Below are 461,373 nucleotides of genomic sequence, written 5' to 3'. Positions count from 1 at the left end.
GCGCTGAGACACACCGATCACCAGGCCAGCCTTGTAGTCCCAGCCTGCGATCACGCCTTCGTCGCTGATGGCCAGGCGCTGGTTGAGCTGCACGTCTTTGGTGGTGGCCAGGCCCAGATCGGCCACGGCCCAGGTCAGGGTCAACGGAGCATTGTTCAGGCCCGCCACTGCTGGCACGCCGCCGCTGCCACCCGGGTACCATTTGCTGGTCGATGGCAGAATCGCTGCCACGCCGTTGACGTTGACGGCGTTGGTCGGGTTCTTGGTGCCGAGGATGAACTCTTCACCACGCGAATAGTCGACGGTGACGATATGGTCATCGCTGATTTTCTTTGCGCCGCGTGCGTAGAAGGTAACCTGCTGGTTGGCATACAGCGCGGTGCCGTATTCATTGTTATCCAGGACGCAGGTATTTTTCTGGCCGGTGATGGAGTACGGCGCCAGACAGCCCTTGGTGCCGTAGGGGTTTTGCGCGGTCTTGTTGGTCGGCGTGGTGAAGTTGGCCGGTGTGGCATTGCCGCCGGTGCCCAGAGTCGGTGCGCGACCCAGTGCGGTCAGCTGATCGGCGGTGCTCAGATAAGCGCGGTCCGATTGTGCCAGGCGCGTACGCTGGTGCGCGTCGATGGTGGCGTAGAAGCTCCAGCCATCGCGTTCCAGGTTACCCTTGCCCCAGGTGGCGCTCAGACGCTGTTCATCGCCACCACCCTTTTTCTCAGGCTGCACGGCTTGCGCAGTAATCGATGCGCCTTCGGACGATGTCTTGGTGATGAAGTTGACCACGCCGCCGATTGCGTCGGAGCCATAGATCGAGGAGGCGCCGTCGCGCAGGATCTCGATACGCGCAATCGCGCTGATCGGAATGACATCCAGGTTGGCGTAGCCGTCGGCGATTGCTTCGTTGGCCAGGCGGCGGCCGTTGAGCAGTACCAGGGTGCGGTTCACGCCCAGGCCGCGCAGGTTGATGTTTGTACCGGAGCCGGCGTTGGACGGCGCCAGCGATGCCGATTGCGGCAGCGCCATCATGACGTCTGCCAGCGTGGTCATGCCTTGCTTGACCAGGTCTTCTGCTTTAATGGTGCTGACCGGCAGAGAAGCTTCGCTGGCCACACGCTTGATGCTGGAGCCGGTGACTTCGATACGGGTCATGTTGGCATCGTCGCTGGCGGTTTGTGCTGCGGCCTGATTGGCCAGCGTGAGCACGGCCAGGCTAATGGCGGTGAGCAGCAGGCGTGGCTGGGCGTAACGGTTCTGGACCGAGTGCGCGGACTTCATGATGTTGTCTCCTTCGTCTCTTGAATAAAGTTATACGCCGCGTTTAAACGCTGGCGTGAGTGGAGTACCTCGCGTACTCCGTGCCGCTGAGACGAGGACCGCTGCGCTGAAAGCGCAGGCCGGACGAGGTCAAGCCGGTCATAACTTGATTACTTTATGCGCGGTCCGGCATCGAGGCCGGACCTGCGTTTGCTACAGATGCTGCTTATCCTCGCGAGAACGTACGGGTCACGCGTTCAAGGTGGGCGCGCATGGCCTTGCGCGCCGCCGCCGGATCGTGGGCGGCAATCGCCTCCAGGATGCGGCGGTGGTCCTTCAGCGTTTCCTGACGCAGTTCTTCGGTCTGGAAGTGTTCCTTAAGCTTGTGCCACAGGCGGCCGCGCTGATCCCACAGGTAGTTCAGCGATCCGACTAGCGCGCTATTGCCGGTGGCGCGCGCGATGGCCAGGTGGAAGTTGCGGTCGGCCTGTTCATTGCTCGAATAATTGGCGTGGTGTTTTTCCATCTCTTCCACCGCCTTGAGGATGGCGTCGATGGCACTGTCGGTTGCTACCCGTGCGGCGATCGCGGCGATTTCCGATTCGATCAGGCGGCGTGCGGACAGCACTTCAAATGGACCTGGACCTGCTTCCGGCAGGTCGGCTTCCGCAGGTTCCGGCAGTTCGCTGACGTAGACGCCGGAGCCGCCGCGCACTTCGATCACGCCACCCAGTTCCAATGCGATCAGTGCTTCGCGCAGGGAAGCGCGGCTGACACTGAGCTTGGTGGCGAGGTCGCGCTCGGACGGCAGGCGCTCGCCGGCGGCGATGTTTTCGTTGCGGATCAATTCCTGGATGCGGTCCGCCACCACGCGGTACAGGCGCGGTTCGTGCGTATTGCCATCAGCAGGAAGTGCAGTCTTTTTCAACATTGATGTCTCGTCTATATCGGTGGCTTATTGAATTGCCATCTGGTCAGGCCATTCTAAGGTGGTCAGACCAAATACGCAATGTGGACTAGCCAAATTAATTTTTAACTGGCATACTGAATTCATGGAGCAGCCTTCTTCAGCCCCTGTTTACAGGGCTAAACCCTGGCTAACCATGGGGGTTTCAGAGTGTAGCATGCAGGCCACAGATCGAGCTGGCCAACCAATAACAGAAGTGGTCAGGCCACTTTGTGAGACTAAAAAACAACGTAGGAAAGCCAGATGACGACATCGCCGAGCGCCAATACGCCGCGCTACATCCTCATGCACGACAACGATAACGTTGCGATTGTCGTCAACGACGGCGGCTTGCCTGCCGGCGCTGTTTTCGCCAACGGTCTGACGCTGCTGGAAGCGGTCCCGCAAGGTCACAAGGTCGGCTTGCGCGATCTGGCCAAGGGCGACGATGTGGTCCGCTACAACGTGACCATCGGCTTTGCGGCCAAGGACCTGCCGGCGGGCAGCTGGCTGGCCGAGCACAATGTCGAGATGCCGGCGGCGCGCGAGCTGGCCGGCCTGCCGATTTCCACGCGCGTGCCGCCGGCGATGGAACCGCTGGAAGGCTATACCTTCGAGGGCTACCGCAATCCGGATGGCAGCGTCGGCACGCGCAACATCCTGGCGATTACCACCACCGTGCAATGCGTATCGGGCGTGGTGGATTTTGCGGTGGAGCGCATCAGGAACGAACTGCTGCCCAGGTATCCCAACGTCGATGACGTGGTGGGGCTGGAGCATACCTATGGCTGCGGCGTGGCGATTGATGCGCCGGGCGCCAACATCCCGATTCGCACCATCCGCAATATCGCGCTGAATCCCAACTTCGGCGGCCAGGCAATGGTGGTCAGCCTGGGTTGCGAGAAGCTGCAGCCAACGCGCCTTTTCCCCAAAGGTTCGATCCCGATCCAGAACGCGGGCGGCGCCGATCCTGGCCTGGTCTGTTTGCAGGATGCGCAGCATGTGGGCTTCATGTCGATGATTGACTCGATCATGAAGCAGGCGGAAATCAATCTGGCGGAGCTGAACAAGCGTCAGCGTGAGACTGTGCCGGCATCGGAGCTGGTGGTCGGCGTGCAGTGCGGCGGCAGCGATGCGTTTTCCGGCGTGACCGCCAATCCGGCAGTGGGCTTTGCTACCGATCTGCTGGTGCGCGCAGGCGCCACCGTGATGTTCTCGGAAGTGACGGAAGTCCGCGACGGCATCGATCAACTGACGTCGCGCGCCACCACACCGGAAGTGGCGGAAGCCATGATCCGCGAGATGGACTGGTACGACAATTACCTGAAACGCGGCGGCGCGGACCGCAGCGCCAACACCACGCCGGGCAACAAGAAGGGCGGCTTGTCCAACATCGTCGAGAAGGCGATGGGTTCCATTGTCAAATCGGGCAGCGCACCGATCTCCGGCGTGCTGTCGCCCGGCGACAAGCTGACACAGAAAGGCCTGATCTACGCCGCCACGCCCGCCAGCGATTTCATTTGCGGCACGCTGCAACTGGCGGCCGGCATGAACCTTCACATCTTTACCACGGGCCGCGGCACGCCGTATGGCCTGGCTGAAGTTCCGGTGATTAAGGTCGCCACGCGCAATGATCTGGCCAGGCGCTGGCACGATCTGATGGACATTAACGCCGGCCGCATCGCCAGCGGCGAAGCCACCATCGCGGAAGTAGGCTGGGAGATGTTCCGGCTGATGCTGGACGTCGCCAGCGGCCGCGAAACCTGGGCGGAAAAATGGAAACTGCATAACGCACTGGTGCTGTTCAACCCGGCCCCAGTGACCTGATTAAAAACACCTGAGACGACCATGGCAAAACCATTTAAACGATTACTGCTGACCGGCGCCGCCGGCGGCCTGGGCAAGATTCTGCGCGACCGCATCAAGCCGTGGGCCGATGTGGTGGTGCTGTCCGATATCGCCGATCTGGGCGAGGCACGCGAGGGCGAGGAAATCGTCCAGTGCGACCTGGCCGACAAGGCTGCGGTAATGAAGATGATGGAGGGCGTGGAAGCGGTGCTGCATTTCGGCGGCATCTCGACCGAAAACACCTTCGAGAACATCATGCACGCGAATATTCTGGGCACGGCCAATGTCTACGAGGCTGCGCACAAGCAGGGCGTGAAGCGCATCATCTTCGCCAGCTCGAATCACACGGTGGGCTTCTACCGCAACACGGACTATATCGATGCAAGCGCACCAACCCGTCCTGATTCATTCTACGGCGTGAGCAAATGCTTTGGCGAGCAGCTGGCCAGCTACTACTGGGACCGCACTGGCCTGGAGACGGTGAGCTTGCGTATCGGCTCTTCGTTCCCTGAACCGAAAGACCGCCGCATGATGGTCACCTGGCTGAGTTACGACGACCTGGTGGAGGCGCTGCGTCGTTCATTGTTTGCGACGCGGGTGGGCTATACCATCCTGTTTGGCATGTCGGACAACGACGTCGCATGGTGGGACAACAGCAAGGCTGCGCACCTGGGCTACCAGGCCAAGGACAGCTCCAGCCAGTTCGACGACCACTTCCCCGATACTGGCGAATACCCGGACACTAACGCTGCGGTGACTTACCACGGCGGCGCCTTCGCGCTGGCCGAAATGCGCTACAAGGACTAGATCTTCGCCATCAACTCGTCTATCCATGCCATGAACACGCGCAGCTTGGCGCTGACGTGGCGATTCTGCGGGTAGGCGAGATACATCGGCATGGCGTCCGCCTGCCAGTCTTCAAATAACGGTATCAGCTCGCCGCGCGCTACATGGTCTCTGGCCATGTAGCGTGGCAGCCAGAGCACGCCCATGCCTGCCAGTCCGGCGGCGAGATAGGCGTTACCGTCATCTGCGGCGACGGTGTGGCGGGCATGAATTTGCAGCGATTCGGCCTCGCGCCGGATTTGTATTGGTGCGATGGTGCCACTGCTCGAGCGCAGAAAACCGACGATGCGGTGCTGTGCCGTCTCCAGTTCCTGCGGATGCGCGGGCGTGCCCTGTTCCTGCAGATAGCCTGGCGCGGCGTAGACGCCCAGCGGCAGGTCGCCAACGTGGCGCGCGACCAGTGACGGCAAGGTGATTTCACCACCGCGCACGACGCAATCGACGTTCTCGCCGATGACATCAATGTTACGGTCGCTGACGCCCATGTCGATTTGAATGTCGGGGTAGCGACGGTGGAAATCCGGCAGCGCTGGCATCAGCACGAAGCGGGCGAACGGGCTGGGAACATCAGTGCGTAAGCGGCCGCGTGGTGCGGCCAGTTCACCAGTGATGCCGCTATCTGCCTCTTCCAGGTCGCCCAGGACGCGCACCACGCGCTCGTAGTAGGCGGCGCCTTCCGGCGTTACCTTAACCTGGCGCGTGGTGCGGTTGAGCAGCTTGACCTGCAAGCGCGCTTCCAGTTGCTGCACCAGCTGCGATACCGTGGTCTTGCTCATGTGGAGCGTCTGTGCGGCTTTGGTGAAGCTGCCTGCTTCCACCACGCGTACAAACGCCAACAGGGTGTCGAATCGGTCCATGGGATTGTGTGGAAATACCAAACAGTCATTGTACGACTTGCCTGTTTATCGGGTGGCGCGATGTTTATACAGTCTCGTTACCGCTTTATTCAACGAGGAGTTTTATGTCTGTACGTGACGTTGTTTTTCCGCCGGGCCGCCAGGATCTGTATGAGCGCAACCGCTACTCACCGGCCGTGCGTTCGAATGGTTTGCTGTTCGTTTCGGGGCAGGTGGGCAGCCGGCCGGATGGTTCGCCTGAACCGGAACTGGAAGCGCAGGTACGCCTGGCCTTCCAGAACCTGAACGCCATCCTGTCGGCAGCTGGTTGCACCTTTGACGATGTGATCGACGTGACAGTGTTCATCGTCGATCCAGAGTCGAAGTTTGAACGTATCTGGTCAGTGGTCGGCGAATTCTGGGGCGGGGCGCCTCATCCGACCGTGACTGCCGTTGGCGTGACCTGGCTGTATGGCTTTGACTTCGAGATCAAGGTGATTGCCAGGGCGGCTTAATGTTGGCCGGCAGTGCCATGGCCGGAAAAGCGGTTGCGGTACTGTCCTGGGCTGATGCCCAACTGGCGCTGGAAGACACGCCGCAGATTCTGTTCTTCCATGTAGCCCATGTTGGCCGCGATGGTTTTTAGTGGCAGGGCGGTTTTCTCCAGTGCGCGGCAAGCCGCTTCCAGCCGCATGGCTTCTACCATGCGGGCTGGCGTACGTCCCATCTGGCTGGCGTAGGTGCGGGCGAACGTGCGCGGCGTCATGCCGGCTTGTTCGGCCAGCCGTTCTACTGTCAGGTTTTCATGCAGATGGGCGGCTACCCAGGTGTGTAGTGCGTCGAAACGGCCGCCTTCCTGTGTCTGTGCCGCCAGTGGTACGCTGAATTGCGACTGCCCGCCAGAACGCTTGATGAACATGACCATCTGTCGTGCCGTTTCGATGGCGACGTGATGGCCGTAGTCTTCCTCGATGAGCGCCAATGTCAGATCGATGCCGGCGCTGACGCCGGCCGACGTCCATATGGCGCCGTCCTTGATAAAGATTTTGTCGGCATCGATGTCCACCTGGGGATACAGCTGGCGCAAACGTTCCACCCATTCCCAATGCGTGGCGACACGTTTGCCTTGCAGTTGGCCGGCGGCGGCCAGCAGGAAAGCGCCCGTGCACACAGAGCACAAGCGCCGTGCATGCGGCGCTTGCCGCACTATCCATTTGACCAATGCCGGATGAGCGTAGAACTCCTGGCCTTTGCACCCGCCTGCGGCGATGATGGTGTCGATTGCCATGCCGTCCAGCGTGGCGATGGGCACGGTCATCACCGGCAGGCCGGCGCTGGTGTTGATCAAGCCACCTTCCGCAGACGCGACGATAGTGTCGTACAACGGCCCTGCGCTGCCGCCATGGCGCTTGCTGGCGGTCGTCAGCGCCTGCAGTGGGCCGCTCAGGTCCAGCAGGTTCATATCGTCATACGCCAGCAAGACGACGCGCAGGGTGGTGTGGGCCTTCATCGATAAGAAGGATACTCGAATTCCAGCGCCACGAAGAATGCTGTGCGCTGGCCGTAGCGCTGCGCCAGTTCGGCCAGTGTGCGGTCTAGTGCCTGCCCGGGCAGCGTGGATGCCGGCGATGGCAGGGTTGGCGGCGCTTCGGCATCCGTCGCCGCGTAGTCGGGAAGGATGGTCAGGCCATTCTGTGATTGCAGCGCATTGGTGCTGCTGGCGACGGCATATACCCGGCTGCGTTTGGAGCGTGCCCACGCATCCGCGCTGAAGGCCAGTACAATCTCATCGACGCCTGCCGCAACAGGCACGCCAACCCGGTCCGGTGCATGGAACCATTGATTGGTGTAGCGAGTGATATAGGCGCCCAGATTGACGCCCAGCGTGGGGTGAAAGATGTCGCTGTTGTGCGTGGTGCGCCAGTCGCTGACGCCGATGTCGCGTGCCAGCGTTGCCGCGCGCTCGTTGCCAGCGATGGCTTCCACCAAGGCGAGCGCCGTGGGCATGGCGGCACTGATGCCGGCGCTGGATACAACGCGGCCATCGGCTACATAACGGACATTGGTTTGCCAGTTGGTGTCGGGGTAGTGCTCCTTGCGGTAGGATTCGCTGGCCCAGTGCGCGGTGGCACGGCGGCCTTTGAACAAGCCGGCGTTGGCGACCACCACCGCACCGTCGCAGATGCTGACGATGGTCGCGCCTTTGCTGCTTTGGGCTGCTATCCACGCCACCAGCGTTGCATCGTCCGGTTTGACGACGGCCGGCACGATGACGTAGTCGGCGCCATCGGAGAAGCTGGCGTCAAACTCCGCAGTGGTTTTGTCTGGCTGGATGCGCAGGGCCGGCTGCATTTTCAGCGGACCGGCTTGCGTGGCGACCGTCAGCACCTGCGCGACACCGGAGCGCGCCAGCACGCCGTAGGGAATCGCAAAGTCGGTCAGTTCGGTGCCGCCGTTGTAACCAACGACAGCAATCACAGGCTGGGTGCGGCCATGCGGATTCTGATAGTGGGGAATCTCGCCAGCAGTGGCAAGGCGGCAGAGCAGCAGTAGGGATAGGAGTAATGTACGCATGCATACATTATCTGGCTGCGGCTTCGTGACGGAATGACATAAAACAGTCAATTCCTGCCACTAGGTGCGATCAGTATTGCTGTGAGAGGATCATGGCGTTGTACACCGCGTGGACCAGCATGGGCGCCAGCAGGGTCTTGCTGCGTTCATAGGTCCAGGCGGTGCACAGGCCCAGCATGAATACCGGCAGCATCGATAGCGGCGGGTGGACCACTGCAAAGATCGCTGCGCTCATCAGCATCGCTTGCGGCGCTTTCATCGAGCGGCGCAGACCGCCGTAAATCAGGCCACGGAAGATGAATTCTTCGCACAGTGGCGCTGCCACCACGGCCAGTGCCCATATCCAGCTACGCGCACCTTGCAGCGCCGTGGCGCTTTTGCTGATCTCTTGCCATAGCGCGGTGTGCTGCAGTACCTGCATATAGCCGATGCCCACAGCGCCGGCGACAGCGGTTGCGATAGTGGCGCTGCCCAGTGTTTGTTTGAGCGCCATACCGCGCCAGATGGCCGGCACGCCGGTCGTCCTGCTGCGCCAGTAGACCAGCCGCATCAGCCCATACACCGTGATGCCCGCGATACCGAAGGCGATGCTGATGGTCTGTATATTGGCATTGCCAAAAAATAGCAGCACGATGCCTTGCAGGATAAAGAATGCAGTGGCGGCGATCAGGCCATCCGAAGTGGATACGCGCGATGGCGGAGCGGCGGCGGGATCGAGCAGATAGGGCAGGGAGTCGCGCGCTTTCTGCCACAGGGCCAGTGCCATCGACGCGGTCAGCACCATTACCACCAGCTTTTGCGACCATACGCTGCTGTAAATCGACCAGGTGTAGAAGCTGGCCAGCAGCATGTACAGATACACATAGGTTGGCCTGACGCGCGTACGGACATCGACTGCCTGCGGATCGCATGCGAACACGCCCAGCGATACGGCGATCATCGAATAGATCGGAATGCCGATGGCGACTGTCAGCACGAGCACCAGCATGTACCAGTCGTAGTGCGGGGAGTACCAGGCACAGATGCCCAGTACAATGGCGGGATACAACAGCGTCAGCATGCCCCACAGCTGCGCCTTCTCTTTCAATACACTTTCGATGGAACGCGGCACCGTGTACAGCAGCCAGAGTACCTGGCCCTCGTTGTTGAGCGTCTGGAAGGCTGACAGCATCAGCACATATACGCCGATGCCGAACGCGATGGCGGCGGCCAGTGTGTGATGTTCGCCCAGTTCGGCGAGGCTATTCAGTTTGCCATTGAAGACCATCTGGCTGCCGACGATAATCACTGGCAGCAGCAAGGTCTGGAACAGGAAATTGCGGTCGCGGCCAAGCAGGCGCAATTCGCGGCGCTTGACCGGCGACAGCAGCGCGTGCCAGCCGGCGCTGTTTGCCGCGTTCACCACCTGCTTGCGCCGCACGCTTTCGCGTGCACCGGAATTGACCACGCCATGCCGCAACTGATAGCGCAGCAGCTGCATACCCGCCCATACCATCACGACGATTTCGGCCAGCAGCAGCGCGCTGTGCATCGCCAGCTCACCCAGGCCATGCGCCTGTATCGCCTGCAGCACCTGTCCGGGCGGCAGCCAGCTCACCCACGCCGGGAAGCCTCGCGCCCACTCCATGACAAAGCCATTCGCTTGCGGCATGCCGAGCGCCATGACGAAATAGATCAGCGGCAGGTTGAACAAGCCGGTCACCGCTTGCAGATTGCGCAGCTGTGAGGCGGGTAGCCACATGCGCAGCCCGGTGTCGGCCAGTGTGTGCAGCATCGCTGCCAGCGGCAGCAGGACGACGGTGGACAACAAGGCCACCGGCAGTACGGTCCATGTGTAGCCTGAATGCCAGGCGATGACGCCATATGCCGGCATCAACGCAAACCAGCCGCTGATGTTGCTGACACTGCGTTCCAGCACGCGCCCCCACAGCAGCAGGGAGCGTTCCACCGGCATGGTCACCAGCCATTCCAGATCCCAGTCCGGCTGCGCCATTTCCTTGTTCCCCAGGGGGAGCAGCACGGCGATCAGGAACAGGGTGCTGAGCTCCATGGTCAGGCCGTTCATCAGCGCCGGCGCGAATGCGGTGGGGATCGCCGTGTGCGGGCCGTTGCGGCAGACGCTGTCCGCATCGAGATGACAGTACATATTGGTCACCACGTTGTCGGACATGCTGACAAACGAGAAGGACATGAACACCACCATCAGCGCGGTCAGTATCCACAGGTTGCTGCGCTTGCCGGCGATGCCATCGCGCGATTTTTTCTTCTTGAAGCGGAACAGGTTATTCGCGAGCATATTGCGCTGGCGTGTCAGCCGCATTCTGGTCATGAGCCAGATGGTGTGGGCTGCGCTCATTGCGCTGTCTCTTCAGCTGCTTCGTCGGTAATTTTGAGGAACACGTCTTCCAGCGAACCACTGGCCGAAGACTCGGCGCGGATTTCGTCGAGCGTGCCGGTGGCGACCAGTTCGCCGCGATGGATGATGCCGACGCGGTCGCATAGCTTTTCCGCCATGTCCAGCAAGTGAGTGGAAACAAAGATGGTGACGCCGCGCGCCGCCGCTGCCAGCAGGCGCTCCTGCACATCGCGCGAGGCGCGCGGATCGAGGCCGTTGATGGGTTCATCCAGTATCAGCACGGCGGGATCGTGTATCAAGGCGCAGGCCAGGCCCAAGCGTTTTTTCATGCCCAGCGAGTAGTTGACCGCGTAGTCTTCGCCCGCTTCTTCCAGGCCGAATTCCGCCAGCAGGCGCGCGCTGCGCTGGGCCGATTCGGCGCGCGAGTAGCCGTGCATCTCGCCGACGAATTGCAGTATCTCGCGGCCGCGCAGGTAGTCGTAGAAGATGGGCGTGTCGGGCAGATAGCCGACGCGGCGCTTTACTTCCGCCGGTTCGGCGTGGCAATCGAGGCCGTCGATGCGGACCTGGCCGCCGCTGGGCACCAATATGCCCATCATCATGCGGATGGTGGTGGTCTTGCCGGCGCCGTTGGGACCGAGGAAGCCGAACACTTCGCCGCGCTGGACGGTGAGTGTCAGCGGCTTGACTGCGTTGAAACTGCCATAGACTTTGGACAGTCCTTGAAACTCGATCATGAGGGCACCGGCAACGTTATGAATTTACTACCCCCATCATAACACTGCGCGGCGCCTGCCCTTACTGCCTGGGATAGAGGCTCATGCCGAAACGTTCGGTACGCGGCATCCAGTTGCCGGTGATGTCGGCGGAAGCCAGCACCCGTTCGGCGCGGCCGATCAGCAGGGCGCGCGGCACCAGCCCGATATAGCGCGAGTCTTCGCTGTTGTCGCGGTTATCGCCCAACATCATGTACTGGCCGGCTGGCACAACGATGGTGTCAAAATCGCGGCGCGCCTTGACCTGCGGCAGGAACTGGATGGCGTGGCTGTGCTGGCCCAGTGATTCATCGACGCGGACCGCGGCCAGTTCGCCCACGCCCTGGATGTTTTCAGTCGTGTGGCCCATGGCGGTATAGCCGGCCTGCTGGCCATTGATGATGAGCTGTTCGTTGTGCATGGCGACGCGGTCGCCGGGCAAGGCGATCACGCGCTTGATGAGGCGCATGCCGTTGACCGGCGAGGAGAAGGTGACGATGTCGCCGCGCTGCGGTTCGCCGGTGGCGCTGATGACGATGCCGGTCAGCGGCACTTTCACGTTGTAAGCCAGGCGGTTGACGAACACCACGTCGCCCTCCAGCAGATTGGGATGCATGGAGGCGGACGGAATCGGATTCCAGTCGGCGACCGCCGTGCGGAACACGCCAAACAGCGCCAGGAACAGCAGGAATCCTTTGTTGGCGCGTACCCAGTTTTTCATCGTTTGTTCTCCCAAGTGAGTGGTAGTGGCGCACTCATATTGTGAGCAGATTCTTAACGATGGCTTAGTGCGCGGTTTTTTGTACCAGCGCGCTGCCGACGCCGTGGCGATGGCCTTCGCTGACGGCGGTCACCGTGCCGTCCTGGTTGAACACCAAGGCATTGGCGGCGCCGATTTCCTCGGGCGTCTTGCTCCAGTGCTGGCCGGTTTTCTCCAGCGCGAGCGCTTGTGCGGTGCCGGCGAAACCGGGTTCGATATCGGTGTTCATGCCGTTGCGTTCGGACAGACGCGGTGCGTTCACGGCATCCGGCATCGACATGCCAAGGTCTACATGGTTGAAGATGGTTTGCAGCACCGTGGTGATGATGGTTGAGCCGCCCGGGCTGCCGATCGAGAACGCCGGCTTGCCGTTCCGGAAGGCGATGGTCGGCGACATGCTGCTGCGTGGACGTTTGCCCGCTTCCGGCACGTTGGGAGCAGGGCCGGAGAAATCGAAATCGGTCATCTCGTTATTGAGCAGGAAGCCATAGCCCGGCACCACGATGCCGCTGCCGCCCCATGCTTCAATCGTAAAGGTGTAGGCGACGATGTTGCCGTCCTTGTCGGACACCGTGAGATGGGTGGTGTGCGCGCTTTCCGCAATTAGCTTGTTGGCGTTGGGACGCAGCGGGATGCTGCTGTCGTTCTGGAACGGGTAGGGATCGCCCACCGGCGCCTGCACGCTGGCCTGCTCGGGGTTGATCAGCTCACGGCGGCGCGCGGCGTATTCCTTGCTCAGCAGGCCGGTTACCGGGGCATCCACAAATTCGGGATCGGCCAGGTAGGCGTTGCGGTCGGCGAAAGCCAGACGGCTCGCTTCCAGATACAGGTGTTCGGCCTTCTCGCGCGGCATCGACCTGAGGTCATAGCCCTCCAGAATATTGAGCGCTTCGGCGATCGCGATGCCGCCACTGCCAGGCAGCGGCATACCGTATAAATCATAACCACGATAGGTGCTGTGTACTGGCTGGCGCAGGCGCGCTTCATAGTTGGACAGATCGGCCAGCGTCATCTGGCCGCTGTGGGCGTTGACCGTATCGACGATCGCGCGCGCCATTTTGCCGCTGTAGAAAGCCTTGACGCCGCCCGCTGCCAGCGTGCGATAAGCATTGGCCAGATCGGGATTGCGCAGCAGCGTGCCTTCGCTGATGGCTTTGCCGTTCCGCAGATACAGCGCGGCAGTGGCGGGGAACATAGCGAACTTGGCCTCATTCTCCTGCGCCAGATGGGAAAAATTGGCGCTTACCTTGAATCCCTTGTCGGCCAAGGCGGTGGCTGGCGCCAGCACTTGCCGGAAGCTCATGCTGCCGTAGCGGTCCAGCGCCTCATGCCAGCCACGCACGGTGCCCGGCACACCCACCGACCTGCCGCTGGCGACCACTGTATCGAAATCCATCGGCTTGCCGTCCTGCTGGAACACGGTGGGCGTAAAACTGGCCGGCGCCGTTTCGCGGTGATCGATGGTGATGACGCGTTTTTCCTTGGCCAGGTAAATCACCATGAAGCCGCCACCGCCTATGCCGCAGCTGAACGGATCGGTCACGCCCAGCGTGGCGGCCGCCGCGACTGCCGCATCGACCGCATTGCCGCCCTGATTGAGGATGGCAATTGCGGCTTGCGATGCCGGCTCGCTGATGGTGGCCACGGCGCCGCCTGTGCCGGTGGCAACCGGTGTCTTGGCGGCGGCCGGCAAGGCCAGGGAAATAAGGATGGAAAGGGTGAACGAAGAGGCGAGAACGGTGCGGGTGGGACGAATCAACGTGGTCATGTGGGCAAGGTTCAAGGTGAGTTAGTGTTGCTCACCTTTAAGCTTACCCGATAATCCGGCGTTGTTTCATTTTTTGCAGGGACTTCCTTGGGATCAAATTCGACCAGCGTGAAGTTGAGGCCGCCCTGGTTGATCGTCGTCGTGCCGTTGGGCATATTGTCTGACAGAACGAAATTACTGGTGCTGCCGTCAGGCTGGACCAGCGCGAAACTGAAGCTGATGTAGCCTGCCCAGACACAGACCGCGTCCTTGCGGCAGCGGCTATCGTTGACCCGGTCCAGCTTGAGCACGGGCGCGCTGGACGCCACACCCGCGCCGCCCGTTGCGGCCGGCGTGAGGGCAACGCTGCCGCCCTGGTGCAGCACGTAGGTGGTGGTGAACGGGGCCGGTGCGCGCACGCTGCCCGTGGCGCTGCCGCAAGCATGTAGCGCGGCCATAACGGCCACCAGTAGCGGTAGCACGAACAGCTGCCGTAGTATATTTTTTTTCATTAGAGAGCTCCTGCATCCTTTGAAAGCAAGCTTAGCAAAAAGACCATAGGCGCGGCGCACGAACGGCACGTGGTCAGCGCCACGTCAAAGGAGGGGCAAAAAAAAATGCCGCTCGGCTTGCGCCGGCGGCATTCCGGGGGAAGCGGGGAGGTCTTACACGTACGCGGCCAGCGCACCTTTCATTTTCTTCAGCGCAGCGGCTTCGATCTGGCGGATACGCTCAGCCGACACGCCGAATTCATCGGCCAGCGTGTGCAGCGTGGCGCCCGAACCGTCGTCGTTGGCCAGCCAGCGCGCTTCGATGATGCGGCGTGAGCGGGCGTCCAGCTTGCCCAGCGCTTCTTCCAGGCCTTCGGACTGCAGACGGGTGACTTGTTCGGCTTCCAGCACGCGGGTCGGCTCGGAGGCTTCCGACGACAGGTAGGCGATGGGCGCGAACTTGTCATCTTCATCATCCGTTGGCGATTCCAGCGCAATGTCACGGCCGCTCAGACGGGTTTCCATTTCGATCACTTCTTCGCGCTTCACATCCAGCGTTTTCGCCAGCTGATCGATCTGGGCAGGCGTCATCGCGTCCAGACCTTGCTTGTGGCTGCGCAGGTTGAAGAACAGCTTGCGCTGGGCTTTGGTGGTTGCCACCTTGACCAGACGCCAGTTCTTCAGTATGTATTCGTGCATCTCGGCCTTGATCCAGTGCATGGCGTAAGACACCAGGCGCACATTCTGATCAGGGTCGAAGCGTTTGACGGCTTTCATCAGGCCGATATTGCCTTCCTGGATCAGGTCGCCATGTGGCAGGCCATAGCCCAGGTAGCCGCGCGCGATCGACACCACCAGGCGCAGGTGGGACATCACCAGTTTCTGGGCGGCGCCCAGGTCGGCTTGGTCTTTGAGGCGCTTGGCCAGCGAGATTTCTTCTTCGTGCGTCAGCATCGGCAGGCGATTGACGGCCGAAATGTAGGCATCCAGGTTACCCAGGCTGCCGCTGAACCCGAGTTCCAGAGCGCTGTTATTGGCAGGTACCACGGACATCATAGTCATTTTCGTTCCCTTCGCTTGAGATTGCTTATGAGCACTAACGTACTCTTTCGAACATATATTAGCACTCTCTGTCGTTGAGTGCCAATCGTTCAAAATTTATGAGCCTGATAGTAAAAATGCTATCAAGACTTTGGATGCGTTTAGGATGCTGGATGGATCTTAGGTCTGACTTAATGATTGAAACATCGTAGACCTGCGGGGGCGCGGTTCCGTGCGCGGACGCACGGAACCGGGAGAGGACTTAGTTGAGGCGGGCAGTATGGCGCTTGACCGACAGGCGGGCGCCGATCAGGCCCAGCGTCGCCGACAGCGCCAGCAGGGCGGCAATCGCTATGGCCGGCAGGGGCGCCAGCTGGAATTCCGATGCGTACAATTTTGCAAATTCGGCAATCGCGGTGTTCAGCGGGCGCAGCGCCAGCGTCACTGCGCCGAGCGCCACCGCACCAGCACTCAGGCCCAGCAAGGCGCCCGTGTAATAGAAGGGCCGGTGGATGAAGCTGTCCGTCGCGCCGATCAGCTTGGACACCAAGATTTCCTCGCGCTGGGTCAGCACCTGCAGGCGGATGGTGTTAAAGATCACCGCCACCACCACCGTGCCCAAGGTAGCTGCGAGCAGCAGCAGGGCCAGACGCAGGATGTTCAGCAGCGCGGCCAGGCGTTTGACCCAGGCCGAATCCACCTGCACGGTATCCACGCCGGGCAGGCTGCGGATCTGTTCGGCCAACTGGTCGACATCGCCGCCGGCCTGGGCGTTGCGGAAGGCATCCAGCTTCAGCACATAGCTGTCTGGCAGCGGATTGTCGCCCAGGGTGGCCAGCACATCGGCCAGGCCGTTCTTGTCTTTCAGGTTCTCCAGTGCTTTTTCACGCGGCGTGAAGATGATCTTGGCTTGCCGGTCTTTCACAGCCTGGCGCAGCTGCACGGCCAGTGCTTCGGCGTTTTCACGCGAAGTCTCCTGTTTCAGGAACACGCTGATTTCCGGATCGACCGACAGCGATTCCGACATCGGCCGCACATTGTCCAGCAGCGTCACGCCCATGAAGGGCAGGGCCAGTGCAATCGCCACCACCAGAATATTGAACAGGAAACCACCGGGCGAGCGGCGCAGGTGCACCAGTGCCGCGCTCAGCGCGTAGCGGTGTTGGCGGAACCAGTAGGTCATGCTGCCACCTCCAGCTGACCCTGGTTGAGGTGGATGACACGCGCGGCGGCATCCAGCATCTGCTCGTCGTGGCTGGAGATCAGGCAGGTCACGCCCACCGAGTTGAATGCCTTGAGCGCATCCAGCACCTTGTTGGCGCTGGCGCGGTCCAGATTGGCGGTCGGCTCATCGGCCAGGATCACTTGCGGACGGTTGACAATGGCGCGCGCGATTGACACGCGCTGCTGCTCGCCGCCCGACAGGGCCAGCGGCTGCGCATCGGCGCGGTCGCCCAGGCCAACCTTGTCCAGTGCGGCGCGGGCGCGCTGCTCGGCCTGCGTCTTGGAGGCGCCCGTGACCAGCAGCGGCAGCATGACGTTGGCCAGCACGCTGCGGTCGGTCAGCAGGCGCTGTTGTTGAAAGATGAGTCCGAGATTACGGCGCAGGAAGGGCACGGCAGCCGGCTTGATGCGGGCGATGTCCTGGCCATTGACGATCACCTGCCCGGAGCTGGGACGCTCCATGGCGGCAATCATTTTCATCAGGGTGGACTTGCCGGCCCCGGATGGGCCGGCCAGAAAGACCAGTTCGCCTTTATTTACCGTCAGCGAGATGTCGCGCAGCGCCATCACATCGGAAGAGTAGTGTTTCGAGACGTTCCGGAATTCGATCATAGAGGTCTGATTATCCAAGCAGTGCTTCTACAAATTCGGCAGCCACAAACGGCTGCAGGTCTTCAATCTTCTCGCCCACGCCGATGAAATACACCGGCACTGGACGCACACGCGCAATCGCTGCCAGGATGCCGCCCTTGGCAGTGCCGTCCAGCTTGGTAATCACCAGGCCGGTCAGCTTGAGGGCGTCGTCAAAGGCTTTGACTTGCGCCAGCGCATTTTGCCCGGTATTGCCGTCGATCACCAGCAGAGTTTCGTGCGGTGCGCCGTCCATGCCTTTGCCAATCACGCGCTGGACCTTTTTGAGTTCTTCCATCAGGTGCAGCTGGGTCGGCAGGCGGCCGGCGGTATCGATCATGACCACGTCCACGCCCTTGGCTTTGCCGGACTGCACGGCGTCAAACGACACCGCCGCCGGGTCGCCCGACGCTTGCGAGATCACGGTGATGTTGTTGCGCTGGCCCCAGACCATGAGCTGCTCGCGCGCGGCGGCGCGGAAGGTATCGCCGGCTGCCAGCAGCACCGACTGGCCGTGCGTCTGCATATGCTTGGCCAGCTTGCCGATGGTGGTGGTCTTGCCAGCGCCGTTGACGCCGGAAATCATCATCACGGTGGGCGTGTGGCGGCCCAGCTCGAAGGGATGTTGCAGCGGGGTCAGCAGTTCGATCAGCAGCTGTTTGAGCGCGGCCTTGACGGCGGCGGCATCCAGCAGCTTGTTTTCCTTGACCTTGCGTTTGAGCGCATCGAGCAGGTATTCGGTGGCGTCGACGCCAGCGTCGGACATCAGCAGCGCGGCTTCCAGTTCATCGTACAGGTCGTCGTCGATCTTGGCGCCGACAAACAGGATGGACAGGTTGTTGGAGGTTTTGGACAGGCCAGCCTTCAGGCGCGCCATCCACGACTGTTTTTTCTCGGCCGGTTCTTCGATCGGCAGCAGGTCAGGGACTTGGATGGCGGCAGGCGCCTCGGCTGGGGTAGGGGCGACGACAGGCGCCGCAGGCGCTTCGGGAGCGACAGGTTTTTTCTTGAAGAAGCTGAACATGGATATGTAGTTGGGGTGCTGGCCAGCACGAAGTTTGCCTATTTTACCAGAGCGCCACCGCGCACCCCTAACCAAAGGGGGCTGACCCCATGCGGGGTCAGCCCCCGGGCTATGCGGTGTGCGGGGTACTGCGTGCACGCCATTCAGCGATCGCACCGGCCAGATGGGCCAGCTCGAACACGCGCACATACGGCGGCCGCCGGCGTTTCAACGCAGCATTGCTGCCACCGGCCCACAGCTCGGCGCAGCCATTCAGGCGTTGATGCAGTTCCGCCAGACCATCCAGCGCCTGGCGCGGATTCATGGCTACAGAGAACGACAGCGCAATGATATCGACGCGCTGCACACGCGCCGCTTCCACGATATCCAGCAGCGGCGTTTGCACGCCCAGCGAAATACAGTGGGCGCCTTCCGCCACGCACATGGCTTCGGCCATCAGCAGGCCCAGGCCATGCCGCTCCTGCGGCAGCGTGGTCAGCAGGATGCGTGGCGCACTGATATGGTTGCCATTGGCCTGCGGCATGGCAAAGATCGCGCTGCGCATCACCACGGTCAGTGATTCGGTATATAAATGTTCCTCAAACGTGGCCAGCTGGCCGCTGGCCCAGGCTTCGCCGATCAGCGTGGTCAGCGGCGCCACCAGCTCGATCACAAAACTCTTCAGCCCCATCATGAGCAACGCCTGCGACAGCTTGCGGCGCAGCGCTTCCATTTGATGGCTCTTGCATAAATCCAGATAGGTCTGCAGCTCTGGCGCGGGCGTGGCCGGGCCGTTGCCCAGGCCGGTAGCCTTGCCAGTCAGCGCCTGCAATTCCGCTGCACTGTATTGAATCACCTTGCCGGGACGGAAGCCGAGGTCGATGAGGCGTTTGACCAGCCGCAGCTTGTGCACCTGTTCAATCGGATAGACCCGTTCGCCATGGGGATCGCGCAGCGGTTGCGGAAAATCGTAACGCCGTTCCCATACGCGCAAGGTTTCCTTGGCCACGCCGGTGTCGCGTTCGACGTCGCTGATCGTGCTCGGAACAGATTGTGATGGAACTGTATTCGTCATCAGGCTTTAGCGGCTGCGATTTTTGGGGCAGCTGCGTGGGTTGGCACAGGGACCGGGTGCACACACATCTGAAGCCCTTGCCGCCTCAGTGCGACCTGCATTTTACATTCGTTTTTCGCCAGCAAGCACCGTGGCTGTATTGACGTTTTCGCTCATTTCAGCGGGCGCCGGGAAGCTTGTCCACGACACACAGTTGGCATACGGAACTATTTAACCGAATATCGTTTTTGCCCCGCCTTTGTCCATGACAAAAATGTTTGAGAAAGTTGAAAAATAATGAAGGCAGTTGTTGTAGACAGCAGAATTTCTGGCAAGACCGATGTCAGCCTTGTAACTTTCGGTGGCGAACGCCGTAAACAGCGGTGCGGGAGCGATTAATCTGGATGAAGTGAATCAATTTCATGCACCAAACCAGTGCGATTGTGCAAAAAAATGCACTATTTTGTCTCCTAAACACAACAGGTAGCAATTTCTTACAAATCAGTAACGGGATGCAAGTGAGCGCTGTTTTTGCAGAATTTACTACACTAATAAAGCTGTAATACTAGGGGCAAAGTTGGTTTCGGGGCCATTTTGCGCCGAAAAGCCACCTGAACAAAGTCTGGAGGCGTTAGCTTATTACCATTCGGTAGAGGCAAGGGATTCCAGGGTTCAGTATAAAATAACGTCAGAAATAGCAATGTAGCTATTTTTACTTGGTCCGTCGAAGAAGTGGTACACCCACCGTGTTCATCGTGCGGAAAGACTGGCCTGTTTCGCTTGATCGGCAGGAAATATTGCGATGCGGTAAAATACCGCTGCTTTTGAAAAAAACAAGAGTGCAGACTGTTCAGTATGAATGGTTTTACACTTGTTGAAGTTTCTCAGCATCAGTATAGTGCCGCCTCCAGCGCTCCGGGAGAGCGCTGCGATAAAGCCGGCGTAGATTTATCGGCCGCAATACAGTGAACGCATCCCACCGGGATGCACAGTGGCAGCTGGGGAGTTTGCCCTCACGCACAAAACGGCACAAAGCCGAGAAGCACCGAACACGCCGTACTACTGGCTCAATTTTTACAGCAACACAACTGAAGGAAACACGTAATGAAAAAATCCCTTATCGCTATCGCCGTACTGGCAGCTACCAGCTCCGCTGCGTTCGCTCAATCGAACGTCACCATCTACGGTATCCTGGATGCCGGTATCGTCAGCGAGCGCGGCGGCGCAGTTGGCAACACCACCAAAGTAACCAGCGGTGCCGCTTCGGCTTCCCGTCTGGGCTTCAAAGGCACCGAAGATCTGGGCGGCGGTCTGAGCGCAGTCTTCAAGCTGGAAGCTGGCGTGAAGATCGACGACGGTACCCTGGACAACACCGCGAACCGTCTGTTCAACCGCGAAGCTTACGTTGGTCTGTCGTCGAAAACCGCTGGTACCCTGACCCTGGGCCGTCAGTACACTCCGTACTACGAAACCCTGCGTGACGTAGGTGACCCGTTCGCAATGGGCTACGCTGGTACCGCTAAAAACCTGTTCCCGGTTGCTAGCTACATGACCCGCAACGACAACGCTGTTGTCTACAAAACGCCTAACCTGAGCGGCTTCACCGGCGCTGTTTCGTACAGCCTGGGCGAACAAGCTGGCGACGCTTCGGCACAACGTCAGATCGGTGGCTCGCTGGGTTACAACAACGGTCCTCTGAACGTTGCCGTTGCTTACAACAGCAAAAACAACGACACCACCACCCTGAAAACCGCTGGTGTTGGCCACAACGCTCTGATCGCTGCTAACTACGACTTCCAAGTTGTTAAAGTCTACGGCGCTTACTCGAAAGACAAAGGTCTGGGTTCGGCTCCTCTGAACAGCACCACCAACGCTTTCGGCTACACCTTCGCTCCGTCGACCGACAGCAGCGACGCTCTGATCGGTCTGACCGCTCCAGTTGGCGCGGCTGGCACCGTGATGGCTTCGTTCATCCGCAAAAACGACAAAGAAGTTGCTAACCGTGATGCTGACCAATGGGCAATCGGCTACAGCTACGCTCTGTCGAAACGCACCAGCACCTACGTTGCTTACGCTAAAATCAAAAACAAAAACGGCGCAGGCTACACCGTTGGTAACAACACCGAAGCTGGTTCGGGCGACAAAGCCTTCAACCTGGGTCTGAAGCACTCCTTCTAATCTGATTATTCAGGTTTAGATGCAACAACGGCTGCCCAGTGCAGCCGTTGTTCTTTTCTGAAAGCGTTTTATGACGAAGATGACACGACGTACTTTGCTGGCCGGTGCGATCCTGCTGGCTTCCTGCGCCGTGCTGGCTGCGCCTAAATCCAAAGCCAAGCCTGGCGCGTTGCCGCGTTACGGCATGCTGGTGTTTTCCGATCTGTGCGTCCATCCCGACAGCGGCGAATTTGGCGGCCAGCGCATCACGCTGCAGCGCTTTGCCGAAGTCGATACGATTTTGTACGAATACACCGCCGGCGGCTTGAGCTGGCCGGTAGTGGCCAGCGACGTGACGATTGATCCGCGCGGCCAGCAGTTTTATTTCACGGTGCAGCCGCCTGATGAGGAAGAGCGCACCATCAACGCCAAAGTGGTCGATAACGGCAAGGCCGTGGTGCTGGACGGCGGCTATTGCGGCGATGAATCCGTGCCGATGCGCTTGCCGCTGGTGACGGACTTCGGCCGCAAGACCGGCACCTGCCGCGCCTGCCCTGCGCCAAAAATCAAGCAGGAAAAAGAAGAGGAAGAAAAGCCGGTGCTGGACCCCGGCTCCACGCGCACCGCCGGTTTATAAGCCGGCGGCCTGGCTTACTTCGCCGCCTTGGCGGCTTGCGCCGTCTTGCGGATGGTTTCCAGCGTCGCGCCCGGCGTGATCAGGTTGCCGTCGTAGCGCAGCTCAATCACCGCTGGCAAATGCTTATCGCGCGTGAAGGCCAGCGCGCGTTCCAGTGCGGGCGCAAATTCCTCGGTCCTGGTCACCACTTCACCAGCGCCGCCATATGCCACCGACAGCGCGGCAAAGTCCGGGTTGTGCAGCGTGGTGCCGGACACGCGGCCCGGATAGTCGCGCTCCTGGTGCATGCGGATGGTGCCGAACATGCCGTTGTTGAACACGATGATGACGACGCCGGCCTGATATTGCACCGCCGTGGCCAGCTCCTGGCCATTCATCATGTACTCGCCGTCGCCAGCAAAGGTAACCACCGTGCGTTCCGGCGCGATGATTTTTGCCGCCACGCCGGCCGGCACGCTGTAGCCCATGGCGCCGCTGGTTGGCGCCAGCTGCGTGCGCATGCCGCCATAGCTGTGGAAGCGGTGTGCCCACGTGGCGTAGTTGCCGGCGCCGTTGGTGATGATGACATCGTGCGGCGTCAGCTTGTCGATCTGCTGCACTACCTGCCACAGGTCCAGCGGCGCCTTGCCGTCCTTGAAGATGGCCGGCTGCTGCTGCCATGCGTGCAGATCGGCCTTGGCCTCGGCGACGCTGGTCTGCCACGCGCTGGCGTTTACCGGTTCCATTGCCGCCAGCATCGCGGCGACTTGCGGCATGCCGCTATTGATCATCAACTCGGCCTGATAGACGCTGCCCAGTTCCTCGGTATCCGCATGCACGTGGATCAGGCGCTGCGCCGGTACTGGGGACGCCAGCAGCGAGTAGCCGCTGGTGGTCATCTCGCCCAGGCGTGGGCCGATCGCCAGGATCACATCCGCCTCGCGCACGCGCGCCGCCAGCTTGGGATTGATGCCGATGCCGACGTCGCCGATGTAGTTGGGATGCTCATTGTCCAGCAGGTCCTGGAAGCGGAAGGCGCACGATACCGGCAGGTCATTGGCTTCGGCAAAGCGCTGGATGTCGGCGCAGGCCTGTTCATTCCAGCCGCCACCGCCCAGCAGCACCAGTGGCTTCTTGGCTTCGGCCAGCATCGAGCGCACGGTGGCGATCTGCGCGGTGGAAGGCGAGGCTTGCACGGTCTGGTAGCTGCGCGTGTCGGCGACGGCGGCCAGGGTGGTCAGCATATCTTCCGGCAGGGCCAGTACTACCGGGCCAGGGCGGCCGCTGGTAGCGATCTGGAAGGCGCGTGCGATGTATTCCGGCATGCGGTCGGCGCGGTCGATCTGCGCTACCCACTTGGCCATCTGGCCGTACATGCGGCGGTAGTCGATTTCCTGGAAGGCTTCACGGTCCATGAAGTCGCTGCCCACCTGGCCGATGAACAGAATCATCGGGGTCGAATCCTGGAACGCCGTGTGCACACCGATCGACGCATTAGTCGCGCCCGGGCCGCGGGTGACGAAGCAGATGCCCGGCTTGCCCGTCATTTTGCCGTAGGCGTCGGCCATGAACGCGGCGCCGCCTTCCTGGCGGTTGATGATGAAGCGGATGTCGGAATCGTGCAGGGCGTCGAGTACGTCCAGATAGCTTTCGCCGGGTACGCCGAAAGCGGTGTCCACGCCGTGGATCTTCAGGGCGTCGACCAGGATCTGGCCGCCGGTGCGGGATGGTTGCGTCATTATTGTGAGCCTCGTGGGTGAATTATCAGAGCATTCTAAGGCGGAGTGCGAAGGGCGGCTTTTGGAATGGCGACACCAAATTTCAGATTTGGAGGCCCGGACTGGTACAATACCGCCTGAAGCAAGCCAGACAGCCGCTGGTCAGTGCGTAAGGCCTGACGGGAGGAAGGTCCGGACTCCATAGAGCGGGGTGACGGTTAACGGCCGTCCGCCGAAAGCCTATCCCAGCGCACTTGTGCGCTGGAGGCGGTATAAGGCGAGGAATAGGGCCACAGAGACGAGCGTATTAAGTTACGGTGAAACGCGGTAACCTCCACCTGGTGCAATTCCAAATAGGCACGCGATGATGTTGCTCGCGGAGCGTGCGGGTAGGAAGCTTGAGCGCTGGAGTAATCCAGCGCCTAGAGGAATGGCTGTCATAGCGCAGGTTCGCCTGTGCCGTAACAAAATCCGGCCTATCGGCTTGCTTCATCTAACAACGTATTCGCGGCGGACGCGGACCCAGGCGCACGCCGCGCTGGGGACTACTGCCGATGAAGAAATACATATTGGCCCTGGATCAGGGCACTACAAGTTCGCGCGCCATCCTGTTCGACCATCAGGGTCAGATCTGTGGCAGCGCGGCGCAAGAATTCCCGCAGCATTTCCCGCAATCCGGCTGGGTCGAGCATGACCCCAACGACATCTGGCAAAGCCAGCTCGCCGTCGCCCGCAAGGTCCTGCACGACAATCACATCGACGCGCACCAGGTGCTGGCCATCGGCGTCACCAACCAGCGCGAGACCACGCTGATCTGGGACCGCAAGACGGGCGAGCCGCTGGCGCCAGCCATCGTCTGGCAGGACCGTCGTACGGCCGACTTGTGCGATGACTTGCGCGCCGCCGGCAAGGCAAAAAAAATCAGCGACATCTCCGGGCTGGAACTGGATGCCTACTTCTCCGCCTCCAAACTGAAATGGCTGCTGGACCATGTGCCCGGCGCGCGCGCGAAGGCGAAGCATGGCGGTCTGGCGTTCGGCACAGTCGACAGCTGGCTGGTGTACAAACTCACCGGCCAGCATGTGACAGACGTCAGCAACGCTTCACGCACCATGCTGTTCAACATCCACCTGATGCGCTGGGACTACGACCTGCTGCACCTGTTCGATATTCCGGAGTCGGTGCTGCCGCAGATCGTCTCGTCCAGCGAGGAAGTGGGCAATACGCATCCGGGCCTGTTTGGTGCGGCGATTCCCGTGGCCGGCATCGCTGGCGACCAGCAGGCCGCTACGTTCGGCCAGGCTTGCCATAAACCGGGCATGGTCAAGAACACCTATGGCACGGGATGTTTCATGCTGATGCATCTTGGCCGTCATCCGGTGGCCTCGCACAACCGCCTGCTGACCACCGTCGGCTGGCGCGTGGATGGCGAGACCGACTATCTGCTCGAAGGCAGCGTGTTCATGGGCGGCGCCACCGTGCAGTGGCTGCGCGATGGCTTGGGCATCATCCGTTCGTCGGCGGAAGTAGAGGAGCTGGCGGCCAGCGTGCCGGATAGCGGCGGCGTGTTCATGGTGCCGGCCTTTGTCGGACTCGGCGCCCCGCATTGGGATGCCTACGCGCGCGGCTCGCTGTTTGGCCTGAGCCGCGGCAGCACGCGTGCCCACATCGCCCGCGCTGCGCTGGAAGCCATCGCCTACCAGAGCGCGGAGCTCATGACGGCGATGCAGAAGGATGCATCGATCCCGCTGACCGAAGTGCGCGCCGACGGTGGCGCCGCCCGCAATGATCTGCTGATGCAGTTCCAGGCCGACCTGCTGGGCGTTCCCGTGGTCCGTCCGCTGGTGACCGAGACCACTGCGCTGGGCGCCGCCTACCTGGCCGGCCTGGCTGTCGGTTTCTGGGACACGCAGGAAGAAATCGCCGCGCAATGGCGCTGCGGCCGCCGCTTCGAACCAGCCATGGGCGCCGATCAGCGCGCCGACCTGTTATCTACCTGGGCGCGTGCAGTTGAGCGCTCCAAATCCTGGACCGACTGATGGATCAAAGCGGACAAAGGGCGTTGGCCAATATCGCAACGTATGGCCTGCATATTCTGAATGTGATGGAGGAGGACGAGCTGCCGCCGTTTTCCTATTCGATCGGTATCGAAAAATCATTGGGCCTGCCCGAGCTGATTGTGGTGGGACTGGGTGCCGACGTTGCGCAGCCGGTCATCAATGAGTGCTATCGTCAGATGAAGCAGGGTGCCGCCATCGCGCCAGGCGCGCGCGTGGCTGATTTGCTGGGTGGCGATTTCGAGTGCGTGATCGGCGAAGTCGACCCGCGCCACTATGAGGAATACATGGGATGGGCGCTGTGGCTGCACAAAGGGCCACACTTCCGCGCCTGGCAGATCATCTTCCCCAGCACCGCTGGCGTCTTCCCATGGGAGCCGCAAGCCAGCGACGGATTCCGTAGCTGGCAGCCATTGCTGAACGCCTGAGCTAAAGGTAAGATTGCCCATCTTGCTAAAAGAGCATGGGGGCAGGGATGCAGAATGTCGAACTGGCGGCCATCGAAATCCTGTTTGATGAGCTGAGCGACGTCGCGTTTTTCGTCAAGGATCGTGCGGGGCGCTATCTGGCGGCCAACCGCACACTGGTGCGGCGCTGCGGCCTGCGCACGAAGCAGGAGATCGTCGGCAAAACCGTGATGGAGGTGCACCCGCGCCACCTTGCGCAGACCTATATGGCGCAGGACCGCGAGGTCATTGAAGCCGGCAGCACGATCAAGAAGCATCTTGAACTGCACCTTTATCCCAACCGCTGTCACGGCTGGTGCCTGACCCACAAGACGCCGCTGCGCGATGCGGCAGGCGTCATCGTTGGCCTGGTCGGCACCTCGCATGACCTGGGGCTGGCCGACGCGCAGCATCCCGAGTACCGCAAGATCGCCAGCATTGCCCAGCATATCCGCGACCATTACCGTGAATCCCTGTCTCTTAACGATCTGGCGCAGGACGCGGGCATGCCGCTGGCGCGCGTGGAGCGCCTGTTCCAGCGCGTGTTCCATTACAGCCCACGCCAGCTGCTGCTGCAATCGCGCCTGAGCGGTGCGCTGGCGATGATCGAGTCGGACCAGTACCGCAGCATCGCCGATATCGCCAATGAGTGCGGCTACACGGACCACAGCGCCTTCAGCCGCCAGTTCAAGTCTTTCACCGGCATGACGCCGGTGCAGTATCGCGCCTCCCATCATGCAAGGCCGGAGACCTCGGTCGCCGCGCTGTGGGAACTGCGGCCCTGAATGTCGTTTTTTCGTGCGGTGGCTGTGCTGATTGCGCGAGCTCCTGCCTCTAAATCTACCGAACCGCCAGTCTCCGCAGGGCCGCTGGCCCGTTCGGCAAGCTTATCAAGATAGTATTTTTCCTGCCGCTCGCCGGCAAATAAAAACACAAATAACACCCCTATCTTGAAGGAGAGGCAGACATGTCTTTGTCGAGAAATACCCTGTACTTTACCGCTTTGCTGGCCACCAGCCTGTCGCTCGGCGCCCGAGCCGACCAGAGCGCCGATCCCGCCGCGGACCAGCAAGGACGCCTGAAACAGGCGCCCATGCCGCACCAGCGTCAAAGCTTGCCACCGACGGCGGAACAGTCGCAGTTCAAGCTGCCGGCCACCACCAAGCCGCGCTACGACCTGCTGCCCAAGGAGCAGCGCAGCCGGCTGAAAGCACAACTGGCCACGCCTGAATGCAAGGACATGAACAAGCTGGCGTCCTACAGCGGCGCGGCGCTGGCCGATTATCTGGTCAACCTGCCGGATTATGAATGTACGTATGGCCTGTTCTCGCTGAGCGCAGCCCAGGGCGCCACCGTGTACTCGGCCAGCAACTGGAGCGCCATCGCCAGCCGCTTCACGCAGGAAGCGGGCAACTACAACGCCACCAATCTGGCGCTGGTGAACCTGGCGCTGTATCTGCGCGCCGGCTACTACCTGTCCAGCGGCGGCACCATTCCGGAGCCTGCGCAGACGCTCAAGATGTCGCTGCGCGCACCGATCAAGCAGCTGGCGGATGGCACCCAGCTGTATGCGCCCAACGCCACCGGCTATACCACGGCGGGAGAGGTGATCCGGCTGATCACCAATATGCATGACGAGCCTTACTACCTGTCCAGCGTGAAAGCGCTGGTGCAGCGCTACACCAATCGTCCGGACGCACCCAACGCCGTGAATGGCTTGCGTGACGCCAGCGCCAGTGGCGGCTTCACCTCGGCGCTGACGGTGATCTTCTACGCCCACTATCGTCCGGAGGGCACGCCGTTGCTGCAGAACGACCTGTCCTACGCGACGGCGCTGAACAACTTCGTCACCGCCAACAAGGCGGCGCTGCTGGGCGGCGACTATGGCTACCAGCTGACCGATGCGACCAATGAGGCATTCCGCTTCATGCAGTATCCGGCGCTGAAATACAGCATCAAGCCGATGGTCAAGAATATGCTGGCCACCAGCACCATGACCGGCGCCGACAGCGGCTTATGGCTGGCCGCCGCCAGTGCCGTCAAATACTACGACAACGCCAGCTGTGCGGAATACGGCACCTGCGACTACACCAGCAAGCTGGCCGACGCGGTGCTCAAGTACTCCAAGTCGTGCAGTCCGACGCTGCATGTGCGCGCGCAGGAGATGACGCCCGCCCAGCTGCAGGAAATCTGCGACAAGCTGGCGCGCGAAGAGAACTATGTGCACGACATGCTGCAGACCAAGCGCACGCCGGTCGCCAATGACGGCAATACCTCGCTGGAGCTGGTGGTGTTCGACGACTATGCCAACTACAGCAAGTACGCGTCTGTCATCTACGATATCAGCACCGACAATGGCGGCATGTATCTGGAAGGCGAGCCTGACGTGCCTGGCAACCAGGCCCGCTTCATCGCGCATGAAGCGTCGTGGCTGCGTCCCGTCTTCCAGGTCTGGAACCTCGAGCACGAATATGTCCATTACCTGGACGGCCGCTTCGACATGGAAGGCGACTTTGCCGCCGCCACCGCCAAGCCCACCGTCTGGTGGATCGAGGGTATTGCCGAGTACCTGTCGCTGAAAAACGATAACCAGGCCGCCATCGACATGGCCAAAACCGGCACCTATCGCCTGAGCGACATCTTCGGCAACACCTACGGCATGGCTGACTATGTGAACCGCGCCTATCGCTGGGGTTACATGGCCACGCGCTTCATGATGGAGAAGCACCGCGCCGATGTGGACGTGGTGCTGGGCGACTTCCGCGTTGGCGACTACGATCGCTATCAGAACTTCATGGGCCTGATCGGCACCCGTTACGACGCCGAGTTTTCCGACTGGGTCGCCAGCGCCACCACGGCCGGCGAGCCGCCGATGCCGAATCCTGCGCTGCCGGCGTGCTCCTCCACCTCCTACCTGGGCAAGAACTGCGGCATCGGCAACCTGGCGTCGTCGGGCCAGGCATACGCCTACCTGATGCTGCCTGCCGGCGCGAAAAATGTGCGGGTGTTCACCAAGGGCGGCACTGGCGACGTCGACCTGTACGTGGCGCTGGACCGCTACCCGACCATCGCCTCGCATGACCTGGCATCGGCCACCGCCGGCAACGCGGAAGCGGTGAACCTCACCACGCCGGTCAGCGGCCGCTGGTACTACATCCTGCTTCAGGCCCGCCAGCCCTTCAGCGGCGTGACGCTGTACGCGACGTACGATTAAGGTGGTCCGGCAGCGCGTATAATGGCGCTGAAGCAGTCGTGGTGCAGTGCAAAATTTGTATATACAACTTGCGCTGCACCCGTTGCTGAGAAGTAAATTTTGTCCTGGCTTGCCGCTGTTTTGTGAAGGTTCTGCATTCCGCCTGAGCGCGCTGTTGGCGCGCCGTCCGGCATTTCCCCTCTCCAATACCCGCGTTTTTCATCCTCATTTCCCTGTTGCTCATTTGATACCGCAATGTTGGCTGTTTGCAACTTTATGCTTTTCATTCAATTTTTTTATATAAGCATTTTCACGTTCAAACACATGGGTACAGATGAAGTAGCACCTTCACAACCTTACATAAGTACTTAATTTATTAGGTAATTTTATTTCTAGCTGGCTTCAAGGAATCGCGCTAAGTCCTTAATTTCATTACTAAAATCCGTGTTTCGATTGGCTGAAAGCGCTTGACCACTGTTATTGCTTCCTCTAAAGTGGGCATCTGTGTGAAAAAGTGTCTTTTTGTGGGAAATTTTGCCTGACTTAGCGGACAGGGGAGATGAAAAGCAAATCGCCATCATTTCATGCTCCGCTAACCAACTGAGGTAAAAGGTAATCACGTGTTTCAAGGCGCGTCCGCAATCAATCTCGATGCCAAAGGCAGGATGTCCATTCCTGCCAAGCACCGTGACGCGCTCTCGATCCAGTGCGAAGGCCGCCTCACCCTGACGCGCCACCCCGACGGCTGCGTCATGCTGTTCCCCCGTCCTGTGTGGGAACAACACCGTCAACAAATCTCCAGCTGGCCCATGCAAGCACGCGCCTGGCAGCGCATTTTCCTCGGTTACGCGACCGATGTGGAAATGGACACCGCCGGCCGCATCCTCATCTCGCCTGAACTCCGCGCCGCTGTCGGCCTGGACAAAGAGGTCATGATGATGGGCATGGGCTCCCACTTCGAGATCTGGGACGCCGCCAAAATGGCGGAAAAAGAAGCGCTGGCCATGGAAGCCGGCACTCCCGATGTACTCGCTAATTTCTCTTTCTAAGGCCCCGCCATCATGACCACGACAACGGTGCCTGAATTCCAGCATCGCACGGTGCTGTTAGACGAAGCGGTGGATGCGCTGGCGCTGGATGGCGCGCGCGCCAACGGCGTGTTCGTCGACGGCACGTTCGGCCGTGGCGGCCACTCGCGTCTGATCCTTTCCAGGCTGGGTCCTAAGGCCCGCTTAATCGCTTTCGATAAAGATCCGCAGGCCATCGCCACTGCAGAACAAATCAATGACCCGCGTTTAACGATTGTCCACGACAGCTTTGCCACCATGCGTGAAGCGCTGGCCGAACGCGGCGTGAACCAGGTCGACGGCATCCTGCTCGATCTGGGCATCTCGTCGCCGCAGGTGGACGATGCCGCGCGAGGCTTCAGTTTCCGTAACGACGGCCCGCTCGACATGCGTATGGATACCACACGCGGCATGTCGGCGGCGGAGTGGCTCGCCACTGAAAACGAACAGACACTGGAAAAGGTGATAAAGGAATATGGGGAAGAACGGTTTGCTTTTCAGATTGCAAAGGCGATTGTTGCTCGCAGGGCAGTCGAGCCAATTTCAACCACACGACAGCTTGCCGGCATCGTGGCAGGCGCGGTCAAGACTCGGGAAAAGGGCAAGGATCCGGCAACCCGCACCTTTCAGGCTATCCGGATTTTCGTCAATAAAGAGCTTGAAGACCTCGAAGTCGGTTTGAACCACGCTTACGACAGCCTGGCTCCCGGCGCCATCATCGCGATCATCAGCTTCCACTCGCTGGAAGACCGCATGGTGAAGCGCTTCTTCGCGTCCAAGGCCAACGTTGAACAGCCGGACCGCCGCTTGCCGATCCGCGCGGTAGACCTGCCGCAGCCGGAACTCAAGCTGCTGTCGAAAATGAAGCCGTCCGAGCGCGAGATCGACGAAAATCCGCGCGCCCGTTCGGCGGTGATGCGCGTCGCCCGCCGTCTGCCGGTTCCGGAGGGCGCGTGAGCAATAAGGTCAACCTGGTCCTGACGATACTGCTGGTCGCTTGCGGCCTGTCGCTGGTTAACGCGCAGTATCAGGCCCGCCATCTGTTCATTGAACTGGAACGCGCGCAATCGCAGGCACGCCAGCTGGATATCGAATGGGCGCAGCTGCAGCTGGATCAGTCGACGCTGGGCAAGCATGCCCGTATCGAGGAAATCGCGCGCCGCGATCTGAACATGACGCCGCTGACCGCAGCGCGCACGCAGTACCTGACGCCAGAGGCCACCAAATGAGCCGCGGCAGCAATCTGAACACCTCCCGTGTGGCCGCCTCCAAAGGTGTGGCCTTCTCCAAGAGCCCAGTGCTGGCAGTGCGTCTGCCAACCTGGCGTTCGCGCGTGGTGCTGTTTGTATTGTTTGCCGCCTTTGCCGCACTGGCCGGCCGCGCATTGTGGCTGCAAGGCCTGTCGACCCAGTTCTTGCAGAAGCAGGGCGAAATCCGTTACGCACGTACGCTGGAACTGCCGGCCACGCGCGGCAAGATCACCGACCGCGATGGTCAGGTGCTGGCGTCGTCCGTGCCGGTCAAAGCTATCTGGGCGATCCCTGACGATGTGCAGGAAGCCCCGCCGGCCAAGCTGAAACAGCTGGCCAAGCTGCTCGAGATGAGCGACGCCGAACTGCAAAAGAAACTGGATTCGGACCGCAGCTTCGTTTACCTGAAACGCCAGGTGGAGCAGGACGTGGCCGAGCAAATCACCAAGCTTGGCATCGAAGGCATCCAGACCCGCAAGGAATACAAGCGTTTCTATCCGCAGGGCGAAGTGACGACCCACGTGGTGGGCTTCACCAACGTGGAAGACCAGGGCCAGGAATCGATGGAACTGGCGCAGCAGAAAACCCTGCAAGGTGTGCCGGGCAGCCGCCGCGTCATCAAGGACCGCCTGGGCCGCATCGTGGAAGATATCGAGTCGGTGCGCGAGCCGCACGATGGCAAAGATCTCACCCTGTCGATCGATAGCAAGATCCAGTACATCGCTTTCACCCAGATCAAGGACGCAGTTGAGAAATTCCGCGCCAAGGCTGGCGCCGCGCTGGTGCTGGACGTCCACACCGGGGAAGTGCTGGCGCTGGCCAACTGGCCTAGTTATAACCCGAATGACCGCTCCAAGCTGACCGGCGAACAGCTGCGTAACCGCGTGATGACCGATACCTTCGAGCCGGGATCTTCGATGAAGCCATTCCCGGTTGCGATGGCGCTGGATGCCAAGAAAATCACGCCGCACACCATGTTCGACACGGGTAACGGCTCGATGGTCATTGGCGACCGCGTGATCCACGACACGCACGCGCACTACATGATCGACGTGCAGACCATCATCCAGAAATCGTCCAATATCGGCACCACCAAGATCGCCTTCGGCATGCCGGCGCAGGACCTGTGGGAGATGTTCACCAAGCTCGGTTTTGGCCAGCAGCCCAAGTGGGGCTTCCCTGGGGCGGTGGCAGGCCGCGTGCGTCCGTACAAATCGTGGCGTCCGATCGAACACGCCAACATGAGTTTCGGCCAGGGTATCTCGGTATCGCTGATCCAGCTGGCACGCGCCTATATGGTGCTGGCGCGTGATGGCGACATTATTCCGCTGTCGTTTCAGAAGGTACATGAAGCGCCGCATGGAACGCAGGTCATCAGTCCTAAAACCGCAGCCGAGATGCGTGAGATGCTGGAAATGGTGACGCTGCCTGGCGGTTCGGCCGTCAAGGCGCAGGTGCCAGGCTACCGCGTCGGCGGCAAGACCGGTACCGCGCAGAAGTTTATCGGCGGCCGCTATTCGCACACCAAATACATTGGCAACTTCGTCGGCATGGCGCCGATGTCGGATCCGCGTTTCATCATCGCTGTCATGATCGACGAGCCGGGTGGCCCGGTGACCTACGGCGGCGACGTGGCAGGTCCCGTGTTTTCGGCACTGGCAGCGCAGGCACTGCGCGCCAAGAACATCGCGCCGGACTCGGACCTGACCCATATCATCATTCCTGAATCTGCAGCACAGGGGAACATGTGACGACTTCTACTTTCGACCCGTTGGCTATTGCAGCCGCAATCCGCAAGCTGGCGCCAACGGCGAACCTGGCTTCGGACTCGCGCCGCATCAAGCTGGGCGATGTGTTCTTTGCTTTTGCCCCCGTCGCCGGTGAAACCGCCGACGGGCGTAACTTTATTGATGGCGCCATCGAGCAGGGCGCCTCGCTGATCGTGCTCGATCCCGCCGGCTTCACCTGGAACGACAAGTGGACCGTGCCTTACCTGACGGTCGAGAACCTGAAGAAGAATGCCGGTGACATTGCCCATGCTTTCTATGCGCAGCCGGATGCCGCCATGTTCACCGTCGCCGTCACCGGCACCAACGGCAAGACTTCCAGCGCTGTCTGGCTGGGCCAGGCCCTGTCGCGTGCTGGCGAACCAGCCGCCGTCATTGGCACGCTGGGCGTAGGCGTGTTCCGTCCACGCGGCGAAGTGGAATACGACGTCACCGGCTACACCACGCCGGATGCAGTGCTGCTGGCGCGTTCGCTGGCGGACCTGCGCGAGAAGGGCGCGGCGTCGCTGGCGATTGAAGCGTCGTCCATCGGCCTGGAACAAGGCCGCCTGTCCGGCATGCACTTCGACGTGGCGCTGTTCACCAACCTGACCCGCGACCACCTGGATTATCACGGCACGATGGAAGCCTACGAGGCGGCCAAGCTCAAACTGTTCGATTGGCCAGGCCTGAAAACGGCGGTCGTCAATCTGGACGATCCAGCCGGTGTACGCATCATCGACCACCTGAAAGCCAAGCCTGCGCCGCTGGCAGGCGAGTTCCCGCTGATCGGCTACACGCTGCACGACAGCACCGCGCGTCCCGACATCGAAGGCGTGACGATGCTGCGCGCCAGCCAGCTGCGCGCCGGCCGCAGTGGCGGTACCGAATTCCATCTTGAGTGCCCGCTGGGCATTGCGCAAGTGCGTACGCACCTGGTCGGCGCCTTCAACATCAGCAATGCGCTGGGCGTAATGGCTGCGGTGCTGGCAAAAGGCCTGGGCCTGCGCGCCGCGATCGAAGCAGTCGAAGCGCTGGAGCCGGCGCCTGGCCGCATGCAGCAAGTCGGCGGCCACGATGCGCCGTTGATCGTGATCGACTACGCCCATACGCCGGACGCACTGGAAAAAACCCTGGCCGCGCTGCGCCCTGTGGCGAATGACCGCGGCGGCCAGCTGTGGTGCGTGTTCGGCTGCGGCGGCGACCGCGATCCCGGCAAGCGTCCGCAGATGGGCAAGCTCTCGCAAGCAGCGGACCACGTGCTGGTCACCAGCGACAATCCGCGCAGCGAAGATCCGCACTCGATCATCGAGCAGATTTTGGCTGGCATGGACCAGAACAATCCGGCATCGACGGTGCAGGCGCTGGATGACCGCGCTGCCGCCATCCTGTCGGCGATCAAGCACGCCGCCAAGCCAGACGTGATCCTGCTGGCTGGCAAGGGCCACGAGCCGTATCAGGAAATCAAAGGCAAGAAACTGCCATTCTCCGACGCTGACCACGCCCAGCTGGCGTTGTCGGCACGTTTAACCATGATGAGGACGAATTAATGCGTGCAGCAGTTGCACAAATTCTGCCTTCTCTGACCGGCGCACGTCTCGTGAACGCCGGCGCGCAGTTGCTCGACCTGGTATTCAGCGGCGTCTCGACCGACAGCCGTAGCGTAACTGCAGGTGCTTTGTTCGTCGCCTTGCGCGGCGAAGTGTTTGATGCCCACAACTTCCTGAACGAAGTGGCAGGCAAGGGCGTGGCCGCTGTTGTTGTAGAAGAAGTGCCGGAGGGCTGCACCCTGCCGGCCATCGTTGTACCGGATACGCTGGTGGCCCTGGGCCAGATCGCCAACTACTGGCGCAAGCAGTTCACGATGCCGGTCATCGGCGTCACGGGCAGCAATGGCAAGACCACGGTCAAGGAGATGATTTCCGCGATCCTGTCGGCAGCCTATGGCGACGAAGGCCGTCTGGCGACGCGTGGCAATCTGAATAATGAAATTGGTGTGCCGCTCACGCTGTTCCGCATGGACGCTGGGCAGCAAGCCGCTGTGATCGAAATGGGCATGAACCATCCGGGTGAAATCGGCCGTCTGGCGTTGATCGCTGGCGCCAATATCGCCATGGTCAACAACGCCCAGCGCGAGCACCAGGAGTTCATGCACACCGTGGAAGCTGTGGCGCGCGAGAACGGCTCGGTGCTGTCCGCGCTGCCGACCGATGGCGTGGCCGTCTTCCCGTATGGCGACGAGTTCACGCCGGTCTGGGAAGAGCTGTCCGCCGGCCGCCGCCTGCTGCGCTTTGGTACGACCAAGGATGCTGAAGTGAGCTGCACCTTCCGCGCCAATGATTTTGGCAGCGAAGTGTTCATCACGATCTGCGAAAGCGAAGCGGATCCGCAGCAGTTCTTCGTGCGCCTGCAAGCCGCAGGTGAACACAACGTACGCAACGCGCTGGCCGCAGTGGCATGCACCTACGCTGCTGGCGTATCGCTGGAAAAAATCAAGCTGGGACTGGATACGTTTGCACCGGTCAGCGGCCGTTTGCAGAAGAAGGCAGCGTTCAACGGCGCCGTCGTGATCGACGACACCTATAACGCAAATCCGGATTCTGTACGTGCTGCCATCGACGTGCTGGCCAAGGCTGCCGCACCGCGCGTGCTGGTGCTGGGCGACATGGGCGAAGTCGGCACGCAGGGCCGTGAGTTCCACGAAGAGATTGGCGCGTATGCGCAGGATAAAGGCATCGATGCGGTGCTGGTAACAGGCGAACTGGCCGCGCACATCAAAGGCGCCAACATTCGTCATTTTGAAAACTTTGGCGATCTGCTGTCTGCGGTTGACGCAGCGGTGTCGCCTGATGCAACTGTATTAATCAAGGGCTCCCGTTTCATGAAGATGGAGCGGGTCGTGCAGCATTTGATTGGGTCGCAACAAGCTAACAAGGAAAGTCACTAATCATGCTGCTCTGGCTCGCACAATTCTTCCAGCAGGACGTCGGATTGCTCCGCGTCTTCAACTTCATTACCTTCCGCGCGGTGTTTGCCACCGCGACGGCGCTGTTCATTGGCCTGGCGGCCGGTCCGTTCGTGATCCGCAAGCTGACCGCCATGAAATATGGTCAGGCTGTGCGTACCGATGGTCCGCAGACCCACCTGAAAAAACATGGCACGCCAACCATGGGCGGTGTGCTGATTCTGCTGTCGATCGCGATTTCCACGCTGCTGTGGTGTGACCTGTCGAACCGCCTGATCTGGCCAGTGCTGATCGTCACGCTGGGCTTTGGCGCGGTAGGCTGGGTGGATGACTACCGCAAGGTGGTGTACCAGGACCCTGAAGGCATGCGTTCGCGCGAAAAGTATTTCTGGCAGTCGCTGGTCGGCATCGCTGCGGCGCTGTATCTGGCGTTCTCGGTATCCGCGCCGGGCACTTCGCAGGTGTTTGAGCTGTTCTTCGCCTGGGTGCGCTCCGGCTTCTCGATGGATCTGCCGCCCAAGGCCGACCTGATTGTGCCGTTCTTCAAGACCATCAGCTATCCGCTGGGCGTGTGGGGTTTCATCGCGCTGACATATTGCGTCATCGTTGGCTCGTCGAATGCGGTTAACTTTACTGATGGTCTGGATGGCCTGGCGATCATGCCGACGATTATGGTCGGTTCGGCACTGGGCCTGTTTGCCTACCTGACTGGTAGTTCGACGTATTCAAAGTATCTGTTCCTGCCGCATATTCCAGGCGCGGGCGAGTTGATTATCTTCTGCGGTGCGCTGGCTGGTGCCGGTCTGGCGTTCCTGTGGTTTAACACCCATCCTGCGCAGGTGTTCATGGGCGACGTCGGCGCGCTGGCACTGGGCGGCGCACTGGGGACCATCGCGGTGATCGTGCGTCAGGAAATCGTGTTGTTCATCATGGGCGGCATCTTCGTTGCGGAGACGGTGTCGGTGATGATTCAGGTGACGTGGTTCAAGTACACCAAGAAGCGTTATGGCACTGGTCGCCGCGTGTTCCTGATGGCGCCACTGCACCACCACTTTGAACAAAAAGGCTGGAAAGAGACCCAGGTTGTCGTCCGTTTCTGGATTGTGACGATGATTCTGGTACTGGTTGGACTCTCGACGTTGAAGCTGCGCTGATGATTTACGAAGGCAAAAACGCGCTGGTATTAGGGCTGGGGGAATCCGGCCTGGCGATGGCGCTGTGGCTCGCCCGCAGCGGCGCGCGCGTGCGCGTGGCCGATACGCGTGAGGCTCCTGATCGTCTGCCGGCCTTGCGTGCTGCCGTGCCTGACGTGGAATTCATCGCCGGTGCGTTTGGTGCTTCGCTGCTGGATGGCGTGGACTTTGTGGCCGTCAGCCCTGGCCTGGCGCCGAACCGTGAGTTGGCGGAGATCAATCCGGCCGCCATGGCCGCCGGCATTCCGGTGTGGGGCGAGATTGAGTTGTTCGCGCAGGCGCTGGAATCGCTGAAAGAAGCGCGCGGTTATACGCCGAAGATCATCGCCATCACCGGCACTAACGGCAAGACGACCGTGACCACGCTGGTAGGCCAGTTGTGCGAGCGCGCCGGCAAGACCGTGCGCGTTGCCGGCAATATCAGCCCGGCCGCGCTGGACGTGCTGCGTGAAGTCCTCGACGCCGCCGGCCCGGCCACCGCGCCAACCGATGCCGCGCAACCCGACGACGCCGCGTCCGAAGTCACTGCTGGTGCACCGGCTGCGCTGCCGGATGTCTGGGTACTGGAGCTGTCGAGCTTCCAGTTGCAGACCACCTTCACGCTGGAAGCCGACGCGGCGACCGTGTTGAACGTCACGCAGGACCACCTGGACTGGCACGGCGACATGCCGTCCTACGCCGCCGCCAAGCACCGCATCTTCGCCGCCAACACCGTCCGCGTCCTGAACCGCGAGGACGCAACGACCATGCGGATGGCCAGTGCCACCGGCAATAACGTCACCTTCGGCACCGACGCGCCGACGCTGCGCGACGATCTTGGCCTGAACAACGAGCGTGGCATCCTGTGGCTGGCCACCGCCATCCCGGCCGAAGAAGAGGGCGAGCCGAAGAAACGCAAAAAGAACGATCCACCGCCACCGCCGGTGGAATGCATCGTCAAAAACCTGATGCCTGCGGACGCGCTGCAAATTCGTGGCATCCACAACGCCGCTAATGCACTGGCCGCGCTGGCCCTGTGCCGCGCCATCGACCTGCCGCTGGCGCCACTGCTGCACGGGCTGCGCGAATACCGCGGCCAGCCGCACCGCGTTGAACTGGTCAGCGCCATCAACGATGTCGAATACTACGATGACAGCAAAGGCACTAACGTCGGCGCTACCGTGGCCGCGCTGAATGGCCTGGGCAAAGCCTTCACCGGCGACAACCAGCGCCTGCTGGTCATCATGGGCGGCGATGGCAAGGGCCAGGACTTCACGCCATTGGCCGAACCAACCGGACGCTATGCGCGCGCCGTGCTGCTGATCGGCCGCGACGCCCCGCAGATCCGCGCCGCGCTGGCCAATACCGGCGTCACGCTGGAAGACTGCGGCACCGACCTGCCGCACGCGGTCAAGCGCGCGAGCGAACTGGCGCAGGCCGGCGACGCCGTGCTGCTGTCCCCGGCCTGCGCCAGCATGGACATGTTCAAAAACTACGCGCATCGCGCCCAGGTGTTCATCGACACCGTGCGCGATATCGCGCTCGACGCTGGACAGGAGATCTAAATGGCCTTGCAGCTGCCGTTCCGCTTTGGCGCCAAGTCGGCTGAAACGCCGATGGAAAGCCGCGCGCGGCAGTCGAAGATGATGGAGTACGACCAGCCCCTGGTCTGGGTCACGCTGTTGCTGATGCTGCTTGGGATGGTGATGGTGTACTCGGCGTCGATCTCGCTGCCGGATTCGCCCAAGTTCGCCAACTACGTTCGCTGGCAGAACACCTACTTCCTGCAACGCCAGGCGATGTTCATTGCCGTGTCTCTGCTGGTGGGGCTGTTCGTCTTCCGCGTGCGCGTCGCCGACCTGCAGAAGGCCGCGCCGTACCTGTTTATCGGCACGCTGGTGCTGCTGGTGCTGGTGCTGATTCCGGGCGTCGGCGTCGTCGTGAACGGTGGCCGCCGCTGGTTGTCGCTCAAGGTATTCAACGTGCAGCCATCGGAACTGATGAAAGTCGTGGCCGTGCTGTACGCCGCCGATTACACCGTGCGCAAACAGGAATACATGCACAAGCTGACCAAAGGCTTCATGCCGATGGCGGCCGCAGTTGGTTTCGTCGGTCTGTTGCTGCTGCTGGAGCCGGACCTTGGCGCCTTCGGCGTCATCGTCTGCATCGCCATGGGCATCCTGTTCCTGGGCGGGATCAACGCGATCTGGTTCGGCGGTATTGGCGCCGTGCTGGTGCTGCTCTTCGGCTCCATCATCGCGCTGTCGAAATTCCGCCGCGAGCGTTATTTCGCCTACCTGAATCCGTGGGAAGAGGACAATGCGCTGAACAAGGCTTACCAGCTGACCCACTCGCTGATCGCTTTCGGGCGCGGCGAGATTTTTGGCGTTGGCCTGGGCGGCAGCGTGGAAAAACTGCACTACCTGCCGGAAGCGCATACCGACTTCCTGCTGGCGGTGATCGGTGAAGAACTGGGCCTGGCCGGCGTGCTGGTGGTGATCGCGCTGTTCTACTGGATCATCAAGCGCGCCTTCGACATCGGCCGCCAGGCCATCGCCATTGACCAGACCTTTGCCGGCCTGACGGCCAAAGGCATCGGCATCTGGATCGGTGTGCAGACCTTTATCAATATGGGTGTGAACCTGGGCTTACTGCCAACCAAGGGCTTGACCCTGCCGCTGATGAGCTATGGCGGCACGGGCGTTGTAATTAACTGCATCGGGCTCGCGATCCTGCTCCGGATCGATTACGAGAACCGGGTCCTGATGCGCGGTGGCAGACTATGAAACGATTAATGATTATGGCGGCCGGTACGGGCGGTCATATTTTCCCGGGTCTGGCGATTGCGCAAACCATGCGCGCGCGCGGCTGGGAAGTGAGCTGGCTGGGTACGTCGGCCGGCATGGAACAGGATCTGGTGCCCAAACACGGCATCGCGATGGACAGCATCGACTTCACCGGCATGCGCGGCAAAGGCCTGAAGCATACGGTGTCTGGTGCGTTCAAGATGGTGAAGGCGTTTGCCGACTGCTTCAGCTTTATCGGCCGCCGCAAGCCGGACGTGGTGATGGGAATGGGCGGTTATGTGACTGTGCCTGGCGGCTTCATGGCGCGTCTGCGCCGCACGCCGCTGGTGCTGGTGAATGCCGATGCCGCGCTGCTGCTGTCGAATAAAACGCTGGTGCCGGTCGCAAGCCGCGTGTGCTTCGGTTTCCCGGCCAACTTTGGCAGTGCGGCCAGCAAGGCTATCGTCACCGGCAATCCGGTACGCAAGGAGATTCTGGACCTGCCGTCGCCAGCCCAGCGCTTTGCTGGCCGCGAAGGTCCGTTGCGCATCCTGGTGGTGGGCGGCAGCCTGGGCGCGATAGCGCTGAATGACAGTCTGCCTGCGGCGCTGGCGCTGATCCCTGAAGATCAGCGTCCGCAAGTGACGCACCAGTCGGGCAAGAAGAATATCGATGCGCTGCGTGCGGCGTATCAGCAGGCCGGTGTGACGGCCAACGTGGTCGATTTCATCGACGACATGGCGGCGGCATACAGCACCGCCGACCTGGTGATCTGCCGTGCCGGCGCGATCACGATGTCTGAGCTGACGGCCGCCGGCGTGGCCAGCGTGCTGGTGCCGCTCGTGGCATCGACCACCAGCCACCAGCGCGACAACGCGCAATGGATGGCGAAGCAGAAGGCGGCGATTCATATGCCGCAAACGGAACTGAGCGCGCAATCCGTTGCGACGCTGCTGGAAACGCTGACCCGCGCATCGTGCCTGGCCATGGCCAACGCCGCGCGCGAAGTCGGCAAGCGCGATTCGAATGAAGCCATCGCGCAGGTATTGGAACAATTAGCATTGGATAAGCTGTGAAACATAAAGTACAGAACATACACTTCGTCGGCATCGGCGGCAGCGGTATGAGCGGCATTGCAGAAGTGCTGCTCACGCTGGGCTACACCGTGTCCGGCTCGGACCTGGGCAGCAATATTGTCACCCAGCGCCTGGCCGGCATGGGAGCGATTGTGTATCAGGGCCATGCGGCGGAAAACATCGGCAAGGCCGATGCTGTCGTCACCTCGACCGCTGTACAGCAGGACAATCCTGAAGTGGTCGCAGCGCGCAGCCGTAAAATTCCTATCGTGCCGCGCGCAGTGATGCTGGGCGAGTTGATGCGCCTGAAGCGTGGCATCGCCATCGCCGGCACGCACGGTAAAACCACTACCACCAGCCTGGTGGCGTCGGTGCTGGCACAGGGTGGCCTCGATCCGACCTTCGTCATCGGCGGCCGGCTGACTGCCGCTGGCGCCAACGCCAAGCTGGGTACCGGCGACTATCTGGTTGCCGAAGCGGACGAGTCGGACGCCTCGTTCCTGAATCTGACGCCGATGATCGAAGTCATTACGAACATCGACGCCGATCACATGGAAACCTACGAGCACGATTTCGAAAAACTCAAGCAGGCCTTTGTCCACTTCACGCACCGCCTGCCGTTCTACGGCCGCGCCATGCTGTGTATCGACGACCCGCACGTGCGCGCCATCCTGCCGCAAGTGACCAAGCCTGTGACGACCTACGGTTTTGCAGAAGACGCCGAAGTGCGCGCCGTTAACGCGCGCGCCGTTGGCGTGGAAATGCACTTCACCGTGAAGCAGGAGGGCTACCCGGACCTCGACGTGGTACTGAACCAGCCAGGCCTGCATAACGTGCAGAACGCCTGCTCCGCTGTGGCGATCGCGCGCGAAATCGGCATCGCCGACAGCGCCACGCAAGCCGGTCTGGCCGGCTTCGCAGGCGTCGGCCGCCGCTTCACCAAGTATGGCGACGTAGCGATTCCTGGCGGCGGCGCCTTCACGCTGGTGGACGACTTCGGCCACCATCCGCTGGAAATGGACGTGACCATGGCTGCCGCACGCGCCGCCTATCCGGGCCGCCGTCTGGTGCTGGCTTTCCAGCCGCACCGCTACAGCCGTACCCGCGACCTGTTTGAAGATTTCGTCAAGGTGCTGGGTGCACCGGACGTGCTGGTGCTGGGCGAAGTGTACGCCGCAGGCGAGACGCCCGTGGTGGCCGCCGACGGCCGCTCGCTGGCGCATGCTGTGCGCGCACGCGGCAAGACCGAACCAATTTTTGTTGAGGCCATCGGCGACATGCCGGAGACCATCATGGGCGTGGTACGCGACGGCGATGTCGTGATGACCATGGGCGCAGGCTCGATCAGCGGCGTCCCGGCCAAACTGACTAATTATCCAAAGGTCTGAATCGTGAGCACACTGAATCCACAAGACGCAAAAGCATTCGGTAAGGTCGGCGTGCTGTTTGGCGGCCGCTCGGCAGAGCGCGAAGTATCCAATATGTCCGGCGCGGGTGTGCTGGCTGCGCTGAAAAGCAAAGGCATTGACGCTCACCCCTTCGATCCGGGCCAGCGTTCGCTGGCTGAACTGGCGGCGGAAAAATTCGATCGCGTGTTTATCGCGCTGCACGGCCGCTTTGGCGAAGACGGCAGCCTGCAGGGCGCCCTGGAACTGCTGGGCATTCCCTACACCGGCAGCGGTGTGATGGCCAGTTCGGTGGGCATGGACAAGATCACCACCAAGATCGTGTGGCTGCACCAAGGTTTGCCAACGCCTCGTTACGCCGTGCTGAATGCGCAATCGGATCTGGCGGCCACCGCCGCCGATCTGGGCCTGCCGCTGATCGTCAAGCCGCCGCATGAGGGTTCGACCATCGGTATCACCAAGGTCAGCGAGGCAGCTGGCTTCAAGGCTGCCTACGATATCGCCGCCGCGCTGGATGATTCGGTGATGGCGGAAGAATTTGTTACCGGCCGTGAATTCACGGTGGCGATCCTGGGCGGCGGCGCCACCGCGCGCGCCTTGCCTGTGGTGGAAATCGTGGCGCCGGAAGGCAATTACGACTACCAGAACAAGTACTTCACGGACGACACCAAGTATCACTGCCCAGCCGCGCTGCCGGATGCGCTGGCCGCGGAGATGCAGCGTATCGCCGTGCAGGCTTACCGTGCACTGGGTTGCGAGGGCTGGGGCCGGGTTGACGTGCTGCTGCGCGAAACCGACCAGAAACCGTTCCTGCTGGAGGTGAACACCTCGCCAGGCATGACCAGCCACTCGCTGGTGCCGATGGCGGCGCGCGCGGAAGGCATCAGTTATGAAGACCTGTGCGTGGAAATCCTGCGCACTGCACGTTTGAAAATGAAGGGTTGAGTGGTCGATGTGGCATGACGTGAGGGCTTTGAATGCTACCGCCAGCGGCCTGTTTGCGCTGACGATACTGGCATGCATCGCGTCCGGCGTGTGGTGGGTGTCGCAGCGGCCGATGTTCAACCTGCGCACCATTCGGATTGAGACGATTAGCAATAACGAAGAACTGAAGCATGTGAATCACCTGACGCTGCGTAACAACGCGCTGGGCCGGATCAAGGGCAACTTCTTCACCACCAACCTGGATGCGGTACGCCAGGCGTTTGAGTCGGTGCCCTGGGTACGCCGCGCCACGGTACGCCGCGAATGGCCGGACCAGTTGATTGTGGCGCTGGAGGAGCATGAAGCGCTCGGCACCTGGGGCGAGGACGGCAGGCTGTTGTCGACCAAGGGCGACGTCTTCACCGCCAACCTGGCCGAAGCGGAAGAGGATCATGCGCTGCCGGAGTTTGAAGGGCCGGATGGCAGCGAGAAGGAAGTATTGTCGCGTTACGACGAGTTGCGGAAATGGTTTGCGCCGCTCCAGCTGGTGCCGCAAACGTTATCGCTTTCAAGCCGGTACGCGTGGACGGTGAAACTGAATAATGGCATGAGCGTGGCGCTGGGCCGGGAACAGACCAGTGCGACGTTGAAGGAGAGGGTGGACCGCCTGATCGGGATTTATCCGCAGCTGGTGGAGCACCTGCCCAATATTGACACGATAGACATGCGGTACCAGAACGGTTTGGCGTTGAGCGCACAAGGGCTGAAGATGCCCGTGGAAGGCGCAAAACCCAAATCACTCATCAAGAAACCTACGGCCAAAAAACCGGATACAAAGCACACATAGCAGGCAAAGAGAAATGACAAAAGACGCTAAAAACCTGATCGTCGGCCTCGATATCGGTACCTCGAAGGTGGTGGCCGTGGTGGCCGAGGTGATGGGCGATGGCCGCCACGAAGTAATTGGCCTGGGCCAGCATGAATCGCGCGGCCTGAAAAAAGGTGTGGTGGTCAACATCGAAGCGACCGTGGAATCGATTCAGCGCGCGCTGGAAGAAGCCGAGCTGATGGCCGACTGCAAGATCCGCAACGTGTACGCGGGTATCGCGGGCAGCCATATCCGCAGCTTCAATTCCAGCGGCATGGTGGCGATCAAGGACAAGGAAGTGACGGCGACCGACGTAGCGCGCGTCATTGAAACGGCAAAGGCGGTTAACATTCCGACCGACCAGCAATTGCTGCATACGGTACCGCAAGAATTCATCGTCGACAGCCAGGAAGATGTGCGTGAGCCGATCGGCATGAGCGGCATCCGGCTGGAAGTGAAAGTGCATATCGTCACCGGCGCGGTGTCGGCGGTGCAGAACATCGTCAAGTGCGTGCGCCGCTGCGGCCTGGAAGTATCGGACCTGATCCTGCAGCCGATGGCCTCGGCCGATGCGGTACTGACCCGCGACGAAAAAGAACTGGGTGTGGTGCTGATCGATATTGGCGGCGGCACCACCGACGTGGCCGTGTTCTCGGACGGCGCGATCCGTCACACTGCGGTGATTCCAATTGCCGGTGACCAGATCACCAACGACATCGCCATGGCGCTGCGTACGCCGACCACGGAAGCGGAAGAGATCAAGATCCGCTACGGCGTGGCCAAGCAGGTGCTGGCTGATCCGGGCGAATCGCTGGAAGTGCCGGGACTGGGCGACCGTGGTCCGCGCAACCTGTCGCGCCAGGCGCTGGCGGCGGTGATCGAGCCGCGCGTGGAAGAGCTGTTCGCGATGGTGCACCAGGTGGTGCGCGAGTCGGGCTACGAAGGCGTGCTGTCCTCGGGCATCGTGCTGACCGGCGGCACCTCGATCATGCCGGGCATGGTGGAGATGGCGGAAGACATATTCCTCAAGCCGGCGCGTCTGGGCACGCCGGATTACCGTGGCCAGTTGGCCGACGTGGTGCGCAGCCCGCGCTACGCGACCGTACTGGGCCTGTTGTTGGAAGCGAAAAAGCAGTACCTGCGTGGCCACATCGTCACGCGGCAGGATGGATCGGTAAAAGCAGTCTGGCAGCGTATGAAGGAATGGTTCCTCGGGAATTTCTGAGGCCTGTCTCTCACTAACACAAATTTTTATATTAAACCGCAGTTTTCAATCTCCAGTTCTCCTACAATTATGAGGACTGGCGCTTGAAAACCGCATTCTGATAGGAGTCACATCATGGAGTTCGATATGGTCGATAACGCAGCTTTGGGTACTGTCATCAAGGTCGTTGGGGTCGGCGGTGCGGGTGGCAATGCGGTACAACACATGATCAACAAAGGTATGTCCGGCGTCGAGTTCATCGCCGCCAATACCGACGCGCAGGCGCTGTCGACCTCCAAGGCCGACAACATCATCCAGATCGGCGAGACCGGTCTGGGCGCAGGCATGAAACCTGACGTCGGCCGCAAGCTGGCGGAAGAGTCGCGCCAGCGCATCGAAGACTCGCTGCGCGGCGCGCACATGGTCTTCATCGCTGCCGGCATGGGCGGCGGCACCGGCACCGGCGCCGCCCCTATCGTGGCGGAAGTCGCCAAGTCGCTGGGCGCGCTGACCGTGGCAGTGGTATCGAAGCCGTTCTCGCACGAAGGCCAGAAGTGCATGGACATCGCCGACGAAGGCCTGGAACAGCTGTCGGCCAACGTCGACTCGCTGATCGTGATTCTGAACGAGAAGCTGGAAGAGATCTACGAAGACGAATCGCTGATCGAATGGCTGCAACACGCTGACGATGTGCTCAACAACGCGGTGGCCGGTATCGCCGAGATCATCAACGTGCCGGGCCACATCAACGTCGACTTCAACGACGTCAAGACCATCATGGGCGAGCAGGGCAAGGCGATGATGGGTACCGCCACGGCTGCTGGCGTGGACCGCGCGCGCATCGCTGCCGAGCAGGCCGTGGCGTCGCCGCTGCTGGATGGCGTTGACCTGTCGGGCGCACGCGGCGTGCTGGTGAACGTCACCGCATCGCGTGGCCTGAAAGGTAAGGAGATCAAGGAAGTCATGGCGGCGGTACGCGCGTTTGCCGCGCCGGACGCCTCGATCGCACAAGGTATCGCTTACGACGACGAGATGGGCGACAGCATCCGCGTGACCGTGGTGGCCACGGGCCTGGGCAAAGCCAAGAAGCACGTGCAGCTGGTACCTCAGCAGATGCTGCGTACCGGCACCCACAACAGCCCGATGATGCCATCGGCTGCCATGGGGGGCGCGGCGGCGGCGCAAGGCCTGTCGATGGGCGCGGCCGGCGGCATGGGCGGCGGCGCATCGCCAGCGTTCGACGGCATGAAAGCCCCGGCCGTATGGCGCCGCGAATCGGCTTCCGAGCAGGTGCGCGCAATGGAAAAGAACGGCATGGAAACCTACGACATTCCTGCTTTCCTGCGCAAACAGGCCGATTAAGGCATACTGCCGGTTCTATCCGGGGAAAAAGCCGCACCTCGGTGCGGCTTTTTTACATTCAACTTATAAAAGGAGTCATCCATGACCATCAAGATTGGCGACAAACTGCCAGAAGGCACCCTGTCCGAATTCATCGAAACCGAAACCGAAGGCTGCTCGCTCGGCCCGAACACGTTCAATGTACAAGACCTGGTCAAGGGCAAGAAGATCGCGATCTTCGGTCTGCCAGGCGCCTACACCCCGACCTGCTCGGCACAGCACGTGCCGGGTTACGTCAAGCACGCCGCCGAGCTCAAAGCCAAGGGCGTGGATGAGATCTGGTGCATCTCGGTCAACGATGCTTTCGTGATGGGCGCATGGGGCCGCGACCAGAAAGCCACCGGCACCGTACGCATGATGGCCGACGGTAACGCCGCCTACTCGAAAGCGCTGGGCCTGGACGCCGACTTCAGCAAGTTCGGCATGGGCACCCGCTCGCAGCGCTACTCGCTGCTGGTGGAAGACGGTGTGGTCACCCAGCTCAATATCGAACAGGGTGGCAAGTTCGAAGTATCGAACGCGGAAACCCTGCTGGGCCAGCTGTAATTCCAGGACGGCGCCGCAGGCGCCGTTTTTTTATCCATGAAAATTCTGGCGATCTCCGGCAGCTTGCGCGCTGCGTCGATTAATTCCATGCTGTTGCGCGTGATGGCCGAGGTGGCGCCGCCTGGCATGGAAGTACGCGTGTATCGCGAACTGGGCCTGCTGCCGCTGTTTAATCCGGATCTTACCGAGCTGCCAGCGATCGTGGCGTCGTTACGCGACCAGTTGCTGCGAGCAGAGGCGCTGGTGATTGCCAGCCCGGAGTACGCGCACGGCGTGACGGGCGCGATCAAGAACGGGCTGGATTGGATGGTTGGTAACGAATCCTTCATCGGCAAGCCGGTAGCGTTGCTGAACGCCTCGCCGCGCGCCACCCATGCATACGCATCGCTGCGCGAGACAATCACAGTGATGTCGGCGCAGGTGGTGGAAGCGGCATCGATTACGCTGCCGCTGCTTGGCGCCAACCTGAGCGAATCGGCAATGCGCGCCGACCCGCAAATCTGCGGCATGCTGCGTGCCGCCCTGCTGTCATTGAAAGACGCTCACCGTAGCAGCGTGAGCGCGCAGGCCGGCATTGCCTAATCGACGATCTTTTTGATCTCGATACTCTTGAGCCATTTCACATGGCGCGGACCGGCGCGGAGGTCTTTGCCGGAGATCATAGCGATGCGGCCTTCATCGTCGGCCAGCGCCTGGCCGCCTTTTTCAAAGACCACCAGCACCTCGTTGCCCACCGGCGTATTGAAGACTTCCGACCACGAGTAGACCACCGCATAGCCGTCGCTGCGGTGGCGATGATGGCCATTTTTTTGGCGTCGTTGTGATCGCGCGAGATGACGGCCGCGCGCTCCAGCAGGTCGCGCGACCGTCCTCCTTTGCGTTCGCCCAGCTGCTGTGGCGTCATCAGGCGTTATGTGCCAGGAACATGGTGGAATCGATAGTGAAGGAGTCGTCCGGCTGCACGGAAAAATAAGCGCGCGTTTCATCGGGCGCGGTGCTGAACAGGCTGCGGATGGCGGTGACGCGCGCGGGCGGCGTACGCATGCGGGCGGTCCAGTCGTTGAACTGCATGTCGAGCTTCCAGCTGTCGATTTTTTTTGCGTTGAAGCCGGCGTCGCCGAGCATGCGTTGCCATTCGGATGGCCGGTAGTCGCGCACGTGCGAGCCGTCGCGCAGCAATTCTACCGCTTGCAATGTGGTGTCATGCAGCGGATGCTCGGGCGCGGTGATGTCGATGATGACCAACACGCCGTTCGGCTTGAGCACCCGGCGCACTTCGCGCAATGCGGCCGGGACGTCCAGCCAGTGATGGGCGGAGAAGCGTGTCATTACCATGCAGAAGGATGCATCGATAAAGGGCAAGCTGGCGACGTTGCCTTGCTGCGTGCCGATGTTGTGGTGGCCACGTTCATGCGCGGCGTTGCGGACCACGGTCAGCATTTCGGCGGACAGGTCAAACGCCGTCATGGATTCCGCCACGGGCGCCACGGCAAAGCTGGCGTGGCCGGCACCGCAGCCCAGGTCCAGCACGACGGGATGTTGGCCCAACCCTGCGGCGATCTCGCGCAACTGCGCCAGGTCGGCGCCTTGCGCATGGACGGTGCTGGTCAGGTAGGCGCTGGCGGTATTGCCGAACTGTTGGGCGACAACGGCTTGCTGTTGCATGATCTCTCCTCAAAATGGCGCAGTCAGTGCAGAATAGGCGTGTTCTTATCCTGTAACAAGGCAAGGACTTATCCTGGTATAAGGAACTACCATGCAAAGCAAACTTGGCGACTTCATCCGCGCCCATCGTGAACGGACTACGCCGGCCAGTGTCGGCTTGCCAGCGGGCGGCCGCCGCCGCACGCCAGGCTTGCGCCGCGAGGAACTGGCGCAGCTGTGCGAGGTCAGCCCGACCTGGCTGACATGGCTGGAGCAGGGCAGGGAAGTGGCCGCCTCCAGCAAGCTGCTGGCGCGCATGGCGGAGGTGCTGCACCTGAATGCGGCGGAACGCAGCTACCTGTTCAGTCTGGCCGAACGCCTGGACCCACAGCACGATGCTGACGCAGGCGAGGCCGACCAATCGTTGGACGCGGTCGTTGCCGCCATCGATGCGCCGGCCTATATACTCAACCGGCAATGGGATGCTGTGGCCTGGAACGGCCACGCGCTGGCCTTGTTCGGCGGCTGGCTGGACGTCGAGGAGACTGCGCCTGCGCGTCCCAATCTGCTGCGCTTCATGTTCCGCAGCGCCGCCGCACGGGGCCTGATTGTCGACTGGGATGACCGCGCGCGTCGCCTCGCCGCCGAATTCCGTGCCGACATCGGCAAACACGCCAGCGATCCAGCGCTGGCCGCAATGATCGCCGAACTGTCGCAAGACAGCCCGGAGTTTCGCCTTTTATGGGCGTCGCAGGATGTCGTCAGCCGCGAGGGCGGACTGCGCCGCTTCCACCATCCCCTCGCTGGCGAGATGAGCTTCAACCAGGTGACACTCCACATGGCCAAGCGTCACGATTTCAAGCTGGTGATGCTGCTGCCTTAGTCTTCAGCAGCTCCGCCAATATCCGTGGACATAAGTGCCATTTTTTCTTCTGTATCCATTGACCCAGCATTGTTTTACTGTTGGCGTAGAGGGGATGATTACTGGTGACTCAACTGCAATGTCGTTTGCTTCGCAAGGTTTGCCATCATGGTCACGGTCCAGATAGGTATGTCCAGCAAGGTATAGTGCCTGTGCTACGGATAGCGTCAGCTGGGAGCACTTGTAAATGCCGGTGTCTGGAATAGGTGCTATTGGTACTGCTGAAACAGAAACGCTTACGATTGCTGGGCGGCTAGCCCGGACACCGTCATTTACGGTTAGCGAGAACGTATAAGTACCTGCGGCATCAGGGACAAAATAGGGTTTGCTTGCGGATACCGAGGAAAGTGTATTCAGGCTGGTGCTTGGCTTGTTTATCACCGCCCATTCATATTTTATCGAATCGTTATTTGCATCGGTGCTCGCGCTGCCATCCAACGTGACAGTAGATTTCATCGTCGTTTGAACATTGCTGCCAGCATTTGCTACAGGGCGATAATTCACGCCGCGTTCGACGTATGCGATACCCTTTTCAACGGTTGGAGCTAATGCGTTTTTGTTCTCTGTACTTTCTGAAAATCCCACAAGCACCTGTGCTCTGGTTAGTCCCAGCTGCATCGCTCTCAGCCAGGAAGCAAGGCCAGCTGCATCTGGATCACGATGTAATGCGTTGTTGTATAACTTGGTGAGGAATAAGGTGTTATCGGGATTGACGCCGTAAAGCTGTTGGAACTCAGCGCTCCCCACAAAACTTTCGGCAATGGTGACAAGTGAGGTACCACTATCGAGTATTGCAAGCCAATGACCCAAACCGGCGAGATCTGGTTTTCGGTTAAACGCGGCTTGATAGAGACGGTAAATCTGGCTGCTGTAGTCGACGTCCAAGGCGAGCGATACGTCGGCAAATTGTACTCGTCGCAAAACGCTATAAGAGCGACTAGTGCCATCGTCTGGAATGTTTGTGATGACATAGCCGGATTCCTTGCTCTCTATGAGATATTGAGAGCGATCATTGGGTAGTACGACGTCGTCGTCATCGGCAGTCGGAGATGAACCTCCTTGAGTTCGCTGGGCGGAACGCATTTGAACTGACGATGTATCTGATTGGCCGCCACAGCCAATCAGGCTAGTGGCGATAAGCAGTGCTAGAAGACCGGATTGGTAGTGCATAGAAAATCCAATGTGTAAATTGTAAATATAATAACATATTAATTTCCATTTAGACACTTTGAAGAGTTGTTATAATCCATGCGATAGCGTCATGCGCCGTCCTGGCTCCCGACGTCGCCATCATGACGTTCTCCGATCAAGGAGCTTCTTCTGTCTTCCGTTAGCCGCCAAGAAAATCTGCGCGCGATCTACGCGATGCTGATTGCCGTTGCCATGTTCTCCTTCATGGATACCACCATGAAGCTGCTGTCCGAACACTATCCCGCCCGACAAGTCACTGCCATGCGCGCATTGAGTTCGCTGCCGCTGCTGTGCGCGTACATGCTGTACCGTGGCGCCTTCAAGGGCATCTTCCGGGTGCGCTGGCCCATGCATTTGCTGCGTAGTGCGCTGGGTGTCGGCATGCTCACCATGTTTGCTTTTGGCCTCAGCATGCTGTCGCTGGCGGAAGCGTATTCGATCTTCTTCATCGCGCCAGCGCTCATTACCGCGCTATCGGTGGTCGTGTTGAAGGAGAAGGTCAGCACTGGCCAATGGGTGGCCATCGCGGTTGGCTTGATCGGTGTGATTGTGGTGCTGCGCCCTGAAGGGGCGGGCTTCCTGTCGATTGGCGGCCTGGCGATTCTGGGCTCGGCGTTCTGCTATGCGACCACCGCTATCGTCAGCCGCGTGCTGGCGCGCAGCGATACCAACGAGTCCATGATGTTCTGGTATCTGATCCTGATGTCGCTCGGCGGCCTGGCCATGTCTGTGCAGAACTGGGTGCCGGTGCGGGCCGAGGATGGCTGGGTATTGCTGGCATTGGCGCTGAGCGGTTTCTTCGGCCAGCTGGCGATTACGCGTGCGTTCAGCACCGGCAAGGCTTCGGTGGTGGCGCCGTTTGAATATTCCGCACTGGCCTGGGGCGTGGCGATTGACTGGGTGTTGTGGCATACGCTGCCGGATGGCTATACCTTGCTGGGCGCGGGCATCATCATTGCCAGCGGCATTTACCTGGTGCGCCGCGAAGCCGTCCATGTGGAAGCTGAGCACCCTTAACCGCAGTTCGCTATAATCGCTGGATGTTAAAACAACGCACTATCAAAGAACTGGTCCGCACCACAGGTGTCGGCCTGCACTCCGGCACCAAGGTTGAACTGACCCTGCGCCCGGCCGCACCGGATACCGGCATCGTGTTCCGCCGGGTTGACCTGAATCCCATCGTCGAGTTTCCCTCGAGCGCCATGGCGGTGGGTGACACCCGCATGGCGTCGGTGCTGGTCAAGGATGGCGCGCGTGTCTCCACGGTTGAGCACCTGATGTCCGCCTGCGCCGGCCTCGGTATTGATAATTTATACATCGAAGTCAGTGCTGAAGAAATCCCCATCATGGATGGTTCGGCCTCGTCTTTCGTATTTTTATTGCAACAGGCGGGCGTGCTGGAGCAGCCGGCGGCCAAGAAATTCATCCGCGTACTGAAGCCGGTCGAAATCCGCGAAGGCACGGGCGACAAGGAAAAGTGGGCACGCCTGCTGCCGCACGACGGCTTCAAGCTGGACTTCTTCATTGAGTTCAACCACCCGGCAGTGGACGGCACGCAGCAGCGCGCCCGGGTGGATTTCGGCGACGTCTCCTATGTGCACGATGTGGCGCGTGCGCGCACCTTCGGCTTCATGCAGGACGTGGAAATGCTGCGCGGCATAGGACTGGCACGCGGCGGTTCGCTGGAAAACGCGATTGTGATGGACGAGTACCGCATCCTGAATTCGGACGGCCTGCGCTATGAAGACGAGTTCGTGCGCCACAAGATCCTGGACGCGATTGGCGATCTGTACCTGGTCGGCCATCCGCTGCTGGCCAGCTATGAAGCGCACAAATCCGGTCACGCGCTGAACAACCAGCTGCTGCTGGAGCTGCTCAAGCATCCGGATGCTTATGAAATTGTCACGTTTGAGAGCAATGACGTGGCGCCGCAATCCTATGTGCGCCAGATGGCGCGCGAGTGGGCGCTAACTTGACTTAGCCTTGTCCGGCGCGGCGGCGGGCCACCATGGCCTTTACCGCGTCGATCAGCGCGCTATTCTGCGGGCTGGCTTCCAATGTGGTGCTGAGCCGGTCGAACGCGTCCACGGCAGCCGGCGGCAGTTCCAGCGAACGCATCTTCTCCTTGATTTCGGCCGCCTTGGTCATCTGCACCTTGAGCCGCACGCCAGTCACCTGCCAGCCGCGCCGTCCCAGCGTTTCTTGCAACTTAGGCAATTGTTGCTTGAGTTTGGCGGCCAAGGCGGTGGTCGGCAGCGATAACAGCAATTGGCCATCCTCAAACGCCAGGATTTCGCAGTGCTTGAACATGGCCGGCAGGGTGTCGGCACAGTCCCTCTGCAAACGCGCCATGCGTTCAACCGCCGGCAGCAAGGCCGCCATGCGGTCGTTGCGGCGCAGGAAATCGGTGGCGCCCACGGCCGTCGGGCGCTTGAGCGAGATGTTGGAGGAGTTGAAACGCATGCGGCGAACCATATCACAGCGCCCCAAAATCGTCACCACCGGGTAAAATCGGTTGATTTTGTGACATTGTGAACGCTTGGACTATTGTTATATAGACCAATAACCCAATGTAGCACCGGACGCGTGATAAAATCACCGTCTTTTGCCATAGTCGAATTCCGTGCGGTAAGGCGTTTTTCCCCTAAACAGGCTTTTTTTAACGGCGTTTTTTCAAGAATTCAAGCATGTCTTTTCTGACCAAGATTTTCGGCAGCCGCAACCAGCGCCTGCTCAAGCAATACCAAAAAACGGTACGCGAGATCAATGCGCTCGAACCGGCAATGGAAAAACTGTCGGATGCCGAGCTGCAAGCCAAGACGCCGGCTTTTAAAGAGCGCATCGCCAATGGCGAAACGCTGGACCAGATCCTGCCGGAAGCATTTGCGGTGTGCCGCGAAGCGTCCAAGCGCGTCATGAAAATGCGCCACTTCGACGTGCAGATGATCGGCGGCATGGTTCTGCACTACGGCAAAATCGCTGAAATGGGCACGGGCGAGGGTAAAACCCTGACCGCAACCCTGCCAGCCTATCTGAATGCACTGTCCGGCAAGGGCGTGCACATCGTGACCGTCAATGATTACCTGGCACAGCGCGACGCCGACACCATGGCCAAGCTGTACAGCTGGCTGGGTCTGACCACCGGCATCAACCTGTCGCAGATGGAACACGCCGCCAAGCAGCAGGCTTACGCCTCGGACATCACCTACGGCACCAACAACGAATTCGGCTTCGACTACCTGCGCGACAACATGGTGTTCGACGCCAAGGACCGCGTCCAGCGCGTGCTGAACTTCGGCATCGTCGATGAAGTGGACTCGATCCTGATCGACGAAGCCCGTACCCCGCTGATCATCTCCGGCCAGGCCGAGAATCACACGGACCTGTATTACAAGATCAACGAACTGCCGCGCTTGCTGACGCTGCAAATTGGCGAAGAAACCGCCGATGGCAAAGGCAAGGTCGAAGTGCCTGGTGACTACACCAAGGACGAAAAAGCCCACCAGGTGCTGCTGACCGAAGCTGGTCACGAAAAAGCCGAAGCGATTCTGACCAAGATGGGTCTGCTGCCGGAAGGCGCATCGCTGTACGACTCGGCCAACATCACGCTGGTGCACCACCTGTATGCGGCGCTGCGCGCGCACGCGCTGTACTTCAAGGATCAGCACTACGTGGTGCAGAACAATGAAGTGGTGATCGTCGACGAATTCACCGGCCGTCTGATGACGGGCCGCCGCTGGTCCGATGGCCTGCACCAGGCGGTGGAAGCGAAAGAGGGCGTGAAGATCCAGAACGAGAACCAGACCTTGGCCTCGATCACCTTCCAGAACTACTTCCGCATGTATTCCAAACTGTCCGGCATGACCGGTACTGCGGATACCGAAGCTTACGAGTTCCAGGAAATCTACGGTCTGGAAACCGTGGTGATTCCACCTAACCGTCCTTCGCAGCGCAAGGACCGTCAGGACCAGGTCTACAAATCGGCACAAGAGAAGTACAACGCCATGATGCTGGAAATCCGCGAATGCTACGACCGCGGTCAGCCAGTGCTGGTGGGGACCACCTCGATTGAAAACTCGGAACTGCTGTCGGGCATCCTGACAAAGGCCGGCCTGCCGCACAACGTGCTGAACGCGAAACAGCACGCCCGCGAAGCAGAGATCATCGCCCAGGCAGGTTCGCCGAAAGCCATCACCATCGCCACCAATATGGCGGGCCGTGGAACCGACATCGTGTTGGGCGGTAACGTTGAAAAGCAAATCCAGTTCATCGAAGCCAATCCTGAGCTGAGCGATGCCGACAAGGCGGCGCAAGCGCAGGCGCTGCGCGATGGCTGGCAAGCGCTGCACGAGCAGGTGGTGGCGGCTGGCGGTTTGCACATCGTCGGCACCGAGCGTCACGAATCGCGCCGCGTCGACAATCAGCTGCGCGGCCGTGCTGCGCGCCAGGGTGACCCGGGCATGTCGCGCTTCTTCCTGTCGCTGGACGATCCGCTGCTGCGCATCTTCGCAGGCGACCGCGTGCGCGCGGTGATGGAACGCCTGAAAATGCCGGAAGGTGAACCGATTGAGGCGGGTATTGTGTCGCGCTCCATCGAGTCCGCTCAGCGCAAGGTGGAAGCACGTAACTTCGATATTCGTAAGCAGCTGCTGGAATACGATGACGTTGCCAACGACCAGCGTAAAGTGATTTACCAGCAGCGTAACGAATTGCTGGAAGCGACCGATATTTCGGAGCTGATCCAGTCGCTGCGCCACGGCGCCTTCACCGATCTGGTACGTGAATACGTGCCGGAAGAGTCGGTGGAAGAGCAGTGGAATATCAAGGGTCTGGAAGCTGCACTGGCATCAGAGTGGCAGATCGACGTGCCGCTGCGTGCCATGCTGGAAAAAGATTCCAGTCTGAACGACGAAGAGATCCTGCACGCCGTGCTGGCGGCAGCGGATGCGCTGTACCAGTCGAAAGTGGATATCGTTGGCAAGGAATCGTTCGGCGGCTTTGAGCGCAACGTCATGCTGCAGTCGGTGGATTCGCACTGGCGTGAACATCTGGCAGCCCTGGACCACCTGCGTCAGGGTATCCACCTGCGCGGCTACGCGCAGAAGAATCCTAAGCAGGAATACAAGCGCGAAGCGTTTGAGCTGTTCGGCCAGATGCTGGACATGATCAAGAACGAAGTGGTCAAGCTGATTATGACCGTGCGTATCCAGTCGCGCGAAGAGATCGATGCAGCGGAAGCCGCGATGCAGCAGTCGCATGTTGAGAACGTGAGCTACCAGCACGCGGACTTCAACCCGAACGCTGCACCGGAAGACCTGCTGGCGCCAATGCCATCGCAGTTCGGCGGCCTGCCGCCAGAGCTGCAAGGCCTGAGCGGCGAGCAGCTGATGGAGCTGGGCCTGAAGGTTGGCCGCAACGATCCATGCCCATGCGGCAGCGGTAAAAAGTACAAGGCTTGCCACGGCAAGCTGGCTTAACCGTTTAAGCCACTCATGAAGACCCGCAGCGCCGCAAGGCCTGCGGGTTTTTTTATGTGTATTAGCTCATACTCGACCTGACACAGGGTGTCTGAATGACGACCGGCAGCACCCGCCCCGAAGCCGCCGGTCGCGCGCCATTATCTTTTTGAGCGAACCATCAGCTCTTCAGCAATTGCCAGCAGTTCTTGGTCCCCCTCCAAGCCATAATAGGGTTTTACCTTGACATGATTACGAGGTTGACGGGCTATTTTTTCCGGTGAGTCATCAAGGATGGTGATGCGTTCAACTGGGTAACCATGACTTTGAACACGACGGAGGTCTTTGATATATACGTAGCCATTGGACTGTGCATCCACGCGTTGAATACACCGCTCCACCGCCCAAGAAAACTTCACATCAAAACCAGCGAAAATCTCCTCTACGACGGCATCGACATATTCCCGCGAAGACGATGACCACACAGCGAAATCGTATAAAGGCTTTGCGGCGATAAGGAGCTCTAAAAGGAACGGCCTCTTGTAGACGAAGTACGGCGCATATTCGAAATCCGCAGGCCGGGAAAGTTGCTCGGTAGTCGCATGTACCAGCGTTTCGTCGAGGTCGAAAATCAGGAGATTACTTGTCATCCATTACCTATACATAGTTCAGATGGCGCCTTCTGGCCGATGACGGTAATCAGCTAGTCTAAAGTCCAAACATATTGATTCACCACCCATTCTTTCTGTAACTGACCGTTCTGTGGCGATACTGTAAGTTTGCAACGCGCAGTCGCCTCTAGTGCAGCGGAATCCAGAATTTCATGCCCGCTCGACTTTACAACCTCTTTTTCAAGAACACGCCCATCAACGTCGATAAGGAACTTCATCGTTACAGTGCCGGTAAGCTCTTTCTTGAGCGCTTCTCGCGGCCAAGCTGGTCTGGTGCAAGGCATTTGAGGCATGGCGGAGCGAAGCTTTTGGTAAGGTGTCGGGGCTAATGTAGGATTTTCTCGAATTGATGCTACATCCTGCTGTGCCGCGCATTGACCGGCAAAACAAGCTGTAAGCAAAAATAGCGAGAATACTTGTAAAACCCGATATGTGCGGCACCCGCCGCGTTGTATTGATTTTTTCATTATTAAAAATTGGTGTCGAGTGTCGCCTAATGGCCGGTACCGGTCTCACAGAACTCTCACCAGTCTGACAGTTCGTTTCAGATCCAGTCTGAATTAGCACATTTTATGCGCTGAATAGATGTTTCAGCGATTCGGCTTCGGGTAATGCATCGCACCAAGTGCCCAGTTGCGCCATGCTGGCTTTGGTGAGCTTTTTGCGCACGGATTGTGGTAACGGACCGAAGCGCCGGGTGAGTTGCCTTTCCAGTAACGCCACGGCGCCTTCCTGGCGGCCTTGCTCCAGGCCTTTTTCCAACCCTCTTTGCCACCCTTTGTCGATAAACGACTGTTCCAATGAATTGAAAAGTTCCATCTCATGCTCCTTTTCAAGCTCAACGATCGCCTGCCAGTAGCGTTCCTGATATGGCTCCGGCAGGGCCATCATCCAGTTAATGACGCTGAATAATACGATTATGCGCCGTTTGCTCCACCCGTGCAGATAGAGGAGTTTCGTCAACTGCCATTTGGCGGCGTAGAGTTCTTCCGGGTTATGATGAGCCTGCTGCGTGCGCAAGTGGGCCAGCGTCACCCAGGCAAAAGGGTTGTGCGAGGCGAGCAATCCCTCACTGCGGGCGGCGTAATCGAGCAGCTTGGCGGTGGCGAAGGAAATGCCCATGCTGGTCCCCAGCAACTGGTTGTGAAAAGCGTGCGGACGCCAGTTGGGTTCATCATCGGCCAGTAGCACGAGGCTCGCCACAGGCCGTTCATACGCCTTGAAAATCCGGTAGTTGTAGTCGAGTACGCGCCGCGCCAGCGCGGGATCGCGTTGCGCCTGCACTTCAATGTGGATCAGCACCCACTGCAGGCGGCCGTCATGCAGACACACCTCGATCAGTTTGTCCGCGACCAGACCGTCTGGCGTGTTGCCTACGCCAACCCGCATCAACTCCTTATCGCGGAAGCGTGGCTTCTTTGACCAGTCTATCTGGGCGCCGAGATCGCTAAAGAAAAAAACCATGAAGGCTCTGAAGGCGTGCGTTACTGGCGCTTTCCACGGCAGGTCGTAGCGTGCGGGAGGGTTCGGTATCTATCGAGTCTACGGCCAGGCGCTGGCTGGCCGTATTGATGCGCTGCAAAGCTTATTTGCTGCTGCGTGTGCTGCCCATGGATGCGAGGATAATCAGGCCGATCGCCAGCCATTGCAGTGCACTCAGATACTCGTCGAGCAGGATCAGCGCAAGGACGGCGGCTACCGCAGGTTCGAGGCTAATCATGATGCCAAAGGACTGGCGCGACAGACGCTTGAGCGCCACCATTTCCAGCGAAATCGGAATCGCGCTGGACAGCAGCGCCACGCCGACACCAACCGCGAGCACCGTCGGCGACAGCAAGGCGCTGCCGACGTGGATGACGCCGACCGGCACCACCAGCAGTGCTGCCATCAGCAGGCCCAGTGGTACCGACAGCCCGCTATGCAAATGGCTGGCCCGCTTGCCGAAGACGATATAGGTACCCCAGCACACGGCAGCGGCGATGGCATAGGCAAGCCCGACCGGGTCCAGCGCCTCGGCACTGGGGACAACCGGTAACAGCAGCCCCAGTCCAGCGGCGGCCAGCGCTACCCACAGGAAGTCGATCGCGCGCCGCGACGACAACAGCGCGACGGTCAGCGGCCCGGCAAACTCGATGGCCACCGCTATCCCGAACGGAATCGTACGCAAGGCCATATAGAAGCACAGATTCATCGCGCCCAGCGCCAGGCCATACAAGGCCACCGTTCTGGCGTCAGCCCAGCTGAGCTGGCGGCGCCACGGCCGGTAAAACAGCAGCAACAGCAGGGCGGAGAAGCCGACCCGCACCGCTGTCGTCCCCTGCGCCCCGACCAGCGGAAACAGCACGTGCTTGGCCCATGAGGTGCCAATGCCAAGAAAAGTCACGGCACCCAATATGGCAAGAAAGGGGATCAAAGCACTGCGGGAAGTCGTCATGATGAAATGCCGGTTGAAAACAAAGTGATGAAAGTTTATTGTGTATGCGTGCTTATTTGGACTCAATTTTCACCCAGTTCATGCAACTTTCGCTCACGATGGACCTCGACGCCTTCGATCTGGCGATACTGGACATCCTCCAGCGCGACAACACAAGCTCCCAGCGCGAGATCGCGCAGCGGGTGCATTTGTCGGCGCCTGCCGTGCAGCGTCGCATCCAGCGCCTGCGGGACAGCGGGGTCATACGCGCCGAGGTGGCCGTGCTGGACGCGACCCTGCTGGGCCGTCCTCTGACGTTGACAGTGGAAGTCCACCTGCATGAGGACCACCCGGACCGTTCAGCCGCGCTGCGCGCACGCATCAAAGCCGAGCCGGCAGTGCAGCAGTGCTACGTGATTACCGGTGAAGCCGACTTCCTGCTGATCGTCACCGCCGCCACCATGGCGGACTATGAAGCGCTGACCGAGCGCCTGTTTGGCAAGGATGACAATGTGCGTCGCTACCGCACGTCTGTGGCACTGGGATGCCTGAAGGCCGGTTTTCATGTGCCTCTTGGTAACACAAGTTGAATTTCTGCTAGAATTGCGTTACCTACCTTAATTCGACAGAGAAGCACCTCGTCGAATTGCCCCTCGGCCCAAAAATCGCCGATAGCTGAATAATCCCTATCTGTCATTTTTGGAGCATTGCGTCATGCGCATTCAATCTATTTTGTTGTCTTTGTCCGCCGTTGCCGCCTTGAGCGCAGGTATGGCTCAGGCCTCGACCAACCTGGTGACCAACGGTAATTTCGAATCGACCACCAACGGCACCAACAAGCAGCTGTCGTCCGTGATCACGCTGGATGCCCACCGCACCACGCTGACTGGCTGGACCAGCAGCAATGGCAACGACGGCGGCTACAACTTCGTGTTGAGCAGCGGCCTGGCCAATACCTGGGATTCAGCCATCTGGCTGAAGAACAGCTATACCTCCTCGGCCAATGGCGGCAACATCTTCGCTTCCGACGCCCTGTACTACCCTGGCACGCTGTCCCAGTCCATCAGCGGCCTGACGGTCGGCGGCAAATACACGCTGACCTTCGATTACGCGCTGGGCCAGCAAGTTGGCTTCAATGGCGCCAACAGCAATAACTACTGGCAGGTCGGCCTGGGCGGCAGCACCCAGAACTCCACGGCGCTGAGCATCGCCAACGGCGGCTTCAGCGGCTGGAAAACCGCCAGTATGACCTTCACCGCCACCAACGCCAGCGAAGTGCTGTCGTTCCTGGCCAAAGGCGCCTCGCCAGGCGCGCCGCCATTCATGCTGCTCGATAGCGTATCGCTGACCAGCGCCGTGCCTGAACCGACGACCTGGGGCATGCTGCTGGGCGGCCTGGGTCTGCTGGGCTTCGTGGCGCGCCGCCGTTCGCAACAGGTCTGACGCACCCCGCATCAGCCATGAATATCGTACTGCGCCTTTTTCTGTGGCTGGTGCTGCTGTCGCTCCTGTTCGTTCCACTGGAACGCTGGTTCGGCGCGGCGCATGCGCCGCGTTCGCGCCGCGAGCAGTTGCAGAATCTGGCGTACTACGTCATCAGCAGTCTGGTGCCCATCGTCCTGTTGAGCGCACCGGCGGCATTGCTGGCAGTCGCGGCGCGGCATGTGGTGCCGGACGCGCTAGTCCTGGCAGTGCAGTCCTTGCCGCTGTCAGTACGCCTGCTGCTGGCTTTCGTCGTCGGCGAAACCGGTTTCTACTGGGGCCATCGGCTTAGCCATGAGCTGCCGTGGTTGTGGCGCTTCCACGCGCTGCATCACAGCACGGAGCATATGCACTTTCTGGCGAATACCCGCACGCATCCGGTGGACATGGTGTTGACCCGCCTGTTTGGCCTGGTCCCGCTGTATTTGCTGGGACTGGCCAGTCCCAATGTCGCCGGCAGTGGTGCACCTGCGCTGCTGCTGGTATTGGGAACACTGTGGGGCTTCTTCATCCACGCCAATCTGCGCTGGCGTCTGGGGCCGCTGGAGTGGCTGGTCGTCACGCCGGCCTTCCACCATTGGCACCACAGCCGCAACGACCATATCAACCGCAACTACGCCTCCACCTTGCCGTTCCTGGACCGGTTGTTCGGCACGCACTATCTGCCGCGACACTGGCCGGCCGAATATGGCACCGATACACCACAGGCGCCGACCTTGAGCGGCCAGCTGCTTGATCCGCTGCTGCCGGCCAAGAAGACTGCCGCCAGTTAGAGCTGCTGCTCGTACACGGCGCGTATGCCCACGCGGCCTGGCGTGGTGCTGTTGCGCGTGATTGCGTACACGCCGTCATCGTAAGCTTGCCCCGCCAGCTGCTGCTGGTGCAGCATGTTGAGCAGCGCGAAGCGCAGCTGCCGTTTGCGGTCGATTTTCCACAACGCGTAGCTGTCCAGCGTGCGCGTGACACCGGTATAGCTGCTCAAGCGGTCGCTCACGCACACCGTGCCGCCGGTCTGGATGCCGGCGTTCAGGCCCAGTGTCCACGCGGCGCTTGTCTGGTAGTCCATGCCAATGTTGGCGCTCAGCGGCGTTTGCGTCGCCAGGCGATTGCCCGGACCCGGTACGGCATCAAGCCGCGACCAGTTGCGGGCCGCGTTGGCGCGCAAGTCTATTGGCGGTGCACCGGGCAGCAGCGTGGACATGCGCGCGCGCATATCGAATTCCACGCCCATCGTGCTGGCTTTGCCGTCGTTGGCAGGCGTCGTCACCCATGTGCCGTTTTGCTGGAATAGCCGCTGCACCGTGACGTCACGGATGCTGCGCGCATAAGCGGAGATGCTCAGCGAGCCGTTTTGCGCGAAATAGGATTCATAGGCCGCATCCAGTCCCCACGCCAGTTCCGGCCGTAGATCAGGATTGCCTTGTACGTCCGGCGTGGCGGGACTGTTGCCGTTGTTGACGGTGTAGCGGCGCGGCAGCAGATCGCGTGTCGGCGGCGCCTTGTAGGTGCGTGCCAGCGCCAGGCGGATCTGGTCGCGCTCCTGGTCCGGCAGCTTCCACATCATCTGCGCGACGGGGCTGAACACACCGGCGCGGTTGCGTACTGGCGTCAGGGCTGCGCCTTCGGTGCGCGTATCCAGCGTTTCCCAGCGCAGGCCGAGATAGGCTTGCAGGCCCGGCGTGACATCCCATTCATCCTGGGCGAACAATGCCATGCGGCGCACGCGGGCCTGGTAGGCTTGCAGCAGCTCGCCGAGGAAGGCGCCATCGGCGGCGCTATCGTGCTGCTGGCGCACTTCGCCGCGGCGGGTGTCTGCCCCATCCCAGCCCAGCGCCAGGCTGTGAACCGCGCCGATGCGGCTCAGGTACTTGCCGCTGGTGGTGACGCTGTCGTCGTTGGCGCTGGAGATGACGCTGCGTGCCAGGCGCGGCGTAGCGTCGGCCGCTGCGCCTTGGAATAGATAGTCGGTGTTGCGGTGGTTGTAATCCCATCCCAGTTTGGCGGTCAACTTGCCCGCGCTGAGATTGTGCGTCCATGTCAGGCCGCTGCGCAGAAAATTGGTGCGGGATGCCGAGCGCCAGTGATTGAGAGGATACGCTGTCGCCGGACCTGAAACGTCGGTTTCGTATGAATCGCCATGAGCACGTGTACGCACCACGTCCAGCAGATTTTGCCACGCCAGCGTATCGCCGCCGTCCAGGCTCCAGTTCAGGCGCGGCGCCAGATTCAGCTTGGCTTGCCGCGAGATGTTCAGGTCGGCGATGTCGCGCAGCGCGGCCGGGTCGCGCGTCTGTTCCGTGGTGCCGGAGGTATTGCGGAAGCCGCTATCACTGATGGTGCCCGTCAATCCGTAGGCAAGGGCGTCATCGCGGCCGGCGACTTGCAATGTCGCGGCTGGACTGTCGATGCCTTGCAGGTTTTCGTAAGCGAGCTTGATGTCGCGCTGCGGGCGAGTACTGCGGCGCAGAATGACGTTGATGCTGCCAGCCATCGCCTGCGCACTGTATTCCGCCGACGCCGTACGCAGAATTTCGATACGCTCGATCAGTTCCGGCGCGACGCTGTCAATGCTCATGCCCTGTGGCGCCGGTTCGCCATTGATCAGCAATTGCGTGTAGCCAGCACCCAGGCCGCGCATGCGGACCTCGCTGCCGCTGATGGTGATGCCCGGCTGGCGCTTGAGCAAGGAGGTGACTGTGGAGTCGCCGTACTGTTCGATATCGGCGCGGCCGATGACGATTTTGGCGGCGGTATCATTGCGGCGCAGCGCTTGCGTGGCGGAGCCGCTGATTTCTACGCGCTGCATGTCGTCCTGCGCGTGGGCGCTGGCAGCCAGAAAAAGTAGTAGCAGATGTTTCATGATGGGGTGCGTGAGTTGTTCCGGCGCCGAGTATCCAGCCTTTGCGCGCACCGCCGAATACCTGTGTGACGAGTGGGCCTAACGCCGTGACGAGGGTGGCGAAAGCGGTGCAGGGCGCTGCTATACTCGCCGCCATGGAACGACATCAACTTACATGGCGCGAGGTGCGCAATACGCTGCTGATTAACCTGCTGGTGTGGGGCGTGATTTGCGCCAGCGGTGCAGGCGGCGTATATAGCGATGCACTACGTGCCGGTGATGGCCGCAGTTATGACCACATCATGTCGGCGTGGGTTGCGAATCATGCGCTGATTGCGCTGTTTAGCTTTGGCCTGTACCTGGCGCTGCGCCGCTGGCCCGCACTGGCGGCCAGCATGCAAAACATCCTGCGCAGTTACTTGCTGGTGCTGCTGATTTTCCTGCCGCTGCAACTGCTGTACATCGCGGTGCTGGATGGCGTACGTGAGGGAGGCGGACCATTGCTGGTGGCGCCGCGTGGCTTCAATGTGTTTCTGGAGTTGGCGTGGACCACGGGCACCTTTACGGCGGTGACAGCCATCTGTCTCTGGCGTCGGGGCCAGCAGCGTGAACGTGCCTGGCAGCAGGCGCAGACCGAAAATCTGCAACTGAGCTTGGCGCTGGAACAGCAGCGCATGCAGGCCTTGCGCGGACAGCTGGAGCCCCACTTCATCTTCAATGCGCTGAACGCCATCAGCGCCATGGTGCGTACGGGTGATGGGCAGCTGGCGCTGGGCGGCATACATCGGCTGAGCGATTTGCTGCGTTATGCTTTGGCGGCCAGCAGTTGCGACCACGTGAGCGTGCGGGAGGAGCTGGATTTCGTACGCGATTATCTGGCCTTGCAGGGGCTGCGCTACGGGGAGCGGCTGCAGGTGCGGCTGGATGTCGATGATGCGGTACTGGACGCCGTCTGTCCGCCGCTGCTGCTCCAGCCATTGGTCGAAAACGCCGTGCGCCATGACCTGGAGTGCCATGAGGGCGATAGCGACATCCACATCAGGCTGTGGTGTGACGATGCGCAGCTGCTGGTTTGCATCAGCAATCCGGTGAAGGCCGATGCGCCGCCCAATCCTGGCTTGGGCATGGGCTTGTCGAACACGCGGGCGCGCTTGCAGCTGGCCTATCGTGGCGAGGCGGCATTGCAAAGCGGTGAGCAGGATGGACGCTTTGTGCTCCAGATCCGCATGCCGCTGGAATAAATTCAGCGCGCAGGTTCGCGCTGCGGCGCCACCAGCGGCAGCAACATGCGGACCGCAGTGCCGACGTTGGGAGCGGAGTCGATGGTGATGCGGCCACCCAGTACGCCAGTCACGAGGTTGTAGACGATGTTCATGCCCAGGCCCGTGCCGCCCTGGCCCATTTTGGTGGTGAAGAAGGGATCGAATACCCGCTTCAGGACGTCATCCGGCATGCCGCAGCCGTCATCGCTGAACATCAGCTCCACGATGTCGTCGTCCACCCGCTCTCCGCGGACAGTGAGGGTGCCGCCGTGGCGATGTTCAAAAGCGTGGTTCAAGGCGTTGTTAATCAGATTGTTCAGGATCTGATACAGCCCGCCCGGATACGAATCGAATACCAGCCCCGCCGGAATTTGCAGCACCACTTCACATTGCAGGCGGCGCAGGCGCGGCATGTAGGTGGCGACGGTGTCCTGCACTGCGGCCAGCAGGTCAAAGGCGCGGCGCTGGTCGTTGGTCTGATCGACGGCAATCTGTTTGAACGACGATATCAGCTCGGCGGCCTTATGCAGCGAACCGGAAATCAGTTCGCTGGCCGTGCCAACTTCCTGCAGGTGCGTATTCAGTTCGGAGCGCCGCAGCGCGCCAGAGGCAACGTGCGCCTCGAATTCGTGCACGCGGTCGCGCAGGGCGGTGGAGGCCAGCAGGCTGTTGCCGATCGGCGTATTGAGTTCGTGGGCGATGCCGGCCACCAGTGAGCCCAGTGAGGCCATCTTCTCCGATGCCAGCAGTTCGTCCTGCGTGTGCTGCAGGGTCTCCAATGCCTTGCTGAGGTCCGCGTTGGCGCGTTCCAGTGCGGCCGAGCGTTCGCGTACGCGGCTTTCCAGCGAGACGTTGAGGTCTTTCAGTTCGCGTTTGGCGTTGAGTTCTTCCGTCAGGTCCAGCAAGGCCCAGATGATGGAGGCATTGCCGTCCAGCGTCAGCGAGGAGGACCAGATGGCGACGCTGCCCACGCTGCCGTCGGGCAGCAGCACGCCGGCCACGGCGCCATGTACGGCGCCATCGTCGCGGTACATTTTCCAGATGCGTTCCCGTTCCAGCCTGCTGGCCCAGAATGGCACTTCGTCGCTGCGCTTGCCGATCAGGTTGAGGGCATTCGAGCCAAAGGTCTGTATCAGCGCGCGGTTGGCGGTGATGATGCGGCCCTCGCGATCGGATACGGTCAGCGGCAGCGGCGCCATGTCGAACAGGGTCTTGAAGCGCGCTTCCGATTCCGACAGGCGCTGCTGCGATGTTTCCAGTTCGGCGATACGCTCGCGCAGCGCCGCGCTCATGGCGTTCAGCGTGCGCGTGAACACGGCGATTTCATCATCGCCGTGCACTGCCAGCGCCTTGTTGTAATCGCCCAGCGCCATCTGCTGCGAGTCGCCGGTCAGCGCTTCCAGGCGGCGGCCGATGCCGCGCGTGAAGATGTAGAACATGAGCATGCCGGCGGCAAAGCCGATCAGCGAAATCGCCACGCCTTGCATCATCACTTCATCCCGCGCCTGCTTCAGGTCTTTGGTGGTGAGGCCGAAGTTGATGCTGCCGATGCGGTTATCCTTGAGCAGCAGCGGCGAACGCGCGTGGATGGTGGCGTCGCTGATGATGGTACGCACGCCTTTGAAGCTGGTGCCGCCGCCGTTCCGCAGCACCTCGGGCAGCGGCATGTCGCGCTTGCCCACGGCGATGATGGGATGTCCGTTTTCGTCGAGGATGGTCAGGTAGCGCAGAAAGCTGTCGTCCGGGTCGGACAGCATTTCGGTGAGGTAGCTATTCAGCTCGGGCAGGCGCCCGCGCGTGGCATAGGGGCTGAGGGAGAGATTGAGGGTGACGGCGTATTCCTGGGCGACGCGTTCGGCATTGGTATTGACCGCGTGGTTCATCAGGCGCAGGCTGTTCCAGATCAGCAGGCCAACCACCAGCGCCTGGATCACGGCGCTCAGCATCAGAAACTTCGCACGTAGCGAGAGACTCAAAACGTTCACTCCTTGTTGGGCAATGCCAGGAGCTCACGCGCCTGCCGCACGGTGAGCGCGGCAGGCTGGCAGGGCGACCTGGGATTAAGGCAGGGTCAGAATCACTTTGACGGTATCGTCAACTGCCGATTTATCAATATACCCGATTGCCTTCGGATCGGCAGCAACTGCTTTCTTCACCTCGGCGCTGTTCGGGAATTCTTTCGGCGGCGTGGCTTTACCGGTGAACACCAGTTTGGACCACAGCGCCTTTACCTGTGCGGCATCCTTCTCTGCCACCTTGTGGTAGAACTCATTGCGGATGGCCGAACCGTCCGCCTGGTCGACAGGCGTGAACAGGTTGGATTTACCCAGGAAGAACTGCGATGCCTGTTCCGAGAACATGCGCGTCGCAGGATTCTGTTTGCTGACGATGACGACGATTTCCGCCGATGCTGGCGCGGAGGCCAAGGCGGCTGCTGCAGCCAAAGAGGACAGCAGGAGGGTGCTCATTATCTTTTTCATTGTGTAGTTTCCCCGATCAGAATACGAAGTCCAGCGCGACACCAACCACGGTCAGGTCCTTGTTGTAGCCAGCAGCTGGCACGTTCTGCAGCCAGCCCGATTTGGCCTTAGGATTGACGCGGTCGATTTGTACTTTCAGTGCCAGCGATTTGGCGAAGTCCCAACGCACGCCGATCAGGTCGGAGCTTTGTTCGGACGACGACAGCAGGCCGGCAAGGGCGGCGTTCAGTGGCGGCACTTTGGCCAGGCTGGCAGGTGCGGTCACGCTGGCGCCAGCGCCTTTCGACGATGTGTGCGCGTAGTAAGGCAGCACTTTGCCGATGCGGTAGCCCACCATGGCGTACCAGGCGTTGCTGTCGGCCAGGTAGACCGGGTCTTTGGCGCGGCGCTGGGCGTATTCGGCCTGGGCCACGATGTTGTTCCAGTCCATGGTGCCGCCGACCGAGGTGAAGGCGATCTTCTTGCCGCCGCTGAAGGTCAGGTCCGACGCCAGCTGGCTGAAGCCGTAGGTGTTCAGGGTGCTGGTCAGGCTGTTGATCGGCGCCAGGTCGTTGATGTTCATGTCAGCACGGGCGTGGGCAACGCGGAACAGGAACGGACCGTATTCGGCTGCCAGGCTCAAGCCAGCGGCCGGTGCGCGGTAGGTCGCGGTCGAACCGGAGCCCGATGGGACGTACAGCTTGCCGCGGCTAACGCCTGCGAAAGCCTGGGCGGTGAAGTTCACATCGCCGAATGCGTGCTGGTAGTTGATGTCGGCGCCATCCGAGTTCTCGATCGGAGCCTGGCCGTACATTTCAATCGGTGGACGCATCATGGTGTTGGCGTAGCCAACGTTCTGGTAGTCCGAAATCAGGAAGGTGGGCACGACCACGCGGCCGACGCGCACCGAGACTTCATCGTTGATGCGGGCTTTCAGGAAGGCCCAGGTCAGGTCGGTGGTGAAGGTCGGGCTGGTGTTCTTGCGGGTCAGTACTTGTGCGGTGCCCGACAGCCAGTCATTGATTTTGTAGGTGGCTTGCAGGCCCAGGTTGGTGTCCAGACCGATGCGGGCTTTGTTGCCGATGCCTTCGGCCTGGTTGTAACGCGCGAATTGTGCCTGGTCGGTATCGCCTTTGGCGACACCCAGGGTGCCGAAACCACTGATGCTCAGGTTGCCGTCATCCATGGCGCCCGCTTGCGCCGGCATGGCGGCGGTGGCAGCGACGAATGCAGCGGAGACTGCAGCTACTAAAAGTTGCTTTTTCATGAGTTCTAATCCTAGGGGGTTATTGTGGTTTGACGGTTTTGCCGTCGAGTGTATCTAGTAAAAATGCGGGGATGGGGCATTGGTTGTTACCTTAGACCAATTTCCTTGGAGCATGAAATGAAATTTGAATAAATCGAACGAACGTACTAAATTTTGTAGCTTTTGTGCAAAAATCGCTGCAAAAACAGTATGTTGTACGATATCTCTACAGTGATGTTTTAATAAATTTGAGGTTTTGCCATGTCTTGACTATTGGTTACAGACCGCGCACGCGGCATGTCAGGCATTACAATAGCGGCTCCCTCTTTCTACCCACGAGATCACGACTATGGCCGTCAATTCCCCTCTGCCCATTGCCTCCGAACTGAAGCCTGTCGCGGGCGTTGAAATCGGCTTTGCCGAAGCCGGCATCAAGAAGCCGAACCGCAAGGACGTATTGGTCATGAAACTGGCGCCGGGCGCGACTGTCGCCGGCGTGTTTACGCTGAACCGCTTCTGCGCCGCGCCGGTGCAGATCGCCAAGGCCCACCTGGCCGCCGCCAAAACCAGCGGCAAGCCGATCACCGCGCTGCTGGTCAATACCGGCAATGCCAATGCCGGTACCGGTGAACTGGGCCTGTCGCTGGCCAATGAAACCTGCGCCGCGCTGGCCTCGCAACTGGGCTGCGAAGCGTCGCAGATCCTGCCGTTTTCGACCGGCGTGATTCTGGAGCCGCTGCCGGCCGCCAAAGTGATCGCCGGCCTGCCGCAAGCCGTGGCCGGCCTCAAGGCCGACAACTGGTTCAACGCCGCTGAAGCCATCATGACCACCGACACGCAGCCGAAAGCCGGCTCGCGCACCGTGACCATCGGCGGCCATAGCGTGACCATGACCGGGATCTCCAAAGGCGCCGGCATGATCAAGCCAAACATGGCCACCATGCTGGGCTACCTGGCGCTGGACGCCAAAGTGGCGCAGCCAGTGCTGGATGAACTGGTCAGGCATGCGGCCAACCACTCGTTCAACTGCATCACCATCGACGGCGATACTTCGACCAACGATTCCTTCATGCTGATTGCCACGGGTGCCGGCTCGCTGGAAGTGAGCTCGGTCGACCAGCCGGAATACGCCGCGCTGCGCGACGCTGTGACCGACCTGTCGCTGTTCCTGGCGCAAGCCATCATCCGTGACGGCGAAGGCGCCACCAAATTCATGAGTATCGTGGTGGAAGAGGGCGGCAGCGTCGAAGAGTGCCGCAAGATCGCGTACTCGATCGGCCACTCGCCGCTGGTGAAGACTGCCTTCTTCGCCTCCGACCCTAACCTGGGCCGCATCCTGGCCGCGATCGGCTACGCCGGCGTGGATGATCTCGACGTCTCCAAACTGAACCTGTACCTGGATGACGTGTGGGTGGCCAAGAACGGCGGCCGCAATCCGGACTACAAGGAAGAAGACGGCCAGCGCGTGATGAAGCAAAGCGAAATCACGGTACGCGTCAAGCTGGCGCGCGGCGCGGCCACGGCCACCGTGTACACCTGCGACCTGTCGCACGATTACGTGTCGATCAACGCCGACTACCGTTCTTAAGATGTCGGCCGCCCTCGAACAATTCCTGGTGCGTGCGGAGGCGCTGCTGGCGCGCGTGGAGGCGATCCTGCCGCCCGCCGCGCCGCAGGTCGACTGGGAGCGTGGCTACGCTTTCCGCTGGCGCCAGCGCAGCAATGGCGCCAGCTATCTGCAGGCGGTGGCGCATGTATCCTCGATCGCGCTGGACGACCTGCAGCATGTCGGCCCGCAGAAGGAGCAGATCGAGCAGAACACGCGCCAGTTCGTGGCGGGCAAGCCGGCCAACAACGTGCTGCTGACGGGCGCGCGCGGCACCGGCAAGTCGTCGCTGATCAAGGCATGCCTGAACCAGTTCGGCAAGGATGGCCTGCGTCTGATCGAGGTGGACAAGGCCGACCTGGCCGAGCTGCCGGATATCGTGGATCTGGTGGCCGGCCGTCCCGAGCGCTTCATCATCTTCTGCGACGACCTGTCGTTCGAAGAGGGCGAGAGCGGCTACAAGGCGCTCAAGGTGGCGCTGGATGGCAGCATTTCGGCGCAGTCGGACAATGTGCTGATTTACGCGACCTCGAATCGCCGCCACCTGCTGCCGGAGCGTATGTCCGACAACATGAGCTACAAGCATGACGAGAACGGCGACCTGCATCCGGGCGAAACGGTGGAAGAGAAGATTTCGCTGTCCGAGCGTTTTGGCTTGTGGCTGACTTTTTATCCATTCAGGCAGGACGATTATCTGGCCATCGTCGCCCACTGGCTGTCGTCGCTGGGCTGCACGGAAGCGCAGATTGAAGCGGCACGCGCCGATGCGCTGCGCTGGGCATTGCAGCGCGGCTCGCGCTCGGGCCGGGTAGCGTGGCAGTTCGCTAAAGATTACGCAGGGAAGCTCGCATGACCAAGCCCGTTGATGTTGCAGTTGGTATTTTAATCAAGCCGAATGGCGATGTGCTGCTGGGCCAGCGTCCGGCCGGCAAGCCGTACGACGGGTATTGGGAATTCCCGGGCGGTAAAGTGGATCCGGGCGAGACGATCCTGGAAGCGCTGAAACGCGAGTTCGTGGAAGAACTGGGCCTGGCGATCCACAGCGCGGAAGAGTGGTGCGGTGTCGAGTACGTGTACCCGCACGCGCATGTGCGGCTGCATTTCTATATCAGCCGTGACTGGTCGGGCGAACCCCAGAGCCTGGAAGGGCAAGCGTTTGCGTGGCAGGGAGCTGTAGGCGTCGAGCCGCTGCTGCCCGCGACGATTCCATTGCTGGAGTGGCTGGAGCAGGTGCGCTACAGCTGAACCCCAAACCTTGTGGCTGGTTTGCGGGGCTGCTTATTCTTCGTCGTGCGCGTCTTTGGGCGGTGCGGCGGGGATGGCGTATTTTTCCTCGGCCCAGGCGCCAAGGTCGATCTTTTTGCAGCGTTCCGAACAGAACGGGCGGAATTTGTTTTCCGGCTTCCACTCCACTTTGGCGGAGCAGGTCGGGCATTCAACTACAGTGGTCATGAGCGTACGTTAGAAGTTACAAAGCGTGAGCTCGAATGGTACATCATCTTCCAATGGCTTGGGTTTCAGGTCGCCGCCTTGCGAGGTAAAACGCACCCACAGCATGTACTTGTTGGCGGAAATTTCCGGAATCGCGCCTTGCGATTCATCCAGCGTCAGGCGCAGCATCTGGTACACCTTCCCCTGCAACATCTGCTGATAGCTGCCGGCCACGGCAATCATCTTGACCGGGCTGCCGGAGTCGCGCAGCAAACGCAGCACCAGGGCCAGCGCGTCAAACAGCGGCGCCAGCGGCGTGAACCAGTTGATGATGTCGTTGAAACGGGCTTCCGCCGGCCGCTGCTGCCAGGCGTAGTAGGACGGCAGGTCGAATTCGCAGGCGCCACCAGGGATGATGGTGCGGCCGCGGATGCTCATGAGCCATTCATTGTCGCGCACGTTCTGGCCGGTCTTGCCCTGGGCCGCGACCAGCGCGCTGCTCACGCCGTCCAGCTCGGCGAGGATGGCGTCCAGCGCTTCCGGCTGGACATTGGGATTCATGCGGTAACTTAACAGGGTCTGGCGCTGACGCTCCAGTTCTTGCAGCAGGTCGGATTTCAGGTCGGCGCGTCCCGCCACTTCCAGCATGTCGAAGATGGTGGCCAGCGCCACATGGTGCTGCATGGGATGTTCTTGATGGACGAAGAACTTGAATTTCTCGTACAAATCCTCCAGGCGCAACAACGTGCGTATGCGCTCGTTGAAAGGATATTCGTAGACGATCAAAATAACATCCCTCTATAGATGGACCTGAATTCTCGTGATTTTGAAGCAAGCCAAGCAAAATTACAAACGTTGCGAAGGCATTATTGCCGTTCTTTGTGAAAATGCCAGATATAAATTGTGCAAACGGTCGATTTGGGGCGTCAAATCGGCAATTCCTGCATTATTGATAATCACATCGTCCGCTGCGGCCAATCTTTGCGCGCGGCTCACCTGCGTCGCCATGATGGCGCGCACCTGTGCTTCCGGCAGATTGTTACGCGCCATCACGCGGGCAATTTGCACTTCCTCGGGACAGTCTACCGCCAATAGCCGCGTTACGCGTGCACGCCACGTTCCCGATTCGATCAGCAGCGGCACGGCGTAGATCACATAGCAGCCGGTTGCGGCCGCGCCAGCCGCCAGTGCGGCGTCGCGGATGCGTGGATGGAGGATGGCTTCGAGCCGGGCCTTGGCGGCGGCGTCGCTGAACACCAGCGCACGCATACGGGCGCGGTCCATGGCGCCGCTGGCGTCGGCAAACTCGGGGCCGAAGGCTGCGACAATGGCCGGCATGGCCGGGCCGTATGGCGCTGTCATGCTATGGGCGATGGCGTCGGTATCGACGATGGTGGCGCCGCGTTCGGCAAACAGGTCAGCGACCGTGCTCTTGCCGCAGCCGATGCCGCCAGTCAGGCCGACAGAAAAGGGCAGGGCTTCCATTAATGGCTCAAGCTCATGGTCAAGCCCAGCAGCGGGCCGCCGTACAGCATGGCGATGAGGCCGGCCGCCGCCAGATAGGGACCGAACGGAATCGGGTTGTTTCGGCCGCGCTTGGCAAACACGATGAGGCAGATGCCGACCACCGCGCCCACCACCGAAGACAGCAGGATAATCGCCGGCAGCATGGTCCAGCCCATCCACGCGCCCAGCGCCGCCAGCAGTTTGAAGTCGCCATAGCCCATGCCTTCCTTGCCGGTTGCCAGCTTGAACAGCCAGTAAACCGACCACAGCGCCAGATAGCCGGCCGCCGCGCCAATCACGGCGTCCTGCAGCGGCACATAGGTGCCGTTGATGTTGATGAGCAGGCCAGCCCAGATCAATGGATAGGTCAGGTCGTCCGGCAGCAGCTGGGTGTCGGCGTCGATGAACGTCATGGCGATCAGCGAATACAGGAAGAACAGCGCAGCCAGGCCGGCATAGCCGCTGCCGAAGCGCCATATCACCAGTGCGGACAGCGCGCCCGTCAGCAGTTCCACCGCCGGATAGCGCGCCGAGATGGGCGCCTTGCAGTTGCTGCATTTACCGCGCAATGCCAGCCAGCTGACCACGGGAATATTCTCCATGGCGGTGATCTGGTGCTGGCAATGCGGGCAGGCTGAGCGCGGCACCATGAGGTTGTAGCGTTCCGTGTGCGGATGCGGCTTGCCGCTTTCTTCCGCCACGTAGTTGTCGGATTCGCGCTGCATCATGATCGGCAGCCGGTGGATCACCACGTTCAGGAAGCTGCCGAACAGCAGACCGAACAGGCCGGCGATCAGGCTGATGGCCAGGTCGCCCGCAGGGGCGAACAACAGGGTGGATTGCAGCATGGCGTCAATAGGCGTAAATAGTCACTGGCCCATATTAAAGCATTACAGCAACATCGCGCTGGCTTTTTCAGAATGCACTCCCCCGTCAGCCAGATGGGAAAAACCGGATATTGGTGGCAAGGTGTCAGCTCTGTTTTTCCGCTCCTGGAGCATTCTTTGCCGTCGTTTTCCCAGACACCGTTATTCCTGATGCTCGGGCTGCTGCTGGTCTGCCTGGCGTTTCTTGCCGCGCTGGTATTCTGCCTGCGCCGATTGCGGCGCGGCTATGAGGCGCGCCTGCGGCTGCTGGCCGAGCGCGAGCGCATCGCCACCGGGCTGCATGATACGCTGCTGCAAAGCATGCAGGGCTTGATCCTGCGCTTCCAGGGCGTCAGCGACAAGCTTGCTGCGGACAGCCCGCAGCGCGCCGCTATCGAACGCATCCTCGACCAGGCGGACGACGTGCTGGCCGAAGGCCGCCACCAGATTCTGGCGCTGCGCATGCCGGTGGTGTATGGCGATAACCTGAGCCAGGCCATGGCAGCCATGGGCAAGTCCTTGCAGGACAGCTTTGGCATACCGTTCCGCATGGTGGTCAGCGGCTGTCCGGTCACGATTGATGGCGACCGTGGCGAGGACATCTACTGCATCGTGCGCGAAGTGCTGTACAACGCCTTCCAGTACGCGCAGTCCAGCGACGTGGAGCTGGAACTGACGTATGGCCGCGAGTTCTTCATGCTGCACGTGCGCGACAACGGCAAAGGCATGGCGCAGCCGCCGTCCGGACTCAGCGCCCTGCAACAGCGTGCCGCGCAGCTGGGCGGCAGTATCGAGGTGCTGAGTCTGCCGGACCAGGGAACCGAGGTGATCCTCAAGGTGCCGGGCGAAGTCTGCTACCAGACACCACGCCGGCGTGGCTGGCGGCACTGGCTCAAGGCCTGGCTGGGCCGCACGGAAACGCAGGGTTAGCTGAGCACGGGCCGTGGCCGGTTGCGGATGCTGATGATGCCGCGACCCAGCGCAAGCAGCACGGCGTGGGTGCGGTCGTTGGCCTGCAGTTTGGCCATCAGGTTTTTCATGTGCACCTTGACGGTTTCTTCGGCGATGCACAGCTGCTGGCCAATCAGGCGGTTGCTCTTGCCCAGCGAGGCCAGTTCCAGTACCTGGATTTCACGCGGGGTCAATTCATCGCCGGGCGTCTGGCGTGCCACGGCCTGGATCAGCAGCGGCGGCACATGGCGCTGGCCGGAGTGAATGGCGCGCAGCGTCTCCAGCATCTCGTGGCGCGCGGCGCTTTTCAGCAGATAACCGGCGGCGCCGGCCTTCATGGCGCGCATCACCAGCGCGTCGCCTTCGTAGGTGGTCAGCACGACGATGGCGGCGTGCGGGAATTCATGGCGGATGCTGTGGGTCGCTTCGACGCCATCAAGGTCGGGCATCTGTATGTCCATCAGCACCAGGTCCGGGCGATGGCAGCGATACAGGGCGATCGCCTCGCGGCCGCCCGTGGCTTCCGCGACCAGGCAAAATCCCGGCGCGCTGGCCAGCACGCTGGCGATGCCTTGCCGGAAGACCGGATGATCGTCTGCCGTCACCACCGTAATCGGAGCCTGTTCCATCGCATCGCCATGTAGTCGGAAAAACGTAAAGTGCCACAACACTAGCACTTTTGCCATAACCCGGTGGTGGTAGTTACACCACCGAACCCAGTTTGAAGATGGGCAGGTACATGGCCACCACCAGGCCGCCGATCAGCACGCCCAGGATGACCATGATGGCAGGCTCCATCAGACTGGACAGCGAAGCGACGGCCTCGTCGACTTCCTCCTCGTAAAAGTCCGCCACCTTGGCCAGCATGGCGTCCAGCGAGCCGGACTCTTCACCGATGGAAACCATTTGCGTGACCATATTGGGAAAGACATCGGCGTTCTGCATGGCGACGGTGAGGCTGGTGCCGGTGCTGACTTCAGTCTGGATCTTGCGTGTCGCATCCAGGTAGACCGCGTTGCCGGCAGCGCCGCCCACGGAGTCCAGCGATTCCACCAGCGGCACGCCCGCCGCAAACATGGTCGACAGCGTGCGGGTCCAGCGCGCCACCGTGGCCTTGCGGATCACGTTACCAAAGATCGGCAGCTTGAGCAGCAGCTTGTCCATGAAGCGCTGCATCTGCAGCGAGCGCTGCCACGCGCGGAAGAAGAAATAGATGGCTGCGAACAGGCCGCCAAAGATCAGCCACCACCACTGCACAAAGAATTCCGACACGGCCATCACAAACAGCGTGGGCGCAGGCAGGTTGGCGCCAAAGCTGGTGAACACCTCCTTGAAGGCCGGCACCACCCAGATCATGATGACCGCCGTGACGATGAACGCCACGGCCAGGATGGACACCGGATACATCAGCGCCGACTTGATCTTGGCCTTCATGGCCAGCGTCTTTTCCTTGTAGATGGCCAGCCGGGTCAGCAGGTCTTCCAGAATACCGGCCTGTTCGCCGGCACCCACCAGGTTGCAGAACAGCGGATCGAAGTACAGCGGGAATTTGCGGAACGCCTGATTCAGGCTGGTGCCGGTTTCAATATCGGCGCGCAGGTCCATCACCAGCTTGGAGACGGACGGATTGGCGTGGCCCTTGCCGACGATGTCGAACGATTGCAGCAGCGGCACGCCGGCTTTCATCATGGTCGCCAGCTGGCGCGTGAATAGCGAGATATCTTTGTCGGTGACTTTCTTGCCCGAGCGGTAAGCCTTCTTCTTGACCTTGGTGACCATGATGCCCTGGCGGCGCAGGGTGACGTTGACCACCGCCTCGCCGCCGGCCCGCAGCTCACCGCGCACAGTCTTGCCGGTTTTATCCTTGCCTTCCCAGGCGAATACCGATTCCTTGACCTGATTGCCCGATGTCGCCATGATCGTCGTCCTATTCGTTGGTACAGCCTAGCACTTCTTCCAGGCTGGTCAGCCCGGCCTTGACTTTGACCAGGCCGGACTGGCGTAGCGACTTCACGCCTTCCTGCTCCGACTGGGCGGCGATGTCCATGGCATTGCCGTGGGCGAGTATCAGCGCTTCGATCGCTGGTGTGATCGGCATGATCTGGTAGATGCCGACCCGGCCTTTGTAGCCGCCGCCGTTGCAGCGTTCACAGCCGACCGGGCCGTAGGGTTTCCAGCTGCCGTCCAGCTCTTCCGGCTTGAAGCCGGCCTTGACGAGCAGGTCGGGCGCGATCTCCACTGGCTGCTTGCAGGTGCACAGGCGGCGCGCCAGGCGCTGGGCGGTAATCAGGATCACCGACGAGGCAATGTTGAACGGCGCCACGCCCATGTTCATGAGGCGCGTCAGCGTGGACGGCGCATCGTTGGTGTGCAGCGTGGAGAACACCATGTGGCCGGTCTGCGCGGCCTTGATGGCGATATCGGCGGTTTCCAGGTCGCGGATCTCGCCCACCATGATGATGTCCGGGTCCTGGCGCAGGAAGGACTTGAGCGCCACTGGAAAAGTGAGGCCGGCCCGGTCGTTGACGTTGACCTGGTTCACGCCAGGCAGGTTGATCTCGGCCGGGTCTTCCGCCGTGGAGATATTGATGCCGGGCTTGTTCAGGATATTGAGGCAGGTGTACAGCGATACGGTCTTGCCGGAACCGGTTGGCCCCGTCACCAGCACCATGCCATACGGGCGTTCGATGGCGTCCAGCAGCAGCGCTTTCTGGTCGGGGTCGTAGCCGAGCGAATCGATGCCCATTTGCGCCTGCGTGGCATCCAGAATCCGCATCACGGTTTTTTCGCCGAACAGCGTGGGCAGTGTCGAGATGCGCAGGTCGATCGTCTTGGTGGGGGAGACGATCAGGCGCATGCGGCCGTCCTGCGGTATGCGTTTTTCCGAGATGTCCAGCTTGGCCAGCACCTTGATGCGCGACACCAGCTTTTCCTTGATCGAGATAGGCGGCTGCGCGTGTTCGATCAGCACCCCATCGACACGGAAACGGATGCGGTAGAACTTCTCAAACGGCTCAAAGTGCAAGTCGGACGCGCCCAGGTTGACCGCGTCCATCAGCATCTTGTTGAGGAAGCGGACCACCGGCGCGTCTTCGACCTCGTTGGCGGCGGCTTCGGCAGCGTTGACGGACGCGGCCGGTTCTTCTTCCTCCGCGAATTGAATATCCGCCTCTTCACCGGCCAGGTCGGCGATGCTTTGTTCGCTGCTCTTGTTGATACGGGCCAGCAGTTGCAGCAGGGCGTCGTGCGCGACGATGACCGGCTCCACCGTGGACTCGGTCTGGAACTTGATCTGGTCCAGCGCCTGCGTGTTGGTGGGATCGGAGATGGCGACCGACATCTTGTTGCCGCGCTTGGACAAGGCCAGCACGCGCTGCGTCTGCATGAGTTTGTTGTCGATGACCTTGGGCGGCAGCGCTTCAATGCTGAGCGCGCTCACGTCCATGAGCGGATAGGCAAAGGTTTCGGAACAGAAGGCGGCCAGCGCCTTGGATTCGATGGCGCCGCTGGAGAGCAGCACGTCAATAAAGGCTTGCTTCTCCGCGACCGACTTTTTTTGCAAGGCCTCCGCCTGCGTGGCGGACAGGCGTCCGGCCTGCATCAATGCCCTCGCCAACCCCGGCATCGGGGTGCCTGGCGCTGCGTTCGGAAGGACTGCTGCCATAGTAGCGTCTATCACATGGGGGAGAGCGGATCAAGGAATGATGCTCTCGGGCATCACTTTTGTAAAGCCGTTTGTCGCCATCGAGAAACGATTGTACTCCGCTCTGCCGCGTGCGCCCACGCGTTTGGCGTAGCTAGCGCCTGGCCGGCTGTCGCAATTTGACGACTTTGATGGACTGATCGTGAACCTGCACCACCTCAATGATGCACTGGTCGACCTTGATGCTGATGGGCGCGTCTGGAATTTCTTGCAACAGTTCCAGCAGCATACCGTTCAGGGTCTTGGGACCGTCGAGCGGGAAATTCAGGCCCAGACGCTTGTTGACGTCGCGCAGCGGCGTGGTGCCGTCCAGCAGGCACTCGCCATTGCCGTCCCAGCCGAAGCTTTCCGCCTTGCTGGCGCTTGGCGTGGACGTGGTGAATTCACCGATCATCTCTTCGATGATGTCATCCAGCGTGACCAGGCCCTGCACCTCGCCATACTCGTCAACGATGATGCCCAGACGTTCCTTGTTCTCCTGGAAGTACTGCAACTGCGTGAACAGGCGCGTGTCTTGCGGGATGAAATACGGCGTGGTCAGCAGCTCGCGCAAATGGTCGGTGGTGAGTTCGTCTTCCTGATTGAGCAGGGCCACAGCCTTGCGCACATGCAGGATGCCGATGATGCGGTTGATCTCGCCTTCATAGACGGGCAGCTTGTTGTGGTAGCAGGTGGTCAGCTCGCGCATGATCTCTTCGACCGGCATCTCCAGATCCAGCGCTTCGACTTGCGCGCGTGGCGTCATGATGTCCTCGACCGAGATGGTTTCCAGGTCGAACAGATTAAGCAAAATGCTCTTGTGCTTTTGCGGAATGAAATTGCCGCCTTCCAGCACGATGGAGCGCAGCTCTTCCGGCGACAGGCGTGGATCGTGCGCGTGCGAACCGGCCTTGATGCCGAACAGCTTCAACAGCATCGACACGAACAGATTCACAAACCAGATGATGGGTTTGGAAACCGACATCAGCGGCTTGAGCACCATGCTGGTGGGCTGGGCGATTTTTTCCGGGAAGGTGGCGCCGATCACCTTGGGCGAAATTTCCGCAAACACGATGAGCAGGAACGCCACGGCGCCGGTGGACAGCGTGATGACGTTGTCGTCGTGACCGAACGCCTGAATGGCAATCGACGTGACCAGCGCGGTAGCGGCGGCGTTAAACAGGGTGTTGGCGATCAGCACCAGGGACAGCAGTTTATCGGTACGGTCGAGCAGCCACAGTGTCGTGATGGCACGCCGGCTGCCGCGTTTGGCCTCGTGGCGCAGGCGATAGCGGTTTGCCGCCATCAAAGCGGTCTCGGCCATCGCGAAGAAAGCCGAACAGAGTATCAGGAGGAAGAGTGCAAGGAATTGCACCCAAAAGGGCACGGTATCCAAGGGTCACCGTAAAGAATCTTGCATGGGGATAGTAATCAAGGCAACAGCTTTGAATTCTAAGGCAATGATGGAACGCATGCAAGTTCCTGGGGATTTAGAAAAGCTCGTCGAGTTGTTCGAAGAACTGGCGTCTGGAGGGGGAATCGGGACGATCAAGGTTTTTCAGGAACTGGGTGGCGGCTTTGGTGGAGAGGTCTTCACGCAGGTTGCGGTGGATGAAGGCGATGTCCAGCCAGCGGTCGGCTTTGCCACCGCGGCCCAGGTCGATGAAGTAGAGTTCGTCTTTGTCGGTGACGAAGATGTTGCTGTCGCCCAGGTCGCCATGGGAGAAGACCAGGTCTTCCTGCGGGACGGTTGCATGCAGGTGGGCGAGCAGGTCTTGTGGCGTGGTCAGCCCAGGCCACGCTTCGAGATCATAGTCTTGATCGATCAGGCCCTGGCTGACCAGGAACGCCAGTTCGCGCAGGCGTACGGCGGCACTGGCATCGAACGGGCAGTCAGCAATAGCGATGGATTGCAGTTGGCGCAGTGCGGTCTGGAACAGTTCGGTAGACAAACGCTGGGCCAGTGGCACCCCCGGCACGGCGCGCGTAATCATGTATTCCTGCCGCTCGTCTTGTGCGGTGAGAACCACCTCGGGCACATTCACTTTGCCAGACAGCCATTGCAGCACGGCGGCCTCACGCAGCACGCTGTAGGTAGTGGATGCGTAGACCGCTGGCGAAGTCTTCAAGAAATAAAGTTCGTTCGCGCGGCGGAAGCTGTGAACCGCGCATGGCGATTCACCTATTGGATCACGCTGCAGTACGGCGTCGCCGATGAAGTGGTGTATGGCTGGGGGGAGCATCAAAGTCTCCGGTGTCAGTGGCGCCGTCGAATGCACAACGGCGCCAGGGAAAATCAGCTATTGGTATCCCACAGACCGCCAGGGCTGTTGTAGCCATAGTTTGGTGGTGGCAGGTCCGATGGCGGGAGGATGTAGGGATCGATGATCTCAGGAGGATAGCCAGGATCATCGTTGCCAGTACCGCCCGAAACCAGATTCAACTCATCAATGCTTAATTTACGCATGTTTTCTCCATTGTAACTGCATTAAAAAACCACCAATTGTTTGATGGCGCCATTTGCCCTTTAAGAGGGAAATTCAGTTTCCGTGGCAAGCCAGCCGCGCTGCGATTCCGCAAAGGCGCTGAGCGGCAAGCGGAAATGTGCGTCATGCGGCACCGCCTGTTCCGGCGGGCGGTGGCGCTGACGATCGAAAATGGTCACGTGCCGCACTGCACCTTCCTCATCACGCCGCAGCCAGCGGATTTCGCGCTGAGCGGCAAACTTGTGATCGCGCAGGTAGCGCATCACGTCGTGCGCATGTCCGTAAGGGGCCACCAGGTCCATGATCCATAGCTGCTCGCCTTCATTCCATTCGCTGTAGTGAAGCAGCACATTTGGATCGTGTTCCAGGCGATGCGCTACATCGGGCGCGAGCCAGGCCCAGGTGAAATAAGCAACGGCGCGTCCCTGGCTGTCGAAGGCGAACCAGATTTGCCGGTGGTTGATGACAGGCTCTATCCATGCCTTCAGGCAGGCGACGGGATAGCTGCGGTATGACGGCGTCTGATACATCAGTCCCGCCACCAGGCCCAGTTGTTCGGCGCGTATATCCATGGGGTTAGTGTCGTGTGGTGGCGATTGCCAGGATGCGGTCCAGCGTGCTGCCCCAGTACTGGCGTATGGCAGTGGCGCACGGCAGCTGATGAAAGAAGGCGAACGTGATGTCTGTATCGCTGGAGCGCATCAGCCAGCGGCCGCTGCCTGCGTCAAATTCGACTTGTTCGCTGCCCCTTTGCCATATCAGCGAGCGCAAGCCCGTGCTGCTGCGGTAGACCATCTCGGCGTCGTCGCTGCACTCTTCGACCCATTGCTGAATGGCTGGCCCGGCGCTGCCCGCGCTCAAGTGGTCGCAGCGGTCTATGATGTTTTGGCGATACAGCTGTGGCATATTGCGCGCCTGGCGCATAGCGTTCAGCGCGCACAAGGTGCGCCATGCTGGTGTTGCTTCGCCCATGATCAACTGGCTCACGGCATCGTAGGCCGCGACGATGGCCGCGGGGATTTCGCTGATGATGGCGCAGCGGCAGGCCAGCGCGGGGAGCCAGCGCGATAGCGGATTGGTGCCGTACACGTCGAGATTGGCGACATTGGGCGCGAATGGTTTTTCCACGCCACGGCGGGCCGCCGCAATTAGTGCGTCTGCCAGCTGGATGCAGGCAGGATGTGCGTGATGCGGTGCCAGCAAATCTTGTGGAAAGCCGGCCAGCTCCACAAAACCCGTGCGCAAGGCAGCGAGGTAGTGCTGTTCAAACAGGCGCTTCAAGACAGTAGCGCGCGGCAGCGCGGCGGGTTCTTCGCGGTAGTATTTGCTCACCGAGAAGCTCAGATTATCGATGACTGTGAGCAGTGCAAAATGCTCTTGCCACAAGGTCGGCACCGGCGGCGGCAAGCCATAGGACTTGGTGTTGGCATAGCTTGGCAAAGCGGCGACGGTGCCGTAGTCCAGCCAGCGCCCATCCAGTGCGAGGTTGGATGACGTCAGCGTGCCGTGCATCAGGCGTTTGGCTTTTGCTGCCGCTGCCTGCTGCGCAAAGCGCTTGACCATTTCGGCCAGGCCGGCATGCAGCCGTGTGGTGTGATCCAGAGCTTGCCATGTTGCGCTGCTGGTCTCCGCCGGCATGGGCAAAAACTCCGGCAACTGGTTGACTGCACTACGTACCCGTTCGGTGTCCGATCCCAGTTCGCTGCCTGGCGCGGCGCGGAACAGCACGGCACGTTCGAAATGGGCGGGGCGCAGCGCGTTGTCGCGCACGGCCAGCGCGCGGGCGGTGGTTTGTTTGCTGCCCTTGGGACCTTTGATCCAGCATTGTGTGCCGGTCAATATCAGTGCAGGGCAGCGCGTTGCGCCATGCGGAAGCGCACGCTGCAGCACTTCGCCCCAGATGACTTCAGTCAGCGCATGCGATAGCGTAAAGCCGCCGTGTGAATGCCAGAAATCGGCGCGCTCGCCGGCCAGCTGGTTGCGGCCGATGCCCTTGACCTGAAAGCGCCCATCCGTGCCGCAGCGCGCACCGCCGCCATTGACGGAGATGCCGGTGCCGCCATAGCGTTCGGCGAAAAAAGTCCGGTGCTCACTGGTGAAGTCGCTGTCCTGTTCGAGTTCGGAGGCGATGAGGTAGGCGTATTGCCCCAGCCAGTCGATGCTGGGGAGACCTGGCTGTACGTAGGCCAGGGTAGCGTGTGCCAGTTGCCGCGTCTGAAAAGGGATCAGCGTCTGGTCGGGAAACCGGGTGTTCAACAGCGTCTTCTCCAAGGCAGGTGGAACAGCACAACGACTTTTTATTGCATTTTTAAGAACGTTTCCATACTATCGGAATGGAAATATTGTTTCAATAAAAATATTATATTTTTATGTATCCAAAAATGTAATTTCATCAAAATGACAGGAGAGGTATGTGGAATATGCGCGCGATCTAGGCCCCTGGATACAGGCACAGCAAGCGAAGGGCAGCAACTTTACCCAGACTGTCGTGACGCTGGCGCTGCAATTTGGCTACGCCGTGCCGGTGGCGCAGCGCATCGTCGAAGCGGTGCTGGATCATGAGGGCAATAGCGGCCGCTTGGTGGATGAGTCCTGCGGACCCGCGATTGATACTGCCTCGGAAAGCACTCATCTTGACCTTGGCGACATCCATGCGCAGCTGGTGTTCGAGCAGTTGGCGCCGCGTATAGTGCTGCTGGATCACTTCATGACCGATGCGGAATGCGCGGCCATCTGCGAACTGGCCGCGCCGATGATGCGGGATGCTGTGATCGCCCATGGTGCCGGCGGTACGCTGCGCAGCGACAGAGCGGTTCGGGATGCGGACAGCGCTGTGCTGCTGAAAGGATCATCGCCCATCGTCAACCAGATCGACAAGCGGATCAGCATGCTCACCGGCTGGCCGGTGAGCCATGGTGAACACTTGCAGGTGCAGCGCTACAGGCCGGACGGCCGATATGCGCCGCATTACGATTTTTTTGAAGCCAATGCCGAGCGTGCCTTGCGTGCGGGTGGCCAGCGCGTGGCGACGTTGATTGTGTATCTGCGCTCTCCGGACGCCGGCGGGGCGACTTATCTGGCCAATCTCGGTATGCGCATCAAGCCGCGCCGTGGCAGCGCGCTGTTCTTCACCTACCCTGAGGCCGATCCGCAAAGCGGCACCCTGCACGCCGGCGACACTGTGCAGCACGGCGAAAAATGGATACTGACCAAGTGGTTGCGTGAACGTGCCGTAGAGAGCAGCGGTCTCAATATCTGAAAATGATGGGCAGAACCGGACGGAAGTCCTTGGTCAGTCCGCGCTTTTCGTTGTCGAAACTGATTTCCAGCAGATGGGCGCTGCCTGGAGTAAATTCGATCCCACTGGCGCGGGCGGCTGGCGATAACGGCGCTGTCGCGGTGAATTTGAGACCGCTAATATTTGTCAGACCATGCGCTGGCTGCAAGGGTTGGCGCCGCTCCACCGGCCAGGCTTCCGGCGCCTTGCCCGTGGCGACGAAAAACCACATCGGCTCCGACAATGGCGCATTGGCGGCAATGCCTATACGCATGCCCGGTGGCAGATAGCTTGGCGCGTAGTCGAAGGTCGCGAAGGCCGGGCCTTCAGCGCTATGGGCGGGGCGGAAGCAGATGCCGAATGGCGATGCCGCACCGTCAGACAGGCGTTCATGCAGCATGGTAGGGCGGGTCTGCGCGCTATGGACTTCCGCCTCATCGGCTATCCACAGCAATTCAATGAACGCGTTGGCGAAAAAGAAGCGCCGGTTCGCCGTGCCCTGGCCGGGATGTACATTTCCCGAGCCTTCAATGAGTCCGAATGCGCGCAGTGCTTCAGCCTCGGCACCGCATGGTTTAACACGGATGAAGAGATGGTCTATTTGCATAACAGGAGTGCGTGGGCGGCGATGGGCGCGCCGTTTTCCTCGCGTGCCGCCAGTGCTTGTGAAGCGAGGACGGTGAAGCCGGTGTCCGCGGCCAGGCGCTGCAGGTATTCCAGCGTGTGGGCGTAGCGGTTCGATGGGCGCAGTACGTAGTCGGCGTCGTCGCCCGCTTCGACCGAGAAGCAGAAGCGGCCGCCGGGGCGCAGCGCGGTGTGGACTGCGCGGAATACTGGCGCCAGATCGCCGATGTAGACGAAGACGTCGGCCGCGACGGCAAGGTCATACGCGGCGTTGCGGTCATCGAGGTAGTCCAGCAGGTCGGCGCAGGCCAGTTCATCGTACAGCTGGCGCTGTGCCGCTTTGTCCAGCATTGGCTGCGACAGGTCGACGCCATCGAGCCGGCGCGAATAGGCGCGCAGGTAGGGGCCGCACAAGCCTGTGCCGCAGCCCAGGTCCACGGTGTTCAGCTCCGATGCCGGTGCGACGTGGCGCAGCAGGGCGTCCAGCACGGCGGGCGTTTGGTAGCCCAGCACTTCGGTCAGATGCTGGTCGAAGTGGTTGGCGTACTGGTCGAACAGCGAGCGGACATAGTCATTCGGCAGCGCAGGCGGCGTTGTGCCTTCGCCCACCGAGGCCAATGCGAAGGCGATGGTTTCGGGATCGTCGCCATGCGCCAGTGCCGCACGATAGGCGGCGACGGCTTCTTCGCGACGGCCCAGCGAACGCAGGGCATTGCCGCGATGGTAGTGGGCCAGTGCGTAATCCGGCTGGTGCTTGAGTGCCTGGTCGTAGCTGTCAAGCGATGCCGCGAACTCGCCCAGCTTGTGCAGCGAGGCGCCTTGCGCACTGTAGGCTTCCGCCCAGTCGGGACGCAGGTGGATGGCGCGGTCGAAGCTTTCCACCGCTTCCGGCAGGTAGCGCAGGCAGTGTAGCGCGCGGCCGCGCGCCAGCCAGGCGTCGGCATAGCGGTCCTTGATGTTGAGCGCAGCCTCGGCCGCGCCCAGGGCGTCAAGATAGCGGTTGAGGTCCTGCAGCACGATGGCGCGGTTGCAGTGGGCTTCGGCGTACTGCGGCTGAAGCTCCAGTGCGCGCTGATAGCTGAGCAGCGCTTCGTCCAGTCGTCCAAGGCGGCGCAGGGCGTTGCCGCGATTGCTCCAGGCAATGGTGTAAGCTGGATTCAGGGTCAGTGCGCGTTCGTGGCTGGCCAGGGCGTCTTCGATCCGGCCGGCGTCCAGCAAGGCCACGCCCAGATTGCAGTGTGCATTGGCCTGCGCACTGTCGATGGCGATGGCGCGGGAAATCAGGTCGATGGCGGTAACGGCGTCGCCCTGCTGGCGGGCGATCACACCCAGCAGGTGCTGGGCATCGAATTGTTGGGGATTCAACGCCAGAACCTGCCGGTACAGCGCCTGCGCCGGCTCCAGCCGTCCCTGCTGATGCAGTTCGACGGCTTGTTGAAGTAAGGATGCGGCCAATGTGTCAGTCATAGTGCCCGCATCTTATCAGACCCTTAATATCAGACGCCTAACTGCCCCGGTACGTGGAGTACGCCCATGGCGATACCACCAGCGGCACGTGGTAATTCTGGTCGGCGTGCGCGATGCCGAAGGCGATGGTCACTTCATCAACAAAACGCGGTTCCGGCAGCGCGACGCCTTGCACGGCGAAGTAGTCGCCGGCGCTGAAAATCAGTTCATACTTGCCCTGTTTCAGTGCATCGCCCTCCAGCAGGGGCGTGGAGCAGCGGCCGTCGCTGTTGGTAACGTCGGTTTTTAACAGCTCCCGGCCCTGCGGCCCCACGGCGTACAAAGCCACTTTGACGCCGGCGCCCGGCTTGCCCTGCGTGATGTCGAGAACGTGCGTGCTGAGTTTGCCCATGATTGGTCCTATATTTGCTCGTAACAGGTATCTATTGTCCAAATCATATACTGCCATGGATCTGGGCATATATGATTAGCGTTATATTCCCCATAGACTTGCCAGCGCCATGACCACTTACGATAACTACCCGCGCGACATGATCGGCTACGGCCCCAAACCGCCGCATGCACAATGGCCCAACAAGGCGCGCGTCGCCCTGCAATTCGTTTTGAATTACGAAGAGGGCGGCGAAAACAATGTGCTGCACGGTGACGCTGGTTCGGAGACTTTCCTGTCCGAGATTATCGGCGCCGCCTCGTTCAGCAACCGCCATATGAGCATGGAGTCGCTGTACGAGTACGGTTCGCGCGCTGGTCTGTGGCGTTTGCTGCGCATGTTCGAAGACCGCAAGCTGCCGCTGACGATTTTTGGCGTGTCGATGGCGTTGAAGCGCAATCCGGAGGCGGTCGCCGCATTCAAACAGCTGGGCCACGAAATCGCCTGCCACGGCCTGCGCTGGATCTCCTACCAGAACATGGATGAAGCCACCGAGCGCGCGCACATGAAGGAAGCAGTGGACATCATCCGCGAGCTGACCGGCAGCGCGCCGCAGGGCTGGTACACGGGCCGCGATTCGCCGCAGACGCGCCGGCTGGTAATGGAGCATGGCGGCTTCCGCTATGACGCCGACCATTACGGCGACGACCTGCCGTTCTGGCAGAAGGTCGATTACTCCGACGCGCAAGGCAAGGCGGCCAGCGCGCCGCAGCTGATCGTGCCGTACACGCTGGATACCAACGATATGCGCTTCGCCGCCGCGCAGGGCTTCAACTCCGGCACCCAGTTCTTCGATTATCTGAAGGACGCGTTTGATGTGCTGTACGCCGAGGGCGACCCGAACGGCTTGAATCAGCCCAAGATGCTGTCCATCGGCCTGCACTGCCGCATCGTTGGCCGTCCGGCGCGCGCGGCCGCACTGGCGCGCTTCCTCGACTATGTGCAAAGCCACGAGCACGTGTGGATCACACGCCGTATCGATATCGCCGAACACTGGCGCAAGCTTCACCCATTTGTAGATTGAGATTGTGATGTCCGAACCAATTCGCTTTTACTTCCGTGGCGCAGTCCAGGAAATTCATCACGCCGCGCCGACGCGCACCGTGCTTCAGCACCTGCGCGAAGACCTGCATTGCACCGGCACCAAAGAAGGCTGCGCCGAGGGCGACTGCGGCGCCTGCACGGTGGTGGTGGGCAGCCTGAACGCGGCCGGCCAGCTGGAGATGAAGGCGGTGAACTCCTGCATCCAGTTCGCGCCTACGCTGGACGGCAAGGCCCTGTTCACGGTCGAAGACATGCAGCAGCCGGATGGCGCGCTGCATCCTGTGCAGCAGGCGATGGTGGAATGTCACGGGTCGCAATGCGGCTTCTGTACGCCGGGCTTCGTCATGTCGTTGTGGGGCATGTACCTCGACAAGGATGGCCAGCCCGCGCAGCGCAAGGAGATCGACGACTGCCTGTCCGGTAACCTGTGCCGCTGCACGGGCTACCGTCCCATCATCGATGCCGCGCATCGCATGACGGAACTGCCGAAGGTGGACTTCGACCGCGCTGCGCTGACGCAGCAGTTGCAGGCCTTGCAGCGCGATGCTGGCGCCAGCTATACCGCGCAAGGACAAACCTTCCATGCTCCGCGCACGCTGGAAGAGCTGGTGGCGCTGCGCGTTGCGCATCCCAAGGCCACCTTGCTGGCCGGCTCCACCGACATCGGCCTGTGGGTGACCAAGCAGATGCGCGAACTGGGCGACATCATTTATCTCGGCCACGTCACGGCGCTGCAGAGCGTGGAGCACAAGGACGGCATGCTGGAAATCGGCGCCGGCGTGTCGCTCAACGATGCATACGGGGCACTGTGCAAGTTGTATCCGCAGGAGCTGGGCGAGTTGTGGCAGCGCTTTGCGTCGCTGCCGATCAGGAATGCCGGCACCTTGGGCGGCAACGTCGCCAATGGCTCGCCGATCGGCGACTCCATGCCATGGCTGATCGCGCTGGGCAGCGAGGTGGTGCTGCACGGCGCCGCCGGGCGCCGCGTGCTGCCGCTGGAAGCGTTCTATCTCGGCTATCAGAAGAAGGATTTGCAGGCTGGCGAATTTGTCGCCGCAGTGCGTGTGCCGCTGCCGCGCGCCAACGTGACATTCCGTACCTACAAACTGGCCAAACGCTTTGACCAGGATATCTCGGCAGTGTGTGCGGCGTTTGCATTTACGCTGGACGGCAACACCGTGGTTGACGCGCGCATCGCCTATGGCGGCATGGCGGCGACACCTTGCCGCGCGCCACGCGCCGAAGCTTCGCTCACCGGCTTGAGCTGGAGCGAAACCAATCTGCGCGTGGCGATGGATATGCTGGCGCAGGATTATGCGCCACTGTCGGATATGCGTGCGTCGAACACTTACCGCATGCAGACGGCGCAGAACCTGTTGCGCCGCTTCTGGCTGGAGACGCGCGCCGATGCGCCACTTGCGGCCGATGCCGTCAACGCCTTCGCTTGCCGCGCCTGAAAGGAGCCATCATGAATCAACCCGTTGCTCCAGCTGCGATTGCCGAATCGGCGTGGAAAGCCGTCGGTGTCGCGCGTCCGCATGAATCAGCCGAGCTGCATGTGCTGGGCCAGGCCACGTACACGGACGATATCCCCGAGCTGCAAGGCACGCTGCATGCGGCGCTCGGGCTGTCGTCCAAGGCGCACGCGCGCATTACGGCGATGGATCTGTCGCCGGTGCGCAGTTCGCCGGGCGTGGTGGCGGTGTACACGGCTGCCGATATTGTCGGCACCAATGACTGCGGTCCGATCATCCACGACGATCCTATCTGGGCGGTGGAAGAGGTGATGTACGTTGGCCAGCCGATGTTTGTGGTGGTCGCCGATACGCACGACAACGCGCGCCGTGCTGCGCGCCGCGCCGTGGTGTCGTATGAAGAACTGCCTGCGATCTTTACGCCGCAGGAAGCCAAGGCTGCCGGTTCATACGTGCTGCCGCCGATGCAGCTGAAGCGCGGCGATTATCAGGCAGCGTTCGAGCAGGCACCGCACGTTGTGAAGGGCCAGCTGTTTGTCGGCGGCCAGGAGCAGTTTTACCTGGAGGGGCAGATCGCCTACGCGATTCCGAAAGAAGATAACGGCCTGCTGGTGCAGTGCTCGACGCAGCACCCGAGCGAGATGCAGCACGTCGTGGCGCATGCCATCGGTGTGCATTCGCACAAGGTGCAGGTGGAGTGCCGCCGTATGGGCGGCGGCTTTGGCGGCAAGGAATCGCAGTCGGCACTGTGGGCAGCTTCCGCCGGTATCGCTGCTTCCAAGCTGCGCTGCCCCGTCAAGCTGCGCGCCGACCGCGATGACGATATGCTGGTCACCGGAAAACGCCACTGCTTCTATTATGAGTACGAGGTGGGCTACGACGACAACGGCAAGATTCTGGCCGCACGCGTGGACATGACCTTGCGCGCGGGCTTTTCGGCTGACTTGTCCGGCCCCGTGGCGACGCGGGCCGTGTGCCACTTCGATAATACTTACTACCTGTCGGACGTGGACATCCGCGCCGGCTGCGGCAAGACCAACACGCAGTCGAATACGGCGTTCCGTGGCTTTGGCGGCCCGCAGGGGGCGATTGCGATTGAGTACATCATCGACGAGATTGCACGCAATCTGGGGCGCGATGCGCTGGACATCCGTTGCCTCAACTTCTATGGCAAGACCGAACGCAATGTCACGCCTTATGGCCAGGAGATTGTCGATAACGTCATCGAAGCGCTGACGGCGGAACTGCAGCAAACCAGCGAATATCGCGTGCGCCGCAAGGCGATTGACGCGTACAACGCCACCAGCCCGGTGCTGAAAAAAGGCATTGCATTCACGCCGCTGAAATTCGGCATCGCCTTCAACGTCACGCACCTGAATCAGGCCGGTGCGCTGGTGCATGTGTATGTCGATGGCTCGGTGCTGGTCAACCATGGCGGCACGGAGATGGGGCAGGGCATCAACACCAAGGTGATGCAGGTGGTGGCGCATGAACTGGGCCTCGACCTGTGCCACGTGCGTGCGACGGCAACGGATACCAGCAAGGTGGCGAATACTTCGGCCACGGCGGCATCCACAGGGGCAGACCTGAACGGCAAGGCGGCACAGGATGCGGCGCGGCAGATACGCGAGCGCCTGGCGGCGTACGCGGTCAAGCTGTATGGCGATGAAGACGGACAGCCGGTGCGCTTCTTCGACAATCACGTACACGTGAATGGCCACAAGGTGGCGTTTGCGGAACTGGTGCAAAAGGCTTATCTGGCACGCGTACAGCTGTGGTCTGACGGTTTCTATGCGACGCCTAACCTGCACTGGGATCCGAAGACCATGAACGGCCACCCATTCTCCTATTACGCTTACGGTGCGGCTGTATCGGAAGTGGTGGTCGATACGCTGACGGGCGAGTGGAAGCTGCTGCGTGCCGACGCACTGTATGACGCCGGCCGTTCGCTGAATCCGGCGATCGACCTTGGCCAGGTGGAGGGCGCATTCATCCAGGGCATGGGATGGCTGACCACGGAGCAGCTGTGGTGGAACCCTGCCGGCAAGCTGATGACGCACGCGCCTTCGACCTACAAGATCCCTGGCATCTCGGACTGCCCGGAAGACTTCCGCGTGAAGCTGTTCGATAACGGTAATGTGGAAGACAGCATTCACCGCTCGAAGGCGGTGGGCGAGCCGCCGTTGCTGCTGCCGTTCTCGGTGTTCTTTGCGATCCGCGATGCGATTTCGGCGGTGGGCGGGCATCGCGTCAATCCGCCGCTGAATGCACCTGCAACCAGTGAAGAGATACTGCGGGCCGTGTCCGTGGTGGAAATGGCGGCGTGATGAACGAGTGGCTGACAGCGCAAGTGTCGGAACCGGCAGTGCTGGTGACCGTGGCAATCGTGGAAGGCTCCGGCCCCCGCGAGCCCGGCGCCAAGATGCTGGTGACCGCGCGCGGCCAGCACGATACGATCGGCGGTGGTCATCTGGAGATGTGCGCTGTCGAGCTGGCGCGCGCGATGCTTGCTGCGCCGCCTGGCAGCGCAGCCATAACGCGGCTGGAGCGCTATCCGCTTGGCCCCAAGCTGGGACAATGCTGCGGCGGCGTCGTGCATCTGGCGTTTGAGCTGGTCACGCCGGCCTTGGGCGCGGTGCTGGCCAGTCTGAATATGCGTCGCCGTGAGGACGGCTGGCGTGTTAGCGCCATTGATGGTCCGGCAATCACGCTGCTGCTGGATGCCGATGGTGTATTTGTGGTCGGTTCACCGCAAGCGCGCAGCACAGGGGCGAAGGTGAGCGATGGCGCTGTAAGCGTACCGGCCGTGGACCGAGAACGGGGCACGCATATTTTGCGGGATGCCGCCGGCCGCCGCTGGCTGGTTGATCCCTGTCTGGCTCCGCGCGCGCATCTGGTGTTGTTCGGCGCCGGTCATGTGGGTGCGGCCATCGTGCGGATGCTGGGTGAGCTGCCATGCACCGTGACCTGGGTGGACGAGCGCGACGAAATGTTCCCCGCCAGCGTACCAGCCAATGTCAGCGTCGAAGCGACCGACATGCCGGAGGCCTGCGTGGCCAGCGCGCCGGCCGGTGCCAGCTATCTGGTCATGACGCACAGCCATGCGCTGGATCAGCGCCTGTGCGAAGCGATCCTCGCGCGTGAGGATGTGGGCTGGTTTGGTTTGATCGGTTCGCAGACCAAGCGCGTGCAGTTTGAACGCCGTATGGCCGCGCGCGGCCTGCCGCAAGAACGCATCGACAGCATGGTCTGTCCGATCGGCTTGCCCGGCATTACCAGCAAACTCCCTGCTGCCATCGCCGCCTCCGTGTGCGCCCAATTGCTGATGGTGTGGGAGGCGCAGCAGATCGCGGCGCTGAATGCCACAACGCCGGTCCGCCTGGTTGCCGTGCTGTAGCGCGCCCGCGCCGCTTCTCCGCTAATATTCGAATTCAAGCTTTAGAAAGAACGACATGAAATCCAACCTGCAAGCCTACCGTGGCAGCTTGCTGCACTTTCTCGCCGATCCGGCTTTCAGCGACCAGTCACACGACTGGTTTGAAGATGGCCTGCTGATCGTTGAAGATGGCAAAGTCAATGCCGTGGGCGACTATGCCGCGCTGCATGCCAGCCTGCCGCCAGGCACTGTGGTGCATGACTACAGCGGCAAGCTGCTGATGCCGGGCTTTATCGACACCCACATCCATTATCCGCAGACCGACATGATCGCTTCGCCGTCGGAAGGTCTGCTGCCATGGCTGGAGACCTACACTTTCCCGTCCGAACGCCAGTTCGAGGACAGTACGCACGCGGCCAATGTGGCCAACTTCTTCCTCGATGAGCTGCTCCGTTGCGGCACCACCACCGCCATGGTCTACTGCACGGTACATCCGCAATCGGTGGACGCGTTTTTTACCGCCAGCGAACAGCGCGGCCTGCGCATGGTGGCGGGGAAGGTGATGATGGACCGGAACTGCCCCGACTTCCTGCGCGATACGGCCGAAACCGGCGCGCGCGATACCGAGGCGCTGATCCAGCGCTGGCACAAGCGTGGCCGTTCGCTGTACGCGATCACGCCGCGCTTCGCGCCGACATCGACCGAACAGCAGCTGCATCTGGCCGGCGAGCTGGCACGCGCCTACCCGGATACCTTCATCCAGACGCACGTGTCGGAAAACGAAGCGGAATGTTCGTGGGTGCGCGAGCTGTTCCCCACGTCGCGCAGCTACATCGATGTATACGACAGCTACGGCATGATGCGTCCGCGCGCGATGTACGGCCACTGCATCTGGCTCAACGAGCGTGATCGCGAGCGCATGGCGGAAACCCGCTCTGCCGCGGCGATCTGCCCGACTTCCAACCTGTTCCTTGGCAGCGGCCTGTTTGACTTTGAACGCGCCGACCAGGCCGGCGTGCTGCTCTCGCTGGCGACGGACGTTGGCGGCGGCACTTCCTTCTCCATGTTGCAAACGATGAATGAAGCCTATAAAGTAGCGCGCTTGAAGGGCAGTTATCTGCCCGCGTTGCGGATGTTTTACCTGGCCACGCTGGGCGCCGCGCGCAGCATGCAGCTGGAAGGCACGATCGGTAATTTCAGCACAGGCGCCGAAGCGGATTTCATCGTGATCGATCCGCAGGCGACGCCGCTGCTGCAGCGCCGGACCTCGCGTAGCGGCAGCCTGGAAGAGCTGCTGTTCGCGCTGGCCCTGCTCGGCGATGACCGCGCAATTGCGGCCACCTATGCCAATGGCCGCCAGGTGCATGTCCGCGAAACGACTTAATTAAGGAAAGCTTCATGAAGAAAAACATCGCCAGTCTCAAAGCCGCTGCGCTTGCCGCCGCTGTGTTCTGCGCCATGCCGCACGGTGCGCAAGCCGCCAATGCCAACGAGGAGGCGACCAAGCGCCACTTCGCCTCGCTGGTTGCGCCAGGCAAGGAGCCCAAGCTCGCCGAGCTGACGATGTTCTTCACCATGATGCCGAAAGGCGGCGACCTGCATCACCACTACTCGGGCGCGCTGTACGCCGAGCAGTACCTGGAGTGGGTGGACAAGGAAGGCTTCTGCGTCAACAAGAATACCTATCTGATCGAGGTCAGCAAGGCGGTGGCGCAGGCGGAGCAGGGCAAGCCGCTGGCGGACCGCGTGTGCCTGTCCGGCCAGGATGTGATGAACAATAACACCGTGCTGGCCAACCTGCTGCAGCGCTGGTCGGACAAGGACTTCTACAACCACAGCGGCCTGCAGTCGCCGCCGGACCGCCAGTTCTTCGACACCTTCGGCTATTTTGGCCCGGTAGCCTCGACCAACACGGCGGATGGCCTGCAGCGCCTGAAGCAGCGCGCGATCCAGGAAAACGTCAGCTACATCGAAACCATTTTCGAGATCGCGCCGATTGCGATGGATGCGGACTTCGACAAGAAGGCGCAAGCTGGCGCCCTGACCGACGCCGACTTTGCCGCGCTTGGCGCCAGGCTGGATCAGGACAAGGCCTACCAGGGCTGGATCGCTTCCTATATCGACAACGTTGACAAATCCGGCGCCGGCATCGACGACGCCAATTTCACGCTGCGCTACCAGCCGTTCGCGCTGCGTTTCCTGACGCCGTCGCAGGTGTATTCGCAAATCCTGTCCAGCTTCAAGCTGGCGTCCACCCATCCGAAAATCGTCGGCATCAACATCGTGGGCCAGGAGAGTGTGAACGTGTCGATGCGCGACTACGCGCTGCACATGCAAATGTATAAATTCCTCAAGGCGAAATATCCGAAGGTGAAGCTGGCGCTGCACGCGGGTGAGCTGGCGCTGGGCATGGTGCCGCCGGAGGGCCTGACCTTCCACATCAAGGATGCGCTCGATGTCGCCGGCGCCAACCGCATCGGCCACGGCATGGATATCGCCCACGAAAGTAATCCGCTGGCGATCATGAAAAAAATGCGTGATGAGAAGATCGCGGTGGAGGTCAACCTGAGCAGCAACGACTTCATCCTGGGCATCAAGGACCAGGCTCACCCGGTCACGCTGTACCGCAAGTATGGTGTGCCGTACGTATTGTCGACCGATGACGCCGGCGTATCGCGTAATAATCTGTCCGGCGAGTACGTGCTGTATGCGGCCCGCTACCAGCCGGATTATGCGGAAGTCAAAAAGCTGTCATATGACAGCATCCGTTATTCCTTCCTGGCGGACACCGACAAACAGCGCCTTTTGAAGGCATTGGACGGCAAATTCGCCAAATTTGAAGCGGAAATTGCCGGTTCGAAAACCAAACCGGCCCGCTGATCCCGGCCGTCAGGCGCGCGATGTGTGGGATGCATGCCACACATCGCCGCTTTGTTACAAACTATCCCACCTTTTAACGACCACGCTGTGGTTGTCATAAAACATAGTAATTATCAAAAGCAAGAGTTTTCTTGTTCATGCTGTTGTCTTTGCGCCACAATATTTAGTGGCCACACTCGGTCTTTTTGTGCATTTGGCAATGAAAGGAATTCATGCTGCGCTGCGTGGCATATAATTCCGCCTGCTTATTATCAGGCTGGCATGAAGGGCATTTTTTTATGACCTAAGTATGACTTATTTATACGTTTATCGTCTGAATTCCTAAGCTAAAACGTATTTGTCACGTATTTTTCCTTAATGGCATAGTTCGGGAAATGATCCAAAAAAGCAAGTTTATTGCTTTCTCTATAGTCCAGAATTCGTAAGTATTGCGGATGACGCGGCGCGCAAGATGCGTGGGTTTATGTCACAAAGTTGTCATAAACGCGTCATCGTCATGACATATTCGGTCGTTACACTCACCCGCTGCCCTTGGCACGCCGGGAAATATAACGGCCAGACCAGTTGCAGCAAAAGTAAGAGGGAATACCTGCTATCCGCAAGGGTTTCATATAACTATTAGTTAATTTAGTCTTTTTTGGGGTTATACAATGATCAATCATAAACGGCTCAAGCTGACGCAAATTGCGCTCAGCCTGTCTATCGCGCTAGCGGCAGCACCGGCCTTTGCACAGAACACCACCTCGGCGATTGGTGGCCGCATTTCCGTGACCGATGGCAAACCAGCCTCCGGCGCGACTGTCACCATCACCCACGTTGAATCTGGCACGGTCAGCACTGTTGTTACCGACGCCGAAGGCCGTTATGTACAACGTGGTCTGCGTACCGGTGGTCCATTCACTATCACCATCACCAAAGATGGCGTGACCGAAACCCGTGAGAACGTGTTCACCCAGCTGGCGGAAACCGCCACCGTGGACGCGACCCTGGGTCCCGTCATGCAAACCGTGACCGTAGCAGGCTCTGCTAGCCGCTCGGAACGCTTCTCGAAATCGAACATGGGCGCCGGCACCAGCATCACCGCGACCGAACTGGCGATCCAGGGTTCGATCAACCGTAACCTGCAAGACTATGCCCGTTCGGACCCACGCGTTTCGCAGACCGACAAAGAGCGCGGCGAAATGTCCGTAGCCGGCCAGAACTCGCGTTACAACTCGCTGACTATTGACGGCGTGGCCGTGAATGACACCTTCGGTCTGGAATCGAACGGCAGCCCGACCGCCAAGCAGCCGATCTCGATCGAAGCGATCCAGTCGGTGCAGGTCAACGTGGCCAACTACGACGTCACCCAGAAGGGCTACACCGGCGGCAACATCAACGCCGTGACCAAGTCGGGTACCAACACCGTCAAGGGTAATGTCTACTACGTGTTCCGTAACGACCGCCTGGCTGGCGACCGCTACAACGCGTCGAACGACACCTACACCGCACCAGCACCGTTCAAGGAAACCACCAAGGGTGCGACCGTTGGCGGCCCGCTGATCAAGGACAAGCTGTTCATCTTCGCGGCCTACGAAAAACTGGAATCGACCCGTAACGCGCCGTCCTTCGGCCCGATCGGCAGCGGTTACACCAACGTCGGTATCAACCCGTCGGCCATCAGCGCGGCGCAAGACATCGCCAAGAACACCTACGGCGTCAACATCGGCGACTCGACCCTGACCGCCGGTTCGCAGCTGACCGTGGATGACAGCCTGGTGAAACTGGACTGGAACATCAACGACAACCACCGCGCCATGGTGCGTTACTCGAAGACCAAACAGGCAGAACCACAATTCACCGGCATGAGCGCCACCGGCCTGTCGCTGAATTCGGAATGGTTCTCGCAAGGTAAAACCATCGAGACCCTGGTTGGCCAGTGGACTGCTGACTGGAGCCCGAACTTCTCGACCGAGTTCAAAATCTCCTCGCGCGACTACGACAGCGTTCCTGCGCTGAACTCGACCCTGCCGCTGATCAACCTGTCGTTCACCGGTAACAACGCGCCAGGCACCCCGGCTTCCGTGCCGACCACCTCGCGTACCCTGTCGTTCGGTACCGACAACAGCCGTCAGCGCAACATCCTGGGCACCAAAACCAAGGACGCCTACCTGGGCGCCAACTGGAGCATCGGCGACCACGAAATCAAGTTCGGCGGCGACTACAGCAAGAACGACGTGTACAACGCCTTCCTGCAAAACATCTGGGGCAACTACACCTTCTCGTGCGTCCAGAACTGGAACTACGCCTTCCTGGGCGGCGGCAACCTGGCTGATTGCAGCAAGCTGAGCAACGCTGACATGCAGGCTGCCGTGCTGGAAAACTTCCGCATCGGCCGTCCATCGTCGTACACCGTGCAGACCCCGAATTCGGGCTACTCGCTGGACCAGGCAGTATCGAACTTCAGCATGAAGAACCTGGGCGCCTTCGTACAGGACACCTGGACCGTCAACAACAACCTGACCGTGAGCTACGGTCTGCGTCTGGATGCGACCCGCATGGGCGACCGTCCACTGCGTAACGTGCTGGTGGCTGCACCGGTTGGTCCGGTCGACGCCAACGGCCGTCAGACCGGCGGCTTCGGCATCGACAACACCCAGACCTTCGATGGCCAGAACGTATGGCAGCCGCGCGCCGGCTTCAACTACAAACTGGACCGCGAACTGCCAACCCAGGTACGTGGCGGTGTTGGCCTGTTCCAGGGCGCGGCAGCGACCGTATGGCTGTCCAACCCGTTCTCGAACCCTGGCGTGGCGACTTCCAGCATCAGCTGCAACTCGTCGACCAAGGCTTGCCCTTCGGTTGGTGGCACCTTCACCCCGGACATCACCAAGCAGCCTACCGTCCTGAGCGGCGGCACCAGCTCGGCGCAGATCAACGTCGACGCCCTGGCGCCTGGCCTGAAACAGCCTTCGGTCTGGAAAGGCAATATCGCGTTTGACACCGAACTGCCATGGTATGGCATGGTGCTGGGCCTGGAAGTGCTGAAAACCCAGGTTAAAGACGGTATCTACTACCAGAATATGAACCTGGGCAAAGCCACCAAGATCGGTACCGATGGCCGCGAACTGTACTACACCTCGGGCGGCTACAACACCGCTTGCTGGCAGTCGACGGGTTCGTTCGTGACCACCGGCGGCGTCTGCGGCACCACCGGCACCACCCCGGCACGTAACAAGGCAGGCAGCAACCCAGCCTACAACAACGTGCTGGTTGCCACCGGTACCCATCAGGGCGGCAGCAACGTGATCACCGCCTCCCTGAGCCGTCCAATGACCAACGGCATCCAGTGGTCGGTAGCTTACTCGTACACCGAAGCACGCGAAGTGTCGCCACTGACCTCGTCGACTTCGAGCTCGAACTTCTCGGGCCGCTCGGTACTCAACCCGAACGAAGAAGTCGCCGCCAACTCGGGCTACCTGGTGAAAGACCGCGTCAACGCGCTGATCAACTTCCAGAAACGCTTCTTCGGTACCTACAAAACCACCTTCGGCATGTTCTACGAAGGCCGTACCGGTAAGCCATACAGCTGGACCATCAACAATGACTTGAACGGTGACGGCCTGTCCGGTAATGACCTGATGTACATCCCTTCGGCGCCAGGTTCGGGCCAGGTCGTGTTCTCTGGCGATACCGCGACCAACCATGCTAACGAAGACAAGTTCTGGTCGATCGTCAATGCCAACCCAGTGCTGAAAAAAGCTGCTGGCGGCGTTGTCGGCCGTAACACCGACTTCTCGCCATGGACCAACACCTTCGACCTGCGTATTGCCCAGGAATTCCCAGGCTTCTTCAAAGGTCACAAAGGTTCGTTCTCGCTGGACATCTTCAACTTCGGCAACCTGCTGAACAAGCGTTGGGGCCGTATCAACGAAGTGGGCTTCCAGGCTGCTGGTGCGCAAGCACGTAGCTTCGTCGACTACGTTGGTCTGGATTCGGCTGGCCGTTACGTCTACAAAGTACGTGACACCGTTGAAGCCCTGGACGTACGTCAAGTCAAAGGCGAATCGCAGTGGGCGATCCAGGCTACCGTCAAGTACGAGTTCTAATCTCGACAAGACTGGTCTGAACCACACATGACAGAAAACGGCTGATGGCAACATCAGCCGTTTTTTTTATTTGTAACGTAGTCTGCCTGGCATTTTTGAAGGCGGCGTTGCGCTGTACAATATTCGATTCCAACCCAGTTAGTTCGCAATGAAAAAATATCTGAGCCTGGTGGCGGTGACAGCACTGGCAGGCTGCGCATGGCTGCAGCGCGCCCCATCCTTGCCGCCCGGTGTGGCGGAAGTGCAGCTGGTGACACTGAACGATTTACACGGCAACCTGGAAGCCAGCAAATTCAGCTGGGACAGCGCAGCCGGCGGCGGTGAGCGCAACATCCAGGCCGGCGGCATCGATACGCTGGGCGCGGCGCTGCAAGCGTGGCGCAAGCAGGACCCGGAGCTGCTGCTGGTCGGCGCCGGCGATCTGATTGGCGCCAGTCCCGCGATCTCGTCGATGTGGGCGGATGAGCCGACCATCGGCGCCCTCAACCTGCTTGGCCTGCGCGCCACCTCGGTGGGCAATCACGAATTCGACCAGGGCCGCATCGAGCTGCTGCGCCAGCAGAAGGGCGGCTGCGTGTCGCCGCGCGCGGACAAGGCCTGCCAGTTTGACGGCCCATACAAGGGCGCGCAGTTCCAGTACCTGGCCGCCAACGTGATCGACATGGTGACGCGCAAGCCGGTGCTGCCGGCCTACAAAATCGAGACCGCGCATGGCGTCAAGGTGGCCTTTATCGGCACGGTGCTGCGCGATACGGCGGAATCGTCGCTGGCGTCGGGCATTGCCGGCCTGGAGTTCATCGATGAAGCGGACGCCATCAACCGCCAGTTGCCGGAATTGCGCCAGCAGGGCGTCGGCGTGTTTGTGGTGCTGATCCATCAGGGCGGGCGCACCACCGATAAATTCGACCAGCAGGACTGCGCCAATCTCAAAGGGCCGATTGTGGACGTGGTCAAGCGTCTGGATCCGGCGATTCGCGTGGTGGTCAGCGGCCATTCGCACCAAGGCTATCTGTGCAAGGTGGATGGCCGCATGGTGACGCAGTCCGACATGGGCGGCCATGTGCTCGGCCGCATCAAGCTCACGGTGGACACCAATACCAACACGGTACGCAGCGTCAGTGCGGGTCAGGAGGTGATGGTGCCGGGCGCCTGGCCAGCCGATCCCGTGCTGACGGCCTATATCGACAAGGCGCGCCAGTGCAGCAACGCCGCGCTGGCGAAACCGGTGGCCAGGCTGGCTGTCTCCGGCATCAAGCGCGAGAAGCACCATGACCGCGAGTCGGCATTGGGCGATTTGGTCGCGGACTCCATGCTGTACGCGGGGCGTTCTTTCGGCGGCCAGATTGCGCTGCAAAATCCCGGCGGCATCCGCCAGGACCTGGAGACGCTGGGCGGCAACCATGTGACGCTGGGCCAGGCCCTGGCCGTGCTGCCGTTTGGGAATACCCTGATTGCCATGAATCTGCGCGGCGCGCAGGTCGTGCAGCTGCTGGAAGAGCAATGGATGGGAGGACGCGCCACCGCGCGCGGCTTCCTGCAAGTGTCGGACGGCTTTTCGTACGAGTGGGATGCGGCGCAGCCCGAGGGCCACAAAATCGTGCCGGGCAGCGTCAAGCTGAATGGCGTGCCGCTGGAGATGGATGCGTCTTACCGCGTCATCACCAATAACTTCCTGGCCGAAGGCGGCGATGGCTTTCCGACCTTCACCAAGGGCAGCGGCCGCGCGCCGACCAATATTCGCGATATCGATGCGCTGACCGGCTATCTGGCCAGGCGCGACCAGGACGGCAAGCCTGCCGGCGCCACCGCGCCAGCCGTCCGTTTCAAGAGCATACAAAAGGAGTAAAGATGCGTCGTATTTTGATTTCCACGCTGGTCGCGGCCAGCGTGCTGGCAGCGCCGGCCTATGCCGAATTTGCCATTCCCGGCTATGAGCTGGTGCAAACTGCACCGGTAGAAACCCCGCTGCACAGCGATGACCTGCGCAGTGCCGCGCAAGTGTGGACCGAACTGTTTGACAACGCCAAAAGCGAAATCGTCATCGGCCAGTTCTATGCCGTCATCAAGCCTGGCAGCGTGTTTGAAAAAGTGGTGGAGCATCTGGAAGCCGCAGGCAAGCGCGGTGTGAAGATCCGCTTCCTGCTGGACCAGAAAGGCGTGAATCTGTCGGAGCAGCCCAGCATTGAACGCCTGAAGGCGATCCCGAATATGGAGTTCCGCGTCCTCGACTTCAACAAGCTGACCGGCAATGGCATCATTCACGCCAAGTATCTGGTGGTGGATGGCGCGACCGCCTATATCGGCAGCCAGAACTTCGACTGGCGCTCGTTTGAACATATCCACGAAACCGGCTTGCGCATCACCGATCCGAAAGTGGTGGGGCAGGTGCTGGCCATCTTCAACCAGGACTGGCGCGCGCAGGCGCTGACCTCGCAGGGCCAGACCGCGCCGGCGCTGAATGCGAAGACCGTCACGGCAGACATTCACCAGAATGCCTTCCTGCTGTCCAGCCCTAACCAGTACAACCCTGCCGGCGTGGGCGATTCCGAGACCGGCCTGCCGGCCCTGCTGGCGGAGGCCAAGGAAGAAGTCCGCATCCAGCTGCTGGACTATGCGCCGCTGAGCTATGGCCCGAAAGGCACGCGTCCTTACTACGCAGTCATCGACAACGCGGTGCGCGCCGCTGCCAACCGTGGCGTCAAGATCAAGCTGATGGTCTCCAACTGGAACCTGGAAAAACCGGCGCAGGCCTATCTGAAAAGCCTGGCGGTGCTGCCCAATGTGGAGATCCGCATTGTGACGCTGCCGGTGGCGTCGACCGGCTTCATTCCGTTCGCGCGCGTCATCCACAGCAAGACCATGGTGATCGATAACCAGATCGCCTGGGTCGGCACCAGCAACTGGTCCGGCGGCTACATGGACCTGTCGCGCAATCTGGAAGTGGTGATGCGCAACGAGAAAATGGCGCAGCGTCTGGCGGCCTTGCAGGAGCAGACCTGGAGCTCGTCGTATGCGCAGCCGCTCGACATCAACAAACAATATCCGAAACCGGCAAAAGGCAGCCCAGAATGAACAAGCTTGCATGCATCCTGGCGCTGAGCAGCGCCTTCATATCGTTCAACGCCCACGCCTGGGGCAACGATGGCCACCGCACGGTGGGCGCGATTGCCGATCAGCTCATCAAGGGTAGCGCTGCCGAGAAGCAGGTGCAGGCCTTGCTGCTGCCGGGTGAAAGCCTGTCCAGCATCGCTACCTGGGCGGACTGCGTGAAGGGTACTTACTGCGGTCCGCAGTCGGACGAGATGGTGGCCTACACCAGCGCCAATCCCAAACACGCCGAGTATCACTACACCGATGTGCCGTATCAGTTGGCGCATTACGAAGACCATGGCGTGGGCACGGCCGATCATGACATCGTGCAGACGCTGAAGCAGTGCATCGCTGTACTGCAAGGGCAGGTCAATGCCACCACCAATCCGCACAACTTCACGCCACGCCAGGCGCTGCTGATGCTGACCCACCTGACCGGCGATATCGCGCAGCCGCTGCATGTGGGCGAAGGCTATGTAGGCAAGAACGGCGGTTTCGTGGTGCCGACGCAAAAGCAGCTGGACGACAAGGAAGTCTTTGCCACGCAGGGCGGCAACAATCTGCTGCTGGATGATATCCGCCTGACGGCCAGCAGCACCAGGCTGATGCCGCCGGACGACAAGCCGGCGCCGGCCACGCCGCAAGCCACGCGCGCCTTCCACTCTTACTGGGATACGACGGTGGTGAACTACGCCTTCCGCCGTCTCGGTGTGCGTACGCCGGAGCAGTTCGCGCAGAAGGTCATCGCGGACAATCCTGTTGTCGCGCCCAATAGCGGCGACGCCGTCACCTGGCCATACCAGTGGGCGGATCAGACGCTGGTGGTGGCCAAGCTGGCCTACGCCGATACGCTGCCGGGCGCCATGGCCCAGCAGACCAGCAAGACTACCGGCGAACTGTATAACGTCTGGCCGCTGTCGATTCCGGACAATTATCCGGTGCCTTCGTCCGCCGCCGCCAAGGCGCAGCTGATACAGGGCGGCTACCATCTGGCCGCCGTACTGAGGGCCATCTGGCCGTAAGGGCATGCTTCAGGCCGTGCACAGCCTGGAGCACTACCGTTTTATCAGCGCGTGACGGCTTTAACCGCAGACCACGTCGTTGCTGATGTTGTTACCCAGTGCGCGCTTATCGCCACCGCTGGCGGTGTATTCGTAAGCTTGCTGGGTTTTCGCATCCAGGATGTACATCAGCATTCCTGGGTTGAAGAGCGAATTGGCCAGCAACTGGCGCGCCATTCCCGTATCGCCAAGATGGTTAGCGGAGTTCTGCGGAGTGGATGGGAAGCGCTGGTCGATATCGCTCAGTGGGTGGGAGTGTATCCATGCCACGACTGAATCACCAGGACGCGAAGTAAAGCTGATGGAGTTGGTGTCTTCGTCGCCAGTGGCGATCTCCGTCGAGCGCAGCGTGCCATCGGAACCGCGCACAATCAGCGCGCCGCGCTCGTACTGGTTGATGCCCATGATTTTCATGGTGTCGGATACCACCTGGACTGCGGTGCGCAGGTCGTTCAGACTGACACCGTCCGGCGTCTTGGCAGGTGCCGGCGAGGTATGCAGGCAATTACCGTCCGGTTCAGTCGGATTGCCCCCACCGCCCCCACCGCCGCCAGGATTGTATGGATACGGATCCCATGGGACCGGGTCCCAGCCGCCACCGCCGCCACCGCCGCCGCCAGGGCCGGGAACCGTGACGCTCGGGATCGAGCTGGTGTCGCTGGAACCGCCACCAGCAATTAATTCAAGAACTTGATCTGGAATTTGACGCATAAGTATTCCTTCATTCAGTAAAGACCACTTGCGGCTACTCGCAATAATGGAGTTGAGGAACTGGAGTGCTCTGCGACTCGAAACGCGCGGGCCCACGCGTTTTGAAAGTGAATAGCAGAGTTTTGCTAGGGATTAGCAGCTTGCATCGCTGGTCACGTTTTTACCGAGCGACCGGTTGTCACTACCAGCCGCCGTGTATTCATAGGCCTGGCCGGATTTCGCGTCGACGATATACATCAACATGCCTGGGTCAACTGAGGGGTTTTGCAGCAAAGCCCGGGCAGCGGCAGTATCACCGATGCCGTTGTTGGAATTGTGTGGGTTGGATGGCAGGCGTTCATCCCTGCCGTCCACCTCTGGATGCGAGTGGACCCAGCCCACGACCTTCTCGCCAGCCACAGGCTGGTAGCTGATGGAGTTGAGCTGGCCATCGGCATCGCCGGAGGTGATCGGCGTGGTGTGCAGCGAGCCGTCCGCGCTGCGCACGATCAGCGCACCACGCTCGACATCATTGATGCCCATGGCTTTCATTTCATTCGACAGCTGGACCACTTTGTCGCGTAATGCATCCAGGTTGACATTGGCGGGCGTCAGCGCCGGCGCCGGGGACGAATGATGGCATGGTGCAGGTGCAGGAGGTTCGCCACCGCCACCGCCACCGCCGGGGTCCGGATTGTATGGATACGGGTCCCATGGGCCTGGGTCCCAGCCGCCGCCACCGCCGCCGCCAGAGCCGGGAACCGTGACGCTCGGGATGGAGCTGGTGTCGCTTGAGCCGCCGCCGGCGATCAGCTCAAGCACATGATCTGGAATTTGACGCATGAATAATCCTTCAATTAATGTGTGTCGTATAAATTTTTTAAACTGTGATGAGGTGCTGGGTAAGCCGTACCGGGTGGAGTCCTCCTTTCTTCAAGCGGCGCTTTCGGTTGGCGCCGGAACCTGGGCAGCCGCAGCGGCCTGCTCCTGCTGGCTGTCGTAGACGATGGTGCCGCCGTTCAGGTAAATGACGCGGTCGGCGGCGGCGATGGTTTCCTTGCGGTGGGCGACGATGATGCGGGTCAGCGGCAGCTTCTGCAGCGCTTTGTTGATCTCGAATTCGCGCGCCATGTCCAGGTGCGAGGTGGCTTCGTCCAGCACCAGGATGCTGGGACGGCGGTACAGCGCGCGTGCCAGCAGCAGGCGCTGTTTCTGGCCGCCGGACAGGGTCGAGCCCATGTCGCCAATCAGCGTTTCCTCGCGCATCGGCATGGCCATCACATCTGCCGTCAGCGAGGCCTGCTCCAGACAGGACCACACATGCGCCATGTCGATATGCTCGTCGAAGAATGCGACGTTTTCAGCGATGGAGCCTGACAGCAGCTCGTCGTCCTGCATCACCACGCCCAGCGAACGGCGCACGGCACGCGGCCCCCACGAGGCCAGGCTGCGGCCATCGATCAGGACTTCGCCCTGTGTCGCGGGATACAGGCCGCACATCACTTTCAGCAGTGTCGATTTGCCGGCGCCGGAAGGACCGGCGATGGCCACAAATTCACCTGGCTTGATGCTGAACGAGACGTTGTGGAACACTGCTGCTTCCAGCGGTGAATAGCTGAAGGCCAGTTGGCGGAATTCCAGCGCGCCTTCAATCTGCATGGCAGGACCGCCGGCGTTGTCGATGCCGGCCTCCTTGGGGGACATGACGATGTCGGCCAGGCGGTAGGAATAGATATCGGTCATGCGCCAGGACACCAGCTGGTTGAACAGGGCGCTGGCCTTGTCTGAAAACTGCGACTGGTAGCTGAGGAAGGCGTAGAACACCCCCACGCTCATGTCGCCGCTAATGATGGCGCCAGCGCCCAGGTAGACCAGGAACACGCGGATGATGCCGTCGAACAGCGTCTGCACCGTGGTAAACGAGAGGTTGAACAGGATCGAGCGCTGGTCGCATTTGATGGTGGCGGCAAAGCGGTTGGCCCAGTCGCTTTCCCTGGCGCTTTCCGCTCCCATGACCTTGATGGTCTGGATCGCGCGCACGCTCTCGATGCGTTTGCCGTTTTCGGCGATACGCGCGCTAATCGCCTCGCTGCCATAGCGGATGCTGAGCGGCATTGCCGCCAGGCGCATGACGATGTACAGCAGCAGGCCGCCGCACACGATCAGTGCCAGCTTGGCGGAAACCACCAGCATCATGATGAGCGTGACGATGGCCAATACGCCGTCCACCAGGGTTGACACCAGCGCGCCGGACATCAGGTCGCGCACCGGGCCGATGGCGTCAAAGCGGGACAGGATGTCGGCCAGCTTGCGGCGCTGGTACCAGGGCAATGGCAGGCGCAGCATGTGGCGGAACAAGCGTATCGTCATGTCCCAGTTCAGCATGGCCGTCAGCTTGGCGGAGACGATGCCGCGCAACAGCGAGGCGCCCGCATTGAACACGCAAAACAGGCCGAAGCCTATCGCCAGCACGGCCAGCACGTCATGATCGCCTTTCAGCGCGGCCTGGTCGATGGCCAGCTGCATGTAAAAAGGCGACGCCACGATGTAGGCCTGCAGCAGCAGCGACAGCAGCAGGATTTGTCCCAGCGGCGCGTACATGGTGGGCACCACGCGGAACCAGGAGCCCAGGCTGAGCGGACTCTTTTCCTGGCGGCGGACGAAATCCGCCGTGGCGGACAGCTCCATCGCCACACCGGTAAACTTGGCCGAGACCTGCTTCATGCTCAGCGTCACCCTGCCGCTGGCCGGGTCCTGAATCACGACCTTGCCGCGCTTGACGCGCTCCAGCACGACGAAGTGGTGGAAGCCCCAGTGCAGGATGGCTGGCGTTTTCAATTCGGCCAGTTCGCCGATTTCACAGCTGACGGCACGCCCTACCATGCCCATGTCGGCAGCGACATCGCGTACTTCCTTGAGCGTCATGCCGCGGCTGGAGATCTGATATTTTCTACGGAGGGTCGAGATGTCGGTTTTGGCGCCCAGCTTGTCGGCCGCGATGGCCAGGCATACAAGACCGCATTCAGAGGTTTCTGTCTGGCGCACGATAATCAGCCGGCGAGGTAAGTGTTGATGAAGTCGAGGTCTTCGGTGGTCAAACCGTTGTCTTCCAAAATGCTGCCGTCATTGCCGATGGTGAGGCGGTAGCTGACGGGCTGCGGCTGCTTGCCGCGCTGTAGCTGCAGGCCGATGAAGGAGACATTCAGTCCGGCGGCGGCGCAGCTGAACCCAAAGTTGCCGATCAGCGGTTGCTTGAGCAAGGCTTGCCCGAACGGCGTGCCGGACAAGTCCTGCTGGACGGTGTGCTGGTCTTCGTACTGGAATTGCAGCGTGCGCCGGCTCTTGTCGAGGCGCAGCTGGTAGTGGATCTGTTTGCAGTCGGCGGTATAGATCACGGTGCGGCTGGTCGCGGCGGGCGCGTGGCCGCCCATCGGGATGGCGACCGGCTGTTGGGCGTGCGCGGCGCTGGCGGCGAGCGTGACGAGCAGCAATGCGGATGGTGCGAATGGCAGGCGTTTCATGGATATCCCTGGAGGTTGGGGACGCGCGGGCCCACGCGTCCATGTAAGACAGATGCTGCTAGCGCTTAGCAGGTCGCATCGGCAGTCACGTTGTTGCCCAGCGAGCGGTTGTCGCCGCCGGCTGCGGTGTACTCATAGGCCTGGCCGGATTTCGCATCCAGGATGTACATCAACATGCCAGGGTCCACCGACGTGGTGTTGTTCAGCAGATTGCGTGCCGCGCCGGTATCACCGATGCCGTTGCTGGAATTGCGTGGCGTCGAAGGGAAGCGCTCGTCAATAACCGGATCGACCGGGTGCGAGTGCAGCCAGCCGACAATCTTGTCGCCCGCGCTAGGCTGGAAGCTGATTGGGCTGCTGTCCTCATCGCCACGCGCCAGCGCCGTGGTGTGCAGGGCGCCGTCGCTACTGCGGTAGATGAAGGCGCCGTACTCGATGCGGTTAGAGTCGCTCATGCCCTTGATCTGGTTGGACAGCTGGCCCACCATGTCGCGCAGCTTGTCCAGATTGACGCCGCTTGGGGCCTGCGCTGGTGCTGGCGAGGAATGGTGGCATGGTGGTGGCTCCGGATTGTCGCCACCGCCACCGCCGCCACCACCTTCGCCCGGACCTGGATATGGATACGGGTCCCATGGACCTGGGTCCCAGCCGCCGCCACCACCGCCGCCTGGGCCGGTGACGGTAACGGTAGGCAGCGTGGCGATGGAGCCAGTATCGCTGGCACCACCGCCAGCAATCATTTCTAGTACGTGATCTGGAATCTGACGCATTGATATGTCCTCGTAGTTGGATAAACTAGTTAGTGTCTCCGGCGTCGAAACCGTGCACGATGGCAGGAGGCGTACTGCGGTTGTCTGCCCCTTTGCTGTATAAGCTGGCCAAGCCAATCAGCACCTTCGCGTCGATGACGACATCGCCGGTAAATACCGCAAACTGGAGGTGGATAACCTCCTTGTAGCGGCTCCGCATTTCGCGGACGTGCAGCGTGAACGCCTCCTTTCTCTCTAAATGTATGAAGTAGGCTACTGGCACCGGGGTGTCGCATGACACCGCCAGTAGGTCGTCCAGCCGGACCAGCACATAGCTGATCCGTCCATAGGTACGCAGTTCTGCGGCCACCGCATCCAGCGCCTGCACCAGCGACTGGCGCGCGCGGCCGCCTTGGGCAGCGGCGCGCACCGCGTCCACGCCGACCGGATAGGGCGGCGTTTCGTTCAGGCCAAGGTGGCTGGCCTGCGCCTGCGCGTGGGCTTGCGACAACCGGACTGCCCGTTCCAGGTCGTCTTCCCGTGGCGTCTCGATATGCTGTATCTGTTGGGCGTAGGCAGTCAGCGCGCGGCGCAAATGCGCCAGCACCCGGTGATGGCTGCCGTCGGCGGCGGCGCGTGCCATGAGTTCTTCGTAGCGGCCCGGATCGCGCTTGAAAATGTCGGCCAGCGGAATGTAATGATCGGCGCTGCCGTGCCGCCAGCTGAGCAGAAGGTTGAACAGGATGCGGGCGGTGCGGCCATTCCCGTCTGAGAACGGATGTGCCGACAGCATCAGCACATACAGATTGAGCGCCGCAAACAGCGGCGGCCCCTGGTCGATATCGCACCAGCGGCGGAACACCGGATTATCAGGCTGCGGCGGCGCGATATGCAGCCATGGCAGGTAGATGATCGACACGTTGAAGGTCCGCAGCGGTTCGCGTTGCCCGAACAGCAGTGCGCGCACGCCGCTGGCGATCTCGTAAATGCTGGCTTGCCGCGGCGGCAGACGGCGCATCACCTGGGCCAGGCAGGTTTTCTCCTGCGTCACGGAATAGCTGTAGGGGGAACGCTGCGCCAGCGCCGTGCTGATGCTGTCGCGGATATCGACCTCGGTGTGCGGCGTGCTGTCCAGTGTGGCCAGCAGCTCGTATGTGGGCTGCGCACATGCCATGGCCTTGCGTAGCTGCCGGTCGGCCTGCTGCCATGCCTGCTGCGCAGGCTTCGACAAACGGTTCCAATCCAGCGGCTGGAACATATGGTAGGTAGTCTGTTCCATGCCGTCTCCTAGATGGCGCGTTTGCGGGCGGCACGCAGTGGTTCCAGCAGCCAGTCGATCAGCGACTCTTCTTCCAGTATCAGGTCGGCCGACAGGCGCATGCCGGGAAAGACGGGCCATGCTTTGCCATACGCCATCAGTGACGTGGAATTCAGTACCACGCGGATGCGGAACAGCTGCTCGCGGGTATCCAGCGGGATCGGCAAATCAGTCGGCAGCACGGGCGTGCCGGAGACGTCCCGCACCCGGCCTTCGCCGACACCGAAGGTCTGGTAGGGGAAGGCGTCGTACATGATGCGCACGCGGGCGCCGGGCCGGACGAAGCCCACTGCGCGCGACGGCGCCCACAGCTCCACTTCCAGCTGCGCATTGTCGCCGACAATCGCCGTTTCCGGGACGATCACGGCCAGGGTCTGATTGGCGGTGACGGGCGCACCGGGGCGCGCTTGCAGTGCGGTGATCACGCCGTCGATGGGCGCTTGCAGATGGCGGCCCAGCTGGGCCTCCGAATTGAGCTCCTTTTCCTGCATGTCGGCCTGGCTGCTGGTGCTATTGAGGCGTGCCAGCGCGGCGTCGGCAATCAGGCGGCCGATCTGCGGCGCGATTTCCGCCAGCCGGCTCGATTGCGATTCATACTCGCGCTGCGACTGCTGTACCTGCTGCTGTATGCCCAGCAGGGTATCTTCCTGCTGGCGGATATAGGCTTCCGACACCATGCCCTGCTCGGCCAGCGCACGGTGCGCCTTGAGGTTTTTCTCCTGCAGCGCTTCGCGTTTTTCCAGCAGCACGCGGGCATCGCGCAGCCGCTGCAAATCGGACTTGATGCCGCTCTGACGGGTGCGTAACTCTTCGATCTGGCGCTGGACCTGTTCCACCCGGGTGCTTTCCTGCTGCGACTGGGTGCGCCGCTGGGTGGCCTGGATCAGTTTCAGGCCGGCCGCCAGCGACGCGCCGTTTTGCAGCAGCGGGTCGGACGACACCACCAGCAATTCGTCGCCAGCTTTGACATGCTGGCCTTCATGCACCAGTACTTTCTCGGCCAACCCGGTATATTGGGGCGTGATCCGGAACGACCCTTCGATGGGCGTGATCTGGCCGAACACGGTTTCCTTCCTGGCGTAGCGGGCGGTAAACAGGAACACCAAAGCAGCCGCCAGCAGGACGACCAGGAAGGCCGTCAGGATCCAGCCGCTGACGCCCAGCGGCGTGACCGGCGTGCCGGCGGGATTGCGGGCCTCTTGCAGCGCTTCCGCGCGGAAGAGGTCTTTCAGCGTGTGCTTGGCAACTTCTGGCGCGGTGGCGTCACTCATGGGGGCCTCCCTGACTTACAGGCTGTCTGGCCAGGTGTAGGAAGGAATCTCGGCCGGTGCGCTGCCGACCACGATGGTGATCTCGCGGTGGCCCTTGAGTTCCAGGCTTTGCAGGTCTCCCGTGTATTCGGTGAGCCCGGTGCCATCGTTGAGGTAGACCACCACCGGCTGGCCGGTCAGGTGCGCCACGTTGTCGCGCCCCAGCGGCTGGCCCCATACCGCAAAGAACTGGCCCAGCGTGAATTTGCGGTAGCTGGCGGTTTCAACGTGAATCACGCCGCTCAGGTCATGGGTGTGCAGTTCATAGGCGCAGCCTTTGAGGCCGATGTGGCCAGGGATCGCCAGCACGCGGCCGTCGCGCAGAATCGTCAGGTGGGTATGGATGTGATAGTCCTCGTTGACGAGGCAATTGACATCGGCCACCGGGGTGCCGCTGCCGCCGGTGGCGCTGGAACCTTCGGCCCAGAACGAGGTGCCGTAGGACATGCCGGACTGAAGTGGTATTGGCTGGGCTGCCAGGCGGATCGCAGCCGGCGCCTGGACGCTGGGATTGCTGGCATCGCCGCCGCCGCAGCCAGTTATTGCGGTGCAGGCAAGAGACAACGAGATTACAGACATTGAGAGTGTACGATTCATCATATAGTTTCAGTTTTAATATCCAAAACGTTGCAATTTTTGAATTGTAAGTAAGGATATAAAAAATGTAAACATTACTGAAATAGTAATTTCAGGAATGTTGTATAGATGAGAAGAGGGCAGTGGTCCGCTTCAGTTGCCGGTGTGCGGATCGAACCAGAGTTCGCTACGGGAGAGCGGGGTGGCGGGGGGCAGGTGGGGGTTGCGCAGTTGCAGGACGCGCCGTTTCTGCAGCTGGCCAGCCTTGATGCTGGCGCCCTTGTACTGCTGGAACAGGGCCTGCAGCGAGCCATCCCTGATCATGATTTCCATGCCGGCGGCAATCCGCTGTGCCAGCAGCCTGCCTTCGGCATCGCGCCGCAGGAAGAAATACACCGGCAGTGGATATTGCAGCAGCAGGGTGGGCTCAATCACCATGTGCGGCTGGGTACTGCGGCGCTCCCGGTATTCGCGCTGGGCTTCGTCGATGCCGCGCGAAAAAAAATCAAAGCGGCCCGCGCTCAGCATGCCGAACAGGCCGGAATAGGTGCTGCCTTCCACCACGCTGAATCCGCCATGGCGCAGGATGGGCACGTCGATCCAGTCCTTGCCCTGGCCTACGCTGAGCTTGCGCAAGTCATCCAGCGTACGCACCGCAGCAAAGCGTGGCAGGTCGCTGTCGCGGACCAGGAACATGCGGTAGCCCAGCAAGCCTTTGTCGATCGGCAGGCGCACCGGCAGATACCGCTGTTCCAGCTCTGGCGAGGTGGCGCGGGCAAACACGTTGATGCGGCCGCCCGGCATCAGCAGTTCCAGGGCAACGCGCTGGGAGGACATGGGGTGCGTGGATTGATGCAGTTCAAACGGGCCGTAGCGCGTTTCAGTCTTTTGCAGCGCCACGCGCAGCACCGCCCAGTCATATTCATAGCGGCTGTCGGCGTCGTCGGCGCTGGTCAGCGGATAGACCACGCGCATGGTCGCCGCCGGCGCGGCGCTGGACAGGCAAAGTGCTGCTAACAACAGGTGGCGCACCGCGCTTTTTCGATATCCAGACAGGTTCATGCCAGCAGTGTGCCATGTGTGTATGGCGTCAAGCAAGCCATGCTGCCGGTGCGGCTAAACAACGCTACGTGGCAGCGATGGCTCGTTCGGTTGACTTTGGCATTCCACAATGTCTATCCTAAGTGCAAGTAATTAAAAACGCGTTAGCGGCCCCGACCCTGCCGTTCGTATTGTGTTCTTAATCAGATCAGCAATGCCAAGTTAGGAGAGGTGTCATGAGGTACGCATTGAGTGCATGCATATTGGCCATGCTGTATGGTGGCGCGCTGCCGGCGCGCGCGCAGACCGCGCCCGCGCCGGAAATATCACCGTTCACCGCGAACGTCACGCTGGCGTCGCAGTACATATCGCGCGGCTTCCGCCAGACCTGGGGCAAGCCCGCACTGCAAGGCGGTTTCGATTACGCCGCCCCGAACGGATTTTCGGCCGGCACCTGGCTGTCCACGGTCAGCAATCGCTTCGTTGAAAACGGCACCGTTGAATGGGACGTGTATGGCAATTACGGCGCCACTGTCGGCGATGTGGGCTACAGCGTCGGCTACTACCACTACCTCTATCCGGGCGCCGAATACAACGCCAGCCACACCACCTATAACTACGGCGAAGTGGCGCTGGGCCTGACCTACAAGTTCGCCTACGCCAAATACAACTACACGGTGACGCCGGAATTCTTCGGCATCGAGAACGCGCGCGGCACCGGCTATCTGGACATCGGCGCCAATCCGGACCTGGGCAATGGCTGGACGCTCAATCTGCACTTCGGCCATGGCCGCGTGGCCCACAACAGCATGTGGAACTGGCGCGATTACAAGGTGGGTTTCAGCAAGCTGGTGGCGCCTGGGTGGACGGTGTCGGCCGCCTACACCAGGGCGCATGCACTGACCAACGCCTATGACAACTACACGCTGGGCATTCCCAATTCTGCCGGCGTGATCGAAACCTCCAATCCCGCGCAGGGCACGCTGGTGCTGGCGCTGACCAGATCCTTCTGATTCTTACAGCGATTATTTATGGCGATTTCACTTTCCTTGAATGGCAAAATCTGCGCGGCGGCCACCGCGCTGGTGGTCCTCAGTCTGGCGGTCACGGCCACCGTCACCGGCATACGCAGCAGCGCCAGTGCGGAGGCGGCGGCGATGAATCTGGCGCGGACCTCGGCGCGCGAAGTGGCCGGGACGCTGCAAGCGCGTATCGCCACCAATCTGTCGGCGGTGATCAACCTGTCGGCGGCCATGCGCAGCACGCGCGGCGCCAATCAGGCACTGGCGCGCGACCAGATCAACGAGATGGTCAAGGCGACGCTGGCGGGATCGGATGACCTGATCGGCGCCGCCGTCACCTGGGAGCCGAACGCGCTGGATGGCAAGGACGCCGAGTTTGCCGGCAAGCTGCCGCTGTACGATGCGAGCGGGCGCTTCATGCCGTATTGGACGCGCACCCCGAGCGGTACGCCGCACGTGGAGCCGATCGTGTTTGACAGCGCGCCTGGCGCCAACGACTGGTATGACATCCCCAAGCGCAGCGGCAAGGTGTTCTTCACCGAGCCGTATATCTATCCGGTAGATGGCAAGCCGACGCTGATGGCGTCGCTGGTGTCGCCGATCATGATAGGCGGCCAGTTCAAAGGCACGGCCAGCGCGGACTTCATGCTGACCCGCCTGGGCAAGATTCTCGCTGAGCTGAAAGTCATCGAAGGCGGCAAGCTGACACTGATCTCGAGTGGCGGCCTGTATGCCAGCCATCCGGTGGCGGAAAAGCTGGGCAAGAAAGCGGATGACCTGCCGCCAGCGGCGCTGGAACGCATACGCCAGGGACAGACCTATGAATACGAGGATGACCAGGGGACGGTGCACCTGCTGCAGCCGTTGTTCATCCACGCCGAGACGGCGCCGTGGTCGGTGCAGCTGACCTTCCCGAAACGTGTAGCGACCGCGCCGGCGCGCGAACTGCTGATGTACACGCTGATAGTCTCGCTGGTGTGCGCGGTGGCGACGGCGTTTATCCTGATTACCGTGGTGTTTCGCCTGACCGAGCCGCTGCGCAAACTCGGTGAACGCATGACGGCGCTGGCCGGCGGCGATGCGGACCTGAGCGTGAAGCTGGAAGTGAGCGGCAACGACGAGCTGGCGGTGATCGGCACCGGCTTCAATCAGTTCGTCGGCAATATCCATGACGTGCTGTTGCAGGTCAGCGCCAGTGCCGAGAATGTGGAGCGTGGCAGTTCCGAGATCTCGCACGGGAACAGCGACCTGTCCGCGCGCACCGAGCAGCAGGCCAGCGCGCTGGAAGAGACGGCGGCCTCGGTGGAGGAGCTGACCAGCACCGTCAAGGAAAATGCCGACAATGCGCGCCAGGCCAATCAGCTGGCAGATTCGGCGTCCGCAGTGGCGCAGCGCAGCGGTGCGGTGGTGGCGCAGGTGGTGGCCACGATGGCGTCGATCAATGAGTCGTCCAGCAAGATCGTCGATATCATCAGCGTCATCGATGGCATCGCTTTCCAGACCAATATCCTGGCCCTGAATGCGGCGGTGGAGGCAGCGCGCGCTGGCGAGCAGGGGCGCGGCTTTGCGGTGGTGGCGTCGGAAGTGCGCAGCCTGGCGCAGCGCAGTGCCGCTGCGGCCAAGGAGATCAAGGTGCTGATCGATGACTCGGTCGGCAAGGTGGCCGATGGCAGCCGCCTGGTGGACGAAGCCGGCAGCACCATGGATGAAGTGGTGGCCAGCGTGCGCCGCGTAACGGAGATCATGAGTGAAATCACGGTCGCCACGGCGGAGCAGAGCCAGGGCATTACGCAGGTCAACCAGGCCATCACCGAGATGGATGGCGTGACCCAGCAGAACGCGGCGCTGGTGGAGCAGGCTGCAGCTGCGGCGGAAAGTCTGAAAGAGCAGGCGGCGACGCTGGCGCAGGCGGTCAGCGTGTTCAAGCTGGATCGTGGCGCCGCCGCTATGCCGGCCCGCGCTGCCGCCGCGCCACAGGATCGGCTGCGTTTGCGCTGAGCGGTGTCAGTTTGTTGCTATAAAACAACTTCACAAAAAGCGATTGTTGATGCTAGGATTGCATCATTGCACATTTTACAATGTGTGCATTTCCTTTAACTTTTTGAGAAGAACATGACTGCTGTCGTAACCAATCCCAATCTGACCGGTGTCTGCACGACCAATGGTAATTCGAGTGAGATCACCATCATTCTGCCATTCAAAAATGAGAGCGCTGTCGATTCGAGCACTATCATAAATTCAACAAAACAATTTGTGGATGGAAATTATCATACAGCAGACGGCAGAGATATCTCAGTCAATGTGGCGCTGGTCAATGGCGCGGGCGGCACGGTGTTCCACAACGGCGTGGCGACCAACGATGCTGCGCCGCGCGCCTATGCTGAAGTTGGCGGGAATAATGTCTACCTTTACCCGTCTTCCGATAATTACACCGTTGCGCATGAACTGACCCACAATATCGGGTTGAAAGATAGCTATACCGAAGGTAGCGCAGGCGTTGTCAACCAGCCTGGCCTGATGGGGACCTATGGCGACCATATGAATGCGAACGAGGCGGCCGCCTTGTATGATAATTACTGCGGTGGCAACGCGGGTATCCAGATCATCGGCGGCGGTGGCGGCGGTGGCGGTGGCCCGCGGGTTGAAGCGATGGACTCCGCAGACTGCATGTTCTTCGATAACTATTCCGGTATGCAAATTTACTGAAAATTCTCTATGGGAAATTTGATAAGTAGCGTCCTGGCGTTGGCCCTGGTTGGCGTGGCTGGTTCCGCCATGTCGGCGGAGGCACTATGTTCCGGGAAGGCCATCCAGCCGGTTGCGCCGTCCGTCGCCGCTGATCGCGTGGTGCAGCTTACGGGTGAACAGTTGGTGAATGCCGAGCGCATATTAGGCGAGGCCAAGCTGAAAGAAGTCGATCCGGCGCTGATGGGGATGGCGGCGGTGCCTGGCCAATTGCATTATCTGGTGCGTGCCGCGGCTTTTACCAAAGCATCCAATCATTTCAAAGGCAGAATCCTCGACCATACGCTGTACATTTCGGCGCACATGCTTGGTCACGCGCGCGAAGTTGAGCCGGCAGTGCTTAGCTTATCCTCGCCGGTGTCTGTCAATGCGGTGGAGTGTGCTTACTTCGCCACTGAATAAGGTTGGACCGGTTCGGGCAAGGCGCGCTTGCCGCCTTGCCCGATATGGCTCCGGGTTTTTTTATGCGCGCTTATTTTTTGTTGACGCTGTTTTTGGCCGGGCAGGCCGCTGCCGCCGGTGATCCAAAGAATGGTGCGGCGCTGTTCCAGCGTTGTGCTTCCTGTCATGCGGTAGGACCGTATGCGAGTGCGGGTTACGGGCCGCAGTTGAACGCCATCGTTGGCCGCCGCTCCGCATCGACCAGGGACTATAAATATTCGGAGGCGATGAAAAAGTCCGGACTGGTGTGGGATGAGAAGACGCTGGCAGCCTTCCTGCGGGCGCCGCATGATGTGGTACCGGGAACCAGTATGCGCTTCTGGGGAATCAAGGATGAACAGCAGCTCGCCGATCTGCTGTCGTATATGAAAAAATTTTAGCTAGGAGTGTGTATGCGCGCTGCGCTGATGGTCATTGATTTTCAAAATGCAGTCTTTACCGAATCGCCAGCGGGCTATCAGGCCGACGTGGTGATGGAACGAATCCGCAAGCTGATCGCAAAAGCACGCGCCAGCGGTACGCAGATTATCTACATCCAGCACGATGAAGCTGGCACCGAATGGGCCTTGAACGGCAAAGGCTGGGCGTTTCCGGAAGCGATTGCGCCGCAGGCAGGCGACTTTGTCAGCCCTAAAAACCAGTGCGACGGCTTTTTCAACACTGGCTTAAAAGCGTTCCTGAACGAGCAGGGGATCCAGCGCCTGGTGATCTGCGGCTTCGCGACCGAGTTTTGTGTGGATACGAATGTACGGCACGCCGCCAGCAGCGGTTATCCGGTCACGCTGGCGATGGATGCCCACACCACGCGCGACCGCGCGCACCTCAACGCGGCCAGCATTATCGAACACCATAATGCGACCTGGCGCAATTTCGGCGGCATCCAGTTGCTGAACAGCGAAGAGATCGTTTTTTAGGAGACAGACAGCAGGCCACCGGCCTGCTGTCCTGCAGGAAGAGGCTTTAGCGGGACTTGACGAACGGCGTACCCAGCGCTTTTGGCGCCACCGACTTGGCCATCAGGCCCGCCAGTACGATCACGGTCAGCACGTACGGTACCATCTGGATCAGCGCGCCCGGCAGGCGGCCAACCACGGGCAGTTCCACGCCTTCGATCTGGATCTGCACGGCGCCGAAGAAGCCGAACATCAAACAGCCCAGGAAGGTGTACAGCGGGCGCCAGTTACCGAACACCATGGCGGTCAGCGCCAGGTAGCCTGCACCGGCCGACATGTCGCGCAGGAAGAAGCCACTTTGCACGATCGACAGGTAGGCGCCCGACAGCGAGCACAATGCGCCCGCGATCAGCATGGCGAAGTAACGCTGGCGTTCCACGCTGACGCCGGCGGCATCGGCGGCATGCGGGTTCTCGCCGCAGGCGCGCAGGCGCAGGCCGAAGCGGCTGTGGTAGACCACCCAGTGCACCAGCGGCACCAGCAGGAAGGCCACATACACCAGCACCGAATGGCCGCCGATCAGATGCGCGTACAGCCAGCCGAGGAAGGGGATATTCTCCACGGCCGCAGAACCGGGCAGCACCACGTCGAACAGGCGCGCCGAGCCCAGGTCCGGCGTACGCCCGCCTTGCTGGAAGATGTATTGCGCCACCACGAAGGTCAGGCCGCTCATGGCGATGTTGATGGCGATACCGGCCACCAGCTGATTGCCCTTTTGCGAGATGGCGACATACGCCTGCAGCGTTGCCAGCAGCACCGACACCAGCATGCCGGCCATCACGCCGTACCATGGGTTCTGGGTGGTGAAGGCGACGGCGGCCGAGACGAAGGCCGACGCCAGGATCTTGCCTTCCAGGCCAATGTCGATCACGCCCGAACGTTCGGCGAACAGGCCGGCCATGCCGGCGAAAATCAGCACCGGCGCATTGCGCACGGTCGATACCAGGATACTGCCGATATGCAGGTCATCAAAAGTCATATCGTCCTCACTTCTTCAGTTTGAGCATTTTGGCGATGGCCGGGCCGTACATATTTTCCATCGCGCCGCAGAACAGGATGATTACGCCCTGCACCAGAATCACCATCTCTGGCGGGATGTTCTGCTTTTCCAGCGACAGGTCAAAGCCGCCTTGCGTCAGCGCGCCAAACAGCACGGCCGACAGGAAGATGCCGACCGGATGCTGGCGTCCCATGAGCGCAATCGCAATGCCGATGAAGCCTGCGCCACCAACGAAGTTGAGCGACAGGTAGTGGGTCGAACCCATGATGGAATTGACCGCGCCCAGGCCGGCCAGTGCACCCGAAATCAGCATGACAATGATGATCATTTTGCTGATGCGGATGCCGGCGTAGTGCGCCGCATGCGGATTGAGGCCGGTCGCGCGCAGCTTGAAGCCCCACGCGGAACGCGACACCACCACACCGTAAATCACCAGCGCGATAATCGCCAGGAAGAAGCTGATGTTGAATGGCGTCTCGCCGAGGATGGGGAACCACTGGTTCAGGCGCGGCATTTCGGCAGCGGCGGCAAACGCGCGGCTGGCAGGGTTCTGCTCGCCGTCCGGGATCATGTATTTCACGATCACGAAGTTCATGAGCTGCGAGGCGATGAAGTTGAACATGATGGTGGTCACCACCACGTGGCTGCCGCGCTTCGCCTGCAGGAAACCGGGCAGGAAGGACCACAGCGCGCCAAACAGCGCCGCGCCCAGGATGCCGACCGGGATCAGGATCCAGGCCGGCAGCGTGTGGTCGAACGCCAGCATGGCCCAGGCCAGACCCAGGCCGCCCACATACATCTGGCCTTCGGCGCCGATGTTGAACAGGCCGGCCTGCATGGCGATCGAAACCGCCAGGCCGGTGAAGATAAAGGTCGAGGCATAGAACAGCGTGTAGCTCAGGCCTTCCGGATTGACGACGGCGCTGTTGACCAGGATGGCCAGCGATTCGGTCGGGCTTTCGCCCAGCAGATGGATCACCAGTGCCGTCACCAGCATGGCGGACAGCAGGTTCAGTACGGGCATGACAAACGCAGTGGCCCAGCGTGGCAGGTCTTTATTCATGATTTATGCATGCCCCCCATCAGCAGGCCGATGCGGGTGGTGTCGAATTCTTCAATTTTCAGTTCGCCGGTGATACGGCCGCCGCACATGACCAGGATACGGTCCGCCAGCGCGCGCACTTCTTCCAGCTCCACGGAGACCAGCAGGATGGCCACGCCTTCATCACGCAGCTTGAGCAGCTGGGTGTGGATGCTTTCGATGGTGCCGATGTCGACGCCGCGCGTCGGCTGGCCGACCAGCATCAGCTTGGGCTGCGCCAGCACTTCGCGCGCGATCACCACCTTCTGCTGGTTACCGCCGGACAGCAGGCCGATACGCAGGTCGTGGTTGTTCGGACGCACGTCAAAGTTCTTCATCAGCTCCGCGCAGCGCGCCGCGATGGCCTTGAAGTCCAGCAGGCCCCAGCGATTTTTCAGCTTGTCCTGGTAGCCGAAGATGGTGTTGTGCATGACCGAGAAGGCCTTGATCACGCCATCGCGCAAGCGGTCTTCCGGCACGTGGGCGATGCCCAGTTCGCGGAAGGTGCGCGGCAGGCCATCGGCATCCGAGCGGCCGGCGAAGGGCAGGGCCTTGTTGAGGAAATTCAGCTTGCCGGAGGTTGGCAGGCGCATGCCCGACAGGATCTCCATGAGTTCACTCTGGCCGTTGCCGGACACGCCGGCAATCGCGACGATCTCGCCGGCGCGCAGCGTGAAGCCGATGTCGGCCAGCAGCTTGACGCCCTGATCGTCCAGCAGCTGCAGCTGGTCCACTTCCAGCACCGGTGCGCCCGGGTTGTATGGTTTGCGCGGCAGGTTGTTTTCAATCGGACGGCCGACCATCATATTGGCCAGGTCTTCCTTGGTGGTGCCGGCGGTCGGCACGGCGCCGATCACGCGGCCGCCGCGCATCACGGTGACGGTGTCGGTGATGTCGAGGATCTCTTGCAGCTTGTGCGTGATCAGGATGATGGTCTTGCCCTGTTCCTTGAACAGGCGCAGGATCTCGAACAGCGATTCGGTTTCCTGTGCAGTCAGCACCGCAGTCGGCTCGTCCAGGATCAGGATGTTGGCGCTGCGGTAGATCTGCTTGAGGATCTCCACGCGCTGCTGCGCGCCCACCGACAGATCATGGATGGTGGCCAGCGGATCGACGTCCAGGCGGTAGCGCTTGCAGATCTCGCGCAGTTCCGCTTCCACCTTGGCGCGCTTGGCGTTGAGTTTGAAACCGCCTTCGCTGCCCAGCATGACGTTATCGAGCACGGTCATGTTCTCGACCAGCATGAAGTGCTGGTGCACCATGCCGATGCCGAGGGCAATCGCCTCCTGGCTGTTGTGGATGCGGCGCGCCTGGCCATCGAGCAGGATCTCCCCGCCGTCGGCGCGGTAGTATCCGTACAGGATGCTCATCAGGGTCGATTTGCCGGCGCCGTTCTCGCCCACCAGGCCATGGATGGAACCCTTGGCAATGGAGAAGCTGACGTCCGTGTTCGCTTTTACAGCTCCGAAATGCTTGGAGATGCCGCGAAATTCTACTGCTGGCTGCATAGGATCGTTTTCGGTGCAGTTAATTAAAATGTTAAACGCGCCGCACGGGGGAAAAGCCCCGGCGGCGCGTTTCGTGTTCAAACAGATGTTAGACCGGGCAGGCAGTACCCGAACGGATATCGATGACCTTGACCTTGCCATCGATAATATCCTTACGCGCACCCGTCACACGCTTTTCGATTTCCGGCGTGATCAGCTTGCGGTTGTTCTCGTCCAGCGCCCAGTCGACGCCGCCTTCTTTCAGGCCTTTGGCGGTGACGCCGGCCTTCCAGGTGCCTGCCTTCATTTGCATGAAGGAGTCGTACACGGCGTTGTCGACGCGCTTGACCATCGAGGTCAGCACGCTGCCTGGGTACAGGTGATTCTGGTTGGAGTCGACACCGATCGCCAGCTTGCCTTTTTCCTTGGCGGTCTGCAGCGTGCCCAGGCCCGAACCGCCGGCCACGGCAAACACCACGTCCACGCCGCGGTCGAATTGCGAACGGGCCAGTTCACCGCCCTTGGCCGGATTGTTCCACGAGTCGGAGGTGGTGCCGACCATGTTGGAAGTCACTTCCACTTTCGGGTTGACGGCCTTGGCGCCCTGCGCGTAGCCGCACGAGAAGGTGCGGATCAGCGGGATGTCGACACCGCCGATGAAGCCGATCTTTTTCGACTTGGAGGCCAGGGCCGCAGCCACGCCCACCAGGTACGAACCTTCTTCTTCCTTAAAGGTGATCGAGTTGACGTTGGCGCCCTGCGCCACGCCGTCGATCAGCACAAAGCGGACTTTCGGGAATTCCTTGGCGACCTTCTGCACGGCAGCCTGCTGGGCGAAGCCGATCGAGGCGATCAGGTCCAGGTTCTTGCGGGCGAGGCCGCGCAGCACCTGTTCAGCCTGGGTATCGCTGGAGGCTTGCACCTCGATGAAATTGATATTGGTTTCCTTCTTGAAGCGCGTGGCGCCTTCAAAAGCGGACTGGTTAAACGACTTGTCGAACTTGCCGCCCGCGTCATACACGATGCCCAGTTTTGGGTCAGCCGCGGACGCGCTGGCAGCGATAAACAGTGCTGCAACCGTCAAACTAAGTTGTGAAAGTTTCATGAATAGGCTCCTGGAAGATCGATATTGTATATTTTTATTGGCCGAAACATGTAATTCCGTGCCGTTAAATTCCTCTAAACCCCTGATTTCACTCGGTAAGCGCTAGCAACTTGCTAAAAGCTTGCTCGAATTGCAGCAGCCCGGCATCCAGCAATTGCTTGCCGATCGTCTCCAGATCGATGCCTTGATGGGCCAGTTGCGCCAGTACGGCGCGCTCGGCCTGGACCTCCGTGCTTAAGCTGGTTTCAGCCTCGCCATGGTCGCGGAATGCAGCCAGGGTGGCGTCCGGCACGGTATTGATGGTGTCGGGGCCAATCAGGCCTTCGACATAGCGCACATCGCGTTCGGCCGCGGTCTTGGTAGCGGTGCTGGCCCACAGCAGCCACTGCGGCGTGGCGCCAAAGGCGGCAAAGACGCCGAAACCGCTGTCATTCTTCCAGTCGGCGTAGGCGATGCGGGCGGCGGCGATGGCGGCCTTGCCGCGCAAGGCGTCGCCGGGCGGCAGCAGGGCGTCCACCGCGACGTCGATGCGGCTGATGAAGACACTTGCCACACTGACAATGCGCTGTACCGATAACTTGTCCTGCAGGCGGCGTGCCAGGCCACGGCGGTGGGCGGCGCGCACGGCCTGGATCTGGCTGGCGCTGAAAATCAGCGTCATGTTGACGTTGATGCCGGCGTAAATCACTTCTTCCAGCGCGGCGATGCCGGCCGGCGTGGCCGGAATCTTGATCATGGCGTTGGGACGGCCGATCAGCGCCCACAGGCGCTTGGCGTCGGCCACCGTGCCCTCGGCGTCGTGCGCCAGGCGCGGCGCCACTTCAAAGCTCACGAAGCCGGCGCGGCCGTGGCTTTTTTCGTAGGTGGGCGCGAACAGGTCGCAGGCGCGTTGCACATCCGGAATCACCAGGCCTTCAAAGCGCGCTTCCGGCGTCGCATGCGCCGTGCGCAGCAGGGGCAGGGCGGCCTGGTAGGCGGGATCGTTCTGGATCGCCTGGTAAAAGATGGCCGGGTTTGAGGTCAGGCCTTGTACGCCATCCTGGGCGATGAGCCCGGCCAGTTGGCCGGAAGCGAGCAGGTGGCGGCTCAGGTTGTCGAGCCAGATTTGTTGTCCCAGATTGCCGACCGCGCGAACGCGGCTCAAGCTGTGTTCCAAGGTGTTGTTCATCTACCGTTCCAAGAATAATGTCGCACTGCAACAACAAAGGCCGCCGAATTAAATATTTTTGTATTGTTGCTTTTTTGTCCGTTTGGAAAAAAAGTCAGGCGTTGGCGGTTCCTTGCTGCCATCTCTCTTTCATAGAGAAAGTGGCTGTCTGCCCGGTGTTAAAGGCAGTCCACTACTATGCCCCAGTGCCGATATGTACGACAAATTCGTTTTTTCTTGCTTATTTATACAAAACAAATATGAATCATTTGCCTGCAAAAGGGGGATTGGAAGCGTTTTTTTCCGTGCTAGCATGTTTGGTAATTTGTATATCGATATACGCAAATTGTTCATATTCGATACACATTTAATAACTAAAAAGCAATTTTGATCTACACAATATCAAGGGAGCAGGACATATGAGCAAGCAAAGCAGTTTCGCAGTGCGGTCGCTGATCGCACTAGCTGTCGCCAGCGCTTTCCCGCTGCATTCGGCCATGGCCGCAGAAGCCGCCGCAGTCGCCGCCGCCGCTGAGGCGCAGGACACCCCGGCCGCCGCTGAACCAGCCGCCAACAAGAACCAGCTGGAAACCGTGATCGTGACCGCACAGCGCCGCGCGGAAAACATCAAGGACGTACCCATGTCCATCGCCACCATCAAAGGCGACAAGCTGGATGCGCTGACGTCGGGCGCGGGCGATATCCGTGTGCTGTCCGGCCGCTCGCCTTCGCTGAACATTGAATCGGACTACGGCCGTGCTTTCCCGCGTTTCTACATCCGCGGTCTGGGCAATACCGACTTTGACCTGAACGCATCGCAGCCAGTGGGCTATGTGATGGACGATATCGTCCAGGAAAACGCCATGCTCAAGGGCTTCCCGGTATTTGACGTCGACCAGGTCGAGGTGCTGCGCGGTCCACAGGGCACGCTGTTCGGCCGTAACTCGCCAGCCGGCGTGATCAAGTTCGACTCGGCCAAGCCAGTGTTCAAGCAGGAAGGCTATTTGCTGCTGGGCGTGGGCAACTACTCGGCCAAGAATGTTGAGGGTGCGTATAACTTCCCGATCAGCGACACCGTGGCAGTGCGTTTCTCCGGCACCAGCCAGCACCGCGATAACCGCGTGCACAATACCAACCCTACGCCGAACAAGGGGACCCAGGACTTTGAAGGCTACGGCGACAATGCCTTCCGCCTGCAAGCGCTGGTACAGCCGAACAAGGACTTCAGCGCCCTGTTCAACTACCACGAACGCGACTACCACGGCAGCGCCACGCTGTTCCGCGCCAACATCATCAAGCAGGGCACCAACGATATCGTTGACGGCTTTGACTATGGTTCGTATCCGACCGATGGCGTCAATTACCAGCGCCTGAACACCAAGGGCGGCAGCATCCGCCTGAAGTACAACCTCAACGACATCACGCTGCACTCGATCACCGGCTACGAAAAGCTGAAGTTTGACAGCCGTGCCGACGTCGACGGCGGCTATGGCGCCGTCTTTGCGCCACCATCGGGTCCTGGCCGCATTCCATTCCCGGTCGAGACGGCCGACCTGCTGCCTAACCACAAACAGTTCACGCAAGAGTTCCGCGCCGAGTCGAATTACAGCGGCCCGCTGCAATGGATCGGTGGCCTGTTCTACTTCAACGAAGCGATCGAGATTGACAGTATCAGCTTCAATTCGCTGGCGCCAGGCAATCCACAGAACATCCCGTTTGCGCTGCAAAACCAAAAGGCGAAATCGTGGGCGGCATTCGGCTCGCTGAACTACACCGTGACCGACAAGCTGAAAGTGCGCGGCGGCCTGCGCTATACCTCGGACAAGAAGGACTTCTTCGCGTCGCGTACCGACTATGACGCCAGCAACACGCTGATCACCCTGCCATATAACCTGAGCAGCACCTCGCACAATGTCAGCTGGGATCTGAGCGGTACCTATGAGCTGGACAAAAACACCAACCTGTTTGCCCGCGCTGCTACCGGCTATCGCGCGCCATCGATGCAAGGCCGCCTGAATGGCCTCAGCGATGTGCCGTCGATGGCAGGTGCCGAGAAGGCCTTGTCGTTTGAAGCCGGTATCAAGCAAGACCTGTTTGACAAGCGTGCGCGTCTGAGTGCGGCGGTCTTCCAGTACCGCGTCAAGGACAAGCAGCTGACCGCAGGCAGCGGCACCATCAACATGAACCGTCTGATCAACGCCGACAAGGTCACTGGCCAGGGTATCGAGCTGGATCTGCAAGCGAACCTGGGCTATGGCTTCAGCGGCTCGCTGGGCTACAGCTTCAACGATACGGAGATCAAGGACAAGAATGTGCGCGTGGCTTACTGCGGTAACGTCGCCAACAATGCTGGCCTGGGCTGCACGCCGACGAATACCCCGGCGCCTGGCTACCCTGGCTACTCGCTGATCGATGGTAACGACCTGCCGCGCGCACCGCGCCACCAGGCCAACTTCTCGCTCAAGTACAGCACCGAAGTAGGCAATGGCGAGCTGTATGCGATGACCGACTGGAGCTACCGCAGCAGTTACAACTTCTTCCTGTACACCGCTACCGAGTACACCGCCAAACCGCTCACCGAAGGTGGCGTGCGTATCGGTTACAAATGGGGCGACGGCAAGTATGAAGTGGCTGGCTTTGGCCGCAACATCACCAACAAGATCGTCCTGCTCAGCGCAATTGAGTTCGATAACCTGACCGGTATGTTGAATGAGCCACGCACCTGGGGTGCGACCTTCAAGGTCAACTTCTAAGATAGCGTAAGCCAGAGTCCCCGCACATCCGGAAGGAGTGCGGGGATTTTTACATTGGAGACAGCAAGTGCAACACACCATCAACCTGTGGCCGCTGCTAGGCGTCGCCGTTATCGTCCTGGGCTTCGCGCTGCGCGCCCATCCTGTGCTGGTGGTGCTTGCCGCCTTTTTTGTCACCGGGATTGCCGCCGCGATGCCGATGGAGCATCTGCTGGCCTCACTCGGCACCGCCTTCATCAAAACACGCAATCTGCCCATCATCCTGCTGCTGCCGATTGCGGCGATCGGCCTGCTGGAGCGGCATGGACTGAAGGAGCATGCGCAGGCGTCGATTGCGCGCATCAAGTCGGCCACCACCGGCCGCCTGTTGATCGTCTACCTGGCGATCCGCGAACTGGCTGCCGCTTTCGGCCTGACCAGCATCGGCGGCCATCCGAACATGGTGCGCCCGCTGATTGCGCCGATGGCGGAGGGCGCCGCCGAAGTGCGCTATCCCAACCTGTCCATCGAAATGCGCTACCGCATCCGCGCCATGTCCGCAGCCACCGACAACGTCGGCCTGTTCTTTGGCGAAGACGTGTTCGTGGCCTTTGGCGCCATCGTGCTGATGCAAACCATCCTGCGCGGCGAAGGGCTGGAAGTCGATCCGCTGCACATGGCCTTGTGGGGCATACCGACGGCGATCTCCGCCTTCATCATTCACTCGTGGCGGCTGTACCGTCTGGATAAACACATCGCCCGGAGCGCCGCATGATCATCAAGCTCGATTACTTCTTCTACGTGCTGGGTGCGATGCTGCTGATGGTGGCGTGGATGGCGCTGCGCGACCCGCACAATCCCAAGCGCTACAGCAGCGCCCTGTTCTGGGCCTTGTACGCGGTGATCTACCTGGCCGGCGACCAGTTGCCGCCCGTGGCATCGGGCCTGCTGATGGTGGCAATGGGTTTGATCGCCGGTTTCGGCGGCGTCACCCTGGGCAGCTATGGCGACCGTAGCGTGGAAGAACGCCGCAGCAGCGCACAGCGCCTGGGCCACAAGTTGCTGATCCCGGCGCTGCTGATTCCCGTGACCACGGTCATCGGTTCCACGCTGTTCAAGGACGTCAAGCTGGGCGATTTGTTCCTGCTCGATCCCAAGAACCTGACTCTGGTCAGCCTGGGCTGCGGCTCGCTGTTCGCGGTGGCCACCGCATGCTGGCTCACACGCTCCACGCCGATGCAGGCGATGCGCGAATCGCGCCGGCTGATCGATCACCTGGGCTGGGCGGTGGTGCTGCCGCATATGCTGGCGGTACTCGGTCTGCTGTTTACCGAGGCCGGCATGGGCAAGGCGGTGGCGCATGTGGTCACGTCCTACATCAATATGGACATAAGGCTGGTGGCGGTGGCGGTGTACTGCATCGGCATGGCGCTGTTCACGGTCATCATGGGTAATGGCTTTGCCGCCTTCCCGGTGATTGCGGGTGGTGTCGGCATCCCGGTGCTGGTCGGCATGTATCACGCCAATCCGGCGGTGATGGCGGCAATCGGCATGTTCAGTGCTTATTGCGGCACACTCATGACGCCGATGGCGGCCAATTTCAACATCGTGCCCGCTGCGCTGCTGGAACTGCCGGACAAGAATGCCGTCGTGAAGATACAGGTGGCGACTGCATTGCCACTATTGGTAGTCAATATCGCGCTGCTTTATTTTTTGATGAATATGTGAGACGCTTCCGCACTTAAGCATCACCGGAGCTGTCGAGATGAAAAAGATAATATTGTTAACCGGCTTTGAACCGTTTAACAACGAGACTATTAACCCGTCGTGGGAAGCAGTACGTCAGCTCGATGGCTGGCATGAAGGTGAATTCGTGGTCCATGCGCGCAAGCTGCCATGCGTGTTTGGCCATGCCCTCAAGGTTGTGCATCAGGCGGTGGAAGAACTGCAGCCAAGTATTGTGATTGCGGTCGGCCAGGCCGGCGGCCGGGTCGACATGTCGGTGGAACGCGTGGCCATCAACATCGATGACGCGCCGATTGCCGACAACCAGCAGCGCCAACTGGTCGACCAGCCGATTGTGAACGGTGGTCCGGTGGCCTACTTTTCCACCTTGCCGATCAAGGCCATCGTGCACGAGCTGCGCGAAGCGGGCCTGCCGGCCTCGGTGTCGCAGACGGCAGGCACCTTTGTCTGCAACCACGTGTTCTATGGCCTGATGCATCAGGCCCACGAGTGGGGCACCACCATGCGCGCCGGTTTCATTCATATTCCCTACCTGCCGCAGCAGGCCGCCAAACATCCCGGCTCGGCCAGCATGAAGCTGGAAGATGTGGTCGAAGGCTTGCGCATCGCCGTGCGTACCACGCTGGCGCATACGGTCGATATGCGCGAAGCGGGCGGTCTGACACACTAGTCAGATCAGTCGGCGCGGGCGGGCGGATTCAGGATGTTGAGGAAGGCCCGCACCACCGGCGCATCGTCCTGCGTGGTGTAGGTGATATACAGATTTGCCGACGGCGGATTGCTGCGGATCGGCAGGAACACCACGCCCGGCCAGCCGATGCGGCTGGTGGTTTCCGGGATCAGCGTCACGCCCAGGCCCGCGCCCACCATGGCCAGCAGGGTTTGCGGCTCGGACGCTTCCTGGAAAATGGTCGGCTGGAAGCCGGCATTCACACAGCACTGGATCAGGTAGCGCGGGAAGGACGACTTGTCCAGGGCCAGCGTCAGCATCGGCTCGTCCGCGATATCGATCAATTCAATCGCATCCTGCTTGGCCAGCGGGTGGTGTTCGTTGATGGCCACGCAGACGTCTTCGCGGAAGCACAGTTCCTGGCGCAGGTTATCGTTTTTGAGGTCGTCCTCATCCAGCCTGGGTTCGCGCCAGAAGCCGACGTCGATCTGCTTGGCGCGCAGCGCGTCATATTGCGCGGTCGGCCCCAGTTCGTGCAGGGTCCAGGTCACGCGCGGGAATTTGCTCTGGAATTCTTCCAGCAGGCTGGGTATCGGCCCCCACATGGCCGAACCGACGATGCCCACGCGCAGCCGGCCCACTTCACCGCGGTCGATCTGGCGGATGGTGTCGATGGTCATGCGCATCTTGGCCAGCAGCTCGGAGGCTTCGCTCATGAGCGCTTTGCCGGCCACCGTCAGTTCAAAGGTGCGCGTGGTGCGCGCAAACAGTTTGACGCCTAGTTCACTTTCCAGTTTCATGATCTGCTGGCTGAGCGGCGGTTGCGAAATGTGCAGACGCTCGGCAGCGCGGCTGAAACTCTTTTCTTCTGCGACGGCGAGGAAGTACTTTAGTTGTTTCAGATCGATGGACATGGCGTTTTGGCGTCAGTGTTTCAGTGCGTCGATTGCATGGCCACCGCCAGTGCGGCGCCGCAGCGGGCATTGTTCTTGACCAGCGCGATATTGGTTGCCAGGCTGCGGCCTTCGGTCAGCGCCTTGATGCGGCTGAGCAGGAACGGCGTAACGTTCTTGCCGGTGACGCCTTGTGCATCGGCTTCCTGCAAGGCCTGTGCGGTGATGCGGTCGATTTCCTCTTTCGGCATCGCTTCCGCTGCCGGCACCGGATTGCTGACGACGATGCCGCCTTTCAGGCCCAGTGACCACTTGGTCTGGATGAAGGCCGCTTGCTCGGTCGCCGTGTCCAGCTGGAAGTCGGCGTTGAAGCCGCTCTCGCGTGTGAAGAACGCCGGGAAGCCGCGCTGGCCGACGCTGACCACGGGCACGCCGAAGGTTTCCAGGTATTCCAGCGTCAGGCCGATGTCGAGGATGGACTTGACGCCGGCGCACACCACGGCCACCGAGGTCTGCGCCAGTTCCTGCAGGTCAGCCGAGATGTCGAAGCTGGTTTCTGCGCCGCGGTGCACGCCGCCGATGCCGCCCGTGACGAACACCTGGATGCCGGCCAGCTCGGCGCAGATCATGGTGGCTGCGACGGTGGTGGCGCCCAGCTTATTTTGCGCCAGCACGTAAGGCAGGTCGCGGCGGCTGACCTTCATCGCATCCGGCGAGGTGCCCAGCAGCTCCAGCTGTTCTTCCGCCAGGCCGACGCAGATTTTGCCGCCGATGATGGCGATGGTGGCCGGCACGGCGCCGCCGTCGCGGATGATCTGTTCCACTTCACGCGCCATCTGCACGTTTTGCGGATACGGCATGCCGTGCGAGATGATGGTCGATTCCAGTGCGACGATGGCTTTGCCGGCGGCGCGGGCGGCGGCCACTTCCGGCGAGAACAGCAGGTATTGGTGCATGGTTTTATCCTTTATTGGGGAAGAGCAGGGTTTCAAAAGGCTGGCTCATATCAAAGTCGTGAATCTCGTCGAGGACGTCGGCGGCCAGCACCGGCGACACCGTCTCTGGACTTTCCAGCGTCATCGCGGCCACTTTCAGGCCACGGCGGCAGGCCAGCGTCAGGTCGGCGCTGCCCTGGTAGAGCGACCAGCAGACGGCCGCCGAGAAGCCATCGCCGGCGCCGGTCACGTCCACCACGTGTACCTGGTGCGCGGCCAGCCATACCAGCGCCTGGCCGCGCGTGTGGTAGACGCCCTGGCTGCCGCAGGTGACGATGACATCCTGCGCGCCTTGCGCCTGCAGCTCGTTGCAGGCGGCGCGGACGTCGGCCTCGGTCGGCAAGGCGCGGCCGACGCGGGTTTCCAGCTCGCCGCGGTTCAGGATCAGCAGGCGCAGGCCGTGCAGCTGTGCGGGCAGGCGCGCCATCTTCGGCTGCGACACGGCCACAATCACCAGCGGCACGTTATCAGTGCGTGCGCTTTCCAGGAGCACGGTGATGCTGTCGGCGGGGAGATTGAGGTCGGCCACGGTCATGGCGGCGGCCGCGCGCTGCGGTGCGCGGCTGAGCAGGAAGTCCGGCGTGATGCGGTCGTACAGCGCCATATCGGCCAGCGCCACCACCATCTCGCCCTTGTCGTCGAGGATGGCGGTGTAGGTGCCGGTGGCGGCGTCCTGCAGTTTGAGGCTGCCGCGCGTGTCGATGCCGGCGCTTTCGGCGTGTTCCTGCAGGCTGCGGCCGGCGCCATCGTCGCCCAGCGCGGTCAGCAGCGCGGTCGGCAGGTTCAGGCGGGCCAGGTTCTCGGCGATGTTGCGCGCCACGCCGCCATACACTTCTTCGGCGGTGGCGGGATTCGAGGTGCCCAGCTGCATGGTGGCGATGGTGCGCAGTTTGCGGTCCAGATTGGCGGCGCCGATGCACATGACGGGGCGCTTGTCCGGCAACACATAGGCGCGGCCCAGCAGGCGGCGCTCGCGTATCAGGCCGGCGATATGGCCGGCCACGGCGGAACGCGACAGGCGCAGCTCGACCGCCAGGTCTTGCTGGGAGATGAAAGGATTGGCGCGTATCAGCTGGTAGAGCTGTTCTTTTTTGGAAGAGTCGGTCACGGTAGTGGCCTCATAAAACATTTGTCCATCATGGTAAACATTTGTCTGAAATGAGTCAACGGCACGTCCACGTCTAAGTTTGCCTTGGTTTATAATACTCCTCATTCATATTTATTTAATATAAATGGCTAAGAAAAATGGTATTTGCCATACATATGGACGATGATGCATAGTGTCAGCTTCCCCAGCCATACCAAAAAACCAGAGGATACCCATGTCTAATAATTCCCCATTCCAGGCAGCCGACATCATTCGCTCCCGTCTCCCAGCTGGCTTCAAGCCGCGCGTCGCGATGATTCTCGGTTCCGGCCTGGGTGTGCTGGCGGAACAAATGACCGATGCCATCACCATCGGCTACGACGAACTGCCAGGCTTCCCGATTTCCACCGTACACGGCCACGCCGGTGAGCTGGTGATCGGCACCCTGTCGGGCGTGCAGGTGGTGTGCATGAAAGGCCGCGGCCACGTCTACGAAGGCTACGGCCTGGGCGTGATGACCAGCGCCGTACGCACCATGAAGCTGCTGGGCGCCGAGATGCTGTTCGTGACCAATGCGGCTGGCTCGCTGCGCACCGAAGTGGACGCTGGTTCGCTGGTGGCGCTGACCGACCATATCAACTTCCTGCCGGGCACCCCGATGATGGGTCCTAACGATGAGCGCTTCGGTCCACGCTTCTTCAGCATGGCCAATGCCTACGACGCCGACCTGCGCGCGCTGCTGCACACCTCGGCGAAAGAGAAAAGCGTAACGCTGCATGACGGCGTGTACATCGCTTACGCCGGTCCTAACTTTGAAACGCCTGCGGAAATCCGCGCGTTCAAGACGCTGGGCGCCGATGTGGTAGGCATGTCGGTGGTGCCGGAAGTGGTATCGGCCCGTCACTGCGGTCTGAAAGTGGTGGGCGTGTCGGCGATCACCAATCTGGCCGAAGGCCTGTCGCCGTTCCCGCTGTCGCATGACCAGACGCTGAAATATGCAGCGGTCGCAGCGACGTCGCTGATTGAAGTGATCCTGGGCTTCCTGGCAAACGTGGCAAAAACGCCGCAGGCTTAAGGAACCGAACAGGGGCGGCTAGTCCGCCCCTTTGCTTTTTAGGAGTTGATTATGAAACGCGCATTTATCCTGTTGCTCGATTCGTTTGGTCTGGGCGCTACGCCTGACGCGGCCAAGTACAACGACGCTGGCGCCAACACCTTCGGCCACATCGCCGAGCAGGTCGCCAAAAGCGGCAAGCCGATGTCGCTGCCGACCATGGAAAACCTGGGCCTGACCGCCGCCGCCCATCTGGCCAGCGGCGAGTGGGCCACCGGCTTCACCCAGCGCGAAGGCTTCACCGGTGCCTACGGCGCCGCGCGTGAACGTTCGACCGGCAAGGACACGCAGTCCGGCCACTGGGAAATCGCTGGCGTGCCAGTGGAATTCGACTGGGGCTACTTCCCGAAAACCGTACCATCGTTCCCGGCCGAGCTGACTGCCAAGCTGCAGGAGCTGACCGGCGTGCCGGGCTTCCTGGGCGACTGCCACGCATCGGGTACGGAAATCATCAACAAGCACGGTGACGAGCATGTCGCCACCGGCAAGCCGATTATCTACACCTCGGCCGACTCGGTGCTGCAGATCGCGGCGCATGAAGAATCGTTTGGCCTGGAGCGCCTGTATGAAGTGTGCGAGATCGCTTTCAAACTGGTCGAGCCGTACAACATCGGCCGTGTGATTGCGCGTCCATTCCTGGGCGCGAACGGCAACTACACCCGCACCACCAACCGTCACGACTACGCCGTAGCGCCACCGGCGCCGACGTTGCTGGACCACGTGAAGAACGATGGCGGCGAAGTGATCGCGCTGGGCAAGATCAGCGACATCTTCGCCACGCAAGGCGTATCGCGCGTGGTGAAGGGCAAGGACAATATGGCGCTGTTTGACGCGCTGCTGAAAGTGGCGGATGAAGCAGGCGACAAGTCGCTGACCTTCGTCAACTTCGTCGACTTCGACCAGGCCTTCGGCCACCGCCGCGACGTCAACGGTTATTCGAATGCGCTGCACGAGATGGATGCGCGCCTGCCGGAATTCATCGCCAAGCTGCAAGAGGATGACCTGGTCGTGATCACCGCCGACCATGGCTGCGACCCGACCTGGCCAGGCTCCGACCACACGCGTGAACACATCCCGATGATCTTCTTCGGTCCGAAGGTGAAAGCGCAGTCGCTGGGCATTTCCGAATCCTTCTCCGATATCGGCCAGACCCTGGCCCATCACCTCGGCGTCAAACCACTCTCGAACGGAAGCAATCTGCTATGAGCATCATTACTGACTTCAAGCGCAACGAAGCAGTCCCGCTGGACCTGGGCTGGATCAATCACATCCACGTCAACAAGTCCGCCGCCGACCGCCGCGCCGCCAGCCTGGCGAACCGCCGCACGGTGAAGAAGGAATACCAGGCCGCCTGGCTGGTCAAGGCGATCAGCCTGATCGACCTGACCACGCTGTCCGGCGACGATACCCCAGGCCGCGTTGAGCGCCTGTGCCGCAAGGCGCTGCGTCCGCTGCGCGCCGACCTGGTCGAGGCACTGGGCCTGCAGGACACCAGGCTGGCCACCGGCGCTGTCTGCGTGTACCACGAGATGATCAAGCCGGCGGTGGATGTGCTGCAAGGCCGCCTGCCGATCGCTGCGGTGTCGACCGGCTTCCCGGCTGGCCTGACCAGCATGGAAACCAAGGTGCGCGAGATCGAACTGTCGGTCGCTGCCGGCGCTTCTGAAATCGACATCGTCATCACCCGTCAGCACGTGTTGACCGGTAACTGGCAAGCGCTGTACGACGAGATGCTGGCTTACCGCAAAGCCTGCGGCGAAGCGCATGTCAAAGCGATTCTGGCGACCGGTGAGCTGGTCACGCTGGAAAACGTCGCCAAGGCATCGTGGGTGTGCATGATGGCTGGTGCAGACTTCATCAAGACTTCGACCGGTAAAGAGCCAGTCAACGCCACGATTCCCGTGTCGCTGACCATGGTGCGCGCGATTCGCGAGTACCACGAGCAGACCGGCTTCAAGATCGGCTACAAGCCAGCGGGCGGCGTCGGTACGGCCAAGGCCGCGCTGCAGTACCTGACCCTGATGAAGGAAGAATTGGGCAATGAATGGCTGGAACCGCATCTGTTCCGCATCGGCGCCTCCAGCCTGCTGACCGACATCGAGCGCCAACTGGAGCACTATGTGACCGGTAACTACTCGGCCGCTCACCGCCACGCGCAACCTTAATTACGGACACCGTCATGCCAACCATTAAAGAGATCCTCAACACCATGGAATACGGCCCAGCACCGGAAAGCACCAAAGAAGCGCAAGCGTGGCTGGAACAACGCGGCCGCCAGTTCGGCCTGTTCATCAACAACGAATGGAGCGAAGCCGGTGAACTGTTCGCGTCCATCAATCCAGCCGACGGCGCCAAGCTGGCCGACCTGACCCAGGGCAGCGCTGCCGACGTTGACCGCGCAGTCGCTGCGGCACGCGCCGCGCAGCCAGGCTGGCAGGCACTGGGCGGCCATGGCCGCGCCAAGGTGATGTACTCGATCGCCCGCCTGATGCAAAAGCATGCGCGCCTGTTCGCCGTGCTGGAAACGCTGGACAACGGCAAGACCATCCGCGAAACCCGCGATGTCGACCTGCCGCTGGTGGCGCGCCACTTCTACTACCACGCCGGCTGGGCGCAGCTGCAAGCTGAAGAATTTTCGGACTACCGCGCGGTTGGCGTAATCGGCCAGATCGTGCCATGGAACTTCCCGCTGCTGATGCTGGCGTGGAAAATCGCGCCGGCGCTGGCCGCTGGTAACACCGTTGTCTTCAAGCCTGCTGAATTCACCTCGCTGACTGCGATGCTGTTCGCTGACATCTGCGTACAGGCTGGCGTGCCGGCTGGTGTGGTCAACATCATCACCGGCGATGGCCGCGTGGGCGAAGCCATCGTCAAGCACGAAGGTATCGACAAGCTGGCCTTCACCGGTTCGACCGAAGTCGGCCGCCTGATTCGCGAAGCCTCGGCAGGCAGCGGCAAGAAGCTGTCGCTGGAGCTGGGTGGCAAATCGCCATTCATCGTGTTTGAAGATGCGGATCTGGATGCTGCGGTTGAAGGCCTGGTCGATTCGATCTGGTTCAATCAGGGCCAGGTGTGCTGCGCAGGTTCGCGCCTGCTGGTGCAGGAATCGGTACAGGAGAAATTCCTGGCCAAGCTGCGCGCCCGCATGGACAAGCTGACCCTCGGTTCGCCGCTGGACAAGTCGATGGACATTGGGGCGCTGGTCGATCCAGTGCAGAAGCAGCGCATCGAAGGCCTGGTGCAATCGGCGCGCGACGAAGGTTGCACCGTATACCAGCCAGCGTGCGAATTGCCAGCCAACGGCTCGTGGTTCCCGCCAACCCTGATTACCGGCGCGTCGACCGCTGCTGCCGTGGCGCAGGCTGAAATCTTTGGCCCGGTGCTGGTGGCGATGAGCTTCCGCACGCCGCCAGAAGCAGTACAACTGGCGAACAACACCGTGTACGGCCTGGCCGCATGCGTGTGGACCGAGAATATCTCGCTGGCGCTGGACGTTGCGCCTGCGATCAAGGCTGGCGTGGTGTGGATTAACACCGCCAACCAGTTCGACGCTGCTTGCGGTTTCGGTGGCTACCGCGAATCCGGCTACGGCCGTGAAGGCGGCCGCGAAGGCATGTACGAGTACCTGACCGCCAAGGCGGAAGATGCGCGTCCTGCGGCGCCAGTGACCGAGCCGAAAGCAAAAGCCAAGGCCGCGCCAGTCGCTGCCGGGGGCGCTTTCGCCATCGACCGCACCGCCAAGCTGTACATCGGCGGCAAGCAGGCCCGCCCTGACGGCGCCTACAGCCGCGCGATTCACGGTGCGGACGGTTCCTTCATCGCCGAAGTGGGCGAGGGCAACCGCAAGGACATCCGTAACGCCGTGGAAGCTGCGCACAAGGCAACCGGCTGGACCAAAGCGACTGCGCACAACCGCGCGCAAGTGCTGTACTACATCGCTGAAAACCTGGCCGCGCGTGGCGAGGAATTCGCTGCCCGCATCGCCGCGATGACCGGTTCGAAAAACGCCGAGAAGGAAGTGCAGGCATCGATCGAGCGTCTGTTCTACTACGCAGCATGGGCTGACAAATACGACGGTCTGGCGCATCAGCCGCCAATGCACGGCATTACCGTGGCGCTCAATGAACCGCTGGGTGTGATCGGTATTGTGTGCCCGAACGAAGCGCCGCTGCTGGGCTTCATCTCTCTGGTGGCGCCGGCGATTGCGCTGGGTAACCGCGTGGTCGTGGTGCCGTCGGAAGCGCATCCGCTGTCGGCGACCGATCTGTACCAGGTGTTCGATACTTCGGACCTGCCGGCTGGCGTGGTGAACATCATCACCGGTTCGGCCGATGAACTGGCGCGTACGCTGGCAACGCACTCGGATATCGATGCGGTGTGGCGTCATGACGGTTCGGCCGAAGGCTGTGCGGAAGTGGAGCGTCTGTCGGCAGGTTCGCTGAAGCGTACCTGGGTGGGCGGCGCCAAAGGCCGCGACTGGTACAGCACGGCGCAAGCGGGCGGCCGTGCCGTGCTGGCTCACGCATCGCAAGTCAAGAACATCTGGATTCCTTACGGCGTATAAAGCACCCCTGACAGCAGGGTCTGACCCCCTACGGGGTCAGACCCTGGCGCCGCCGCAGTGCGGGGTTCGCGGGTGCCGCGAGCCTCCACTGCGGCGTTATCAATTAGTTTTATGGAGAATTCCATGTCCTATTTACCCCAAGAGATCATCCGCAAGAAGCGTGACGGCGGCGCGCTGTCGGCCGAAGAGATCCAGTTCTTCGTTGGCGGGATTACCTCCGGTCGCGTGACCGAAAGCCAGATCGCCGCACTGGCGATGGCGGTCTACTTCAATGACATGAGCATGGACGAACGTGTGGCCTTCACCCTGGCCATGCGCGACTCCGGCGAAGTGCTGGACTGGCGCTCGCTGGACCTGAACGGTCCCGTGGTGGACAAACACTCCACCGGCGGCGTCGGCGACGTGGTGTCGCTGCTGCTCGGTCCTATGGTGGCAGCCTGCGGTGGCTACGTGCCGATGATCTCGGGCCGTGGCCTGGGCCACACCGGCGGCACGCTGGACAAGTTTGATTCCATCCCTGGTTACACCACGGTGCCGGACAACGCCTTGTTCCGCAAGGTGGTAAAAGAAGTCGGTGTCGCCATCATCGGCCAGACCGCGTCGCTGGCGCCATCGGACAAGATCTTCTACGGCGTGCGCGACGTGACCGCAACCGTGGAATCGGTGGCCATGATTACCGGTTCGATCCTGTCGAAAAAACTGTCGGCAGGCCTGGATGCGCTGGCGATGGACGTCAAGGTCGGCAGCGGCGCCTTCATGCCAAGCTACGAGAAATCGGTGGAGCTGGCGGAGAGCATCGTCAAGGTCGGCAACGGTGCGGGCATGATGACCTCGGCAATCCTGACCGACATGAACGAGTCGCTGGCGCCATACGCTGGTAACGCGGTGGAAGTACGCGGCGCGATCGATTACCTGAGCGGCAAGTCGCGTCCTGCGCGTCTGCACGAAGTGACCATGGCGCTGTGCGCCGAGATGCTGGTGCTGGGCAAACTGGCTGCCACCGAAGAGGAAGCGCGCGCCAAGCTGCAGGCATCGCTGGATAGCGGCGAAGCGGCGGAACGCTTTGCGCGCATGGTGGTGGCGCTGGGCGGCCCTGCGGACCTGATGGACAATCCGGACAAGTACCTGGAGCGTTCGCCGATCATCGTGCCGGCGCCGGCGCTGACATCGGGTTACGCTGCGTCGGCCAACTGCCGCGATATCGGCCTGGCAGTGGTGTCGCTGGGCGGCGGCCGTCGCCGTGCTGCGGACCCAATCGACTTTGCTGTCGGCCTGACTGACCTGGTTGGCCTGGGTGATAAAGTGGAAGCAGGCCAGCCGCTGGCGATGGTGCATGCGCGTACGCAGGAAGCGGCCGAGCAGGCGATCCGCGAAATCCAGGCGGCCTATCAGATCACCGATGCAGCAGCTGCCGCCAACCCGGTTGTCTATCGCACGATTCGCCCGTAACCATGTCGTCCCCGCGCAGGCGGGGACGCATATTCAGCTTGGACTCCCGCGTGCGCGGGAGCGACGGCTGGAGGAACTCATCATGAACAAGCAAGAACTCATCGCCGAAGCCGCCGCCGCGCGTCTGAAGGCTTACACCCCGTACTCCAACTTCAAGGTCGGCGCCGCGCTGCTGACCAATGACGGCAAGGTTTTCCACGGCTGTAACGTGGAAAACGCATCCTATGGCCTGTGCAACTGCGCCGAACGTACCGCCTTCTTCAGCGCGTTCGCCCACGGCTATCAGCAGGGTGATTTCGAACAGCTGGTGGTCATCGGCGAAACCGATGGTCCGATCGCTCCGTGCGGCGCTTGCCGCCAGGTGATCCTGGAACTGGGCGGCAATGAGCTGCCTATCCTGTTGACCAACCTGAAAGGTGACGTCTACGAAACCACCGCAGCCGCACAGCTGCCGAATGCCTTTGGTGGCCAGGACCTCAAGAAAAAGTAATGGCACACAAGAAGACGATTGATGTGCAAGCGGCGGTCGCCATCGCGGCAGCCGAAGCGATAGCCGCCAAAACGCAGGGCACGTTCGGTGTCGGCGGCCTGATGCTCGACCAGCACGGCAACGTGCTGCAGTCGCTGCACAACAACGTCATCAAGGATGGCCTGATCTTTGACCCGACTGCACACGGCGAACGCCAGCTTATCGACTGGTACTACGCCGAACGCGCCAAGGGCCGTGATCTGCCCGAGCCGCAGGACATCACCATCGTCACCTCGCTGGACCCGTGCTGCATGTGCAGTGGTGCGATCCTGGCCGGTGGCTTTAACGTGGTGGTGGCGGCGCCGGACAAGAACGCCGGCATCAATTATGACGCCAGCGCCACGTTCCCTGCGTTGCCGGAACCGTTGCGCGCGCAGGCGGAGCAGAGCTTCAGTTATCCCGCCATCCTCGGCACGTCGCTGTACTCGCGCGCCAGCACCGGCGCCACACCGAAGTCTTTCTTCATCGGCAAAACCATCTCCGAACCAACGCAGGCATTGTGCTCGCTGGTGTTCGAGGCCACGTCGGCCGAAGTGATGGAGATGTTTAATACCGATCTGCCGCAAGAGCTGCTGAAAGATCCTGCCACGCTGCCCGCCGATCACTACATTGTGCGCGCGCTGAAACAGCAATATCCCGATGCTTTGACCTATCGCGGCAAACCACACGCGCCGGATGCAGGTCTGGCGCCGTTCCTGAAGCAGGCCATGGCGCGCGACCGCGAACATGGCGGGGCAGGGGATGCGGTGGCCTTGCTGGATTCGTTCGGCAATCTGCTGCTCTGCATGCCAGGCCGCATGACGCAATCGGGCATTCGCAGCGCCTTCATGGAAACCACGCGTGCTTACGCACAGTTGCGCTATAAACTGATGCATGGCGCCGCGCCGGCGCGGCATGAAGAAATACGCCACTACCTCGGCCATCCGAAAGACGGCACCTTCGTGTTTGCCAAAGGCCCGGATGGCAGCGCCGTCAGCTTCATGAACCTTGGCGCCTATGGCTCCACGATGGAAGGCCCGCTGCCGTTGAAGAACCCGGCGCAGTTCCAGTACGTGCTGCCGTCGTTGCCAGAGGCCGAGCTGGCCGCCGTCTGCGCCGCCATGCCGCCCCTTTACCGCAGCGTCATCCGCATCCGCCCGACGCAGGTTGCCGATCATGCGCTGGTCGCCGCACTGGCCTGAATTACAGCAGCCGCAGGGTTGAGGCTTTGAGCGTGGCGGCAGCGCGCGTGTTGCAGCCTAGCTTGCGGAAGACGTTTTCCACGTGAGTGCGTACGGTGCTGGGACTGATTGCCAATTCCCGGGCGACTTCCTTGTTGGTCAGCCCAAGGCTGATATGACGGAATATTTCGGCTTCCCTTTGTGTGAGCAGAATGTTCTCCACCGCTTCGGCGGACGTGTGTGCAGCGCCGCTGACGGCGCGTACTGCGTTAACGTCGAAGCGGCCATTCGCTACCTCCGCCTCCAGCGTGGCGCGTGCCTGGTCAGCCGTCATCGCTGCGCGCCATGGCCGCATGGACTGCAGCGCGACCCAGGCCGTGGCTGCGGCGATGATTTTGCCGTCCAGTGGGATCGCCGTGTGCGTGCACGCGCGAAAGGCGCCGCTGCCATTCAACCGTTCGCTGGCATAGGAGCCGATGTCCGCAGCGGCGCCGAGTGCTCCGCTGCGCGCTGCGGCACGGCTGGTCCAGTAAGGCGCAAGCTGTAGCTGCTCGCGCGCGCCTGCGCTCAACTTTCCGCTCGTGTTCCAGACGTTGTTCGGTACCGCCGCCCGGCCAATGCCATGTACCAACGCTGCGCGGTAGCAGCGTAGTTGGGTGTCCGTGTCCAGCCCCATCACGCCGGCGGCGTTGCAGGCCACTTGTGCGACGCGGCGCGAGTAGCCCGTCATCCATGGCAGTTTGAGGTCGATGACGTCGGCCAGCAGTTCAAGCGGTACGGCGCTGCTGCGGGTGCAGGCTTCAAAGTCCAGGGCAGCCTGCCAGTCTTCGTCGCGCTCCAGTTGTTCCAGCCACGTGGCGGCATGCTGAACGGCGATGGCCACCAGTGCTGCCGGATAGGCTTTGCCGCTTTTGTGCGCGATGACGTCCAGCGCACGCGCCACACCCTGTTCGCGGCCAAGGATTTCGATATCGCTGGCCAGTGCAACCACGTACACGCTGTCCGGTACGGGACCGTCGCGCAGATGCGATGGTCCGGCGCCATCGTAGGTGGAGAAGATGCTGCGCAGCGCCCGTTCAACGTCTGCAGAAACGCCCAGCATGGCGGCAATTTCACCGGAGACTTCACAGTGAATCTCTGACAGCTGGTAGATCTCTCGGAATACCGCTTCGGCAGACTGCATGAAAGCCGGGTCATTTTTTTGCGACAGCATCCTGGCGCGCATGCCGACGTCGTCCCCGATCAGCGCACTGAATTCCGGTGCGTTGGCGGTGCAGCCGGACCAGCGCAACAGCGCCACTTGCTGGACGGCCGCACAGTGATCGCCCGCGTGTCCTGCCGCTTCGGCGATGCGCGCCGCCAGCCACGCGGTACGCAGCGAGTGCTCGGTCGGCTGGCCCATGCTCAAGTCGCCGATATAGGCCAGCGTGTGCATGGTGTCGGTGATGGAGGCGGTGGTGTCAGGATACATGGCGCGATTATAGCGACCCACGCCGTCCGGCCGGCATCGGATGTTTGACCGATGGCGGCCGCCAGGGCAGGGCGGCATAGTGCTGGCTCTCGTTCACTCAATCAAGGAATGCCATGAAACTGCTCAATCTACTGGTCGCCAGTGCCGCCCTCGTGACCGCAAGCGCCGGTTTTGCCGCCGATCGCCAGGTGCATCTGCGCGGCGAGGTCAGCGCCGTGAGCGCCACTGAACTCACTGTTACCGACCGCAAGGGCGTGAAAACCACGGTGAAACTGCCGGAGCAGGCGCAGGTGCTCGATGTCTCGCGCAGCACCGCCGCAGCCATCAAGGAAAACGCCTACCTCGGTATCGCCGCCGCGCCGGCGCCCCAAGGCAAGGTGCGCGCCATGGGCGTGATGGTTTTCCCCGACGCCGCGCGCGGCATGAACGAAGGCCACTTCCCGTGGGATATGGGCGACCGCAGCACGATGACCAACGCCACCGTCGCCAAGGTGAGCAAGAAGGCCAGCGCCACCGAACTGGAAATGCACTTCGGCGAAAAGACGCAGCAGGTCGTGCTGGATAACGCCACCGTCTACGGCCAGTTCGTGCCGGGTAAGCGTGAGCTGATTGTCGTGGGCGCCAAGGTGCTGGTGATCGGCGCTGTGGGGGCGGATGGCGTGACCAGCGCCAATGCGGTGCTGGTTGGCCGTGATGGCTTCCTGCCACCGATCTGATGTCTGCTATTGCGCCGCCGCTGTGGGTGCGGCTGTGTCACTGGACAAATGCTGTCGTCTTTGCAGTGATGCTGGGCAGTGGCTGGCAGGTCTACAACGCCGATCCGTTCTGGATCGGCAGCTTTCCACGCTACCTGACATTGGGCGGCAGCCTGCCAGGCGCGCTGCTGTGGCATTTCGCCGGCATGTGGCTGCTGGCGGCGAATGGCCTGGTCGCTGTCAGCCTGTTGTTGCTGAGCGGCCGTCTGCGGCGCCTGTATTTGTCGCCGGATGACAGTCACGGCGGACATGGACGCAGCCGCGTGCAGCAGCTTGCATATCTCGGTGTGCTGTGCCTGCTGACGATGATGACGTTGTCCGGTCTGGCCATCTGGAAGCCGGTGCAGCTGCAGTGGCTGACGCAGGCGTTCGGTGGCTATCAGATGGCGCGGCAAGCGCATTTCATGGGTATGGGTTTGCTGACCGTGTTCGCTTGCGGGCATATTTCTCTGGCGCTGCTGTCGCCGCGCCTGTTGTTGGCGATGTTAGGAATCAGAAAATGACGCAAAAGATCTGGACTGGCCGCCGCCAGTTGCTGCGCCTGTCACTGGGTGGCGCCGCGCTGGCACTGCTGCCGGACGGGGCAACGGTGGAAGCCGCACTAAAGCGCGTCTCACGTTTCAACGATGTGGCGCAAGCCGCGCTGTTTCGCCCGCAGACGCTGGCGCCGACTTTCGCGCAGAGTGAGTTGACGCTGCCGTTTCGCTTCAATGCTTTTTATTCGGAAGCGTCGGTGCCCGAAATCGATGAGCAGCAATGGCGCTTCAAAGTCGATGGTCTGGTCCGCAAGCCAGGTGCGTGGACGCTGAAGCAGCTCAAGGCGCTGCCGCCGCGCACTGAAATTACGCGGCTCGTTTGCATTGAGGGCTGGAGCGCCATCGGCCAATGGACGGGCGTGCCCTTGTGGCATTTTCTTGCGCTGCTTGGTGCGGACATCAGCGCAAAATATGTCGCGTTCACTTGCGCGGATGGCTATTACACCAGCATCGATATGGCAAGCGCGCTGCATCCGCAAACCATGCTGGCGTTTGGCTTCAACGGTCAGGATAGTTTGCCGGACGAGTTTGGTTTTCCGCTACGCTTGCGCATTCCCACCAAGCTGGGATTCAAGAATCCCAAACACTTGACGGGCCTGGTCGTCACGAACCGGTTCACCAGCGGATACTGGGAAGACCTGCACGGCTATAACTGGTTTGCAGGCTTGTAGGGATCGTAAGTGCCGATACTCCAGACATGGCCTTCAAGATCGCTGCAGGTAAAGCCGCGGCCGCCGTAGTCCTCGTCCTTGATGTCCAGCAGAATGCGGCCGCCGGCTTCGAGTACGCGGCCGTAGACGACGTCGGCGTCGTTCACCACCAGATAAGTGCTTTGGGTGGCGAAGCCGCCGATTTCCACCGGCTGCTTGAGCAGTCGGCCATATTCCGTATCGAAGGCGGAGCCCAGCATAATCATGCTGTTGCCGAACGCGAGCTGGGCGTGGGCGATGCCGCCGTCGCCGTCGGGCACGATCAGCTGTGGTACAAAGCCGAAGGTGTTGCACAGCCATTCGATGGCGGCGGGGGCATCGCGGTAGCGCATGCAGGGCATGACGCTGCTGGTGGTTTGCTTGGGTATGCTGGACATCGTTCCCTCCCTCAGTTGAGCTGTCCAGTATAGTCCCAACGACAGCGGGAGCACGTTACATTTGCTGGAATAAATGCGTGTGGCCGCGGCTCACTTCCAATAGCTCCGGATGATTGCGGATGCGGACCATTTGCCGCCCGCGCAGATCACGCGTCACTTCTTCAATCGCATCCACGCGCACCAGCGTGGAGCGGTGGATGCGCCAGAATTCGTTGGGATCGAGCTCGTCGGCGAGCTCCTTGAGCGTTTTGCGTATCAGGACTTCAGACTGCTCGGTCTGCACGCGCGTGTACTTTTCATCAGCCTGGAAGAACAGCACTTCACGCGTGGAGATCATGCGCAGGTTGGCGCCCACCACCGCCTGTATCCAGCGCAGGTATTCCTGCTTGGCGGCGGGCTTGCTGTGATGCGACAGCAACTGGCTCAGCTGCCGCTCGATATTGGACGGCTGCTGTCCGATCAGCGTCTGCAGGCGCGCGCAGGTGGTCTTGAGGCGCTCGCCGCCCACGGGCTTGAGCAGATAGTCGAGCGCACCCTGTTCAAACGCTTCAATTGCATACTGGTCGTAGGCGGTGACAAACACCAGGTGACAGCGGTTGAACAGCATGCGCGCCGCTTCGATGCCGGACAGCCCCGGCATGCGGATATCCAGGAACACGATGTCGGGCTGATGCTGGCCAGCGAGCGCCACAGCCTCGATGCCGTTGGCTGCCTCCGCCACGATGTCGAGCGCCGGCCACACATCCTGCAGGCGGCTGCGCAGCTGCTGGCGCATGCCTTCCTCGTCGTCAGCGATTAATGCGGTGGGACGGTTCATTTGGGCGCTCCTGCAAAAATGTCCGGCGCATATGGCACGCGGATGCTGGCGCGTGTGCCGCCGGTCAGCGGCGCCTCAATCACCAGTTGCGCGCGGTTGCCGTACTGGATACGCAGGCGTTCGCGCACATTGGCCAGGCCGACGCCATCGCTGGAGAAAGGATTGAAACCGACGCCGTCATCAATCACATCCACTTGCAGCATCTGGTTGTCGACCGCAGCGCGGATGTCGATACGGCCGCCGTCAATCTTGGGTTCGAGGCCGTGCTTGATGGCGTTCTCGATCAGGATCTGCAGCATCATCACCGGGAAGGTGGCGCTCAGCATATCCTGCGGCACGTCGACCGACACCGCCAGCCGCGAACGCATGCGTGCCTGCATGATGGCCAGGTAGGCGCGCGACATCTCGATCTGCCGGCCCAGTGTGCCCGCGCCCTTGGCGCGCATCTGCGGCAGCGTGGCGCGCAGGTAGTCGATCAGGTTCTGGTGGATGCGTGCGGCCTGCGGCGGATCGGTTTCAATCAGCTGGCCGATCAGCGCCAGGGTGTTGAACAGGAAGTGCGGTTCAACCTGGGCTTGCAGCGCCGCCATGCGGGCTTCGACCACGCGCCGTTCGATGCTCTCTTCGTCGGCGTGCGATTCGGCGCTGCGCGCTTCCAGCTCGGCCTTGCGCTTGCCGCCTGCCAGCACCTTGAGGCCAAAAGAGGCGAGGATAAAGCCCCAGGCCTGTTCATTGACGTGGAACAGCGACGCCGACAGGATCAGCAACAACAGCCAGATGATGACCAGCTTGCGCCATTCGACCTGTGCCAGCCAGTCGAAGAAATGCCACCACAGCGTGACTGCGGTTTCGCCTATCTCGCGGATGATGTCCAGCAGGCTCTTGGCGTTGTTGTAGCCGGCTTGTGCCAGCCGATTCTTTTTCATTCAACGTGCTCCTGATTGCGGCGAGCGCGGCGGCCGCCAATCACGCAGGCGCCCACCGCCAGCTTGATTAACATGAAGACCACGAACAGCACCAGCGCCAACGGCAGGATCGAGCAGATGAACGCCAGCAGCAGCGCGGCGCCCAGCAGTGCGGGCGGCGACATGCGGCCGATCAGGCGAACGCCGTAGCGTACGGTTTGCATGAAGGCGCGCAGGATCTCTTCCATCAAGTCCAGCACTGCTTGCGTGTTCAATTTGCTCATGTTGCATCTCCATCAAAACGTGTTGCGATGGGATCACTGTATCAAAGCAGTTTTGCCGTTTGTAGCGAATTCCGATCAACTGCGCTTTGGCGGGGACAGCCGGTTATTGCGTGCGATGGATGGCGGCGTGCCAGTCCTTGCGCAGCAAGCCGTAAATGATGCTGTCGGAGATCTCGCCACCGACAAACCAGCGTTCGCGCAAATGGCCTTCGCGCTGGAAATGCAGGCCCTCCAGGATGCGGCCGGATGCAATATTGTCGGGATGGATATCGGCTTCGATACGGTGCAGTTCCAGTGCGCCGAAACCATGGGCGATCAGCGCGGCCAGCGCTTCCTGCATGTAGCGCTGCCCCCAGTGCGGCCGCGCCAGCATGTAGCCGATCTGGCAACGGTGGTTGCGGCGGTCGAAATCGTACAGGGTGACGGTGCCGATCAGCTCGCCGTCGGGCAAGACCATCGCCAGGCGCAAGGCCGTGCCGTCCTGGTAGGCCTTGAGCGTCTGCTCGATATTGTCTGCGGCCTGGGCAATGTGCAGCCATGGCCCGCTGCTCCAGTAGCGCAGCGCCTCGGCATCAGAGAACAGGCGGAACAGGGCGCCCGCATCCTCCGGTGTGACAAAACGCAGCAACAGGCGCGGGGTGGTCAGGGACAAAGGATGAAAAGCTGATATTTTTATTTCCATAGAGCAAAATAATTTAAATTGTGATATCCTGTTGGAAACTTAAGTTTCTTATGGGGAAATTCATGGCTGTCTTAAAGAAAACCGCTGTTTCCGTTCTTCTGCTGGCAATTGCTTCGCTGGGCTCCGCACAAGCTGGTGTTCTGGACCTGAGCTCGATGGTCGGTGGGGCCAATGTGTTTTCCTTTACCGACTTCAGCGCACCCAGCGCGGACGTTGAAGGCGCCATCGTTGCCGCTGGCAACGTTAGCCTGAGTTCCTACACCGTCAATCTGAAAAACAAGGATGCTTACGGCCACTATGCCCTGATTGCTGGCGGCAACCTGACCTTCAAGGGCGGCGACATCCTGAATGGCGACACCTATGTCGGCGGCAAATCCAAAATCAGTAACGCTACCACGGCTTCGGCCGTCAAGGGTGGTACCGCGCCGGTGAAATTTGCGACGGTGGAATCGCACCTGACGCAGACGTCCAAGTCGCTGTCGAGTCTGTCGTCGACCAGCAGCGCTCAACAGAAATGGGGCGGTGTCTACATCACCGGCAGCAACAAGTCGGTCGAAGTGATTAACCTGGATTCCAGCTGGCTCAAAAACAGTACTTACTACGACATCTCCGGCATGGCCAAAGGCGCCACGCTGATCGTCAATGTCAAGGGCAGCTCGGCGCTGCTGCAGGGCGGCTACCAGGCGTTTGACGGCTACAACGTGCTGTTCAACTTCAGCGATGCCACCGCGCTCAATATCGCCACCGGCGCCAACGTCAGCCTGCTGGCGCCGAACGCCCGCGTCAATGGCGGCAGTGGCGTCATCAACGGTAACGTGATCGTGGATGCCTGGTCGTCGCAGGTGCAGATCAACGCCAGCAATTTCTTCAAGCAGGCCAACATCCAGGCCTTCGCGGCGCCGGTGCCTGAGCCGGAGACCTATGCCATGATGCTGGCTGGTCTGGGTGTGGCCGGTTTCATGGCGCGCCGCCGCAAGCAGGCTGCTGCGGCACGCTGATCGCCGACAGCACCATATCGACGATGACCTTCTCGGCATCGTCGAAGTCTTTCTTTGTCAGCTGTTTGCGGTTCAGGACCAGCGCCATCTGGGCCGAAAAGTCCGCATAGGACTGCGTCATCGCCCAGATCGCAAACAGCAGATGCGTCGCGTTCACCGGCGCCATCTTCCCCTCGCTGATCCACTGCTCGAACACCTCGATATCCTGGCGCACCAGCGGTACCACGCGGCTTTGTATCTGGCCGCCGTACAGCGGCGCACCGCTGATGACTTCCATTGCGTACACGCGTGAGGCCCACGGATTCTCGCGCGAGAACCTGAGCTTGGCCTGCACGTAGGCGCGCAGCACTTCGCGCGGATCCTGGTCGGCGTGGGCCAGGCTTTCCATGCGCGCCAGCCAGTCATCCAGCACTTCATCCAGCACGCGCTGGTACAGCGACTGCTTGGTGGGGAAGTAGTACATCAGGTTCTGTTTCGACAGCCCGACGTTTTCCGCCACGGTGGCGATGGAAGTGCCTTCATAACCGAATTCGGCAAACACGCGCACGGCTTCGGCGGTGATTTCCGCTTCCAGCTTGTCGCGGTTGAGCACCCGGCGATTGATTTTTACTGTCGGCATATGCGTCTCAGGAAGGTTTGCAGTTGTGGGTGGTCTGCGTAAGCTACGTTAAAACGGAACCAGATCGATTCCGGTGCGCGCAGCATGAAGAAGTCGCACGGCGAGAGCAGTATGCCGTGCTTCAGCGCCTGGTCGGCGATGATCTTGCCATTCCATTCCGGCGTGGGCGCATCGTGCCAGCCCGCGCTGACGAACATGCCGCCGCGCGGCCGCGCCAGCAAGGTCATGCCGACTTCGCGCAGGCTGCCCATGGCGCGTTCGCGGCCGGCGTCCAGCTGCGTGACCAGCTTGTCCACCATGCGGCGGTAGGGCCGTGCGGTGATGGCGTGGTAGACGGCGCGTTCGTTGATCTCCGAGGTGGTGAGGCCGGCCAGCATCTTCACGCGCAGCAGTTCGGGGACCAGCGACGTGGAGGCGCAGATGGAGCCGACGCGCAGCACCGGCGACAGCGTCTTGGAAAAACTGCCGACGCGGATCACGCGCCGCAGCCCATCCATCGCCGCCAGCGACGCTTCGCCGCGCGGCGCCAGTTCGCGGTAGATGTCGTCCTCCACCAGCCAGAAGTCGAACTGCTCGGCCAGTGCCAGCAACCGGTGCGCCTGCGCGATGCTGAGCGAAGTGCCGAGCGGATTTTGCAGCACTGTGTTGACGAACATGAGCTTGGGCTGGGTTTGCGCCGCCTGCTGCGCCAGCGCTTCCAGGTCCAGTCCATGCTCGCCGCGCGGAATGCCCACCGCGATACAGCCGTGGTGGCGTATCAGTGACAGCAGGTTGCTGTAGCCGGGATCTTCCACCAGCACCGTATCGCCGGGCCGGGTCAGGGTGCGTAGCACCAGGTCAAAGGCGTGGGTGGCGCCGTGGGTGAGCAGGATCTGTTCCGGTTCAACCGGGAACAGCTCATCGGCCAGTGTACTGGCCATGTACTGGCGCAGTGTCGGGAAGCCCAGCGGATGGCCATAGCCGCGCAGGCGGTTGGCGGGAATCCGCATGGCCTGGCGCACGGCGTCGAGGATGGTGTCTTCGCCATACCACTCTGGCGGCAGCCAGCCGGCGCCCACGGGCAAAGCTTCCGAGACACCGGAATACAGTTCCGGCGTGAGTGCGTCGATGGCGCTGGGCGTGGCCTGAAACGCGGCCGGCGCCAGCGCCGCCGGCAGGTCCTGGCGCGCGACAAAATAGCCCGAGCCGCGGCGCGACGACAGCAGGCCCAGTGTCACCAGCCGGTCGTAGGATTCCACAACTGTAAAGGTACTGATGCCATTACACTTGGCAAACTGCCGCACCGACGGCATTTTGGTGCCTATGCGCAACTCCCGCCGCGCCACCATATCGCTGATGGCGGCGACGATCTGTTCGACCAGGCGGCCCTTCTGTCTGCGCTCGATGACCACGCAGGGCCAGCTTCCCGGCCCACCGGTTTGATCGATCACAGGACTTGTCTCTTCCATCCTTGACTCCGCGCAGCGTAAATGAAACTGTAGTGTTTTTGTTGCCAGTACGGTTGGACAGTTTTGCGATTTGTGTATCTGTGCGATAGTTGTCCTGCTGTCTATTATTGCATCATCATTTTGCCAACTGGTAAATTTTTTTACGGTTCGTCAAAAAAATCCGAAAGCAGTTGTTTCCTAGGAGATGTGCATGAACGAGTCCCGACCAGAATCGATGGCGTCCTTCTGGATGCCATTCACGAACAACCGTGATTTCAAAGCCCATCCGCGCCTGCTGGTGTCGGCGGAAGGCATGTACTACAAGGACGTGGATGGCCGCAGCATCCTGGACGGCACCGCCGGCCTGTGGTGCGTGCCGTGCGGCCACGCGCAACCGAAGATCGTCGCCGCCGTGCGCGAGATGGTGGGCCAGCTGGATTTCGCGCCAACCTTCCAGATGGGCCACCCGGCCGCTTTCGATCTGGCCGAAAAGCTCATGGAGTACACCAATCACCGCTTCGGCCATGTGTTCTACACCAACTCCGGTTCCGAAGCGGTGGACACTGCGCTCAAGATCGCGCTGGCGTATCACAAGGCGCGCGGTGAGGCGAGCCGCACGCGCCTGATCGGTCGCGAGCGCGGCTACCACGGCGTTGGCTTTGGCGGCATCTCGGTGGGCGGCATCGCCGGTAACCGCAAGCCGTATGGCGTGATGCTGCCTGGCGTGGATCACCTGCCGCACACGCACAACCTGGACAAGAACGCCTTCTCGCGCGGCGAGCCTGAATATGGCGGCAATCTGGCCGACGAGCTGGAACGCATCGTCACGCTGCATGATGCGTCCACCATCGCCGCGGTGATCGTGGAGCCGGTTGCTGGTTCGACCGGCGTGCTGATTCCACCCAAGGGTTATCTCAAGCGCCTGCGCGAACTGTGCACCAAGCACGGCATCCTGCTGATCTTCGATGAAGTGATTACCGGTTTTGGCCGTATGACCACGCCATTTGCGGCCGACTACTTCGACGTCGAGCCGGACATGATGACCACTGCCAAAGGCCTCACCAACGGCACCATTCCGATGGGCGCGGTGTTCAGCAAACAGCATATCCACGATGCCTTCATGGATGCGCCGGCCGGGATTGAACTGTTCCACGGCTACACCTACTCGGGCCATCCTGTGGCCTGCGCCGCCTCGCTGGCGACGCTGGAAGTCTTCAAGGAACAGAAGATCCTGGAGCACGCCGCCGGCATCGCCGAGTACTGGGCCGATGCAGTGCATTCGCTGAAAGGCCTGCCGCACGTGATCGACATTCGTACCATCGGCCTGATCGCCGGCATCGAGCTGGCGCCGATTGCGGGCAAGCCTGGCGCGCGTGCATTTGCCGCCTTCAAGCAGGCGTTTGCGGATGGCGTCTTGATCCGCGTGACCGGTGACATCATCGCCTTGTCGCCACCGCTGGTGCTGGAGAAGAAACACATTGACGAGTTGTTTGGAAAGCTGAGGGAAGTACTTAAAAATCTGGACTAAAGCGCATAGCGCAGAGGAGAAAACCATGCTGGTCGGCGTCCCAAAAGAGATCAAGAACCAGGAGTCCCGTGTTGGCCTTACCCCGGCCAGCGTGAAAGAACTCGTTTTGCGTGGTCATCAGGTACTGGTACAAAAAAACGCCGGCGCGGCCATTGGCCTGGCGGATGTGATGTATGAAGCGTCCGGCGCCAGCATCATCGACAGCGCGGAAGAAATCTTTGCCCGCGCCGAGATGATCGTGAAGGTGAAAGAACCGCAGCCGCAGGAATGCGCCATGCTGCGCGAAGGGCAGATCCTGTACACCTATCTGCACCTTGCGCCGGACCCGGAGCAGACCAGGGCACTGGTCAAGTCCGGCGCGGTCTGCATCGCCTACGAAACCATCACGGGCGCCAACGGCGGCTTGCCGTTGCTGGCGCCGATGAGCGAAGTGGCGGGGCGCATGTCGATCCAGGCTGGCGCCGCGCATCTGGAGAAATCCAAGGGCGGCATGGGCCTGTTGCTGGGCGGCGTGCCGGGCGTGGCGCCGGGCCATATCGCGATTATCGGCGCGGGCGTGGTTGGCACCAATGCCTTGCAGATGGCGGTTGGCATCGGCGCGCGCGTGACGATACTCGACAAGAACGTTGACCGCCTGCGCCAGCTGGACCTCGTATATGGCAATCGCGTTGCCACCATGTATTCCAACGCACACTCGATCGAGGAAGCGGTGCTGGACGCGGACCTGGTGATCGGTGGCGTGCTGGTACCCGGTGCGGCCGCGCCCAAGCTGGTCACCGCGTCCATGATCGCGCGCATGAAGCAGGGCGCGGTGGTAGTGGACGTGGCGATCGACCAGGGCGGCTGTTTTGAAACTTCGCACGCCACCACGCACGAGCAACCAACGTATGTGGTGGACGGCGTGGTGCACTACTGCGTGGCCAATATGCCTGGCGCGGTGGCACGCACCTCGACCTTCGCGCTGAATAACGCAACGATACGCCATGCGCTGGCACTGGCCGACAAGGGCTGGCAGAAAGCGCTGAAAGCCAATCCGCATTTGAAGAACGGTTTGAATGTCTGCCAGGGCCACGTCACGTATGAAGCGGTGGCGCACGGCCTTGGTTATACCTATGTAGACGCGGACAGCCTGCTGGGCTGAACCGCACACTTGAAAGAGCATCATGGATACCATCACCCATTATATAAACGGCGTCACCGTCGATACGCAAAGCGGCCGCCATGCAGACGTGTTCAATCCCGCATTGGGCGAACCGGTAGCCAGGGTTGCGCTGGGCACGGCGGAGGAGGTTGATGCCGCCGTGCGCGCAGCGGAGCAGGCATTCCCCTCGTGGTCCGCCACGCCACCGCTGACACGTGCGCGTGTTCTGTTCAAGTATCTGCAATTGTGTCAGCAGCACACCGACGAATTCGCGGCCATGGTCACGCGCGAACATGGCAAGACCTTCGCCGACGCGCAAGGCGAGGTGGCGCGCGGGATCGAGATGGTGGAGTTCGCGGTCGGCATACCGCAGATGCTTAAAGGCGAATTCACCGACCAGATTTCGCGCGGCATCGACGCCTGGTCAATGCGCCAGGCATTGGGCGTGGTGGCGGGCATTACGCCGTTTAACTTTCCTGTGATGGTGCCGATGTGGATGTTCCCGGTCGCCATCGCGTGTGGCAATACCTTTGTGCTCAAACCATCCGAGCGCGACCCGTCGGCGTCGCTGCTGCATGCGCGGCTGTTGAAGGAGGCTGGTTTACCTGATGGTGTCTTCAATGTGGTGCAGGGCGATAAGGTCACGGTCGATGCGCTGCTCGACCATCCCGTGGTGCAGGCGATCAGCTTTGTCGGTTCGACGCCGATTGCGGAATATATCTACTCGCGCGGCTGCGCCTCGGGCAAGCGCGTGCAAGCGCTGGGCGGTGCGAAGAATCACATGGTCGTGATGCCGGATGCGGATATGGACATGACCGTCGATGCGCTGATGGGGGCTGCCTTCGGTTCGGCCGGCGAGCGTTGCATGGCGATCTCGGTGGTAGTGGCGGTGGGCGATGCAGGCGACAAGATTGTCGACGCACTGGCAAAGCGCACCGCTGCACTGAAAGTGCGCGACGGTATGGCGGCTGACGCCGAAATGGGACCGGTCGTCACCAGCGCCGCCAAGCAGCGCATAGAGCGCCTGATCGGCGAAGGCGTTGAGCAGGGAGCCAAACTGGTGGTCGATGGCCGCAACCACAAGGTGCCTGGCCGCGACCATGGCTTCTTCATCGGCGGTACCCTGTTCGATCATGTGACACCGGATATGTCGATTTATAAGGAAGAGATTTTCGGGCCGGTGCTGTGCATGCTGCGTTCGCCGGATGTGGGCAGTGCGGTAGAACTGATCAACCGCAATGAGTATGGCAACGGCGTAGCGATCTACACGCGCGATGGCGGCGCGGCGCGCGAGTTCGTGCGCCAGATTCAGGTCGGCATGGTTGGTGTGAACGTGCCGCTGCCGGTGCCGATGGCCTTCAATAGTTTTGGCGGCTGGAAGCGTAGCCTGTTTGGCGATCATCATGCATATGGTCCCGAAGGCGTGCGCTTCTACACGCGGCATAAAGCAGTCATGCAGCGCTGGCCAAATACGGCAAGCGCTGGCGCAGAATTTGCATTCCCTCAGATGAAATAAAAACACCCACCGAGGACCATCATGATCGAATCGATTAGCTACCTGCCCAAAGCGAAGGAAGCCAACGAATCACTGGCGAAAAACTTCACTGACCTTGCACCTGCACTCAACGCGCGCCAGGCTGCGATTGAGGCATCGCGCTGCCTGTATTGCTACGATGCGCCGTGCATGCGCATCTGCCCATCGGAGATTGATGTGGCGAGCTTCATCCGCAATATCCACGATGGCAACGTCAACGGCGCCGCCGTCGGCATCCTGAAACAGAATATCCTTGGCGGCAGCTGCTCGCGCGTCTGTCCGACCGAGATCCTGTGCGAAGACGCCTGCGTGCGGAATCACGATGCGGAAGGCCAGCCCGTCAAAATCGGCCTGCTGCAACGCTACGCCATCGACAACATGCGTCTGGACGCGCATCCGTTCCAGCGCGCTGCCAGCACCGGCAAGAAGATCGCCGTGGTTGGCGCCGGCCCGGCAGGCCTGTCGTGCGCGCACCGCCTGGCCATGCTGGGCAACGACGTTGTGATCTATGAAGCGCAGGAAAAATCCGGCGGACTCAATGAATACGGCATCGCGAAGTACAAGCTGACGGATAACTTCGCGCAGAAAGAAGTCGACTTCCTGCTGCAAATCGGCGGCATCACCATCCAGCACGGCCAGACACTGGGCGGCAATGTGCAGCTGAAAGATCTGCACGCCGCATACGACGCGGTGTTCCTGGGCCTTGGCCTGGGCGCCAGCAAGCAGCTGGGCCTGACCGGCGAAGACGCACCAGGCCTGCTGGCTGCAGTTGACTACATCGCCGAACTGCGCCAGGCGAATGACCTGAGCAAGCTGCCCGTGCCATCGCGCGCCATCGTGATCGGCGCCGGCAATACGGCCATCGATATGGCGGTGCAGATCCAGCGCCTTGGCGCGGATGAAGTCACGCTGGTCTATCGCCGCGGCTTTGAGGCCATGAGCGCAACCGGGCATGAACAGCACATCGCCAAGGAAAATCAGGTCCGCATGCGGACCTGGGCGCAGCCGCAGCAAGTGCTGCTGGATGACGCCGGCCGGGTGCGCGGCATGCGCTTTGAGAAAACGGCGCTGGTCAACGGCCGCCTGTCCGGCACTGGCGAAACCTTCGAGATCGCGGCTGACGCCATCTTCAAGGCCATCGGCCAGAGCATGGACGAAACGAGCATCAGCGATCCGCTGGCGAAAACGCTGAAACGCGACGGTGACAAAATCCACGTCGACGATCAGTTCCGCACAGTCCTGCCGCGCATCTACGCCGGTGGCGACTGTGTGGCGCCCGGGCAGGATCTGACCGTGCAAGCGGTCCAACACGGCAAGCTGGCGGCACATGCCATCCACGCTGACATCAACGGTATGAAGGAGGCTGCATAATGGCTGACCTGAGCATAGAATTCTGCGGCATCAAATCCATCAATCCGTTCTGGCTGGCCTCCGCGCCGCCAACGGACAAGGCCTACAACGTGGTGCGCGCATTTGAGGCAGGGTGGGGCGGCGTGGTGTGGAAAACGCTGGGTGAAGATCCTGCTGCCGTCAACGTCTCGTCACGCTATTCGGCGCACTACGGCAAGAACCGTGAAGTCCTCGGCTTTAATAACATCGAGCTGATTACCGACCGTTCGCTGGAAATCAATCTGCAGGAAATCACGCAAGTGAAGAAGGACTGGCCGGACCGCGTCATCATCGTTTCGCTGATGCTGCCTTGCGAAGAAAAGCTGTGGGCCGATATCCTGCCACTGGTGGAAGCGACGGGTGCGGATGGCATCGAACTCAATTTCGGTTGCCCGCACGGTATGCCGGAACGCGGCATGGGGGCGGCAGTGGGCCAGGTGCCGGAATACGTCGAGATGGTGACGCGCTGGTGCAAGCAGAACACCCGGCTGCCGGTGATCGTCAAGCTGACGCCGAACATCACCGACGTGCGTGCGCCAGCGCGTGCGGCCAAGGCCGGCGGTGCGGATGCGGTTTCGCTCATCAACACCATCAACTCGATTACCCATCTGGACCTGGACCAGATGGTGGCATTCCCTGTTGTCGGCGGCGCCAGCACGCACGGCGGCTATTGCGGCTCGGCCGTGAAGCCGATCGCGCTGAACATGGTGGCGGAGATTGCACGCGATCCGCAGACGGCCGGTTTGCCGATCTCCGGCATCGGCGGCATCGGCAACTGGCGCGATGCGGCAGAGTTCATCGCCCTGGGCTCGGGCTGTGTGCAGGTCTGCACGGCAGCGATGCTGCATGGTTTCCGCATCGTTGAAGAGATGAAGGATGGCCTGTCGCGCTGGATGGACGAAAAAGGCTACAAGAGCATCAGCGAGTTTTCCGGCAAGGCGGTACCCAACACCACCGACTGGAAATACCTCAACATGAACTACCAGGTGATCGCGCAGATCAACCAGGACGACTGTATCAAGTGCGGCCGCTGTTACGTGGCGTGCGAGGATACCTCGCACCAGTCGATTGCACAGCTCATCGACGAGGCAAGTGGCGTGCGGACCTATGAAGTCATCAAGGAGGAGTGCGTTGGGTGTAATCTATGCGAGATCACCTGTCCGGTGCAGGGCTGCATCACGATGGTGCCGCAGGATAACGGCAAGCCATATATGAACTGGACGCAGGATCCGCGCAATCCACGCGCGGAAAGGGTTGCAGAGACGGCGTGATGGCTGCATGCCGCTACCCGCCTGCGGCGCAGCGCAGTGCGGGTGGCGCAGGCCTAAAGGTACGGAACTTGCTGTGGTGGACGGATACATTAACCCTTTGGAGAACGCCCCGTGAGCAAAGAACTCTCTGGCAGCACGCAACTCTGGAACGAAGACCTCGCACCGACCACCGCCGCACAACGTACCTGGCGCTGGTATCACTTCTCCGCGCTGTGGGTCGGCATGGTGATGTGCATACCGGCTTACACCTTGTCGGCCAGTTTGATCGAGGGCGGCATGTCGGGGTATCAGGCGGTGCTGACGGTGTTCCTGGCCAACGCCATCGTGCTGCTGCCTATGCTGCTGATTGGCCATGCCGGTACCAAGTACGGGATTCCGTACGCGGTGCTGGCGCGTGCTTCTTTCGGCACGTCGGGCGCGCGGCTGCCGGCGCTGATGCGTGCGATTGTCGCTTGCGGATGGTATGGCATTCAAACCTGGTTCGGCGGCCAGATGATCTACACGCTGCTGGGCGTGATGATGGGCGGCGAGATCGGTGGCGAGAAGATCGCGGGCCTTGGCATCAATGGTGGCCAGCTACTGTGCTTCCTGGCTTTCTGGGCGATCCAGTTCTATTACATCGTGCATGGCATGGATGCGATCCGCAAACTGGAAACCTACACCGCACCGCTGAAAATCGTGATCTGCTTTGTGCTGCTGGGATGGGTCTACAACAAGGCCGGCGGCTTCGGCGAGCTGCTGTCGGCGCCGTCGCAGTTCGTCGAAGGCGGCAAGAAGGCCGGCCAGTTCTGGACCACATTCTGGCCGTCGCTGACGGCCATGGTCGGCTTCTGGGCGACGCTGGCGCTGAACATTCCCGACTTTACCCGCTTCGCCAAAACCCAGCGCGATCAGGTGATCGGCCAGTCGGTTGGCCTGCCGGTGCCGATGGGGCTTCTGGCGGCAATGGCGGTGATCGTGACTTCGGCCACGGTGGTCTTGTACGGCAAGGCGATCTGGGACCCGGTCGATCTGTCCAGCCGCATGACCGGCGTGGCCGTGCTGGTGGCGCTGCTGGTCCTGTTGATCGATACGGTGTCCGTCAATCTGGCGGCGAACCTGGTCGGTCCGGCGTATGATTTCTCTTCGCTGGCGCCGCGGCAGATCAGCTACAAGGCCGGTGGCTACATCACCGCTGCCATCGCGATCCTGATGATGCCATGGAAGATACTGGAGTCCACCCAGGGCTATATCTTCACCTGGCTGATTGGCTATTCGGCGCTGCTGGGACCTATCGCGGGTGTGCTGATCGTGGACTACTACATGGTCCGCAAGACGGAGCTGAATGTGACGGAACTGTATCGCGAAGATGGCCAGTACTCGTATGGCAAGGGCTGGAATATGGCGGCAATCGTGGCATTTGTCATCGGCGTACTGCCGAATATCCCTGGCTTCCTCAACGCCGCTTTCCCGGCATCCTTCCCGGATGTCGCGGAAGCCTTGAAAACAATTTATACCTACGCCTGGTTCGTTGGCATCGCCATTTCGGCCGTGGTGTACGGGATTATGATGAAAGGGAAGACCGTGCCCGCAGTAAGGGCGCCGGTTCACCCATAAGGAGACGCTTATGAAAACAATCATCCGTGGCGGCACTGTCGTCAACGCCGATCGCGCTTTCCGCGCCGATGTGCTGTGCGATGGCGACAAGATTATCGCCGTGGGCGAAAATCTGGAGGTGCCGTCCGGCGCCAAGATCATCGATGCGGGCGGCCAGTATGTGATGCCGGGCGGGATCGACCCGCACACGCATATGAACCTGCCGTTCATGGGCACGGTGACGCAGGATGATTTCTACACCGGCACGGCCGCGGGGCTGGCGGGCGGCACCACCACCATCATCGATTTTGTGATTCCGTCGCCGAAGCAGAACCTCATCGAGGCCTACCAGCAGTGGCGCGAGTGGGCGAAGAAGTCTGCCGGCGACTATACCTTCCACGTGGCGATCACCTGGTGGGACGACACGGTGCACCGCGACATGGGCATCCTGGTCAAGGACCATGGCGTCAACAGCTTCAAGCACTTCATGGCGTACAAGAACGCCATCATGGCGGATGACGAAACGCTGGTGAAGAGCTTCCGCCGCTGCCTCGACCTGGGGGCGATTCCGACCGTGCACGCAGAGAACGGTGAGCTGGTCTACCAGCTGCAACAAGACCTGCTGAAGCGCGGCCTGACCGGGCCAAGCTCGCATCCGCTGTCGCGTCCACCGGAAGTGGAAGCGGAAGCCGCCAACCGCGCGATTGCCATTGCCAATGTGATGCATACGCCAATCTACATCGTGCATGTGTCCTGTGCCGAATCGCTGGAAGCGATCAGCCGCGCGCGCGCCCATGGACAGCGCGTGTATGGCGAGGCATTGGCCGGCCATCTGGTCATCGACGATAGCGTGTATCACAGCGAAGATCTGGAATTTGCGGCGGGCCATGTGATGAGCCCTCCATTCCGCGGCAAGCATCACCAGAAGGCTTTGTGGGAGGGTCTGCGTGGCGGCAATCTGCATACGACGGCGACCGACCATTGCACTTTCTGCGCCGAGCAGAAGGCCATGGGCAAGGATGATTTCACCAAAATTCCAAACGGTTGCGGCGGGGTCGAGGACCGCATGTCGGTGGTCTGGGATGCCGGTGTCAATACCGGCATGCTGACGCCATCGGAATTCGTCAAGGTCACTTCCACCAATACGGCGCAGATTTTCAATATGTATCCGCGCAAGGGCGTGATTGCACCGGGAGCGGATGCCGATGTGGTGGTGTGGGACCCGGAAGGCACGCGCACCATTTCCGCATTGACCCAGTTTGCCAAGGGCGGCTTCAATGTGTTTGAAGGCCGTACGGTACGTGGTATTCCCAGCACCACGCTGGCCGCCGGTAATGTCGTGTTCCACCGCGGCGTGCTGATGGCAGTGGAAGGTGCTGGCCGTTATGTGAATCGTCCGGCGTTCAAGCCAACGTCCGCGCGTTAAGGAGTCCGAGATGAAAATTAATGGTGACCGCCTGTGGGCATCGCTGATGGAACTGGCCAAAATCGGCGCGACGGAAAAGGGCGGCGTGAAACGCCTGGCGCTGACGGACCTCGACAAGCAGGGCCGCGATCTGGTCGTCGGCTGGGCCAGGGAGGCTGGCCTGTCCATCACGATCGACCAGATCGGCAATGTCTTCATGCGCCGCGATGGCACGAACAACGCGCTGCCGCCCGTAATGACGGGCAGCCATATCGATACGCAGCCGACTGGCGGCAAGTTCGATGGCAATTACGGCGTGCTGGCCGGCCTTGAGGTGGTGCGTACGCTCAACGATCTCAAAATCAAAACCGAGGCGCCGATTGAAGTCGCCTTCTGGACCAATGAAGAAGGCTCGCGCTTCGTGCCGGTGATGATGGGCTCTGGCGTCTTCTGTGGCGCGTTCAGTCTGGAGACTGCTTACGCTGCACGCGATGTTGACGGCAAGTCGGTCGGCGAAGAACTGGAGCGCATCGGCTACAAAGGTCCGCAGGTGCCCGGCGATCATCCCATCGGCGCTTATTTTGAAACCCACATCGAGCAGGGGCCGGTGCTGGAGGATGCCGACAAGGTCATCGGCGTGGTGCCTGCGGTGATGGGTCTTTCGTGGTACGACTGCGTGGTCACCGGCATGGAGGCGCATGCAGGTCCCACGCCGATGCATCTGCGCAAAGATGCGCTGCAAGTCTCGACCAGGATCATGCAGGAAGTCGTCGCCATCGCCAACCGCTATCCGCCCTATGGCCGTGGCACGGTGGGCATGGTGCAGCTGTTCCCGAACAGCCGCAACGTCATTCCGGGAGAAGTCAAATTCAGTATCGACCTGCGCAATGTGAACGATGAACTGCTCAACACCATGCATGGCGAGATGCTGGCTTTTATCGACAAGACCCGCAGCGAAACGGGCTTGAAGATTTCGATTGAGCGCGTGTCTTATTATCCGCCTTGCCCGTTCCATCCCGAATGCGTGGACGCGGTGCGCAACGCCACTGCCAAACTGGGTTACTCGACCATGGATGTGGTGTCCGGCGCTGGCCATGACGCCATCTATGCGGCGCGCCTGGCGCCAGCGGGCATGATCTTCGTGCCCTGCAAGGATGGCATCAGCCATAACGAAATCGAGGACGCCAAGGCCGAACACCTTGAGGCGGGATGCAATGTCCTGCTGCACGCGATGCTGGAGCGCGCACGCGTGGTGTGATGCGCGTTTGACCGCAGCACAGCCGGAGCGCATACTATTTGCTCAGATCAGAGCGCACCGGCTACCAACATGCAAGGACCACACGAATCTCATGCGGAAGCGCTGCAGGCAGCTGTCCTGACGGCCACGCTGGAAAGCATCTCGGATGCAGTCCTGATGCTGGGTCATCACTGGGAAATCCGCTACATGAACGGCAATGCCGAGCGGCTGACCAAGGTGAAACGCGGCGATGTCACTGGCCGCAGCGTGTGGGACGTGTTCCCGGAAGCGGTGGGTGGTCCCTACTACCGCGCGTATCACAAAGCCATAGAAACCAATACCCCCGTCACGTTTGAGGAGCACTATGCTCCGCTGGATCTGTGGACCGAGATCCGCGCCTACCCGTCGGAAGAAGGGTTGACCATTTACTTCCGCGATATCAGCGACCGCAAGGCGACCGAAGCGGAGATCCATCGCCTGGCCTTTTACGACAAGCTGACCGGCCTGCCCAATCGCCAGCTGCTGCTGGACCGCATGGAGCACGCGCTCGCCCTGGGCCGGCGTACTGGCCGCGTGGGCGCCACCTTGTTTATCGATCTGGATAACTTCAAGAATATCAACGACACGCGCGGCCATGACAAGGGCGACACGCTGCTGCAACTGGTGGCGGACCGCTTTAACGATGCCGTGCGCAGTTGCGATACTGTGGCGCGCTTTGGTGGCGACGAGTTTGTCGTACTGCTGGAAGACTTGGGCGCTAATGCGGAGGCGCAGGCGCAGGAGATTTCGTCCAAGCTGCTACTGGCATTTCAAGCACCGTTTGAGGTAGCGGGCACGGAGCATTACACGTCAGCCAGCATCGGCGTCGCACTGTTTGGCCGCGAGACGGCAGGCATCGAGGAGATATTGCAGCGCGCCGACCTGGCGATGTATCAGGCCAAGGCAGCCGGCCGCAGCGCCATCTGTTTCTTTGATCCGGTGATGCAGTCGCGGGTATCGGCACGTGCTGCGATGGAGGCTGACTTGCGCCGGGCGTTGGCCAATCAGGAATTTGAACTGCATTATCAGCCACTGGCGGGGATGACGGGAGAGCTGGCCGGCGTGGAAGCACTGGTGCGCTGGCGCCATCCAGAGCGCGGCCTGATTTCTCCGATTGAATTCATTCCGGTCGCGGAAGACACCAACATGATACTGCCGCTCGGACGCTGGGTGCTGACGGAGGCCTGCCGTCTGTTGTCACGCTGGGCGAACGATCAGCGTACCGCCTCGCTGGAGGTGGCCGTCAATGTCAGCGCCATCCAGTTTCACCGGCCTGACTTTGTCGAGCAGGTGCTGGCGGCACTGTCGCAGACTGGCGCGCGGCCAGACCGGCTGCGGCTTGAACTGACCGAAAGCCTGTTGCTCAAGGACGTGGAAGGCACGGTGGAGAAGATGCAGCGCCTGCGCGCGGCAGGTGTGCGCTTTGCAGTCGATGATTTCGGCACAGGCTATTCGTCGCTATCCTATCTGCACCGGCTGCCGATATCCCAGCTCAAGATCGACCGCTCCTTCATCTGGGACGCCTCCAGGGGCGGCCACGGCGCCGCCATCGTCCGCATGATCGTCGCGCTGGGTAAGACGCTGGAGATGTCGGTGCTGGCGGAGGGGGTGGAGACGGCCGAACAGCTGGCATTTGTCACGGAAGAAGGCTGCCATTATTATCAAGGCTATTTGTTCAGCAAACCGCTGCCGTACAACGAACTGGTGGCGTTCATCGCACGTTATTGATGCATACCGATTCCCAGCAAGCCTATCTCGACGCAAACCACCATATGGCCGCAGGCGACTTTGCCGCTGCGGAGGACTGTTATCTGCAAGCGTTGGCGCTACAGTCATGGCATGCCGCAGCGCGCGCCAATCTGGGATTTCTCAAGGAGCAGCAGGGCGCCAATGCGGAAGCGGAGTTCCACTATCGCCAGGCGATAGCGCTGATGCCGGATCATGCGCAGCTTCACCAGAATCTGGGCGCATTGATGTTAAAGGAAAAGCGCTTTGCCGAAGCTGAACTGGCGATGCGAACCACCATTGAGCTGGAGCCCGAGTCGCCTTCGGCATGGAGCCAGCTGGGAGTGCTGATGGTGTGTACACATCGGGAAGCCGAAGGAGAGGCCTGCTACCGGCAGGCGCTTGCGCTGGACCCGCAGCATGCGCGCGCGCAGTTCAACCTGAGCTATCTGCTGTTGAGACAGGCGCGCTTTGAAGAAGGCTGGCGCATGCTGGAAGCGCGCTGGCAATTCGATCAGTTCCCGCTGTCGTTTGACTGTTCTTTCTGGGAAGGCGAACCGCTGGATGGCAAGTCCATCGTGTTGGGCCTGGAAGCTGGCCATGGCGACATGATTCATTTTTGCCGCTACGTGCCACAGTTAAAGGCGCGCGGTGCTGCCCGTGTCGATGTGGTTTGCCATCCGGGTCTCGTACGCTTGCTGGCCACGCTGCCTGGCGTCGATCAGCTGCATGCGCTGGGCGAGACATTGCCGGCTGCCTGGGATTACTGGACGCGTCCCATGCGTCTGCCCTGCTTGTTCCATACCGCGATGAGCACCATTCCGGCCGGCGTGCCTTACCTGCACGCTGAACCGGATCTGGTGGCACGCTGGCGCGAAGTGCTGCCACAGGGCGGCTTGCGCGTTGGCCTGGCGTGGCGCGGCAATGTCAATTTCGAGAACGATGCCGACCGCTCGTTGCCGTCGCTGATGGCGCTCGCGCCGCTGGCTGCGGCAAACGGCGTGGACTTCGTCAGTTTGCAAAAAGGCCCCGGTGAGGAAGAGGCCTTGATGCCGCCGTCAGGCATGCCGCTGCATGCCGTCGGTCCGCAGCTGGCGGATTTTGCGGAGACGGCGGCGGTAATCGCCAACCTCGATCTGGTCATCAGCGTGGATACCGCTGTCGCACATCTGGCGGGGGCATTGGGCAAGCCGTGCTGGCTGCTGCTGCCCGATTATCGCTGCGACTGGCGCTGGATGGCCGGCCGTGGCGATACGCCATGGTATCCATCCATGCGCCTGTTCCGCCAGCCGCATGGCGGCGGCTGGGCGCCAGTGATCGCCGATGTGGCATCGGCGCTGCTCAGCCTTGGAAGTAGTGCTGCGCCATATCCTCGATCAGCGCCAGGCCAGTAGGCGACCAGCCCAGCTGCTGCTGCGTCAGCGTGCTGTCTGCCGGGCAGTCGGCAGCAAAAAAGCGTCCCAGGAAACCAAAGTGGTCCGCCGCTTCGGCCGGGCCAACGCTGACCACCGGCAGATTCAATCCCTTGCCGATAGCCGCCGCGATATCGCGCGCGGCGATGCCTTGTTCGCCGACCGCATGATAGCGCTTGCCGGCGACGCCAAGTTCCAGCGCCAGGCGATATAGCCGCGCCGCGTCGAAGCGGTGCACTGCCGGCCAGCGGTTCCGGCCTTCGCCGATGTAGGCCGACATACCTTTGGCGCGGGCGATATCGACCAGGCGCGGTACGAAGCCGTAATCGCCATCACCATGCACCGATGGGGGCAGGCGTACCAGCGTGGCCCGTACGCCGCGCTCGACTAACGACAGCGTCTGTGCCTCCGACGCTGTGCGATGCTGCGCCGGGCCTTGCGGATCGGGACCATCGTTCTCGCTGCCGGTAACGCCGTGCTTCAGCAAGGCGCTGGCGGAGGTCGTGACCAATGGCTTGCCGGTGCCGGCCAGTGCATCGCCCATGGCGGCGATGGCGGCGCGGTCGGTTTCGCCAGCGGCGTTGAAGTCCTTGAAGTCGTGGATGAAGGCCGTGTGGATCACGCCATCGCAAGCGCGGGCGCCGGCGACCAGGCTGTCCAGGTCCGACAGCTCGCCGCGATGCACGGCGATGCCGCGGCGTGCCAGCGTTTCCGCTCCCTCATCCGTGCGGGCCATGCCCAGAACGTCGTGGCCTGCGCCCAGTAATTCCTGAATGACGGCCGAACCTACCCAGCCGGTTGCTCCTGTTACGAATACTTTCATTGCATATCTCCTTGGTTGGATGATGTGCATGATACGGTTCAGAAATCAGACGATCAATGCTGTAGAATCCGTACTTTCTTTGTATTCGTCCTGAAATCATGGATCCACTATCAGACGTGCTGTCGCTGCTGAAGCCGCGCAGCTATATGGCAGGCGGCTTTGATGCCGCCGGTGACTGGGCGCTGCAGTTCCATCGCCCGGAGGGCATCAAGTGCTACGCCGTGGTGAACGGCGAGTGCTGGCTGGCGGTGGAGGATGTGCCAGAACCGGTGCGCCTGAAAGCCGGTGACTGCTTCCTGCTGCCGCGCGGCCGTGCATTCCGCCTCGCCAGCGATCTGTCACTGCCGCCCGTGAATGCGTTGGAGCTGCTGCACCGGCGGCGCGTGGGCGGCATCGGCATCATCAACGATGGCGGCGGCTGCATGATCGTCGGCGGCCACTTTGTTTTCCATGGCAAGCACACCAGCGTGCTATTGGAGGCACTGCCGCCCATCGCCCACGTGCACAAGGATACGGACCGCGAAACGCTGCGCTGGTCGCTGCAGCGCCTGGCGGCCGAGCTGCGCGAGCAGCGGCCCGGCCATGTGCTGATCGCGCAGCACATGGCGCACATGATGCTGGTGCAGGCTTTACGTCTGGTGCTGGCGGAGGCAGAGGGCAGTGGCGTGGGCTGGCTGTATGCGCTGGCCGATCCGCAGATCGGTGGCGCCATTGGCGCGCTGCATGCGGAGCCTGCGCAGCGCTGGACGCTGGAGAGTCTGGCGCAGCATGTCGGAATGTCGCGCTCCACATTGGCCCTGAAGTTCAAGCAGACCGTCGGCACCTCGCCGATGGAATACCTGACGCGCTGGCGCATGCTGCTGGCGGGCGACCGGCTGGTGCATTCGAACCAGCCGGTATCGGCGATCTCGCAGGCACTGGGCTATGAATCGGACAGCGCTTTCAGTACAGCCTTCAAGCGCGTGATGGGATGCTCGCCGCGCCAGTACGTGCGCGATCAGGCTGCGTAGCTGCGCAGGAAGTCCAGCAGCACGCGGGCGGCGATGTCGGCATCGTCAGCCGTCATGGTCTCCAGCGGATTGTGGCTGATGCCGCCGTTGCCGCAGCGCGTGAACAGCATGGCGACATCGGTGATGGCGGCCATGGCCATCGCGTCGTGACCGGCGCCGGACAAGAGATCGAAGCGCGGCAGGTCGGCACGTTCTATCGCAGCGCCGAATTGCTGCATCAGGCGCGCTGCACATGGCGCCGCGCTGGCATCGACGATCTGCTCGATGCTGCATTCGATCTGACGGCGTGCGCAAATAGCGGCGATGCCGTCCAGTACATCCTTCACTGCTGCGAGACGCACAGCGTCGTCGGCCGCGCGGATATCCAGCGACAGCTTGCAGGCGCCGGGAATCACGTTGACCGAACCTCCGGGCACTTGCAACTGACCGACAGTGCCGACCAGCGAGGGGGCTTGCGCACAGCGCTGTTCAACCAGCAGCACAATCTCCGCTGCTGCAGCAGCAGCGTCTTTGCGCATGCTCATTGGCGTGGTGCCGGCGTGGCTGGCCAGGCCGGTGAGATCGACCAGGTAGCGCGAGCTGCCGGCAATGGCGGTGACCACGCCCAGCGCCAGATCGCGTTGCAGCAGCACGGGGCCTTGTTCGATATGGACTTCCACAAAACCCAGCAGGTCAGCCGGATTGCGGGCAATCGCGGGAATACGCGCGACATCGTGGCCCGCAGCCAGCAGCGCATCGCGCATGCTGACGCCATCGGCATCCGTCTGGTGCAGCAGCGACAGATCAAAGTGCCCGGTAACGGCGGTGCTGCCGAGGAAGGTGCTCTTGAAGCGTACGCCTTCTTCCTCTGCAAAGCCGATGATCTCCAGATTGAAGGGCAGTTTTTCGCCGCGCGCATGCAGGCTGCGCGCAATGGCGATCGGCAGCAGAATGCCGAGGCGACCGTCGTACTTGCCGCCGTTACGCACGGTGTCGTAGTGCGAGCCGGTTATCAGCGTTTTGGCGTTTGCCGCGTCGGAACGGTAGACGCCGACCACATTGCCGACGGCATCGATGTGCGCATCCATGCCGGCTTCGCGCATCCAGTCCAGCAGCTGGGCAGCCGTCTTGCGGTGCGCCGGTGTCATGTAGGCGCAGGTCAGTGCGTCCTCGTCGTCGCTCCATGCGCCGATCGTCTCGCACCATTGCATGATGGTGGGGCCGAATTCCAGCTGCACGGCCAGCAGGTCGTTGATGCGGATTTCGGCGATGCGCTTGATCTGGCGTAGGCACTCGGCGATTTCATCGGCGCGCTGGTTTTTCAGGCGGCGCGTAAAGGTGGCGATCACGCTCTGGCGCGTCAGGCCTTGTCCGGTGGGACCCTTGACGGCGAGGATGAAGGGGAAACCGAATCTGGCGTTGTAGTCCGCATTCAACTGGTGCAGCGTGGCGAATTCCTCCGCACTGCAAAGGTGCAGCCCCGACCTGGCTTGTTCGCTGGTCGATTCCGCCGTCAGCTGGCCGGCCACCGCAGCTTTGCCTGCCAGTTCTGGGTGGGCGCGGATCAGGCCCAGTTGTTCATCCAGCGTGGCGTTGCTGACCACAGTCTGCATGGCCTGCTTCAATGCGGTGACGCTGTTGAATGGCCGTTGTGCGGCAGCGCGTTCCGGTATCCACGGTGAATGCTCGTAGATGCCGCGCAGGCGTTCAACGAAAGTGGCGGCGTCGCAGCTATTGAGGTCGGAGAGTGTCATCATAAGCTCCATCATATCGTGCCAGCGCCGCCGCAATATATGCGGTATGCCGTAAGGTTTATATCATTGCGCTTACTTCTGCGCCAGCGACTTGGCGGCGGCGGCGACCTGGTCGCGCAGCCATTTGTGTTCCGGCGCCTGATGCACGCGTTCATGCCACAACTGGTAGAAGCGCATGGCCGGGAATTTCACCGGCACCGTGTAGGTCTTCAACGGCATCTGCTTTTCATAGTGGCGCACGAACTGGCTGCCGGTGGTGAGTACCAGGTCGGTCTGCGCCAGCATATTCGGGATCAGGCCGAAGTACGCCGACTCGACCACCACGTTGCGCTGCAAGCCCTGGCGCTCCAGGTAATCATCAATGACGCCGAGGTAGCCGGGCAGGATCTGCGTGGGCGCCACATGCGGCAGCGTGAGGTAATCGTCCATGGTCATCTTGTCGCTGGCGGTGCGCAGCGCATACGGGCAGTCGGCGCGCATCATGCAGATGATGGGGTCCTCGAACAGCTTGGACATGTGCAGATGCTCGGGCGGCTCGTCCCAGTTGGCGATGACCAGGTCCATGTCGCCATCGGACAGCAGGCGCACGTAATCGACGCCGGGGCCGAGGCTGTGAATCCTGATGCGGCTATTGGGCGAGCCGCGGCGCAGCGCCGCCACCAGGTTGGGCAGGAACTGGCTGTCCAGATAATCCGGCGCGGCGACGTGGAAGGTGCGCGCCTCTTCCTGTGGTACGAAAGGTGCTTTCTTGAGGAAGAGATTCTCGGTTTCGTCGAGAATGCGCTTTGCCGGTGCAAGCAGGCTTTCACCGTGCTGGGTCGGCACCATGCCGCGCGCGCCACGCACCAGCAGCGGATCGCCCGTCAGCTCGCGCAGCTTGCGCAGCGATGCGGAGATCGAAGGCTGCGGCTGATTCAGTTTGAGGGCGACGCGGGAGACGTTCTTCTCCACCAGCAGCAGATAGAGAATGCGGATCAGGTGGAGGTCCAGGTGTTGCGGCAAAGCGGACATGAGCAGACTAATGTTATACGGGATCGGATATGTCTAATATACTCTAATGTTCATGTAGTAGGAATCAAATCCGTTTATCTTCTGTAAATTAGCCACATCTTTGACCTGTCAAATTACATGGAATATCTGATCCCGTACGGCCTTGAGTGGGCAAACCTGCTGGTGCGCTGGCTGCATATCATCACCGGCATCGCCTGGATAGGCGCCTCGTTCTACTTTGTGTGGCTGGACAATTCCATCCGTCCGCCGGCGCCCGGTTCGGAACTGGCGAAGAAGGGTGTATCGGGTGAGCTGTGGGCCGTTCATGGCGGCGGTTTCTATAATCCGCAGAAGTACCTGGTGGCGCCGGCCGAGCTGCCGAAAGAACTGCACTGGTTTAAATGGGAGGCTTACTCCACCTGGCTGTCCGGGATCGCGCTGCTGACCATTGCCTACTACTTCAACGCGCAAGCCATGATGATCGATAAGTCGGTCGCGGACATCAGCAGTTTGCAGGCCGTGGGTATCGGCGTCGGCACGCTGGTGATCGGCTGGACCGCGTATGACCTGCTGTGCCGCTCGCCGCTGGGCAAGCGCGATGGCTGGTTTGGTGTGGTGATCTTTGCGCTGATCGTGGCGGCGGCCTATGGCCTCACGCACGTGCTGAGCGGGCGTGCGGCCTACATCCACATTGGTGCGCTGATCGGCACCATCATGGTGGGCAATGTGCTGATGTTGATTATTCCTGGCCAGCGCAAGATGGTGGAAGCCATGTCGGCCGGCCGCATGCCGGACCCGGTACACGGCCAGAAAGCCAAGCAGCGCAGCGTACACAATAACTATTTCACGCTGCCGGTGCTGTTCATCATGATCAGCAACCACTATGCGATGACTTACCGGAATGACCATGCGTGGCTGGTGCTGGCCTTTATCATGGCGGCCGGCGTCTTCATTCGCCACTTCTTCAATCTGCGCCACAAAGGGCGCGTGGAGTGGCGCTATCCAGCCATCGGCGTGGCGCTGCTGGCTGGTGTCGCGGTGGCGATTGCACCGGCCAAGCCAGTTGCGGTGGCGCCTGCGGCGGATCCGGCGGCGGAATTCGCCAAGGTGAAAACGGTGATCGAGCAGCGCTGCGTAGCGTGCCACTCGGCGCATCCTACACAGGCCGGTTTTGCCACTGCGCCGCTGGGTGTGACATTCGATAACGCGGACCAGATTCACCAGGGTGCAGAAAAAATCTACAAGCAGGTAGTGCAGACCAAGGCGATGCCGCTGGCTAACCTGACCAATATGACCGATGCCGAACGCGCGCAGATCGCTGCGTGGTACGAGGCCGGTGCGAAATGAAGGAACGAGAAATGAACACGAAAGAACAACTGGCGCAGTGGATCGATGCACACTTTGACGAAGAAGTTGGCGTGCTGCAGCAGCTGCTGCGCGTACCGACCGATACGCCGCCGGGGAATAATGCGCCGCATGCGGACATGGTGGCGGATCTGGTCAAGACCTATGGCTGGACGGCGGAAAAGCATGCCGTGCCTGAGCAGACCGTGCGCGATTACGGCATGGAGACCATCACCAATCTGATCGTGCGCCGCCCTTATGCGGCGGGTGGACCGACCGTGGCGCTGAACGCGCATGGCGACGTGGTGCCGCCGGGCGACAACTGGACCTATCCGCCATATGGTGGCGTGGTGGCCGATGGTTATATCTATGGCCGTGCGGCGGCGGTGTCCAAGTGCGACTTTGCGACCTACATCTTTGCCACGCGCGCGCTGGAGGCTCTGGGTGTGCCGCTCAAGGGCGCGCTGGAGCTGCACTTCACGTACGACGAGGAATTCGGCGGCCTGCTGGGGCCGGGCTGGCTGCTTGAGCAAAAGCTGACCCGGCCGGATTATGTGATTGCGGCTGGCTTCAGCTACAACATCGTCACCGCGCACAACGCCTGTCTGCAGCTGGAGATCTCGGTACACGGCAAGTCTGGCCACGGCGCGATGCCGGAGACGGGCCACGATGCGCTGCAGGCGGCGACGCGGATACTGAATGCGATCTACGGCCAGCTGCCGGAACTCAAAAAGATCAAATCGAACATCGCCGGCATCGATTCGCCGACCATGCTGGTGGGCCGTATCGACGGCGGCACCAACACCAACGTCGTGCCGGGCAAAGTGGTGCTGAAGATGGACCGCCGCATGATCCCGGAAGAAGATCCGGTGGAAGTGGAAGCGCAGGTGCGTGCGCTGATCGAGCATGCGGTGCAGGGTGTGCCGGGCATTACGCTGGAGATCCGGCGCCTGCTGCTGTCGCACGCACTGCGCGAACGTCCGGGCACGGAAAAGCTGGTGGCCAGCCTCCAGCAGAATGCACAAACCTTCATCGGCGAGACCATCCCGGCACAAGGTACGCCGCTGTATGCGGATGCGCGCCTGTACGGTGAGCATGGCATTCCGGCGGTGCTGTATGGCGCCGGCCCGCGCACGGTGCCGGAGTCGAATGCCAAGAAGGCCGATGAACGACTCAATCTGGAAGATCTGCGCAAGGCAACCAAGGTGGTAGCATGCACCTTGGTCGATTTCCTTGGAGCGTGAGATGTTTTCTAAAAAGTTAATGGCTGGCTGGGGCGATATGGACTTCAACAGCCATATGCGCAATACCGCTTTCCTCGACAAATCGGGCGATGTACGCATGCTGTTCCTGTCGGAGCATGGTTTTCCGATGAGTGAATTCATGCGGCTCAATATCGGCCCGGTGGTGATGAAGGACGAAATCGCCTACGTCAAGGAAGTGCTGCTGCTGGAAGAGATCACGGTGACCTTGTCGCTGGCCGGCCTGGCGGAAGACGGCAGCCGCTGGATACTGCGCTCCGACATCATCCGCCCGGACGGCAAGCTGGCCGCGCGCGTGAACAGTACCGGCGGTTGGCTGGACCTGGCCGCCCGCAAGCTGATTGCGCCACCGCCAGCACTGATGGCGACCTGGCAGAAGCTGGCCAGGACCGACGACTTCCAGGAACTGCCGTCAAGCCTCAAGTCGAAGTAAGGCTTGAGCGGCGCCGCTATTTGGCGCGCTGCAGCTCACGTTCCAGCTGCTGCGGCACACCTCGGGCGCGCAGGCGGTCCATGGCGGACTTCAAGGTGCGCGCCAGTTTCTCGTTGCCGGCGTTGACGACGATGTAGAGGTCCATCGCCTCCAGCGGTCCCTGCATGACCAGCGGCGGTATGCGCGCCTTGATGGCAGGGGTGATCGCGCCGGAGTCGAGCAGGCAGGCGTCATCGTGACCACGGATGACGACTTCCACGCAACTGACTGAATCCGGGACATCGTGTGGGCGCAGCGTCGCCGCCATGCTTTCCAGCCTTTTCTGATAAACGTAGACGCCGCGCCGGTAAGCTACCGAGCGTTGGTGCGCCGCCAGTTGTTCCCAGCTGGCGGCTGCGGGAGCATCCGCCCGCGTGAAGGCGTAGGTGCTGACGGTGATGACCGGGGTATCGACCAGGATGTTGCCACTCTGGCGCGCAAACCCGGGAACCCTGCCAATGTCGCCGTCCAGCGTACGGTTGGCCAGCATGGCTTGCGAGCGCCGCAAAGGCAGCTCGGTTATGGTGCAGCGGATCTGCGCCTCCTTGCAGATGGCTTGCATGTGGCGCTGAATGTAGATCATGCCCAGCGAGTCCTCGGGATAGCTGTTGGCGAAGCTGTACACGGGAGCGGCGCTGACAGCTGTGGAACAGGTCAGTACCAGTACTGCCATGGCGCGGCAGGAGCGGGCAAGCAAGGACGTCCTCCCGAAAAGAGTTTTGCTTATGTTAGCAGAGTGCCCACGGTTTTAAGCAGCGGAATGACGTATGATGCCGGTTGGATTACAACCTGTCTCCGCCCGTGCATCGATACGATTTAATCAGTTGCCACGATTGCGGCGTGCTGCATCAACGCCGTCCGGTACGCCCGCGCGAAAAAGCGCGATGCGTGCGCTGCCGCTCGGTCCTTTACCGCGGCATCCATTCGGACGCCAGCCGCATGGCGGCCATCACCATGGGCGCGGTGTTTACCTTCCTGATCGCGCAGTTTTTCCCTATCGTCCAGCTGGAAGTAGGCGGCTACAGCACCAGCGCCACGCTGCTGGGCGCCATCCGCGTACTGTGGACGGAGCAGATGCAGCTGGTCGCGGCCATCGTCTTCCTGTTCACCATCCTGCTGCCGGCAGTGGAACTGGGGGCGTTGCTGTATGTGACGCTGTCATTGCGAAACGGCGTGCGGCCGCCGGGTTTCGATCACCTGCTGCGGGCCGTGGGGCTGGCCAGGCGCTGGGGCATGACGGAAGTGCTGATGATCGGCATACTCATCACCATCATCAAGATGACCAGTCTGGCCGAGGTAGTGGTGCAGCCAGGCCTGTTCGCCTTTGGCGTGTTGACGCTGATGCTGGCGATCGTGGTGTCTTTCGATCCTAAAATCTTGTGGAATATCGGCGAGCATTTGCCGGGGCCGCGCCGGGTGGCGCAGAAGAAGTTTCACTATGCGGCGCTGGCAAAGGGTGCGCCGCTGCTGGCCTGCCATAGCTGCGGGCTGGTCGAGTCGCTGAAATACACGGTGCGGCACCAGTACTGCGCGCGCTGCGGCGCGCGCCTGCATCGCCGTCACCCGGATAGCGTAGGGCGCACCTGGGCGTTTCTGCTGGCGGCGGCGATCCTGTACATTCCGGCCAACCTGCTACCCGTGATGTACACGCACTCCCTGTTTGGCAAGGAGGACGACACCATCATCAGCGGTGTTGTATTTTTCTGGACCAGCGGTTCGCCAGGCCTGGCGGCGATTATCTTCGTAGCCAGTATTGTGGTGCCGGTATTGAAGCTGGCGGCGCTGGCACTGCTGGCGTGGACAGCGCAGCGGCGCTCACGCTGGCGGCCGATGCAGCGCACGGTGCTGTATCGCATCGTGGAGTTTGTCGGCCGCTGGTCGATGCTGGATATTTTCGTCATTACGCTGACGGTGGCGCTGGTGCGCTTCCAGTCGCTGGCGGTGATCACGGCCGGTCCTGGTGCGCTGGCGTTTTGCGCGGTGGTGGTGCTGACCATGATCGCGTCTATGCAGTTCGATCCTCGCCTGATCTGGGATCCTATCGATACACATGGAGAGAAGCATGTCTGAAAACGAGAGCGGTACTCCGCCCTTGCCCGAGCCGGATGTGGAGAAGGCCAATCGCTGGCTGCCGTCGCTGGTCTGGCTGATTCCTTTGCTGGCGGCCTTGATCGGTCTGACGCTGGTGGTCAAGATGGTGCTGGATCAGGGACCGACGGTGATCGTCAGCTTCCGCAGTGCGGACGGGCTGGAGCCGGGCAAGACCAAGGTCAAATACAAGGATGTGGACATCGGCCTGGTGCGGTCGATTTCGCTGGCGCACGATTTGTCGAATGTGCTGGTCACCATCGATATGAGCAAGGAGGCCAAGCGCTTCATCGCGGCCGATACGCGCTTCTGGGTGGTCAAGCCGCGTATTGGCGCCAGTGGCGTGTCGGGCCTGAATACGCTGCTGTCGGGTTCCTATATTGGCGTTGATGCGGGCAAGTCGGAGGAAACAAAGACCCAATTCGTCGGGCTGGAAAAGCCGCCGCAAGTGAGCCGCGATGAGAAGGGCACCATGTACACGCTGCATGGCGATACGCTGGGCTCCATCGACGTCGGATCACCGATCTTCTACCGTCGGATACAGGTAGGGCAGGTGACGGGCTTTGATCTGGATGAGAAGGGGCGCGGCGTGCAGATGTCGGTGTTTGTCAGCGCGCCGTACGACCAGTATGTCGGGAAAAATACGCGCTGGTGGCATGCCAGTGGTGTGGATGTACGTCTGGATTCAAATGGCTTCAAGGTCAATACCCAATCGCTGGCGGCGCTGCTGGTGGGCGGGATTGCGTTCGAGTCGGTTAGCGGGCAGAAGCCAGCCACTGTGGCGCCGGCCGGCAGCGAGTTTGCGCTGGCGGCGGATCAGGCCAGTGCGCTGCGCGAGCCGGATGGCGTGCCAATTACCACGGTGCTGTATTTCGACCAGTCCTTGCGCGGTTTGTCGCCGGGCGCCCCGGTGGACTTCCGCGGCATTGTGATGGGCGAGGTGCGTTCGGTGGGCGTGGAGTTTGATCCGGTGAAGAAGAACTTCCGCATGCCGGTGACGGTGGACATGTATCCAGCACGGCTGGGCCACAGTTTTGCGCAGACCATCGCCAGTGACCACGAACGCAATGCCGGGCCGCTGGTGCTGGAGCGTCTGGTGGCGCGCGGCTTGCGCGGGCAGCTGCGCACGGGGAATCTGCTGACCGGCCAGCTGTATGTGGCGCTGGACTTCTTCCCGAATGCGGCGCCAGCCAAGCTGGATCTGACACAGGAGGTGGTGGAAGTGCCCACGGTGCCAAACAGCCTGGATGAGTTGCAGACGCAGATTTCGAGCATCGCACGCAAGCTGGATAAGGTGCCGTTTGAAGACATCGGCAAAAATCTGCGCGATACCTTGAAGAGCGCGAATATTCTGTTCAAGCAGCTCGATGCGCAGGTGGTGCCGGAGATGAAAGACACCCTGGGCGCGGCGCGCAAGACGTTTAGCGAGGCGGATCAGCTCCTGCAGAAGGATTCACCGGTGCAGTCGGATCTGCGCGAAGCCTTGCAGCAGTTGACGCAGACCTTGCAGTCATTGAATGCGCTGTCGGATTATCTGGAGCGGCATCCGGAATCGCTGATACGCGGGAAGCAGGATAAACGGGAGGAGCGGAAATGATGCGTGCATGCGTTGCGGCTGCTGTGGTGATGCTGGCCGGTTGCGCCAGCGCGCCGCCGGAGCATTTTTATAGTCTCAGTAGCGGCATGGGCGTGGTGCAGGCACCCGCTGTCCGCGCGGCTTATTACATCGAGCTGCCTGCAGTGACGGTGCCGCAGCAGGTGGCGCGCAATCAGCTGGTGGTGACGACGGGGACTGGCCGCGTCGATTTGCTGGAGCTGGAGCGCTGGGCGTCGTTACCAGCGTCGGAGATAGGCCAGGCCCTATCGCTGACGATTTCGGGCGAGCTGGGAACGATCGATGTCTTCCGCTCCCCGGTACCGGACAAGGCGCCGGTCTACCGTATCAGCACCAATGTGCAGCGTTTTGAATCTGCGCCGGGACAGTACGCGCTGATTGATGCCGTTTGGAGCGTGCGCCTGGTGGGCAGCACGCAGGTGCTGACTTGCCGCAGCGTGGCGCAGGAGACGGTTGGCGCGGGCTACGATGAACTGGTGGCCGGCCATCGGCGCGCTGTTGCGCGCATCGGCGGGGATATCTCCAGGGCCGTAAAGGCACTGGCTGCCGGCGCCAACTCAGGTTGCTGACGCAGCGTCGGCGCGGATCAGCCAGCAGGCGGCGGTGAAGCGGACTTCATCGCCATGCACAAATGGCGCAAAGGCTGCACGTACGGCCGTGATGATTTGCTGGCGTGTTGATTCGTCCAGCTGATCCAGCACGCGGCCCAGTTGGCCCATGCGCGTAAAGTAGTCTTGCAGGTGCTGCTCCGGCATCGTCAACAGCAGATCGATGGCACGTATCTCGATGTGCTGCCAGCCGCTTTGTTCCAGTATGGTCTGTACGCGCTGACCGTCGGCAAACCCGAACTGTCCGGGCGCGCTGGCGGCGCGTGCTGGCGCTGGCGGCAGGAAGGGCGCGGCAGCCTGCTCGGCCATCGTCATGAAGGGATTCTCGGCGGGGCTGCGCCATGCGGCAAGCCGCAGTTTCGCCTGCGCGGTTGCCGCCGTGCGCAGGTTGCGGAATGCGCTTACCGGGTCTTCAAAGAACATGACGCCGAAGCGCGACATCAGGACATCGTAGCTGGCCGGCGTGAATGCGTGGGTCTGGGCGTCTGCGCATATGAAGCTGGCGTCGGCGTCAGCGTCAGCGTGTGTATTGGCGGTGGCAATCATCGTGGCGGAGATGTCGATGCCGGTCACGTGACCATGTCCACGCAGGCGCTGCGACAGGGCCAGCGTGGCCGCGCCGGTGCCGCAGCCAATGTCGAGAACATCGGTGGGCGCGCAGGCGCAGACTTCTTCCAGCAGTAGCGCGGTGACCGGCTGGAACAGGTGGTCCAGCACGTCCTTTTTATCTACCCACGCGCGGCCGGCAATGCCGTTCCACAAGGTAGCTTGTTCCTGATTGGTGTCCATAGTGTTCTCTCGCTTGATTTGGGAAAGCAGAGATGGCATTGTTCCACTTGAAGTCAACTTCAAGTCAAGCGAATTATGACACTGGATATTTCTGAAGTCGCCAGCCGTTCCGGCCTGGCCAGTTCCGCCTTGCGGTATTACGAAACCAAAGGCTTGATCGCATCGAGTGGACGGCACGGCTTGCGGCGCCTGTACGATCCATCTGTGCTGGAGCGGCTGGCATTGATACGCCTGGGACGCGCAGCGGGATTTTCGCTCGACGAAATCGCCAGCATGTTTGGTGCGGACGGAGCGCCACAGATCGACCGTGCGCTGCTTGCCGCCAAGGCGGATGAACTGGACCAGACCATCCGCAAACTCAGCGCCATGCGCGATGGCTTGCGGCACGCGTCCGTCTGCCCCGCGCCCAGCCACATGGAATGCCGCAAATTCCGGCGTCTGGTGAATGCGGTCAAATGACGGGCTGGTTGGGTTGTTTAACTTGGATCAAAGTTGTTGTACTTGCTCACACCGAAGTGTGAGCATATAGTGAAAATTTCCTTTTACTAGCGAGGCACCTATGCCTACCAACACGCAAATGATTTCCGAGGGAAAAGGCCTCGATATCAGTGCGCCTGTGGAGAGTAAGCCGGTCTCATGGGAGGAGTTTTTCCGTGAAGATGCGTCAAAGGTTGTTCCTGATGACTTCATGACTGATGCTGACCGCCGGCAAGGACAGCAGCATCGCGATCCATTTCAAAACATCAAACCATGACTACTTACTTGCTCGATACGAGCATCGCAAGTCATATTATTCGAGGTGATCGCCCTCGAGTCGCGCAGCGTCTGCTCAGTGTCTCCGACAGTGGCATTGTTATTTCCGTTATCACAGAGGCTGAGTTACGTTACGGAGTAGTTAAGCGCGGCGGGCCAGCCGGGCTCAAGAGGCGTGTCGAGAACTTTTTAATGCTTGTTGCCGTTTTGCCGTGGACGCGAGATGTAGCGATTGCATATGCTTCTATGCGTGTTAAGCGTGAGCTGGCTGGAGCAGCGCTTGCTTCGCTGGATCTCCTGATAGCAGCACATGCTTATGCTGTAGGCGCAACACTTGTTAGCTGTGACCGGGCCTTTGGCGTGTATCCTGCTGGCCTGATGTTGGAAGATTGGACCCAGGATTAACCCGATATCAGCTTATCGCCATGGCGGCGAGGATTTGTTCGCGCAGCCAGAGGTTGGCGGGGTCGTTGTCGACGCTGGTGTGCCAGTAGAGGTAGATGTCGAGTGCGGGCATGTCGAGCGGGAAGGGCAGTAGCTGGTTGTTGAATTGCTGGTTGACGATGCGTGCCAGGCCCTCTGGCATGGTTAAAGCCAGATCGGTTTCGGCGACCACGCGGCACGCGGCAAAGTAGTGCTGGCAGCGCAGACGGATGCGGCGTTGCAGTCCTTGCCGGCTCAGTTCCACATCTTCCAGTCCCGGCCCGCGGCGGCGGGAGCTGGTCTGGATATGCTCCAGCTGCAGATAGGTGTCCAGCGTCAGCGCACGCCGCTTTACCAGCGGATGGCCGCGCCTTACCAGTACCACGGTTTTGTCGCCCGCCAGCTGGGTGCGGCGGATGTCGTTCGACAGCGGCAGCAGGATGTCGATGGCGGCGTCCAGCGTACCGGCTGCGAGTTCGCTTTCCAGTTCGCGGCGGCTGACCTGCAGTGTGTTCAACGTCACTGCTGGCGCTTCGCGCGCGACGCCGGCCATCAGGGGCGGCAGCACGCTGGCTTCCAGCACATCGCGCAGCGCCAGTGAGAAACTGCGCTCGCTGCTGGCGGCGTCAAAGCGCGCGGCGCCATTCAGCGTCACTTCAAATCCACGCAGGGAGCGCCGTACCGGTTCGATGATGGAGCGCGCCAGCGGCGTCGGCGTCATCACGTGGCCCTGGCGTTCAAATAACGGATCGTCAAACAGTTGCCGTAACCGGTTCAGCGCGTGGCTGATGGCAGGCTGGGTCAGGCTCATTTTCAGGCTGGCGCGGGTGATGCTGCCTTCGGCGTAGATGGCTTCGAAGACGATGAACAGGTTCAGATCCACTTTTGATATATGCATGAAATTTATCCTGTGCAATGAATACTATTCATTTGATGAATTATAGGCCAGCCGGTAAGCTAGTGCTTCACAGAGGATGCGATATGGGACAAATTTATCTGGTGCGCCACGGGCAGGCGTCGTTTGGCGCGGCCAACTACGACCAGCTGTCGGAGCTGGGCTATGAGCAGGCGCGCCTGCTGGGGCAGTGGTATGCCAACAGCCATCAGGCGTTTCACAGAGTGGTCACGGGCGGCATGGTGCGGCACCGTCAGACCGCTGATACCTGCATGGCCGAGCTGCCCAAACCGGCACTGGCCGACACCGAGTGGGTCACGGACGGTGACTTTGCCGAATTCGATCACCACGAAGTACTGCTGCGGCACTGCCCGGAGTTTGGCGATGCGGCGGCGTTCAAGGCGCTGATGGCCAGCCATGTCGATCCATCGCGCGCGCTGGAACATCTGTTCCGCGCCGCCATGCAGCGCTGGATGGGCGGCTGGCATGACGATGAATACACCGAGACCTGGCCGGACTTCCGCCGCCGCTGCGTGCGTGCACTGGAGCGGCTGGATACGCCGGGCAGCAAACAGACCACGATCGTGTTCACCTCCGGCGGGGTGATCTCGACGCTGATGCAGCACCTGCTTGGCCTGCAGGATTTTCAGGTGATGGAGCTGAACTGGACGCTGGCCAATTGTGGCGTCACCAGGCTGCTGCACCGCCCCGGCCAGTTCACGCTGAGCTATCTGAATAATTATTCGCACCTGGAGTGGCTGGGCCAGCCAGGTACGGTCACCTACCGTTAAGGAGTTACCATGAATTTCGATTACAGCCCGAAGGTAAAGGAACTGCAGGCCAGGCTCACGGCCTTCATGGACGAGCATATCTATCCGAACGAGGCGGCATTCCACGCCGAGGTGGATGCCAACCGCGCCGCAGGCAACGCCTGGGTGGCGACCAGGATCATGGAAGAGCTCAAGCGCAAGGCGCGCGCGGTCGGGCTGTGGAATCTGTTCCTGCCGGAGTCGGAACTGGGCGCTGGCCTGACCAATCTGGAATATGCGCCGCTGTGCGAAATTATGGGCCGCGTGCACTGGGCGCCGGAGGTATTCAACTGCTCGGCGCCGGACACCGGCAATATGGAGGTGCTGGCGCGCTATGGCACGCCGGCGCAGCAGCAGCAGTGGCTGGAGCCCTTGCTGGATGGCCGCATCCGTTCCTGCTTCGGCATGACCGAGCCGGCGGTGGCGTCGTCCGATGCGACCAATATCGAAAGCTCCATCGTGCGCGATGGCGACGAATATGTCATCAATGGCCGCAAGTGGTGGTCGTCCGGCGCCAATGATCCGCGCTGCGCCGTGTTTATCTTCATGGGCAAGAGCGATCCGCACAACGAGAGCCGCCACAAGCAGCAGTCGATGATACTGGTGCCGCGCGATACGCCGGGCGTGACCATCCTGCGCCATCTGCCGGTGTTTGGTTTTGACGACGCGCCGCACGGCCACGCGGAAGTGGTGTTCGAGAACGTGCGCGTACCAGAGGCTAACCTGATCCTCGGCGAAGGCCGCGGCTTTGAAATCGCCCAGGGCCGGCTGGGACCTGGCCGCATCCACCACTGCATGCGCCTGATCGGCCTGGCCGAGCGCGCGCTGGAGCAGATGTGCAGGCGCAGCCTGGCGCGCGTGGCCTTCGGCAAGCCGGTAGCGCAGCAGGGCGTGACGCTGGAACGCATTGCCGAGTCGCGCATCCTGATCGATCAGGCGCGCTTCCTGGTGCTCAATGCGGCCTCTATGATGGACACGGTCGGTAACAAGGTGGCCGCCAAGGAAATCGCCATGATCAAAGTGGCGGCGCCCACCATGGCCTGCAAGGTGATCGACTGGGCGATCCAGGTGCAGGGCGGTGGCGGCATGGCTGATCCTTTCCTGGCCCACGCCTATGCCAGCGCGCGTTCGCTGCGTCTGGCCGACGGTCCCGATGAGGTGCACCGTTCGCAGATCGGCAAGATGGAACTGGCCCGCTACAAATGACGGCGGCGGGGACGCGAATGTTAGAATCGCGGCATGAACGACACCCCGGCGAATAAACCAGCAACCATCACGCCAGCGCCGCGCCGCAGCCGGCGCAAGAGTGGCGGCATCACACTGCGCGACGTGGCGGCTTTGGCCGGCGTCGCGCCCATCACGGCCTCGCGCGCGCTGAATACACCCAGTGCGGTGTCCGAACATATTTTGCAGCGCGTGAAAGAGGCCGTCGAGAAGACTGGCTATGTGCCGAACATGCTGGCCGGCGGCCTGGCTTCGCGCAAGAGCCGTCTGGTGGCTGCGGTGATTCCCACCATCTCCGGCAACGTCTTCCTGGAAGTGGTGCAGTCGCTGACGGCGACGCTGGCCGGCTACGGTTATCAACTGATGCTCGGCCAGTCCGGCTATGAAGATTCGCGCGAAGACGAACTGCTGGAAGCCATCATCGGCCGCCGTCCGGACGGCGTGGTACTGACCGGGATCATGCGCTCGGCCCAGGGCCGCCAGCGCCTTCTCAACAGTGGCATCCCGGTGGTGGAGACCTGGGACCTGACCGACAATCCCATCGACATGCTGATCGGCTTCTCGCACGAAAAAGTGGGTGAGGCCGTGGCGCAGTATCTGCACCGGCGCGGCAGGCGCCGGGTGGCGACGCTGAGTGCCAACGACCAGCGCGCGCAGCGCCGCATGAAAGCGTTCTCCGATACTGCCGTGGCGTTGGGCATGGCGCTGCCGGGTGAGGCCACGGTACCGGGCGCGATGGTGCCGGCGCCCACCAATGTCGGCATGGGACGCGGCGGCCTGCGCGAACTGCTGGCGCGCCATCCGGACATCGATGCGCTGTTCTGCAGCTCGGACACGGTGGCGCTGGGCGTGCTGACCGAAGCGCAGGCGCAAGGCATTCGCGTGCCCGAACAACTGGCGGTGGTGGGGATGGGCGACCTGAGTTTTGCCGCCGACCTGTATCCGTCCCTGACCACGGTACGCATCGACGGCGCCCGCATCGGCGCGCTGGCCGCCAGATTCATCGTCGAGCGTTCGCAGGAACGTGAAGTACGCGACGGCATTGTCGACATCGGCTTTTCTATTGTCGAAAGAGAAAGTGCCTGAATGCCAGTTAATCGTTTTCCGCAAGGCCTGTTGCGCGCCTATTACAAACGTATTGACTTCGCCGGGGTGCTGCATTAACCTTTGTCATCGTACAACTGGTACCGGTACCTCTAAGAAGTTAAACGATTAACTAAAAGGGACAACAGTGTTGGATAACAATTACAAGCAGGAGACGAGCATGAAAAAAACCATCAACCTGACGCCGATGGCGTCGGCTCTTGCGCTGGCCGTACTGGCCATGAATGCCCAGGCGCAGCAGGAAGAATCGAACACCAAACCCGGCACACTGGAAACCGTGGTGGTGACCGCCAATAAGCGCGTGGAAAAGCTGGAAAACGTGCCGATGGCCATTTCCGTGATGAGCGAGCAGGAAATCCAGCGCACCAATATCCGCGAGATCGAAGACGTGGTAGCGATGATGCCGTCGCTGACGCTGAACTCCGGCACCACGGCCGCCAACAACGCCATCTTCATGCGCGGTATCGGCACCGTCTCGGTAGGCATCGGCGTGGAGTCGGACGTCGCGGTCATCATCGATGATATTCCGATCGCCACCCAGTTCCAGGCCTTCAAGGACCTGGCTGACGTGGCGCGCATCGAGGTGCTGAAAGGCCCGCAATCGACGCTGTTCGGCAAATCGGCGGTGGCGGGTGCGGTCAACATCGTGACCAAGCAGATCTCCGGCCCGATGGTGTACCGTGCCAGCACCTACCTGACCAATGACCAGGAATGGCGCGTCAATGCTTCGGCCGGCGGCCAGCTTGACGAGCACTTCGCCATGCGCCTGTACGCCGGCAAGACGCGCATGCCGGGCAACTTCCACAATTTGACCGATGGCAAGGACGTCAACGGCTCGGGCGGCAAGACCTTCATGGCCAAGCTGCAGTGGAATCCGATTGAAAACGTGCAGGTTGACCTGACGCCGCGCTACAACTACCAGGACAATTCGCGCGGCGTGACTGCCGTCAATGGCTTCGTGCTGCGGACGGGATCGGCGGCGGCCGGCAATGTGGTGTCGACGCCGATCGGCCTGGATGGCGTCTATTTGAACGGCAATCCACTGCTGCCGGCCAGCACGGTGCTGAAGGGGATTAATGTCAACGATCCGGGCAACCGCAATGTGCGCCGCGATTTTCCGACCGGCCTGATTTCCAGCGACCGTGGCGTCGGCCTGAAGGTATCGTGGACGCTGCCGAACGATGCGACGCTGATGTCGATTACCTCGTGGAGCAAATACCTGGCCAACGACTTCCGCGACCAGGACTTTACCGACGTGCCGACCATCGCGGCAGCTGGCCAGACCGTGCCGACCATCGGCAATTACCAGTTCGGCACCTACGATATCCGCTCGAAGACGCAGGAGATCCGCTACGTCTCGCCAGACACCGGCACCTTCAAATACCTGGCCGGTTTGTGGGCCGCGCATAACGAGATTTACCGTCACTTCATCCGCGGCTACTGCGTGGCGCCGACCGCGTGCAACGCCAATTCGCCATCCAGCCCGACCAACTACTACACCGACATCTACAACACCAACAAGTCGATCTTCGGCCAGGCGTCGTGGGAGTTCATGCCGACGTGGACGCTGACGGCGGGCATGCGCCTGAACGAAGAAATCTCGGGCTATCACTACAAGCGTAACTATTACACCGACCAGCTGGACGAAGCCTCGTTCAAGCCAGGTCCGGTGGGCGTCGACCAGTTCCAGAGCACCGGCAATACCGACCGCGCCACCACCGGCAAGGTCAGTATCCAGAAGCAGATCACGCCAGACTGGATGGTCTACACCCAGGCATCGACCGGCTACAAGGGCGAAGCGTATGACGTGACCTCGGGCCTGAAGGCGGTAGCGGCCTTCCCGGTCAAGCCGGAAACCAGCCAGAGCTTCGAGATCGGCACCAAGGCCAATCTGTTCAACAGCCGCCTGTCGGTCGCGGCGACCTACTTCAATTCGGACTTCTTCAACTACCAGCAGAACGTGACCTATGTGCTGCCGAATGATCCGACCATTTACAGCCAGCTCAATTCCATTCCGCACATTGCCACGCATGGCTTTGAACTGGATGTGAATGCGCTGCTGGCCCGGGACCTGACGATGAATGCGGCGCTGGCCTTCACGCTGCCCACCATCGAGAAGTGGGCCAATGGTCCGTGCTACGGCGATTCCACCAACGTCCCGGTGAACGGCACCAAGCTGGCCGCCAACGGTTCGATCGCCGGCCAGAACTCGGCCTGCTTCCCGATCGCGCCAGGTTCCACGACCGGTGTGCAGAATCTGGACAACTCGGTGTTCCCGGGTACGCCCAAGATCAAGCTGAATATCGGCGCCAACTACGAATTCCTGATTCCGTCGATGCCGTTCAAAGGCTTCGTCAACGCCAATGTGCGCTATCAGGGTGAGTATTACACCAACATTAACAATGATCCCAATTCGAAAAATGCCGGCTATGCGATCACGGATCTGGGCTTTGGTGTGCGCGCGCCGGATGACAAGTACAAGCTGAGCTTCCGCGTGAACAATCTGTTTGACCGCTTCTACATTCCGAATGCGAACGCCAGCGGCCCATCGTCGTTCCGTGCCGGTCCTACCGCCACGTCGCCGCAGGTCTCGGCCAGCAGCTGGGTGCCGCCGCGCGACGTGTTCCGCTACTTCAGCGTCAAGCTGGATGTGAAATTCTAAGCAAGGTTCGGGGTCAGTGCCGACATTCGGACAAAAATGTCCGAATGTCGGCACTGACCCCGAACTGGGTTATTTGTTTTGTGAATCTCTGGCATCAGAAAGATAAATTGGCTTAATGGCTGGTGATGCCTCATCATTCATCTGTCTCCTCTATCTCCTCCAAGGAAATAGATTTAGCCCGCTCACGTAGCGGGCTTTTTTTTATCTTCAGCCATTGCGGACCACTGGCAGCCAGAGCGTGAACAGGGTGCCGGCGGCGCTTGATTGCCAGCGCACGTGGCCGTCGACCGAGGCGGCGCGGCGTTGCTGGTTTTGCAGGCCGCGGCCGCTGCCGTGGCTCAGCGCCTGGGATACATCGAAGCCGCCACCGTTGTCGGCGATGTGGACCTGGACGCCATCGGCGCTGGCGGTGGTGCCGACGCGGATCTCCGTGGCGCGTGTGTGGCGCAGGATGTTGGCAATGCTTTCTTGCACAATACGCAGAATATGCAGCGCGCTGGAGGGATTCAGCCAGGCCAGCGTCGGCAGCTCGCGCACTTCCCACAGTAGCGTGACACCCGTGCCTTCCAGGCGCGGCTCCAGGCGGAAGCGCAGGGTCGCCAGCAATAGCAGCAGGTCGGCCTCCACCGGTTCCATTGAATCGATGGTGAGTTTGAGGTCATCCAGACAATCTTTCAGGATTTGCGATACGCGTTCATCGCTCATATTGCCGCGCTCCACCGAACGGATCGCGCTGATCAGCGAAGAACCCAGGCCGTCGTGCATGTCCTGCATCAGGCGCTGGCGCTCGTCGCTGATGGTTTGCCGCAGTTCGATCTCGCGCAGGCGGCGGTGGCTGGCCTCCAGTTCGGCCTCGCGCTTGGCCAGCCGCTGCGCCAGGCTGGCGTTGACGCGCTCGACCTCGGCAATCGCGTCCACATAGCGCCGGTACATCAGAACGCCAAAGGTGACAAAGCATACGGCCGGCGCGTAGGCGCCCAGATACCAGCCTTCCGCGCTGATGACGTTGTTCTGCAGCAGCCAGTCCGTGCTGCCCATGGCCGTGCAGGCGAACAGGCCATACACCACCAGCCGCCCCTCGGCCGAGTGGCGCCATGCCGAGATGCCGCCCACCAGGCAGGCCATCACGCTCATGAGCGCCGCGACCGGATATACCAGCGGCGTCACCGTGGGCATATTGGGCAGCACCGCCAGCACGGGCATGGTCAGCGCGCCGATCACCAGCGTCACCGCGACCAGCGCGCGCGTGAGCCAGCGCAGCGGGCGCTGGTGCAACTGGCACAGGAAGAAGTGCACGGCCAGCACCAGCCAGAACAGCGAGTTCACCGTGAGCCAGGCAAACCAGTCGTTTTCCACGCGCAGATCGACGTAGAAATGCAGGCCGCGCAAAAATGCCGTGGCCGATAAATTGAAGAACAGCAGGTACGCAATCTCATGCTGGCGGCGCAGCCAGACGAAGGCGGCAAACACGCCCACCGCCATGAAGGCGGCGCTGAGCATGCCCGGCAACTGCTGCTGCAGCCACATGCGCAGATGGTAGGCGGGGCGCAGCACGTCGGCTGGCCCCAGTCGCAGCGATGATACCGCCGTCTGCGAGGCGCTGCTGTGCTCCAGCCGCAGCAGGATTTCGCGTACCGGCGGGCTGCCGGGGCTGTTGTCCAGCGTGAACCACAACGGCGTGCGCGTGCTGTTCCACGATGGCCCGTTTTGCTGCGCCTGGTGCGTGAGCTGGCCGTTGATGTAGACGGCGATCGTGCCGTCGGTCTTGACGCGCACGCCGTACAGCGCCAGATGACGCACCTGCAAAGGCATGCCATCGACCGTCACCCTGAGCCAGCTGGTGCGTACCGCCTGCGGCGCGGCGCCGCTGGCGCCGGCGCGTGCCTGGCGCAGCAGCGCAATCGGCGGATTGAACGGCAGCGCTACTTGCTGCCAGGCCGCCGGCAAGGTGGTGCTATCGACACGCGCGGGCGGCGGCGCATAGTCCGGCGCGACGGTTTCCTGCCAGCTGGCCTGGGTCAGGCGCAGGCTCGGGCCGAGGCGGCTGTCGCTGTTCAGGTAGAGCGAGGCGGCGGCGATCAGTACCGCCACCGAAAAGCACAGCAGCAAGCTGCCCAGCAGCCGTGAGGAACGCTCCATCAGGGCAGCAACCCCTGGGTGCGCGCTTCGAAGATGGCTTCGGCCTTGGACGAGACTTTGAGCTTGCTGTAGATACGGCGCACAAAAGTCCGCACGGTGAAATGCGACAGCTGCATCAGACCGGCAATTTCGTGCACGGTAAATCCCTTGGTGATGTAGTCCAGCACTTCCTTCTCGCGCTGGGACAGCAGCGGTGGCGCATCGTCGCTGGCCACGCTGGTGGCGGCCGCTGTGGTGGGCGTGTTGCGGAAACGTGCCAGCACCTGGCGCGCGATGATGGGGCTGATCGGACTGCCGCCGCTGGCCAGGCTGCGGATCTCGTCGGTCATCCGGGAGGGCGAGCTATCCTTGAGCAGGTAGCCGGCCGCACCGGCCTCGATCGAGCGCATCACATGCGTCTCGTCGCCGAAATTGGTGCTGACCATGATGCTGCATTGCGGCCACTGCGCCGCCGCCGCGCGGATCACGGCAATGCCCGACCCGTCGGGCAGGCCGAGGTCAACCAGCAGCACATCGGCCGGCGTGGCCGACAGCAGCGCCAGCCCTTCGGCCTGCGTGGCGGCGCATCCGGCCAGCTGCATGTCGGGCGAACCCTGTATCACCAGGCGCAGGGCGCTGCTGAAATCGGGGTCGTCTTCAACGATGGCGACGCGGATCGGGCGGATATCGGAGTGTTCGGTGTGCTTCATGACGGCCATTTTACGCCGAGGCGGACGCCGGCTACGGCCGTGTAGCACATTCGTGCTACATACAGGTCAAGGACGGCCCACCTACAATCACGCCATGCACGTCCATCCCGATTTACCACGACCGGGCGCCCAACCGTCGCGCCGCCCCCTGCTGGAGCTTTCGCTGACCGGCCAGCCGCGCTCGTGGCAGGTGCGCGATCACCGCTACCGCTGCCATGGTTATGGCCGCGCCCACTGGGGCATGGAGCTTGCCGCCGCGGCCGCCCTGATCGCGGCGGAACATCCGCAGGCAAAGCATCTGCTGTGCCACGACATCGACCTGCTCAGCGGCGAGGAGCGGCTGGAACTGGCGTTGCCTGAGCTGCCGCCCGGTCCCGGCCCGGCGCGCCTGCGCTACATTTTCGCGCCCGAAGAACGGCGCCTGACCGAAGTGCATCTGTACTGGATCAGCGGTGGCGATCCGTCGTATGAACAGCGCTTGCCGCTGGTGCAGGCGGCCACGCGCCTGTGTGGTGAGCTGATGAGTTATCGCTGGTCCGGCCTCACTACCTTGCGCGGCGCGGTACGTGGACCGGGCGCCTTACTGCTGTTTTCCGGCTGCGACGAAGAGGGCGGCATGGTCGAGATCAGCCTCGATGGCGTGGCGCTTGATGTTGAGCGGCCGGGCAAGCCGGGGCGTCCGGAACACCGGCCGGCGCCGCGCGGGCCGGCTGCGCTCAGGCTGTCGTATCTGGCGGGACCCCGGGTGCGGACCAGTTGACGCAAGTGCTGCAAACTGTATGTGCATACAGTATAATTATGGCATGACGCTTACCGCACATACCGGATTTATCCTGACCCGTCACTGGCGCGACACGCCCAGCGGCACGGAGATCGATTTCTGGCTGGCGACGGACGCCGGCCCCAGGAAAGTCCGCCTGACCGCCCAGACTTCGGTGGCTTTTGCCGAGGCTTCCGTGCGTGCGGCCATCGAAGCGCAGATTGCCCAAGGGGCGGGCATCGAGCTGCGTGAACTCCAGCTCAAGACGTTTCAGCAGCAGCCCGTGGTGGGCGTCTATGCCTCGCGCTACAAGCAGCTGACGGCGCTGGAGCGCACGCTGCGCGACCATGGCATCAAACTGTACGAGGCCGACATCCGGCCGCCGGAACGCTACCTGATGGAGCGCTTCATCACCGCCTCGGTGCAGACCGAGGGCGGTCACGCCAGCGGCGCCGTCATCCACAACTGCAAGCTCAAGCCCGCGCCCGACTACCGGCCTACGCTCAAGATGGTATCGCTGGACATTGAAACCAGCGCCTACGAGGACCTGTATTCGATCGCGCTGCAGGGCTGCGGCCAGCGCCAGGTGTATATGCTGGGCGCAGCGCCGGAGCACGCGCCGGAACAGGATTTCGACCTTGAATACTGCGCCACGCCGCGCCAGCTCATCGAACGCCTGAACGCCTGGCTGGCGCGCCACGATCCCGATGTTGTCATCGGCTGGAATGTGGTGCAGTTCGACCTGCGCGTGCTGCAAAAGAACGCCGACAAGTACAAGGTGCCGCTGGCGTTCGGGCGTGAAGGCAAGGGCATCGAATGGCGTGAGCATCCGGGCAAGCAGGGTTATCTGTTTGCGCCGGTGCCGGGGCGCGTGGTGCTGGACGGTATCGATGCGCTCAAGGCCGCGTCATGGATATTCCCGTCCTACAGCCTGCAGAACGTGGCCCAGACCATGCTGGGCGAGGGCAAGGATATCGGCGACGACTACGACAAGATGGCGGAAATCGAGCGCCGCTTCCACGAAGACAAACCGGCGCTGGCGCTGTACAACCTCAAAGACTGCGAGCTGGTTACGCGCATCTTCGACAAGGCCAACCTGCTGGCCTTCATGATCGAGCGCGCCACCGTGACTGGCTTGCAGGCCGACCATCTGGGCGGTTCGATCGCCGCATTCAACCACCACTACCTGCCGCGCATGCACCGCGAAGGCTATGTCGCGCCCAACGTCGGCGACGTCAGCGGCGGCGCTTCGCCGGGCGGCTTTGTGATCGACTCCAAGCCTGGCCTGTACGATTCGGTAGTGGTGCTGGACTATAAAAGCCTGTACCCGTCCATCATCCGCACCTTCCTGGTCGATCCGGTGGGCCTGGTTGAAGGCGAAAACGCCAGCGACCCGGCTGACATTGTGCAAGGTGTCAACGGCACCGTGTTCTCGCGCGAGAAGCACTGCCTGCCCGCCATCACCACCGACATCTGGAAGCAGCGCGACGCCGCCAAGCGCGCGAAGAACGAGCCGCTGTCCACCGCGCTCAAGCTGCTCATGAATTCCTTCTGCGGCGTGCTGGGCGCCACCGAGTGCCGCTTCTTCAATCCGCGCCTGGTGTCGTCAGTGACGCTGCGCGGCCACCAGATGCTCAAGCAGACCCGCGAGCTGGTGGAGGCGCAAGGCTACGATGTCATCTACGGCGACACCGACTCCATCTTCATCTGGCTGAAAAAAGAATATCCCAACGATGAAGCGCTGGCGATCGGCGAGGGACTGGCGCAGCATATCAACAACTGGTGGCGCACCATGCTGAAGGAACAGCACGACCTGGAGTGCCATCTCGAAATCGAGTTCGATACGCACTATCAGAAGTTCTTCATGCCGACCATACGCGGCACCGACATGGGCAGCAAGAAGCGCTACGCCGGCCTGACCGTCAACAGCAAGGGCGAGGAAGAAGTGATCTACCGCGGCCTGGAAGTGGCGCGCAGCGACTGGACGCCGCTGGCGCAGCAGTTCCAGCAAGGCCTGTTCACGCGCATCTTCAAGGACGAGCCGTACCAGGAATACGTGCGCGAATATGCGCTGAATACCCTGGCCGGCGCCTACGACGATCTGCTGGTGTACCGCAAGCGCCTGCGCCAGCCGCTCGATGAGTACAAGGTCAACGTGCCGCCGCAAGTGCGCGCGGCGCGCATTGCCGATGAATACAACCAGTCGCAGCGCCGGCCGCTGCGCTACCAGAACGGCGGCTGGATCAGCTACGTGATGACCACGGGCGGGCCGGAACCGCTGGAGGTGGTGCGCTCGCACATCGACTACGAACATTATCTGACCAAGCAATTGCAGCCGATCGCCGACTCGATCCTGCTGCCCATGCACGACAGTTTTACCAACCTGACGACGGCGCAAGCCAGTCTTTTCTAAGGAGACGTGATGTACGAGTTCAAGAAACTGCACGATGGCAGCAAGTTGCTGATGCTGGCCAACGCCTGGGACGCGGGCAGTGCGCGCCTGTTTGAAAGCCTGGGCGCACCGGCCATCGCCACCACCAGTGCCGGCGTCGCATGGGCGCAGGGCTATGCGGACGGCGACTACATGCCGGCCGAAGTGGCGATCGGCGTGGCCATCAACATCGCGCGCGTCGTCAAGGTGCCGCTGTCGGTGGATTTTGAAAACGGCTATTCGGCCGAACCGGAGCAGGTGGCGCACAATGTGCTGCGCCTGATCGACGCTGGCGTGGCCGGCATCAATCTGGAGGACGGCGGCGACGCGCCGGCGCTGCTGGCGGCGAAGATCAGCGCCATCAAAAAGCTGGCGGCGCAGGCGGGCAAGGACATCTTTATCAACGCCCGCACCGATGTCTATCTGCGCGGCCTGGCGCCGGAGGGCGAGCGTGTCGCGGAAGTGCTCCGGCGCGCGGCGCTGTACAAGGAAGCGGGGACCGACGGCCTGTTCGTGCCGGGCATCAGCAAGGCCGATGAGATCAAAGCCGTGGTGGCTGGCGCAGGCTTGCCGGTGAATGTGATGGATGTCGCCGGTCTGCCATTGGTGGCCGAGTTGCAGCAATTGGGCGTGGCCCGCTTCAGCGCCGGTTCCGGCCTGGCGCAAGCCTTGTGGGCTGTGGCTGGCGGCATGACCAGGGACTTCCTCGCCACCGGCAATGCAGGGCCGCTGATCGCCCAGGCCATGCCTTACGGCGAATTGCAGGCCTTGTTCGTCAAGTCTTAAGCGTCTTTGAGCATGGCTGCCAGCGTGGCCATGTGCGTTTGCGCCGCCTTGTGTGCCGCCGCTTCCATCTTGCGGAACTGCGTCAGCACCGCCAGACCGGTTTCCGTGAGTTGCGCGCCGCCGCCATGCGAGCCGCCGGCGGCGCTGTGCACCAGCGGTTCGTGGAAGCAGCGGTTCATCACGTCCACCAGCAGCCATGCGCGGCGATAGGACATATTCATCGCGCGGGCGGCGCCGCTGATGGAGCCGGCATCGGCAATGGCTTCCAGCAGATCGGCTTTGCCGGGGCCGAAGGCCACGTCATCGTCGTGCAGGATACGGAGTTTGAGATTGAGTTCGGCAGGCATGGCGCCAGTATGCCGCATCCTCATTGAAAAAGCGTTATATATGAAATTACACAACCCTGGTGGCGTGCGCTGGCTTGATACGTTATATTTCAGTGTATATAACGTTCTGAGCGACCTGACCATGCCTTTTCTGCCCGTCCAGTCCGAGCCCACCTATGTCCACCGGATGCTGAATCTGCATCTGGACGCCTGCTGCACGCCGGACCAGGCACACAAGGCCGCGACCACGCCGCCGCCACGGCGCGCCCGGCTGGCGGAGCTGGACGCCAATCTGCATTGCTCCATCATTGGCACTTGTCTGACCACGGGCGAGCTGCGCAAGCTGGTGCCGCGCTACGCCACGCACCTGGACCGCAAGAGCGCCACCGACCTGGACATCCATCACACCGCAGTCGAGCTGTCGACAGCGGGCGAGGGCGCCGCCAAGGAATTGCACAAGGCGCTGGATGCGCGCCACGAACTGGCGATCAAGCGCTTCCGCCAGGCTGCGGACGACGACGAGCTGGCCGCCTTGTGGAGCGATGCGCTGGCGCATGGTGACGTTCCCGGCGCGTACTGGGCGCTGCTGACGCATCCACGGTGCAGCTACGAATTGCGCCGTCAGGCGTTCGGCGATGTGCACATGCTGTCGCATCTGGTGGGCGCATCCAACCGCGCCGACCTGCGCCGCCTGACGGCACTGGAAGAGGAATGCGTCCGCCTGCGTGAACAAACCACGGGCCAGCAGATCCGCCTGCAGGATCTGGGCGCGCAGCATCGCCAGGCCCAGGCAACCATCGATCAGCAGGCAACCGAGCTGGCGCAGTTGCGCGCGCAACTGGCCAGCCTGTGCGACGACAGCACGCGCGCCATCAACGATGAAGCGGTGCAGCTGCGCGCCGCACTGGCCAGCACCGAAGAACAGTTGTCGCTGCAAATCGTCCGCGGGGCGGCAGCGGAAACGCAGCACGAAGCCGCATCCGCCGCCCGCGAGGCCGCGCGCCGCGATGCCGAGCAGCTGCGGAGTGACGTGCAAGCTGCGCGTACGGAAGTGCTGGCGCTGGAACATACCCTGGCCCAATGGCTGGAGATCGAAGAGGCAAGCTTGCCGCAACTGCAAGGCCTGTGCGTGCTGTATGTGGGCGGCCGCGTGCAATCGAACCAGGTGCTGGCGCGGCTGGTTGCGGCCGCCGGCGGCGAGTTGCTGCTGCACGACGGCGGCCTCGAAGACCGCAAGGGCATGCTGGCCACACTGTTGCCACGAGCTCACATGGTGGTGTTCCCGGTGGATTTCATCAGCCACAACGCCATGCACGTCACCAGACAGCTGGCGGCCCGCGCCGGCATCCCCTGTCACCCGCTGCGCACGGCCAGCGTCGCCAGTTTTGTCGAACTCATGCAACGCGAGTTCAGCAATCAGCGATAGATTTGGTGACTTTCATAGAAACAAATAATCGCTAACCATTTGCTGGTCTGATATAACTGGGACGTCGCGCCCAGCCCCCGCGCATTTCGCATCACCGCCTACCTAAGGAGTTTGCAAAATGCGTGCCTTCCTCAATCTCCGCCTGTTCAACAAACTGCTGCTGTCGTTTGCCGTGGTGCTGGCCCTGAGCCTGGGGCTGGGCATCTTCTCGGTGGTGCAGCTGGCCCGCGTGAACCAGACCTCGACCGACCTGGAAACCAACTGGATGCCCAGCGTGCGCGTGCTGCTGGAGATGAAGTACGACATCTCGCGTTACCGCGCGCAGGAGTCACAACACCTGCTGTCGTCTAGCGAGGAGGATTGGGCCAAGTATGAAAAGCGCATGAATGAATACCTCGACAATCTGGCCAAGCACCGCGCCGAATACGAAAAGCTCATCTCCGAGCCGGAAGAGCGCGCAGGCTATGCGGAGTTCGGCCGCCAGTGGGATGAATACCGTGCGATGAGTATCGAAATCCTGAAACTGTCGCGCCAGCAGAAGCTTGAAGAGGGCAAGGCTATCCTGCGCGGCAAAGCCTCCACGTTGTTTAATGCGGCAGCGGCAGTGCTGGAAAAACTCTCCAAGGTCAACATTGATGGCGGCATCAGGGCCAGTGAGCAAGGCAACGCGCTGTACGCATCGGCGCGCTGGTGGATCATGGGGATTCTTGCCGTCTGCATCGCGCTGGGGGCGGTGCAGGCGGTGTGGATTTCCGGCCTGATTTCGCGTCCGCTGGTAAACGCCGTGCACATCGCGCAGACCGTCGCCGCCGGGAATCTGACCAGCAAAATCGAAGTCAGCACCACTGACGAAACGGGGCAGCTGCTGCTGGCGTTGAAGGAGATGAACGACAACCTGCAGAGCATCGTCGGCCAGGTGCGGCAGGGGACCGATGTCATCTCCACTGCGGCCAGCGAAATCGCCACCGGCAATCTGGATCTGTCGGCGCGCACCGAGCAGCAAGCCAGCTCGCTCGAGGAAACCGCGTCGTCGATGGAAGAGATGACCTCCACCGTCAAGCAGAACAGCGACAACGCACGCCGCGCCAATGAGCTCGCGCATTCGGCGTCCGGCATCGCCATCCAGGGCGGCGATGTGGTGTCGCAGGTGGTTGAGACCATGGGCTCGATCAACGCGTCGTCGTCCAAGATCGTCGATATCATTGGCGTCATTGACGGCATCGCGTTCCAGACCAATATCCTGGCGCTGAACGCGGCGGTGGAAGCGGCGCGGGCCGGCGAGCAGGGACGCGGCTTTGCTGTCGTCGCCAGCGAGGTGCGCAATCTGGCGCAGCGTTCGGCCAGCGCCGCCAAGGAAATCAAGAGCCTGATTACCGATTCCGCCGCCAAGGTGGAGACCGGCAGCAAGCTGGTGCAGCAGGCCGGCAAGACCATGGATGAAGTGGTGGCCAGCGTCAAGATGGTGTCCGACATCGTGGCGGAGATCACGACTGCCGGCAAGGAGCAAGAAGTCGGCATCGAGCAGATCAACCAGGCGATTTCGGAGATGGACACGGTTACGCAGCAGAACGCCGCGCTGGTCGAGCAGGCGGCTGCGGCATCGGCCTCGATGCAGGAGCAGGCCGAGAATCTGGCGCGCGTGGTCAGCATCTTCACGCTGGACAGCGGTGCGGCGCGGCCGGCACTGGCGCGCACACCGCGCCCGCAACTGGCGCAGCAGGCCAGTGCCCAGCTGGCAGTGGTGCGCCAGCCGGCGGTGAAAGCCAAGGCTGCGGCAGGAGCGGACTGGGAAGAGTTCTAAGCGTACCGCCGACGGCTGCTGCGGGTAAAATGCATCGCATCGTTACCCGTGGAGCAGCCGTCTATGCAGGAGCAGGAGCACCGTATCGCCACGCAGCATGGCCAGTTATATGCGCGCAGCTGGACGCCAGCCGGAGAAGCAGGCGCGCCCATCATCCTGTTTCACGATTCGCTGGGTTGTGTCGCACTATGGCGTGATTTTCCTGCCGCGCTGGCCGCGCGTACCGGCCGCAAAGTGATTGCCTACGACCGCTTCGGTTTCGGCCAGTCGGCGCCGCATCCCGGTGAATGGTCGATTCATTTCATCCGCGATGAAGCACGCCTGTATTTCTCCTTGCTGCGCAGCGCACTGGCCATCGGCCGCTTTGTCGCTTTTGGCTACAGCGTCGGCGGCGGCATTGCCGTGCAGTGCGCGGCCATGTATGCGGATGCGTGCGAGGCGCTCGTCACCATGTCCGCCCAGGCCTGGGTGGACCAGGGCATCACCGACGGCGTACGCCAGGCGCAGGCCGCGTTTGCCGATGCGGGACAACTGGAACGGCTGGCCCGCTACCACGGTGCACAGGCGCACTGGGTGCTGCACGTCTGGATTGACACCTGGCTGTCGGCGGAGTTTTCCGCGTGGCGTATCGGACAGGATGCCGACGGTATCCGTTGCCCGATGCTGGTCATTCACGGCGACCGCGACGAATACGGCTCGCTGGAACACCCGCGCCACATCGCAAGCCTGAGCAGCGCCGGCGGCGAAGTCCTGATACTCCCCGGCTGCCACCACATGCCGCAGCGCGAGTACCCCGAACTGGTGCTGGCCGCCGTGCAGCGCTTCCTGCGGGATCAGGCGAAGTGAATCCGCTTGCGGTTCTCGGTCGGCTGCATCACGTGATCGAGCGGCAGCACGTGGGTGTGTTTGATCTTGCGTAGCGTGACGGTGGACTTGACCTGCGCCACGCCGGGAATGCGCAGGATCTTCTCCGTCATGAATCTCGACAGCGCCGCCAGGTCCGGCGCCACCACGCGCAGCAGATAGTCGGAGCGGCCGGCCAGCGTGTAGCACTCCATCACTTCCGGCATCTCTTCCACAGCTGTCTCGAAACGCACGCTGGCCGAGTTGCTATGGTGGTCCAGCGAAACTTCCGTAAAGGCCATCACATCCAGCCCCACAGCCACCGGTTCGATGATGGCCGCATAGTGGTCGATCACGCCCGCTTCCTGCATGCGCAGCACGCGCCGGCTGACCTGGGAGGTGGACAGGTGTATCTTATTCCCCAGCGCGCTATTGGTGGCCTGGCCATCGCGCTGGAGCTCTGTCAATAGCTGTAAGTCAAATTTGTCGATGGTGATAACCGTCATGTGCATCTCCAGGCTGTTTTGTGAGAATTTTGTGCATAAATTATACAAAACTGCGCGTATTGCGGTTACTTTTATCGCGTTTTGAACGTTAAGCTGTCCCTGTTTTTCTACCAAAAAGAATCAGGAGATATGATGTTTCAGCACGTTGAAGCATTTGCTGGGGACCCTATCCTCACGCTGAACGAACAATTCGCCGCCGACCCGCGTCAGGACAAGGTCAACCTGAGCATCGGCGTGTATCTGAACGAGCAGCAGCGCATTCCGCTGATGGGCGCCGTGGCCGCCGCAGAGGAGCGCCTGGCGCAATCGTTCCACCCGCATCCCTACCTGCCCATGGCCGGCTCGCCAAGCTACCGCGAACATGCGCGCCGCCTGGTGTTTGGCGTGCAGGCAGGCGAGCCGCTGGCCGACCGTGTGGCCACCATCCAGACGCTGGGCGGTTCCGGCGCGCTGAAAGTGGGCGGCGACTTCCTCAAGGCCTGGTTCCCGCAGGCGAAGGTGTGGGTCAGCGATCCAACCTGGGACAATCACAAGGGCATCTTCGGCGGCGCTGGCTTTGAAGTCGGCACCTATCCTTACTACTCGCGCGAAACCCATGGCGTCAATTTCGACGGCATGCTGGCCGCACTGCGCGCGCTGCCGGCTGGCGACGTGGTCGTGCTGCACGCCTGCTGCCACAACCCGACCGGCGCTGACCTGAGCCTGCAACAGTGGCACGACCTGGCCAAGGTGGTGCAGGAACGTGGCCTGCTGCCGTTCTTCGACATCGCCTACCAGGGCTTCGGCGAAGGCATCAACGAAGACGCTTACGCCATCCGCTACTTCGCGCAGCAGGGCATTCCGCTGCTGGTGGCCGGTTCGTACTCGAAAAACTTCGCCATCTACGGCGAGCGTTGCGGCTCGCTGCACGTCGCCTGCAAGGACGCGGACGATGCCGCCAAGGTGTTCGGCCAGCTGCAATCGGCCGTGCGCAAGATCTACTCCAACCCGCCAGGCTACGGCGCCCGCATCATCAGCACCGTGCTGGATGACGCCCAGCTGCGCGCCCAGTGGGAAGAAGAACTGACCGCCATGCGCGTGCGGATGAAGCAGATCCGCGCTGAACTGTATGCACAGCTGAAGGCCAAGCTGCCGGGCGGCGATTTCGAATACCTGCGCGTCCAGCAGGGCATGTTCAGCTACACCGGTCTGCCGGTAGAGCAGATCCGCAAGCTGCGCAATGAGCATGGCGTGTACCTGATCGAATCGGGCCGCATGTGCCTGGCCGCGCTGACCAGCGTGGGCGTAACGCCAGTGGCGAACGCCATGGTCAAAGTCATCACGGAGGTGTGAGATGCAAAAACTCGAACTGTCCCAACTGCCCGCCAGGCTGGTCACCGTGCCAGCGTGGGCGATTGCCGGCGACGCGCTGTCGATCAGCCGTGAATTCGTGTTTGCGGATTTCGTGGAAGCCTTTGCCTTCATGAGTGCCGTGGCGCTGCAGTCGGAAAAGCGCAACCATCATCCTGAGTGGAGCAACGTCTACAACAAGGTCCGCATCACCTGGACCACGCACGACGCCAGCGGCCTGACGCAAAACGATTTCGACATGGCGCTCGCCTGCGACGCCGCTGCCAGGGGATTCGGCCATGCACCTGTCTGACCTGCCTCCTGGCCAGCGCGACGACTGGACCATCGACCAGCAGTGGGACCGCTACACGCCGGAGCAGCACCAGGTCTGGGCCACGCTGTTCGAGCGCCAGACCAAGCTGCTGGAAGGCCGCGCCTGCGATGAATTCCTGGCCGGCATGCGCGCACTGCCGATCGCCCCGGACAAGATTCCCGACTTCCGCCAGCTCAGCGCCGTACTGAAACAGCACACCGGCTGGGAAGTGGTGGCCGTGCCTGGCCTGGTGCCGGATGAAGTGTTCTTCGAACACCTGGCCAATCGCCGCTTCCCTGCGGGGCAGTTCATCCGCGAAGCCAGCCAGCTCGATTACCTGCAAGAGCCGGACGTGTTCCACGACGTCTTCGGCCACGTGCCGCTGCTGATGAACCCCATCATCGCCGACTACATCCAGGCCTATGGCGTGGGCGGCTTGCGCGCGAAAGAGAAGGGCGTGCTGGATCTGCTGGCGCGCGTCTACTGGTACACCGTGGAATTCGGCCTGGTGGAACAGAAGGATGGCCTGCGCCTGTACGGCGCCGGCATCGTGTCCTCGTACACCGAATCGATTTTTGCACTGGATGATCCGTCGCCGAACCGTGTGCGCTTCGACCTGCCGCGCGTGATGCAGACCGACTACCGCATCGACGACTTCCAGGAAACCTATTTCGTCATCCGTCATCTCGACGAACTGCTGCAACTGGCGCACACCGATTTCGCGCCGCTGTATGAACAGGTAGCACAACGGCCGGTCCTCCAGCCGGGCACCATTCTGCCGCAAGACCAGCTGGTCCACCGTGGCATCGGCACCTATCACAACGCTAAACGATAATTTTAAAGAGGAAAAGAAAATGGCAGACTTGTTTGAAAATCCTATGGGCCTGATGGGCTTTGAATTCGTTGAATTCGCATCGCCGGTACCGGGCCTGCTGGAAAACATCTTCGCGCAACTGGGCTTCACCAAGGTCGCGGTGCACCGCTCCAAGAAGGTTGACCTGTACCGCCAGGGCGGCATCAACTTCATCGTCAACAATGAGCCTAACAGCCCGGCTGCCTACTTCGCCGCTGAACATGGCCCGTCGGCTTGCGGCATGGCTTTCCGCGTGCGCAATGCGCACCAGGCCTACGCCCGCGCGCTGGAACTGGGCGCACGAGCGGTGGACACCCAGACCGGCCCGATGGAACTGCGTCTGCCAGCCATCAAAGGCATCGGCGGCGCACCGCTGTACCTGATCGACCGCTTTGAAGAAGGCAGCTCCATCTACGACATCGACTTCGAATTCATCGAAGGCGTGGAACGCAATCCAGTGGGCCACGGCCTGCAGATCATCGACCACCTGACCCACAATGTCTACCGTGGCCGCATGAGCTACTGGGCATCGTTCTACGAGCGCCTGTTCAACTTCAAAGAGATCCGCTACTTCGACATCAAGGGCGAGTACACCGGCCTGACCTCGCGCGCGATGACCGCGCCGGACGGCATGATCCGCATTCCGCTGAACGAAGAAGGCAAGGCAGGCGGCGGCCAGATCGAGGAATTCCTGATGCAGTTCAATGGCGAAGGCATCCAGCACATCGCGCTGCTGACCGAAGACCTGATCAGCACCGTCGACCGTCTGCGCGCTGCCGGCGTACCGCTGATGACCGCGCCGCCAGAGACCTACTATGAAATGCTGGATGGCCGCGTACCAGGCCACGGCGAAAACGCTGCGGAACTGAAAGCACGCGGCCTGCTGCTGGATGGTAACGTGGTTGACGGCAAACCGCGCCTGCTGCTGCAGATCTTCTCCGAGACCCAACTGGGTCCGGTGTTCTTCGAATTCATCCAGCGCAAAGGCGACGATGGCTTCGGCGAAGGCAACTTCAAAGCTCTGTTCGAATCCATCGAGCGCGACCAGCTGCGCCGTGGCGTGATTCAGGAAACCGCAGCAGCCTAAGCAAACCGTCATTCCCGCTTGCGCGGGAATGACTTCGTCAGGCCGGAGACGGCAGCTTTTTCTGCGGATCGGCGGCAATCAGATCATCCAGCGTGCGCTCGGTCAGTACCGTGGTGGCGCTGGAGACTGAATTCAACAAGGTCATGACCTTGCCCGCGTTATCGCGCACCAGACCATCCACGTCGCTCAGATAGCCCGCCATCACCAGCGAGATATCTTCCTTGTTCTGCGACTTGCGCAGATCCTCCACCAGCGCGTTATTCCGCGTCAGCAGGCTTTGCAGCACTTCCTTCTGCTGCGCCACCAGATCCGTCGACAGGCCAAACGGCAAGGCCAGCAGGTTTTGCGCCGAGATGGCGGCACCTGGCGGTTGCAGCAGGTCCAGCTGCGTGTGCAGCAGCTTGGTGCCGGCTTCGGCTTGCCAGTCGCGCCACTGGTTGAACACCGCCAGCGTGGACTTGACGATCTGCGCGAACTGCGACTGCGCGGTGGTCACGGCGGTTTTGCCAAAATCGAATGAAGACAATGCGGTAGTAGTCATGACGGTTCCTTTATTGTGAGTCGGACGAAGCAAGCGCAGGGCGCGGCTGGCCCAGGCGTTTGAGCATGGCCATGATGGCTTTCATCTGTGGCGCATTCTGGGTGTAGAAATCCTTGTGCTGCTGATCTTCGCTGGAGTAGCCCCAGAAGTCCCAGCAGCCTTTGGGATTCGGCGGGATGCCGTTGGATTTGTGGACTTGCGGGTAAAGGATAATCAGCTTGTTGGTATCGGCGAATTCGTTGTAGCCGGTACCGCTGTAGAAACGCTTGCCAATCACGGTCGCACCTTGCTCGCAGCCGTGGAGCGCCACATGGATGGCACAGGCGGTGCGCTGGCATACCGAGGGAATGTAGGCATAGGCGTCCGGGTCCATGCTGGTGCGCGTCCCTTGCACAAACTCGCCCTGATTGAAACGCAGTATCGCTTGCGATGGCGTGGCCGCAGGCGCCTGCACATTGGGGCCGTAGATATGTGCTAGCAGCACTTGCGATTGCTTGAAGCCGCAGTCGTTTATGTAAGGCGATTGGGTATCAGGGCAGGCCAGGTCGGATGGATTATCGGTGACGATAGAGTGCCCGGCATCCGTCTGGTTGTCGTAGATGATGTTCCCGGGGCGCGCGCCGGCCAGGCTGTAATACTTCGGCACCTCGTTTACCACCATCGTCTTGACGGTAGTGTCGTTGGAGCCACTGAACACATACACGTGCTGGCGTGCCAGATTGCTGACCGGGTCGATCAGGCCCTTTCTCTCGAAGCGGATCGCGTTGGCCCAGGATGCCGTGGCGTTGGCCGTCACTGCACGGGATGCTGGACGCATGCACGTGGTCGTGGCGTTTTGCAGATAGTCGATCGAAGGGTAAGTGCCGGCACAGTAGTACGGCCCCGCAGCGATCACGCCGACTCCCATGAAAGTGGCGGAGTAGGCGGTCGCCAGTTGCGCGGCCATGAAGCCGCCGGACGAGATGCCGGACACCGACACCTGTGTGAGATCCGCCCCCATGGCGGGCAGCGGTTGAGAGTCCGCTCGTGCCGCATGCGGCAGCAAAGCGAGTAAGACGACAAGACCCAGCCTGGACATGATATCCCCTCGTTTGGACGTGGTTTATTTAATAACTACGCCAAAAAGTGTAGCAGGATAAAATGACAGGAATTCTACAAAATACTCACAAAATCAAAAGTTAACTCTTTGATTTATATAACTTTATTTCCCGTGTGGATAGTGAGGTTACTGGTAGTCCACACCCTTGCCCCAGCGGTCCTCCCAGTGGCGGAGGTAAGCACGGGCAAGCTGGGTGTCGTTCCACACAACGAGCACATTTTCGCTATTGCTCAGCGCCGCATCCTGGGTGTAATTGAAGCTGCCGTTTTGCACCGTATGGTCGTCTGCGACGATGTATTTATCGTGGTGTAGTGCATACACCGACACCGTGCGGACCGGAATACCCGCCTGCACCAGTTGGCGCAGCGCAGCGAGATTGATCTTCTTTTGATTGCGGCGGTAGTCCGCCAGCACCTTGACGTCCACGCCGCGCTGCCTGGCTTTCAGCAGCGCCTGCGTGACGGCCGGCGAACTGAATGAATAGGCGGCGAGACGGAGCGTCGTGACCGACGTATCAATCACCTTGAGCACCAGCGCTTCCGCGCCGGCGTCCGGCGAGAATGCGCTTTCGATCAATGGCGGCTGCGGCACTGGCGCCGCCTGTGCGGCGGACGCCAATGCCATGGCCACGCTGAACATGATGGTGAACCTGGTCACGAAGACTGCTCCATAAACGCCACGATGTCAGCGATTATGGCTCAAAAGCTGATGACCATGCCGAGATCGAAGGAACGGCCATACCCAGGCAACGGGCGCAATGCGCCTTTGTTCACCTTCATGCCAGACAGGTACACACCGCCCATCGGATCAGCATACTGCTTGTCGAACAGGTTGCTGACGCCGGCCGACAGCTGCACATTCTTCTGCACCTGATAGCTGGTGCGCAGATTCAGCAGCGCATAGCCTGCAGTCTCGGGTTCCAGGCGGCGCGCATCGACATTGTCCTTGTGCGCGACCAGTCTGGTTTCGATCTGGCTGGTCCACGCGCCTTGTTGATACTCCAGTGCCAGCAAGGCATTCAGTGGCATGATGTGATACAGGTCGCCACCGTCGTTGCGCTTGCCGCGTGTGTAGGCCGCGTTACCGGTGAACTTCAATGCGCTGACCGGCACGCTCCACGACAGATTAGCGCCATACAGCCTGGCGTCATGGTTGGCGAATTGCAGCAGCGCGCCACGTGCGTTCATCGCCATGTAGGGATTGAACTGTCCCAGCACATCGACGTCGATGTAATCCTTCACCCGGTTGTAGTAGGGATTGAGCTTGACGAACCAGCTGTCCGGTTGCGCGCCATGCCAGTGCGCGGTGAAGCCCAGCGTATAAGCCGTCTCCGGTTTCAGGTCGATGTTGCCGACGTAGCCGTTGCCATCGCCGAACCAGTTGGTCATGGTCATCGCCATGGTGCCGCGTCCCCACGAGTAGCGCTCATACAGATTGGGCGAACGGGTCTTGCGTGCTGCCGCCAGCTCGTAGCTGGTGTTGGCGTTGGCTTCAAAGCGGCCCATCGCGGTCAGATCGAGATTGCTGTCGCGCTGATGGCGGTCGCGCGCGTTGAAGGCTTTAGCGGCTTTGGCGTCCGCCGCATTCATCATATTGTCCGCGTAGGGTTGAACATCGCCCGCATCCATACGCACCGATTCCCAGCGCGCGCCGAGCAGCGAGGTCCATTGCGCATTGTGCTGCGTTTCAGCCTCGCCATACAAGGCCACGCGGTCACGCTTGCCGTCGTTGATGTTCATATAGGTCTGTGGTCCCATCATCATGGAACCTGGAATGCCGGGCCAGAAGTCGTCCAGGTGGAAGCTGTGATATTCCTGTCCCACGCGTAGTTTGCTGTTGTCCGCCAGCGGCAGGCTGGCTTTCAACGTGTAGCCGGAATTGCGGCCGTGCGTCACCATCGGCATCATGCCAGTGCGCTCGGGCGAGAAGAAACCCATTTCGTGATCGGTCTTCTGCCAATAGGCTGCCGCATCCAGCTCGCCCCAGCCGAACTTGCCCACATAGGCCAGGTTGGCGTAGCGGCCGGTGTTGTCGGTCATGTCCATGTACTGGTTAGGAAAACCTTGATACGGAATGTGCTGGGTGCCGACGCGCACCGTCACCTGCTGGTCCTGGCGACGCAATGCCAGCACCGCAGACTGGTTGATGCTCTCATACAGGCTGCCCAGTACCCGATTGCCGTCGCCGTCTTCGTAGCTATGGCCGCGCGCATAGGCCGCGTTGTAGCCGAAGCTCATTGTGTCGCTGGCAATTGCCGCCGAGACGCCGCTGTTGATGACCTGGCCGTTGCTGCGGCCATTCAGCGACAGCTTGCCGCTGGTGCGCAGGCTGTCCGGCGTGTTGGCAAATACCGGTGCGACGGATTTGACGTTGATGCTGCCGCCGATGCTGTCGCCACCGGCGCTGACGGAGGTGACGCCCGCCAGCACGTCAATGCGGCTTACCTGGCTCGGATCGATGTACGACAGCGGCGCGTTCATGTGGTTGGCGCAGGCCGACGTGATCTCCATGCCGTCAATGCGGATCTTGAGGCGGTCGTCGCCCAGGCCATTCACGTACGGCAGGCCGGACACGCCGCCGCCTGCCGCCACGCTGTAGCCAGGCGTGTCGCTGAGCAGTTGCGCTGCATCGCTGGCGCCGTTCTGGCGCGGCTGCCAGCTGCTGGCCAGCGCGGAGACAATCACTTTATAGCGTGGCTCGGTATTCGGATCAATGGTTTGAGCGTGCGTGTTCAGGGATACGCCGGCAGCAGCCAGGCACAGGGAGATGTAGAGCGGTTTCATTTTGTGTTCTTTTTAAAAGTGATGCGCGAGCGCAGACTGCTGCGCAGCGATCAGCGCCGCGCAGGCATGTAAAACAGGAATGGGAAAACGATCAGGCCAGGAAAGGCGGCGCGCGCGGGTTGGACGCAGACCAGGTGTGCTGGGACTGCGGTGCGCTGTAGAACAGGGGAGGGTAGATATCGCGGCCGGCGTGACGTGCCAGCGCTATCGCAGAAGCGGTGGGGAGTGCATCCGTACCACCGTGGACAGTGCAGAAGGCGCAATGCTCCATGCCATGCTTGGCGGTGGTGGGCGCCTTGCCGTCATCGCTGCCGTTGACGGTACACATTTCCAGCATGCTGACTGGATTGCTGGCGGCGACAGCATGGGAGACTGTCGGTGCGAGTACGCTGAACAGGATGGCCAGCAAGGCAATCCATGTATGCAGCAGTTGTCGCTTGGTCAGGGAGATCATGGCAGCATTATAAGGCAGACGAAAAAAACATGGATTTAGACGCTTGAACGCTATATATTTTTAGCCTTCATTCAACGGCATACAAGGGCGAGCGTTTTGACTGGTTTTAAGAACGAGCAGCAGTCCACCCTCATCGGCATGGCCGCCATCCTGATGTGGAGCGCTTCGCTGGGCCTGTTCCGCAGCATCTCGGAAGTCTTTGGCCCGGTCGGCGGCGCTGCACTGATCTTTACCACGAGCGGCGTGCTTGGTGCATTGATACTCGGCCTGCCCAAGCTGCGCGAATTGCCGCCCATGTATCTGTTCGGCTGCGGTACGCTGTTCATCGCGTATGAGATCGCGCTGGCCTTGTCTGTCGGCCTTGCGCATGACAGGCATCAGGCGATTGAACTCGGCATGATTAACTACCTGTGGCCCAGCCTGACCGTGCTGCTGGCCGTGGTCACACGCGTTCAGCGCGGGTCCTGGTTGATGGCGCCGGCGATCGCGCTGTGCTTTGCCGGTATCGCCTGGGTCATCAAGAGCGATGGCGAGCTGTCTGCTCAACTGCTGTGGCGCCATGTGCAGAGCAATCCGGTTGCGTATGGACTGGCGTTTGCAGCAGCGTTTCTGTGGGCCGCCTACTCCGTCATGACGCGCCGCTTTGGCAGCGGCAAGAACGCCGTGCCGCTGTTCCTGCTGTTGACAGCAACAGCGCTGTGGATCAGGTACAGCATCAGCAATGAGCCTGCGCTGGTCATGAACTACAGCGGCGCGGCGCAGGTGCTGCTGCTGGGCGCACTCACCGCGACCGCATACTCGTGCTGGAACTACGGCATCCAGCATGGCAACCTGACCGTGCTGGCAACCGTGTCGTACTTCACGCCGGTGCTGTCTGCGACCTTGACCAGTTTATGGCTGGGCATACGGCCAGGCGCCAGCTTCTTCTACGGCGTGGTCATGGTGACGGCCGGTTCGCTGATCTGCCTGTGGGCGACGCGTTTGAAAAAATAGACGGGAAGGCGCGTTGCGGACAGTCGTTGCGTTCGCAGACCTTGCAGCCGTTGCCGATGGGCGTGGCGACGTCGGGTGCGCTCAGGTCCAGGCCTTTGGCGTAGACCATGCGGTGGGCCTGGCTGATGTCGCAGCCCAGCGCGATGGCGAACGATTTACCGGGCGCCATGAAGCCGGCCGGACCGCTGTGTACCTGCCGCGCGATCCAGAGGTGGGTGCTGCCGTCTGGCATGCGCGCCACCTGCCGTAATACCTGTCCCGGATGGCTGAATGCCTCGTACACCACCCACAGCGGACAGGTGCCGCCGGCACGCGAGAAGTGAAACGCCGCCGCCGACTGCCGCTTGGAGATATTCCCCGCCCGGTCCACGCGGACGAAGAACACGGGCAGGCCCGCGTAGCCGGGCCGCTGCATGGTGCTCAGGCGATGGCACACGGCCTCGAAGCCGACGCCGAAGTGCTGCGCCAGCAGTTCGATATCGTAGCGGCAGTCTTCGGCCGCTTGCAGGAAGCGCCGGTAGGGCAGGCGCACCGCGCCGGCAAAGTAATTCGACAGCGCCAGCCGTGCGCTGTCGCGCGCCGTTTCGGAAAACGCCGCAGCCTGCACCAGCGCCTGCACCGTGTCCGCATGTTCCAGCAGGCCCAGTTGTGCCGCCATCTGGAAAGCTTGCTGGCTTTCGGTCAGCGCCTGCGGCAGCCAGAGGATTTTCTTGTCCTCGTCATACAGGCGGCGACCACGGGCCGGACCACTGTCTTCCGACGGCAGCACGGTAACGCCATGCTGCTCCAGCCGCGCACGTAGCGCGCTGGCGCTGCTGTCGCCTATCTGCTCGGCAGGGCGGTCCAGTTCATCGATGTAGTTCTGGCGCTGGTTCAGGTAGTCGCGCACTTCCTCATCGACGGATGGCGGCGCCAGGCTGATACCACGGTTGCCGTCATCGAACTGCGATTCCAGCGCCGCCGCGCGCTCGGCCGCCATGTGGTAGCGGCTTTGCAGTTGCAGCACCGCGCGCGCCACGCCGGGCATGTTCTCCACCAGTTTTTTAATTTCGGTCAGCGAGGTATCCGCTTCCGGCAGTTCGCTGAACGCGTCACGCAGGTCGGCCACCAGCGCCGCGCTGTCGTGTTCCGAAAAGATCTGCGGATCGACGCCGAGCACCGCACCCACGCGCAGCAGGATGGCCACCGTGAGCGGTCGCTGGTTGCGCTCGATCTGGTTCAGATAGCTGGGCGAGATGCTCAGCATGGCCGCCAGCGCGGCCTGGGTCAGCTTGCGCTCCTCGCGCAGGCGTTGCAGTCGCACGCCCATGAAAACTTTCGACATCTTCGCAACCTTTGCAAATTCGCGCCGCAATCTTCGCAATTTCTCGCATTTTTACGCCTATGCAGCGTATCCCGTTAAGCGAATAATGCAAAGAAATAGCAAAAACCGCAAGCTTTCGGTTCGATTACTTTTCGATTACTCAGAAGGAGACCGTGATGACCCAGGCTGTTCCTACCGTACCGTTGCTGATTAATGGCGAATGGGTTGAATCCCGTTCCACCGTCTGGCGCGACGTCGTCAACCCTGCGTCGCAGGAAGTGCTGGCGCGCGTGCCATTCGCAACCGCCGATGAAGTGGCGCAGGCCGTATCGGCGGCGCAGCGCGCGTTCAAAACCTGGCGCAAGACGCCGATCGGCACCCGTGCCCGTATCTTCCTCAAGTACCAGCAGCTGATCCGCGAGAACATGGCCGACCTGGCCGCCACGCTGACGGCCGAACAAGGCAAGACGCTGCTGGATGCGGAAGGCGATGTGTTCCGCGGCCTGGAGGTGGTGGAGCACGCGGCCAACATCGGCAGTCTGCAAATGGGCGAGTTCGCGCAGAACGTGGCCAGCGGCGTCGATACCTACAGCGTGCTGCAGCCGCTGGGTGTCTGTGCCGGTATCACGCCATTCAATTTCCCGGCCATGATCCCGCTGTGGATGTTCCCCATGGCGATCGCCTGCGGTAACACCTTTGTGCTCAAGCCTTCCGAACAGGATCCGCTGGTGACGGTCAAGCTGGTACGCCTGGCGCTGCAGGCTGGTATTCCGGCCGGGGTGCTGAACGTGGTGCACGGTGGCGAGGATGTGGTCAATGCGCTGTGCGACCATCCGGACATCAGGGCGGTGTCCTTCGTCGGCTCCAGCCATGTCGGCAAACACGTCTACCAGCGCGCGACGCTGGCCGGCAAGCGCGCGCAGTGCATGATGGGCGCGAAGAACCATGCCGTGGTGCTGCCGGATGCGAACAAGGAGCAGACCATCAATCAGCTGCTGGGCGCAGGCTTTGGTGCGGCAGGCCAGCGCTGCATGGCGGCCTCGGTCGCGGTGCTGGTTGGCGAGGCGCGCGCGTGGCTGCCGGAACTGGCGGAAAAAGCCACAGCCTTGAAAGTCGGCGCCGGCAAGGACAATCCGGACCTCGGTCCGGTAGTGTCGTGCGCCGCCAAGGAACGCGTGCTGTCGCTGATCGCCAAGGGTGTGGAGCAGGGTGCCAGGCTGGTGCTGGATGGCCGCAACATCAAGGTCGATGGCTACCCGGACGGCAATTTCATCGCACCGACGATACTGGCCAGCGTCAAGCCTGGCATGGCGGTCTACGACCAGGAGATCTTTGGTCCGGTGCTGGTGGTCGTGGAAGCGGACACGCTGGACGACGCCATCGCCTTGGTCAACGCCAACCCGAATGGCAACGGCGTGGCGTTGTTCACGCAGAGCGGCGCCGCTGCGCGCAAGTTCCAGGAGGATATCGACGTCGGCCAGGTTGGCATCAACGTGCCGATTCCAGTGCCAGTACCGCTGTTCAGCTTTACCGGCTCGCGCGGTTCCAAGCTGGGCGACCTGGGACCGTACGGCAAACAGGTGGTGCTGTTCTACACGCAGACGCAGACCATCACCCAGCGCTGGTTTGCCGATGCCGCATCGGTGGGCCAGGTCAACACCACCATCAGCCTGAAGTAAATCATGGACTTCGCGCTCAACGACGAGCAGCGCGCGTTTCAACAAGCCGCGCGCGACTTTGCCGAAGGCGAGCTGGCGCCGCATGCCGCCGGCTGGGATGCGGAAAGCGTGTTCTCGCGCGAGGCGCTGGCCAAGGCGGGCGAACTGGGATTCTGCGGCCTGTACACGCCGGAGCATTTCGGCGGCCTTGGCCTGACACGGCTGGACGCCTCGGTGATTTTCGAGGAACTGGCAGGCGGTTGCACTTCCACTGCGGCCTATCTGTCGATCCACAATATGGCAACCTGGATGGTGTCACGCTGGGGTACGCAGGCGCTGTGCGGGCAATGGGTGGCGCGGCTGGCCGCAGGGGAAGCATTGGCCAGCTATTGCCTCACCGAGCCGCAGGCCGGATCGGATGCAGCTTCGCTGCGCACACGCGCTGAACGTCAGGGCGACCATTACATCATCAATGGCAGCAAGGCCTTCATCTCCGGCGCAGGCAGCACGGATCTGCTGGTGGTGATGGCGCGTACCGGCGAAGCTGGCGCTGGCGGCATCTCCGCGCTGGCCGTTCCCGCCGATACGCCCGGCATCAGTTTCGGCAAGAACGAAGAGAAGATGGGCTGGAAAAGCCAGCCTACCCGCACCATTCACTTCGACCACGTCGCCGTCCCGGTGAGTCACCGCCTGGGCGAGGAAGGACAGGGCTTTGCAATTGCCATGAAGGGGCTGGATGGTGGCCGCATCAACATCGCTGCCTGCTCGGTCGGTACGGCGCAGGCGGCGCTGGCGCGCGCCGGCAACCATATGAAAGAACGCGCGCAGTTCGGGCGCGAACTGGCGCAGTTCCAGGCGCTGCAGTTCAAGCTGGCCGACATGGTGACGGAACTGGTCGCCGCGCGCCAGATGGTGCGGCTGGCGGCATGGAAGCTGGACCAGGAAAATCCGGACGCCAGCGTGTTCTGCGCCATGGCCAAACGCTTCGCGACCGACACCGGCTTCAACGTCGCCAACGATGCGCTGCAGCTACACGGTGGCTATGGCTACATCCGCGAATATCCGCTGGAGCGCCATGTGCGCGACACGCGGGTGCATCAAATCCTTGAGGGTACCAACGAAATCATGCGCGTGATCGTGGGCAGGGCTATCCTGCGCGACGGCGCTACGGAGACTTTAAAATGAAATCAAGCTACGCCAATCTGCAAGTTGAACGACGCCAGCATACCGCCATCATCACGCTGGACAACCCACCCGCGCACACCTGGACGCTGGACAGCCTGGCCGCACTGGCCGAACTGGTGACAGACCTGAATGCCGAGCGCGATATCTACGCGTTGGTGGTTACCGGCAGCGGCAGCAAATTCTTCTCTGCCGGTGCGGATCTGAAATTGTTTGCCGACGGTGACAAGGCGGTGGCGCGCGCCATGGCCCAGCGCTTCGGCCAGGCGTTTGAAGCGCTGGCCGGCTTCCGTGGCGTCAGCATCGCCGCCATCAACGGCTATGCCATGGGTGGCGGCCTGGAATGTGCGCTGGCCTGCGACATCCGCATCGCCGAAGAGCATGCGCAGATGGCGCTGCCGGAAGCGACGGTCGGCCTGCTGCCATGCGCGGGCGGCAGCCAGCGCCTGTCCTGGCTGGTCGGCGAAGGCTGGGCCAAACGCATGATCCTGTGCGGCGAACGTATCGATGCTCAGCGCGCATTGTCCATCGGCCTGGTGGAAGAAGTCGTCGCCAGCGGCGGCGCACTGGAAGCGGCACTGGCCCTGGCAGAAAAAGCTGCGCGCCAGAGCCCGAGCAGCGTCGCGGCCTGCAAGACGCTCATCGATGGCGCACGCACGCTGCCGCCGCAGCACATGCTGCCGCTGGAGCGCGAACGCTTTGTCGACCTGTTCGATACGCAGGACCAGAAAGAAGGTGTACAGGCCTTCCTCGAAAAACGTACTGCGGAGTGGCGCAATGCCTGACATGAACCCTGACGCTCCGGTACTACTCGAACAGCGTGCCGGCAACGGTGGTCTGCGCGTCGGCATTGCGACGCTGAATGCGCCGGCCAGCCTGCATGCGCTCACGCTGGACATGATACGCACGCTGTACATCGCCCTGCGCGACTGGGCCTCCGACCCGGCCATCGCTTGCGTGGTGCTGCAGTCCAGCACCGACAAGGCTTTTTGCGCAGGCGGCGACGTGCGCAGCCTGCGCAATGCCATCCTGGAAGCGCCGCAGGCCATGCCGAACCCGGAGGCGCTGGCCTTCTTTAGCGAAGAGTACCGGCTGGACCATCTGATACATGTGTATCCCAAGCCGATTGTGGTGTGGGGCGGCGGGATTGTCATGGGCGGCGGGCTTGGCCTGCTGGCGGGCGCCAGCCATCGCGTGATGACGCCGACCACGCGCATCGCCATGCCGGAAATTACCATCGGCCTGTTCCCGGATGTGGGCGGCAGCTGGTTCCTGCCGCGCATGCCCGGCCGCACAGGTCTGTTCCTTGGCCTGACTGGCGCCGCGCTGAACGCACACGACGCGCTGTTCACAGGGCTGGGCGACTACTTCATCGCGCAAGAGCAGCGCAACGAGGTTATCGCCGCGCTGTGTGACGCCGATTGGCGTGATGATGCACACAGCGTCGCCGACAAGGTGCTGCGCCGCGCCAGCCTGAGTGCGGACGCGTTGCCGGAGTCTGAAGTGCGCCGGCATTACGACATCATCAACGCGCTCACCTGCGCGCGCAAGCTGGAGGACGTCGTCACCGCCATCAAGACTTACGATGGCGATGCGGTGTGGCTGCAACGCGCAGCGGCCGCGCTGGCCAAAGGGGCGCCGTCGTCGATTGCACTGGTGTGGGAGTTGCAGCGGCGCGCGCGGCATCTGAGTCTGGGCGACGTGTTCCGCATGGAGCTGGTCGTCGCATTGCACTGCTGCGCCCACGCAGATTTCGCCGAGGGGGTACGCGCGCTGCTGGTTGAGAAAGACAATCAGCCGAAATGGGCACCACTGAAAAACATCGAAGAATATTTCGCATCGCCGTGGCAGCAGCATCCACTGGCCGATCTGCGCTAAAAAAAGGAGACAACCATGCAGCACATCGCTTTTATCGGACTGGGAAATATGGGCGCGCCAATGGCGCACAATCTGCAACGCGCCGGCTATCGCCTGTCGGTATTCGACTTATCCGCCGCCGCCGTGGACAGCCTGAGCAGTGCAGGTGCGCGGGCTGCTTCGTCGGTGGCGGATGCCGTACGTGAGGCGGATGTCGTCATCACCATGCTGCCTGCCGACCGCCATGTCCGCGAACTGTATCTGGGCGAGAACGGCGTGCTCAAAAACGCCTTGTCCGGCAGCCTGCTGATCGATTGCAGCACCATTTCCGCCGATGTCGCGCGGGAAGTGGCCAGCGCTGCCGCTACTGCCGGCATGGCGATGATAGATGCGCCGGTGTCCGGCGGCACGGCCGGCGCGGCAGCGGGCACGCTGACCTTTATCGTCGGCGGGGATGCGGCGGCGTTGGACCGCGCCCGTCCTGTGCTGGGCAGCATGGGCAAGAACATCTTCCATGCCGGCGGCGCCGGTGCAGGGCAGGTGGCAAAAATCTGCAACAACATGCTGCTGGGTATATTGATGGCAGGGACAGCGGAAGCCCTGAATCTGGGCGTGGCGCATGGCCTCGATCCGAAAGTCTTGTCGGACATCATGGCCAAGAGCTCCGGCCGCAACTGGGCGCTGGAGCTGTACAACCCGTGGCCGGGTGTGATGGAGAACGCGCCGGCGTCGCGCGGCTACAGCGGCGGCTTCGGCGCCTCGCTCATGCTGAAAGACCTGGGCCTGTCGCAGCAAGCCGCAGCCTCCGCGCAAACGGCGACGCCGCTGGGCAGCCTGGCACGCCAGCTGTATCAGCTACACCAGCAGAACGGCAACGGCGCGGATGACTTCTCCAGCATCCTGCGCCTGTATCACCGCTCATGAGCGCTTCTGATGGAATGCGTGCTTGATCTTCAGTTGCGCACTGCTGGACGCACCATATAGCGTCTGCTGGAAAGCGACGGCAGAGCCATCGGCGGGGAAGACGGCATCAATCCCCGCCGACGCAGCTTCGCCGTTGTACAGAAACTCCCAATAGGCGCCAGAGTTGGGCGCGTCGTAGATCCCGTTGATCATGTTGATAAAGTAGCCGAGCGGGCTGGCCTGGAAGGTGCCGTAATATTGGGCGCCGAAGGTCAGCGTCTGGTCGTTGGCAACCTGGTTGACCGCAGCTTCCATAAATTGCTGCGCGTTGGAATTTGGTATGAAGGCGATGGCGTCTTGAAAAAGCACACCGCCGTTTTGATCCAGAATCTGTAAGGTCGCATTAGCCATGACTGTTCTCCTCAGGTGAAAGGCGCGTAGTGACAACCGCATCTTCCTGAATGTACACCGGTAGATGGCGATAAAAATGCGTTCTTTATCACATTGCCCAGTTTATAAAGGGTAGCGGTCGGCCTGGCGCGCGAACTCGATGAAGGACTGCAGATAGTCGGTGCTGTAGTCCGATTCGCGCGCGCCGAGGTAGATGTGTTTCTGGATGCCGGTGGGGCCCAGTCGCAAGGTGCGCAGTTGCAGATGCGGTGCGTAGTCTGTCACCAGCCACTTGGGCAGCGCCGTCACACCACGGCCGCTGGCGACCATTTGCAGCATGATGTCGGTGGTCTCGATGGTCTTGTGCTTGCGCGGCGCCACGCTGGCCGGCAGCAGGAACATATTGTAGATGTCGAGCCGCTCCACCGGCACCGGGTAGGTGATGAGGGTTTCTTCATTCAACTGCTCGGGCGCCACTTCCTCCTGCTTCGCCCACGGGTGGTCCTTGTGCACCACCAGCACCTGCTCGTAATCGAAGACCGGCTCAAAACGCAGGCCGGGTTTGAGCAGCGGATCAGGCGTCACCAGCAGATCGATCTCGAAACCGAACAGCGCGCCGATGCCGCCAAACTGGAATTTCTGCTTCACGTCCACGTCCACCAGAGGCCAGGCGGCCAGGTAGCGCGAGACGATTTTCAACAGCCATTGATAGCACGGGTGGCACTCCATGCCGATGCGCAGTGTACCGCGCTCGCCCTGGGCGAACTGGCGCAGGCGCTCTTCGGCCAGTTCCAGTTGCGGCAGCATGCGCTGGGCCAAGGCCAGCAGGTACTGGCCCGCTTGCGTCAGCCGCAGGTTGCGGCCTTCGCGCAGCCAGATGTCGGTGCCCAGCTGCTGCTCCAGCTTCTTCATGCTATGGCTCAGCGCCGATTGGGTGACATGCAAAACGTCTGCGGCGGCGGTCAGTGAGCCCTGTTTTTCAACTTCCAGCAGGGTGGCGAGGTGGATGCGTTCCAGCATGATCGATGAATTTTACTCATGGATGTGTGAGAAAAGACCATTTTACTTCATTGATTGCGTTATTTACCATGCGTGGATTGAATTCTTTTGGAGCACATCATGACCATCGTCCACAACCTCGGTTTTCCCCGTATCGGCGCCAGGCGCGAATTGAAGTTTGCGCAGGAGGCTTACTGGAAAGGCGAATCCTCGCGCGGCGCGCTGCAGGCCGTGGGCGCCGATCTGCGCCAGCGTCACTGGCAGCATCAGTCGGGCCTCGACCTGGTGCCGGTGGGCGACTTCTCGTTCTACGATCAGGTGCTGGACATGAGCTTCACGCTGGGGAACCTGCCGGAGCGCGTGCGTGACTTCCACGGCGACCAGCTGGATAACTACTTCCGCGTGGCGCGCGGCCGGTCGGCGCAAGGCGCTGACGAACATCATGCCTGCTGCGGCGGCGTGGCCGCTGGCGAAATGACCAAATGGTTCGACACCAACTACCACTACATCGTGCCGGAGTTCACCGCCACCACAGAATTCAAGCTGGATGCCTCGCGCCTGCTGGCGCAACTGGCGGAAGCCAAAGCGCAAGGCGTCAAGGCCAAGCCGGTGCTGGTTGGTCCGGTGACGTATCTGGCGCTGGGCAAAGCCAAGGACGATTCCGACAAGCTGGCCTTGCTGCCATCGCTGCTGGCGGTGTATTCGCAGCTGCTGGATACGCTGGCGGAGCAGGGCGTGGAGTGGGTGCAGATCGATGAGCCTATCCTCGTCACCGAACTGGATACGGACTGGCAGCACGCTTTCAACCTGTCCTACCATCAGCTGAAGCCTTGCCGCGTCAAGATCCTGGTCGCGACCTATTTCGGACAGCTGCAGGAAAACCTCTACCTGCTGGCCAACCTGCCAGTCGCCGGGGTGCACGTGGATGCGATCAACGGCCAGGACGACGTGCGTCCGCTGCTGAATCTCCTGCCGGACCACAAGGTGCTGTCGCTGGGCGTCATCAACGGCCGTAACATCTGGAAGACTGATCTGGTCAAGGTGCTGGACTGGCTGGAGCCGCTGGCCGAGCGTCTCGGCGACCGCCTGTGGATCGCGCCATCGTGCTCGCTGCTGCACGTGCCGGTGGACCTGAACAGCGAACAGAAACTGGATACGGAAATCAAATCGTGGCTGGCCTTCGCGCTGCAAAAGCTGGAAGAACTGCACGTGCTGGCGCAAGCGCTGCGCAATGGCCGCGACGCCGTGAAGGCCTCGCTGGACGCGAACCAGGCCGCACTGGCCGCGCGCCGCGCTTCGCCGCGCGTCAACAACCCGGCCGTGCAGCAGGCCGTTGCCGCCATCGATGCCAAGCTGGGCGCCCGCAAGAGCAGCTATTGGAAACGCGCTGGCGAGCAGTCCGCGCTGCTGAAACTGCCGGCCTATCCAACCACCACCATCGGCTCCTTCCCGCAGACCGCCGAGATCCGCCATGCCCGCAGCGAGTTCAAGGCCGGCAAGCTGGATGACGCAGGCTACAAAGCCGCGATGCAGGCGGAAATCGGCCGCAGCGTGCGTGAGCAGGAGGCGCTGGGCCTGGACGTGCTGGTGCACGGTGAAGCAGAGCGCAACGACATGGTCGAATACTTCGGCGAACAGCTGGAAGGCTATGCCTTCAGCCAGTTCGGCTGGGTGCAGTCCTATGGTTCGCGCTGCGTCAAACCGCCGATCCTGTTCGGCGACATCAGCCGCCCGCAAGCGATGACGGTGGAGTGGATCAGCTACGCGCAGTCGCTGACCAGCAAACCGATGAAAGGCATGCTGACCGGTCCTGTAACGATTCTGAACTGGTCCTTCGTGCGCGACGACCAGCCACGTTCGGTGTCGTGCAAGCAGCTGGCGCTGGCGATCCGCGCAGAAGTGCTGGACCTGGAGCAGGCCGGCGTCCGCGTGATCCAGATCGACGAGGCCGCGCTGCGTGAAGGCCTGCCGCTGCGCAAGTCGCAATGGCAGGAGTATCTGGACTGGGCCGTCGAGTCGTTCCGCATCACCGCCAACGGCGTGCAGGACCAGACCCAGATTCACACCCATATGTGCTACTCGGAGTTCAACGACATCATCGCGTCGATCGCCGACATGGATGCGGACGTGATTACGATTGAAACCTCGCGCTCGGACATGGAGCTGCTTGACGCCTTCGACAACTTCAAGTACCCGAACGAGATCGGCCCTGGCGTCTACGACATCCACTCGCCCAACATCCCGACCCAGGAGCACATCGTGCAGCTGATGAAAAAGGCGGCCGAGCGCGTGCCGGCGGAACGTCTGTGGGTCAACCCGGACTGCGGCCTGAAAACCCGTCAATGGGCGGAAGTGATCCCGGCACTGACCAATATGGTGGCCGCCGCCAAAGCCTTGCGCCAGGCCGCTGCCTGAGTGCAGCCCAGGCGCAGCAAGGGGCGCAGTCACGTATAATCGGCTGATTGACGGCCACCGCCCCTTGCGGCTTGACGAATGAAGCGACTGCATATCACCTTGCCTTTGTCCTTGGCCGCACTGGCCGTCTGGCTGATGTTGACCTTGGGCGGCCGCTGGCTGGAGTCTGGCGGTCAGGCGCAGTCGCTGGCGGATGCGGCGGGCGGCAGCATCGGCTGGTCGTGGGCTGTCGCCGCGCTGTTTGCGGCCGCGCTGGTATTTCTTGCCGATGATCGCCGTGGCGCCGGCGTGCAGGCGCCGCAGCCGCTGCAATCCGCACGGCTGGTCTGGCTGCCGTTGCTGTACTCCTTGCTGATGCTGTTCCTGGCCTGGGCCGGCGGGATGCCGCCGCGCGGTGTAGTGCTGGTGGTGGCCTGTAATACGCTGCTGGTGGCGCTGTCCGAAGAACTGATGTTCCGCGCCTTACTGCTGCAGGGCTTCCTGGACCGGTTGACTGTGTGGCCGGCCGTGCTGATTTCTTCTGCCGTATTCGGCATCGTGCATGCGGCAAACGGATTCGCCTCCGGCGATATCAGCGGCGCGCTGTGGCAATCACTGGCCGCCGGTCTGCAAGGTGTGGGCTATGCGGCGATCCGCTTGCGTACCCGTTCCATCTGGCCGATGACGGTGGTGCATGCGCTGTGGGACTTCTCGCTCATGACCTCCATGCTGGCCGCTGCAGCCGACGGCGAGGGTTCCATACTGCCGTTTGCCGCCTTGATCGCGGTGCTGCCACTGTGCCTGTACGGCCTCTATCTGCTGCGCCGCATGCATGGACAACCCGCATTGCCCGTCAGCCCTCGTATGCGTTCCGGGCTTTGACGGTCAGCACCACTTCTGTTCCCTCCCCGGGCTGGCTGAGTATGGAGAGCTGGGCCTTCATCGACTCGGCCCGTTCGCGCATGCCCACCAGGCCCCAGTGGCCGGGACTCTGTCCGCTGGACAGCGTCTGGTGATCGAGGCCGCGCCCGTTGTCTTTGACTTTCAGCGTGAACAGGCGAGGGGTGTAATGCAGCTCCAGCCAGATGTTGTCGGCTTCCGCGTAGCGCGCGGCATTGAACAGCGCTTCCCGACCGATGGCATAAATCTCTTCATACGCCTTGGACCGCAGGCGGCAAGGCGTGCCGGTGATCCTGACGCTGAACGCGTGCGCGCCATGTTCGGCCTGGCCCTTGCCAAATTCTCCCAGCGTCAAACCCAGATCATCGGACGATGACGAGGCGCGCAGGTCCATGATCTGGTCGCGTCCCTGTGTCAGCAACTGCTCCGCCATATCCAGCGACTTCTCCATGCGTTCGCGTTCGCGCGATCCGGGTTCGTATTTGTTGGCGAAGCTCTGGAAGGTCATGATGAGGCCTTGCACGCTTTGCAGCAGCGTATCGTGCAAGGCGCGGGCGATGCGCGAGCGCTCCGCCATACGCGCCCAGAAGGTCTCCTGCATGCGGCGCTTGATGACGCGCACGCGCAGCTGATAGGCGGCGTATCCCAGCAAGGCGATGCCCAGCGCCACCAGCAGCATGAACCACGGCGTTTGCACAAACGTCGGCGGAATGCTGATATCCAGCGCCGCGCCCTGCGTGTTCCAGACGCCATCCTCGTTGGCCGCGATGACTTCAAAGCGATAGTTCCCCGGCGGCAGATTGGTGTAATACGCCTCCCGGCGCCCGACCGGTTCCTCCCATTGATCTTCCAGGCCCACCAGCCGGTACTGGAAACGTACGCGTTCCGGTATCGACAGGCTTAGCGCGGTAAAGGAGATGGTCAGCTGCTTGCTGCCCTTGGGCAGTACCAGCGCTTTCACATCATCGACCAGGAATTTCTTGCCACCCGATTCCGCCCCGCGGATATATACCGGCGGCGGCACCGGGTTGCGCCGCACATGCGACGGATCGATGCTGGCCACAGTGTAGTCGGTGGTGAACCAGAGCTGGCCATCCCGCGTACGCATCAGCGAGGGATTCGACGGCAGTTGCTGCGCGTGGCCGCGCAAGCCATCCAGTGCGTCGAAGCGCTCAAAGTCCACGGCCGTGCGGCTGTCCTGCAGCCACGCGGCAACCGCTCCGGCGTTGATGCGGTAGATGCCGTCCGCGCCGTGCAGCCACAATTCGCCATCCGGCAGCCGGACGATGCCGGAGACACCACGGAATACCTCGTTGTTCTTGCCTTCGAGCGCGGCAAACCGGCCGTCGCGATACAGATAGACGCCACGCTCGCCGCCCACCCACATGGCATTGCCGTCGCGGTACAGCTGCATGATGATGCCCGCACCCAGGCCATTGCTGCCGTCCAGCCGTTTCAGCGTGCTGCCCTGTTCCTGCTCGCTGACCAGGCTAATCGTATTGTTGGCGTGGCCCAGCCACACCGTGCCTTGCGCGTCCATGGCCATCGACGTGGTCATTTCCCGTGGCATGCCTTGCAGGCCGCCGTCCCGTATCCACACGCCGTTGACGACCTTGAACAGGTCGCGGCCATGGTAGGACACCCAGACATCGCCGTGACGGGTGGACTGGATGGCGTGCATCAAGCGGTTCTTGAAACCGTCCGGCGGCGCAATGGCTGTGACCTTGCCATCGAGCGTGCGGTGGCGCAGCGCCTTGTTCCATGAGTACCACAGCGTGCCGTCGCCCGCCCAATGGCTGGCGCCGATCCGGCCGTTCTCCACCAGCCGCGATGTGCCATCCGGATTCACGCTGCGCAGGCCATTCCAGATATCGCCGATCCACAGTTCACCGGCCGGGCCATGCAGCATGGCCGGGCCTTCGAGCTGCAGCTCGGGCAGCACGGGCTTGAGCCGGTTGGGCCGCAGCCGGTCCACGCCGGTGGCCGTGCCGATCCAGATGCTGCCTTCGCGGTCCTGAAAGATCGCTCCCGGCGTGCTGCCGCTCAAGCCATTCTGCGGCGTGAGTTTTTGCGCCGGCGAGGAGGGGCCGAAGTCCAGCTTGCGTTCTATCCCCTCATTCAGCAGCAGCCACATCACGCCATCGCGGTCGAAGCGCATGCCACGCCCTTTGAGTTCCGGCCTGGCGCTTGCACTGGCCTTGCCCGGCTGGCTGGTGCTGACGCGGTAGTAGTCATTGTGCGGATCGCAGGCCCAGATGGTGCCGTCCGGCGCCTCGCCCATGGCGTACAGCTGCGTGTGCGGCCACGCGGGCGTGAAATTGCTTGCGCCCGGACGGCGGTAGTACATGCCCTCGATGGTGGCGATCCATTGCGTGCCATTGCGGCTGAACAGAATCTGGAATACCGAGAGCTCGGGCAGGCCCACATTGGCGCCCAGCTGCTCGACCTTGCCGCCGCCGGGCAGCAGGCGCGCGGCGCCGCTGCGGGTGCCGACCCATACCGAGCCGTCCGGCGCGGGCTCGATGTGATAGACGATACCGTTTGGCAGGCCATCGGCCTCGGTATAGGTGCGCGTGTAGCCTTTGCGGAACACGCTGACGCCGCCCAGCTGATAGCCGACCAGCAGCGCTCCATCCGGCGTGGCCGCCAGGCCGATCAGGATGTTGGACTGCAGTGGATGGCCGTACACCGAGTCCACGCGCTCAAAGCGCACGCCGTCGTAGCGCCACAGGCCGGTGGGGGTGGCGATCCACAGCCAGCCGTCCGTGGTCTGGGCAAACTTCATCACATCGACCGGCGCGCCATCGAGCACGCCCCATGCCTTGTGGTTGAAGTCCGATAGCAAGGGCATGGCGGGCGCCGCTGCCGCCAGCGCGCTGGCCAGCAGCAGCACCATCAAAGTGAGCCGCCTGATGTGAGCAATAATCATCAGCTAGTTGCAGTCTGCCGTTATGGGGAAAGCAGCACTATAGCTGATGGGGCAATTCCACAGTGAAGGTGCTGCCCAGGTTCGCGCCCGCGCTGTGCGCCGTGACCGTACCGTGGTGCAGCTGGACGAACTGGTACACCAGCGCCAGTCCCACGCCCATGCCGCTGTAGCGTGGCCGGTCGCTCAGCGCCACTTGCATGAACATGTCGAAGATGCGCGGCAGCAGTTCGGCCGGAATGCCGATGCCGGAATCGCTGACCTTGAGCGAGACGCGCTGCGCCAGCTGGCGCGCCTCCAGCGTAATCAGGCCGCCGTTGGGGGTGTACTTGACCGCGTTGTTGAGCAGGTTAACCAGCACCTGCGTCAGTTTGGTGCCGTCGCCTTCGAGCCGGATCGGCGTCTCGGGCATGTCGACGATCAGGCGATGCTGTTTGTCGCGCAGCGCCGCGCCGCAGCTGTCCAGCGCGCGGGTGACGATATCCTGCAGCACCAGCGCCTCCCGGTGCAGCGTGACATGGCCGCTCTTGATGCTGGAGATGTCGGTCAGGTCGTTGACCAGCGCAAGCAGCTGCGCCAACTGCCGTTCGATGCAGTCGATGGGCTTGCGGTAGGCCGGCGTCGCCGCGCTCAGGTGCTTGAGCAGTTCGGTGGACGCGGTGATGGCCGACAGCGGGTTGCGCATCTCATGCGACAGCGCGGCGAGAAAATGGTCCTTGCGCTGGTCCTCGTCGCGCAGGCCATTGACCACGCCGACGGTCTGCGTGGCGATGGCGGCAAACTTGGTGATGCTGAGCACCTGGCGCAAGTCTTCGGCATCGAAGGTCTTGTGTTCATCGTGGCTGACCACCCACACGGTGCCGGCCGGGCGGCCGCCACGGTGGAACGGCACCAGCAGCAGCTCCTTCACGGGCAGGTCCAGCTCGCGGATATAGCGGTAGTGCGTGGCCGGGCGGTGCAGCAGGATCACGGCATTGCGCTCGACCACCTGGCTGCACGGACTCACATCGTAGGGCACGGTGCCGTTCAGATAGCGCTCCAGTGCGCCCGCCGTGGCGATCCAGCGGAACTGGTGCTCGCCGTTGCAGTCCTCTTCGATGCTGATGCCGGCGGAACCGGCCTGCGTCAGCCGCATGGCGGTGTTGGCCAGTTCCTGGGCGATGTGGTCCGGGCGTTCCGCCAGCGTGTCGGCGAGCCAGGCCAGCGCTTCGTTTTCACTCTGGTAGTCTGGCGCGCGCAATTTCCTGGTATGCAGCTCAGCGCTGAGGTCGATGCTGGAGAAGGAAGTCATGCTCTGGGTGCACATTCTGTGAGGCGGCCGGCAATATGACATGGGTAGTCCATCGATTGTACGCTGCATTTATGCAAGTGCCGCGCCGCGCTGGAAACATCTTGGCGACATGGCGCGCACTCTTGCATAAATCACAGCAAGCGTTGCCAGTTGGTCCGTATAATGACCTCAGCCATGTTTGTCACAGAACCGACAGGCCCGAATTTTTTTAGCTTCTACGACCGGAACCGCCGTGGCCTCGCAGCTCGCATCAAGAAAGATTCTGATTGTCGACGACAACGTCGACTCCGTAGACCTGATCGCCGATCTGCTGTCGATGTACGGTCACGTCACCGCCAAAGCGTATGGCGGCGCCGGCGGCATCGAAACCGCCATCGACTTCCAGCCGGACGTCATGCTGGTCGACCTGGGCATGCCCGAGGTGACCGGTTATGCTGTTGTCAAAAAACTACGCCAATATCCCCAAATGGATGACGTCGTCATGGTGGCCTACACCGCGTGGGACGACGCCACCACCCGCAAACAGACCAGCATCGCTGGCTTTGACGAGCATCTCGCCAAACCGGCGGACATCGAGCGCCTGCTCGAAGTAATCTCGCTCACCCGCCCAAAATCCCCAGTAATCTGAGCAATAAGCGTTATCTTTGTTTCATTAAACATTTCAAAAAAATAACTGTTGACCATGGCGCAATAAACTGATGTAATGGGTAAGTTGTTTATAGTTATATTGTTTATGACAATTATTCATACCTAGTTATATTGTCGTTCTGATTACTTGGGACAGGTCAAGAAATGCATCCAGATATGGCATTACACATGATGGCGGACCTGTTCCTGACCGGCTTGCTGGTCTGTGCTCCCGTGCTGGGCCTGACCATGCTGGTCGGCCTGCTCATCAGCGTGGTGCAGGTTATTACTCAGGTGCAAGAGATGACGCTGACCTTCATTCCCAAGCTGCTGACCGCCGGCGCTGCCCTGATCTTTTTTGGCCCCTGGATGCTGCGCAAGCTGACCCAGTTTGCGATCCAGCTGTGGTCGGCCATTCCTTCCATGTTCTGAGCGGGCGCCATGCAAGCCTTGTGGTCATCCTTTGCCGTGTCTGCGCCGTATGCGGGCGACAGCGTGCCGCCGGCGCTGGCCTCGCCCCTGCTGGTGTCGGTCCGGCTGGGCGTGGTGTTCCTGATGACGCCGATGCTGTATGCCATCACCATGCCGGCCGTGGTGCGCGCGCTGCTGGTGCTGGGCCTGTCGCTGGCGCTGGCCGGCGGCCTGGCGGTGCCATCGGCGCCGTTGCCGCCCGGCGCCCTGGCCAGCGCCATGCTGGGCGAGGCGGCGCTGGGCGCGCTGCTGGCGCTCGGCGTGCAGCTGGCGTTTGGCGCGTTCTCGCTGGCCGGCCGCGTGCTTGATGTGCAGATTGGCTTTGGCATTCCGCAGGTGCTGGACCCGGTGACGCGCCGCCAGCTGCCGATCCTGACGTCCCTGTTCGAACAGCTGGCCGTGCTGGTGTTTTTTTTGACCGACGGCCATCACGCCCTGCTGCGCGGCCTTGCGTATAGTTTGGAACGCTTTCCGGTCGGCCATGCGTGGACCGTGGCGGCGGCGCTGCCGGTGGTGCTGCGCCAGGTGGCGGGCCTGTTCACGCTGGGCATGGCGCTGGCCGCGCCGGTGGTGTTTTGCATCCTGTTGACCGAGATTGCGCTGGGCATCCTGTCGCGCAGCATGCCGCAGATGAATATGTTTGCGATGGGAATTCCGGTCAAGATTGTCGTCGGGCTGGCGGCGCTGGGCTGGTGGCAGGGCGGCGCCAGCGCCGCCATGGCGCGCATCTACAACAGCATCTATACCGGCTGGGATGCGCTGTTCCTGTCGGCGGGGGGCGGCTGATGGCGGAACAGGACCTGGACCGCAGCGAGGCTGCGAGTCCGTACAAACTGCAGAAGGCGCGCGAGCGCGGCCAGGTTTCCAAGAGCAGCGAGATCATTTCCGCCACCGTGCTGGCGGTGGCGCTGGTGTACATCTATGCGCGCGGCTGGGACAGTCTGGCCAGCCTGATGCGCTTTGACCAGGCCCTGCTGCAGATGGCCGACCAGCTGCGCCTCGACCATGCGGTGTTCTGGCACCTGGCCGGCCACATGGGGCGCCACTACCTGGCCTTGACCGGGCCGCTGTTTGGCGCGCTGATGCTGGCCGCAATTGCCGCCAACCTGATGCAGACCGGCCCGCTGCTGGCAATGGAACCGCTCAAGCCGGACTGGGACCGTCTCAACCCGGTCAACGGCATGAAGAAAATCCTGTCGGTCCGCACGCTGTTCGACGCGGCGCGCGCCTGCGCCAAACTGGTGCTGCTGACCATGGTCGTGGTGTATGCGCTGCGCGACCTGCTGCGTCAGCAGTTCTTTTTCCTGTCCGCGCTGACGCCGCACGACTATCTGCAAACCCTGCTGGGCGACATTGCCGCGCTGGGCATGAAAATGGCGCTGATGCTGGGGCTGCTGGCCGTGGTGGACCTGGTGTACACGGGCCGCCAGTTTGCCAAGCGCATGCGGATGAGCAAGCGCGAGCTCAAGGATGAGGTCAAGCAGCGCGAGGGCGATCCGCGCATCCGTTCGCGCCTGCGCCAGCTGCGCAATGAAATGCTCAAGCGCAGCCAGTCGGCCCAGCGCACGCGCGAGGCGGATGTGCTGATTACCAATCCCACCCATGTGGCCGTCGCGCTGCGCTACGTGCATGGCGAGATGCGTTCGCCGCAGCTGCTGGCCAAGGGTGCGGGTGTGCTGGCAGCGCAGATGCGCCAGATCGCCACGCGCCACCACATTCCCATCGTGCAGAACGCGCCATTGGCCCGCCGGCTGTTCCGCGAACTGGCGCTGGAACAACCGGTGCCGCCCAATCTGTATGCCGAGGTGGCGCGCATCATCGTCTGGGTGTTTGCCATGCGCCAGGCGCGGCAGCAGCCAGCGGAGACGCAGGCATGAACGCGCTCGCCAAACTGTTCGGCAAGCATAGCGACATTGCCATCGTGCTGCTGGTGCTGGCGGTGCTGGTGGTGCTGTTTGCGCCGATTCCGTCGGCGCTGCTGGACTTCCTCATCCTCGGCAATTTCAGCTTCGGCTTCCTGATCCTGCTGCTGACGTTTTACATGGCGCGGCCGGTGGAGTTTTCCACCTTTCCTTCGCTGCTGCTGATCGCCACGCTGTTCCGCCTGTCGTTGAACGTGGCCGCCACGCGCCTGATCCTGTCCGAAGGCGACGCCGGCAAGGTCATCAGCGCGGTCGGCTCCTACGTGGTGGGCGGCAATTACGTGATCGGCCTGATCGTGTTCCTGATCCTGATTGTGGTGCAGTACGTGGTGGTGACCTCGGGCGCGCAGCGCGTGTCGGAAGTGGCGGCGCGCTTCACGCTGGACCGCATGCCGGGCCAGCAGATGAGCATTGATGCCGACCTCAACATGGGTTTCATCGACCAGGCCGAAGCCCAGCGCCGGCGCCAGGACGTCGAAAAGGAAGCCGCGTTCTACGGCGCCATGGACGGCGCCAGCAAGTTCGTCAAGGGCGACGCGGTTGCCGGCATCGTGATCCTGCTCATCGACATCGTCGGCGGGCTGGTGATCGGCGTCATGCAGCATGGCATGCCGTGGAGCCAGGCGCTGCAGACCTACACGCTGCTGACCATCGGCGACGGCATCGTCACCCAGCTGCCGGCGCTGGTGATCGCGGTGGGCACCGGCATCATCGTCACGCGCTCGGCTGCGGACGGCAACCTGAGCCAGGAAGTGCTGCGGCAGATTATTTCCTATCCCAAGACCCTGCTCATGGTGGCCACTGCGTTGTGCGGCCTGGCCTTCCTGCCCGGCATGCCGGTGCTGCCGACGCTGTGCCTGCTGTGCGGCGTGCTGCTGGTTGCATGGCTGGTGTACCGCAACACGCCTGCGGCCGACGCCGCGGCGGAGGCGACCGAAGAGGAGGCCGACGACACCCCCTCCGACGATCCGTACGCGGCGCTGCCGGTGGAGCCGATCGAAGTGCATATCGGCAGCCACTGGGCGCCGCTGGTACGCCAGCCGGGCGGCCTGTTCATGGAGCGCATCACGGCCTTCCGCAAGCAGCATGCGCAGGACCTGGGACTGGTGCTGCCGCGCGTGCGCTTCAAGGAGTCGGCGCGGCTGGCGCCGGAGCGTTATGAAATCTACCTCGATGGTGCGCTGTCGGCACGCGGCGAGGCGCGCGCCGACCGCCTGCTGGCGATCCATCCTTCCGGCGACCTGCGTTCGGTGCCGGGCGAACCCACGCGCGACCCGACCTATGGCCTGCCGGCGCTGTGGATCGAGGAGAGCCAGCGCGAGGCGGCCAGCGTGGCGCGCTACACGCTGGTTGATGCCCAGACCGTATTCATCACCCATCTGACCGAAGTGCTGCGGCGGGAAAGCGCCTTGCTGTTGACGCGCGCTGAAACCGAGCGCTTGCTGCTGCGTGCGCGCCAGAGCCAGCCGGGGCTGGTGGAAGAGCTGATCCCGACCGTGCTGGCGGTCAGCGATGTACAGAAAGTGCTGCAGCACCTGCTGCGCGAAAAAGTCTCGATCCGCCACCTGGACGCCATCCTGGAAACGCTGGCCGATGCCGGCCGCCACAACAAGGACGTGCTGCACCTGACGGAGCTGGTGCGCCACCGCCTGGGTCAGGCCATCTGCCAGGGCTTGCTGGGCGAAACCACCGCGCTGCAAGTGATGACGCTGGACCCGGCCGTCGAAAGCCAGTTCCTGCAAAGCCTGATGGCGCTGCGCAGCGCGGGCACCGCCGCCATGCTGGACCCGCGTCTGACCGAGCAGTTTGTGATGCGGCTGGTGCAGCATGCCGAGAAAATGATGAAGAACAATCTGCTGCCGGTGCTGCTGTGCGCGCCGGAGCTGCGGCGCCATGTCCGCACGCTGTCGGAACGTGTCATGCCGCATCTGCGCGTGCTGTCGATGGCCGAAGTACCGCCCAATATCGAATTGAAATCCTTCGGCGTCATCAGCCTGTAACGCCGCCACCCTGAAAAGCGAGTTGACCAATGCAGCCAGTACTTGCCATCGGATTGCACGCCATGCACCAGGACATGAACAGTCTGGACCGCATTGCCATGAATCTGACCAATACCCTGACCCCGGGCTACCAGCGCGCGGTCCCGGCCAGCCGGCCGTTTGCCACGCTGGTGGCCGGCCATCTCGCGCCGAACGCAGCGCTGCTGAATGGCGTCGATAGCGAGCTGGTCTTGCGCGCGCCGCTGCCCGAAGTACTGAATGACAACCGTCCCGGCACGCTGCGCGCCACCGGCAATGCGCTGGACCTGGCGCTGGATGGTCCCGGCTACTTCGAGGTCGCCACGGCTGAGGGCTCGGCCTATACGCGCCAGGGCAATTTCCAGCTCGATGCGCGCGGCCGCCTGGTGACGGCGCAGGGTGATCCGGTGATGGGCAAGGGCGGCGAGCTATTCCTCAACGGCGCCCAGCCGCAGATCGACAGCAACGGCAAGGTCAGCGTGACCGATGACAACGGCGTGCTGCAGGCGCTGGACCAGCTCAAGATCGTGCGCTTTGACGACAGCACCCACATGGCGCGCCTCGGCAGCGGACTGCTGGCCGGCAGCGGCGCCGCCAACGTGCTGGACGACACCGACATCCAGCTGCGCCAGTCCTATCTGGAAAACGCCAACGTCAGCTCGATGCAGGAAATGGTGCAGCTGATGCAGACCATGCGCCATTTCGAATCCATGCAGCGCGTGCTGCAGGGCTACGACGAAATGCTGGGCACCGCCATCCGCAAACTGGGCGACGTTTAAACCGCCGCCACCTTGACAGGAGCAATCATGAACGACGCTTTTTACATCGGCGCCACCGGCATGCAGGCGCAGCAGATGAATGTGGACACCATCGCCAACAACCTGGTCAACACCAATACCACCGCCTTCAAGAAGGCGCGCCTGAGCTTTACCGACCTGGTGGGCGGCAGCGTGGCGCCGGTCGCCGGCGCCGACGCCAGCCTGCTGCGCGGCCTGCAGAATGCCGGCGCCGGCGTGGGCGTGCTGCGCGTCAGCCAGCAGTTCGACGCGGGCGACCTGAAGAAGACCGAAGTGCCGCTCGACCTGGCGATTCAGGGCGACGGTTTTCTGGAAGTGAGCATGCCGGATGGCAGCCGGGCCTACACGCGCGGCGGCTCGCTCAAGGTCAACCGCGACGGCCTGCTGGCGACGGCGAACGGCTATCCGCTCAAACCCGCCATTGCGGTGCCGGAAACCATGCAGTCCATCGTCATCGGCAACGATGGCCGGGTGCAGGTCACGCTTGCCGGCCAGAGCACGCCGGCCGAAGTGGGGCAGCTGGAGCTGGTGCGCTTCCTCAATCCGGCGCAGCTGGACCGCCAGGGCGACAATCTGTACCGCGCCACCGACGCTGCTGGCGCGCCGCTGGCGGGCGATGGCGCCGGACAGCTCATGCAGGGCTTCCTGGAAACCTCCAACGTCAAGATGGTCGACGAGATGACCAATCTGATGCTGGCCCAGCGCGCCTACGAGTCCAGCCTGAAAGTGGTCCAGGCCTCGGATGAGCTGCTGGCGATGGTCAACAATATGCGGAAGTAAGCGCGATGCCAATGTTCTTCCGCTGCCTGCCGCTGCGCTGCGCTGGGGCCGCATTGCTGCTGGGTGCGGCGATCGCGGCCGTACCTGCGCAGGCGCTCACGGTTGAACTGCGTTCTGCGGCAACGGTGTCGCAGGCGCAGTTACAGCTGGGCGACATCGCCACGCTGAGCGGCGCCGAACCGGCGCTGCTGGCACGCCTGGCACGCCTGCCGCTGGGCGCGGCGCCCGCTGCGGGCGCTACGCTGGCGCTGCCGCGCCACACCATCGAGCACTGGATACGTGCTTATGCCGGCTGGCCCGCCGGACAGATCGACTGGCGCGGCAGCGCGGTGGCGCACATCTCCGGCGCCGCCGATGCCAGCGCGGCTGCGCGCTTGCAGCCGTTGGCGCGCGCCGCCTTGCTGTCCTGGCTGGGCCAGTGGAGCAGCCATCCCAGCGTGACGCTGGCCAGCGACGAGGAGCTGCCCGGCCTGCCATCAGGCGTGCTGGAACTGCGGCCCCGCGCCTTTACGCCGGCACAACGGCCGGCCCGCCAGATGTGGGTCTGGGTCGAACTGTGGCAGCAGGGCCGCATGCTGCGCGCCGTGCCGCTGCGCTACCGCGTGACGGCGCCGGCGCCGGCGCTGCTGGCGCGCCATGCGCTGGCAGCCGGCAACCGGGTGCGCGCTGATGATGTGGAAGCGGGCGAAACCGACCTGGCCGGCCTGGCCCGGCCATGGCCGCAGCGCGATACCGCCCAGCTCTGGGCGGCGCTGGCCCAGGGCGTACGCCTGCGCCGCGCGGTGGCGCCCGGCGTGGCGCTGGACGCCGCCAACAGCGAAGCCGTACCACCGGTGTGCAGCGGCGACCAGGTGCAGCTGTCCCTGGTGGCGGGGCAGGTGGCCCTGTCGCGCACCGCGCGCGCACTGCAGGACGGCGTGCTGGGCCAGAAGGTGGCCGTGCAGGCGCCCGGCTCTCCCCATTCCATCATGGTGCGCGTGACGGGCGCCGGAACTGTCGAGGTTGAATGATGAAGCGATTGACTTCCATGCTGTGGTCCGTGCTGGTGCTGGCGTCGGGCCAGGCCGGCGCCGAAAGCCTGTACCGCGAGGGCAGCTACAGCGCGCCCGCCGCCGACCACAAGGCCCACCAGGCCGGTGACATCCTGACCATCCAGGTGTTTGAAAACGCCAGCGCCACCTCCAGCGCCGACACCGGCACGCGGCGCAAGAACAACCTGAGCGCCGGCTATGCCCACACCGATGGCAACGGCAAGCAGTTCACGCTCAACGCCGGCGGCGACTTCGACGGCGGCGGCCATACCCAGCGCAGCAACCGCTTCCTGACCACGCTGACCGTCAGCGTGACGGCGGTGCAGCCGAATGGCGACCTGCTGGTGGGCGGCGAACAGGTGCTGACCATCAATGACGAGCAGCAGCGCGTCAATCTGCAGGGCCGGGTGCGGCCGTCCGACATCAGTGACGGCAACGTGGTGCAGTCAACCCGGCTGGCGGACGCGCGCATCACCTACCTGGGGCAGGGCGAGCTGAGCGACCGCCAGCGGCGCAGCTGGTGGCGCGGCTTCCTCGACTGGATGGGCCTGTGATGCGGGCGCTGCATGCTTTGACGCTGGCGGCGCTGCTGGCGGTGGCCGGTGTGGCTGGCGCCGCCGTGCCCAAGGATGTCCGCAATAGCGGCGAGGCGATCCGCGTCAAGGACCTGGGACATGTGCAAGGCTGGCGCGACAACGCGCTGATCGGCTACGGCATCGTTACCGGCCTGGCCGGCAGCGGCGATTCGGCCAACAACCGCGTCACGCGCCAGGCGCTGGCGAATGCGCTGACCCAGTTCAACCTGAGCGTGCCCCCTGAGCAGGTACAAAGCCGCAACGTGGCCGTGGTACTGGTAGCGGCCACGCTGGCGCCGTTCTCGCGCGAAGGCGATGCGCTCGACATCACGGTGACATCGGCCGGCGACGCGCGCAGCCTGGTCGGCGGCAGCCTGCTGCAAACCCCGCTCAAGGGCGCCAACGGCCGTGTGTATGCGCTGGCCCAGGGCCAGCTGTCGGTGGGCGGCTACCGCTACGACGCCAACGGCAACGTGGTACAGAAAAACCATGCCACGTCAGCCTCGGTGCCGGGCGGCGCCATCGTCGAGGTGGGCGTGGATGCTTCGGTGCTGCGGCCGGATCAGCGTGTGACCTTTGTGCTGTCGGAGGCCGACTACACCACGGCGGCGCGCGTGGCCAGCGCCATCAACAGCCAGTTCGGCGCCACGCTGGCGCACGCGCATGACGCCGCCGGCATCGATATCGCCGTGCCGGAAGCACAGCGCGCCGGCCTGGTCGAGTTTCTGGCCCAGGTGGAAAACGTGATGGTCGAGCCGGACCGCCGCGCCCGCGTGGTCATCAATGAGCGCACCGGCACGCTGGTGGCGGGCGGTGACGTCCGCATTGCCAGGGTGGCGATTTCGCAGGGTGATCTCAAGCTCACCATCAGCAGCGAGAACAGCGCCTCCCAGCCTTACTTCATCGGCAATGCGGGCGCCGGCGTCCGCACGGCCATCGTCACCAATACGCGGGTTGAGGTGGACGAGCCGAACGGCGCCGGCTTCGTCAACGGCAGCGGCACGGTGGGCGACCTGGTGCAGGCGCTGGCCAAGCTCAAGACCAGCACCCGCGACGTGATTTCGATACTGCGCGCGATCAAGGCAGCGGGCGCGCTGCATGCCGAACTGATTGTGCAATAACCCCAGCGACAGGAGTATTTATGATCGACGCCATTGACCACGCCACGCGCGCCAGCCTGCTGCTGGCGCTGGATGCGGCCAGTCTGCGCCAGCAGGCGATTGCCGCCAACATTGCCAATGCGGGCAGCGTGGGCTACGTGCGCCAGCGCGTGAGTTTTGAAGACCAGCTGCAGCAGGCGCAGCGCAGCCTGGCCGACGACGGCAGCGTGGCCTTGTCCAGCCTCAGCGGCCTGGCGCCGCGCATGGTCAGCGTGACGCACGCGGGCGGCATGCCGGAACCGGTGCAGCTCGATGCCGAAATGGCCGACCTGGCGCGCAATACGGTGCACTACCAGGCCCTGCTCAAGGCGCTGTCGCGCCACTACGCCATCCTGTCCACCGCCGTCAGCGACGGCAAGCGCTAAGGAGCTATCCATGGATTACAGCCAGAGTTTCGCCATCAGCGCGGCCGGCATGCAGATTGAACGCAGCCGGGTCGATGTCGCCGCCCTCAATCTCGCCAACGCCAACACCGTGGTGGGGGCGGACGGCCAGGGCTATCACCCGATGCGGGTACTGGCGCGCCACGTGGGATTACACGGTGCGTCCTTTGCCAGCCTGCTGGCGCTGGGCCAGTCGAATGCGGCCGGCAGCGTGGTCAGCGTCGAGCCCTCGGAGCAGGCGCCGCGCGAAGTGTATGAACCAGGCAATCCGCTGGCCAATGCGCGCGGCGTGGTCACGTATGCCGGCGTGGACGCCGCCGCTGAAATGACCACCATCATGGCGGCCATGCGCTCCTACGAAGCCAATGTGGCCGCCATGAACGCAGCGCGCAGCATGGCGCTCAAGACCCTGGATATCGGAGGCTGAGATGAGCATTGAGAGCATCGCACCGCTGGCCCTGCCCACGCTCGCGCCCATCGCTTCGCCGGTGTCGGCGTCGGCGCTGCCGGCCGTGGCGCCATTGGGCGGCGGCTTCGGCAGCATGGTGACGCACGGCCTGGAGCAGGTCAATCAGGCGCTGCTGCATAGCCAGTCGGAGACGCAGGCGCTGGCGCTCGGCCAGTCCGTCAACCTGCACCAGGTGATGGTGAATCTGGAAGAATCACGCCTGTCCTTCCAGCTCATGATGCAGGTCCGCAGCCGCCTGCTGGAAGCCTATCAGGATGTGATGCGGATGCAGATTTAAGCGGTATCAACGTAACTATAAGTTGGAGATTATCTTGCTGAATGGCTTTTGGGATAACTTGAGTAAGGGTGCGCGCGTCAGCCTGGTGGTGAGCGTGCTGCTGCTCGCCGGTGCGACTGGCGTGGCCGGATGGTGGCTGCTCAAAACCGAGTACCGCGTGCTGTTTGCCGACCTCACGCCGCAGGACAGCGCGGCCATCGTGACCGAACTGGAGCGGCTGAAAACGCCTTATCAGCTTGGCGACAACGGCACCACCATCCTGGTTGACAAGGATGCCGTGCACCGTGTGCGGCTGAAGGTCATGGACAAGGAGTTGCCGCTGCATGGCGCGGTGGGGTTTGAGCTGTTCAACAATACCGATTTCGGCATGACCGAATTCGCGCAGAAGATCAATTACCAGCGTGCGCTGCAGGGCGAGCTCACGCGCACCATCATGGCGCTGGCGGAAATCCGCGACGTGCGCGTGCATCTGGCGCTGCCGGAGCAGGGGCTGTTCCGCCAGCAGAATAACCGGCCCAAGGCCGCCATCACGGTCACGCTCAAGCCCGGCCAGTTGCTGCACAAGGACCAGATCACGGGCATCCAGCGGTTGGTGGCGGCCGCCATGCCGGGCATGGCGGTGCAGGACGTGACCATCGTTGACCAGCATGGCGTAGCGCTGACGCGGGCGCCGTCCGAGACCGAGGGCGATAGTCCCGGCGGCAGCCAGCTGGACCTGAAAAAGGAAACCGAACAGTACCTGGCGCGCAAGGTGGCCGAGGTGCTGGACAAGACCTTTGGCGCCGGCCAGACCGTGGCCAGTGTGGACGCCACGTTGAATATGGACCAGGTGCGCGCCACGCAGGAAAGCGTGGTGGCGCCACCCGCCAAAAGCGGCCAGACGCCGACTGGCGTCATCGTCCGCGAACGCGAAAGCATCCATGAAAGCGGCGCACCGCTGGACGTGAAGGCGGCCGAAGCGGCCAAGGGCGGCAGTTCGCAGCATGAGCTGGACTACCAGGTGGGGCGGCGCGTGGAGCAGATCGTCAGCCAGCCGGGTTCGATACAGCATCTGCACGTGGTGGCGGTGGTCTACAAGTCGCTGAGCCTGGACCAGCTGGACCAGGTGCGGCGCATTGTCGCCACCACAGCGGGCCTGTCGGAACAGCGTGGCGACACCGTCGAGGTGCAGTGCCTGGACGGCCTGGCCACGCCAGCGCCGGCAGCGCAGCCCGAGCCATTGCCAGCGCAAGCTGCGGCCGGCGGTACCGCTTCAGCGCCGGTCGCGGGCAATGGCCTGCATCCGGTGGTGGTCAGCCTGGGTGGTCTGGCCGTGCTGGTGGTGCTGACGGCGGTACTGCTGGCGGCCCGCCGCCGCTCGCCGGCGCCGCCCGCCTTGAGCGATGCCCAGCGCCGCGCCGCACTGGAACAGGTCCAGCACTGGCTGCGCCGGCCACATGAAGCGGAGGACGTGCTGTGAATTTCAGTGCGACAGGCTTGCGCCGCACGGCGCTGACACTGCACGCGATGGCGCCGCGCGACCGCGACTGGCTGCTGTCCCAACTGGCGCCAGATCAGCGCGCGGCGGTACGCCAGTTGCTGGATGAGTTGAACTCACTGGGCATCCCGGCAGATCCGGCGCTGCTGCAGGAAGCGCTGCGCCAGCACCGTGCACAGCAAACCAGTCCGGTCAGCGCAGCGGATGTGGCAGGCGGGAACACCGGCACCGATGCCGGGGCGATGGCACGTCAGGCAGAGCAGGCGCTGCAACTGGCCGACCCGGCGGGCCTGGCCCAGCTGCTGATGGCGGAACCGGAGGCGCTGGTGGCATGGCTGCTGCACCTGCGCGACTGGCATTGGCAGGCGCAGTTGCTGTCGCATTTCGGTGCGCCGCAGCGGCAGCGCATTCTGGCGCAACTGCAGCGCTTGCGTGCCTTGCCGCAGACGGATGTGGCGGCGGCCCAGTTGGCGGCCTGCCTGATGATGACGTTGTACCAGCGCCTGCGGGTACAGCCGGCACTGCCCGCCAGCGCACCGGCGCCGGTTGCCGCCAGCGCCGGCCGCTGGGGCGGATGGTGGCGACGCAGCGTGACCAGGAGTTGGGCATGATTAAGGCCAGCCATCTCGACGACAGCCTGGTGGTGCTGCGTGATATCACGCTGGGCATGCGGCCGCATGTGCTGCCGCGCCCCACGGCGAAAGCAGCGGTGAGCGCAGTGGCGCCTGCCGCCGTTCCTGCGGCCGCCACTGGCTCTGCGCCGCTACCCGCACCGGCACCGGCGCCAGCACAGTTAAGCGCCGCAGAAGAAACCCGCCTGCACGAACGCTTCAAACAGGGCCATGCCAAAGGCTGGCTGGAAGGCCAGATGGCCGAACGCAAGGCAGCCGAAACACGCGACAAATCGGCCGCCTATCAGCAGGGACTGGAACAGGGCCGCGAAGCAGCCCGGCAGGCAGCGCGCGCCGAAGTTGAGCAGCGTATCGCCGCGCTGGACGCCTTGCTGCGCACCATCCCGGAACAGCTGGCCGCACGCGTGGCCGACGCCGAGGACGACATGGTGGCGCTGTGTTTCGAAGCCGTTTGCCAGATGGCGGGCAGCGCTGCCGCCACGCCGGATGGCCTGCGCCAGTTGCTGCGGCAGGCGGCCGCGCGGCTGCGCACGCAGCGCGGCCTGACCGTGCATCTGCATGCCGACGACCTGGCCATGCTGGCCGCTGACCCGCAAGGCGCCGGTATCGATGGCGTGCAACTGGTGGCCGATCCCCAGGTCAAACTGGGTGGCGCCATCCTGCGCGCGCAGCAGGGCAGCCTGGATGCGCGTCTGGAAGCGCAACTGGCGCTGCTCAAAGACCTGCTCATGCAGCAGCGCCGCGCCCATGCGCAGGCCATTGACAGCCAGCCGGAGGTGCAAGCATGAAGCTGCTCGACGCCTGCCGCCAGGCTCTGGGCGAGGCCGAACTGGTGCGCCGTGTCGGCCAGGTGCGGCAGATTCGCGGCCAGGCCATCGAATCCGCCGGACCGGAAGCGGGCATCGGTGAGTTGTGCCGCATCGCCAGCCAGGCGCCCGGCGCCGCGCCCGTGGTGGCGGAAGTGGTGGGCGTGCGCGATGGCTTGCTGACCCTGATGCCCTACGGCCCGGTTGACGGCCTGGCCGCCGGCTGCGAAGTGGTGGCGCAGGGAAGGCAGGCGCAGATCGGCGTCGGCGATGCGCTGCTGGGACGGGTGATCGATGGTTTTGGCGCGCCGCTGGATGGCTTGCCGGCGCCGCTGCTGCGCGAGATGCGCCCGCTGAAGGCGGCGCCAATCAATCCCATGCAGCGCCCGCGCATCCACCGTGTGCTGGAAACCGGCGTCCGCATGATCGACGGTTTGCTGACGCTGGGCCAGGGCCAGCGCGTCGGCATCTTCGCCGGCAGTGGCGTCGGCAAGAGCACCTTGCTGGGCATGGTGGTGCGCCACGTGCAAGCGGAAATCCGCGTCATCGCGCTGATCGGCGAGCGTGGCCGCGAGGTGCGCGAATTCATCGACAAGCAGATTGGCCCGGAAGGTCTCCAGCATTCCGTGGTGGTGGTGGCGACTTCGGATCAGCCGGCGCTGGCGCGCTTGCGCGCGGCCTATGCTGCGCTGGCCATTGCCGAACACTTCCGCGACCAGGGCCGCCAGGTGCTGCTGACCATGGACTCCATCACGCGCTTTGCCATGGCGCGGCGCGAAGTGGGCCTGGCTGCGGGCGAGCCGCCCACCGCACGCGGCTACACGCCGTCGGTGTTTGCCGAACTGCCCGAGCTGTGCGAGCGCTGCGGCACCGCGCCGTCCGGCGGCGCCATCACGGCGCTGCTGACCGTGCTGGTGGACGGCGATGATTTCAACGAGCCGGTGTCGGACGCGCTGCGCGCGATCCTCGATGGCCACATCGTGCTGTCGCGGCAGCTTGCGCACAAGGGCCAGTATCCCGCCATCGACGTGCTGCAAAGTGCGAGCCGTCTGATGCCGGAACTGGCGACAGCGGCCGAGCGCGCACTGGCGCTGGAAGCGGTCAAGCAGCTGGCGGTGTTGGAGCGCAACCGCCAGATGATCGACCTTGGCGCCTATGAAGCGGGCAGCAGCGCGCAGATCGACCGCGCACTGGCGCTGGAACCGGCGCTGCAGGCGTGGTTGCGGCAGCAGGAGGGCGGCTCAGGGCGCGCGGCAGCGCTGGCCGAACTGGAGACGATTTTGCAGCAGGGAGCAGGATGATGAGTGGTGCAGACCTCAGGGGATTCCGTTATGCGCTGGCGCCGCTGCTGGAGCGCCAGCGCTGGCAGCTGGAAGCGCAGCAGCGGCAACTGGCCGTGCAGCAGCAGGCGATCGCCCGCGATGCCGCGCACCAGCGCGCACTGGAGCAGCGCTACCGCGCGTTTGGCGAAGCCAGCGGCCGGGAATTGACGGCGGGTTTCGATTTGGCCCGGCACCAGCGTCACCTGGCTTACCTGGCGCAGTTGCGCGGCGAGATACTCGGCGTGGCCGCCGAGCTGGAGTTCAAGCGCGAACAGGAGCGCGAGCAGCGCGTGCTATGTCAGCAGTTGCAGTGCAAGCTGGACTTGCTGGAGCAGCACCGCGAACAGGCTGCGGCGGACTACGGCCAGCAGCAGGCCAGCCGCATCGCCAGCGAGATGGACCGCGAGTGGATGGCGCGCAGGGTCTGGCACGCGCAAACGGAGCCGCAAGCATGAAGACAGAACTGGATACGGCACTGACAGCATCCGCGCCAGCGCGCACGGCGTCTGCGGCGGCGGATGTGCTGGCAGCGCAGCAGCAGGCCTGGCTGCGCGTGATGGAACAGACCCAGTGTACGGACTGGCTGCAGCATGGCTTGCTTCCCGCCTCGGCACGGCCGGAGGTGGCGGCGTCTGCTGCGGACAGCTCCGGCCAGGCGCGACAGGCGGCAAGCACGCAGCAGGACAATCGTGCCAGTCCGGCCGCCTCATGGCCGCGTGCCATGCCGTCGCATGGCGCCCAGTTCGCAGCGGCTGCGACGGCGCGGACATTGGCTACACCCGCAGCGTCACCGCATACAGCGGAAGGGGCCGCACCACAGGCCCAGTCGCAGCATCCCGTCCAGTCACCTCACAGCCTGGTGGCCGAGGGCATCGCGGCCCCACCTGCGCTGACCGTGCCTTACGCCGGTACGGCCACATTGGGGTTACCGTCTCCGGCGGCGCCAGGCTTGTCCGGCGCTGCTGCCGGCAGCGCGGCAGCGGCCTTGCAATCCATGCTGGCAGCCAGTCTGCGCGAGCTGGCGCCGCAATGGCAGGCAGAGTTCAGCGTGAGCGTGGCGCCGCCGGCCGGCGCAACTGTGCCGGGACTGCCGGGCGCCGCAGCGCCGCAGGCGGGTACGCCATCCTCGCAAACCGGGCCGGTGGAGGAGGACGCCGCTGCCGACGCGCCGGCGCCGCTGGCGGACGAGCGGCCCGCCAGCGCACCGGCCGATGCCGGCGCGGGTGCGGAAGATACGCCGCTGCGCCTGCATGCCGAATGGTCGCCGCAGGGCGTGCGTATCTGGATTGGCGCCGTGCGCGACAGCCAGCTGGACGCCAACGGGCTGACGCAGCTGCGTGCACTGTTGCAGCGCAGCTGCGACGCCCAGGGCACGCCGCTGCTGGCGCTGATCTGCAACGGCAAGCCGGTCGCCCTGGAAGCAACCTCAACGCGCAGCCGCAACGCCCGGCTGCCGGCCGATCCATCACAACAGGCAGCCGCACTGGCTGCCATCCAGTCCTATTCTTTTTATCAGGAGCCAGCATGAGTATAGGTGCCGTAAGTGGCGCGGGTAGCGCCGATCTGCAAGCCAACAACCTGGGACTACAGGATTTCATGAAAATCCTGCTGACCCAGCTGACTTACCAGGACCCGCTCAAGCCGATGGACAACCAGGCCTTCATGGCGCAGATGGCGCAGTTCACCGCGCTACAGCAGGCCCAGGACACCAACAGCAAGATGGACACCCTGATCAGCACCCAGTCGGCGCTGCAGTCGGTGGGACTGATCGGCAAGATCGTCGATGTCGCCACCAGCAGCGGCCAGGTCACCGGCACCGTCAATGCGCTCAATTTCAGCACCGCGCTGCCGACGTTTTCCATTACCCCCGCCAGTGGCGGACTCCCGCTCACCAACCTGAGCCTGAGCCAGATCAACGCCGTGCGTACCACCTTGTGAGCGCACCCATCATCACCTAGCGAAGAGGAGACATCATGCTCGATTCCATCTATGTCGGCATCACCGGTCTGCGCGGCTACTCGGACGGCCTGCGCGCGATTGCCAACAACACCACCAATATCAACACGCCGGGCTTCAAGAGCTCCAGCCTGCAATTCTCCGACCTGTTCTACGCCTCCGGCAACGGCGGTAGCGGCGGTCAGCTGGGCTATGGCCTCAACGTCGGCGCCACCACGCTCAACTTCAAGCAGGGCGAGTTGCGCCAGACCGGCAACGACCTCGATCTGGCGGTGGACGGTGACGGCATGTTCACGCTGCGCGACGCTGGCGGCAAGCTGCACTACACGCGCGCCGGCCAGTTTGTCTTCAATCCCAATGGTGAACTGGTGAACCGCAGCGACCAGTCGAATGTGATGGGCTACAACGCCCAGGGCGCGCTGGTCAAAATCTCGATCAACAACCTGAAGACCAATCCGGCCGTGGCCACTACCACCATGACCTTCACCAACAACCTGGATGCGTCCAGCGTCCAGACCATCGGCAACCTGACGGTGATTGACTCGGCCGGTGGCAAGCACCAGCTGGCGGCCCAGTTTACGCCGCCGGGCGCCAACGGCGGTCCGTGGAGCGTGGTGTTCCTGGAAGGAGCGACCCAGGTGGGCACTGGCGTGCTGACCTTCACCAACGGCCGCCCGGATCCGGCCAATGCCAAGATCGTCTGGGACTACCATCCGCCAGGACTGGGCACGCAGCGGCTGACCTTCGACTTCAGCAACAACGTCACCTCCTATGCCTCGACCGGCCAGACCCTGCTGGCCATGGACACCCAGGACGGCTACGCGGCCGGCACGCTGACGCGCATGACGTTCGACGCCACCGGCACGCTGGTGCTCACCTACAGCAATGGCCAGACCGTCAAGGGTTCCAAGCTGGCGCTGGGCCGCTTCGAGACGGCCGACGATGTGGTGGCGGCCGGCGGCAACCTGTTTGACGCCACCGACAACCATGCCTGGGAGAGCGGCACCGCTGGCAACGGCGCCTTTGGCGTCATCCACAGCGGCATGGTGGAAATCTCCAACGTTGACCTGTCGCAGGAATTCAGCGACCTGGTGATTACCCAGCGCGGCTATCAGGCGTCCTCGCAGATCATCTCGTCGGCCAACGACATGCTGCAGGAACTGTTTGCCATGAAAGGTAAATGATGGCGCCTACCGCAAGCGCGGGCACGCCGTTGCGGCCGGTCCGCGAGGGCGACGCCTCCATGGCGCAGTTTGCCGACCTGGCTGGCCAGCCTTTGCTGCACTGGAGTACCGCGCAACTCGAGGGACTGGCGATGCAGCTTGGCAGTCTGCTGCATGGCTGGGCGGCCAGCTGGGGACTGGACGGCATCGACGCCAGCCACGCCAGCCACACATCAGCCACCAGCGCCGACGCGGCCGGGCAACCCTCGGATCCGCCTGGCGCTGCGCTGGCCGGCCAGGCCTGGCTGGCGCTGCATGCCGATGGTGCGCGCACGCGGGCCTGGATCGCCGCGCCGGGCGCCGCCCGTAGCGCAGCGGAGCAGGCCTCTTCACTGGTGCAACTGGCGTTGTTCGGCGCCCGGCCGGCCGCTGCGTCCATGCATGATGAGCCGGCCGTGGCCGAGGTCATCGGCCGCGCCGCCTGGGACGATTTTCAGGCGGTGCTGCGGCGCGGCCTGCGGCTGGAGACACCGGCTTCGGCCGGCGTGCCGGCGTCGTCGCCGGATGGCGACGATCGCCGCCTGTGGTCCGGCGCTGTGCTGTTGACGCTGCCGCTGGCGCAAGCCGGCCAGGCGCCATGGCAGTTGCTGATCAACGGCGCTTGCGCCACCCAGCTGTGCACAGCGGCGCCGGCACGGGCCGCACCACCGCCGGCGGCGCGGCCCGTGCCGCTGCTGCGCGCCCTGCGGGAACAGGCGCTGCCGCTGCGCGCCGAACTGTCCGGACCAGAGCTGACGCTGGGCAGCCTGCGTGCGCTCGCGGTCGGCGATGTGCTGCTGTTGCCGCATGCGCTGGACCAGCCGCTGACGCTGTCCGGCGCGGGTGGCCAGCCGGTCTGCCGTGGCTTCCTGGGCCAGCAGCACGGCCAGCGCGCGCTGGCGTTGCTGGCCAATCCTGCAACTGATAAACCGGCCGCGCGCGGCCGGACCGATTGATTTTTTTCCACAAAGAGTATTGTCATGAACACTGTCGTCAAACCCCAGGCGGAAACCACCCGCCCATATGCGGCCCAGGTGATTGAACTGAGCGAGCTGCACGAAGACACCGCCGGCCAGGGGGCGCCGCTGGTGAATGCGGTCAACCCGCTAAACAACGTCAAGACCCGGCTGCAAGTCTGCGTCGGCGACGTGGTGCTGACCGTGGGCCAGCTGCTGGCCGCCAAAGAACATCAGGTGCTGCGCCTGAACCAGCCGGTGGAGCAACCGGTCGATCTGCTGCTGGAAGGCGCGGTCGTGGCGCGCGGCCAGCTGTTGGCAGTGGATGGCCACTTTGCCATCCGCATCAGCGAACTGCCGGTCGCGCTCAAAGGATGAGGGCGGGGTTAGGCCGGGCCGGCGTGCTGCTGTGCTGGGGACTGTGGGGCGGCATGGCCTTCGCTGCGCCGGCGGAGACACCGGCTGCCACGGCCGTTGCTGCTGCGCCGGTGAGCAGCGGTGACAGCGCGCGTGCGCCGCTGCCCGCCACGCTGCCGTTCCGCCGCGATCCCGATACCGCCAGCACGGCGCCCGGACTGGCGGGCAGCGCACTGGCGGTGCTGGCCGTGGCAGCCGCGCTGGCACTGACCTGGCGTGCCCGCAAGACGCGCATGCGTCTACCCGCACCCGCCACGCCAGGCTGGCGCGGCTGGCTTAATGTGCCGGCGGCCGATGAGGTCATCCAGACCCTGGGCAGCCGCCAGCTCAGTCCTGGCGTGCGCCTGCACGTGGTGCAGTGGGAAGGGCGGCGCTACCTGCTGGCGCACAGCGCCGCAGGCGTGAGTTTGCTGGACCAGCAGGCGGCCAGCACGGAAACGGACCGCGCATGAGCAAAGCCTTTTCCCTGCCGGCCGCGATGGCCGCTGTGATGGTGCTGGCCGCCGGCCTGGTGCTGCCCGTTGCCGCAGTGGCGGCCGAAGGCGCCGAGACGGCCACAGCGGCGCTGTCGGCACTGGGCGGCACGTCGCAGGCGATACGCATTGTGCTGGGCCTGACCTTGCTGGCGGTGCTGCCGGCACTGCTGGTGTGCCTGACCTCGTTTTTGCGCATCATCATTGTGCTGTCCATGCTGCGCCATGCGATCGGCATGGCGGAAACCCCGCCCAACACCGTGCTGATCGGACTGGCCCTGTTCCTGACGCTGTTCACCATGTCGCCGGTGCTGGAGAAGGTCAACCGCGACGCCCTGCAGCCGTTCATGACCGGCCGCACGACGGTGGAACAGGTGCTGGACCAAGGCAGTGCGCCGCTGCGCGATTTCATGGCGCGCCAGACCCGCGAGTCCGACATCGCGCTCATGATCGAACTGGCCAAGGCGCCGGTGCCGCGCACCATGGACGAGGTCAGCAACCTGCAGCTGATTCCGGCCTATATGCTGTCCGAGCTGCGCGCCGGGTTCCAGATCGGCTTTGTGATTTTCCTGCCGTTCCTGCTCATCGACCTGATCGTCTCCAGCATCCTGATGGCGCTGGGCATGATGATGATGCCGCCCACCACCATTGCGCTGCCGCTCAAGATCCTGGTGTTCATCCTGATCGATGGCTGGACCCTGGTGCTCAAGGCCGTGATCGGCTCTTTCCACTGACGCCCGGCCATGATCGACGAACACGCCATGCCACCCCGTGCCGCAGCGCCGGCGCGCTACCAGCAGCTCGATGACGAGGCTGGCCTGTGGCAGCGCTGGCGCAACCAGGGCGAGCTGGCCGCGCGAGAAGCGCTGATCCGCCATTACCTGTCCTATGCGCGGGCGCTGGCGGCGCAAATGTATGCGCGCCGCAGCATGGATGAATTCGAGTTTGACGAGTACATGCAGTTTGCCACGGTGGGCCTGTTGGAGGCGCTGGACCGCTATGACCCCGAGCGCGGCATCCTGTTCAAGACCTTTGCCACCACGCGCATCAACGGCGCCATGCTCAGCGGGCTGAGTACGCTAAGCGAGCGCCAGCAGCAGATCGCCATGCGCCGCCGCATGGCCGATGAACGCGTCAAGTCGCTGCAGGAGGCGCCGCTGCCGGCCGACCCCGAGCGCCTGCTGCGCGAGCTGGCCGAGATCGGCGTCGGCCTGGCGCTGGGCTTTGTGCTGGAAGGCAGCGGCATGCTGGCGTCGGCGGAAGCCAGTGTGGCCGACAATACCTACACGCGGCTGGAGCTGCGCCAGTTCCAGCAGCAGATCCGCTACCTGTGCCAGCGTCTCACCGCGCGCGAACGCGAGGTGATCGAGATGCACTATTTGCAGCACATCAGCTTTGAAGAAGTCGCCGAACGCCTGCAGCTCAGCAAAGGGCGCGTCTCGCAACTGCACGCGCAGGGGCTCAAGCGCTTGCGCACGCTACTCTTGCAAACCTCACCCTGCGATGTCACGCTATGACCTCGCCTGTCCGCCATCCATAAGGAGCCACCATGCACGCCGCCACCAATCCGCCCAGCCCTGCCGCCCAGCGCCTGGAACGCCTGCAGCAATTCCTGCTGGCCGATCCCGGCAACGAACCGCTGCGCGCCGACATCTTCCAGCTGGCGCTGCAGCTGGGCCAGGCCGAACTGGCCCAGGCCCAGGTGACGCATGAGCTGGCGCGCAATCCGCTGGACATCAACTGGCGCCACCGCGAGGCGGCGCTGACCATGCAGCGCCACGACTACGGCGATGCGGTGCGCCAGCTGGCGGCGCTGGCGCTGGAGGCGGAAGGCAATCCATATATCCGCTGCGACCTGGGACGGGCGCTGTTCCGCCAGGGCGAATTTGAACTGGCGCTGGCGCAGTTGCAGCCGCTGGTGGAACAGCACCTGGCCCAGGTGCCAGGCGCCATGGCCTTGTGGCTGCGCTGCCAGCAGCAGCTTGGGCAGCTGGACTTGCTGCTGAACCAGTTCGTCACCAGCGCAGCCGCCACGCCGCTGCCGGCCGAGGCCTATGGTGTGGCGGCGCTGATTGCGGTGGACGCCGAGCGCGTGGCCGAGGCGCGTACCTGGGGCCACCATGCGCTGGCGCTGGCGCCACGCCAGCGTGAGGCGCTGGTGGCGCTGGGTACGCTGGCGCTGGCTGACCAGGACGGCGCTGCCGCGCGGCGCCATCTGGAAACCTGTCTGGAGCTGCATCCGCAGGATGGCCGCGCCTGGTCGGCGCTGGGCATGACGCGGCTGTTCGACGCCGAGCTGGAACCGGCGCTGGCGGCGTTGCAGCTGGCCGTGCAGTACATGCCCAGCCACATCGGCAGCTGGCATGCGCTGGGCTGGTGCCAGCTGTCGCTGGGCGATGCGGCGAGCGCCAAGGCCACCTTCAGCCATGCGCTGGAGATGGACCACAACTTTGGCGAGAGCCACGGCGCGCTGGCGCTGACCCTGGCCATGCTGGGCGACCGCGAACCGGCCAGCCAGCACCTGGAACGCGCGCTGCGGCTGGATGCAGGCAGTCTGGCGGCGTTGTATGCCAAGGCGGTGCTGAGCGGCGAGGGCCGCGATCCGAAGGCGTTCCGCGTGCTGGCGCGCCGTCTGCTGGGCAAGCAGCAGACGCTGACGGGTGCGCCGCTGGCCGATGCCGTGCTGTCGCGTTTGCCGACCTGACGGCGCGCGGCCTTATTTGCGGCGGCGGGCGCTGTCGAGCAGGAAGCCGCCCGCGCGGTCGATGGCGGGCAGCAGTTCCTGGTTGGCTTCCATGCTTTGCTGGACCTGGTCGATCAGGCGGTGGAACGCCGGATCGTTGATGAGATCGCCGCCTAGCTCGCTGCTCAGCACGGACTCAAGAAAAATACGAAAGGCTTTGCGGCGGCGTTGCGGATCATCGTCGGCGATCGCGCGCACACGCTGCACGATGAGCGCCTGGCGGTCGGCGCCGGCGGTGGTGCCGGCCGCCGGCGGCCGCGCCTTGGCCTGGCTGGCGTCGCTGCCGCTTTTGAGCGGCGCCTGACGCGCCAGCGCCGTAACCTGGGCCGCCATCTTGCTCAGGAACTGGCTGGTGGAATCGATGCTGCTCATCAGTTGTTATCAGTTGTTACTGGAGACGGGTGTAGGCCGAGACCAGGAAGTGGCTGGTGTCGGCGTCCTCTTCCGCTTCGGATGCTGTTTCGGCCGTGACCGCCGCAGTCTGGCCGATGCGCGCGATTGCATCGAGGAAGCGCTGCATGTCGGTGTTGAGCATGGGGTTGCTGTGGTTGACCATCATGCCGGCACGCAACCACTGCGCGGCGTCGGCAAAGCGGTCCTCGGCCAGTGCTTCCAGTCCCGTCTTGAAACGGCGCAGCGCGTTGTCTTCGGGCAGGGCGGCCAGCGGCGCCCAGGTGGCGCTGGCCGCTGCCGGGCGGCCCGAGCTCAGTTGCAGCAGGCCGAGCTGGAAGCGCGCGATCGCCAGGCCGGGATCGCGCCGCAATGCGCTGATGTAGGCGCCCTCGGCCTGGTCGTAGGCGCGCGCCTGCGCGTATTCCGCAGCGAGCAGCAGCAGCGGGCGGGCATCGCCGGCATGCTGCTGCGCAGCGGCGTGCAGCTGCACCAGCGTGGCTTCGCTATCGAGGAGGGCAATGTCCCGCAGCAGGGCGGGCAGGTAATCTTCGTCAGTGGACAGTGGCTGCATGGCGTCTTTCAGACCAGAGGTGGAGGACGGATTGCGTGGTCCATTGTAGCCGCAGTCACCCGTGTTGCATTAAATTTTTTGCATTGAAAACCACTATTTTCCCTGGCGCGCAGGGGGCGTCGAGCGCCGTGCAAATTTTTTTCTGCAGCCCCTAAATTTTCGCCGTGGCGCGTAGATAAGTTGTCACAGGCGTCGGAATGGCCGGGATCGTGCAGCTCATCGACATTGGGGAGATCAAGTGGATAATTCGGTTTTGGGTAGGATGGACATGTCGCACGCGGCGCACCAGCAGGTGGGGGCGGCCGTGCTGCAATCGGTGCTGCTGCACGAGATGCGTGCACCGCGCGACGCCGGCTGGCAGGGCAGAATGCGCGGCTTGCCGATCGGTTCGCCGTTCCGTGGCCAGGTGCCGCTGATTTCGCCGCTGCTGTTCGGCGGCAAATAAGCCGTACCGGTGGCCGCTCCGTGATCAAACTGTTATTGAATCCAACGCTCAAGCTGGGCCGTGACGAAGACACGGCCTATTTGCTGTCCGAGATCGACTATTTCCGCTTTCCGCTGGCGGCGCTGCCATTGCTGTCGCAGCTGCAGCAGCCGACGGCCATCGACGATATCGCGCCGGAGCAGCGCGACTGGCTGCGCCAGCTCGGCGAGCAGCGTCTGCTGATTAACGCCAATTGTCACCAGCTGCCGCCGGCCGTGGTGTCGTACTGGCTGGCCAAACATTACCACCCCGGCTTCATCAAGGCCCAGCTGGAGCTGAGCGTGCAATTCATCGGCCCGCAGGCGGCGCCATACCGTGCCCGCTTTGCTGCGCGCTACCCCGAATGCACGGTCGTAGATGCGGATGGCCAGCTGCTGGTGTATGTGACGCACGACCTGCTGCGCTGCGAGATCGATCCCGCGCTGGAACAGCAGGGCGTGCCGATTGTGCTCATCAAGACGGGCGGCATGAAGCAGTCGATCGGTCCGGTGCTGACGCGCGCGCTGCGCTACAGCGAGTTGCAGGCCGCCATCAGCCGGCCATTCGATGCCGACCTGTCGGTAGCGGTACCGGACAGCGTGCAGGACACGGCCGATGCCATTCTGCTATCCGAGCTGTATCACCTGCGGGTGCAGGCTGGCCTGCACCTGGCGATCAACCATGTGGTGGAGTGGAATATGGCGCGTCTGAGCAAGAAACACTGGAAGGTGAAACCCGCATGACGTTTCAGTTTACCGACGGCTCTTTTGAACTGGGTTACGACGGCCAGCCCTGGGGGCGCCGTACCAGCACCGATCAGCGCTACTACCACTTGGCCAAACCGGTGCGGCGCCCGGTGCGGCCGTTCCGTAGCGAAGCGATTCTGGCAGCGCAGGAGATCCGCGCCTCGCGGCCGGGACGCATCATCATTCCCTACAGCGGCGGCGCCGACAGCGAAGGTATTTGCGAAGCGTTCCGCCGCGCCAAGGTGGAGTTCACGCCGCTGGTGGTGGTGTATGAACATGAACTCAACCGCCACGATGTGGACTATGCGTTTGCGTGGTGCCGCCGCCATGGCTACGAACCCATCGTCGAACATATCGACCTCGACAAGTTTTATGCGTCCGGCATGGCGCTGGAGCTGGCGCGCATGTGCCAGGCCTGGGAGCTGGCGTATATGCCGGTGCTCAGCGTGATGCTGGAATACCGCAGCCAGGGTTTCTTCATCGGTCCCGGCGAAGCTTCCATCCACCGCGTTCTGCGCGAAAATGGCCGCAGCGAGTGGCTGTACAGCGAGAGCGAACGCCACTACTGCTACAACAAATTCATGGCCGCCGCCAACATCAACGGCGTGCCCTCGTTTTACCAGTGGTCCACCGAACTGGTGCACAGCGTGCTGTGCGATCCGCTGCTGGAAGCGCTGGCCAGCGGCCTGTATGCAGCCCGCATCTGGGGCAGCAGCATCCTCAAGCATTCGCTCTACCGCAAGCACCTGGGCCTGCAGCCGCGCATCAAGTTCACCGGCTTTGAAGCCAGCGGCAGCATGCTCAGCCTGCACAACCACGCGTGGCGCCAGGACCCGGCCTCGATGCTGTGCATGAATCAGTCAAGCGACATTGAATACTGGAGCCAGGTGGACAATGCGCGCTGGAGGCCGGCATGAAGATCGCCAAGCTGGGCCTGGAGCACGATTTCGCCATCAAGCGCATGCGCCTGATCGCCGCCCGATCGGTGGGGCAGGACGTCGAGGAAATCGTCGATCCCTCGCGCGTGCTGGCCGACAACCGCTACGAGCGCACCTACCTCGATCCCGACAACCATGGCTACCACTGCTATGGCGCGCTGGGCGAGGACGGCAGCCTGTATGCGGTGATCGCGTTCAAGCAGGAACCGCTGCGCGGGCGCTGGCTGCTGCAGTGGCTGTGCTCGGATTCGCTGCTGGACAACGGCCGCGCCCTGAATGGCGTGTTCGACATTGTCGACCATGTGCTGCGTCTCAACGAAGCGGAAGGCATGCCGTCCTGGCTGGGCTGCATTCCCGCCAAGTACCAGCGCGTGTATGACCGCCTGTGGCGCCAGCATTGCCCGGCCTACCGCGGCTATCGCGTGGCCGAGTGCCAGCTGGTGCCGGCCCATTCGGTGGCGCCCGATTCCGAGCATTTTGGCGAACTGTTCGGCTTTGCCGTGCAGGCCATCGACATGCTGGTGCGTACCCATATCAAAATCAACGAGGAGAATTAGCATGGCGTGGTGGAGAGCTATCCTGAACTGGCCGGTGCATATCAAGAAAGTGTTCCTGCCGGTGCACGCGCTGGGCCTGGCGGCCCTGCTGCTGTTGCCGCGTGCCGGCTGGCAGGTGTTGTGGCTGACGCTGCTGGGCTGGACCCTGTTCAGCGGCTTTGGCATTGCGGTCGGCTACCACCGCCTGTTCTCGCACCGTGGCTTCAAGGTGGCCCGCCCGGTCGAGCTGTTCCTGCTGGTGTGCGGCGCGTTTGGCGCCCAGGGCTCGTCCATCTTCTGGTGCGCGCTGCACCGTGGCTACCACCATCCGCATGCCGACACCGAGCGCGACATCCACTCGCCCATCCACGGCAAGTTCAATGCCTATATGGGCTGGATGTTCAAGCTCAAGCCCGATACGGTCAGCATGAAGTATGCGGTGGACCTGATGCGCGACCCGGCCCATCTGTGGGTGCACAAGCACTATGTGCGCCTGCTGTGGATACCGATAGTGATTGCCGCCGTGATCGACTGGCGCATCGCGCTGTACTTCTTTGCACTGCCGATGACCATGGCGGTGCACCAGGAAAACCTGGTCGATCTGTTCTGCCACACGCGCAATGTGCTAGGCTACCGCAACCACGACACGCGCGACAACTCGATGAACAACATCGTGCTGGGCCTGTTCGCCTGGGGCCAGGGTTGGCACAACAACCACCACAAGCGGCCGGCCGACTGGGACTTCGGCAGCGAGCGCTGGTACGAGTTTGATCCCTGCCGCCTCATCATTCCGCTCATCGCCCGGCGTGCGCCGGCGGCGGCCGCCCAGTAGCGCTGCCGGGACCGCCATGTACCTGAGCGCTATTCGCAGCGAGAAAACCCTGTGCCACAGCAAGGCGTTTGCGTTTGTAATCCGCGAGTACGCGGCGCTGCTGGCGCTCGGCCATGTCGAGCCGGAGCTGCCGTTCGCCAACCAGTCGCAGGTGTGCTACGGCCTGGATGGCGCCCAGCAGGTGATTGCGGCCGTGGTGTATTCCTACGATCCCAACAAGCGCGCCATGTGGTTGCAATTCTCGGCGGTCGAGGCGGCGCATCGCCAGCGCGGCGCCTACCGCGAACTGTTTCACGAAGTCAGTCAGGCGGCGCGCAAGGCCGGCGCCGTCAACCTGTATGCCGGCATTGCCACCGATAACCACGCCATGCACGCGATTGCCGGCCGCCTTGAGCGCCAGCCGGTGATGGTGCGCTACCGCTACACCCTGGATGATCCGTCATGATACTGAACCAGACCCGCCCCCTGCTGTTGCTGCTGGACGTGGAAACCAGCATCGTGCTGGGCACCGTGCCCACCGTGGCCTGCGGCCAGATGCTGATGCTGGGCCTGCTCAATACCCAGCTCAGCCACCTGCCATTGCAGGTCTACCACCTGCGCGAGCGCTGGGATGGGTATGACTTCAACGCCGAGCAGCAGCTGTACACCATGAGCCGTGGCTGGACCATGACGCCGGCGCCGGCGGCGCTGGTGACGCCGCAGATCCATGAACGCCGCCGCCTGATGCGTCAGCGCATTTCCTACCTGCATCCATGGGAGATTTACTGCCAGGGCGCGCTGGTGCGTTTCAACGGCTATATGTCGGACGGCGTGCAGGCGTTTGTGCGCAGCGAACTGACGGCCGGCGCGGCCAGCACCTATGTGCAGGAATACGCCAGCATCCACGACATCAGCGTGGAGAACGCGCTGCAGGAGCTGCACGGCAAGGTGCGCAGCCTGGGCATGGTGGCGGCGCGCAACTGGGCGCAGTATGAAAAAATCGCCCAGGGCATGGCCATGGCGCGCGACCGCGACGAACAGGAACTGCTCATGAAGCAGGGCTTCGACATCCTGTACAACAACGCTTACATCTGAGGTGGACATGGAGCTGTACATCGCCAATGCCGGTTCGCTGCTGGACTACGAGGCGCCCGAGGTGCGCGACTGGGCCTCGATCTACAACCTGATCGCGCTCAATGTCAGCCTGGTCGATCGCAGCAACGTGATCCAGGTGCCATTCCGCTTCCGCATCTATCCGCCGTTCGAGTTCGCCCGCATTGCCGAGGCGGACAGCCTGAGCTACGAGGCCTGCTGCGACCGCCGCGCGCGTGAACTGCTGGCGCTGCAGGAAGACCTTGGCGTGCCGCTGGCCGTGCTGTATTCGGGCGGCATCGATTCCACACTGGTGCTGATCAGCTTTGCCAAGGTGCTGAGTCCGGCCGAGCTGCGCGAGCGCGTGCACGTCTACATGTCCAACGACAGCATCGTGGAAAACCCGCGCTTTTATTACGACTTCGTGCGCAGGCATTGCACCATCCGCGCCAGCGAGGACTTCACCAGCGTGCTCGATGGGCGCCACATCATGGTGGGTGGCGAGCACAACGACCAGCTGTTCGGGTCCGACATCATCGGCAAGATCGTGCAGCAGCAGCCGTTCAGCGTGGTGCACCAGCCGTACCGGCGCGATTTCCTGGTGAATTTCTTTGTCAGCAAGGGCTTGCCGGAAGCGGCCGCCCACCACTGGTTCTCGCTGCTCGACCAGCACATCCGCGATACCGGGGCGCCGGTGCACAGCGTGTTTGAATTCTTCTGGTGGCTGAACTTCATCTTCAAATGGCAGTCGGTGTATTTCCGCATCCTGCTGCGCGTCGACAAGGCGCAGCGCAGCCGTATCGACCAGCAGTTCTGCAACCGCTACTACCACCATTTCTACAGCCCGGCGTATTTCCAGAAATGGTCGATGACGCATCCCGAACTCAAGATCCAGGACAGCTGGGCTTCGTACAAGTTCACCGCCAAGGACCTTATCTACGAGTTCAACAAGGACGCCGACTACCGGCGCGACAAGATCAAGATCGGCAGCCTGTCGCGCCTGTTCCTGCAAAAAGACACGGCGGTGGGCCTGAGCAGCGAGTTCGCCTATCTGGACAGCCTGCGCGGTCCCGACCTGTACCAACCTGATAATTCCTTCAAGGACGCCTCATGAAGATTGTGGAAGCTGGCAGCAGTTACAAACCGCATTCGATGTATCCGTGCGAAGTGCATGCGCTGCATGGCAGCGGCGTGCTGGCGCTGGACGACGACAGCAGCGCCTACGGCTATCTGCGGTCCGGCACGCTGTCGCTGGAAAGCCTGACGGTGCGCGCCGGCCAGTATTTCTGCCTGACCCGCGTGGGGCCGGGCGCCTGCGCTGAATTTTCCCATGCCGACGGCGTGGCCGTGATACGCAAGGGTTTCAAGGGATTGAATATGGTGGGCGGTCCGCTGGAGTCGTCCGGCCGCCTGGTGTATATCGACGGCTGTTCGGATACGCTGCTGGTGAGCCCGCCACGTCTTGGCGATTCCAGTCTCAACCATCTGCATTTCCCGCCTGGCATCGAGCAGAGCTTTCACATCCATCCCAGCATCCGCGCCGGCATCGTGGTCAGCGGCGCCGGCCGTGCCAGCCTGGCGGGCGGCGTCGAGCTGCCGCTGCGTCCGGGCGCCGTGTTCGTGCTGGATGAACGCGAGCGGCACCGCTTCTGCACGGAGAGCGAGGACATGCACATCGTGGCCTTCCATCCGGATGGCGACTTCGGTCCGACTGACGACCACCATCCGATGAAAAACCGCACGCTGATTACGGCGCGCTGACGCCGGGCGCACCCATCACGCTGGCGACGATGGCCGGGTAGACCAGTGGATGCACGGCCGGGTTGCTGTTCATTTCCAGCAGCCACGGCTGGTTCAGGCGGTCCAGCACGGCGTCCACCGTGAACAGCGTGTGGCGCTGCTGCGCGGCGGGAATCGCGGCCTGCAGCCGCAGGCCGGCGCTGCGCAGCAAGGGCATCAGCGTCGGGTAGGGCGCGGCGTCGGGCGGTGTGCGCAGGTCCACCACGCTGCGCGCGCGTGGATGCAGCAGCTGGCTGCCGTAGCGGAACTCGACGATCTGGCGCTGTCCGCGCGGCAGTACCGTGTCCAGGCTGGTCTTGCAATACTGCAGCAGCGGCACGCTGCGCGCCAGCAGCGCCTGGCTTTCCTCGGGCAAGTAAGCCTTGTGCAGACTGGCGCGCTTCAGGATCAGCTGACCGATGGTGGAGCTGCCGTCACCGCGCACGCTGGGCGGTTCGTCCATTTCCATGCACAGCGGCTGGCCTTCCCAGTACCACACCTTGAGGATTTTGCCTTCCACAAAGCGTTCAAAGAATTCGCCGCGTTCCGGCTGCAGCGCATGCTCGGTCGAACTCAGGAACGGCCCGGCGATGCCGTCGCCAAACGAGGTGTGGGCGTGCTTGACCAGTACGCGGTTGATGCGCGCCTGCGGATCGGTGCTGTGCTCGGGCACGGGCAGCTGGGCCTGGCGTGCGTACTCCTTGAACGCCAGCTTGTCAGCCGCCAGCGGCCAGTGCTTGCGCTGGTAGGGCAGCCAGCCGGCAAACGTGGTGACGTCCGGTCCCGGTGCGGCAGCGTAGCGCTGCTCGCCGCGCGTGACGGCCAGGAACTTGGGATACAGCAGCCACTGCTCGGCGCCGCGGCGCACCAGCGTATTGAAGCTGGTGAAGTCGAGGATGGCTTCACAGCCGGCCTCGGCCAGCGCAGCGCGCAGCCACAGGAAGTGCTGCAACAGATTGTTCTTGGAAGGCGTGGCTTGCATGGCGCAGCGCGGTCGGTTGAGATGCCGCTGATATTAGCAGCGCCGCGCGGTTTTGCGCTGCTTGTTGGCACATTTTTATTTTTGCATCGCCACTAAACATTCTCTGCAAGCGCAGGACAAGTTGCGAAAGTATGCCTGTATGCCAGGCAGCGTCAATCGCGATCAATGACCTCAAGGGGCAGTGCACATGGTGAACATCGTCAGCGGTAACAACACGGGTTTGAATCAGGCCGGCATGACGCCGTTTGGCGCGCGCGGCACGCTGGGACAGGCCAGCGTGGGTGCAGGCGGTGAACAAGCCTATGTCAACGTTGCCAACGGCAACCTGGTGTTGCAGCACACCGATGCCACTGCCTTCGGCCGCGGTATCGACCTGTCGCTGCTGCGCACCTACAACAGCCAGGGCAAGCTCACCGACGACAACGCCGACGGCTGGTGGATCAATGGCTACCGCCGCCTGGCCAGCCTGACCGGCACCGTCAATACCGCAGGCAGCACGGTGCAGCGCGTCGACAGCGATGGTTCGGTGCTGACCTACACCTATAACGCCACGACCGGCAACTACCAGGCTGCTACCGGATCGGGCCGTTTCGACACGCTGAGCTACAACGCCACCAGCCAGCAGTGGACCTGGACCAATGCCGCGACCCAGAGCAAGGAAGTGTATGGCGCCGGCGGCGCCGGCTGGCGTCTGCTGTCGCAGTCCGATGCGGCCGGCAATACCACCACCTATACCTTTACCGGCAACCTGCTCACCAATATCAAGGACGCCAATGGCGAGTCCATCGAGCTGATCTACAGCGGCACCAACCTGACCCAGGAGCGCATCAAGCAGGCCGACGGCACTTATGTCAGCAACACTTATTACCGTTACGATGCGCAGAACCGGCTGTCGCAGGTGAAGGTGGATCTGAGCCCGTCCGACAATTCGATCGGCGATGGCGCCGTGTATGTCACGAGTTATACCTACGTCGGCACCAGCAACCTGATTGCCAGCGTGACCCAGACCGACGGCAGCCAGCTCAGCATGACCTATGTTACGGTCAACGGTATCAACCGCGTGGCCAGCGTTACCGACAGCCTGGGCCGCGTGACGCAGTTTGCCTACGACGCCACCAACGGCAAGACCACGGTCACCGATCCGCTCGGCAACGCCACGGTCTACCAGTATGACGCGGCGGGGCGCTTCACCAGTATCACGGGCCCCACAGTCGGCGGCCAGGCGGCGCACCTGACCTACCAGTACGACGCGGCCGGCAATCTGATCCGCTCGACCGACGCCCAGAACAACTACACCGCCTGGACTTATGACGCCAAGGGCAATCTGCTGACCCAGACCGATAACCTGGGCAACCGGCTGGAAAACACCTACAGCGCCGCCAACAAGCTGCTGACCAGCACCGTGTACCGCGCCCCGGCGGCCGGCACCACGGGCGCCAGCGCACCGGCCACTACGCGCTTTGTGTATGACGCGCAAAACAATCCGCGCTTTGTGATTACGCCGGAAGGCCGCGTCACCGAGTACCGCTACGACGCTTACGGCCAGCGCATTGCAACCATCGCGTATCCGGCCGCAGCCTATCCGCTGACCGGCCTCACCGCCAGCCAGGCGCCGGCGCTGGTCGCTATGACCACCTGGGCGACGGCGCAGAACCAGGGGCTGACCACGCGCAGCGACTATGTGTTTAACGCCCGTGGCCAGGTCAGCAGCAGCACCAGCTATGCGCTGATGAACACCGATGGCACCGGGCTCAAGAACGGTACCGAGTCGGTGGTCAGCTATGTCTACGATGTCAGTGGCCATTTGCTGTCGACCATCGACGCCAACAAGAAGCAGACCAGCTATGGCTATGATGGCCTGGGCCGTGTGCTGAGCAGCACCGACGCGCTGGGCCATGTCACGGTCAACCAGTATGACGATGCCGACCACATCCTGATCCACCGGCTGGCCAACGGCCGTGTGGACACCACGCTGTTTGACAGCGCCGGCCAGCTGCTGGCGAATATCGCCGGTGGCGCGGCGCGCACCGAGTATCGCTACGACGGCCTGGGGCGCATGATCCTGTCGATCGATCCGACCGGTAACAAGCAGTTCTATGTGTACGATGCGGCCGGCCGCGTGACGGCCCAGGTCGATGGCCGCGGCGATGTCACCCAATACCTGTACAACAGCCTGGGCCAGCGGGTCGAGACGGTGCACCACAGCGTGCCGCTGACCGCGGCCCAGATGGCCACCCTGCTTGGTTCGACCAGCACCGCCGCCACCGTCACGCCGACGGTGCCGCCGAGCGCCGTGCTTAAGTGGAGCAGCGCCACTGCGTACGCGGTGGGTGCGCAGGTGGTCTACGGCGGCAAGGTGTACCAGGCCAAGACCGCCAATACCAATCTCGAGCCGGACGGCGTCAACAGCGCCTGGAGCGAGGTGGCGCTGAGCGGCGCCACGCGTAGCTGGGCGCCGACCGTCACCTATGCGCTCAACGACACCGTGCTGTTCAACGGCGCCGTCTACAAGGCGCTGCGGGTCACCCAGGGCGCGTTGCCCAATACGGCCAGCTCGGCCGACTGGGTGCTGGTCACGGCCGCGCCCAAGCCCGTCTGGAGCGACAAGAGCAGCCTGTGGCCGATCGTGGCGGCTGACCACCTCAGCTTCGATCTGTACGACAAGGCCGGCCGTCTGGCCAAGACGGTGGATGCGATGGGCCACGTGGTGGAGCGCCAGTACGATGGCGCCGGCAACCTGGTGGCGGTGATCGCGCGCGCCACTGCTGTCAGCCTGACCGGCCTCAGCGTCACGTCGCTGCCGGAATCGGTGACGGTCGCGGCCAGCACTGCAGACCGCGCCACCTACAACTACTACGATCTCGACAATCGCCTGGTGCTCAGTGTCGATGGTGAACGCTATGTCACCCAGTACAAATACGACAGCGCCGGCCGCCAGATCGAGACGGTGCGTTACGCCACAGCCGTGCCTGCGACGACGGCTGTGACGCCTGGCACCGCCGCCAGCGCGCTGATCCCGGCCGTCAACAGCGCCGACCAGCACAGCTACGTGCTGTATGACGCCGAAGGCCGGCAGACGGCCATGGTGGATGCCGAGGGCTATCTGACCGAGGTGAGCTACGACGCCAATGGCAACCGCACCGGTGTCAAGCGCTATGGCAACAAGGTCACCGTGGCGGTCACGCCCACCACCACCCTGGCGTCGCTGCGTCCGGCCGCCAACAGCGAAGACCAGACGGTCACCAACACCTTCGACGCCCTGAACCGCATGATCGGCAGCGTCAACGCCGAGGGCGCGATCAGCCAGTATGTGTATGACGTGGCCGGCAACCTGGTTACGGTCACCACGGCCCAGGGCACGGCCGACCAGCGCATCAACGCCCAGCGCTACGACAGCCTGGGACGCCTGACGGCCACGCTGTCGGGCATTGGCGGCGCGCTGCTGGCGCCGGGCCAGACGCCAGCCCAGGTCGATGCCATCTGGGCCCAGTACGGCACCACCTATGCCTATGACGCCGCCGGACGCCGTATCTCCAGCACCGATCCAAACGGCGCCAAGACCCTGTTCTACTATGACCAGAGCGGCAACCTGACCCACACCATCAACGCCCTGGGCGAGGTGCAGGAACGGCGCTACGACGCCTTCAACCAGCTGGTAGCAACGGTGCAGTACGGAAATCGCCTGACCATGCCGAACGCGGCGCTCACGGGCGGCCTGGTGAGCAGCGCGCTGAGTTCGGCGCTGGCGGCCATCGTCAACAACGCCATCGACAGCAAGACCACGGTCGCCTACAACCTCGAGGGCCAGGTCAGCAGCATGACCGATCCGCTTGGCAACCTGTCGGCCTATGCCTATGACGCGTTTGGCGACCGCGTGGTCACCGTCACCGCGCTGAACGGCACCCAGGCGCTGATGCAGAGCGCCAACTTTGACCGTCGCGGCCTGCAGATCAGCACCACGGCCGATGCGTCCGGCGCCAACGTCACCCAGAGCGCCAGCTACGATGCGTTTGGCCGGCTGCTGCGCAGCGTCGACGGCAATGGCAATGTGAGCCAGTTCAGCTATGACCGCCTGGGCCGCAGCGTTACTGCCACCGACCCCACCAGCGCGGTGCGCCGCAGTACCTACGACGCCTTCGGCCGCGTATTGACCCAGACCGACGCACTCGGCAATGTGACCAGCTACGCCTACAACAAGGCCACGCGAAGTATCACCGTTACCACCCCGGAAGGCATCCAGTACACCACCACCCGCACCTTGCAGGGCCAGACCGCGACCGTCAAGGATGGCAACGGCAATACCACTAGCTATGCCTACGACAAGGATGGCAATTTGCTCAGCGCCACCGCGCCGCTGGGGATCACCACCAAATCGGTGTACGACCGCGCCGACCGGCTGATCCAGACCGTGGATGCCAACGGCAAGGCCGTCAATTACAGCTACGATGCGGCCAATCGCCTGCTGAGCCGTACGGTCGATCCGGGTGGCCTGAACCTGGTCACCAGCTTCAGCTACAACGCCAAGGGCCAGCAGATCACCACGACCGACCCGGCTGGTGTGGTAACCCAGTTCGTATATGACCTGAAAGGCCAGCTGAGCAGCGTGGCCGTTGATCCGACCGGCCTCAATGCGATCACGCGCTATACCTATGACGGCCGTGGCAAGCAGCTTACGGTAACCAGCCCCGGTGGTGCGGTGACGCAGTATGTGTACGACGCGCTGGGCCGCCGCACCGAGGAGCATACTGATCCGGCCGGCCTGAACCTGGTGCGCCGCTATACCTACGACAAGGACAGCAATGTCGTGGCGGTGACGGATGCCAACGGCAACGTCACGCGCTATGCCTATGACGCTGACAACCGTCTGGTGTACACCGTCAGCCCGACCGGTTCGGTGCAGAAAAATGCCTACGACGCGAAAGGCCGGCTGACTTCCACCATCGCCTATGCGGCGCCGATGGCGCTGACCGGCCTGGGCAATGTATTGACGGTGGCGCAAATCGCCGCTGCCGTGGCGGTCACCGCCGGCCAGGACGCAGTGCAGTACAGCGTGTACGACAAGAATGACCGCCTGCGCTACACCGTCAACGGCCTGGGTGATGTGACCAGCTATGCGTATGACAGCAATGGCAATGTGATCGACACCATCCGTTACGCCAAACGCATCACCCTGACCAGCTGGACGCCGGGCAGCACGCCGCCGGTGGTGGCGGACGCGGCCCATGACAGCCGTCTGCGCACCGTCTACGATGCCCTCAACCGCGCCGTCTTCAGCCTGGACGGGGTGGGTGCGGTCACTGCCGTCAAGTACGACAACAACGGCAATGTGATCGACAAGGTGTCCTATGCCAAGGCCATCCCGATCAGCACCGCGATGACCAGCGCCGCCATCAGCGCTGCCGTGGCGACCGTTGCCAACGCCTCCACCGACCGCCACCTGAGCGCGGTGTACGATGCGGCCAACCGGGTCACGTACAGCATGGACGGCGTGGGCGCGGTGACCCAGAATCTGTATGACAAGGACGGCCGCCTGGTCAAACAGGTCAGCTATGCCACCGCAGTGGCGGCCGGCGGTGCGCCCGGCTCGGTGGTGGCCAGCGGCAATGACCGCGTCTCGCTGTTTGCCTACGATAACGCCGGCCGCCTGGCCTACCAGGTCAATACCCTGGGCGCCGTGGTGCGTACGGTGTACGACGCCAACGGCAACGTGATCCAGCGCATCGCCTATAGCAAGGCGATTGCGGCGCCGACCACCACCAGCGCGGCGCCAACAGTCGCGTCGTTGGCGGCCGCCGTGGTGGCCGATGCCGCCAACGACCGTTCCAGCTTCCAGACCTACGACGCGGCCGGCCGCCTGGTCTTCAGTATCGATAACCTGGGCGGAGTCAGCGAGATGCGCTATGACGCCCTGGGCCATGTGACGGCCAGGGTCAACTATGCCAACGCCATCGCGATGCCGCTGGCGGCCGGTTTCAACACCACCTCGGTGCGCGCCCTGCTGAAAGCGGATGCCAGCCGCGACCAGCTGTCCCAGCGCGCCTATGATACGGCGGGCCGGCTGGTGTACACGGTGGATGCGTTGGGCTTTGTCCATCGCAATACCTATGACGGCCTGGGCCGTGTCACCGCCGCCACTGTGTATGCCAAGGCGATTGCAACGACAACGGCCAATACGGTGGCTGCCATCGCCGCTGCCGTGGTGGCGGACGCCGCCGATGAAACCACCCAGTACCGCTACGACAATGCGGGCGAGCAGCTGGCGACCATCGACGCGCTGGGCCGCAGCGAAACCTATACCTACGATGGCCTGGGCAACCGCCTCAGCCTGACCAACAAAGCAGGTGCCACCTGGACCTACAGCTACGATGCGGCCGGCAACCTGCTGACCGAAGTTGCGCCGCCGGTCAGTGTCAGCCGCGTCGGCACCGACGCCAACGGCAATCTGGTGGCCGGAGCGGCCACCGCCAACGTCTACATCACGACGGCCATGACGTATGACGCGCTGGGCAATGTCCGCACTCGTACGGAAGCGGCTGGTCAGCCCGAGCAGCGCACCACCGTGTATGTCTACGATGCGCTGGGCCGGCAGACCATGACCATCTTCCCACCGGTGGCCATCTATAACGCGGCGGATAATCCGCTCACCAACGGCGCCACTGGTCCGGCCACGCGCAGCGAAACCACGGTGGCGCTGCAGACCCAGACCTTCTACGACACGCTGGGCAATGCCTATGCCAACCGCGACGTCAGCGGCAATTACAGCTACAAGTCCTATGACCGCCTGGGCCAGGTGGTGTACGACATCGACGCGCTGGGCTTTGTCACGGGCTACCAGCGCAACAGCTTTGGCGACGTCGCCACGCTGACCCGCTACGCCCAGGCGCCGGCGCTGGCGCTGTCCACGGGCGCCGCGCGGCCGGCGGAAAAAGTGGCCAGCGCGCTGGCCGCGCTGCCGCACACGGCCGACCGCAGCCTGGTCAATACCTACGACCAGCTGGGCCGCGTGCTGACCGTGACCGAACCGTCCAGCTGGACCAGCAACGGCGTGCAGGGCGTGCAGGCCGCCAAGGTCACGCGCAATACCTACAACGCGCTGGGCCAGCTGGTGCAGACCTCGGTGCTGGCCGATGCCAGCAGCAATACCTGGGCGCTTACAGCCACCAATTACTACGACCGCGATGGCCAGCTGACGCAGACCGTCAACGCACTGGGCTATGCCACCGGCCGCGCCTATGATGCCGCCGGCAACCTGGTGCGCGTGACCGAGTATGCGACCGCGCGCACCGGCTGGACCCCGGCCAACGCCGCCTTGCCGGCCACCAGCGCCGATGACCGCACGGTGACCTATGCCTATGACCGCATGAACCGGATGGTGTCGCAGACGCGCGTCAACGTCCAGTTCAGCGATGGCACTACCGACGTCGCCAGCGGCACGCGCTCGCGCGGCAATGTCACCACCACCTACGGCTATGATGCGGTGGGCAACCGCACCTGGGTGACCGATGCGCTGGGCTCCACCACCTACACCTATTACGACGTGCTGGGCCGGGTGCGCGCGGTGGCGCTGCCGGTGCGCAGCAGCTCGCTGAGCGGCGCCGCTGTCACGCCGCTGACCGAATTCCTGCGCGATGCGCTGGGCAATGTCACGGTCAAGATCGACTACGCCAACGGCGCCGCCAGCGCCAGCACCACGGCCTACACGGCTGGCGCCGCCAGCGCCGACGACCGCAAGACCCTGGCCCGATACGACAGCCATGGCAATGTGGTGCAGAACAGCGACGCCAACGGCGTCAACCACTTTGCCTCGTACGATGGCAACGGCCATGTGCGCAAGCAGTGGCAGCTAGTGACCGACAACGCCAACAACGCCCGTACGCTGTTTACCGTCTACCAGTACGATGCGCTGGGCCGGCGTACCCTGACCGGCACGCCGGCCAGCACTACCCAGCTCAGCGGCGGCGCCATCAATGTGGTGAGCCAGGCCACGGCCGGACTGGTGCAGGAACAGGTCGAGTACAACGCGTTTGGCGAAATGACGCGCCAGGGCACCAACGGCGGCCGCCAGACCTATTACGACTACGATAATGCCGGCCACCTGTGGCGCACCAACAGCGGTGACGGCGTTGACAAGGTGTTTATCTATAACCTGCAGGGCCAGCAGACCGTCATGCTCAGCAGCGCAGGGCTGGTGAATGGCTTGCGTACGGATGCGCCGCTGCTCAGCTCGGTGGCCGGCAGCCAGCAGGCCGAGCAGCTGGCCGGCCTGCGCCGCACCACCAGCCAGGTTGACCTGCTGGGCCGGGTGCTGACCTTGACCATGCCTGATCGCGGCGGCAGCAAGCCGGCCATCAGTCAGACCTTCGACCGCTGGAACAATGTGCTCACGCGCAGCAATCTGTTTGCGGCCGGCAGCGTCACGGTATTCCAGTACAACGCCGACAACCAGATCATCGTGCAGAAGGAGCCGGACGGCAACGGCGCGCAGAGCGGCAATAGCCCGGTGACGCAAACCTATTTCGACCGCCTGGGCCGCCAGATCGCCCAGCGCGACGCCAACGGCAATGTCAGCACGCGCACTTACGACCGCGCCGGCAACCTGGTGCAGGAAGGCCATGCCGATGGCGGCTTGGTCAGCCATTACTACGACAGCTACGGCCAGCAGACCGGCCTGCGCGACGCCAACGGCAACCTGACCACCTACACGCTGGACCACCTGGGCCGCGTGCTGCAGACGCGCACGGCGGCGGTGGGCAAGTACAGCGTCAACGGCAATGTGCTGAGCGGCGAACAGCAGCAGCTGGTGACGACGTCCAGCTACGACCAGGCCGGCCGCCTGCTGTGGCAGACCTCGCCCAACGGCGAGAAGACCAGCTACGACTACGATTTGCGCGGCAATGTGGTCATGCTGCACCTGCCGATGGGGCAGACCCAGCAGCGCGCCTATGACCTCAGCGGCCGCCTGATCGGCAACCGCGACGCCAACGGCAAGCTCAGCACCTGGACCTACGACAGCTTCGGCCTGCTGACGGCGCGCACCGATATCGGCGGCGCTAGCTACGCCTATGTGTACGATGCAGCACGCCAGCTGACCACGCTGACCAGCACGCGCGGCGAGAGCCTGAGCTACCGCTACGACGGCGCCGGACAGCAGACCGAGGTGTACGACGCCACGCTCAACAAATACGTGCTGACCAGCTACAACCTGGCTGGCCAGAAGACGCGCGAGCAGACCATCCAGAAGGACAAGCGCTACCAGGACAGCTGGATGGCGTACAACGCCCAGGGCCTGCTGGCGCGCGTCGATACGCCCAACGACGGCCTCAGCGTGCTGATGGACTATGACAAGCTGGGCAACCTGCTGCACAAGCAGAGCGTGCAGACCGCGCATGGCGCCAGCGTCGCCAGCCAGAGCATGGTGATCGATGGCGTGACCCACACCGTGACGCAGGAAATTTCCGCCGCTACGGCGCACACCGACAACCTGTGGTACGCGTATGACAGCATGCAGCGCCAGTTGCTGATCGAGGGCGCCGCCGATGGCAACGCCGCCAACCAGGGCAATCTGAATGCCACCCAGGGCCACGGCGAAAGCTACGACAAGAACGGCAACCGCATCAGCGACACCAGCTGGGGCGTGGCACTGGTGGCGCAGATCGTCAACGGCGCCACCACCTATGTGCGGCGCACCGGCCTCATCACGCACTTCTACCAGTACGATGCGGCCAACCGCCTGGTCTCCACCGCAGTGGCCTCGTATGACGGCGCCGGCAACGCCCTGCCGGCCGCGCAGGCCACCGTGGTGGACCAGCGCTATTACGACGGCGACGGCCATTTGGTGCAAAGCGGCGCCGGGCCGCTGATGCCGGCCGCCTACCGCACGGCGCTGGCGCTGACAGCCAATGCCGACCTGGCGGCCGACTACACCACCTCGCAGAAGCGCTACGACGCCAACGGCCGTCTGCTGGCCGAGCATGTCACCGAACTCAATGGCACGCTGCGCTACGACACCACCTACAGCAGCTACGACCAGGCCGGCAATCCGCTGGCCTACAGCACGGTCGATGCCAGCGGCGTGCGTTCGGACATTACGATCACCCTGCAGGCGCTGGATGGCTACAAGCGCCAGGTCATCACCAATGTGCGTACTGCCGCCAACGGCACCAAGACCACCACCAGCACCAGCTACAGCTACGACAAGAACGGCTTCCTGACCGCCACCACGGTCACGCCGGCCACGGGCAGCGCCACGGTGCGCGGCTTCGTCAATGACGCCGACGGCAATGTCCTGCAAAGCCTGGAAAGCGGCAAGACGCTGAACCACCTGCTCAGCGACGGCCACCTGATCGATACCTGGGCCGGCACCTCCAGCGCCACGCCGCAGCAGATCATGGGACTGGCGGCCGGCGCCGGCGGCAAGAGCGGTGCACTGCACGGCGCGCCGGTGGCCACCAACGCCGCCATGGCGCCGCAGGTGGCGCGCGAACGCCTGCTGGCGGCCGCGGCCAGCAACAACGCCTCCGGCCCGCGCGTCAACTACTTCGATGAATCGGGCAATGCGATTGTGTCGGTCAAACCTGGCGATACCCTGCAAAGCCTGGCCCAGGCCGCGTATGGCAATGCCGACCTGTGGTACCTGATCGCCGACGCCAACGGCATTGCCTCGAATGGCGACCTGGCGCAGCTGGGCACGATCAAGATTCCGACCTCGTCCTCGGTCAGCACCACCAATGCGGTCGGCGAAGTCAGCATTGCCAGCACCACCGTCTACCACTCGACGGACGGCAGTGCCAGCGGCATTTCGGAATCCGATTTCTGGAACCTCATCCCGGGCCAGCCGGGCCATGGCGGCGGCGGTTGCGGCGGCCTCGGCAAGGTGCTGGTGGCGGTGGTGGCGGTGGCCGTGGCGGTGGTGGCCGGACCGGTGGTGCTGGGCGCCATGGAAGGCCTGATGGGCGCCGGCCTGGGCGCCACGGTGGCCGCCGGCGCGGTGACCGGTGCGGCGGCCAGCCTGACCTCGCAAGTGGTAGGCGTGGCCATCGGCGAACAGGACAGCATCAACTGGAAGGGCGTGGCGCTGGGCGCGGTCAGCGGCGGCGTTGGCGCCGGCGTCAGTGCGGCCGTGGCGGGCGCGGGCTCGGACAGCCTGCTGGGCAGCCTGGCTGGCCCCGGCACGCTGGAGACGGCGGGGCGCTCCGTGCTCAGCAACGTCGTCACCCAGGGCGTGGAAGTGGCGACCGGCTTGCAGGACCACTTCAGTTGGAGCAGCGTGGCGGCAGCGGGCCTGGGGTCGGCCGCCGGCTCGGTAGTCGGCAATGCCGTCGGCGATGCGCTCAGCGGCAGCGACCTGGGCGAGGTCGGCAAGGTCATCACCAACACCGCCGCAGGCCTGGCCTCGGGCGTCACCTCGGCCATCGTGACCGGCGGCCAGGTGAATATCGGCGCCATCCTCACCGACGCCTTTGGCAATGCACTGGGCAGCTCGGTGGCGGACAGCATCCTCAACAGCGGCAGCGCCGGCAATACCTCCACTGGCAACGGGCCGGGCTTGCCTGACCCGGGCGGCAACGGTATGCCCGATCCGGTGATCGGCAACCAGGCGCCGCAAGAGACCGATCCTTACGAGGACGATCCCTATCATGGCGCGGGCGGCGACGGTGGCGGCGGTGATGTGCCCGACGGCGTTGGCGGCGGGGTTAACGGCAGCAGCGGCGTGGACAATGGCCCAGGCCTGCCCGATGCTTTGCCAGGCGGCGTGTTGCTGACCAACAGCGCTGCGGACTTGCATGCGGCAGGCTTGAACCTGCCGGCCGGTACGCGCTTCCTGGTGCAGCCGGACGGTCTGGACAACAGCGGCGGCATGGCGCTGGACGGCGACAATACGGCTGCGGGCCAGGCGCCGACAAGCTTGCCGCCGGTGGAAGTGATCGGCAAGAAGTACGATCCGGTGCACGACTCCGTCATGTATAGCGGCCCCAACAGCGGTCCCGGCATTACCAGCGGCGACATGCCGAACGGCGGTAGTTACACGGTGTATGCCAACGGCTACAACCTTACCGACGCCAATGGCAACGCGACCTTCATCACGGCGGATACGGGCAACACACTGTTACAGCGTCAGGAGTACGAAAACATCGGCGCCCGTAATTCTTACCTCGCCAGCAAATATGATCCGGAGTCCCTGCTTGACCGGGCGTTGAACCTGTTCACCGGCGCCATGGACGATCCGAGCCGCGTGCTCACCGACCGCGAGCGCGCCGAACACGAAGCGTTGAACAAGGTGCTCTTCTACAACGTCGATGTTGCCGTGAATCCGCAGAAATACTCGCCGTTGCTGCAGGCGCTGGATGCGGCCGCCGGCGGCCCGGCAGGTGCGCTGGCCGTGATGGTTGCGCAAAACACCAACCTGGACCCGGAGAAGCGCGCCTTGCTGATACAGGCCGGGACGGCGGTCGATGGCCTGTCGATGGCGGCGGGCACCACTGCCGGCGCCAGGCTGGACTACACCGGCGCCGCCAGGTCGCCGCAGACGCCGGTCGAGATGGAGGAACAGATCAGCAGGGATTACCTGGATGTGGCCCGCACCGACCGGATGCGGATGGGAACCCGCTTCGAAAAAGTGCAGGGAACGCTGGACAGCTACGTCGATTACGGTGGCCGCGTGGCGACGCAATTGTATATGCGCGCCTACGACAACAATGGTAATCTGCTGCCTGGCAGCGTCAGGCTGGACCAGGTGGGGCTGAGGGCAAATGGCACCTACGATTTTATCGACTACAAGCTGTCGGAGCGGTCGCCGCTGACCGACAATCAGGAAGTACACTATGCAGCGTTTGCCCGTAATGGCGGCGTGATTACCGGCCGGCGCGGCGATGATATTGGCTTGCCAAAAGGCACCGTGGTGCCGCCGCAGCCGATCATTATCCGGCCAGGCCCATTACCCAAGATGCCTTAAAGGTAGAGAGAGCGATGGATAGAATCGAAAAAGCGGTAGCCAAAGCGCTGGTCCCCGTGCTGAAGGCGCAGGGTTTCGAATTGAAGAGCGACTGGGGCAGCTTCGTGCGTCGTCAGCCGTATGGATTCGATGCGTTTGTCGTGGTTAACCAGGGCAGTGCTTCTGGCGAGTATTTTGAAATCAAATGCTATGGTCACATCCATCACGACCGGATCGAAGTGCCCTGGAATTCCTTCGGCTTTGTGCATGGCGAAGACAACCAGCAGCAGACCTGGACGGTGATGCTGTCGCGGCCCGGCAATCTACCGTCCTGGAAAGTTTTTCCGGCGACGCTGGCGGCTGACGCGGCACGCCTGGCGGAAGAGATCGTTCCGTTCTTTGAGCAGAAGGCGCTGCCGTTCTACCAGCGTTTTGCCGATCTCAAGGAGGCGGAAGCGCTTGCCAACACCATCCCGATGGCCGATGGTGCAAAGCTGGCGCCGCTCAGCGTGGGGGGACCGCTCGACCACCAGGCCATGCGCAGCCTGTTGCTGGCCAAGGCCGTCAATCCGGTGCGCTATCCCCAGGTGCGGGAAGCTTTCATCAGCTCGCCCAAGAAGACACTGTTCCCAAGAGATAAATGCTTGCAGATGGTCGCGCGCATCGATGCGATGGAGTCCGTTTAAGGTGGAGACCGCCGCGCCCATGGACGCAGTCAAAGATTACAAGCTCAAGCATCTCAGCCATCCGCGCCTGCCTATGCTGGCGGCGCACCTGCGCGACATTGCGGGCGCCAATCCCCAGCTGTACGACCTGTACACCCAGCGCGAAAAAATGGAGCCCAAGCTGCGCCATACGCGCTCCATGTATTTGGCCTCGCCGCGCATGGAGCCGCACAAGGTCATCAGCCGCACCAGCGATACCGCCAACATTCTGGATTGCGTGCGGACCCGCGTCTACGAGCGCTTTGCGCCTGCCATCGACGAGGTGGTCGAGATCGTGCGCGGCGAGCTGGGCGTGACGCAGATCGGCCGCATCTTCATCACCAAGCTGCTGCCCAGGTCCACCATCGATCCGCATATCGACCAGGGCGAGTACTTCAAGTTCTACCACCGCGTGCACCTGCCATTGCAGACCCAGCCAGGCTGCGCGTTCACGGTGGACGATCACAACGAGGAACTGGTCGAGGGCGATTTGTACGTGCTCAACAATTGCCTCATGCACTCGGTCGCCAATCCGTCCGAGAAGGACCGCGTCCACCTGATACTGGACGTGGCCTGAGCATGCTGGGCCGCACCCTGTTCTCGCCCGCACAGGCGACAGCGGCCGCGCTGTACGAACACAGCATGCTGGTGATACCGGCGCTGTGGCAGCATTGCGAGCGCGACGAACAACTGCTGTACGACTATCACTGCCGCTTCGGCCAGCCATGGGCGCGCGCCGACTACATGCTGACGGGCGAACAGGACGGCCTGCTGGACAGCATCGACCTGACCGCCTATGTCGATGGCAGCTATGCCAAGCTGGCGGGGCCGGCGCAGGAACTGCCGTGGCACAGCGATGTGCCGATCTACCGCGACAAGGGCGTGCAGTGGCCGATCCGCACATTGACGGCGGTGGGTTTGCCATCGCAGCCCGTGACCACCTCGTTCTGCTCCATGTTCGAGGTCTACGACAGCCTCAGCGCCGACGAACGCGCCTTTGCCGAACAGGTGACGCTGCTGTACCACTCCTAGTATGAACCGGGCACCGGCTGGACCGAGATGCCGCTGGTGCAAGCCCATCCTGTCACTGGACGGCGCTTCCTGGCGCTGAACTCCTTCAATCCCGGCAAGCGCAGCGATGGCGTCACCATCCACTGGATACAGGGTGTGCTGGTGGCGGGCGATACGGCGGAACGTTCAGGCGCCGACATCCTGGGCCGCTACAGCGAGCGCATCAAAGACCTGCGCTACCGCCATGACTGGCGCGACGGCGATATGGTGGTGTTCGATAACACCGGCCTGCTGCACCGGCGCGACGGCCTGGCCGACCTGGCGCAGCCGCGCAAATTCTATCGCGCCAATGTGCGCCACGCCTACCAGCGCGGGCTATAGCTTGAACACGCGGCGCAGGAACGCTTGCACGTCGCGCTCCGCTTCACGCGCGGCGCCGGCGTTGCTGCCGATGGTCACGCGGTCGCGCACCGCGCAGCTGCCCAATTTGGCGGCGAACGCGGGATAGTCGCTGAAGGTCTCGCCGCTGGCCAGCAGCTTGTACTTCCAGTTGACCGGATCGACTTCACGGTCGGCGCAGCGGCGGCTGGTCTGCACCATGGCGCCGCGCTGCAGATAGCTCACGGTATTGTCGAAGTCATGGTAGGCGCCGGCATACACATGCAGCTCGACATCCTGCCCGGCCTGCTTCATGGCGTCGGCGTAGGCGATGCAGGCGCGTGGCGGCACATAGTCATCGTTTTCCGCCAGCGCCATCATGATGGGTGCACCGGTCAGCGGCGAAGGCGTGCGCCAGTAGCGCAAGCCGCAACCGGGATAAAACGCGATATGGGCGGCGAAGCGCAGGCCGTTGTCGATCACCCCCTGCCGGAAGGGCTCGATGGCGGTTTCCAGCGCGACGATGCCGCCGCGCGAAAAGCCCATCACGCCGATGCGGCTGGCGTCGATGCGCGGATCGCTGGCCAGGAGCTTCAGCGCCGACAGGGCGTCGGCGTCGTTGGCCGACTGGTCCAGCACCGACTGGTCATCGTCGCTGCGGCTGATGCTGCGCGGCTTGAAGGAATCGACGGCAAAGGTGGCGATGCCCATGCGGTTCAGCAGCGGCACCCAGCGCTGCGCATCTTTCTCCTGCACCCCGGCCGAACCATGCGCAATCACCATGGCCGGGTAGGGCGCATGGCCATGACGCGGCAGCGACAGCGTGCCCCACACCACGGTGGATGCATAGCGCCGGTGCGCCAGGTTGTAGCGGCTGCTCGGCGTCACGCTGCGAAAGCGGATCACCCCTTCCGGCTGCGCGGACAGGTCATCGTAGACCTGCTGCGCGCGTGCCCGCGCGGCGGCCAGCAGGAGCAGGGTCGAGACAGCTGTCCAGAACAGGGAGGCACGCAGTTTCATAGGCGGATGGCTGGAAAGGATTGGTCGGGGCGAGTTGTACGTGGACTCCACGACTACGCCGAATAGTTCTTGCTGATATGGACTAAGCGCTGTGCAGATACTTGCCAAATCGTTGGGTGGTACGCACGGTCTCATCTGGGGACCGCAAACAACCGTTCTGGCACTGCGCGCCCCGTGAAAGTGCCAGCAAAGCATACATGTTAGAATGGGCTATCTACCGTGCGAAGACTTGATCTCTTAGTCTCGCGATGGTATACAGGCACTAATCTTTCTTTCTCTTAGGAGGTGTAATGAAAATCAAGGAACCTAACATCTAAGGCAGCATGTGTTTGGCTGCTGCGAAGACCCGCCTAATGGCGGGTCTTTTGCTTTTCAGGAACTAATCAGCAATGTCCGGATCAGGCAATGCTGAACTGACCGCATAAGCTTTCGGTTGCTGCAATTCGGGTAAAAGGATTTTGAAGTCTTTCTCATCTAGAACATCCGTCCAGCTCATTGTTCCCGTAGCTAATCCCTGTCTTACAATTTCGAGGGCTTGTTGTTTATCGTTGATCTTTCCGCCAACAGGGTCAGGTTTCGCGAAGCGAATAGCCAAGAGACACGCCAGGTTGTAATCCCGGTCGGATAACTTGCGAGGGTTATGTCGAACTGAGCGTTTAGCCCACTCGACGGCTGCATCGATGGCGTCCGCGCGCAAAGCAATGACGCCCATCAGGGCCGCGATGTATGACACGACCCTTTCCACGTTGAAGTTACTTTTCGCGTGAATTGACTCTTCCGTATTTTCTTTAACGCCTCCGATGGTTGCATTGCCGCTGGACACTGTTCTTTTGCGCCGTAACTCGTCAGCCTTTTTATAGAAAGCCTCTCCCTCCTCAAGGGCTGTTCTTGCTTTCTCAATTAGGCCGGGCTTACCACTATCGTAATGGGCCTGAATACTCCGGTTTGTATTTTGCAAAAAGGCAACATCGATTAAAAGCCCTTCCATTTCTTGCAGATCCGAAAGCGCACCTTCTGCTTCCGCTAAATTCGTCTTCGACACCTTTAGTGTCTCCTCAAATTCTTTTTTGACGTTGGTAATTGCGCGGACTTCAGTCACACCAATAAATCCGCCCACTGCGAGGATGGCGCCAACAATCGACCCAGCAATTTTCACGATGTCGAGCAAATTTTGCTCATTGGCTTTAGATGATTCGATTGCAGCTCTCGCCGTCTGCGATACTTGATCGAAATACCCATTTGGGATCAATGAATACCCTGCAGGCACCGGAGAGGCCATTGGTAGAGGATTACCTGAAGGCGGTGCCACGGAGGGAGCAGGCGCGGTAGGTGTGGCGCCGCCCCCTGCCACCTGTTGTTGCGGCGTGGAACTCACTGCAGTTTGGTTAGCAGAAGCAGTTTGACCCGCTAACCATAGTACGGTGAAAAGCATTGCAGCAAATCTGGCCTTCATTTCCCCCCCCTTGTTTGGTAGTGAACTCGGTGGACCAATTGTACATTGCATTATTCACAAAATTGCGCCTCGAATTGCTGGTGCCGCTGACGATCACAGTTGAGCTTCATCGCAGCTCTTCCCAAGCGTGGAAAAAGGTGGGGGTACTTGGGGGACTTGGGATTTGTCACGCAGGTTTCGATCAGCATATCCCTTGAGCAAAAAGAGTATTGCTGGTCGGGGCGAGAGGATTCGAACCTCCGGTCTCTACGTCCCGAACGTAGCGCTTTACCGGACTAAGCTACGCCCCGACTGTTGTAATAATTAAAACAGAATTTCGCATCCTTTTCAACCGAGCACAAGTAGTTGATGTACCTCTTCCGCTGGTTGTGGCACTATTTTTCCCTGACCATTTCTGGAGGAGTTATCGATGCGTATTCATCCTGCTTTGACCACTATCGCTGCCGCGTGTTTCGCTACCTGCGCGTCGGCCGCGCCGTCCCTAGTTGCCGTTCAGTGCGGCCAGCTGCTCGACACGCAGACCGGCAAGCTGCTGGGGGAGACGACGGTGGTCATCGATGGCAAGCGCATTACGCAAGTCAGCGCCGGCCGTCAGGCGCCTGCTGGCGCCACGATCATCAGCCTGGCTGGCCAGACTTGCCTGCCGGGCCTGATCGACAGCCACACCCACCTGACCGGCCAGACCAGCCCGACCGGCTACTCCGACCAGTTCCGCTGGAATATCGCCGACTACGCCATCCGTTCCACCAACTACGCGCGCGTGACGCTGCTGGCTGGCTTTACCACGGTGCGTAATCTGGGCGATGCGGCCAATACCTCGATCTCGCTGCGCAATGCGATCAACGCCGGCGTGATTCCCGGCCCGCGTATTTTCACGGCGGGCAAAGCGGTGGGCTCCACTGGCGGCCATGCGGACGATTCCGATGGCTACCGCGCCGACCTGATGACCGACTACGGTCCCAAGGACGGCATCATCAACGGCACGGCCGATGCGTGGAAGGCGGTACGCCAGCACTACAAGGATGGCGCGGATGTCATCAAGATCATGCCGTCCGGCGGCGTGCTCGATGAAAGCAAGAGCGCGGACAATGCGCAGATGACGGTCGAGGAAATCAAGGCGGTCGTCGCTGCCGCGCACGATTACGAAATGACGGTGGCCGCACACGCGCACGGTGCCGAGGCGATCCGCCGCGCCGTCATCGGCGGCGTCGATTCGATCGAGCACGGCACCTATATGAACGATGAAGACATGAAGCTGATGAAGGAACATGGCACTTACTACGTGCCGACCATCATCGCCGGCAAATACGTTGAAGGCAAAGCCAAGGTGCCGGGCTACTTCCCGCCGCAAGTGGCCGTGAAGGCTGCGGCGATCGGTCCGCTGATCCAGGGCACGGCAGGCCGCGCCTACAAGGCTGGCGTGAAGATCGCCTTTGGCACCGACGCCGCCGTGTATCCGCACGGTGAAAACGCCAAGGAGTTCGGCTACATGGTGGAGGCGGGCATGCCGCCGCTGGCGGCGATACAGGCGGCGACCACGCATGCGGCCGCGCTGCTCAAGCAGGACAAGGATCTGGGCAGCATCAGCGCTGGCAAGTTTGCCGACCTGGTGGCGGTGCCGGGCAACCCGCTCAGCGACATCAATCTGATGACCAAGGTCAGCTTCGTGATGAAAGAGGGCGTGGTCTACAAGCAGAACGATCAGCCGCTGCCGTTTGTCGCCGCAGTCAACGAGGGAATCGCGCCCAAGGACGTCGATTACGGCCTGTAGCGGGTATGCACGCGGTTGAAGGAAAGTTGTCTTTGTGGCTTCTTTCCAACGCCTTGGCAAACTTCTTGCTTTGCAAAAAGATCAATGTGGTTAATATAAACAATTAGCCCGAATTGCATCAATTTGGAGCAGCCAAGGAGAACACCGCACATGGATATCCGCCGCAAACTCATCGCCACCGCCGTCCTGACGGCATTCAGCGCCCCAGCGTGGGCGCAACAGCCGCAGCCGTCGGACGAGATCGAAGTCGTCAAGGTGACCGCGCAGAAGCGCAAGGAAGACCCGGCCAAGGTCGCCATGAGCATCAGCGCGGTCACGGGCGCCCAGCTGCAGTCCGAGCATGTGCGCGACATTACCGACCTCACGCGCGTGGTGCCGAATATCTCCTTCACGGCGGCCAGCGGCAATGGCGGTGCGGGACCGGGCACCTCCAACGTGGAGATACGCGGCATCAGCTCGACGGCGGGGGCGGCCACGGTGGGTATCTACCTGGGCGATACGCCGGTCACGGTAGGTAACGTCTACACCATGGGGAATATCGAGCCGCGCTTCTTCGATATTGACCGCGTGGAAGTGCTGCGTGGTCCGCAGGCGACCTTGTACGGCGCCAGTTCCATGGGCGGCACCATCAAGTTCGTGCCGAATGAACCGGACCTGAAAGAGCGCGAGTTCACCACCTACACTGAAGGTTCCAACACCAGGGGCGGCAGCGCGAACTATGCGGCCAATGTGGTGGCCAACTTCCCGCTGATCCCCGAGGAGCTGGCGCTGCGCATCGGCGTGCAGGCGCAGCAGACGGGCGGCTTTATCAACCAGGTGGATGGCAACGGCAAAGTCATCGCCAGTAACATCAACAAGATCAACGACCAGGAATTCCGCGCGGCGCTCAAGTGGCGGCCGACGCGTTCTCTGACGGTGACGCCGTCGGTCTACTATCAGCGCATCGATGCCAAGGATATCGGCGCATTCAATCTGGACCTGCCGCTGTACCAGGCGCAGAAGCAGGTGCGCGAGCCGTCCATCGACAAGCTGCTGGCGCCCAGCGTGACGGTCAACTGGGACCTCGGCGAGTTTGACCTGACCTCGGCCACCAGCTACTTCCAGCGCAAGTTCGACCGCACCCAGAACGGTTCGGCATACAACAGCTATTCGCTATCGACCTTTCTGACATCGACCGAGGATGGCGGCAAGGCGCCGCCGGAACTGATTGCGGCGGTTGCCGGCTTGCCGTCGGCGGTGTATCTGAATAACCAGGTGCGGCAGGTGGCGCAGGAATTCCGTCTGGCTTCGCATCCGTATGACGAGAAAGTGTCACCGTGGACCTGGCTGGCGGGTACCTATTTTTCGCGCCAGCATACCAACATCATCGAGAACGATCCTATCTTTGGCGTGACGGATACGTTTAAACAGTACGGCTTCGATATCGCCGATCCTGACCTGCTGCCCGATGCGAAACCGGGCCAGTTCCCGAACGATAACTCGTTTGCGGGCGCCTTCCATTATCGCGAAAAGCAGGCCTCGATCTTCGGCGAACTGAATTACTATTTCTCGCCGACGGTGCATGCCACGGTTGGTGCACGCTATCTGAGGGCGAATACCACGCTGGAGCAGCGCAACGGTAATTACCTGGCCGGCGCCGGCAATAACAGCAGTGCCGAAACCAGCTCCAAGGCGTTCACGCCGAAGTACGCGTTGACGTGGGAGGTCAATCCCACCAACACCGTTTATACCAGCGTGGCGAAAGGCTTCCGTCTGGGCGGCGCCAATATCTATGTGCCGCCGACCACCTGCGGTCCGGATCTGGAAAAGAACGGCATCACGGCAGGCCCGCCAGCGTATTCCCCGGACAGCTTGTGGAGCTATGAGCTGGGCAGTAAATCGCGCTTCCTCAACAACCGCGTATCGGTGAATGCGGACGTGTTCTATGTGAAGTGGAAGAACATCCAGCAGGGCGTGTACCTGCCGACCTGCGCCTACACCTACAACGCCAATGCAGGCGACGCCACCACCAGAGGCTTTGAGTTCGACATCAAGGCCAAGCCACTGCCTGGCCTGACGCTGAGCGCATCCGGCGGCTACGTGAAAGCCGAACTGTCGAACGATATCGGCATCGACAACGGTGTGGTGGGCGCGGTGGCGGGTGCGCAGATCCAGGGTGTACCGAAATATAACGCCGCGGTCAACGCGACCTACAACTTCTCCGCGTGGGAACGGCCGTCGTTTGTGATGGCGGGCATGCAGTGGGTAGGCGCCAGCAAAGGCTCGCTGGACCCGACGCAGACCGACCACGATCGTCCGGCCTATCACACCACCGATTTCAGCGCGGGCATGACGTTTGGCAGCTACGCCTTCACCGCGTTCGTAAAGAATGCGTTTGATACCGACACCATCATCCAGCATCCGCAGGTGGCGTCGATCGTGCAGGGCTATCGCCTGGCGCCGCGCAGCATCGGCGTGAGCCTGGCGACCAAGTTTTAAGCCATAATGCTGCCTTTGGAATTGAGTACAAGGGCAGCATCATGAGCATCACCATCTATCACAACACCGCTTGCGGCACCTCGCGCAAAACGCTGGAAGCCATTCGCGCCAGCGGCGTCGAGCCGGAGATCGTTGACTACGTCAAGAACCCGCCATCGCGCGCGGCCCTGCAGGCGATGATCGCCAAGGCCGGCATCACCGTGCGCCAGGCCATGCGCAACAAGGGCGACCTGTATGTGGAGCTGGGTCTCGCTGACGCCGCGCTGCCGGACGAGGCGCTGCTGGATGCGATGATGGCGCATCCGATCCTGATCGAACGTCCATTCGTGGTGACGGACAAGGGCGTGCGCCTGTGCCGTCCGTCAGAACTGGTGCAGGACATTCTCTGACCATGTTGAATCCGCGTCCGGTGGTGCAGGCGGCGGTCATCGAGGATGGCCGTTACTGCCTGGTGGTGGACGACTTCCTCGCCGAGCCGCACAAAATGGTGGCGTATGCCGTCGCGCAGCGCGAGGCCTTCCGCGCGGCGCCCATCAACTGCTACCCCGGCATCGAACAGCCGTTACCGGCGGAATTCGACCAGGCGATGGCGGCGTTCTTCAACGCCCATCTGGCGCCCGCGTTTGGCGCGATGCAGGCGCTGGGCCTCAACACCCGCATGTCCATCGTCACACTCAAGCCGGAAGAGCTGATGCCGCAGCAGCGCATCTGCCACCGCGACGCGCGCGAATCTGCACCCGGCGAGGGCGCGGCGGCAGCGGTGCTGTACCTGTTCGAAGACGCGCGCATGGGCGGCACCAGCTTCTACCGGCCGCGCCGGCATCCCTTGGAAATCGACCACCTGCTGCACCAGGCGCGGCACATGGAAAACGACGCCTTCAGCCGCGTGATCGGCGCCGCGCCGCAGTACTACAACGGCGACGCCCACTACTTCGAAAAGCTGGGCAGCGTGCCCGCCAAGTGGAACCGCGCCATCTTCTACGACGCCACCATCTTCCACAGCGGCCAGATCGGCGCGCCAGAACTGCTGAGCGCCGATCCTGCCACCGGCCGCCTCACCATCAACGCCTTCATCCGCTACCGCTAATCCGGGGTCAGGTCCGTCATTTCTACACGGGCTCAGCCCTTGTCGTCTGCTACGGTTGAGTTCGTGTAGAAATGACGGACCTGACCCCGGAGTTAGGGCAGCAATGAAAAACGGCGCCGCAGCGCCGTTCTGTTTTAGTGGTTGCGGTGCACCGAGAAGTGCGCCAGCTGGAGTAGCGATTCCTTGTAGACGCTGTCCGGCAGGTCGGCAATCGCTTCGGCTGCGCGCCGGGCGGCAATCACGGCCTGTTCGCGCGTGTAGTCCAGCGCGCCGCTGCTGGTGATGGCGGCCAGGATGGTGTCGAAGTGCTGCTCGTCGCCCTGTTCGATGCAGGAACGAACCAGCTCGCGCTGTTCGGCCGTGCCGTTTTCCATCAGATAGATCAGCGGCAGCGTCGGTTTGCCTTCGCGCAGGTCGTCGCCGACGTTTTTGCCGATTTCGCTGGCGTCGCCCGCGTAATCCAGCACGTCGTCGATGAGCTGGAAGGCGGTGCCCAGCGAGCGGCCGTATTCGCCAGCGGCGGCGATCTGGGCGTCGTTGGCGCCCGCCACCAGGGCACCCAGCTCGGCCGCCGCTTCAAACAGCTTGGCAGTCTTGGAGCGGATCACTTGCAGGTAGCGTTCTTGCGTGACGTCCGGGTCGTGCATGTTCAGCAACTGCAGCACTTCGCCTTCGGCAATCACGTTGGTGGCGTCCGACAGAATCTGCATCACGCGCATATTGTTCAGGCTGACCATCATCTGGAACGCGCGCGAATACAGGAAGTCGCCGACCAGTACCGAGGCGGCATTGCCGAACAGGGCGTTGGCAGTGGCGCGGCCACGGCGCAGCGACGATTCGTCGACCACGTCGTCGTGCAGCAGGGTGGCGGTGTGGATGAATTCAACCACGGCAGCCAGTTCGTGGTGGGCGCTGCCCTGGTACGAATAAGCGTTGGCTACCAGCAGCACCAGTACCGGACGGATGCGTTTGCCGCCCGCGCTGATGATGTATTCCGCAATCTGATTAACAAGGCTGACCTCGGAATGCAGGCGTTGACGGATCACCGCGTTGACCGCGTCCATGTCGGCGGCAATGGTGTGGGTGATGTTGTTTTGGGTGGCGTTTGGGTTGGCGGCAGACAAGACGAACCTGTGCAGTTAGACTATTGGTGCCGGGATTATACGCCATGCCCCCGCCTCTAGGGGCGCCAGCCCCTGTTTCGTGCAACTAGATTGTTGTATTGCTAATCATGTCAGGCGGGAAAATTGATTGACATACCACGCTCTCGGCCATTTGTGTATAGTTTTTGACGCAAATTCCGTTCCTGTGTATAATCTGCGGTTCCCCGGTTTGTCCGGGGGATTTTTCCAACATTTGAAGAGGTTTCAAATCATGTACGCGGTCATAAAAACCGGCGGCAAACAATATAAAGTTGCTGCAGGCGAAAAACTCAAAGTAGAACAGATACCGGCAGACATTGGTTCCGAAATCACCATTGACCAAGTCCTCGCCGTTGGCGCGGGCGAAAGCATCAAGTTCGGTGCTCCGCTGGTTGAAGGTGCCAAGGTTCTGGTAACTGTTGTTTCCCACGGTCGTCACGATAAGGTGAAGATCTTCAAGATGCGTCGTCGTAAGCACTACCAGAAGCATCAGGGTCACCGTCAGAACTACACCGAAATCCAAGTTGTTTCGATCAACGCCTAATCGCGTATCGACACTTTTTTAGTCAAGGAGCTTTAGCATGGCACACAAAAAAGGCGGCGGCACTACGCGAAATGGTCGTGACTCAGAATCAAAACGCCTGGGCGTTAAGGTTTACGGCGGCCAAACCATCAATGCAGGCGGCATCATCATTCGTCAACGCGGCACCCCAGTGCGCGCCGGCGAAGGTGTAGGCACCGGCAAAGACCACACCCTGTTCGCTCTGGTGGACGGCGTGGTCAAGTTCGTGAAAAAAGGTGAAGGCTCGAAGCAGTTCGTCACCGTAGTAGCAGCGTAATTTACGCTCCGGCCTACCCGTTAGGCCGTTTGTAAGGCGCAAGCCTTCAATCGAAAGGCTCTGCCCATGGTGGAGCCTTTTAGTTTTATGGCGGTACATTATGAAGTTTATCGACGAAGCAAGAATTGAAGTGATCGGTGGCGACGGCGGCAATGGCTGCTCTTCGTTTTGCCGTGAAAAATTCCGCCCGTTCGGCGGCCCTGACGGCGGCGACGGCGGCAAAGGGGGCTCGATCTGGGCCATAGCGGACCGTAACATCAATACCTTGGTCGATTTCCGCTTCTCCAAAATGCACCGCGCCGGTAACGGCGAAGCGGGCCGTGGCGCTGACTGCTATGGCCGCGGCGCTGATGACATGCACCTGCGCATGCCGCTGGGCACCCTGATTATCGATGACGTCTCCGGCGAAATCCTGGCGGACCTGAGCGAACACGGTCAGCTGGAACTGCTGGCCAAGGGCGGCGAGGGCGGCTGGGGCAACATCCACTTCAAGACCTCGACCAACCGCGCACCGCGCCAGAAGACGCCCGGCAAGGAAGGCGAACACCGCGTCCTGCGCCTGGAACTGAAGGTGCTGGCGGACGTCGGTCTGCTGGGTATGCCGAACGCCGGCAAGTCGACCTTCATTACCGCCGTGTCGAACGCGCGGCCGAAGATCGCTGACTATCCATTTACCACGCTGCACCCGAACCTGGGCGTGGTCCGTGTCTCGCACGAGAAGAGCTTTGTGATCGCCGACATTCCTGGCTTGATCGAAGGCGCTGCCGAAGGTGCGGGCCTGGGTCACCAGTTCCTGCGTCACCTGTCGCGTACCGGTCTGCTGCTGCACATCGTCGACCTGGCGCCGTTCGAGGCGACCGTGGACCCGGTCAAGGAAGCCAAGGCGCTGGTCAATGAACTGAAAAAGTACGACGAAGAGCTGGTCGACAAGCCACGCTGGCTGGTGCTGAACAAGCTGGACATGGTGCCGGAAGAAGAGCGCGCCAAGAAGGTCAAGGACTTCGTCAAGAAGTTCGGCTTCAAAGGCCCGGTATTCGAGATCTCTGCGCTGAGCCACGACGGCACGCAGGAACTGGTTAACGCCATCCAGAAGCATCTGGAAGAAACCCGCCACGTCGAGCAGCGCGCGGAAGAAACCCATATGACGGAAGAGGCGCGCGCGATTTCGTCGATCGATCCGGACGATCCGCGCTTCAAGATCATCGACTAAGTACTCGACTCCCCACCGCATCACCGGCATAATCAGTTATCAGCTGATTATGCCTTTCCATCTCGGCGCCCGTTCTGCCTACCGCAGGGCCGGCGACTGTTAGCGGCAAAGCAGGGCAACCAGCCCGCCAAAATACAGCAGATCCCCCTCCCGCTTGTTTTGAGAATGTTGTCGCACCCATGAATTCCGTCATACAAAAATCACACCGCATCATCATCAAGGTTGGATCATCGCTGGTCACCAATGATGGCCGCGGACTCGATCACGCTGCCATCGCGCGCTGGGCCGCGCAGATCGCAGGCCTGCGCGCATTGGGCAAGCAGGTGGTACTGGTGTCGTCCGGCGCAATTGCCGAGGGCATGCTGCGCCTGGGCTTTGAAGCCCGCCCCACCGATATCCACGAACTGCAAGCCTGCGCCGCTGTGGGCCAGATGGGCCTCGCGCAGATTTATGAAACCAGCTTCCGCGCGCATGGACTGGGCACGGCGCAGGTGCTGCTCACCCACGCTGACCTGGCCGACCGCGAGCGCTATCTGAATGCGCGGTCGACGCTGACCACCTTGCTGCGGCTGGGGATCGTCCCGATCATCAACGAGAACGATACGGTGGTCACCGACGAGATCAAGTTCGGCGACAATGATACGCTGGGCGCGCTGGTGGCCAACCTGATCGAGGCTGATGCGCTGATTATCCTCACCGACCAGAAAGGCCTGTACAGCGCCGATCCGCGCAAAGATCCATCGGCGGTGCTGATCCAGCAGGGCCGCGCGGGCGATCCGGCACTCGAGGCGATGGCGGGTGGTGCCGGCAGCAGTCTGGGACGCGGCGGCATGCTGACCAAGATCCTGGCGGCCAAGCGCGCCGCCAAATCAGGCGCGCACACGATCATCGCCTATGGCCGCGAAAGCGAAGTGCTGGCGCGGCTGGCCGCCGGCGAATCGATTGGTACTGAATTGGCGGCGCAGACCGGCCACCTGACCGCGCGCAAGCAGTGGATGGCGGATCATCTGCACACGGTAGGGCAGGTCGTGCTGGACGCGGGCGCGGTGCAGAAGCTGACAGGCGAAGGCAAGTCGCTGCTGCCTATCGGCGTGACGGATGTGAAAGGCGAGTTTGGCCGCGGCGCCGTCATCACCTGCGTGAATTCGGACGGCATCGCGGTCGCGCGCGGCCTGTCGAACTACACCAGCGCCGAAACCCGCCGCATCATGCGCAAGCCATCGAGCGAGATCGAATCCATCCTTGGCTTTGTCGAAGGCAAGGAACTGATCCACCGCGACAACCTGGTATTGGTTTAAGCGCCTGCAGGTGCGGGTGTCTTGCTGCGGTAGTCGCACAGGTCAACCTGGATGCAGTTCCAGCATTCCGGCTTGCGCGCCTTGCAGGTGTAGCGGCCGTGCAGGATCAGCCAGTGGTGGGCGTCCTGCAGGAATTCTTTCGGCACGAATTTCAGCAGCTTCTGTTCGACGATGTCGACGTTCTTGCCCGGCGCCAGGCCGGTGCGGTTGGACACGCGGAAGATGTGGGTGTCCACCGCCATCGTGGGCTGGCCAAACGCTGTATTCAGCACCACGTTGGCGGTCTTGCGGCCGACGCCCGGCAGGGCTTCCAGCGATTCCCTATCCTGCGGCACTTCGCCGCCATGCAGCTCGACCAGCATCTGGCACGTCGCCATCACGTTCTTGGCCTTGGTCTTGTACAGGCCGATGGTGCGGATGTATTCGGTCAGTTCTTCCAGTCCCAGATCCAGTATCGCCTGCGGCGTGTTCGCCACCGGATACAGCTTGCGCGTGGCTTTGTTGACGCCGACGTCGGTCGCCTGCGCCGACAGCAGCACGGCGATCAGCAGTTCGAACGGCGTGGTGTATGCAAGTTCAGTTTCTGGTTTGGGGTTGGCGGCGCGGAAGCGCACAAACATTTCGTAGCGTTTGGCTGCGTTCATTTGTTCTCGGATTCTTTGTTGAGGCGCGCGCGTTCCATGGCAGCGGCGATGATGGCGCGTTTGCGTTCCAGCGCGGCGGCCGATTCGACGTCGGCAGGATCGATGGCATTCACTTTCTCCATCTTGGACTTGGCCTTCTCGGCCAGGCGCGCATCGTTTTCCTGTTTGTCGCGCTGGAGGCGCATGGTGCGGAAGTCGTGGCGCTCGCGCGCGGCGTTGGCGTCGGCCTGCGTCCACGCGTCCCAGCCCGTGGTTTCAGTGACCGGGTACATCACGATGCAATCGACCGGGCAGGGTGAGACGCACAGGTCGCAGCCGGTGCACAGCGACGGCACCACGGTGTGCATCAACTTGCCCGCGCCGATGATGGCGTCCACCGGGCAGGCCTGGATGCACAGCGTGCAGCCGATGCACAGCGATTCGTCGATGTAGGCGACCGCGCGCGGCCGCTCCAGTCCATTCACGGGATTCAGCGGAATCACCTTGCGGCCGGTGACGGACGACAGGCGCGCTATGCCTTCGGCACCTCCTGGCGGGCACTGGTTGATCTCGGCCGTGCCGGCGGCAATGGCTTGCGCATACGGGCGGCAGCCGTCAAAGCCGCATTTGGTGCATTGCGTCTGCGGCAGGGCATCTTCGATGCGGTCGGCAAGGGATGGGGAGGTGGGCACGGCTTGGCGGATGGCGATAAAACGCCATTATAGTAAAACGCCCCGTTGAACGGGGCGTAAGACCATGTTATCAGCCGTGTTTCTTGATGAACTCGGTGATCTGCGGGCACACCATCTGGCGCCAGCGGCGGCCGGAGAAGATGCCGTAGTGGCCAGCGCCTTGCACCACCAGGTCCTGCTGCTTGTCGGCCGGGATGCCAGTGCACAGGTCGTGCGCGGCCTGGGTCTGGCCGGCGCCGGAGATGTCATCCAGCTCGCCTTCGACGGTGAACAGGGCCACGTTCTGGATGTCCTGCGGGCGCACCAGCTTGCCGCCGACCAGCCATTCGCCTTTCGGCAGCGCGTGGTCCTGGAACACGGTCTTGATGGTGTCCAGGTAGTACTCGGCAGGCATGTCCAGCACGGCGTTGTATTCGTCGTAGAACTTGCGGTGCGATTCTGCGGTTTCCTCGTCGCCTTCCACCAGGTGGTTGTAGAAGTCGCGGTGGCTCTGCGCGTGGCGGCCCGGGTTCATGGCGATGAAGCCGGCGTGCTGCAGGAAGCCTGGATAGACCTTGCGGCCAAAGCCCGGGTAGTTCGGCGGCACCGAGTAGATCACGGTGTTTTCAAACCACGAGAACTTTTTCTCGGTGGCCAGGTTGTTGACTTGCGTTGGCGAGCGGCGTGGATCGATCGGGCCGCCCATCATGGTCATGGTCTTGGGCAGCTTGGGATCATTGTCGCTGGCCATCAGCGCGATGGCGGCCAGCACTGGCACGGTCGGCTGGCACACGGAAATCACGTGGACGTCCGGTCCCAGCAGGCGGATGAAGTCCTGCACGTAGTAGATGTAGTCGTCCAGGTGGAACGGGCCTTCCGACATCGGCACCATGCGGGCATCGGTCCAGTCGGTGATGTAGACGTCGTGGTCGACGATCAGGCCGCGCACGGTATCGCGCAGCAGCGTCGAGTGGTGGCCGGACAGCGGCGCCACCAGCAGCACGGTCGGCTGTTTGAGAGCCTTGAACTTTTTATCGTCCAGGTCTTTTTTAAAGTGGATCAGGCGGCAGAACGGTTTGTTCACGGCCACGTGTTCGATGATGCCGACAGTTGCACCCTTGATTTCGGTGCTGTCGATTTCAAATGCTGGTTTCTCGTAGTCCTTGCCCAGGCGGTACATCAGTTCGTAGCCGGCAGCGATGCGCTGCGAGAACGGCGTATGGGCGAATGGCGATACCGGATTGGTGAACAGTTTCGAAGAAGCGTCCGCCCACTGCATCAGTGGCGTGAGGAAGGAGCGCTGCATTTCATGGAGTTGGTAGAGCATAAGGCATCCCGGGGTGAGCTTGGTGCGATGCACCAATAGCTGACATCATAAGCCAAATTATAAGAGCTGTGGCCGTGTCGTTAAAGCATTTCCTTGTGCTGATTGGCAAGACTACGTGGAATCCACAGGCAATCTTGTAAGAAAGAATAATACTGGTTTGGGCATAAAAAAAGCAGCGTTTCCGCTGCTTTTTTGTAGGACAGTTGCTTGTCGTTCAGTCGAAGACTGGCGTTTCCACGCCCAGCACTTTGTGCAGCTTCGGCGAGGTGGTGGTGTACTGCATGTGGATCTTCTTGTCCGGGAAGATGTACGGGGCGGCGCCAAAGGCGGCCAGCGCTGCTTCGTGGAAGCCCGACAGGATCAGTTTTTTCTTGCCGGGGTAGGTGTTGATGTCGCCCACCGCAAAGATGCCCGGGACGTTGGTCTCGAACTTCTCGGTGTTCTGCACTTTCAGCTGGCGGCGCTCGATGTCCAGGCCCCATTCAGCGATCGGCCCCAGTTTCGGCGACAGGCCGTAGAACACCAGCAGCATGTCCAGCGGCACACGGCGGGTGACGCCGTCGGCAGCGGTGACCTTCAGGTGCTCCAGCTTGCCATCTTCCGAGGTTTCAAAGCCGGTGGCGGTACCGATCAGCAGCTGCATTTCGTAGTCGTCGCACAGGGCTTTCATCTTGGCCACCGAGGCTGGCGCGGCGCGGAAATCTTCGCGCCGGTGCAGCAGCACGACCGATTCGGCTTTGCCGACGAAGTTCAGGGCCCAGTCCAGCGCGGAGTCGCCGCCGCCGCAGATGACCAGGTTCTTGCCTTCGAACTGCGCCGGATCCTTGACCTTGTAGTGCAGCTGGCTGCCTTCGAACACTTCAATGCCGTCGACTTTCAGCGTACGGGCCTGGAACGAACCGACGCCGGCGGCGATGAAGATGGTCTTGGTGATGAACTTGGTGCCGAGCGTGGTTTCGACGTCGAAGCGGCCGTCGTCGCGGCGCTCGACCTTGGTCACTTCCTGGCCCAGGTGGAAGGTCGGCTCGAACGGCTCGATCTGCTTGAGCAGGTTGTCGGTCAGTTCCTGGCCGGTGCACGATGGTACCGCGGGGATGTCGTAAATTGGTTTGTCAGGATACAGTTCCACGCACTGTCCACCCACCGCGTTCAGCGAATCGATCACGTGGGCTTTGATTTCCAGCAGGCCGAGTTCGAAGACCTGGAACAGGCCGACCGGGCCGGCGCCAATGATGACGGCATCGGCTTCGATGACGCCAGTAGGTGTAACGGTACTATTCATACGTGGGTTTCCTGTGATTTCAGTGTGGCAGCAGCGCTTTACTCAGCTTAGCGTACCAGCAGGTGCAGTTTTTCTTTGACGTCCTTGAACTGGTCCGCTTCCGCCATCGGAGCGACCGTCTTGGTGATCGAAGGCCATTTACGTGCCAGCTCAACGTTGATCTTGATAAACTGCTGTTGATCGCCTGGGACATCTTCTTCTGCGTAAATCGCGTTCACTGGGCATTCGGCAACGCAGACTGCGCAGTCGATGCACTCGTCAGGATCGATGGCGAGGAAGTTTGGGCCTTGGCGGAAACAATCTACCGGGCAAACATCGACGCAATCCGTGTAACGGCAGCTGATGCAAGATTCGGTGACAACGTGGGTCATAACAGTCCTATCAATGTTGGTGTGCAGCGGCGTCGGCGGCGGGGCGGTGCCTGGCTAACCTCGGCAAAGCACTGTATTTTAAGGTAATTCGCTATTTCTCACAAACAGCGCTTATATACAATACATATAAGCAAATTCATTCGGGGAAAGCGAAACACTTCCTCAACCCCCTTGTAAACTGGCGCGCCACGGACGCAACTGGCATCATTGCGCCTTTGTTTATTTTGAGCAGAGGGAGCCGCATGGCCGACATCAACATCGTTCAGGAGCATCACCTGGCGCCGGAACAGGCCCGCGCGGCCGCCCAGCAAGTGGCCGACAAGCTGGCCGAACAATTCGAACTGACTTGCCGCTGGGACGGCGACGTGCTGCGTTTCGAGCGTAGCGGCGTCAATGGCGCGCTGACCTTGCGGCCCAACCAGGCCCAGTTGCAGATCGCTTTGGGCTTCCCGATCAGCATGATGGCGGCAGCGGTGGAGGCCAAGGTGACGGAGAAAATGCGTAAATTGTTTGTTTCTTAAATGAAATTATAGTTGTTGTTTGCAAAATTTAATTGCAGGCATGCATGGGTCGTGTAATAATCGTTTCCAATCAATGTCATTCTTTTACTAACTGAAGGAATTCCCATGCGTTCCATGCTTGCCGTTTCTGCTGTTGTTGCTGCTGCTTTCACTGCACCGGCCTCGGCCGCCGTGATCGACCTGTCGACGCTGAATCTGGCGGGCAGCGCCGCGCTGGTGGGCAACCAGCTGCAACTGACCCACACCACCAGCCAGTCGGGCGCTGGCTGGGTCAAGAATTCCATCTCGACTTCGCAGTCGTTCAGCACCAGTTTCTCGTTCTCGCTGCTGGGGAACGATAGCGGCAAAATGGCGGACGGTATCGCGCTGGCGTTCCAGAATGCCGGCAACAACGTCACCGGCAATGGCGGCGGCGATGTCGGTTACTGGAATATCGGCGGCTCGGGTTCGAGCGCAGTGGGTTCGGTAATCCGCAGCTGGCATAACAATGACTACGGCCTGAGCACCAACGGCGTGGTGCAGGGCTTGAAGACCGGCCCGTTCAACCTGGGCGCGTCGAACAATGTGACCGGCACCGAGACCGTGAGCTACAACGCCACCACCCATGTGCTGACCCTGAGCGGCAACTTCCTCGATGGCAGCACTAACACCTCGTACAGCATCAGTGACAGCAAGGTAGTGGACCTGAGCGCCAAGTTCGGCAGCAGCATGTATATCGGCTTCACCGGCGGCACCGGCGGCACCGACGCCGACCAGCGCATCACCGCATTCAGCATTGCGGCTGTACCTGAGCCGGAAACCTATGCCATGCTGCTGGCTGGCCTGGGCATCATGGGCGTACTGGCGCGTCGCCGCAAAGCCTGATAAATCATCTGCACCAAAGCAAAAGGCCCTTTAGATTAAAGGGCCTTTTTTTATGACGTCAGAGTGATTACTTCAGATCTTCGATCAGGTCGATGTACAGCTGTTTTGCTTCGTCCTGGGTTTTGCCTTTGAGCTCAGCCCATGCATCGTATTTGGCGCGGCCGACGAAGTCGGTCATGCCGGGACGGTCGCCGGTGGCATCACCGCTGGACGCCTGTTTGAACAGCGCGTAGATCTTCAGCAGGGTCATGTTGTCTGGACGCTCCGGCAGATTTTTCGAGTCCGCCTGGGCCTGGTCAAATTGTTCTTGCAAACTCATACCGCGCTCCTTGGTGTAATAGGTTGATGCGCCATCATAACCGCAGCGGCCATCAAAACCGCTAGAGGACGCGCTCCAAAAACAGAACGGCGGCTCATTCAGGACCAAGCCTGCATGAACCGCCGTTGCCGATGCCCTAGACAGGCACTGCGTAAAACTCCGGAAGAATTACTTCTTCTTGGTCGGGTTGACTGCCGATTTCAGCGTGGCGCCAGCCGAGAATTTCGGGGTTTTCGACGCGGCGATCTTGATCGCTTCGCCGGTTGCAGGATTGCGGCCTTTACGTGCAGCGCGCTTGGCTACGGAGAAGGTGCCGAAGCCGGTGATGCCTACCGAATCGCCTTTTTTCAGACGCTCAGTGATGATGGCGATCAGAGTGTTCACTGCGCCGTTGGCGGCAGCAGCGGACAGCTCGGTGCGTTTCGCAAATTCTGCAATCAGTTCGCCTTTTTTCATTACTACCTCCTTGGTTATTGGAGCGCGCAGATTAGCATAAATATTGTTAAAAGTAATGGTTTCTGTATGAAGTAAGCCTTATATTTATTGTCTCGCTGCGTTGCAGCGCAAATAAAGCCTTGTATTTAAAGGGCTTACGTCATTTCTGCAATCCAGCATCATGAAGAAAAAAAGGTTTATGATGAACGTCTAAAGGACGGGATCATGAGCTTTTCAGACGAGACACTGATCGCATACGCCGACGGCGAACTGGACGAGACTACCCGTCTTGCGGTGGAGGCTGCCATGCGCCAGGACAGCAACCTGACGCGCCGCGTCGCCCGTTTGCGCGCCGCGCGCGATGAGGGCGTGTATGCCGATCAGCACAATCCTGCCGGCCGGCGCGCGCGCGTCGGCGCACAAGTCAATGCCAAGGTGGTGCAGCTGTCGGCGGTGCGCGCGCAGCGCCTGGCCTCGCAGCAGGCGGCGCGCAAGGCCGCGCGCCGGCACTGGAGCTGGCTGGAATGGAGCGCCCTGGCGCTGGTGATGGTGCTGGGTCTGGCCGCCGGCAAGTTTGGTCTGTCGCGCTGGCAGCCGAACTGGTTTGGCGATCCGGCGCCGGCGCCAACGGAAGTGGCAAGCCGCAATGGCTTGCTGGTGGCGCAGGGCAGGCTGGCCATCGCGCTGAGTCAGCAGCTCGGCGGTGCGGCGCCATCGGATGGCGAAGTGCGCGTGGGATTGAGCTTCTTGTCGAATGAGGGCAGCTACTGCCGCAGCTTTACGCTGGTGGGCATGGCGCAGGATCTGGTGGGGATAGCTTGCCGCGCCAGCGAGGAGTGGCGCATACCGGTGCTGGTGCAAAATCCGCGGCCGCTGCCGGCGATGGGCAATTACCGCATGGCGGGGACGGAGATGCCGACGGCGCTGCTGGAAGCGATCGACCAGCGCATCGTCGGCGGCATGCTTGACACGCGGGCCGAACTGGAAGCGCTGCGCAGGAACTGGCAGCGCTAAGCCTGAATTAAACGCCCAGCAGTTCGACGTCAAAGATCAGCGTTGCGTTTGGCGGGATCACGCCGCCAGCGCCGCGCGAGCCGTAGCCCAGGTCTGCTGGAATAATCAGCTGGCGGGCGCCGCCGATCTTCATGCCTTGCACGCCTTCGTCCCAGCCGCGGATGACCATGCCGGCGCCCAGTGCGAATTCAAACGGATCGTTGCGGTCTTTGCTCGAATCGAATTTCGGGCCTTTGCTGCCGTCGTCGTTTTGCAGCCAGCCGGTGTAGTGCACGGTGACGTTCTGGCCGGCTTTGGCTTCAGCGCCTTCGCCCACGGTCAGTTCGATGTATTGCAGACCGGATGGAGTGGTGATGGTGGACATGATCTTCCTTTCATTAGAAACAGGCCCGAATTGTAGCAGGGGCACAGGTTTGCACGTAAAATAAGGTTTTGCTCTTCTAAGCGATTTTTCATGCTCCGCAGTTTCCGCCGTATCGTCCTTTCCTGCGCCTTGCTGGCTGTTGGCAGCGCCCAGGCCAATGTCGTGGTTGTCCTGAATTCCCGTGATGCCACCATACAGTTGCTGGACCAGGCGACGTACAAGGATCTCTCCACTATCCCGGTCGGCAAGGAGCCGCACCACCTGATGGCCACGCCGGACAATAAGTCGCTGATTGTTGCCAGCTCGGTTGGGAATGAACTGATCTTCCTTGACCCCAAGTCCGGCCAGGTACAGCGCACCATCAAAAACATTCTCGATCCTTACCAGATCGGCTTCTCGCCGGACCAGAAGTGGTTTGTCTCGAACTCGCTGCGTCTCGACCGCGTCGACCTGTATCAATATGACGGCTCGGCCATGACGCTGGCCAAGCGCATTCCGCTGCCCAAGCTGCCGAGCCACATGGCGTTCAATGCCGCCAGCAATATGGTGTTCATCACCCAGCAGGGCAGCGACCAGGTCAGCGCGATTGACCTGAGCACGCAGACCTTGAAGTGGACGCTCCCGGTCGGCAAGCTGCCGGCGGGGATCGCCATGACACCGGATGACAAGTATCTGCTGGTCGGCATCATGGGTGCGGATTATGTCGAAGTCATCGACTGGAAGGCGCAGAAGACCGTCAAGCGCATCAAGACCGGCCAGGGCGCGCACAACTTCCGCTCGGCGGGCGATGGACGCTACACCTATGTGTCCAACCGGGTGTCCAACTCGATTAACATCATCGATCAGAAGACACTGGAAAACGTCGGCCAGATCAATGTGCCCGGCGGCCCGGACTGCATGGAAGTGACCGACGACGGCAAGACCATGTGGGTCACGCTGCGCTGGATTAAAAAGGTGGCGGTGATTGACCTGCCAACGCGCAAGGTGGTCAAGCTGATCCCGGTAGGCCGCTCGCCGCACGGTGTGTTCTTCTTCAACTCCGCCCAGCGCTGATGAAATTTACCGCCGCCCTGACCCTGTTAGCGCTGGCGGTGACGCCCGCCGCGCCTGCCGCCGCGCACTGCAAAGGCACGGTCTATCTCACCTTTGATACCGGCAGCCAGTCGCAGGCCGAGCTGATTGCCGATACGCTCAAGCGCCATCATATCCAGGCCAGCTTCTTCCTGGCCAACGAAAAAACCGTACGCGGCGATTATTCGCTGGACCCGGCCTGGTCGGCATTCTGGAAAGCGCGCGTGGCCGAAGGCCATGTGATCGGCTCGCACACCTTCGACCACGCCGTGTTCGTGCGCGATGGCGCGGACGGCCAGCTGGTCTTCAAGCCCGGCTTTGGCGAGTCGGCCGGCAAGCAGGTCAGCTGGACCGCCAGGCAGTACTGCGAACAGCTCCAGCGCGTTGACCAGCGCTTTGCCGAACTGACCGGCAGGCATCTCGATCCCGTCTGGCGCGCACCGGCCGGACGCACCTCGCCACGCCTGCTGGAGGCGGGCAGGGCTTGCGGCTACGCGCATGTGGGCTGGACGCCGGCGGGATTCTCGGGCGATGAGCTGTCGAGCGAAAAGTATCCGAATACGGTACTTCTGCAAAAGTCGTTGCGCACGCTGAAGGGCGGCGATATCGTGCTGATCCACATGGGCATCTGGTCGCGCAAAGATCCGTGGGCGCCGGCCAACCTGGAGCCCCTGATTAGCGGTCTGGAGCAAAAAGGCATGTGCTTCGCGACCCTGCGCGAGCATCCCGATTACGCAAGCGTGTTTAAAAAATGATGCAAACCCTCTCGGACTGGCTGGGCATTGCCCAGGGCTGGTTGTTTGAAACCGTGGTCCAGCCGCTGGTGTTCCAGCTCGGCCTGGGCGAATTTGTCGAAGACGCTTTCGAAGGCACGGAATGGCTGCTGATCGGCGTACTGGAACTGGCGCTGCTGTTCCTGGTGCTGCGGCCGCTGGAAGCGATGCTCCCGGCGCAGCAGATCACCGATCCGCGTGCGCGCTGGAACGACTTCCTCTACACCCTGCTGCACCGCGTGGGCGTGTTCTCGGTGCTGATTTTCTTCACGCTCGATCCGCTCATGGATGGCGTGGCTGCCGCGCTGCGTTTTGACGGCTTCCATCCGTTCAATCTGGAAGCGCTGTGGCCGGGCATCAGTCCGCTGGGCGCGTTCTTCGTGTATTTCGTGGTGCTGGATTTCTTTGATTACTGGTATCACCGCTCCTCGCACAAGTTCAACTGGTGGTGGGGGCTGCACGGCCTGCACCACAGCCAGCAGAACCTGAACCTGTGGAGCGACAACCGCAACCACATCCTGGACGACCTGCTGCGTGACGTCTACATGGGCGTTATCGCACTGTGCATCGGCGTGGAGCCGGCACAATATGTGATCCTGGTGTCGGTGTCGCGCATCCTGCAAAGCCTGCAGCATGCCAATGTACGTCTGCACTTTGGCTGGCTGGGCGAGCGCCTGCTGGTGTCGCCGCGCTACCATCGCATGCATCATGCGATCGGCGTTGGGCATGAAAATCATGATGGCAAACTGGGCGGCTGCAACTTTGCCGTGCTGCTGCCGGTCTGGGACATGGTGTTCCGCACCGCGAACTTCAGGCCGGAATTTGTCGCCACCGGCATCCGCGACCAGCTGCCCGGCACGGGCGCCGACGGCGTGGTCATGCCGGGCCGCGATTATGGGCGCGGCTTCTGGGCGCAGCAGTGGCTGGGATTGAAACGCATGGTTGAATATGCACGCAAGGAGGTGGTTTGATGGTGGGTGTTGTACGCGCATGGGGCCGCGCCTTCCTGTCCCAATGGCACGGCAAGATGCTGCTGATGAGCGTTGCGCCTTTCCTGCTGGCGCTGGGCGTCTGGGCGGTGGCGCTGTATTTCTATCTGCAGCCGCTCATCGATTATGTACAGGCGCAGTTCGTTGAATATAACGGCTTCAGCTACAGCAGCAGCTGGCTGACTTCGCTCGGCCTGGGCACCTTGAAAACGGTGGTGGTGCCCTTGATCGCGATGCTGGCGCTGCTGCCCTTGATGATCCTGACGTCGCTGATCTTCATTGGCGTGGTGGCCATGCCCATCATCGGCCGCCATGTCGGCCTGCGCCATTATCCGCAGCTGGAGCAGCGCAAGGGCGGGTCCATCCTGGGCAGTGTTGGCGTGGCGCTGGGCGGCATGCTGATCTTTATGGGTTTGTGGGTACTCACCTTGCCGCTGTACTTCTTCCCGCCGCTGGCGGTGGTGGTGCAGGCGCTGCTGTGGGGCTGGCTCACCTGCCGCGTGATGGTGTACGACACGCTGGCCGACTACGCCAGCCGCGACGAGCGCCACCAGATCCTGGCCGAACACCGCTGGCGCCTGCTGGCGATAGGCGTGGTGTCCGGCGCGGCCGGTGCGCTGCCGGGCGCGATCTGGCTGGGCGGCGTGATGGCGGTGGTGATGTTCCCGTTCCTGGCCGCGCTGTCGATCTGGCTGTATGTACTGATTTTTATCTTTACCGGTTTGTGGTTCGCGTACTATTGCATGGATGCGCTGGCGCAGTTGCGCGCGCAAGAAGTCATTTCTAAGGAGTAGGCATGGCAATCGGACTCATTATTATTGGCGATGAAATCCTGTCGGGCCGGCGCGTCGACCAGCACTTCCCCAAGGTGCTGCAAATGCTCACCGCGCGTGGCCTGCAACTGACCTGGGCCGAAATTCTGCCGGATGATCCGGTCCGCATCACCGATACGCTAAAACGCACCTTCGCCAGCGATGACATCGTTTTCTGCTGCGGCGGCATCGGCGCCACGCCGGACGATCACACGCGCCAGGCCGCCGCCGACGCGCTGGGCCTGCCGCTGGTGCTGCATGAACAGGGCAAGCTCAACATCCAGCAGCGCATCGTGCAAATGGCGCAGGAGGCCGGACAGACGGCCGACCTGAATTCGGCGGAAAACCTGCACCGCCTGAAGATGGCCGAGTTTGCCGAAGGCGCGGCGCTGGTGCCTAACCCGTACAACAACATCGCCGGCTTTGCGCTGCGCAAGCATTACTTCGTGCCGGGCTTCCCGGTCATGGCCTGGCCCATGATTGAATGGGTGCTGGACAATCACTACGCCGACCTGTTCAACCGCGAGCCGCGGCTGGAGCAGTCGGTGCTGGTGTACGAAACGGCAGAGTCGGCGCTGACGCCGCTGATGGTGGCGCTGGAAAAACAATACCCGCGTGTCAAAGTATTCAGCCTGCCCAGCGTGGGCGATGCCAACATGCGCCGCCATATCGAGCTTGGCGTCAAAGGCGAACCGGTGCAGACGGCCACCGCGTTTATCCAATTGTGCGACGAGCTGCGCAAGCTCAATGTAGAGTTCAGCAACATTTAGTGCGCGCTGTTAATCTGATCAAGTGCAGCGGCGTTCTTTCTTGCGGGAGAACGCCGTTGTTTTTTTGCGAAAAAATAACGGCGCAGTAAAATTATTGTGTGTCTGCTCCGGTTGGCGACGCTTTGATGTGGTGGAATGGAAGCTAGTAAGTTTGAGTAAACATCGACCGGTTTGAATCATATGTTAAGCAATCGTCGTTTCCGCCGGCCCCGTCTCGTTGTACGCGCAGTACGCAAATTGCGTGCAGGTGCGGCAGCATTTGGCTATCGCCGCAAGCGCCATCTTAGTGTGGTGCCGCCACCTACTCCCGAACAAACTGAAGCCCATCTGGCACAGGCGCAAATGGACTCGTTGCCGACGCCGCAAGAGGGCGATACACCGAAGAAGAGCAAGCGCTCGCGCAATGCCTTTTTGCTGGTGCTGCTGATCGGTATTTCGTTTGCCGCTTACTGGGGCTATCGCGAAACGCTGACCTCGTCCGTGCAGGCGCGCGTGTTCAGCGACCTGGCCGGCAAGATGACCTACAAGGTCGAGCCGGGAGCCAGCAAGTCGATCCGCTTCCCGCACGACAGCCCTTACGATGAGCGCTTGGGCTATGCGGGCCTGCCGGACTACATCGGCAAGCTCAGTGCGCGCGACTATCAGGTATCGGCGCAGGCGCGCATGTCGGCCAAGATGACCGAGCTGGTGGACATGGGCGTGTTTGCCACCTACCGCGAAAAAACCAAGACCGGTCTGACGATTTATGACTGCCGCGCGCAGGAGCTGTTTGCCGCCAGCTATCCGGAACGTATCTACAATAAATTCGAGCAAGCGCCGCCGGTGCTGGTCAGCAGCCTGCTGTTCATCGAGAACCGCGAGCTGCTCGATAACACCTACCCGAAACGCAATCCCGCCGTGGAATGGGACCGGTTGGGCAAGGCCGTGATCGAAAAAAGCGTGAGCGCCGTGGCGGGCGGCCACCGCGCGGCCGGCGGCAGTACGCTGGCGACGCAGATTGAAAAATACCGGCACTCGCCGGAAGGCCGCACAGGCTCGATGAAGGACAAGCTGCAACAGATGGTGTCGGCCAGCCTGCGCTCCTATCAGGATGGACCGGACACCAGCAAGGTACGCCGCCGCATCGTGCTGGAATACCTGAACACGGTGCCGCTGTCGGCCAAGCCTGGCTATGGCGAAGTCAATGGCATCGGCGACGGCATGTGGGTCTGGTACGGTCGTTCGTTTGATGAGGTGAACAAGCGCCTCAACGGCAAGCTCGATCAGCCCGATGCGGAAACCGCGCTGGTGTTCAAGGAAGCGCTGAGCCTGATGATTGCGCAGCGTCGTCCGAGCTATTACCTGGGCGATGGCGCGGCGGACCTGGAAGTGCTGGCCAACAGCCATCTGCGCATCCTGGCCAACGATGGCGCCATCACGCCAGCGATGCGCGACGTGGCGTTGCAGCAGCACCTGCATCCGGCCACCGGCAACGGCTTGCAGCTGGCGCCGCCGCAAACCTTCGTCAGCCGCAAGGCCTCGAATGCGATCCGCAACCACCTGGCCAACCTGCTCGGTGACAACCGCATGTACAACCTGGACCGCCTGGACCTGACCGTGGTCAGCACGCTGGATGCGCAGGCGCAGACAGCCGTGACGCAGGTGCTGCGCGACCTGCGCGATCCGGACAAGGCCAAGGCCGCCGGCCTGACCGGCAAAGGCATGCTGGGCAATGGCGATCCGGCCAATGTGGTGTACAGCTTCACCTTGCTGGAGAAGGGCGAACAGAACAACCTGCTGCGTCTGCAAACCGACAACTTCGACCAGCCGCTGGACATCAACGAGGGCGCCAAGCTGGACCTGGGCTCAACCGCCAAGCTGCGCACGCTGGTGACCTATCTGGACATCATGGACCAGCTGCACAAGAAGTACGGCGGCATGGATGCGGCCGCGCTGGGCCAGGTCAAGGTTGACCCGCAGGACAAGCTGACCCAATGGGGCCTGGACTACTTCAAGGCGCTGCCGATGGACAAGCGCGAGCTGACGCCGATGCTCAACGCGGCCATGGAGCGCAAGTATTCGGGCAATCCGGGCGAGGGCTTCTTCACGGGCGGCGGCCTGCACCACTTCGGTAACTTCTCCAAGGAAGACAACAGCAAGATCCTGACCGTGACTGAAGCGCTGCGCCATTCGACCAACCTGGTGTTCGTGCGCCTGATGCGCGACGTCGCCAAGTACTATATGTTCTCGGTGCCCGGCTCGTCGGCCTCGCTGCTGTCGGATGCGGATGATCCGCGCCGGGCCGGTTATCTGGCGCGTTTTGCGGACAAGGAAGGCAAGGAATTCCTGGCGCGCTTCTACGCCAAGTACAAGGGCAAGCCGGAGACGGAGCTGGACAAGATCCTGCTGGCGAATATCCGCAGCACGCCGGTGCGGCTGGCGGTGATCCACCGCACCGTGTATCCGCTGGCGACGCAGGAACAGTTTGCCGCCTTCCTCAAGGAGAACCTGCCATCGCAGAACGAGGTGCCGGAAGAGCGCGTGGCCAAGCTGTACGACCAGTATGCGATCGACAAATGGTCGCTGGCGGACCGCGGCTACCTGGCCAGCGTGCATCCGCTGGAATTATGGATGGCGGCGTATCTGCGCCTGCATCCTGGCGCGACCCTGAGCCAGATGACGGCGGCCAGCGAGAAGGAACGGCAGGAGGTGTATCAGTGGCTGTTCAAGACGCACCGCAAGCACGCGCAGGACAAGCGTATCGCCGGCCTGATCGAGGTGGAAGGCTTCATGGAAATCCACAAGCAGTGGAAGAAGATGGGCTATCCGTTTGAATCGCTGGTGCCATCGTATGCGACCACGCTGGGCGCATCGGCGGACCGTCCGGCCGCGCTGGCGGAAATGATGGGGATTATCGTCAACGGCGGCGTACGCAAGAGTTCGCAACGTGTGACCTCGCTGCACTTCGCCAAAGGCACGCCGTATGAAACGCTGGTGACCAAGGCGCCGCCGACCACCAATGAACAGGCGATCTCGCCCGAGGTGGCGCGCGTGGTGGCGGATGCGATCCGTGGCGTGGTGTCGGATGGTACGGCCAAGCGCGTGAAGTCGGCGTTTGTGTCGGCCGATGGGGCGATTATTCCGGTCGGCGGCAAGACGGGGACCGGCGACCAGCGCTTTGATGTGTATGCGGCCGGCGGCCGGCTGATCGAGTCGCGCTATGTGAACCGTTCGGCGACATTTGTGTTCAATATCGGCGAGCGTTTCTTTGGTTCGATGACGGCGTATGTGCATGGACCGGCGTCGAAGAACTATGACTTCACCAGTGCGCTGCCGGTGCAGCTGCTGGTGGTGCTGGCGCCGCATCTGATGCCCTTGATTGAACCGCATGCCGCGTCCAAACCCGGCGCGACGCCGCCAGCGGTGGTGATGCGTACCGGGGGAGCAGCGCCCGTTGCCGTGACGCCGCCACTGCAGGCCTGCGGCGGTTGACTTTACCCCGCAACCCGCAGGCCTGGGTCTGACCCCCGTTCGGGGTCAGACCCTTTACTTTTGGGGTTTCCCTTGCGTTGTTGCTTATTTCTTGGCAATGTATCAGCCCATGAAACCTCTGCGCCATCACATGTCCAAGATCCTCAAATTCACGCAGTTCTCGATCCGGGATCTGGTTGTTGCTGCCGCCCCCACGGTGTTGCTGATTGTCGGCGTCTGCCTGCTGGCTTACTGGCTGGTCGACCCGGCGCCGCCGCGCACGGTGCGTCTGGGCACGGGGCAGGAAAACTCCGCCTATGAAGACTTCGGCAAGAAGTATGCAGCTGCGCTGGTCAAGCATGGCGTCAAGGTCACGCTGGTGCCGTCCGCCGGTTCCAGCGAAAACCTGCGTAACCTGAAAGAAGGCAAGGTCGATATCGCCTTCGTACAAAGCGGTTCCACCAACGAAGAAGCGGCCGAGCGCGAAGGCTTGTCCTCGCTGGGCAGCCTGTTCGTTGAGCCGCTGTGGCTGTTCCTGCGCGAAGAGAAGGGCAAGCCGCCCATCACCCAGCTGACCCAGCTGCGTGGCAAGAAAATCAATTACGGCCCGAAAGGCGCCGGTTCGCCGCGCCTGTTCCGCCAGATTCTTGAGCTGAATGGCGTGGAGAAGGGCGAGGTCGAACGCTTCTCGCTGGCGAATACGCCCGCCACCGTGGAGCTGCTGGAAGGCCGTATCGACGGCCTGGTGTTCACCTCCGCGCCGGAAGCGCCGCTGATCCAGATGCTGCTGCAAACACCGGGCATCCGGCTGTTCGACTTCAACCAGGCCGAGGCGTACTCGCGCAAGCTGCCGTTCCTGACGCATGTGATGCTGCCGCAGGGGATTGTCGACCTTGGCCGCAACATTCCGTCCGAAGACTACAACCTGATCGCGCCGACCGCCACGCTGGTGGCCCGCGAAGACCTGCATTCCGCGCTGGTGGACTTGTTCGTGCAGGCGGCCGCCAGTATTCATGGCGGCGCCGGCTGGTTCCAGCAGCAGGGCCAGTTCCCATCGGCCAAGTACACCGAGATTCCGGTGGATCCGGAAGCGGCCAAGTACTACAAGAGCGGTCCGCCGTTCCTGCAGCGCTACATGACCTTCTGGCTGGCGAATTTCTTTGACCGCATGTGGGTGCTGGTGGTGGCGCTGGGCGCGCTGATCCTGCCGCTGTCGAAAGTGGTGCCGCCGCTGTATGTGTGGCGCATCCGTTCGCGCGTGTATCGCTGGTATGGCCAGTTGCGGGCGGTGGAGCAGAAAGTGGAGGAGGCACCGCAGGCGACGCGCATGCAGGTGTATGAGGAACAGCTCAAGCGGCTCAATGAAATCGAAGACCTGGTCAATCAGGTGTCGATCCCGCTGTCGTTTGCCGATGGCTTGTATGGCTTGCGCAGCCACATCCAGTTCGTGCGCAAGCGTATCCTGTTCCTGATGGGCGAGGCGTCACCGACCGCACCAGAGGCCGTGCCCGTTTAACCCGGTACGGCGGGGTCAGGCGCCGATCCAGGGCAGGTCGGCGTGGCACCAGCCGTTGATGTTCTTGCGGTGGCCACGCTCGTCCTTGTCGCCTTCAAAGCCTTCCAGGATGTCGTAGCAATGCTGGTAGCCGTGTTCGGTCGCCAGCTTGGCTGCACCACGCGAGCGCACGCCGGAACGGCACAGGAACAAAATCACCTGGTCCTTGCGTGCGATTCCATTCAGCTGCTCAATAAACTCATGGTTGGCGTTGCCGCCAGGGTAAGTATTCCACTGTACCGCACCATGTTGGGCTTCTGGTATCGCCACCCGGCCCACCCAGTCGCGCTCGGCGTTGGTACGCACATCGACCAGCTTGACGGCATTTTCCAGACCGATCAGCTCAAACGCTTCCTGCGGCGTCACCGCGCCCGCATAGGGCCAATCCCTGCTACGGCTACGGGCAAGGGCGAGGATCTCATCTATTTTGCTCATAAGGTGTTCCGGTAATAAGTTTAAGTTTATTATATGGCGTCCGCGCAAACCCGCGACCCCAATGCACCAAAACCATGCGCTTTTCAGAAAAAATCCTAAAATGCACCCATAAGGTGCGAAATGCGGGAAATGCACCAAATAGGTGCGCGATTGATCTGCAGTAAATAGCGTTTCGGGCTGGCACGGATACTGCTTAGTAAGGCCTCACGAGTTCCACATATTCCCTTTAGGAGATACGCATGGCAATCACAGCCGCAGAAGTTCTGAAAATGGTCCAGGAAAACGAAGTTAAATTCGTTGATTTCCGTTTCGCTGATACCCGTGGTAAAGAACAGCACGTTACCGTGCCAGTGTCGGCTTTCGACATCGACAAGTTCGAATCGGGTCACGCGTTCGACGGTTCCTCGATCGCCGGCTGGAAAGGCATTGAAGCTTCGGACATGATCCTGCTGCCGGATCCAAACACCGCGCGCATTGACCCGTTCATGGAAGAGACCACCCTGTTCATGCAGTGCGACGTGATCGAACCTGCTGACGGCAAGGGCTATGACCGCGACCCACGCTCCATCGCCAAGCGCGCTGAAGCCTACCTGAAATCGTCGGGCATCGGCGATACCGCCTACTTCGGCCCGGAACCAGAATTCTTCATCTTCGACAGCGTACGCTGGAAGATCGACATGTCCGGCTGCTTCGTCAAAGTGGACTCCGACGAAGCGTCGTGGTCGACCGACAAGGAAATCGAAGGCGGCAACAGCGGCCACCGTCCTACCGTCAAAGGCGGCTACTTCCCAGTGCCACCAGTGGACAGCTTCCAGGACATGCGTTCGGAAATGTGCCTGATCCTGGAATCGCTGGGCATCCCGGTGGAAGTGCACCACCACGAAGTGGCTGGCGCTGGCCAGAACGAAATCGGCACCAAGTTCTCGACCCTGGTTGAGCGTGCTGACTGGACCCAGAACCTGAAATACGTGGTCTGGAACGTCGCCCACAGCTACGGCAAAACCGCGACCTTCATGCCGAAACCTATCGTTGGCGACAACGGTTCGGGCATGCACGTGCACCAGTCGATCTGGAAAGACGGCAAAAACCTGTTCGCTGGCGACGGCTATGCCGGCCTGTCGGAAGACGCGCTGTTCTACATCGGCGGCATCATCAAGCACGCCAAAGCACTGAACGCGATCACCAACCCAGGCACCAACTCGTACAAGCGTCTGGTACCAGGCTACGAAGCACCAGTGAAACTGGCGTACTCGGCGAAAAACCGTTCGGCATCGATCCGCATTCCACACGTGGCCAATCCTAAAGGCCGCCGTATCGAAACCCGCTTCCCGGATCCACTGGCCAACGTCTACCTGTGCTTCGCAGCGCTGCTGATGGCAGGTCTGGACGGTATCCAGAACAAGATCCACCCAGGCGAAGCAGCATCGAAAGATCTGTACCATCTGCCGCCAGAAGAAGATGCACTGATCCCAACCGTCTGCGCATCGCTGGAAGAAGCACTGGACAACCTGAACAAAGACCGCGAGTTCCTGACCCGTGGCGGCGTGTTCAGCGATTCGATGATCGATGCTTACATCGAACTGAAAATGCAAGACGTACAACGTATGCGCATGACCACTCACCCTGCTGAGTTCGACATGTACTACTCGCTGTAATCGCAACGCGCCGGCCCGGCCGGCGCCTGCGGTACCAGCAAAGAACGCGGGGCAGGCTGTGCTTTCCCCGCGTTTTTCTTTGGATACTGTATATTCGGGATGGACAGTTTCCACCCACGGATTACGAATGACAACGAAGTTGAAACTCAGTGTGCTGCTGGCGCTGTTGGCCTCACCGGCGGTGCACGCACAGATTTACAAATGCCAGCTGCCCGGTGGCAGTGTGGAGTACACGGACACCAATCGTGGCAGCTACTGCAAACCGATGGACCTGCCCGGCATGACGATCCCAGCGCCACCACGCCGCACCGCGCCTTCACCGCGCAACGCGCAGCCGGCGCCGGTCGCAACCCCCGGTAGTTTTCCCCGTGTCGACAGCAGCGAGCAGCGCGCGCGCGACGATGACCGCCGCAGCATTCTGGACGAAGAACTCAAAGCGGAAACGCAAAAGCTGAACGAGCTGCGCCGCGAGTTCAACGGCGGTGAGCCGGAACGGCGCGGCGACGAACGCAATTATGCGAAGTATCAGGAACGGGTGGCGGCGCTGCGCGACAGCATCAGCCGCTCGGAAAAAAATGTCGATGCCTTGAAACGTGAGATTGCCAATATCCGATGAGCATAGTCAGTAATATCGCCGCCCGCGCGGCTGCCGCGATTCACCGCCCGCCATCGCTGGCCGGTTTGGAGTTGCTGGCGTCCGCCGTGGTGCTGCTGGATGGCGAAGGCCATATCGTCTACGTCAACGCCGCCGCCGAGAACCTGCTGGAAAGCTCGCTCAAGGCCTTGTCGCGGCAGACGCTGAGCGCGCAGTTCGTCAATCCCGATGAACTTGAGAATATCTGCACGCAGGCGCGCGAGCACAAGTTTTCCGACCTGCGCCAGGACCTCACGCTGGAACGCGCAGGACGCGATCCGCTGCATGTGCACAGCATCGTGTCGGCGCTGGATGAACCGGCCGGTCATCTGCTGATTGAGCTGCGTGAGCATCTGCAGCACCTCAAGCTGGACCGCGAGGAGCGCATCCTCGACCAAAGCCAGGTCAACAAGGAACTGATCCGCAACCTGGCGCACGAGATCAAGAATCCGCTGGGCGGCATCCGCGGCGCGGCGCAGCTGCTGGAGATGGAGCTGCCGGGCGCGCACGCGGTGCAGCTGCGCGAGTACACGCAAGTCATCATCAAGGAAGCGGACCGCCTGCAAACGCTGGTGGACCGTCTGCTGGCGCCGCACCGCCGGCCGCACATCGTAGGCGACGTCAACATCCACGAAGTGCTGGAGCGCGTGCGCAGCCTGATGCTGGCGGAGTTCCCGTCCGGCCTGACCATCCTGCGCGACTACGACGCATCGATCCCCGAGTTCCGAGGAGACAAAGAGCAGCTGATCCAGACAGTGCTCAACATCGCCCACAACGCAGCGCAAGCGCTGTCGGCCCAGATCGAAGCAGGCGACGCACAGATCGTTTTCAAGACCCGTGTGGCGCGGCAGGTCACGCTGGCCAAGGTCCGTTACGGGCTGGCATTAGACTTGCATATCATTGACAATGGACCGGGTATCGCACCCCAGATCCGCGACCGCATCTTCTATCCGCTGGTATCTGGCAGGGAGGGCGGCAGCGGCCTGGGACTGACCTTGGCACAGACCTTCGTGCAACAGCACATGGGCGTGATCGAGTGCGAGAGCCGGCCTGGATTTACGGATTTCCGCATTCTGCTGCCGTTGCCATAAGCCGCGGCGGGCAGTGCGGACCGAGTCCCTTGATTGACGATCCATCGCGGAATACACACAACACATGAAGCCAATCTGGATAGTAGACGACGACGAATCGATCCGCTGGGTACTGGAAAAAGCACTGGCCCGCGAGAACCTGGCCACCAAGAGTTTTGCCAACGCGCGCGATGCTATCGCCGCGCTGGAGTACGAGACGCCGCAAGTGCTGGTGTCCGACATCCGCATGCCGGGCGACTCCGGCCTCGACCTGCTGCAACTGGTGAAGTCGCGCTTCCCGGGCCTGCCGGTCATCATCATCACCGCCTTCTCTGATCTGGATTCCGCCGTTGCGGCGTTCCAGGGCGGCGCGTTTGAGTACCTGGCCAAGCCGTTCGATATCGACAAGGCGGTGGAGCTGATCCGCCGCGCGCTCGATGAGAGCTTGCGCGAAACCAGCGTGGAGTCCGGCCCGGCCGAGACGCCCGAAATTCTGGGGCAGGCGCCGGCGATGCAGGAAGTCTTCCGCGCCATTGGCCGCCTGTCGCAATCGAATGTGACGGTGCTGATTACCGGCGAATCCGGCTCCGGCAAAGAGCTGGTGGCGCGCGCGCTGCACAAGCACTCGCCGCGCGCATCGCAGCCGTTCATCGCGTTGAACACGGCGGCGATTCCGAAAGATCTGCTGGAGTCTGAATTGTTCGGTCACGAACGCGGCGCCTTTACTGGCGCGCAGACCACGCGCCGCGGCCGTTTTGAGCAGGCGGAAAACGGCACGCTGTTCCTCGATGAAATCGGCGACATGCCATTCGATTTGCAAACGCGCTTGCTGCGCGTGCTGTCGGATGGTCACTTCTATCGCGTCGGCGGCCATCAGCCCTTGAAAGCAAATGTGCGCGTGATTACGGCAACGCACCAGAATCTGGAGCAGCGCGTGCGCGAAGGCTTGTTCCGCGAAGACTTGTATCACCGCCTGAACGTGATTCGCCTGCGCCTGCCCAGTTTGAGGGAGCGGCGTGAAGACATCCCTATTTTGGTGCGTCACTTCCTGGTGCAGAGCGCCAAGCAGCTCGGCGTGGAAGCCAAGCGCATGAGCGATGCCGCGCTGCAGTTCCTGTGCAGCCTTGAGCTGCCGGGCAATGTGCGCCAGCTGGAAAACCTGTGCAACTGGATTACGGTGATGGCGCCCGGCCAGACGGTGGAAGTGAAGGATCTGCCGCTGGAGCTGACGCAGGAAAAGGGCAGTGCATCATCCGGATCGTCGTCGCCGGCGTCGGTGCCGGAGACGTATAGCGCGCAGCAGCATCATGGCACGGTGACTTCGGTGTCGTCCGCCGCAGAGGCAAGCAGCCCGGCGGGTTCGCCGGATGCATGGCTAGCTTTGCTGGAGACGCAGGCCGCGCAGATGCTGAGTGGCGGTCAGCAGGAAGTGATGGCAGTGCTGGGCCGTCAGTTTGAATCGGCACTGATCCGCACAGCGCTCAAGCATACGCACGGCCGCAAGAACGACGCGGCAGTACGTCTGGGCATCGGCCGCAATACCATCACCCGCAAGATCGCCGAACTGGGCATCGACGGCGCAAAGGATGATTGAGCCGCACAGTCAACCCCAAAAGTTTGGGGTCTGACCCCGCACGGGGTCAGACCCCTGTGCGCCGCATTGCGGGGTAAACGATTCCCGCATGTGGTGTCATGACATCAGTGTCACCGCGTCTGCGCCGGCGGCGATACGCATTGGGGCAGCGGCATCCGTCGCTGCCAGCCACACCGCCTTTGCCACATCAATCGCCTCCGTCACTTCCTCCGTCGATTGCGCCCAGCCTGCAAACACGCTATCCGTCAGCTCCGCGTAAGCCTCCGACAATTGGACTCGCTGCTTCGCGTTCGCGCCAAAGCTGGTGCCCGGTGCACGGCCCGGCAGCACCACATGCGCGCGGATGTTGAAGTGCTTGAGCTCCAGTGCCAATGACTCCGTGAACGCATTCACCGCCGCCTTGCTACCTGTGTAGACCGATAGCAGCGGCAGCGCTTTCAAAGTCACGCTTGACGTCACGTTAATCACCACACCCGCGCGGCGTTCGCGGAACTGCGGCAGCACTGCTTGCGTCATGGCGATGGTGCCCAGCGTGTTGGTCTCGAAGACCTCGCGCGCTGTGGCCATGCTGCTGCCTTCCAATGCGCCCAGCATGCCGATGCCGGCATTGTTGACCAGTACATCGACAGGCCCCGCCGCCTCGATCAAACGGCGAATGCTGTCTGCATCGGTGACGTCCAGCGGCAGCACGCGCAGGCGCGCGGAACGTGGCAGCAGGTCGTCGCGTGGATCGCGCATGGTGGCGATGACGTTCCAGTCGCGCTCCAGAAAATGGCGCGCGGTTTCCAGGCCAAAGCCGGACGAACAACCGGTGATGAGGATGGTTTTCATGTGAACTCCAGTGAGGTGAATGTGCCACCACTGTAGTTGTCTGCCGCAAGACTGACTATAATCGTTAGTCCACGTTTCATTAGCAAGAGTCCAAATATGGTTGATCCGCTTGCCGAAGTTGTCTCCCTGTTGCAGCCGCGTGCGCGGTTTTCGAAAGTTGTCGGCGCTGCGGGCGCCTGGCGTGTGCGCCGCTCGCACGCGGGCCAGCCTTTCTACTGTGTGGTGCTGGAAGGCGAGAGCTGCCTGACCGTCAGCGGCCAGGCGCCGTTGCCGCTGCAGCAGGGCGATTTTGTGCTGATTCCCGAGTCGCACGACTTTGCCATGACCAGCATGCAGCCGCCACCACACGACGTCCCCGACGCTGCACCGGTTCAGCTGCCACATGGCGAGTTCCGCCTCGGCGACACCGGCGGCGTGGCGCAAACTGTGCTGCTGGTCGGCCATTGCGAGTTCGCTTCGCCCGATGCGGCGCTGCTGGTGTCGCTACTGCCGCAGCTCATCCACATACGTGGCGAGCAGCGCCTGGCCACCATCGTGCAATTGGTCAGTGGCGAATCGCGCGCGCAAAGGCCGGGACGCGATGTCGTGCTTGCGCACCTGCTGGAAGTGCTGCTGATTGAAGCGCTGCGTTCAAGCGCGGGCACTGCTGCTTCGCCAGGCCTGCTGCGCGGGCTGGCTGATGAACGGCTGGCGCAGGCGCTGCGCCGCATGCATGGAGAAATCACCGCGCCATGGACGGTGGCGCAACTGGCGAAGGAAGCTGCCCTGTCGCGCTCCGCTTTCTTTGAACGCTTCAACCGCGCCGTGGGCGTGGCGCCGATGGCGTATCTGTTGCGCTGGCGGATGGCGCAGGCCAGGCATCTGCTGCGCGCGCAGAACAGCGTGGCCGAGGTGGCGCAGCGTGTGGGCTATGGATCGGCCAGCGCTTTCAGCGTCGCCTTCACGCGGCACGTGGGCTTGCCGCCTGCGCGTTACGCGCTTACGCCACCGAACGCGCTGCCCGCTTGATCGCCTGTGGCGGCACGCCGTAGGCGCGGATGAAGGCGCGGCGCATGCGTTCGGGATCATCAAAGCCCACTTCGCGCGCCACCACGTCGATGGCGTGATTGCCTTCTTCGATCATGTTGCGCGCTGCTTCCACGCGCAGCGTCTCCACCGCCTTGGCTGGCGATTGACCGGTCTCCAGCCGGAACGCGCGGCTGAATTGGCGGCGGCTCAGGTGTGCCGCATCGGCCAGTTCGTCCACCGACAAGGGCTTGCGCAGATTGCGCTTGGCGTAGGTCAGGGCGGTCTGGATGCGGTCCGATTTTGGCTCCAGTTCCAGCAGCGCCGAGAACTGCGATTGGCCACCGGTGCGACGGTGATACACCACCATCTTGCGTGCCACCGCGCGCGCCAGTTCAGCGCCGTGATCAGCTTCCACCAGGGCCAGCGCGAGATCGATACACGCCGTCATGCCGGCTGAACTCCACACGTTATCGCTCTGGATGAAGATGCGGTCTTCCTCCACTTTCGCCTTGGGATACAGGCGTTGCAGCTCGCGCGCCAGCGCCCAGTGCGTGGTAACGCGAAGGCCATCGAGCAAGCCCGCTTCCGCCAGGCAGAACGCGCCGGTGCAGATGCTGGCCGTGCGGCGCGATGCCAGGCTGGCTTCACGCAGGAAGTCGAGAAAGCCAGGCGTGGAGCGGATCAGGTCCATGCTGCCTGCGACCATGATGGTATCGAAGGCCGGTGCATCAAAGCGCTGCGTCACCACCGGCACGCCGGCGGAACTCATCACCGCACCGCCATGCTCGGACAGCATGTGCATGTCGTAATACGGCCCGCCCGGCATGGCGTTGGCCACCTCGAAGACGGTCACCGCTGCCAGATCGACGATCTGAAAACCGGGGAAAAGCATCAAACCGAGGGATTTTTTCATGATGTCCCAAAATGAGGTATCTACTTCACATGGGCCTTAGTCTGCGCCTCTACACTGGCCCTGTCAACTTAATCAAAGGAGCAGACAACATGACAACCGCAATGATTACTGGCGCGTCCTCGGGCATAGGCGCAGTGTATGCAGACCGTCTGGCCCGCCGTGGCTATGACCTGGTCCTGGTGGCGCGCGATGGCGCCAAGCTGGCCGCACTGGCGGCCCAACTGGAAGCGTCTACGGGGCGCAAGGTGGACACCATCGCCGCCGATCTGGGCGTGAACGCAGACCTGCGCCGCGTCGAGCAGCGCCTGGCCAGCGATGGCAGCATCGGCCTGCTGGTCAACAATGCCGGCCTGGGTGCGGTGAAGCCGCTCATCGATTCGACGCCGGAAGAGCTGGACACCATGATCAATGTGAACGTGACCGCATTGACGCGACTGACCCGCGCCTTGGCGCCCGGCCTGGTGGCGCGCGGCGAGGGCGCCATCATCAACATCGCGTCGATTGTCGCGCTCAAGCCGGAGTTGCTGAATGGCGTCTATGGCGGCAGCAAGGCCTTTGTGCTGGCGCTGAGCCAATCGCTGCACCATGAGCTGGGTGGCAAAGGCGTGCAGGTGCAGGCCGTGCTGCCGGGCGCCATTGCGACGCCGTTCTGGGACCGCGCCGGCCATGCAGTCGAGAACCTGCCTGCCGAGTGGGTGATGACGCCGGAAGCTCTGGTGGATGCCGCACTGGCGGGCTTCGACCAGCGCGAGCTGGTGACAGTGCCGTCGCTGCCGGACCTGGAAGACTTCAACCGCATGGAGCAGGGGCGCCATGCGCTGGCTGCCAACCTGTCGCGCAACAAGCCGGGCGTGCGTTACTTAACCGCCGCGTAACCCGGCACGGCAACGGTTTGAGGTAAGCTCTTGGCTGACGAAGCCAGGGGCTTCGCTTTTTGTGATGGAAACCGTATGCTGATTAATTGTGTGGCCTACCAGGATGGCAAGAAACTGGCCGACATACCGGTCGAAGACATCAGCGAGTATGTCGAGAAACCGGAAACCTTTGTCTGGGTGGCGCTGCGCGACGCCCTGCCTGAAGAACTGGCCAAGATGCAGGAAGAATTCGGCCTGCACGAACTGGCTGTGGAAGACGCCAGCCGCGGCCACCAGCGCCCGAAAATCGAAGAGTATGGCGATTCGCTGTTCGTGGTGGTGAAGACGATTGAATGCCATGAGGGTGAAGTGGCGGTGGGCGAAGTCGATATTTTCGTCGGCCAGAATTACGTGCTGTCGTCGCGCGACGGCCAGAGCCAGCAAGGCTTCCTGGGCGTACGTGCGCGCGCCGAGAAGGAGCCGCACATGCTGCGCCTTGGCCCGGCCTTCGTGCTGTACGCGCTGATGGACGCGGTGGTGGACCGCTACTTCCCGGTGCTGGATATGCTGGAGACGGAGCTGGAGAAAATCGAGGAGATGATCTTCACGCAGGGCCGCCAGCGCGACAACATCCAGCGCCTGTATGAACTGAAGGGCAAGGTCACGCTGGTGCGCCACGTGGTGTCGCCGCTGATGGAAGCGGTGGGACGGTTGCACGGTGGCCGCGTGCCATCGATGTGCCAGGACACGCAGGAATACTTCCGCGATGTGCACGACCATCTGCACCGCATCAGCAGCTCGCTGGACGGCATACGCGACACCATCGCCACTGCGATGCAGGTCAACCTGTCGATGGTGGCAATAGAAGAAAGCGAAGTGAATAAACGGCTGGCGGCATGGGCGGCGATCTTCGCGATCGTTACCGCGTTTGCGGGCCTGTGGGGCATGAACTTCAAATACATGCCGGAGCTGGACTGGAAGTATGGCTACCCGATGGCGGTCGGCGTGATGGTGGCGGTGTGCCTGTATCTGCACCGGCGCTTCAAAAAGTCTGGCTGGCTGTAGACGAAAAAATCCCGGTGGTCCTGAGCATACTCAGGACCACCGGGAATCGGCGATCAACGATTAGAAGTCGTAGGTCGCGCGGACGTAAGCAGTACGGCCGGTTGGGTCGGTGTAGCGCGGGTCATAGCCAGCCTGGAAATGGCCCGACTGGTACGACAGCGGCGGTTCACGGTCAAACAGGTTGCGCACGCCAACGGTCAGGGTCAGGCCGCGCATTGCGGTCCACGAGCCGTAGCCGTCGAACGTGGTGTACGACGCCACACGGTGGGTTGGATCGTTGTCGGTGACCTGATCGACGTAGCCCGATTTGTAGTGACCCGTCAGACCGGCGCCGAACTTGCCCTGATTCCAGTTCAGGTTCAGCGTATTTTGCCAGCGGAAGATAGGACCGTCGCCCGAGTACACGCCCACCTTGTTGTGCATCTCGTCGCCCGCAAAGTTCTGGTACTCATACTTGTGTACCCAGGTACCGTTGTAGGCGAAGGTGAAGTTGCCGTAGTCCTTGGTGCGCAGACGGTAGTTGGCCGAGAGGTCGACACCATTGGTGTTCATGTCGCCCAGATTCTGGGTACGCAGGTCCAGGTAGCCGCAGGTGACCGGATTAGGGCACTGCGAACCATCCACGGCCAGGTTGCCCGAGGCGTTGCGGATGATGTGCGAAGCGAACAGGTCCGGGTTGTTCAGCACGTCGTAGTCAGCCAGGCTGCCGATCTGCTGGGTCAGGCGGATCGACCACCAGTCAGCGCTCACCGACAGATTGTTGATCGGCTCCCACACCACACCTACGGTACCGTTTTTCGAACGCTCAGGGCTCAGGCCCTGCTGGCCACCGTTCAGCACCTGGAACTGCTGGTCGCAGTTGGCCGATGCTGGCTTGCCTGGCTGTGGTACGCCGGCCGGGCAGTTTTTCGGATCGTTCAAGGTGTCGGCTGCGTTGGTGTATGCGTTGCCAGCATTGATGTCATACAGCGACGGCGCGCGGAAGCCCTTCGAGTACGAACCGCGGAACAGCACTTCCTTGGCTGGCTGGAAACGGAAGCCGAGTTTCGGATTGGCGGTATGGCCAAAGTCGCTGTACTTGTCGTAACGCACGGCAGCGGTCACGTCCAGGTTTTTCAGCACCGGCACGTTCAGTTCGCTGAAGAAGGCCGAGACATTGCGCGAACCTTCGTTCAGGGTGTTTGGATCGATACCGGTGGAGGCGATTACCTTGGCGGCAAACTCCGGATTGGCTGCGCTGCGGAATTCCTGGTGCTCGTATTGCACGCCAACTGCCAGGCCTGCCTGGTGGCCGTTCTGGAACCAGTCGCCGACTTCGCGGCTGAGCTTCAGGTCGGCGCCCTTGCTGGTGCCCTTGGCGTTCTGGATGTTGCCGTTCAGTGCGGCGCTGTTGAGCAGCGCGGTACCGGCGGCGCTCTGGTCGCCAAACGGATTGATCACGCCATCCAGCACGCCCTGGGTGATGATGCCGCCGTCGCTGTAGCCGTACAGGTTTTCCTTGACCTTGTTTTCATTGTAGGTCACGGCGCCGGTGTAGTCCCAGCCAGCGAGCACGCCGGTCATCGAGACGACCAGGCGTTGCTGCTTGTTGATGTTTTCATCCGCACGGGCGCCGTTAGGCAGGTCGCGCCAGCGTGCGCTGACGAAGCCAGGCTTGACGCCGGCCGTGGCGGCGCCGTCGGCGTCCATATAGTTTGGATCGAGGCCGGCTGCGGTTGGGAAGTACGGATTCGGCGTGCCGTCCGGACGCAGGCGGTTCATGTACAGGCCGCCGTAAGGCACCGGGGCAATCGCGCTCTGGACCTTGCTCTGGGTCGACAGGAATTCAATGCCCAGCTCGTGGTTTTCATTGATCTTGACGGTGGCTTTGACCAGGCCGGTGGTGCGCTCGCTCTTCGGCACGTAGTCCACGAAGGACGAAGTGGTCATCTGGCACTGGCCGTTCTTGCCAGGGATCAGGTGGCTGCCGGTGGTGCAGCCTGGGCCGGCAGGGTTGCCCGCCAGGTCGCCTTGCGCCCAGTTGGCCGGGAAGGTCGAGGCCGACAGGCCGCCCGCATAGCGGGTGTTGAAGTCACGCTGGGTGCCGCCGATGCGGTGCTGTTCCTGGTGGTCCACCATCGCGAAGATGTTGAAACCGTTCTTGTCCAGGTCGCCCCAGCCGTAGCCGGCGTTGAAGTTGTTGGCAAAGCCGCCGTCGTGCTGCGGATTGTCCGCGCCCACGGTGATGGTGCCGCCCTGGTAGTCTTTCTTGGTGATGAAGTTGATTACGCCGCCCACTGCATCCGAACCGTACAGCGCCGAGGCGCCGTCACGCAGCACTTCCACGCGTTCCAGCGCGGCAAACGGGATCATGTTCAGGTCAGGCGCCGAGCTGTCGTAGGCATTGTTTGCCAGGCGACGGCCGTTCAGCAGTACCAGCGTCTTGTTGGCGCCGATGCCGCGCAGGTCGGCAAACGAGGCGCCGCCGGTGCTGGCGCCGACCACCTGGCTGGTGCCCTGGGCTGCTTGCGACACGCTCAGGTTGGCCATGACTTGCTCGATCGTGGTAATGCCTTCCTTCTTCAGGTCAGCCATCTTCACCACGGTGACCGGCACCGCAGTCTCAGCGTCGATACGCTTGATTGCCGAACCGGTAATTTCTACGCGCTGGATCGGCGCGTCTTGGGCGAATGCCGGTTGTGCCAGCATCAGGGCGGCGCCGCTTGCAAACATCACACGCAGCGATCGCGACAAAACAGTTTCCATCATCATTGATCAACTCCTTGGGGGTGTTTCTTGCTTCTTTGTTATTGAAACTTACACTATGAATAATCCATCACTGAAATTATTCAGGCGAGTCATCAGACCACTCGCCGTCACGCACGGTCAATTGTGCTTCTGTAACAGCGTTGAAATAAACAACACTTCCTGCGGTTTTTCCCAAAAATAACGAGTTTTTTACACAAAAATACAAAGTATTTGGATATTTATAGCGGGAACGTGCTAGCGCGGGGCGAAATATAAAACCATGTTTACGCGGATAAATAACGATACAATTGACCTGACTTAGCGATGGGGAGTCAGGCAATGAGCGAGCTAGAAGAGGCGGTGCCGCTGTTCGATGCGGCCGATGGGCGGGCGCTGGCCGAGGCTGCGCTGCGGTCGATTACGGCGTCAACCTCGCGTGCCCGTGGCGACGACTTCCTGCGCATCCTGGTGCGCGATCTGGCGCATGCGCTGGATGTCACCTACGTCATTGCCGGCCGCGTCATCACCTTGGACGACGGCGATGAGGGCATCCGCACGCTAGCCGTATGGGCCGGCCAGGACTATTTGCCGAATATGGAATACAGCTTGCGCCACACGCCGTGCCAGGACGTGACCGACCAGTGCATGTGCTTCCACGCCAGCGGCATCCAGGCCGATTACCCGGAAGACACGCTGCTGGTCGATATGAAGGCGGAAAGCTATATCGGCATGCCCATGATCGATACGGAAGGCAAGACCCTGGGCATCCTGTCCGCCATCGACACCAAACCGATTTCCGAGGACAAGCGCCTGCTAGCGCTGTCGCTGCTGTCGATTTTCGCGGCGCGCTGTGCCGCCGAGTTGCAGCACCAGGAGCGCGAGCAGCAGCTGGAAGCCAAGGTGCAGCGCCGCACCGAGGCGCTGCTGGCAGCCCAGGCGACGCTGGTGGAGCAGGAAAAAATGGTGGCGCTGGGAACGCTGGTGGCGGGCGTGGCGCATGAGGTCAATACGCCGATCGGCGTGGCGGTCACGGCCGCGTCCACCATGACCAGCTATGCCGAGGATTTATTCAAATGCGTCAGCGGCGAGCGCGTCAGCCGTTCCGAACTGCTGGTGACGGTGCAGCGTTTGCGCGAAGGCGCGCAGCTCATTGAGCGCAACCTGGCGCGCGCGGCTGATCTGATCGGTAACTTCAAACAACTCGCGGTGGACCAGGGCAGCCAGCATGAATCGGAGGTGCGGCTGCGCGAGCATGCGCTGAGCGTGGTGTCGGCGCATGGACCGGAGTTGCGCAAGGTGGGCATTACGGTGGAGGTCGATATCGCTGCCGATCTGCGTACGCGGCTGGACACGGGGCGCTGGTCGCAGGTGCTGTCGAACCTGCTCATGAACGCGGCCAAGCATGGCTATCCCGATGGCGGTCCGGGCAAGGTGACGCTGGCCGCGCACATGGCGCTGGAAGGCGGCGCCTACTGGCTGCTGCTGGAGTTTGCCGATGACGGCATCGGCCTGACGCAGGAAGTGCGCGAGCGCCTGTTTGAACCCTTCTTCACCACCAAGCGCGGGCAGGGCGGTTCCGGGCTCGGCATGCACATCGTGTACACGATTGTGCACCAGATGGGCGGGCAGGTGGCGGTGGCGCCCAGTGCTCCTGGCACCGGCTGCCGCCTCAGGCTGCGGCTGCCGGTCCGGAGTGCCAAGCCTTAGGCTTGTTGCGCGGCCATCGACAGCGCCACGGCTTCCGCCACCTTGATGCCATCCACGCCGGCGGACAGGATGCCACCCGCATAGCCCGCACCTTCGCCGGCCGGGAACAGGCCCAGCGTGTTCAGGCTTTGCAGCGTGTCGTCACGGCGCTTGATGCGGATCGGCGACGAGGTGCGTGTCTCCAGGCCCGTCAGCACGGCGTCATGCTTGAAGTAGCCCTTGATCTGCTTGTCGAATGCCGGAAAGGCTTCGCGCAGCGCGGTCACGGCGTACTCCGGCAGGATCTGCGCCAGGTCGGTCAGCGTGATGCCCGGTTTGTACGATGGCACCACGGCGCCGAACTCGGTGGATGGGCGGCCGGCCACAAAATCCCCCATCAGCTGGCCTGGCGCATTGTAGGTGCCGCCGCCCAGCTTGAAGGCTTGCTCTTCGAGGTCGCGCTGCAGGGCGATGCCGGCCAGCGGATGGCCCGGATAATCGACTTCCGGTGAAATGCTGACCACAATCGCACTGTTGGCGTTGCGCTCGTTACGCGAGTACTGGCTCATGCCATTGGTGACCACGCGGCCCGGTTCGGACGCCGCCGCCACCACCGTGCCGCCCGGGCACATGCAGAAGCTGTACACGGCGCGGCCATTGGATGCGTGGTGCACCAGCTTGTAGTCGGCTGCGCCCAGGATCGGGTGGCCGGCGCTGGGACCGAAGCGGCAGGCGTCGATCAGCGATTGCGGGTGTTCAACACGGAAGCCGATCGAGAACGGCTTGGCCTCGATATATACGCCGCGGTCGTACAGCATCTGGAAGGTGTCGCGTGCACTGTGGCCGATGGCCAGGATCACGTGATTGGTGACGATCTGCTCGCCGCTCTCGAGCGTGATGCCGCGGATCTGGCGGCCGTTGGCGGTTTCTGCCACATCGATGTCAGTGACCTTGCTCTCGAAGCGGTATTCGCCGCCCAGCGCCTCGATGGTTTCACGCATCGATTCCACCATCTTGACCAGGCGGAAGGTGCCGATGTGGGGCTTGCTCACATAAATGATCTCTTCCGGCGCCCCGGCCTTGACGAACTCGGTCAGCACCTTGCGGCCGTAGTGTTTCGGGTCCTTGATCTGGCTGTACAGTTTGCCGTCCGAGAAGGTGCCGGCGCCGCCTTCGCCAAACTGCACGTTCGACTCCGGGTTCAGCTTGCGCTGGCGCCAGAAACCGAAGGTATCGACGGTACGCTCACGCACCACCTTGCCGCGCTCGACGATGATAGGGCGGAGGCCCATCTGCGCCAGGATCAGCGCGGCCAGCAGGCCGCACGGGCCGATGCCGATGACCACCGGGCGCTGGAAGTCCGGGTGCGCGGCCAGCGCCTTGCCGTCGGCAACGAATTTATAGGCGGTGTCCGGCGACGGCATGATGTGCACGTCGTTGTGATGGCGCTGCAGTACAGCGGCTTCGTCCTTGAGGGCGATATCCAGCGAGTAGATCAGGACGATCGCCGACTTTTTGCGGGCGTCATAACTGCGTTTATAAACGGTAAAGCCGAGCAGGTCGTCGGCCGTGATGCCCAGGCGCGCAATGATGGCGGGCGGCAGTTGTTCTTCCGTATGGTCCAACGGAAGCTTGAGTTCATTCAGTCTCAGCATGGTGAGTGTTCCAGCAGGTGATAGGGCTCCGTAGCTAGCGGAGAGCGTCGCGGCCAGTCCCCTCGGACAGCGGCCGCAGGCGTTATTTTACCTGCTCAGGCGGGGCGCGGTCTAATCCCCTGAATTGGTTCATGAATTGATTTTTTAAAGATAATGCCGGGATTATTAATCTGGATTATGTGGGATTTATTTCATATTTAAATCAGATAATCCGATAAAACATACTTCATTAGTAAAGTTAAAAATGCACCTTGATATGCACCAATTTCGGGCGGATGCACCTAAAACGGGCGTTGCGGGAAAACAACGACAATGCTTTTGGGTAATAAACGTTGTCATAACCATTTTGACATGACCATGACAGTCAAGCGCAGTTTTGTAACAACAATGATACACAGGCCGCATTGCGCTGCACAAATATTAAGTAAAATTCAATCGAGTGATGGCAGTATCAATGCGAATAATTATCTTTGTTCTCAATATTTAATTTTGATTTACGTTGATTTACATAAATAAAAGTATTGTTACATATCGCATTGGTAGATGTGCAATGAAATATCTTGCGGTGCAGCAAAAGAAAATTGCGTAAAGTTCTTGCATTGTTGCGCTGCTTGCGGTCCGTTGTTTTCACGAAACATTGCTCCCCCGTTGTTGACAGTTTTGGCGGCCCAATGGTTTCATGCACTGCGCCTGCAAATAACCATTTTGCCAGGTTCAATAAGCGAGATTCAGCACCCTTGATAATCAACCCAGGGCGGTTCAGCCCCAAGGTTAATATCCATCACAGGTTTAAAGAATCCTTCGGGCTGGCCACGCAATATGCCGGTTTTTTAAATAAAACATGGCCTTTTGATGGTTTAGGTTTCTCCTCCAACCGGGGAGTTTAATAATGGGAGTTTTACAATGATTCAAGAGAAAAAGATGTCGCGTACCTTGCGTACCATGTTCGCTGGCTCGATGCTGGTGGGCATGACCGCAATGATGCACAACGCTATTGCACAAGACGCGGCACCGCAGCAGAAGATTGAATCGGTGCAAGTGACCGGTACCCGTATCACCACGCCAGGTACCACCTCGACCAGCCCGATTTCTTCCGTGAGCGCCGAGGAAATCAAATCGTCCCAGCCTGTGGCGGTGGAAGAATTCTTCAAAGGCCTGCCAGCGGCAGTGCCAGCAATCGGTCCAGGTACCAATAACGGTTCTGCCGGCGGTGCGACCATCGACCTGCGTGGCCTGGGCCCTAACCGTACCCTGGTCATGATCAACGGCCGCCGTCTGGTACCGTTCAATCTGAACGGTACGGTCGACACCAACTCGATTCCTATCGCACTGCTGAGCCGTGTCGACCTGCTGACCGGTGGTGCATCGGTTGCGTACGGCGCGGATGCCGTGGCCGGTGTGGTCAACTTCAACCTGAAAAAGAATTTCACCGGTATCGACATCACCAGCTCGTATGGCGCCACCGCTGACCAGCATGACGGCAAGCGCAAGCGTACCGACCTGACCATGGGCGCCAGCCTGGATGAAGGCCGTGGCAATGTGGTGCTGAGCATCGGCAAAACCGTGTCGGATCCAGTGACCCAGGGCGCGCGTGATTTCGGCGTGACCAGCCTGAGCTCGGTAACCGGCAAGCCGACCGGCTCCAATACCACCATTCCTTCCGGTTTCGCGATTGGCAAGGGTACCGGTGGTACCGATACCCTGGCCGGCAACTGGCAGATCGATCCGGCCAGCGGCAAACTGGTCAGCCCATTGGTGCAGTACAATACCAATCCGCTGAACTACTACGCGACGGGTCTGGACCGTACCCAGGCAACCTCGCTGGCCAACTACAAGATCAATGATCACTTCGAAGCGTATGCTGAAGTGTTCTACACCGCCAGCAAAGTGAGCTCCACCCTGGCTGAATCGGGTACTTTCGGCAACGTCTTCAGCGTGCCGATCGGTAACGCTTACATCCCTGAACCCGCACGCCAGCAGATTTGCGCGCGCCGTGGCATTTCGGCAGCGAACTGCGTGGTAGGCAACACCACCCTGGTGCCAATGACGGTCAACCGCCGCTTTGTCGAGCTGGGCCCGCGTTTCAATAACTTTGACAACAAGACCCTGCAGTACAACCTGGGCCTCAAAGGCGATCTGTTCATGGACTGGACCTATGACGTGTCCTGGAGCCGCGGCAGCGCCGACCAGATCCAGACCCGTCTGAACTGGGGTTCGCTGTCGAAGGTGCAGCAGGCACTGAATGCTGTCAGCACTACCGCTTGCGTGAATGCGGCGAACAACTGCGTACCGCTGAACGTGTTCGGCGCTGCTGGCAGTATCACCCCGGCCCAGCTGGCGTTCATCAACTCCAGCGCCATCCTGCTGCAAAACGTACAGCAAGACGTAGGTTCGGTGAACTTCTCGGGTGATTTCGGCAACAAGTTCGTCAGCCCATGGGCAGGTACGCCAGTCACCATGGCAATCAGCGCTGAACAGCGCAAGGTCGTCGCCGGCACCCAGTCGGATGCTGCTTCGCAGATCCAGGGTGAAGTGCTGGGTACCGGTTCGCCTACGCCGGACCGTGTAGGTACCTTCCGTCTGCGTGAATACGCGGCTGAAGCGCAAATCCCGCTGATCAAGGACAAGAGCTTCTTCCGCAGCTTGAATGCTGAAGCCGGCTACCGCGAGACCTCGTTCGAAACCGCCGGTGCCAAGCAGAGCTACGGCAGCTGGAAACTGGGCGGCGACTGGGAACCAGTCAAATCGATCCGTTTCCGTGCCAACGTGCAGAAAGCCACCCGCGCACCTAACGTCAACGAGCTGTTCCAGCCGCTGACCACGGGTCTGTCCAACCTGGCAGTGGATCCATGCCAGCTGGGTAACATCAAGCAATCGGATGCCAACACGGCGGGCACGCTGTCGAACCTGTGCCGTCTGACCGGTGTGCCAGTCAGCGAAGTCGGTTCGGTGCCAGTGCCATCGTCGGGCCAGATCAACAATCTGACCGGCGGCAATCCTAAGCTGGGCCCTGAGGAAGCGAAAACCAAGACTCTGGGCTTCGTCTGGGAGCCAGTGCCTAAGCTGGCCATCTCGCTGGACTACTACGAGATCAAGATCGACAAAGCCGTATCGAGCCTGAGCACCACGGACATTCTGGATGCTTGCTACAAGAACAATCCTACGTTCGCTTTCAATGATGCGTGCGCGGCGATCGGCCGTAACCCAGCTAACGGTACCTTCAACGGTGCTGATTCGAAGGGTGTGTTCACGCCGCTGTCGAACTCCGGTTATCAGAAAACCAGCGGTTTCGATCTGAACGTGAACTACAAGCTGCAAGCACGTCAGCTGAATCTGGATCCCAAGTACGGTAACTTTGATCTGTCGTTTGCACTGAACCAGGTGCAGTCGTTCGACTTCAAAGGCACCCCGACCTCGGATACGCGTAATTGCGTTGGTTACTACTCGGTGGCTTGCGCCAGCATCAGCAACTCGACCGCTCCAGTGTACAAGCGCAAGTTCAACCAGCGCACTACCTGGAATGTGGGTGAGTTTGCAGTGGGCTACAACTGGCGTTATGTCAGCGCAGTTGATGTAGAGCCAGGTTCGGGCACCTTCCTGCCAGAGTACTCGCACATCAAGGCCTACAACTATGCAGACCTGTCGGGTGTGTGGAACTACAGCAAGAACCTGCGCTTCAACCTGAGCGTGAACAATGCGTTCAACAAGAAGCCGCCTATCGTCGGTGCTAACGTGTCGACCACCTCGATGGACAGTGGTAACACCTTCCCTAACGCCTACGATGCACTGGGCCGTTATGTAACCTTCGGTGCCAGCCTGAAGTTCTAAGCTTCAGCATTGCATAGAAACTAAAAACCCCTCGCAAGAGGGGTTTTTTTATTGGTGCTTATATATTAGAGGCCACCCCAGGCCGCACTTAATATGGCGACCGCGGCCAGTGCGGCGGTTTCGGTGCGCAGGATGCGCGGACCCATGGCCAGCGGCAGGGCGCCGTGGCGGATCGCCAGCGCTTCTTCCTGGTCGCTGAGACCGCCTTCCGGTCCGACCACCAGCGTGACCGCCTGCGGCGGCTGGTGGCGCGCCCAGTCGGCCAGCGACTGTTCGGCGCGCGGGGTCAGGATGATGCGCCGGTGCAGGTCCTGCTGGGTGATCCACTGCTTGTAGTCCTGCGGCGGCGCCAGCTGGGCCAGGCGGTTGCGGCCGCTCTGTTCGGACGCCGAGACGATGATGCCGCGCCAGTGGTCCAGCTTCTTTTCCGCGCGCTCGGCCGACAGCCTGACCACGCAGCGCTGCGCCGCCAGCGGCTGGAAGCCGGACACGCCCAGTTCGATGGCTTTTTCGATAATCCAGTCCATCTTGCTGCCTTCGGGCAGGGCCTGGGCCAAGGTGACGGCAAACGGCAACTCGGCCTCGCGCGGCGTATGCGCCTTGATTTCGGCGTTGGCGCTGCGGCGCGCAATGTCGGTCAGCGCCGCTGCGTATTCGTCGCCGTCGCCATTAAACAGGGTGATCAGGTCGCCCGGCGCCAGGCGCAGCACCTGGATGTGATGGGCAACGGCCTCGGGCAGGGCGACAAGCTGGCCGATCGCCAGGGGCTGGGGGCAGAAAAAGCGGGGCATAGCGTGGTATCCGGTCAGGTTAGAGCCGCAATTTTAAATGGTGGATGTCATCGTCTGGTAAAATAATGGGCTCAGCAAGCGTCGAGCGCGTGCCAGCACCAGCGCCCCTTGTGCCCAGTTTCCATACTTTCGTGATATCAACGATGACTTCTACGCTCCCACACACCCAAATGGCTAACGCGATCCGCGCGCTGGCAATGGACGCCGTCCAGAAGGCCAACTCCGGCCACCCAGGCATGCCGATGGGCATGGCCGAAATCGCAGTGGCGCTGTGGAGTGGCCATTACAGCCACAACCCGGCCAATCCGAAATGGGTAAACCGCGACCGCTTCCTGCTGTCGAACGGCCACGGCTCCATGCTGCACTACGCGCTGCTGCACCTGAGCGGCTATGCGGTGAGCATGGATGACATCAAGGCCTTCCGCCAGATGCATTCGAAGACCCCGGGCCACCCGGAAGTCGGTTACACCCCAGGCGTGGAAACCACCACCGGTCCGCTGGGCCAGGGTATCGCCAACGCGGTCGGCATGGCGCTGGCTGAATGGCTGCTCGCAAGCGAATTCAACAAGCCAGGCCTGGACGTGGTCGATCACTACACCTACGCCTTCGTCGGCGACGGCTGCCTGATGGAAGGCATCTCGCACGAAGCGTGCGCGCTGGCCGGCACCCTGGGCCTGAAAAAACTCATCGCGCTGTACGACGACAACGGCATCTCGATCGACGGTAAAGTCGAAGGCTGGTTCACCGACGACACTCCGGCCCGTTTTGAAGCCTATGGCTGGAACGTGATCCGCGCGGTCGACGGCCACGACGTTGCTGCTGTCTCGGCTGCCATCGCGGCCGCCAAGCAGGCCGGCAAGCCGACCCTGATCTGCTGCAAAACCGTGATCGGCAAAGGCTCGCCTAACCTGCAAGGCGGCGACAAGGTACACGGCGCCGCACTGGGCGAAAAAGAAGTCGCTGCGGTACGCGAATACATCGGCTGGAGCGCCGCCCCATTTGAAATCCCGGCAGACATCTACAGCGCTTGGGATGGCAAAGCCAACGGCGCCAAGCTGGAAGCCGACTGGGCCGCCAAGTTCGCGGAATACAGCGCCAAGTTCCCGGCTGAAGCCGCTGAACTGAGCCGCCGCATGGCCGGCGACCTGCCAGGCAATTTCGATGCGGCGCTGGCCGCCGGCATCGCCTCGACGGTCGAGAAGAAAGAAAACATCGCCACCCGCAAGGCCAGCCAGAACGCCATCCAGGCACTGGCGCCGGTGCTGCCGGAATTCCTGGGCGGCTCGGCCGACCTGACCGGCTCCAACCTGACCAACTGGAAGGAAATCACCCCAGTACGTTCCGGCCAGCCAGGCAACCACATCAACTATGGCGTGCGCGAGTTCGGCATGTCGGCGATCATGAACGGCGTTGCCCTGCACGGCGGCTACATCCCGTTCGGCGCCACCTTCCTGACCTTCGCCGACTACAGCCGCAATGCGCTGCGCATGGCCGCGCTGATGAAACAGCGTTCGATCTTCGTGTTCACCCACGACTCGATCGGCCTCGGCGAAGACGGCCCGACCCACCAGTCGGTCGAACACGTTTCGTCGCTGCGCCTGATTCCTAACCTGGACAACTGGCGTCCATGCGACACCACCGAATCGATGGTGGCCTGGGGCGCGGCAGTCAAGCGTCAGGATGGTCCTTCGACGCTGATCTTCTCGCGTCAGAACCTGCCGTACCAGGAACGCAGCGCGGCGCAGATCGCCGACATCCAGCGCGGCGGCTATGTGCTGCGCGAAGCGGCCGACGCCAAAGTCACGCTGATCGCCACCGGTTCGGAAATCGAACTGGCCCAGGCTGCTGCCTCGGCGCTGGCCGCGGAAGGCATCGTGGCGCGCGTGGTGTCGATGCCATCGACCGATGTATTTGACCGTCAGGACGCTGCTTACAAGGCGGCGGTATTGACCAAAGGCGTACCACGCGTGGCCATCGAAGCTGGCGTCACCGATTTCTGGTACAAGTACGTTGGCCTGGAAGGCGCTGTGGTCGGCATCGATACCTTCGGTGAGTCGGCTCCCGCAGGCGTGCTGTTCAAGCACTTCGGCTTCACGGTAGAAAACGTGGTGGCGAAAGTCAAATCTGTCATTGCTTAATCTATAATTGCTTGTTGCATTACCTATATTTTTAATCAGGAGCAAAGTATGACGATCAAAGTTGCAATCAATGGCTATGGCCGTATCGGCCGTAATGTGCTGCGCGCTTTCTACGAAGGCGGCAAGAAACAAGACATCCAGATCGTGGCAATCAACGATCTGGGCGATGCCAAATCGAACGCCCACCTGACCCGCTACGACACCGCCCATGGCAAGTTCCCTGGCACCGTGGAAGTCGACGGCGACAACATGATCGTGAACGGCGATGTGATCCGCGTGTTCGCGCAGCGCAACCCGGCTGAAATTCCATGGGGCGACCTGGGCGTGGACGTGGTGCTGGAGTGCACCGGCTTCTTCACCACCAAGGAAAAAGCCTCGGCCCACCTGAAAGGCGGCGCCAAGAAAGTCATCATCTCGGCCCCAGGCGGCAAAGATGTGGACGCGACTATCGTCTACGGCGTCAACCACGGCGTGCTCAAAGCGTCGGACACCGTGATCTCGAACGCTTCGTGCACCACCAACTGCCTGGCGCCGCTGGTCAAGCCGCTCAACGATGCGATCGGCCTGGAAAACGGCTTGATGACCACCGTGCACGCTTACACCAACGACCAGGTGCTGACCGACGTGATGCATGAAGACCTGCGTCGCGCCCGTTCGGCCACCCAGTCGATGATCCCGACCAAGACCGGCGCTGCGGCCGCAGTCGGCCTGGTGCTGCCAGAGCTGAACGGCAAGCTGGATGGCTACGCGATCCGCGTGCCGACCATCAACGTATCGATCGTTGACCTGTCGTTCATCGCCAAGCGCGACACCACCGTGGACGAAGTCAACGCGCTGATGAAGGCGGCTGCCGAAGGCCCGCTGCAAGGCGTGCTGACCTACCAGACCGAGCCGCTGGTGTCGGTCGACTTCAACCACAACCCGGCCTCGTCGAACTTCGACTCTACCCTGACCAAAGTCTCGGGCCGCCTGGTCAAAGTATCGTCTTGGTATGACAACGAGTGGGGCTTCTCGAACCGCATGCTGGACACCACCGTGGCACTGATGAACGCCAAGTAATTCCAGGCCTCGTCAAAAAACCCGCCCCGGCGCCAGCCGCGGCGGGTTTTTTTATGGTTCATCGTGGAAGTCCGGGATGAACCTGCAGTAAACGCAAGAGAGCAGTAAGGAAGAGTTATTGTGTTTGTGCGACCAAACATATTTCTCAACCTACCGCTCTCATGGCAAATCATATTCTTAGCCTCCCGTTCTGGGAAGGCTTTATTGTGTCCTCTGTCGAGTCGTCGATCACTGCCTGCATGTGCGCTTGGCGGCCGATCCGGGGTGTCCGCTGATCTGTTTCCATTGCGGCACGCCCGCGCCGGGCGTGCACGACACTGTCTTGCGGACAGTGCACGACCTGCCGGCGACGCGCATCCGCAACTGGTTTGTGAGCCGCTAATAAAAAAAGCCTGCCGGGCGCAAACCCGGCAGGCTGTTGCCGCTGCCCCGAAGGGCAGGGGGGGCATAGGATTACAGCGAAACGCGCAGACCCAGGTAGTAGCGGCGGCCGATCGGATCGTAGGTCGATGCGTCGGTCTCGGTACCGGTGGTGTCGCCTGGCAGACCACTGATGATCGGTGGCGCTTTGGCGTTGAACGCGTTGTTGATACCCAGGTAGACCTGTACCGATTTCTTCACGTCATAGGTGAACTGGAAATCGTTGTAGGTACGGGAACCAACACCCACGCTGCCTGGTGCAATGCTCAGGCTCTTCAGGAACTGGTCATCCAGTGCCACTGGGCCGGTGTAGGTTGCGGTCCAGGTGGCGCCGAAGCTACCCCATTTGTAGGCGGTGTTCAGCACAGCCTTGCTGCGTGGCGCGTTGATCTGCGCCGAGGTGACTTCGCCAACGTCGTTATTGCGCTCTGCGTCAGGCGTGGCTTTATTCCACAGTTCACGCAGATAGGTGTACGACAGCTGGGCGCTCAGACGGCCAGGGCCGACGCGGTCAGCCCACGACGCGGTCAAGTCCAGACCTTCGGTGCCGGTGCCACCGCTGTTGGTGACGGCGGTGTTGCTGTACTGGATAGAACCGGCGCTCAGGTTACCCGTTTGCGCAGGACGGCGGGTGATGAATTTGCAGAAGGTCTGATTGTTCTGGTTGTAGCACTGGTCCAGAGCATACTGACGGTCGGTCGACACGATGGCGTCCGAAATCTTGATGTTGAAGTAGTCCGCCGTGAAGGTGAACTTGCTCAATACCGGGATCGAACGTGGGGTGACAACAAAACCAATGGTCGTCGAACGGCCTTTTTCTGCCTTCAGGCCCGGGTTGCCGCTGTTGTAGCCGCTAATACCTTGCTGATCCGCCTGGCCCAGCGTGAAGACGCCGCCGTGGGCTGCCATATTCGCTGCGACGCCTGGTGCGGCTTTGCAGTTGGTGGCCAGGGCCGAAGTGGCCGACGACGACACGCCTTCGCATGGGTCAACCAGGCCAGTTGGGAAGTCCTGGCTAGGTGCGGTGTACAGCTCGTTGATGTTCGGCGCACGGGTCGACTGGGCACGGGTACCGCGGATCTTGAAGTCCGAGGTCACCGCCCACTCACCACCAGCATTCCAGCTGTTGGTGCTACCCACGGTCGAGTAGTCGCCATGGCGGAAGGTACCCAGGAAGCTCAGTTCCTTGGCGAACGGCTTATCCTTCAGGATAGGCACGCGGGTTTCAACGAACGCTTCACGGACGGTGAAGTTACCGAAGGTTGGTGGAATCGCGTTACCAGCGTTCAGGCCAGCCTGGGTCAGCGGGTCAGGGATGGAGCTCGAATCTTCGCTGCGCCATTCGAAACCGGCAGCCAGGCCGACTTTACCGGCTGGCAGGTCGAACAGCTCACCGTTGATCGAAGCGCCGGCCAGCTTCTGGGTCACGGCAGTTTGCAGCGAGCCAGGTGCGGTCACGTATTTCAGTGCATCGGGCGAGATGGTGTTGTAGCCAAAGATGTTGATTGGTACGCAACCTTCTGCTGCGGCGTTGGCGTCACGGCAGACTGGTTTGCCACTGGCGTCAGGCACGGCATCCAGCGCGTAGCGCAGGTTAGGAATGTTGACCTGGCCGGTCGAGCTTTGCGCTTCCTTGGTTTTGCCGTACGAGATGTAAGTCTCGTAGTTCCATTCTTTGGTGAATGGCAGCGTGCCTTTCAGGCCGGTGGCCAGACGGAAGGTGCTGCGGTCCGCGTCGGAGTGGCGTGGGCCGAATTCCGACAGGCGGCGGGTGAAGAAGTAGTCAGGAATACCGTCGCCGTCGTTGTCGCTGATGCGGTCCCACAGGTATTGCGGCACCAGCGGGTTTTTCACCAGCTTGCCGTTGACGATGGCGCCTGCAGGCACCTGGCCGCCCGTACCTTTGTAGATCTGGTCCGAACCCAGCGGGAAGGACTCGATATTGGTCGACACCTTGGTCTGCGCGTAAGTACCTTCAAAGAAGGCGCTGTGGTTTTCGTTCAGCGCGCGGGTACCGTTCAGCGAGAACAGATAGCGTTCGGTCGGGACAGCGATGGTACGCAGGGCCGAGCGGTTGTAACCGGTCGCGGCGCCGCCGTTGGTGCCGTTTTGGTTCCAAGGAATGACGTTACCGTTCTTATCGTAGGTAAAGTCGCTCGCGTCGCTGTAGAAGTGGCCTTGTGGCGCGTAGCCCGAGTAGTTCGGGCTCTTGGCCACGAAGGCCAGGTCAGGACGGCCTTTGACGATGGCCGAAGTCTGGTCGAGCGCCGAAGCATCGCGGTCGCGCGAGAACACCGGACCCTGCTTCGAGTAGCCGAAGTGGCCCATGATGTTGCTGGCGCCGTCGGCGCTGCTGGTACCGAAGGTCAGCGCGATCTTGCGCTTGTTGTCGTCGCCTTCGCTGCTGCGGCCGCCCTGGGCATCCAGCAGCACGCCTTCGAAGTTTTTCTTCAGGATGATGTTGACCACACCGGCCACTGCGTCCGAACCGTAGGTTGCGGAGGCGCCACCGGTCAGCAGTTCAACGCGTTCGATGAAGTCGGTTGGAATGGTGTTCAGGTCGACTGCGCTGCTGCCTGGCACGCCAGACACAAAGCGACGGCCATTGACCAGCACCAGGGTACGCGAGTCACCCAGGTTACGCAGGTTGACGGTCGATACACCGCCACCCGAAGTCAGGAAGTTCGAGTTGGTACGGCTCAGGCTTGGGGTACCCATGGTCGGGTTTTTCTGCAGCAGATCTTGCAGGTTGACGGCGCCGGAGGCGGCGATGTCAGCCGAGCTCAGAATCTGCAGTGGCGATGGCGATTCGGCGCCTGGCGAAGCAATGCGCGAACCGGTAATCTGGACTTTCTGTACGGCTTCCGCCGGTGCAGCTTCCTGGGCAAATGCTGCTTGTGCGCTCATCGCCATGCCGACTACGCAGATCATGCGTACGGAACGGGACAACACTGTTTCCTTCATCATTGCGGAACTCCTTAGGTGTATTGAAACAACTCTCCGTTATTTTTTTGTTAAAGTTTAAGTTTAACTGGTCAACTTTAACGAGTTCGCAGGCATGTTGTAAACGTAAAAGGCCGTAAAAAAGCAGCTATTCGCAAAAAAGCAACAGTACCACTGTTGTAACAAATTGTTTCGATTTGGCATATGGAAATAAACCTGGATTAACTAAGGCGAAGTTAATCAAGCCCCGTAATAACCGGGAAATGCCTTATCTGATTGAAACCTGAAATAGTGCGCTGGGTGCACCCACCTGTATAGACGTATTCAGCGTATTGGGGCATGAGAAAGGGCGGGAAAAACCTACGCGAATTACGTAAGGGCGATTCTTAAAAAATGTCGGATATAACCCATGTGAAATACGGTGAACTGCTAATTTTTAGCGGGTTTATGCTAAAAATCGTCGTATTTTACTCGGGACTGCACCAGCCTAGGGCGCTGTAAACACAGGGGGAAGGCCCGGTCCGGACGGACCAGGCGGGGGCGGACGCAGATGCTTACTTGTAAATGCCGGAACCGATCAGGAAGTCATCGACACGCTCGACATAACCCGATTTGGATTCAACCGCTTTAGTCACTGGATTAGGCCATTTAAAATCGACCCAGCCCTTTCCTTTATTTTTGGCGGTATCCACCATTTCCTTAATCATGGCCTTGCCTTCATTATCTTTTAAACCGATTAAAGGCTTGCCGACCATTTTAGGATTATTACCGTGCGCTAAAGCCACGCCATTCAGGTCATACACATATATATACAGGTCGCGATCATGGAAGGTGGGGTTGGCCGGGTCCGAGATGGCGGCGAAGGTCTTCTCCTTGCCGTCCGACTTGACCATGGCCACCGCCTTCTTGACCATGGCGACGGCCTCGTCCGCAGTTCCGCGGTCGGCCGCCAGCGCGGGGCCGGACAGGATCATGCAGCTGAACGCCAAAGCAGAGGCGCCGAAAAGTGCTCTCATATCGATCTCCTTTATGTGATGAAACTGCTTCCTGAAGTATTGCACCTTTTGAAAAAGTTATTGTTGTTGATCGGCAACATTGACGCCGAAGATGGCTTGCCATAGCGCGGATACCTGGGCCGCGTGCTGTTCCACCAGCTCGGGCGCGATACGCGCCAGGTCCTGGCCTTGCAGGCGCAGCTGGTGCTGCAGCTTGCGGTATTGGCGGTAGGCATCGGCCACCCTGGCGGCCAGACCGGCGTCGATCAGGCCCAGTTCGCCGCACATGCGCAGCAGCGCGATATTGCCGAAATTGGCGGTGAGTTCAGGATAGGCCGCCGCGTGCTGCAGCACCAGGAACTGCACGATGAATTCAATGTCGATCATGCCGCCCGGGTCCTGCTTCAGGTCAAACAGGGCGCTGTGGTTGGGCTTGGCGTCGTACATGCGTTGGCGCATGGCCAGCACCTCCTGCTTGAGCGGACCATCGGCCGGCCGTTCCTTGCGCAGCACCGCCTCGCGGATCTGTTCGAAGCGCTGGCCGATGGCGGTGTCGCCCGCGCAGTAGCGCGCGCGCGTGAGTGCCTGGTGTTCCCAGACCCAGGCGGAATTGCTCTGGTACTTCTCAAACGAGGCGACACTCGACACCAGCATGCCGCTGGCGCCGTCCGGGCGCAGCGCGGTGTCGATGTCAAACAGGATGCCGGCCGAGGTGTGCGAGGTCATCCAGGTGATGAAGCGCTGCGCCAGCTTGGCGTACTGGGCCGGCGCATCCTGGTCGGCATCGTCGTACAGGAAAATTACGTCGAGGTCGGACACATAGCCCAGCTCTTTGCCGCCCAGCTTGCCATAGGCGATCACCGTGAACAGCGGCACGTCGCGGTGGCGCGTGGCCACGGTCTGCCACACCGCCTTGATGGTGGCGGCGACGATGGTGTCGGCCAGCGCCGACAGGTAGTCGGCCAGTTTTTCCACGGTGAGGTCGCCGGCCAAGTCCTGGGCCAGCAGGTGGAACAGCTGGGCATGGTGGATTTCCCGCAGAATATCCATCTGGCGCTCGGTGTCGCCGGGCGCGGCCGCCAGCTGGGTGTCGATGTCAGCGGCCAGCGCCACCGGGTCGAACACGGCGTTGCGGATGCGGTCGTCGAGCAGCTCATCGAGCAGGATCGGATGCTGGCTCAGGAACTGCGCCGCCCAGCCGCTCGCATGCACCATGCGGATCACGCGCGCCAGCGTGTGCGGGTATTCGGTCAGCAGCGACAGGTAGGCCGAGCGCCGTGCGATCGCTTCCAGGAAATCCAGCAGCCGGCCCAAGGTGGCCAGCTGGCTGCCGCCACTGGACTCCTGTGCCGCCTGCACGATCAGCGGCAATGCCGTGTTGATCAGACCTTGCAGCCGGTTGCGGCTGGCTTCCGGCATGGATTGCAGGCGTGGCGCCTGCCACGTGGCGATCAGGCGCTTGGTGGCCGCTTCCGGATCGTCAAAGCCCAGCGCATGGAAGCGCGCCACCATGACTTCGCGGTTGTCGGGATCGGCGCATTCATTGCTCGACTGTAGTTCGATATCGTTGTCGCTGGTTTCGGTCTTGTCCGAGAACATCTCGTCAAACTGGCCGGCAACGAAATGGCGGTGCGCTTCGAGCTGGCTCAGCAGGGTGGCCACATCAGGCAGACCCATCATTTCAGCGACGGTCTGGCGGTCAGTGTCGTTGGCGGGCAGGGTGTGGGTCTGGGCATCGTCCAGGTATTGCAGGCGGTGTTCGAGGTTGCGCAGGAAGGTGTAGGAAGCCAGCAGCTGGTAGACGATGGCGTGGCTTAACAAGCCTTTCTCGGCAATGATGCGCAGCGTGGTGCGCGTCGAACGGTCGCGCAGCGCGGCGTCGCGGCCTCCGCGTATCAGCTGAAATACCTGGGCCAGGAACTCGATCTCGCGGATGCCGCCGCGGCCCAGCTTGACGTTGTTGCTGCGGTCCGGGTGCAGCCGCTCCTGGCGGTTTACCTCGGCACGGATCTGCGCATGCATATTGCGGATGGCGTCGATCACGCCAAAGTCCAGGTAGCGGCGGAAGCAGAACGGCCGCACGATGGCGTCGAGCGCGGCAATGTCCTCGGCGCGGCCGGTGACGGCGCGCGCCTTGACCCAGGCATAGCGCTCCCACTCGCGGCCCTGGACGATGAGATAGCGTTCCACCATGCCCAGGCTGGCCGCCAGCGGGCCGGAGCCGCCGTTGGGCCGCAGCGCCATGTCAACCCGGAAGGTGTAGCCGTCTTCGGTGATTTCGGCCAGCGCGGCAATCAGCTTCTTGCCCAGGCGCACAAAAAATTCGTGGTTGGACAGGCTGCGCTGGCCCGGGCCGGCCGCTGTGTCGCCGTCCTCCGGGTAGACAAAGATCAGGTCAATGTCGGACGAGACATTAAGTTCGCCGCCGCCTTGCTTGCCCATGGCCAGCACGATCATTTCCTGTGGCAGGCCGGAATCGCGGCCGATCGGCTGGCCGTGTGCGGCCACCAGTTCCGCTTGCAGTTCGGCCATGTGTTGCTGAATGGCAAAATCAGCAAAGCGCGTCATGGCTTCCACCACCTCGGCCAGGTTGGCCTTGCCCTCAAGGTCGCGCCGGATCAGGGTGCACACCAGCAGGTTGCGCAGCCGGCGCATGGCGCGCATCAGCGGCAGTGGCGGGGCGCCTGCGGGAACGGCCTGGGCTTCTTTGGCTAAAAAGTCAGCAAGATTGATCTGGGCAAGCGATAATTGCGCCAATTCATCAGTTTTGGCGGCGCGGTCGGGAGCGGCAGCCAGCCAGCGCTGATAAAAACGGGAGACAGACGGTGAACTCATGCGCGGGATGTTTCCTCTATTGGTAACGGCGTGTAAAGCATGGTAATCCGGCGCATTTCTCCCCCTCCGGGGCGCGGTTTCAGCGGGGGGATGGGGTAGAATTGCTGCGCAGGCATAAAAGCTTGAAAACCGAGTTTAGCGATTTATTTACCGCATGGCCTGATTTATTAGCGTATTGATGCAAAAACCAGAGGAGGAGACCGTGACAGGCGAGGGGCCATTGGCCGCGCGCTGGCATCGGCTTCGTGCCGCCTACCGTATCTGCAACCTGGCCACCCATCACGTGCTGGGCTTCACCTTGAAGCTGGCGCTGGTGTTGTATTTCGCTTTCACCATCCTGTTCCTGGCGCTGCGTTATGCGGTGCTGCCGAATATCGACCACTACAAGGGCGATATCGAGCAGGCGGCCAGCCGCGCGGTCGGCAATCCCGTCACCATTTCCCGTGTTTATGCCTCCTGGAACGGCTTCCGCCCCAGTCTGTTCCTGGGCGATGTGGTGCTGCACGACCAGCGCGGCCGCCCGGCGCTGAGCTTGCCGAGCGTGTCGGCCACGCTGTCGTGGTGGACGCTGGTTTCTGCCAATCTGCGCTTCCACGCGCTGGAACTGACGCGTCCGGAACTGGACATCGTGCGCGAAGCCGATGGCAAGCTGTACGTGGCAGGCATCTACCTCGACCTCAACCGGCCCAGCGACGGCAAGGGCCTGGACTGGCTGCTGCTGCAGCGCGACATCGTGATCCGCGAAGGCCGGCTGCAATGGACCGACCGTCAGCGCGCCGCGCCACCGCTGGTGCTGGACAATGTGGCCGTGGTGCTGCGCAACCAGTGGCTGCACCACCAGTTCGCGGTCCACGCGACGCCGCCGGCCGCGCTGTCGGCGCCGCTGGACCTGCGTGCCGATTTTACCCACCCAGCTTTTGGCGCGCGCACCTCCAATGTCTCGATGTGGAAGGGCGAAGTCTATGCCGACATCCGCAATACCGATTTGCTGGCGTGGAAAGCGTGGGTCGATTACCCGTTTGACCTGAGCAGCGGCACCGGTTCGCTGCGCGCGTGGGTGGGCGTGGACCAGTCGCGCCTGACCAGCTTTACCGCCGACGTTGGCCTGAGCAACATCACCGCTGTGCTGGGCAAGGAATTGCCGCTGCTGGACTTGCAGCAAATGAGCGGCCGCATTGCTGCACGTGAAGACCTCCGCCCGCCGCTGGCGCGCAAGGGCGCAGTGACGCCAGCATTTGGTGCACTGGCCCACAGCATCGAACTCAATAATCTGACCCTGACCACGCGCGATGGCCTGGTGATGGCGCCCACCTCGCTGTCGGAAAGCTATGTGGCCGCGGCTGGCGCCAGGCCGGAGCGCGTGGAAGTGCGCGCGCGCCAGCTGGACCTGCAAACGCTGGCCGGTCTGGCCGAGCGCCTGCCGCTCAATGAGCATCAGCACAAGCTGGTGGCCAGCTTCGCGCCGCGTGGATTGTTGCAAAATTTTTCCGCCGAATGGCAGGGCGCGTTCCCGGCCTTGCAGACCTACCGCGTCAAGGGTGACCTGGTTGGACTGGGCCTGAAACCGCAGCCGCCACGCCCGGCGCAAGCGAAAAATGGCAAGACGCCAGCCATTGCCGGCATGCCGGCGCTGCCCGGCTTCGACAACCTGAGCGGTGCGATCGACGCCACCGAAAAAGGCGGCAGCTTCCAGCTCAACTCGCAGCAGCTGGTGCTGCAAATGCCGGACTACTTCGACCAAGCCTCGATGCCGTTCGACCATCTGAACCTCAAGGCGCGCTGGTCGTTTGAAGCGGACAACCAGCTGCTGTTCCAGATCGACGCCATGGACTTCGAGCAGGAGGGCTTGCGCGGCACGCTGCAGGGCACGCACACCATCCCGCTGGCGGGCAAGGGACCGGGCAAGGCCGACCTCAGCGGCACGCTGACCGGCTTCCAGCTGAACCGCATCGGCCGCTACCTGCCGGTGCAGACGCCACACGACCTGCGCCACTGGCTGACCGGCGCGCTCGAAGGCGGCGTGGCGACCGACGTTGCGCTGCGCCTGCGCGGCGACCTGACGCACTTCCCGTTCCACGGCGACAGCAATGCCGACAAGGCGCGCGGCGAATTCCGCGTGGCCGGCAAGCTCACCGAAGGCAAGCTCAACTACGAGCCGGGTCACTACCATCTCGATGGCAAGGAACTGGGCAAGGATGGCAAGCCGCTGCCGCTGTGGCCACAAGCCGAGCACATCAAGGGCAGCTTTGTGTTCGAGGGCGCGCGCATGGAAATCCGCGGCGATACCGCCACCACGGGCGGCGTTGCGCTGAGCAATGTGAAGGCGGTGATTCCCGACCTCGGCATCCACGATTCGATGCTGGAAATCGATGGCAATGCGGCCGGGCCGATGCAGGAGTTCCTCAAGTACGTGGCCAACAGCCCGGTGCTGGAATGGATCTCGCACTTCACCGATGAAACCCAGGCCAGCGGCAATGCCAAACTGGCGCTGAGCCTGCGCATCCCGCTGGCGCACGCGATCGATACCAAGGTGCAGGGCACGCTGCAGCTGGCCAACAACGACATCACGCTGATGAGCGACCTGCCGGTGGTGCAGTCGTCGCAGGGCAAGATTGAATTCAACGAACGCGGCGTCAACCTGAACCAACTGAGCGGCAACTTCCTCGGCGGTCCGGTGTCGATCACCGGCGGCAGCCAGAAGGACAACGCTATCATCGTCAAGCTGGGCGGCCTGATGACGGCCGACGGCTTCCGCCAGGCGTATCCGATGCCGGCCATGCAGCGCCTGGCGGACCACTTCTCGGGCAGCACGCGCTACAGCGGCACGGTGACGGTGCGCGACCATCAGGTGGTGGTGGCGGTGGATTCCAGCCTGACCGGCCTGGGCCTGGACCTGCCCGCGCCGGTCAAGAAAACCCAGACCGACAACATGCCGCTGCACTTCGTGCTGGCCAGCGGCCTGACGCCGGACGGCGCCGGCCTGCTGCATGACGATATCCGCATTGGGCTGGGCAGCAACATCGCGGTGCGCTACCAGCGCCAGAAGCTGCCCAAGCAGCACTGGAAACTGGTGCGTGGCGGCATCGGCGTGAATGCGCCCGCGCCCGAACCGGACAGCGGCCTGACCTTCAACATCAATCTGCGTGAACTCAATGTTGATCACTGGCTGGACTTTGGCGACCTGATCGGCGGCAAGGGCGCCCCGGCGGCGCCGGCAGCGGCTGCAACGGACGCCACCGACATCACGCAGTATGTGATCCCGGACGCGGTGGCCGCGCGTGCCAGCGAGCTGGTGATCGGCGACCGCAAGCTGGAAAACGTGGTGATCGGCGTGACGCATCAGAAATCCATCTGGCAGGCGAATATCGATTCCACCCAGGCCAGCGGCTACCTGACGTGGTCCGAGCCGTCCACCGGCGCCGGGCTGGGCAAGGTGACGGCCCGTTTGTCATCGCTGGTGATCCCGGAGTCGGCCTCAAACGAAGTGCAGGACCTGCTGGATGGCAAGAGCGCAGCGGCCACCATCCCGGCGCTGGACGTGGTGGTGGACCGTTTTGAACTGTTCAACAAACAGCTGGGCCGTCTGGAACTGCAAGCCAATAATGCGCTGCTGCCGAATACGCGTGAATGGCGCGTGAGCAAACTGTCGCTGGCCAATCCGGACGGCGAGCTGACCGGCACCGGCAAGTGGATCAGCAAGGATGGCACGCACAACACCAGTCTGAATTTCAATCTGGCCATCAACGACGCCGGCAAGCTGCTGGACCGCTTTGGCTTTGCCGATACGCTCAAGGGTGGCAAGGGCTCGCTCAACGGCGACATCGCCTGGAAGGGCTTGCCGTACGCGCTGGACCTGCCGAGCCTGTCCGGCCAGATCACCATGAATGTCGAGAAAGGCCAGTTCCTCAAGCAGGACCCGGGCGCCGCCAAGCTGCTCGGCGTGCTGAGCCTGCAAGCCTTGCCGCGCCTGCTCAAGCTGGACTTCCACGACGTGTTTTCGGAAGGCCTGGCGTTTGACGGCATTAGCGCCAACGCCAGCATCAACCACGGCATTGCCAAGACCGACAACCTCAAAATGCATGGCGTCGCCGCCACCGTGCTCATGGACGGCAGCGCCGACATTGCCAATGAAACCACCAATCTGCACGTGGTGGTGATCCCGGAAGTGAACCTGGGCACGGCGCCGCTGGTGTATGCGCTGGCGGTCAATCCCGTGATCGGCCTGGGCAGTTTCCTGGCGCAGCTGTTCCTGAGTGCGCCAGTCATGAAAGCACTGACCTATCATATGCAGGTGACCGGCCCCTGGAAAGCGCCGGTGGTCACCAAGCTCGACGCCGCCAAAGCAGACCTTCCGCCCAAAGGAGCGCCATGAATACCGTAGCCGCCATACAAATGATTTCGTCGCCGTCGGTGAGCGACAACCTTGCCACCGCGCGCCGGCTGGTGAGCCAGGCCGTGCAGGACGGCGCCCAGTTGGTGCTGCTGCCGGAGTACTGGGCCATCATGGGCCTGAACGACAGCGACAAGGTCAAGGTGGCCGAGCCGCTCGGCAGCGGACCGATCCAGGACTTCATGTCCAGCCTGGCGCGCGAACTCAAGATCTGGCTGATCGGCGGCACCTTGCCGCTGGCCTCGGAGGATGCTGAGAAAGTCATCAATACCACGCTGGTGTACAACCCGCAGGGCGAGCATGTGGGCCGCTACGACAAGATCCACCTGTTCGGCTTCACCAAGGGCACGGAGTCGTACAATGAATCGAAGACCATCGTGCCAGGCCAGCATGTGGGCGTGTTTGACGCGCCGTTCGGCAAGGTCGGCCTGTCGGTGTGCTACGACCTGCGCTTCCCGGAATTGTTCCGCGCCATGGGGCCGGTGGCCTTGATTGTGTTGCCGGCCGCCTTCACCTACACCACCGGCATGGCGCACTGGGAAATCCTGCTGCGCGCGCGCGCGATTGAAAACCAGTGCTATGTGCTGGCGGCGGCGCAGGGCGGCATCCATCCGAATGGCCGCCGTACCTGGGGCCACAGCATGCTGATCGACCCATGGGGCGCGGTCAAGGCCGTCTTGCCCGAGGGCGAGGGCGTGGTGCGCGGCGAGATCGACCTGGCCTATATGGACGGCGTGCGCGAGAGCTTGCCGGCACTGAAACACCGCACCATGTGATATCCACTACAATTGCGGTAACACCTAACAGAAAGCATCACCATGAAGCCATTTGAACCGAACCTGTCCTCCCTGGCCGTTGCGCGCGATATCCTGCTGACGCCGTTCGGGCTGGACGAGGGCAAGCTGCTCAAGACGCTGGGCAGCATGTTCACCCACAAAGTCGACTATGCCGACTTGTATTTCCAATTCACTAAAAACGAGGGCTGGAGCCTGGAAGAAGGCATCGTCAAGACCGGTAGTTTTTCTATCGACCAAGGCGTCGGCGTGCGTGCCGTGTCGGGCGACAAGACCGCCTTCTCGTACTCGGATGAAATCTCCGAAGCAGCGCTGCTGGATGCCGCTGCCGCTACCCGCACCATCGCCCGCGTTGGCGCAGGCAAGATCAAGGTCGCCGGTTCGATGAACCATGTGGGCGGCCGTTCGCTGTACCTGCCGCATGACCCGCTGGTATCGCTGGACGCCACCGCCAAGGTCAAGCTGCTGGAGCGCATTGAAAAGATGGCGCGTGCCAAAGACCCGCGCGTGGTGCAAGTCATGGCCAGCCTGGCCGGCGAGTACGACGTGGTGCTGGTGGTGCGCAGCGATGGCGTGCTGGCTGCGGATATCCGTCCGCTGGTGCGCGTCTCGCTGACCGTGATTGTCGAACAGAACGGCCGCCGCGAAGTGGGCTCGGCGGGCGGCGGTGGCCGTTACGACTACGGCTACTTCAGCGATGCGCTGCTGGACCAGTACGCCACCGAGGCCGTCAAGTCGGCCGTGGTGAACCTGGATGCGCGGCCGGCGCCGGCAGGGCCGATGACCGTGGTGCTGGGCCCTGGCTGGCCAGGCATCCTGCTGCACGAAGCGATCGGCCACGGCCTTGAGGGCGACTTCAACCGCAAAGGCTCGTCGACCTTCGCCGGCCGCATCGGCGACCGCGTGGCCGCCAAAGGCGTGACCGTGGTGGACGATGGCACGCTGGCCGACCGCCGTGGTTCGCTGAATATCGACGACGAGGGCAATCCGACCCAGTGCACCACGCTGATTGAAGACGGCATCCTCAAGGGCTACATCCAGGACACCATGAACGCGCGCCTGATGAAGATGCCGGTGACCGGCAATGCGCGCCGCGAATCGTTTGCGCACCTGCCGATGCCGCGCATGACCAACACCTACATGCTGGGCGGCGACAAGGATCCGGGCGAGATCCTGGCATCGGTGAAGAACGGCCTGTATGCAGTCAACTTCGGCGGTGGCCAGGTGGACATCACCAATGGCAAATTCGTGTTCTCGGCCAGCGAGGCGTACATGATCGAGAATGGCAAGATCACCTATCCGGTCAAAGGCGCGACGCTGATTGGCAATGGTCCGGAAGTGCTGAACCGCGTCTCCATGATCGGCAACGACATGAAGCTCGACCCGGGCGTGGGCGTGTGCGGCAAGGAAGGCCAGAGCGTGCCGGTGGGCGTGGGCCAGCCGACTTTGCGTATCGACGGGGTTACCGTCGGCGGCACCGCCTGATTTTTTTGCCCCCAGCGCCGGGGGTAAAGTTTTGTGGGAAGGCATTCTGGCCGAAAAAAATTGCTTGCCAAGGCGCGAACTATGGCGTTATAGTCAATCCATGACCAAATTCTTCTTTACCGGCTGGTTTTACTTTAGCTTTCCAACCCAAAGGCGGTGGAGTAGCGGCCGGTGCACGTAGAAGCAAAAACGAGTCCCAGCAGAATCCCAAAAAACCGCCTCCCGATGAGGCGGTTTTTTTTTACCCCGATTTTTTTAGATCACTTGGAGAACAGCAATGCCCCGTACCGATGATTTGCGCATCCGCGAGATGAAGGAACTGACGCCACCGTCCCACCTGATCCGCGAATATGCGTGCACGGAAGCGGCTGAGCAGACGGCCGCCAATGCGCGTATCGCGTTGCACCGCATCCTGCACGGCCAGGATGACCGTCTGATGGTGGTGATCGGCCCGTGCTCGATCCACGACCCGAAAGCGGCCATGGAATACGCGCGCCGCCTGGCGCCGCTGCGCCAGGCGCTGGCGGGCGACCTGGAAATCGTGATGCGCGTCTACTTCGAGAAACCGCGCACCACGGTGGGCTGGAAGGGCCTCATCAACGACCCCTACATGGACAGCAGCTTCCGCATCAACGACGGCCTGCGCATGGCGCGCGAACTGCTGCGCGACATCAACGAACTGGGCCTGCCGGCCGGCACCGAGTACCTCGACGTGATCAGCCCGCAGTACATTGCCGACCTGATTTCCTGGGGCGCGATTGGCGCCCGCACTACCGAGTCGCAGGTGCACCGCGAGCTGGCGTCTGGCCTGTCCTGCCCGGTTGGCTTCAAGAACGGCACCGATGGCAACACGCGCATTGCGGTCGATGCGATCAAGGCCGCGTCGCAGCCGCACCACTTCCTGTCGGTGACCAAGGGCGGCCATTCGGCCATCGTCTCGACCAATGGCAATGAAGACTGCCACATCATCCTGCGCGGCGGCAAAACGCCGAACTACGATGCGGCCAGCGTCGACGAGGCCTGCAAGGCGATCGCGGCCCAAGGCCTGGCGCCGCGCCTGATGATCGACGCCTCGCACGCCAACAGCTCGAAGAAGCCGGAAAACCAGATCCCGGTGTGCGCCGACATCGCCGGCCAGGTGGCGGGCGGCGACAACCGCATCGTTGGCGTGATGGTGGAGTCGCACCTGGTCGGCGGCCGCCAGGACCTGGTGCCAGGCAAGGAACTGACCTACGGCCAGTCGGTCACCGATGGCTGCATCGACTGGGACAGCAGCGTGCAAGTGCTGCAAGGCCTGGCTGCCGCCGTGCGCCAGCGGCGGCTTGCCACGCAAGCTGCTGAAAGCGCTTCCAAATAAGCCTCTGCGGCCCCAATGGCAAATTGGGGCCGTTTTTTTTTGCGTTTGACTAGCAAGGTTGTTGTACGTACGCCAATCGTTACATATGTACGGTTGACAGTTAATTTACTGGCATGTTTTTATATTAACCATGGCCGGTGCCGTTGCTCACCTTCCTGATGTAATTCCCCAAATTTAAAGAATTCCCGCGTTCCAGCTTATCCAGCTCAGGGCGTTGGATTGTTGCATCCTAAAAAACAACTGGAGGTTAGATATGATTCAAGAAAGAGTGCCGTCCCGTTCGTTGCGGTTGATGTTTTCGGGCGGTGTGGTTGCCAGCATGGGCCTGCTGGCGTTGCCTGCCATGGCGCAAAACGCGCCACCGGACAATCAACCGATGCAGCGGGTGGAGATCACCGGGTCGTCGATCAAGCGCATCCAGAAGGAGGGCTCGCTGCCCGTCCAGGTGCTGACGGCGGCCGAGATCAAGCAGACTGGCGCGACCTCCGCCACTGATCTGATCCAGATGCTGCCATCGATGCAGGGCTTCGTGCCGGCCTCGAGCTCAGTCAACGGCGGCGGCGCCGGCGTGACGACCGCGTCCTTGCACTCGCTGCCATCGAAATACACGCTGGTGCTGCTGGATGGCCAGCGCGTGGCGCCCAGCGCCCTTGGCACGGGGCAGGGTGGCGGCTATTCGGTCAACCTGTCCAGCATTCCGCTGGAAGCGATCGAGCGTGTCGAGATCCTGACCGATGGCGCTTCCGCGCTGTACGGTTCGGACGCGATTGCCGGCGTGGTCAACTTCATCACCAAAAAGAACCTGACCAAGGGCGAAGTATTTGCTACCTATGGCCAACCGAAAAAGAATGGCGGCAAGTGGAGCAGTGCCGGCCTTACCAAAGGCTGGGGTGACCTGGAGTCCGATGGCTGGAACGTACTGGCTTCGTACAGCCATGAGGAGCAGCAGCGGATTGCCGCCTTGCAGCGCGATTTTTCAGCGCCCGGCGCGTTCTTCAAGTTCAGCTCCAACGGCAAGCAGTACTATTACGACCAGCGTACCGGCAACACCGAGCCGGCCAACATCCTGTTCAATGCCCGTCCTAAAGGCACGACAGCTGATACCGCAGGCTACGCCATCAATCCTTACCTGGCCGCCAATGGCAATTGCGGCAATCCGCTGGCGGGCCCATCGGCTACGCAATGCCTGTTCAACTACGCGTCCACCGTGGAAGATGTGCCCGGCACCGTGCGCGACAGTGGCCTGCTGAAAGGGACGCTGAAGATCAACGAAAACACCACCGCCTGGGCTGAGCTGGTGCTGTCGCAGTTTGCGATGACCGCGCAATTTGCCCCGTCCGCGCAACAGATGGGTGTGAATGCCACCGACCGCTTCCCGGCCCTGTACCAGAAATATGTGCAGTCTTACCTGGACGCCAACGGCCTGGAAAACCCGAGCGGCAACGCCACGCTGAACTATCGTTCGGTGCTGATCGGCGGCCGTGCGGACAAGTTTGAGACGACCGCGCGCCACTTCGCGACCGGTATCGACGGCTCGGCGTTTGGCTGGACCTACAATGCGGCGCTGATCCTGTCGGAAAGCAAAATCAAAGATACGGCCGCTGGCGGCTACACCGACTTCGGCATGCTCAATGACCTGGTCGCACAGGGCAAATATGATCCGGTCACCGGCCAGGGCGCGAGCCAGCTGCAGCCAGCGCTGTTGAACGGCACGGTATTCTCGCGCACCAAATCGACGCTCAATACCTTGCATGCGGGCGTACAGCATGACCTGTTCTCGCTGCCAGGCGGCACCTCCATCATCTCGCTGGGCGGCGACTATACGAAGACCAAATACACCACCGACTACCATCCGCTGATCCTGTCCAACTCGGGTTTTGTGACCCAGCCGGCGTCGAGCAATTATCCGGTGGGCGGCAATTATGGCCAGGTGCCGTTCAGCGCCAAGCGCGACAACTGGGGCCTGTTCACCGAAGTGCTGCTGCCGCTGCATAAAACGGTGGAAGCGACCGTGTCTGGCCGTTATGACAGCTACGACAAGGTGCACAGTGACTACATCTTTGGCAGCGTACCAAACGCCGACGGTCTGCTCCCGCTTTTGCCTAGCGGTGATATTGGCAATACCGCCAGCGCCGGCACGTACAAGCTGAGCCTGAAATGGACGCCGACCGATACCTTGCTGCTGCGCACCGCCTACGGCACCGGCTTCAAGACGCCTAACCTGAGCGACGTTGCGGGTGCCAATACCTTCAATGGCAGTACCGCCGGCAGCTATCTTTGCCCGTTCCCCGGTTCGGCAGGTTGCCAGCCACGGCAATCGCAGTACGATCTGCTGATCGGCCCCAACAGCCTGAGCGGCTCCGCTGGCCTGCAGCCTGAGAAATCCAAGCAGTGGACTCTGGGCGGCCGGATTGAACCACTGCGTGGCCTGTCGCTGGGCCTAGACCTGTGGAACGTGCAGATCCGCGACCAGATCCTGTCGGCCGGTGTGCCGGAGCAGGAAGGTTTCCGTGATCCGCAGACGTATAAAAGTCTGTTCGTGAATCCTTACTATGATCCTGCCGGCTACACCACGATTGCTTATCTGCAGGCGCCAGTCAACGGCGGCGTCGCCAACTACCGCGGTATTGACTGGGACTTCAGCTACCGCAGCAAGACCGCTATCGGCGATCTGCGCGCGGCCTGGAACGGCACCTATATGCTCAAGCAGAACTACACCACGCAAGGCAACGGTACGGTGTATTCTGACCTTGGCCGTTTTGGCCAGGACAACGCCGTGGTGTTCCGCGTCCAAACCAATCTGAGCCTGAGCCTGACCAACGGCAAGTTGACCAATTTACTGACCGCGCATTACAAGTCGGGCTACCGCGACCAGGAATACCCATTTGGTTCGGCGATATCGACGGTGAATCCAGATGGCAGCGTTGGCGACCCGATCGCCTTCAATGGGAGAGACGGCGCACCTGAACCGCTGCGCGTGCCGTCGTACACCACCTTCGATTGGCAAGGCAAGTATGACTTCGGTAACTTTGCGCTGACGGCCGGGATTAAAAACCTGTTCGACCGCAATCCACCGCTGACCTTGCAGAACGCCGGTGGCGGTAACCAAGTCGGCTACGATGGCCGCTACACCGATCCAGCCGGCCGTTCGTTCTACATTACGGGCAACTACAAGTTCTAAGTAAGGTCGTCACATAAAAAAATCCCGGCTGCACTGAGCGCGATCTTGAGCGCGCTCAGGCTGCCGGGATTTTTTATGCTGCTACTGCTGATGCGATCAGAACGCGTAGCTGCCGCGCAGGTACAGCGAACGGCCGACTGGATCCGTGTAGCGTGGATCGTAGCCTTTCTGGAACAGCGTGCCCTGGTTCGAGAACGGTGGCTCTTTGTCCAGCAGGTTTTTCACGCCGGCGGTCAGGGTCACGCCCTTGAAGCCGGTGTAGCTGCCCGACAGATTCCACAGCGCGTACGATGGCACCTGGTTCTTGTACTGGTCAGGGATGTCCAGATTCTGGTCGGTGTAGCCGGACTTGAACGACTGTGCCAGCGTGGCGTTCCAGACACCCAGGCGCCAGTTCAGCGCCAGGTTGTGCTTCCAGCGGAACACCGGATTGTTGGCAGCGTAGCGGCCGACGTTCTGGATGAATGGACCATCGCGCTCGTCCTGGTACTCATACTTGTGGACGTAGGTGCCGTCCAGGGTCAGCGTGAAGTTGCCGGCACTGGTGGCGCCCGAGCGCAGGGTCAGGGCGACGTCGACGCCGTCGGTATTGACCTTGCCCAGGTTTTCCTTCAGGTCCAGGATGGCGTACGGCGAGCCGTCAGGATTGCGCAGGAAGCGCGCCTTGTATTTCTGGTAGTCGCCATAGATGGCTTCTTCCGGCAGCGCGTTGATCTTGTCCTTGAGGCGGATGTTCCAGTAGTCGATGGCCAGCGTGGCCTGCGGAATCGGCTCCAGCACCATGCCGACCGAGAAGGTCTTCGATTTTTCCGGGCTCAGGTTCTGATTGCCGCCCTGCAGTTTGAACTGTTGCAGGTCGCAGTCACGCAGCGGGTTGGCGATCGGGTTGGACGACAGCACGCCGCCTGGGCACAGGATCGGATCGTTGTACGAGTTGTTGGTGTCGTTCTTCGATTGCGGCGCGTTCTTTTCAAACAGCGTCGGTGCACGGAAGCCGGTCGAGGCCGAACCGCGCAGCAGCACCTGCTTGGTCGGCTGGTAGCGCACCGCCAGTTTCGGATTGGTGGTGCTGCCGACGTCGCTGTAGTTGTCGTAACGGACCGCCGCGTTGACGTCCAGGTCCTTGATCAGCGGCAGGCTGATCTCGCCGAACACGGCCTTGATGGTGCGCGCGCCGTCGGTCGACTGCGAACCCGACAGGCCCGACGAGGCGGCCTGGCCGGCGATGTCGCGGTTGACGAAGAAGTCCGCTTCTTCGCGGCGCAGTTCGGTACCGACCGCCACTGCCATCTTGCCGCCGCCCATTTCTATGAGTTCGCGGCTGGCTTTGGCGTCGATGCCGGTGTTGCGGGTCTTGCCGTTCTGGACCTGGCCGCGCAGCGCGGTGGTTTCCAGATAGGCTTTGCCGGCGGCGTCCTGCTTGCCGAACGGATTCAGGATGCCATTCGCCACGCCGGCGGCAAACTTGGCGTCGTTGACGTAGCCGCCCGTGAAGTACTCGGCCGAACGGCTTTCCGACACGGTGAAGCCCGCCTTGTAGTCCCAGTCCTTGAATAGGCCTTCGGCTGCAATGCTCAGACGGTCAGCCGCGCCCTTGGAGTTGATCTCGCGCTGACCGGCTTCGGTCGGACGCCAGTTGACCGACAGCGGTTCGCCGGACAGGCCCGGCATGGCCGGTACGCCGCCCGAATTGCCTGGATAGTATTTGCTGGTTTTCGGCAGCAGCAGGCTGGTCTGCGGTGGCGGCGCGGTGTGCGATACCACATCGTTTTCCGAGTGCAGGTACTCGACCGAAGCCAGGTGGTCGCCGTTGATCTTGAAGGTGGCCTTGCCGAAGAACGAGGTCTGCTTTTGTTCTGGCAGATCGTCGATCTGGCGTGTGTAGTCCTGGCGGCAGGTACCGTTGCTGGCGCGCGGCACCGAGTTGGGCGCGTCGCAACCGGTGGCAAAGCCCGGGTTGCCGGTAGCGCCCGATTTCGGATCGAAGTAGTTGCCCGGGAAGGTGGTGCCCGAGGTCAGGTTCAGGCCGCGCGACGGAATCACGCCGGTCTTGGAGAAGTCGCGCTGCTGCGAGGTCAGGATCTCCAGCTTGTGGTGGTCGAACACGCCGAACACGTTGTAGCCGTCTTCGTCCAGATTGCCGAAGCCGCTCGAAATATTGATGCGCTTTTCATCAGCGCCGACTTTGCGCGGCAGGATCGCTTCCGCGGTAATCGTGGTGGTCTGCACCGAACGTTTGGTGATGAAGTTGATCACGCCGCCAATCGCGTCGGTACCGTAGATCGCCGAAGCGCCGTCGCGCAGCACTTCCACGCGTTCCAGGGCCGCGACCGGAATGATGTTCAGGTCGACGCTGGCGCCATCGTAAGGATGGTTGGCGATGCGGCGGCCATTCAGCAGCACCAGGGTTTTGTCGCCGCCCAGACCGCGCAAGTCTGCGCTGGACTGGCCGCCGGTCGGCAGGCCTGAGCTATTGCCGCCGACCACGTTGCCGGAGGTAAAGCTGGAGCTGTTGGAGGGGATGCGGTCCAGCACTTCCTGGGCCGTGGTCAAACCTTGTTTGACAAAGTCGTCCGCCTTGATGACGCTCAGCGGGTTGGCGGTTTCCGACACCAGACGCTTGATCGAGGAACCGGTCACTTCAACGCGCTGGATCGGCGCGTCGTCTTGCGCCTGGACGGCTGGCGCGATCAGACCCAGACCCAGCAGGCCGCCAGCATATATGCGACGCAGGGAACGGGACAGAATAGTTTCTTTCATCATTACTCTCAACTCCCAAAACGAACATCAATATTTTTATTCACCCACCGCTTGGTAGGGGCGGGTACGTGCTCGTGACCATCGGTTAAGTGACGGTCAGGGTGTTGATAATTTCATTACGGTGATGGCGGTGTCAATCATGAAACCTTATCTGTTTATATAAAACAACGCTTAGTGGCATTTGTGTCGCCAATAAAAAAGGGCTCCCGTAGGAGCCCGTAAAAATTTCCGCTTTGATGACTAACTGATCAGAACTTGTAGGAACCGGTCAGGTAGAACTGACGACCCAGCGGGTCGGTGTAACGGCCATCGTAGCCCGACTGGTTACCACCACCGGCGTTGCGGATGGTGAATGGCGGTGCGATGTCAGCAATGTTTTTCACGCCAGCGATCAGCGTGAACTGCTTGCTCAGCTGCGCCTTGGTCTGCCAGTCGAACGTGGTGTACGACGCGACCTGGCGCTTCATCGGCACGTAGTCGCCCAGCGAACCATCGGCCAGCACTTCACGCACCACCGAGTCATCCTCGTTGTACACCTGGTCGGTGTAACCCGAGTGGTAGTTGGCGGTCAGCGCGTGGGTGAAGCGGCCGGTATTCAACGAGGCGGTCAGCTTGGAGATCCAGCGGAACGTCACGTTGGCGTAGGAGTTGAAGCGGCCGATGTTTTTCTCCACGCCGCTGCCAGGGGTTTCCTGTTCAGCCTTGGTCATGAAGGTACCGGTCCACTGCACGGCGACTTTGCCCAGCGTGGTGTTGGTCTTGTAGGTGTGATCCCAGTCGATACCCTGGTAGTGCGAGCTGGCCAGGTTGAATGGGGTCAGCGCGGCTACCAGCACGTTCTGCTTCTGGATCGGGTCGAAGTAGGTGCGCAGCAGGCTGTCGTAGATGGCCGGGTTGTTGAATACCAGGTCTTCCGACAGGGTCTGGATCTGGTTGCGCAGTTTCACGTCCCACAGGTCAAAGCCCAGCGACAGGCTGCTGATCGGCTCAACACGGATGCCCAGGGTGGCCTGTTTCGACTCTTCCGGTTTCAGTGCACCGGCGCCCACCGAGGCGTTACCACCGGTCAGCAGGCCGTATTCCGACGAACCTGGGTTGCACAGCTTGAAGCGTGGATCACTGGCGCTGGTGATCGGGCAAGCGTGGAACTGCGACGAACCGCCGTTGACCAGTGGCTTGACGATGTTGCTCATGGTCGGCGCCTTGAAGCCGGTGCCATAGGAGCCGCGGATCAGCACCGATTCCACCGGATTCCAGCGCAGCGCCAGTTTGTAGGTGGCTTTGCTGGCCGACTCGCCTTGCTTGCCTGGGGCAATCAGATTGCCGTCCGCGTCGAAGTTCTTGTCGTTGGTGACGGCGCTGAAATCGTCGTAACGGCCGGACACGGTCAGGTCCATGTTTTTCAGCACTGGCAGCAGCAGCTCGCCGTAGGTACCCCAGTTTTTACGGCTGGCGTCGATTGGCAGGGCGCCAGCGCTGCCGCCCACAATGGCGTCGGTGAAGTTAGGCTGCTGCTTGTTCTGGCCTTGGGTGAAGGCGTCTGGCGCTTCCGAGTAGGCCTGGCGGGTGAAGTCGGCACCCAGTGCCAGCTGGGCGGCGCCGGCCGGCAGCTGGAATACTTCGGTCGAAGCGCTGGCTTGCACCATATCGATCTTCGACTTGGTCTCGCTCAGCTGGTTGTGCAGCACGGCAGGCGCCAGCACGTCTTTCGAGGTGCCTGGTGGCGCAAACGGATCAAACTTGCCGGAGGTGACCAGCGCGTCAAACGCGTTCAGGCTCATGTAGCCGCCAGCGGCGGTATCGGTCTGCTTGTTTTCCGAGTGGGTGTAGGCAGCACGGTAATCGAGGCCTTTGAACGAACCATCGACGCCCAAGGCCAGGTGTTTGGCGATGGTTTTGTATTCGTCGGCACGGCCGCCGGCATCGACCAGACGCAGGTTCATGGCGACGCTGGTGACGCTGGCCGGATTGGTGATGCCCAGGCGGGCCAGGTAAGGCGCGATCGATTTTGCATACAACGCGCTGCTCAGCGGCACGCCCAGCGGCTGGGCCGGTGCGGCGTACTGTGCGGTGTTGCTGAACGACGAGATCAGGCCTTCAGCGAAGAAGTTGGTGTTCTCGTTGAGCTTGAAATTGAGCGAGGCGAAGCCGCTGTCGCGTTTCAGGCCAGGCGTGTTTTCCACGGTGGCGGCGTAGTCGTACAGGCAGCGGTTGCCGACCTTGAACAGGTTGGCGCCGTTGCAAGTGCCGGTGGCAAACAGGTTAGGGCTGAAGGCCGCGCTGGACGGGGTGCCGTCGGCCTTGGTGTACTTGACGGTGGCGACGCCAGGAATCGAGTTCGAGCTCAGCTGGTAGAGGCTGTACGCCTTGCCATTGGCAGTGAACGGGATCACGCCGCTTTGCGAGAAGTCGCGTTCGCGTGCATACGAAGCCTTGCTCTCGTCATGCGAAGCTGACAGCAGGAGGTTGAAGCCGTCCTTGTCCAGGTCGCCCCAGCCTTTGGAGATCGAGGCGGTCGAGGTGGCGCCGCCGCTGCTGCGTGGCTGGTTGTACGAGGCTTCGACAATCGCGTCGGTCTGGTTTTTCTTCAGGATGAAGTTGACCACGCCGGCAATCGCGTCCGAGCCGTACAGGGTGTTGGCGCCGTCGGTCAGGATCTCGACGCGCTCGACAGCGGCCAGAGGGATGCTGGCCAGGTTGACGGTGGAACCGGAGGTGGCAGGCGCCAGGCGGCGGCCGTTCAGCAGCACCAGGGTGTAGCCTTCGCCGATCGAGTGGATCGACGCCGTTTGCAGACCGCCGCCGCCGCCGTTGACCGACATCGACGAGGTGGTGAAACCTTGCATCGACGGCAGGGTCGCGATCAGGTCGGCGACGTTGCTGGCGCCGGACTGCTCGATCTGCAGCTTGGACAGGGTTTGCACAGGCAGCGCACCTTCAGCGGAAATACGCTTAATGCTCGAACCGGTAATTTCTACGCGCTGGATAGGCGCGTCCGTGTTTTGTGCCACGGCGGCTTGCATGCCCAGCGCCAGGCCACTGGCGCAGATCAGGCGTACCGACCGCGACAATACGGTTTCAACCATCATTATTTAGCTCCCAAAATAAAACGATGAACAACGGGTGTGTTTATATATTTTTTATAGGCAATTTTTTGCCTTGGAAAAAAACATGTTCGTTCTTTTCGTTTTTCATCAAATCATTTGGGCGGAATTACTGTCAATGTGGAAACCCTTATGAACTTAGTGAAACGTTATCATTTACCTTAAATCAACAATGCTCCAAGCCAAGCCAAAAAAACGCTCTAATTTGGTGCGTGCCGGCATAAAAACGATGGAAAGATTGATTCAACATCAAAAAAGAAACAAATATACGGTGGCTACCGTCTTGCAATGCACCATTCTGGGGCGTGTTAAATTTGGTTAATCTGCGTTCATGCAGTCACTGAGCGTTACATTTATGCGACAAATAAAAAGCCCGGATTTGCCGCAAAGCAAATCCGGGCTGGCAGACCTAAGTCCTTATTTAATAAGTATTAAAACTTATATGAACCGCTGAGATAGAAAGTGCGGCCGAGGGCGCTGGAGTACGACGGGTTGTAACCGACCTGGTGCGAACCGGTGTTACGCAGCGTGAATGGCGGGTTGCGGTCGAACAGATTGATCGCGCCAGCGGTGATTTCCACATTCTTGACTGGGCGGTAAGCCGACTGCAGGTCGAATGTAGTGTAGCTCGGCACGTCCAGCGTGATGTCGTAGCACGACTGCGCCGCGTCCGACGTGGTTACCGCGCAGTCATCGGCGTTCTGATGCTTGTCGGTGTAGCCGTTGCGGTAGTTGGCCGTCAGCGTGTGGGTCCAGGCCGTATTGGCCCACGAGCTGCTGGCCTTGATCACGTTGCGGAAGCTGACCTTGTCGTTCGAACCGTAGCGGTTCAGGCTGGTTTCCCACTGGTCGTCCGTGCCCGGCGTGGTGTAGCGCGAGCGCAGCAGATAGGTACCTGCCAGGCGGTTGGTCAGGCGGCCGTCAAACAGCTTGATCTTCTGGGTGAAGTCGTAGTCGATGCCACGGTTTTCCACCTTGCCGATATTAATTGGCAGCAGTTTGATGGCCAGCACGTCCAGGCCCGTCGAGGCGATGTGCTTGGTGGTGAACAGGTTGGCGTACTTGGCCGGGTTCTCGAAGATCAGGCCTTCCGAGACCGAGGTCACCTGGTCGCGGATTTCCACATTCCACAGGTCGATCGCCACGCTAGTGGTGCTGCTTGGTTCCCACACGGCGCCAATCGACCATTGCTTGGATTTCTCCGGTTTCAGGTCCGGATTGCCGCCCTGGAATACCTCAAACTGGCCACGGCTGGCTTCGCAGTACTTGGCCAGCGGATGGCCGGCCAGGCCGTTGGCCGCCGTCAGCGGACAGTTGTAGGTACCGCCGGTGACGCCGAACTCTTCCAGCGGGCCAGCGATTTCCTGCATGCTGGCCGCGCGGAAGCCGGTGCCGGTGGCGGCGCGCAGCATCAGGTTCTTGGCCGCCGAGTACTTGGTCGACACTTTATAGGTGCCAGCGCTGGCGGAGTCGCCCACATCGTGGCCGGCCAGCTTGTCCTTGACGGCGCCGATGTTGTCGAAGCGGCCTGAAGCCGTGACTTCCCACTGCTTGTTAATCGGCAGCAGCAGCTCGGCAAAGGCGCCGGCGTTGGCACGCTCGTAGTGGTTGTCGTAGACCGGGCTGTCAAACAGGATCAGGGCCTTCTTGGCCACGTCCTGCTGGTCGGTGCTGAAGCTGGTTACGCGGTAGTCGGCGCCCACGCTGACCATGGCGGTGCCGCCTGGCAGTTCAAACGCGCTGCGCGAGGCGTGGGCGTCAGCGCCCTTCATGACCACGGTCTGGGTGTTGTACAGGCCGGTGTAGCCGGTGGCGTTGAGCTGGTCGCGCATGGCTTGCGGCATGTCGCCCTGGGCGTAGCCGAACGGGTCGAAGTTGCCGCTGTTGAGCAGGGCGTCGAACTTGTCAGCCAGCGGGAAGCCGGACAGGTATTTCTGTTCCTGCTTGTTGCGCGACCAGGTCAGCGCGCCATTGATGTCCCAGCCGAAGGCCGCGCCGTCCACGCCCGCCACCAGATGGGTCGCCTTGGTGCCGTACTCGTAGCCGCGGTCGCCCATTTCGTACAGGCGGTATTTGACCGCCACCGAGCTCACGCCCGCGCGCTGTTCCGGCGTCAGGTAAGGCGACACGTATTTGCTGTACAGCGGCGAGCTGGTCGACAGCGAGAAGTCGGCCGGATACGGCGCGATGCGCGCGGTGATCTTGGCTTCGGTGTAGGCGGCGTCAAAGAAGCCCTGGAAACCGCTGTTGCCCAGCTTCAGGCGGCCCGAGCTAAAGATCGAGTCGCGGCTCGATTCCGGATTGATCTCGATGGTCGAGGTGTAATCGTAGTAGCACTGGCCGTCGCCAAACGCATCGACGTTGGCGGTGGCGCATTTGCCGTTGATGAGCGCGTACGGGTTCAGGTTGACGGTGCCGGCCTTGCCGTCCGCGCCGGTGTACTTGACCGCGGCGTTGGCCGGGATCGCGCGCGAGGAACCGTTCAGGAACTGCAGCGCCTTGCCGGTTTTCGGATCGGTGAAGTTGATCATGCCGGTCTTGGCGAAATCGCGCTGCGAGGCTTTGAGCTGCTTTTGCTCATCGTGGCTGACCGAGACGAACACGCTGTAGCCGTCGTCCTCGATGTCGCCAAAGCCCTTGCTCAGGCTCAGCGAATTGCTCTTGCCGCCAGCCTTCTCAGGCGAGCTGTACTTGGCGTTGATTTCCCACGGCGCCGCGCCTTTTTTGAGGATGAAGTTGACCACGCCGGCAATCGCGTCGGCGCCGTACAGGGCCGAGGCGCCGTCGGTCAGCACTTCTACGCGCTCAATCGCGGACAGCGGAATCGAGTTGAGGTCGATCACGGTGCCCGAGTTGGCTGGCGCAATGCGGCGGCCGTTCAGCAGTACCAGGGTGTAGGAGGCGCCGATATCGTGGATCGACGCGGTGGTCACGCCACCGCCGCCGCCGCCGACCGAGTCAGCGGCGACCGAGAAGCCCTGCATCGCCGGCAGCTGCTGGATGAAGTCGGTCACGGTGGAAACGCCGGTCTGCTTGATGTCTTTGGCGCTGAACGATTGCACCGGCAGCGAGGATTCGGCGGCGATGCGTTTGATGCTGGAGCCGGTGATTTCGACGCGTTGCATCGCGGGTTCGCCGGCTTCCTGGGCGAAGGCATGGCCCAGGGTCATGGCCAGTCCACCGGCAAACATCACGCGCAGCGAACGGGACAAGATTGTTTCTTTAATCATGTTGCTAAGTGCTTTCTCAAGTGGTTCAGCTTGCGAGGCAAAATCTAACCAATTCTCACAAGGGCCGTTATCAGACCACTTTTAGATCACTCTTGTCAAACTTTATGCGGCTTTCAGTAAAAAACTAATAGATTTGTGCTAAGAATAAAAAAAGGACAGCGATTTCTCGCTGTCCTTCTTGTCGTGCGACTAATAAAGTTTAGTCAAACTTGTATTGCAGACCAATCTTCACGTAACGGCCGGTGGCGCCGGAAGCGTCCATCGGGTTGAAGCTCATGCCGCCGTAGGTCAGTGCATCCAACGGGGCGATCTTGTCGAACACGTTGTTCATCGACGCGTACAGCTGCAGCGATTTGCTCCAGTTGTAGCGGGTCGACAGGTCCAGCGTGGTGAACGATGGCAGGCGGCAAGCACCGTTCGGCGATGGCGTGCCGTCGGCGAACAGCACCGCGCAAGGGGCGCCTTCGTAACGGATGTTCTTCATGTCCGAGCGGTAGTTGACGCTGCCCGATACATTCCAGTTGCCCTTGTCCCAGGAGCCGATCAGGTTGATCTTGTCCTTCGGCGTGCCGGCGCAATCCGAGGTGTCGCAGTTGCCGTGGGTGCCGGCAAACTGGAATACCTGGTTCTTATCAGCGCGTACCCACGAGGCCACGTGCGACCACACCAGGTTCAGCGTGGCTTTGCCGTAGTCGCCCAGGCGCAGACGCTGTTTGACGTCCAGGTCAATCCCTTTGACTTCGGTGTAGCTCGAGTTCTGGTACGGTGCTTTGGAGATCAGCAGGGTGCCGGTGTTCGGGATCACCACGCCATTGACCACCAGGTTGTTGTCGGCGCGAACTGCGGTTGGCAGCGCTGCGGCTTCAACATACGACAGTGGGTTGATCTCGTTGGTGCGGCGGATTTTCCACGCGTCCAGCGACAGGTTGGTGTCGTTCAGCGGATCCCAGACCAGGCCCAGGGTGTAGCCTTTCGACTTCTCGGGCGCCAGGTTAGGGTTGCCCACTTTGACTGCGCCGATCTGGATGTTGCAATCGAGCGTGGTGGCGCCGCCTGCTGCTGGCACTTTGCCGCCTGGGCAACGTACTGGATCGACCACCGACGAGGTGCCGGTCGATTGGCTTTCCGCATTGGCTTCAGCCACGCCAGGTGCACGGAAGCCGGCGGTGTAAGTGCCGCGCAGTGCGAAGCTCTTGACCGGGGTCCATTTCGCGCCCAGTTTTGGCGTGGTCGAGTTGAAGTTGCTGTAGTGGTCGTAACGCAGCGCGCCGCTCAGTTCCACGGTTTTCAGCACGGGCGCCAGTACCTCGGCATAGATTGCCGAGACCTTGGTGTCGCCCTTGGCGGCCACGTAGGAAATGTTGGTCGAGCCATCTTCCGAACCGGTCAGCGATGGGTTGTCCAGCTGCTCGTGGCGGTGTTCGCCGCCGATGGCCAGGCCCAGGTTACCGCCTGGCAGCGCGAACAGTTCACGCGAGGCCTTGAAGTCGACGATGTCCAGCTTGGTGGTCGAGTTCGACGACGCGTTCACGCGCATCGCTGCGTACAGCGAGGCCGGGTTCTTGTAGGCTTGCGAGCCGATGTAGTACGGGAAGTACTGGCTGGTCGGATCGCCCAGCGCGGACTTCAGCACTTTCATGTTCAGCTGGTTGGTCCACTCGATGTACAGCTTGGATTCCGAGTGGGTGAAGCCGGCATCCCAGTCCCAACCGTAGTTGCTGCCCTTGGCGCCCAGCACGATGCGGCTGAAGTCGTTGTTGGCGATGTGGTTGCTTGGGCCCAGGTCAAACATCGAGTAGCGCAGACGGGTGTCGGTGCCAAAGGTGTTTTGCGGGTGCTTGCCGGACATCAGCAGGTCATTGCTGTACAGGATGATGCCGTTCGGGTTCGCGGCGGTGGCCGGGAAGGTCACGTTTGGCGTGGCCGAGACGGGCGCCAGCATGAACGAGCTGTTGCGGGTCGCGTAGCCCAGTTCGGTGTACACCTGCAGGTCGGAATTGACTTGCAGGGTGCCGCGCGTGTACAGGTTCAGCGATTCAACGTTCGGTTGCAGGTCGCGGAACTGGTCTTGCGACCACAGGCAGCCGCCAGCAGCGTCTTGCTTGACGGTCTGCGAGAACTGCGAGCAGCCGCCCAGCGACACGTAGTTGCCGGTCTTCGGATCGCGCAGGGCGCCGGTTGGCGTCGCGGTCGATGCACCCGGGGTGATGTAGCCGCCCATGTACTGGGTGTTCTGGTTGTAGCCCCATGGACGGATGTCGCCATGGCCGATCCAGCCGCGGTCCTTGCGGTCCGCAGCGGCCAGTTCGTCGGACTTCTTGTATTCGACGTTGAATACCAGGTTGTACTTGTCGTCGTCCAGGTTACCCTTGCCCACGGTGACAGCGATATTGTTTTGTTTGTTGTCGCTGTAACGGGAGGCGCCGGTATCGGCTTTGATGGTCACGCCTTCAAAGTCCTTGCGCAGGATGATGTTGACCACGCCGGCAATCGCGTCGGCGCCGTAGGTCGAGGAAGCGCCGTCTTTCAGCACTTCGATGCGTTCCACCAGCTGCATCGGAATGGTGGACAGGTCGGTGAAGCTCTTCTGGCCATCGTCAGCACGCGCGAACGGTGCCATGCGGCGGCCGTTCAGCAGTACCAGGGTGGAGGTGGCGCCCAGGCCGCGCAGCGAAATGGCGGTCGAGCCGGCTGCGAAGCCGGTGCCGAAACCGGATGGCAGCGAACCAGCGCCGTCCACGGTCAGGCTTTGCAGGAATTCCGCCACGGTGGTTTTGCCGGACTTCATGAGTTCGTCGCGGGTGATCATCTGCACCGGCGAGGCGGTTTCAGCGGATGCGCGCTTGATGCTCGAACCCGTGATTTCAACGCGCTGGATCGGGCCGGTCGGCTCGGCGTTCTGCGCGAAAGCTGGCATGGCCAGGACTGCTGCTACGGAGCCCGAGAACATCAGGCGCACGGAGCGGGATAAAACCGTTTCCATCATCATAAACAATACTCCAAGAAAGTTTTTTCTTTTCTAAAATATATACAAGTGAAATATTTAGGAAAGGCGCGCATCAAAACATTGCCGCAAGAGCACTGTCAAACGAAATCGATTACTTTGACGCGTAAAAACAACGGTTTATGTAAAAAATACATGAGTTTTTGTAAAGCGATGGTGCGCTGCAAAGTCAGGCATGCTGCGGGATGGCATGACCGAATGCTGCGGCGCATCACAGAATCTGCTTGACTGCACCAAAACGGGGCGGAGCATGGCTTTCCTGCCAAGTAAAAAATGCGGTATTGTGCAGGTCACACAGGCGGCGTGAGGATGGGGATGCGGAGCGTAAAAATGGCCGCGGCAGCAAGCATGATGATGGCTGCTGCCTGGGCATGGGCTGCGGCGCCGGTAAAGACACTGCACTATATTTTGCCGGCCGCGGAAGCCAGCTTTGATCCGGCATTGGGGCGGGATCTGTACACCGGCCACATCACCGAAGCAATCTTTGAAACCCTGTACACCTACGACTATCTGGCCCGCCCGGTCCAGCTGGCGCCAGAAACGGCCGCTGCCTTGCCGGAAGTGGCCGCCGATGGCAAAACCTATCTGATCCGCCTGAAGCCGGGGACGTATTTCACGCCGGATCCCGCCTTCCACGGCCAACCGCGTGAGCTGACCGTGGCCGATTACGTCTATGCGTGGAAGCGCCTGTTCGATCCGCGCCTGGCGTCGCCGAACGCCTGGCTGCTGGAAGGGAAGGTGCTGGGCCTCGACGCACTGGCCGAGCAGGCCCGCCAGACCGGCCGCTTCAACTACGATGCGCCGGTGGCCGGGCTGGAAATCATCGATCCCTACACCTTGCGGATTCACCTGACGCGCACCGACTTCAACCTTGGCATGATACTGGCCTATGCGCCGCTGGCGGCGGTCGCGCGCGAGGTCGTGGACCTGTATGGCGACAGCAAGGGTGAAGTGGCGGGGCATCCGGTCGGCACCGGCGTTTACAAGCTGGGCCAGTGGATACGCGGCAGCCGGATTGTGCTCGAAGAGAATACCGGGCACCGCGCTGAAGTGTGGGACTTCCACGGCGACGCCGTGATCGAGCGGCAGATGAAGGGCAAGAAGATCCCGCAGATCGGCCGCATCGAGATCAGCGTGCAGCTCGAGGACCAGTCGCGCTGGCTGTCGTTCACGAGCGGCGAGGCGGACCTGTTCTGGCTGGACGGCCCGCTGGCGCCGAAAGCGCTGGTCGATGGCAAGCTGCGGCCCGAGCTGGCCGAGCGCGGCATCCAGCTGTCGCGGATTGTCGATCCGGGGCTCAGCTATTACTACTGGAATATGCGTGATCCGGTCGTCGGCGGCTTCAGCAAGGAGAAGATCGCGCTGCGCTGCGCCGCGCCATCGCCATGGCGCACGATGTGGACGAGGAAATCCGCCTGGTGCACAACGGCGAAGCGCAGCGTCTGACGTTTCCGATTCCGTCCGGCGTGGCGGGGCATGATCCCGCTTACCAGCCGCTGCTGCGCTATGATCCGGTGCTGGCCAACCAGCTGCTGGACCGGTATGGCTACAGGAAGGGCGCCGATGGCTGGCGCATGCAGCCGGATGGCAAGCCGCTGGTCATCAGCTACACCTCGCGCAACGAAGCCAATGGCGTGCTGATGGCCGAGCTGTGGCGCAAGACGTACCAGCGCATCGGCATCCGCATGGACAACCCGCGCATGATTTTCAGCGACATCCAGCGGGCCGAAATGCTGTGCAAGATCCAGACCCGTACCTACGAGTGGCTGGCTGATTATCCCGATGGCGACAATTTCATGCAGCTGTTTTACGGCGGGAATATCGGCCAGAACAACAACGGCTGCTACCAGGACCCGCAGTTCGACGCCTGGTACGAAGCCAGCCACGGCATGCCGCCCGGCCCGCAGCGCGATGCGCTGTACCGCAAGATGGCGCGTCAGCTGGAAGTGCAGGCGGCGGTCATGCCGGCTTTCTCGCGCTACCGGAATATGTTGGCGCAGCCGCGTGTGCTGGGGTATAAAAAGCATCCCATCCTGCATCAGGAATGGAAGTACATCGATATCAAGGACTGAGACAAGATGCTGGCCTATATAGTTCGCCGCCTGTGGCAAATGCTGCCGACCATGCTGGGCGTGGTGCTGCTGGTGTTTGTGCTGTTTAACTGGGTGGGCGGCGATCCGGCTTATATCCTGGCCGGCAAGATGGCCAATGCCGAGAGCATCGCCAACATCCGTCGGCAGCTTGGTGTCGACCAGCCCTACCATGTGCAGCTGTGGATTTTCGTCAGGCAGATCGTGACCTTCGACTTTGGCGCGAGCTGGGCGACCAGCGAGCCGGTGTCCAACATCATCGCGACCCGGCTGGGACCTTCGCTGACGGTGCTGATTCCGTTGACGCTGCTGGAGACGCTGATCGGCGTTGCGCTGGCGCTGGCCGTCGCGTTTGTGCGCGGCTCGCTGACGGACCGCCTGGTGATGATGGCCTGCACGGTGGGCATGTCGGTCAGCATCCTGGTGTACATCATCGCGTTTCAGTATGGACTGGCATACCAGCTGGGCTGGTTTCCGGTGCAGGGCTGGAGCGACCATTTCGCCGAGAACCTGCTGCGCTATTCGGCCTTGCCGGTGCTGATCGGCCTGGCGGTATCGGTGGCGCCGACCTTGCGCCTGTTCCGCAGTTTTGTGCTGGACGAGGTGGGACAGGATTATGTACGTACCGCGCGCGCCAAGGGACTGGGCGAGCGGCGCGTGATGTGGGTGCACGTGCTGCGCAATGCGGCGATTCCGATTCTGACGTATGTGATGTCGAACCTGCCGGCCTTGCTGATCGGCGCGTTTTTGCTGGAGCGTTTCTTTGGCATTCCGGGCATTGGTCGCGAGGTGATCCTGGCCGTGGAGCGCAGCGACTTCCCGGTAATCAAGGCGATCACGGTGTACGTGGCGGCGGCAACCATGGTGTTTAATCTGCTGACAGATCTGCTGTATCAGGCCGTCGATCCACGGGTGAAGCTCGCATGAGGGCGCAAGGCTTGTGGGCGCTGGCATGGCGCAGATTGCGCGCGGACCGGGTGGCGATGGCGTCACTGGCAGTGGTGCTGGCCTTCCTGGTGATGGTGGTGCTGTCGGCCTCGGGCCTGATTGTCGCGGACTGGGAACAGGAAGTGGGGGTGAGTTATGCGCCGCCGGGATTTGCCGACGCGCCAGCCGTCGGCACGGCTGTCACGCCGGCCGCGCCGCCGCAGGCCTTGCCGGACAACGTCTTCGACCCGATCGCTGACGACATCCGCGCACTGCGCGCGCAGCTGGCGGCACCGCAGGGCCATGGCGGTACAGCACCCGGCGCAGTGGAGATGTATGGCGTCATCGATCCGCTCGCGGACGACCTGGCGGCGTTGCGGGCGCAAGCGGGCGAGGGCCAGGGCAAGGGCGGTGCAGCAGCTGACGGCGGGCGCCGCGCGACCCTGCCGTTCGGCGCCGACAAGTGGGGCCATGACATCATCAGGAAAACCGTCAAGGGCGGCGAGACCTCGATTGTCGTCGGCCTGGTGGCTGCGTTGCTGGCGGTTGGCCTGGGCACCCTGTTTGGCGCGCTGTCCGGTTATTGCGGCGGCGTGGTGGATGATCTGTTCAACTGGTTCTACAGCATCTTCACCGCCATCCCGTCGGTGCTCATGATACTGGCCGTGGCGGCGGTGTTGCAGCAGAAGGGCGTGCTGACGATGGTACTGATACTCGGCCTTACCGGCTGGACCGGTCCGTACCGGCTGATCCGCGCCGAGTACATCAAGCACAAGACGCGCGAATATGTGCTTGCCGCTGATGCCATCGGCGCCTCGCACTGGCGCAGGATGTTTGGCCACATCTTCCCCAACGTCAGCCATGTGGCGCTGGTGCAAATGTCGATCCTGGTGGTGGGCTTTATCAAGGCGGAGGTCATCCTGAGCTTCCTGGGCTTTGGCGTGCCAGTGGGCGTGGTGTCGTGGGGCAGCATGCTGAACGAAGCGCAGAATGAACTGATCCTCGGCCGCTGGTGGCAACTGACGGCCGCCGCCATCGCCATGGCCTTGCTGGTGACGGCGTTCTCGCTGTTCACCGATGCCTTGCGCGACGCACTCGATCCCAAGGTGAAGCAATGAACCTGCTTGAAGTCCGCCAGTTGCGCGTTGCGTTCCGCCTCGACCGCAAGAGCACGGCGGAAGCCGTCAAAGGCATCTCTTTTGATGTGCCGCGCAATGCCACTGTGGCGCTGGTCGGCGAATCCGGCAGCGGCAAGTCGGTCAGCTCGCTGGCGGTGATGGGGCTGCTCGACGCGGCGGCCGTCGTCAGTGCGGACAGCAGCATCCGGTTCGATGGCCGCGAGCTGCTGGCGCTGAACAGCAAGCAGCGACGCGCCCTCTGCGGCAAGGACATCGCCATGATTTTCCAGGAGCCGATGTCGTCGCTGAACCCGGTCTTCACCGTGGGCGCGCAGATTGCCGAGGTGCTCATGCTGCACCTGCGGATGAGCCGCGCGCAGGCGCGCCGCCGGACGCTGGAACTGCTGGAGGAGGTTGGCATCCCGGATCCGGCGCTGAGGATCGCCGCTTATCCTGGCGAGCTGTCCGGTGGCCAGCAGCAGCGCGTGATGATTGCCATGGCCATTGCCTGCGAACCCCGGCTGCTGATCGCCGACGAGCCCACCACCGCGCTCGACGTCACGATACAACAGCAGATCATGGAGCTCATCGCACGGCTGCAAAAGCGTCGTGCCATGTCGGTGCTGTTCATTACGCATGACCTCGGGCTGGTGGCGCAGATTGCCGACCACGTCATCGTCATGCGCCATGGCAAGGTGCGTGAAGCCGGACCGGCGCAGCAAGTCCTCAACCAGCCCGCCGATGCCTACACGCGCGCGCTGCTGCATTGCCGGCCGACGCTGGATGCGCGCCCGCACCGCTTGCCGGTGATTGCCGACTATCAGACGGGAATTCCTGCGGAGCCGGACGGCATCGCCAGCATGGACTCCCGTGTGCGCAAGAGCGACGGCAAGCCGCTGCTGGAAGTGCGCAACCTCAGCAAGAGCTTCTATCTGCGCGAAGGCTGGTTCGGCCAGCGCGAAATCAAGGCCGTCAAGGATGTCTCCTTCACGCTGGCGCGCGGCCAGACGCTGGGCGTGGTGGGGGAATCCGGCTCGGGCAAGACCACGGTCGGCCTGACGCTGCTGCGGCTGCATCAGGCCAGTGGCGGCAGCGCCATGTTCGACGGCCGCGACCTGCTCAGCATGTCCGCGCGCGAATTCCAGGCCTACAAGCGCCGCATCCAGATCATCTTCCAGAACCCGTATGCCTCGCTTAACCCGCGCTTCACGGTGGGCGACATCCTGCTGGAACCGCTGCGCATTCACCGCATCGGCGCCGACAACCGCGCGCGCGCAGCCATGGCCCATGCGCTGCTGGACAAGGTTGGATTGCCCGCATCGGCCTACACCCGCTACCCGCATGAGTTTTCCGGTGGCCAGCGGCAGCGCATTGCCATCGCGCGCTGCCTGACCCTGCAGCCGGAAATTCTGGTGTGCGACGAATCGGTTTCCGCGCTGGACGTGTCGGTGCAGGCGCAGGTGCTCAATCTTTTGCGGGATTTACAGGATGAGCTGGGCCTGTCATACATCTTCATCTCGCACGACCTGTCGGTGGTGAAATACATGGCCGACCAGGTCATGGTGATGCGGCAGGGCGCGGTGGTGGAACTGGCCGACGCAGACGCGCTGTACCGCAACCCGCAACAGCCCTACACGCGGGCGCTGCTGGCGGCGATCCCCGGCCACGGTTAAGCGATTTTTAAGTTAAGATATCCGTATGGCGAATTTAATCCTCCTGCTGCAAGAATATGGCGTCCTGATCGTGTTCGGGGTGGTGCTGGTCGAGCAGATCGGCTTGCCGATTCCTGCCTTTCCTATCCTGATTGTGGCGGGCGCCATGTCGATCGACGGCGACACCCATTGGCCGGCCGTGCTGGCCGTCAGCATGATCGCCTGTCTCATCAGCGACTATTTCTGGTTCCGCGCCGGTCAGTATTACGGCAAGCGCATCCTCAAGCTGCTGTGCAAGATTTCGCTGTCGCCCGATTACTGCGTGAGCCAGACCGAGGACAATTTCAACCGCTGGGGACCGAAAGCGCTCATCGTCGCCAAGTTCATCCCGGGCTTTAACACCATTGCACCGCCGCTGGCTGGCGCCATGGGCACGCGTGGCGGCACCTTCCTTGGTTTTAGTTTGCTGGGCGGCTTGCTGTGGAGCGGCGCCGGCATCGCGCTGGGCGCCTTCTTCCACACCAGCGTCGATCAGCTGCTCGACATCCTGAGCACCATGGGAACCACCGCGCTGATCGTGCTGGGCGTGCTGTTGGCCCTGTTCGTTGCGTTTAAATATGTGGAGCGCAAACGCTTCCGCCAGTCGGTGGAAATCGAGCGCATCACGATCGATGGCTTCAAGCAGCTGCTGGAGCAGGGCACGGAGCCCATCCTGATCGACGCCCGCAGCGCTACCGCGCAAATGCTGGACCCGGCCGTGCCTGGCGCGTTGCTGTTCAATGGTGGCGAGCTTAATCCGGATGCCCTGGGGCTGGACAAGGGCCGCCACATTATTGTGTACTGCAGTTGCCCGAACGATGTGACCGCCGCCCATGTGGCCAAGGGACTCATCAGCCAAGGCTACCATCGCGCCCGGCCGCTGCATGGCGGGCTGGACGCCTGGAATGCCGCCTTCCGCGCACCACGCGACACGCTGGCCGAAGACAACACCGCTTCCGCATAACAGAGTGCGCCGCCTATCTGCGGCGCTTTTTTTACGGCATATTGGAATCGATTCCAATTGGCTTGTGGTAGTCATACTACGGAAAAAATATCTCTGAATGCAAAGTTATGTAGCAAACTGTACTAAAACTACAAACATCTCTTGCTTGTGATAGCAAAAATACTTTAAGCTTAAGTTTCAACTCATTTCGATCCATCATGACTGCTCAATCCGTACAAACGCCTCCCTCCCTGACCACGGTTTTTCCTGGTGGCCCGCGTCTGCTGGCGGATATCGGCGGCACGAATGCGCGCTTTGCGCTGGAAACCGCTCCGGGCAGGATTGAAGCGATCGAAGTGCTGGCGTGTGCCGCCTATCCAACCTTGGCCGCCGCCCTGGTTGCGTATCTGGCCTCGCCAACCGTAGCCCAGGCCGGCGTCACCGGCATCCGGAATGGCGCGATTGCGATTGCCAATCCGGTCACCGGCGACATGGTGCGCATGACGAACCACCACTGGGCATTCTCGATTGAGGCGCTGCGCCGCGAAGTCAACTTTGACACACTGGTAGTGGTCAATGACTTCACCGCGCTGGCCAGCTCGTTGCCGCAGCTGTCGGCAACGCAAAAACACCAGGTCGGTGGCGGCGCCGGCGTGCCGGGCACGCCGCTGGGCCTGATCGGCGCCGGCACAGGCCTGGGCGTTTCGGGCCTGATTCCGGGCAAGGACGGCTGGACTGCGCTGCTGAGCGAGGGCGGTCACGTGACTTTCTCGCCCGCCAATCCGACCGAAGTCGCCATCCTGCAATATGCCTGGAAAGAATTCGAGCATGTGTCGGCGGAGCGTCTGATGTCCGGCGCCGGCATCGAACTGATCTACCGCGCGCTGGCCGACCATGGCGACCTGCCGGCGGAAAAACTCAGCGCCGCCGACATCTCGCGCCGCGCCCTGGCGGGCGAATGCTCGCTGTGTGACGAGGTGATCGAAGCCTTCTGCTGCATGCTGGGCACGATTGCCGGCAATATCGCCGTTACGCTGGGCGCGCAGGGCGGCATCTATATTGGCGGCGGCATCGTGCCCAAACTGGGCGAACGCTTCGACCGTTCCGGCTTCCGCGCCCGCTTTGAAGCCAAGGGCCGTTTCAATAAATACCTGGCCGCGGTACCGACCTGGGTCATCACGGCGGAATACCCGGCGTTCGTTGGTGTTTCAGCAATCTTGTCGGAAAGACTTGCCTCTGTGTAAGCTCAATTACATTTCGATGCGGTCGAAATGCGCGTTTCGGCGTTTTATCAGGTACAATTCGCGTTGTTGTATGAAACGTCTGGCTTCCTGCCCACGTTTCACGTAGAAAGCAGCGGTTACGGCCGTTGCCGGCATGTCCCTCTCTCCCGCCGGGTACGCATAGGCCTTGGCGTCGGAAAAGCAGCTTCAGCGAGTCCTCCCGCCAGCCTCACTGAATGTGATTGATTTCTTTCGATTTTGCTTATGGATAATCTTGAGGCTAAAAAAGTCCTCGAAACCGCCTTGCTATGCGCTCGTGAGCCGTTATCGATCCACAGTCTGAAAAAGCTGTTTGTCGAACTGGACGACCAGGACCGGCCGCGCGGCCTCGGCATAGGCGCCGATACGATCAAGGAATTGCTGGAAGAATTGCGGTCCGACTGGGCTGGCAAGGGTGTGGAAGTCATCAGCCTGTCGACCGGCTGGCGCTTTCAGAGCCGGCCCGAGATGAAGCTGTATCTCGACCGCCTGAATCCGGAAAAACCACCCAGGTATTCGCGGGCGACGCTGGAAACGCTGGCCATTATTGCCTATCGCCAGCCCGTTACCCGGGGGGATATTGAAGAAATACGCGGCGTTGCCGTGAATTCGCAGACGATCAAGATGCTGGAAGACCGTGGCTGGGTAGATGCCATCGGCTATCGGGATGTCGTCGGGCGCCCGGCTTTGCTGGGAACCACCAAGCAGTTTTTGGATGATCTGGGCTTGAATTCGCTGTCCCAGCTGCCGCCTTTGCAGCAAATCAGTGATGGGCAAAACGCCATGGAAACACTGGAGGCGGCCCTGCAAGAGAATTTTGAAAAAGCGGCGCAAGAAAGCGCTGTGCCAGAACCCGGCCCTGCGCCAGATTTAACGGTTGACGCTGAGCACAACCAAGAAACGAATAATGAACAATCCTAATACCTCTGAGACAGTCAACGACGCGGCAGCGGCCGAAGTTGTCGCCAAGCCTAAACGTCGCACCAAAGCGCAAATCGAAGCCGACAAGGCGGCGGCTGCTGCCGCAGGCGAGGCGCCTGCCGTCAAGCCTAAGCGCAAGACCAAGGCGGAAGCCGACGCCGCCGCAGATGCGCCGGCGCCAGTGAAGACGCCGCGCGCCAGGAAGGCCGATGCCGCCGAAGCCGTTGCTGACGGTGCGGAGCCAGCTGCCAAGCCAGTCAAGCCGCGCGCCAAAAAAGCTGCTTCGGTCGCCGAGACCGCTGTCGCTGCTGAAGCGCCAGCGTCCGCCGCACCGGTGGGCGAAGCATCTGCGGCGCCAGCCGAAGCGGGCGAGCGTGCCGAGCGCCAGCGCCCACGTGGTCCGCGCCAGATGCGCGCCCAGCGCGCGCTGCGTGAGGCATCGATGCCGCCCCGTGTGGAGCCGGTCGTTGCAGAAGGTGTGGTATCGGAAGAGGGTGCCCCGGCAGCTGCGCCGCAGGAGGCCAAGCCGCGCCAGGAGCGCGCCGAGCGTCCTAATAATAACCAGCGCAATGGCAAACGTGGTAAGAATGGCAAGCCGCGTAACGGCCAGCAGGCTGGTGGCGCCAAAGGCAATGATGCAGACGCTGCATTCTCTTACGTCACGTCGGACGCGTTTGACAGCGATGAGGGCAAGTCCCGCCATCAGCAAAAAACCGTGCGTCGCGACCTGACGGCGGAAGACGATGCGCCTAAGCTGCACAAAATCCTGGCGGAATCCGGTCTGGGTTCGCGCCGCGATATGGAAGAGCTGATCCTGGCTGGCCGCGTGTCGGTCAACGGCGAGCCAGCCCACACCGGCCAGCGCATCCTGCCGACTGATGCGGTACGTATCAACGGCAAGCTGATTCAGCGCCGTGTCAGCAAGAAGCCGCCACGCGTGCTGATTTACCACAAGCCAGCCGGTGAGATCGTCTCGATGGATGATCCGGATGGCCGTCCGTCGGTGTTTGAGCGCCTGCCGACCATGAAGGCCGGCAAATGGCTGGCCGTTGGCCGCCTGGACTTCAACACCGAAGGTTTGCTGCTGTTCACCACGTCCGGTGACCTGGCCAACCGCCTGATGCACCCGCGCTACGGCATCGACCGGGAGTACGCCGTGCGTACGCTGGGCGAGCTGGAAGAGGGCATGCGTCAGAAGCTGCTGGCCGGGGTCGAGCTGGAAGACGGCATGGCGCAGTTCTCGAAAATCGCTGACGGTGGTGGCGAGGGCATCAACAAGTGGTACCGCGTAATCATCGGCGAAGGCCGTAACCGCGAGGTGCGCCGCATGTTCGAGGCGATCGGCCTGACCGTGTCGCGCCTGATCCGTACCCGCTACGGCGCCATGACCCTGCCAAGCAGCCTGAAACGTGGCCGCTGGGAAGAGATGGAGGAAAACGCCGTGCGCGCGCTGATGGCGGCCTATAGCATCGAGAAAAAAGTCGCTCAGCCTGCGGCCGGCAAGACGCCGCAGCAAGCCAAGCCAGCCCAGAACAAGGGGCCGGAAAAGCGTCAGCGTAACGGCAGCAACCGCGACCAGCACGCCGAGCGCGGCAATCGCCGCGAAGAGCGCGACTACTACGATGATGACGAGGACGATGAAAACGAGCCTAACTTCAATCGTGCCGACCTGAGCAACGCCAACGCGCTGCCATTCGCCAAACCTGCGCGCGGCAATGGCCGTGGTCAGGGCGGGTTTGGTGGCAATGGCGGCAACGCTGGTGGCAATGGCAACCGTGGCGGCAAGGGCCGTGGTCAAGGCCAGGGTCAGGGCGGCCAGGCATCCGGTCGTCCGGGTGGTCGCCCGCAAGGCATTGGTGCTTACGCCGGTGGTCGTCCGCTGGGCGAGGCGCCAGCTCCGCGCGCGCAAGGTCAGGGCAACCGCAGCCAGGGTGGGCAAGGGCAGGGTCAAGGCCAGGGGCGTGGTCAGCAATCCAAGGGCCCAAGTCGTGGTCCGCGCCAGCCAGATCCGCTGCAAACCACGTTTGGTTTCGGTGCGACTGGCGGTCAGCCACGCCGTGGCCAGCCGCCGCGTGGTGGTGCCGTAGACCACGGTATGCCGCGCCGCCGCAAGGGCTAAAACACGCTCTTCGCCTTGTTGTTTGCCTGCCATGTCGCCTGTGCGGCATTGCAGCGCAAACCATATAAGGTTATAATATCCAGCCTAGTAGAGGTTCTGCACAGGTTAATTCCGATGCAGCCTTTCATCTGGCTAGGTGTTTTAAGAAGATGGGCAGATGCCCATTTTTTTTTTGTTGAACCGTTTTAAACGGCTTGTTGTGCACCACATTAACAGGCCTTGAACTGGAGAATTTTCTTGCAGCTGCCGGAATTAATTGAAAAGACCGTCGCCGGTCTGGGCTATGAGCTGGTTGATGTCGAACGGGCCGAGCGTGGACTGCTGCGCGTGTTTATCGATTTCAGCGCAGAAGATGCCGAAGAAAAAGGTCCGATTACCGTGGAGGATTGTGCCACGGTGAGCCATCAGCTGTCGCACCTGTTGACGGTCGAGAACATTCCTTATGAGCGTCTTGAAATCTCGTCGCCAGGGCTGGACCGTCCGCTGCGCAAGCTGTCGGATTTTGCACGTTTTGCCGGTTGCGAAGTAGTGATTAAACTGCGCGCAGCCATGCCGGGTACGAACAACCGGAAATCGTTCACGGGCGTCCTGCTGGCGCCTGAAGGCGAAAATTTGTCGTTGGAATTTGAAAGCAATGAAGGTCCGGCGCAGTTGGATTTCACACTCGCCGATGTGGATAAGGCACGCTTGGTGCCGCAGGTGGATTTTAAGGGACGCAAAGCATGAGTCGCGAAGTTTTGTTATTGGTAGACGCGCTGGCGCGTGAAAAGAACGTCGATAAAGATGTGGTTTTCGGTGCACTGGAGTTCGCGTTGGCGCAAGCCACGAAGAAACGTTATGAGGGTGAAGTAGACATCCGCGTTTCGATCGACCGCGAGTCGGGTGAGTTCGAATCCTTCCGTCGCTGGCACGTGGTGCCTGACGAAGCCGGCCTGCAACTGCCAGACCAGGAAATCCTGCACTTCGAAGCCAAGGAACAGATTGCCGACATCGAAGTGGACGACCACATCGAAGAGCCGATCGAGTCCGTGGAATTCGGCCGCCGCTTTGCCCAAGACACCAAGCAGGTCGTGCTGCAGCGCGTGCGTGACGCCGAGCGCGAACAGATCCTGGCCGACTTCCTGGAACGCGGCGACTCGCTGGTCACCGGCACCATCAAGCGCATGGAGCGCGGCGATGCCATCGTTGAATCCGGCAAGATCGAAGCCCGTCTGCCACGCGACCAGATGATCCCGAAAGAGAATCTGCGTATCGGCGACCGCGTACGTGCCTACATCCTGCGCGTTGACCGCAATATGCGCGGCCCGCAAGTGATCCTGTCGCGCACCGCGCCAGAGTTCATCATGAAGCTGTTCGAACTGGAAGTGCCAGAGATCGAGCAAGGCATGCTGGAAATTAAATCGGCCGCCCGCGACGCTGGCGTGCGCGCCAAGATCGCCGTGTTCACCGCTGACAAGCGTATCGATCCGATCGGTACCTGCGTGGGCATGCGCGGTTCGCGCGTGCAGGCGGTCACCGGCGAGCTGGGTGGCGAGCGTGTCGACATCGTCCTGTGGTCGGAAGATCCGGCGCAGTTCGTGATCGGCGCACTGGCCCCGGCCAACGTGTCCTCGATCGTCGTCGACGAAGAGAAGCACGCGATGGACGTGGTGGTGGACGAAGAGAATCTGGCCATCGCCATCGGCCGCTCGGGCCAGAACGTACGCCTGGCGTCCGATCTGACCGGCTGGAAAATCAACATCATGACGGCCGAGGAATCGGCCGACAAGGCAGCCCAGGAAACCGCCGCGATTCGCGCGCTGTTCATGGAAAAACTGGACGTCGACCAGGAAGTGGCCGACATCCTGGTGGAAGAAGGCTTTGCCAGCCTGGAAGAAATCGCTTACGTGCCGATCTCCGAAATGCTGGAAATCGAATCGTTTGACGAAGATACCGTCAACGAACTGCGCACCCGCGCCCGTGACGCCCTGGTCACCGAAGCCATCGCTTCGGAAGAAGGCCTGGAAGGCATGGACGAGGCGCTGGTCGGTCTGGAAGGCATGGACCGCATCACCGCCGGCAAGCTGGGCCTGGCTGGTATCAAAACGGTAGAAGCGTTTGCCGGCCTGGCTTACGACGAATTTGGCGCCATCCTGGCGTTGTCGTCGGACCGCGCACGCGCACTGATTACGAGTGAATTTGAAGATGTGACCGACGATGAGATGAAGTTGGTTGACGCGAAATATGACGACCGCGCCAAAGGCTTGCAAGCCAAGGCCTGGAGTCTGGCTGAATCCGCAAAGGCTTAATTTGAGTATCTTTATCATCTCCGCGACACATAGAAAAGAGGACTGAATGGCGAGTAACAACGTAGCCCAATTTGCCACCGAACTGAAGATGCCTGCAGATTTGCTGCTGACGCAGCTGCGTTCTGCCGGCGTCGAGAAAAGTTCGGCGTCAGATCCATTGTCGAAAGAGGATAAGGATAAGCTGCTCGAACACCTGCGCCGCACCCACGGCGCCGGTGAGCCGACTGAAAAGAAAAAGATCACGCTGACCCGCAAGGAAACCACCGAGATCAAACAGGCGGACGCCAATGGCAAAGCCCGCACCATCCAGGTGGCGGTCAAGAAGACCCGTACCTTCGTCCAGCGCGACGAACCGCTGACGACCACCGCTGCCGCCCCGGCCGCGCCGGTGATCGACGCGGCTGAAACCGCACGCCGCGAAGAAGAAGCCCGCAAGCAAGCGGAGCTGATCGCGCGTCAGGAAGCCGAACTGCGCGAGAAGCAAGAGCGTCTGGCCAAGCTGGAAGCCGACAAGGCAGCCCAGGCCAAGGCGACTGCTGAAGCAGAAGCTGCTGCCAAGAAGGAAGCTGAAGACGAAGCCAAGAAAGCTGCTGCCGCCAAGGCCGCTGCTGCCTCGGCGCCGGCTGCGCCTGCGGTCGATACTGCGGCGGAAGAAGCCAAGCAAAAAGCTGCTGCGGAAGAAGCCAAGAAGAAGGCTGCTGCTGCCAAGGAAGCTGCTGAACAAGCCGCTGCCACCGAGCGCGCACGCCAGGCGGTAGCCGATGAAGTCGCCCAGATCAAGGCCATGATGAATGCGCCGCGCCGCGCCATCAAGGCACCGGAGCCGGCACCGGCACCGGTCAAACCGAAAGTTGCTGAAGGCACGCTGCACAAGCCGGCGACCGCCGCCAATGCAGCCAAGCCCGGCGAGAAAAAAGACGACAAGAAACCAGCGGTTGCTGGCGACAAGAAATCGATCAAGTCGGCGAATGTGTCGTCGACCTGGCAGGACGATGCCAAGAAACGTGGCGCACCAGGTGGTGGCAAGGGCCGTGGCGGCAACGCCGGCGCTGGCGCCAGCACGGGCCGCGACAGCTGGCGCGGTGGCAAGGGTGGCCGTCGCCATCATCAGTCGGATGACCGCGAAAGCAACTTCCAGGCGCCAACCGAAGCCATCGTCAAGGATGTGCACGTTCCTGAAACCATCACCGTGGCCGAACTGGCGCACAAGATGTCCGTCAAGGCATCCGAGGTCATCAAGCAGCTCATGAAGCTGGGCCAGATGTGCACCATCAACCAGGTGCTGGACCAGGAAACCGCGATGATCGTGGTGGAAGAAATGGGCCACAAAGCCCACGCTGCCGAGGAAGACGATCCGGAAGCAATCCTGGCCGACCAGGGCGAGCACGCGCACTTCGAGTCCGTCTCGCGCGCACCGGTGGTGACCGTCATGGGTCACGTTGACCACGGTAAAACCTCGCTGCTGGATTACATCCGCCGTGCCAAAGTGGCGTCGGGTGAAGCCGGTGGCATTACCCAGCACATCGGCGCCTACCACGTGGAAACCCCGCGCGGCATCGTCACCTTCCTGGATACGCCAGGTCACGAAGCCTTTACGGCCATGCGTGCCCGCGGTGCGAAAGCCACCGACATCGTGATTCTGGTGGTGGCAGCGGACGACGGCGTGATGCCGCAAACCAAAGAAGCGATCGCTCACGCGAAAGCGGCTGGCGTGCCTCTGGTGGTGGCGATCAACAAGATCGACAAACCGGGCGGCAACGTTGACCGCGTCACGCAGGAGCTGGTTGCCGAGAGCGTGGTGCCGGAAGAATACGGTGGCGAATCGCCATTCGTGCCGGTATCGGCCAAGACCGGTGAAGGTATCGACAACCTGCTGGAGCAAGTGCTGCTGCAAGCTGAGGTGCTGGAACTGAAAGCACCGATCGATTCGCCGGCCCGTGGCCTGGTGGTTGAGGGCCGTCTGGATAAAGGTAAGGGTCCGGTCGCAACCGTGCTGGTGCAATCCGGTACGCTGAAGCGCGGCGACGTGATCCTGGCAGGTTCTTCGTATGGCCGGGTGCGTGCGATGCTGGACGAGAACGGCAAGCCGATTACCCAGGCTGGCCCATCGATTCCGGTCGAAATCCAGGGTCTGACCGAAGTGCCGCAAGCCGGTGAAGAAGTCATGGTCATGGCGGACGAGCGTAAAGCCCGTGAGATTGGCCTGTTCCGTCAAGGTAAGTTCCGCGACGTCAAACTGGCGAAACAGCAGGCCGCGAAACTGGAAAACATGTTCGACCAGATGGCCGAAGGCGAAGTGAAAAACCTGCCGCTGATCATCAAGACCGACGTGCAAGGTTCGCAAGAAGCGCTGGTGGGCTCGCTGCAGAAACTGTCGACCTCGGAAGTGCGGGTACAGATCGTGCACGCCGCAGTCGGTGGCATCACCGAGTCGGACGTCAATCTGGCGGTGGCCTCGAAAGCGGTCATCATCGGCTTCAACGCCCGTGCCGACGCCCAGGCGCGCAAGCTGGCCGAGTCGAACGGCGTGGACATCCGCTACTACAACATCATTTACGATGCGATCGACGAGATCAAGTCGGCGCTGTCGGGCATGCTGGCACCGGAAAAACGCGAAACCGTTACCGGCCAGGTCGAAGTACGCCAGGTCATCCTGGTCTCCAAAGTCGGCGCAGTGGCCGGCTGCCTGGTGACCGATGGTGTGGTCAAGCGTTCGTCGTCGGTGCGCCTGCTGCGCAACAACATCGTGGTGTGGACTGGGGAGATCGACTCGCTCAAACGCTTCAAGGACGACGCCAAGGAAGTCCGCGCCGGCCTGGAGTGCGGCCTGTCGCTGAAGAACTACAACGACATTCAGGTGGGCGACTCCCTGGAAGTGTTCGAAGTCCAGGAAATCGCGCGTACCCTGTAATTTCGGGGGAGCAAAGCAGTATCTGGTAAAGTGGACGGGCCCTCCCGTCCACTTGCCGTTTATGGAATCATCATGGCAAAACATAGCAAAAACATCCCACAGCGCGGCCTGCGCGTGGCTGATCAGATCCAGAAGGACCTGTCCGAACTGATCGCCTTTGAACTCAAAGATCCGCGCGTCGGCATGATTACGCTGGCAGAAGTGCAACTGACGCCGGATTACGCCCACGCCAAAATCTACTTCACCATGCTGAAGGACGATGCGGAAACCGTGAAGAACACCCTGGCCGGCCTCAACGCCGCCGCGGGCTACCTGCGCAACCAGCTGGGCAAGCGTCTGCACATCCACACGCTGCCGCAGCTGCACTTTGTGCATGACACCTCGGCCGCGCGCGGCATGGCCATGTCGGCACTGATCGACCAGGCCAACAGCACCCGCTCACTGGATGACGGCGTCGACGACGGCGAAGCGTAATGAATCAGGCCCGTGTAAAACGTGTCCGCGATCTCGTGGACGGCGTGCTGCTGCTCGACAAACCGGTAGGCCTGTCCAGCAATGACGCGCTGATCAAGGCCAAGCGCATCCTCAACGCCAAGAAGGCTGGCCACACCGGCACGCTCGATCCATTTGCCACCGGCCTGCTGCCGCTGTGCTTTGGCGAAGCCACCAAGTTCTCGCAGGACTTGCTGGAGGCGGACAAGAGCTACGACACCACCGTCCACCTGGGGCAGACCACCGATACCGGCGACACCGAAGGCCAGGTGCTGGAAACGCGCGAGGTCCATGTCACGCTGGCGCAGATTGAAGCCGTGCTGGCGCAATTCCGCGGCCCGATCAAGCAGGTGCCGCCGATGTACTCGGCGCTCAAGCGCGACGGCAAGCCATTGTACGAATACGCACGCGAAGGCATCACGCTCGAACGCGAAGCGCGCGATGTGGTGATTCACAAGCTGGAACTGATTTCCTACGAAGCGCCGTTCCTGAAACTGTCGGTCACTTGCAGCAAGGGGACGTATATCCGCGTGCTCGGCGAAGATATCGGCGCCGCGCTCGGCTGCGGTGCGCACCTGAACGCACTGCGCCGCACGCAGGTAGGCGAACTCACCACGGACCGCATGATTACGCTGGACGAGTTGGCTGTGCACGCAGCACCGCTGGACCTGTTGTCGCCGGTGGATGCCTTGCTGTCGAGCTTCCCACCGGTGCAGCTGAATGCCGACCTGGCCAAGCGTTTCCTGAACGGCCAGCGCCTGCCACTGGGCAAGGAACCGTCGATCACGGTGCCGCAGTATCAGGGCAGGGTGCGGGTCTATCTGGACGACAAGCTGCTGGGCACCGCCATCCTTGGCGAATACAGTATTCTCGCGCCAGAACGTTTAATCGCATTTACGCCGCAATAAAGCGATAAAGTTGCAACGCAACATGCTATACTAGAAGGCTTCGCGTACCTCGCGTACCCACTCGCAGTTTTTCCGCACATATACAACCATGTCTAATACTAAACGCGCAATTCGCAATATTGCAATCATCGCCCACGTTGACCACGGTAAAACCACCCTGGTTGACCAGCTGCTGCGCCAGTCTGGCACTTTCCGTGAGAACCAGGCTGTCGACACCCGAGTCATGGACTCGAACGATCTGGAAAAAGAACGTGGCATCACGATTCTGTCCAAGAACTGCGCGGTTGAGTACGAAGGCACCCACATCAACATCGTTGACACCCCAGGCCACGCCGACTTCGGCGGTGAAGTGGAGCGTGTGCTGTCGATGGTGGACTCGGTTCTGCTGCTGGTGGATGCCCAGGAAGGCCCAATGCCACAGACCCGTTTCGTGACCCGCAAGGCACTGGCCCTGGGCCTGAAGCCGATCGTGGTGGTCAACAAGGTGGACCGTCCAGGCGCGCGCGCTGACTGGGCCATCAACCAGACCTTCGAACTGTTCGACAAACTGGGCGCTACCGACGAGCAGCTGGACTTCCCTATCGTCTACGCCTCGGGTCTGAACGGCTACGCCGGCCTGACCGAAGACGTGCGCTCGGGCGACATGAAGCCACTGTTCGACGCCATCCTGGAACACGTGCCAGTCCGTGACGACAATCCAGATGGTCCGCTGCAAATGCAAATCACCTCGCTGGACTATTCGTCGTACGTGGGCAAGATCGGCATTGGCCGTATCAACCGCGGCCGCGTCAAAACCGGCCAGGACGTGATCGTTCTGAACGGTCCAGGCGCCACCCCGATCAAAGGCCGCATCAACCAGGTGCTGAACTTCAAAGGCCTGGAGCGCGTGCTGGTCGACGACGCAGTCGCTGGCGACATCGTGCTGATCAACGGTATCGAAGAAATCGGCATCGGTTCGACCGTGTGCGCACCGGATACCCCGGACGCGCTGCCGATGCTGACCGTTGACGAGCCGACCCTGACCATGAACTTCATGGTCAACAACTCGCCACTGGCTGGCCGCGAAGGCAAGTTCGTGACCTCGCGCCAGCTGCGCGACCGTCTGGACAAAGAACTCAAGGCCAACGTTGCTCTGCGCGTTGCACCAACCGACGACGACACCACGTTCGAAGTATCGGGCCGCGGCGAGCTGCACCTGACCATCCTGATCGAAAACATGCGTCGTGAAGGTTTCGAGCTGGCCGTATCGCGTCCACGCGTGGTGTTCAAAATGGTCGATGGCGTACGCCACGAGCCGTTCGAGCAACTGTCGGTCGACGTGGAAGAAGCCAACCAGGGCGGCGTCATGGAAGAACTGGGCCGTCGTCGTGGCGACCTGCAAAACATGGAATCGGACGGCAAGGGCCGTGTGCGTCTGGAATACCGTATTCCAGCACGTGGCCTGATCGGCTTCCAGGGCGAATTCATGACCCTGACCCGTGGTACCGGCCTGATGTCGCACGTGTTTGACGCGTACGCGCCAGTCGACAATAGCAAAGGCGAACTGGGCGGCCGTCGTAACGGCGTGCTGATCTCGCAAGACGACGGCGCTGCTGTTGCTTACGCCATCTGGAAACTGCAAGACCGCGGCCGTATGTTCGTGGTCCACAACGACCCAGTGTACGAAGGCATGATCATCGGTATCCACTCGCGTGACAACGATCTGGTGGTCAACCCGATCAAGGGCAAGCAGCTGACCAACGTGCGTTCGTCGGGTACCGACGAAGCCGTACGCCTGGTACCGCCGATCCAGATGTCGCTGGAATACGCAGTCGAATTCATCGACGACGACGAACTGGTGGAAATCACCCCGAAATCGATCCGTCTGCGCAAGCGTCACCTGAAAGAGCACGAGCGTAAAAAAGCTTCGCGCGAAGCGTAATTCGCGCCTGGCCGCAGGATCAAGAAGCCGCCGCAAGGCGGCTTTTTCATTTGCCTTTTCGCTCTTACTGGGGTACTTTTGTGCGTGGCAGCAAAAACGCAATGGAGGATCATGGTGAGCGATGACAAGAGCAACCCCTGGCTGAACTGGCCGGGTAATCCCTTCAACCTGGTACAGCAGGCCAGCGACTATTGGATCGACGCTGCCCAGCGTTCGGTCCTGTTCATGGAAGTGCTGCGCGAGCGCGGCGACGAGCGCAATCACCGCGCCGAGCAGACCGCGCCGCATGTGCTGAGTTTCAAATTTGAGGTCGTGATGGATGGCCGCCATCTCGAACGCCCCGTCAATTACGGCCTGCTGCACATCTTGCAGCCCGACGGCATCACCCCCGACCCCAGCAAACGTCCCTTCATCGTGTTCGACCCGCGCGCCGGCCATGGCCCCGGCATCGGCGGCATGAAACACGACAGTGAAATTGGCGTGGTCCTCAAGGCTGGCCATCCCTGCTATTTCGTCGGCTTCACGCCGCACCCGGTACCGGGCCAGACGATTGAAGACGTGTGCCGCGCCGAAGCCCGCTTCATTGCCAAGGTGGCTGAACTGCATCCGGAAGCGGATGGCAAACCTGCGCTGATCGGCAATTGCCAGGCCGGCTGGCAGATCATGATGACCAGCGCCTTGAATCCCGACCTGGTCGGCCCGCTGGTGCTGGCCGGTGCGCCGCTGTCCTACTGGGCTGGCGTGCGCGGCAAGAATCCGCTGCGCTATCTGGGCGGGGCGCTGGGCGGCACGTGGATGACGGCGCTCGCAGGCGACCTGGGGAACGGCATTTTCGACGGCGCACAGCTGGTCGAGAACTTTGAGAAGATGAATCCGTCCAATACCCTGTGGAGCAAAAACTACCACGTCTATTCCAAGATCGACACCGAAGCGCAGCGCTTCCTCGACTTTGAAAAATGGTGGGGCAATCCGGTGCTGCTGAACGCCGGTGAGATGCAATACATCGCCGACTCGCTGTTCGTCGGCAACCGCCTCAGCGATGCCGCGCTGCTCGACAGCGATGGCCACCGCATCGACCTGCGCAACATCAAGTCGCCGATCGTGGTGTTCTGCTCGTGGGGCGATGACATCACGCCGCCGCAGCAGGCGCTGGGCTGGGTACTGGATCTGTACGAGGACGACGCCGCGCTGGTGGCGGGCGGCCAGACCATCATCTACTCCATGCACCAGAGTATCGGCCACCTGGGCATCTTTGTGTCGGCTTCGGTGGCCAACAAGGAGCACGAAGAATTCACGGCCGCGATGGACATGATCGACATCATGCCGCCAGGCTTGTACGAAGCCGTCTTCCTCGACAAGGACGAGGAAATGCTGCAAGCGGAAATCGCTGCGGGCGACCTGGCCGCTGGCGACTATGTGATGCGTTTCGAGCGCCGCAATCTGGAGGCGCTGCGCGCGCTGGGCGGCAACGACGTGGCGGACGAACGCCGCTTCGCCACGGTGGCGCGCGTCTCGGAAATCAACAAGGGCCTGTACCAGACCTTTGCCAGCCCGATCGTGAAAAGCCTGGTCACGGAAGCGACGGCCGAACGCCTGCGCGAAGCCCATCCGCTGCGCATGCGCTACACCATGTTCTCCAGCAAAAATCCGCTGCTGAACAAGATACCGGAACTGGCCGAGAAGGTTCGCGCCGAGCGCCGTCCTGTGGCGCAGGACAATATCTTCCTGCAGATGCAGGAAGCGTGGTCGAAGCAGATCGTTGATGCGCTGGACCGCTACAAGGACATCCGCGATCAGGCCACCGAAAACATATTCCTGGGTGTGTATGGTTCGCCGGTGCTGCAGGCGCTGGTCGGCTTGAATACCGACGGCGGCAAGCCGCGCCGCATCGGCCGCGACATCGCGCGCGAAGCCGCGATCACCGCCAACCGCGCGGCGCTGGCCTTGCGCACGAAAGAGGGCGGTCTCACCGAGGGCATCATCCGCGCCTTGCTGTACATCTTCCGCAGCCCGGAAATGAGCGCTGCCGACGAGCGCGCGTTCGCCGCCATGCGCCAGCTGCGCCTGCGTACCTCGGATGACAAGGTGATGAGCGTGACGCTGTTGAAGAAGATCCTGCGCGAGCAGTATCTGATGCTGCAGGTGGATGAAGAGGCGGCTGTCAACGATCTGCCGCTGCTGTTGCCGGAAGAGCCGGAAGCACGCCAGGAAGCGCTCGGCATCGTGCGCCAGGTGGCCGGCGCCACTGGCACGCTGACCGGTGAGGCGGCGACGCGGCTGGAGCGCATCGCCACCATCTTTGGTCCAGCCACGCCGAAGCTGGCGGTGGTGCGCAAAAAGAAGGGCGACCCGACGGCCGCTTAATTCAGTGCCTTGCGCATGAAGACGCTGTGCGGATCGTCCGGGTAATCGCCGTACGGTCCGCAGCGTTCAAAGCCATGGCGTTCATACAGGGCCAGCGCTTCCGGCTGTTCTGGCCCGGTCTCCAGCACCATCTGCGGACAACCCGCACTCCGTGCAGTCTGTTCCAGTGCTCCCATCAATTGCCTGCCCATGCCGGTGCCGCGTGCAGCAGGCCGCACATACATGCGTTTGATCTCGGCGTAGTCCGGCGTCAGCACCACGGCGCAGCAGCCGACCACGGCGCCATCATCATTGCGCGCCACGGCAAACTGGATATTTGGTTGCAGCAGTTCCTGGATGTTCAAGGCGTACACGGCTTCCGGCGGATAGCGTTCCAGCAGGTAGGTGTCCAGTTCTGCGATCAACATGTGGACGTCGTGCTGATCCGGGGTTTCAAAGGCGATAGACATGGTGTGTCATTTTATTGGATGGTAAATCCAGTATAATGGATTTTATGGATATCAATCAACTCATTGCCAGCCGCGTGCTGGCCTTGCGCACGGCGTGTGGTTTATCGCTGGCCGCGCTGGCAGAACGTAGCGGCGTCAGCCGTTCCAATATTTCCCTGATCGAGCGCGGCGAAAGCAGCGCCACCGCCACAGTGCTGGACAAGCTGGCCAGTGCGCTGGGCGTGACACTGGCCTCCCTGTTCGAGACGGAGAGTGCGGCGCCGTCGCCGCTGAGCACGTTTGCGCAGCAGCCTGTGTGGACCGATCCGGATTCCGGCTACCAGCGGCGCCAGCTGTCGCCCGGCGTGCGCTCGCCGCTGCAACTGGTGGAAGTGGTATTTCCGCCGGGCCGCCGTGTGGCATACGACCAGTCGCCGCACAGCGCCGACATCTATCAGCAAGTCTGGCTGCTGGCGGGCGAGCTGGAAGTGACCACGGGCGAGCAGCGCTGGCGCATGCAGGCGGGCGACTGCCTGGCCTTCCGAGAGGGCCAGTTCATCGCCTACGAAAATCCCGGCGCCGTGCCGGCCCGCTACCTGGTCGGATTAGTGACGCTGCCTTTTGCGCTATAATGTCGACCCTTCTGCGTACCCCTTAGCGTTGCCACCATGACCATCATCATCGACCAGCCGACCGCCGCCCCAGCACCTGTAGTGCCAAGCCGCCGCCTGTCCGTCGCGCCGATGATGGACTGGACCGACCGCCACTGCCGCGTGTTCCACCGCGAGATCACCAAACACACCTGGCTGTACACCGAAATGGTGACCACCGGTGCGCTGGTGTATGGCGATGTGGAGCGCCACCTGCGCTTCAATGAAGAAGAGCATCCGGTGGCCCTGCAACTGGGCGGCAGCGATCCGGCCGACCTTGCCACCAGCGCCAAGCTGGGCGAGAAGTGGGGCTACGACGAAGTCAACCTGAACTGCGGCTGCCCGTCCGAGCGCGTGCAGAAGGGCGCGTTTGGCGCCTGCCTGATGGCTGAGCCCCAGCTCGTGGCCGACTGCGTCAAGGCCATGCGCGACGCGGTATCGATCGACGTCACCGTCAAGCACCGCATCGGCATTGACGACGTGCAAAGCTATGAGTTCGTGCGTGACTTCGTCGGCAAGGTGGCGGACGCCGGCTGCACCACCTTCATCGTGCATGCCCGCAACGCCATTCTCAAAGGCCTGTCGCCAAAGGAAAACCGCGAAATCCCGCCGCTGAAGTACGAGTACGCCTACCAGCTCAAGCGCGACTTCCCTGACTTCGAAATCATCATCAACGGCGGCATCAAAACCGAGGCCGAAATTGATGAACACCTGCAGCACCTGGACGGTGTCATGCTGGGCCGCGAGGCGTATCACAACCCGTTTTTGATGGCCAATTTCGACCAGCGCTACTACGGCGACACGTCCGAACCCAAGACGCGCGAGCAGGTACTGCAAGCCATGGTGCCGTATATCCAGGCACAGCTGGCGCAGTACGGCCCGCTGGGCCTCAAGCTCAATTCCATCACCCGCCACATGCTCGGCATCATGACCGGCCTGCCCGGCGCTCGTGCCTTCCGCCAAACCCTGTCCGATTCCAAAAAGCTCGCCGCCGGCGACGCCCAACTGCTGCTCGAAGCCGCAGCCCGTTTGCGTATTACTGCGTAGAAATAGCCCTTTTGGCAAACTTTAGATGGGTGTGGCGAAATTTCCACGCGGAAAATTCGTTTGCGTATTTTTGAGGCAGTAATTGCTTGCTTTGAAGCAAAATTTGCATCTATAATTCCTGAATATACACACATATCCACCGACTTCAGTGGTGTATTGCTGGTTCCAAAAAACTACATGTGGGCTGCTGGTGGAGCTGCAAATTTTTGCATTCGCAGTCATTGTTTGCTACTGTCATAGTATATTACTTAGCAGCAAGGGTTTTGTTTGGGTGGCAGGTCCAAAAGTCGCGTCATCCGAGGCAACTTCATCAACAGTGTCAATTACGAAGAAGACGAAATGAATTTAGCAAAAATGAAAGTCGGTACTCGCCTGGGCCTCGGTTTCGCTCTGGTACTGCTGTTTTTGGTGGCGGTGACTGCCGTAGGTATCCTGCGCATGTCACAGATCCAGAACCGTCTCGATCACGTGATTAGCGTGAACAACGTCGTATCGCGCCTGGTGGTCGATATGCGTAACAACGTCGGCGAACGCATCAACTCGCTGCGCGTACTGACCATGATTGCTGACCCGGCTGACATGGAACAAGACATGAACCGCATCAAGGAACTGGCTGGCAAGTATGCGGATGCACAGAACAAACTGAGCGCACAGTTCGCGCAGGAAGCCACCGCAGAAGAAAAAGCGCTGCTGGCGACTGTGAAGGAAAGCGAAGGCGTGGCCATGCCAGCCATCGCCAAAGCCTCGGAACTGTGGCTGGCGGGCAAAGCGGAAGAAGCAACCCGCGTGCTGGTGAAGGAGATCCGTCCAGCCCAGAAAAAATGGATGACCGCGCTGGAACAACTGGGCGCGCTGGAAGACAAGATGAACGCGCAGATGCAGGTGGATGCCGCCAACGGCTTCTCCAGCGCCCGTACCTTCATGATCATCATGGGCCTGCTGGCCGTGGCGATCTCGGTAGCCGCTGCACTGGTCATCACCCGCGGCCTGCTGAAACAGCTGGGCGGCGAGCCTGACTACACCGCATCGATCGCTGGCAGCATTGCCAATGGCGACCTGTCGGTATTGATCGACACCAACAGCGGCGACAAAGACAGCCTGCTGGCGGAAATGAAAGAAATGCGCAACAGCCTGGTGGACATCGTTGGCCAGGTCCGTACCGGCACCGAAACCATCGGCACCGCGTCGCGTGAAATCGCGGCCGGTAACGTTGACCTGTCGTCGCGTACTGAAATGCAGGCATCGTCGCTGGAGAAAACCGCGTCGGCCATGGACGAGCTGACCTCGACCGTGAAGCAGAATGCCGACAACGCCCGTGAAGCCAACCAGCTGGCCTCGGCCGCGTCGGATGTGGCAGTCAAAGGCGGCCAGGTAGTGTCGCAAGTGGTTGATACCATGAGCTCGATCGACGCATCGGCCAAGAAAATTGTGGACATCATCGGCGTGATCGATGGCATCGCCTTCCAGACCAACATCCTGGCACTGAACGCGGCAGTCGAAGCAGCGCGCGCTGGTGAACAGGGCCGCGGCTTCGCCGTGGTGGCGTCGGAAGTGCGTAACCTGGCACAGCGCAGCGCTGCGGCAGCAAAAGAAATCAAGGCACTCATCGATGACTCGGTCGAGAAAGTCGGCGCCGGTACCAAACTGGTCGGCCAGGCCGGTATGACCATGGACGAGGTAGTGTCCTCGGTGCGCCGCGTTACCGACATCATGGGTGAAATCGCCAACGCCAGCCAGGAACAGAGCGCTGGTATTGCCCAGGTCAACCAGTCCATCATCGAGATGGACAGCATGACCCAACAGAATGCCGCGCTGGTGGAAGAAGCCGCCGCCGCAGCACAAAGCTTGCAAGATCAGGCCGGCGAGCTGGCTCGCGTGGTCAGCATCTTCAAGCTCGTGGAAGGTGAAGAGCGCATTGCTGTTGCTGCGCCAGCATTTGCCACCAAGGCCGCCACGGTCAAACCGATCGCGGCAGCCCGCGCTCCAGTGAAAAAGCTGGCTACCAAGCCAGCCGCTGCACCGGCAGCCAAACCGAAAAAAGTCGCCTCGGCAGCCAGCACCGCCGGCAGCGACGAGTGGGAAGAGTTCTAAGTTCTGAAAATTTTGCCGCAGTCTGCCGTCCACCCTTGTGGACAGATGGCCCGCTGTGGAGTTCGTTTAACTAGTGTTTAAAAACAATTTAGGAAATCATATTATGAACAAGTCTGTATTCGCCGCCGTCATCCTGTCCATCGCTTCGTCCGCCTTCGCCGGTGAAGTACCTGCCTCGCTGGCCGATAAAAACTGCAAAGCTGAATATCCAAAAGCTTCGCTGATGAACGAAGAACAGGGCGATGTCACCATGGCCTTCCTGGTTGGTGCCGACGGTAACGTCGTCGAGTCGAAAGTAGAAAAATCGTCCGGTTTCAAGAACCTGGACAAAGCAGCCCTGAAAGCCCTGAGCGCCTGCAAATTCAAACCTGGTACCAAAGACGGCTCGATCGCCCAGACCTGGACCAAAGTCGACTATAGCTGGAAGCTGTAATTCAATCTCAGAGGCGGCCGTGCGGGTGCATGGCCTGAGTGCCGGATAAAAACACTTGGGGGTTCAGATGTCTATCAATAAGCGTTGGATGAGTGTTATTGCAGCAGTGCTCGTATCGGGCGCACCGGCAGCTTTTGCCGCAGAGGTTCCTGCCAGTTTTGATGCTAAAAACTGCAAGGCCGAATACCCGAAAGCTTCGTTGATGAATGAAGAGCAGGGCACCGTGTCGATGTCGTTCCTGGTCAAGTCGGATGGTACTGTTGCGGATTCCAAGGTTGAGAAGAGCAGCGGTTTCAAAAATCTGGACAAGGCCGCCATCAAAGCCCTGAGCGCCTGCAAATTTAAACCCGGCACCAAGGACGGCGCCCCCGCCGAAACCTGGACCAAGGTCGATTACGCCTGGAAACTTGACTGATTTCCGGCCGCTACTGAGCAAAAAAGGAACCGCCTGAGGTTCCTTTTTTTTCGCTTGAGTAAAGTGGTGTAACAAGCTGTAATGGGCCGCGAACGGCGTATGATTTCCTTATATAGTAGGATCTGGAATGAGGAGATTGCCATGAAAACTATCGTTGCAGTAGTTGCCGCCCTGGCGGCGCTGACTGGCTGTGCGACCCAGCAGCGGCCAGCGTATTACACCACGACCCGCGTGCAAGACCCCTATCAGTGGCATACCGTGTCGGTCATGCCTTCTGGTAGCCAGGCACAGTCGGGCACCTGGACTGAAGAGCTGCCGGCACAGCAGCCGTCGCGCGTCACGTACAGCACGGAGCCGGCCTATACCACCACCACGACTTACGTCAGCCAGCCGGTCTACTATGCACCCGCACCGGTGTATTACGCGCCGGCGCCGGCCTATTACTACCCGCCGGTATCGATCGGACTGGACTTCTCGTTCGGCCACTGGTGCTGCCGGGGCGGCTGGGGCCACCGCGGCTACTACCGTCACCGTTAAGCAGCAACACCGCCGCCCATGCGGCGGTTTTTATTTGGAGCCCGCGTATTTGTGGGTTGCCACGCGGGCACTGGCCGGCGCCATGCCGGCTTTCTTTTTGAAGTACAGCGTCACGCTTTCCTTGAGCTGGTCGAGTTTGCTTTTTTCGACAAACATCCCCTTGTTCTGCCGTACCGGATCGAGCACATAGCGCGATTCCGCAATGAAGCGCGTGCATTCGGTGAGCAGCGGGTCCAGGTGCTGGCGCTTGTTCTTTTCCCACTCGGCCATCCAGCCGTCCTCGATGATGTTGTCGCACAGGATGTTCAGCACATTGCTGGTGGTGTTGTTGGCCAGGTAGTAGGCGCCCAGCAGCGGCGACACCTTGAAGATGTTCGAGGTCAGCGCCTCCATCGCGTGGTTGGACAGGATCAGGTTGACCTTCTTCACCTCCTTGTAACGCGCTCCCATAATCATGATCTTCTGGCAGGTGGTGGCGATCGCGCTGGCCGCCGCGACGGCCGGGCCGGATGCACCGCCCAGGTCGGCAAACAGGCCGGCGGTGGATACCGCCAGCTGCGTGGTCTGGATGGTCGCCAGCGCGGCGTGTTCGTTGCGGCTGGTGCGCAGCAAGTCGGCCACGGCATCGCAGGCGTCGCGCGCATCGCCGGGCAGCAGGAAGCCGCGCTGCACCGTGGTCTTGCGCGATTTGTGCCAGTCCATGGCGGCCGTGCCCCAGTTGCTGGCCGCCTTGGCGCCGGCCTTGACCTGCTGCACCAGCGGCAATGCCGAGCTGATGAACTCCGACATGAACTCAATGCCCAGCTCGGTGATGATGACGTTGAGGTCAACGCAGTCGAACAGTTCAAACAGCAGCCGCAGCACTTTATCGAAGCCGGGAATTTCCAGCATCCGGGGGAAGTCGATGCCGGGGATGTGAATGGCGCTGAAGTCGATGCTGCCGAGGTCGATTTCGGGCAAGTCCACATTGGGCAGGTGGACCTCGGGCAGGTTGATGTCTGGCAGCGCCAGGTGCGGCAGGCGGATGGTCAGGTCGATGTTGAAGAAGTCCGGGAACAGGTCGCGGATATTCGGAAACAGCAGGTTGAAGTCGATGTCGAAGATGCGGCTCAGGTCGTACAGGATGGCGGGGATGTTCACATCCGGGAAGCGCGCCAGGATTTTATACACCAGCGCGCGTAGCGATATCTCCGGCAGCAGGTCCTTGAACTTGAGGATGCCTTTCAGGTTCAGCCTGATCTTGGGCAGGTTGAAGCCGGGCAGGTGGCCCAGCTTGATATCGGGGATCAGGTAGATGTCAAAGTTGGGAATCGGGATGCGCGGCATGGTGAAATCCACCAGCTGCCGCAAGTCCAGCCCCTTGAACAGGTTCAGGTTCAGCGACGGCAGATTCATGTCCGGCAGGCTCAGATCGGGCACGCCGACGCCGGGAATCGCAGCCAGGCTTTTCTTGGCGTCCTTGGCCGACTTGGCCAGCGTTTTGGCATCCTCTACCCGGCTCTTGGGCCGCAGATGGGTGTCATTGAACATGGCCCGCAACGACTCTCTGCGTTCACGTTCGATGGCGCTAAAGGCTTCCCGTAACTTCGTTTCTTCCTGAAAGGTCAGCGGCATGCCAGTCTCCCGAACGTGTGCGAAAAAAAGCAGAGTGAGTACGTTTTTATAACAGAAGACTATGTCTCAGTCATCACAAATGCTTAATTTCGGCAAGTTTGTTGCGTGAGCCGCGCATGCACCCCGGCCATGAAGGCGGAGTCCTTGAAACGCCGGATCAGGAAGGTGAACAGCAGCGAGGTCAGCACGAAATACAGGCTGCAATACAGGTAGACCGGCACCATGACGCTGGTGCCGGTGGCAGCGATCACCGTGTTGCAACGGCTGACCAGTTCGCTCACGCCCACCAGTGACGAGGCGCTGGAAGCGACAAAGGAAATCAGGAACACATTGATCCAGGTGGGGATGAACAGCAGCGCCGCGCCGATGTCGCCGCGCTGCCAGGCGCGGTAGGCCACTACCAGGCTTTCCGACGTGAACGAGAGTGGCGCGGCGGCCAGCCCGATCACCGCCTTGCTCCATTGCGGGATGTGGATCACCGTGCTGCCGAGCGAGAACTCGGTCGGCAGCACGAACACCGCGTAAAAAATCAGCGCCAGGGTGGGCACGCCACGGAAGAAGGTCGAGAGCTGTTCCGCGGCCGTGGCGATGGCGCCGCTCTTGCGCACGCGCAGCCAGGCCAGTCCGGCGCCCAGCAGCGAGCCCAGCGTTACGGCGCAGATGGCGATGAAAATATTCCACATGAAGCCCTGCAGCAGGAACGGCGTCCACGTGATGAGGAAGCTCGGCGTTTCGCTATTCATGGTTGCCCCGCCGGCAGCAGCGCTTTTTCAGCGTAGTTGAACAGGCGTGTCCACAGGCTGGTGATGAGGTAGAAGGTCAGCACCAGCATGGTCATGGTCAGGAAGATGTTGCCCTTCTCGGCGATCAGCAGGCTGGCCGCGCTGAGCAGTTCAGGTATGGCGATGGCTGAAGCGATCATGGTCTGCTTGGTCAGGTTGATGAGCGCCTGCTTGATCGGCCAGTTGGCATAGGTGGCGGTGCGCGACAGGTTGTGCAGACGCAGCACGAAGCCGGCGTCATAGCTGCGGATGTGCGTGGACGCTTCCAGCAGCGCGCGCATCACCAGCCCCGCCGTGTAGTAGCCGGAGCAGAACGAGGCCACCGCAAACGCCGGCAGCTTGATGCCGTACTCGCGCATGGTCCAGCCGCCGAGGCCAAAGAAGATCAGATACATCATCAGCAGCGGCGGCGTCAGGCGGCCGTACGCCATGATGGCGTGAATGACCTTGGCGCCCCAGCCGCTACGGTGATCCACGGCGACCGACACGGCCACGCCCAGCACCAGGCTGATGGCGATGCTGCAGGCGATCAGCAGCATGGTGTAGGCGATCCCCGTGATGAACTGCTTGCGGTCGTAGGGATCGTAGATGAAGTTGAGATCCACATCCAGCTGTTCCTTGAGCCACAGGCCGACCGCCTGCAAACCGCTGACCTCCGTGCTGGAGACATACTCGGTATTGCGGCACGCCGCCGGCCAGCGGCCAGCAGCGTTGCGCGTGCACAGGTATTGGCCTTGCTCGTCGCGCTCCAGGAACAGTGTCTGCTGCGTATGCAGCCAGCCGGTGGAGGTGATGCCCCAGCGCTGGCTGGCTGCCAGCAGCCAGCCGGTACGGTGCAGGTCGGCCAGGATATCGCCCAGCGCGACATCCAGCGCGCCGCCTTGCTCGTTGCGCGGAATGAAAATGGCCATCGGCGTGACGAGTGCATTGGGCAGCGTCATGCGGTAGCCCTGCCACTCGGGCAGCTGGACGGTGTTGGCCAGGGCCGCCGTTGCATACAGGAAGCCGGCGCACTGGCCATCGCGCAGCGCCAGATGGGCGTCGCGCACGGTCTTGTAGGTTTGCAGTTCCAGCAGATAGCGCTCGGCCATCGGCTTGTTGAAGTAGCTGCCTTGCACCGCGCAGATGGTTTGCTGGCGGATGTTGGCCCAGCTGTCCACCGCCTTGCCCGGCGCGAACAGCAGGTTGACGCTGGTTTCGGAATAGCCGGGCTCCACTGCGGTGGCAATCATGCGGCGGGACGGCGTGTCGCCGACGGTGGCGATCAGGATATCGACATCGCCCAGCTCCAGTTTCTGAAAGCGGTTTTCCGTGGTGATGCTGACCTTCTTCAGGCCCACGCCCAGGCGCTCGGCAATCAGGGCCGCGATGTCGCTTTCAAAGCCGATCACCTCGCCCTTGGCATTCAGGGAGTTGAATGGGCCGAAGTCGGTTTTCACGCCCACGCGGATGACATGTTTCTTGCGAATATTGTCGAGCGTCGGGCTGTCCGCGCCCTGTGCTGCCAGCGACAGAAAAAGCAAACCGATCAACCCCAGTAGTTTCAAAAAGGCGCGGTTCATGGGCGTTTTCTATAGGCTGGTGTTCACTTTCCATGCTACCTGAGCCACTGCCTTGGTGCAACGAAAGCGAGGCCGGCAGTGGCCGGGATTGTGGCTTAACCGCAGTTTGCGTTGTCAAGCTGCTCATGTTATTGTCGCCGGACCAAGGTTCAAGCAGGAACTCCCATGCTGCATCCACTGGCCAGCTTATGGCGCCACTCCAGCCGCGTTACTTTCTACGAATCTGGTGGACAGATGGGGCAGGTATTGGCGTATGGCGGTGGCGGCATGGCCGGCTCCCGGCGCCGCTTTGCCTCGGCGGCCGACGCCTATACCTACCTGCGCTACTGGATGGGCGAACCTGCCGCCCGCGCTGAACTTCAATGGATATTGCAACGCTCCGGCCCTTCGCTGGCGACGGCGAACGCGGGCGCGGATGGCTGGCTGCACGCGCTGGCGGGGCGTCTGCAAAGCGGTGCGGTGCTGGTGTACGAAGAACTGAATCGCCAGGCACGCCCCGGGCGTCTGGTGGCGCCATCGTCAGGCGCTGCCGCCGCAGCCTTGTCGGCACTGCCTGCGCTAAGCGCGCTGCCGCAGATCCCGGTGGTGCCCAACCTGCTGCCGTTGCTGGAGGAGGTACAGATCGAAGGCGCCGAAGTGCTGCCTGAGCTGAACCAGGCGCTGGCCGAAGTGAAGGCCACCATCGCCACGGTGGGTTCGGCATCGCTGTCGCTGGACCCGGCGCCGTCCAAGGTGGCGGCGATCAAGGCGGCGCTGAGTGACGCCACGTCGCGCACCACGTCCACACTGGATACACTGTAGTGAAAGTCATCGACCACGCCGTCGAGGTATTGCCTCAATGCCCGCCGAATATCGCCGCTGCGGTGCAAAAGGCGGCGGATACCGTGGTGGAGCAGGGCAAGGGCTTTGCCGACGACGTCACCACCACCGTCGATTCCTCCAAGGCAGACATGCAGAAGGTGGTGGAGCAGATGAAGGCCATTCCCGATCTGCTGAATCCCCAGGCCATACTCGATTGCTGCACCGGCGTGCTGGAACAGGCGGTCGCGGACCTGCGCAAGCTGGCCAGCGATGCCGCCGCGATTCCGCAGCGTTTGCTGGACCAGACGGCGGGCGTACAGGCCGTGGTGGACAGTGCCAACCAGGCGGTGGCGTCGCTGAGCACCACGCTGCCCGAACTGCAGGCGCTGGTGCCGGACTTCAGCGCGCAAATGGCCTTCTTTAACAGCATGCCCTCGCGCGGCCAGGCGCTGGCGGATCTGGCCAAACGCAGCGGGGCGATGGTCGAGCAGTATGGACGCGATCTGCTGCCGCTGTCGCAGCAACTGAAAACGCTGGCCAGGCTGGAGGGCGGCGCGGGCGCCGGCAACGCAGCGGTGCAGGATGTGATCTCGCGTGCCGAACATCTGCAATCGGATACGCTGGCGCAGATCAAGTCCCTGCGCGATACGCTGGATGGCAACGTCACCGATCTGGACTCGGCGATGCAGGATGCGACCGAGCTGGCGACCAAAACCATCGGCGGCGTTTCCGATCTGCTCAACGATAAAGCCAATGCGCTGCTGGATCCGTTGCAGGCGTCGATGAACCTGGTCGACCACATCAATCGCGCCATCGGCGATGAGGCGCGCAATTGCGAGGCGCTGTTTGATGACGCCAGCGCGCAGCTCGATCGCGTGAGTGACATCCTGTTCAAGCCATTGGCCGAAGCACGCGCGCAGGTTGATAAAGTCATCGACCAGATCTCCGATGCGGCGGCCACGGTGGATACGCTGATACACCGTGTGATAAAGCCCATCGACGCACTGGAAACGCGCGTGCACAATATCGAGGCGGCGTTGCAGGCGGTGCTGGACACCATACGCGGCGAGATCGACAAGGTGCTGCAACTGATGCGCGAGCTGGATGAAGAGGCGGAAAATGCCAAAGCCACGCTCAGGCAACTGCCGGACAACTTCATCCCCGTGCGTACGGCGATTGCCGATGCGATTGCCATGCTCACGCAAGTGAAGGACAGCATTCCGCCATTCGTGGCGGAGGCCAACGGCTTGCTCGATACGGCATCCAGCGAACTGGATCAGGCGGATGTGCTGTGCACGAACGCGATTGAGATTTGCACGCGTTATCAAATGAAGGCGCCGCCGTTGATGGTGGCGCGTGGGCTATTCGTCGGCATCAAGGGCATGATCCCCGGTGTGAAGACTGCCATCGCCAGTGCGCGCACAGCGGTGAAGACGGCGGCGGACAAGGCGAGTGCCCTGATGGATCAGGCGATCGGTGTGGTCGATGGGCTCAATCCCTTGCTGGAGCAGGCGGTGGCGCAGGTGCAGGTGGCGATTGATACGCTGATTGGTTTGCTGGAGAAGATGCAGGCCGCGCTCAAGCAGGTGAGCGATGCGGCGGAAAAGATTCCGCCGGTGGTGCAGGAGCAGTTTGATAAGGCCACCGCAGCGGTGCAACAGATTCTGGATCAGGTGCGTTCGACCGTGCAGCAGTGCCTGGAGAAGCTGCAGTGCGAGGCGCTGGTGCAGCGTTTGAAGCAGCAGTTGTCGGATTTGCTGGATCAGACCTTCAAGCCGCTGGAGGAACAGATCAAGGCTGCCGGTGCGCCGCTGAAGGATCTGCTGGCGCAGGGCAAGCAGAAAGTAGGGCAGGCCGCGGCGATGGCGCAGGAGGGCCTGGACAAGTTGAGCGCCACGCTGGCGACCGTGCAGCAGCAGGCGCGCCAGCCGGTGCAGAAGCTGACCGATATGCTGTCGCAAGCCAGTGCGCAGGTGGATTCGGTCAGCGGCACGGCGCGGCAGCAGGTGCGGCAGGGCGCGGATCAGGCGCTGTCGTATGTGGACCAGGCGTCGAAGGCGATTGAGGATTTGCCGATACGCGAGGTCGGCGAACAGGTCGCGCCGTTTGCGCAGTTTTATGATGATGTTGCGGGAACGTATCAGCAGGCGGCGTCGCAGGTGCGGCAGGCGGGTGATGTCGCGGACAAGGTGAATCAGTGGAAGGCGCAGGCACAGGCGGCTGCGGGCGATCTGGTGGCACAGGCCAAGGCTGCGGCCGGGGAGGCATTGCAGGGCGCGGCCGGTGTGCAGTCGGCGGCGGATGAAACCAGGGCGGGAGCGCAGCAGGCCAGCGATTCGATGTCGTCGGATAGTTCGGTATCGGAGCAGGTGCAGGCTTCGTTCGATAGCATGAAGCAGGATGCCGATAGCGTGGCGGCGGAGTCGGATGGGGCGATGGCGCAGATGTCGTCGTCGCTGGAGGAGTCGCGCGCGCAGTCGGCGGATGCGATGGCGCCGCATGCGCCTGATGCTGATGCGTTGACGGCGGACGTGAAAGCAGAGGCGGACAAGGCGCAGCAGGCGGCGCAAGCGGCCAAGGAGTCGGAACAGTCGCTTGCGGCGCAGGTGGTCGCCAGTGAGAAGGATGTTGGCTCGGCGGCGGCCAGTGCGGAGTCGCAGACGACGGCGATGAAGGATCAAGCGCAGGCGGGCATCAATCAGGCGAAGGCGCAAGCGGAGTCGGTGGAAGCGCAGGTGAATGCAGCGCGCGCGGATGCGATCAAGGCAGAAACGATTGTGGCCGGGGAAGTGGAGAAACACGGCGGTGCTGCGGCACCCAGCACTGAGGCTGCCGCAGGCGCTGCTGCTGCTGCTGCTTCGGGAGCGGGCGCAGGCCAGGCAGCACAAGGTGCGGCCACAGACGGCGAAACTGCAGGCAGCAAGGCTGACGCTGCGGCCAGCGAAGACGGCAACAGCGGCGCGAGTGCAGAGGACGGAGCCGCTGCACAAGGCGGCGCGGCTGCTGGCGACAGCTCGACGGCGGAAGCGAGCAAGGAAGCATCCGGAGCGTCAGCCAGCACCGGCGCCGAAGGCAGCGACGCCAAAGCAGCCGATAGTGCCGCCGCCACCGGGAGCACCGGCGACGCCACGACTGCCAAGGGCGCTGGCGACGGCGCGCAGCCTCCCGATGTCGATGCCACGAAGGTTGCTGGCGACAAGGCCAACGTCAACGCCGCCGACGGTGGCGCAAGCCCTCCAGGCGGCGCGGTGGGCGGCGACAAGAGCGCAGCCGGCAGCCTCGCTGCCAGCGACAAGGATGGCAAGGATGGCAAAGACAAATCCATCCCGCCCATCGACGGCAAGAAAGACGTTCGCACTGCGATGCCTGATATCCCTGACGCGCCTGCCGGCGTCGTCGAGCAAACCAAGGCGGCAACTGCCGCAACAGCGCCTGCGGACCTCAACGCCGCCATCCCCGCGGTCCCCGGCAACCTCGCGGATGCCGCCGCTGCGGCCGTACCTGCCAAGCCAGCAGCACCGGCAGCGGCAGACGTCCTTAAAGACGCACTTGCAGGCAAACCACCCACCAATCTCAAACGTCCATCACTGGACCAACTCAAGGATGCCATCGACAAACCAGGCATCAAACCGCCCGACCCAGCTTCCACCGTAAAAGCCGCGAGCGAGGCAAGTCAGTCGCTGGCGCAGAAACTCGCCGCCGCCAAGCTGCCACCACCGATAGAACCGCCACCCACAACCTGACGTCACCAAAATGTCACATTTGTGCAGTGGCGAAAAACGCACGCGGCAATACGTAAAAATGCTTGTTCCATAAAGAATTTACATTTATTATCAATTGAGTATTGGAAACCTTTGTAGCTATCACCGTTGCGGCGCAACGAGGGTGGTGACGCGAGCCTAGCCGCATTTTTAAAAAACTCCAGTCCGCCTGTTTTTAGTTTGTACATCGTCAGCCGCTTTTACTAGCATTGTGGAGATGGGAATGTCAGACAGCTTACAAAAATGGGTAGGACGGAACCGTCCCCCACGTGTGCAAATCACGTACGATGTAGAGATCGGTGACGCCACCGAAAAAAAAGAACTCCCGCTCGTGGTTGGCCTGCTGGCAGACCTCTCCGGTCAGCCGCTGGTCCCGCCGCCCAAGCTCAAGGCGCGACGACTGATTGAAATTGATCGCGACAACTTCAATGAAGTCCTGGGCAAAATCGCTCCACGTCTCGACCTCTCCGTGCCGGATACCCTCAAGGGCGACGGCAATCTCAAGGTGGAACTGAACTTCACCGAATACGACCACTTCCACCCGGAAGCCATCGTCGCCCAAGTGCCACGCCTGGCCAAACTGCTGGAAGTACGCCAACAACTGCGCGACCTGCTCGGCAAACTCGATGGCAACGATGAACTCGACGCGCTGCTGGAAAACATCATCCAGAACAGCGAAGAGCTGAAGACACTCAAGGAACAGGGACCGGCTGAAACCGCGCCGGCGGCTGACGCCGAAGCGTCGCCAACCTGATCAGCGCTCACGCGCTTCCCCTACATCGTTATAACGAGAGAGCTAAATCATGGCTGCTAATCAATCCGCCAAAGGCGGCGCCAAAGCGACGGAGACTGGAGAACTAAGCCTGCTGGACCGCATCGTCCAGGAAGGCAAAATGGCGGTCGAGCCTTCGCAAAGCGCTTACGCCAAAAAACTGCTGGGCCAGTTCGCCACCCAGGTGCTGGACGAAGGCATGAAAACCGCGCCCGATAAAGGCGTGGTCGCAATGATCAACGAGCGGGTCGCCGCAATTGACCGTATCCTGAGCGACCAGCTCAACGCCATCATCCACCACGACGAATTCCAGAAACTGGAAGCTTCGTGGCGCGGCCTGCACGACATGGTGTTCGGTACCGAAACCGGCCCCACGCTGAAACTGCGCTTGCTGAACGTGTCCAAGAAAGAGCTGCTCAAGGACCTGGAGAGCGCGGTCGATCACGACATGTCGGTGCTGTTCAAGAAAATCTACGAAGAGGAATATGGCACCTTCGGTGGCAATCCCTATTCGGTGCTGATCGGCGACTACTACTTCGGCCGCCATCCGCAAGACGTGGCGCTGCTGCAGCGCCTGTCGAAAGTGGCGGCCGCCGCGCATGCGCCATTCATCACCGCTGCCGCGCCATCGCTGTTCGACATGAGCGAGTTCACCGAACTGGGCGTGCCGCGCGATATGTCCAAGATCTTTGAAAGCGCCGAGCTGACCTCGTGGCGTGGCTTCCGCGAGTCCGAAGACTCGCGCTACATCGCCATGGTGCTGCCACGCTACGCGGCGCGCCTGCCATACGGCGCCAAGACCAATCCCGTCGAAAGCTTCAGCTTCGAGGAAGATGTCGACGGCCGCGATCACAGCAAATACCTGTGGGCCAATTCGGCCTACCAACTGGGCCTGCGCATCACCGACGCCTACGCCAAGCATAGCTGGACCACCGCGATTCGCGGCGTGGAAGGCGGCGGCAAGATCGAAGGCATGGTGGCGCATACCTACAAGACCGACGAAGGCGATATCGCGCTCAAGTGCCCAACCGAGGTAGCCATCACCGACCGCCGCGAGAAAGAGCTGAACGACCTTGGCTTCATCGCCGTGGTCAATTCCAAAGGCTCGGACTACTCGGCCTTCTTCGGTGGCCAGACCGTCAACAAGCCCAAGCTCTACAACCTGGACTCGGCCAACGCCAATGCGGCCCTGTCGTCGCGTCTGCCGTACGTGCTGGCAGCATCGCGCTTCGCGCACTACATCAAGGTCATCATGCGCGACAAGGTCGGCAGCTTCCAGACCCGTCAAAGCGTGGAGAACTATCTGAATAGCTGGCTCAGTTCCTATGTGCTGCTGAGCCCTAACGCCACGCAGGGCGAAAAGGCGCGCTTCCCATTGGCTGAAGGCCGTGTCGATGTCACCGAAAAACCAGGCAAGCCAGGCGCTTACTCGGCCACGGTGTTCCTGCGACCGCACTTCCAGATGGAAGAGCTGACCACGTCGATCCGCCTGGTCGCGGAACTGCCTGCCGCCGCTGGCTGATTCCGCGCTGTTCAACTGACACTTCCGCAGTCCCGGCGCCGTGCTGGCGTCCGGGCCCGCACATCAACAACTGGAGCCAGCAATGTCTGACGTACTTATTCTGGATTTGGGCACGACCATCAAGGGCAACTGCATGATCACCGGCTATGCCGACAAGATCATCGTGCTGTCGTATTCGCATAGCGCATCGCTGCCGCTGCAAATGGATTCCTCCAACACGGAGCGTACCTCCGGCCGTCCGGTGTTTTCCGAGATCTCGTTCTCGAAAATGTCGGACCTGTCGACCACCGAGATGTACAAGGCCTGTACCCAGGGCACCAAGGTCGGCACCGCCACGCTGCACGTGGGGCGGGTTGAAAACGGCAAGTACATGAGCTTCTTCAAGTACGAGCTGACCAACGCCATGATCTCGAACATCAGCACCTCGGGCGGTGGCGGCATTCCGTCGGATTCGTTCTCGATCAGCTTCACCAAGATCAAGTGCGACTATACCCAGCAGCAGGCCGATTCGACTGCGAAGGGCACCGGTACCTGGAACTGGAACCTGGAGACGATGAAGGCGGATTGATGACCATGGGCGGGCGCGCGGCGTTCGCCCGAGTGATCACCGTGTATCGTAGTGAACTATGTCTAAAGCCATCACGGCGTCGCTCGTTCCCTTGTTCGACCGCATCACCGGCATGCATGCCTCTGCCGATGGCAGGCTGCTCGATGGTGGCGGCTTGCAGCATTCGCTACAGCAGGACCTGCTGCGGCTTTTCAATGTGCGCAACGGGCTGACGATAAAGGAGTTCCTTGAAGGCGATCCCACCGTACTGGATTACGGACTGCCGGACATGCTGGCGCTGTCGGCGCAGTCGGACCAGGATCTCGTGACCTGGTCGTCGGTGCTGGAGCGCGGCATCGCCCTGTACGAACCGAGGCTGTCGCATGTGCGCGTGCAGGTGCTGAGCAGTCCCGCGCGGCCGTTTGCCGCACACGCGGCGATCGCCGCAGTGGTGGCGCTGGGACAGCAACTGTGCCGTGTCAATTTTGACGTCGTGCTGGACGCGCGTTCAGCATCCATGCAGGCCACGGCATGAGCGACGACATCCTCGAATACTATCGCCGCGAATTATCCTATCTGCGCACGCAGTCGGCGGACTTCGCCGCGCGTTATCCGAAGGTTGCGCAACGGCTGGTGCTGAGTGGCGGTGAGTCGGCAGATCCGCATACGGAACGGCTGATTGAATCGGTCGCTTTTCTGACCGCGCGCGTGCACCGCGATCTGGACCGCGATTTCCCCACCATCGCCGGCGCCATGCTGGACAATCTGTGCCCAAGCCTGACGCAGCCCGTGCCCGCCATGACGGTGGTGCAGATGACGCTCGATTCGACGCAGGGCAAGGTCATGGCGGGCATGCCGGTGGCGCGCGGCGCCATGCTGTCGACGACCGCCGCCAGCGGCGAAAACTGCCGCTTCCAGGTAGCGTGGGATACCACCCTGTGGCCGCTGCGCGTGGCCGCCATCAAGATGGAAGATACGCGCACGCTGCGCCTGGATTTGCGCTGTGATGAAGGCATTGATGTGGCGGAGCTGGAACTGGACAGCCTGCGCCTGCATCTGCATGGCGATCTGATGACGACCATGCCCCTGCATGAACTGCTGATTAGCGGTCTGGAACGCATGGAACTGCAAGGCGGCGATGGCAGCCTGCATCGGCTGGGACCCATGGCGCTCACCGAGGTGGGCTTCGATGAAAACGAAGCCGTGCTGGCGCAGCCCGCGCACGCGCATCCGGCATACGCGCTGCTGCAGGAGTATTTCGCCTTTCCGCGCAAGTTCCAGTTCTTTGACGTGAACGGGCTGCGAGGCCTGCTGGGCGCAGGGCAGGGGTTCTCGCTGCGCTTCGTATTCAACCGCAGTGCGCGCGTGTTGTCGCAACTGAGCGCGGACAATTTCCAGCTCGGCTGCGTGCCGGCGGTGAACCTGTTCCCGGTGACCAGCGAGCCGATACGCCTGCATCGCCGACATTACGAATACCTGCTGGTGCCGGACTATCAGCGCGAAGCCGTGATGGAAGTGCATTCGGTGGTCTCGGTCACGGCTTCCGATCCGCGCGCCGACAGGCCCACCATCATTCCCAGCGTCTTTGCGGAGTCCACTCTGGACGGCAGCGACGGCGTGTTCTGGTCCCTGCGCCGCGAGATGAGTCTGCGCAAGGGGATTACAGGTACCGACGTGTATCTGAGCTTTGTCGACCGCCGCGACGTGCGCGTGGTACCGGACGAGCCGGTGGTCTACGCCCAACTGCTATGCACCAACCGTGACCTGGCCGAACAGGTGGCGCCAGGTACGCGTTTCTATGGCGAGGGCATTTCTACTTCGACCCTGATACGCGCGCTCTATCAGCCTAGCGCACAGCGCCCGCCGGTGATGGAGGCCAAGGCCTTGTGGTCGCTGGTGGCGCTGCTGCGGCTGAATCACCGCTCGCTGGTGGATGGCACCACCAGTGTCGCTACCTTGCAGCAGATGCTGATGCTGTTCGCTGGCGACAGTGCGCGCGACCAAGCACAGGTGCGTGGCGTGAAAAGCATGGTGGCCTCGGTGGCGACGGCGCGGTTGGGCAACGATACCTGGCGAGGCCACTGCCGTGGCACGGACATCGTGCTGGAGTTTGATGCGGATGCGTTTGTCGGTACCTCGCCGCTGGTGCTCGGTGGTGTGCTGTCGCGCTTCTTTGCCTTGTACACTTCGGCGAATTCTTTTGTGCGGCTGGCCGTGGAACGTGGCGGCGAACCCTGGATGCAGTGGCCTGCGATGAGTGGACGACAATGTCTGATCTGATGTCGCTATTGCGGGACGACCCGCACGCCTTCGATTTGTTCCAGGCAATCAGCCTGCTGGAACGAAGCGAACCTGCGCGTGCGCCGGTGGGCACTGCTGGCGGCATGGATGAAGCGTTGCGCCTGGCCGCCCAGGTGGATATGTCGTTTGCGCCCAGCGATGTCGCCGATTTGCAGGACAGTACACGTCCCGGTCCGCCATTGACATTGAAATCGCCCGTGTTGACGCTGGCCGGTGCACAAGGGCCGCTGCCGATACCGTTCACCGAGCTGCTGATGGAACGCCGTCGCGCGCGCGATATGTCCGGCCTGGACTTCCTGGACATATTCAATCAGCGCTTGCTGGGGTTTTTATACCGCAGCCGGCGCAAGCATCATCTGGCCTTAAGTACGGATGCGATCAACACCGCGCCGCTGGTGCGCAGCCTGGATGCACTGGCCAGCCTGGGACGCGCCGAAGGTGTGCGCGGGCCGGACGGCCAGCAAGCCTGGCTGCGCCATGCGGGCTTGCAGGGAGCGGCGCCGCGTTCGATGGCATCGTTGCTGGCGGTAGTGCGCGACCGGATGGGCGTGCGCTTCAATGGCAAGCAGTTTGTCGGCGGCTGGCATCCGCTGGCGGTATGCGACCGTGCGCGTCTGCATGATCCGGGCAAGCCGGTGACGCGGCAGGCGCGGTTGGGCATGGGCGCCTGCCTTGGCACGCGGGCGTGGGATCAGGGCGCCGGACTGGCGCTGGATGCGCCACCGCTGAAAGCCGCGCAGTACGCAGCGTTACTGCCGGGTGAAAAAGACAACGCGCTACTGGGCTGGCTGGTGGCGCGGCATCTCCAGCGGGATATCCAGGTGCGTCTGCGCTTGCAGCTGGCCGGGCGTCCGCACACGCTGCTGGGGGCAGGGCAGCCGCTGGCGCCACGTCTGGGCCTGAGTACATGGCTGTGCAGCGCCGGTCCTTCCACGGCGACGTATCAGCCGGCCAACTTCCTGCTGTCGACTGCTGAAGGCTGACGACCATGGAAATTGATATCCGCACCTTGCTGTCCAAGCTGAATCCCGAATGCAAGCGGGCGATGGGCCATGCCGCAGAGCTGTGCGTCAAGCAGACGCAGTTCAACGTGGAGCTGGAGCATTTGCTGTTTACCTTGCTGGAGGAGCGGGCGCCGGATCTGGTGCTGCTGCTCGAACGGTTTGGCATCGCCGAGAGTGCGGTGACGGTGCAGCTTCAGCGCAGCATGGATGGCTTCAAACGTGGCAACGGCCGTACGCCAGCACTGTCGCAGCATTTCATCGCGCTGTTCCAGGAAGCCTGGCTGCTCAGCTCCATGCTGCTGGGCAGTCAGCAGATCCGTTCCGGCACGGTGCTGCTTGCGCTGCTGGAGCAGGATAGTTTGCGCGGTCTGCTGATCGAAACCGCGCCGGAATTGTTGAAGATCCCGCGTGAGCAGCTGAAAAGCGAGCTTGCAGCTCTATTGGCGAGTTCAGCCGAGGATGCCGGCAGCGCGGTTCAGACCAGCGCTATCGCGCCAGCCGGCGGGGAAGCCGGCGTAATGCCTGTGGCGCGCGCGGCGAGCGGCGCCACGCCTTCGCTGGACCAGTACACCATCGACATGACAGCGCTGGCGCGTGAGGGCCGCATCGATCCCATACGAGGCCGCGATGCGGAGATACGCCAGATCATCGACATCCTGCTGCGCCGGCGCCAGAACAATCCTATCCTGACGGGCGAGGCCGGTGTCGGCAAGACCGCTGTCGTGGAAGGCTTTGCGCAGCGTATTGCACAAGGTGCGGTGCCACCGGCATTGGCCAATGTGGTAGTGCGAACGCTGGACCTCGGGTTGTTGCAAGCCGGCGCCGGCATCAAAGGCGAATTTGAAAACCGCCTCAAGTCAGTAATTGCCGAAGTGCGCGCCTCCGCCACGCCCATCATCCTGTTCATCGACGAAGCCCATCAGCTGATCGGCGCTGGCGGCAGTGAGGGGCAGGGTGATGCCGCCAACCTGCTCAAGCCTGCCCTCGCGCGCGGCGAACTGCGCACCATCGCCGCCACCACCTGGGCGGAATACAAAAAATATGTGGAACGCGATCCAGCATTGGCTCGCCGTTTCCAGGTTGTCAAAGTCGAGGAACCGTCGGCCGATGCCGCAGTGGTCATGCTGCGCGGGATGGTGGCGACGCTGGAAAAACATCACGGCGTGGAAATCCTCGATGAAGCGGTCACCGATGCAGTGCGCCTGTCGCACCGCTATATCACGGGACGCCAGCTGCCGGATAAAGCCATCAGCGTGCTGGATACCGCGTGTGCCCGCGTCGCGATCGGGCAGGCGGGCACGCCGCCGCAGCTGGAAGCGCTGGAGTACGACATCACGCTGACCAGCGAAGAGCTACGCCTGCTGCGTCAGCAGCATGCACGCGGCGAAGACCGCGCTGCCGATATCGCGCGCTTCGACAAGCAGTTGACGCAGCTACAGGAGCGCCAGACCCGCGTGCGGGACAAGCTGGCCGAAGAGCGCCGCGCAGTCGACGAAATCCTGGTGCTGCGCCGCGCTATCGCTGCCACCACCGATGACGCGGCCGTGCTCGATGACGAAGAACGTATTTCACGCGGCGACCAGTTGCAGCGCCTGCAAAAAGGCCTGGAGGCGATACAGGACGACGAGCCTCTGGTGCCGGTCTGCGTCGACTCGAAAATTGTCGCGGGCGTGATCTCCGGCTGGACCGGCATCCCGGTCGGCAAAATGCTGGCCGACGAAATTCACACCGTGCTGCAGTTGAAGGAAAGGCTGGAAGACCGCGTGGTTGGCCAGGAGCAGGCGCTGGATGCCATCGCGCGCCGTGTGCGTACCTTCCGCGCCGAGCTGGATGATCCGGGCAAGCCGGTCGGTGTGTTCATGCTGGTCGGCCCCAGCGGCGTAGGGAAAACCGAAACTGCCTTCACATTGGCGGACATGCTGTACGGCGGCGAGCGCAATATGGTCACCATCAATATGTCCGAATTCCAGGAGGCACATTCCATCTCCAGCCTGAAAGGCGCACCGCCCGGATATGTGGGTTATGGCAAAGGCGGCGTGTTGACGGAGGCCGTGCGCCGCCGCCCTTACTGCGTGGTCCTGCTGGACGAAATGGAGAAGGCGCATCCGGATGTGCTGGAGCTGTTCTTCCAGGTATTCGACAAAGGCACGATGGAGGACGGCGAAGGCATCACCATCGACTTCAAGAACACACTGATCCTGCTGACTTCCAATGCCGCGCAGGACGTCATCACCCAGGCGTGCGCCAACGGCAAACGTCCCGAAGTGACCGAGCTGATTGAGCAGCTGCGCCCGGCCTTGCTGCGCCAGTTCAGCCCCGCCTTCCTTGGCCGCCTGGTGCTGGTTCCGTATTACCCGCTCGGCGATGAGCAGATCAGCAATATCGTCGATCTGAAACTAGCCAAGCTGGCAGCGCGTTTCGCGGAAAACCACAACGCCCGGTTTACCTGGGATGACCGGGTAACGGAGGTCGTCACCGCGCGTTGCACGGAGGTGGACAGTGGCGCCCGTAATATCGACTTCATCCTGACGCAGACCGTGCTGCCCTTGCTGTCGTCGCTGGTGCTGGAGCGGATGTCGATGCAGAAGCCATTCAGTGCGATACACATGAGTGTCGGCGTGGATGAGCAGTTTGCCTATGTCTTCCGCGATAATCCAATGAGAGGCCAGCCATGAGGACCGGGTTTGAACAGCCGGGCGGCCTGCTCTCGCTCACGTCGCCATTTGGCGATAACGACCTGCTGCTTGATGCGGTCGAGGGCAGCGAAGGCATCTCCGAACTGTTCAAGTTTAGCCTGTACATGCGCTCAGCTAACGCCGGTCTGAGTGCCGCCACAGTGGTCGGCAAGAACATGACGGTGACGCTGAATGTGGAAGGCGGCAGCAAGCGCTATATCACGGGCATCGTCTCCCGCTTCATACAAGGTGGCTTCGATCAGGACTTCTCGACCTATGAAGCGGAAGTCGTGCCCATGCTTTGGCTGCTGACGCTATCGCGCGACCGCAAAATCTATCAGGCCAAATCTGTCGCGGAGATCATCAAGGCAGTGCTGGGCGATTTCGGCATCACCTTTGACGACAAGCTGACGCAGACCTATGACAAGCTGGATTACGTGGTGCAGTACGATGAGACGGCGTTTGACTTCATCAGCCGTCTGATGGAGCAGGCCGGCATCTTCTACTTCTTCACGTTCAGCAGTAGCGGACATACGATGGTACTGGGCGATGCATCGTCCAACTTTGCCGATTGCGATGGCGCAGCCAAAGTGCGCTTCTTCCCGCATACTGGGATGAGCAATGAAATCGATACCGTCTCGCGCTTCGCGTATGAAAACCGCATCGCCATCAAGAAATCGACTGTCAACGACTATGACTTCATCAACCCCAGCACCTCGCTGGAAGGCACGCATTCCGCCACCACCGGCAACGGTGCTGTGTACGAATTTGCGACCGGCCACCTCGCCGTCGCGGCAGCCAACGCGATCGCCAAGCTGCGCGTGGAAGCCAGCCAGGTCGGCGCGGAGATCCTGCGTGGCGATAGTTACTGCTATCCGTTCAGCGCGGGCAGCAAATTCACCTTGTCCGGGCATTTCGTCGATACGCTCAATGCCGCGTTTGTGCTGCGCCGCGTGCATCACACCGCGCGCGATGATCTGTATTCCAATTCGTTCGAGGCCTTCCCGTCCGCCGTGCCCTTCCGGCCGCCGGTACAGACGCCACGTCCGCGCGCGGTAGGTTGCGAGACGGCGCTGGTGGTCGGTCCGAGCGGCGAAGAAATATGGACCGACAAGTGGGGACGCATCAAGGTACAGTTTCCGTGGGACCGGGACGGCGCCAAGGACGATAAAAGCTCGACCTGGCTGCGCGTGGCGCAATCGGTCGCGGGCAAGGGCTTTGGTGCGTTGTTCCTGCCACGCGTCGGCCAGGAGGTGGTCGTCACCTATCTCAACGGCGATCCGGAACGGCCGATGGTGACGGGATGCGTCTACAACGGCGAGAACGCACTGCCTGCCGAGCTGCCTGCCAATCAAACGCAAACCATCATGCGGACCTGGTCGTCCAAGCAGGGCGCGGCAGGCAATGAGCTGCGCTTTGAGGACAAGAAGGATGCGGAGCAGCTGTATATGCACGCGCAAAAGGACATGCTGACCGAGATCGAAAACGCACTGACCACCACCATCAAGAAAGGTGCGGAGATCCACACCTTGCAGGAAGGCGACCGTACGGTGGATGTACAAAAAGGGAAGGAGACGCACAACGTCAAAGGTACGCGCGACATCACCGTGACCGGCGATGAAACGCATACCAACAGCGGCAAGTTCACGCACAAGGTCGCCGGTGACTATGCCTTGACCATCGACGGCAAGCTGACGATCACCGTCACTGGCGACATCAGCATCAAATCCAGTGCCGGCGTCACGCAGGAAGCCGGCACCGCTTTTGCCGCGAAGTCCGGCACCGCGTTTTCGATCAAGGGCGGCACGGAACTGACCAGCGAAGCCGGCACCAACCTGACCAACAAGGCTGGCATGAAGATGCTCAACCAGGGCGGTGTGCAGATGGATAACAAGGCGCCTATCATCAACAGCAAGGCGGACGCCACGCAAACGGTGGAAGCTGGCGCGATGCTGACGCTCAAGGGCGCACTGGCGAAGGTGAACTGAGATGACAACGGAGACTGCCATGCCGGACGATCTGCTTGCCACCCCAGCTGCGCCGCTTCTGGTCGAGGAGCGTGACGATGCGGGCCTGGTGCTGCAACGCGCCTGGTTGCAGGACGGTGCGCTGCACGGTCCTTTCGAGCAGTTCAGCGAACAAGGCCTGCCAGTGCTGAAGGCGCATTTTGAGGCCGGGAAAATGCACGGCGCCATGCAGGCCTACGCTCCTGACGGCAAGCTGATACAGCAGACCCAGTTCCAGCACGGTATGCCGCACGGGATGATGGAGATTTTCCTGAACGGCCGCTGCGTGTCGCGGCAGATGATGGTGAACGGCATAGCGGAAGGCCAGTCGCTGTCGTACGACGAAGCGGGCAACCTGAGTGCGCGCCAGCATATGCTGAATGGCCAGATACACGGTCCGGCCGAATTTTTCCATGAAGGGCTGCGGGTCCGTAAATCGCATTACAAGCACGGCCTGCTGGACGGCGACTCAAGCGACTTCGATCCACAAGGCAGCGTAGTGCAAAGCTGTACCTACCGCGCCAATCTGCTGCATGGACCGATGCGCCGCTACTGGCCTGACGGCGAATTGATGGAAGAGGTGATCTACCGCGACGGCAAGCCGGTGGGCGCGCCCGCGCGCTATGACAGCAAGGGCCGGCGTACCGACAATGCCGCAGCCACGCCGGACATTCTGGAGCGGCTGCAAAAACTGGTGAGGGGAAGCTGATGGGACAACAGACCTGCATGGGCGGCATGCTCCAGTGTACTTTTGGCGTGGCGCCGTCTTCATTGGTGGTCCTGCCGGCCAACTGCGTGATGACGACGACACCATCCGCCACCATCATGGATAACAAGCCGATCATGAATGTACCGCCGTTCGGCATGTGCCAGTCGCTGTCCAATCCCATGGTAGCTGCGGCGACTGCGGCGGCGCTTGGCGTGCTGACGCCCATGCCTTGCGTACCGGCGACGGTCGCTCCATGGGCGCCTGGTTCGCCGACAGTTTTGATCGGCAATATGCCGGCGTTGAATAACTCATCGAAGTTGATGTGCATGTGGGGTGGTGTCATCAGCATCAACGTACCGGGCCAGGTCACTGTGATGGTCCCCTGAAGCATAGAATGCGAGCGCAATCATGGAATACCGATTCAGTCTGACACCCCGCCTGATCGCACTGGCGATCTTTTCCGGCGTGGCTTTGCTGGTGCTGTTGTTCGCACTCGGTTACGAAGTGGGCAAGAGCATGGCGGAGCGGCCGGCGATTATCGATCGCAAAAGCCAGCAGGTGATGGGCAAGATATCCAATGACGCCGCCGCTGCCGCAGCGCCGGTCACCGAGCGCGTGAAAGCCGTGCAGAAGGCGGCGCAATGAACATCACGCGCGTCCTCCTGCTATGCATGGCCTTGTGCCTGGGCGGCATGGCGTGGGCGCAGACCGGGGCGCGTGCCAGGGCAAGTGGTGACGCCGGCAACTCGCCGCTGGTGCAGGTAGCCGATGGGCGTATGCTGGCGCCGGATATTGCCCGCATCGTCAACCACGGCGAACTGGTGGTGTCCATGCTGGCGGCAGACAATCCGCCATTTTTCTCGACGCAGAAAGGACAGCTGGTCGGCACCGACGTTGACCTGGCGAGGCTGATCGGCAAGGAGCTGGGCGTGCCGGTGCGTTTCGACCGCAGTCCGAAGACATTTGATGGCGTCGCCGAAATGGTGGCCAACAGCCAGGCAGATCTGGGCATCAGCCGTCTGGCGCGCACGCTCAAGCGCGGGCAGATGGTGCACTTTTCAAACAGCTATATGCGCCTGGGCCATGCGCTGCTGATTAACCGTGTGCGCTTTGCGGAGATGGCGGGGGACCAGCCCTTGCCGCAGGTGATACGCAACTTCACCGGCAGCATCGGCGTGATTGCCAATTCTTCGTGGGAGGAGTTCGGCCGCCGCAACTTCCCGCAGGCGAAGCTGGTGAGTTATCCAACCTGGCAGGATGCGGTCAACGCCGCCATCAAGGGTGAAGTGGTTGCCGCCTATCGCGATGAACTGGAGATCATGCAGATCGTGAACAGCGATCCCAGTCTGGCGCTGTCGCTGCGCACGGTGACATTCAACGATCTGGAGTCCCCGCTCAGCATCATGGTCGGCATCCGCGACCTGACGCTGCTTTCCTTCGTCAACGAAGTGATCGCGCAGCGGGCCGAAAAACCGACCGTGAGCAGTGTGCTCAAATCGATCAAATAGGGACAGCAATGGACGCTCCGACCTCCATGCAAGGCTTTCAGCGCTGGGCTCTGAACCCGCTGACGGTGCTGGGCTGCGTGATCGCCGGCGGTGTGCTGGGCTGGGCGGCGCCGGCGTTTGCGCGGCATCTGGGCGTGGTGGGCGTAGTGTATGTGGATCTGCTCAAGATGATTGTGCTGCCGTTTATGATTTCGGCGGTGATCTTCAGTTTGCAGAACCTGTACCACGACGGCGGCGCCGCGCGCATTTTCAAGCGTGTGGTGGCGGTGTTCGTGACGTTCTCCTTCCTGGTGGCGATACTGGCCGCTGCGGCTTCCTTGCTGGCGCGCCCGGGCGGTGACCTGCGCGCCGAAACCCGCGTTGCACTTGGCAAGATCGTCAGCGCCGATACGGATAGCAGCAATACGCGGATGTCGATGCGTACCATCGAGGAAGCGCCGAAGCGCACCAGCCTGAAAGAAGTGCTGCAGGCGCTGATCCCGCAGAATATTTTTGCCGCGCTGGCCAATGGCGAGACCTTGAAGGCGTTGGTGTTTGCGCTGCTGTTCGGCTTTGCAGCGGGGCAAGTGCCTAACCGGATCGCCAGCGGCTTGCATCAGGCGCTGGAGACGGTGTATCACGCCTGCCAGACGTTGACGCGCTGGGTCAACTTGCCGGTGCCGTTTGTGCTGGTCTGCATGGCGGCCAGCGAGGTGGCGCTGGCGGGACTGGGGCCGATACGCGCAATGGCGGGTTTCGTCATGCTCTTCCTGCTGGTGTGCGCGCTGTTGCTGGTCCTGGCCATCGCGTTGATGGGCCGCCGCGCCGGTGTGCCGTTCCGTACCGTGGCGCAGGCGATGCGCGAACCGTTTGCGCTCGGTGTGGCGACCAATAACAGCGCCACCTGCATGCCTGCCATGGTCAGCGGCCTGGTGGACAAGCTGCAGTTTTCGCGCACGCGCGTGGAGCTGCTGGTTCCGCTCAGTATCTCACTGCTGCGCGTAGGCGCGGTGGCGTATTTTGTTTGCGGCACGCTGTTCATCGCCGCGCTGTACGGACGTCATGTGTCGGCGCTGGACCTGGGGGTGCTGGTACTGGTGTCGGTACTGTCCGGATTTGCCTCGGCCGGCATGGCGGGCATTGTTACCGTATCGCTGATCGGTACCATTTGCAGCTATCTGTCGCTGCCGTTTGAAGCGGCGTTTATTTTGCTGGTGGCGGTCGATCCCATCTGCGCGATGGGTCGCACTGCGGTCACGGTGATCAGCAGTTGCGCCGCCGTCGCCGCCATCTGCGCCGCTCCGGTGAAACTGTAGGGGGCGCCATGCAGATACAGACCCTGGTCAAGCCGCCGTCGATCATACAGCTGCGCGATGTATTCCAGCATCCGGCGACGCTGCTGGGGGCGATGCTGCTCGGCGGCTGGGTAGGCACGCTGGCGCCGGACCGCGCCGGCCAGCTGGCGGCATTGGCTGCACTGTATCTGTCGCTGATCCAGATGGCGGCTTTTCCGTTCGTGATCCTGGCCGTGTATTTTGGTTTGCAGCGCCTGCCATCGGAGCCGGGATCGGGGCGCAGGCTGGCGCAGGTGGCGGGCACCTCGCTGCTGGCCATGCTGTTATGCGCCATCGTCGGCGTGATCGTGGCCAGCGTCTTTGGCGCCGGTTCCGGCTTGTCGGCGCAGCAGACCGCGACCCTGGGACGACTGGCGTTGCGTTCGGATTCGCAGTTCAGCATGAGCATGCACGACGATGATCCGGCGCCGCAGCCGCTGGATGTGCATATGCTGGTGCCGGACAACCTGTTTGGCGTGCTGGCGTATGGCTCGGTGCCGGCGGTGCTGATCGGCGTGCTGTGTTTTGGCGCCGCCGTGGCGGTGCAGGACCCGCAACGTTCGGCCCAGTTGAATGGGATCTTCGAAGGTGCGTATCGTGCGCTGGAGTCGCTGGTGCACCGCTTTAACATCCTGTTGCCCGCCGCTGCGTTTGTGCTGGCCGCCGCTGCCACCGCCACCGCTGGCATGGATGCGATTCTGCTGCTGGGGAGTTTTCTGCTGTCGTTCTTTGTAGCGGGAGCGCTGGTGTGCGCCGCGGCCATCGGTGTGATCTGCTGGCGCTTGAAGACCACGCCATGGCCGGTGATGCTGGCGCTACGCGAGCCGATCACGGTATGCCTGTTCTCGCCGGCGGCGGTGGCGGCGGTGCCGGGCTTCATCCAGGGGATGAGCGTGCGTCTGGGGTTCAGCCGTGGCCTGGTGGAGCTGGTATCGCCGATCGCGCCGGTGTTCATCAAGGCGGGGGAGGCGATGTTCTTTGCCGTGCTGGCGGTGTTCGTCGCGAATATCTACCACCAGCCGCTGCAAATCGGCGATATTGCGCTGATTTGCCTGCTGTCCTGGGCTTGCGCCTTGTGGTCGGTGGGGATTGCGGGTGTGAAGTCGGTCATCCTTGGCGGCTTTGTGCTAGGGGCGATGGGACTGCCGCTGGAGGCCGTGCTGCCCGCTTTCATGCTGGTGGAAGTGTTGTGTGAAGGTCCACGAAATTTGCTTTCCTTTCTTATATCGTCGGCGCTGATTGCCTTGGTAGCAGAGGGACTGTATATTCATAACGAGCAAGTTTCCGAGGTGTGGCACCCATCGACGCTGAAACTCGTCTTCACCCGCAAGCAAGCGCTGTTCGTATTTTTGCTGTTGTTGTTCGCTTTGTTCACAGTGTTTTGCGCAGGCATAGGTTATGGCCTGCGGCACGCGTTATGAAGACTGACTTATGCAACTGAAGATGCGCCGCAACCTCCCCTTGCTTCCGCTGCTGCTGGCCGCGACGCTGCTGCTTTCCGGCTGTTCCACCATGCGTTCGCTGGTGGGCATGGACCCCAAGCCTGTCTCTCCCGACTGGAAATCCCTGAGCCTGCGCGCTGCCGCCGACGCCAATAACAATAGTGCTGTCGCGGTGGACCTGGTGCTGATCAAGGATGCGTCCATGGTGGATTCGCTCATGAATATGCCGGCGTCCAAATGGTACGCCACGCGTGCTGATTTGCAGCGCACTTTCCCCGAAGGCCTGACGGTCTATCCGTTTGAACTGGTGCCTTCGCAAACCCTGCGTCTGGATGACAGAAAGTGGAACGGCCAGAAGGCCTGGGCCGCCGTGGTGTTTGCCGGTTACGGCAATCCGGGCGAGCACCGCGCGCGCCTGATGCTGAATGCCGGCGCCTATGTCGTCCAACTGAACGCCCAGGGCTTCGCTGTGAGCGAAGTGAAACCTGGCGCAGCACAGTAGAAAGAGACCGATGACCGTAACTCCACTTTTACCTCGCATCCAGTGGCACGAAGGCATGATGCTGACGCCGCAGCACTTCCAGCAGGAAGGTGCGCGCGTCGATGGCATGCTGGCGTGGCAGTCGCTGGCCACCAGTCCTTATGGCTGGGGTGTGCGCGAGCTGGCCATCGATGAAGCGCTGCTGACCACCGGCTTGCTGCGCATCCGCCAGCTGGAAGCGATACTGCCCAACGGCATGGCGGTAGCCTACGACAGCGCGCTGGCGCAAGGGAAGGCGCTGGAGCTGGACTTGTCGCCATGGGCGGAAGCGATGGCGCAGCAGGATTTGCCGGTGTATCTGGTCATCGGCAATACACGTTCGCTGCGCCAGCCGGGCCAGCCGGCCATGTTCCGTGGTGTGGAAAGCGCCGCAGTTGAGGATGAAATATCGCAGGCACTGGCTGCCGATGTGCCGCGCATGGACGTCAATCTGGCGCTGATGGCAGGCGCCACGCCGTCCGCCGCATACACGGCGTTGAAGCTGATGACGGTCAACAAGGGCAATGAGATCGTGCATCGCGGCGCCTTCATGCCGGCCATGCTGGCGGTGCCCGCCGCTGCTGCGGTGCGCCAGCGCGCACAGACGCTGGCCACAAATATGCGCAACAAGGCGGTGTTCCTTGCGCGCCAGACCGCGCAGCCGTCCTCGCGTACGGAGGACCGCATCAATCTGCTGGAGCAGAAGGCGCGGTTATCGAGTTTGATCCTGAATCTGCCATGGCTGGAAGCGGTGCTGCGCGCGCCAGTGACGCAGCCGTTGCCGCTGTACCTGGCCTTGTGCGCGCAACTGGGACCGCTGGCGACCTTGCGCCCCGGCGCGGTGCCGCTGATGCCGCCGGCCTACGATCATGCCGATGCCTGGCCGGCCTTTGATGCGGTGCTGCTGGCATTGACCGATCTGGTGGCGGAAGTGAGCCAGGAGTGGAAGACCTGTACCTTCAATTTCGATGGCCAGGTGTTCTCGCTGCCGATGCAGCCGGAGTGGATGGGGCAGCGGCTGGTGATTGGCCTGCGCGGCCAGCCGGACCGCGAGGCGACGCAGTGGATGACCGGCGCCGTGATCGGCTCGAAGACGGTATGGACCTCGCTGACCGATCGCCGGGTATTGGGTGCACCCCGTGTACGCATCGAGGCGGCGCCCGAACTGGGCTTGCGCGCCAGCGCCGGCTACACCTTGTTCAGCGTTGAGGTATCGGACGAATTCATTGTGGCCGATCAGGCCCTGTTAATCAGTAACGCCACCGAAAGCGTGCGCTCGCAGCGCCCGCAAGAGGTGGTGTTGTTCATCAAAGGATGACGACCATGACTGCCAATAGCGCAGCGGCGGCGCCGGCCGCGTGGAGCGGCGGCATCAGCGAAGGCGTGGACCTGGCCTCGGTGCAGTTCCGCGATTTTTACGACACGCTGTCGCGCTCTGCGCAGGCGGCAACGCAAGTCAGCGAAGCGGACGCCAAATCGGCCGCTGAGGCACTGAGCCGCCAGCTATGCCAGTTGATCGAGTTGCAGTCGCTGGAGGCGCGCCGGGTTGCCGGCAAGGCTGGCATCGAGGCGGAAATCCAGGGCCGCTTCCTGAAAGCCGCGCTGGCCGACGAGGTGCTGCTGAATACGGAATGGGCGGGGCGCAGCTATTGGCGCCATGTGCTGATTGAGACCATGCTGTTCCAGTCCAGCTATGCCGGCGAACGGGTGTTCGACGATCTGGACCAGCTGCTGCGCGAACGCGAGCCGTCGCGCCGCAATCTGGGACGGTTGTATCTGTATTTGCTGTCGCTGGGTTTCCAGGGCCGCTATCGTGGCCAGAAGCAGGACAAGATTGTGGAATACAGGCGTGAGCTCTTCCAGTTTGTCTACCTGCGGCCGGCCGACCTGCAAGGGCGGGACCGCACGCTGTCGGAGCCGGCGTACGCCAGCACGCTGTCGCATCTGGCCGCACGGCGCCTGCCGCGCTTCAATCGCAATGGCCTGCTGTTTGTGATTGTGCTGCTGGTCCTGCTGGGACTCTCCGAGCTACTGTGGTTGTGGCAGTCGTGGCCTGTGCGGGCCGGACTGACCGCAACGCTGTGATCAACCAGGGGGAAGACGCATAGTGTTGAACTTCTTGTCAGATAACACGGCCATCGCCACGCTGCTGGTGCTGACGGTGCTCGTCATGCTGTTGTTCGCCATTGTGATCTGGGCGGCGATGAAGGGCGCGGAGCAGGCTGACAAGCCGGCTGCATTGCAGCCGCGCCTGATCAGTGCCGATTCGCTCAAGCAGTCGTTCCGCGTGGCGGTGGAACTGATCGAGAATAATATCGCGGCACGCTCGGAGCGCTATAACCTGCCATGGACGCTGGTGCTGAACGAGGGCACGGCCGGGCGTGAGCTGCCGCTGCTGCAGTCCGGTCTGCAAAGCGCGCTGAGTACGGATAGCTCGCTGACTGCGGGTGCACAGGGCATCAGCTGGAACTTCTTCGACCAAGGCGTTGCGGTGCAGCTGCAAGCCGACTATCTTGGCTCGCCGGACCCTGATGCCGCCAACGCCAACAACACCTGGGACGATTTCCTGGGCCTGTGCCGCAACTACCGGCCGGACCGTCCTTTCGACTCGATCGTGCTGGCGATACCGGCGGCCCTGTTCCTCAACGCGGACGGCGCCGGGCAGCTGGACCTGGCGGCACGCGCCAAAGCCATCCATCGCCGTTTGTGGCTGGCGCAGAACCGTCTGGCATTGCGCTTCCCGATTTACATTGCGATCACCGATTGCGAAATCATTCCGGGCTTCGCGCGTTTTGCCGCAGCGTTGCCGGAGCCGCTACGCCGCTCGATGCTGGGCTGGTCGTCGCCGCATGAACTGAGCGCGCCGTTCCAGCTGCAGTGGATGGACACGGCGATGAACGAGATCGGCCGCACGCTGTCCGACAGCTGCGCCGAACTGTGTGCGCTGGAGCCTGCGGGTTCGGACAGCAGCGAATACTTCCTGCTGCCGAATCAGATCGAGCGCCTGCGCAACGGGCTGAAAATCTTTGCCGAAGAACTGATGCGCCCGAGCGCGTATCACGAACCCTTCCTGCTGCGCGGCGTTTATCTGACAGGCGATTGCAGCGACGAGGCGGCGCTGCTTGGCGATGGCCACGCGCCTGCCGATCTGACGCTGGGCACTCCGGCGGTTGATGCACCGGCACCGGTCGAGCCAGTGGCGGATGGCGAAGCGCCACCGCCTGCATGGCTGCCGGGGCAGGGCAGCGCCGTGCCGGCCTTCCTGCGCGATATCTTTGAACGCAAGATCTTTGCCGAAGTAGGGCTGGTGCGCGCGTCGTCGGTGCATCGCATGCCTCGTCCGGCCATGAATCGCCTCGCGCGCTGGACTGCGATTGGCATTCCAGTGATCTGGGTACTGGGCCTGACCTATGCCACCTTCGACCTGCATCGCTTGAGTGGCGACGTCCGGATCTACCTGGAAAAGCTGGACCGCGATTCACGCGCCAGCCTGCAAGCCAGTAGCCAGAGTGTGATCGACCCTGCGCAAAGCCGCCAGCGGGCGATGGAGGCATTACAGTACATCGAATTGATGGGTAATGCACGCTTGCGCTATTTGGCCATGCCTGGATCATGGCCTTGGTTCGATGACCTGCATCAGCGGGTGCAGCGGCGCATGGAGAAGGGCTTTGCCGATAACGCTTTCGATCCGCTACGCCGCTCGGCCTATGCGCGCATGAGCGAGTTGACCGGGGTGCCGATCGACCCGGTATCGGGCAGCCTGATTATCGGCGGCCGCTGTACATTGCCGTCACGCTGGAACGAGATGACTGCTGGCGCCAACAACGCTTTAAATATTGAGAACCTGCCGGAGTTCTCGGCACTGCTGCAATACACATCCCGCATCGAGCAGATGGACCAGGTGCTGCAAGCGATGATGCGCCTGAAATCACCGAATTCCGGCCCTGCCTCAGGCGAGGATCTGGCGCTGGTGGTGCGAACCCTGCTGGGCGCTGAATTGAACGGCAATCCAGACCGCACGGCGCAGCTGTTCCGCCAGGTGGCCAAGGAGGTGCAATCGCTGACGATAGAGCCGTTGCAGGAAGCCGCCAGCTGCTCGTACAAGCTGGCGGTGCGCGCCACGGCAAAGCGCCTGTATGTCAACAATGGCTTGCTGAAAGCGGAGCAGACCATCTCGGAGAGTTCCAACGCGCTGTATGAAGCCGATCCGCGCGCGGATGCCAGTACCACGGTCGCTATCTGGCAGGCGCTGCGCACTGCGCTGCGCGCGCAGGAGCTGTACCTGGTGGCCGGCAAGGGCGGCTGGATGCACCGCGCTACGCTGGACCTCGGGCCAGCCTGGGATAACCTGATGCAGAAGACGCAAAGCATTTCACTGCTGGGGACACCGATCGTTGACGATGCGCGCAAGCAGATGGATGAAGGCTTCACGCAGTTTATCTCCGCGTGGGATGCGACGCTGTCGGCCGACAGCCATTCGCAGGGGCTGAGCTCCGGCCTGGAATACTCGGAGGCGAATTCCTCCTGGGCCTTTGCGGCGGACCGCAAGGCGCTGTCGGATGCGCTGCAAAGTTTGTTGACGCAGCCTTTCATGAAATTCAATCACCTGAGCCGTTTGCCCGAGGTGCCGCCCGGCTCCACCGTTGCCTGGGATGGCGCGCGGCTGGATCAGGTGCAGGCGCTGGCCGACGCGCGCAAGCGTGTGCAGACCGACTTCCTGCCGAAGTTCCCCGCCAATCTGCAGGCGCCGGCGGCACGCCTGGCGGATGCTGCGCTCGGCGAAACGGCGCGCGACCAGCTGTCGCAGGCGTATATGGTGTCGGCGCGCGAGGTCCAGGCGCCGGTGACGGAAGCCGATCGCGCCCGCGTGCTGCGCATCCGTTCCTGGCTGCAGGAGATCGGCGCACTGGCGGTGGCGGATAATCTGTCTGCCGTGATGAGCCGCGATGCCCTGTCGCGTTTGCAGATGCTGGATGAAACGCTGACGCGCGCGGAAGTGTTCGTGCCGCGCGACCGCTCCTTCCGTTCGTGGAATGGCGAGAAGGCGCCGCTGCTGGATGCTTTTGGCGCCGGCGATGCTGGCGCTCTGGCGGGCTATGTGGCGCAGCAGCAGGCCTTTATCGAAGCCACCGGCAAAGATGCGGAAGCGCTGCTACTGCAACTGGGCGGCTCGGCGGCCGGCAATCCCCTGGTCGGCAAGTGGCAGGCGACCGTGTCGGACCTGAACCGCTACAAGCTCAAAAGCCCGACCAGCAGCCTGACCGCACTGGAGAACTTTGTGCTGGTCGGTGCGGCCGATATCGATATCAACAACTGCCTGGACAAGCTGTCGGCACGCGCAGCGCAGCGCCGGGCCAGCGATATCTTCTCCGAGCGCATGCAGGGTTTGCAGGGCGGTTTGTATTCGCGTTGCCGTGAGCTGATGCAGACCGGCTACCAGGATGCGTGGACGCGCTTTGCCGATGCCTTCAACAGCGAACTGGCCAACCGCGCGCCGTTCCGCGCGCTGTCGCCGGATGGCGTGAAAACAGCCGATAAGGTTCCCGCCGACGTCGAGGAGGTGGGCGCGGTGCTCAAGCTGTTCGACCGCGTGCATACGCTGGCGATGGCGTCGGACCGCGATCCCAGCCGGCCTTCCGCAGCCAGCACGGTGCGCAAGATGGACGATCAGATGCAGAAAGTGCGTGATTTCCTGGCGCCGCTGTATCCCAGCGAAGAAGGGCAGCCGGTCGGCTTTGACGTGCTGGCGGAATTCCGCGCCAATACGGCGACGGAAAGTGAGGGCAACAAGATCATCGACTGGGCGCTGACCGTGGGCAGCCATACCTTACATCAGCGCGACGCCGCCAAAGCGCTGCGCTGGGAGCCGGGTTTGCCGGTGATGCTGACGCTGCGATTTGCGCAGGACGGTCCCGTGGTGCCGAAATCCGAGGGCGGTCATGCGGGCATGTCGGTGGAGGAGCGGACCGTCAGCTACAGCTTTGATGACCCGTGGGCGCTGTTCAGCTTTGTGGCGGCGTATCGTGAATCGGAGGGCGCACCGGCTTCCGGCTCGCGCTCGCAGTTGCTGAAGTTTGAGTTCCCGCTGACGGTGGTCGGCGACGGCAAGATCGCGGCGCGCGATGCGCGTGCGCGCGTCTACGTGCGCCTGACGGTCAGCGCCGCCGGCAAGCGCGCGCCGCTGGTGTGGCCGCCGGCGTTCCCGGTCAAAGCACCTGCCTGGTGACGGTGATGGCGCCTGTATCCGCATTGACGCGCATTGCCGTTTTCGGCAGCTTCCACCGGGGCTTCCAGGTGCTGGGGGAGTTGTTGAGCGGACCGTTGTCGCAACGCGTGCAGGTGGTGGGCGTCGCCACCGACGACGTCAGCGCCGACTTTATCAGCCGTGGACGCCGCGTGTGGTCGTATCCGCACACGGCCAGCGAAGCGCTGATGGTGGAGCGGCTGGCGCAATCGCGTGGGCTCAGTGTGTACAAGGGCCGGGTCAAGTCCGAGGCGTTCTATCAGCTATACGAACAGCAATGGCGGCCGGATATCTGCATTGCCGCCACGTTCGGGCAGCGCATCGACGCGCGGCTGTTTGCCTTGCCGCGTATGGGCTTCTTCAATCTGCATCCGTGCATCGACGATGGCTGGCCGTCGCGCTATGCGGGACCGAATCCATTCCAGGCGTTGATGGACAATGGCGCCGACCATGTGGTGATCGCCCTGCATGAAGTGGACGACGGTTTTGATACCGGCCGGCTGGTGGCGCTGTCGGACAAGGTTTATATTCCGCCCGGCGCATCGGTGGTGGACCTGCACAAATTGACGTCGCCGCTGGCGGCCAAGTTTTTTGCACGTGAACTCGGCAAGATGCTACCGTAGGCCATGGCGACGATCAAAACCAATCTGCGCAATCTGGTCGACAAGGCGCGTTCGCTCATTACTGAAGATAAGAGTTTGGAAAATCCGACAGCCCCCATGAATGGACCTAGCCTACCGATACCGCAGTCTCTGATGAACGTCGAACATCTGCGTGAGCTGGAGCTGTTGCAGCAGCCGATTACCGAGGGCCAGCCCTGCGGCATCGCGCTGCGTTACGATCCGGTGTTTACCGAGATCCGGCTGGCGCGCGAGGAAGACGATCCCAGTCTGCCGATGGGGCAGTGGGAGCGTCCGCTGAAAAAGGCCGACTGGGCGCTGATTGAAACGCGCTGCAAGACAGTGCTGGAGCATCGCTCCAAGGATTTGCAGATCGCCGCCTGGCTGGCGGAGGCGTGGACCCGCCAGTTTGGCGTCGATGGCCTGTACCGCGGCCTGAGCCTGATCGATGGTCTGCTGCGCCGCTACTGGGAGCCGCTGCATCCGATGGTCAGCGATGGCGACGCCGATGCCCGCATTGCACCGCTGGAGTGGATGAACGCATCGTTCGCCATGATGATACGGCTGCATGTGCCGCTGTTGAGGATCCACACCCGCAAGCCACCGGTGCTGACGCTGGTGGACTGGGACCGCATGACGGCGCGCGAGTTGTCGGCCCATGGCGAGCATGAGGATAAGGGCGAGCCGCCGATGTCGCGCACCGAGGTGATTTCATACGCACATCAGCGCCTGGGGCGTGAGATGGCGCAGCGCCTGCAGGTGGTACAGCGCTGCCTGAACTGCCTGGAGACCATGCTGGCCTTCGTCGACCTGCAGCTGGGGGCGGAGTCGCCCAATCTGTCGAAACTGAAGGGGGCGCTGGTGGCAATGGAGCGTGTGCTGCAGCAGCTCGCGCCCGAGCACAAAGAGGAAGAGATCATGCCCGATGAGCCGCAATCCATGGACGCTGGTCTGAGCGCGAAGGTGGCGCCGGCGGCGGCCTTGCTGTCCGGCTGGAAGAACCGCGACGAAGCGTATGCGACGCTGGAAGCGATCGCGGATTATTTAAGCCTGGTGGAACCGCATAGCCCGACGCCGTATCTGCTGCGTCGCGCCGTCAACTGGGGCCGCATGCCGCTGCCTGAACTGATGGCGGAAATCATCCGCGAAGAGGGCGACCTGAATCGCCTCGTGAATATGCTGGGCTTGCGTGAGTAGGCGCTTACTTGAGTTGATACACGGATGCCTGCTGGTCCAGCAGCAGGTTCTCCGAGCACAGCACGTAAGTGGAAGCGCCAGCCAGACTGAGAAGCAGTGCCCCGAAGGCGAGGGGTAGATAGCGTGCCATGACCAACTCCCTGATGTATTTAGTTGAACGATCCATGCGTTCAGAATAATTCAGGGAGTGTCAGAACGGCATCAGCAAAACGTCCGACGCCGTGTAGGACAACTGCTTGTCGTATATCTTGTTGGAAATCTTATTTGGTTTTCCAAAGCGTGATCGGACCGACCGGCGCGGTATCCAGCGCGTTGGCCTGTTCCAGCCACTGCGTCAGGCGTTCGGGCTGCTTGAGATGAATGCCCATGCCATCGATGGTGCCGATTTGCTCCAGGGCACTGGCGTTGAGCTTGGCCTTGGACACCGTTGGCGCGCTCATCACCATGCGATCATAGGCTTTGCGGGCCTTGTTTTCCCATTTATGCAGGCTGGTTTCATCGAAGCGGTTGCTTTCGAAGTAGACGGTCAGCGTGCCATCCGGATTGCCAAAGCCGACGATACCGGCGCCCAGGCGGATGGCAGCGTTGCTGCCAGCATCAAATGCGGCGGTGGGGACGAAGACGGCGGCGCGGCCGTCGGTGTCAGGACGACCTACGGGCGTGTCTTTGCCATAAGTGCTGACTTCAATAACAGGTTTATCTTGTGACATAACTTAAACAAATTCAGGGGATCAGCAGACGTGGTGTGCGGCTTTGCATGGGCATGCAAACGATTAACCATTGTAGCGCTAAACTAGTGCTGAATGGCAATAGGCTGTGCCAAAAATGTTGTAACGTTACGCGTGCGCCAGGGCATTGGGTTATAGTTATTGGCATGATAGCCAGAGGAGGATGGCATGCCATTGCACCAAGGTCTGAGCGTTTTCATTATCGACGACAATGATATGACCCGCAGTCTGTTGCGCGTCATCATTCAGGGCGACAAATACGACGTGGTGGGCGACGCCGGCACGGCCGAGGCCGCCCGGTTGCGTTTGCGCTCGCTTCGCGCCGACATCATTTGCCTGGATGTGGTGATGCCGGATGGCGATGGCCTGGAATTGCTGGAATGGATAAGGGACAAGCAGCCCAGGGCGGCGGTACTCATGGTGACCGCCAGTACCGACCGCAGCACCGTGGAGCAGGCGCTGCGCAGCGGCGCCAAGGGCTATATCGTCAAACCCTTCAATCCCGGTACCGTGATGGACACGCTGGACAAGATCGCAGTCCAGATCAAAGCCCAGCGCGCGACGCGTCAAACTGGCTAGATGGCATCGGCAATGTCGCAGTCCGAAACGCAAAAAGCCCAGTCAGAGACTGGGCTTTTCACTTAATTCTTTGGGGTGACTGATGGGGCTCGAACCCACGACAACAGGAATCACAATCCTGGACTCTACCAACTGAGCTACAGCCACCGCTGATTTACTACTCGCTGCCAACTAGTGCTGAACAACGAGCCAGAATTATACAAGCCGTTTTTAATTCCTGCAAATTTATATTTTGATGATGCTTAAACGTCAATCTTCTCCACCGGCGGGGTCAGACCCAGCAGGTTGGCAAAGGCTGGCGCCAGCGCGCTGACGTCGGCGGTGGTGTAGCCGTGCAGCGTGGCCGCGTCACCGCCTGCCGGACGCAGCAGTCCGGCGGCCTCCAGCAGGCGGCCGAGCTGGCGCGCGACAGCGTCGCCGGTATCGATCAGCGTGACGCCGCTGCTGGCATGGTCGCGTATCACGCGTTCAATACCGTCCTGCACGAAGGGATAGTGAGTGCAGCCGAGCACCAGCGTGTCCGCGCCTTGATCCAGCAATGGCGTGACGTACTTGTCCAGCAGGGCGGCGATGGCTGGCGTGTGGAGGTCACCCAGCTCGATCTGGTCGACCAGGCCCACTGCTGGCTGCAGCAGAAATTCAGTCTGCGTGGCGGCGGCAATCTGCTCGCGCAGTTGCAGGAATTTTTCGCCTTTGAGGGTGCGTGCGGTCGCCAGCACACCAACCTTGCGGCTGCGCGTGATGGCCGCCGCTGGCTTCAGCCCCGGCTCAACGCCGACCACTGGCAGCTCAGGATGCTTCGCCCGCACCGCCTTGATGGCAGCCACGGTTGCAGTATTGCAGGCCACGACCAAGGCCTTCATGCCTTGCTTGAGCAGGAAGTCGGTGACGATCAGTGCGCGAGCGACGACGTAGTCTTCGGTCTTGTCACCGTACGGTGCGTGACCGGAGTCAGCAAAGTAGATCAGGTGTTCGTTCGGGTACTGCGCGCGAATGTGGCGCAGTACCGAAAGCCCGCCCACGCCGGAGTCATACACACCAATTGGAGCATCGGGAGAGCGGGTCATAAGCATCAGGCAGTCACAACAGGGACGTTGAGTTGCTCGATGCGGGCCTTCCATTCTGCAGGGCCGGTGTTGTGCACCGAGCTGCCTTGCGAATCTACGGCCACGGTGACTGGCATGTCGACCACCTCAAACTCGTAGATCGCTTCCATGCCCATGTCGGCAAAGCCCAGTACTTTCGATTGCTTGATGGCTTTCGACACCAGGTAGGCGGAACCGCCTACTGCCATCAGGTAAGCCGACTTGTGCTTCTTGATCGACTCGATTGCAGCAGGGCCGCGCTCGGCTTTACCGATCATCGCGATCAGGCCGGTTTGTTCCAGCATCATGTCGGTGAACTTGTCCATGCGGGTGGCGGTGGTTGGGCCGGCTGGGCCGACCACTTCGTCACGCACTGGATCGACTGGACCGACGTAGTAGATCACGCGGTTCTTGAAGTCGACTGGCAGTTCTTCGCCTTTAGCCAGCATGTCCTGGATACGTTTGTGCGCAGCGTCGCGGCCGGTCAGCATTTTGCCGTTCAACAGCAGGGTCTGGCCAGGCGTCCACGAAGCGACTTCTTCCTTGGTCAGCGTGTCGAGGTTGACGCGCTTGGACTTCTCGGTGTCCGGCGCCCACGACACGTCAGGCCAGGTCGACAGCGGTGGCGGAGTCATGTAGGCCGGACCGGAACCATCCAGCACGAAGTGGCCGTGACGGGTGGCGGCGCAGTTCGGGATCATGGCCACTGGCTTGGAGGCCGCGTGGGTCGGGTGCATCATGATTTTTACGTCCAGCACGGTGGTCAGGCCGCCCAGGCCTTGGGCGCCGATGCCCAGTGCGTTGATCTTGTCGCACAGTTCGATACGCAGTTCTTCCAGCTTGTTCTGCGGGCCGCGCTGCTTCAGCTCGAACATGTCGATGTCTTCCATCAGCACTTCTTTTGCCATCAGCATGGCTTTCTCGGCGGTGCCGCCGATGCCGATGCCCAGCATGCCTGGCGGGCACCAGCCGGCGCCCATGGTTGGTACGGTTTTCAGCACCCAGTCGATCAGCGAATCGGATGGATTCATCATGATCATCTTGGATTTGTTTTCCGAGCCACCGCCTTTGGCTGCGACCTTGACGTCAACGGTATTGCCTTCGACCAGTTCCATGTGAACCACGGCTGGCGTGTTGTCCTTGGTGTTCTTGCGGTCGAAGTGCGGGTCGGCGACGATCGACGCGCGCAGCTTGTTGTCGTCGTAGTTGTAGGCGCGGCGCACGCCTTCGTTGACGGCGTCGGTGACGGTGCCGGTGAAGCCTTCAAAGCGCACACCCATGCCGATCTTCAGGAAGACGTTGACGATGCCGGTGTCCTGGCAGATCGGACGCTTGCCCTCGGCGCACATGCGCGAGTTGGTCAGGATCTGCGCGATGGCGTCTTTTGCGGCCGGGCTTTGCTCGTGCTCGTAGGCGCGGGCCAGGTGTTCGATGTAGTCAGCCGGGTGGTAGTAGCTGATGTACTGAAGCGCGGCGGCAACGGATTCGATCAGGTCTTCTTGCTTTATGATGGTCATGATGTTCTCGCGGGGTTAGTGGGATTCGTTGTGCGTCATCGTGGTGATGCGGTCAGTGTAAGAGATGGCCAGGGCCGACAACAGGAATACGACGTGGATCACCGTTTGCGCGATGATCACTTCCGGCTTATAGGAGCCGGCGTTAATAAAAGTCTTCAACAAATGGATGGACGAAATGCCGATAATCGCCATCGCCAATTTGGTCTTCAGCACGGAGGCGTTCACGTGCGACAACCACTCCGGCTGATCGGGGTGTGAATCGAGATTCATGCGGGAGATGAAGGTCTCGTAGCCGCCGATAATCACCATGACCAGCAGGTTGGAGATCATAACGACGTCGATCAGGCCGAGTACGACCAGCATGATGGTGGTTTCGTTGAGCTTGTCCGGCACCGGTGCGCCTGGTACGGCTATCGCTTGGAAAATGTGCTGGAGCGCAGCGTCGTTGCCGAGCGCGGCGCCGATCAGGTCCTTCAGCTCCACCCAGAAATGGAAGACGTAGACGCACTGCGCCAGGATCAGGCCGAGGTACAGCGGCAGTTGCAGCCAGCGGGTCATGAAGATAAAAGCAGGCAGCGGACGCAGCTTCTTTTGTGGCTCGGTCATTACGGCAAAACTCCTTGAAATGAGGCAGACTATGAAGACTGCCGACATTTTACACGTGCCGCCGGGCGACCGCATCGGCCCGCTGCGTTGAATTATTGGTAAAATTGTCGGGCTGACCATCCTCCGCCGGGGACTGGGCAGCTGTAAGGGCACAGTAAGCGATCAGCTTTATGTTGATGGCAAATGATTACTACACTGGAGACACCATGAGCAGCACTACTACCCAAGGTCCACAAGAATCCCGCGTGTTCGCGCCATCGCCGGCGTTTGCAGCGCAGGCCACCGTATCCGGCATGGATGCATACAACGCGCTCTGCGCAGAGGCGGCGGCCGACTATGAAGGCTTCTGGTCCCGTCTGGCCAAAGAGCACATCGAATGGCAGCAGCCATTCACCCGCACGCTCAACGAAGACAACGCGCCATTCTACAAATGGTTCGAAGACGGCAAGCTCAACGTCTCGTACAACTGCCTGGACCGCAATCTGCAAAACGGCAACGCCGACAAGACCGCCATCATCTTTGAAGCGGACGATGGCAAGACCACGCGCGTATCGTACAAAGAGCTGCACGAAAAAGTCTGCAAATTCGCCAACGGCCTGAAAGCGCGCGGCATCAAGAAGGGCGACCGCGTCATCATCTACATGTCGATGTCGGTCGAAGGCGTGGCAGCGATGCAGGCCTGCGCGCGTATCGGTGCGACGCACTCGGTGGTGTTTGGCGGCTTCTCCGCCAAGTCGCTGCAGGAGCGCATCATCGATGCGGGCGCGGTGGCCGTGATCACCGCCGACGAACAGCTGCGCGGCGGTAAAAACCTGCCATTGAAAGCCATTGTCGACGAAGCGCTGGCGCTGGGCGGCTGCGACACCATCAAAGACGTCATCGTCTATCAACGCACGGGCGGTAACATCGCGTTTAAAGAAGGCCGCGACCTGTGGCTGCACGACCTGGTCGAAGGCCAGTCGGCCGAGTGCGAGCCGGAATGGGTGGAAGCCGAGCATCCGCTGTTCATCCTGTACACCTCCGGTTCGACCGGTACGCCGAAGGGCGTGCAGCACTCGAGCGGCGGCTACTTGCTGTGGGCCGCGCTGACCATGAAATGGTCGTTCGACATCAAGCCGTCCGACGTGTACTGGTGCACGGCCGACATCGGCTGGGTCACTGGCCACAGCTATATTGCCTACGGCCCGACCGCAGTGGGCGCGACGCAAGTGGTATTTGAAGGCGTGCCGACCTATCCAAACGCCGGCCGCTTCTGGGAAACCATCGCCAAGCACAAGGTCAACATCTTCTACACCGCACCGACCGCGATCCGTTCGCTGATCAAGGCGTCGGATGTGGATGCCAAAGTCCATCCGAAGAACTACGACCTGTCGTCGCTGCGTCTGCTGGGCACCGTGGGCGAGCCGATCAATCCGGAAGCGTGGATGTGGTACTACACCCAGGTCGGCGGCGAGAAATGCCCGATTGTCGATACGTTCTGGCAGACCGAGACTGGCGGCCACATGATTACTCCGCTGCCAGGTGCGACACCGATGGTGCCGGGTTCGTGCACCTTGCCGCTGCCAGGCATCATGGCCGCGATTGTGGACGAGTCGGGCCATGACGTGCCGAACGGGCAGGGCGGTATTCTGGTCGTCAAGCGTCCATGGCCGTCGATGATCCGCACCATCTGGAACAATCCGGACCGCTTCAAGACGTCGTACTTCCCGGAAGAACTGGGCGGCAAGATGTATCTGGCGGGTGACGGTGCGATCCGTAACAAGGACACCGGCTACTTCACCATCACTGGCCGTATCGATGACGTGCTGAACGTGTCGGGTCACCGCATGGGCACGATGGAGATTGAATCGGCGCTGGTGGCCAATCCGCTGGTGGCAGAGGCGGCCGTGGTGGGCAAGCCGGACGATACGACCGGTGAATCGATCTGCGCGTTCGTGGTGTTGAAGCAGGCGCGTCCGACGGGCGACGATGCCAAGAAGCTCGCGCTGGAGTTGCGCAACTGGGTGGCCAAGGAGATCGGTCCGATCGCCAAGCCGAAGGAGATCCGTTTCGGTGACAACCTGCCGAAGACGCGTTCGGGCAAGATCATGCGTCGTTTGCTGCGCGTGCTGGCCAAGGGCGAGGTGATTACCCAGGACGTGTCAACGCTGGAAAATCCGGCAATTCTGGAACAATTGAAAGAAGCTTCCTAATAAGTTTTGTACTCTTGGGAATCTTTGCTATAATCTGGCGCTTCCCGGATGTAGGGGAAATGCAGGAGAGGTGGATGAGTGGTTGAAGTCGCACGCCTGGAAAGCGTGTATAGGTTCATAGCCTATCGGGGGTTCGAATCCCCCTCTCTCCGCCAAGAATACCGCAAGCGATAGCAAAGTTTGCCTAAAAACCTCCAAGAAATCAAAGTCTTGGAGGTTTTTTTACGTCCATAGTGCCAATGTTTGCCCATTGACAACCACATTCTTTGCATCCATTCTTGCTTCCATAATGGCCCGGAAGGGTAAATGATGGATGCAAAGAGATTGCCAAAACTCGCTATACCGCTGCCTCGCTCATGGCCCGCATGAAAGAGCTGGAAGATGAAAATCGTCGCCTGAAAAAAATGTGTGCCGAGGAGCGCCTGAAGGCAGAAGTCGTTGCGGAGGCTCTGGCAAAAAAGTGGTGAAGCCATCTCGTCGACGTGAGATGGCGAAGCACTATGCGTAGACTTTTGCTTATAAGTACTGGCTCATACACTGACTGAGTTCATGCAAACTAACACAGCGGGCACTAGTTCTACTCCGTCCACTCTTTCGTTGGTTTATACCCCAACCATAAAGTCTTGGAATATAACAGTCCCGTTTGTTTTATAGGGATGTCTTGCTCCCATGGGGGCAAACAGGGTGCAAACGCAAGCCAAAATTGGACACGGTTTTGTACAAGCGGATTATTCCTGTTCCGGTAAATCCATCGCAACTCGGCACCGGTGATTGAGCGCTCCTTTTCTGCGGAGTATATGGATCTTCCCACCCGAATATTGTTTTTTTTAACTACAGCAGTAATGTCGAGTTCATCCAGGAGAAAATGAACTGTTCTGTTTCCATTTACTGCCCAATCTAGTCCTCCTTTACACTTTCGGCGGGTGTTCTCATTACCAGAAGATAAGCCTTCTATCGCCGATTTGTATATGTTGTGCGCACTCAATGACTTTTCAAAGCTTTTAAGTCGAGGTTTCATGTAAACTTTATTTGCAAACCATGACAGATAGCTAGGTTCCGTTGGCAGTTCGCCGGGCATGACCGCTAAATCATCAATCAGAAATGCACCGGATCCTAGAAAAGGCTTTTTCTGGAGATAAGCAGTTCGAGCGGCAGCTACTCCATAGATTAAGTCCCCAGCAATTACTTTGATGGGATTAGTATTGTCTAGTGGCATCTCTTTCCCATTTATAGTCTTAACAAGATTACTATGCTACAAAATATTGCCTCAATCCTCAACAAATGTCACTCGGCATCACTGCGGAGTGTTGGGGCATATGCCCGATCGCTACCTGAATGTGCCGATCGGGTACATGGTTCCAGAAGAAGCGACGTTTGCAATGGTCGTTATCGACATGTCGAAAAGTGACGCCGTCTATAATGCTGTGCAGACGTCTGCACAAATGAAAAAGGCCCGCTTCGACGGGCCTGGTTTTTGATTATTGGTTGCGTTTAAGTTTTGGCGGAATGTTGAGCAGGGCTGAACGATTGGGGTGAATGTAAATCGCCTGGATTAGATCTTCTGCGACATCTATGAGGTGAATCACATCATAGTGGGTAGGATTGAAACCTCGGTGCATACTGGCATGCCCAGCTTCTAGCACTGGTTCGATGCCTTGTCGTTGTAGCTTCGAGATAAAGCCTTATTGCTCGAAGGCTTCGAGGTTTTTCTTAAAACTTCCATTATCGCCAACTTTTTCGATCATTACGTGTTCTAGTAAAGCTCTTACGCCAAGCGTTGCTAGTCGCAATGCACTAGAACTAATTGCAACGTAGATTTCCTCTATGAAATCATGCTTAATCGGATTGGTGGGGCGCTATCGCATCGGTGATTACGCGAGATCGATGTGCAGCATGAAGTTGGAAGTGACGAGTGGCTTCAGCTAGTGGATAGATAGAGATGGGCTAACTTATGGGATAACGGCGGTATGTGAGGGGAACAACGGGGATGTGATCGACGTAAGGTATTGATTCTATTACTCCTAATTTCCCCTGAGCTACCTCCTTGAAAAGTTAATAGCCTATCATGGGATTCGAAGGGATCGCCCCTACCGGGGTGAGCCGCTCCGAATCGTCCGACTGCCACCGCTACGCGGTGGCGCGCCGAAGGCGCAGCGCACCGCGCAAGAATTCCTAAAAGCACTATTTCAATTTGCCAATTGCCCGAATGGCGGCACCAAACAATCAAGACCGCTTCAACTGCCCGATAACGCTGGCTACCTTGGTAGTAATCATATCGACTGCCGGGCCATTGGCGCCGTGCGGAATAATGATATCGGCGTTGCGCTTGGTCGGTTCGATGAATTGCTTATGCATCGGACGTACCGTTTCCAGATACTGGCTGACCACGCTCTCCACCGAGCGGCCGCGCTCAGTGATATCCCGTTGCATACGGCGGATAAAGCGGATGTCAGAGGCGGTATCGACAAAGATCTTCAACGACATCATGTCGCGCAAGTCTGCGTCATACAAGGCAAACAGACCTTCGATCACGATGACCGGGGCTGGCTTGACGGGAATGGTGCGGTTGGAGCGGTTGTGGAGCGTGAAATCATACTCCGGCATCTCAATCGCCTCGCCATTGCGCAAGGCTTGTACATGTTGCACCAGCAGTGGCCATTCGAAAGCTTGCGGATGGTCGTAATTCTGCTGGCTGCGGACTTCCGGGCTGAGATGGGTTTGGTCGCGGTAGTAATCATCCTGCATCACCACCGAAACCATATCTGCACCAAACGCAGCGAGCACTTTCTGGGACACAGTGGATTTGCCACTGCCGCTACCGCCTGCGACGCCAATAATAAACGGTTGGAAAGAAATCGTATTCATGCCGAATGATACCGGAACCGCGGCCGAACTGACAGGGAGCGGCTGTTCTAATGCGGCATTCAGCAGCCGTGTGATGCTGGCGTTGACCGCCAGCCAGCCCCTTGTCTATGCTAAAGCAGTCGCGACAATTTGAAAAACGAGTATTGATTTATGAGTTTGGAAAAATACCCGTTTCGCCTGAAGCATCCTGATGCCACCAGAATCGAACTTGATCGATTGGCATCTGATGGCTATTGGATTCACACTGTGATGATCTGACTCGGACCGCAAACGTACCCGGGCATTGAGGCAATTAGTGTCATGCTATGGATGAGCGCGCCGTCAGGCATGGTGAAAAGCGGAAAATTCCCTGACGGCGCTATCGCTGGGATCATGAGGTCATGATGCGCGCTCCTGCTGCCTCTCATTGCGTAAGGTGCGCGCGAAGCTTGCCAGGCCTGCGGACGCCTCCAGGTCCCCAAGCTTGTCCAGGAAACCTGCAGCGGCAGACCAGTACAGAAAGTTGCTCGGGTCGATGAGGATGGCTTGCTGAGTGCGGGCCATGGCTACTTCGGGCTCTCCCTGGAGGTCAAAAGATATCGCGTCTACCAGCAAATGCTGGTCCGAATAAGGCGTAGTCGCCAGTATGCGATCCAGTAATTCCCGGTTTTCCGGATTTTCTCTTATCGTGCGCACCAGCAATTGCATATCGACAGGCGCTGCTGGGGCCTGGCCTGCTTGTGCAGCATCAGGCCGGATCAAAGAACGGTACCGCGAATTGCGCACGACCACAGCCGCATATACTGGTGCCACTGTGGATGAGAGCAGATGCCAAGGTGCGGGCACAGAGGTTCGTGGCGGCCGTAGATTGATGGAGTCGTCGTTTGGCAGTAACAGGTCTGCGAGCTGGTCCGGCACCAATACCCGTTCCTCGCATATCCTGTCCTGCCAGTTGCCGCCGCCCATCTGGGCTGCCAGGATGGCTGCATGCGCACCGTTAAAACTGAATTCAAAAGGATAGCGGGAGGGGGCGCCTTTTATGATGTAGGTGTACGCGCCACAATCAGCCGCAATTTCTTCGTACTTGATATCAAAGGCTTTGAAAGCCGTCTCCTGATCCATGTCCAGCGTTCGGAGGGTAAAAATAGTGGCCTGCATCAGCTTGAATAGATAATGTTGGCCGAGCACCCATTCGTCGTAGCTTTGTGCAGCCCTAACTTCGTCGATATCCTTTTCCGCTGTCTGCAGCAGATAGGCAATGCCATCGGCCCCGTCGCGCAATACTGGTAGCGTCGCTAGATTTACCGGCAACAATTCTGCGGTATACCAGTCGAAATCATTGTGAGGCTGGCTACCGAGGCAGAACGAAACGATATCATCGTCGCTGACAACACGCTGGCGGACTTGAAACAGGAAGATCAGGCAGTTCTTTAGCGCTATAGGGGCAGGCTCAAGCAAAAATCCGTGCTTTTGTAGATCGAGCAGGTAGCGCACGCTGGTATTGAAATCGGTCATATGCAGGACATACAGTGCTGCTCGTTGCAGGTAAATCAAAATATTTCCTGCTTCCTCAGGCATTTGCTGTTTTTGCCAGAACTCGTAACGTGAGGCCAGCAACGATCCCAGCCCGAGTGTCGTTCCAAGGCCGTAGTAGCCGCCAGGCGGGGCTTCTGGCGCCGTTTCACGAGAACACAGTAAAAACGGGAGGCCCATGACGGCCTGGTATGGCGCGCCATTATCGACTGTGGCCAATGCTCTGGAAAATGGATGGCCATGGGCACGGATGAAGTGTGTTAAATCATCAGGGAAGGCGGGGTGTGTTCTGTCGGCGAGCAAACCAAAGGCGCGGTACTGTGATACAGCCGCCGTAATGAGTTGATTGAGTGCCATTAATCGTCCCCTTGCTCTGCGTTGCCGTGCACCGCCTTGCCAACAAACGGTACGATCGCGGCCAGATCACGCTTGTGGTTCCATAGAAATAGAAGGAATTTGCGAAGGTAGTCGCCGGCGGTAAGTGGTTCGCTGCGTTGATGCGGGATATCCGCCAAGTCCAAGGCCTTGCCTACGCGCTCGCCGAAAGTGTTGGTGGGGAGGTCCGCATTTTTGGTGGTGGCAGGGAGAAGAGGAAATAGTTTTCGCACTCGTGCGGTTACCTTTTCCTGATTGCCCTCCAGCGGTACGTATACCGCATCAGAGGCATGTGCGATACGTTGAAGTAGCAGGACGCCAGGTAACTTCAGCGGTTTTGCGGGGAATAGATCACGGGCGAAAACCACCGCTGGGTTTTCTTCTGAGAGACTGATGTCCAAACCGGCAAAGGTGCTGCTGCGGCGCGAACGCGGTGCTTTTTCGTACAAGACCAAGACAGCATTGGTGCTATCGTTTCCTACACCGTCCGAGTGCAGATAGGCAGCGACACCCTCATCATTTCTTAAATCGTAGAGGAAAAGCGCATACAGGCCCTTATGCTGTTCATCGAGCTTTGCAAGTACTTCCGTTTGGAACAGTGCCTCCGGATTAGTGAACTCACCTTCGATGTGTTTGATACCTTTGCTTTCGTTCAATGCTTCAAGATATGGGCGGAACGCTTGCTCTAGCATTTATCAATCTCCAGAATTAAGTCGGCAGGAGCTGATATTGTGAACTGATTTGCACGTTGGAAATCTCTTCAATTATTGTATTAATCAAAAAATATTTAAACTGGCAACCAAACTGATTTATCGACTTGGACGCTGTCTCGTTTTGCGGCGCAATTGGCCTGCCAGCACCCCCAGCCCCGCCAGCATCATGGCCGCCGTGGCTGGCTCGGGCACTGGCGTTGTCTGCGCTGGCAACGGTGCAGCATAGGTTCGGAAGGTGTAGTCGTATTGGGCGAACGGCGTGTAGTCGTTGGCGTAGGCCATACCCTTTTTATAGTTATCGAGGCTGCCGCCGATGATGAAGATCGGGACGTCGCTGGTGAAGGTGAGGAAGTAGGTCTTGTTGGCTTCGGCCTTGACTGGCTTCCAGAAGGTATCTGCCCACAAGGTGCCGACACCTTTGGCCACGCCTTCGGCCAGCTTCACGCCGCCTTGCGTGGGCAGGGCGTCCCACAGGGCGATGGTGACGGGTCCGTCTTCCTCGGCGCGCGGCCATAACTCGATGCCGGCGCCGCTGATGCTGTCGGCGCTGGTCTGGAAGGACTGGGCTAGTCCGCTTTGAAAGAAACCGCCCATCGCATACGAGATGTCTTCCTGTTTCTGATCGATGGTGTTCTGTGCAAAAGCCAGCGGCGCGGCAAGCGCGATGCAGCTGGCGATCAGGCAGGAACGCAGGGGCGAGCGCATGTGTATCTCCTCATGTATGCCTGGCAGTTCGAGCTAAGCGCCTTCGTCGCCGGGCAATACGCGGGGCGCGCTACAGTTGATGCATCAACATCGTGTTTTCTTTACAGCAGTGGATTTGATTCTATTGAGGCCGAGGCCGGCAGAATGTGCGAACACGCACGGCCAGCCTGAAGTTTGCAGTGAGTATCTGTGACAATGTCTTGAGTGCAAACTGATAAGCTGCGCGGTTATTGCTAACTCATCCTCGCATGCTCGTGAAAAAACTGTCGCTCGCTACACTGTCTTTGTTGTTTGCTGCCTGCACGTCTGTACCGCCTCCGCTGTCGAGCGATAATCTGATCGCCTCAGGCTTCCAGCGTCCTGCCGCGCCAGCGCTGGTGGTGATGTTGCCGCCGCAGGTGGCGGCGCTGGATTTGCAGGAAGGCGTGGCGCTGTTGAAGGAGCAACTGCGTTTGCAACTGAGTCAGGCGGGTTACAAGGTGGTGGCGCTGGACCAGGATAGTTACAACGCTATCTGGAGGCAGGAAATAGCTGAGGTTGGTGGCGTGTTCGATCCGGCGACCGGGGCGATGAAGCAGCGCGAGTATGCGCAGGCCTTGGGGCATCTGGTACAGCGTGTTAGCGCCGAGACCAAGGCGGCAATGGTGATACGCCCGCAACTGGTGTTGCGCAAGGCGGAAGTTGCTGGCGTGTCAGCAGCGTGGGATGGTCAGATCCGCCGGCTGCCTGCCAAGGGTGGTGGCGGCGATGATGTACGTGGCAATGGTTCGACGCTAGGCCTGTCGGTTGGCTTGAATATGTTTGCCGCCAGTGGCGAGTTGGTGTTGAGTACCTATGGCGGCGCCATGCTGCCGTACCGCGTCAATTTTTTGACACTGCAGAACGAGGTGCGGCCGGATTTGTTTGCTGAGGATAAGGACCTGGCGGATGGTGTGGCATTAGCGCTGGAGCCATTCTTTAAGCTGTAGACTTATTTCTTCCCGGTTTTTTCCAGGTCGGCCTGAATTTTTCTCAGGAGCTTGGCCGTTTCTTCTGTTTGCCGTTTTACTTCGGCCTGCGCAGTGCTGAGGTTTTTGCCGGACTCGAATGAGGCAATCATGTTGGACATCACGGTGGCGTTGAGTGCTGCGACGCCGAGGATGACGGTAATGCCAGTGATGATAATGGTAATGCGCAAATTGGCCAGTGACGTTCGCATTTCCGCTAGCATTGTCTCGATACGATCAAATTTGGCATCGGAGTTCTTCTGCCGCTCATCCATGCGTTTGGAAAACTCAGTGTAGGTAGTTTCTATGGACGAAACTCTGCCGTCCATCCGTGCTTCAATGGTCTCTATCAGGGAGGTGGGATTGGTGGCGGGCGTCATAAGGCCAGTCTAGCACCGTGTACGAGATGGTGTACTTGATATTGCGCGAATCGAGGGGCATCCGTTGAGCGCCGTACTGCCCACGTCTGGGCTGGCTGCCTGATGTACTATAACGCAGCGAGGCAGGATGGACAGGCCTGCCACGACATAGCGTTGGGCATAGAACTCGGCAAACTGGAGACTGAAAACGATGAAGAAATTACTGAGCACGGCCGCTATTGCCGTGATGCTGGCTGTCGCGGGTGGCAACGCCATGGCCGATGCCAAAACCCCCAAGATCGGCTTCTCGATTGACGACCTGCGTGTGGAGCGCTGGGCGCGCGACCGCGACTATTTTGTCGCCGCCGCCGAGCAGCAGGGGGCCAAGGTGTTTGTGCAGTCGGCTGACGCCAGCGAGCAGCGTCAGATCGCTCAGATTGAAAATCTCATCGCGCGCGGCGTCGATGTGCTGGTCATCGTTCCCTATAACGCCACCGTGCTGACCAACGCGGTGCGCGAGGCGAAGAAGGCCAGGATCAAGGTCGTCTCCTACGACCGCCTGATCATGAATGCGGATATCGACGCCTACATCTCCTTCGATAACAATATGGTTGGCCAGTTGCAGGCGCAAGGCGTGCTGGCGGCCAGGCCGAAGGGGAACTTCTATCTGCTGGGCGGCGCGCCAACCGACAGCAACGCCAAGATGCTGCGCGACGGCCAGCTGAAAGTGCTGCAGCCCTTGATTGACAAGGGCGATGTGAAAGTCGTCGGCAAGCAGTGGGTCAAGGACTGGAGCCCGGCGGAGGCGATGTCGATTGTTGAAAATGCGCTCACCGCGAATGGCAACAAGATCGATGCCGTGGTGGCTTCGAATGACGTTACTGCTGGCGGCGCGATTCAGGCGCTGGCTGCGCAGAAGCTGGATGGCAAGGTCGCTGTGTCGGGCCAGGACTCCGACCTGGCGGCGGTGAAACGCGTGATCGCCGGCACGCAAACGCTGACGGTGTACAAGCCGCTGAAGCTGATCGCGTCGGAGGCTGCCAAGCTGTCGGTGCAGCTGGTGCGCAATGAGAAGCCTGCATTCAACGCCAAATATGACAACGGCTTCAAGCAAGTCGATGCCTTGTTCCTCAAGCCTGTGCTGCTGACCAAGGCGAATGTGGACCTGGTGGTCAAGGACGGCTTCTACACGCAAGCCCAAATCTCGGGCAAGTAATGTCTGGCTATTTGCTGGAAATGAAGGGCATCGTCAAGAAGTTCGGCGGTGTGCCTGCGCTTGACGGTATCGACTTGAACATCAAGCCCGGTGAGTGCATTGGTTTGTGCGGCGAGAACGGCGCCGGTAAATCGACCTTGATGAAAGTGCTGTCGGCGGTCTATCCGCATGGCAGCTGGGACGGTGAAATTCTGTGGGATGGCCAGCCGCTCAAGGCACAGTCGATACGCGAGAGTGAAGCGGCAGGCATCGTCATCATCCATCAGGAGCTGATGCTGGTACCTGAGTTGTCGGTGACCGAAAATCTCTTCCTTGGCAACGAGATCACGCTGCCGGGTGGCCGCATGCATTATCCCGCCATGCATCAGCGCGCGGAAGCGCTGCTGAAAGAACTCAAGCTTGATGACGTGAATGTGGCGCTGCCGGTCATGAACTACGGTGGCGGACACCAGCAGCTGATTGAAATAGCCAAGGCCCTTAACAAGAACGCGCGCCTGCTGATTCTCGATGAGCCTTCGTCATCGTTGACGGCTGCCGAAACGCGGGTGCTGCTGGAGATCATACGCGGACTGAAAGCCAAGGGCGTGGCGTGCGTCTACATTTCGCACAAGCTGGATGAAGTGGAAGCTATTTGCGACACCATCGTGGTGATCCGCGACGGAAAACATATCGCCACCACGCCGATGCAGCAGATGGACGTAAGGCAGATCATCGCGCAGATGGTCGGGCGGGAGATGCATCAGCTGTATCCGCAGCTGGAGCGCACGCTCGGCGATGTGGTGTTCGAGGCGCGCCATGTCACGTGCTACGACATCGACAAGCCTGAACGTAAAAAGGTCGATAACGTTTCCTTCACGCTGCGCCAGGGGGAGATCCTTGGCATTGCCGGCCTGGTAGGTGCAGGGCGCACGGAGCTGGTGTCCGCGCTATTTGGCGCCTATCCTGGCGCGTGCGAGGCGGAGGTGTGGCTGAATGGCGCGAAGATCGATACCCGCACGCCGTTGAAAGCCATCCGCAATGGCCTGGCGCTGGTGCCGGAGGATCGCAAACAGCACGGCATTGTGCGCGACCTGGATGTGGGGCAGAACATGACGCTGGCGGTGCTGGAACGCTACGCGCGCTTCACGCGCATTGACCGCGAGGCCGAGCTGAAAACCGTCAGCGAAGAGATCGTGCGGCTGGGACTCAGGACGGCCAGTCCATTCCTGCCGATTACATCACTATCGGGCGGCAATCAGCAAAAGGCCGTGCTGTCCAAGATGCTGCTCACCAGACCCAAGGTGCTGATACTTGACGAGCCCACGCGCGGCGTGGATGTGGGCGCCAAATTCGAAATCTACAAGCTGATGCTGGAACTGGCCAGCCAGGGCGTCGCCATCATCATGGTGTCGTCGGAACTGCCGGAGGTGCTGGGCGTGTCCGACCGCGTGCTGGTGATGGGTGAAGGCCAGTTGCGCGGCGATTTTGTTAATCAGAACCTGACTCAGGAAATCCTACTCTCAGCGGCTTTGGCGCACCATGACTCCCACTAAAATCAAACAGTTCTTCACGCAGTACAAACTTCTCGCGCTGCTGATTGCGATTGCCATTATCTGGACCTTCTTCAGCATGAAAACGGAAGGCGGATTTATCTCGCCGCGCAATCTCTCCAACCTGATGCGGCAGATGGCCGTCACGGGCATCGTCGCCTGCGGCATGGTGTTCGTGATTATCGCCGGGGAGATTGATTTGTCCGTCGGTTCGCTGCTGGGGCTATTGGGCGGCATAGCGGCGGTACTGGACGTGACGCAGCACATGCCGCTACCTGCGACGGTGGCGGTGGTACTGGCTTGCGGATTGGTGCTGGGTTTATTTAACGGCTTCCTGACCGCGTATGCAGGCATACCGTCGTTCATTGTCGGCCTGGGCGGCATGCTGGCCTATCGCGGCATCGTGCTGGGCGTGACGGGCGGCGCAACGGTGGCGCCGGTGTCGGAGTCCATGGTGCAGCTGGGGCAGGGTTATCTGCCGCCGCAAGCGGGCATGGCATTGGGCGTGCTGCTGTTTGTGCTGGCTGCGGTGCTGATCTGGCGCCAGCGCGTCAACCTCGCGCGCCATCATCTGCCAGTGCCTGCGCTGTGGCGCCACGCGGTGCGTCTGGCAGCGATAGGCGCGGTGCTGTTTGCGTTTGTCAGCACGCTCAATGAGTATGAAGGGATACCGCTGCCAGTGCTGCTGTTGCTGGTACTACTGGGGATATTCAGCTACATCGCGACGCAGACCGTGTTCGGGCGCCGCATCTACGCGGTGGGCAGCAATATGGAGGCGACGCGTCTTTCGGGTATTAATGTACAGGCAGTGAAGCTATGGATCTTCGGTATCATGGGTTTGATGTGCGCCTTGGCCGGTTTGCTGAATACCGCGCGCATGGCTGCAGGTTCGCCATCGGCAGGCACCTCCGGCGAACTGGATGCGATTGCCGCCTGCTTCATTGGCGGCACGTCGATGCGCGGCGGCTCCGGTACGGTGTATGGCGCCCTGATTGGTGCGCTGGTGATGGCGTCGCTGGACAACGGCATGTCCATGCTGGACGTTGACACCTACTGGCAGATGATCGTCAAAGGCGGCATCTTGACGCTGGCGGTGTGGGTCGATGTCGCGACGCGCTCCGGTCGTCGCTGATGGCCCAACGCGCTATCTGGTGCTCTTGAAAATCTGCCTGGGCAGCATGGCGTGTACGCCGACGTTACCGTCTACCAGCTGCGTGATCTCCATATCCACGGCCACGCTGGATAGCATATATGCTTCATCGCGGTTCAACTGTTTTTCTGTGACCAGATAGTCGATCATGTCGCGCAACGCATGTTCGGTGGCGGTCTTCAGGTCCGGACTAAAGCCCATGGTGATGATGTGCGTCGGCGTTTCCGCGCGTGGCCACAGCAGGTGCTTGTTCTTGTGGACGACAAGGCGGAAGCTCCCGCTCAGGTACGTCTCCAGCGCGGTGATGTCAACTTCGCCGTTGCCTTGCGCCGCATGGCCGTCGCCCACCTGGAACAAGGCGCCCTTGGCGGCGACCGGGATGTACAGCGTGGTGCCGGCCACCAGGTGTTTGTTATCCATATTGCCTGCGTGGGCAAACGGCGGCGCGCTGTCGATCTTGCCGCCAGATGGCGCCACGCCCATGCTGCCGAAGAAGGGGCGTAACGGAATCTCTATGCCCGCTGCAAAGTGGCCGATCATTTTTTGCCGGTCGAGCGGCACAATTTTGAAGCGGCTATACGGATACTCCATCGGCAGGAAGCCTTTGTTCAGCGCAAAGGCGTTGCAGGCGAAGTTGGCGTCCAGGTCCACTTTGAGGATCTGCACTTCCAGCACGTCGCCCGGTTCCGCTTCTTCGATGGCGACGGGGCCAGTGAGGATATGGCCGCCCGGGCCTTTGTCCTTGACCTGCTCGTAGATGGGCGCCGTGTAAGGTGGGATGTCTTCCGGCTTGATACCGGCCGCCATCAGGCGCTCTGGCGAGCCGCAGGTGGATAGCGCCTGCATGCGCACCGTGTCGCCGCTGTGCACTGTCAGCACCGGTTTGGACTGGCCGGAATAATAGCCCCATGCGACGGTGTCTGGCCGTGCCGGCAGGTTGTAGTCGGCCGCTGTCGCTGCGGCATGGAAGGTCAGGAGACTTAGCAGCAGGACAGGGAGGCGCATGGGATGGTCTTTCTTAGTCGGTGGTGACTTCGGCGCCGCTGAGGAAGGCGGCGATCATTGGGTTGACGACGTCGCCGTGGGTGATCGGCCCCATATGGGCGCCGCGCGTTTTCGCCGCCGTGGCATTGGGCAGCGATACGCCCAGCTGTTCCACCAGCAGACGCGTGGAAGCAGGGCTCTTCTCGCCGGCCATAACCAGTGATGGCATGGTCAACATGGACAAATCGTCCAGGCCTGCAGGTTCGCCCAGCAGGGCCTGAAAGTCCAGGCGCACCTTGGCGATCATTGCGATCATCTTGTCTTGGGCAACGGCGGGGGCCTTGTCGAACGAGCCGGCGCTGTTCCAGTAGTCGATGAAGATACGGGTGGCATCGCGGTCTTCGTCGCAGGCGCCGATGCGCGCGACCACGTTGACGATTTCCGCCTTGGCCGGATGCTGTTCAGGCAGCAGGTGGAAGGCCACCGGCTCGAACAGCGTCAGCGACAGTACGCGTTGCGGCATGCGGCGCGCCATGTGCAGTGCGCAGGCGCCGCCGAAGGAATGGCCGACCAGGTGAAACGCCTCGCCCGGCTCCAGCTCGGAGGCGATGGCGGCGCTGACCGCATCGACTTCATGCGCCAGCGTGTGGACGTAGGCTTCGCTTTCCGCCGCGCCGGAAGGGAAGGGCGATGCGCCATAGCCTTGCAAATCCACGGCGATGCAGCGGTAATCACTACCCAGTTGTGCTTTCAGCGACGACCACTGGGACTTGGAACTCATGGAACTATGCAGCAAAACGACAGCAGGTTTCATTGTCAGCTTGGTATGGAAAAAGCGAAGCGCAGATTATACCGGTTTGCGTCAGCTGCCTTGAGAAACAGGCAATCGTCCCGATGTGTGGTCTATACCACGCCGCGATGTTATTTGTACGCTTGCGTACAGCGGCAATGCGGGAGAAGAGTAAAGTAGAAGCTATGAATAATTCCAAAAAAGTCGCAGGCCTGGCGGGCATCGTCAGCGTGTTGTGGATGGGTTTGACCGCTGCTGTCGCAGCCAATCAAAAGCGTTTGCTGTTCAATCCATTGGGCAGCAGGCGGGAAGTACTCAAGCCATACAGCAGCGGACACCGCACGCGGCCTATCGTGGTGCGCTCGAAGGATGGCACACGCTTATCCGGCTGGCTCATGACGCCACCGGTGGCTGGCCCGCATCCGGGCGTGGTGTACTTTGGCGGACGCTCCGAGGAAATCTCCTGGGTCGCGCGCGACGCTGGCAAGCTATTCCCCGGCATGGCGGTGCTGGCGGTGAACTATCGCGGCTACGGCGATTCGCACGGCGACCCGGCGGAAGAACACTTTGTGGAAGATGGCCGCATGCTGTATGACTGGCTCAGCGAGCGCCATCACGTCGATCCCAAACGCATGGCAGTGGTTGGCCGCAGCCTGGGTTCCGGTGTGGCGGTACAGGTGGCGATGGAGCGCGAAGCGCATTCCATGGTGCTGATTACGCCCTACGATTCCATCCTCGCCATCGCCAAGCGCAAGTTCAAGGCGATCCCGGTGGAGTATGTGCTGCAGCATAAATTTGAATCGGTGAAGTACGCCCACCAGATCAAGGCGCCCACCTATGTGCTGCGCGCGGCGATAGACGATATCGTGCCGCACTCGCATACCGACCTGCTGGTGGAAAAACTGGGCATGCTGCATGCGGACGAAATCGTTCCCGATTCCGACCATATCAACATCCCCTATCTGGAATCGACGCAGACGCGTATCGCCAGTTTCCTGTCGGGCCGTTTCAATCAGCCCTTGAGCTGATGGTGCAGTCGGCGCAGGCCTAGCCATACGCCGGCGATCACCAGCGGCACGGCGATGCCGGTCATCAGGTCCGGATTGACCGGCAGGCTGCCTGCCTTCATGGCCTTGCCCACATAGCCCACCAGTCCCAGCGTGTAGTAGGAGATGGCCGCAACCGACAGGCCTTCTACCGCCTGCTGCAGGCGCAGTTGCTGGGCCGCGCGCGCATCCAGCGATTGCAGGATGCGGCGGTTTTGCTGTTCCTGCTCGATGCCGACGCGTGTGCGCAGCAGGTCGTTGCTGCGGGCGATGCGCTGCGCCAGCGTTTCCTGCCGCTCTGCCACGGCGCTGCAGGTGTTCATTGCGGGCGCCAGGCGGCGGCTCATGAATTCTCCCAGCGTTGGCGTGCCTTCCACGTGGACTTCGCGGAGTTCCTGGATGCGCGCCTGCACCAGGTTGAAGTAAGCCTGCGAGGCGGCGAAGCGGTAGCTGTTGTTGACCGAGATCTTCTCCAGTTGCGCGGCCAGGCCGGTAATCCGGTCCAGTAGCTCCTGGTCGCCATTGGCCTGGTTGCTGACCAGCGTCGCGGTCAGGCCGGCCAGTTCGTTCTCGATGCCGTTCAGTGCCGGTTGCGTGGCTTCTGCTTGCGGCAGGCCGAGCAAGGCCATCATGCGGTAGGTTTCAATTTCCAGCAGCCGGCCCACCAGGCGGCCGCCCTGGAACTCGCGCAGCTGCAAATCGCGCACCACAAAACGGCTGAAGCCATCGGGCTGGATCAGGAAGTCGGTCCATACCTGCGCGTTGGCGCCGGCGTGGCTGCCGACCAGTGACTTGCCCTGAAACAGATCCTGTATGCCGTCGGCGAAGGCGGCATCGTCCGCGTCCTTGCACAGCAGGACGTGGGCGGCGACGATGATTTTGCCTTCCAGCCCCGCCAGCCACTCCTGCGGCACGTGCTGCAAAGGCATGCGGTCGAACGAAGCGCGGCAATTGAGGCTGGCGTCGCCCGGTTCGACAAAGGTGTAGGTGGCGAACTCGGTATGGCATTCCCACTTGAGGCGGAAGCGGCCGAAGTCATGGAAGAAGTAGCGCGCCTGCGGATGCGGTGTGGCCACGCCGTAGTGCAGGCACAGTTGTTCCAGGATCTGGTGCTGGCTGCTACGGTGGTTCTGGCGCGAGGGCTGGTCCTGCTGCAGGTACAGCGCAAAATGGGTCAGGCTTTCCGGCGCCTGCAATTGCAGGAACGGGCGTGAATGGATTTCCGCCGACAGCGGCACCCGCATCGGGTGATTCAGCTTGGCGAAATCGGCATTGGCACGGTAGGCGAGCGACATGGGCTTCCTTCAAAGACTAGGCGCCAGGCACCCAGGCCAGCAGGTCGGTCACGCCGATATCGATGCCGGCCTGCGTCAGCAGCGTGCTGGCCTGGCCGCGATGGTGGGTCTGATGGTTGAAGAAGTGCAGCAGCACGCTGCCGAAGTGTTTGTGAAACAGGACACCCTGCGTGCTGCGGTATTCCAGCGTGCCGTCCACATGCCCGGGCTGGAGTTGCGGCGCCAGCGCGAGGATCATCGCGTCCAGCTGCTCGCGATACGGGCGCAGGGCAGCGACGCTATCGCCGAAGGTATGCCGCAGCGAGCCGGATGGCAGCGGGATATCGTGCATGGCCTGCAGTGCCGGGAAGGCGGCAGGATGCGCGGCAAAGCGTTTGAGCCAGATCGTGTCGCCCGCCAGCATGTGATTCATGGTGCCGCACAGGGAGCCAAAGAAGGCGCTACGGTCGGCAGTCAGCTCGTCCTGCGAAAGCTGGGCTGCCGCGTCGTACAGCTTCTGGTTCATGTCGGCGTTATAACGCGCCAGCAGGGCGATATGCTCAAGTATGCTCATTTGGTATCGCGTCTGGATTGGCCTTCATGAAAATCTGGTCATTGAGTCTGGACAGCATCATCGAGCGCTGGGTGTCGTTCAACTGTGGCAGGCCGTCACGCTCAGGTTCCAGCGTGGACAGCAGGTCGCGCGACATCGACTTGCCCGATGGCGTGGTGTGATCGTCTTTCAGCTTGCCCAGCGTGAACGTCAGGATACGGGTGGAGCGGCTGGCCTGCATTTCCAGCGTCGCTTTGGCCAGATTGCCTTTGTCATAGCTGATATTGGTGCTGCTGCTGGCCGAGTCGTCGACCGTCACGAACTTGTAGTTCTGCGAATTCAGGCTCAGTGTCAGCGCCAGCTTGGCATCGGCCGATACCGGGGCGTGATAGCTGGCTTTCAGGTGCGCTTGCTGCTGCTGCGAGATGCCGCGGTCCAGCTGCGAGTGGCCGGTAATGCTGGTCTTTTGCGACAGCTCATATTCGAAGGTATCCTTCTCCTGCGGCTTGCGTGGATTGGACGGCACTTCGGTCTGCGCGAACGATGCGTTGAAGTCTGCCAGGCCGGTAGTCATGGCGCGGTCCTGGTCCGTGAGCAGGATGCTGTTTGCTGGTGCTGCTGGCGGCGTGCCGTAGTCGCTGTTCATGTCCTTGAAGGCATTCTTGAACATGCTGACCATGTCGGCATTGCCTTGGCCGCGACCTGCCGCCTGGTCGACCTGCTGCAGATAGTTGTTCAGCGCCTTGGCTTGCTGCGCCTTGCTGCCCCAGCTGGCCGCCTGGCTCAGGTCCACGGCAATTTTTGCACTGCCGGCCGGGCCGTTAAAGCTGACCGTGCGCTGCGTGCTGTCGGCGTGGAATTCCAGCTGCTGCGTTTCTTTCGGATTGATCTTGACCTGGGCTTTGAGGTCGACCGACGACAGCGCGTTATGGTCGAACTGCGTCAGGCCGGACAGGTCGATGCGTGGCGGATCTTCGGTCAATGCATCGATCGATTTCTGGAAGGCTTCCGATAACTGGCCCAGGGCCTTGCGTTCCGTTTCGTCCAATTTGCCATCGCTCTTCGCTTCCACGGCGATGCTGCCGTCGCCCGCGTCCAGCTTCAGCTGCACTTTCACACCACTGCGGGTAGTGACGGTCAGCGCGATCTGGTTGTCACCCATGCCGTGCTGCGACACCTGCGACGGCGACACCAGCATGTCGTAGGTATCAGCTTGCACGCCAGTTGGCGCCTGCTGCACCGACTGCGAAAAGTCTTCGCCGTCATAGGCGATCTGCTTCAGCAGTTCGCCGCCCAGACCTTTCAAGCGGCCAGCCATGGGCTGGTTGTTGAAGTTCTGCGCCATCAGCGTGGCGGAGGTGCTGCGGGTACGGTTTTCCCATACCAGCGGCTTGACCTGCGCGTCGCTGTTGGCGGCGGCGCCCAGGGACACCACGGTGGATGAATTACCGCCGGCCGGGGTGTTGGCGGCGCCCGAGTTGGACGTGTAGGCGCCGGCAACCACTGGATTCGCGGTTACCGGGGCGGTCCGATTCAGAGAGGTGATGGTAGTCATACCTCATTATAGGCCGGTTTATCGATGAAGTCTCACCGGCGGCAGCACCTTTGCCCGCAGCCAGTCCACCAGCGTGTGGGTCACCATGCGCGCAACGCCGTGCAGCTGCAGCAGATGCTTCTGATACAGGAGCCGGTACAGCACGCGCGCCGCCGCACCGCCCACCTTGTAACGCCTGCCGGTGACAGGGCCGGTCAGGGCGCCGACCGCCGCCTGCTGGCCCAGCGAGATCAGCGAGCCGTAGTCGTGATAGCGGAACTGCGTACGGTTGCTGTCATCGCGGCGGGCCAGCAGGTCGGCCAGGAACATGGCTTGCTGGTGTGCGACCTGCGCACGTGGCGGCGCCGGACCTTTGACTGGGCAGACATAATTGGCGCAGTCGCCCAGTGCGTAGATGCGGCCATCGTTGGCGGAGCGCAGGCTGGCATCGACCATGATCTTTTTCAGATGGTTGGTGCTCAGGCCTAGTGTGGCGCACAGCTGCGGCGCTTCCACGCCTGCGGCCCACAAGGTCAGGTCGGCGCGGTGGGCGTGGCCTGCCGCATCGATCACCGCATCCTGCGTGACGCTGGCCACGCTGGTCGAGGTCAGCACATCAATGCCCAGTGAACGCAGATGGCGTGCCGCGCGTTGTGCCTGCAGCGGTTCCAGCTGCGGCAGCAGGTGCTGTCCCCGTTCGATGACGGTGATGCGGATGTCCTGCTCCGGGTCCAGCGTATGGATGCGGTAGTCGGCCAGCGCGCGGGCCGTGTTGCTCAACTCCGCCGCCAGTTCGACGCCGGTGGCGCCACCGCCGACAATCACCACGCTGACCGGCTGCCGGCTCTCGCTGGCGCGGGTGCAGGTATCGAAGAAGCGGCGGCGGAAGGACTCCGCATCGGCCACGCTGTCCAGCGTGAGCGCGTGTTCGGCGGCGCCAGGCACATCGTAGAAGTTGGTGACCGAGCCCAGTGCCAGCACCAGTTTGTCGTAAGCGATGACGCGGCAGGCGCCATCGCTGCCGTCGCGTGGCGACAGCGTGATGGTGCGGTGAGCACGGTCCATGCAGAGCATTTCACCCTGGACGAATTCAAAGTCGTGATCCAGCGCCTGTGCGCTGAACGACAGCTCGGTGACTTGCGGATCGCATTTTCCCGAAGCGACCGTGTGCAGCAGCGGCTTCCAGAAGTGGCCGGGCCAGCGGTCCACCAGAACGATGTGTGCACGCTTGCTGCTGCCAAGCGTATCCCCGAGACGGGTGGCGAGTTCGAGTCCGCCCGCACCGCCGCCTACGATGACGATGGTTTCCATATTGCGCCTCCAGACGAGTTAAAAAATCTATGCAGCTCGATGCAGCCCCGGTGAGGGGCGTTGCTGATCCGGCGTATAAGGACTGGCCTGCAAGTCGTGCAGGGCGTCGAAGGTGATGAACTGGCGCGGACGCACGACGTCCGTACCGTAAGGGGCGACGGACACGGTCCACAGGCCGGCATCAGCGGCGGCGCGCAGTGCCGGCACTGCGGTGTCGATGGCGATGGCGTCGTGCGGCGCCGCGCCCATGGCATGCAGCGCGTGGGCGTATGGTCCTGGGGCGGTTGTCGTCTCGAAGCTGATGCCGCCGGCAACAACGCTAAACAGACTATTGAGGTCGGCGCCAAAGTGGCGCTCCAGCAGCGCCGCAGTGGCCGGTGCCGGCAGGTCGGTCAGGATGCAGATTTTGCTGCCGGCGGCGCTGGCGTCTTCGATCAGCGCCAATGCGGCGGCTTGCACTTGCGGCGGACGCGCCAGCAAGGCCCGATGAAATGCGCGGTGCTTATCTTCCAGCAGTTCCGCCACGCGGCGCTTTTCGCGCGACAGCGGTGGCATGGCGACAGCGGCGCTGATGGCACGGGCATAACCATGGATGGCCGCAGCGGCGCGCAGCGCCGGCAGGGTCCAGCGGATCGACAGACCGGCGTTGGCAAACGCCGTATTGCAGGCTGCAAGGTGCAGCGCTTCGGTGTCAAACAGCACGCCGTCCAGGCCCAGGAAGATCACGTCTATGCTCATGTCATTCTCGCTCAACGATGTCAGATGATTATGAATATAGAGGTAGAATGAATAAAAGAAAAATTAAAGATTTTGAATAATCAATAAGGATCACTTATGTATCACGCCAGCTTCCGGCAGCTACAGTCCCTGGTTTTGGTGGCACGCCACGAAAGCGTCTCACGTGCGGCAGACGCCATGCATCTGACACAGCCTGCGGTGTCGCTGCAGCTTCGCACACTGGAGGAAATCGCCGGTATCGCACTCACGCGCAAAGTGGGCCGCAACATCCAGCTGACAGCGGCGGGCGAGGTGATGGCGGAATTCTCCGAACGCATACTGCGCCTGTGGGAACAGGCTTCCGATGAACTGGCGGCGCTGCAAGGCGTCACCTCCGGTACGCTGCGCATCGGCGCCGTCACCACGGCGGAGCACCTGCTGCCACCGATGCTGGTGCCGTTTACGCTGGAGCGTCCCGATGTGCGCCTCAAGCTCCAGGTGGGCAACCGCACGGAGATCATTCAGATGCTGGCGCGGCATGAGATCGAACTGGCAATCATGGGCACGCCGCCGCGGGAGCTGCGCACCAATGCGGCCAAGTTCGCGCGCCACCCGATGGCGTTTGTGGCCAGTCCATCCCATCCGCTGATGCGCAAGAAGAAAATCACGCTCAACGATGTCATGGCGGCCAACCTGCTGGTGCGCGAGCGCGGCTCCGGCACGCGCACCGCGGTGGAAAAGCTGCTGCGCGAAGAAGGGCATGCGGCGGAATTCGGTTCGGAAGTGTCGAGTAACGAGGCGATCAAGCGCATGGTGGCGGCAGGACTGGGCGTGGGCTTCTTGTCGGTACACGCGTGCGGGCTGGAATTTGAAAACGGCCTGCTGGCGATATTGCCGATGCCGCAAAACCCGGTCGAGGCGGATTGGCACATCATGCACCTTAGCGATCAGCCCATCCCCAAGGTGGCGGCCGCCTTTCAGGATTTTGTGATCGACAACGGCCAGGACCTGGTACGGCGCGAGCTGGAAGGCTTCTACAAACAGCTGGGTAAACGCCGGTCGTACCGGTGAAACTACCAGTACAGTGGTGGTGACTGTTTGCTAAAGTGTACTGGTCTGTGCCAGTACACTTGGCCATACAATGCAAGTACACCTCATCAGACGGATACTGTCATGTCACTTGAACTGATCCTGCCACTGTGCACCTTTGCCGCCGTCAGCTCCATCACGCCCGGCCCGAATAACACCATGATCCTGGCCTCGGGCCTGAACTACGGCTTTGCGCGCACGCTGCCGCATCTGTTCGGCATCTGCTGCGGGCTGGCCTTCCTGATCGTGGTGTCCGGCCTGGGATTGCAGGCGGTATTCGCGCAACTGCCGGTGCTGCAAATCGTCCTCAAGTACGCGGGCGCCTGCTACATGCTGTGGCTGGCGTGGAAGCTGGCCCACGCCAAACCGATGACGGGCGCCCAGTCCGGCCCGTCAAAACCCATGAGCTTTTTCGGCGCCGCCGCTTTCCAGTGGATCAATCCCAAGGCGTGGGTGATGGCCTTGAGCGCGCTGACCACCTATCTGCCGCCCGGTTTCAAGGCGATGGATGTGGCCACGCTGGTCGGTGTGTTTTTTGTGATCGGCATGGTCTGCGTGGGCTCGTGGGCCATGTTTGGCGTGGCCATGCGCAGCGTGCTGCAGGACGCGCGTTCGGTCCGTATTTTCAATCTGGTGATGGCGCTGTTGCTGGTCGCCAGCCTGTATCCGATGCTGGCCTGATACCATAGGGTTTTACCGGATTGGAAGGAATGCTTATGTATCGTCACATCGCGCTGCTGTTGAACACCGCGTTGCTGGCTGGCGCCGCAGGCGCCGCCACCTTGCCGACCGACCTGATGCTGCCGGAGCCGGAGCGCGCTGCGCGCGGCTATGTGGAAAGCTGGGTGTTCAGCATCGAGATCGAATCGGACAAGCTGACCGGTATGGACGCCTGCCGCAAGCTGCTGACCGAACGTGGCTTTGTGCCGACCCTGTCCAAGACCGCCAGCTCGGCGTCGCCGAGCTTGCACTTCAAGATCGCCGGCCACAAGGAGTACGCGCAGTCCAACAAGGAAGCGGACGATGTGCTGGCCGCTGTGCAGCAGGCCAAGTGCCCCGGCACGCTGAGCTGGAGTGTCACCTCCAGGCAGGCGCGCCCCTGATCAGTGCTTGATGTGCGGCAGCCGCAGCGTGTGCAGGCGGCTGCGGATGGCATCCAGATCGGCTGGTTGCGCGGTTTGCTGCGCTACCAGATAACCGCGCGCAAACTGGATCTCGCCGTCGGCTTCCGGATGGTCCTGTGCCAGTGCGCGCAGCAGCCGGTCGGCCACCGCGAGATCGTTATGCTGGCCTAATTCCTCCTGCGTGGCCGCCAGCGCTTTCAGATACGCGCGTGCGGTGCGCTTGCGGTAGAGCGTGTGGAAGAACTCCAGTGCATAGCGCGCGCGTTTGGCGGCAATGCGGGTGCGGTGGGCGCTGGACGGATCATCCTGGTCCATGCGGTTGGCGCGTTTGAGCAGAGACTTGTGCAGCTGCTGCATGATCTGGCGCGAAAACTGCACCGCCGATCCGTTCAACAGCGGCGCCACTTGCAGTATCCACGATCCCAGCGTCAGCATCAGATGCGTGTAGCGCGGCGACAGCAGGGCTTGCGCCGCCTGCCGCCGTTTGGCGTGCACCGTTTCCAGCGCCAGCGTTTGCAGCTGGCCGCCTGATGTGGCGGTCACGCGCGCGAGTGTGGAGGACAGCAGCACATCCCAGTCGCGTGCCGCGCCCAGTTCCGTACCCAGCCAGTCGATATCCTGCTGCAGCGCGGGCGGACATGGAGCGACGCTGGCGAACAGCTTCAACGCCGAACGCAGACGACGCACGCCGACGCGCATCTGATGCAGCGTTTCAGGATCGTGCCCTTCGATCACGGCGACTTCGTTGCGCTGGATATGCTCCAGGCAGTTGCCCAGCACCGCCGGCAGCGCCTCGCGCAGGCTGGCATCGGCGTCCAGCTGCAGCGCCTGCGCGTGATAGGGCGCGTGGGCCGTTTCGCGCACCAGCATGTAGCCGCGCTGCGCCTTGTTGATATTGCTGATGCGCACAGGGATATCTTCCAGCAGCTGCAAGGCAAACGCATACAGTCCTGCAGGATCGCCGTCCTTCAGTTCCAGTTCGACTTCATTGACCCGCACCTTGCGCGACTGGCGTTCGATGTGGCCCACATCCAGCGCGACTTCAATGCGGTTGCCGCCGGATTCGACATCCCAGACGTGGCGCTGCACATCCACCACGAACAGCGATTCCAGCCGATCCTTCAGATCCGGCGCGGCGAGGATCGCCAGCCAGTGCACATCATCGCCGATCAGCTTGCGCAGCTTGCCGAGGCGCGGCCATGCGCGGTCGATCACGCCTTCCCACTCATTGCGGCTATGCAGGCCGCTTTGCACGCTGCCACCGGCCTTCATGGTCTGCACCCACTCGCCATCGACCGTCCGCACACGCAGGCCGGCGCCGTGACGCAGCAGGTGCAGGTCCGGCGTATCGAAATAATGCGCGGTCAGTTGCTGCACGCGTGCGGGGGCGCCGAGCAGCGGATGCTGTAGCAGCAGCTCGTTGTCCTGCGGATCCAGCAACAGTTTGAGTTCGACTTCCATCTGATCAGTGTAGAGAAAAAGGGCGATGGGCAGCGCACGGCTTTAAGCGCCGCGCGGCAGGGTTTGCAAGAGTTGCGCCCAGGCAGGCACTGCCGCGCGCCAGAAGGCGTCGATGCTGTCCGCCTGCACTTCCAGGCCGAGGAAGCGGGCGGCAGGCTGCATGGCGTTGCGCAACAGCAGTTGCGGATCACCGCCATCGTCAAACGCCTGCGCACCGGTTTGCTTGGACAGCTTGTCGCCGATCTCGTTGACCACCACCGGCATATGCAGATAGCTCGGCTGCGGCAGGCCCAGCGCCTGTTGCAGGTACAACTGGCGTGGCGTGGAGTCCAGCAGATCGGCGCCGCGCACGATATCGGTGATGCCCTGCGCGCCATCGTCCACCACCACCGCGAGCTGATAGGCCCAGAAGCCATCCGCGCGGCGTAGCACATAGTCGCCCACCTCGGCCGTGATGTCCTGGCTGTAATGGCCGAACCAGCGGTCGTCAAACGACAGCACGCAGTGCGGCTGCTGCGGCAGTTTCAGGCGCAGCGCGCGGCCCACCTTGCCCGGCGCCAGGCCATGGCGGCAGGTGCCTGGATAGATGGCGGCAGCGATGTCCTTGCGCGAGCAGCCGCATGGGTAGATCAGCTCGCCGAGCTGGGCGACGGCCTGCTCGTACAGCGCGTAACGCTGGGTCTGCCACGTCACCTCGCCGTCCCAGTGCATGCCGCAGCGTTGCAGCGATGCCAGGATGTGCGCGTCCGCGCCGGCGACGTTGCGGCCGACGTCCACATCCTCGATACGCACCAGCCACTGGCCCTGGTGCGCCCTGGCGTCCAGGTAGCTGGCCATGGCGGCAACGAGCGAGCCGATGTGCAGGGGACCGGTGGGCGAGGGCGCAAAGCGGCCGATATAGGGAAGTCGTACAGTCATGGCCGCCATTTTAACGCGGCCGGCCCATGCTGCGCTGCGCCATGGCCAGCGGCCGGAGCGGCCGGCAAATCGCATACAATGTGCGCGCGGAAAAACCGCACAGATCACTTACGCCCACAGGACATCATGACAAAAATGAAGACATCCTTAGTTGCCTCCGCGCTGGCCATGAGCTTTGCGCTGGCATTCCCCGCCCATGCCGACGCCGGCAAAACCGCTGGCGTGCAGGAAGCGCCGCTGCGCGCCCATCTCGCCTTCCTCGCCAGCGACCTGCTGGAAGGGCGCGGCACCGGTCAGCGTGGCGGCGACCTGACCGTGGCCTACCTGGAAACGCAAGCGATGGCGCTGGGTCTGAAACCAGGCAATGGCAACAGCTTCCGTCAATCCGTGATGATCGCCGGCGTCAAGACGCAGCCGGCCGACAGCACGCTGAAACTGGCAGCGGGCGGCAAGGCGCTGGACATCGCCTTCGGCAAGGACTGGGTATTCGCCCCGGGTGACGCCACCGCATCGCACAGCTTCAATGCCGACCTGGTGTTCGTCGGCTACGGCATCACCGCGCCGGACGAACAGTGGAACGACTACAAAGGCACGGACCTGAAGGGCAAGATCCTGGTCATGATGGTCAATGACCCACAGCCGACGGCCGAGCAGCCGAACCGCTTCAACGGCAAAGGCCTGACCTACTACGGCCGCTGGACCTACAAATTTGAAGAAGCCAAGCGCCAGGGCGCGGCCGGCGTACTGCTGATCCACACCACGCCAAGCGCCTCGTACGGCTGGAGCGTGATCCAGAACAGCTGGTCGGGCGTCGAGCGCTTCCAGCTGGCGGCCGGCACACTGGGCACCCAGCTGCAGGGCTGGATGACCGAAGACACCGCCCGCTCCCTGTTCACCGCAGCGGGCCAGGACCTGGACGCGCTGCGCGCAGCGGCCGAGAAAAAAGACTTCAAGCCGGTTCCGCTCGCCGCCAAGCTCAACGGCGACATGCGCGCCGCCGTGCGCAAGGTTGAACAATTCAACGTCGCCGCCGTGGTGCCTGGCACCGATGCCAAGCTCAAAGACGAAGTGGTGATCTACAGCGCGCACTGGGACCACCTGGGCAAGCAGGGCGACAGCGGCGACACCATTTTCAACGGCGCAGTCGACAACGCCTCCGGCTCGGCCGCACTGCTGGCGATGGCGCAGCAGGCCAAACTGGCGCCGGCCAAGCGCAGCCAGATGTTCCTGTGGGTCGCGGCCGAAGAGCAGGGCCTGCTGGGCAGCGCAGCCTACGCCGCCGCGCCACTGTGGCCGCTGGCGAAGACCGCCGCCAACCTCAACCTCGACAGCCTCAACTTCGTTGGCGCCACGCGCGACATCGGCACCCAGGGCAGCGAGCGTACCGAGCTGGGCAAACTGGCCGAAACGGCGGCCAAAGCGATGGGCATGAAAATCGCTGAAGCCGAGCCGGACCTGGCGGGCGGCTACTTCCGCAGCGACCACTTCAACTTCGCGAAAAACGGCGTGCCGGCGTTCTCGATCGAATCCGGCAGCGACTACATCAAAGACCCGGCGGGCGCCAAAGCCAAAGCGCAGGCTTATGGCAAGCGCTACCACCAGGCCAGCGACGAATATGACGCCAGCTGGGACCTGTCCGGCATGGTCCAGACCGCGCAATACGCGCTCAATCTGGGGCGCCTGATCGCCAACGGCGCCAAGCTGCCCGAATGGAAAGCCGGCGACGCCTTCGCCGTCCCCCGCAACAAATAAAAATCCGGGGTCAGTTCTTGCAATCCAACACGAGCACAGCCGTACTCGCGAGTACGGCTGTGCTCGTGTTGGATTGCAAGAACTGACCCCGGATTTTAGCGGAAGCCGAGGGTGATGGAGGTGCCGGTCAGGTCGATGCCTTTGATGGAGATGCTGCCGAAACTGCTGCCTTCGGTGCCTTTGACGCGGATGTTGTTGAAGGCGATTTCGCCGATTGAGGATGGCAAACTCAAGGTCAGGCTGCCGTCTTTGTTGACGGTGGCGGCGGCCTTGCTCGGGTCGTAGACGACGTTTTTCATCGAGGTGTCGGCTTCGAGGAAACCCAGTACGGGATTGAGCAGCTTGCTCATTTCGCCGATCACGGCCACGCCGTTGCCTTTGGCCTGTTTGACGGCGTTGACCAGGTCGTCACTGAGGCCCTGGGCCGAGGTCTCTCCCAGTTCTTCTTCTGTCAGCGCCTGCAGGGCGCGTTCTTTTTCACGCCCGAGCATGACCGGCGCGCTGGCGGCGGCCACGGCGGGCAGGGCGGTGGCGGCATAGGTTTCCAGCGGCGCCAGCAGTGACGCGGCGATGGCGGCGGCCATCCGCAGACGCCGCTGCTTGCGCAGCGCGTGGTCGATGTTTTCCTGGGTGATCAGGTTTAATTCGGCAAAGATGTCACCCAGCCGCTGGCCGGTCTTGCGTTGCAGTTCGATCGCGCTGGCCAGCTGTTCTTCGGTAATCAGCTTCTGTTTGACCAGCAGCTGACCCAGCATTGATTTGTTTTGATTGCTTGAAAGCCATCCCATGGCGGTCTCCTTTTATGCCGACTTGCGCCGCGGCGCAGGTGCTTGTAGTACGTCCGGTCCCGGTCCCGGCTGGTGCGCCAGGTGCTGGATGTCCGATGGCGCCATGCCGAACCAGCGCTTGCACGCGCGGTAGAACGCGCTCGGCTCCGAGAAGCCGAGCTGGAAGCTCAGCATTTTGAGCGACAGTTCGCCCGCGCTCAGCGATTGCCGCGCCAGCTCGCGCCGGGTGTCGTCGACCAGGTTGGTGAAGCTGGTGCCTTCTTCGGCCAGCCGGCGTTGTAGCGTGCGTTCGCTCATCATCATTTGCGCGGCGACGTCGTCGCGGTGCGGCGGCCCTTTCGGCAGCAGGCTGGCCAGCAGTGTTTGTACCTTGGCGCTGAAGGTGGGCGGCTGCGCGGTGGCCAGCGTGGCCAGCACGGCTGCGCCGCCACCGTTCATGAGCGGCGGGGCGGCCGGCAGCGCGGTGACCAGGTCGGTGTCGGAAAATTCCATGACGTTGTATGGCATGTCGAACCGTACCGGGCAGCCGAAGGTTTCTTCGTACACGTGGGCGTCGCCCGGCTCCGGGAAGTTGTATTCCACCACCACCGGCGCGATGTCGTCGCGGCCGGCGGCGCAACGCAGCGAACGCAGCAGTACGCACCAAACGAAGTCATAGCGCTGGCGCGGTACTGCGCGCTGGGCGCCAGGCAGCACCAGGCCGACGCGCGTGTTGCCGTGGCAGCGTTCGATCGAGCTTTGCACGGTCGGCGACACCAGCATGATGTGGCCCATCACGCCCAGCCAGCCGAGCCGGTGCGGCGCGGAGATCTTGAGGCCGATCAGCGGGTCGTTGGAGTGCGCCACCAGCAGTTCCCACAGATGGCTCAGTTTGTCCGACAGCGTGAGGGCGTCGCAGGCCAGGCCGTCGCCTTCGTTCAGGCCGGCTTGTGCAAACAGTGCGTCGGCCTGCACGCCCGACTGCGCCAGGCGCGATTTCACGCCGCGCACCAGATGCAGGGCGGAGGAGTAGGTCATGGCGTTACCGCAGCGCGCAGACGCAGGCCGATTTTCTCTTGCAGGGCCTGCAGTTTCGGATCAATCACGGTGCGGGTGTCGGCCGCCACGCCTTCGCCCAGGGTTTTCTGCATCTCGGGCACCATGGCTTCAAATTTCTTTTTCACGGGTGATTCAAGCAGCGCGATCAGTTGCTTGAGCTCGTCCTCGCTGTAGCGCTCGGCCAGCATGGGAGCCAGCTTGCTCTGGATCAGTTTGTCGGCGCTGGCGCGTGCGACGGGCGTGGTCTCGGCCAGGAATTTCTTGGCTTCGCCGACGATGTCGTTCATGGCCGCATCACGCTTGTCCGGCACGGCGCGGCCTTGCAGCATCACGCGCGCCTGTTCGACGGCATTGCGTACATAGCCGTTGAGCATGGTCTCGCCGATGCTGTCCGGGTTCCACAGCTTGAGCACCTTGTCGACCAGCGCCTGCTTGGCGGGCGATGCCGGCGCCGTGTCGCCGGCGGCGTAGGCGCCCGCGCAGGCCGCGCTCAGTACCAGCAGCGCCAGGCCGCGTCGAATGTGTTTGCTTGTTTGGTTCATGGGTGTGCTCCTCCAGGTAAATCAGAAACGCTTGTTGAGTTCAAAGCCAAAGTAGCGCACGCGGATGTCGCCGCGCACGTCCTGTCCCGCGTACGGGTTGTAGATGATGTTGAGGAAGGTGTTGCAGTTCATATTGCAGCTGGTGTTGGCTGGCGCGTTGAATTTGCCGCTCATGTAGGAACCGGTGATATTGATGTCGGTGTCCTTGTTGAGCTTGAAGCCGATGCCGGCGCTCAGCAGCTTGGTGTCCGGCAGCGGCGCCAGCAGGTCGATCTTGTCGGCCGGGACCGAGGTCTTGCGCGGCTCGTAGCCGAGGCGGATCGACAGGCGTTCGAACGGATTGAGCTGCAGGCCGTAGGCGAAGTTGACCACGCTCTTGTAGCCGCGCGGGATCACCAGCTTGCCGGAATCGGGGATGCCGTACAGGCGCGCCACTTCCAGCAGCTTGATGCTCTGGTCGAACTGGAAGCGCAGCGCGTCCCATTCGCTCCAGCGCGCGTAGCTGGCGTCGACATTGAGCTGCACGTATTTGACCGGCTTGAGCTTGAGGCCGACCTGCAGGTGCGACGGGAACGGGATCGTCGCGCTCATATTGCCCTTCTGCTCGGCCGGGATCGAGGTCGGGAAACCCAGCACGGCGCCCGCGATCGGTCCCAGCAGGCTGGCGTTCATGCCGCGCACGAAGTTGCGCAGCATGGGCTCGGTCTTGAACATATAGCTGCCGGTGTAGTGGGTCTTGGAACCGCCCTGGTACACCACGCCCAGCGCAAACCAGTCGCGCGGTTCCCACAGCACGCCCAGGTTGATGGTGGGGTCGAACGGCGCCGTCAGTTCGACGCGCATATTGGCGGCTTTCTTGAACGGGCTGACCATGCCGTCCTTGCCGCCGCCGCACACGCCAAAGCCGAACACGTCGATGATGTTGCCGCCATCTTCCGGGCACCAGCCTTTTTGCAGCTGGCCAAACACGCCCAGCAGTTCGTTGGGAAATCGCATATTGGTGTCGACCACAAACGCGGCGTGGGCGATTGGCACGGCCACGCCAAAGCGCAGCGTGTCGGAATATTTGTAGCCCACCGCCGGCGCCGCGTACACCAGGCGCTGGATCTGCAGCTGGCGGCCCTGGTACTGGCCGGGGTCGTTGGGATCGGTGGTGCGGTCCAGGCTCATGGCCTGCGCCATATAGCTGTCGGTGCCAAAGGTCCACGGCGAGCCGGGCTTGTTCCAGGTCATGCCGATGCCGGGTACGGCCACGGCCGGCAGGCGCCAGCCCGGCATGCCGTAGCCGGGCACGTACATGATCTGGCGTACCGGACCGGTGGAGGTGTTGGACAGCGGATCGTCGCGCCAGCCGCCGACGTCAAAGTTGGGGCCGGGCGAAAAGCTGGCGCTGGTGCGGATCGAGGCGACAAAGTTGTGGATGCTCTCGCTGTCGCCCGTCATGCGCGCCAGCCCGGCCGGGTTGAAGTGGATCGAGGAGACGCCGGGCGGGTCGGCCGTGACGGCATTCCCCATCGCCATCGCAACCACGCTGGTGGTGAGGTTTTCGGTCAGCGCAGCGTATGCCGGTGCACAGAGTGCGCCAGCAACTGCGGTAGCGATGGCGAGACGGCGCATCATCAGAAGCTCAGTGGCAGATTCATGCCTACAACCAGGTTGGGCGAGTCGGGCGTGACGCCGATGCCGACCGAGAAGTTGACCGTGGTTTTAGGCGAGACGCGGTAGCCCAGGCCCATGTTGAGGATGCCCGAGGTCTGCATATGGGTCTTGGCTTCGAGGCCGTCGGCAAAGCGCAGCTTGGAGCCGGCCGAGATCGCTTCCTGGAAGGAGATCGTGGTCGAGATGCCATATGACAGCGCGTACGCAAAGCCGAGGCCGAAGCCGACGCTGGTGCCGGGCTGGACCCGGGTCAGGATGCGCGAGCCGTTGACCTGCCACAGGTTCTTGGCCGGCAGGCTGGCGGTGAAGTTCAGCGAGCCGAACAGTGCGACCGGATCGACGATCTTGTTGATGTTGAGGCCGACCGTGGCGGCGGCCACGCCGCTGCCCGTCGCTTCGCCGCTGCCGGCAATGATCTTGAACGGGCTGCGGCCGGTCGGCAGGCGGACGTTGCTGGTCACCGTCAGGCCCGGCGCATCGCGGCGCGCTTCAAACGGCTGCCAGCGCGCGCCGACACCAACGTCGCCCAGCGAGTTGGACATGCCGCTGCGCGCGGCCGTGTCGGCGTAGCGCGAAATCAGCGGCAGCGTGACGTTGGCGGTCAGGTTGTCCAGCACGCCGTAGTCGGCCGAGAAGGTGTTGGTGACGGTGTGCGAGTTGTTGTTCTCGATGTTGAACAGCGTGGCGTTGCCGTTGGCAATGTCGGTGACGATGCGCTCCTCGCCCACATAGCTGTAGCTGAGGTCGTAGGTGAGCTGCATCTGGTTGCGGCGGATCAGCGTGTACTGCTTGTCGACTGCGGTCAGGGTCTGCTTGAGCAGGGCGCTCTGGTCGCCTTCGCCTTCCTTCTTGGCCAGCGCATCCCGCGCGGCGTCCGCCGTGGCGGGGGTGGGCTGGGCCGGGGCGGTGGCCGGTGTCTGGGTTTCCTGGGCCAGGGCGGACGTCGCCATCAGCGCCGCGGCGACAGCAAAGGGGAGCATACGAAACTTCATATCGGTTTCCTTGTGAGAGTGATTGCGCTGAGGGGATTAATTGCGGTGCATCCAGGTACCGGCCGCGCCCGAGTTCACGGCGCGCATCAGCAGTTGGGCGGAGTTGCTAAGCGGGTCCTGGCGGCCCTTGCCGGTGACGCGGTCCATATCGACCACGCCCAGCTCCTGGTCGGTCAGGGCCAGCTGGCCGACCGGTGTCTTGCCCTTGGCTGGCGAGATGATGAACAGGGTGTTCTTGTCCCACCAGCGGCCGAACTCTTCGACCGAAAACACGATGTTGCCGGCCGACGGATCGGCAATGTAGACCACGCCGTCACGGATGCCGCGCAGCACCACGAAGTGCTTGGAACCGGCGTAGTCGATCGGCACGATGGCTGGCTCGTCGAGCGTCATGAGGTCCTTGATCTCGGCCTTGAAGCCGGCGCCGTTCATGCCCAGCGAGCCCACATAGCGCTTCATGTCCAGCAGCGAGAAGCCGCGGCGCTCGATGATTTTTTCCTTTTCGCCTTTTTCCAGCATGCCTTCCATGGCCTGCTGCTCGTTGACCATCACGCCCAAGTGGTAGTTGAGGATGGTCACCAGCGCGGCCGAGCCGCAGCTGAAGTCAAACGCCTGGCGCACGATGTGTTTGTACTTGAGCTCGGAAAATGGCTCGATCCGCACGGATTGCGCATAGGCGCCGCCCCCGGTCAGGGTTTGCGGAATCTCGAACTGGCCCTTGGGGCGGTCCAGCGGTTCGTGTCGGGACATGACACCGGCGCCGCCGATCAAGGCGGCGACTACTCCCAGCAGCAGCATCAGCATGGCTCAGCCTTTGCCATGCGCGCGTGTGCGCGGGCCGGGGAGCGCGCTCCAGCGCGCGCGAAAAAAAATGTGGTGTAAGGGCTGCTGCAAAGCGTTGGCGTAAGCTTCGCCCAGAGGCGTCCGGCGCCCCATTGCGTGTGTCATGCGTGTCTCCGTTATTTTGATACGAACGGTCGTGCTTTATTTAAGCGACAACTCGTCTTTTCTTTTTTGTAATTTATTAACGCATGGTTTTTGGAGCCACCGCATCTGATTTTTTAGAAATGTGACTCTAGCTTTTGCCCCGCTTCTTATGCTACGGCAAGCTGGCAGCGCCGCGACAAATGCACAACACCGCGCTCACTCTGTATGGCTCGCAGGGCCAAGTTGTTGGCTTTCGCGGTCAGCGCAACATGCTGGACCCGCAGCCGCGCCGACTCATATGATTAATTTAATTAATATCCAAATATTAAGATTTTCACGACCCGGTCGCGGTGCGCCGGCGCTCTTACCGGAGTGCCGGAAGGGGACCGCAGGGGCGTGAACCCGCAGATAACAATTCACTTACAACCGGAGATACCAAATGCATATCATCAAAACCGCAATCGCTACCGCCCTGGCAACCCTGGCTTTCTCGGCATCGGCCATGACCCCGATCCAGGACGCCGAACTGAGCACCGTCAGCGGTCAGGACGGCGTGTCGATCGCTGCTAACCTGAACATCAAGATCGATTCGTTCACCTACACCGACACCGACCCGCTCGACGCCAACGGCCTGGGTGGCGGTTCGGTTTCGTTCAACGGCATCAAGGTCAATGGCCTGATCGCTGCTGAAATCGACATCCTGTCGAAAAAATCCTTCCTGGCCGCAGCCGGCGCTGCTGGCGTGACCAACCCAGGCACCTTCTACAACCCAGCCACCGGCGGTGACGTGGTGCAGATCGCCATTCCACAATCCGTGGTTGCTGACGGCCACTACCTGAACGTGTCGGTTGACGCGATCAAGATGGGCAACAGCGCAGCTTCGTTCGGTTCGGTCGCCCTGAACCAGATCGACATGCGCGGCACCACCGTGTGGATCTTCGCCCACTAATCGGCCCGGCTCGCCAGGCCTGTTGCTTGGCCTGACGCGTCATGGACGATGCTCGCTGCGGGGCCATAAGATGGCCTCGCAGTATCAAAAAAACATAGAGATAAATACCAAAACCATTACGGAGACGATCACATGCAATTCATCAAAACCGCAGTCGCTGCAGCCCTGGCAACCCTGGCCTTCTCGGCATCGGCCATGACCCCAATTCAAGACGCAGAGCTGAGCACGGTCAGCGGCCAGGATGGCGTGTCGATCGCTGCCAACCTGAACATCAAGATCAACTCCTTCACCTACACCGACACCGACCCGCTGGACGCCAACGGTCTGGGTGGCGGTTCGGTATCGTTCAACGGCATCAAGGTCAACGGCCTGATCGCTGCTGAAATCGACATCCTGTCGAAAAAATCCTTCCTGGCCGCAGCCGGCGCTGCTGGCGTGACCAACCCAGGCACCTTCTACAACCCAGCCACCGGCGGTGACGTGGTGCAGATCGCCATTCCACAATCCGTGGTCGCTGACGGCCACTATCTGAACGTGTCGGTTGACGCGATCAAGATGGGCAACAGCGCAGCCTCGTTCGGTTCGGTCGCCCTGAACCAGATCGACATGCGCGGCACCACCGTGTGGATCTTCGCTCACTAATCAGCTGAGCAGCGGCAGCCGCGTCCGGTGCTCCCGGCGGCTGCCGCCTCACACCACCATGACATTCACCACACTGCGCCAGTGGCTGGCCGGTGCGGCGCTGCTGTGCGGCATGCAGGCAGCGTCAGCACAGATGCAGCCGATGAGCGAGGATGAGCTGTCGGCCATGCACGGCCAGGGCTTGGTCACCATGACCAACACCAGCCTGAACGGCTTCGACTTCAGCAAGGTCGCGCTGGACGCCGACATCACGCTGAGCGCCAACCTGCGCAATATGCGGCTGGGCGAGTACACTTACGCCGCGCGCAACGGCAGTGGCGCCGACCTGGATATCCCGCTGCTGCAGTTTGGCCGCAGCGATGGCACCGACGCCCAGCGCGTGGTGCAGATCAGTAATCCCTATTTTGAATTTGTCTACCGCAATGCAGCCGATGGCGCCTCGCGCGAAGCGATCGGCATGCGTTTTGGCTTTGAGTCGATCAAGGGCGATATCGGTTTGCAGATCACCACCTTGTCCGGCTCGATGAAAGTGACCGGTACTGCCGCTGACGGCGCCACCGTGGTGATGGATACGCGCACCGACGCGCTGGGCGGCAAGCGCTGGGACGGCGCGTGCACCGGATCGTGCCTGTCGCTGGCGCAGCTGGGCGGCGTGACGGCCGGCGACGCCAGTGGCGGCAGCCGCGACTTCTGGATCTCGCTGCTGAAAACCAATGTGCAGTTCCCCAGCGCTAGCGGCTTGCCCGCCTCCGACACGGCCCAGGCCGGCATGTGGCTGAACTGGCGCGACAAGCTGCAAGCGCTGAACACCAGCGGCATCACGCCGCCCAACCTGCCGAAGGGACGCTGATGCGGTGCGCGCTGGCGATGGCATTGCTGCTGTGCGCGCAAGCCGCGTGGGCCATGGAACCCATGAGCGACAGCGCCATGTCCGCCGTGCGCGGGCGCGATGGCGTCAGCTTCGACCTGAGCGGTTTTGCCATGAGCGGCGATGCGCGGGTGAGCTACACCACCCCGGTTGGTTCCAGTCTGTACGTGGAAAAATTTGCCGCCTCGCGCAGCGACAGTGCGCAGCCGTTTTCCGATCCCTACCGGCTCGACGTGCTGGCCGGGCCGCCGGGTCTGGCCAACTACATCAACATCGCATTTCCCGCCAATGCCACCGGCGAACAGCGCTGGCAGATGGCGTATGACTGGGGCATCGGCGCCGATGGCGTGGTGCGCGAGCAGGGCAGCGTGGTGGTCAAGGACCTGGCGTTCTACGGCGGCGGCCTGCAATTCACCACGCCGCAAGTCAACGACGGCATTGCCTTTGGCGCGGCAGTCAAAATGGATATCGGCCAGCTGTCGTTCCAGCCGCGCGGCCGCAACGACCCGACCGAAGCGATGGTGCTGAGCGGCATACACATCGGCGCGGTGGACGGCGGACCGTGGGTGCTGGCCCATGTGGCCGCGCAGCCGGGCGTGATCAATGCGCTGGCCGATGAAAGCGGGCCGCGGCTGCACATCGGCATCGACTGGCCGGATGCGCGCTATGGCAGCGGACAGGCGTCGGCAGGCAGCATCGTGGTCGACAATATCTCGTTCGTGAGTCCGGGGCAGCCGACGGTGGACCTGGGCTCATCGCGGATCGGCTCGGTGCAGATCCAATACCTCGATATCAAATTCAAGCAATGATGAAGCGCGCCTTGTTCCTGCTGCTGTGGGCTGGCCTGGCGCAGGCGGGCGAGCTGCGCGCGCTGGATGACGGCGAGCTGTCGCAGGTCAGCGGCGGCGACGGCATCAGCTTTGCGGCGCACGTGGTGCTGAACGATCCGACACTGGTGGGGGCGGTGGCGGACAGCCGGCTGTCGCTGGGCTTCAGCGGCGATGGCGGCTCCAAGCGCTACATCGTCTTCAAGAACGTGCGCGGCACGGTGGACATGTTTGCCGTCAGCCTGGGCGTGCAGACGCGCACCGATGGCGGCGGCGACTACATCGCCATCGGGCTGCCGGGCTACGTCAAATACACCAACTTCGGTTTTGAATCGTTGAGCGTACAAAACGACCCCAACGCGCCGGTCACGGGCAACCTCGGCAGCGTCAACATCAACGGCGTCGTGTCCTTGCAAGGCCAAGTCCGCTTCTGGGGACACTAATCCGGGGTCAGGTCCGTCATTTCTACACGGCCTCTACCGTAGCGTGCGCTACGGTAGAGGCCGTGTAGAAATGACGGACCTGACCCCGGAGTTTATTTGCGTTCGGTGGCGAAGACGCAGAGGGCGATGACGGGGAAGGCGAGGCCGGTCCACAGGACGCCGGTCCAGCCGTGCGCGGCAAACATCCAGCCGCCCAGCGAGGAGCCGATGGCGCCGCCCATGAAGAACAGCGCCATGTACAGGCCGTTCAGGCGGCTGCGGATTTCTGCCGGCAGCGCGAAGATGGCGCGCTGGCCCGTCACCAGGTTGGCGGAAACGCCCATGTCGAGGATGATGGAGGTGGCGACCAGTACGCCCAGGTTGACCAGCGGCGTGCTGTGGATGACCAGCGGCAGGATGAACGCCAGCGCGCCCAGCATCAGGGCGATGAGGGTGTTGGAGCGGCTCTTGCCCTGGTCGGCACGGTGGCCGGCTATCGGTGAGGCGATCGCGCCCGCTACGCCGACCAGCGCGAAGATGGCGACGCCGGTCTGGCTGATGTTGAAGTGCGGGCCCGTCAGTTCCAGCGAAACGCAGGTCCAGAACAGGCTGAAGGCGCCGAACATGCAGCCTTGGTATGCGGCGCGGCGGCGCAGGACGGGTGTGGTTTTGAGCAAATGCCACATCGAACTCAGCAGTTCGAAGTAGTGCATGCCGCCTTCCGGCTGGCGCTGCGGCAGTTTGGCGCGCAGCAGCAGCGCCAGCGCGGCGGTGGAGATTGCGGACAGTACGAAGATCGCATGCCAGCCCAGCGCATCGGCAATCACGCTGGACACGGGACGTGCCAGCATAATCCCCATCAGCAGCCCGCTCATGACTTTGCCCACGGTCTTGCCGCGCGTTTCAGGCCGGGACAGGTGGGCCGCAAACGGCACCACGATCTGTGCCGCGACTGAACCGAGGCCGATGCACAGGCAGGCAAACAGGAACAGGTTGGCGCTGCTGGTGACGGACGCGGCCAGCAGGGCCAGTGCGGTGACCAGCAGCGCAGTGACGATGAGGCGGCGGTTTTCCAGCAGGTCGCCCAGCGGGACAATGAACAGCAGGCCGATGCAGTAGCCGATCTGGGTCAGGGTGACGATGAGGCCGGCAGCGCCGGGATCGAGCCCGGTAGCTTTGCTGATCGGGCCGATCAGCGTTTGCGCGTAGTACAGGTTGGCGACGATCAGGCCGGTCGCGATGGCGAACAGCCAGACCATGCCGGGAGTAATGTCTTGATGGGCTTGGGATTGGCTCACGTCAGGCTCCGGAAAATTTGGAAGGCCGACATTCTACCGGGCTTGGCCGTTTGCTGCTGGACGTGCGCCATTTCTTACAGTCCCGCCTGTTCGCGCGCCAGCGATTGCCGCACTTCAGCGGTGATTTCGTAGGAGCGCAGGCGCTGGGCGTGCTCGTAAATCTGCGAGGTAATCATGAGCTCGTCGGCGCCAGTGCGGGCGATGAAGTCCTGCAGCTGGCGGCTGACGGTAGGCGCTGCGCCGATGGCGGTACAGGACAGCACGGAGTCGAGCATGGCGCGCTCGGGCAGGCCCAACGATTCCAGGTAGCCGGCTTTGGGCGGCGGCAGTTGCGATGGCCTGCCGGTGCGCAGGTTGACGAAAGCTTGCTGCATGGAGGTGGCGCGGAAGTGCGCTTCTTCGTCGGTGTCGGCGGCAAATACGTTGAAGCCCAGCATGACGTAGGGCTTGCTCAGCTGCGCCGATGGCTGGAAGTTGGCACGGTACAGCGACAGCGCCTGCAGCATCATCTGCGGCGCGAAATGGGAGGCGAACGCAAACGGCAGGCCGAGGTGGGCGGCCAGCTGGGCGCCAAAGGTGCTGGAACCGAGTATCCACAGCGGCACTTTCGCGCCTTTGCCGGGCACGGCCATGACGCGCTGGCGCGGGTTGTCGGACAGGTAGTCTTGCAGTTCCAGCACGTCTTGCGGGAAGGCGTCGGCGTCGGTCTCGAGATTGCGGCGCAGCGCGCGGGCGGTGGTCTGGTCGGAACCGGGCGCACGGCCCAGACCGAGGTCGATGCGGCCGGGGAATAGCGCTTCCAGCGTGCCGAACTGTTCGGCAATCACCAGCGGTGCGTGGTTGGGCAGCATGATGCCGCCAGCGCCGACGCGGATGGTACTGGTGCCGCCGGCCACGTGGGCCATTACCACAGCGGTTGCTGCGCTGGCGATGCCGGGCATGCCGTGGTGTTCCGCCAGCCAGTAGCGCTGGTAGCCCCAGCGCTCGCCGTGCTGCGCCAGGTCTAGCGTGTTGCGGAACGAGGCGGATGGATTGCTGCCTTCGGCAATCGGGGAAAGGTCGAGTATCGAGAATGGAATCATGGGTGTTACCTCATCTGGTCATCACAAGCCCATTGAAAGCGTGTGGGTATAGTCTTTCTAAATGGACCGACAAGCATACACAGATTGGACCAAGCGTGCAGGGCAGGCCCTGATTGCCGCCGCGCTCGCTGCTGCGGCTACCGCGCTGGCGTATAAACTCCGCAGCGGTATTGGGTTATAAATATCCTGAATTGGAGAGCACCCTGAAAATGGGTTTTGGGCGGAATGATGGTTATTCGTCATTCCATAATTTACGCCATGCGGTCGCGCAGTAAAGAATTCTTGAGTATTATCTCAAGGTTGGCGAGAAACTATCGGTTTGGGCTGTGCGCTTCGTCGCAAGGGCGTGTGCGCATAAGTGAAGTCAATACGACAATAAAGCAGATAGAAGTGTGGATAAATTAATCAGTAATTATCAAAATCGCTTTAAATAATGTTTTATTTTGCCGACGATTTTTAAAAATTCTTTTAATCAGAATGTGATCCTGATTTACCATTGGAAACAATAAGACGCACAGTTTTATTCTCTTATTTTATTCCACTGTTAATATTAATCGCATGCCTACGAAACTCGGTGTCATATTCGCATTCCTGCTGGCTTGCTGCCAGACCGTTTTGGCCGCCGGGACTGCGGAAACCACTGCCTTGCATCGCGGCCAGTTGTACCGGGTGACGCATGAGGGCAAGACCAGCTATCTGTACGGCACGGTGCATGTGGGGCGTGACGGTGTGTATCCGCTGGACGCGATCGCGTCGCGCGCGCTGCTCGATTCGAAGGCGCTGGTGATTGAGCTGGATATCCGCGAGGATCAGGCATTCCAGGTGGCACTGACGCGCCACGGCCGCTATGCGGACGGCGATACACTGCAAGCTCACCTGAGCGCAGAGACCATGCAAAAGACCGCGCAGGCGTTGGCGCGCGCCGGCATTCCACTGAAAACGGCGCAGCAGTTCAAGCCCTGGCTGGTGGCCAATCTGCTGGTGGGCGCCGAGCTGGACAAGCACGGCTATCAGCGCAGCCAGGCGGTGGAGTACGCACTGCTGGCGGCGGCGCAAAAACAGGACAAGACGGTGCGCGAGCTGGAGAGTGCTGACTACCAGCTCGGCCTGTTCGATACGCTTGACGAACCCCAGCAGGAGCAATACCTGCTCGAGACGCTGGCCGACCTGGCGGATGGCGATTCGCTCAAAAAATCCCGTGCGTTGCTGGAGGCCTGGAGCGCTGCCGATACTGCCGGCATCCATGCGGCATGGCAGTCGGCCACTACTGGCAACACGATTTCCGCAGGTTTCATGAACCGTGTCCTGCTGGGCAAGCGCAATCCGGAAATGGCGACCAATATCGAGCGCATCATGCAGCAGGATCAGGTCGCCTTTGTCGGCGTCGGCCTGCTGCATCTGGTGGGCGATGACGGTTTGCCGCAGCTGCTCAAGCGCCGTGGCTACGAGGTCGAGCAGCTGTATTAATACGCTTGTACGTTGCCGTTGTTGTAGCGGACGCGGTCGCCGATTTTGTAGCGGGGCTCGGACTCCACCACCACCATCTGGCTGCTGCCATCGTTCATGCGGACGGTGATGCGGTAGACCTTGTCGGTGGGCGTGCCACCCGTGCCGCCGGCTGCCATGGCGCCCATCACGCCAACGCCCACATCCTGGCGCTGCATCTGGTCGATGGCCTGGATGACGCCATACGTCATGCGGTCTTGCGGGGCCGGGCTGGGGTTGGCCATCGCGGTGCTGGGGCTGTAGCTGCCGGTGCTTGGGGTGTTGCTGTCGGTGGATCGGTTGGCGCAGCCTGCCATTGCCAGCAGCATGATGATCGCCATCGTCGTCGTCTTCATTGTCGTCTCCTGTTTGAACTGCAAACAAGGTCAGAGAGGCGCGGGCCTGGAATGTTCCCTCAGCGCTGGAGGTGATTGATCTACATCAATCGCGCGATGCTACCTGCACGCAATAATTGTTCGGTATCACTTTAAAGGACACCGATATGTTGACACGCGTGACAGATACAATTATCGAAGAGTTAACTGATGCCACCTGCGGCGATACGCGCAGCCGGCATTTTTTCCAGCACGCACTGCACGGCCTGGTACGCGTGGCCAAGGCCGAGCAGCTGCGGGAAATGCGTTTGGATGTGGCCCTGGCAACCGGCGAATCAGTCTGCCCGAGGGATCCGATAACGACTCCAGAGAGCCCACATAAAGCCTGAGGCCAGTAGCGCCGCAGAACAGTCGACCAGCCAGTCCGATACCGCGCCATGGCGGTAGGGGAAGAAGCTTTGCACGAACTCATCCAGCGCGCCCATCGCAGCGATGGTCAGCACCGCCTTGACCGTGCGTAGCGGCAGGCTGCCATTGCTGCCGGTGTAAATCAGAAACGCGAGGCCGGCATAAGCGATGGAATGCAGGATGAGGCCGGAGGCGACTTCGCCGATGTCCTGGCGCGCACCGGGGATCGAACCGAGTATCAATATCATCAGATACAGCGCGATGGCAGTCCAGTAGCGCAGGCGGGCGTAAGAAGAGGTGAGGAGTATTTGCTTGAGCATGAGCGAACAATACCATGCACTGCAAAAGAAGGGGAGAGTGGTGCACCGGAACCCCGGTGCACCTAGTCTTCAGTCATGCCTATCGGTTGCATGTACTTAAGATGTGACCAGTATAAGAGGGCATTGTGACGCCGTTATGACAGTTTCTGACATCGGCGCAAAAAAAAAAGGTTCATCGCGGAAGTCCGGGATGAACCTGCAGTAAACGCAACAGAGCAGTAAGGAAGAGTTATTGTGTTTGTGCGACCAAACATATTTCTCAACCTACCGCTCTCATGGCAAATCATATTCTTAGCCTCCCGTTCTGGGAAGGCTTTATTGTGTCCTCTGTCGAAGTCGTCGATAACTGCCTGCATGTGCGCTTGGCAGCCGATCCAGGGTGTCCGCTGATCTGTTCCCATTGCGGCACGCCCGCGCCGGGCGTGCACGACACTGTCTTGCGGACAGTGCGCG

The 461,373-nt window shown here is 61.7% G+C and carries 399 protein-coding genes, 3 tRNA genes, 1 other RNA gene and 3 pseudogenes (1 of these 406 only partly in view); 252 read left to right on the top strand and 154 right to left on the bottom strand.

All coding sequences use genetic code 11. The features are described from left to right. Positions 1-1,272: the 5' portion of a TonB-dependent receptor plug domain-containing protein gene (locus tag BUA36_RS13620; protein WP_072785309.1), read on the bottom strand. The gene continues 1,452 nt to the left of window position 1, outside the view; only the first 1,272 of its 2,724 coding nucleotides appear in the window; the start codon lies at positions 1,270-1,272; the stop codon falls past the left edge of the window. A gap of 205 nt (positions 1,273-1,477) precedes the next feature. Beyond that, complete coding sequence (locus tag BUA36_RS13615; RefSeq protein ID WP_072785307.1) at positions 1,478-2,182, bottom strand: FadR/GntR family transcriptional regulator; 705 nt, start codon at positions 2,180-2,182, stop codon at positions 1,478-1,480. Positions 2,183-2,461: 279 nt separating this feature from the next. Here BUA36_RS13615 and garD point away from each other — a divergent pair, with 279 nt between their 5' ends. Then, positions 2,462-4,024: a galactarate dehydratase gene (gene garD, locus BUA36_RS13610; protein WP_072785305.1), complete on the top strand. Its 1,563-nt coding sequence runs from the start codon at positions 2,462-2,464 to the stop codon at positions 4,022-4,024. Between the two features lie 21 nt (positions 4,025-4,045). After that, complete coding sequence (locus BUA36_RS13605; RefSeq protein WP_072785303.1) at positions 4,046-4,852, top strand: NAD-dependent epimerase/dehydratase family protein; 807 nt, start codon at positions 4,046-4,048, stop codon at positions 4,850-4,852. Here the strand turns inward: BUA36_RS13605 and BUA36_RS13600 are convergent. Beyond that, positions 4,849-5,748: a LysR family transcriptional regulator gene (locus BUA36_RS13600; protein ID WP_072785301.1), complete on the bottom strand. Its 900-nt coding sequence runs from the start codon at positions 5,746-5,748 to the stop codon at positions 4,849-4,851. The genes BUA36_RS13605 and BUA36_RS13600 overlap by 4 nt on opposite strands. 104 nt (positions 5,749-5,852) lie before the next feature. On the opposite strand from BUA36_RS13600, the gene BUA36_RS13595 reads away from it, so the two are divergent. Next, positions 5,853-6,242: a RidA family protein gene (locus BUA36_RS13595; RefSeq protein ID WP_072785299.1), complete on the top strand. Its 390-nt coding sequence runs from the start codon at positions 5,853-5,855 to the stop codon at positions 6,240-6,242. Here BUA36_RS13595 and BUA36_RS13590 read toward each other — a convergent pair. The 12 genes from BUA36_RS13590 to BUA36_RS13535 all read right to left on the bottom strand — a co-directional run bounded on the left by BUA36_RS13590 (position 6,239) and on the right by BUA36_RS13535 (position 19,383). Beyond that, positions 6,239-7,237, bottom strand: coding sequence for a GlxA family transcriptional regulator (locus tag BUA36_RS13590; protein ID WP_072785297.1), 999 nt, complete (start codon positions 7,235-7,237; stop codon positions 6,239-6,241). The two genes, BUA36_RS13595 and BUA36_RS13590, sit on opposite strands and share 4 nt — an antisense overlap. Next, on the bottom strand, positions 7,234-8,301 hold the full coding sequence (locus BUA36_RS13585; RefSeq protein WP_072785295.1) for a DJ-1/PfpI family protein: 1,068 nt from the start codon (positions 8,299-8,301) through the stop codon (positions 7,234-7,236). The genes BUA36_RS13590 and BUA36_RS13585 overlap by 4 nt, the downstream gene beginning before the upstream one ends. 70 nt (positions 8,302-8,371) lie before the next feature. Continuing rightward, complete coding sequence (locus BUA36_RS13580; protein WP_072785293.1) at positions 8,372-10,657, bottom strand: type II CAAX endopeptidase family protein; 2,286 nt, start codon at positions 10,655-10,657, stop codon at positions 8,372-8,374. Next, complete coding sequence (locus BUA36_RS13575) at positions 10,654-11,394, bottom strand: ABC transporter ATP-binding protein (protein ID WP_072785291.1); 741 nt, start codon at positions 11,392-11,394, stop codon at positions 10,654-10,656. Before BUA36_RS13575 ends, BUA36_RS13580 begins: the two co-directional genes overlap by 4 nt. Before the next feature lie 61 nt (positions 11,395-11,455). Then, entirely contained in the window at positions 11,456-12,133 is a 678-nt protein-coding gene (gene lepB, locus BUA36_RS13570; protein ID WP_072785290.1) for a signal peptidase I, read from the bottom strand. 64 nt (positions 12,134-12,197) lie between these two features. Further along, positions 12,198-13,940: a gamma-glutamyltransferase gene (gene ggt, locus BUA36_RS13565; protein WP_072785287.1), complete on the bottom strand. Its 1,743-nt coding sequence runs from the start codon at positions 13,938-13,940 to the stop codon at positions 12,198-12,200. Between the two features lie 11 nt (positions 13,941-13,951). After that, on the bottom strand, positions 13,952-14,431 hold the full coding sequence (locus BUA36_RS13560) for a hypothetical protein (protein ID WP_072785285.1): 480 nt from the start codon (positions 14,429-14,431) through the stop codon (positions 13,952-13,954). 153 nt (positions 14,432-14,584) lie between these two features. Beyond that, positions 14,585-15,472, bottom strand: coding sequence for an RNA polymerase sigma factor RpoH (gene rpoH / locus BUA36_RS13555; RefSeq protein WP_371851446.1), 888 nt, complete (start codon positions 15,470-15,472; stop codon positions 14,585-14,587). 241 nt (positions 15,473-15,713) lie between these two features. Next, positions 15,714-16,634 carry a permease-like cell division protein FtsX gene (gene ftsX, locus BUA36_RS13550; RefSeq protein ID WP_072785281.1) on the bottom strand — a complete coding sequence of 307 codons (921 nt, stop codon included), beginning with the start codon at positions 16,632-16,634 and terminating at the stop codon, positions 15,714-15,716. After that, on the bottom strand, positions 16,631-17,287 hold the full coding sequence (ftsE, locus tag BUA36_RS13545) for a cell division ATP-binding protein FtsE (protein ID WP_072785279.1): 657 nt from the start codon (positions 17,285-17,287) through the stop codon (positions 16,631-16,633). Before ftsE ends, ftsX begins: the two co-directional genes overlap by 4 nt. Before the next feature lie 10 nt (positions 17,288-17,297). Continuing rightward, a complete protein-coding gene (gene ftsY / locus BUA36_RS13540; RefSeq protein ID WP_072785276.1) occupies positions 17,298-18,329 on the bottom strand; it encodes a signal recognition particle-docking protein FtsY in 1,032 nt (343 codons plus the stop codon). A gap of 109 nt (positions 18,330-18,438) precedes the next feature. Then, positions 18,439-19,383, bottom strand: a complete 945-nt coding sequence (locus BUA36_RS13535; protein ID WP_072785274.1) for a MerR family transcriptional regulator — start codon at positions 19,381-19,383, stop codon at positions 18,439-18,441. A gap of 1,083 nt (positions 19,384-20,466) precedes the next feature. Between BUA36_RS13535 and BUA36_RS13530 the strand changes: the two genes are divergently transcribed. Together BUA36_RS13530 and BUA36_RS13525 are read left to right on the top strand one after the other, a co-directional pair. Beyond that, complete coding sequence (locus BUA36_RS13530) at positions 20,467-21,540, top strand: porin (protein ID WP_072785272.1); 1,074 nt, start codon at positions 20,467-20,469, stop codon at positions 21,538-21,540. 79 nt (positions 21,541-21,619) lie between these two features. Next, positions 21,620-22,156, top strand: a complete 537-nt coding sequence (locus BUA36_RS13525; RefSeq protein WP_072785500.1) for a hypothetical protein — start codon at positions 21,620-21,622, stop codon at positions 22,154-22,156. A 14-nt stretch (positions 22,157-22,170) separates the two neighbouring features. Here the strand turns inward: BUA36_RS13525 and BUA36_RS13520 are convergent, their stop codons facing one another. After that, complete coding sequence (locus tag BUA36_RS13520; protein WP_072785270.1) at positions 22,171-23,874, bottom strand: thiamine pyrophosphate-binding protein; 1,704 nt, start codon at positions 23,872-23,874, stop codon at positions 22,171-22,173. Between the two features lie 118 nt (positions 23,875-23,992). Here BUA36_RS13520 and rnpB point away from each other — a divergent pair. The 5 genes from rnpB to BUA36_RS13495 all read left to right on the top strand — a co-directional run bounded on the left by rnpB (position 23,993) and on the right by BUA36_RS13495 (position 29,570). Beyond that, an RNA gene (gene rnpB / locus BUA36_RS13515) (RNase P RNA component class A) lies at positions 23,993-24,348 on the top strand. A gap of 59 nt (positions 24,349-24,407) precedes the next feature. After that, a complete protein-coding gene (glpK, locus tag BUA36_RS13510) occupies positions 24,408-25,892 on the top strand; it encodes a glycerol kinase GlpK (protein ID WP_072785268.1) in 1,485 nt (494 codons plus the stop codon). Continuing rightward, on the top strand, positions 25,892-26,338 hold the full coding sequence (locus BUA36_RS13505; RefSeq protein ID WP_072785266.1) for a DUF4262 domain-containing protein: 447 nt from the start codon (positions 25,892-25,894) through the stop codon (positions 26,336-26,338). Before glpK ends, BUA36_RS13505 begins: the two co-directional genes overlap by 1 nt. 47 nt (positions 26,339-26,385) lie before the next feature. After that, positions 26,386-27,141, top strand: a complete 756-nt coding sequence (locus tag BUA36_RS13500; protein ID WP_072785263.1) for an AraC family transcriptional regulator — start codon at positions 26,386-26,388, stop codon at positions 27,139-27,141. A 182-nt stretch (positions 27,142-27,323) separates the two neighbouring features. Then, positions 27,324-29,570: a M9 family metallopeptidase gene (locus BUA36_RS13495; protein WP_072785261.1), complete on the top strand. Its 2,247-nt coding sequence runs from the start codon at positions 27,324-27,326 to the stop codon at positions 29,568-29,570. Here the strand turns inward: BUA36_RS13495 and BUA36_RS30295 are convergent. Next, the gene (locus tag BUA36_RS30295) at positions 29,567-29,836 is read right to left on the bottom strand and encodes a hypothetical protein (protein WP_139260545.1); all 270 of its coding nucleotides are present in this window, start codon (positions 29,834-29,836) and stop codon (positions 29,567-29,569) included. The genes BUA36_RS13495 and BUA36_RS30295 overlap by 4 nt on opposite strands. Before the next feature lie 333 nt (positions 29,837-30,169). On the opposite strand from BUA36_RS30295, the gene mraZ reads away from it, so the two are divergent. The 17 genes from mraZ to BUA36_RS13410 all read left to right on the top strand — a co-directional run bounded on the left by mraZ (position 30,170) and on the right by BUA36_RS13410 (position 48,562). After that, complete coding sequence (gene mraZ / locus BUA36_RS13490) at positions 30,170-30,598, top strand: division/cell wall cluster transcriptional repressor MraZ (RefSeq protein WP_072785259.1); 429 nt, start codon at positions 30,170-30,172, stop codon at positions 30,596-30,598. 12 nt (positions 30,599-30,610) lie between these two features. Next, positions 30,611-31,573: a 16S rRNA (cytosine(1402)-N(4))-methyltransferase RsmH gene (gene rsmH, locus BUA36_RS13485; protein WP_072785257.1), complete on the top strand. Its 963-nt coding sequence runs from the start codon at positions 30,611-30,613 to the stop codon at positions 31,571-31,573. Continuing rightward, entirely contained in the window at positions 31,570-31,845 is a 276-nt protein-coding gene (gene ftsL, locus BUA36_RS13480; RefSeq protein ID WP_072785254.1) for a cell division protein FtsL, read from the top strand. Before rsmH ends, ftsL begins: the two co-directional genes overlap by 4 nt. Beyond that, the gene (locus BUA36_RS13475) at positions 31,842-33,617 is read left to right on the top strand and encodes a peptidoglycan D,D-transpeptidase FtsI family protein (protein ID WP_072785252.1); all 1,776 of its coding nucleotides are present in this window, start codon (positions 31,842-31,844) and stop codon (positions 33,615-33,617) included. Before ftsL ends, BUA36_RS13475 begins: the two co-directional genes overlap by 4 nt. Then, positions 33,614-35,182: a UDP-N-acetylmuramoyl-L-alanyl-D-glutamate--2,6-diaminopimelate ligase gene (locus tag BUA36_RS13470; RefSeq protein ID WP_072785250.1), complete on the top strand. Its 1,569-nt coding sequence runs from the start codon at positions 33,614-33,616 to the stop codon at positions 35,180-35,182. Before BUA36_RS13475 ends, BUA36_RS13470 begins: the two co-directional genes overlap by 4 nt. After that, the gene (locus BUA36_RS13465) at positions 35,182-36,579 is read left to right on the top strand and encodes a UDP-N-acetylmuramoyl-tripeptide--D-alanyl-D-alanine ligase (RefSeq protein WP_072785248.1); all 1,398 of its coding nucleotides are present in this window, start codon (positions 35,182-35,184) and stop codon (positions 36,577-36,579) included. The genes BUA36_RS13470 and BUA36_RS13465 overlap by 1 nt, the downstream gene beginning before the upstream one ends. Before the next feature lie 2 nt (positions 36,580-36,581). Continuing rightward, complete coding sequence (gene mraY, locus BUA36_RS13460; protein ID WP_072785246.1) at positions 36,582-37,751, top strand: phospho-N-acetylmuramoyl-pentapeptide-transferase; 1,170 nt, start codon at positions 36,582-36,584, stop codon at positions 37,749-37,751. After that, positions 37,751-39,334 carry a UDP-N-acetylmuramoyl-L-alanine--D-glutamate ligase gene (gene murD, locus BUA36_RS13455; RefSeq protein ID WP_072785244.1) on the top strand — a complete coding sequence of 528 codons (1,584 nt, stop codon included), beginning with the start codon at positions 37,751-37,753 and terminating at the stop codon, positions 39,332-39,334. Before mraY ends, murD begins: the two co-directional genes overlap by 1 nt. Beyond that, complete coding sequence (ftsW, locus tag BUA36_RS13450) at positions 39,335-40,555, top strand: putative lipid II flippase FtsW (RefSeq protein WP_072785242.1); 1,221 nt, start codon at positions 39,335-39,337, stop codon at positions 40,553-40,555. Then, positions 40,552-41,631 carry an undecaprenyldiphospho-muramoylpentapeptide beta-N-acetylglucosaminyltransferase gene (gene murG, locus BUA36_RS13445; protein ID WP_072785240.1) on the top strand — a complete coding sequence of 360 codons (1,080 nt, stop codon included), beginning with the start codon at positions 40,552-40,554 and terminating at the stop codon, positions 41,629-41,631. The genes ftsW and murG overlap by 4 nt, the downstream gene beginning before the upstream one ends. After that, positions 41,628-43,019 carry a UDP-N-acetylmuramate--L-alanine ligase gene (murC, locus tag BUA36_RS13440; RefSeq protein ID WP_072785238.1) on the top strand — a complete coding sequence of 464 codons (1,392 nt, stop codon included), beginning with the start codon at positions 41,628-41,630 and terminating at the stop codon, positions 43,017-43,019. The genes murG and murC overlap by 4 nt, the downstream gene beginning before the upstream one ends. Positions 43,020-43,022: 3 nt before the next feature. After that, a complete protein-coding gene (locus tag BUA36_RS13435) occupies positions 43,023-43,982 on the top strand; it encodes a D-alanine--D-alanine ligase (protein WP_072785236.1) in 960 nt (319 codons plus the stop codon). 7 nt (positions 43,983-43,989) lie between these two features. After that, entirely contained in the window at positions 43,990-44,808 is an 819-nt protein-coding gene (locus BUA36_RS13430; RefSeq protein ID WP_072785235.1) for a cell division protein FtsQ/DivIB, read from the top strand. A gap of 13 nt (positions 44,809-44,821) precedes the next feature. Further along, complete coding sequence (gene ftsA, locus BUA36_RS13425; protein WP_072785234.1) at positions 44,822-46,054, top strand: cell division protein FtsA; 1,233 nt, start codon at positions 44,822-44,824, stop codon at positions 46,052-46,054. A gap of 114 nt (positions 46,055-46,168) precedes the next feature. Continuing rightward, the gene (ftsZ, locus tag BUA36_RS13420; RefSeq protein ID WP_072785233.1) at positions 46,169-47,395 is read left to right on the top strand and encodes a cell division protein FtsZ; all 1,227 of its coding nucleotides are present in this window, start codon (positions 46,169-46,171) and stop codon (positions 47,393-47,395) included. An 81-nt stretch (positions 47,396-47,476) separates the two neighbouring features. After that, positions 47,477-47,980, top strand: coding sequence for a peroxiredoxin (locus BUA36_RS13415; protein ID WP_072785232.1), 504 nt, complete (start codon positions 47,477-47,479; stop codon positions 47,978-47,980). 36 nt (positions 47,981-48,016) lie between these two features. Beyond that, positions 48,017-48,562, top strand: a complete 546-nt coding sequence (locus tag BUA36_RS13410) for an NADPH-dependent FMN reductase (RefSeq protein ID WP_072785231.1) — start codon at positions 48,017-48,019, stop codon at positions 48,560-48,562. Here the strand turns inward: BUA36_RS13410 and BUA36_RS13405 are convergent. Then, positions 48,559-48,750, bottom strand: a complete 192-nt coding sequence (locus tag BUA36_RS13405; RefSeq protein WP_072785230.1) for a hypothetical protein — start codon at positions 48,748-48,750, stop codon at positions 48,559-48,561. The genes BUA36_RS13410 and BUA36_RS13405 overlap by 4 nt on opposite strands. 133 nt (positions 48,751-48,883) lie before the next feature. Continuing rightward, positions 48,884-49,645 (bottom strand): class I SAM-dependent methyltransferase, encoded by a 762-nt coding sequence (locus tag BUA36_RS13400; protein WP_072785229.1) that lies wholly within the window; start codon positions 49,643-49,645, stop codon positions 48,884-48,886. A gap of 91 nt (positions 49,646-49,736) precedes the next feature. Here BUA36_RS13400 and BUA36_RS13395 point away from each other — a divergent pair, with 91 nt between their 5' ends. Next, positions 49,737-50,507 carry a helix-turn-helix transcriptional regulator gene (locus tag BUA36_RS13395; protein ID WP_072785228.1) on the top strand — a complete coding sequence of 257 codons (771 nt, stop codon included), beginning with the start codon at positions 49,737-49,739 and terminating at the stop codon, positions 50,505-50,507. A 3-nt stretch (positions 50,508-50,510) separates the two neighbouring features. Here the strand turns inward: BUA36_RS13395 and BUA36_RS13390 are convergent, their stop codons facing one another. Then, on the bottom strand, positions 50,511-51,716 hold the full coding sequence (locus tag BUA36_RS13390) for a DUF4214 domain-containing protein (RefSeq protein WP_084560148.1): 1,206 nt from the start codon (positions 51,714-51,716) through the stop codon (positions 50,511-50,513). Positions 51,717-51,911: 195 nt separating this feature from the next. On the opposite strand from BUA36_RS13390, the gene BUA36_RS13380 reads away from it, so the two are divergent. Together BUA36_RS13380 and lpxC are read left to right on the top strand one after the other, a co-directional pair. Beyond that, complete coding sequence (locus BUA36_RS13380) at positions 51,912-52,754, top strand: DMT family transporter (RefSeq protein WP_072785225.1); 843 nt, start codon at positions 51,912-51,914, stop codon at positions 52,752-52,754. 23 nt (positions 52,755-52,777) lie between these two features. Further along, positions 52,778-53,713 carry a UDP-3-O-acyl-N-acetylglucosamine deacetylase gene (gene lpxC / locus BUA36_RS13375; protein ID WP_072785224.1) on the top strand — a complete coding sequence of 312 codons (936 nt, stop codon included), beginning with the start codon at positions 52,778-52,780 and terminating at the stop codon, positions 53,711-53,713. 1 nt (position 53,714) lies between these two features. On the opposite strand, the gene BUA36_RS13370 is transcribed toward lpxC, so the two are convergent. After that, positions 53,715-54,200, bottom strand: a complete 486-nt coding sequence (locus BUA36_RS13370) for a DciA family protein (RefSeq protein WP_229255700.1) — start codon at positions 54,198-54,200, stop codon at positions 53,715-53,717. A gap of 224 nt (positions 54,201-54,424) precedes the next feature. Here BUA36_RS13370 and secA point away from each other — a divergent pair, with 224 nt between their 5' ends. After that, on the top strand, positions 54,425-57,214 hold the full coding sequence (secA, locus tag BUA36_RS13365) for a preprotein translocase subunit SecA (RefSeq protein WP_072785222.1): 2,790 nt from the start codon (positions 54,425-54,427) through the stop codon (positions 57,212-57,214). A gap of 140 nt (positions 57,215-57,354) precedes the next feature. On the opposite strand, the gene BUA36_RS13360 is transcribed toward secA, so the two are convergent. From BUA36_RS13360 to BUA36_RS13345, 4 genes are all read right to left on the bottom strand, one after another. Then, positions 57,355-57,843 (bottom strand): HAD family hydrolase, encoded by a 489-nt coding sequence (locus BUA36_RS13360; RefSeq protein ID WP_072785221.1) that lies wholly within the window; start codon positions 57,841-57,843, stop codon positions 57,355-57,357. A 53-nt stretch (positions 57,844-57,896) separates the two neighbouring features. Next, positions 57,897-58,331 (bottom strand): energy transducer TonB, encoded by a 435-nt coding sequence (locus BUA36_RS30005; protein WP_084560147.1) that lies wholly within the window; start codon positions 58,329-58,331, stop codon positions 57,897-57,899. A gap of 103 nt (positions 58,332-58,434) precedes the next feature. Beyond that, entirely contained in the window at positions 58,435-59,328 is an 894-nt protein-coding gene (locus tag BUA36_RS13350; protein ID WP_084560146.1) for a DUF4351 domain-containing protein, read from the bottom strand. 121 nt (positions 59,329-59,449) lie between these two features. Beyond that, on the bottom strand, positions 59,450-60,298 hold the full coding sequence (locus BUA36_RS13345; protein WP_072785218.1) for an EamA family transporter: 849 nt from the start codon (positions 60,296-60,298) through the stop codon (positions 59,450-59,452). An 80-nt stretch (positions 60,299-60,378) separates the two neighbouring features. Between BUA36_RS13345 and BUA36_RS13340 the strand changes: the two genes are divergently transcribed. From BUA36_RS13340 to BUA36_RS13330, 3 genes are all read left to right on the top strand, one after another. After that, the gene (locus BUA36_RS13340; protein ID WP_072785498.1) at positions 60,379-60,867 is read left to right on the top strand and encodes an Lrp/AsnC family transcriptional regulator; all 489 of its coding nucleotides are present in this window, start codon (positions 60,379-60,381) and stop codon (positions 60,865-60,867) included. Between the two features lie 124 nt (positions 60,868-60,991). Further along, the gene (locus tag BUA36_RS13335; RefSeq protein WP_072785217.1) at positions 60,992-61,720 is read left to right on the top strand and encodes a PEPxxWA-CTERM sorting domain-containing protein; all 729 of its coding nucleotides are present in this window, start codon (positions 60,992-60,994) and stop codon (positions 61,718-61,720) included. Between the two features lie 17 nt (positions 61,721-61,737). Continuing rightward, a complete protein-coding gene (locus tag BUA36_RS13330; RefSeq protein ID WP_072785215.1) occupies positions 61,738-62,532 on the top strand; it encodes a sterol desaturase family protein in 795 nt (264 codons plus the stop codon). Here the strand turns inward: BUA36_RS13330 and BUA36_RS13325 are convergent. Next, complete coding sequence (locus tag BUA36_RS13325; RefSeq protein ID WP_229255699.1) at positions 62,529-64,619, bottom strand: TonB-dependent receptor plug domain-containing protein; 2,091 nt, start codon at positions 64,617-64,619, stop codon at positions 62,529-62,531. The genes BUA36_RS13330 and BUA36_RS13325 overlap by 4 nt on opposite strands. 134 nt (positions 64,620-64,753) lie before the next feature. Here BUA36_RS13325 and BUA36_RS13320 point away from each other — a divergent pair, with 134 nt between their 5' ends. Then, positions 64,754-65,839: a sensor histidine kinase gene (locus BUA36_RS13320; RefSeq protein ID WP_072785213.1), complete on the top strand. Its 1,086-nt coding sequence runs from the start codon at positions 64,754-64,756 to the stop codon at positions 65,837-65,839. Positions 65,840-65,841: 2 nt separating this feature from the next. Here BUA36_RS13320 and BUA36_RS13315 read toward each other — a convergent pair whose 3' ends face one another. The 3 genes from BUA36_RS13315 to BUA36_RS13305 all read right to left on the bottom strand — a co-directional run bounded on the left by BUA36_RS13315 (position 65,842) and on the right by BUA36_RS13305 (position 69,586). Continuing rightward, the gene (locus BUA36_RS13315; RefSeq protein ID WP_229255698.1) at positions 65,842-67,845 is read right to left on the bottom strand and encodes a sensor histidine kinase; all 2,004 of its coding nucleotides are present in this window, start codon (positions 67,843-67,845) and stop codon (positions 65,842-65,844) included. A gap of 75 nt (positions 67,846-67,920) precedes the next feature. Then, positions 67,921-68,328: a type 2 periplasmic-binding domain-containing protein gene (locus BUA36_RS13310; RefSeq protein ID WP_139260543.1), complete on the bottom strand. Its 408-nt coding sequence runs from the start codon at positions 68,326-68,328 to the stop codon at positions 67,921-67,923. A 28-nt stretch (positions 68,329-68,356) separates the two neighbouring features. Further along, positions 68,357-69,586, bottom strand: coding sequence for a porin (locus tag BUA36_RS13305; protein WP_072785207.1), 1,230 nt, complete (start codon positions 69,584-69,586; stop codon positions 68,357-68,359). A 328-nt stretch (positions 69,587-69,914) separates the two neighbouring features. On the opposite strand from BUA36_RS13305, the gene argJ reads away from it, so the two are divergent. Genes argJ through BUA36_RS13290 form a run of 3 tightly spaced genes read left to right on the top strand, consistent with a single transcriptional unit; the run spans position 69,915 to position 72,416 of the window. Beyond that, positions 69,915-71,153, top strand: a complete 1,239-nt coding sequence (argJ, locus tag BUA36_RS13300) for a bifunctional glutamate N-acetyltransferase/amino-acid acetyltransferase ArgJ (RefSeq protein WP_072785205.1) — start codon at positions 69,915-69,917, stop codon at positions 71,151-71,153. A gap of 1 nt (position 71,154) precedes the next feature. Next, positions 71,155-72,024, top strand: a complete 870-nt coding sequence (locus BUA36_RS13295) for an ATP-binding protein (protein WP_072785203.1) — start codon at positions 71,155-71,157, stop codon at positions 72,022-72,024. Continuing rightward, entirely contained in the window at positions 72,021-72,416 is a 396-nt protein-coding gene (locus tag BUA36_RS13290; RefSeq protein WP_072785202.1) for an NUDIX domain-containing protein, read from the top strand. The genes BUA36_RS13295 and BUA36_RS13290 overlap by 4 nt, the downstream gene beginning before the upstream one ends. A 33-nt stretch (positions 72,417-72,449) precedes the next feature. Here BUA36_RS13290 and yacG read toward each other — a convergent pair whose 3' ends face one another. The 4 genes from yacG to BUA36_RS13270 are packed head-to-tail and all read right to left on the bottom strand — an operon-like array spanning position 72,450 to position 74,956. Beyond that, positions 72,450-72,623: a DNA gyrase inhibitor YacG gene (gene yacG, locus BUA36_RS13285; RefSeq protein WP_072785201.1), complete on the bottom strand. Its 174-nt coding sequence runs from the start codon at positions 72,621-72,623 to the stop codon at positions 72,450-72,452. A gap of 9 nt (positions 72,624-72,632) precedes the next feature. Further along, positions 72,633-73,388 carry a cell division protein ZapD gene (gene zapD / locus BUA36_RS13280; RefSeq protein WP_072785200.1) on the bottom strand — a complete coding sequence of 252 codons (756 nt, stop codon included), beginning with the start codon at positions 73,386-73,388 and terminating at the stop codon, positions 72,633-72,635. Between the two features lie 60 nt (positions 73,389-73,448). Further along, the gene (coaE, locus tag BUA36_RS13275) at positions 73,449-74,087 is read right to left on the bottom strand and encodes a dephospho-CoA kinase (RefSeq protein ID WP_072785199.1); all 639 of its coding nucleotides are present in this window, start codon (positions 74,085-74,087) and stop codon (positions 73,449-73,451) included. Continuing rightward, positions 74,087-74,956 (bottom strand): prepilin peptidase, encoded by an 870-nt coding sequence (locus BUA36_RS13270; protein ID WP_072785198.1) that lies wholly within the window; start codon positions 74,954-74,956, stop codon positions 74,087-74,089. Before BUA36_RS13270 ends, coaE begins: the two co-directional genes overlap by 1 nt. 156 nt (positions 74,957-75,112) lie before the next feature. Between BUA36_RS13270 and BUA36_RS13265 the strand changes: the two genes are divergently transcribed. Next, positions 75,113-75,904 (top strand): sensor histidine kinase, encoded by a 792-nt coding sequence (locus BUA36_RS13265; protein ID WP_072785197.1) that lies wholly within the window; start codon positions 75,113-75,115, stop codon positions 75,902-75,904. On the opposite strand, the gene BUA36_RS13260 is transcribed toward BUA36_RS13265, so the two are convergent. The 8 genes from BUA36_RS13260 to BUA36_RS13230 all read right to left on the bottom strand — a co-directional run bounded on the left by BUA36_RS13260 (position 75,901) and on the right by BUA36_RS13230 (position 84,349). Then, positions 75,901-76,554: a response regulator gene (locus BUA36_RS13260; protein WP_072785196.1), complete on the bottom strand. Its 654-nt coding sequence runs from the start codon at positions 76,552-76,554 to the stop codon at positions 75,901-75,903. The two genes, BUA36_RS13265 and BUA36_RS13260, sit on opposite strands and share 4 nt — an antisense overlap. 73 nt (positions 76,555-76,627) lie before the next feature. Further along, the gene (locus tag BUA36_RS13255) at positions 76,628-77,842 is read right to left on the bottom strand and encodes a type II secretion system F family protein (protein ID WP_072785195.1); all 1,215 of its coding nucleotides are present in this window, start codon (positions 77,840-77,842) and stop codon (positions 76,628-76,630) included. A 10-nt stretch (positions 77,843-77,852) separates the two neighbouring features. Continuing rightward, positions 77,853-79,589, bottom strand: a complete 1,737-nt coding sequence (gene pilB / locus BUA36_RS13250; protein ID WP_072785194.1) for a type IV-A pilus assembly ATPase PilB — start codon at positions 79,587-79,589, stop codon at positions 77,853-77,855. 133 nt (positions 79,590-79,722) lie between these two features. Continuing rightward, positions 79,723-81,003: an HlyC/CorC family transporter gene (locus tag BUA36_RS13245; RefSeq protein WP_072785193.1), complete on the bottom strand. Its 1,281-nt coding sequence runs from the start codon at positions 81,001-81,003 to the stop codon at positions 79,723-79,725. A 94-nt stretch (positions 81,004-81,097) separates the two neighbouring features. Beyond that, positions 81,098-81,850 carry an APH(3') family aminoglycoside O-phosphotransferase gene (locus tag BUA36_RS13240; RefSeq protein ID WP_084560144.1) on the bottom strand — a complete coding sequence of 251 codons (753 nt, stop codon included), beginning with the start codon at positions 81,848-81,850 and terminating at the stop codon, positions 81,098-81,100. A gap of 53 nt (positions 81,851-81,903) precedes the next feature. Beyond that, on the bottom strand, positions 81,904-82,074 hold the full coding sequence (locus tag BUA36_RS30740) for a hypothetical protein (protein ID WP_167544292.1): 171 nt from the start codon (positions 82,072-82,074) through the stop codon (positions 81,904-81,906). A gap of 60 nt (positions 82,075-82,134) precedes the next feature. After that, on the bottom strand, positions 82,135-82,665 hold the full coding sequence (locus tag BUA36_RS13235; protein WP_072785188.1) for a toxin-activating lysine-acyltransferase: 531 nt from the start codon (positions 82,663-82,665) through the stop codon (positions 82,135-82,137). A 4-nt stretch (positions 82,666-82,669) separates the two neighbouring features. Then, positions 82,670-84,349, bottom strand: coding sequence for a protein adenylyltransferase SelO family protein (locus BUA36_RS13230; RefSeq protein WP_167544291.1), 1,680 nt, complete (start codon positions 84,347-84,349; stop codon positions 82,670-82,672). 157 nt (positions 84,350-84,506) lie between these two features. Here BUA36_RS13230 and BUA36_RS13225 point away from each other — a divergent pair, with 157 nt between their 5' ends. Then, on the top strand, positions 84,507-85,352 hold the full coding sequence (locus BUA36_RS13225; RefSeq protein ID WP_072785184.1) for a 2OG-Fe(II) oxygenase: 846 nt from the start codon (positions 84,507-84,509) through the stop codon (positions 85,350-85,352). On the opposite strand, the gene BUA36_RS13220 is transcribed toward BUA36_RS13225, so the two are convergent. From BUA36_RS13220 to uraH, 3 genes are read right to left on the bottom strand one after another with little or no spacing between them, the layout of a single operon-like run. Then, the gene (locus BUA36_RS13220; RefSeq protein ID WP_072785182.1) at positions 85,342-85,977 is read right to left on the bottom strand and encodes a VOC family protein; all 636 of its coding nucleotides are present in this window, start codon (positions 85,975-85,977) and stop codon (positions 85,342-85,344) included. The two genes, BUA36_RS13225 and BUA36_RS13220, sit on opposite strands and share 11 nt — an antisense overlap. Then, positions 85,968-87,461, bottom strand: coding sequence for a tetratricopeptide repeat protein (locus BUA36_RS13215; protein WP_072785180.1), 1,494 nt, complete (start codon positions 87,459-87,461; stop codon positions 85,968-85,970). The genes BUA36_RS13220 and BUA36_RS13215 overlap by 10 nt, the downstream gene beginning before the upstream one ends. Before the next feature lie 37 nt (positions 87,462-87,498). Next, positions 87,499-87,852, bottom strand: coding sequence for a hydroxyisourate hydrolase (gene uraH, locus BUA36_RS13210; RefSeq protein WP_072785178.1), 354 nt, complete (start codon positions 87,850-87,852; stop codon positions 87,499-87,501). Between the two features lie 109 nt (positions 87,853-87,961). Between uraH and puuE the strand changes: the two genes are divergently transcribed. The 10 genes from puuE to BUA36_RS13160 all read left to right on the top strand — a co-directional run bounded on the left by puuE (position 87,962) and on the right by BUA36_RS13160 (position 104,866). Then, positions 87,962-88,915 carry an allantoinase PuuE gene (puuE, locus tag BUA36_RS13205; RefSeq protein WP_072785176.1) on the top strand — a complete coding sequence of 318 codons (954 nt, stop codon included), beginning with the start codon at positions 87,962-87,964 and terminating at the stop codon, positions 88,913-88,915. Positions 88,916-88,922: 7 nt separating this feature from the next. Further along, positions 88,923-90,392, top strand: a complete 1,470-nt coding sequence (gene xdhA, locus BUA36_RS13200) for a xanthine dehydrogenase small subunit (protein ID WP_072785170.1) — start codon at positions 88,923-88,925, stop codon at positions 90,390-90,392. 11 nt (positions 90,393-90,403) lie between these two features. Beyond that, on the top strand, positions 90,404-92,737 hold the full coding sequence (gene xdhB, locus BUA36_RS13195) for a xanthine dehydrogenase molybdopterin binding subunit (protein WP_072785168.1): 2,334 nt from the start codon (positions 90,404-90,406) through the stop codon (positions 92,735-92,737). Next, positions 92,737-93,807 carry a xanthine dehydrogenase accessory protein XdhC gene (xdhC, locus tag BUA36_RS13190; RefSeq protein WP_072785166.1) on the top strand — a complete coding sequence of 357 codons (1,071 nt, stop codon included), beginning with the start codon at positions 92,737-92,739 and terminating at the stop codon, positions 93,805-93,807. Before xdhB ends, xdhC begins: the two co-directional genes overlap by 1 nt. 55 nt (positions 93,808-93,862) lie before the next feature. Further along, the gene (guaD, locus tag BUA36_RS13185; RefSeq protein WP_072785164.1) at positions 93,863-95,170 is read left to right on the top strand and encodes a guanine deaminase; all 1,308 of its coding nucleotides are present in this window, start codon (positions 93,863-93,865) and stop codon (positions 95,168-95,170) included. A 14-nt stretch (positions 95,171-95,184) separates the two neighbouring features. Continuing rightward, positions 95,185-96,666: an adenosine deaminase family protein gene (locus BUA36_RS13180; RefSeq protein WP_072785163.1), complete on the top strand. Its 1,482-nt coding sequence runs from the start codon at positions 95,185-95,187 to the stop codon at positions 96,664-96,666. 650 nt (positions 96,667-97,316) lie between these two features. Beyond that, complete coding sequence (locus BUA36_RS13175; protein WP_072785162.1) at positions 97,317-100,754, top strand: TonB-dependent receptor; 3,438 nt, start codon at positions 97,317-97,319, stop codon at positions 100,752-100,754. Positions 100,755-100,902: 148 nt separating this feature from the next. After that, complete coding sequence (locus BUA36_RS13170; protein ID WP_072785161.1) at positions 100,903-102,600, top strand: bifunctional metallophosphatase/5'-nucleotidase; 1,698 nt, start codon at positions 100,903-100,905, stop codon at positions 102,598-102,600. Between the two features lie 2 nt (positions 102,601-102,602). Next, positions 102,603-103,826 (top strand): phospholipase D-like domain-containing protein, encoded by a 1,224-nt coding sequence (locus tag BUA36_RS13165; protein WP_072785160.1) that lies wholly within the window; start codon positions 102,603-102,605, stop codon positions 103,824-103,826. Then, positions 103,823-104,866, top strand: a complete 1,044-nt coding sequence (locus BUA36_RS13160; protein ID WP_072785159.1) for a S1/P1 nuclease — start codon at positions 103,823-103,825, stop codon at positions 104,864-104,866. The genes BUA36_RS13165 and BUA36_RS13160 overlap by 4 nt, the downstream gene beginning before the upstream one ends. Before the next feature lie 60 nt (positions 104,867-104,926). On the opposite strand, the gene BUA36_RS30735 is transcribed toward BUA36_RS13160, so the two are convergent. The 9 genes from BUA36_RS30735 to BUA36_RS13115 all read right to left on the bottom strand — a co-directional run bounded on the left by BUA36_RS30735 (position 104,927) and on the right by BUA36_RS13115 (position 114,131). Beyond that, positions 104,927-105,616, bottom strand: a complete 690-nt coding sequence (locus tag BUA36_RS30735) for a hypothetical protein (protein WP_072785158.1) — start codon at positions 105,614-105,616, stop codon at positions 104,927-104,929. Between the two features lie 132 nt (positions 105,617-105,748). Next, entirely contained in the window at positions 105,749-106,438 is a 690-nt protein-coding gene (locus BUA36_RS13150; RefSeq protein WP_072785157.1) for a hypothetical protein, read from the bottom strand. A gap of 90 nt (positions 106,439-106,528) precedes the next feature. Beyond that, the gene (locus BUA36_RS13145) at positions 106,529-108,640 is read right to left on the bottom strand and encodes a peptidase domain-containing ABC transporter (protein ID WP_208861890.1); all 2,112 of its coding nucleotides are present in this window, start codon (positions 108,638-108,640) and stop codon (positions 106,529-106,531) included. Positions 108,641-108,645: 5 nt separating this feature from the next. Beyond that, on the bottom strand, positions 108,646-109,116 hold the full coding sequence (locus BUA36_RS13140; RefSeq protein ID WP_072785155.1) for a hypothetical protein: 471 nt from the start codon (positions 109,114-109,116) through the stop codon (positions 108,646-108,648). Positions 109,117-109,181: 65 nt separating this feature from the next. Then, positions 109,182-109,886, bottom strand: a complete 705-nt coding sequence (locus BUA36_RS30730) for a hypothetical protein (RefSeq protein WP_167544290.1) — start codon at positions 109,884-109,886, stop codon at positions 109,182-109,184. Positions 109,887-109,911: 25 nt separating this feature from the next. Continuing rightward, a complete protein-coding gene (locus BUA36_RS13130; protein WP_072785152.1) occupies positions 109,912-111,144 on the bottom strand; it encodes a Fic family protein in 1,233 nt (410 codons plus the stop codon). 8 nt (positions 111,145-111,152) lie between these two features. Further along, positions 111,153-112,454, bottom strand: coding sequence for an HlyD family secretion protein (locus BUA36_RS13125; RefSeq protein WP_072785150.1), 1,302 nt, complete (start codon positions 112,452-112,454; stop codon positions 111,153-111,155). 15 nt (positions 112,455-112,469) lie between these two features. Beyond that, a complete protein-coding gene (locus tag BUA36_RS13120; RefSeq protein WP_139260533.1) occupies positions 112,470-113,072 on the bottom strand; it encodes a hypothetical protein in 603 nt (200 codons plus the stop codon). Positions 113,073-113,222: 150 nt separating this feature from the next. Next, positions 113,223-114,131: a transporter substrate-binding domain-containing protein gene (locus BUA36_RS13115; RefSeq protein WP_072785146.1), complete on the bottom strand. Its 909-nt coding sequence runs from the start codon at positions 114,129-114,131 to the stop codon at positions 113,223-113,225. 215 nt (positions 114,132-114,346) lie between these two features. On the opposite strand from BUA36_RS13115, the gene BUA36_RS13110 reads away from it, so the two are divergent. The 6 genes from BUA36_RS13110 to BUA36_RS13085 all read left to right on the top strand — a co-directional run bounded on the left by BUA36_RS13110 (position 114,347) and on the right by BUA36_RS13085 (position 119,232). Next, positions 114,347-115,123 carry a TorF family putative porin gene (locus tag BUA36_RS13110; protein ID WP_072785144.1) on the top strand — a complete coding sequence of 259 codons (777 nt, stop codon included), beginning with the start codon at positions 114,347-114,349 and terminating at the stop codon, positions 115,121-115,123. Positions 115,124-115,141: 18 nt separating this feature from the next. Continuing rightward, positions 115,142-117,130 carry a methyl-accepting chemotaxis protein gene (locus BUA36_RS13105; protein ID WP_084560138.1) on the top strand — a complete coding sequence of 663 codons (1,989 nt, stop codon included), beginning with the start codon at positions 115,142-115,144 and terminating at the stop codon, positions 117,128-117,130. 114 nt (positions 117,131-117,244) lie between these two features. After that, a complete protein-coding gene (locus BUA36_RS13100; protein WP_072785142.1) occupies positions 117,245-117,838 on the top strand; it encodes a hypothetical protein in 594 nt (197 codons plus the stop codon). A gap of 9 nt (positions 117,839-117,847) precedes the next feature. Then, positions 117,848-118,279: a hypothetical protein gene (locus BUA36_RS13095; RefSeq protein WP_139260531.1), complete on the top strand. Its 432-nt coding sequence runs from the start codon at positions 117,848-117,850 to the stop codon at positions 118,277-118,279. 2 nt (positions 118,280-118,281) lie between these two features. After that, positions 118,282-118,698 carry a c-type cytochrome gene (locus tag BUA36_RS13090; protein WP_371851443.1) on the top strand — a complete coding sequence of 139 codons (417 nt, stop codon included), beginning with the start codon at positions 118,282-118,284 and terminating at the stop codon, positions 118,696-118,698. Between the two features lie 12 nt (positions 118,699-118,710). After that, the gene (locus BUA36_RS13085; RefSeq protein ID WP_072785137.1) at positions 118,711-119,232 is read left to right on the top strand and encodes a cysteine hydrolase family protein; all 522 of its coding nucleotides are present in this window, start codon (positions 118,711-118,713) and stop codon (positions 119,230-119,232) included. A 46-nt stretch (positions 119,233-119,278) separates the two neighbouring features. On the opposite strand, the gene BUA36_RS13080 is transcribed toward BUA36_RS13085, so the two are convergent. The 5 genes from BUA36_RS13080 to tal all read right to left on the bottom strand — a co-directional run bounded on the left by BUA36_RS13080 (position 119,279) and on the right by tal (position 125,112). Further along, positions 119,279-120,250, bottom strand: coding sequence for an ABC transporter permease (locus BUA36_RS13080; protein WP_072785135.1), 972 nt, complete (start codon positions 120,248-120,250; stop codon positions 119,279-119,281). A 7-nt stretch (positions 120,251-120,257) separates the two neighbouring features. Next, complete coding sequence (locus tag BUA36_RS13075; RefSeq protein ID WP_072785133.1) at positions 120,258-121,334, bottom strand: ABC transporter permease; 1,077 nt, start codon at positions 121,332-121,334, stop codon at positions 120,258-120,260. Further along, entirely contained in the window at positions 121,331-122,860 is a 1,530-nt protein-coding gene (locus BUA36_RS13070) for an ABC transporter ATP-binding protein (RefSeq protein WP_072785131.1), read from the bottom strand. The genes BUA36_RS13075 and BUA36_RS13070 overlap by 4 nt, the downstream gene beginning before the upstream one ends. Before the next feature lie 88 nt (positions 122,861-122,948). After that, positions 122,949-123,944: a BMP family lipoprotein gene (locus BUA36_RS13065; protein WP_072785130.1), complete on the bottom strand. Its 996-nt coding sequence runs from the start codon at positions 123,942-123,944 to the stop codon at positions 122,949-122,951. Positions 123,945-124,032: 88 nt separating this feature from the next. Beyond that, positions 124,033-125,112, bottom strand: coding sequence for a transaldolase (gene tal, locus BUA36_RS13060; protein ID WP_084560137.1), 1,080 nt, complete (start codon positions 125,110-125,112; stop codon positions 124,033-124,035). A gap of 398 nt (positions 125,113-125,510) precedes the next feature. Between tal and BUA36_RS13055 the strand changes: the two genes are divergently transcribed. The 4 genes from BUA36_RS13055 (at position 125,511) to pcp (ending at position 130,239) form a co-directional block, all read left to right on the top strand. Then, on the top strand, positions 125,511-127,844 hold the full coding sequence (locus BUA36_RS13055; RefSeq protein WP_084560136.1) for a TonB-dependent receptor: 2,334 nt from the start codon (positions 125,511-125,513) through the stop codon (positions 127,842-127,844). A 67-nt stretch (positions 127,845-127,911) separates the two neighbouring features. Beyond that, positions 127,912-128,598 (top strand): DUF969 domain-containing protein, encoded by a 687-nt coding sequence (locus BUA36_RS13050; protein WP_072785128.1) that lies wholly within the window; start codon positions 127,912-127,914, stop codon positions 128,596-128,598. After that, on the top strand, positions 128,595-129,551 hold the full coding sequence (locus BUA36_RS13045; protein ID WP_072785126.1) for a DUF979 domain-containing protein: 957 nt from the start codon (positions 128,595-128,597) through the stop codon (positions 129,549-129,551). The genes BUA36_RS13050 and BUA36_RS13045 overlap by 4 nt, the downstream gene beginning before the upstream one ends. A 37-nt stretch (positions 129,552-129,588) precedes the next feature. Further along, positions 129,589-130,239, top strand: a complete 651-nt coding sequence (gene pcp, locus BUA36_RS13040) for a pyroglutamyl-peptidase I (RefSeq protein WP_072785124.1) — start codon at positions 129,589-129,591, stop codon at positions 130,237-130,239. Positions 130,240-130,244: 5 nt separating this feature from the next. Here pcp and BUA36_RS13035 read toward each other — a convergent pair whose 3' ends face one another. The 3 genes from BUA36_RS13035 to BUA36_RS13025 are packed head-to-tail and all read right to left on the bottom strand — an operon-like array spanning position 130,245 to position 133,235. Continuing rightward, positions 130,245-131,153 (bottom strand): LysR family transcriptional regulator, encoded by a 909-nt coding sequence (locus tag BUA36_RS13035; RefSeq protein ID WP_072785122.1) that lies wholly within the window; start codon positions 131,151-131,153, stop codon positions 130,245-130,247. 20 nt (positions 131,154-131,173) lie between these two features. Next, positions 131,174-132,088 carry a pseudouridine-5'-phosphate glycosidase gene (locus tag BUA36_RS13030; protein WP_072785120.1) on the bottom strand — a complete coding sequence of 305 codons (915 nt, stop codon included), beginning with the start codon at positions 132,086-132,088 and terminating at the stop codon, positions 131,174-131,176. 4 nt (positions 132,089-132,092) lie between these two features. After that, positions 132,093-133,235 (bottom strand): carbohydrate kinase, encoded by a 1,143-nt coding sequence (locus tag BUA36_RS13025; RefSeq protein WP_072785486.1) that lies wholly within the window; start codon positions 133,233-133,235, stop codon positions 132,093-132,095. Between the two features lie 214 nt (positions 133,236-133,449). Here BUA36_RS13025 and xapA point away from each other — a divergent pair, with 214 nt between their 5' ends. From xapA to BUA36_RS12990, 7 genes are all read left to right on the top strand, one after another. Continuing rightward, complete coding sequence (xapA, locus tag BUA36_RS13020) at positions 133,450-134,289, top strand: xanthosine phosphorylase (protein ID WP_072785118.1); 840 nt, start codon at positions 133,450-133,452, stop codon at positions 134,287-134,289. Between the two features lie 51 nt (positions 134,290-134,340). Continuing rightward, the gene (locus BUA36_RS13015; protein WP_072785116.1) at positions 134,341-135,534 is read left to right on the top strand and encodes a phosphopentomutase; all 1,194 of its coding nucleotides are present in this window, start codon (positions 134,341-134,343) and stop codon (positions 135,532-135,534) included. Continuing rightward, positions 135,531-136,493: a deoxyribose-phosphate aldolase gene (gene deoC, locus BUA36_RS13010; RefSeq protein WP_072785114.1), complete on the top strand. Its 963-nt coding sequence runs from the start codon at positions 135,531-135,533 to the stop codon at positions 136,491-136,493. Before BUA36_RS13015 ends, deoC begins: the two co-directional genes overlap by 4 nt. A gap of 14 nt (positions 136,494-136,507) precedes the next feature. Beyond that, positions 136,508-138,892, top strand: coding sequence for an aldehyde dehydrogenase family protein (locus tag BUA36_RS13005; RefSeq protein WP_371851442.1), 2,385 nt, complete (start codon positions 136,508-136,510; stop codon positions 138,890-138,892). A gap of 123 nt (positions 138,893-139,015) precedes the next feature. Further along, positions 139,016-140,341, top strand: a complete 1,326-nt coding sequence (deoA, locus tag BUA36_RS13000; protein ID WP_072785112.1) for a thymidine phosphorylase — start codon at positions 139,016-139,018, stop codon at positions 140,339-140,341. An 82-nt stretch (positions 140,342-140,423) separates the two neighbouring features. Beyond that, positions 140,424-140,831: a cytidine deaminase gene (locus BUA36_RS12995; protein WP_072785110.1), complete on the top strand. Its 408-nt coding sequence runs from the start codon at positions 140,424-140,426 to the stop codon at positions 140,829-140,831. Further along, positions 140,831-142,051, top strand: a complete 1,221-nt coding sequence (locus tag BUA36_RS12990) for a nucleoside deaminase (protein ID WP_072785108.1) — start codon at positions 140,831-140,833, stop codon at positions 142,049-142,051. The genes BUA36_RS12995 and BUA36_RS12990 overlap by 1 nt, the downstream gene beginning before the upstream one ends. 1 nt (position 142,052) lies before the next feature. On the opposite strand, the gene BUA36_RS12985 is transcribed toward BUA36_RS12990, so the two are convergent. Then, entirely contained in the window at positions 142,053-143,501 is a 1,449-nt protein-coding gene (locus tag BUA36_RS12985; RefSeq protein ID WP_072785106.1) for an HD domain-containing phosphohydrolase, read from the bottom strand. A gap of 113 nt (positions 143,502-143,614) precedes the next feature. Here BUA36_RS12985 and BUA36_RS12980 point away from each other — a divergent pair, with 113 nt between their 5' ends. From BUA36_RS12980 to BUA36_RS12970, 3 genes are read left to right on the top strand one after another with little or no spacing between them, the layout of a single operon-like run. Continuing rightward, positions 143,615-144,217, top strand: a complete 603-nt coding sequence (locus BUA36_RS12980) for a hypothetical protein (protein WP_072785104.1) — start codon at positions 143,615-143,617, stop codon at positions 144,215-144,217. Next, positions 144,217-144,759: a cytochrome b/b6 domain-containing protein gene (locus BUA36_RS12975; RefSeq protein ID WP_072785102.1), complete on the top strand. Its 543-nt coding sequence runs from the start codon at positions 144,217-144,219 to the stop codon at positions 144,757-144,759. The genes BUA36_RS12980 and BUA36_RS12975 overlap by 1 nt, the downstream gene beginning before the upstream one ends. Next, entirely contained in the window at positions 144,756-145,463 is a 708-nt protein-coding gene (locus BUA36_RS12970; protein ID WP_072785100.1) for a molybdopterin-dependent oxidoreductase, read from the top strand. Before BUA36_RS12975 ends, BUA36_RS12970 begins: the two co-directional genes overlap by 4 nt. Here BUA36_RS12970 and BUA36_RS12965 read toward each other — a convergent pair. The 5 genes from BUA36_RS12965 to BUA36_RS12945 all read right to left on the bottom strand — a co-directional run bounded on the left by BUA36_RS12965 (position 145,439) and on the right by BUA36_RS12945 (position 148,537). Next, complete coding sequence (locus BUA36_RS12965; RefSeq protein ID WP_072785098.1) at positions 145,439-145,879, bottom strand: VOC family protein; 441 nt, start codon at positions 145,877-145,879, stop codon at positions 145,439-145,441. The two genes, BUA36_RS12970 and BUA36_RS12965, sit on opposite strands and share 25 nt — an antisense overlap. 55 nt (positions 145,880-145,934) lie before the next feature. After that, entirely contained in the window at positions 145,935-146,696 is a 762-nt protein-coding gene (locus BUA36_RS12960) for a LytR/AlgR family response regulator transcription factor (protein ID WP_072785096.1), read from the bottom strand. Further along, on the bottom strand, positions 146,693-147,622 hold the full coding sequence (locus BUA36_RS12955) for a sensor histidine kinase (RefSeq protein WP_072785094.1): 930 nt from the start codon (positions 147,620-147,622) through the stop codon (positions 146,693-146,695). The genes BUA36_RS12960 and BUA36_RS12955 overlap by 4 nt, the downstream gene beginning before the upstream one ends. Beyond that, a complete protein-coding gene (locus BUA36_RS12950; RefSeq protein ID WP_072785091.1) occupies positions 147,619-147,885 on the bottom strand; it encodes a hypothetical protein in 267 nt (88 codons plus the stop codon). Before BUA36_RS12950 ends, BUA36_RS12955 begins: the two co-directional genes overlap by 4 nt. 103 nt (positions 147,886-147,988) lie before the next feature. Further along, positions 147,989-148,537: a GNAT family N-acetyltransferase gene (locus BUA36_RS12945; RefSeq protein WP_229255696.1), complete on the bottom strand. Its 549-nt coding sequence runs from the start codon at positions 148,535-148,537 to the stop codon at positions 147,989-147,991. Between the two features lie 92 nt (positions 148,538-148,629). Between BUA36_RS12945 and BUA36_RS12940 the strand changes: the two genes are divergently transcribed. Continuing rightward, positions 148,630-149,565, top strand: coding sequence for a choice-of-anchor A family protein (locus tag BUA36_RS12940; RefSeq protein ID WP_072785087.1), 936 nt, complete (start codon positions 148,630-148,632; stop codon positions 149,563-149,565). On the opposite strand, the gene BUA36_RS12935 is transcribed toward BUA36_RS12940, so the two are convergent. Next, complete coding sequence (locus BUA36_RS12935) at positions 149,525-150,184, bottom strand: TetR/AcrR family transcriptional regulator (protein WP_072785085.1); 660 nt, start codon at positions 150,182-150,184, stop codon at positions 149,525-149,527. The genes BUA36_RS12940 and BUA36_RS12935 overlap by 41 nt on opposite strands. Next, the gene (locus BUA36_RS12930) at positions 150,172-151,632 is read right to left on the bottom strand and encodes an aminotransferase-like domain-containing protein (RefSeq protein ID WP_072785082.1); all 1,461 of its coding nucleotides are present in this window, start codon (positions 151,630-151,632) and stop codon (positions 150,172-150,174) included. The genes BUA36_RS12935 and BUA36_RS12930 overlap by 13 nt, the downstream gene beginning before the upstream one ends. 190 nt (positions 151,633-151,822) lie before the next feature. On the opposite strand from BUA36_RS12930, the gene aptA reads away from it, so the two are divergent. The 10 genes from aptA to BUA36_RS12880 all read left to right on the top strand — a co-directional run bounded on the left by aptA (position 151,823) and on the right by BUA36_RS12880 (position 165,849). Then, complete coding sequence (gene aptA, locus BUA36_RS12925) at positions 151,823-153,139, top strand: omega-aminotransferase AptA (RefSeq protein WP_072785080.1); 1,317 nt, start codon at positions 151,823-151,825, stop codon at positions 153,137-153,139. A 25-nt stretch (positions 153,140-153,164) separates the two neighbouring features. Further along, entirely contained in the window at positions 153,165-154,280 is a 1,116-nt protein-coding gene (gene ald / locus BUA36_RS12920; RefSeq protein WP_072785078.1) for an alanine dehydrogenase, read from the top strand. Between the two features lie 22 nt (positions 154,281-154,302). After that, positions 154,303-155,796: a CoA-acylating methylmalonate-semialdehyde dehydrogenase gene (locus BUA36_RS12915; RefSeq protein ID WP_072785076.1), complete on the top strand. Its 1,494-nt coding sequence runs from the start codon at positions 154,303-154,305 to the stop codon at positions 155,794-155,796. 18 nt (positions 155,797-155,814) lie between these two features. Next, the gene (locus tag BUA36_RS12910; protein WP_084560135.1) at positions 155,815-157,185 is read left to right on the top strand and encodes an NAD(P)-dependent oxidoreductase; all 1,371 of its coding nucleotides are present in this window, start codon (positions 155,815-155,817) and stop codon (positions 157,183-157,185) included. Then, entirely contained in the window at positions 157,185-158,474 is a 1,290-nt protein-coding gene (preA, locus tag BUA36_RS12905; RefSeq protein WP_072785074.1) for an NAD-dependent dihydropyrimidine dehydrogenase subunit PreA, read from the top strand. The genes BUA36_RS12910 and preA overlap by 1 nt, the downstream gene beginning before the upstream one ends. A 111-nt stretch (positions 158,475-158,585) precedes the next feature. Further along, entirely contained in the window at positions 158,586-160,070 is a 1,485-nt protein-coding gene (locus BUA36_RS12900) for an NCS1 family nucleobase:cation symporter-1 (protein ID WP_072785073.1), read from the top strand. A gap of 10 nt (positions 160,071-160,080) precedes the next feature. Next, entirely contained in the window at positions 160,081-161,475 is a 1,395-nt protein-coding gene (hydA, locus tag BUA36_RS12895) for a dihydropyrimidinase (RefSeq protein WP_072785072.1), read from the top strand. 10 nt (positions 161,476-161,485) lie between these two features. After that, a complete protein-coding gene (locus tag BUA36_RS12890; RefSeq protein WP_072785071.1) occupies positions 161,486-162,712 on the top strand; it encodes a Zn-dependent hydrolase in 1,227 nt (408 codons plus the stop codon). A gap of 69 nt (positions 162,713-162,781) precedes the next feature. Beyond that, a complete protein-coding gene (locus tag BUA36_RS12885) occupies positions 162,782-164,458 on the top strand; it encodes a putative bifunctional diguanylate cyclase/phosphodiesterase (protein ID WP_072785070.1) in 1,677 nt (558 codons plus the stop codon). Further along, complete coding sequence (locus BUA36_RS12880; protein WP_072785069.1) at positions 164,458-165,849, top strand: tetratricopeptide repeat protein; 1,392 nt, start codon at positions 164,458-164,460, stop codon at positions 165,847-165,849. Before BUA36_RS12885 ends, BUA36_RS12880 begins: the two co-directional genes overlap by 1 nt. On the opposite strand, the gene BUA36_RS12875 is transcribed toward BUA36_RS12880, so the two are convergent. Continuing rightward, positions 165,797-166,690 carry an SDR family oxidoreductase gene (locus BUA36_RS12875; protein ID WP_072785068.1) on the bottom strand — a complete coding sequence of 298 codons (894 nt, stop codon included), beginning with the start codon at positions 166,688-166,690 and terminating at the stop codon, positions 165,797-165,799. The genes BUA36_RS12880 and BUA36_RS12875 overlap by 53 nt on opposite strands. Positions 166,691-166,788: 98 nt before the next feature. On the opposite strand from BUA36_RS12875, the gene BUA36_RS12870 reads away from it, so the two are divergent. Further along, complete coding sequence (locus BUA36_RS12870; protein ID WP_072785067.1) at positions 166,789-167,700, top strand: AraC family transcriptional regulator; 912 nt, start codon at positions 166,789-166,791, stop codon at positions 167,698-167,700. On the opposite strand, the gene BUA36_RS12865 is transcribed toward BUA36_RS12870, so the two are convergent. Next, a complete protein-coding gene (locus BUA36_RS12865; RefSeq protein WP_139260527.1) occupies positions 167,688-169,436 on the bottom strand; it encodes an allantoate amidohydrolase in 1,749 nt (582 codons plus the stop codon). The two genes, BUA36_RS12870 and BUA36_RS12865, sit on opposite strands and share 13 nt — an antisense overlap. A gap of 69 nt (positions 169,437-169,505) precedes the next feature. Continuing rightward, a complete protein-coding gene (locus BUA36_RS12860) occupies positions 169,506-170,444 on the bottom strand; it encodes a LysR substrate-binding domain-containing protein (protein ID WP_072785066.1) in 939 nt (312 codons plus the stop codon). A 117-nt stretch (positions 170,445-170,561) separates the two neighbouring features. Between BUA36_RS12860 and BUA36_RS12855 the strand changes: the two genes are divergently transcribed. From BUA36_RS12855 to BUA36_RS12845, 3 genes are read left to right on the top strand one after another with little or no spacing between them, the layout of a single operon-like run. Continuing rightward, complete coding sequence (locus BUA36_RS12855) at positions 170,562-171,770, top strand: urate hydroxylase PuuD (RefSeq protein ID WP_072785064.1); 1,209 nt, start codon at positions 170,562-170,564, stop codon at positions 171,768-171,770. Positions 171,771-171,781: 11 nt separating this feature from the next. Further along, positions 171,782-173,011, top strand: coding sequence for a M20/M25/M40 family metallo-hydrolase (locus BUA36_RS12850; RefSeq protein WP_072785062.1), 1,230 nt, complete (start codon positions 171,782-171,784; stop codon positions 173,009-173,011). A 1-nt stretch (position 173,012) separates the two neighbouring features. After that, positions 173,013-173,462 carry a thioesterase family protein gene (locus BUA36_RS12845; protein WP_072785059.1) on the top strand — a complete coding sequence of 150 codons (450 nt, stop codon included), beginning with the start codon at positions 173,013-173,015 and terminating at the stop codon, positions 173,460-173,462. A 16-nt stretch (positions 173,463-173,478) separates the two neighbouring features. On the opposite strand, the gene BUA36_RS12840 is transcribed toward BUA36_RS12845, so the two are convergent. Then, positions 173,479-174,198: a substrate-binding periplasmic protein gene (locus BUA36_RS12840; RefSeq protein WP_139260525.1), complete on the bottom strand. Its 720-nt coding sequence runs from the start codon at positions 174,196-174,198 to the stop codon at positions 173,479-173,481. A 104-nt stretch (positions 174,199-174,302) separates the two neighbouring features. Between BUA36_RS12840 and BUA36_RS12835 the strand changes: the two genes are divergently transcribed. Genes BUA36_RS12835 through BUA36_RS12825 form a run of 3 tightly spaced genes read left to right on the top strand, consistent with a single transcriptional unit; the run spans position 174,303 to position 177,773 of the window. After that, positions 174,303-175,571, top strand: a complete 1,269-nt coding sequence (locus BUA36_RS12835) for a paraquat-inducible protein A (protein ID WP_072785480.1) — start codon at positions 174,303-174,305, stop codon at positions 175,569-175,571. Beyond that, positions 175,564-177,186: a PqiB family protein gene (locus BUA36_RS12830; protein WP_072785055.1), complete on the top strand. Its 1,623-nt coding sequence runs from the start codon at positions 175,564-175,566 to the stop codon at positions 177,184-177,186. Before BUA36_RS12835 ends, BUA36_RS12830 begins: the two co-directional genes overlap by 8 nt. Next, positions 177,183-177,773 carry a PqiC family protein gene (locus tag BUA36_RS12825; protein WP_072785053.1) on the top strand — a complete coding sequence of 197 codons (591 nt, stop codon included), beginning with the start codon at positions 177,183-177,185 and terminating at the stop codon, positions 177,771-177,773. The genes BUA36_RS12830 and BUA36_RS12825 overlap by 4 nt, the downstream gene beginning before the upstream one ends. Here the strand turns inward: BUA36_RS12825 and BUA36_RS12820 are convergent. Further along, positions 177,762-178,601, bottom strand: a complete 840-nt coding sequence (locus BUA36_RS12820) for a class I SAM-dependent methyltransferase (protein ID WP_072785050.1) — start codon at positions 178,599-178,601, stop codon at positions 177,762-177,764. The two genes, BUA36_RS12825 and BUA36_RS12820, sit on opposite strands and share 12 nt — an antisense overlap. Before the next feature lie 72 nt (positions 178,602-178,673). On the opposite strand from BUA36_RS12820, the gene BUA36_RS12815 reads away from it, so the two are divergent. The 3 genes from BUA36_RS12815 to BUA36_RS12805 all read left to right on the top strand — a co-directional run bounded on the left by BUA36_RS12815 (position 178,674) and on the right by BUA36_RS12805 (position 179,759). Next, entirely contained in the window at positions 178,674-179,060 is a 387-nt protein-coding gene (locus BUA36_RS12815; protein WP_139260523.1) for a helix-turn-helix domain-containing protein, read from the top strand. 100 nt (positions 179,061-179,160) lie between these two features. After that, positions 179,161-179,355, top strand: coding sequence for a hypothetical protein (locus BUA36_RS12810; protein WP_072785046.1), 195 nt, complete (start codon positions 179,161-179,163; stop codon positions 179,353-179,355). After that, positions 179,352-179,759, top strand: coding sequence for a type II toxin-antitoxin system VapC family toxin (locus BUA36_RS12805; RefSeq protein WP_072785044.1), 408 nt, complete (start codon positions 179,352-179,354; stop codon positions 179,757-179,759). Before BUA36_RS12810 ends, BUA36_RS12805 begins: the two co-directional genes overlap by 4 nt. Positions 179,760-179,766: 7 nt before the next feature. Here BUA36_RS12805 and BUA36_RS12800 read toward each other — a convergent pair whose 3' ends face one another. Further along, on the bottom strand, positions 179,767-180,675 hold the full coding sequence (locus BUA36_RS12800) for a LysR family transcriptional regulator (RefSeq protein WP_072785042.1): 909 nt from the start codon (positions 180,673-180,675) through the stop codon (positions 179,767-179,769). Between the two features lie 83 nt (positions 180,676-180,758). On the opposite strand from BUA36_RS12800, the gene BUA36_RS12795 reads away from it, so the two are divergent. From BUA36_RS12795 to BUA36_RS12780, 4 genes are all read left to right on the top strand, one after another. Continuing rightward, positions 180,759-181,463, top strand: coding sequence for a histidine phosphatase family protein (locus BUA36_RS12795; RefSeq protein ID WP_072785040.1), 705 nt, complete (start codon positions 180,759-180,761; stop codon positions 181,461-181,463). Between the two features lie 9 nt (positions 181,464-181,472). After that, positions 181,473-182,687 carry an acyl-CoA dehydrogenase family protein gene (locus tag BUA36_RS12790; RefSeq protein ID WP_072785038.1) on the top strand — a complete coding sequence of 405 codons (1,215 nt, stop codon included), beginning with the start codon at positions 181,473-181,475 and terminating at the stop codon, positions 182,685-182,687. A gap of 33 nt (positions 182,688-182,720) precedes the next feature. Continuing rightward, the gene (locus BUA36_RS12785) at positions 182,721-183,791 is read left to right on the top strand and encodes a LacI family DNA-binding transcriptional regulator (protein ID WP_072785036.1); all 1,071 of its coding nucleotides are present in this window, start codon (positions 182,721-182,723) and stop codon (positions 183,789-183,791) included. A 178-nt stretch (positions 183,792-183,969) separates the two neighbouring features. After that, on the top strand, positions 183,970-186,471 hold the full coding sequence (locus BUA36_RS12780) for a TonB-dependent receptor (RefSeq protein WP_072785034.1): 2,502 nt from the start codon (positions 183,970-183,972) through the stop codon (positions 186,469-186,471). Positions 186,472-186,678: 207 nt separating this feature from the next. Here BUA36_RS12780 and BUA36_RS12775 read toward each other — a convergent pair whose 3' ends face one another. Further along, entirely contained in the window at positions 186,679-188,610 is a 1,932-nt protein-coding gene (locus tag BUA36_RS12775) for a sensor histidine kinase (RefSeq protein ID WP_072785032.1), read from the bottom strand. Continuing rightward, positions 188,610-189,299, bottom strand: a complete 690-nt coding sequence (locus BUA36_RS12770; RefSeq protein WP_072785477.1) for a response regulator transcription factor — start codon at positions 189,297-189,299, stop codon at positions 188,610-188,612. The genes BUA36_RS12775 and BUA36_RS12770 overlap by 1 nt, the downstream gene beginning before the upstream one ends. Before the next feature lie 94 nt (positions 189,300-189,393). On the opposite strand from BUA36_RS12770, the gene BUA36_RS12765 reads away from it, so the two are divergent. The 3 genes from BUA36_RS12765 to BUA36_RS12755 are packed head-to-tail and all read left to right on the top strand — an operon-like array spanning position 189,394 to position 193,276. Continuing rightward, entirely contained in the window at positions 189,394-190,059 is a 666-nt protein-coding gene (locus tag BUA36_RS12765; protein WP_072785031.1) for a hypothetical protein, read from the top strand. Between the two features lie 43 nt (positions 190,060-190,102). Further along, complete coding sequence (locus BUA36_RS12760) at positions 190,103-192,472, top strand: DNA polymerase II (protein ID WP_072785475.1); 2,370 nt, start codon at positions 190,103-190,105, stop codon at positions 192,470-192,472. A gap of 9 nt (positions 192,473-192,481) precedes the next feature. Continuing rightward, entirely contained in the window at positions 192,482-193,276 is a 795-nt protein-coding gene (locus BUA36_RS12755; protein WP_072785030.1) for an isocitrate lyase/PEP mutase family protein, read from the top strand. Here BUA36_RS12755 and BUA36_RS12750 read toward each other — a convergent pair. Beyond that, the gene (locus BUA36_RS12750) at positions 193,273-193,623 is read right to left on the bottom strand and encodes a winged helix-turn-helix domain-containing protein (protein WP_072785029.1); all 351 of its coding nucleotides are present in this window, start codon (positions 193,621-193,623) and stop codon (positions 193,273-193,275) included. The two genes, BUA36_RS12755 and BUA36_RS12750, sit on opposite strands and share 4 nt — an antisense overlap. 121 nt (positions 193,624-193,744) lie before the next feature. Here BUA36_RS12750 and BUA36_RS12745 point away from each other — a divergent pair, with 121 nt between their 5' ends. From BUA36_RS12745 to BUA36_RS12735, 3 genes are all read left to right on the top strand, one after another. Then, positions 193,745-195,028 (top strand): DUF2325 domain-containing protein, encoded by a 1,284-nt coding sequence (locus BUA36_RS12745; protein WP_167544289.1) that lies wholly within the window; start codon positions 193,745-193,747, stop codon positions 195,026-195,028. 118 nt (positions 195,029-195,146) lie between these two features. Further along, complete coding sequence (locus BUA36_RS31540; RefSeq protein ID WP_072785027.1) at positions 195,147-196,829, top strand: methyl-accepting chemotaxis protein; 1,683 nt, start codon at positions 195,147-195,149, stop codon at positions 196,827-196,829. 63 nt (positions 196,830-196,892) lie between these two features. Continuing rightward, positions 196,893-197,675 carry an alpha/beta fold hydrolase gene (locus tag BUA36_RS12735; RefSeq protein WP_072785026.1) on the top strand — a complete coding sequence of 261 codons (783 nt, stop codon included), beginning with the start codon at positions 196,893-196,895 and terminating at the stop codon, positions 197,673-197,675. Here BUA36_RS12735 and BUA36_RS12730 read toward each other — a convergent pair. After that, the gene (locus BUA36_RS12730) at positions 197,663-198,178 is read right to left on the bottom strand and encodes an Lrp/AsnC family transcriptional regulator (RefSeq protein ID WP_072785025.1); all 516 of its coding nucleotides are present in this window, start codon (positions 198,176-198,178) and stop codon (positions 197,663-197,665) included. The two genes, BUA36_RS12735 and BUA36_RS12730, sit on opposite strands and share 13 nt — an antisense overlap. Positions 198,179-198,310: 132 nt before the next feature. On the opposite strand from BUA36_RS12730, the gene BUA36_RS12725 reads away from it, so the two are divergent. From BUA36_RS12725 to hppD, 4 genes are read left to right on the top strand one after another with little or no spacing between them, the layout of a single operon-like run. After that, a complete protein-coding gene (locus BUA36_RS12725; RefSeq protein WP_072785024.1) occupies positions 198,311-199,510 on the top strand; it encodes an amino acid aminotransferase in 1,200 nt (399 codons plus the stop codon). Position 199,511: 1 nt separating this feature from the next. Next, positions 199,512-199,820 (top strand): 4a-hydroxytetrahydrobiopterin dehydratase, encoded by a 309-nt coding sequence (locus tag BUA36_RS12720; protein ID WP_072785023.1) that lies wholly within the window; start codon positions 199,512-199,514, stop codon positions 199,818-199,820. Beyond that, positions 199,807-200,655, top strand: a complete 849-nt coding sequence (phhA, locus tag BUA36_RS12715) for a phenylalanine 4-monooxygenase (RefSeq protein WP_072785021.1) — start codon at positions 199,807-199,809, stop codon at positions 200,653-200,655. Before BUA36_RS12720 ends, phhA begins: the two co-directional genes overlap by 14 nt. 19 nt (positions 200,656-200,674) lie before the next feature. Next, positions 200,675-201,760 carry a 4-hydroxyphenylpyruvate dioxygenase gene (gene hppD, locus BUA36_RS12710; protein WP_072785019.1) on the top strand — a complete coding sequence of 362 codons (1,086 nt, stop codon included), beginning with the start codon at positions 200,675-200,677 and terminating at the stop codon, positions 201,758-201,760. A gap of 37 nt (positions 201,761-201,797) precedes the next feature. Here the strand turns inward: hppD and BUA36_RS12705 are convergent, their stop codons facing one another. From BUA36_RS12705 to BUA36_RS12685, 5 genes are all read right to left on the bottom strand, one after another. Then, the gene (locus BUA36_RS12705) at positions 201,798-202,301 is read right to left on the bottom strand and encodes a hypothetical protein (protein WP_072785017.1); all 504 of its coding nucleotides are present in this window, start codon (positions 202,299-202,301) and stop codon (positions 201,798-201,800) included. Between the two features lie 10 nt (positions 202,302-202,311). Beyond that, positions 202,312-203,301 carry an extracellular catalytic domain type 2 short-chain-length polyhydroxyalkanoate depolymerase gene (locus tag BUA36_RS12700; RefSeq protein WP_167544288.1) on the bottom strand — a complete coding sequence of 330 codons (990 nt, stop codon included), beginning with the start codon at positions 203,299-203,301 and terminating at the stop codon, positions 202,312-202,314. A gap of 225 nt (positions 203,302-203,526) precedes the next feature. After that, positions 203,527-204,057, bottom strand: a complete 531-nt coding sequence (locus tag BUA36_RS12695) for a phospholipase D family nuclease (RefSeq protein WP_229255694.1) — start codon at positions 204,055-204,057, stop codon at positions 203,527-203,529. A 41-nt stretch (positions 204,058-204,098) separates the two neighbouring features. Further along, positions 204,099-206,183, bottom strand: a complete 2,085-nt coding sequence (locus BUA36_RS12690) for a TonB-dependent receptor (protein ID WP_072785013.1) — start codon at positions 206,181-206,183, stop codon at positions 204,099-204,101. Between the two features lie 91 nt (positions 206,184-206,274). Continuing rightward, positions 206,275-206,637: a DUF2946 domain-containing protein gene (locus BUA36_RS12685; protein WP_072785011.1), complete on the bottom strand. Its 363-nt coding sequence runs from the start codon at positions 206,635-206,637 to the stop codon at positions 206,275-206,277. A 96-nt stretch (positions 206,638-206,733) separates the two neighbouring features. On the opposite strand from BUA36_RS12685, the gene yddG reads away from it, so the two are divergent. Then, positions 206,734-207,630, top strand: coding sequence for an aromatic amino acid DMT transporter YddG (yddG, locus tag BUA36_RS12680; protein WP_208861888.1), 897 nt, complete (start codon positions 206,734-206,736; stop codon positions 207,628-207,630). Here yddG and BUA36_RS12675 read toward each other — a convergent pair. Continuing rightward, positions 207,575-208,954, bottom strand: coding sequence for a short-chain fatty acyl-CoA regulator family protein (locus BUA36_RS12675; protein ID WP_072785471.1), 1,380 nt, complete (start codon positions 208,952-208,954; stop codon positions 207,575-207,577). The genes yddG and BUA36_RS12675 overlap by 56 nt on opposite strands. A 155-nt stretch (positions 208,955-209,109) precedes the next feature. Here BUA36_RS12675 and BUA36_RS12670 point away from each other — a divergent pair, with 155 nt between their 5' ends. Genes BUA36_RS12670 through mmsB form a run of 5 tightly spaced genes read left to right on the top strand, consistent with a single transcriptional unit; the run spans position 209,110 to position 214,554 of the window. Next, entirely contained in the window at positions 209,110-210,612 is a 1,503-nt protein-coding gene (locus BUA36_RS12670; RefSeq protein ID WP_072785007.1) for a CoA-acylating methylmalonate-semialdehyde dehydrogenase, read from the top strand. 3 nt (positions 210,613-210,615) lie between these two features. Further along, positions 210,616-211,776, top strand: coding sequence for an acyl-CoA dehydrogenase family protein (locus tag BUA36_RS12665; protein WP_072785005.1), 1,161 nt, complete (start codon positions 210,616-210,618; stop codon positions 211,774-211,776). Beyond that, positions 211,773-212,558, top strand: coding sequence for an enoyl-CoA hydratase (locus BUA36_RS12660; protein WP_072785003.1), 786 nt, complete (start codon positions 211,773-211,775; stop codon positions 212,556-212,558). The genes BUA36_RS12665 and BUA36_RS12660 overlap by 4 nt, the downstream gene beginning before the upstream one ends. A gap of 1 nt (position 212,559) precedes the next feature. Further along, complete coding sequence (locus tag BUA36_RS12655) at positions 212,560-213,651, top strand: enoyl-CoA hydratase/isomerase family protein (protein WP_139260555.1); 1,092 nt, start codon at positions 212,560-212,562, stop codon at positions 213,649-213,651. 15 nt (positions 213,652-213,666) lie between these two features. Then, entirely contained in the window at positions 213,667-214,554 is an 888-nt protein-coding gene (mmsB, locus tag BUA36_RS12650; protein ID WP_072784998.1) for a 3-hydroxyisobutyrate dehydrogenase, read from the top strand. Here mmsB and BUA36_RS12645 read toward each other — a convergent pair. Both BUA36_RS12645 and BUA36_RS12640 read right to left on the bottom strand, forming a co-directional pair. Continuing rightward, positions 214,549-214,944 carry a DUF4430 domain-containing protein gene (locus tag BUA36_RS12645; protein ID WP_072784996.1) on the bottom strand — a complete coding sequence of 132 codons (396 nt, stop codon included), beginning with the start codon at positions 214,942-214,944 and terminating at the stop codon, positions 214,549-214,551. The two genes, mmsB and BUA36_RS12645, sit on opposite strands and share 6 nt — an antisense overlap. 102 nt (positions 214,945-215,046) lie before the next feature. Next, positions 215,047-215,943: a LysR family transcriptional regulator gene (locus BUA36_RS12640; protein ID WP_072784994.1), complete on the bottom strand. Its 897-nt coding sequence runs from the start codon at positions 215,941-215,943 to the stop codon at positions 215,047-215,049. A 99-nt stretch (positions 215,944-216,042) separates the two neighbouring features. Between BUA36_RS12640 and metE the strand changes: the two genes are divergently transcribed. Both metE and BUA36_RS12630 read left to right on the top strand, forming a co-directional pair. Further along, positions 216,043-218,337, top strand: coding sequence for a 5-methyltetrahydropteroyltriglutamate--homocysteine S-methyltransferase (gene metE, locus BUA36_RS12635; protein ID WP_072785469.1), 2,295 nt, complete (start codon positions 216,043-216,045; stop codon positions 218,335-218,337). A 78-nt stretch (positions 218,338-218,415) separates the two neighbouring features. Continuing rightward, positions 218,416-219,198, top strand: a complete 783-nt coding sequence (locus BUA36_RS12630; protein ID WP_072784992.1) for a CPBP family intramembrane glutamic endopeptidase — start codon at positions 218,416-218,418, stop codon at positions 219,196-219,198. Here the strand turns inward: BUA36_RS12630 and BUA36_RS12625 are convergent. Continuing rightward, entirely contained in the window at positions 219,170-222,145 is a 2,976-nt protein-coding gene (locus tag BUA36_RS12625) for a sensor histidine kinase (RefSeq protein ID WP_072784989.1), read from the bottom strand. The genes BUA36_RS12630 and BUA36_RS12625 overlap by 29 nt on opposite strands. Before the next feature lie 37 nt (positions 222,146-222,182). Further along, positions 222,183-223,433, bottom strand: a complete 1,251-nt coding sequence (locus tag BUA36_RS12620) for a sensor histidine kinase (RefSeq protein ID WP_167544287.1) — start codon at positions 223,431-223,433, stop codon at positions 222,183-222,185. Positions 223,434-223,665: 232 nt separating this feature from the next. Between BUA36_RS12620 and BUA36_RS12615 the strand changes: the two genes are divergently transcribed. The 27 genes from BUA36_RS12615 (at position 223,666) to BUA36_RS12485 (ending at position 245,888) form a co-directional block, all read left to right on the top strand. After that, positions 223,666-224,061: a response regulator gene (locus BUA36_RS12615; protein WP_072784985.1), complete on the top strand. Its 396-nt coding sequence runs from the start codon at positions 223,666-223,668 to the stop codon at positions 224,059-224,061. Between the two features lie 176 nt (positions 224,062-224,237). Continuing rightward, positions 224,238-224,492, top strand: coding sequence for a flagellar biosynthetic protein FliQ (locus tag BUA36_RS12610; protein WP_229255693.1), 255 nt, complete (start codon positions 224,238-224,240; stop codon positions 224,490-224,492). A gap of 9 nt (positions 224,493-224,501) precedes the next feature. Continuing rightward, positions 224,502-225,317: a flagellar biosynthetic protein FliR gene (locus tag BUA36_RS12605; RefSeq protein ID WP_084560130.1), complete on the top strand. Its 816-nt coding sequence runs from the start codon at positions 224,502-224,504 to the stop codon at positions 225,315-225,317. After that, a complete protein-coding gene (locus BUA36_RS12600; RefSeq protein WP_072784981.1) occupies positions 225,317-226,408 on the top strand; it encodes an EscU/YscU/HrcU family type III secretion system export apparatus switch protein in 1,092 nt (363 codons plus the stop codon). The genes BUA36_RS12605 and BUA36_RS12600 overlap by 1 nt, the downstream gene beginning before the upstream one ends. Then, a complete protein-coding gene (flhA, locus tag BUA36_RS12595; protein WP_072784979.1) occupies positions 226,405-228,453 on the top strand; it encodes a flagellar biosynthesis protein FlhA in 2,049 nt (682 codons plus the stop codon). The genes BUA36_RS12600 and flhA overlap by 4 nt, the downstream gene beginning before the upstream one ends. Before the next feature lie 29 nt (positions 228,454-228,482). Further along, on the top strand, positions 228,483-229,250 hold the full coding sequence (locus BUA36_RS12590; protein ID WP_072784977.1) for a flagellar hook-basal body protein: 768 nt from the start codon (positions 228,483-228,485) through the stop codon (positions 229,248-229,250). 27 nt (positions 229,251-229,277) lie between these two features. Next, positions 229,278-230,048 (top strand): flagellar basal-body rod protein FlgG, encoded by a 771-nt coding sequence (flgG, locus tag BUA36_RS12585; RefSeq protein WP_072784975.1) that lies wholly within the window; start codon positions 229,278-229,280, stop codon positions 230,046-230,048. Positions 230,049-230,053: 5 nt separating this feature from the next. Then, positions 230,054-231,058: a flagellar basal body P-ring formation chaperone FlgA gene (gene flgA / locus BUA36_RS12580; RefSeq protein WP_084560129.1), complete on the top strand. Its 1,005-nt coding sequence runs from the start codon at positions 230,054-230,056 to the stop codon at positions 231,056-231,058. Further along, the gene (locus BUA36_RS12575; protein WP_072784970.1) at positions 231,055-231,633 is read left to right on the top strand and encodes a flagellar basal body L-ring protein FlgH; all 579 of its coding nucleotides are present in this window, start codon (positions 231,055-231,057) and stop codon (positions 231,631-231,633) included. Before flgA ends, BUA36_RS12575 begins: the two co-directional genes overlap by 4 nt. Then, the gene (locus BUA36_RS12570) at positions 231,633-232,775 is read left to right on the top strand and encodes a flagellar basal body P-ring protein FlgI (RefSeq protein ID WP_072784967.1); all 1,143 of its coding nucleotides are present in this window, start codon (positions 231,633-231,635) and stop codon (positions 232,773-232,775) included. Before BUA36_RS12575 ends, BUA36_RS12570 begins: the two co-directional genes overlap by 1 nt. Positions 232,776-232,795: 20 nt before the next feature. Continuing rightward, positions 232,796-233,179 (top strand): flagellar basal body protein, encoded by a 384-nt coding sequence (locus BUA36_RS12565; protein WP_072784965.1) that lies wholly within the window; start codon positions 232,796-232,798, stop codon positions 233,177-233,179. A 10-nt stretch (positions 233,180-233,189) separates the two neighbouring features. Next, a complete protein-coding gene (flgC, locus tag BUA36_RS12560) occupies positions 233,190-233,624 on the top strand; it encodes a flagellar basal body rod protein FlgC (RefSeq protein ID WP_072784963.1) in 435 nt (144 codons plus the stop codon). A gap of 1 nt (position 233,625) precedes the next feature. Beyond that, positions 233,626-233,943, top strand: coding sequence for a flagellar hook-basal body complex protein FliE (fliE, locus tag BUA36_RS12555; RefSeq protein WP_072784961.1), 318 nt, complete (start codon positions 233,626-233,628; stop codon positions 233,941-233,943). A 34-nt stretch (positions 233,944-233,977) separates the two neighbouring features. Further along, on the top strand, positions 233,978-235,402 hold the full coding sequence (fliF, locus tag BUA36_RS12550) for a flagellar basal-body MS-ring/collar protein FliF (RefSeq protein ID WP_072784958.1): 1,425 nt from the start codon (positions 233,978-233,980) through the stop codon (positions 235,400-235,402). Beyond that, a complete protein-coding gene (locus BUA36_RS30725; protein ID WP_072784955.1) occupies positions 235,399-236,031 on the top strand; it encodes a hypothetical protein in 633 nt (210 codons plus the stop codon). Before fliF ends, BUA36_RS30725 begins: the two co-directional genes overlap by 4 nt. Further along, positions 236,028-236,840 carry a FliH/SctL family protein gene (locus BUA36_RS12540; protein ID WP_072784953.1) on the top strand — a complete coding sequence of 271 codons (813 nt, stop codon included), beginning with the start codon at positions 236,028-236,030 and terminating at the stop codon, positions 236,838-236,840. The genes BUA36_RS30725 and BUA36_RS12540 overlap by 4 nt, the downstream gene beginning before the upstream one ends. Next, entirely contained in the window at positions 236,837-238,159 is a 1,323-nt protein-coding gene (locus tag BUA36_RS12535; RefSeq protein WP_072784951.1) for a FliI/YscN family ATPase, read from the top strand. Before BUA36_RS12540 ends, BUA36_RS12535 begins: the two co-directional genes overlap by 4 nt. Further along, complete coding sequence (locus BUA36_RS12530; RefSeq protein WP_139260519.1) at positions 238,156-238,635, top strand: hypothetical protein; 480 nt, start codon at positions 238,156-238,158, stop codon at positions 238,633-238,635. The genes BUA36_RS12535 and BUA36_RS12530 overlap by 4 nt, the downstream gene beginning before the upstream one ends. After that, entirely contained in the window at positions 238,632-239,708 is a 1,077-nt protein-coding gene (locus tag BUA36_RS12525) for a hypothetical protein (protein WP_072784945.1), read from the top strand. Before BUA36_RS12530 ends, BUA36_RS12525 begins: the two co-directional genes overlap by 4 nt. Then, entirely contained in the window at positions 239,705-240,118 is a 414-nt protein-coding gene (locus BUA36_RS12520; RefSeq protein ID WP_072784943.1) for a flagellar hook capping FlgD N-terminal domain-containing protein, read from the top strand. The genes BUA36_RS12525 and BUA36_RS12520 overlap by 4 nt, the downstream gene beginning before the upstream one ends. Before the next feature lie 35 nt (positions 240,119-240,153). Next, positions 240,154-241,320 carry a flagellar hook protein FlgE gene (locus tag BUA36_RS12515; protein ID WP_072784941.1) on the top strand — a complete coding sequence of 389 codons (1,167 nt, stop codon included), beginning with the start codon at positions 240,154-240,156 and terminating at the stop codon, positions 241,318-241,320. Continuing rightward, positions 241,317-242,294, top strand: coding sequence for a FliM/FliN family flagellar motor switch protein (locus BUA36_RS12510; RefSeq protein WP_072784939.1), 978 nt, complete (start codon positions 241,317-241,319; stop codon positions 242,292-242,294). The genes BUA36_RS12515 and BUA36_RS12510 overlap by 4 nt, the downstream gene beginning before the upstream one ends. Before the next feature lie 24 nt (positions 242,295-242,318). Then, positions 242,319-242,672, top strand: a complete 354-nt coding sequence (locus tag BUA36_RS12505; RefSeq protein ID WP_072784938.1) for a FliM/FliN family flagellar motor switch protein — start codon at positions 242,319-242,321, stop codon at positions 242,670-242,672. Further along, entirely contained in the window at positions 242,669-243,163 is a 495-nt protein-coding gene (locus BUA36_RS12500; RefSeq protein ID WP_139260517.1) for a flagellar biosynthetic protein FliO, read from the top strand. Before BUA36_RS12505 ends, BUA36_RS12500 begins: the two co-directional genes overlap by 4 nt. Then, positions 243,160-243,918, top strand: coding sequence for a flagellar type III secretion system pore protein FliP (fliP, locus tag BUA36_RS12495; protein ID WP_229255692.1), 759 nt, complete (start codon positions 243,160-243,162; stop codon positions 243,916-243,918). The genes BUA36_RS12500 and fliP overlap by 4 nt, the downstream gene beginning before the upstream one ends. A 9-nt stretch (positions 243,919-243,927) precedes the next feature. After that, positions 243,928-244,701 carry a sigma-70 family RNA polymerase sigma factor gene (locus BUA36_RS12490; protein ID WP_084560127.1) on the top strand — a complete coding sequence of 258 codons (774 nt, stop codon included), beginning with the start codon at positions 243,928-243,930 and terminating at the stop codon, positions 244,699-244,701. Positions 244,702-244,733: 32 nt separating this feature from the next. After that, positions 244,734-245,888: a tetratricopeptide repeat protein gene (locus tag BUA36_RS12485; RefSeq protein WP_072784936.1), complete on the top strand. Its 1,155-nt coding sequence runs from the start codon at positions 244,734-244,736 to the stop codon at positions 245,886-245,888. A 12-nt stretch (positions 245,889-245,900) separates the two neighbouring features. On the opposite strand, the gene BUA36_RS12480 is transcribed toward BUA36_RS12485, so the two are convergent. Further along, positions 245,901-246,299: a hypothetical protein gene (locus BUA36_RS12480; RefSeq protein ID WP_072784935.1), complete on the bottom strand. Its 399-nt coding sequence runs from the start codon at positions 246,297-246,299 to the stop codon at positions 245,901-245,903. A 16-nt stretch (positions 246,300-246,315) separates the two neighbouring features. Continuing rightward, entirely contained in the window at positions 246,316-246,891 is a 576-nt protein-coding gene (locus BUA36_RS12475) for a tetratricopeptide repeat protein (protein ID WP_072784934.1), read from the bottom strand. Positions 246,892-247,159: 268 nt separating this feature from the next. Between BUA36_RS12475 and BUA36_RS30720 the strand changes: the two genes are divergently transcribed. From BUA36_RS30720 to BUA36_RS12435, 9 genes are read left to right on the top strand one after another with little or no spacing between them, the layout of a single operon-like run. Then, on the top strand, positions 247,160-247,336 hold the full coding sequence (locus tag BUA36_RS30720) for a hypothetical protein (protein ID WP_208861886.1): 177 nt from the start codon (positions 247,160-247,162) through the stop codon (positions 247,334-247,336). A 20-nt stretch (positions 247,337-247,356) separates the two neighbouring features. After that, a complete protein-coding gene (locus tag BUA36_RS12470) occupies positions 247,357-248,097 on the top strand; it encodes a hypothetical protein (protein ID WP_072784933.1) in 741 nt (246 codons plus the stop codon). Next, positions 248,094-249,017, top strand: coding sequence for a hypothetical protein (locus tag BUA36_RS12465; protein ID WP_072784932.1), 924 nt, complete (start codon positions 248,094-248,096; stop codon positions 249,015-249,017). The genes BUA36_RS12470 and BUA36_RS12465 overlap by 4 nt, the downstream gene beginning before the upstream one ends. Next, positions 249,014-249,595 carry a hypothetical protein gene (locus BUA36_RS12460; protein WP_072784931.1) on the top strand — a complete coding sequence of 194 codons (582 nt, stop codon included), beginning with the start codon at positions 249,014-249,016 and terminating at the stop codon, positions 249,593-249,595. The genes BUA36_RS12465 and BUA36_RS12460 overlap by 4 nt, the downstream gene beginning before the upstream one ends. Before the next feature lies 1 nt (position 249,596). Further along, positions 249,597-250,406 (top strand): fatty acid desaturase, encoded by an 810-nt coding sequence (locus tag BUA36_RS12455; RefSeq protein ID WP_072784930.1) that lies wholly within the window; start codon positions 249,597-249,599, stop codon positions 250,404-250,406. Positions 250,407-250,422: 16 nt separating this feature from the next. Then, positions 250,423-250,851 carry a GNAT family N-acetyltransferase gene (locus tag BUA36_RS12450; protein ID WP_072784929.1) on the top strand — a complete coding sequence of 143 codons (429 nt, stop codon included), beginning with the start codon at positions 250,423-250,425 and terminating at the stop codon, positions 250,849-250,851. Continuing rightward, entirely contained in the window at positions 250,848-251,480 is a 633-nt protein-coding gene (locus tag BUA36_RS12445) for a hypothetical protein (protein WP_072784926.1), read from the top strand. The genes BUA36_RS12450 and BUA36_RS12445 overlap by 4 nt, the downstream gene beginning before the upstream one ends. Before the next feature lie 7 nt (positions 251,481-251,487). Beyond that, positions 251,488-252,591, top strand: a complete 1,104-nt coding sequence (locus tag BUA36_RS12440) for a hypothetical protein (RefSeq protein ID WP_072784924.1) — start codon at positions 251,488-251,490, stop codon at positions 252,589-252,591. Further along, entirely contained in the window at positions 252,588-253,238 is a 651-nt protein-coding gene (locus BUA36_RS12435) for a cupin domain-containing protein (protein WP_072784922.1), read from the top strand. The genes BUA36_RS12440 and BUA36_RS12435 overlap by 4 nt, the downstream gene beginning before the upstream one ends. Here the strand turns inward: BUA36_RS12435 and BUA36_RS12430 are convergent. Next, positions 253,225-254,238, bottom strand: a complete 1,014-nt coding sequence (locus BUA36_RS12430; protein WP_072784920.1) for a hypothetical protein — start codon at positions 254,236-254,238, stop codon at positions 253,225-253,227. The genes BUA36_RS12435 and BUA36_RS12430 overlap by 14 nt on opposite strands. 187 nt (positions 254,239-254,425) lie before the next feature. On the opposite strand from BUA36_RS12430, the gene BUA36_RS31200 reads away from it, so the two are divergent. The 5 genes from BUA36_RS31200 to BUA36_RS12405 are packed head-to-tail and all read left to right on the top strand — an operon-like array spanning position 254,426 to position 269,265. Next, on the top strand, positions 254,426-267,190 hold the full coding sequence (locus BUA36_RS31200) for a DUF6531 domain-containing protein (RefSeq protein WP_072784918.1): 12,765 nt from the start codon (positions 254,426-254,428) through the stop codon (positions 267,188-267,190). Positions 267,191-267,204: 14 nt separating this feature from the next. Next, positions 267,205-267,855 carry a hypothetical protein gene (locus tag BUA36_RS30715; protein WP_072784916.1) on the top strand — a complete coding sequence of 217 codons (651 nt, stop codon included), beginning with the start codon at positions 267,205-267,207 and terminating at the stop codon, positions 267,853-267,855. Between the two features lie 19 nt (positions 267,856-267,874). After that, positions 267,875-268,450, top strand: a complete 576-nt coding sequence (locus BUA36_RS12415; RefSeq protein WP_167544285.1) for an aspartyl/asparaginyl beta-hydroxylase domain-containing protein — start codon at positions 267,875-267,877, stop codon at positions 268,448-268,450. Between the two features lie 2 nt (positions 268,451-268,452). Further along, the gene (locus BUA36_RS12410) at positions 268,453-268,905 is read left to right on the top strand and encodes a TauD/TfdA dioxygenase family protein (RefSeq protein ID WP_072784911.1); all 453 of its coding nucleotides are present in this window, start codon (positions 268,453-268,455) and stop codon (positions 268,903-268,905) included. A 27-nt stretch (positions 268,906-268,932) separates the two neighbouring features. Then, positions 268,933-269,265 carry a TauD/TfdA family dioxygenase gene (locus tag BUA36_RS12405; protein ID WP_072784909.1) on the top strand — a complete coding sequence of 111 codons (333 nt, stop codon included), beginning with the start codon at positions 268,933-268,935 and terminating at the stop codon, positions 269,263-269,265. Here BUA36_RS12405 and BUA36_RS12400 read toward each other — a convergent pair. From BUA36_RS12400 to BUA36_RS12390, 3 genes are all read right to left on the bottom strand, one after another. After that, positions 269,260-270,282 carry a dienelactone hydrolase family protein gene (locus BUA36_RS12400; protein ID WP_072784907.1) on the bottom strand — a complete coding sequence of 341 codons (1,023 nt, stop codon included), beginning with the start codon at positions 270,280-270,282 and terminating at the stop codon, positions 269,260-269,262. The two genes, BUA36_RS12405 and BUA36_RS12400, sit on opposite strands and share 6 nt — an antisense overlap. A 379-nt stretch (positions 270,283-270,661) precedes the next feature. Beyond that, positions 270,662-271,735 (bottom strand): hypothetical protein, encoded by a 1,074-nt coding sequence (locus BUA36_RS12395; protein WP_139260515.1) that lies wholly within the window; start codon positions 271,733-271,735, stop codon positions 270,662-270,664. A gap of 213 nt (positions 271,736-271,948) precedes the next feature. Next, positions 271,949-272,025 (bottom strand) — tRNA-Pro (locus BUA36_RS12390). A gap of 119 nt (positions 272,026-272,144) precedes the next feature. Here BUA36_RS12390 and BUA36_RS12385 point away from each other — a divergent pair. The 4 genes and pseudogenes from BUA36_RS12385 (at position 272,145) to BUA36_RS12370 (ending at position 277,071) form a co-directional block, all read left to right on the top strand. Beyond that, positions 272,145-273,506 carry a metal-dependent hydrolase family protein gene (locus BUA36_RS12385; RefSeq protein WP_084560123.1) on the top strand — a complete coding sequence of 454 codons (1,362 nt, stop codon included), beginning with the start codon at positions 272,145-272,147 and terminating at the stop codon, positions 273,504-273,506. Between the two features lie 150 nt (positions 273,507-273,656). Then, positions 273,657-275,984, top strand: coding sequence for a TonB-dependent receptor (locus BUA36_RS12380; protein WP_072784903.1), 2,328 nt, complete (start codon positions 273,657-273,659; stop codon positions 275,982-275,984). A 41-nt stretch (positions 275,985-276,025) separates the two neighbouring features. After that, a pseudogene (arsC, locus tag BUA36_RS12375) lies at positions 276,026-276,370 on the top strand (arsenate reductase (glutaredoxin)); the annotation flags it as partial. A gap of 5 nt (positions 276,371-276,375) precedes the next feature. Continuing rightward, the gene (locus BUA36_RS12370) at positions 276,376-277,071 is read left to right on the top strand and encodes a DUF6445 family protein (RefSeq protein WP_072784899.1); all 696 of its coding nucleotides are present in this window, start codon (positions 276,376-276,378) and stop codon (positions 277,069-277,071) included. Positions 277,072-277,205: 134 nt separating this feature from the next. Here BUA36_RS12370 and ispB read toward each other — a convergent pair whose 3' ends face one another. Continuing rightward, positions 277,206-278,195: an octaprenyl diphosphate synthase gene (gene ispB / locus BUA36_RS12365; RefSeq protein ID WP_072784894.1), complete on the bottom strand. Its 990-nt coding sequence runs from the start codon at positions 278,193-278,195 to the stop codon at positions 277,206-277,208. A 250-nt stretch (positions 278,196-278,445) separates the two neighbouring features. On the opposite strand from ispB, the gene rplU reads away from it, so the two are divergent. The 4 genes from rplU to proB all read left to right on the top strand — a co-directional run bounded on the left by rplU (position 278,446) and on the right by proB (position 281,560). Then, positions 278,446-278,757: a 50S ribosomal protein L21 gene (gene rplU / locus BUA36_RS12360; protein WP_072784892.1), complete on the top strand. Its 312-nt coding sequence runs from the start codon at positions 278,446-278,448 to the stop codon at positions 278,755-278,757. Between the two features lie 37 nt (positions 278,758-278,794). After that, positions 278,795-279,052, top strand: coding sequence for a 50S ribosomal protein L27 (gene rpmA, locus BUA36_RS12355; protein WP_072784890.1), 258 nt, complete (start codon positions 278,795-278,797; stop codon positions 279,050-279,052). Between the two features lie 100 nt (positions 279,053-279,152). Further along, positions 279,153-280,262, top strand: a complete 1,110-nt coding sequence (gene obgE / locus BUA36_RS12350; protein WP_072784888.1) for a GTPase ObgE — start codon at positions 279,153-279,155, stop codon at positions 280,260-280,262. Between the two features lie 179 nt (positions 280,263-280,441). Next, complete coding sequence (gene proB / locus BUA36_RS12345) at positions 280,442-281,560, top strand: glutamate 5-kinase (protein WP_072784885.1); 1,119 nt, start codon at positions 280,442-280,444, stop codon at positions 281,558-281,560. On the opposite strand, the gene nth is transcribed toward proB, so the two are convergent. The 5 genes from nth to fdxA form a co-directional block, all read right to left on the bottom strand. After that, positions 281,557-282,204 carry an endonuclease III gene (gene nth / locus BUA36_RS12340; RefSeq protein ID WP_072784883.1) on the bottom strand — a complete coding sequence of 216 codons (648 nt, stop codon included), beginning with the start codon at positions 282,202-282,204 and terminating at the stop codon, positions 281,557-281,559. The two genes, proB and nth, sit on opposite strands and share 4 nt — an antisense overlap. Further along, a complete protein-coding gene (rsxB, locus tag BUA36_RS12335; protein ID WP_072784881.1) occupies positions 282,201-282,875 on the bottom strand; it encodes an electron transport complex subunit RsxB in 675 nt (224 codons plus the stop codon). The genes nth and rsxB overlap by 4 nt, the downstream gene beginning before the upstream one ends. Before the next feature lie 70 nt (positions 282,876-282,945). Further along, positions 282,946-284,181 carry a polyhydroxyalkanoate depolymerase gene (locus BUA36_RS12330; protein ID WP_072784879.1) on the bottom strand — a complete coding sequence of 412 codons (1,236 nt, stop codon included), beginning with the start codon at positions 284,179-284,181 and terminating at the stop codon, positions 282,946-282,948. Between the two features lie 214 nt (positions 284,182-284,395). After that, complete coding sequence (locus BUA36_RS12325; RefSeq protein ID WP_072784877.1) at positions 284,396-285,463, bottom strand: NAD(P)/FAD-dependent oxidoreductase; 1,068 nt, start codon at positions 285,461-285,463, stop codon at positions 284,396-284,398. Positions 285,464-285,510: 47 nt separating this feature from the next. Then, positions 285,511-285,834 carry a ferredoxin FdxA gene (gene fdxA, locus BUA36_RS12320; RefSeq protein ID WP_072784875.1) on the bottom strand — a complete coding sequence of 108 codons (324 nt, stop codon included), beginning with the start codon at positions 285,832-285,834 and terminating at the stop codon, positions 285,511-285,513. 242 nt (positions 285,835-286,076) lie between these two features. Between fdxA and BUA36_RS12315 the strand changes: the two genes are divergently transcribed. Both BUA36_RS12315 and BUA36_RS12310 read left to right on the top strand, forming a co-directional pair. Then, entirely contained in the window at positions 286,077-286,355 is a 279-nt protein-coding gene (locus BUA36_RS12315) for a polyhydroxyalkanoic acid system family protein (protein ID WP_072784873.1), read from the top strand. A gap of 198 nt (positions 286,356-286,553) precedes the next feature. Further along, positions 286,554-287,219, top strand: a pseudogene (locus tag BUA36_RS12310) (PEP-CTERM sorting domain-containing protein); the annotation flags it as partial. Positions 287,220-287,286: 67 nt separating this feature from the next. Here BUA36_RS12310 and BUA36_RS12305 read toward each other — a convergent pair. Further along, entirely contained in the window at positions 287,287-287,538 is a 252-nt protein-coding gene (locus BUA36_RS12305; protein ID WP_072784869.1) for an acyl-CoA-binding protein, read from the bottom strand. A gap of 168 nt (positions 287,539-287,706) precedes the next feature. Then, positions 287,707-288,024, bottom strand: coding sequence for an HU family DNA-binding protein (locus BUA36_RS12300; protein WP_255490429.1), 318 nt, complete (start codon positions 288,022-288,024; stop codon positions 287,707-287,709). Between the two features lie 174 nt (positions 288,025-288,198). Here BUA36_RS12300 and BUA36_RS12295 point away from each other — a divergent pair, with 174 nt between their 5' ends. Further along, positions 288,199-288,987: a hypothetical protein gene (locus tag BUA36_RS12295; RefSeq protein ID WP_072784863.1), complete on the top strand. Its 789-nt coding sequence runs from the start codon at positions 288,199-288,201 to the stop codon at positions 288,985-288,987. Between the two features lie 7 nt (positions 288,988-288,994). On the opposite strand, the gene BUA36_RS12290 is transcribed toward BUA36_RS12295, so the two are convergent. Next, positions 288,995-289,351: an FKBP-type peptidyl-prolyl cis-trans isomerase gene (locus BUA36_RS12290; RefSeq protein WP_072784861.1), complete on the bottom strand. Its 357-nt coding sequence runs from the start codon at positions 289,349-289,351 to the stop codon at positions 288,995-288,997. A gap of 90 nt (positions 289,352-289,441) precedes the next feature. Here BUA36_RS12290 and BUA36_RS12285 point away from each other — a divergent pair, with 90 nt between their 5' ends. The 7 genes from BUA36_RS12285 (at position 289,442) to BUA36_RS12255 (ending at position 298,732) form a co-directional block, all read left to right on the top strand. Next, positions 289,442-290,404 carry a YVTN family beta-propeller repeat protein gene (locus tag BUA36_RS12285; RefSeq protein WP_072784859.1) on the top strand — a complete coding sequence of 321 codons (963 nt, stop codon included), beginning with the start codon at positions 289,442-289,444 and terminating at the stop codon, positions 290,402-290,404. Beyond that, positions 290,404-291,177: a polysaccharide deacetylase family protein gene (locus BUA36_RS12280; RefSeq protein ID WP_072784857.1), complete on the top strand. Its 774-nt coding sequence runs from the start codon at positions 290,404-290,406 to the stop codon at positions 291,175-291,177. Before BUA36_RS12285 ends, BUA36_RS12280 begins: the two co-directional genes overlap by 1 nt. After that, positions 291,174-292,166 (top strand): sterol desaturase family protein, encoded by a 993-nt coding sequence (locus BUA36_RS12275; protein WP_072784855.1) that lies wholly within the window; start codon positions 291,174-291,176, stop codon positions 292,164-292,166. Before BUA36_RS12280 ends, BUA36_RS12275 begins: the two co-directional genes overlap by 4 nt. Next, complete coding sequence (locus BUA36_RS12270) at positions 292,166-292,978, top strand: EI24 domain-containing protein (protein ID WP_072784852.1); 813 nt, start codon at positions 292,166-292,168, stop codon at positions 292,976-292,978. Before BUA36_RS12275 ends, BUA36_RS12270 begins: the two co-directional genes overlap by 1 nt. A 2-nt stretch (positions 292,979-292,980) precedes the next feature. After that, positions 292,981-293,766: a competence/damage-inducible protein A gene (locus BUA36_RS12265; protein ID WP_072784850.1), complete on the top strand. Its 786-nt coding sequence runs from the start codon at positions 292,981-292,983 to the stop codon at positions 293,764-293,766. A 342-nt stretch (positions 293,767-294,108) separates the two neighbouring features. Beyond that, positions 294,109-297,237 carry a transglycosylase domain-containing protein gene (locus tag BUA36_RS12260; RefSeq protein WP_072784848.1) on the top strand — a complete coding sequence of 1,043 codons (3,129 nt, stop codon included), beginning with the start codon at positions 294,109-294,111 and terminating at the stop codon, positions 297,235-297,237. Between the two features lie 130 nt (positions 297,238-297,367). Continuing rightward, positions 297,368-298,732, top strand: coding sequence for a TAXI family TRAP transporter solute-binding subunit (locus tag BUA36_RS12255; protein ID WP_072784846.1), 1,365 nt, complete (start codon positions 297,368-297,370; stop codon positions 298,730-298,732). Positions 298,733-298,747: 15 nt separating this feature from the next. On the opposite strand, the gene BUA36_RS12250 is transcribed toward BUA36_RS12255, so the two are convergent. After that, positions 298,748-299,206 (bottom strand): rhodanese-like domain-containing protein, encoded by a 459-nt coding sequence (locus BUA36_RS12250; protein ID WP_072784843.1) that lies wholly within the window; start codon positions 299,204-299,206, stop codon positions 298,748-298,750. 239 nt (positions 299,207-299,445) lie between these two features. Here BUA36_RS12250 and glnA point away from each other — a divergent pair, with 239 nt between their 5' ends. The 4 genes from glnA (at position 299,446) to ntrC (ending at position 304,159) form a co-directional block, all read left to right on the top strand. Beyond that, on the top strand, positions 299,446-300,861 hold the full coding sequence (gene glnA / locus BUA36_RS12245) for a type I glutamate--ammonia ligase (protein ID WP_072784841.1): 1,416 nt from the start codon (positions 299,446-299,448) through the stop codon (positions 300,859-300,861). A gap of 127 nt (positions 300,862-300,988) precedes the next feature. Beyond that, positions 300,989-301,477 carry a DUF4124 domain-containing protein gene (locus tag BUA36_RS12240; RefSeq protein ID WP_072784840.1) on the top strand — a complete coding sequence of 163 codons (489 nt, stop codon included), beginning with the start codon at positions 300,989-300,991 and terminating at the stop codon, positions 301,475-301,477. Continuing rightward, complete coding sequence (gene glnL, locus BUA36_RS12235) at positions 301,474-302,586, top strand: nitrogen regulation protein NR(II) (protein WP_072784839.1); 1,113 nt, start codon at positions 301,474-301,476, stop codon at positions 302,584-302,586. The genes BUA36_RS12240 and glnL overlap by 4 nt, the downstream gene beginning before the upstream one ends. 64 nt (positions 302,587-302,650) lie before the next feature. Next, positions 302,651-304,159, top strand: coding sequence for a nitrogen regulation protein NR(I) (ntrC, locus tag BUA36_RS12230; RefSeq protein ID WP_072784838.1), 1,509 nt, complete (start codon positions 302,651-302,653; stop codon positions 304,157-304,159). 96 nt (positions 304,160-304,255) lie between these two features. On the opposite strand, the gene BUA36_RS12225 is transcribed toward ntrC, so the two are convergent. Further along, positions 304,256-304,990 (bottom strand): SDR family oxidoreductase, encoded by a 735-nt coding sequence (locus tag BUA36_RS12225; RefSeq protein ID WP_072784837.1) that lies wholly within the window; start codon positions 304,988-304,990, stop codon positions 304,256-304,258. A gap of 96 nt (positions 304,991-305,086) precedes the next feature. Between BUA36_RS12225 and BUA36_RS12220 the strand changes: the two genes are divergently transcribed. Next, positions 305,087-305,998 (top strand): AraC family transcriptional regulator, encoded by a 912-nt coding sequence (locus BUA36_RS12220; protein ID WP_072784836.1) that lies wholly within the window; start codon positions 305,087-305,089, stop codon positions 305,996-305,998. On the opposite strand, the gene BUA36_RS12215 is transcribed toward BUA36_RS12220, so the two are convergent. Next, on the bottom strand, positions 305,970-306,911 hold the full coding sequence (locus tag BUA36_RS12215) for a GlxA family transcriptional regulator (protein ID WP_072784835.1): 942 nt from the start codon (positions 306,909-306,911) through the stop codon (positions 305,970-305,972). The two genes, BUA36_RS12220 and BUA36_RS12215, sit on opposite strands and share 29 nt — an antisense overlap. An 89-nt stretch (positions 306,912-307,000) precedes the next feature. Between BUA36_RS12215 and BUA36_RS12210 the strand changes: the two genes are divergently transcribed. Both BUA36_RS12210 and corA read left to right on the top strand, forming a co-directional pair. Beyond that, positions 307,001-307,786 carry an SDR family NAD(P)-dependent oxidoreductase gene (locus BUA36_RS12210; protein WP_072784834.1) on the top strand — a complete coding sequence of 262 codons (786 nt, stop codon included), beginning with the start codon at positions 307,001-307,003 and terminating at the stop codon, positions 307,784-307,786. Positions 307,787-307,861: 75 nt separating this feature from the next. Next, the gene (gene corA / locus BUA36_RS12205; RefSeq protein ID WP_072784833.1) at positions 307,862-308,830 is read left to right on the top strand and encodes a magnesium/cobalt transporter CorA; all 969 of its coding nucleotides are present in this window, start codon (positions 307,862-307,864) and stop codon (positions 308,828-308,830) included. Between the two features lie 60 nt (positions 308,831-308,890). Here the strand turns inward: corA and BUA36_RS12200 are convergent, their stop codons facing one another. Then, positions 308,891-311,581 carry a TonB-dependent receptor gene (locus tag BUA36_RS12200; protein WP_084560122.1) on the bottom strand — a complete coding sequence of 897 codons (2,691 nt, stop codon included), beginning with the start codon at positions 311,579-311,581 and terminating at the stop codon, positions 308,891-308,893. Positions 311,582-311,896: 315 nt separating this feature from the next. Here BUA36_RS12200 and BUA36_RS12195 point away from each other — a divergent pair, with 315 nt between their 5' ends. Further along, on the top strand, positions 311,897-313,264 hold the full coding sequence (locus BUA36_RS12195) for a GAF domain-containing sensor histidine kinase (protein ID WP_167544284.1): 1,368 nt from the start codon (positions 311,897-311,899) through the stop codon (positions 313,262-313,264). Here the strand turns inward: BUA36_RS12195 and BUA36_RS12190 are convergent. Further along, positions 313,261-314,898: an NAD(P)/FAD-dependent oxidoreductase gene (locus BUA36_RS12190; RefSeq protein ID WP_072784831.1), complete on the bottom strand. Its 1,638-nt coding sequence runs from the start codon at positions 314,896-314,898 to the stop codon at positions 313,261-313,263. The two genes, BUA36_RS12195 and BUA36_RS12190, sit on opposite strands and share 4 nt — an antisense overlap. 451 nt (positions 314,899-315,349) lie before the next feature. Further along, complete coding sequence (locus BUA36_RS30280; protein ID WP_139260513.1) at positions 315,350-315,667, bottom strand: hypothetical protein; 318 nt, start codon at positions 315,665-315,667, stop codon at positions 315,350-315,352. A 134-nt stretch (positions 315,668-315,801) separates the two neighbouring features. On the opposite strand from BUA36_RS30280, the gene BUA36_RS12185 reads away from it, so the two are divergent. Then, positions 315,802-318,726 (top strand): TonB-dependent receptor domain-containing protein, encoded by a 2,925-nt coding sequence (locus BUA36_RS12185; protein WP_084560121.1) that lies wholly within the window; start codon positions 315,802-315,804, stop codon positions 318,724-318,726. Positions 318,727-318,791: 65 nt separating this feature from the next. Here the strand turns inward: BUA36_RS12185 and BUA36_RS12180 are convergent, their stop codons facing one another. After that, the gene (locus BUA36_RS12180; RefSeq protein ID WP_072784829.1) at positions 318,792-319,517 is read right to left on the bottom strand and encodes a 16S rRNA (uracil(1498)-N(3))-methyltransferase; all 726 of its coding nucleotides are present in this window, start codon (positions 319,515-319,517) and stop codon (positions 318,792-318,794) included. 143 nt (positions 319,518-319,660) lie between these two features. Between BUA36_RS12180 and tkt the strand changes: the two genes are divergently transcribed. Beyond that, the gene (gene tkt / locus BUA36_RS12175; protein WP_072784827.1) at positions 319,661-321,655 is read left to right on the top strand and encodes a transketolase; all 1,995 of its coding nucleotides are present in this window, start codon (positions 319,661-319,663) and stop codon (positions 321,653-321,655) included. Positions 321,656-321,703: 48 nt separating this feature from the next. Continuing rightward, a complete protein-coding gene (gene gap, locus BUA36_RS12170) occupies positions 321,704-322,714 on the top strand; it encodes a type I glyceraldehyde-3-phosphate dehydrogenase (RefSeq protein ID WP_072784825.1) in 1,011 nt (336 codons plus the stop codon). Between the two features lie 453 nt (positions 322,715-323,167). Here gap and BUA36_RS12165 read toward each other — a convergent pair whose 3' ends face one another. From BUA36_RS12165 to glnE, 3 genes are all read right to left on the bottom strand, one after another. Beyond that, positions 323,168-326,101: a TonB-dependent receptor domain-containing protein gene (locus tag BUA36_RS12165; protein WP_072784823.1), complete on the bottom strand. Its 2,934-nt coding sequence runs from the start codon at positions 326,099-326,101 to the stop codon at positions 323,168-323,170. 530 nt (positions 326,102-326,631) lie between these two features. Beyond that, positions 326,632-327,093 carry a cache domain-containing protein gene (locus BUA36_RS12160; RefSeq protein ID WP_072784821.1) on the bottom strand — a complete coding sequence of 154 codons (462 nt, stop codon included), beginning with the start codon at positions 327,091-327,093 and terminating at the stop codon, positions 326,632-326,634. A gap of 57 nt (positions 327,094-327,150) precedes the next feature. Then, a complete protein-coding gene (glnE, locus tag BUA36_RS12155; RefSeq protein ID WP_072784819.1) occupies positions 327,151-329,907 on the bottom strand; it encodes a bifunctional [glutamate--ammonia ligase]-adenylyl-L-tyrosine phosphorylase/[glutamate--ammonia-ligase] adenylyltransferase in 2,757 nt (918 codons plus the stop codon). A 178-nt stretch (positions 329,908-330,085) separates the two neighbouring features. Between glnE and BUA36_RS12150 the strand changes: the two genes are divergently transcribed. From BUA36_RS12150 to BUA36_RS12130, 5 genes are all read left to right on the top strand, one after another. After that, positions 330,086-334,279, top strand: a complete 4,194-nt coding sequence (locus tag BUA36_RS12150) for a YhdP family protein (RefSeq protein ID WP_072784818.1) — start codon at positions 330,086-330,088, stop codon at positions 334,277-334,279. Then, positions 334,276-335,073 carry a carbon-nitrogen hydrolase family protein gene (locus BUA36_RS12145; RefSeq protein ID WP_072784817.1) on the top strand — a complete coding sequence of 266 codons (798 nt, stop codon included), beginning with the start codon at positions 334,276-334,278 and terminating at the stop codon, positions 335,071-335,073. Before BUA36_RS12150 ends, BUA36_RS12145 begins: the two co-directional genes overlap by 4 nt. Positions 335,074-335,115: 42 nt before the next feature. After that, a complete protein-coding gene (gene tldD / locus BUA36_RS12140; protein ID WP_072784816.1) occupies positions 335,116-336,576 on the top strand; it encodes a metalloprotease TldD in 1,461 nt (486 codons plus the stop codon). Positions 336,577-336,853: 277 nt separating this feature from the next. Then, positions 336,854-337,933, top strand: coding sequence for a 3-deoxy-7-phosphoheptulonate synthase AroG (aroG, locus tag BUA36_RS12135; RefSeq protein ID WP_072784815.1), 1,080 nt, complete (start codon positions 336,854-336,856; stop codon positions 337,931-337,933). A gap of 253 nt (positions 337,934-338,186) precedes the next feature. Further along, positions 338,187-341,114, top strand: a complete 2,928-nt coding sequence (locus BUA36_RS12130; protein ID WP_072784814.1) for a TonB-dependent receptor domain-containing protein — start codon at positions 338,187-338,189, stop codon at positions 341,112-341,114. A 96-nt stretch (positions 341,115-341,210) separates the two neighbouring features. On the opposite strand, the gene BUA36_RS12125 is transcribed toward BUA36_RS12130, so the two are convergent. From BUA36_RS12125 to BUA36_RS12110, 4 genes are all read right to left on the bottom strand, one after another. Continuing rightward, positions 341,211-343,877 carry a TonB-dependent receptor gene (locus BUA36_RS12125; RefSeq protein WP_072784813.1) on the bottom strand — a complete coding sequence of 889 codons (2,667 nt, stop codon included), beginning with the start codon at positions 343,875-343,877 and terminating at the stop codon, positions 341,211-341,213. A gap of 245 nt (positions 343,878-344,122) precedes the next feature. Further along, entirely contained in the window at positions 344,123-346,963 is a 2,841-nt protein-coding gene (locus BUA36_RS12120; protein ID WP_072784812.1) for a TonB-dependent receptor domain-containing protein, read from the bottom strand. Positions 346,964-347,409: 446 nt separating this feature from the next. Then, entirely contained in the window at positions 347,410-350,190 is a 2,781-nt protein-coding gene (locus tag BUA36_RS12115; RefSeq protein WP_167544283.1) for a TonB-dependent receptor, read from the bottom strand. Positions 350,191-350,407: 217 nt separating this feature from the next. Then, the gene (locus BUA36_RS12110; RefSeq protein WP_229255691.1) at positions 350,408-353,197 is read right to left on the bottom strand and encodes a TonB-dependent receptor; all 2,790 of its coding nucleotides are present in this window, start codon (positions 353,195-353,197) and stop codon (positions 350,408-350,410) included. Between the two features lie 345 nt (positions 353,198-353,542). Here BUA36_RS12110 and BUA36_RS31535 point away from each other — a divergent pair, with 345 nt between their 5' ends. The 16 genes from BUA36_RS31535 to BUA36_RS12035 all read left to right on the top strand — a co-directional run bounded on the left by BUA36_RS31535 (position 353,543) and on the right by BUA36_RS12035 (position 375,167). Then, positions 353,543-354,658 (top strand): ABC transporter substrate-binding protein, encoded by a 1,116-nt coding sequence (locus BUA36_RS31535; protein ID WP_307188232.1) that lies wholly within the window; start codon positions 353,543-353,545, stop codon positions 354,656-354,658. Beyond that, the gene (locus tag BUA36_RS31530) at positions 354,610-355,284 is read left to right on the top strand and encodes an ABC transporter substrate-binding protein (RefSeq protein ID WP_307188231.1); all 675 of its coding nucleotides are present in this window, start codon (positions 354,610-354,612) and stop codon (positions 355,282-355,284) included. The genes BUA36_RS31535 and BUA36_RS31530 overlap by 49 nt, the downstream gene beginning before the upstream one ends. Before the next feature lie 6 nt (positions 355,285-355,290). After that, positions 355,291-356,229: an ABC transporter permease gene (locus tag BUA36_RS12100; protein ID WP_072784810.1), complete on the top strand. Its 939-nt coding sequence runs from the start codon at positions 355,291-355,293 to the stop codon at positions 356,227-356,229. Then, entirely contained in the window at positions 356,226-357,347 is a 1,122-nt protein-coding gene (locus tag BUA36_RS12095; RefSeq protein WP_072784808.1) for an ABC transporter permease, read from the top strand. Before BUA36_RS12100 ends, BUA36_RS12095 begins: the two co-directional genes overlap by 4 nt. Beyond that, a complete protein-coding gene (locus BUA36_RS12090; protein ID WP_072784806.1) occupies positions 357,344-359,020 on the top strand; it encodes an ABC transporter ATP-binding protein in 1,677 nt (558 codons plus the stop codon). The genes BUA36_RS12095 and BUA36_RS12090 overlap by 4 nt, the downstream gene beginning before the upstream one ends. Before the next feature lie 25 nt (positions 359,021-359,045). Further along, complete coding sequence (locus BUA36_RS12085; RefSeq protein WP_072784804.1) at positions 359,046-360,002, top strand: VTT domain-containing protein; 957 nt, start codon at positions 359,046-359,048, stop codon at positions 360,000-360,002. 197 nt (positions 360,003-360,199) lie between these two features. Further along, positions 360,200-361,225, top strand: coding sequence for a glucokinase (locus BUA36_RS12080; protein WP_072784802.1), 1,026 nt, complete (start codon positions 360,200-360,202; stop codon positions 361,223-361,225). Positions 361,226-361,468: 243 nt separating this feature from the next. Further along, positions 361,469-362,164, top strand: coding sequence for an SMC-Scp complex subunit ScpB (scpB, locus tag BUA36_RS12075; protein WP_072784800.1), 696 nt, complete (start codon positions 361,469-361,471; stop codon positions 362,162-362,164). After that, positions 362,151-364,283 (top strand): pseudouridine synthase, encoded by a 2,133-nt coding sequence (locus BUA36_RS12070; protein ID WP_072784798.1) that lies wholly within the window; start codon positions 362,151-362,153, stop codon positions 364,281-364,283. Before scpB ends, BUA36_RS12070 begins: the two co-directional genes overlap by 14 nt. 237 nt (positions 364,284-364,520) lie before the next feature. Further along, positions 364,521-365,009 carry a ribosome maturation factor RimP gene (rimP, locus tag BUA36_RS12065; RefSeq protein ID WP_072784796.1) on the top strand — a complete coding sequence of 163 codons (489 nt, stop codon included), beginning with the start codon at positions 364,521-364,523 and terminating at the stop codon, positions 365,007-365,009. Then, positions 365,006-366,571 carry a transcription termination factor NusA gene (gene nusA, locus BUA36_RS12060; RefSeq protein ID WP_072784794.1) on the top strand — a complete coding sequence of 522 codons (1,566 nt, stop codon included), beginning with the start codon at positions 365,006-365,008 and terminating at the stop codon, positions 366,569-366,571. Before rimP ends, nusA begins: the two co-directional genes overlap by 4 nt. A 46-nt stretch (positions 366,572-366,617) precedes the next feature. After that, entirely contained in the window at positions 366,618-369,482 is a 2,865-nt protein-coding gene (gene infB / locus BUA36_RS12055) for a translation initiation factor IF-2 (protein ID WP_072784792.1), read from the top strand. A gap of 72 nt (positions 369,483-369,554) precedes the next feature. Then, positions 369,555-369,956 carry a 30S ribosome-binding factor RbfA gene (gene rbfA, locus BUA36_RS12050; protein ID WP_072784790.1) on the top strand — a complete coding sequence of 134 codons (402 nt, stop codon included), beginning with the start codon at positions 369,555-369,557 and terminating at the stop codon, positions 369,954-369,956. Next, positions 369,956-370,882 carry a tRNA pseudouridine(55) synthase TruB gene (truB, locus tag BUA36_RS12045; protein ID WP_072784788.1) on the top strand — a complete coding sequence of 309 codons (927 nt, stop codon included), beginning with the start codon at positions 369,956-369,958 and terminating at the stop codon, positions 370,880-370,882. Before rbfA ends, truB begins: the two co-directional genes overlap by 1 nt. A gap of 88 nt (positions 370,883-370,970) precedes the next feature. Continuing rightward, complete coding sequence (typA, locus tag BUA36_RS12040) at positions 370,971-372,803, top strand: translational GTPase TypA (protein ID WP_072784786.1); 1,833 nt, start codon at positions 370,971-370,973, stop codon at positions 372,801-372,803. Positions 372,804-372,914: 111 nt separating this feature from the next. Further along, positions 372,915-375,167 carry a DUF3141 domain-containing protein gene (locus tag BUA36_RS12035; RefSeq protein ID WP_202413879.1) on the top strand — a complete coding sequence of 751 codons (2,253 nt, stop codon included), beginning with the start codon at positions 372,915-372,917 and terminating at the stop codon, positions 375,165-375,167. Here BUA36_RS12035 and BUA36_RS12030 read toward each other — a convergent pair. After that, entirely contained in the window at positions 375,164-375,616 is a 453-nt protein-coding gene (locus BUA36_RS12030; RefSeq protein ID WP_072784784.1) for a GNAT family N-acetyltransferase, read from the bottom strand. The genes BUA36_RS12035 and BUA36_RS12030 overlap by 4 nt on opposite strands. Before the next feature lie 44 nt (positions 375,617-375,660). Between BUA36_RS12030 and BUA36_RS12025 the strand changes: the two genes are divergently transcribed. From BUA36_RS12025 to BUA36_RS12000, 6 genes are all read left to right on the top strand, one after another. Then, a complete protein-coding gene (locus BUA36_RS12025) occupies positions 375,661-376,227 on the top strand; it encodes a helix-turn-helix domain-containing protein (RefSeq protein ID WP_072785453.1) in 567 nt (188 codons plus the stop codon). 36 nt (positions 376,228-376,263) lie between these two features. Next, positions 376,264-377,292, top strand: coding sequence for a tRNA dihydrouridine(20/20a) synthase DusA (dusA, locus tag BUA36_RS12020; RefSeq protein WP_072784782.1), 1,029 nt, complete (start codon positions 376,264-376,266; stop codon positions 377,290-377,292). Positions 377,293-377,631: 339 nt separating this feature from the next. Beyond that, complete coding sequence (locus tag BUA36_RS12015; protein ID WP_202413880.1) at positions 377,632-379,383, top strand: methyl-accepting chemotaxis protein; 1,752 nt, start codon at positions 377,632-377,634, stop codon at positions 379,381-379,383. Between the two features lie 103 nt (positions 379,384-379,486). Then, entirely contained in the window at positions 379,487-379,816 is a 330-nt protein-coding gene (locus BUA36_RS12010) for an energy transducer TonB (RefSeq protein ID WP_072784777.1), read from the top strand. Positions 379,817-379,883: 67 nt separating this feature from the next. Beyond that, positions 379,884-380,231, top strand: a complete 348-nt coding sequence (locus BUA36_RS12005) for an energy transducer TonB (protein WP_202413881.1) — start codon at positions 379,884-379,886, stop codon at positions 380,229-380,231. Between the two features lie 141 nt (positions 380,232-380,372). Next, a complete protein-coding gene (locus BUA36_RS12000; RefSeq protein ID WP_072784775.1) occupies positions 380,373-380,768 on the top strand; it encodes a hypothetical protein in 396 nt (131 codons plus the stop codon). A 30-nt stretch (positions 380,769-380,798) separates the two neighbouring features. Here the strand turns inward: BUA36_RS12000 and BUA36_RS11995 are convergent, their stop codons facing one another. From BUA36_RS11995 to BUA36_RS11985, 3 genes are all read right to left on the bottom strand, one after another. Then, positions 380,799-382,382, bottom strand: coding sequence for a hypothetical protein (locus tag BUA36_RS11995; protein WP_072784773.1), 1,584 nt, complete (start codon positions 382,380-382,382; stop codon positions 380,799-380,801). 83 nt (positions 382,383-382,465) lie between these two features. Then, positions 382,466-383,125, bottom strand: coding sequence for an ABC transporter permease subunit (locus BUA36_RS11990; RefSeq protein WP_072784771.1), 660 nt, complete (start codon positions 383,123-383,125; stop codon positions 382,466-382,468). After that, entirely contained in the window at positions 383,122-384,726 is a 1,605-nt protein-coding gene (locus BUA36_RS11985) for a transporter substrate-binding domain-containing protein (RefSeq protein WP_229255690.1), read from the bottom strand. Before BUA36_RS11985 ends, BUA36_RS11990 begins: the two co-directional genes overlap by 4 nt. A 165-nt stretch (positions 384,727-384,891) precedes the next feature. Here BUA36_RS11985 and BUA36_RS11980 point away from each other — a divergent pair, with 165 nt between their 5' ends. From BUA36_RS11980 to tssA, 22 genes are all read left to right on the top strand, one after another. Beyond that, on the top strand, positions 384,892-385,527 hold the full coding sequence (locus BUA36_RS11980; RefSeq protein WP_072784769.1) for a hypothetical protein: 636 nt from the start codon (positions 384,892-384,894) through the stop codon (positions 385,525-385,527). Continuing rightward, positions 385,527-389,270, top strand: coding sequence for a hypothetical protein (locus tag BUA36_RS11975; protein WP_072784767.1), 3,744 nt, complete (start codon positions 385,527-385,529; stop codon positions 389,268-389,270). Before BUA36_RS11980 ends, BUA36_RS11975 begins: the two co-directional genes overlap by 1 nt. Before the next feature lie 241 nt (positions 389,271-389,511). Next, on the top strand, positions 389,512-390,042 hold the full coding sequence (tssB, locus tag BUA36_RS11970; RefSeq protein WP_072784765.1) for a type VI secretion system contractile sheath small subunit: 531 nt from the start codon (positions 389,512-389,514) through the stop codon (positions 390,040-390,042). Positions 390,043-390,091: 49 nt separating this feature from the next. After that, entirely contained in the window at positions 390,092-391,582 is a 1,491-nt protein-coding gene (gene tssC / locus BUA36_RS11965) for a type VI secretion system contractile sheath large subunit (RefSeq protein WP_072784763.1), read from the top strand. A gap of 82 nt (positions 391,583-391,664) precedes the next feature. Beyond that, a complete protein-coding gene (locus BUA36_RS11960) occupies positions 391,665-392,150 on the top strand; it encodes an Hcp family type VI secretion system effector (protein WP_072784761.1) in 486 nt (161 codons plus the stop codon). Positions 392,151-392,208: 58 nt separating this feature from the next. Beyond that, a complete protein-coding gene (gene tssE, locus BUA36_RS11955) occupies positions 392,209-392,664 on the top strand; it encodes a type VI secretion system baseplate subunit TssE (protein WP_072784759.1) in 456 nt (151 codons plus the stop codon). Continuing rightward, a complete protein-coding gene (gene tssF / locus BUA36_RS11950; protein ID WP_072784757.1) occupies positions 392,661-394,409 on the top strand; it encodes a type VI secretion system baseplate subunit TssF in 1,749 nt (582 codons plus the stop codon). The genes tssE and tssF overlap by 4 nt, the downstream gene beginning before the upstream one ends. Then, positions 394,397-395,413 (top strand): type VI secretion system baseplate subunit TssG, encoded by a 1,017-nt coding sequence (tssG, locus tag BUA36_RS11945; protein ID WP_229255689.1) that lies wholly within the window; start codon positions 394,397-394,399, stop codon positions 395,411-395,413. Before tssF ends, tssG begins: the two co-directional genes overlap by 13 nt. A gap of 5 nt (positions 395,414-395,418) precedes the next feature. Continuing rightward, complete coding sequence (tssH, locus tag BUA36_RS11940; protein WP_072784755.1) at positions 395,419-398,109, top strand: type VI secretion system ATPase TssH; 2,691 nt, start codon at positions 395,419-395,421, stop codon at positions 398,107-398,109. Further along, the gene (locus BUA36_RS11935) at positions 398,106-400,097 is read left to right on the top strand and encodes a type VI secretion system Vgr family protein (RefSeq protein ID WP_072784753.1); all 1,992 of its coding nucleotides are present in this window, start codon (positions 398,106-398,108) and stop codon (positions 400,095-400,097) included. The genes tssH and BUA36_RS11935 overlap by 4 nt, the downstream gene beginning before the upstream one ends. Before the next feature lies 1 nt (position 400,098). After that, on the top strand, positions 400,099-400,824 hold the full coding sequence (locus tag BUA36_RS11930; protein ID WP_072784750.1) for a toxin-antitoxin system YwqK family antitoxin: 726 nt from the start codon (positions 400,099-400,101) through the stop codon (positions 400,822-400,824). Further along, positions 400,824-401,210, top strand: a complete 387-nt coding sequence (locus tag BUA36_RS11925; RefSeq protein ID WP_072784748.1) for a DUF4280 domain-containing protein — start codon at positions 400,824-400,826, stop codon at positions 401,208-401,210. Before BUA36_RS11930 ends, BUA36_RS11925 begins: the two co-directional genes overlap by 1 nt. Positions 401,211-401,232: 22 nt before the next feature. After that, positions 401,233-401,469 (top strand): hypothetical protein, encoded by a 237-nt coding sequence (locus tag BUA36_RS11920; RefSeq protein ID WP_072784745.1) that lies wholly within the window; start codon positions 401,233-401,235, stop codon positions 401,467-401,469. After that, complete coding sequence (locus tag BUA36_RS11915) at positions 401,466-402,332, top strand: substrate-binding periplasmic protein (RefSeq protein WP_072784744.1); 867 nt, start codon at positions 401,466-401,468, stop codon at positions 402,330-402,332. Before BUA36_RS11920 ends, BUA36_RS11915 begins: the two co-directional genes overlap by 4 nt. Before the next feature lie 8 nt (positions 402,333-402,340). Then, complete coding sequence (locus BUA36_RS11910; RefSeq protein WP_229255688.1) at positions 402,341-403,627, top strand: dicarboxylate/amino acid:cation symporter; 1,287 nt, start codon at positions 402,341-402,343, stop codon at positions 403,625-403,627. 8 nt (positions 403,628-403,635) lie between these two features. After that, on the top strand, positions 403,636-405,066 hold the full coding sequence (locus BUA36_RS11905; protein WP_229255687.1) for a cation:dicarboxylate symporter family transporter: 1,431 nt from the start codon (positions 403,636-403,638) through the stop codon (positions 405,064-405,066). Between the two features lie 10 nt (positions 405,067-405,076). Further along, on the top strand, positions 405,077-405,589 hold the full coding sequence (locus BUA36_RS11900; RefSeq protein WP_084560120.1) for a hypothetical protein: 513 nt from the start codon (positions 405,077-405,079) through the stop codon (positions 405,587-405,589). A gap of 10 nt (positions 405,590-405,599) precedes the next feature. Then, positions 405,600-406,925 carry a type VI secretion system baseplate subunit TssK gene (gene tssK / locus BUA36_RS11895; protein WP_072784741.1) on the top strand — a complete coding sequence of 442 codons (1,326 nt, stop codon included), beginning with the start codon at positions 405,600-405,602 and terminating at the stop codon, positions 406,923-406,925. A gap of 5 nt (positions 406,926-406,930) precedes the next feature. Next, positions 406,931-407,692, top strand: a complete 762-nt coding sequence (locus BUA36_RS11890) for a DotU family type IV/VI secretion system protein (protein WP_229255686.1) — start codon at positions 406,931-406,933, stop codon at positions 407,690-407,692. Between the two features lie 25 nt (positions 407,693-407,717). Next, positions 407,718-411,833 (top strand): type VI secretion system protein, encoded by a 4,116-nt coding sequence (locus BUA36_RS11885; RefSeq protein WP_072784740.1) that lies wholly within the window; start codon positions 407,718-407,720, stop codon positions 411,831-411,833. Positions 411,834-411,838: 5 nt separating this feature from the next. Next, positions 411,839-412,474: a formyltransferase family protein gene (locus tag BUA36_RS11880; protein ID WP_072785439.1), complete on the top strand. Its 636-nt coding sequence runs from the start codon at positions 411,839-411,841 to the stop codon at positions 412,472-412,474. A 132-nt stretch (positions 412,475-412,606) separates the two neighbouring features. Continuing rightward, the gene (gene tssA / locus BUA36_RS11875) at positions 412,607-413,668 is read left to right on the top strand and encodes a type VI secretion system protein TssA (RefSeq protein ID WP_229255685.1); all 1,062 of its coding nucleotides are present in this window, start codon (positions 412,607-412,609) and stop codon (positions 413,666-413,668) included. 4 nt (positions 413,669-413,672) lie between these two features. Here tssA and BUA36_RS31430 read toward each other — a convergent pair whose 3' ends face one another. Together BUA36_RS31430 and BUA36_RS11870 are read right to left on the bottom strand one after the other, a co-directional pair. Continuing rightward, entirely contained in the window at positions 413,673-413,798 is a 126-nt protein-coding gene (locus tag BUA36_RS31430; protein WP_255490783.1) for a hypothetical protein, read from the bottom strand. Between the two features lie 130 nt (positions 413,799-413,928). After that, positions 413,929-414,378: a hypothetical protein gene (locus tag BUA36_RS11870; RefSeq protein ID WP_072784738.1), complete on the bottom strand. Its 450-nt coding sequence runs from the start codon at positions 414,376-414,378 to the stop codon at positions 413,929-413,931. A gap of 186 nt (positions 414,379-414,564) precedes the next feature. Here BUA36_RS11870 and BUA36_RS11865 point away from each other — a divergent pair, with 186 nt between their 5' ends. Next, a complete protein-coding gene (locus tag BUA36_RS11865; RefSeq protein ID WP_072784737.1) occupies positions 414,565-414,975 on the top strand; it encodes a response regulator in 411 nt (136 codons plus the stop codon). Between the two features lie 71 nt (positions 414,976-415,046). Here BUA36_RS11865 and BUA36_RS11860 read toward each other — a convergent pair. The 4 genes from BUA36_RS11860 to BUA36_RS11845 all read right to left on the bottom strand — a co-directional run bounded on the left by BUA36_RS11860 (position 415,047) and on the right by BUA36_RS11845 (position 418,183). Beyond that, positions 415,047-415,122 (bottom strand) — tRNA-His (locus BUA36_RS11860). Between the two features lie 95 nt (positions 415,123-415,217). Beyond that, positions 415,218-416,048, bottom strand: coding sequence for a glutamate racemase (murI, locus tag BUA36_RS11855; RefSeq protein ID WP_072784736.1), 831 nt, complete (start codon positions 416,046-416,048; stop codon positions 415,218-415,220). After that, entirely contained in the window at positions 416,048-417,577 is a 1,530-nt protein-coding gene (locus tag BUA36_RS11850; RefSeq protein ID WP_072784735.1) for a fumarate hydratase, read from the bottom strand. Before BUA36_RS11850 ends, murI begins: the two co-directional genes overlap by 1 nt. Positions 417,578-417,592: 15 nt before the next feature. Further along, positions 417,593-418,183 (bottom strand): YqhA family protein, encoded by a 591-nt coding sequence (locus BUA36_RS11845; RefSeq protein ID WP_072784734.1) that lies wholly within the window; start codon positions 418,181-418,183, stop codon positions 417,593-417,595. Positions 418,184-418,389: 206 nt separating this feature from the next. Between BUA36_RS11845 and acs the strand changes: the two genes are divergently transcribed. The 3 genes and pseudogenes from acs to BUA36_RS30275 form a co-directional block, all read left to right on the top strand. Continuing rightward, positions 418,390-420,375 (top strand): acetate--CoA ligase, encoded by a 1,986-nt coding sequence (acs, locus tag BUA36_RS11840; RefSeq protein WP_072784733.1) that lies wholly within the window; start codon positions 418,390-418,392, stop codon positions 420,373-420,375. 64 nt (positions 420,376-420,439) lie between these two features. Next, a tRNA-Ser gene (locus BUA36_RS11835) sits at positions 420,440-420,530 on the top strand. Between the two features lie 192 nt (positions 420,531-420,722). Beyond that, positions 420,723-420,874: pseudogene (locus BUA36_RS30275) on the top strand (IS3 family transposase); the annotation flags it as partial. A gap of 78 nt (positions 420,875-420,952) precedes the next feature. On the opposite strand, the gene BUA36_RS30270 reads toward BUA36_RS30275, so the two are convergent. Then, the gene (locus BUA36_RS30270; RefSeq protein WP_139260511.1) at positions 420,953-421,591 is read right to left on the bottom strand and encodes a hypothetical protein; all 639 of its coding nucleotides are present in this window, start codon (positions 421,589-421,591) and stop codon (positions 420,953-420,955) included. 100 nt (positions 421,592-421,691) lie between these two features. Here BUA36_RS30270 and BUA36_RS30710 point away from each other — a divergent pair, with 100 nt between their 5' ends. Then, a complete protein-coding gene (locus tag BUA36_RS30710; protein ID WP_167544282.1) occupies positions 421,692-421,853 on the top strand; it encodes a hypothetical protein in 162 nt (53 codons plus the stop codon). 204 nt (positions 421,854-422,057) lie between these two features. Here the strand turns inward: BUA36_RS30710 and BUA36_RS31620 are convergent, their stop codons facing one another. The 5 genes from BUA36_RS31620 to BUA36_RS11810 form a co-directional block, all read right to left on the bottom strand. Next, complete coding sequence (locus tag BUA36_RS31620) at positions 422,058-422,192, bottom strand: DUF4145 domain-containing protein (protein ID WP_371851449.1); 135 nt, start codon at positions 422,190-422,192, stop codon at positions 422,058-422,060. Between the two features lie 406 nt (positions 422,193-422,598). Then, positions 422,599-423,240, bottom strand: coding sequence for a uridine kinase (udk, locus tag BUA36_RS11825; RefSeq protein ID WP_072784729.1), 642 nt, complete (start codon positions 423,238-423,240; stop codon positions 422,599-422,601). A gap of 378 nt (positions 423,241-423,618) precedes the next feature. After that, positions 423,619-425,109, bottom strand: coding sequence for a hypothetical protein (locus tag BUA36_RS11820; protein ID WP_072784727.1), 1,491 nt, complete (start codon positions 425,107-425,109; stop codon positions 423,619-423,621). Continuing rightward, on the bottom strand, positions 425,109-425,819 hold the full coding sequence (locus tag BUA36_RS11815; RefSeq protein ID WP_072784725.1) for a hypothetical protein: 711 nt from the start codon (positions 425,817-425,819) through the stop codon (positions 425,109-425,111). Before BUA36_RS11815 ends, BUA36_RS11820 begins: the two co-directional genes overlap by 1 nt. Before the next feature lie 117 nt (positions 425,820-425,936). After that, entirely contained in the window at positions 425,937-426,545 is a 609-nt protein-coding gene (locus BUA36_RS11810; protein ID WP_072784723.1) for a PEP-CTERM sorting domain-containing protein, read from the bottom strand. A 248-nt stretch (positions 426,546-426,793) separates the two neighbouring features. Here BUA36_RS11810 and BUA36_RS30705 point away from each other — a divergent pair, with 248 nt between their 5' ends. After that, entirely contained in the window at positions 426,794-427,513 is a 720-nt protein-coding gene (locus tag BUA36_RS30705; RefSeq protein ID WP_072784721.1) for a hypothetical protein, read from the top strand. 2 nt (positions 427,514-427,515) lie between these two features. Here BUA36_RS30705 and BUA36_RS11800 read toward each other — a convergent pair whose 3' ends face one another. After that, positions 427,516-427,911, bottom strand: coding sequence for a hypothetical protein (locus BUA36_RS11800; protein WP_139260509.1), 396 nt, complete (start codon positions 427,909-427,911; stop codon positions 427,516-427,518). 190 nt (positions 427,912-428,101) lie between these two features. Here BUA36_RS11800 and xylF point away from each other — a divergent pair, with 190 nt between their 5' ends. From xylF to BUA36_RS11785, 3 genes are read left to right on the top strand one after another with little or no spacing between them, the layout of a single operon-like run. Beyond that, on the top strand, positions 428,102-429,106 hold the full coding sequence (gene xylF, locus BUA36_RS11795; RefSeq protein WP_072784719.1) for a D-xylose ABC transporter substrate-binding protein: 1,005 nt from the start codon (positions 428,102-428,104) through the stop codon (positions 429,104-429,106). After that, positions 429,106-430,638, top strand: coding sequence for a D-xylose ABC transporter ATP-binding protein (xylG, locus tag BUA36_RS11790; RefSeq protein WP_072784718.1), 1,533 nt, complete (start codon positions 429,106-429,108; stop codon positions 430,636-430,638). The genes xylF and xylG overlap by 1 nt, the downstream gene beginning before the upstream one ends. Continuing rightward, the gene (locus BUA36_RS11785) at positions 430,625-431,767 is read left to right on the top strand and encodes a sugar ABC transporter permease (RefSeq protein WP_072784717.1); all 1,143 of its coding nucleotides are present in this window, start codon (positions 430,625-430,627) and stop codon (positions 431,765-431,767) included. Before xylG ends, BUA36_RS11785 begins: the two co-directional genes overlap by 14 nt. A 12-nt stretch (positions 431,768-431,779) precedes the next feature. Here the strand turns inward: BUA36_RS11785 and BUA36_RS11780 are convergent, their stop codons facing one another. Further along, positions 431,780-432,790: an acetamidase/formamidase family protein gene (locus BUA36_RS11780; RefSeq protein ID WP_072784716.1), complete on the bottom strand. Its 1,011-nt coding sequence runs from the start codon at positions 432,788-432,790 to the stop codon at positions 431,780-431,782. Positions 432,791-432,803: 13 nt separating this feature from the next. Beyond that, on the bottom strand, positions 432,804-433,583 hold the full coding sequence (locus BUA36_RS11775; protein ID WP_072784715.1) for an alpha/beta fold hydrolase: 780 nt from the start codon (positions 433,581-433,583) through the stop codon (positions 432,804-432,806). A gap of 161 nt (positions 433,584-433,744) precedes the next feature. On the opposite strand from BUA36_RS11775, the gene BUA36_RS11770 reads away from it, so the two are divergent. Further along, complete coding sequence (locus tag BUA36_RS11770; RefSeq protein WP_072784714.1) at positions 433,745-434,587, top strand: alpha/beta hydrolase; 843 nt, start codon at positions 433,745-433,747, stop codon at positions 434,585-434,587. Here the strand turns inward: BUA36_RS11770 and BUA36_RS11765 are convergent. From BUA36_RS11765 to BUA36_RS11745, 5 genes are read right to left on the bottom strand one after another with little or no spacing between them, the layout of a single operon-like run. Further along, positions 434,572-435,900: a DUF3422 family protein gene (locus tag BUA36_RS11765; protein WP_072784713.1), complete on the bottom strand. Its 1,329-nt coding sequence runs from the start codon at positions 435,898-435,900 to the stop codon at positions 434,572-434,574. The two genes, BUA36_RS11770 and BUA36_RS11765, sit on opposite strands and share 16 nt — an antisense overlap. Positions 435,901-435,916: 16 nt before the next feature. Beyond that, positions 435,917-436,453: a DinB family protein gene (locus BUA36_RS11760; RefSeq protein ID WP_072784712.1), complete on the bottom strand. Its 537-nt coding sequence runs from the start codon at positions 436,451-436,453 to the stop codon at positions 435,917-435,919. Further along, positions 436,440-437,987: a hypothetical protein gene (locus BUA36_RS11755; protein ID WP_229255683.1), complete on the bottom strand. Its 1,548-nt coding sequence runs from the start codon at positions 437,985-437,987 to the stop codon at positions 436,440-436,442. Before BUA36_RS11755 ends, BUA36_RS11760 begins: the two co-directional genes overlap by 14 nt. An 18-nt stretch (positions 437,988-438,005) precedes the next feature. Further along, positions 438,006-439,277, bottom strand: coding sequence for an NAD(P)/FAD-dependent oxidoreductase (locus BUA36_RS11750; RefSeq protein WP_072784711.1), 1,272 nt, complete (start codon positions 439,275-439,277; stop codon positions 438,006-438,008). Between the two features lie 27 nt (positions 439,278-439,304). Then, complete coding sequence (locus BUA36_RS11745; protein WP_072784709.1) at positions 439,305-440,015, bottom strand: HAD family hydrolase; 711 nt, start codon at positions 440,013-440,015, stop codon at positions 439,305-439,307. 96 nt (positions 440,016-440,111) lie between these two features. On the opposite strand from BUA36_RS11745, the gene BUA36_RS11740 reads away from it, so the two are divergent. From BUA36_RS11740 to BUA36_RS11730, 3 genes are all read left to right on the top strand, one after another. Then, a complete protein-coding gene (locus tag BUA36_RS11740; RefSeq protein WP_072784707.1) occupies positions 440,112-441,065 on the top strand; it encodes a LysR family transcriptional regulator in 954 nt (317 codons plus the stop codon). A 102-nt stretch (positions 441,066-441,167) separates the two neighbouring features. Continuing rightward, positions 441,168-441,764: a LysE family translocator gene (locus BUA36_RS11735; protein WP_072784705.1), complete on the top strand. Its 597-nt coding sequence runs from the start codon at positions 441,168-441,170 to the stop codon at positions 441,762-441,764. Positions 441,765-441,799: 35 nt separating this feature from the next. After that, positions 441,800-442,186 (top strand): hypothetical protein, encoded by a 387-nt coding sequence (locus BUA36_RS11730; protein ID WP_072784703.1) that lies wholly within the window; start codon positions 441,800-441,802, stop codon positions 442,184-442,186. Here the strand turns inward: BUA36_RS11730 and BUA36_RS11725 are convergent, their stop codons facing one another. Both BUA36_RS11725 and gluQRS read right to left on the bottom strand, forming a co-directional pair. Continuing rightward, complete coding sequence (locus tag BUA36_RS11725; RefSeq protein WP_072784701.1) at positions 442,187-443,668, bottom strand: CYTH and CHAD domain-containing protein; 1,482 nt, start codon at positions 443,666-443,668, stop codon at positions 442,187-442,189. Between the two features lie 42 nt (positions 443,669-443,710). After that, positions 443,711-444,586 (bottom strand): tRNA glutamyl-Q(34) synthetase GluQRS, encoded by an 876-nt coding sequence (gene gluQRS / locus BUA36_RS11720; RefSeq protein WP_072785435.1) that lies wholly within the window; start codon positions 444,584-444,586, stop codon positions 443,711-443,713. 126 nt (positions 444,587-444,712) lie between these two features. On the opposite strand from gluQRS, the gene BUA36_RS11715 reads away from it, so the two are divergent. Further along, positions 444,713-446,338, top strand: coding sequence for a M28 family peptidase (locus BUA36_RS11715; protein WP_072784699.1), 1,626 nt, complete (start codon positions 444,713-444,715; stop codon positions 446,336-446,338). Between the two features lie 95 nt (positions 446,339-446,433). Here the strand turns inward: BUA36_RS11715 and BUA36_RS11710 are convergent, their stop codons facing one another. From BUA36_RS11710 to BUA36_RS11685, 6 genes are read right to left on the bottom strand one after another with little or no spacing between them, the layout of a single operon-like run. Beyond that, on the bottom strand, positions 446,434-447,126 hold the full coding sequence (locus tag BUA36_RS11710) for a cyclic di-GMP-binding domain-containing protein, MshE-related (protein WP_072784698.1): 693 nt from the start codon (positions 447,124-447,126) through the stop codon (positions 446,434-446,436). Between the two features lie 12 nt (positions 447,127-447,138). Next, entirely contained in the window at positions 447,139-448,143 is a 1,005-nt protein-coding gene (locus BUA36_RS11705) for an AraC family transcriptional regulator (RefSeq protein ID WP_072784697.1), read from the bottom strand. Next, positions 448,140-448,706 carry a DUF2059 domain-containing protein gene (locus tag BUA36_RS11700; RefSeq protein ID WP_072784696.1) on the bottom strand — a complete coding sequence of 189 codons (567 nt, stop codon included), beginning with the start codon at positions 448,704-448,706 and terminating at the stop codon, positions 448,140-448,142. Before BUA36_RS11700 ends, BUA36_RS11705 begins: the two co-directional genes overlap by 4 nt. Positions 448,707-448,727: 21 nt before the next feature. After that, positions 448,728-450,326, bottom strand: coding sequence for an OmpP1/FadL family transporter (locus BUA36_RS11695; RefSeq protein ID WP_072784695.1), 1,599 nt, complete (start codon positions 450,324-450,326; stop codon positions 448,728-448,730). Next, entirely contained in the window at positions 450,326-451,357 is a 1,032-nt protein-coding gene (locus tag BUA36_RS11690; RefSeq protein ID WP_084560118.1) for a transporter, read from the bottom strand. Before BUA36_RS11690 ends, BUA36_RS11695 begins: the two co-directional genes overlap by 1 nt. Before the next feature lie 36 nt (positions 451,358-451,393). Next, a complete protein-coding gene (locus BUA36_RS11685; protein WP_072784694.1) occupies positions 451,394-452,161 on the bottom strand; it encodes a C39 family peptidase in 768 nt (255 codons plus the stop codon). A gap of 562 nt (positions 452,162-452,723) precedes the next feature. Between BUA36_RS11685 and BUA36_RS11680 the strand changes: the two genes are divergently transcribed. The 5 genes from BUA36_RS11680 to BUA36_RS11660 all read left to right on the top strand — a co-directional run bounded on the left by BUA36_RS11680 (position 452,724) and on the right by BUA36_RS11660 (position 456,013). Beyond that, on the top strand, positions 452,724-453,233 hold the full coding sequence (locus BUA36_RS11680) for a DUF6160 family protein (protein WP_072784693.1): 510 nt from the start codon (positions 452,724-452,726) through the stop codon (positions 453,231-453,233). A gap of 132 nt (positions 453,234-453,365) precedes the next feature. Further along, positions 453,366-453,875 carry a DUF6160 family protein gene (locus BUA36_RS11675; protein WP_072784692.1) on the top strand — a complete coding sequence of 170 codons (510 nt, stop codon included), beginning with the start codon at positions 453,366-453,368 and terminating at the stop codon, positions 453,873-453,875. 58 nt (positions 453,876-453,933) lie between these two features. Continuing rightward, complete coding sequence (locus tag BUA36_RS11670; RefSeq protein ID WP_072784691.1) at positions 453,934-454,725, top strand: hypothetical protein; 792 nt, start codon at positions 453,934-453,936, stop codon at positions 454,723-454,725. Beyond that, positions 454,725-455,552: a DUF6160 family protein gene (locus tag BUA36_RS11665; RefSeq protein ID WP_139260507.1), complete on the top strand. Its 828-nt coding sequence runs from the start codon at positions 454,725-454,727 to the stop codon at positions 455,550-455,552. The genes BUA36_RS11670 and BUA36_RS11665 overlap by 1 nt, the downstream gene beginning before the upstream one ends. Further along, positions 455,549-456,013, top strand: a complete 465-nt coding sequence (locus BUA36_RS11660) for a hypothetical protein (RefSeq protein ID WP_229215776.1) — start codon at positions 455,549-455,551, stop codon at positions 456,011-456,013. Before BUA36_RS11665 ends, BUA36_RS11660 begins: the two co-directional genes overlap by 4 nt. 92 nt (positions 456,014-456,105) lie before the next feature. Here the strand turns inward: BUA36_RS11660 and BUA36_RS11655 are convergent, their stop codons facing one another. Continuing rightward, positions 456,106-457,251, bottom strand: a complete 1,146-nt coding sequence (locus tag BUA36_RS11655) for an MFS transporter (RefSeq protein WP_072784689.1) — start codon at positions 457,249-457,251, stop codon at positions 456,106-456,108. A gap of 113 nt (positions 457,252-457,364) precedes the next feature. Beyond that, the gene (locus BUA36_RS11650) at positions 457,365-458,372 is read right to left on the bottom strand and encodes an LLM class flavin-dependent oxidoreductase (RefSeq protein WP_072784687.1); all 1,008 of its coding nucleotides are present in this window, start codon (positions 458,370-458,372) and stop codon (positions 457,365-457,367) included. A 558-nt stretch (positions 458,373-458,930) separates the two neighbouring features. Here BUA36_RS11650 and BUA36_RS11645 point away from each other — a divergent pair. Next, on the top strand, positions 458,931-459,839 hold the full coding sequence (locus tag BUA36_RS11645) for a TraB/GumN family protein (protein ID WP_072784685.1): 909 nt from the start codon (positions 458,931-458,933) through the stop codon (positions 459,837-459,839). Here the strand turns inward: BUA36_RS11645 and BUA36_RS11640 are convergent. Next, positions 459,836-460,213, bottom strand: coding sequence for a hypothetical protein (locus tag BUA36_RS11640; RefSeq protein ID WP_072784682.1), 378 nt, complete (start codon positions 460,211-460,213; stop codon positions 459,836-459,838). The genes BUA36_RS11645 and BUA36_RS11640 overlap by 4 nt on opposite strands. A 314-nt stretch (positions 460,214-460,527) precedes the next feature. Continuing rightward, complete coding sequence (locus tag BUA36_RS11635) at positions 460,528-460,920, bottom strand: VanZ family protein (RefSeq protein ID WP_072784680.1); 393 nt, start codon at positions 460,918-460,920, stop codon at positions 460,528-460,530. Positions 460,921-461,373: the final 453 nt, after the last annotated feature.

It is taken from the genome of Duganella sacchari, assembly GCF_900143065.1.
Classification (GTDB): Bacteria; Pseudomonadota; Gammaproteobacteria; order Burkholderiales; family Burkholderiaceae_D; genus Rugamonas; species Rugamonas sacchari.
Note: the sequence above shows the minus strand (reverse complement) of the source record. Positions and strands in the feature narration are given on the sequence as shown.

What these genes read in the sequence shown, in the direction of transcription:
- BUA36_RS13615 (WP_072785307.1), bottom strand. Translation starts at nt 2,182, where the DNA reads ATGTTGAAAAAGACTGCACTTCCTGCTGATGGCAATACGCACGAACCG.
- garD (WP_072785305.1), top strand. Translation starts at nt 2,462, where the DNA reads ATGACGACATCGCCGAGCGCCAATACGCCGCGCTACATCCTCATGCAC.
- BUA36_RS13605 (WP_072785303.1), top strand. Translation starts at nt 4,046, where the DNA reads ATGGCAAAACCATTTAAACGATTACTGCTGACCGGCGCCGCCGGCGGC.
- BUA36_RS13600 (WP_072785301.1), bottom strand. Translation starts at nt 5,748, where the DNA reads ATGGACCGATTCGACACCCTGTTGGCGTTTGTACGCGTGGTGGAAGCA.
- BUA36_RS13595 (WP_072785299.1), top strand. Translation starts at nt 5,853, where the DNA reads ATGTCTGTACGTGACGTTGTTTTTCCGCCGGGCCGCCAGGATCTGTAT.
- BUA36_RS13590 (WP_072785297.1), bottom strand. Translation starts at nt 7,237, where the DNA reads ATGAAGGCCCACACCACCCTGCGCGTCGTCTTGCTGGCGTATGACGAT.
- BUA36_RS13585 (WP_072785295.1), bottom strand. Translation starts at nt 8,301, where the DNA reads ATGCGTACATTACTCCTATCCCTACTGCTGCTCTGCCGCCTTGCCACT.
- BUA36_RS13580 (WP_072785293.1), bottom strand. Translation starts at nt 10,657, where the DNA reads ATGAGCGCAGCCCACACCATCTGGCTCATGACCAGAATGCGGCTGACA.
- BUA36_RS13575 (WP_072785291.1), bottom strand. Translation starts at nt 11,394, where the DNA reads ATGATCGAGTTTCAAGGACTGTCCAAAGTCTATGGCAGTTTCAACGCA.
- lepB (WP_072785290.1), bottom strand. Translation starts at nt 12,133, where the DNA reads ATGAAAAACTGGGTACGCGCCAACAAAGGATTCCTGCTGTTCCTGGCG.
- ggt (WP_072785287.1), bottom strand. Translation starts at nt 13,940, where the DNA reads ATGACCACGTTGATTCGTCCCACCCGCACCGTTCTCGCCTCTTCGTTC.
- BUA36_RS13560 (WP_072785285.1), bottom strand. Translation starts at nt 14,431, where the DNA reads ATGAAAAAAAATATACTACGGCAGCTGTTCGTGCTACCGCTACTGGTG.
- rpoH (WP_371851446.1), bottom strand. Translation starts at nt 15,472, where the DNA reads ATGACTATGATGTCCGTGGTACCTGCCAATAACAGCGCTCTGGAACTC.
- ftsX (WP_072785281.1), bottom strand. Translation starts at nt 16,634, where the DNA reads ATGACCTACTGGTTCCGCCAACACCGCTACGCGCTGAGCGCGGCACTG.
- ftsE (WP_072785279.1), bottom strand. Translation starts at nt 17,287, where the DNA reads ATGATCGAATTCCGGAACGTCTCGAAACACTACTCTTCCGATGTGATG.
- ftsY (WP_072785276.1), bottom strand. Translation starts at nt 18,329, where the DNA reads ATGTTCAGCTTCTTCAAGAAAAAACCTGTCGCTCCCGAAGCGCCTGCG.
- BUA36_RS13535 (WP_072785274.1), bottom strand. Translation starts at nt 19,383, where the DNA reads ATGACGAATACAGTTCCATCACAATCTGTTCCGAGCACGATCAGCGAC.
- BUA36_RS13530 (WP_072785272.1), top strand. Translation starts at nt 20,467, where the DNA reads ATGAAAAAATCCCTTATCGCTATCGCCGTACTGGCAGCTACCAGCTCC.
- BUA36_RS13525 (WP_072785500.1), top strand. Translation starts at nt 21,620, where the DNA reads ATGACACGACGTACTTTGCTGGCCGGTGCGATCCTGCTGGCTTCCTGC.
- BUA36_RS13520 (WP_072785270.1), bottom strand. Translation starts at nt 23,874, where the DNA reads ATGACGCAACCATCCCGCACCGGCGGCCAGATCCTGGTCGACGCCCTG.
- glpK (WP_072785268.1), top strand. Translation starts at nt 24,408, where the DNA reads ATGAAGAAATACATATTGGCCCTGGATCAGGGCACTACAAGTTCGCGC.
- BUA36_RS13505 (WP_072785266.1), top strand. Translation starts at nt 25,892, where the DNA reads ATGGATCAAAGCGGACAAAGGGCGTTGGCCAATATCGCAACGTATGGC.
- BUA36_RS13500 (WP_072785263.1), top strand. Translation starts at nt 26,386, where the DNA reads ATGCAGAATGTCGAACTGGCGGCCATCGAAATCCTGTTTGATGAGCTG.
- BUA36_RS13495 (WP_072785261.1), top strand. Translation starts at nt 27,324, where the DNA reads ATGTCTTTGTCGAGAAATACCCTGTACTTTACCGCTTTGCTGGCCACC.
- BUA36_RS30295 (WP_139260545.1), bottom strand. Translation starts at nt 29,836, where the DNA reads ATGAAAAGCATAAAGTTGCAAACAGCCAACATTGCGGTATCAAATGAG.
- rsmH (WP_072785257.1), top strand. Translation starts at nt 30,611, where the DNA reads ATGACCACGACAACGGTGCCTGAATTCCAGCATCGCACGGTGCTGTTA.
- BUA36_RS13475 (WP_072785252.1), top strand. Translation starts at nt 31,842, where the DNA reads ATGAGCCGCGGCAGCAATCTGAACACCTCCCGTGTGGCCGCCTCCAAA.
- BUA36_RS13465 (WP_072785248.1), top strand. Translation starts at nt 35,182, where the DNA reads ATGCGTGCAGCAGTTGCACAAATTCTGCCTTCTCTGACCGGCGCACGT.
- mraY (WP_072785246.1), top strand. Translation starts at nt 36,582, where the DNA reads ATGCTGCTCTGGCTCGCACAATTCTTCCAGCAGGACGTCGGATTGCTC.
- murD (WP_072785244.1), top strand. Translation starts at nt 37,751, where the DNA reads ATGATTTACGAAGGCAAAAACGCGCTGGTATTAGGGCTGGGGGAATCC.
- ftsW (WP_072785242.1), top strand. Translation starts at nt 39,335, where the DNA reads ATGGCCTTGCAGCTGCCGTTCCGCTTTGGCGCCAAGTCGGCTGAAACG.
- murG (WP_072785240.1), top strand. Translation starts at nt 40,552, where the DNA reads ATGAAACGATTAATGATTATGGCGGCCGGTACGGGCGGTCATATTTTC.
- BUA36_RS13430 (WP_072785235.1), top strand. Translation starts at nt 43,990, where the DNA reads ATGTGGCATGACGTGAGGGCTTTGAATGCTACCGCCAGCGGCCTGTTT.
- ftsA (WP_072785234.1), top strand. Translation starts at nt 44,822, where the DNA reads ATGACAAAAGACGCTAAAAACCTGATCGTCGGCCTCGATATCGGTACC.
- ftsZ (WP_072785233.1), top strand. Translation starts at nt 46,169, where the DNA reads ATGGAGTTCGATATGGTCGATAACGCAGCTTTGGGTACTGTCATCAAG.
- BUA36_RS13415 (WP_072785232.1), top strand. Translation starts at nt 47,477, where the DNA reads ATGACCATCAAGATTGGCGACAAACTGCCAGAAGGCACCCTGTCCGAA.
- BUA36_RS13410 (WP_072785231.1), top strand. Translation starts at nt 48,017, where the DNA reads ATGAAAATTCTGGCGATCTCCGGCAGCTTGCGCGCTGCGTCGATTAAT.
- BUA36_RS13400 (WP_072785229.1), bottom strand. Translation starts at nt 49,645, where the DNA reads ATGCAACAGCAAGCCGTTGTCGCCCAACAGTTCGGCAATACCGCCAGC.
- BUA36_RS13395 (WP_072785228.1), top strand. Translation starts at nt 49,737, where the DNA reads ATGCAAAGCAAACTTGGCGACTTCATCCGCGCCCATCGTGAACGGACT.
- BUA36_RS13390 (WP_084560148.1), bottom strand. Translation starts at nt 51,716, where the DNA reads ATGCACTACCAATCCGGTCTTCTAGCACTGCTTATCGCCACTAGCCTG.
- BUA36_RS13380 (WP_072785225.1), top strand. Translation starts at nt 51,912, where the DNA reads ATGCTGATTGCCGTTGCCATGTTCTCCTTCATGGATACCACCATGAAG.
- lpxC (WP_072785224.1), top strand. Translation starts at nt 52,778, where the DNA reads ATGTTAAAACAACGCACTATCAAAGAACTGGTCCGCACCACAGGTGTC.
- BUA36_RS13370 (WP_229255700.1), bottom strand. Translation starts at nt 54,200, where the DNA reads ATGCGTTTCAACTCCTCCAACATCTCGCTCAAGCGCCCGACGGCCGTG.
- secA (WP_072785222.1), top strand. Translation starts at nt 54,425, where the DNA reads ATGTCTTTTCTGACCAAGATTTTCGGCAGCCGCAACCAGCGCCTGCTC.
- BUA36_RS13360 (WP_072785221.1), bottom strand. Translation starts at nt 57,843, where the DNA reads ATGACAAGTAATCTCCTGATTTTCGACCTCGACGAAACGCTGGTACAT.
- BUA36_RS30005 (WP_084560147.1), bottom strand. Translation starts at nt 58,331, where the DNA reads ATGAAAAAATCAATACAACGCGGCGGGTGCCGCACATATCGGGTTTTA.
- BUA36_RS13350 (WP_084560146.1), bottom strand. Translation starts at nt 59,328, where the DNA reads ATGGTTTTTTTCTTTAGCGATCTCGGCGCCCAGATAGACTGGTCAAAG.
- BUA36_RS13345 (WP_072785218.1), bottom strand. Translation starts at nt 60,298, where the DNA reads ATGACGACTTCCCGCAGTGCTTTGATCCCCTTTCTTGCCATATTGGGT.
- BUA36_RS13340 (WP_072785498.1), top strand. Translation starts at nt 60,379, where the DNA reads ATGCAACTTTCGCTCACGATGGACCTCGACGCCTTCGATCTGGCGATA.
- BUA36_RS13335 (WP_072785217.1), top strand. Translation starts at nt 60,992, where the DNA reads ATGCGCATTCAATCTATTTTGTTGTCTTTGTCCGCCGTTGCCGCCTTG.
- BUA36_RS13330 (WP_072785215.1), top strand. Translation starts at nt 61,738, where the DNA reads ATGAATATCGTACTGCGCCTTTTTCTGTGGCTGGTGCTGCTGTCGCTC.
- BUA36_RS13325 (WP_229255699.1), bottom strand. Translation starts at nt 64,619, where the DNA reads ATGAAACATCTGCTACTACTTTTTCTGGCTGCCAGCGCCCACGCGCAG.
- BUA36_RS13320 (WP_072785213.1), top strand. Translation starts at nt 64,754, where the DNA reads ATGGAACGACATCAACTTACATGGCGCGAGGTGCGCAATACGCTGCTG.
- BUA36_RS13310 (WP_139260543.1), bottom strand. Translation starts at nt 68,328, where the DNA reads ATGAGCACCCTCCTGCTGTCCTCTTTGGCTGCAGCAGCCGCCTTGGCC.
- BUA36_RS13305 (WP_072785207.1), bottom strand. Translation starts at nt 69,586, where the DNA reads ATGAAAAAGCAACTTTTAGTAGCTGCAGTCTCCGCTGCATTCGTCGCT.
- argJ (WP_072785205.1), top strand. Translation starts at nt 69,915, where the DNA reads ATGGCCGTCAATTCCCCTCTGCCCATTGCCTCCGAACTGAAGCCTGTC.
- BUA36_RS13295 (WP_072785203.1), top strand. Translation starts at nt 71,155, where the DNA reads ATGTCGGCCGCCCTCGAACAATTCCTGGTGCGTGCGGAGGCGCTGCTG.
- BUA36_RS13290 (WP_072785202.1), top strand. Translation starts at nt 72,021, where the DNA reads ATGACCAAGCCCGTTGATGTTGCAGTTGGTATTTTAATCAAGCCGAAT.
- yacG (WP_072785201.1), bottom strand. Translation starts at nt 72,623, where the DNA reads ATGACCACTGTAGTTGAATGCCCGACCTGCTCCGCCAAAGTGGAGTGG.
- coaE (WP_072785199.1), bottom strand. Translation starts at nt 74,087, where the DNA reads ATGGAAGCCCTGCCCTTTTCTGTCGGCCTGACTGGCGGCATCGGCTGC.
- BUA36_RS13270 (WP_072785198.1), bottom strand. Translation starts at nt 74,956, where the DNA reads ATGCTGCAATCCACCCTGTTGTTCGCCCCTGCGGGCGACCTGGCCATC.
- BUA36_RS13260 (WP_072785196.1), bottom strand. Translation starts at nt 76,554, where the DNA reads ATGGAACAGGCTCCGATTACGGTGGTGACGGCAGACGATCATCCGGTC.
- BUA36_RS13255 (WP_072785195.1), bottom strand. Translation starts at nt 77,842, where the DNA reads ATGGCGACATCGGGCAATCAGGTCAAGGAATCGGTATTCGCCTGGGAA.
- pilB (WP_072785194.1), bottom strand. Translation starts at nt 79,589, where the DNA reads ATGGCAGCAGTCCTTCCGAACGCAGCGCCAGGCACCCCGATGCCGGGG.
- BUA36_RS13240 (WP_084560144.1), bottom strand. Translation starts at nt 81,850, where the DNA reads ATGCTCCCCCCAGCCATACACCACTTCATCGGCGACGCCGTACTGCAG.
- BUA36_RS30740 (WP_167544292.1), bottom strand. Translation starts at nt 82,074, where the DNA reads ATGCGTAAATTAAGCATTGATGAGTTGAATCTGGTTTCGGGCGGTACT.
- BUA36_RS13235 (WP_072785188.1), bottom strand. Translation starts at nt 82,665, where the DNA reads ATGGATATACGCGCCGAACAACTGGGCCTGGTGGCGGGACTGATGTAT.
- BUA36_RS13220 (WP_072785182.1), bottom strand. Translation starts at nt 85,977, where the DNA reads ATGCAAATAGACCATCTCTTCATCCGTGTTAAACCATGCGGTGCCGAG.
- BUA36_RS13215 (WP_072785180.1), bottom strand. Translation starts at nt 87,461, where the DNA reads ATGACTGACACATTGGCCGCATCCTTACTTCAACAAGCCGTCGAACTG.
- uraH (WP_072785178.1), bottom strand. Translation starts at nt 87,852, where the DNA reads ATGGGCAAACTCAGCACGCACGTTCTCGACATCACGCAGGGCAAGCCG.
- puuE (WP_072785176.1), top strand. Translation starts at nt 87,962, where the DNA reads ATGACCACTTACGATAACTACCCGCGCGACATGATCGGCTACGGCCCC.
- xdhA (WP_072785170.1), top strand. Translation starts at nt 88,923, where the DNA reads ATGTCCGAACCAATTCGCTTTTACTTCCGTGGCGCAGTCCAGGAAATT.
- xdhB (WP_072785168.1), top strand. Translation starts at nt 90,404, where the DNA reads ATGAATCAACCCGTTGCTCCAGCTGCGATTGCCGAATCGGCGTGGAAA.
- xdhC (WP_072785166.1), top strand. Translation starts at nt 92,737, where the DNA reads ATGAACGAGTGGCTGACAGCGCAAGTGTCGGAACCGGCAGTGCTGGTG.
- guaD (WP_072785164.1), top strand. Translation starts at nt 93,863, where the DNA reads ATGAAATCCAACCTGCAAGCCTACCGTGGCAGCTTGCTGCACTTTCTC.
- BUA36_RS13180 (WP_072785163.1), top strand. Translation starts at nt 95,185, where the DNA reads ATGAAGAAAAACATCGCCAGTCTCAAAGCCGCTGCGCTTGCCGCCGCT.
- BUA36_RS13175 (WP_072785162.1), top strand. Translation starts at nt 97,317, where the DNA reads ATGATCAATCATAAACGGCTCAAGCTGACGCAAATTGCGCTCAGCCTG.
- BUA36_RS13170 (WP_072785161.1), top strand. Translation starts at nt 100,903, where the DNA reads ATGAAAAAATATCTGAGCCTGGTGGCGGTGACAGCACTGGCAGGCTGC.
- BUA36_RS13165 (WP_072785160.1), top strand. Translation starts at nt 102,603, where the DNA reads ATGCGTCGTATTTTGATTTCCACGCTGGTCGCGGCCAGCGTGCTGGCA.
- BUA36_RS13160 (WP_072785159.1), top strand. Translation starts at nt 103,823, where the DNA reads ATGAACAAGCTTGCATGCATCCTGGCGCTGAGCAGCGCCTTCATATCG.
- BUA36_RS30735 (WP_072785158.1), bottom strand. Translation starts at nt 105,616, where the DNA reads ATGCGTCAAATTCCAGATCAAGTTCTTGAATTAATTGCTGGTGGCGGT.
- BUA36_RS13150 (WP_072785157.1), bottom strand. Translation starts at nt 106,438, where the DNA reads ATGCGTCAAATTCCAGATCATGTGCTTGAGCTGATCGCCGGCGGCGGC.
- BUA36_RS13140 (WP_072785155.1), bottom strand. Translation starts at nt 109,116, where the DNA reads ATGAAACGCCTGCCATTCGCACCATCCGCATTGCTGCTCGTCACGCTC.
- BUA36_RS30730 (WP_167544290.1), bottom strand. Translation starts at nt 109,886, where the DNA reads ATGCGTCAGATTCCAGATCACGTACTAGAAATGATTGCTGGCGGTGGT.
- BUA36_RS13130 (WP_072785152.1), bottom strand. Translation starts at nt 111,144, where the DNA reads ATGGAACAGACTACCTACCATATGTTCCAGCCGCTGGATTGGAACCGT.
- BUA36_RS13125 (WP_072785150.1), bottom strand. Translation starts at nt 112,454, where the DNA reads ATGAGTGACGCCACCGCGCCAGAAGTTGCCAAGCACACGCTGAAAGAC.
- BUA36_RS13120 (WP_139260533.1), bottom strand. Translation starts at nt 113,072, where the DNA reads ATGTCTGTAATCTCGTTGTCTCTTGCCTGCACCGCAATAACTGGCTGC.
- BUA36_RS13115 (WP_072785146.1), bottom strand. Translation starts at nt 114,131, where the DNA reads ATGAACCTGTCTGGATATCGAAAAAGCGCGGTGCGCCACCTGTTGTTA.
- BUA36_RS13110 (WP_072785144.1), top strand. Translation starts at nt 114,347, where the DNA reads ATGAGGTACGCATTGAGTGCATGCATATTGGCCATGCTGTATGGTGGC.
- BUA36_RS13105 (WP_084560138.1), top strand. Translation starts at nt 115,142, where the DNA reads ATGGCGATTTCACTTTCCTTGAATGGCAAAATCTGCGCGGCGGCCACC.
- BUA36_RS13100 (WP_072785142.1), top strand. Translation starts at nt 117,245, where the DNA reads ATGACTGCTGTCGTAACCAATCCCAATCTGACCGGTGTCTGCACGACC.
- BUA36_RS13095 (WP_139260531.1), top strand. Translation starts at nt 117,848, where the DNA reads ATGGGAAATTTGATAAGTAGCGTCCTGGCGTTGGCCCTGGTTGGCGTG.
- BUA36_RS13085 (WP_072785137.1), top strand. Translation starts at nt 118,711, where the DNA reads ATGCGCGCTGCGCTGATGGTCATTGATTTTCAAAATGCAGTCTTTACC.
- BUA36_RS13080 (WP_072785135.1), bottom strand. Translation starts at nt 120,250, where the DNA reads ATGACTTTTGATGACCTGCATATCGGCAGTATCCTGGTATCGACCGTG.
- BUA36_RS13075 (WP_072785133.1), bottom strand. Translation starts at nt 121,334, where the DNA reads ATGAATAAAGACCTGCCACGCTGGGCCACTGCGTTTGTCATGCCCGTA.
- BUA36_RS13070 (WP_072785131.1), bottom strand. Translation starts at nt 122,860, where the DNA reads ATGCAGCCAGCAGTAGAATTTCGCGGCATCTCCAAGCATTTCGGAGCT.
- BUA36_RS13065 (WP_072785130.1), bottom strand. Translation starts at nt 123,944, where the DNA reads ATGAAACTTTCACAACTTAGTTTGACGGTTGCAGCACTGTTTATCGCT.
- tal (WP_084560137.1), bottom strand. Translation starts at nt 125,112, where the DNA reads ATGAACAACACCTTGGAACACAGCTTGAGCCGCGTTCGCGCGGTCGGC.
- BUA36_RS13055 (WP_084560136.1), top strand. Translation starts at nt 125,511, where the DNA reads ATGAGCAAGCAAAGCAGTTTCGCAGTGCGGTCGCTGATCGCACTAGCT.
- BUA36_RS13045 (WP_072785126.1), top strand. Translation starts at nt 128,595, where the DNA reads ATGATCATCAAGCTCGATTACTTCTTCTACGTGCTGGGTGCGATGCTG.
- pcp (WP_072785124.1), top strand. Translation starts at nt 129,589, where the DNA reads ATGAAAAAGATAATATTGTTAACCGGCTTTGAACCGTTTAACAACGAG.
- BUA36_RS13035 (WP_072785122.1), bottom strand. Translation starts at nt 131,153, where the DNA reads ATGTCCATCGATCTGAAACAACTAAAGTACTTCCTCGCCGTCGCAGAA.
- BUA36_RS13030 (WP_072785120.1), bottom strand. Translation starts at nt 132,088, where the DNA reads ATGCACCAATACCTGCTGTTCTCGCCGGAAGTGGCCGCCGCCCGCGCC.
- xapA (WP_072785118.1), top strand. Translation starts at nt 133,450, where the DNA reads ATGTCTAATAATTCCCCATTCCAGGCAGCCGACATCATTCGCTCCCGT.
- BUA36_RS13015 (WP_072785116.1), top strand. Translation starts at nt 134,341, where the DNA reads ATGAAACGCGCATTTATCCTGTTGCTCGATTCGTTTGGTCTGGGCGCT.
- deoC (WP_072785114.1), top strand. Translation starts at nt 135,531, where the DNA reads ATGAGCATCATTACTGACTTCAAGCGCAACGAAGCAGTCCCGCTGGAC.
- BUA36_RS13005 (WP_371851442.1), top strand. Translation starts at nt 136,508, where the DNA reads ATGCCAACCATTAAAGAGATCCTCAACACCATGGAATACGGCCCAGCA.
- deoA (WP_072785112.1), top strand. Translation starts at nt 139,016, where the DNA reads ATGTCCTATTTACCCCAAGAGATCATCCGCAAGAAGCGTGACGGCGGC.
- BUA36_RS12995 (WP_072785110.1), top strand. Translation starts at nt 140,424, where the DNA reads ATGAACAAGCAAGAACTCATCGCCGAAGCCGCCGCCGCGCGTCTGAAG.
- BUA36_RS12990 (WP_072785108.1), top strand. Translation starts at nt 140,831, where the DNA reads ATGGCACACAAGAAGACGATTGATGTGCAAGCGGCGGTCGCCATCGCG.
- BUA36_RS12985 (WP_072785106.1), bottom strand. Translation starts at nt 143,501, where the DNA reads ATGTATCCTGACACCACCGCCTCCATCACCGACACCATGCACACGCTG.
- BUA36_RS12980 (WP_072785104.1), top strand. Translation starts at nt 143,615, where the DNA reads ATGAAACTGCTCAATCTACTGGTCGCCAGTGCCGCCCTCGTGACCGCA.
- BUA36_RS12975 (WP_072785102.1), top strand. Translation starts at nt 144,217, where the DNA reads ATGTCTGCTATTGCGCCGCCGCTGTGGGTGCGGCTGTGTCACTGGACA.
- BUA36_RS12970 (WP_072785100.1), top strand. Translation starts at nt 144,756, where the DNA reads ATGACGCAAAAGATCTGGACTGGCCGCCGCCAGTTGCTGCGCCTGTCA.
- BUA36_RS12965 (WP_072785098.1), bottom strand. Translation starts at nt 145,879, where the DNA reads ATGTCCAGCATACCCAAGCAAACCACCAGCAGCGTCATGCCCTGCATG.
- BUA36_RS12960 (WP_072785096.1), bottom strand. Translation starts at nt 146,696, where the DNA reads ATGAACCGTCCCACCGCATTAATCGCTGACGACGAGGAAGGCATGCGC.
- BUA36_RS12955 (WP_072785094.1), bottom strand. Translation starts at nt 147,622, where the DNA reads ATGAAAAAGAATCGGCTGGCACAAGCCGGCTACAACAACGCCAAGAGC.
- BUA36_RS12950 (WP_072785091.1), bottom strand. Translation starts at nt 147,885, where the DNA reads ATGAGCAAATTGAACACGCAAGCAGTGCTGGACTTGATGGAAGAGATC.
- BUA36_RS12940 (WP_072785087.1), top strand. Translation starts at nt 148,630, where the DNA reads ATGGCTGTCTTAAAGAAAACCGCTGTTTCCGTTCTTCTGCTGGCAATT.
- BUA36_RS12935 (WP_072785085.1), bottom strand. Translation starts at nt 150,184, where the DNA reads ATGCCGACAGTAAAAATCAATCGCCGGGTGCTCAACCGCGACAAGCTG.
- BUA36_RS12930 (WP_072785082.1), bottom strand. Translation starts at nt 151,632, where the DNA reads ATGGAAGAGACAAGTCCTGTGATCGATCAAACCGGTGGGCCGGGAAGC.
- aptA (WP_072785080.1), top strand. Translation starts at nt 151,823, where the DNA reads ATGAACGAGTCCCGACCAGAATCGATGGCGTCCTTCTGGATGCCATTC.
- ald (WP_072785078.1), top strand. Translation starts at nt 153,165, where the DNA reads ATGCTGGTCGGCGTCCCAAAAGAGATCAAGAACCAGGAGTCCCGTGTT.
- BUA36_RS12915 (WP_072785076.1), top strand. Translation starts at nt 154,303, where the DNA reads ATGGATACCATCACCCATTATATAAACGGCGTCACCGTCGATACGCAA.
- preA (WP_072785074.1), top strand. Translation starts at nt 157,185, where the DNA reads ATGGCTGACCTGAGCATAGAATTCTGCGGCATCAAATCCATCAATCCG.
- hydA (WP_072785072.1), top strand. Translation starts at nt 160,081, where the DNA reads ATGAAAACAATCATCCGTGGCGGCACTGTCGTCAACGCCGATCGCGCT.
- BUA36_RS12890 (WP_072785071.1), top strand. Translation starts at nt 161,486, where the DNA reads ATGAAAATTAATGGTGACCGCCTGTGGGCATCGCTGATGGAACTGGCC.
- BUA36_RS12885 (WP_072785070.1), top strand. Translation starts at nt 162,782, where the DNA reads ATGCAAGGACCACACGAATCTCATGCGGAAGCGCTGCAGGCAGCTGTC.
- BUA36_RS12880 (WP_072785069.1), top strand. Translation starts at nt 164,458, where the DNA reads ATGCATACCGATTCCCAGCAAGCCTATCTCGACGCAAACCACCATATG.
- BUA36_RS12875 (WP_072785068.1), bottom strand. Translation starts at nt 166,690, where the DNA reads ATGAAAGTATTCGTAACAGGAGCAACCGGCTGGGTAGGTTCGGCCGTC.
- BUA36_RS12870 (WP_072785067.1), top strand. Translation starts at nt 166,789, where the DNA reads ATGGATCCACTATCAGACGTGCTGTCGCTGCTGAAGCCGCGCAGCTAT.
- BUA36_RS12865 (WP_139260527.1), bottom strand. Translation starts at nt 169,436, where the DNA reads ATGATGACACTCTCCGACCTCAATAGCTGCGACGCCGCCACTTTCGTT.
- BUA36_RS12860 (WP_072785066.1), bottom strand. Translation starts at nt 170,444, where the DNA reads ATGTCCGCTTTGCCGCAACACCTGGACCTCCACCTGATCCGCATTCTC.
- BUA36_RS12855 (WP_072785064.1), top strand. Translation starts at nt 170,562, where the DNA reads ATGGAATATCTGATCCCGTACGGCCTTGAGTGGGCAAACCTGCTGGTG.
- BUA36_RS12850 (WP_072785062.1), top strand. Translation starts at nt 171,782, where the DNA reads ATGAACACGAAAGAACAACTGGCGCAGTGGATCGATGCACACTTTGAC.
- BUA36_RS12845 (WP_072785059.1), top strand. Translation starts at nt 173,013, where the DNA reads ATGTTTTCTAAAAAGTTAATGGCTGGCTGGGGCGATATGGACTTCAAC.
- BUA36_RS12830 (WP_072785055.1), top strand. Translation starts at nt 175,564, where the DNA reads ATGTCTGAAAACGAGAGCGGTACTCCGCCCTTGCCCGAGCCGGATGTG.
- BUA36_RS12825 (WP_072785053.1), top strand. Translation starts at nt 177,183, where the DNA reads ATGATGCGTGCATGCGTTGCGGCTGCTGTGGTGATGCTGGCCGGTTGC.
- BUA36_RS12820 (WP_072785050.1), bottom strand. Translation starts at nt 178,601, where the DNA reads ATGGACACCAATCAGGAACAAGCTACCTTGTGGAACGGCATTGCCGGC.
- BUA36_RS12810 (WP_072785046.1), top strand. Translation starts at nt 179,161, where the DNA reads ATGCCTACCAACACGCAAATGATTTCCGAGGGAAAAGGCCTCGATATC.
- BUA36_RS12805 (WP_072785044.1), top strand. Translation starts at nt 179,352, where the DNA reads ATGACTACTTACTTGCTCGATACGAGCATCGCAAGTCATATTATTCGA.
- BUA36_RS12800 (WP_072785042.1), bottom strand. Translation starts at nt 180,675, where the DNA reads ATGCATATATCAAAAGTGGATCTGAACCTGTTCATCGTCTTCGAAGCC.
- BUA36_RS12795 (WP_072785040.1), top strand. Translation starts at nt 180,759, where the DNA reads ATGGGACAAATTTATCTGGTGCGCCACGGGCAGGCGTCGTTTGGCGCG.
- BUA36_RS12790 (WP_072785038.1), top strand. Translation starts at nt 181,473, where the DNA reads ATGAATTTCGATTACAGCCCGAAGGTAAAGGAACTGCAGGCCAGGCTC.
- BUA36_RS12785 (WP_072785036.1), top strand. Translation starts at nt 182,721, where the DNA reads ATGAACGACACCCCGGCGAATAAACCAGCAACCATCACGCCAGCGCCG.
- BUA36_RS12780 (WP_072785034.1), top strand. Translation starts at nt 183,970, where the DNA reads ATGAAAAAAACCATCAACCTGACGCCGATGGCGTCGGCTCTTGCGCTG.
- BUA36_RS12775 (WP_072785032.1), bottom strand. Translation starts at nt 188,610, where the DNA reads ATGGAGCGTTCCTCACGGCTGCTGGGCAGCTTGCTGCTGTGCTTTTCG.
- BUA36_RS12770 (WP_072785477.1), bottom strand. Translation starts at nt 189,299, where the DNA reads ATGAAGCACACCGAACACTCCGATATCCGCCCGATCCGCGTCGCCATC.
- BUA36_RS12765 (WP_072785031.1), top strand. Translation starts at nt 189,394, where the DNA reads ATGCACGTCCATCCCGATTTACCACGACCGGGCGCCCAACCGTCGCGC.
- BUA36_RS12760 (WP_072785475.1), top strand. Translation starts at nt 190,103, where the DNA reads ATGACGCTTACCGCACATACCGGATTTATCCTGACCCGTCACTGGCGC.
- BUA36_RS12755 (WP_072785030.1), top strand. Translation starts at nt 192,482, where the DNA reads ATGTACGAGTTCAAGAAACTGCACGATGGCAGCAAGTTGCTGATGCTG.
- BUA36_RS12750 (WP_072785029.1), bottom strand. Translation starts at nt 193,623, where the DNA reads ATGCCTGCCGAACTCAATCTCAAACTCCGTATCCTGCACGACGATGAC.
- BUA36_RS12745 (WP_167544289.1), top strand. Translation starts at nt 193,745, where the DNA reads ATGCCTTTTCTGCCCGTCCAGTCCGAGCCCACCTATGTCCACCGGATG.
- BUA36_RS31540 (WP_072785027.1), top strand. Translation starts at nt 195,147, where the DNA reads ATGCGTGCCTTCCTCAATCTCCGCCTGTTCAACAAACTGCTGCTGTCG.
- BUA36_RS12735 (WP_072785026.1), top strand. Translation starts at nt 196,893, where the DNA reads ATGCAGGAGCAGGAGCACCGTATCGCCACGCAGCATGGCCAGTTATAT.
- BUA36_RS12730 (WP_072785025.1), bottom strand. Translation starts at nt 198,178, where the DNA reads ATGACGGTTATCACCATCGACAAATTTGACTTACAGCTATTGACAGAG.
- BUA36_RS12725 (WP_072785024.1), top strand. Translation starts at nt 198,311, where the DNA reads ATGTTTCAGCACGTTGAAGCATTTGCTGGGGACCCTATCCTCACGCTG.
- BUA36_RS12720 (WP_072785023.1), top strand. Translation starts at nt 199,512, where the DNA reads ATGCAAAAACTCGAACTGTCCCAACTGCCCGCCAGGCTGGTCACCGTG.
- phhA (WP_072785021.1), top strand. Translation starts at nt 199,807, where the DNA reads ATGCACCTGTCTGACCTGCCTCCTGGCCAGCGCGACGACTGGACCATC.
- hppD (WP_072785019.1), top strand. Translation starts at nt 200,675, where the DNA reads ATGGCAGACTTGTTTGAAAATCCTATGGGCCTGATGGGCTTTGAATTC.
- BUA36_RS12705 (WP_072785017.1), bottom strand. Translation starts at nt 202,301, where the DNA reads ATGACTACTACCGCATTGTCTTCATTCGATTTTGGCAAAACCGCCGTG.
- BUA36_RS12700 (WP_167544288.1), bottom strand. Translation starts at nt 203,301, where the DNA reads ATGGGGGCGGATCTCACACAGGTGTCGGTGTCCGGCATCTCGTCCGGC.
- BUA36_RS12690 (WP_072785013.1), bottom strand. Translation starts at nt 206,183, where the DNA reads ATGAAACCGCTCTACATCTCCCTGTGCCTGGCTGCTGCCGGCGTATCC.
- BUA36_RS12685 (WP_072785011.1), bottom strand. Translation starts at nt 206,637, where the DNA reads ATGATCTCCCTGACCAAGCGACAACTGCTGCATACATGGATTGCCTTG.
- BUA36_RS12675 (WP_072785471.1), bottom strand. Translation starts at nt 208,954, where the DNA reads ATGTCGAAAGTTTTCATGGGCGTGCGACTGCAACGCCTGCGCGAGGAG.
- BUA36_RS12670 (WP_072785007.1), top strand. Translation starts at nt 209,110, where the DNA reads ATGACCCAGGCTGTTCCTACCGTACCGTTGCTGATTAATGGCGAATGG.
- BUA36_RS12665 (WP_072785005.1), top strand. Translation starts at nt 210,616, where the DNA reads ATGGACTTCGCGCTCAACGACGAGCAGCGCGCGTTTCAACAAGCCGCG.
- BUA36_RS12660 (WP_072785003.1), top strand. Translation starts at nt 211,773, where the DNA reads ATGAAATCAAGCTACGCCAATCTGCAAGTTGAACGACGCCAGCATACC.
- BUA36_RS12655 (WP_139260555.1), top strand. Translation starts at nt 212,560, where the DNA reads ATGAACCCTGACGCTCCGGTACTACTCGAACAGCGTGCCGGCAACGGT.
- mmsB (WP_072784998.1), top strand. Translation starts at nt 213,667, where the DNA reads ATGCAGCACATCGCTTTTATCGGACTGGGAAATATGGGCGCGCCAATG.
- BUA36_RS12645 (WP_072784996.1), bottom strand. Translation starts at nt 214,944, where the DNA reads ATGGCTAATGCGACCTTACAGATTCTGGATCAAAACGGCGGTGTGCTT.
- BUA36_RS12640 (WP_072784994.1), bottom strand. Translation starts at nt 215,943, where the DNA reads ATGCTGGAACGCATCCACCTCGCCACCCTGCTGGAAGTTGAAAAACAG.
- metE (WP_072785469.1), top strand. Translation starts at nt 216,043, where the DNA reads ATGACCATCGTCCACAACCTCGGTTTTCCCCGTATCGGCGCCAGGCGC.
- BUA36_RS12630 (WP_072784992.1), top strand. Translation starts at nt 218,416, where the DNA reads ATGAAGCGACTGCATATCACCTTGCCTTTGTCCTTGGCCGCACTGGCC.
- BUA36_RS12625 (WP_072784989.1), bottom strand. Translation starts at nt 222,145, where the DNA reads ATGATTATTGCTCACATCAGGCGGCTCACTTTGATGGTGCTGCTGCTG.
- BUA36_RS12620 (WP_167544287.1), bottom strand. Translation starts at nt 223,433, where the DNA reads ATGACTTCCTTCTCCAGCATCGACCTCAGCGCTGAGCTGCATACCAGG.
- BUA36_RS12610 (WP_229255693.1), top strand. Translation starts at nt 224,238, where the DNA reads ATGGCATTACACATGATGGCGGACCTGTTCCTGACCGGCTTGCTGGTC.
- BUA36_RS12605 (WP_084560130.1), top strand. Translation starts at nt 224,502, where the DNA reads ATGCAAGCCTTGTGGTCATCCTTTGCCGTGTCTGCGCCGTATGCGGGC.
- BUA36_RS12600 (WP_072784981.1), top strand. Translation starts at nt 225,317, where the DNA reads ATGGCGGAACAGGACCTGGACCGCAGCGAGGCTGCGAGTCCGTACAAA.
- flhA (WP_072784979.1), top strand. Translation starts at nt 226,405, where the DNA reads ATGAACGCGCTCGCCAAACTGTTCGGCAAGCATAGCGACATTGCCATC.
- BUA36_RS12590 (WP_072784977.1), top strand. Translation starts at nt 228,483, where the DNA reads ATGCAGCCAGTACTTGCCATCGGATTGCACGCCATGCACCAGGACATG.
- flgG (WP_072784975.1), top strand. Translation starts at nt 229,278, where the DNA reads ATGAACGACGCTTTTTACATCGGCGCCACCGGCATGCAGGCGCAGCAG.
- flgA (WP_084560129.1), top strand. Translation starts at nt 230,054, where the DNA reads ATGCCAATGTTCTTCCGCTGCCTGCCGCTGCGCTGCGCTGGGGCCGCA.
- BUA36_RS12575 (WP_072784970.1), top strand. Translation starts at nt 231,055, where the DNA reads ATGATGAAGCGATTGACTTCCATGCTGTGGTCCGTGCTGGTGCTGGCG.
- BUA36_RS12570 (WP_072784967.1), top strand. Translation starts at nt 231,633, where the DNA reads ATGCGGGCGCTGCATGCTTTGACGCTGGCGGCGCTGCTGGCGGTGGCC.
- BUA36_RS12565 (WP_072784965.1), top strand. Translation starts at nt 232,796, where the DNA reads ATGATCGACGCCATTGACCACGCCACGCGCGCCAGCCTGCTGCTGGCG.
- flgC (WP_072784963.1), top strand. Translation starts at nt 233,190, where the DNA reads ATGGATTACAGCCAGAGTTTCGCCATCAGCGCGGCCGGCATGCAGATT.
- fliE (WP_072784961.1), top strand. Translation starts at nt 233,626, where the DNA reads ATGAGCATTGAGAGCATCGCACCGCTGGCCCTGCCCACGCTCGCGCCC.
- BUA36_RS12540 (WP_072784953.1), top strand. Translation starts at nt 236,028, where the DNA reads ATGATTAAGGCCAGCCATCTCGACGACAGCCTGGTGGTGCTGCGTGAT.
- BUA36_RS12535 (WP_072784951.1), top strand. Translation starts at nt 236,837, where the DNA reads ATGAAGCTGCTCGACGCCTGCCGCCAGGCTCTGGGCGAGGCCGAACTG.
- BUA36_RS12530 (WP_139260519.1), top strand. Translation starts at nt 238,156, where the DNA reads ATGATGAGTGGTGCAGACCTCAGGGGATTCCGTTATGCGCTGGCGCCG.
- BUA36_RS12525 (WP_072784945.1), top strand. Translation starts at nt 238,632, where the DNA reads ATGAAGACAGAACTGGATACGGCACTGACAGCATCCGCGCCAGCGCGC.
- BUA36_RS12520 (WP_072784943.1), top strand. Translation starts at nt 239,705, where the DNA reads ATGAGTATAGGTGCCGTAAGTGGCGCGGGTAGCGCCGATCTGCAAGCC.
- BUA36_RS12515 (WP_072784941.1), top strand. Translation starts at nt 240,154, where the DNA reads ATGCTCGATTCCATCTATGTCGGCATCACCGGTCTGCGCGGCTACTCG.
- BUA36_RS12510 (WP_072784939.1), top strand. Translation starts at nt 241,317, where the DNA reads ATGATGGCGCCTACCGCAAGCGCGGGCACGCCGTTGCGGCCGGTCCGC.
- BUA36_RS12505 (WP_072784938.1), top strand. Translation starts at nt 242,319, where the DNA reads ATGAACACTGTCGTCAAACCCCAGGCGGAAACCACCCGCCCATATGCG.
- BUA36_RS12500 (WP_139260517.1), top strand. Translation starts at nt 242,669, where the DNA reads ATGAGGGCGGGGTTAGGCCGGGCCGGCGTGCTGCTGTGCTGGGGACTG.
- fliP (WP_229255692.1), top strand. Translation starts at nt 243,160, where the DNA reads ATGAGCAAAGCCTTTTCCCTGCCGGCCGCGATGGCCGCTGTGATGGTG.
- BUA36_RS12490 (WP_084560127.1), top strand. Translation starts at nt 243,928, where the DNA reads ATGATCGACGAACACGCCATGCCACCCCGTGCCGCAGCGCCGGCGCGC.
- BUA36_RS12485 (WP_072784936.1), top strand. Translation starts at nt 244,734, where the DNA reads ATGCACGCCGCCACCAATCCGCCCAGCCCTGCCGCCCAGCGCCTGGAA.
- BUA36_RS12480 (WP_072784935.1), bottom strand. Translation starts at nt 246,299, where the DNA reads ATGAGCAGCATCGATTCCACCAGCCAGTTCCTGAGCAAGATGGCGGCC.
- BUA36_RS12475 (WP_072784934.1), bottom strand. Translation starts at nt 246,891, where the DNA reads ATGCAGCCACTGTCCACTGACGAAGATTACCTGCCCGCCCTGCTGCGG.
- BUA36_RS30720 (WP_208861886.1), top strand. Translation starts at nt 247,160, where the DNA reads ATGTCGCACGCGGCGCACCAGCAGGTGGGGGCGGCCGTGCTGCAATCG.
- BUA36_RS12465 (WP_072784932.1), top strand. Translation starts at nt 248,094, where the DNA reads ATGACGTTTCAGTTTACCGACGGCTCTTTTGAACTGGGTTACGACGGC.
- BUA36_RS12460 (WP_072784931.1), top strand. Translation starts at nt 249,014, where the DNA reads ATGAAGATCGCCAAGCTGGGCCTGGAGCACGATTTCGCCATCAAGCGC.
- BUA36_RS12455 (WP_072784930.1), top strand. Translation starts at nt 249,597, where the DNA reads ATGGCGTGGTGGAGAGCTATCCTGAACTGGCCGGTGCATATCAAGAAA.
- BUA36_RS12450 (WP_072784929.1), top strand. Translation starts at nt 250,423, where the DNA reads ATGTACCTGAGCGCTATTCGCAGCGAGAAAACCCTGTGCCACAGCAAG.
- BUA36_RS12445 (WP_072784926.1), top strand. Translation starts at nt 250,848, where the DNA reads ATGATACTGAACCAGACCCGCCCCCTGCTGTTGCTGCTGGACGTGGAA.
- BUA36_RS12440 (WP_072784924.1), top strand. Translation starts at nt 251,488, where the DNA reads ATGGAGCTGTACATCGCCAATGCCGGTTCGCTGCTGGACTACGAGGCG.
- BUA36_RS12435 (WP_072784922.1), top strand. Translation starts at nt 252,588, where the DNA reads ATGAAGATTGTGGAAGCTGGCAGCAGTTACAAACCGCATTCGATGTAT.
- BUA36_RS12430 (WP_072784920.1), bottom strand. Translation starts at nt 254,238, where the DNA reads ATGCAAGCCACGCCTTCCAAGAACAATCTGTTGCAGCACTTCCTGTGG.
- BUA36_RS31200 (WP_072784918.1), top strand. Translation starts at nt 254,426, where the DNA reads ATGGTGAACATCGTCAGCGGTAACAACACGGGTTTGAATCAGGCCGGC.
- BUA36_RS30715 (WP_072784916.1), top strand. Translation starts at nt 267,205, where the DNA reads ATGGATAGAATCGAAAAAGCGGTAGCCAAAGCGCTGGTCCCCGTGCTG.
- BUA36_RS12415 (WP_167544285.1), top strand. Translation starts at nt 267,875, where the DNA reads ATGGACGCAGTCAAAGATTACAAGCTCAAGCATCTCAGCCATCCGCGC.
- BUA36_RS12410 (WP_072784911.1), top strand. Translation starts at nt 268,453, where the DNA reads ATGCTGGGCCGCACCCTGTTCTCGCCCGCACAGGCGACAGCGGCCGCG.
- BUA36_RS12405 (WP_072784909.1), top strand. Translation starts at nt 268,933, where the DNA reads ATGCCGCTGGTGCAAGCCCATCCTGTCACTGGACGGCGCTTCCTGGCG.
- BUA36_RS12400 (WP_072784907.1), bottom strand. Translation starts at nt 270,282, where the DNA reads ATGAAACTGCGTGCCTCCCTGTTCTGGACAGCTGTCTCGACCCTGCTC.
- BUA36_RS12395 (WP_139260515.1), bottom strand. Translation starts at nt 271,735, where the DNA reads ATGAAGGCCAGATTTGCTGCAATGCTTTTCACCGTACTATGGTTAGCG.
- BUA36_RS12385 (WP_084560123.1), top strand. Translation starts at nt 272,145, where the DNA reads ATGCGTATTCATCCTGCTTTGACCACTATCGCTGCCGCGTGTTTCGCT.
- BUA36_RS12380 (WP_072784903.1), top strand. Translation starts at nt 273,657, where the DNA reads ATGGATATCCGCCGCAAACTCATCGCCACCGCCGTCCTGACGGCATTC.
- BUA36_RS12370 (WP_072784899.1), top strand. Translation starts at nt 276,376, where the DNA reads ATGTTGAATCCGCGTCCGGTGGTGCAGGCGGCGGTCATCGAGGATGGC.
- rplU (WP_072784892.1), top strand. Translation starts at nt 278,446, where the DNA reads ATGTACGCGGTCATAAAAACCGGCGGCAAACAATATAAAGTTGCTGCA.
- rpmA (WP_072784890.1), top strand. Translation starts at nt 278,795, where the DNA reads ATGGCACACAAAAAAGGCGGCGGCACTACGCGAAATGGTCGTGACTCA.
- obgE (WP_072784888.1), top strand. Translation starts at nt 279,153, where the DNA reads ATGAAGTTTATCGACGAAGCAAGAATTGAAGTGATCGGTGGCGACGGC.
- proB (WP_072784885.1), top strand. Translation starts at nt 280,442, where the DNA reads ATGAATTCCGTCATACAAAAATCACACCGCATCATCATCAAGGTTGGA.
- nth (WP_072784883.1), bottom strand. Translation starts at nt 282,204, where the DNA reads ATGAACGCAGCCAAACGCTACGAAATGTTTGTGCGCTTCCGCGCCGCC.
- BUA36_RS12330 (WP_072784879.1), bottom strand. Translation starts at nt 284,181, where the DNA reads ATGCTCTACCAACTCCATGAAATGCAGCGCTCCTTCCTCACGCCACTG.
- BUA36_RS12325 (WP_072784877.1), bottom strand. Translation starts at nt 285,463, where the DNA reads ATGAATAGTACCGTTACACCTACTGGCGTCATCGAAGCCGATGCCGTC.
- fdxA (WP_072784875.1), bottom strand. Translation starts at nt 285,834, where the DNA reads ATGACCCACGTTGTCACCGAATCTTGCATCAGCTGCCGTTACACGGAT.
- BUA36_RS12315 (WP_072784873.1), top strand. Translation starts at nt 286,077, where the DNA reads ATGGCCGACATCAACATCGTTCAGGAGCATCACCTGGCGCCGGAACAG.
- BUA36_RS12305 (WP_072784869.1), bottom strand. Translation starts at nt 287,538, where the DNA reads ATGAGTTTGCAAGAACAATTTGACCAGGCCCAGGCGGACTCGAAAAAT.
- BUA36_RS12295 (WP_072784863.1), top strand. Translation starts at nt 288,199, where the DNA reads ATGAGCTTTTCAGACGAGACACTGATCGCATACGCCGACGGCGAACTG.
- BUA36_RS12290 (WP_072784861.1), bottom strand. Translation starts at nt 289,351, where the DNA reads ATGTCCACCATCACCACTCCATCCGGTCTGCAATACATCGAACTGACC.
- BUA36_RS12285 (WP_072784859.1), top strand. Translation starts at nt 289,442, where the DNA reads ATGCTCCGCAGTTTCCGCCGTATCGTCCTTTCCTGCGCCTTGCTGGCT.
- BUA36_RS12280 (WP_072784857.1), top strand. Translation starts at nt 290,404, where the DNA reads ATGAAATTTACCGCCGCCCTGACCCTGTTAGCGCTGGCGGTGACGCCC.
- BUA36_RS12275 (WP_072784855.1), top strand. Translation starts at nt 291,174, where the DNA reads ATGATGCAAACCCTCTCGGACTGGCTGGGCATTGCCCAGGGCTGGTTG.
- BUA36_RS12270 (WP_072784852.1), top strand. Translation starts at nt 292,166, where the DNA reads ATGGTGGGTGTTGTACGCGCATGGGGCCGCGCCTTCCTGTCCCAATGG.
- BUA36_RS12265 (WP_072784850.1), top strand. Translation starts at nt 292,981, where the DNA reads ATGGCAATCGGACTCATTATTATTGGCGATGAAATCCTGTCGGGCCGG.
- BUA36_RS12260 (WP_072784848.1), top strand. Translation starts at nt 294,109, where the DNA reads ATGGACTCGTTGCCGACGCCGCAAGAGGGCGATACACCGAAGAAGAGC.
- BUA36_RS12255 (WP_072784846.1), top strand. Translation starts at nt 297,368, where the DNA reads ATGTCCAAGATCCTCAAATTCACGCAGTTCTCGATCCGGGATCTGGTT.
- BUA36_RS12250 (WP_072784843.1), bottom strand. Translation starts at nt 299,206, where the DNA reads ATGAGCAAAATAGATGAGATCCTCGCCCTTGCCCGTAGCCGTAGCAGG.
- glnA (WP_072784841.1), top strand. Translation starts at nt 299,446, where the DNA reads ATGGCAATCACAGCCGCAGAAGTTCTGAAAATGGTCCAGGAAAACGAA.
- BUA36_RS12240 (WP_072784840.1), top strand. Translation starts at nt 300,989, where the DNA reads ATGACAACGAAGTTGAAACTCAGTGTGCTGCTGGCGCTGTTGGCCTCA.
- glnL (WP_072784839.1), top strand. Translation starts at nt 301,474, where the DNA reads ATGAGCATAGTCAGTAATATCGCCGCCCGCGCGGCTGCCGCGATTCAC.
- ntrC (WP_072784838.1), top strand. Translation starts at nt 302,651, where the DNA reads ATGAAGCCAATCTGGATAGTAGACGACGACGAATCGATCCGCTGGGTA.
- BUA36_RS12225 (WP_072784837.1), bottom strand. Translation starts at nt 304,990, where the DNA reads ATGAAAACCATCCTCATCACCGGTTGTTCGTCCGGCTTTGGCCTGGAA.
- BUA36_RS12220 (WP_072784836.1), top strand. Translation starts at nt 305,087, where the DNA reads ATGGTTGATCCGCTTGCCGAAGTTGTCTCCCTGTTGCAGCCGCGTGCG.
- BUA36_RS12215 (WP_072784835.1), bottom strand. Translation starts at nt 306,911, where the DNA reads ATGAAAAAATCCCTCGGTTTGATGCTTTTCCCCGGTTTTCAGATCGTC.
- BUA36_RS12210 (WP_072784834.1), top strand. Translation starts at nt 307,001, where the DNA reads ATGACAACCGCAATGATTACTGGCGCGTCCTCGGGCATAGGCGCAGTG.
- corA (WP_072784833.1), top strand. Translation starts at nt 307,862, where the DNA reads ATGCTGATTAATTGTGTGGCCTACCAGGATGGCAAGAAACTGGCCGAC.
- BUA36_RS12200 (WP_084560122.1), bottom strand. Translation starts at nt 311,581, where the DNA reads ATGATGATGGAAACTGTTTTGTCGCGATCGCTGCGTGTGATGTTTGCA.
- BUA36_RS12195 (WP_167544284.1), top strand. Translation starts at nt 311,897, where the DNA reads ATGAGCGAGCTAGAAGAGGCGGTGCCGCTGTTCGATGCGGCCGATGGG.
- BUA36_RS12190 (WP_072784831.1), bottom strand. Translation starts at nt 314,898, where the DNA reads ATGCTGAGACTGAATGAACTCAAGCTTCCGTTGGACCATACGGAAGAA.
- BUA36_RS12185 (WP_084560121.1), top strand. Translation starts at nt 315,802, where the DNA reads ATGATTCAAGAGAAAAAGATGTCGCGTACCTTGCGTACCATGTTCGCT.
- BUA36_RS12180 (WP_072784829.1), bottom strand. Translation starts at nt 319,517, where the DNA reads ATGCCCCGCTTTTTCTGCCCCCAGCCCCTGGCGATCGGCCAGCTTGTC.
- tkt (WP_072784827.1), top strand. Translation starts at nt 319,661, where the DNA reads ATGACTTCTACGCTCCCACACACCCAAATGGCTAACGCGATCCGCGCG.
- gap (WP_072784825.1), top strand. Translation starts at nt 321,704, where the DNA reads ATGACGATCAAAGTTGCAATCAATGGCTATGGCCGTATCGGCCGTAAT.
- BUA36_RS12165 (WP_072784823.1), bottom strand. Translation starts at nt 326,101, where the DNA reads ATGATGAAGGAAACAGTGTTGTCCCGTTCCGTACGCATGATCTGCGTA.
- BUA36_RS12160 (WP_072784821.1), bottom strand. Translation starts at nt 327,093, where the DNA reads ATGAGAGCACTTTTCGGCGCCTCTGCTTTGGCGTTCAGCTGCATGATC.
- glnE (WP_072784819.1), bottom strand. Translation starts at nt 329,907, where the DNA reads ATGAGTTCACCGTCTGTCTCCCGTTTTTATCAGCGCTGGCTGGCTGCC.
- BUA36_RS12150 (WP_072784818.1), top strand. Translation starts at nt 330,086, where the DNA reads ATGCAAAAACCAGAGGAGGAGACCGTGACAGGCGAGGGGCCATTGGCC.
- BUA36_RS12145 (WP_072784817.1), top strand. Translation starts at nt 334,276, where the DNA reads ATGAATACCGTAGCCGCCATACAAATGATTTCGTCGCCGTCGGTGAGC.
- tldD (WP_072784816.1), top strand. Translation starts at nt 335,116, where the DNA reads ATGAAGCCATTTGAACCGAACCTGTCCTCCCTGGCCGTTGCGCGCGAT.
- aroG (WP_072784815.1), top strand. Translation starts at nt 336,854, where the DNA reads ATGCCCCGTACCGATGATTTGCGCATCCGCGAGATGAAGGAACTGACG.
- BUA36_RS12130 (WP_072784814.1), top strand. Translation starts at nt 338,187, where the DNA reads ATGATTCAAGAAAGAGTGCCGTCCCGTTCGTTGCGGTTGATGTTTTCG.
- BUA36_RS12125 (WP_072784813.1), bottom strand. Translation starts at nt 343,877, where the DNA reads ATGATGAAAGAAACTATTCTGTCCCGTTCCCTGCGTCGCATATATGCT.
- BUA36_RS12120 (WP_072784812.1), bottom strand. Translation starts at nt 346,963, where the DNA reads ATGATGGTTGAAACCGTATTGTCGCGGTCGGTACGCCTGATCTGCGCC.
- BUA36_RS12110 (WP_229255691.1), bottom strand. Translation starts at nt 353,197, where the DNA reads ATGATGATGGAAACGGTTTTATCCCGCTCCGTGCGCCTGATGTTCTCG.
- BUA36_RS31535 (WP_307188232.1), top strand. Translation starts at nt 353,543, where the DNA reads ATGGCCGCGGCAGCAAGCATGATGATGGCTGCTGCCTGGGCATGGGCT.
- BUA36_RS12100 (WP_072784810.1), top strand. Translation starts at nt 355,291, where the DNA reads ATGCTGGCCTATATAGTTCGCCGCCTGTGGCAAATGCTGCCGACCATG.
- BUA36_RS12095 (WP_072784808.1), top strand. Translation starts at nt 356,226, where the DNA reads ATGAGGGCGCAAGGCTTGTGGGCGCTGGCATGGCGCAGATTGCGCGCG.
- BUA36_RS12090 (WP_072784806.1), top strand. Translation starts at nt 357,344, where the DNA reads ATGAACCTGCTTGAAGTCCGCCAGTTGCGCGTTGCGTTCCGCCTCGAC.
- BUA36_RS12085 (WP_072784804.1), top strand. Translation starts at nt 359,046, where the DNA reads ATGGCGAATTTAATCCTCCTGCTGCAAGAATATGGCGTCCTGATCGTG.
- BUA36_RS12080 (WP_072784802.1), top strand. Translation starts at nt 360,200, where the DNA reads ATGACTGCTCAATCCGTACAAACGCCTCCCTCCCTGACCACGGTTTTT.
- scpB (WP_072784800.1), top strand. Translation starts at nt 361,469, where the DNA reads ATGGATAATCTTGAGGCTAAAAAAGTCCTCGAAACCGCCTTGCTATGC.
- BUA36_RS12070 (WP_072784798.1), top strand. Translation starts at nt 362,151, where the DNA reads ATGAACAATCCTAATACCTCTGAGACAGTCAACGACGCGGCAGCGGCC.
- nusA (WP_072784794.1), top strand. Translation starts at nt 365,006, where the DNA reads ATGAGTCGCGAAGTTTTGTTATTGGTAGACGCGCTGGCGCGTGAAAAG.
- infB (WP_072784792.1), top strand. Translation starts at nt 366,618, where the DNA reads ATGGCGAGTAACAACGTAGCCCAATTTGCCACCGAACTGAAGATGCCT.
- rbfA (WP_072784790.1), top strand. Translation starts at nt 369,555, where the DNA reads ATGGCAAAACATAGCAAAAACATCCCACAGCGCGGCCTGCGCGTGGCT.
- truB (WP_072784788.1), top strand. Translation starts at nt 369,956, where the DNA reads ATGAATCAGGCCCGTGTAAAACGTGTCCGCGATCTCGTGGACGGCGTG.
- typA (WP_072784786.1), top strand. Translation starts at nt 370,971, where the DNA reads ATGTCTAATACTAAACGCGCAATTCGCAATATTGCAATCATCGCCCAC.
- BUA36_RS12035 (WP_202413879.1), top strand. Translation starts at nt 372,915, where the DNA reads ATGGTGAGCGATGACAAGAGCAACCCCTGGCTGAACTGGCCGGGTAAT.
- BUA36_RS12030 (WP_072784784.1), bottom strand. Translation starts at nt 375,616, where the DNA reads ATGTCTATCGCCTTTGAAACCCCGGATCAGCACGACGTCCACATGTTG.
- BUA36_RS12025 (WP_072785453.1), top strand. Translation starts at nt 375,661, where the DNA reads ATGGATATCAATCAACTCATTGCCAGCCGCGTGCTGGCCTTGCGCACG.
- dusA (WP_072784782.1), top strand. Translation starts at nt 376,264, where the DNA reads ATGACCATCATCATCGACCAGCCGACCGCCGCCCCAGCACCTGTAGTG.
- BUA36_RS12015 (WP_202413880.1), top strand. Translation starts at nt 377,632, where the DNA reads ATGAATTTAGCAAAAATGAAAGTCGGTACTCGCCTGGGCCTCGGTTTC.
- BUA36_RS12010 (WP_072784777.1), top strand. Translation starts at nt 379,487, where the DNA reads ATGAACAAGTCTGTATTCGCCGCCGTCATCCTGTCCATCGCTTCGTCC.
- BUA36_RS12005 (WP_202413881.1), top strand. Translation starts at nt 379,884, where the DNA reads ATGTCTATCAATAAGCGTTGGATGAGTGTTATTGCAGCAGTGCTCGTA.
- BUA36_RS12000 (WP_072784775.1), top strand. Translation starts at nt 380,373, where the DNA reads ATGAAAACTATCGTTGCAGTAGTTGCCGCCCTGGCGGCGCTGACTGGC.
- BUA36_RS11995 (WP_072784773.1), bottom strand. Translation starts at nt 382,382, where the DNA reads ATGCCGCTGACCTTTCAGGAAGAAACGAAGTTACGGGAAGCCTTTAGC.
- BUA36_RS11990 (WP_072784771.1), bottom strand. Translation starts at nt 383,125, where the DNA reads ATGAATAGCGAAACGCCGAGCTTCCTCATCACGTGGACGCCGTTCCTG.
- BUA36_RS11985 (WP_229255690.1), bottom strand. Translation starts at nt 384,726, where the DNA reads ATGAACCGCGCCTTTTTGAAACTACTGGGGTTGATCGGTTTGCTTTTT.
- BUA36_RS11980 (WP_072784769.1), top strand. Translation starts at nt 384,892, where the DNA reads ATGCTGCATCCACTGGCCAGCTTATGGCGCCACTCCAGCCGCGTTACT.
- tssB (WP_072784765.1), top strand. Translation starts at nt 389,512, where the DNA reads ATGTCAGACAGCTTACAAAAATGGGTAGGACGGAACCGTCCCCCACGT.
- tssC (WP_072784763.1), top strand. Translation starts at nt 390,092, where the DNA reads ATGGCTGCTAATCAATCCGCCAAAGGCGGCGCCAAAGCGACGGAGACT.
- BUA36_RS11960 (WP_072784761.1), top strand. Translation starts at nt 391,665, where the DNA reads ATGTCTGACGTACTTATTCTGGATTTGGGCACGACCATCAAGGGCAAC.
- tssE (WP_072784759.1), top strand. Translation starts at nt 392,209, where the DNA reads ATGTCTAAAGCCATCACGGCGTCGCTCGTTCCCTTGTTCGACCGCATC.
- tssF (WP_072784757.1), top strand. Translation starts at nt 392,661, where the DNA reads ATGAGCGACGACATCCTCGAATACTATCGCCGCGAATTATCCTATCTG.
- tssG (WP_229255689.1), top strand. Translation starts at nt 394,397, where the DNA reads ATGTCTGATCTGATGTCGCTATTGCGGGACGACCCGCACGCCTTCGAT.
- tssH (WP_072784755.1), top strand. Translation starts at nt 395,419, where the DNA reads ATGGAAATTGATATCCGCACCTTGCTGTCCAAGCTGAATCCCGAATGC.
- BUA36_RS11935 (WP_072784753.1), top strand. Translation starts at nt 398,106, where the DNA reads ATGAGGACCGGGTTTGAACAGCCGGGCGGCCTGCTCTCGCTCACGTCG.
- BUA36_RS11930 (WP_072784750.1), top strand. Translation starts at nt 400,099, where the DNA reads ATGACAACGGAGACTGCCATGCCGGACGATCTGCTTGCCACCCCAGCT.
- BUA36_RS11925 (WP_072784748.1), top strand. Translation starts at nt 400,824, where the DNA reads ATGGGACAACAGACCTGCATGGGCGGCATGCTCCAGTGTACTTTTGGC.
- BUA36_RS11920 (WP_072784745.1), top strand. Translation starts at nt 401,233, where the DNA reads ATGGAATACCGATTCAGTCTGACACCCCGCCTGATCGCACTGGCGATC.
- BUA36_RS11915 (WP_072784744.1), top strand. Translation starts at nt 401,466, where the DNA reads ATGAACATCACGCGCGTCCTCCTGCTATGCATGGCCTTGTGCCTGGGC.
- BUA36_RS11910 (WP_229255688.1), top strand. Translation starts at nt 402,341, where the DNA reads ATGGACGCTCCGACCTCCATGCAAGGCTTTCAGCGCTGGGCTCTGAAC.
- BUA36_RS11905 (WP_229255687.1), top strand. Translation starts at nt 403,636, where the DNA reads ATGCAGATACAGACCCTGGTCAAGCCGCCGTCGATCATACAGCTGCGC.
- BUA36_RS11900 (WP_084560120.1), top strand. Translation starts at nt 405,077, where the DNA reads ATGCAACTGAAGATGCGCCGCAACCTCCCCTTGCTTCCGCTGCTGCTG.
- tssK (WP_072784741.1), top strand. Translation starts at nt 405,600, where the DNA reads ATGACCGTAACTCCACTTTTACCTCGCATCCAGTGGCACGAAGGCATG.
- BUA36_RS11890 (WP_229255686.1), top strand. Translation starts at nt 406,931, where the DNA reads ATGACTGCCAATAGCGCAGCGGCGGCGCCGGCCGCGTGGAGCGGCGGC.
- BUA36_RS11880 (WP_072785439.1), top strand. Translation starts at nt 411,839, where the DNA reads ATGGCGCCTGTATCCGCATTGACGCGCATTGCCGTTTTCGGCAGCTTC.
- tssA (WP_229255685.1), top strand. Translation starts at nt 412,607, where the DNA reads ATGAACGTCGAACATCTGCGTGAGCTGGAGCTGTTGCAGCAGCCGATT.
- BUA36_RS31430 (WP_255490783.1), bottom strand. Translation starts at nt 413,798, where the DNA reads ATGGCACGCTATCTACCCCTCGCCTTCGGGGCACTGCTTCTCAGTCTG.
- BUA36_RS11870 (WP_072784738.1), bottom strand. Translation starts at nt 414,378, where the DNA reads ATGTCACAAGATAAACCTGTTATTGAAGTCAGCACTTATGGCAAAGAC.
- BUA36_RS11865 (WP_072784737.1), top strand. Translation starts at nt 414,565, where the DNA reads ATGCCATTGCACCAAGGTCTGAGCGTTTTCATTATCGACGACAATGAT.
- murI (WP_072784736.1), bottom strand. Translation starts at nt 416,048, where the DNA reads ATGCTTATGACCCGCTCTCCCGATGCTCCAATTGGTGTGTATGACTCC.
- BUA36_RS11850 (WP_072784735.1), bottom strand. Translation starts at nt 417,577, where the DNA reads ATGACCATCATAAAGCAAGAAGACCTGATCGAATCCGTTGCCGCCGCG.
- BUA36_RS11845 (WP_072784734.1), bottom strand. Translation starts at nt 418,183, where the DNA reads ATGACCGAGCCACAAAAGAAGCTGCGTCCGCTGCCTGCTTTTATCTTC.
- acs (WP_072784733.1), top strand. Translation starts at nt 418,390, where the DNA reads ATGAGCAGCACTACTACCCAAGGTCCACAAGAATCCCGCGTGTTCGCG.
- BUA36_RS30270 (WP_139260511.1), bottom strand. Translation starts at nt 421,591, where the DNA reads ATGCCACTAGACAATACTAATCCCATCAAAGTAATTGCTGGGGACTTA.
- BUA36_RS30710 (WP_167544282.1), top strand. Translation starts at nt 421,692, where the DNA reads ATGCCCGATCGCTACCTGAATGTGCCGATCGGGTACATGGTTCCAGAA.
- udk (WP_072784729.1), bottom strand. Translation starts at nt 423,240, where the DNA reads ATGAATACGATTTCTTTCCAACCGTTTATTATTGGCGTCGCAGGCGGT.
- BUA36_RS11820 (WP_072784727.1), bottom strand. Translation starts at nt 425,109, where the DNA reads ATGGCACTCAATCAACTCATTACGGCGGCTGTATCACAGTACCGCGCC.
- BUA36_RS11815 (WP_072784725.1), bottom strand. Translation starts at nt 425,819, where the DNA reads ATGCTAGAGCAAGCGTTCCGCCCATATCTTGAAGCATTGAACGAAAGC.
- BUA36_RS11810 (WP_072784723.1), bottom strand. Translation starts at nt 426,545, where the DNA reads ATGCGCTCGCCCCTGCGTTCCTGCCTGATCGCCAGCTGCATCGCGCTT.
- BUA36_RS30705 (WP_072784721.1), top strand. Translation starts at nt 426,794, where the DNA reads ATGCTCGTGAAAAAACTGTCGCTCGCTACACTGTCTTTGTTGTTTGCT.
- BUA36_RS11800 (WP_139260509.1), bottom strand. Translation starts at nt 427,911, where the DNA reads ATGACGCCCGCCACCAATCCCACCTCCCTGATAGAGACCATTGAAGCA.
- xylF (WP_072784719.1), top strand. Translation starts at nt 428,102, where the DNA reads ATGAAGAAATTACTGAGCACGGCCGCTATTGCCGTGATGCTGGCTGTC.
- xylG (WP_072784718.1), top strand. Translation starts at nt 429,106, where the DNA reads ATGTCTGGCTATTTGCTGGAAATGAAGGGCATCGTCAAGAAGTTCGGC.
- BUA36_RS11785 (WP_072784717.1), top strand. Translation starts at nt 430,625, where the DNA reads ATGACTCCCACTAAAATCAAACAGTTCTTCACGCAGTACAAACTTCTC.
- BUA36_RS11780 (WP_072784716.1), bottom strand. Translation starts at nt 432,790, where the DNA reads ATGCGCCTCCCTGTCCTGCTGCTAAGTCTCCTGACCTTCCATGCCGCA.
- BUA36_RS11775 (WP_072784715.1), bottom strand. Translation starts at nt 433,583, where the DNA reads ATGAAACCTGCTGTCGTTTTGCTGCATAGTTCCATGAGTTCCAAGTCC.
- BUA36_RS11770 (WP_072784714.1), top strand. Translation starts at nt 433,745, where the DNA reads ATGAATAATTCCAAAAAAGTCGCAGGCCTGGCGGGCATCGTCAGCGTG.
- BUA36_RS11765 (WP_072784713.1), bottom strand. Translation starts at nt 435,900, where the DNA reads ATGTCGCTCGCCTACCGTGCCAATGCCGATTTCGCCAAGCTGAATCAC.
- BUA36_RS11760 (WP_072784712.1), bottom strand. Translation starts at nt 436,453, where the DNA reads ATGAGCATACTTGAGCATATCGCCCTGCTGGCGCGTTATAACGCCGAC.
- BUA36_RS11755 (WP_229255683.1), bottom strand. Translation starts at nt 437,987, where the DNA reads ATGACTACCATCACCTCTCTGAATCGGACCGCCCCGGTAACCGCGAAT.
- BUA36_RS11750 (WP_072784711.1), bottom strand. Translation starts at nt 439,277, where the DNA reads ATGGAAACCATCGTCATCGTAGGCGGCGGTGCGGGCGGACTCGAACTC.
- BUA36_RS11745 (WP_072784709.1), bottom strand. Translation starts at nt 440,015, where the DNA reads ATGAGCATAGACGTGATCTTCCTGGGCCTGGACGGCGTGCTGTTTGAC.
- BUA36_RS11740 (WP_072784707.1), top strand. Translation starts at nt 440,112, where the DNA reads ATGTATCACGCCAGCTTCCGGCAGCTACAGTCCCTGGTTTTGGTGGCA.
- BUA36_RS11735 (WP_072784705.1), top strand. Translation starts at nt 441,168, where the DNA reads ATGTCACTTGAACTGATCCTGCCACTGTGCACCTTTGCCGCCGTCAGC.
- BUA36_RS11730 (WP_072784703.1), top strand. Translation starts at nt 441,800, where the DNA reads ATGTATCGTCACATCGCGCTGCTGTTGAACACCGCGTTGCTGGCTGGC.
- BUA36_RS11725 (WP_072784701.1), bottom strand. Translation starts at nt 443,668, where the DNA reads ATGGAAGTCGAACTCAAACTGTTGCTGGATCCGCAGGACAACGAGCTG.
- gluQRS (WP_072785435.1), bottom strand. Translation starts at nt 444,586, where the DNA reads ATGACTGTACGACTTCCCTATATCGGCCGCTTTGCGCCCTCGCCCACC.
- BUA36_RS11715 (WP_072784699.1), top strand. Translation starts at nt 444,713, where the DNA reads ATGACAAAAATGAAGACATCCTTAGTTGCCTCCGCGCTGGCCATGAGC.
- BUA36_RS11710 (WP_072784698.1), bottom strand. Translation starts at nt 447,126, where the DNA reads ATGGGATGGCTTTCAAGCAATCAAAACAAATCAATGCTGGGTCAGCTG.
- BUA36_RS11705 (WP_072784697.1), bottom strand. Translation starts at nt 448,143, where the DNA reads ATGACCTACTCCTCCGCCCTGCATCTGGTGCGCGGCGTGAAATCGCGC.
- BUA36_RS11700 (WP_072784696.1), bottom strand. Translation starts at nt 448,706, where the DNA reads ATGAACCAAACAAGCAAACACATTCGACGCGGCCTGGCGCTGCTGGTA.
- BUA36_RS11695 (WP_072784695.1), bottom strand. Translation starts at nt 450,326, where the DNA reads ATGATGCGCCGTCTCGCCATCGCTACCGCAGTTGCTGGCGCACTCTGT.
- BUA36_RS11690 (WP_084560118.1), bottom strand. Translation starts at nt 451,357, where the DNA reads ATGAAGTTTCGTATGCTCCCCTTTGCTGTCGCCGCGGCGCTGATGGCG.
- BUA36_RS11685 (WP_072784694.1), bottom strand. Translation starts at nt 452,161, where the DNA reads ATGCTGATGCTGCTGCTGGGAGTAGTCGCCGCCTTGATCGGCGGCGCC.
- BUA36_RS11680 (WP_072784693.1), top strand. Translation starts at nt 452,724, where the DNA reads ATGCATATCATCAAAACCGCAATCGCTACCGCCCTGGCAACCCTGGCT.
- BUA36_RS11675 (WP_072784692.1), top strand. Translation starts at nt 453,366, where the DNA reads ATGCAATTCATCAAAACCGCAGTCGCTGCAGCCCTGGCAACCCTGGCC.
- BUA36_RS11670 (WP_072784691.1), top strand. Translation starts at nt 453,934, where the DNA reads ATGACATTCACCACACTGCGCCAGTGGCTGGCCGGTGCGGCGCTGCTG.
- BUA36_RS11665 (WP_139260507.1), top strand. Translation starts at nt 454,725, where the DNA reads ATGCGGTGCGCGCTGGCGATGGCATTGCTGCTGTGCGCGCAAGCCGCG.
- BUA36_RS11660 (WP_229215776.1), top strand. Translation starts at nt 455,549, where the DNA reads ATGATGAAGCGCGCCTTGTTCCTGCTGCTGTGGGCTGGCCTGGCGCAG.
- BUA36_RS11655 (WP_072784689.1), bottom strand. Translation starts at nt 457,251, where the DNA reads ATGGTCTGGCTGTTCGCCATCGCGACCGGCCTGATCGTCGCCAACCTG.
- BUA36_RS11650 (WP_072784687.1), bottom strand. Translation starts at nt 458,372, where the DNA reads ATGATTCCATTCTCGATACTCGACCTTTCCCCGATTGCCGAAGGCAGC.
- BUA36_RS11645 (WP_072784685.1), top strand. Translation starts at nt 458,931, where the DNA reads ATGCCTACGAAACTCGGTGTCATATTCGCATTCCTGCTGGCTTGCTGC.
- BUA36_RS11640 (WP_072784682.1), bottom strand. Translation starts at nt 460,213, where the DNA reads ATGAAGACGACGACGATGGCGATCATCATGCTGCTGGCAATGGCAGGC.
- BUA36_RS11635 (WP_072784680.1), bottom strand. Translation starts at nt 460,920, where the DNA reads ATGCTCAAGCAAATACTCCTCACCTCTTCTTACGCCCGCCTGCGCTAC.